This window comes from Vibrio sp. VPAP30, assembly GCF_001188205.1.
Classification (GTDB): Bacteria; Pseudomonadota; Gammaproteobacteria; order Enterobacterales; family Vibrionaceae; genus Vibrio; species Vibrio bivalvicida.
Map to the genome: position 1 here is coordinate 115344 of NZ_LBLS01000038.1, position 336468 is coordinate 451811.

Annotated in this window: 285 protein-coding genes and 1 pseudogene (1 of these 286 cut by a window edge); 142 read left to right on the top strand and 144 right to left on the bottom strand. The window is 43.2% G+C overall.

Annotated elements, in window-relative coordinates; all coding sequences use genetic code 11:
* The 8 genes from ZX61_RS18360 to ZX61_RS18395 all read left to right on the top strand — a co-directional run.
* Positions 1-1476 carry the 3' portion of a multidrug ABC transporter permease/ATP-binding protein gene (locus ZX61_RS18360; RefSeq protein WP_049846047.1) on the top strand. 180 nt of this gene lie to the left of the window's left edge, so the window shows 1476 of its 1656 coding nt (coding positions 181-1656); its start codon lies beyond the left edge, outside the window; the stop codon is at positions 1474-1476.
* Between the two features lie 57 nt (positions 1477-1533).
* Positions 1534-1737, top strand: a complete 204-nt coding sequence (locus ZX61_RS18365; RefSeq protein WP_049846048.1) for an MbtH family protein — start codon at positions 1534-1536, stop codon at positions 1735-1737.
* A 73-nt stretch (positions 1738-1810) separates the two neighbouring features.
* The gene (locus ZX61_RS18370) at positions 1811-12727 is read left to right on the top strand and encodes a non-ribosomal peptide synthetase (protein WP_049846049.1); all 10917 of its coding nucleotides are present in this window, start codon (positions 1811-1813) and stop codon (positions 12725-12727) included.
* Positions 12724-18144 (top strand): non-ribosomal peptide synthetase, encoded by a 5421-nt coding sequence (locus ZX61_RS18375; protein WP_049846050.1) that lies wholly within the window; start codon positions 12724-12726, stop codon positions 18142-18144. The genes ZX61_RS18370 and ZX61_RS18375 overlap by 4 nt, the downstream gene beginning before the upstream one ends.
* A gap of 136 nt (positions 18145-18280) precedes the next feature.
* Positions 18281-20506 (top strand): TonB-dependent siderophore receptor, encoded by a 2226-nt coding sequence (locus tag ZX61_RS18380; protein WP_049846051.1) that lies wholly within the window; start codon positions 18281-18283, stop codon positions 20504-20506.
* Positions 20496-21464: a GNAT family N-acetyltransferase gene (locus tag ZX61_RS18385; protein ID WP_049846052.1), complete on the top strand. Its 969-nt coding sequence runs from the start codon at positions 20496-20498 to the stop codon at positions 21462-21464. Before ZX61_RS18380 ends, ZX61_RS18385 begins: the two co-directional genes overlap by 11 nt.
* Before the next feature lie 75 nt (positions 21465-21539).
* Positions 21540-22832, top strand: a complete 1293-nt coding sequence (locus tag ZX61_RS18390; RefSeq protein ID WP_049846053.1) for a lysine N(6)-hydroxylase/L-ornithine N(5)-oxygenase family protein — start codon at positions 21540-21542, stop codon at positions 22830-22832.
* A 143-nt stretch (positions 22833-22975) separates the two neighbouring features.
* Complete coding sequence (locus ZX61_RS18395) at positions 22976-23389, top strand: GFA family protein (RefSeq protein ID WP_049846054.1); 414 nt, start codon at positions 22976-22978, stop codon at positions 23387-23389.
* Here ZX61_RS18395 and ZX61_RS18400 read toward each other — a convergent pair.
* Positions 23386-24102, bottom strand: a complete 717-nt coding sequence (locus ZX61_RS18400; protein ID WP_049846055.1) for a response regulator — start codon at positions 24100-24102, stop codon at positions 23386-23388. The two genes, ZX61_RS18395 and ZX61_RS18400, sit on opposite strands and share 4 nt — an antisense overlap.
* On the bottom strand, positions 24099-27359 hold the full coding sequence (locus ZX61_RS18405; protein WP_049846056.1) for a response regulator: 3261 nt from the start codon (positions 27357-27359) through the stop codon (positions 24099-24101). Before ZX61_RS18405 ends, ZX61_RS18400 begins: the two co-directional genes overlap by 4 nt.
* 546 nt (positions 27360-27905) lie before the next feature.
* Between ZX61_RS18405 and betI the strand changes: the two genes are divergently transcribed.
* Genes betI through choV form a run of 6 tightly spaced genes read left to right on the top strand, consistent with a single transcriptional unit; the run spans position 27906 to position 34756 of the window.
* Entirely contained in the window at positions 27906-28502 is a 597-nt protein-coding gene (gene betI, locus ZX61_RS18410; RefSeq protein WP_049846057.1) for a transcriptional regulator BetI, read from the top strand.
* Between the two features lie 21 nt (positions 28503-28523).
* Positions 28524-29984 (top strand): betaine-aldehyde dehydrogenase, encoded by a 1461-nt coding sequence (betB, locus tag ZX61_RS18415; protein WP_049846058.1) that lies wholly within the window; start codon positions 28524-28526, stop codon positions 29982-29984.
* A 24-nt stretch (positions 29985-30008) separates the two neighbouring features.
* Positions 30009-31718, top strand: coding sequence for a choline dehydrogenase (betA, locus tag ZX61_RS18420; protein WP_049846059.1), 1710 nt, complete (start codon positions 30009-30011; stop codon positions 31716-31718).
* Between the two features lie 19 nt (positions 31719-31737).
* Complete coding sequence (locus tag ZX61_RS18425; RefSeq protein WP_049846060.1) at positions 31738-32676, top strand: choline ABC transporter substrate-binding protein; 939 nt, start codon at positions 31738-31740, stop codon at positions 32674-32676.
* A gap of 50 nt (positions 32677-32726) precedes the next feature.
* On the top strand, positions 32727-33569 hold the full coding sequence (gene choW, locus ZX61_RS18430) for a choline ABC transporter permease subunit (RefSeq protein ID WP_049846061.1): 843 nt from the start codon (positions 32727-32729) through the stop codon (positions 33567-33569).
* 2 nt (positions 33570-33571) lie between these two features.
* Positions 33572-34756, top strand: coding sequence for a choline ABC transporter ATP-binding protein (gene choV, locus ZX61_RS18435; RefSeq protein WP_049846062.1), 1185 nt, complete (start codon positions 33572-33574; stop codon positions 34754-34756).
* A 222-nt stretch (positions 34757-34978) separates the two neighbouring features.
* On the opposite strand, the gene ZX61_RS18440 is transcribed toward choV, so the two are convergent.
* From ZX61_RS18440 to ZX61_RS18450, 3 genes are all read right to left on the bottom strand, one after another.
* A complete protein-coding gene (locus tag ZX61_RS18440) occupies positions 34979-35407 on the bottom strand; it encodes a DUF3010 family protein (protein ID WP_049846063.1) in 429 nt (142 codons plus the stop codon).
* 149 nt (positions 35408-35556) lie between these two features.
* Positions 35557-35940: a cystatin domain-containing protein gene (locus ZX61_RS18445; protein ID WP_049846064.1), complete on the bottom strand. Its 384-nt coding sequence runs from the start codon at positions 35938-35940 to the stop codon at positions 35557-35559.
* A gap of 164 nt (positions 35941-36104) precedes the next feature.
* Positions 36105-36449 carry a DUF3316 domain-containing protein gene (locus ZX61_RS18450; RefSeq protein ID WP_049846065.1) on the bottom strand — a complete coding sequence of 115 codons (345 nt, stop codon included), beginning with the start codon at positions 36447-36449 and terminating at the stop codon, positions 36105-36107.
* A 383-nt stretch (positions 36450-36832) separates the two neighbouring features.
* Here ZX61_RS18450 and ZX61_RS18455 point away from each other — a divergent pair, with 383 nt between their 5' ends.
* The 3 genes from ZX61_RS18455 to ZX61_RS18465 all read left to right on the top strand — a co-directional run bounded on the left by ZX61_RS18455 (position 36833) and on the right by ZX61_RS18465 (position 38895).
* Positions 36833-37663, top strand: a complete 831-nt coding sequence (locus tag ZX61_RS18455) for a DUF6279 family lipoprotein (protein WP_049846066.1) — start codon at positions 36833-36835, stop codon at positions 37661-37663.
* Between the two features lie 88 nt (positions 37664-37751).
* Positions 37752-38516, top strand: coding sequence for a sulfite exporter TauE/SafE family protein (locus ZX61_RS18460; RefSeq protein ID WP_049846067.1), 765 nt, complete (start codon positions 37752-37754; stop codon positions 38514-38516).
* Positions 38517-38670: 154 nt separating this feature from the next.
* Positions 38671-38895 (top strand): hypothetical protein, encoded by a 225-nt coding sequence (locus ZX61_RS18465; protein ID WP_049846068.1) that lies wholly within the window; start codon positions 38671-38673, stop codon positions 38893-38895.
* Here ZX61_RS18465 and exaC read toward each other — a convergent pair.
* Positions 38881-40401 (bottom strand): acetaldehyde dehydrogenase ExaC, encoded by a 1521-nt coding sequence (exaC, locus tag ZX61_RS18470; RefSeq protein WP_049846069.1) that lies wholly within the window; start codon positions 40399-40401, stop codon positions 38881-38883. The two genes, ZX61_RS18465 and exaC, sit on opposite strands and share 15 nt — an antisense overlap.
* A gap of 253 nt (positions 40402-40654) precedes the next feature.
* Here exaC and ZX61_RS18475 point away from each other — a divergent pair, with 253 nt between their 5' ends.
* The 17 genes from ZX61_RS18475 (at position 40655) to ZX61_RS18555 (ending at position 60669) form a co-directional block, all read left to right on the top strand.
* The gene (locus ZX61_RS18475) at positions 40655-42415 is read left to right on the top strand and encodes a sigma-54-dependent Fis family transcriptional regulator (protein ID WP_049846070.1); all 1761 of its coding nucleotides are present in this window, start codon (positions 40655-40657) and stop codon (positions 42413-42415) included.
* 524 nt (positions 42416-42939) lie between these two features.
* The gene (locus ZX61_RS18480; protein WP_049846071.1) at positions 42940-44349 is read left to right on the top strand and encodes an undecaprenyl-phosphate glucose phosphotransferase; all 1410 of its coding nucleotides are present in this window, start codon (positions 42940-42942) and stop codon (positions 44347-44349) included.
* A gap of 9 nt (positions 44350-44358) precedes the next feature.
* Positions 44359-45594: an outer membrane beta-barrel protein gene (locus ZX61_RS18485; RefSeq protein WP_049846072.1), complete on the top strand. Its 1236-nt coding sequence runs from the start codon at positions 44359-44361 to the stop codon at positions 45592-45594.
* A gap of 28 nt (positions 45595-45622) precedes the next feature.
* Positions 45623-46153, top strand: a complete 531-nt coding sequence (locus ZX61_RS18490) for a polysaccharide biosynthesis/export family protein (protein ID WP_049846073.1) — start codon at positions 45623-45625, stop codon at positions 46151-46153.
* 23 nt (positions 46154-46176) lie between these two features.
* Positions 46177-48390 carry a GumC family protein gene (locus tag ZX61_RS18495; RefSeq protein ID WP_049846074.1) on the top strand — a complete coding sequence of 738 codons (2214 nt, stop codon included), beginning with the start codon at positions 46177-46179 and terminating at the stop codon, positions 48388-48390.
* An 8-nt stretch (positions 48391-48398) separates the two neighbouring features.
* On the top strand, positions 48399-49529 hold the full coding sequence (gene wecB, locus ZX61_RS18500; RefSeq protein ID WP_049846075.1) for a non-hydrolyzing UDP-N-acetylglucosamine 2-epimerase: 1131 nt from the start codon (positions 48399-48401) through the stop codon (positions 49527-49529).
* Positions 49530-49585: 56 nt separating this feature from the next.
* Positions 49586-50833, top strand: coding sequence for a UDP-N-acetyl-D-mannosamine dehydrogenase (gene wecC / locus ZX61_RS18505; RefSeq protein WP_049846076.1), 1248 nt, complete (start codon positions 49586-49588; stop codon positions 50831-50833).
* 3 nt (positions 50834-50836) lie between these two features.
* A complete protein-coding gene (locus tag ZX61_RS18510) occupies positions 50837-51979 on the top strand; it encodes a glycosyltransferase (protein WP_049846077.1) in 1143 nt (380 codons plus the stop codon).
* Positions 51969-53165, top strand: coding sequence for a lipopolysaccharide biosynthesis protein (locus ZX61_RS18515; protein WP_049846078.1), 1197 nt, complete (start codon positions 51969-51971; stop codon positions 53163-53165). The genes ZX61_RS18510 and ZX61_RS18515 overlap by 11 nt, the downstream gene beginning before the upstream one ends.
* Positions 53149-54405 (top strand): O-antigen ligase family protein, encoded by a 1257-nt coding sequence (locus tag ZX61_RS18520; protein WP_049846079.1) that lies wholly within the window; start codon positions 53149-53151, stop codon positions 54403-54405. Before ZX61_RS18515 ends, ZX61_RS18520 begins: the two co-directional genes overlap by 17 nt.
* Positions 54406-54499: 94 nt before the next feature.
* Positions 54500-55699, top strand: a complete 1200-nt coding sequence (locus tag ZX61_RS18525; protein WP_443083329.1) for an aspartate-semialdehyde dehydrogenase — start codon at positions 54500-54502, stop codon at positions 55697-55699.
* A 1-nt stretch (position 55700) separates the two neighbouring features.
* Positions 55701-56447 carry a WecB/TagA/CpsF family glycosyltransferase gene (locus ZX61_RS18530; protein WP_049846080.1) on the top strand — a complete coding sequence of 249 codons (747 nt, stop codon included), beginning with the start codon at positions 55701-55703 and terminating at the stop codon, positions 56445-56447.
* Between the two features lie 5 nt (positions 56448-56452).
* Positions 56453-57097 (top strand): hypothetical protein, encoded by a 645-nt coding sequence (locus ZX61_RS18535; protein WP_049846081.1) that lies wholly within the window; start codon positions 56453-56455, stop codon positions 57095-57097.
* Between the two features lie 49 nt (positions 57098-57146).
* On the top strand, positions 57147-58187 hold the full coding sequence (locus ZX61_RS18540) for an acyltransferase family protein (RefSeq protein WP_049846082.1): 1041 nt from the start codon (positions 57147-57149) through the stop codon (positions 58185-58187).
* A 138-nt stretch (positions 58188-58325) separates the two neighbouring features.
* Positions 58326-58757, top strand: a complete 432-nt coding sequence (locus ZX61_RS18545; RefSeq protein WP_049846083.1) for a hypothetical protein — start codon at positions 58326-58328, stop codon at positions 58755-58757.
* 57 nt (positions 58758-58814) lie between these two features.
* A complete protein-coding gene (locus tag ZX61_RS18550) occupies positions 58815-60230 on the top strand; it encodes an O-antigen ligase family protein (protein WP_049846316.1) in 1416 nt (471 codons plus the stop codon).
* Positions 60223-60669 (top strand): low molecular weight protein-tyrosine-phosphatase, encoded by a 447-nt coding sequence (locus ZX61_RS18555; protein ID WP_049846084.1) that lies wholly within the window; start codon positions 60223-60225, stop codon positions 60667-60669. Before ZX61_RS18550 ends, ZX61_RS18555 begins: the two co-directional genes overlap by 8 nt.
* Positions 60670-60704: 35 nt before the next feature.
* Here ZX61_RS18555 and ZX61_RS18560 read toward each other — a convergent pair whose 3' ends face one another.
* The 4 genes from ZX61_RS18560 to ZX61_RS18575 all read right to left on the bottom strand — a co-directional run bounded on the left by ZX61_RS18560 (position 60705) and on the right by ZX61_RS18575 (position 67497).
* A complete protein-coding gene (locus ZX61_RS18560) occupies positions 60705-61322 on the bottom strand; it encodes an esterase/lipase family protein (protein ID WP_049846085.1) in 618 nt (205 codons plus the stop codon).
* A gap of 245 nt (positions 61323-61567) precedes the next feature.
* Positions 61568-64405, bottom strand: coding sequence for an FAD-binding and (Fe-S)-binding domain-containing protein (locus tag ZX61_RS18565; RefSeq protein WP_082173519.1), 2838 nt, complete (start codon positions 64403-64405; stop codon positions 61568-61570).
* A 98-nt stretch (positions 64406-64503) separates the two neighbouring features.
* Positions 64504-65643, bottom strand: coding sequence for an FMN-dependent L-lactate dehydrogenase LldD (gene lldD / locus ZX61_RS18570; RefSeq protein ID WP_049846087.1), 1140 nt, complete (start codon positions 65641-65643; stop codon positions 64504-64506).
* 162 nt (positions 65644-65805) lie between these two features.
* Positions 65806-67497, bottom strand: coding sequence for an L-lactate permease (locus ZX61_RS18575; RefSeq protein WP_049846088.1), 1692 nt, complete (start codon positions 67495-67497; stop codon positions 65806-65808).
* Positions 67498-67653: 156 nt separating this feature from the next.
* Between ZX61_RS18575 and ZX61_RS18580 the strand changes: the two genes are divergently transcribed.
* Positions 67654-68553, top strand: a complete 900-nt coding sequence (locus ZX61_RS18580; RefSeq protein WP_049846089.1) for a LysR family transcriptional regulator — start codon at positions 67654-67656, stop codon at positions 68551-68553.
* Here ZX61_RS18580 and ZX61_RS18585 read toward each other — a convergent pair.
* Positions 68544-69059, bottom strand: coding sequence for a hypothetical protein (locus ZX61_RS18585; RefSeq protein WP_049846090.1), 516 nt, complete (start codon positions 69057-69059; stop codon positions 68544-68546). The two genes, ZX61_RS18580 and ZX61_RS18585, sit on opposite strands and share 10 nt — an antisense overlap.
* Positions 69050-69886: a winged helix-turn-helix domain-containing protein gene (locus tag ZX61_RS18590; RefSeq protein WP_049846091.1), complete on the bottom strand. Its 837-nt coding sequence runs from the start codon at positions 69884-69886 to the stop codon at positions 69050-69052. The genes ZX61_RS18585 and ZX61_RS18590 overlap by 10 nt, the downstream gene beginning before the upstream one ends.
* A 274-nt stretch (positions 69887-70160) precedes the next feature.
* On the opposite strand from ZX61_RS18590, the gene ZX61_RS18595 reads away from it, so the two are divergent.
* Together ZX61_RS18595 and ZX61_RS18600 are read left to right on the top strand one after the other, a co-directional pair.
* Positions 70161-70757 (top strand): porin family protein, encoded by a 597-nt coding sequence (locus tag ZX61_RS18595; RefSeq protein WP_049846092.1) that lies wholly within the window; start codon positions 70161-70163, stop codon positions 70755-70757.
* A 696-nt stretch (positions 70758-71453) separates the two neighbouring features.
* Positions 71454-72050 (top strand): porin family protein, encoded by a 597-nt coding sequence (locus ZX61_RS18600; protein WP_049846093.1) that lies wholly within the window; start codon positions 71454-71456, stop codon positions 72048-72050.
* Between the two features lie 76 nt (positions 72051-72126).
* Here ZX61_RS18600 and ZX61_RS18605 read toward each other — a convergent pair whose 3' ends face one another.
* Positions 72127-73749, bottom strand: a complete 1623-nt coding sequence (locus ZX61_RS18605; RefSeq protein ID WP_049846094.1) for an ABC transporter ATP-binding protein — start codon at positions 73747-73749, stop codon at positions 72127-72129.
* Positions 73750-73761: 12 nt separating this feature from the next.
* Positions 73762-74256, bottom strand: a complete 495-nt coding sequence (locus tag ZX61_RS18610) for a hypothetical protein (RefSeq protein ID WP_049846095.1) — start codon at positions 74254-74256, stop codon at positions 73762-73764.
* A gap of 205 nt (positions 74257-74461) precedes the next feature.
* Here ZX61_RS18610 and ZX61_RS18615 point away from each other — a divergent pair, with 205 nt between their 5' ends.
* Positions 74462-76822, top strand: a complete 2361-nt coding sequence (locus ZX61_RS18615) for a Lon protease family protein (RefSeq protein ID WP_049846096.1) — start codon at positions 74462-74464, stop codon at positions 76820-76822.
* A 64-nt stretch (positions 76823-76886) separates the two neighbouring features.
* Here ZX61_RS18615 and ZX61_RS18620 read toward each other — a convergent pair whose 3' ends face one another.
* Positions 76887-77885, bottom strand: a complete 999-nt coding sequence (locus tag ZX61_RS18620) for a 2-hydroxyacid dehydrogenase (RefSeq protein WP_049846097.1) — start codon at positions 77883-77885, stop codon at positions 76887-76889.
* Between the two features lie 160 nt (positions 77886-78045).
* Here ZX61_RS18620 and ZX61_RS18625 point away from each other — a divergent pair, with 160 nt between their 5' ends.
* From ZX61_RS18625 to ZX61_RS18635, 3 genes are all read left to right on the top strand, one after another.
* A complete protein-coding gene (locus ZX61_RS18625) occupies positions 78046-78513 on the top strand; it encodes a GNAT family N-acetyltransferase (protein ID WP_049846317.1) in 468 nt (155 codons plus the stop codon).
* 209 nt (positions 78514-78722) lie between these two features.
* Positions 78723-80360 carry a methyl-accepting chemotaxis protein gene (locus ZX61_RS18630; protein WP_049846318.1) on the top strand — a complete coding sequence of 546 codons (1638 nt, stop codon included), beginning with the start codon at positions 78723-78725 and terminating at the stop codon, positions 80358-80360.
* A 92-nt stretch (positions 80361-80452) separates the two neighbouring features.
* The gene (locus ZX61_RS18635) at positions 80453-80971 is read left to right on the top strand and encodes an NUDIX hydrolase (protein WP_049846098.1); all 519 of its coding nucleotides are present in this window, start codon (positions 80453-80455) and stop codon (positions 80969-80971) included.
* 77 nt (positions 80972-81048) lie between these two features.
* Here the strand turns inward: ZX61_RS18635 and ZX61_RS18640 are convergent, their stop codons facing one another.
* Entirely contained in the window at positions 81049-82011 is a 963-nt protein-coding gene (locus ZX61_RS18640; RefSeq protein WP_049846099.1) for a hypothetical protein, read from the bottom strand.
* Between the two features lie 150 nt (positions 82012-82161).
* Here ZX61_RS18640 and ZX61_RS18645 point away from each other — a divergent pair, with 150 nt between their 5' ends.
* Positions 82162-82632: an Lrp/AsnC family transcriptional regulator gene (locus tag ZX61_RS18645; protein WP_049846100.1), complete on the top strand. Its 471-nt coding sequence runs from the start codon at positions 82162-82164 to the stop codon at positions 82630-82632.
* 49 nt (positions 82633-82681) lie between these two features.
* Here the strand turns inward: ZX61_RS18645 and tkt are convergent, their stop codons facing one another.
* On the bottom strand, positions 82682-84673 hold the full coding sequence (gene tkt, locus ZX61_RS18650; RefSeq protein ID WP_049846101.1) for a transketolase: 1992 nt from the start codon (positions 84671-84673) through the stop codon (positions 82682-82684).
* Positions 84674-84755: 82 nt separating this feature from the next.
* Entirely contained in the window at positions 84756-85706 is a 951-nt protein-coding gene (gene tal, locus ZX61_RS18655) for a transaldolase (RefSeq protein ID WP_049846319.1), read from the bottom strand.
* Between the two features lie 452 nt (positions 85707-86158).
* Here tal and ZX61_RS18660 point away from each other — a divergent pair, with 452 nt between their 5' ends.
* Positions 86159-87139 (top strand): sugar-binding transcriptional regulator, encoded by a 981-nt coding sequence (locus tag ZX61_RS18660; protein ID WP_049846320.1) that lies wholly within the window; start codon positions 86159-86161, stop codon positions 87137-87139.
* A gap of 37 nt (positions 87140-87176) precedes the next feature.
* On the opposite strand, the gene ZX61_RS18665 is transcribed toward ZX61_RS18660, so the two are convergent.
* Complete coding sequence (locus ZX61_RS18665; RefSeq protein ID WP_049846102.1) at positions 87177-88079, bottom strand: LysR family transcriptional regulator; 903 nt, start codon at positions 88077-88079, stop codon at positions 87177-87179.
* A gap of 111 nt (positions 88080-88190) precedes the next feature.
* On the opposite strand from ZX61_RS18665, the gene ZX61_RS18670 reads away from it, so the two are divergent.
* The 3 genes from ZX61_RS18670 to ZX61_RS18680 all read left to right on the top strand — a co-directional run bounded on the left by ZX61_RS18670 (position 88191) and on the right by ZX61_RS18680 (position 90347).
* A complete protein-coding gene (locus ZX61_RS18670) occupies positions 88191-88481 on the top strand; it encodes a putative quinol monooxygenase (protein ID WP_049846103.1) in 291 nt (96 codons plus the stop codon).
* Positions 88478-88885, top strand: coding sequence for a RidA family protein (locus tag ZX61_RS18675; RefSeq protein WP_049846104.1), 408 nt, complete (start codon positions 88478-88480; stop codon positions 88883-88885). The genes ZX61_RS18670 and ZX61_RS18675 overlap by 4 nt, the downstream gene beginning before the upstream one ends.
* A 553-nt stretch (positions 88886-89438) precedes the next feature.
* Positions 89439-90347, top strand: a complete 909-nt coding sequence (locus tag ZX61_RS18680) for a LysR family transcriptional regulator (protein ID WP_049846105.1) — start codon at positions 89439-89441, stop codon at positions 90345-90347.
* Here the strand turns inward: ZX61_RS18680 and ZX61_RS18685 are convergent.
* Positions 90344-90802, bottom strand: coding sequence for a prepilin peptidase (locus ZX61_RS18685; protein WP_049846106.1), 459 nt, complete (start codon positions 90800-90802; stop codon positions 90344-90346). The genes ZX61_RS18680 and ZX61_RS18685 overlap by 4 nt on opposite strands.
* Positions 90803-91006: 204 nt before the next feature.
* Here ZX61_RS18685 and ZX61_RS18690 point away from each other — a divergent pair, with 204 nt between their 5' ends.
* Genes ZX61_RS18690 through ZX61_RS18750 form a run of 13 tightly spaced genes read left to right on the top strand, consistent with a single transcriptional unit; the run spans position 91007 to position 102198 of the window.
* Positions 91007-91219, top strand: coding sequence for a Flp family type IVb pilin (locus ZX61_RS18690; protein ID WP_049846107.1), 213 nt, complete (start codon positions 91007-91009; stop codon positions 91217-91219).
* Positions 91220-91279: 60 nt separating this feature from the next.
* The gene (locus ZX61_RS18695) at positions 91280-92056 is read left to right on the top strand and encodes a pilus assembly protein CpaB (RefSeq protein WP_049846108.1); all 777 of its coding nucleotides are present in this window, start codon (positions 91280-91282) and stop codon (positions 92054-92056) included.
* Positions 92057-93382 carry a type II and III secretion system protein family protein gene (locus ZX61_RS18700; protein WP_049846109.1) on the top strand — a complete coding sequence of 442 codons (1326 nt, stop codon included), beginning with the start codon at positions 92057-92059 and terminating at the stop codon, positions 93380-93382. It begins immediately after the preceding gene.
* A complete protein-coding gene (locus ZX61_RS18705; RefSeq protein ID WP_049846110.1) occupies positions 93382-93843 on the top strand; it encodes a hypothetical protein in 462 nt (153 codons plus the stop codon). The genes ZX61_RS18700 and ZX61_RS18705 overlap by 1 nt, the downstream gene beginning before the upstream one ends.
* Before the next feature lie 2 nt (positions 93844-93845).
* The gene (locus tag ZX61_RS18710) at positions 93846-95039 is read left to right on the top strand and encodes an AAA family ATPase (protein WP_049846111.1); all 1194 of its coding nucleotides are present in this window, start codon (positions 93846-93848) and stop codon (positions 95037-95039) included.
* Complete coding sequence (locus ZX61_RS18715) at positions 95036-96301, top strand: CpaF family protein (protein WP_049846112.1); 1266 nt, start codon at positions 95036-95038, stop codon at positions 96299-96301. The genes ZX61_RS18710 and ZX61_RS18715 overlap by 4 nt, the downstream gene beginning before the upstream one ends.
* A complete protein-coding gene (locus ZX61_RS18720) occupies positions 96298-97212 on the top strand; it encodes a type II secretion system F family protein (protein ID WP_049846113.1) in 915 nt (304 codons plus the stop codon). Before ZX61_RS18715 ends, ZX61_RS18720 begins: the two co-directional genes overlap by 4 nt.
* Positions 97212-98078 carry a type II secretion system F family protein gene (locus tag ZX61_RS18725; protein ID WP_049846114.1) on the top strand — a complete coding sequence of 289 codons (867 nt, stop codon included), beginning with the start codon at positions 97212-97214 and terminating at the stop codon, positions 98076-98078. Before ZX61_RS18720 ends, ZX61_RS18725 begins: the two co-directional genes overlap by 1 nt.
* Entirely contained in the window at positions 98075-99199 is a 1125-nt protein-coding gene (locus ZX61_RS18730) for a tetratricopeptide repeat protein (protein ID WP_049846115.1), read from the top strand. The genes ZX61_RS18725 and ZX61_RS18730 overlap by 4 nt, the downstream gene beginning before the upstream one ends.
* Positions 99196-99726 carry a TadE family protein gene (locus ZX61_RS18735; RefSeq protein WP_049846116.1) on the top strand — a complete coding sequence of 177 codons (531 nt, stop codon included), beginning with the start codon at positions 99196-99198 and terminating at the stop codon, positions 99724-99726. Before ZX61_RS18730 ends, ZX61_RS18735 begins: the two co-directional genes overlap by 4 nt.
* Positions 99716-100300 (top strand): tight adherence pilus pseudopilin TadF, encoded by a 585-nt coding sequence (gene tadF / locus ZX61_RS18740; RefSeq protein ID WP_049846117.1) that lies wholly within the window; start codon positions 99716-99718, stop codon positions 100298-100300. Before ZX61_RS18735 ends, tadF begins: the two co-directional genes overlap by 11 nt.
* A gap of 1 nt (position 100301) precedes the next feature.
* Positions 100302-101630: a pilus assembly protein TadG gene (locus ZX61_RS18745; RefSeq protein WP_200904256.1), complete on the top strand. Its 1329-nt coding sequence runs from the start codon at positions 100302-100304 to the stop codon at positions 101628-101630.
* A 1-nt stretch (position 101631) separates the two neighbouring features.
* Complete coding sequence (locus ZX61_RS18750) at positions 101632-102198, top strand: OmpA family protein (protein WP_049846118.1); 567 nt, start codon at positions 101632-101634, stop codon at positions 102196-102198.
* Between the two features lie 147 nt (positions 102199-102345).
* On the opposite strand, the gene ZX61_RS18755 is transcribed toward ZX61_RS18750, so the two are convergent.
* The 5 genes from ZX61_RS18755 to moeA form a co-directional block, all read right to left on the bottom strand.
* Positions 102346-103179: a sulfurtransferase gene (locus tag ZX61_RS18755; protein ID WP_049846119.1), complete on the bottom strand. Its 834-nt coding sequence runs from the start codon at positions 103177-103179 to the stop codon at positions 102346-102348.
* Between the two features lie 96 nt (positions 103180-103275).
* A complete protein-coding gene (locus tag ZX61_RS18760; RefSeq protein ID WP_049846120.1) occupies positions 103276-105222 on the bottom strand; it encodes a methyl-accepting chemotaxis protein in 1947 nt (648 codons plus the stop codon).
* Between the two features lie 91 nt (positions 105223-105313).
* The gene (locus ZX61_RS18765; RefSeq protein WP_235431360.1) at positions 105314-105631 is read right to left on the bottom strand and encodes a hypothetical protein; all 318 of its coding nucleotides are present in this window, start codon (positions 105629-105631) and stop codon (positions 105314-105316) included.
* Positions 105632-105661: 30 nt separating this feature from the next.
* Positions 105662-106411, bottom strand: a complete 750-nt coding sequence (gene moeB, locus ZX61_RS18770) for a molybdopterin-synthase adenylyltransferase MoeB (RefSeq protein ID WP_049846121.1) — start codon at positions 106409-106411, stop codon at positions 105662-105664.
* Between the two features lie 9 nt (positions 106412-106420).
* Positions 106421-107656 (bottom strand): molybdopterin molybdotransferase MoeA, encoded by a 1236-nt coding sequence (gene moeA, locus ZX61_RS18775; RefSeq protein WP_049846122.1) that lies wholly within the window; start codon positions 107654-107656, stop codon positions 106421-106423.
* 158 nt (positions 107657-107814) lie between these two features.
* Here moeA and folE point away from each other — a divergent pair, with 158 nt between their 5' ends.
* Together folE and dbpA are read left to right on the top strand one after the other, a co-directional pair.
* Positions 107815-108468: a GTP cyclohydrolase I FolE gene (gene folE, locus ZX61_RS18780; RefSeq protein ID WP_049846123.1), complete on the top strand. Its 654-nt coding sequence runs from the start codon at positions 107815-107817 to the stop codon at positions 108466-108468.
* Between the two features lie 107 nt (positions 108469-108575).
* On the top strand, positions 108576-109952 hold the full coding sequence (gene dbpA, locus ZX61_RS18785; RefSeq protein WP_049846124.1) for an ATP-dependent RNA helicase DbpA: 1377 nt from the start codon (positions 108576-108578) through the stop codon (positions 109950-109952).
* 216 nt (positions 109953-110168) lie between these two features.
* Here the strand turns inward: dbpA and msrB are convergent, their stop codons facing one another.
* Positions 110169-111305 (bottom strand): peptide-methionine (R)-S-oxide reductase MsrB, encoded by a 1137-nt coding sequence (gene msrB, locus ZX61_RS18790; RefSeq protein WP_049846125.1) that lies wholly within the window; start codon positions 111303-111305, stop codon positions 110169-110171.
* 158 nt (positions 111306-111463) lie between these two features.
* Complete coding sequence (locus ZX61_RS18795; RefSeq protein WP_049846126.1) at positions 111464-112666, bottom strand: aromatic amino acid transport family protein; 1203 nt, start codon at positions 112664-112666, stop codon at positions 111464-111466.
* A 578-nt stretch (positions 112667-113244) separates the two neighbouring features.
* Between ZX61_RS18795 and ZX61_RS18800 the strand changes: the two genes are divergently transcribed.
* From ZX61_RS18800 to ZX61_RS18815, 4 genes are all read left to right on the top strand, one after another.
* Positions 113245-113820 carry an acyl carrier protein phosphodiesterase gene (locus ZX61_RS18800; RefSeq protein WP_049846127.1) on the top strand — a complete coding sequence of 192 codons (576 nt, stop codon included), beginning with the start codon at positions 113245-113247 and terminating at the stop codon, positions 113818-113820.
* A 35-nt stretch (positions 113821-113855) separates the two neighbouring features.
* Positions 113856-115115 (top strand): DEAD/DEAH box helicase, encoded by a 1260-nt coding sequence (locus ZX61_RS18805; RefSeq protein WP_049846128.1) that lies wholly within the window; start codon positions 113856-113858, stop codon positions 115113-115115.
* Between the two features lie 70 nt (positions 115116-115185).
* Complete coding sequence (locus ZX61_RS18810; protein ID WP_049846129.1) at positions 115186-115692, top strand: GNAT family N-acetyltransferase; 507 nt, start codon at positions 115186-115188, stop codon at positions 115690-115692.
* A 191-nt stretch (positions 115693-115883) separates the two neighbouring features.
* A complete protein-coding gene (locus tag ZX61_RS18815) occupies positions 115884-116657 on the top strand; it encodes a substrate-binding periplasmic protein (RefSeq protein WP_049846130.1) in 774 nt (257 codons plus the stop codon).
* 47 nt (positions 116658-116704) lie between these two features.
* On the opposite strand, the gene ZX61_RS18820 is transcribed toward ZX61_RS18815, so the two are convergent.
* On the bottom strand, positions 116705-117832 hold the full coding sequence (locus tag ZX61_RS18820) for an acyl-CoA desaturase (protein ID WP_049846131.1): 1128 nt from the start codon (positions 117830-117832) through the stop codon (positions 116705-116707).
* Between the two features lie 254 nt (positions 117833-118086).
* Between ZX61_RS18820 and ZX61_RS18825 the strand changes: the two genes are divergently transcribed.
* The 3 genes from ZX61_RS18825 (at position 118087) to ZX61_RS18835 (ending at position 123025) form a co-directional block, all read left to right on the top strand.
* A complete protein-coding gene (locus tag ZX61_RS18825) occupies positions 118087-118647 on the top strand; it encodes a GNAT family N-acetyltransferase (RefSeq protein WP_049846132.1) in 561 nt (186 codons plus the stop codon).
* Positions 118648-118743: 96 nt separating this feature from the next.
* Positions 118744-119862: an efflux RND transporter periplasmic adaptor subunit gene (locus tag ZX61_RS18830; protein WP_049846133.1), complete on the top strand. Its 1119-nt coding sequence runs from the start codon at positions 118744-118746 to the stop codon at positions 119860-119862.
* A gap of 10 nt (positions 119863-119872) precedes the next feature.
* Positions 119873-123025 (top strand): efflux RND transporter permease subunit, encoded by a 3153-nt coding sequence (locus tag ZX61_RS18835; RefSeq protein WP_049846134.1) that lies wholly within the window; start codon positions 119873-119875, stop codon positions 123023-123025.
* Between the two features lie 136 nt (positions 123026-123161).
* Here ZX61_RS18835 and ZX61_RS18840 read toward each other — a convergent pair whose 3' ends face one another.
* Entirely contained in the window at positions 123162-124922 is a 1761-nt protein-coding gene (locus ZX61_RS18840; protein ID WP_049846135.1) for a methyl-accepting chemotaxis protein, read from the bottom strand.
* Between the two features lie 144 nt (positions 124923-125066).
* On the opposite strand from ZX61_RS18840, the gene ZX61_RS18845 reads away from it, so the two are divergent.
* Positions 125067-125669, top strand: a complete 603-nt coding sequence (locus ZX61_RS18845) for a beta-phosphoglucomutase family hydrolase (RefSeq protein ID WP_049846136.1) — start codon at positions 125067-125069, stop codon at positions 125667-125669.
* Between the two features lie 33 nt (positions 125670-125702).
* Here the strand turns inward: ZX61_RS18845 and ZX61_RS18850 are convergent, their stop codons facing one another.
* Entirely contained in the window at positions 125703-127007 is a 1305-nt protein-coding gene (locus tag ZX61_RS18850) for an inosine/guanosine kinase (protein WP_049846137.1), read from the bottom strand.
* Between the two features lie 111 nt (positions 127008-127118).
* Positions 127119-127586 carry a CreA family protein gene (locus ZX61_RS18855; RefSeq protein WP_049846138.1) on the bottom strand — a complete coding sequence of 156 codons (468 nt, stop codon included), beginning with the start codon at positions 127584-127586 and terminating at the stop codon, positions 127119-127121.
* A 243-nt stretch (positions 127587-127829) separates the two neighbouring features.
* Here ZX61_RS18855 and ZX61_RS18860 point away from each other — a divergent pair, with 243 nt between their 5' ends.
* Positions 127830-128360, top strand: a complete 531-nt coding sequence (locus ZX61_RS18860) for a flavodoxin (protein ID WP_235431361.1) — start codon at positions 127830-127832, stop codon at positions 128358-128360.
* Positions 128361-128590: 230 nt separating this feature from the next.
* Positions 128591-129238, top strand: coding sequence for an HAD-IA family hydrolase (locus ZX61_RS18865; RefSeq protein ID WP_049846139.1), 648 nt, complete (start codon positions 128591-128593; stop codon positions 129236-129238).
* Here the strand turns inward: ZX61_RS18865 and ZX61_RS18870 are convergent.
* From ZX61_RS18870 to torT, 3 genes are all read right to left on the bottom strand, one after another.
* Positions 129235-129435, bottom strand: a complete 201-nt coding sequence (locus ZX61_RS18870; RefSeq protein ID WP_049846140.1) for a hypothetical protein — start codon at positions 129433-129435, stop codon at positions 129235-129237. The genes ZX61_RS18865 and ZX61_RS18870 overlap by 4 nt on opposite strands.
* A 239-nt stretch (positions 129436-129674) precedes the next feature.
* Positions 129675-130130 (bottom strand): methylglyoxal synthase, encoded by a 456-nt coding sequence (locus ZX61_RS18875; RefSeq protein ID WP_049846141.1) that lies wholly within the window; start codon positions 130128-130130, stop codon positions 129675-129677.
* 9 nt (positions 130131-130139) lie between these two features.
* Positions 130140-131141, bottom strand: coding sequence for a TMAO reductase system periplasmic protein TorT (gene torT, locus ZX61_RS18880; protein WP_049846142.1), 1002 nt, complete (start codon positions 131139-131141; stop codon positions 130140-130142).
* An 80-nt stretch (positions 131142-131221) separates the two neighbouring features.
* Between torT and torS the strand changes: the two genes are divergently transcribed.
* Together torS and ZX61_RS18890 are read left to right on the top strand one after the other, a co-directional pair.
* The gene (gene torS / locus ZX61_RS18885; protein WP_049846143.1) at positions 131222-134113 is read left to right on the top strand and encodes a TMAO reductase system sensor histidine kinase/response regulator TorS; all 2892 of its coding nucleotides are present in this window, start codon (positions 131222-131224) and stop codon (positions 134111-134113) included.
* Between the two features lie 7 nt (positions 134114-134120).
* Positions 134121-134648: a GNAT family N-acetyltransferase gene (locus ZX61_RS18890; RefSeq protein ID WP_049846144.1), complete on the top strand. Its 528-nt coding sequence runs from the start codon at positions 134121-134123 to the stop codon at positions 134646-134648.
* Position 134649: 1 nt separating this feature from the next.
* On the opposite strand, the gene ZX61_RS18895 is transcribed toward ZX61_RS18890, so the two are convergent.
* Together ZX61_RS18895 and ZX61_RS18900 are read right to left on the bottom strand one after the other, a co-directional pair.
* Positions 134650-135273 (bottom strand): lysoplasmalogenase, encoded by a 624-nt coding sequence (locus ZX61_RS18895; RefSeq protein ID WP_049846145.1) that lies wholly within the window; start codon positions 135271-135273, stop codon positions 134650-134652.
* Positions 135274-135333: 60 nt separating this feature from the next.
* Positions 135334-136482 carry an iron-containing alcohol dehydrogenase gene (locus ZX61_RS18900; RefSeq protein ID WP_049846146.1) on the bottom strand — a complete coding sequence of 383 codons (1149 nt, stop codon included), beginning with the start codon at positions 136480-136482 and terminating at the stop codon, positions 135334-135336.
* A gap of 144 nt (positions 136483-136626) precedes the next feature.
* Between ZX61_RS18900 and ZX61_RS18905 the strand changes: the two genes are divergently transcribed.
* Both ZX61_RS18905 and ZX61_RS18910 read left to right on the top strand, forming a co-directional pair.
* Complete coding sequence (locus ZX61_RS18905; RefSeq protein ID WP_049846147.1) at positions 136627-137511, top strand: AraC family transcriptional regulator; 885 nt, start codon at positions 136627-136629, stop codon at positions 137509-137511.
* Positions 137512-137893: 382 nt separating this feature from the next.
* Positions 137894-141031 carry a chitinase C-terminal domain-containing protein gene (locus ZX61_RS18910; protein ID WP_049846148.1) on the top strand — a complete coding sequence of 1046 codons (3138 nt, stop codon included), beginning with the start codon at positions 137894-137896 and terminating at the stop codon, positions 141029-141031.
* A gap of 66 nt (positions 141032-141097) precedes the next feature.
* On the opposite strand, the gene glgC is transcribed toward ZX61_RS18910, so the two are convergent.
* The 5 genes from glgC to fruB form a co-directional block, all read right to left on the bottom strand.
* Positions 141098-142312, bottom strand: coding sequence for a glucose-1-phosphate adenylyltransferase (glgC, locus tag ZX61_RS18915; protein WP_049846149.1), 1215 nt, complete (start codon positions 142310-142312; stop codon positions 141098-141100).
* Positions 142313-142462: 150 nt separating this feature from the next.
* The gene (locus tag ZX61_RS18920; protein ID WP_049846150.1) at positions 142463-144364 is read right to left on the bottom strand and encodes a sensor domain-containing diguanylate cyclase; all 1902 of its coding nucleotides are present in this window, start codon (positions 144362-144364) and stop codon (positions 142463-142465) included.
* A 238-nt stretch (positions 144365-144602) separates the two neighbouring features.
* Positions 144603-146339 (bottom strand): PTS fructose transporter subunit IIBC, encoded by a 1737-nt coding sequence (gene fruA / locus ZX61_RS18925; RefSeq protein ID WP_049846151.1) that lies wholly within the window; start codon positions 146337-146339, stop codon positions 144603-144605.
* Between the two features lie 19 nt (positions 146340-146358).
* Positions 146359-147333 (bottom strand): 1-phosphofructokinase, encoded by a 975-nt coding sequence (pfkB, locus tag ZX61_RS18930; RefSeq protein ID WP_049846152.1) that lies wholly within the window; start codon positions 147331-147333, stop codon positions 146359-146361.
* An 11-nt stretch (positions 147334-147344) separates the two neighbouring features.
* Positions 147345-148478 (bottom strand): fused PTS fructose transporter subunit IIA/HPr protein, encoded by a 1134-nt coding sequence (fruB, locus tag ZX61_RS18935; protein WP_049846153.1) that lies wholly within the window; start codon positions 148476-148478, stop codon positions 147345-147347.
* Between the two features lie 316 nt (positions 148479-148794).
* Between fruB and cra the strand changes: the two genes are divergently transcribed.
* Positions 148795-149772: a catabolite repressor/activator gene (gene cra, locus ZX61_RS18940; protein ID WP_049846154.1), complete on the top strand. Its 978-nt coding sequence runs from the start codon at positions 148795-148797 to the stop codon at positions 149770-149772.
* Between the two features lie 55 nt (positions 149773-149827).
* On the opposite strand, the gene ZX61_RS18945 is transcribed toward cra, so the two are convergent.
* Complete coding sequence (locus ZX61_RS18945) at positions 149828-150334, bottom strand: hypothetical protein (protein WP_193395072.1); 507 nt, start codon at positions 150332-150334, stop codon at positions 149828-149830.
* Between the two features lie 109 nt (positions 150335-150443).
* The gene (locus ZX61_RS18950) at positions 150444-150818 is read right to left on the bottom strand and encodes a YgiW/YdeI family stress tolerance OB fold protein (RefSeq protein WP_049846156.1); all 375 of its coding nucleotides are present in this window, start codon (positions 150816-150818) and stop codon (positions 150444-150446) included.
* Positions 150819-150991: 173 nt separating this feature from the next.
* Here ZX61_RS18950 and ZX61_RS18955 point away from each other — a divergent pair, with 173 nt between their 5' ends.
* From ZX61_RS18955 to modC, 4 genes are read left to right on the top strand one after another with little or no spacing between them, the layout of a single operon-like run.
* Positions 150992-152449 (top strand): cobyric acid synthase, encoded by a 1458-nt coding sequence (locus ZX61_RS18955; protein ID WP_049846157.1) that lies wholly within the window; start codon positions 150992-150994, stop codon positions 152447-152449.
* Between the two features lie 5 nt (positions 152450-152454).
* Positions 152455-153216 carry a molybdate ABC transporter substrate-binding protein gene (modA, locus tag ZX61_RS18960; RefSeq protein ID WP_049846324.1) on the top strand — a complete coding sequence of 254 codons (762 nt, stop codon included), beginning with the start codon at positions 152455-152457 and terminating at the stop codon, positions 153214-153216.
* A 2-nt stretch (positions 153217-153218) separates the two neighbouring features.
* Positions 153219-153911: a molybdate ABC transporter permease subunit gene (gene modB / locus ZX61_RS18965; protein ID WP_049846325.1), complete on the top strand. Its 693-nt coding sequence runs from the start codon at positions 153219-153221 to the stop codon at positions 153909-153911.
* Complete coding sequence (gene modC / locus ZX61_RS18970) at positions 153908-155014, top strand: molybdenum ABC transporter ATP-binding protein ModC (RefSeq protein ID WP_049846158.1); 1107 nt, start codon at positions 153908-153910, stop codon at positions 155012-155014. The genes modB and modC overlap by 4 nt, the downstream gene beginning before the upstream one ends.
* 30 nt (positions 155015-155044) lie before the next feature.
* On the opposite strand, the gene ZX61_RS18975 is transcribed toward modC, so the two are convergent.
* Positions 155045-155494 (bottom strand): DUF3069 domain-containing protein, encoded by a 450-nt coding sequence (locus ZX61_RS18975; protein ID WP_049846159.1) that lies wholly within the window; start codon positions 155492-155494, stop codon positions 155045-155047.
* Between the two features lie 206 nt (positions 155495-155700).
* On the opposite strand from ZX61_RS18975, the gene ZX61_RS18980 reads away from it, so the two are divergent.
* Positions 155701-156663: a GGDEF domain-containing response regulator gene (locus ZX61_RS18980; RefSeq protein WP_049846160.1), complete on the top strand. Its 963-nt coding sequence runs from the start codon at positions 155701-155703 to the stop codon at positions 156661-156663.
* Here the strand turns inward: ZX61_RS18980 and ZX61_RS18985 are convergent.
* Complete coding sequence (locus tag ZX61_RS18985; RefSeq protein ID WP_049846161.1) at positions 156660-157895, bottom strand: GGDEF domain-containing protein; 1236 nt, start codon at positions 157893-157895, stop codon at positions 156660-156662. The two genes, ZX61_RS18980 and ZX61_RS18985, sit on opposite strands and share 4 nt — an antisense overlap.
* A 218-nt stretch (positions 157896-158113) precedes the next feature.
* Between ZX61_RS18985 and ZX61_RS18990 the strand changes: the two genes are divergently transcribed.
* The 9 genes from ZX61_RS18990 to ZX61_RS23825 all read left to right on the top strand — a co-directional run bounded on the left by ZX61_RS18990 (position 158114) and on the right by ZX61_RS23825 (position 166635).
* Positions 158114-158479, top strand: coding sequence for a late competence development ComFB family protein (locus ZX61_RS18990; protein ID WP_049846162.1), 366 nt, complete (start codon positions 158114-158116; stop codon positions 158477-158479).
* A gap of 20 nt (positions 158480-158499) precedes the next feature.
* A complete protein-coding gene (locus ZX61_RS18995) occupies positions 158500-158778 on the top strand; it encodes an HlyU family transcriptional regulator (protein WP_049846163.1) in 279 nt (92 codons plus the stop codon).
* Positions 158779-159077: 299 nt separating this feature from the next.
* Entirely contained in the window at positions 159078-160628 is a 1551-nt protein-coding gene (gene pntA, locus ZX61_RS19000; protein ID WP_049846164.1) for a Re/Si-specific NAD(P)(+) transhydrogenase subunit alpha, read from the top strand.
* A gap of 13 nt (positions 160629-160641) precedes the next feature.
* Complete coding sequence (gene pntB / locus ZX61_RS19005) at positions 160642-162018, top strand: Re/Si-specific NAD(P)(+) transhydrogenase subunit beta (protein ID WP_049846165.1); 1377 nt, start codon at positions 160642-160644, stop codon at positions 162016-162018.
* Between the two features lie 181 nt (positions 162019-162199).
* A complete protein-coding gene (gene vxrA, locus ZX61_RS19010) occupies positions 162200-163624 on the top strand; it encodes a sensor histidine kinase VxrA (protein WP_049846166.1) in 1425 nt (474 codons plus the stop codon).
* A complete protein-coding gene (gene vxrB / locus ZX61_RS19015) occupies positions 163599-164258 on the top strand; it encodes a response regulator transcription factor VxrB (RefSeq protein ID WP_049846167.1) in 660 nt (219 codons plus the stop codon). Before vxrA ends, vxrB begins: the two co-directional genes overlap by 26 nt.
* Positions 164258-165136, top strand: coding sequence for a DUF2861 family protein (locus ZX61_RS19020; RefSeq protein ID WP_049846168.1), 879 nt, complete (start codon positions 164258-164260; stop codon positions 165134-165136). The genes vxrB and ZX61_RS19020 overlap by 1 nt, the downstream gene beginning before the upstream one ends.
* Before the next feature lie 60 nt (positions 165137-165196).
* A complete protein-coding gene (gene traF, locus ZX61_RS19025; protein ID WP_049846169.1) occupies positions 165197-166402 on the top strand; it encodes a conjugal transfer protein TraF in 1206 nt (401 codons plus the stop codon).
* 86 nt (positions 166403-166488) lie between these two features.
* Complete coding sequence (locus ZX61_RS23825; protein WP_082173522.1) at positions 166489-166635, top strand: YoaH family protein; 147 nt, start codon at positions 166489-166491, stop codon at positions 166633-166635.
* A gap of 651 nt (positions 166636-167286) precedes the next feature.
* Here ZX61_RS23825 and ZX61_RS19030 read toward each other — a convergent pair.
* Entirely contained in the window at positions 167287-167628 is a 342-nt protein-coding gene (locus ZX61_RS19030; RefSeq protein ID WP_235431362.1) for a DUF2850 domain-containing protein, read from the bottom strand.
* Between the two features lie 280 nt (positions 167629-167908).
* On the opposite strand from ZX61_RS19030, the gene ZX61_RS19035 reads away from it, so the two are divergent.
* The gene (locus tag ZX61_RS19035; protein ID WP_049846171.1) at positions 167909-168880 is read left to right on the top strand and encodes a hypothetical protein; all 972 of its coding nucleotides are present in this window, start codon (positions 167909-167911) and stop codon (positions 168878-168880) included.
* Positions 168881-169517: 637 nt separating this feature from the next.
* On the opposite strand, the gene yciH is transcribed toward ZX61_RS19035, so the two are convergent.
* Together yciH and ZX61_RS19045 are read right to left on the bottom strand one after the other, a co-directional pair.
* On the bottom strand, positions 169518-169829 hold the full coding sequence (gene yciH, locus ZX61_RS19040; protein WP_049846172.1) for a stress response translation initiation inhibitor YciH: 312 nt from the start codon (positions 169827-169829) through the stop codon (positions 169518-169520).
* Positions 169830-169835: 6 nt separating this feature from the next.
* Positions 169836-170213, bottom strand: coding sequence for a DUF3319 domain-containing protein (locus ZX61_RS19045; protein ID WP_049846173.1), 378 nt, complete (start codon positions 170211-170213; stop codon positions 169836-169838).
* 99 nt (positions 170214-170312) lie between these two features.
* Between ZX61_RS19045 and ZX61_RS19050 the strand changes: the two genes are divergently transcribed.
* Positions 170313-171269, top strand: a complete 957-nt coding sequence (locus ZX61_RS19050) for a tyrosine-type recombinase/integrase (RefSeq protein ID WP_049846174.1) — start codon at positions 170313-170315, stop codon at positions 171267-171269.
* Here ZX61_RS19050 and ZX61_RS19055 read toward each other — a convergent pair.
* Both ZX61_RS19055 and ZX61_RS19060 read right to left on the bottom strand, forming a co-directional pair.
* A complete protein-coding gene (locus ZX61_RS19055; RefSeq protein ID WP_049846175.1) occupies positions 171266-172258 on the bottom strand; it encodes a D-alanine--D-alanine ligase in 993 nt (330 codons plus the stop codon). The two genes, ZX61_RS19050 and ZX61_RS19055, sit on opposite strands and share 4 nt — an antisense overlap.
* 154 nt (positions 172259-172412) lie before the next feature.
* Positions 172413-172988: an SPOR domain-containing protein gene (locus ZX61_RS19060; RefSeq protein ID WP_049846176.1), complete on the bottom strand. Its 576-nt coding sequence runs from the start codon at positions 172986-172988 to the stop codon at positions 172413-172415.
* Between the two features lie 218 nt (positions 172989-173206).
* On the opposite strand from ZX61_RS19060, the gene ZX61_RS19065 reads away from it, so the two are divergent.
* From ZX61_RS19065 to arsB, 3 genes are all read left to right on the top strand, one after another.
* The gene (locus ZX61_RS19065) at positions 173207-175888 is read left to right on the top strand and encodes a bifunctional acetate--CoA ligase family protein/GNAT family N-acetyltransferase (RefSeq protein WP_049846177.1); all 2682 of its coding nucleotides are present in this window, start codon (positions 173207-173209) and stop codon (positions 175886-175888) included.
* A 160-nt stretch (positions 175889-176048) separates the two neighbouring features.
* Entirely contained in the window at positions 176049-176390 is a 342-nt protein-coding gene (locus ZX61_RS19070) for an ArsR/SmtB family transcription factor (RefSeq protein ID WP_049846178.1), read from the top strand.
* Between the two features lie 87 nt (positions 176391-176477).
* Positions 176478-177548, top strand: coding sequence for an ACR3 family arsenite efflux transporter (arsB, locus tag ZX61_RS19075; protein ID WP_049846179.1), 1071 nt, complete (start codon positions 176478-176480; stop codon positions 177546-177548).
* 37 nt (positions 177549-177585) lie between these two features.
* On the opposite strand, the gene ZX61_RS19080 is transcribed toward arsB, so the two are convergent.
* The 6 genes from ZX61_RS19080 to ZX61_RS19105 form a co-directional block, all read right to left on the bottom strand.
* The gene (locus ZX61_RS19080) at positions 177586-178419 is read right to left on the bottom strand and encodes an EAL domain-containing protein (RefSeq protein ID WP_074181685.1); all 834 of its coding nucleotides are present in this window, start codon (positions 178417-178419) and stop codon (positions 177586-177588) included.
* A gap of 261 nt (positions 178420-178680) precedes the next feature.
* A complete protein-coding gene (locus ZX61_RS19085) occupies positions 178681-179073 on the bottom strand; it encodes a GFA family protein (protein ID WP_200904262.1) in 393 nt (130 codons plus the stop codon).
* A gap of 29 nt (positions 179074-179102) precedes the next feature.
* Positions 179103-179954 (bottom strand): mechanosensitive ion channel family protein, encoded by an 852-nt coding sequence (locus ZX61_RS19090; RefSeq protein WP_049846182.1) that lies wholly within the window; start codon positions 179952-179954, stop codon positions 179103-179105.
* A 140-nt stretch (positions 179955-180094) separates the two neighbouring features.
* Positions 180095-180562, bottom strand: coding sequence for a DM13 domain-containing protein (locus ZX61_RS19095; protein WP_049846183.1), 468 nt, complete (start codon positions 180560-180562; stop codon positions 180095-180097).
* A gap of 76 nt (positions 180563-180638) precedes the next feature.
* Positions 180639-181868 (bottom strand): peptidase T, encoded by a 1230-nt coding sequence (gene pepT, locus ZX61_RS19100; protein WP_049846184.1) that lies wholly within the window; start codon positions 181866-181868, stop codon positions 180639-180641.
* Positions 181869-182063: 195 nt separating this feature from the next.
* Positions 182064-183272 (bottom strand): NupC/NupG family nucleoside CNT transporter, encoded by a 1209-nt coding sequence (locus ZX61_RS19105; protein ID WP_049846185.1) that lies wholly within the window; start codon positions 183270-183272, stop codon positions 182064-182066.
* Between the two features lie 537 nt (positions 183273-183809).
* Between ZX61_RS19105 and ZX61_RS19110 the strand changes: the two genes are divergently transcribed.
* Together ZX61_RS19110 and ZX61_RS19115 are read left to right on the top strand one after the other, a co-directional pair.
* Positions 183810-184256: a hypothetical protein gene (locus ZX61_RS19110; protein WP_049846186.1), complete on the top strand. Its 447-nt coding sequence runs from the start codon at positions 183810-183812 to the stop codon at positions 184254-184256.
* Between the two features lie 121 nt (positions 184257-184377).
* Complete coding sequence (locus tag ZX61_RS19115) at positions 184378-185298, top strand: hypothetical protein (RefSeq protein WP_049846187.1); 921 nt, start codon at positions 184378-184380, stop codon at positions 185296-185298.
* Positions 185299-185331: 33 nt separating this feature from the next.
* Here the strand turns inward: ZX61_RS19115 and ZX61_RS19120 are convergent, their stop codons facing one another.
* The 4 genes from ZX61_RS19120 to ZX61_RS19135 form a co-directional block, all read right to left on the bottom strand.
* Positions 185332-186054 (bottom strand): carbonic anhydrase, encoded by a 723-nt coding sequence (locus tag ZX61_RS19120; RefSeq protein ID WP_049846188.1) that lies wholly within the window; start codon positions 186052-186054, stop codon positions 185332-185334.
* A gap of 178 nt (positions 186055-186232) precedes the next feature.
* Positions 186233-187336, bottom strand: coding sequence for a Fic family protein (locus tag ZX61_RS19125; RefSeq protein WP_049846189.1), 1104 nt, complete (start codon positions 187334-187336; stop codon positions 186233-186235).
* Positions 187337-187635: 299 nt separating this feature from the next.
* Positions 187636-188667 carry an L-threonine 3-dehydrogenase gene (gene tdh / locus ZX61_RS19130; protein ID WP_049846190.1) on the bottom strand — a complete coding sequence of 344 codons (1032 nt, stop codon included), beginning with the start codon at positions 188665-188667 and terminating at the stop codon, positions 187636-187638.
* The gene (locus ZX61_RS19135) at positions 188667-189863 is read right to left on the bottom strand and encodes a glycine C-acetyltransferase (RefSeq protein WP_049846191.1); all 1197 of its coding nucleotides are present in this window, start codon (positions 189861-189863) and stop codon (positions 188667-188669) included. Before ZX61_RS19135 ends, tdh begins: the two co-directional genes overlap by 1 nt.
* Before the next feature lie 225 nt (positions 189864-190088).
* Between ZX61_RS19135 and ZX61_RS19140 the strand changes: the two genes are divergently transcribed.
* Positions 190089-191003, top strand: a complete 915-nt coding sequence (locus tag ZX61_RS19140) for a LysR family transcriptional regulator (protein ID WP_049846192.1) — start codon at positions 190089-190091, stop codon at positions 191001-191003.
* A gap of 29 nt (positions 191004-191032) precedes the next feature.
* Here the strand turns inward: ZX61_RS19140 and ZX61_RS19145 are convergent, their stop codons facing one another.
* From ZX61_RS19145 to ZX61_RS19160, 4 genes are all read right to left on the bottom strand, one after another.
* Entirely contained in the window at positions 191033-192499 is a 1467-nt protein-coding gene (locus ZX61_RS19145; protein WP_049846193.1) for a PepSY-associated TM helix domain-containing protein, read from the bottom strand.
* Positions 192500-192604: 105 nt separating this feature from the next.
* A complete protein-coding gene (locus ZX61_RS19150) occupies positions 192605-192970 on the bottom strand; it encodes a hypothetical protein (protein ID WP_049846194.1) in 366 nt (121 codons plus the stop codon).
* A 122-nt stretch (positions 192971-193092) separates the two neighbouring features.
* Positions 193093-193476, bottom strand: coding sequence for a cytochrome b562 (locus tag ZX61_RS19155; protein WP_049846195.1), 384 nt, complete (start codon positions 193474-193476; stop codon positions 193093-193095).
* Positions 193477-193556: 80 nt separating this feature from the next.
* Positions 193557-194300, bottom strand: a complete 744-nt coding sequence (locus ZX61_RS19160; protein WP_049846196.1) for a phosphatase — start codon at positions 194298-194300, stop codon at positions 193557-193559.
* 233 nt (positions 194301-194533) lie between these two features.
* Here ZX61_RS19160 and ZX61_RS19165 point away from each other — a divergent pair, with 233 nt between their 5' ends.
* The 5 genes from ZX61_RS19165 to ZX61_RS24390 all read left to right on the top strand — a co-directional run bounded on the left by ZX61_RS19165 (position 194534) and on the right by ZX61_RS24390 (position 201802).
* Positions 194534-197404: an HD domain-containing phosphohydrolase gene (locus ZX61_RS19165; RefSeq protein ID WP_049846197.1), complete on the top strand. Its 2871-nt coding sequence runs from the start codon at positions 194534-194536 to the stop codon at positions 197402-197404.
* Between the two features lie 364 nt (positions 197405-197768).
* Complete coding sequence (gene zwf, locus ZX61_RS19170) at positions 197769-199271, top strand: glucose-6-phosphate dehydrogenase (RefSeq protein ID WP_049846198.1); 1503 nt, start codon at positions 197769-197771, stop codon at positions 199269-199271.
* Complete coding sequence (gene pgl / locus ZX61_RS19175; protein WP_049846199.1) at positions 199268-199984, top strand: 6-phosphogluconolactonase; 717 nt, start codon at positions 199268-199270, stop codon at positions 199982-199984. Before zwf ends, pgl begins: the two co-directional genes overlap by 4 nt.
* Positions 199985-200019: 35 nt before the next feature.
* Positions 200020-201468, top strand: coding sequence for a decarboxylating NADP(+)-dependent phosphogluconate dehydrogenase (gene gnd / locus ZX61_RS19180; protein WP_049846200.1), 1449 nt, complete (start codon positions 200020-200022; stop codon positions 201466-201468).
* Between the two features lie 196 nt (positions 201469-201664).
* Positions 201665-201802, top strand: a complete 138-nt coding sequence (locus ZX61_RS24390; RefSeq protein WP_200904258.1) for a hypothetical protein — start codon at positions 201665-201667, stop codon at positions 201800-201802.
* 64 nt (positions 201803-201866) lie between these two features.
* Here the strand turns inward: ZX61_RS24390 and ZX61_RS19185 are convergent, their stop codons facing one another.
* The gene (locus tag ZX61_RS19185) at positions 201867-202763 is read right to left on the bottom strand and encodes a LysR family transcriptional regulator (RefSeq protein ID WP_049846201.1); all 897 of its coding nucleotides are present in this window, start codon (positions 202761-202763) and stop codon (positions 201867-201869) included.
* Positions 202764-203015: 252 nt separating this feature from the next.
* On the opposite strand from ZX61_RS19185, the gene ZX61_RS19190 reads away from it, so the two are divergent.
* The gene (locus ZX61_RS19190) at positions 203016-205154 is read left to right on the top strand and encodes a TonB-dependent hemoglobin/transferrin/lactoferrin family receptor (protein WP_049846202.1); all 2139 of its coding nucleotides are present in this window, start codon (positions 203016-203018) and stop codon (positions 205152-205154) included.
* Between the two features lie 446 nt (positions 205155-205600).
* On the opposite strand, the gene ZX61_RS19195 is transcribed toward ZX61_RS19190, so the two are convergent.
* The 4 genes from ZX61_RS19195 to ZX61_RS19210 all read right to left on the bottom strand — a co-directional run bounded on the left by ZX61_RS19195 (position 205601) and on the right by ZX61_RS19210 (position 208330).
* Complete coding sequence (locus ZX61_RS19195; RefSeq protein ID WP_049846203.1) at positions 205601-205852, bottom strand: hypothetical protein; 252 nt, start codon at positions 205850-205852, stop codon at positions 205601-205603.
* The gene (locus ZX61_RS19200; protein ID WP_049846204.1) at positions 205852-207570 is read right to left on the bottom strand and encodes an SgrR family transcriptional regulator; all 1719 of its coding nucleotides are present in this window, start codon (positions 207568-207570) and stop codon (positions 205852-205854) included. Before ZX61_RS19200 ends, ZX61_RS19195 begins: the two co-directional genes overlap by 1 nt.
* A 77-nt stretch (positions 207571-207647) precedes the next feature.
* A complete protein-coding gene (locus ZX61_RS19205) occupies positions 207648-207881 on the bottom strand; it encodes a DUF3389 family protein (protein ID WP_049846205.1) in 234 nt (77 codons plus the stop codon).
* Positions 207882-207883: 2 nt separating this feature from the next.
* Entirely contained in the window at positions 207884-208330 is a 447-nt protein-coding gene (locus tag ZX61_RS19210) for a hotdog fold thioesterase (RefSeq protein ID WP_049846206.1), read from the bottom strand.
* A 104-nt stretch (positions 208331-208434) separates the two neighbouring features.
* Here ZX61_RS19210 and ZX61_RS19215 point away from each other — a divergent pair, with 104 nt between their 5' ends.
* Positions 208435-209223, top strand: coding sequence for a M48 family metallopeptidase (locus ZX61_RS19215; RefSeq protein WP_049846207.1), 789 nt, complete (start codon positions 208435-208437; stop codon positions 209221-209223).
* Positions 209224-209264: 41 nt separating this feature from the next.
* On the opposite strand, the gene ZX61_RS19220 is transcribed toward ZX61_RS19215, so the two are convergent.
* Complete coding sequence (locus ZX61_RS19220) at positions 209265-210347, bottom strand: site-2 protease family protein (protein ID WP_049846208.1); 1083 nt, start codon at positions 210345-210347, stop codon at positions 209265-209267.
* Between the two features lie 253 nt (positions 210348-210600).
* On the opposite strand from ZX61_RS19220, the gene ZX61_RS19225 reads away from it, so the two are divergent.
* A complete protein-coding gene (locus ZX61_RS19225) occupies positions 210601-211158 on the top strand; it encodes a PhnA domain-containing protein (RefSeq protein WP_049846209.1) in 558 nt (185 codons plus the stop codon).
* A 70-nt stretch (positions 211159-211228) separates the two neighbouring features.
* Here ZX61_RS19225 and pulA read toward each other — a convergent pair whose 3' ends face one another.
* The 5 genes from pulA to ZX61_RS19250 form a co-directional block, all read right to left on the bottom strand.
* A complete protein-coding gene (gene pulA / locus ZX61_RS19230; RefSeq protein ID WP_049846210.1) occupies positions 211229-217273 on the bottom strand; it encodes a pullulanase-type alpha-1,6-glucosidase in 6045 nt (2014 codons plus the stop codon).
* Between the two features lie 332 nt (positions 217274-217605).
* Positions 217606-218307 (bottom strand): DUF1223 domain-containing protein, encoded by a 702-nt coding sequence (locus tag ZX61_RS19235; protein ID WP_049846211.1) that lies wholly within the window; start codon positions 218305-218307, stop codon positions 217606-217608.
* A gap of 130 nt (positions 218308-218437) precedes the next feature.
* Entirely contained in the window at positions 218438-218629 is a 192-nt protein-coding gene (locus ZX61_RS19240; protein WP_049846212.1) for a hypothetical protein, read from the bottom strand.
* Positions 218630-218915: 286 nt separating this feature from the next.
* The gene (locus ZX61_RS19245; protein WP_049846213.1) at positions 218916-219875 is read right to left on the bottom strand and encodes a TerC/Alx family metal homeostasis membrane protein; all 960 of its coding nucleotides are present in this window, start codon (positions 219873-219875) and stop codon (positions 218916-218918) included.
* Positions 219876-220393: 518 nt separating this feature from the next.
* Positions 220394-222145: a bifunctional metallophosphatase/5'-nucleotidase gene (locus ZX61_RS19250; protein ID WP_049846214.1), complete on the bottom strand. Its 1752-nt coding sequence runs from the start codon at positions 222143-222145 to the stop codon at positions 220394-220396.
* 231 nt (positions 222146-222376) lie between these two features.
* Here ZX61_RS19250 and ZX61_RS19255 point away from each other — a divergent pair, with 231 nt between their 5' ends.
* Positions 222377-224008 (top strand): ATP-dependent endonuclease, encoded by a 1632-nt coding sequence (locus tag ZX61_RS19255; RefSeq protein ID WP_049846215.1) that lies wholly within the window; start codon positions 222377-222379, stop codon positions 224006-224008.
* Positions 224009-224119: 111 nt separating this feature from the next.
* Here ZX61_RS19255 and ZX61_RS19260 read toward each other — a convergent pair whose 3' ends face one another.
* Both ZX61_RS19260 and ZX61_RS19265 read right to left on the bottom strand, forming a co-directional pair.
* Positions 224120-224605, bottom strand: coding sequence for a DUF1097 domain-containing protein (locus tag ZX61_RS19260; protein ID WP_049846216.1), 486 nt, complete (start codon positions 224603-224605; stop codon positions 224120-224122).
* Between the two features lie 165 nt (positions 224606-224770).
* Positions 224771-225676, bottom strand: coding sequence for a LysR substrate-binding domain-containing protein (locus ZX61_RS19265; RefSeq protein ID WP_049846217.1), 906 nt, complete (start codon positions 225674-225676; stop codon positions 224771-224773).
* A gap of 251 nt (positions 225677-225927) precedes the next feature.
* On the opposite strand from ZX61_RS19265, the gene focA reads away from it, so the two are divergent.
* The gene (gene focA / locus ZX61_RS19270) at positions 225928-227376 is read left to right on the top strand and encodes a formate transporter FocA (protein ID WP_049846218.1); all 1449 of its coding nucleotides are present in this window, start codon (positions 225928-225930) and stop codon (positions 227374-227376) included.
* 110 nt (positions 227377-227486) lie between these two features.
* Here focA and ZX61_RS19275 read toward each other — a convergent pair whose 3' ends face one another.
* The 3 genes from ZX61_RS19275 to ZX61_RS19285 form a co-directional block, all read right to left on the bottom strand.
* The gene (locus tag ZX61_RS19275) at positions 227487-228056 is read right to left on the bottom strand and encodes a YceI family protein (protein WP_049846219.1); all 570 of its coding nucleotides are present in this window, start codon (positions 228054-228056) and stop codon (positions 227487-227489) included.
* The gene (locus ZX61_RS19280) at positions 228053-228592 is read right to left on the bottom strand and encodes a cytochrome b (RefSeq protein ID WP_049846220.1); all 540 of its coding nucleotides are present in this window, start codon (positions 228590-228592) and stop codon (positions 228053-228055) included. Before ZX61_RS19280 ends, ZX61_RS19275 begins: the two co-directional genes overlap by 4 nt.
* 146 nt (positions 228593-228738) lie before the next feature.
* Entirely contained in the window at positions 228739-228993 is a 255-nt protein-coding gene (locus tag ZX61_RS19285; RefSeq protein ID WP_049846221.1) for a DUF2164 domain-containing protein, read from the bottom strand.
* Positions 228994-229096: 103 nt separating this feature from the next.
* Between ZX61_RS19285 and ZX61_RS19290 the strand changes: the two genes are divergently transcribed.
* The 3 genes from ZX61_RS19290 (at position 229097) to dcuC (ending at position 232638) form a co-directional block, all read left to right on the top strand.
* Positions 229097-229732: a hypothetical protein gene (locus ZX61_RS19290; protein ID WP_049846222.1), complete on the top strand. Its 636-nt coding sequence runs from the start codon at positions 229097-229099 to the stop codon at positions 229730-229732.
* A gap of 438 nt (positions 229733-230170) precedes the next feature.
* Entirely contained in the window at positions 230171-231016 is an 846-nt protein-coding gene (locus ZX61_RS19295) for an EAL domain-containing protein (RefSeq protein ID WP_049846223.1), read from the top strand.
* Between the two features lie 254 nt (positions 231017-231270).
* On the top strand, positions 231271-232638 hold the full coding sequence (gene dcuC, locus ZX61_RS19300; RefSeq protein ID WP_049846224.1) for an anaerobic C4-dicarboxylate transporter DcuC: 1368 nt from the start codon (positions 231271-231273) through the stop codon (positions 232636-232638).
* Positions 232639-232703: 65 nt separating this feature from the next.
* Here dcuC and ZX61_RS19305 read toward each other — a convergent pair whose 3' ends face one another.
* Together ZX61_RS19305 and narQ are read right to left on the bottom strand one after the other, a co-directional pair.
* Positions 232704-233336, bottom strand: a complete 633-nt coding sequence (locus ZX61_RS19305) for a response regulator (protein WP_049846225.1) — start codon at positions 233334-233336, stop codon at positions 232704-232706.
* Positions 233323-235056, bottom strand: a complete 1734-nt coding sequence (narQ, locus tag ZX61_RS19310) for a nitrate/nitrite two-component system sensor histidine kinase NarQ (protein WP_049846226.1) — start codon at positions 235054-235056, stop codon at positions 233323-233325. Before narQ ends, ZX61_RS19305 begins: the two co-directional genes overlap by 14 nt.
* 243 nt (positions 235057-235299) lie before the next feature.
* On the opposite strand from narQ, the gene napF reads away from it, so the two are divergent.
* From napF to ZX61_RS23835, 6 genes are all read left to right on the top strand, one after another.
* A complete protein-coding gene (napF, locus tag ZX61_RS19315) occupies positions 235300-235782 on the top strand; it encodes a ferredoxin-type protein NapF (protein WP_049846227.1) in 483 nt (160 codons plus the stop codon).
* A 14-nt stretch (positions 235783-235796) separates the two neighbouring features.
* Positions 235797-236111 (top strand): chaperone NapD, encoded by a 315-nt coding sequence (locus ZX61_RS19320; RefSeq protein ID WP_049846228.1) that lies wholly within the window; start codon positions 235797-235799, stop codon positions 236109-236111.
* Entirely contained in the window at positions 236108-238597 is a 2490-nt protein-coding gene (napA, locus tag ZX61_RS19325; protein WP_049846229.1) for a periplasmic nitrate reductase subunit alpha, read from the top strand. Before ZX61_RS19320 ends, napA begins: the two co-directional genes overlap by 4 nt.
* 72 nt (positions 238598-238669) lie before the next feature.
* On the top strand, positions 238670-239125 hold the full coding sequence (locus ZX61_RS19330) for a nitrate reductase cytochrome c-type subunit (RefSeq protein ID WP_049846230.1): 456 nt from the start codon (positions 238670-238672) through the stop codon (positions 239123-239125).
* Positions 239126-239151: 26 nt separating this feature from the next.
* Positions 239152-239730 carry a NapC/NirT family cytochrome c gene (locus ZX61_RS19335; RefSeq protein ID WP_049846231.1) on the top strand — a complete coding sequence of 193 codons (579 nt, stop codon included), beginning with the start codon at positions 239152-239154 and terminating at the stop codon, positions 239728-239730.
* A gap of 13 nt (positions 239731-239743) precedes the next feature.
* The gene (locus ZX61_RS23835; protein WP_064429683.1) at positions 239744-239881 is read left to right on the top strand and encodes a TIGR02808 family protein; all 138 of its coding nucleotides are present in this window, start codon (positions 239744-239746) and stop codon (positions 239879-239881) included.
* A gap of 162 nt (positions 239882-240043) precedes the next feature.
* On the opposite strand, the gene galE is transcribed toward ZX61_RS23835, so the two are convergent.
* Positions 240044-241057, bottom strand: coding sequence for a UDP-glucose 4-epimerase GalE (gene galE / locus ZX61_RS19340; RefSeq protein WP_049846232.1), 1014 nt, complete (start codon positions 241055-241057; stop codon positions 240044-240046).
* Between the two features lie 414 nt (positions 241058-241471).
* On the opposite strand from galE, the gene ZX61_RS19345 reads away from it, so the two are divergent.
* The 3 genes from ZX61_RS19345 to ZX61_RS19355 are packed head-to-tail and all read left to right on the top strand — an operon-like array spanning position 241472 to position 243860.
* Positions 241472-242224 (top strand): 5-oxoprolinase subunit PxpA, encoded by a 753-nt coding sequence (locus tag ZX61_RS19345; protein ID WP_049846233.1) that lies wholly within the window; start codon positions 241472-241474, stop codon positions 242222-242224.
* On the top strand, positions 242224-242931 hold the full coding sequence (locus tag ZX61_RS19350; RefSeq protein ID WP_049846234.1) for a 5-oxoprolinase subunit B family protein: 708 nt from the start codon (positions 242224-242226) through the stop codon (positions 242929-242931). Before ZX61_RS19345 ends, ZX61_RS19350 begins: the two co-directional genes overlap by 1 nt.
* The gene (locus tag ZX61_RS19355) at positions 242928-243860 is read left to right on the top strand and encodes a biotin-dependent carboxyltransferase family protein (RefSeq protein ID WP_049846235.1); all 933 of its coding nucleotides are present in this window, start codon (positions 242928-242930) and stop codon (positions 243858-243860) included. Before ZX61_RS19350 ends, ZX61_RS19355 begins: the two co-directional genes overlap by 4 nt.
* A 19-nt stretch (positions 243861-243879) precedes the next feature.
* On the opposite strand, the gene ZX61_RS19360 is transcribed toward ZX61_RS19355, so the two are convergent.
* From ZX61_RS19360 to ZX61_RS19370, 3 genes are all read right to left on the bottom strand, one after another.
* Positions 243880-245325 (bottom strand): FAD-dependent oxidoreductase, encoded by a 1446-nt coding sequence (locus tag ZX61_RS19360; RefSeq protein WP_049846236.1) that lies wholly within the window; start codon positions 245323-245325, stop codon positions 243880-243882.
* Positions 245326-245613: 288 nt separating this feature from the next.
* Entirely contained in the window at positions 245614-248055 is a 2442-nt protein-coding gene (locus ZX61_RS19365) for an ABC transporter permease (RefSeq protein WP_049846237.1), read from the bottom strand.
* Positions 248056-248057: 2 nt separating this feature from the next.
* Positions 248058-248729 carry an ABC transporter ATP-binding protein gene (locus tag ZX61_RS19370; RefSeq protein WP_049846238.1) on the bottom strand — a complete coding sequence of 224 codons (672 nt, stop codon included), beginning with the start codon at positions 248727-248729 and terminating at the stop codon, positions 248058-248060.
* On the opposite strand from ZX61_RS19370, the gene ZX61_RS19375 reads away from it, so the two are divergent.
* The 5 genes from ZX61_RS19375 to ZX61_RS19395 all read left to right on the top strand — a co-directional run bounded on the left by ZX61_RS19375 (position 248728) and on the right by ZX61_RS19395 (position 255062).
* On the top strand, positions 248728-249327 hold the full coding sequence (locus ZX61_RS19375) for an arylesterase (protein ID WP_049846239.1): 600 nt from the start codon (positions 248728-248730) through the stop codon (positions 249325-249327). The two genes, ZX61_RS19370 and ZX61_RS19375, sit on opposite strands and share 2 nt — an antisense overlap.
* A gap of 76 nt (positions 249328-249403) precedes the next feature.
* Complete coding sequence (gene fabV / locus ZX61_RS19380; RefSeq protein ID WP_049846240.1) at positions 249404-250594, top strand: enoyl-ACP reductase FabV; 1191 nt, start codon at positions 249404-249406, stop codon at positions 250592-250594.
* Between the two features lie 215 nt (positions 250595-250809).
* Positions 250810-252732: a sensor domain-containing phosphodiesterase gene (locus tag ZX61_RS19385; RefSeq protein ID WP_049846241.1), complete on the top strand. Its 1923-nt coding sequence runs from the start codon at positions 250810-250812 to the stop codon at positions 252730-252732.
* A gap of 78 nt (positions 252733-252810) precedes the next feature.
* The gene (locus ZX61_RS19390; RefSeq protein WP_049846242.1) at positions 252811-254466 is read left to right on the top strand and encodes an ABC-ATPase domain-containing protein; all 1656 of its coding nucleotides are present in this window, start codon (positions 252811-252813) and stop codon (positions 254464-254466) included.
* A gap of 62 nt (positions 254467-254528) precedes the next feature.
* Complete coding sequence (locus ZX61_RS19395; RefSeq protein ID WP_049846243.1) at positions 254529-255062, top strand: GNAT family N-acetyltransferase; 534 nt, start codon at positions 254529-254531, stop codon at positions 255060-255062.
* Here the strand turns inward: ZX61_RS19395 and ZX61_RS19400 are convergent.
* The 4 genes from ZX61_RS19400 to helD all read right to left on the bottom strand — a co-directional run bounded on the left by ZX61_RS19400 (position 255059) and on the right by helD (position 259244).
* On the bottom strand, positions 255059-255676 hold the full coding sequence (locus ZX61_RS19400) for a DNA-J related domain-containing protein (RefSeq protein WP_049846244.1): 618 nt from the start codon (positions 255674-255676) through the stop codon (positions 255059-255061). The two genes, ZX61_RS19395 and ZX61_RS19400, sit on opposite strands and share 4 nt — an antisense overlap.
* Before the next feature lie 127 nt (positions 255677-255803).
* A complete protein-coding gene (locus ZX61_RS19405; protein ID WP_049846245.1) occupies positions 255804-256643 on the bottom strand; it encodes an isopenicillin N synthase family dioxygenase in 840 nt (279 codons plus the stop codon).
* A gap of 210 nt (positions 256644-256853) precedes the next feature.
* A complete protein-coding gene (cutA, locus tag ZX61_RS19410; RefSeq protein ID WP_049846246.1) occupies positions 256854-257174 on the bottom strand; it encodes a divalent-cation tolerance protein CutA in 321 nt (106 codons plus the stop codon).
* Between the two features lie 9 nt (positions 257175-257183).
* Positions 257184-259244: a DNA helicase IV gene (gene helD / locus ZX61_RS19415; protein WP_049846247.1), complete on the bottom strand. Its 2061-nt coding sequence runs from the start codon at positions 259242-259244 to the stop codon at positions 257184-257186.
* 254 nt (positions 259245-259498) lie between these two features.
* On the opposite strand from helD, the gene yccS reads away from it, so the two are divergent.
* From yccS to ZX61_RS19430, 4 genes are all read left to right on the top strand, one after another.
* Positions 259499-261664, top strand: a complete 2166-nt coding sequence (yccS, locus tag ZX61_RS19420; RefSeq protein WP_049846248.1) for a YccS family putative transporter — start codon at positions 259499-259501, stop codon at positions 261662-261664.
* Between the two features lie 204 nt (positions 261665-261868).
* The gene (locus ZX61_RS24395; protein WP_167350311.1) at positions 261869-262030 is read left to right on the top strand and encodes a hypothetical protein; all 162 of its coding nucleotides are present in this window, start codon (positions 261869-261871) and stop codon (positions 262028-262030) included.
* A gap of 54 nt (positions 262031-262084) precedes the next feature.
* On the top strand, positions 262085-262366 hold the full coding sequence (locus ZX61_RS19425) for a hypothetical protein (RefSeq protein WP_049846249.1): 282 nt from the start codon (positions 262085-262087) through the stop codon (positions 262364-262366).
* Positions 262367-262457: 91 nt separating this feature from the next.
* Positions 262458-263717, top strand: coding sequence for a hydroxymethylglutaryl-CoA reductase (locus tag ZX61_RS19430; protein ID WP_049846326.1), 1260 nt, complete (start codon positions 262458-262460; stop codon positions 263715-263717).
* A 61-nt stretch (positions 263718-263778) separates the two neighbouring features.
* On the opposite strand, the gene luxQ is transcribed toward ZX61_RS19430, so the two are convergent.
* The 6 genes from luxQ to ZX61_RS19460 form a co-directional block, all read right to left on the bottom strand.
* Positions 263779-266325: a quorum-sensing autoinducer 2 sensor kinase/phosphatase LuxQ gene (luxQ, locus tag ZX61_RS19435; RefSeq protein WP_049846250.1), complete on the bottom strand. Its 2547-nt coding sequence runs from the start codon at positions 266323-266325 to the stop codon at positions 263779-263781.
* Positions 266325-267422: an autoinducer 2-binding periplasmic protein LuxP gene (locus tag ZX61_RS19440; RefSeq protein WP_049846251.1), complete on the bottom strand. Its 1098-nt coding sequence runs from the start codon at positions 267420-267422 to the stop codon at positions 266325-266327. Before ZX61_RS19440 ends, luxQ begins: the two co-directional genes overlap by 1 nt.
* 149 nt (positions 267423-267571) lie before the next feature.
* Positions 267572-268729, bottom strand: a complete 1158-nt coding sequence (gene traF, locus ZX61_RS19445) for a conjugal transfer protein TraF (RefSeq protein WP_049846327.1) — start codon at positions 268727-268729, stop codon at positions 267572-267574.
* Positions 268730-268814: 85 nt separating this feature from the next.
* Positions 268815-269117: a GIY-YIG nuclease family protein gene (locus ZX61_RS19450; RefSeq protein WP_049846252.1), complete on the bottom strand. Its 303-nt coding sequence runs from the start codon at positions 269115-269117 to the stop codon at positions 268815-268817.
* On the bottom strand, positions 269117-269770 hold the full coding sequence (locus ZX61_RS19455) for a YceH family protein (RefSeq protein WP_049846253.1): 654 nt from the start codon (positions 269768-269770) through the stop codon (positions 269117-269119). The genes ZX61_RS19450 and ZX61_RS19455 overlap by 1 nt, the downstream gene beginning before the upstream one ends.
* A 33-nt stretch (positions 269771-269803) precedes the next feature.
* Positions 269804-269998: a hypothetical protein gene (locus tag ZX61_RS19460; RefSeq protein ID WP_049846254.1), complete on the bottom strand. Its 195-nt coding sequence runs from the start codon at positions 269996-269998 to the stop codon at positions 269804-269806.
* A gap of 184 nt (positions 269999-270182) precedes the next feature.
* Between ZX61_RS19460 and ZX61_RS19465 the strand changes: the two genes are divergently transcribed.
* On the top strand, positions 270183-270500 hold the full coding sequence (locus ZX61_RS19465; protein WP_049846255.1) for a DUF496 family protein: 318 nt from the start codon (positions 270183-270185) through the stop codon (positions 270498-270500).
* A gap of 299 nt (positions 270501-270799) precedes the next feature.
* Positions 270800-271045: a YgjV family protein gene (locus tag ZX61_RS19470; protein WP_004749658.1), complete on the top strand. Its 246-nt coding sequence runs from the start codon at positions 270800-270802 to the stop codon at positions 271043-271045.
* A gap of 170 nt (positions 271046-271215) precedes the next feature.
* On the opposite strand, the gene ZX61_RS19475 is transcribed toward ZX61_RS19470, so the two are convergent.
* Positions 271216-271833 (bottom strand): OmpA family protein, encoded by a 618-nt coding sequence (locus ZX61_RS19475; RefSeq protein ID WP_049846256.1) that lies wholly within the window; start codon positions 271831-271833, stop codon positions 271216-271218.
* A 277-nt stretch (positions 271834-272110) separates the two neighbouring features.
* Between ZX61_RS19475 and ZX61_RS19480 the strand changes: the two genes are divergently transcribed.
* Together ZX61_RS19480 and ZX61_RS19485 are read left to right on the top strand one after the other, a co-directional pair.
* A complete protein-coding gene (locus ZX61_RS19480) occupies positions 272111-272731 on the top strand; it encodes a thiol:disulfide interchange protein DsbA/DsbL (RefSeq protein WP_049846257.1) in 621 nt (206 codons plus the stop codon).
* A gap of 17 nt (positions 272732-272748) precedes the next feature.
* Entirely contained in the window at positions 272749-273222 is a 474-nt protein-coding gene (locus ZX61_RS19485; protein WP_049846258.1) for an FKBP-type peptidyl-prolyl cis-trans isomerase, read from the top strand.
* A gap of 83 nt (positions 273223-273305) precedes the next feature.
* Here the strand turns inward: ZX61_RS19485 and ZX61_RS19490 are convergent, their stop codons facing one another.
* The 5 genes from ZX61_RS19490 to nrdD form a co-directional block, all read right to left on the bottom strand.
* Positions 273306-273698: an NUDIX hydrolase gene (locus ZX61_RS19490; RefSeq protein WP_049846259.1), complete on the bottom strand. Its 393-nt coding sequence runs from the start codon at positions 273696-273698 to the stop codon at positions 273306-273308.
* 215 nt (positions 273699-273913) lie between these two features.
* Positions 273914-274570 (bottom strand): ATP-dependent zinc protease family protein, encoded by a 657-nt coding sequence (locus ZX61_RS19495; RefSeq protein WP_049846260.1) that lies wholly within the window; start codon positions 274568-274570, stop codon positions 273914-273916.
* Between the two features lie 61 nt (positions 274571-274631).
* Positions 274632-275813 carry an amino acid aminotransferase gene (locus tag ZX61_RS19500; RefSeq protein ID WP_049846261.1) on the bottom strand — a complete coding sequence of 394 codons (1182 nt, stop codon included), beginning with the start codon at positions 275811-275813 and terminating at the stop codon, positions 274632-274634.
* A 174-nt stretch (positions 275814-275987) separates the two neighbouring features.
* Positions 275988-276455: an anaerobic ribonucleoside-triphosphate reductase-activating protein gene (nrdG, locus tag ZX61_RS19505; RefSeq protein WP_049846262.1), complete on the bottom strand. Its 468-nt coding sequence runs from the start codon at positions 276453-276455 to the stop codon at positions 275988-275990.
* A gap of 87 nt (positions 276456-276542) precedes the next feature.
* A complete protein-coding gene (nrdD, locus tag ZX61_RS19510; RefSeq protein ID WP_049846263.1) occupies positions 276543-278663 on the bottom strand; it encodes an anaerobic ribonucleoside-triphosphate reductase in 2121 nt (706 codons plus the stop codon).
* A 293-nt stretch (positions 278664-278956) separates the two neighbouring features.
* On the opposite strand from nrdD, the gene ZX61_RS19515 reads away from it, so the two are divergent.
* The gene (locus tag ZX61_RS19515; protein WP_049846264.1) at positions 278957-279844 is read left to right on the top strand and encodes an endonuclease/exonuclease/phosphatase family protein; all 888 of its coding nucleotides are present in this window, start codon (positions 278957-278959) and stop codon (positions 279842-279844) included.
* Between the two features lie 20 nt (positions 279845-279864).
* Here ZX61_RS19515 and ZX61_RS19520 read toward each other — a convergent pair whose 3' ends face one another.
* From ZX61_RS19520 to ZX61_RS19540, 5 genes are read right to left on the bottom strand one after another with little or no spacing between them, the layout of a single operon-like run.
* Positions 279865-280911: an efflux RND transporter periplasmic adaptor subunit gene (locus ZX61_RS19520; protein ID WP_049846265.1), complete on the bottom strand. Its 1047-nt coding sequence runs from the start codon at positions 280909-280911 to the stop codon at positions 279865-279867.
* Positions 280904-284245: an efflux RND transporter permease subunit gene (locus ZX61_RS19525; RefSeq protein WP_049846266.1), complete on the bottom strand. Its 3342-nt coding sequence runs from the start codon at positions 284243-284245 to the stop codon at positions 280904-280906. The genes ZX61_RS19520 and ZX61_RS19525 overlap by 8 nt, the downstream gene beginning before the upstream one ends.
* A 17-nt stretch (positions 284246-284262) precedes the next feature.
* Positions 284263-284721: a YeeE/YedE family protein gene (locus ZX61_RS19530; RefSeq protein ID WP_049846267.1), complete on the bottom strand. Its 459-nt coding sequence runs from the start codon at positions 284719-284721 to the stop codon at positions 284263-284265.
* A 7-nt stretch (positions 284722-284728) separates the two neighbouring features.
* Entirely contained in the window at positions 284729-285145 is a 417-nt protein-coding gene (locus tag ZX61_RS19535) for a YeeE/YedE family protein (protein WP_049846268.1), read from the bottom strand.
* Positions 285146-285164: 19 nt separating this feature from the next.
* Positions 285165-285476, bottom strand: coding sequence for an ArsR/SmtB family transcription factor (locus tag ZX61_RS19540; protein WP_049846269.1), 312 nt, complete (start codon positions 285474-285476; stop codon positions 285165-285167).
* A 164-nt stretch (positions 285477-285640) separates the two neighbouring features.
* Between ZX61_RS19540 and ZX61_RS19545 the strand changes: the two genes are divergently transcribed.
* The 3 genes from ZX61_RS19545 (at position 285641) to ZX61_RS19555 (ending at position 287911) form a co-directional block, all read left to right on the top strand.
* Positions 285641-285826 carry a YgaP family membrane protein gene (locus tag ZX61_RS19545; protein ID WP_049846270.1) on the top strand — a complete coding sequence of 62 codons (186 nt, stop codon included), beginning with the start codon at positions 285641-285643 and terminating at the stop codon, positions 285824-285826.
* Positions 285827-285837: 11 nt separating this feature from the next.
* On the top strand, positions 285838-287541 hold the full coding sequence (locus tag ZX61_RS19550) for an FAD-dependent oxidoreductase (protein ID WP_049846271.1): 1704 nt from the start codon (positions 285838-285840) through the stop codon (positions 287539-287541).
* A gap of 187 nt (positions 287542-287728) precedes the next feature.
* Positions 287729-287911, top strand: coding sequence for a hypothetical protein (locus ZX61_RS19555; RefSeq protein WP_049846272.1), 183 nt, complete (start codon positions 287729-287731; stop codon positions 287909-287911).
* Positions 287912-288032: 121 nt separating this feature from the next.
* Here ZX61_RS19555 and ZX61_RS19560 read toward each other — a convergent pair whose 3' ends face one another.
* The 8 genes and pseudogenes from ZX61_RS19560 to ZX61_RS19605 all read right to left on the bottom strand — a co-directional run bounded on the left by ZX61_RS19560 (position 288033) and on the right by ZX61_RS19605 (position 303576).
* On the bottom strand, positions 288033-288512 hold the full coding sequence (locus tag ZX61_RS19560; RefSeq protein ID WP_049846273.1) for an aminoacyl-tRNA deacylase: 480 nt from the start codon (positions 288510-288512) through the stop codon (positions 288033-288035).
* A 265-nt stretch (positions 288513-288777) separates the two neighbouring features.
* Positions 288778-289606, bottom strand: a pseudogene (locus ZX61_RS19565) (IS5 family transposase).
* Positions 289607-289740: 134 nt separating this feature from the next.
* Positions 289741-290295 carry a YcxB family protein gene (locus ZX61_RS19570; protein ID WP_235431363.1) on the bottom strand — a complete coding sequence of 185 codons (555 nt, stop codon included), beginning with the start codon at positions 290293-290295 and terminating at the stop codon, positions 289741-289743.
* Between the two features lie 301 nt (positions 290296-290596).
* Positions 290597-291061 carry a hypothetical protein gene (locus ZX61_RS19575; protein ID WP_049846274.1) on the bottom strand — a complete coding sequence of 155 codons (465 nt, stop codon included), beginning with the start codon at positions 291059-291061 and terminating at the stop codon, positions 290597-290599.
* Between the two features lie 1126 nt (positions 291062-292187).
* The gene (locus ZX61_RS19585) at positions 292188-292871 is read right to left on the bottom strand and encodes a hypothetical protein (protein ID WP_049846276.1); all 684 of its coding nucleotides are present in this window, start codon (positions 292869-292871) and stop codon (positions 292188-292190) included.
* Entirely contained in the window at positions 292868-293278 is a 411-nt protein-coding gene (locus ZX61_RS19590) for an RHS repeat-associated core domain-containing protein (RefSeq protein WP_049846277.1), read from the bottom strand. Before ZX61_RS19590 ends, ZX61_RS19585 begins: the two co-directional genes overlap by 4 nt.
* A 515-nt stretch (positions 293279-293793) precedes the next feature.
* A complete protein-coding gene (locus ZX61_RS19600) occupies positions 293794-297306 on the bottom strand; it encodes an RHS repeat domain-containing protein (RefSeq protein WP_082173523.1) in 3513 nt (1170 codons plus the stop codon).
* Between the two features lie 90 nt (positions 297307-297396).
* Positions 297397-303576 carry a LamG domain-containing protein gene (locus ZX61_RS19605; RefSeq protein ID WP_049846279.1) on the bottom strand — a complete coding sequence of 2060 codons (6180 nt, stop codon included), beginning with the start codon at positions 303574-303576 and terminating at the stop codon, positions 297397-297399.
* A gap of 563 nt (positions 303577-304139) precedes the next feature.
* Here ZX61_RS19605 and ZX61_RS19610 point away from each other — a divergent pair.
* Together ZX61_RS19610 and ZX61_RS19615 are read left to right on the top strand one after the other, a co-directional pair.
* Positions 304140-304385, top strand: a complete 246-nt coding sequence (locus ZX61_RS19610; RefSeq protein WP_049846280.1) for a hypothetical protein — start codon at positions 304140-304142, stop codon at positions 304383-304385.
* Between the two features lie 124 nt (positions 304386-304509).
* Positions 304510-307266 (top strand): immune inhibitor A domain-containing protein, encoded by a 2757-nt coding sequence (locus ZX61_RS19615; RefSeq protein WP_049846281.1) that lies wholly within the window; start codon positions 304510-304512, stop codon positions 307264-307266.
* 77 nt (positions 307267-307343) lie between these two features.
* Here the strand turns inward: ZX61_RS19615 and ZX61_RS19620 are convergent, their stop codons facing one another.
* Complete coding sequence (locus tag ZX61_RS19620; protein ID WP_074181708.1) at positions 307344-308798, bottom strand: aerolysin family beta-barrel pore-forming toxin; 1455 nt, start codon at positions 308796-308798, stop codon at positions 307344-307346.
* A gap of 421 nt (positions 308799-309219) precedes the next feature.
* On the opposite strand from ZX61_RS19620, the gene ZX61_RS19625 reads away from it, so the two are divergent.
* A complete protein-coding gene (locus ZX61_RS19625; RefSeq protein WP_049846282.1) occupies positions 309220-310461 on the top strand; it encodes an SGNH/GDSL hydrolase family protein in 1242 nt (413 codons plus the stop codon).
* A gap of 48 nt (positions 310462-310509) precedes the next feature.
* Here ZX61_RS19625 and ZX61_RS19630 read toward each other — a convergent pair whose 3' ends face one another.
* The 9 genes from ZX61_RS19630 to ZX61_RS19670 all read right to left on the bottom strand — a co-directional run bounded on the left by ZX61_RS19630 (position 310510) and on the right by ZX61_RS19670 (position 322515).
* Positions 310510-311679: an MFS transporter gene (locus ZX61_RS19630; RefSeq protein ID WP_049846283.1), complete on the bottom strand. Its 1170-nt coding sequence runs from the start codon at positions 311677-311679 to the stop codon at positions 310510-310512.
* Positions 311676-312368: an aspartate/glutamate racemase family protein gene (locus ZX61_RS19635; RefSeq protein WP_049846284.1), complete on the bottom strand. Its 693-nt coding sequence runs from the start codon at positions 312366-312368 to the stop codon at positions 311676-311678. The genes ZX61_RS19630 and ZX61_RS19635 overlap by 4 nt, the downstream gene beginning before the upstream one ends.
* Positions 312369-312484: 116 nt before the next feature.
* A complete protein-coding gene (phaC, locus tag ZX61_RS19640) occupies positions 312485-314263 on the bottom strand; it encodes a class I poly(R)-hydroxyalkanoic acid synthase (RefSeq protein ID WP_049846285.1) in 1779 nt (592 codons plus the stop codon).
* Positions 314264-314319: 56 nt separating this feature from the next.
* A complete protein-coding gene (locus tag ZX61_RS19645) occupies positions 314320-314667 on the bottom strand; it encodes a phasin family protein (RefSeq protein WP_049846286.1) in 348 nt (115 codons plus the stop codon).
* 35 nt (positions 314668-314702) lie between these two features.
* Complete coding sequence (locus ZX61_RS19650; protein ID WP_049846287.1) at positions 314703-315911, bottom strand: acetyl-CoA C-acetyltransferase; 1209 nt, start codon at positions 315909-315911, stop codon at positions 314703-314705.
* A gap of 12 nt (positions 315912-315923) precedes the next feature.
* A complete protein-coding gene (locus tag ZX61_RS19655) occupies positions 315924-316664 on the bottom strand; it encodes an SDR family oxidoreductase (RefSeq protein ID WP_049846288.1) in 741 nt (246 codons plus the stop codon).
* A gap of 658 nt (positions 316665-317322) precedes the next feature.
* Complete coding sequence (locus ZX61_RS19660; protein ID WP_049846289.1) at positions 317323-320385, bottom strand: efflux RND transporter permease subunit; 3063 nt, start codon at positions 320383-320385, stop codon at positions 317323-317325.
* Entirely contained in the window at positions 320382-321437 is a 1056-nt protein-coding gene (locus tag ZX61_RS19665) for an efflux RND transporter periplasmic adaptor subunit (RefSeq protein WP_049846290.1), read from the bottom strand. The genes ZX61_RS19660 and ZX61_RS19665 overlap by 4 nt, the downstream gene beginning before the upstream one ends.
* 1 nt (position 321438) lies before the next feature.
* Positions 321439-322515 (bottom strand): efflux RND transporter periplasmic adaptor subunit, encoded by a 1077-nt coding sequence (locus ZX61_RS19670; RefSeq protein WP_049846291.1) that lies wholly within the window; start codon positions 322513-322515, stop codon positions 321439-321441.
* Positions 322516-322696: 181 nt separating this feature from the next.
* Here ZX61_RS19670 and ZX61_RS19675 point away from each other — a divergent pair, with 181 nt between their 5' ends.
* Positions 322697-323428 carry a TetR/AcrR family transcriptional regulator gene (locus ZX61_RS19675; protein ID WP_049846292.1) on the top strand — a complete coding sequence of 244 codons (732 nt, stop codon included), beginning with the start codon at positions 322697-322699 and terminating at the stop codon, positions 323426-323428.
* Between the two features lie 321 nt (positions 323429-323749).
* Here ZX61_RS19675 and ZX61_RS19680 read toward each other — a convergent pair whose 3' ends face one another.
* The 5 genes from ZX61_RS19680 to ZX61_RS19700 all read right to left on the bottom strand — a co-directional run bounded on the left by ZX61_RS19680 (position 323750) and on the right by ZX61_RS19700 (position 325850).
* Positions 323750-323971: a VF530 family DNA-binding protein gene (locus ZX61_RS19680; protein WP_049846293.1), complete on the bottom strand. Its 222-nt coding sequence runs from the start codon at positions 323969-323971 to the stop codon at positions 323750-323752.
* A 199-nt stretch (positions 323972-324170) separates the two neighbouring features.
* Positions 324171-324491 carry a hypothetical protein gene (locus tag ZX61_RS19685; RefSeq protein ID WP_235431364.1) on the bottom strand — a complete coding sequence of 107 codons (321 nt, stop codon included), beginning with the start codon at positions 324489-324491 and terminating at the stop codon, positions 324171-324173.
* An 87-nt stretch (positions 324492-324578) separates the two neighbouring features.
* Positions 324579-324869, bottom strand: a complete 291-nt coding sequence (locus ZX61_RS19690) for a hypothetical protein (protein WP_049846294.1) — start codon at positions 324867-324869, stop codon at positions 324579-324581.
* A 147-nt stretch (positions 324870-325016) separates the two neighbouring features.
* The gene (locus ZX61_RS19695; RefSeq protein ID WP_049846295.1) at positions 325017-325397 is read right to left on the bottom strand and encodes a hypothetical protein; all 381 of its coding nucleotides are present in this window, start codon (positions 325395-325397) and stop codon (positions 325017-325019) included.
* 156 nt (positions 325398-325553) lie between these two features.
* Positions 325554-325850: a hypothetical protein gene (locus ZX61_RS19700; RefSeq protein WP_049846296.1), complete on the bottom strand. Its 297-nt coding sequence runs from the start codon at positions 325848-325850 to the stop codon at positions 325554-325556.
* Between the two features lie 241 nt (positions 325851-326091).
* On the opposite strand from ZX61_RS19700, the gene ZX61_RS19705 reads away from it, so the two are divergent.
* Positions 326092-326799, top strand: a complete 708-nt coding sequence (locus ZX61_RS19705) for an SDR family NAD(P)-dependent oxidoreductase (RefSeq protein ID WP_049846297.1) — start codon at positions 326092-326094, stop codon at positions 326797-326799.
* 174 nt (positions 326800-326973) lie between these two features.
* On the opposite strand, the gene ZX61_RS19710 is transcribed toward ZX61_RS19705, so the two are convergent.
* The 14 genes from ZX61_RS19710 to ZX61_RS24605 all read right to left on the bottom strand — a co-directional run.
* Positions 326974-327621, bottom strand: coding sequence for a glutathione S-transferase family protein (locus tag ZX61_RS19710; protein WP_049846298.1), 648 nt, complete (start codon positions 327619-327621; stop codon positions 326974-326976).
* A 172-nt stretch (positions 327622-327793) separates the two neighbouring features.
* Positions 327794-328672, bottom strand: coding sequence for a transglutaminase-like domain-containing protein (locus ZX61_RS19715; protein ID WP_049846299.1), 879 nt, complete (start codon positions 328670-328672; stop codon positions 327794-327796).
* Positions 328673-328823: 151 nt separating this feature from the next.
* The gene (locus ZX61_RS19720; RefSeq protein ID WP_049846300.1) at positions 328824-329231 is read right to left on the bottom strand and encodes an NUDIX domain-containing protein; all 408 of its coding nucleotides are present in this window, start codon (positions 329229-329231) and stop codon (positions 328824-328826) included.
* 138 nt (positions 329232-329369) lie between these two features.
* Complete coding sequence (locus ZX61_RS19725) at positions 329370-329774, bottom strand: GFA family protein (protein WP_049846301.1); 405 nt, start codon at positions 329772-329774, stop codon at positions 329370-329372.
* Between the two features lie 151 nt (positions 329775-329925).
* Positions 329926-330420 carry a GNAT family N-acetyltransferase gene (locus tag ZX61_RS19730; protein WP_049846302.1) on the bottom strand — a complete coding sequence of 165 codons (495 nt, stop codon included), beginning with the start codon at positions 330418-330420 and terminating at the stop codon, positions 329926-329928.
* Positions 330421-330459: 39 nt separating this feature from the next.
* Positions 330460-331098, bottom strand: a complete 639-nt coding sequence (locus ZX61_RS19735; RefSeq protein ID WP_049846303.1) for a DJ-1/PfpI family protein — start codon at positions 331096-331098, stop codon at positions 330460-330462.
* Positions 331099-331251: 153 nt separating this feature from the next.
* A complete protein-coding gene (locus ZX61_RS19740) occupies positions 331252-331746 on the bottom strand; it encodes a hypothetical protein (RefSeq protein ID WP_049846304.1) in 495 nt (164 codons plus the stop codon).
* A 132-nt stretch (positions 331747-331878) separates the two neighbouring features.
* Positions 331879-332520 (bottom strand): hypothetical protein, encoded by a 642-nt coding sequence (locus ZX61_RS19745; protein ID WP_049846305.1) that lies wholly within the window; start codon positions 332518-332520, stop codon positions 331879-331881.
* Positions 332521-332557: 37 nt separating this feature from the next.
* On the bottom strand, positions 332558-333562 hold the full coding sequence (locus ZX61_RS19750; RefSeq protein ID WP_049846306.1) for a S66 family peptidase: 1005 nt from the start codon (positions 333560-333562) through the stop codon (positions 332558-332560).
* A gap of 527 nt (positions 333563-334089) precedes the next feature.
* Positions 334090-334392: a type II toxin-antitoxin system RelE/ParE family toxin gene (locus ZX61_RS19760; RefSeq protein WP_049846308.1), complete on the bottom strand. Its 303-nt coding sequence runs from the start codon at positions 334390-334392 to the stop codon at positions 334090-334092.
* Complete coding sequence (locus tag ZX61_RS19765; protein ID WP_049846309.1) at positions 334380-334637, bottom strand: type II toxin-antitoxin system Phd/YefM family antitoxin; 258 nt, start codon at positions 334635-334637, stop codon at positions 334380-334382. The genes ZX61_RS19760 and ZX61_RS19765 overlap by 13 nt, the downstream gene beginning before the upstream one ends.
* A 198-nt stretch (positions 334638-334835) precedes the next feature.
* Positions 334836-335573, bottom strand: coding sequence for an SDR family NAD(P)-dependent oxidoreductase (locus tag ZX61_RS19770; protein WP_049846310.1), 738 nt, complete (start codon positions 335571-335573; stop codon positions 334836-334838).
* 171 nt (positions 335574-335744) lie between these two features.
* Positions 335745-336092, bottom strand: a complete 348-nt coding sequence (locus ZX61_RS24600; protein WP_049846311.1) for a DUF6404 family protein — start codon at positions 336090-336092, stop codon at positions 335745-335747.
* 191 nt (positions 336093-336283) lie between these two features.
* Positions 336284-336468, bottom strand: a 185-nt coding sequence (locus tag ZX61_RS24605) for a hypothetical protein (protein WP_235431365.1), incomplete at its 5' end; no start/stop codon positions are given.

Sequence of the window (336468 nt, forward strand, 5' to 3'; positions counted from 1 at the left end):
CTGCTCGTTACAGCAACGGTTGCACAGGTTTCGCTTCACAAGTTAGGCCACCAATTTGTCTATAACAAGCGATGCCAGTTGGTGAAGCAATTGATCAACACCGATATCGAACAAATTGAGGATGTTGGTAGCGCAGGTGTTCTAGCGTCATTAAATACGGACATTCGTAATATCACCATTGCCTTTGTGACTCTGCCCGAAATGATTTACGGATTGGTACTGACCGTGGTCGCTTTATCGTATTTGGCTTTCCTGTCGTTACCACTTTTTGGCGTGAGTCTCTTAATGCTTGGAGTGACGGGCGTTATCGGCTACGGACTCGTTACTCGTATCACTTTCCATGTTCGACAGGTACGCGAACTGGAAGATAATCTATACCACGACTATCAGGCTTTGATCGATGGACGCAAAGAGCTATCGCTTAACCCTAATCGAGCTCGTCGTTACTTCGAAGATGAGTTTGGTCCAAATGCAGCAGGTTATCGAGACGAAGTTACAAGAGCGGACATCTACAACGGTTTTGCTGCCAATATGGCTAACACGATTGTACTAGCACTGATTGGTCTCAACTTTTATCTGGCGCTGGGCTTAGGTTGGGCTGGTTTTGACGTTGCTTCTACCTTTGCTCTAGTCATCTTGTTTATGCGAATGCCGCTTATGGCTGCGGTCGGTGCGCTGCCAGGTCTTATTAGCGCCAATATTTCTATGCGCAAGCTTGAATCGCTCGATTTAAGTGACAATGAAAACCTTGTTGAGGCTAACGAACAACCAGAAGCATTTGAAGGCATCGATCTTCAGCAGGTGACTTACGAATACCGCACTGATGGTGATGACTGTCCGTTTAAAGTTGGCCCGATCAATTTTAAAGCTTCGAAAGGTGAGATGATCTTTATCATCGGTGGTAATGGCAGTGGCAAATCAACGTTTGCCCGTTTGCTAACCGGTCTTTATCGCCCGCATACAGGTAATGTGCTCTTGAATGGTCAACCTATGACTGAACTCAACTGGCCTCACTATCGCCAGCAATTCTCTACCGTATTCAGTGACTTCTACCTATTTCACCAGATCACCAATGGACAAGGTCAAGATGTTCCAGAGGCCGATATCAAAGAGTGGATGGACCGTCTGGAAATGAGCCACAAAGTAACTCAAGAGAACGGTCACTTGTCAGATGTCCGCTATTCACAGGGGCAGCGTAAACGTCTGGCGTTACTGATGGCCGTTGCTGAACAGCGAGGCTGCATGCTTCTCGACGAATGGGCGGCAGATCAGGACCCTCGCTTTAGAAAAGTCTTTTACCAACAGTTACTGCCTCTGCTTAAAGAGCGTGGCGTGACCGTAATCGCTATTACCCACGATGACCGTTACTTCGATGCGGCAGACCGCATTTTCAAAATGGACAGTGGGCAACTGACGGAACTGGATACTGCGGATAAATCACAAGCTCAACAAGCAGTAGAAAGTGTCGTCGCTTAACGAAACAACAATCCAGAAAATCAAAACAATAAGAACAACGATCTAGTTGAGGATATTATGAGTATTGACAGCCCAAACACAGAATTCACCGTCGTTATCAACCCACAAGAGCAGTACAGTATCTGGCCTACTTATCATCCAATTCCAAATGGATGGAAAGCCGTTGGTATTACTGGCAACAAAGAAACTTGCCTCGCCCACATTAATGAAGTGTGGACTGACATGCGTCCGAAAAGCCTGCGAGAAGCGTTAGCTGAGTAACATCACTCGCTTTTACTTAATTTTGGTACCTACTGTTTAGGTACCTGACATTTAACAGTTTTTAGGTATATGTATGTCAGTGGATGATATCACGATGACTCCCGCCAATGGTGGTTGGAGTCCACTTTCTCATTCTCAGCAACGTCTATGGTTGTTCCAGCAGCTCATGCCAGAAAGTATTGCCTACAATACGGGTGGCTTGTTACGTTTGTCTGGTGAAGGTCTCAGCAAAGAAGCCATCTTTGAGGCATTCGATGCGCTGGGAGAACAACAAGATGTTCTTAGGCTAAGACTCAAAGAACATGATGGCGTGCCTCTTCAACGAGTCTCAGATTCTGCTCCCAAATTAGAATTTGTAGACGCTCAGGAGTACTCAGATCCTGAAGCCTTCGTTTTAAAAGATGCAGAAAGACGGGTTCGAGAGCCTTACATCATGGTTGGCGAAGCTTTGAATAGGGCGTGCCTATATCAAGTGAGTGGCCAAGAGTTTGTAATGGGAGTCGCCGCTCACCACATTACTACGGATGCTTGGTCTTTACAGCTTGTTGTTCGCGCGCTGGTTGACCGCCTCGCTGGCAAGCCAAAACGCAAACTACGAGGGCAAAGCTTTGTTGAATTCGCTTCAATGCAAGGAAGTGAAGATCATGATGAGGCGATGCTGCAATGGCAAGCATTGAATCTAATCAGCGATGAACCTTGCTTATTGCCGGCTTCCAATCAGAACGACGTCAGTGCTTATACGGCTACACATATTGAAGAGTCATTGACGCTGGAAGAAACGGAGCGCATGTCTGAAGCTGCAAAATCTTTTGGTGTAACACGCTTCGAAGTGCTTTCTACGGCTCTATTGCTGACTCTGTCTAGCTACTCTAATCATGCGCACCCTTCGATCACGGTTCCTGCGCTAAACCGAAATTCGAAAAGCCGTAGAAACATTGGTTTCTATGTCAATAATGCTGTTTTAGGTTTGCAGATTGCTCCTGAAAATACGCTTGCTGAATTGGTTGAAAATGTCCGAACGAACCTGACAGAGTCAATGAAGTTCGAGCATTTACCTCTAGAGAAATTGGCAGGGCACCTTCCACTACCGACCGTCGCATTCAACTACCGCAGTCATGGTGACAAGCTGGTAGTGACTTCTGGAGAGGTTCAGGGTTCATTCACTGAGTTCCCCCTCGCTGAAACACCATTTGAATTGGTGTTGGATGCGGTAACGGGCGAGCAACTATCGCTGCGACTTGTCTATGCAAAAGAGAAGTTCACTCAAACGCAAATTGACAGCTTTTTAAGCACATACAAAAACGTTCTGAACCAGATCTGCCAATCTCCTCAGCAATCTTTAGCACAGACTAACGCGCTTTCTACCTCAGATACAGTGGCTTTGGAAACGCACTCAGCTGTGCAGCAAACATGGAATCCAGTGACCTTTATGGCGCTGGTGGCTGAGCAAGCAAAACTGCGTCCTGAGAAAGTTGCCTTAAAACATAGCGATAAAACGCTGACTTACGCTGAATTAGAGGCTCAATCGAATTTAGTCGCACACTCATTGCGCCAAAGAAAGGTTCAATCAGAAGGTTTTGTCGGTGTGATGATGGAGCGTGGCACCGATATGCTGGTCGCCATGCTGGGCACCATGAAAGCAGGCTGCGCATTCCTACCACTTGATCCAGATTACCCTGCTGAACGCATTAGCTTTATGCTTGAAGACAGTGGAGCTCAGCAGTTACTGACTCAGCAGCACTTGATGGATAAGGCTGAAGATCTTTTCATCCAATCCGATTGTGCTCCAGAGTGCGTTGCTATTGAATCATTGTTGGCAGCTGAGGCTTCAGTAATTGAGCTTGAAGATTGTTCATATCAAGAGATCAATCTAGACCAGTTGGCGTATTTGATTTACACCTCTGGCTCAACAGGTAAGCCTAAAGGCGTGGCAGTGAGTCATCGCGGACTGACAATGCATGTCCAGACGATTGGCGAGCAGTATGGCATGACGCCTGAAGACACAGAGCTGCATTTTGCCTCTATCAGTTTTGATGGTGCTGTTGAGCGTTGGACTGTGCCACTGGCGTTCGGCTCAACGCTTACCATTCGCGACCAACAGTTGTGGACACCAGAAAAAACGACTCAAGTATTGGTAGACGAGAAAGTCACCATCGCTTGTTTCCCGCCAAGTTATGCAGGACCTTGGCTAGATTGGGTTGAACAAACTCAGCCAGACTTATCTTTGCGCTCATTGACACTGGGTGGTGAGGCATTTACCCGAGAAACGTTTGAACGAATTCAACGTGTGGTGAATCCACCTCGTATCGTCAATGGTTACGGCCCGACAGAAACGGTCGTTACTCCGATGATCTGGCGTGCATATCCAGAAGATAAACTGGAAAGCTCTTACGCGCCGATTGGTCAGCCTGTGGGTGACCGTAAGTTGTATGTGCTGGACGAGAACCTTAAACAGGTACCATTTGGATCGGTTGGAGAGCTGTACATCGGTATGGAATCAGGCCTAGCTCGTGGTTACTTGAAGCGACCTGACTTGACCGCTGAACGTTTTATACCGGATCCATTTGCCGCAAACGGCGAACGTATGTACCGCACTGGTGATTTGGTTCGATTTAGACAAGATGGTGTTGTTGAATACCTTGGCCGTGCCGATCAGCAAGTAAAAATTCGTGGTTTCCGTATTGAGCTTGGAGAGATTGAATCTCGCCTACAGACGCTTGCTAATGCTGAGTTTTGTGCTGTTGTCGCACACGAGTCGCCGACAGGAAAGCGCCTGGTCGGTTACGTTCAATTGAGTGAAACAGAGCAAAAATCTGAATCTCAATGGCGTATAGAGTTAGCTTCCCAGTTGCCAGATTATATGGTGCCGTCACGTATCATTGTTAGCCAGACACTTCCTCTGACACCAGCTGGGAAGGTGGATCGTAAGCAACTTGCCGCACCGGATTGGGATGAAGAACGAAAAGCGGGAGCGCCGCTGGAAGGGGACATTCAACATCAGCTGGCTGAAATATGGCGTGAGCTCCTTAAACTAGAGTCTATTGGTTCTGACAGCCATTTCTTTGCACTTGGCGGAGATTCAATTACTGCTTTGCAAATGGTAGGGAAGCTTCGTCAACGAGGTTTGATGCTGACACCAAAGCAAGTGTTTGACCATCCAGTGCTCGCTGAAATGGCGTTATGTGTTCTCGATAGCCAAATCAAACCAGCTGAACAAGGTGAGCTGAGTGGCAAAGTATCCTTGCTGCCAATGCAGAAGCGGTTCATTGAACGTGGCTATTCTAATAAAAACAAGCTAGATAAGAATGGCCAGCTTGAACTATGTAACCAGTACGCAAAACTCAACTTGCCAGCTCCGGTTAATGCAGACGCGATTGTTCGAGCACTCAAGCAAGTGGTGCAACATCACGACGGTCTGCGTCTTTCTTTCGAAGCTCCGAATACAACAACATCTGACGCAGCAGAGTATCTAGCTGAATATGTGACTACCGCAGATTTTGCCTTCAACCTTTATGCAGAGCAGATAGACACCGATGCTGTGCAGAGTGCGATTAATCCGTCTGTTGGTAAGCAATTGTCGGTCGGCTTGAATATTGAGACAGGCGAAATGCTGGTTGCCGTTCACCACCTTGTCATTGATGCGCTTTCTTGGCCTGTGCTTATTCAAGATTTGCTGGGGAGTTACCAGCAAGAAATAGGTGCCGACTCTTATGTGTTCGTCTCTAAAACTCACAATCAGGGTGACTGGTATGAGGCATTAGAGAATCTTCATATCACTCATAAACAGTCCGAATTCTGGAATGCTCAGCGAGCAGAGTCTGCTTTCCCAACGGCGCTAACTGAAGGTAAAGATGAAGAAAGCCAAAGCAAAGGAATTTATAAGCACAGTTACCATATAACCAAAGAGCTCGCCGAACCACTGCTTGCATCGACAAAAGCCTTTGCCAGAATGAGAAAGGAACAGACTTTGATGGCATTGTCTGCGCTTGCAATAAAGGAAACAACCTCGGCAAATGAGATTGTCGTTCATCGCGAAAGCCATGGTCGATTCAGTGAGTCGTTTGGGTTGGATCTCTCACGCAGTGTTAACTGGCATACTGCGCTGTTCCCGCAAAAAGTTGTGCTAAGTGACAGCATTAGTGAACTGTTAGCGAGTGTAAAAGATGGCTCACATGCAATCACTGATGGAGGTTTGAGTTATTCAGCGGGTATAGCTCAGCAGCAATGGCAGTATCAAGACCATGTTGATGTGCTATTTAACTTCCTAGGCCGGGCCGCTCAGGCTGATGTGGAAGGGGCTGAACTGGGTGAGTTTGGCTTATGGCGACCAGAAAATGCCAAAGCGGATGCCGTAATTGTATTGAATATCAGCGAAACTGATGATGGCTTTGATGTCGAATTGGAGTTTTCACTTTCTGCTCTGCCGAAAGCTCAGTGTGATGCGTATGTTCGTCACTTAGAGGCGGCAATCAAAGCAATGACACAACATTGCACGTCTAATACAGCTGTTTTGACACAAGCTGATGCGCCAAATACTCATCTGAGTCTCGCGACGTTAAGCCATATAAGTGGTAACGCTCATCAACTTCCGAATCAAATTCTACCGCTGTCTACGCTACAGCAAGGCTTGTACTTCCACGCGCAGCTATCGCAAGAGACAAGCACCTACGTCAACCAAATTACCTTACCTATATCTGGCGCTGATGCTAGCCAGTTAGAAGAAGGGTGGAAGGCCTTGATGAAGCGTCATTCGATTCTACGTAGTACGCTGCATCAAGTAGAAGGTCAGGCGCACCTGTATGTTTGGGGTGACCTTCCTATCACGAGCAGAGTCTTTGATGGGCGAGAGGAAGAAGGCTTTGAACTAGAGTCGTATAAACGTTCGCTCATTGAACTAGGTTTCGCACTGGAACAAGATGCGAGCGCCCAGCAGCTAAAACCTTTGTGGCGAGTAGATCTTGTGACAACGGGCGACAATGAGATCGCTTGTATCTTCACCATCCACCACATTCTGATGGATGGTTGGAGCACCGGTGTTCTACTCAGCGAACTATTTGCTCACTATCAAAATATCAGCCTGCCTGTTGTCAGCCATGATTTTGCTGATTATTTAGAATGGGTTGTACAGCAAGAACCAGAAAGTGCTCAAGAGTACTGGCGTGAGTATTTGAATGGTGTTGAAGCGCCAACAATGTTGGTTGAACAATACGGTTCGCACACAGATAAACTAGGGCATGTGCGCCACAACGTGGACTTTAGTGCTGAAGTACTAAGCAGCTGGCAGTCTCAACTGAAATTATCTGGTATCACGCTAAACACTCTCATTCAGGGCGCATGGCTACTGACGCTTCAACGTTACACGGGTCAGTCTCAGCCTGTTTTCGGCAATACGGTTGCAGGTCGACCATCGTCACTAGCAAACAGTGAAGCCATGGTTGGGCTTTTCATTAATACCTTGCCTGTTACATCAATGGTGGACTGGAAGGCGAAAACCAATCAATGGCTTGCCGATATACAAGAGCAGGCGAGTGCACAGCGTGAATTCAGCCATGTCTCTTTGTCAGAGGTACAAGCGCTTTCTTCACTAGGGAACGCACCACAGGCTGGTGAGAATCTGTTTGATTCGTTGCTGGTGTTTGAAAATTACCCATTGGATGAGAGCCTGTTTAGTGAAACTAGCCTTAAAATTGGCGAGCCTGACAGCTATGAGTTTACGCATTACCCATTAACGCTGGCGGTATTGCCAGGTGAGTCATTACGCATTGTTTTTGCGTACGACTCAGCGAAACTCTCAGAGTCAGATATCGATGCGCTGTCAGCAACGACGTCTCATTATCTTGAGCAGCTTATCGATAAGCTGGCTCATAATCTGAGTGATATTGATGTATTGGACGCTGAACAACAGTCTCGCTTGTCTGGTCATGTAAAAGCGTCTGAGCCATGGACTTACAAACCTTTCACTGAACTGTTAAAAGAGCAGGTGCTTGCTCAACCAGATAGCGAAGCGCTTGTGGCGAGTCCTCTTGGGGGAACGGCCTTATCAACTAATGGCTCGGAACGGCTTGCTTTGTCATACCAACAGCTGGATGACTTCACTGATGGCGTAGCCGCTGAGCTAATTGCGCGCGGTATTCAACGAGACCAGCGGGTTGGTGTGATGTTTGCTCGTGGAGCCGACATGCTGGTGGCAATGATCGGTGTTTTGAAAGCTGGAGCGGCATTCTTACCTTTAGATCCTTCATACCCTCAAGACCGACTGAACTACATGGTTGAAGATAGCGATGCTCAATGGCTGATTTCTGACGGTAGTTCGCAACAATTGGCACGTGAGATTTGCCCGCGAGATAACATCATTGCGTATTCTGAAATCGACCTTCAGCAACCTCTTTTAAATCGTCCTGAAATTTTAGAAGAGCAGCTGGCGTATGTGATCTATACCTCGGGCTCAACGGGCAAACCTAAAGGTGTGTGTGTTTCTCATTCTGGTTTGAGCATGCATGTTCAAACTATTGGCCAACGATATGGCATGACACCACGAGACGTCGAGCTGCACTTTGCTTCAATCAGTTTTGATGGTGCTGTTGAGAGATGGACTGTCCCTCTAGCGTTCGGCTCAAAACTGGTGATTCGAGACCAGCAGCTTTGGAGTGCACAAGAAACATGTGAAGTGCTCGAGCGTGAAGCCGTGACTATCGCGTGCTTCCCGCCAAGCTATGTTGGACCACTGCTAGAGTGGATCGATGTTGAACAGCCAAAATTAGCGGTACGCTCTTGGACTCTGGGTGGTGAAGCCTTTACACGAGAGACCTATTTCAAGCTTCAGCAGGTACTGAATCCGAAGCGTATTATCAATGGGTACGGCCCGACGGAAACGGTCGTGACGCCAATGATCTGGCAGGCTTATCCTGAAACGCCGCTAGAAAGTGCTTATGCACCTATCGGTACTGCTGTCGGTGCACGTAGTCTTTATGTATTGGACAGCGGCCTTCGTCCGGTTCCATCTGGTGTAAGTGGCGAATTGTACATTGGTGAAGAAGTTGGCTTAGCTCGCGGTTATCTTGATCGTCCAGACTTAACTGCTGAGCGTTTTGTTCCCGATCCATTCGCAAACAACGGAGAGCGAATGTATCGCACTGGCGACTTAGTTCGCTGGCGCGAAGATGGCGTAATGGAGTACCTGGGTCGAGCAGATGACCAAATAAAAATTCGAGGCTTCCGTGTCGAATTAGGTGAAATCGAGTCACGATTGCAGAGTATCAGTGGCAGTAAACTGAGTGCTGTCACCGCCTTTGAAGGTTCAGCTGGAAAATACTTGGTCGGCTACGTAGAAGGTCAGGCTGACCTAATAAACTGCGATGATATTCTCGCTCAAATGGCGAAAGTACTGCCTGATTATATGGTGCCTTCACAGCTTGTAGTCATGGAGTCAATGCCGCTGACGCCAGCAAGTAAAGTCGACAAGAAAAAACTGCCGCAGCCTGATAATCATGTTCAGCACAAAGCCTATGAAGCGCCAACAGGTGAGATAGAGAAGCTTCTTGCTCAAGAATGGCAAGCCTTGTTTGGACTGGAGCAAGTCAGTCGTAATGATGATTTCTTCGCTCTGGGTGGTCAGTCATTACTCGCTACCCAGCTCGTTGGACGCTTGCAACAAAAACACCAAATTCGTCTTTTACTCCAGAGTGTTTTTGATTCTCCAAGACTAGACGTGATGGCAACTCAGTGTACATCGCTTAAGGAACCCGCAGTTACGATCAAAGCGATGCCGCGCATGGAATACATGCCAGTGAGTGCTTCGCAGAAGCGTTTATGGTTTGTTCAACAACTGATGCCTGAAAGCTCTGCGTATCACATGCCGCTTGGCCTTAAGTTAAAAGGCGAAGTGAGTAGAGAGTGGCTAGAGCATTTATTGCGCACTGTGATAGGCCGCCATGAGGCTCTGCGTACCAGCTTCGTGCAGGTAGATGGTGAGCTGATGCAGTCTATCCATTCTGATGACGATGTAAGTCAATTCGCATTAGCAGAATACTCAGCTGATGAGTTCTCCGACCTAGAGGCTCAGCGCCTGAGCTGGATCGGTGAAACCTTTGATTTGTCATCGCCTTCATTATTGAGAGCTTACTTAATCAAGCATTCAGAGCAGGAGTTTGAGTTACTTCTGGTTGTCCATCACATTGTCTCTGATGGCATTTCGATTCAAAACCTAATGCGAGAGCTGTCGGCTGTTTATTCGTCGTACAGTCATTCTGGACACTTTGAGTCAAACATTGAGAGTGACACACTGGATTACGCCGATTACGCTAGCTGGCAGCAAGAGTGGTTAAAATCAGATAGCGCCAAAGAATCACTGTCATGGTGGAAAGCGGCGTTAGCGAAAGATATTGATCCGCTTGTTCTCCATAGCGATGTTGCAAGGGATCAGCTTGAAACCATTGGTAAGCGCCATCACTTCACTCTGACCAAGCAGCAGGTCAACGCGATTGAGACTCTTGCCGCGCAAAGTGCAACGACTCCATTTAACGTTATGTTAAGCCTATGGCACTTATTGCTGCACAAATACTCTGGTCGTGATGAAATTCGAGTCGGTATCCCGGTTGCGGGCCGAACACAACCGGACACTCAGCAGATGCAAGGCTGTTTCATCAACAACTTGGTGATCCCAGCGCAGTTAGACGCAGCCATGAGCTATGAAAGTTTGCTCCATGAGACAAAACGCTTTACCGAGCAGGCGTTGACCCATCAGGATGTGCCATTTGAGGTACTGGTAGAGTCTCTGGGTGTGACGGGTAATTTGCAGCACCATCCGTTGTACCAGACGAGTTTCAACTTCCAACGTATTGAGCGCTCAATTCTCGCTGAATGGGGAGGATTACAAGCAGAAGCGTTTGATCCGGGCGTGGTCGCGGCTCAGTTAGAGTTGAGCTTAGATGTTCAGGCCTATGATGACGGCGAATGGAGTGGTTTTGTTAACTATGCAGCACCAGTATTCGATCAAACGTTTGTCGAAGCGTTACTTGGTCACTGGCTCAAGCTGCTTGAACAAGTTGCGTTGAATCCCAATGCAATGCTGTCTGAACTCAAGTTGGTTGATTCTGACGAGTTCGCACAAATTGAAGCATTCAACGCGACGCAGAAATCATGGGGTGAAATGCTTTCTCCACCAGTCGCTGTTGAAGCTCAAGCACAGCGCACCCCTGAGGCGATTGCTTTGTCCATGGGTCAGCAGTCGATGACTTACGCTGAATTCGACAGCAAAGTGAATCAGTTGGCTCAGTGGCTACGTCAACAAGGTGTGGGCGAAGAAACCAGAGTTGGCCTTGGTTTACCACGTTCGTTTGAACTAGTGATTGGCTTACATGCGATTACTCGTGCTGGTGGTGCTTATGTGCCATTGGACCCAAGTTATCCAGCAGAACGTTTGAATTACATTCTTGAGTCTGCGGATGTATCCATTTTACTGACCGATAGTGAGACCTTGCCACAATGGCCAGAAAATCCTCAATGTCAGTATGTGGCGCTAAATCAGGCTGAGATCTTACAGCAAATCAACGAGCAGAGCTCTGAGGCTCCAGTGGTAAATTGGCAGGCTGATCAGTCTCTGTATGTCATCTTTACCTCCGGTTCTACAGGACTACCAAAAGGCGTGGTAAACACCCAGTCGGCACTGCACAACCGCTTGGCTTGGATGCAAAACGAGTATCAGTTAGATGCCAGTGACTGTGTCCTTCAGAAAACACCGTTTAGCTTTGATGTCTCCGTGTGGGAGTTCTTCTGGCCACTTATGTATGGTGCAAGACTAGCGATTGCTGAGCCAGATCATCACCGACAACCTGAGCTATTGCATAACACCATTCGAGAGCAGGGCGTAACGACGATCCATTTCGTTCCCTCAATGCTTCATGCTTTTGAAAGTGAAACGGATATTGGAGAGTGCAGCAGTCTGCGCCGCATTATTTGCAGCGGTGAAGCCTTACCTGCTGAGTTGACAGAAAAAGTGTTGACGGGTGCGCCAGATTGTCAGCTACATAACCTTTATGGTCCGACTGAAGCGGCTATCGATGTGACTTACTGGCAATGTGAATTGCCTGTCGGTAAGCGCATCCCGATTGGTCATGCAATTAGCAACACTCAACTTCATGTATTGGATGATTGTTGGAACCCAGTCCCAGTCGGTGTGCCTGGTGAGCTATACCTTGCGGGTGATGGTCTCGCGCGTGAATACCTATCCAGACCGGACTTGACAGCCGATCGCTTTGTGCCAAATCCGTTTGCGTGCGAGCAAGATGGGAACATTGGTTCTCGTATGTACCGCACCGGTGACCAGGTGGTTCGCATGCCAGATGGCAGACTTGAATATCTGGGTCGATTGGATCATCAGGTAAAAATCCGTGGGCTTCGTATTGAGCTGGAAGAAATTGAGAATGTTCTTAACCAACACGATGACGTCGATGAGTCTGCTGTTATAGCTTACGAGCATCAAACAGGCACGCAGCTTGTCGCCTACGTGGTTTGTGGTGATTGGAGTTTGGAAAAAGAAGTGGCTGCTAAAGCGCACTTGAATGACCAACTTCCAGACTACATGGTTCCCGCGATCTACGTTGCACTGGATGAGATGCCTCTTTCACCAAATGGCAAGCGTGATCGCAAAGCGCTGCCTTCTCCAGAGTGGAGTCAGGTGGAATATCGCGCCCCAGAGAGTGAACTGGAAATTTGGTTTGCCAACACTTGGCAGCAAGTCCTTGGCTCAGAAAAAGTGGGCTTAGACGATAACTTCTTTGCGCTCGGAGGTCATTCTCTGTTAGCCACACGTATCGTCGCTCAAGCACAAAAAGAGCTCGATTTAGCGATCTCATTAAAAGACTTCTTTGCCGCTGGGACGCTACAGGCGTTAACGGATGCACTTCAATCTCAGTATCAGGCAAACAATGAACAAGAACAGGATGAACTCGACGCCATGGCAGCACTAATGGACGAGTTGGAATTGTTATGACCCAAGAATCAAACTTAAAAGCACAACAAAAACCAAAAATAGACAAATTTGCATTAGCAAAACGTTTTCTAAACCTTGGTGAGCAAGAGCAGGCGAAATTTATCGCTTTGCTTGACGCCAAAGGAATGAGTTTCGAAAAGTTACCGATTGTCCCAGCAGAGGAGGTGCGTGATGTGCCTCTTTCTCCGGCGCAGAAAAGACTTTGGGACATTTATCAGCTTGATGCTGGTAATAGTGCTTACCATATCAGTGGTGGTTTTGAGCTAATTGGTGAGCTCTCTACCGATAAAATGGAACTGGCGCTTGCTGGTGTCATGAGTAAACACCACGCCCTAAGAACGCGCTTTGTTGTTTCGGACCAAGGTGAGCCGAAGCAGCATGTTGACCAGCACTGTATTGCTCACGTTGAGCTTAAAGATGCTAGGCATTTAACGGAAAGTCAGCTGGGCGAATGGACTGCGGAATTTATTGCCAAGCCATTTGATTTACTTCATGAAATGCCAGTTCGAATGGCGTGCATTCGCGCATCTGAAGATAAAACTCATGTGATCATTGTGATGCATCATATTGTGTCTGACGGCTGGTCTATTGGATTGTTTATGCAGGACTTGGTCACCGCCTATCAGGGTGAGTCTCTAGAGCCATTGAGCATTCAGTACAGTGACTTTTCTGTCTGGCAGGATGCACTGCTAAAAGTGGGTAAAGGGGATAAGGATCTTCAATTCTGGCAGCAAGAGTTAGGTGAGAAGCAGCCGCAAAAACTGTTTGAGTGGACGGGCGATATTGAACCTAATCAGCGTCGAGAAGCACAGCAGGTAAGCCTAAAGTTTGGTGGTAATGTTTCTGAACGCATTGCACGCCTTGCAAGGCAAAATAACGTCACCACTTCGAGCTTCTGGCTAGCCATTTGGCAGGCTGCGCTGTTCAAGTTGACAGGACGTAACGATATCAATATTGGTATGCCAATGGCTAACCGCGCCCGACCAGAAGTATCTGACGTTATTGGCTTTTTCGTAAACACTAATGTGGTTTCGCAAGACATACAACCTGAGCATAGCTTTGGTCAAACAATGACTAGATCTCACAGCAAAGTGCTGGAGATTCAGGAACACCAGCTATTGCCGTTTGATCGTGTGGTTTCTTCATTGTTGAGGGAAAGGTTGGTTGGCGAAACGCCTTACTTTCAAGTGTTGTTTAACCATCAGGTAAATCAAACCGAGTCGGTTGAATTTGCTCCGGGTGTGGCGGCAAAGCCGCTGGTGCTTAAAGGTAACTATGCTCTGTTTGATGTTGCCTTGGATGTGTTGGAATCTTCGAGCGGTACTTTGGTTACGCTGACCTATGCCAAAGACCGTATCGACCCCGAGATAATGGTCTCGCTTACTAGCACTCTGAACCTGTTGGTCTCACAAGCAGAGGAAAACCTAAATACACCATTGGCTGCGCTTAACTCACTGGATGAGGCTCAACTCGCCAGATTATCCGAACTGTCGCAGCCAGAAGGTGGGTGGCGTTATCAACCCGTGACTGAACTGTTCGACCTTCAGGGTATTAAGCAACCGTCAGCCACTGCATTAAAACACGGCCAGCAAAGTGTCACGTTTAAACAGCTGGAAGAAAAATCGAACCAGTTGGCGAACCAGTTAGTAGAGCTGGGTGTCGTTCGCGATCAAGCTGTGGGCGTTCTTTTTGAGCGCGGCAAGGATATGATCATAGCGATGATCGCCATTATGAAGGCTGGTGGTGCGTTTCTACCGCTTGACCCTGATTATCCGACCGACCGATTGGCTTACATGATCGAGGATTCTGCTGCGAGCTTGGTCATCAGCGAGCAATCATTGCGCTCACGTTGGGAAGAGATTAATTCACACGTCCTTTCACATTCAGATCAGGCGGCTTCAGTTTCACCGCTTTATCTGGATACGTTAGATTGGCAAGGCCTATCAAAAGCCAAGCCAGAAGTAGAACTCTTGCCAGAGCAGTTGGCTTACATCATCTACACATCAGGGTCGACGGGTAAGCCTAAAGGCGTCGCGATCGCCCACGATGGCCTGAGTATGCATGTGCAAACGATTGGTGCTCAGTATGGGATGACGCAAGATGACGTTGAGCTTCACTTTGCTTCAATCAGTTTTGATGGGGCGGTAGAGCGCTGGACAGTGCCATTGGCGTTTGGTTCTCGCTTGGTGATTCGTGATCAGCAACTTTGGAGTGCGGAGCAGACCTGTGATGTGCTCAAGGAGGAAGGGATTACGATAGCCTGTTTCCCTCCAAGTTATGTCGGGCCTTTATTGGACTGGATTGAGACGACTCAGCCTCAGTTGAATGTACGTTCTTGGACTTTGGGTGGTGAAGCTTTTACCCGTGAAACCTATGACCGCCTTCAGTCGGTCGTAAATCCACCACGTATTATCAACGGCTATGGGCCAACAGAAACCGTGGTGACACCAATGATCTGGCGTGCTTACCCACGTGATAAGCTGACCAGTGCCTATGCACCTATCGGTCAACCTGTTGGGGCTCGTAGACTTTATGTGTTAGATGGTTTGCTTAACCAAGTTGCCGAAGGCGCAGTCGGGGAGTTGTACATTGGTGAAGAGGTCGGCCTCGCACGCGGGTATCTGGGTAAGCCGGATATGACCTCTGAGCGATTTATGCCGGATCCATTTACCAATAATGGCGATCGCATGTATCGCACTGGAGACCTAGTTCGTTGGCGAGAAGATGGTGTCATGGAGTATTTTGGCCGTGTTGACCAACAGATAAAAATCCGTGGATTCAGAATCGAGCTGGGTGAGATTGAATCAAGGCTTCAGCAAATATCCGGTGTCGAGACTTGCGTGGTTGCGGCACATTGTCATGGTTCTATGACCCACCTTGTGGGATATTTACATGGCGCTGATGCAAACAAGGCTGATAGCGTTTCGATATTATCTGAGCTTGATGAGCATCTGCCTGAGTATATGGTACCAGCGCATCTTGTGGTGCTAGATGAATTGCCGTTAACTCCAGCAGGTAAGGTAGATAGAAAAGCGTTGCCGGAACCAGAATTCAAATCTGAGCTGTCGCAAGGTTTGCCACCGCAAGGTGAGAAAGAAACTCTCCTTGCTGAGATTTGGCAAGAGCTACTGGGTATTAATTCTGTTAGCCGAGAAGATAGCTTCTTTGCGTTAGGTGGAGATTCTATATTGAGCCTTCAGCTAGTGAGTAAACTAAAACTTGCAGGTCTCAATGTATCTCCAAAACAAGTATTCCAAGCACCAGTACTGAGCGAGTTAGCACAAGTACTTGAAGCAGCGGTTGAGCAAGAAAAAAGAGAGTTACCAAAAGGACCATTTGGTCTGATGCCAATTCAGGCTCATTTCATGGCGCAAAACTTTGTTCAGCCAAACCACTGGAACCAGCATGTGTGTGTTGAGCTGAAGCAGGATATGGATATTCAGGCACTGGATACTGCGCTCAAAGGGTTAGTGGAGCACCATCCCGCGTTAAGATTGTCGTTTTCTCAAACTGAAGGTCAATGGCAGCAGCATTACGTAGAGCATGTTTGCCATGATCTTCTATGGAAAACTCAGCTAGACAGCTTAGAGGCATTCGAAGTGTTTGCTCACGAGTTGCAAACAAGCCTTGATATTGGAGCAGGCCGACTGATTCAAGCAGGCTACGCTCAAATCGAGGGGCAGAAATCTCGCTTGATGATTGTAATTCATCACCTGGCTGTAGATGGCGTCTCATGGCGAGTCCTGATGGATGATTTATGGCGTGCCTATCAGCAAACGCTTTCTAGTGACCAAAACTCAACCAAAACATTTGAGCTACCGCCTGTTTACACCTCTCTGGATATGGCGATGAATAGTCTCAAAAAATGGGCATCAACAGAACAAGGCAAAGCTAGAAAAGCCGTTTGGGATGAACAAGCTTTCCATGCGGAAAATACACACGCTAAAGCAATCTATGGCAACAAGCGCTCACAACAGGTTGAGCTAAGCCGAGAGGTGACGTCAGCTTTACTGAGTTCTGAAAATATCACAGTTGAACTCGTCTCTGCTTTGACAGCAATTATGGGAAGCAGCGAAGAGACTCAAAGCGTGTATCTAGAAAGTCATGGTCGTGATGAGTCTGTCTTTGAAGGTTTAGAGCTTAGCCGCATGGTGGGCTGGATGACGAGCCTATATCCAATGACTTTGAATGCCTCAGATTCTCGAGACGATATCGCTAAGCGTATGGCACTATTGAGCCAAGACTTAGGCATTGGCTATGGACTGCGCTACTTAGACGCTGAGCCTGAAGAACAAACTGCGCAGCTAACATTCAATTACCTAGGGCAGTATCAAGGCAATAGTTTTGCTCATTGGTGTCAACCAGTGTCGTCAAACTCGCGTGATCAAGCCGATGGCAACACCATGTTGACGCCTTTAGTCATCAATGCTCAAGTTGTGGATGGTGTATTAAGCGCAGATTTTGAGTATGCAGCGAATCACTATTCGCAATCAGATATTGAGACCAAAGCAAATGCATGGAAAGAAAGGCTTGAACTGATACACTCGGCACCCGAATCTCAAAAAGGCGAGGCGATTACAGCTAAAGCTGACCTTAAATTGATCGAAAAGCTGAATGCTGATGTTGAAGGGAGTGCACCTGTATTTTGCATTCACCCAGTGACAGGCCGAACAGTTGGTTATCAAAAATTAGCTCAAGTACTGGCGGGCAAACGCACAGTTTATGGTATTCAGTCTAAAAGCTTCGTCTATCCAAATCGCTTTGACACTTCGTTTAGTGAAATGGCTGATACTTATTGCGCGACTATTCGGAAAATACAGCCATCAGGGCCTTACACATTGATTGGTTGGTCGCTTGGCGGCGCGCTCTGTCAAGAAGTCGCAGCTCGCCTCGAATCCGCTGGTGAAAGTGTCGCTTTCCTCGGGTTGTTGGACTGTTATGTTCCGGGCACTGAAATTGCTGAAGAACAGTGGGAATCGCCGAAAGCAAAAGCCAAGCTTATTGAGCACCTAGAATTGCTATTAGGTAAGTTATCGGAAGGGCAAAAGCAAACCTGTCTTGTAGGGTTTGACCGATCATTACCGGATAAATGGCCAAACGTATTCTCATCTTGGCTGGCGTCACAAAGCTTCGATCACTATCTATCTCAAAGTGCGCAGCAAATGCTGTATAGCTGGGCGGTAGAACAGCACATGCGTGCGCTTTGTAACGACTATAAATTGCCGAAGATCCTCTCTAAACCAACCGCATACTGGGCCGGTCAGCCAGAAGGGCGATATAAACTACTGTGCGATGAGATATCTAAAGTTAATGCCCTCTTAACCAGTGAGGTGTTCGATACTGACCACTTAGGAATTGTTAAGGATGAAATGGTCGTTAACAAACTTAGGCACTTATTAATAAACAATACATTATAGATCCATAACAACTAATTTATAGATTCCATTTTTATATAAAACTCGTTACACTCCATTATCATTTGAATGCAAATGATAATAATTATCATAAAACATACGTAATATATCGGTTCAGCCGAATGTTAAGGAGAAACATATGAATCGGCAGTTTATGCTGAGCCCAGCTTGTTTGGCAGTAGCCTTTGCTTTATCTGCTAGTGTGGTTAATGCAGCAGAAGACGAAACAATCGTAGTAGTAGGTCATCAACACGAAAGTTCTGTTGGACCTGACTTTAGCTATCTAGGACAACAGAGTCGTACAGCGACCAAAACAGATTTGGCTATTCATGAAACACCGCGTGCTGTTTCTGTTGTCACTCGCGAACAAATGGATGACCGAGCGTCTATCAGCATTTCTGATGCACTACAGTACACACCAGGTATTCAGACTAACCATTACGGTGATGATAATAAGCAAGATTGGTTTGTTGTCCGTGGTTTTGCTCAAGCAGGAACTGGCCTTTACCAAGATGGAACACGTCTTTACTCAGCTGGTTTCTACAGCTGGCAGATTGACCCGTTTGGTCTTGAGCGTGTAGAAGTTCTGCGCGGTCCGGCATCAGTGCTATACGGACAAAACCCTCCTGGTGGCTTGATCAATACAGTCAGCAAGCGCCCACAGTTCGATGGTGGCTCAGGTCAGGTAGCTGTTGAGTATGGATCGTTTGATAGAAAGCAGATTAGCGTAGACGTCAACCGCGAGATTAATGAAGACGTTGCCTTTCGTTTGGTGGCAATGGGCCGAAAGAATGGTACTAAAGTCGACAATGTTGATGCTGAGCGTATATTAATTGCACCATCATTAGCGTGGAACATTAGCGACACGACTAACATTACTTTCCTAACTAGCTATCAGAAAGATGACTCAGACCCGTACTTACAGTTTTTGCCAGTTGAAGGCACGTTAACACCAAACAAAAATGGTCAAATACCGGATAACTTGGCTATAGGTAATCCGGACTGGGAAAAATTTGAGCGTGAACAGTTATCAGTGGGTTATGAATTTGACCATGAATTCAACAATGTAGTGAGTTTTGGTCAATCGACAAGATACAGTCGTATGGATATAGATTTACGCCAAATGTACTTCTCATCATACGCTAGAGATGTCCAAACGTTAGGTCCGCTTCTCGATCCTACAAATGATCGCCAAACTATAGTTCGCAACGCGACGACAGATAAAGGTCATTCAGATGCGTTTAACATCGATAATCGATTAGTTTTCAACTTTAACACAGGGCCAGTTAAACATACTTTATTAACGGGTATCGATTACCAACAAATCAAAATTGATAGTCAAGATTACGCGGCAGATCCAATTGTTGCAGATGGAAACAGCCCAATCCCTGTTCCTGGACTTGGAACGGTTTCTGACCCAAGATTCAACTTATATAATCCAAGCTATAGCAACAACGTAGTTCTACTTAACTCAACTACTCTTCAGCCACTAACGGATGCTGATTTAGAAACAACCGTCACTAAAAATCGTCAAGCTGGTCTCTATCTACAAGATCAAATGCGAATTAATGATTGGGTAGTGCAAGCAGGTGTGCGTTACGATGACACGTCGAATCAGCAACGTAACCAGACTACAGGGAAGGCTTATGAAGCTGATTACCAAGAATGGACTTCAAATGCGGGTGTTGCGTATGTAATGGGCAATGGTTTTACGCCTTATGCTAACTACGCTCAATCTTTTGAACCACAAGTCCGTACAGTAACCAATCAGCCAGCGAAGCCAGAGCGCGGGGCGTCGTTTGAAATTGGTTTGAAGTATCAGCCTCGAAGCTTCGATGGTTACTTTAACCTGTCTGTTTATGATGCAGCTAAGACAAATGTCGTACAAGTTGATGGCTCAGATATCAAGCAAGTGGGTGAAATCCGTAACCAGGGGATTGAACTTGAAGCAGTTGCTAATGTAACTCAATCTCTAACTCTTATCGGTAACATCACTCATCTTGATTCAGAAATCAAAGATGACAAAGACAAGTCGCTTGTTGGTAAAACGCCTCAGCAAGTGGCAGATACGCTAGCTTCAGCGTGGGCTAAATACCAGTTCTTTGATGGTGTGCTTAACGGTCTAAGTGTTGGTGGTGGTGTGCGTTATACAGGCGATACTTATGCTGGTAACGATAATACCCAGAAGGTGTCAGCTTACACATTGTATGATGCGACGGTGAGTTACCGTTTCCAAGACTACAAGTTCCAAGTCGCTGCGAAGAATATCTTTGATAAAGAGTACATCGCAACATGTACAAGTAATTACTGGTGTTACTACGGTGACCGCCGCAACGTCATTGCGAGCTTGAGCTATGACTGGTAACCGTCATGCCCTAAACACTCTGCCTATAGGGCAGAGTGTTCAGCAGCAAGGGGATAAATGCTGCATCGATCTTGGTGAAGGTAGAATAACGGTTAGTAACGAGAGCGATGGATACTGGAGAGTTAGTGAGAATACATTAACGGATTCAGAGTATGTTAAAGCTTTGGTAGTTTTGCTTGAGCAGCGCAAAGATATTCGATGTATTGAGCTTAACGAAAATTCTGCCTCTGCTTTAGAAGACATCGTTCAAGTTAGCGCAGAAGGAATTAGACTTGTTTGGCGAGAGAGCTTACTTCAACTGCCGGAGTTTTGGTTGCAGCAGCAACGTCGATTAATTCCACACAAACAGATTCTTGCGGGTAATGGCTACCATCCTTTGCGTCCAAGACCTCAAAAAGGCGAGTTGTACAGCCGCTACATTCCTGAGCTAGGGCAGACGCTGTCTCTTATTGGTCTTGATGTAGAGCAACACGCAGAGCTGTTTTCAAAATGGCAAAACAGTGAACGAGTGGCCGCGTTTTGGGAGCAGACAGGCACTTTAGAAGAGCATAAAGCTTATCTAGAGGAGCAGTTGGTCAATGATAAAAATCAGCTATTGATTGTGTGCCTTAATAACGAACCCTTTGCCTACATTGAAGCCTACTGGACAAAAGAGGATCGTATCGCGCCGTATTATGCAGCAGGCGATTACGACCGCGGTATTCATATGCTTGTTGGTGAAGAGCATCACCGTGGCAGTCATAAAGTGGCCGCTTGGCTTCCTTCAGTATGCCACTTCCTTTACCTGTCCGATCCTAGGACAGAGAAAATCGTCAGCGAACCAAGAGCAGATAACGCCAAGATGATTGGCTATCTGCAGAAATTCGGTTTCGCCAAGTTAAAAGAATTCGACTTCCCTCATAAGAGGGCAGCTCTAATGTGTCAGTTGAGAGATACCTTCTTTAGCGATTGCTTTTAGTATCGCAACCCAGTTTTAGGGTGTCTCGGGGATAGAGAGCCAAAGAGCTCAACGGAAAAACATGAGGTTACAAAAATGACAGACCAGATTAAGGAATATGATGTGCTTGGCGTGGGCTTTGGCCCTGCTAACCTGTCAATTGCGATTGCGTTAGAAGAAACGGCGCAGAACCAAGAATTAAGCTACTGCTTCCTAGAGCAGAAATCTCATTTCGAATGGCATGGTGGCATGTTGCTAGATGGCACTCGAATGCAGATTTCTTGTTTGAAAGATTTGGTTACGCTGCGCAATCCAACCAGCCCTTATTCCTTTGTAAACTACCTACATTCACATGACCGCTTAAGTTCATTCATAAACTTGGGTTCTTTGCACCCTTCACGTGTAGAATTCAATGACTACCTGACTTGGGTTGCAAACCAGTTTGATTCTGTCGTGACCTATGGACAACGCGTTATCGACATCGAACCGATTGAAGTCGATGGAGAAATTACTAAAGTTCGTGTTGTTTCAACGGATATCAACGGTAACCAAACAGTACGTGTTGCCAAAAACCTATTGATTGGTATGGGTGGTGTGCCGAAACTTCCAGAGCTGTTTAACGGTTTGAATGACGAGAAGGTGATCCATTCATCGAAATACAAGGTGTGGCGTGAACAGTTTAATGCTGGTACGGAGACACCTAAGATTGCAGTTGTGGGTGCTGGTCAAAGTGCTGCTGAGATCTTCGTTGACCTGACAAACCGTTATGAAGAAGGTGAAGTTCACCTCGTCAACCGTAACTTTGCTCTACATCCAGCGGATGACAGTGCATTCGTTAACGAGATCTTTGACCCTGAGTTCACGGATCACGTATACAAGAGCAATGATGAAGAGCGTAAAACCATCCTTTCTCGCTTCAATGGCACCAACTATTCAGTTGTCGATACAGAAGAGCTTAGCGCGATTTATGAGCGCTTATATTTGCAAAAAGTTACAGGGGAAGGTAAGCACGAACACCTGCGCTGCCATGATATTCAAGAGGTAGGGCAGAAAGAAGGTAAGATTTCGCTTAGATACAATGACCGTATTCATTCGCAGCAGAACTGGCACGATTATGATGCAGTTGTTCTCGCGACGGGTTACCGCTATGACCAATTCAACCGAATGTTGGATAAGCTTGAGCCTTTGATGTCTGATAAACAAGTTGAGCGACACTACCGTTTACCAATGCAAGATTCTTGTAAGGTAAATGTGTTCCTCCAAGGTTGTTGTGAGTCGTCTCATGGGCTAAGTGACACCCTGTTGTCCGTTCTTGCTGTCCGCTCAAAAGAAATTGTTGACTCACTCTACTCAAATATTGTGCCGGAAAAAGAGCTAACACAAGCTTAAAGCAAATCAATAAAACTTGTCGCATCGTTAAGCTTGCGACAAGTTTTGTTTTTATTAACGCTTTCTTATCTTTGTCCCCTTTTGTTATTTTAACTATTCCTCGTTATGTGTGATGAGTTGAAATCAGTGCAAAGGAGAAGCAAATGAGCTATTTAGTAGAAGGATCTTGCCAGTGTGGTCAGGTCTCATACAAATTAAACCAACCACCTAAGATGGTCGTTGCGTGTCACTGTATAGAATGCCAAAAATTGTCTACGGCACCATTTAGTGTGACAGCCGTTGTTGGCGCGGATGACATTGAATTTCGTGGTGAGTTAAAAGAGTGGCGCCGCTTAGCTGACAGCGGTAATAAAAATTACGCTAAATTCTGCCCGGAATGCGGTAACCGAGTGTATCACTTCAACCCAGATGACCAATCAACACTCAAACTCAAACTCAAAGCCAGTACGCCAACCAATCATGATGTTTTTGAACCCACGGTACACGTTTGGGTGAGTGAGAAACAAGAATGGTACCAATTACCTGAAGGTGCCAAAGTTTTTGACAAACAGCCTTAGTTCTCGTGTGCTAACTGGGTTTCATCCAAACGGGCATAGAAAGAATGGACTTCAATGATGGTGCTTAATTCGCTTAGGCGTCGGATCAATTTAGCATTAAGCTTTGTTCCTGCTTTGAGTAAACAGCCCCCCGTTTTTGCACAGATGTTCTCAAGTACAATCATGTCTTCCTTGAGCTCGGAGAGGTTTTCAATCTTAAATACGTGAGAAGAAACCTCTCGAATCCTCGGTGCGTTAGGTTCTGGATCTGTGATTGAGAGTTCAAAGTTGACCTCTGTTGAAACTGTGCCGTAGAGGTGCTTCTGATATAAACGCTTTGGCTCAGAGACAGCAGATTTTATTTGCTCTTGAGCATTTTGCACCGTGACAGGTTTAACCAAAAAGGCATCAATTTCTAATGTCATGCAAGCTGCGATGGTTGCGGTATCTGAAAGCGTTGTTACAGCGATGATACTTGTTACATCAGCAGCCGAGCTCTTGCCTTCACGCACCAATTTGATAAGTTCGAGCCCGTTGATTTTTGGCATGTTAATGTCTGTGATAATTAAGTCAACTTTGTGATGTTCTAACTTGGAGAGTGCTTCTTCACCATTTTGAGCACTTAGTAAATTTTCATAGCCTGCTCTTACTAGCATATTGATGAGGGCTCTGCGGGAGAATTTATGATCTTCGACAATGAGAATCGTATAGTCACGCGGATTAAATGGATTCATAACGAGGTTTCCGTATTTTCGATAATCGATTGTTCTATTAAATATACTCTTAGTCTTTCTGCCTCAGTCGTGCTTTCCTCAAGGCTCTCAGAGAGCGTTATCCAGTCTTTTTGCGGCGCTATGTTCTGAATTCTTTCAAAGGTATCGGCCAGAGCTTGTGCCCCGGCTGATCGCGCTGCTCCCTTGGCAGCATGGGCAATCTGTTGAAGGTTACGTTCGTTTCGTTCTGATAGAGCATGTTTTGCTGAAGTCAGGTCTTCAGAAACAGACTCCCAATAACCCTCTAAAAGAGGGAACACGATTGACGCATCCATTGTACCCAGTATTTCATTAAGAGATTGCATACATATTGGGGATTTCGCTTCTGTCATTCTTTTGGTGGCTTGATCGTTTTGCTGTAACGCAGTGGGCGATAGGGTTAACCACTTGGAGATGGATGAATTGAGTTTTTTTAGTTCAACGGGTTTGGTTAAATAGTCATCCATTCCACATGTCATGCATTGCTCTGAGGCTTCTTTCATTGCGTTGGCGGTAATGGCAATGATGGGGGTATGTCCCAAGCTCTTGTCCTCACGCTCGATTTGTCGTATTTGTTTGGTCAGCTCGTAGCCATCCATCACTGGCATATGGCAATCAGTTAAGATCAGACTGAAGTTTCCTGTTGACCATATTCGAAGCGCCTCTTGGCCTTGGGAAGCGAGTTCACATTGATACCCTAGATGTTTTAGTTGGCGCTTTAGGACATCCCTGTTGGTAGGCTGGTCATCGACGACGAGTATCAGCTCATCATGTTCTTCTTCGGGAGTAAGCTCACCCCTCATACTATCAATATGGCTGACATCTGGGCTGATAAAGCCTTTAACAACAGATATCGCAGTAGTCAGTTCACTTGGCTTGAACGGACTGCAGTTCATGACGTAAGTATTAGGATTTAAGAACTTGGTTTTGGTGCCTGCATCTGAGGTGAAAAGAATCAACTTACTCTTATCGAGTTGTTCTTGCTCAAACTTGGAAAGTTTTTTATTCATGTAGCTTTGATAGATATCTGGCCCCAATATGACTACATCGATCTGAATTTCTGTTTTTTCAGCGTGATTGAGGACGGTGATTGCTCGCTGGATGGTTGGGACAAAGTGTACTTTGCAGTCGTAGTTGGACAAATTGATATCGCAGAAGGTAATTACATCTTGCTCATTGGACACAAGAAGGACTCGCGTGCCATTGATGTATTGAGGTAGCAAGTCAGTAGGAGGCGACTCCACTTCAATAAAAGGCAACTCTAAAGTGAACCTGCTACTGACTCCAAACTGACTTTCGACGTTGATGCTGCCACCCATCAGATCCAGTAAAGAATGGGTAATTGATAATCCAAGTCCTGTACCACCGTATAGCCGAGTAGTGCTAGTATCTGCTTGAGTAAACGCGTTGAACAGGTTTTTCAACTGCTCTTCTGTCATCCCGATCCCGTTGTCTTCAACCATTAAATCAATGCAAGGAGCGATGCCATTAGAGCCTAATGAAGCGGATACCCAGACCTTACCCTTAACTTCGCTTGTACTGTCGGTAAACTTAACTGCGTTACCGAGTAAATTGAGCACAATCTGACTAATGCGAACACTATCACTCATGATCACCTTAGGTAGGTTTGGATCATAGGTAAGGTACATTTCTATACCTTTGTTACTTGCTTGGAGGTGTAAGACGTCCATAGAGCGCTCAAGCAGGTTTTGCAATTCCACTGGTGCGCTCTCAAGCGACATTTGCCCAGCTTCGATTTTAGAAAAATCAAGAATATCATTGATAATATGTAACAGTGTAAGTGCAGAGTCCTTGATAGTGGAAACCATAGAGCTTTGTTCTGAATCAAGCTCACTTTCATTGAGTAAACTGAGCATGCCTACAACGCCATTCATGGGCGTTCTGATCTCGTGGCTCATATTTGCTAAGAACATAGACTTTGCTTCGTTGGCAGCTTGGGCTATTTCACTTTCTTGTTGAAGAGAAGCCTGCGCTTTCTTTTCTTTGGTGATATCTATATTAACCCCGCCCATTCCAATTGGGATAGTGCCGTTTTCTGAGAAAACTACGTCTGCCGCGGCTTTGACCCAGCGCACGTCCCCATTGGGAAGCAATATTCTGAATTCTGAGATAAACTGGCTTAAATTTTCTCTCGCAGACAAAAGGGCTTGTTCGGCGAAATCGACATCTTCTGGGTGTACTCTTTCCTGCCACATTGCATAATTGTTGTCGCAGGTTTTAGAGTCAACGCCGTAGATGTCGTACATGCGTTCATCCCATGTAACTTCATTGCTCTCAAAATCCCAGTTCCAGATTCCAATTCCCCCTGCCTGTGTTGCAAGGTTGAGATTTCTCAACACACTTTCTAGTTCACTTTCGCTTTTTTTAAGTTCAAGTTTTACGTCATATTCAGAACTTCGGTCATGAATCGTTATAAGTATATATTTATAGTTTTTAACCGAGATATATCGAGCTGAAACGGACAGCGAGAGAATCTCAGTATCACGATGTATATAGAAAAGCTGATTGAGTGAAACTTCTTGATACATAGGAACATGGTTGAGCTGCTCTTGGATTTGGCTTGGTTTTATGTCACCCAGTAAAGAGTTGATATCTAGGCCGAGTAGATCCGAACGCTGGTGACAGAAAAGAGATAGTGCAGAGTCATTCGCATCAAGAATTTGATTATTTTCATTGAGCAAAAGCATGGCGTCGACGGCCTGTTCAAAGATCACACCTATTTGTAGTTCATGCTCGCTAATACGCTTTTTTTGATCGGCGACTAATTCTTTGAGTTGTCGGTTGCTGTTTCGTAGCGCCGCTTTCGTTTTTTGAATCTCAGAGATATCGGTATTGGTTATGACTAAGTAGTTGAGAGAGCCATCATCTCGATACATAGGCTGGATATCAACTTTGAGCCATGTAGTCGAGTTTCGTGACCGAGTAACAAAGTCTGAGCATATGCCCTTGTCAGCCTCGGTACATAATTTGTCGAGGTCGGCAGAAGAAAGAATTGGTGAGTAAAATTGACTTAGGTTTTGTCCGACAATAGTAGAACATTTACATCCAAATAATCTGCCAAAAGCTGGATTAGCATAGAAGATGGAGTGCGAACCTTGTACGCCATCACAGATAAGGATTCCTTCAGGTAGGACGTCTAAGACACTTTTTTTAATTTCATCGGCAGGAGGGCCGAGCCTATCTTTTTTAACAAGGATAGTGGAAAAAGGATTTTTCATGGTGCCAACCTTGGTTGTTATCTTTTTCAGTCCATGAACTCATATCTCTTTATGTGTTCTATTTCATAATATAGTTGGCGATAATCACTTGAGCAAACGGAAATAACTCATTGTGTTTTCTGTCATTGTAGTATTCGAACACGCATAAAAAGCAAGGAAGCTTAATTATCAAACCTCATAGAACATAACTTTGAATATAAAATATTAGTGTGCGAATTATTCGTGGATAGACGTTGTTTGTTGGTAAGGTGGTAAGTTAAATATTTGTTTGGCGAGCTTTGTTGGTTTGTTGCGTCGTTACTTGCTTGTAATGAGTTTACTCCATGAAATTATGTGGTTTTTACCTCTATTTTAAGCGTTTTGTAATGTCTATGTTTCATTGTGACGGTAGGGGCGAGTTTGGTTGATTGTTTCGAGTTCATAGTAATTTGACGCGATATTTTCTGCTGTTCTGTCAATGTTTACGAAAAATCATTTGAGTACAAAGTAAAAATGAGGCATTTTATATTTAATTGATCGTTCAATTAAAAATGAAGGGAGCAACAGATGCCAAAGGTTGGTATGCCTGATATACGCAAGCCTCAGCTTGTACAAGCGACTATGGCCGTGATTGATCGAGTGGGTTTGCAATCAGCGAGCATTTCGTTGATCAGCAAAGAAGCTGGAGTCTCATCAGGAATCATTAACCATTACTTTGGCGGTAAGCATGGGTTACTCGAAGAAACCATGCGCGAAATATTGCGTCAACTTTCTTCTACCGTGACTGATAGACTGAGTAAGCTACCACAAGGTGCTCATCAGCAACGGATTAACGCTATCATTGATGGAAACTTTGTCGGCTATCAAGCAGAAAACAAGGTAGCAAAAACTTGGCTAGCCTTCTGGTCCTACTCGGTTCATGACCCAGCGTTGAAACGCTTGCAAAGGGTTAACGAAAAACGATTACTGTCACACCTAAGAATCGAATTGAAAGCACTATTTAATCAGGATCAAGCAGAGATCATAGCTCACGGTATCGCTGCGCTTATTGATGGTATCTGGTTACGTGGGACGCTCAACCCACAAGGTATTGATGCAGAAAAAGCAAGATTGATCATCAATGATTACCTAGATAAACAGCTCACTTTCTATTCTCAAAAATAATCACAAAAGTCAGATCTTTACATGGAAATGAAATCACTATTTATAGATGGCAAAACTTGCCAAGCAACCTCTAATGAAACTTTTACGACCTTTAATCCAGCCAATGGGGAGCCGTTAGCTGAAATTCGACAAGCAAGTGAACATGACCTTGCCCTAGCGATTGAAGCTGCCAAACGTGGTTATAAAGTTTGGTCAGCGATGTCGCCAATAGAGCGTAGCCGCATAATGTTAAAGGCAGTAGCAATTTTACGTGAACGTAATGATGAGCTAGCTGCGTTAGAAGTTGCAGATACAGGTAAACCACTGCAAGAAGCTATCGCTGTTGACATTGAAACAGGCGCAGACGTTATTGAGTACTTCGCTGGCTTAGCTCCTACGATGCAGGGTGAACAACAACCGCTAAGTGAAACACAGTTCTTTTACACGCGCCGTGAACCGCTTGGGATCTGTGCAGGTATTGGTGCATGGAATTACCCAATTCAAATTGCAATGTGGAAGTCAGCTCCAGCGCTTGCTGCGGGCAATGTCATGATTTTTAAACCTTCTGAAGAGACACCTCTATCGGTACTTAAACTTGCTGAAATCTTTACTGAAGCAGGTTTGCCTAGTGGTGTATTTAACGTTGTGCAAGGCGACCATCGCGTCGGGCAAATGCTGACCGCTCACCCTGATATTGCCAAGGTGTCATTCACCGGTGAATCAGGGACAGGCAAATTGGTCATGGCTGATAGTGCCAAGACATTAAAACAGGTAACGATGGAGCTGGGCGGAAAATCTCCCATGCTCGTATTCGATGACGCCAAGCTTGATGATGCGGTATCTGCAGCCATGGTGGCGAACTTCTATACCCAAGGTGAAGTTTGCACGCATGGTACTCGAGTCTTTGTCCATGAATCCCTGCATGATGAATTTGTCGCACAACTCAAAGCGCGCACTGAAAAGCTTATCGTCGGTAACCCAATGGATATGGAGACTCAGATTGGCGCGCTAATTTCACGTGAGCATCTGAACAAAGTTCTAAGCGCCATCGAAAGTGCCAAGGCGAGTGATGCCACGCTGCTTACTGGTGGCTATCAAATCAAAGATAACGGATTGGACAAAGGAAACTTTGTGGCTCCAACGGTGTTTATTGATTGTGATGACGATATGGCGCACGTTCAGGGAGAGATATTTGGCCCCGTCATGTCCGTTCTTAAATTTAGCGATGAATCTGAAGTGATCCAGCGTGCAAACAATACCGATTATGGCCTAGCAGCAGGCGTATTTACGCAAAATATCTCTCGCGCGCATCGAGTGATTCATCAACTTCAAGCTGGAATTTGCTGGGTAAACACTTGGGGGGACTCACCTGCGGAAATGCCAGTAGGTGGATATAAACATTCTGGTATTGGGCGCGAAAATGGCCCGGAGACGCTGCGCCATTACACGCAGACAAAAAGTATCTTGATTGAGTTAGGCGGCTACGAAAGCCCTTACGAGTAACCTGTAAGAATACGGAGATTCACAATGAAACAAGACTACGACTATATCATCGTAGGAGCTGGCTCTGCAGGTTGTGTATTGGCTGACAGACTTAGTGAGAGCGGCGAACATCAGGTTTTACTGCTCGAAGCCGGTGGAACAGACAAGAGTATTTTTATTCAGATGCCGACCGCTTTGTCTTACCCGATGAACACCGAAAAGTATGCATGGCAGTTCGAGACTCAGCAGGAATCAGGTCTAGATGGCCGTCAGCTACACTGCCCACGGGGCAAAGTGCTCGGGGGTAGCTCGTCTATTAATGGTATGGTTTATGTTCGTGGCCATGCTTGTGATTTTGATGAATGGGAGCAACACGGCGCCGCTGGTTGGAATTACCAGTCGTGTCTACCTTACTTCAAGCGCGCGGAGTCTTGGAGTGGCGGTGGCGATGATTATCGTGGTGCTGAAGGTCCATTGGGCACGTGTGCTGGTAACGATATGCAGCTCAATCCTTTGTATCAAGCTTTTATTGATGCAGGAAAAGAGGCCGGTTATCCAGAAACCCCCGACTATAACGGTTATCAGCAAGAGGGTTTCGGCTCAATGCATATGACTGTTGACAAAGGGGTACGTGCATCTACTTCTAACGCCTACTTAAGGCGCGCGTTAAAGCGCTCTAACCTTACATTAGTCAAAGGTGTAGTCGCTCGGAAAATTCTCTTAGAAAATGGCAAAGCGGTCGGGGTTGAGTTTGAAAAGTCGGGCTCGGTTAGACAAATTGTTGCGCAAAAAGAAATTATCTCTAGTGCGGGCTCAATTGGCTCTCCGCAACTTCTGCAACTGTCGGGCATCGGGCCAAAGTCGGTACTGGAGCAAGCGGGTGTTGCATTAGAGCTTGAATTACCCGGAGTAGGGCAGAATCTTCAAGACCATTTAGAAGTCTATTTTCAATACCATTGCAATCAACCAATTACGCTTAACAGCAAGCTTGGCTTAGTCAGTAAAGCCAAAATTGGCACAGAGTGGATTCTGACTCGCAAAGGACTTGGTGCGACGAATCATTTTGAATCTTGTGCATTTATTCGCTCTCGCAGCGGACTGAAGTGGCCAAATATTCAGTACCACTTTTTACCTGCTGCGATGCGATACGATGGCCAAGTTGCGTTTGATGGGCATGGGTTTCAAGTTCATGTTGGACCAAACAAGCCAGAAAGTCGCGGCTCAGTTGAGATTACGTCAGCGAATCCAAGTGCGAAACCAAAGATTGAGTTTAATTACATTGCGACCGAGCAAGATCGTCAGGATTGGCGCGACTGTATTCGCTTGACTAGAGAAATCCTTCAACAGCCAGCGATGGATGCTTACCGAGGTGATGAAATACAACCGGGGTTCAGTGTTACGACAGATGAAGCGATTGATGAATGGGTAAAGCAAAATGTCGAAAGTGCTTACCACCCTTCATGCAGCTGCAAAATAGGTTCAGATAGTGATCCGCTAGCGGTACTAGATCAAGAGTGTCGCGTTCGAGGTATTGAAAGATTACGAGTCGTGGATTCATCAGTATTCCCGACTATTCCAAATGGGAACTTAAATGCGCCAACCATCATGGTTGCCGAGCGAGCTGCCGACATGATTCTAGGCAAACCGTTGCTTAAAGCGTGTGACCTACCTGTTTGGTTAGCTCCTGATTGGGAACAGCAGCAAAGAATTAATAAACCTAAAAGAGCGGTGGAATCTGCTCAACAAAGTCAGTAATCATTACAAGGAAAACATTATGTCTATGATGACAAAAACACTAACTACCATAGCAATAAGCTCGTTTGCACTGAATGCTTATGCAAACCAATGTGAAACGGTGCGTTTTGCCGATGTCGGTTGGACGGATATTACTGCAACCACAGCGGTAACTTCTGAGCTGTTAAAAGGAATGGGGTATAAAACTAAAACCGACTTACTGTCTGTCCCTGTTACGTATTCTTCGATGGCAAACGGTGATATCGATATCTTCCTCGGCAACTGGATGCCAACTATGGAGGGAGATATCGCTAAATACCGTGAAGCAGGCAGCGTTGAAACCGTTCGCGCTAATTTAGAAGGAGCAAAGTACACATTAGCGGTGCCCAAATATGTGTATGAAGCAGGTGTGAAGAGCTTTGCTGATCTTGCTAAACATGCAGATAAGTTTAAAGATAAAATCTATGGTATTGAGCCTGGAAACGATGGCAACAGGCTTATCCAATCGATGATCGATAGCGATGCCTTTGGCTTGAAAGATTTTAGCCTGGTTGAATCTAGCGAAGCTGGTATGGTTTCTCAAGTGTCTCGCGCCGTACGCCGCAACCAATGGATTGTGTACTTAGGTTGGGCGCCACACCCAATGAACAGCAATGTTGAGATGACCTACCTTGATGGCGGTGACGAATTCTTTGGCCCTAATTATGGTGGCGCGAACGTCTATACCAACGTAAGAGCAAACTACTTGTCTGAATGTCAGAATGTGGGGCTAATGCTTAAAAATCTAGAATTTAGCTTGGAGATGGAAAATGCATTAATGGAAGCCATTCTTAACCAGAATGTTAAGCCTTCCAAAGCCGCACAGCAATGGCTGAAACAAAACCCTCAACAAGTTGAAGCTTGGTTAGACGGCGTGAAAACGCTTGGTGGCGATGATGCTGCAACAGCAGTTAACAGCTACATCAACTCAAACGCATAATTAAACGGTGGGCTAGCCTCGCTACCTCACCGACAAATTAAGGTTCTATCGTGAATTTTATTACAAACAACAAAATCCCAGTGGGTGAGTGGATGGAAACGGGTGTTGATTGGTTAACTCTCAATGCAGCGGGCTTTTTTGATGCCATCTCTATCTTTCTTGAAACCGTTATTCTTTTTGTTGTCGATATTTTTAAGTGGATGCCACCAGCGTTGCCGATAGTGTTGACAGCGGCCATTGCTTGGTATTTACACCGTAGCATTCCTTTGGTGATATTTGTCATCGGGGCTTTATTGACCATTTTAAATCTTGGCTATTGGCAAGAAATGCTGGAAACCTTTGTTCTTGTATTTGCAGCGACAACGATTTCCGTATTAATTGGTGTTCCAATTGGTATTATGGCTGCGCATCGCCCGTGGTTGTATACGTTACTTCGGCCTGTTCTTGACTTAATGCAAACCGTACCCACATTTGTGTACCTGATTCCGACATTAGTGTTGTTCGGACTAGGAATTGTTCCTGGCCTAATTTCGACCATTATTTTCGCGATTGCAGCCCCAATTCGATTAACCTACCTTGGTATGACTAAAGTACCTGAAGAGCTAATTGAAGCGGGTAAGGCTTTTGGTGCCAGTCGGATGAAACTGTTGTTTAAAGTAGAGTTACCTGCCGCAATGCCGAGTATTATGGCGGGCGTTACTCAATGTATCATGTTGTCATTATCTATGGTGGTGATTGCGGCTCTAGTTGGTGCAGATGGTCTGGGTAAACCAGTGGTTCGTGCGCTGAATACCGTCAACATCTCGCAAGGTTTTGAGGCCGGCTTAGCCATTGTATTGGTTGCGATTATTCTAGACCGCTTATGCAAAACACCCAATCAAAAAGAGGCATAGTCATGGATGCAATTACGATTACTAACTTAGATGTGGTGTTTGGTGATAAACAAGAACAAGCATTGACACTCCTTGACCAAGGTAAGTCTCGTCAAGAAATTATTGACAAGACAGGGCAAGTTGTCGGGGTTGATAACGTTTCTCTCAGTATTAAAGAGGGTGAGATTTGTGTGTTAATGGGGCTATCGGGTTCCGGAAAGTCGAGCTTATTACGCGCGGTGAATGGCTTGAATGATATTAGCCGCGGAGCTTTAGAGATTAAGGATGGAGACCAGATTGTCGACGTCGCTGATTGTAGTGAAGAAACCTTGCGTCATCTGCGTACTCATCGTGTCTCTATGGTGTTTCAAAAGTTTGCATTAATGCCGTGGCTAACTGTTTTGGACAATGTTGCATTTGGCCTGGAGATGCAAGGTATGGGCAAAGCAGAGCGCCGTAAAAAAGCACGTGAACAGTTAGAGATGGTGGGTCTAGCAGAGTGGGAAAGTAAATACCCCCATGAACTGTCCGGAGGGATGCAACAACGCGTCGGGTTAGCCAGAGCGTTTGCTATGGATACCGATATCTTGTTAATGGATGAACCATTTTCTGCTCTTGACCCACTTATTCGTGCTCAGTTGCAAGATGAACTTCTTCAACTACAGAGTCGGTTGAATAAGACGATTCTGTTTGTTAGTCACGATTTAGACGAAGCGCTTAAGATTGGCAACAACATTGCGATTATGGAGTCAGGCAAGCTGATTCAGCATGGAAAACCTGAACAAATTGTCCTCGCACCGGAAACGGAGTATGTGAAAGATTTTGTTGCTCATACAAACCCACTAAATGTACTTAAAGGTCGCTCTCTAATGCTGTCTCGTGAAGAGCTAGCAAGACGTGATGATCAATGGGAGGTTTGTTCGTCAGACGAGCTTTGGGTTGAACAACTGCCTCAAGGCTTGAGTTTGGTTGATTCGAATAAAACGCTGGTTGACTGGAATGATGATTCTCTTGCGATAGATGACATTAACAGCTCTATGGTTGTTCAAGCCAGTCCTGAAATCGGGATGCGCGAAGCGATTGAGCTTAAACAACGTAGTAACCAACCTATATTACTTGTTGAAGAAGATGAACTTGTTGGTGTATTAAGTGACAACGAACTCTACGACGCACTGCTGGGTAACTTTAAAACCAAGCAAGTCGCCTAACTACTTCACCTAACGCTTCGTTAGGTGTCGTTGATTAATAAATCTTAATCTATGCTCAAGGCTGGCTAAATCTGAATTTTTGTATTCTTTGGATATAACGATGAACCAACGGGGACAAAAAGTCGGTAAGGCGCTGATGGTGCCTATTGCACTTTTGCTATCGCTTGGGGTTATAACGAATAAGGCTCGCGTGACTAATGCGAGCCATATCTAAACCTTTGACTATCCGCGCATCATAGCGCAGGCATATGCGGTGGTGAATGCTTGCTCTTGGTATTGCTTTAGGCCCGTATCTTTAAACTGGATTCCAAGTGGGTTTCTTTTCAAACTTTCCTTGATAGCGGCAGGGGCGACCACTTCAGCTTTCAAGTCTTCAATGAGTTGGATCGCAGCTTCAAGCTTGAAGCCAACCGCTCCGCCTGCAAATTTACCTTTTGTTTGGCGTTGACGAATGACAACTTTTTCAATTTTGTAGTCCTCAATCAACTTGGCAAAAGAGAATTGGAATTTTCTCACCTCTTGTGTGTCGTTTGCATTGCCAATGCTTAGCTTTGCTACGCGGCAATCAGGCAAATGAACGACACCATTTTCATGAGAAAGAAGACAAATTACCGCATCGTTACCTTTTAGCTCTACACCACAAATTTTCATGTTTTCACCTAGTTGTTTGTTAGCGACGCCATTATATCGACCATTTGTGACTTATCGAGCTTTTTATGCATGGATAATAAGGATAATAGAGAGGCGAAGAAGCCCAAAAATAGTTGAGCTTCAGAAAGCATAGGTTCGAAACAACAACTTTATGAGCAGATCTTGCCTAACTTTGGTTCTTGAGTGATTGAGTATTCATTGTTAAGAGATTGGTAAATGATCGCATTCCAAACTTCTCCATTTTCAAGTTCAAACTCAACAGCGTAGTTCATTCCAGCAACGACTTGAGTGCGTACATCAGTGATCTTCTTTAACGGAGAAGACGTTGTGATTTGCCTGAGGACAAGAGCAACGGCTTTTTCTACCTCAGGTGATACGTGACCTGGAGGATGCCAACCTCCCGGCATCGCTTCGTTGTTACACATGGGGTTGTGTGGCATAGCTGAAGTCTGCTCTTGGTTGGTTGAAGTTGCTTGATTGCAACCCGAAAGGATGACTACAGAGGCTACTGACAATAAAATAGTTTTCTTCATGCTTACTCCATGACTTAATCATTATTGAGTCAAGTTTGCCTTTTGGATTATCTTGACTCTATTAATAGATGAAATTTTACTCATAATTGAGTTTTTAAAGTCATGGGAATGCAATAAAAAAGCCGCTTTAGATAAAGCGGCAAGACAGGTGCAACTAAAAACGGTTAGCTATTGCCGCTTTCGCGGTATTTATATTGATAGTCAACATCTAGCACTGCTTGGTACTGAATGTTTCCGGGTGTACTTGCTAGCTCTTCGATCTGTACCGTCATATCATTTAGCTTGACACTTGGATAGACGACATTTGTTTGTGAAATGTGTAACTTGTTTTTCAATTGTGCTGGGTTCATTGTCTTCATCTCATCCATGAGGTCAAACGCGGCATCATAAGCTTGTTGCTTAGTTGAATATGTGTCAGTGGTGAAGCTTGTGCTTGATGAGGCAGTATCTGTTGACGCAAATACTGACGCGCTCATAACTAACGAAGCCAATAGAATCACTTTTTTCATAACCTTTTCTCCTGATGGGTGACCTTCACGTAAAATACTACGCCAGTACGCGTAAGGAGTCTGTCAGGCTGTGTAAGGAGAAGCCCAGTTTTTGTAAAGCTTTCCTTTACGTTTGTAACCCGTTCATGACTAAGTCAATATAGGGTTAGTCACCGAGTGGAAATGTTATGGCTAGGTCAACGGGTATCTATTGCCGCTTTGTTACAGTGTGTTGTAGGTAAACTTGCTTCGAACAGCATTTAAGTGTTTGCTCCGGTAGCACTTAAATACTAATTGACCTAGATTGGTATTGAAGTTGCTAGAATTGTTGTTACAGACACAAATGCTTAAAGTGTCTATGTTAAGAATAATGGTGTTTGCAGTGTGTTGCGCAGGACGAAGCAATGAGAAAACTAGGAATACTGTTAACCGTGTGTTTGGCTCTATCCGGATGTAGTACCAAGTTTGTGTATAACAATATGGATTGGCTATTACTCGAGTACTTAGACGATTATGTTGAACTCAATGACTCTCAGGAAGAGATAGTCAGCCAGAAGGTTGCTGTGCTGAGTGAATGGCATCGAACGGAAGAAATCCCGAATTACATTGAACATCTCGATGAGTTGATGGCAATAGATCCCACTACTTTTACGCTAGAGCAACTTGAGGTGCAGGAAGTGAAGTTCCAACAACATTCACAGCGCCTTGTCGCGAGAGTTGCACCAGAACTTTATGCTGTTGCCCGCGAGCTATCCAATGACCAAGTAGAAGAGTTGATGAACAACATTCGTGTTCGTCACACTAAATACAAAAGGAAATACCAAAAGCTTCCAGACCCAGAAATTAAAGCCCGCTATAAAGCTCGTATTGAAGAGAATTTGGAAACTTGGATCGGCAACCTTACCAAGCAGCAACACATACTATTGGATAAATGGGTCGACGAATTGTATGTGACTTCCCACGACTGGATTCACCACCAGACTAAAATGCGTATCGAGGTCAATGCCCTTTTATCTAACAGGCTAGATATGGCAAAGTTTCAACCTGAATTTCGACAGCTAATGTTTAACCCCAATAGTTTCTATGCTCCAGAACTAGAGCAAAAAATTGATTACAATAAGCAGGTCGCAAACCGCTACCTTATACAAGTGATCAACTCAATGACCTCTAAACAAACCAAGTACTATCGTGATGAACTGCAGGGTTGGAAAGAAGTTGCGCTAGATATTCAGTAGATTAAGCCACAAAGTTCACTACTCGGTATTTGTTTGATGTCGGGTTCAGGTTAGAGTGACAGACTCCTAACACAACTTAGCGAACACTATGGAATGGATTCTGTTGTTTGGGGCAGGTGTTCTAGGAGGGATACTGAATAGCATTGCTGGTGGTGGGAGCTTTATCACCTTTCCAACACTTATGTTCGTCGGTGTACCTCCTGTTATTGCTAATGCGACCAATACTTTCGCGGCATGCGCGGGCTATCTCAGTGGGACTTACGGCTTTCGTCAAGACATTGCTAAGTCAAATGGCTCTCTTACGCTGATCATTACTCTTAGCTTAATTGGCGGAGGGTTAGGCGCGTATTTATTGCTGAGCGTATCGGAAAGTCAGTTCCTTATTGCAATCCCTTGGTTACTATTGTTTGCAACTTCGCTTTTTTTGTTTGGACGCCAAATCAATAAGTTGGCGAGTCGCTTAGCAAAATCGACATCGTTGCATCCATTTTGGGCGTTGGGTTCAGTTTCTTTGCTGTTAGTTGTCGTCTCTGCATATGGAGGCTTCTTCAATGCGGGGCTTGGTGTAGTCGTACTCAGTTATTTGGTGTTGGCTGGGTACACGGATATCAACCAAATGAATGGTCTTAAATTATTGATTTCATCGTCTGTTTCAATCATTGCGATAGCGGTGTTTATTGCCGAAGGTTCAATCGACTGGTTACGTGGGGGAGCGGTGATGCTGGGCACATTATCAGGCGGTTATGTGGCGGCAAGAGTTTCTAGGCAAGTTGAACAGCACTATGTGAAAGGTTTTGTTGCCCTTTCAAGCGTGGCAATGACGGTCTACTTTTTTTATGACGTCTATCTATAAACACTACTCAACCAGCATGCGGGCCTTCACACAGATAGCTATTTTGAGGTCTATTTAGGTTAATTTAGCTTGCTCAATGGCATAATTCAGTGAGTCAAGTTGAGGCCAATTATTTGTCTTGTATGGCCACTTTAACCAATGATTAGGAGGCTTTATGAGTAGAAAACTCGGCAGAGTCATGTCTAGTAGCCGCATGATTACCTTCGTAGCATTTCTTGCAGCAACATTCGCTTGGATTCTAAAAATGCCAGCATTGTTTACTGTGTCGCTTCTTGCCCTTGTCGCTAGTGGTGCTCTTTATCTCAATGATAAATTCAAGCGTCGGAATGAAGAAAAGAGCGCCTCGAGGCGCTCTGAGAGCGAATTAGAAGAAACCTAGTGGGTTTACATCGTAGCTGATTAACAGGTTTTTCGTGTTTTGGTAATGGTCGAGCATCATTTTGTGTGTTTCTCGTCCAATACCCGATTTTTTGTAGCCACCGAAAGCAGCATGAGCTGGATAGGCGTGGTAGCAGTTGATCCAGACACGACCGGCTTCGATGTTTCGACCCATGCGGTAAGCCAAGTTCGCATCACGAGTCCAGACCCCTGCACCCAATCCGTATTCGGTGTCATTGGCAATCGCCAATGCTTCTGTTTCATCTTTGAATTTGGTAATAGCAATGACTGGACCAAAGATCTCTTCTTGAAACACGCGCATCTTGTTGTTGCCTTCAAGCAACGTAGGTTGAATGTAGTAACCAGACTCAATATCGTCTTTTTGCTCTGCTACTTGACCACCAAACACAACCTTTGCACCTTCTTGGCGACCAATTTCAAGGTAGCTCAAGATCTTGTCAAACTGCTCTTGAGAAGCTTGCGCACCTACTTGGGTATCGGTATCAAGTGGGTTGCCTTGCTGGATGCTCTTAGCTCGCTCTGCCACCTTGGCAACGAACTTATCATAGACAGATTCGTGCACTAATACCCGCGAAGGGCAGGTACACACTTCCCCTTGGTTAAAGAAGGCCAACAAAGTCCCTTCAATACATTTTTCAAGGTATTCGTCTTCGTGCTCGAAGATATCTGGAAAATAGATGTTTGGGGATTTACCCCCAAGCTCAACTGTCGACGGGATTAGGCTCTCTGCAGCACATTTAAGGATATGGTTGCCGATTTCAGTAGAGCCTGTAAATGCGAGTTTGGCAATGCGGTTACTCGTCGCGAGTGCTTGGCCTGCTTCACTACCAAATCCATTAACAACGTTGATCACTCCGGCTGGAATGAGGTCACCAATTTTTTCTATTAGTAGAAGAATGGATGTAGGCGTTTGTTCAGCAGGTTTTAACACCACGCAGCAGCCTGCTGCAAGAGCAGGAGCAAGTTTCCAAGCAGCCATTAACATCGGGAAGTTCCATGGGATAATTTGACCAACGACACCAATGGGTTCCGGGAAGTGATAACTCGCCGTATTGGTATCTAGCTCAGCGGCACTGCCTTCTTGGGCGCGGATACAACCGGCAAAATAACGGAAGTGATCGACAACGAGTGGTAAATCGGCCGCCAGTGTTTCACGTACCGGTTTACCATTTTCCCACGTTTCAGCAACTGCAAGTTCTTCAAGGTTTGCTTCAATGCGATCCGCTATCTTAAGCAGAATATTCGAGCGTTCGGTTACGCTCGTAGCAGCCCAACTTAATCTGACATTATGAGCGGCATCAAGCGCTAGGCTAATGTCCGCTTCACCTGAACGGGCAACTTTACAATATGCTTTGCCATTGACTGGGGAGGTGTTTTCAAAATATTCGCCCGAAACGGGTTTTACCCACTTTCCCCCAATGTAGTTGTCGTAATGGCTTTTAAAGTTAACGACAGAGTCTTGGTTGCCCGGTTGTGCGTAAATCATAAAATATCCTTATTTTTCTCATTCATTATTGGCTTGAAGTCATCACACTTAGGTGAACACTTCTTATGGCATCGTGTTAGTTAACGCAAATCACAGACCAAATGTTAATGACTTGTTGTATTTGTTTTCGAGCGCTAGAGTAGTCAAGGCTTAAGCTGGCATGTTTAAAACAATGGTGAGAGGAACGGCTTGTTAATGAATTGTTCAACTGTTCCAAAATGGTACAACTCAATTGTTCAAAGTTGGAACAGGTATGGAACTACAAACGATACAATCTGATAAATGGCTAGCTTCTTCATGGCAAAGAAGCGCAATCGCAGGCTTAAAGCAAATCAAAAAGCCGGAAGATATCAATGTTTCAAACGCGTTACTAAAAGAGAGGCGATACAAGGCGCAAGGTGTAATAGAGGCTGTTGAAGAATGCGCTCTTCCTCTATTCAGTCAAGTGTTGTCGCGCAGTGATAGCCGATTAATCTTGACTGATGACGAAGGGGTGATTCTTGCCAGTTGGGGGCAAGAGAAGTTTCGTGAGAAATTGATGTCTATTGCCTTGGAGTCAGGAACCTGCTGGCAGGAAAAACTGAAAGGAACTAACGCCATAGGCACAGCCTTGTTCGAAAAGAGAGCGGTATCTATTATTGGCGAGCAGCACTTTATTAAACAGCACCGATTTATAAGTTGTTCGGCAAGTCCACTGTTTAACCACTTTGGTGAGCTAGTGGGGATTCTGGATATAACTAGTGAGCAAAGTAAACATGATATGACTACCCAACTTTTGGTACAGAACATGGTGCAGTTGGTTGAAAACTACATGCTGACACACATCCCAGAAGGCGCATTGCAGATCAACCTTGCCAACAATGAATCAGTATTACAAAGCGGCTGGCAGGGAATTGTTATTGCTGATGATAGCGGCCACGTGATCGCTCATAATCAGGTGGCGAGTCGGCTTATCCCTCACGTGCCTCTAGTTGGGGAGCACTTTGAAAACTTGCTAAATCAGCCTCAACAACAGAGTCAGTTTTTTGTTGAAAAAAAGAGTTTGGGCAATAAATTTCGTGGTAAGAAATGGCTGAGTGTGGCAAGTGAACTCCATTACGGTGACGACAAAGTAGAGCAAGCGTGGCAGCAGGCCAATAAGGTTATGGGTTGTGACATTAGTTTATTGATACTGGGTGAAACAGGAGTGGGTAAAGGTGAGTTTGTAAAAGCGCTACATAAACATAGTGCACGCAATAAACAACCACTTGTAACAGTTAACTGCGGCGCTTTGCCCAAAGATTTAATAGAGTCTGAACTGTTTGGCCATGCATCAGGTGCGTTTACGGGGGCGAATAAACAAGGCTACTGTGGGCGTATAAGGCAAGCAGACAAAGGAATCTTGTTTTTGGATGAAATAGGGGAGATGCCGCTAGATGCGCAGTGTCGTCTGTTAACTGTGTTGCAAGACAAGATCGTTATGCCAGTAGGATCTGCCCAGTCCTATAAAGTGGATATTCAAGTAATAGCGGCGACACACCAAGAGCTCACTCAATTGGTTGCTGAGGGGAGGTTCAGGCAAGATCTCTATTACCGCCTCAATGGATTAGTGGTTAGTTTACCTTCTCTCTATCACCGTGAAGACAAACTAGCAATAATTCATGCGATACACGCTAAACACCAGCAGAACGGGCAAAGAATTACCTCTTCCTTAATACAGTCGCTACTTCGTTATCGATGGCCGGGCAATCTAAGGGAGCTAGATAACCTGTTGAAGGTAACCTGTTTGATTGCAAGTGATGTTAGCGAAATTGGGATTGAACATGTTCCATCACACTTTGCCCAGCCGTTACGAGAAGTAGCAAGCGAGAGCGAGATTGAAACATTGGATTTGAAGTCGACATTGAATTCAGCATTAATCGATACCTACCATACCCATAATGGGAATGTCAGTAAGGTATCTCGCGTTCTTGGAGTCAGCAGAAATACGGTTTATCGCAAACTGAAAGCATTGGGTCTCATTAAAATGAAATGAACGGCTTAACCGCCCAATTATATAAATATCATCGAATTATTCATCGTAAATCAAAAGCGCTATCTACAGTGCTTCATTAAATCCATAACCTAACCTTGAATATCACCTTTTGTGGGTTTTATAAAATGCCCAACTCAATCACAGGTTGATAATTTATTGAGATTGTCAAATAGAATGCAATAAATAAGTGCTGGTCTGCCAATTTGTCTTAAATGTGACAATTGACGATCTCATGTCCAATAATTGAGAATGCCTGGTGGCTTTCCTAGCTATTAAGCGGTAATGAGATCGAAGCTCCATTTATTGAAGGGTTTGATAATATTTTTGTAATATTTTCTGGCTGATATTTAACCATCTAAAGAACTTATTTTGTTTATCAAAAATGAGACTTTACTTTCTGCTTGCTAATAAATAAAAATGATTGCGCTTTTATTTGTCTATGTGGAAGCCATACGTAGAAATTAAATGTTTATTAACTCAATAACTCTAAGAGCTACGACTTAGAGGCGGTAGCGTACCTAAATATGGATATGACAACGCACAGTAAGGTTAAATTCGGTGAAAATGAATCAAGCGCTCTCTATCGAATGGTTGATGGAATTGTGATTGTTTCATTTCTTTTGGCGGTATCCACAATTTACCTAGGTGATTTCTCTAAGATTTATACTATTTCCGGACTATTGTCGGCTCTCTTGTTTGTATTTTTTGCCGAGCAATCAGGGCTGTATAGATATAATGGGGTGTTTGTTCAACGACACGAATTTAAGAACATTATTGGTGCTTGGCTGCAAACTTTACTTGTCCTTTTACTTTTCGCTTTTTTTACCAAATGGACGGAAGTGCATTCTAGAGTTGTGATAACTACATGGATGCTTGCGACGCCGCTCCTAATCATCTCAAGTAGATTAGCGGGAAACCAGCTTATTCGTTCGCATTATAAAAAGCACCAGTATAAGCAAAAGGCGATAATTGTTGGCGTGTCAAATGCTGGTATTCGCTTGGCGCATGACATTGCTAATGACAAGTCTTCTAGCCTTGATTTTGTTGGCTTTTATGATGATAGAGAACCAAGTCGTTTGGCTAAAGATGGCTTGAGTAAGCCGATATTAGGAACCATAAAAGATTCGGTCGAGAAAGCCAAGAAGCGCGAAGTTCGACACGTTTATATCGCTCTGCCTATGGGAGAAGTTAAGCGAGTAAAAGATGTGGTTAAAATGTTTTCTGATACTACTGCTCGAGTCTATTTGATACCGGATATTTATACTTATGAATTAATGCAAGCGCGTTGGAGAACCATTGGTAATAGTCCAACAATCAGCGTTCAAGATACTCCATTTTATGGACTGGCGAGTGTTGTGAAACGCATCGAAGATGTTGTGCTAGCGACTCTGATTGCGTTGTTAATTAGCCCGGTTTTATTGTTCGTAGCCATTGGTGTCAAGTTATCTGGGCCAGGGCCTATTATTTTCAAACAAATACGCTACGGATTAGATGGAGCGGCAATTAAGGTGTGGAAGTTTCGTTCTATGAATACGACCGATAACGGAAATGTTGTAAAACAAGCGACCAAAAATGATCCCAGAGTGACGAGGTTTGGCGCTTTTATTCGACGAACTTCTCTTGACGAACTGCCTCAGTTTATCAACGTAATTCAAGGAAGAATGTCTATCGTCGGACCAAGACCACATGCTGTTGCGCACAACGAAGAATATCGCCAAATTGTCGACAAATATATGTTGAGACATAAGGTTAAGCCCGGAATTACCGGATTGGCCCAAATTAGTGGCTATCGAGGTGAAACCGATACGCTTGAAAAAATGGAAAAACGCGTCGAGTACGATCTCAAATATATCCAAAACTGGAGCCTGTCATTAGATTTGAGAATCATATTTCTAACCATATTTAAAGGTTTTGTCGCAAAAACAGCATATTAAGGATTTTAGATGAAACTTAATAAATCAACAATCGCACTTTCACTGCTTACAAGTTGTGCCTGCTATGCTGCTCATGCGAATGAAGAGCGTGGCTATATTACTGAGTCGGGAATAAGAATCACACCGCTGTTTGAAAGTAGCCTCGAACACAATGATAACATCGGTCGTTTTTCTAGCAGTCAGAAGCCAGAGTCGTCAGGTGTTTTGGTATTGGAGCCAGGTATTGCTTTTGAGTCTGACCGTGGTGGCAACGAGCATCTGGTAGCATACCAGATTTCTTCAGGCACTTATTTTGATAGCAGTGACGACAATTTTTTAGATCACAAGTTTATTACCAACAACTTTATCAGGTTAAATTCTAAGCACGGCGTGTCTTTAAATTATAACTTGCTCTTGCTCCATGAGGAGAGGGGTACCGGACTGAGTGCGGGCGATTCACTTTCAACCGTAGTTACCGATCCGGTTGAGTATCTGATTAACGACATCAATAGTACTTATGTTTACGGTAGTGACGGTGCGAAAGGAAGGCTAGAGCTTTCATTGGGTTACTTGGATCGTAGTTATAAGAATTACCGTGACATCAGCAATCCAAACCTAGCTCAGTTGAGTACTAAATATAAAGATTTTGATGAAGTTAGTGGCGGTTCGGCATTTTACTATCGAGTGATGCCGGCGACTCAGGCCTTGTTTGAAATCGAGTTAGTCAAGCGCAACTATGATTTAGCTGACCCGGCGACAACCCGCTCTCAAGATAGCCTTGATCAATTCTATATGATTGGCTCCAAGTGGGATATGTCTGGAAAAACAACCGGTAAGCTTCGACTTGGTCTGCAAAACAAAGATTACGAAGATTCTCAAAAGGATCAGTTTACCGGATTTAGTTGGGACGTTGATTTGACTTGGAATCCACTGGAGCACTCGCAGGTGACGTTATTGGGTGGGCAGCGCGTTCGTGACCCTGAACAAGGACGAAACTATGTGAAAGACAAGTTTCTAACATCGGGCTGGAAGCACCATTGGAAAAGCAACTTTTACAGCGATATTGAACTCTTGCTACGAAATAGCGACTACTCAAGCTCAAACCGTGATGACGATTTTTATTCAAACAGATTAGCACTTGGTTACACCTTAAATGATATCACTGATTTAGTTCTAGGTTGGAAGTACGAGAGGGTCAACTCGACCATAAATGAAAACAGTTACAAACAGAACGTTTGGTATTTGTCTGTAAACCTAGTTCTGTAATTGCACCAAGATATTAAGGATATTTGAAATGAGGTTGAGCTTTCATACCTTGCTACTGTTAGCCACTGCATTGTTCAGTTTACAGGCAGTCGCTTTTCAAGGGACATACAAATTGGGTGCTGGGGACAAGATCCAAATCTCTGTTTATGGTGAAGATGATTTGTCTATAGATGAGCTGTACATAAATAATAGCGGTAGCTTTGACTACCCGTACCTAGGCCAACTCGAGGCGATTGGTAAAACTCCTGAACAGCTAAAACAAGAGATTTACATTGGATTGAAGGGTGATTACTTGATCTCGCCAAAAGTACGCGTCTCAGTCGTTGGTTTTAGAAGTATCTATGTCAATGGTGAAGTTAAAAAGCCCGGTGGTTACGAATACCAGCCAGGATTAACCGTTGATAAGGCCATTGCTTTGGCGGGTGGTTTTACGGATAGGGCTGCTCGGAACAAAGTATTCGTATCTAAGGCAGGCGATGATGAAACGAAGAATAAAGCCAAACTTTCCTCTTCCGTATTGCCTGGTGACATCATTGTCATCGAACAAAGTTTCTTTTAGCCCCGTTTAACATGGATTTAAAAATGAATTCCCAATCTGAGACTGTTCCACATTCTCAACTTCTAGACCTAGGCTACTACATACACTTGATTAAAACGAGGTGGTTGCCAATAGTGATTTTTGCAGTGCTTTGTAGTGCCATCACGGTACTCGTAGTGTTGTCGATCACACCAGTATACAAGGCGACCGCAACTTTGCTCATTGATTCGTCGACAAAAAAAGCGGTTTCCATTGAAGAAATCGTTGGTTTTGATACGAGTACAAAAGAGTACTATCAAACTCAGTTAGAGATACTCAAGTCTAACCAAGTCGCGCAACGAGTTATTGACAAGTTAGACTTGGCAAGTGTCGAGGAGTTTAACGCGTCATTACGACAGGTTGATCCCGGTCTTTTTTCTCAGCTTAAATCGGCGCTAAGTGAACTCACTGTTCTTAAAGCTTATCTGTCAGAGAAGGATAGGGAACAATCGGCCCAAATTGACGAAGAGCAACAGGTAAATCGAAAAGTTCTTAAAGCATTTAAAGCGAAGCTATCGATTGAACCTATTCGTAAAACCCAACTCGTTAAGATTAGCTTCGAGGCGGAAGATCCAAAGCTTGCAGCACAGATTGCCAATGAAGTAGGCCATGCGTTTATTGAGAACAATTTAGAGTCAAAGCTTCTCGCTACAGAACAAGCGACAAGTTGGATCAATTCGCGTCTGAGTGAACTAAAGAACAAGCTCGATGAATCTGAAACCAAATTGTTAGCGTTTCTAAAGCAGCAGGAGTTGATTGATGACAGTGGCATCGTAGCGTTAACCAGTTCAGAGTTGTCGAACTTAACTGATCGTATTGCAAAAGCGATAGAAAAACGTATAGAAACACAGTCTATCTATAGCGCCTTAAGAAAAAGCGAAAGTAAAGAGGTGGCAGCCTTAGCTTCTATACCATTGATTTCTAATCACCCCCAGATTCGCGATATTCGTCAAGCTGAATCAGAAGCCGTGAAACGGGTGAGTGAACTCTCTAAACGCTACGGACCTAAGCACGATAAAATGATCCAAGCGCAGGCTCAGCTGGAAACTATTTCACTTCGTGCAAATCGCGTGGTTGCCAAGTTGGTCAATGGTATTGAGAAAGAACTAGCAAGCGCGGTTAACCAAGAAATGTTGTTAAGAGAAGAGCTACTAGCCAAAAAAGATGAGTTTCAATCACTCAGTATCGTTAAGAGAGAATACGATGTTCTAAAGCGAGATGTTGATACCAACGCCAAGCTTTATGACTTGTTTCTAACGAGACAAAAAGAGGCTTCTGCAACCAGTGACTTCAGTTCTTCTAATGCTCGATTCAGCGACTATGCCCTTATACCGGAGTCACCAAGCAAACCAAATAGAAAACTGATCGTGGCACTTGCCTTTGCGCTGAGTTTGGGATTTGCACTTGTCGTGGTTATTGCCCAAGATGCTTTCAATAATACTATCGAATCATCGCGAGACTTTGAGAATAAACTCGGGTTGCTACCGACAGGTACTATTCCGAAGATCAAAGATAAGATGTATAAGAAGTCACCGCTCGACTCTAGTGTGTTTGGTAATAACAAGTTTGTTGTTTTCCAAGAATCTATTGACTCAATTCGTACTTCTTTAGTTTTGAGTCTGCACAACACGCAAAGAAAGCTCATCGCTGTTTCATCCTCTGTTCCAGGAGAAGGAAAGACCACAACTTCTGTGAATCTGGCGCTCTCTTTTTCTAAGTTAGAAAAGGTTCTTTTAATCGATTGTGACTTGAGAAAGCCTTCAATTGCTCAACGATTCAAATTAAACCCATCTACACCTGGGTTGGTTAATCACCTGCTGATGAATCACCCGCTTGAAGAGAGTATTACAAGTATTGAAGGAAGCAACTTAGATGTTATGAGTGCTGGTATGGTTGCTCCCGATCCTCAGGAGTTGTTAGGAAGCCAAGGCTTCGCAGAAATGATTCGAGATCTAGAAACTAAATATGACCGAATTATCATCGATACGCCGCCGATACTGCCAGTAAAAGACTCGTTTATTGTCGGAAAAATTACAGGGGGAATTATCTTAGTTCTTAAAGCGAATAGTACGACTAAGTCTGTTTACAAACATACGATGACGCTCTTTACCAAACACACAATTGCTATCGATGGAGTGGTGCTAAATCAAGTTCCAGCACCGAAAAAAGGGAAGCATACATATTCAGAGTACGCCACTTATGCGTATGGACAATCGTAGGGATGACAATGGATAAGAATATTAAGGTACTTTCAGTTTTTGGGACGCGTCCAGAAGCCATCAAGATGGCACCATTAGTCCATGAACTGGCTGGCGCAGAGGGGATCGATTCCAAAGTGTGTGTGACGGCGCAGCACAGAGAAATGCTTGATCAAGTCTTAGAACTTTTTGAAATCAAGCCCGATTTCGACCTAAATATTATGAAGCCAGGTCAGTCCCTCTACGAAGTAACGTCAAACATTATGTTAGGTTTAAAACCAATTTTGGAGTCTTTTAAGCCAGATATTGTGTTAGTTCATGGTGATACGGCAACAACCTTATCAACCAGCCTAGCAGCTTATTATCAGCAGATCGCGATTGGTCATGTAGAAGCAGGCCTGCGCACGCAGAACATATACTCCCCATGGCCAGAGGAAGGAAATCGCAAGTTAACGGGAGCGATATCTACGCTGCATTTCGCACCGACAAGAACTTCGTACAACAACTTGCGTAAAGAAAACATTGAACAAGGGATTCATATCACTGGTAACACCGTCGTTGATGCGCTACTTGCTGTTACTGAAAAGTTAGAGAGTGATCCGGAACTCTCTGTACTGTATGCAAATACCTTTGCGCAGATAGACAGCGATAAAAAAATGATCCTTGTAACCGGACATCGACGCGAGAGTTTTGGCAGTGGTTTTGAGAATATTTGCCAGGCATTGAAAGAGATCGCCAGTAAACATTCAAATAGTCAAATTGTCTATCCAGTGCATTTAAACCCAAATGTGAGAGAGCCAGTGAATCGACTGCTTTCAGGTGCAGATAACGTTGTTTTAATTGAGCCTCAAGACTATTTACCTTTCGTTTATCTGATGAACAAAGCACATATCATTCTGACGGATTCAGGCGGTATTCAAGAAGAAGCGCCTTCTCTAGGTAAGCCTGTACTGGTTATGAGAAACACCACAGAGCGTCCAGAAGCCGTAGAAGCAGGAACTGTTAAATTGGTCGGTACAGACAAAGATACCATTGTTCACGAGGTCGAAACGCTGCTGCTAAATGATGAGGCTTATCAGAAAATGAGTTTGGCGCATAATCCTTACGGTGACGGCAAGACAAGTAAGCGCATCGTTAACATCATCAAAGAACATTTTTAGCAGTTATTTCAATTTAGTTATTTTTCAAATTTTGGCATTTAGTTGAAGGGATTTTTATGTCTTTTAAAACAGTTTCTGTAATCGGGTTAGGTTATATCGGTTTGCCTACGGCAGCCGTCGTCGCATCACGAGGTATTAACGTTGTTGGTGTCGATGTTGACCAAAATGCTGTAGAGACTATCAATGCGGGCAATATCCATATTGTTGAGCCAGATTTAGATATTATCGTCAAAGGTGTTGTAGCTACTGGAAACTTAAGAGCAACGACTGCCCCAGAAAAAGCAGACGCCTTTATGGTAGCCGTACCAACGCCATTTCTACACAGTGATTGTGGTGATCATAAACCCGATCTGTCATATGTTGAATCGGCGGCACGCTCAATCGCTCCAGTTTTAGAAAAAGGCAACCTAGTTGTATTGGAATCGACTTCACCTGTTGGTGCGACAGAGAAGTTAGCCAACTGGCTCAAAGAAGCACGACCAGATCTTAGCTTTCCTCAAGATTGTGGTGATAGCGCAGATATCAAAATTGCCCATTGTCCAGAGCGGGTTCTACCGGGTTATGTTATTCAGGAACTAGTCTCTAATGATCGCGTCATTGGTGGTCTATCAGCAGCATGTAGTGAAAGGGCTTCTGAACTGTACCAAACGTTTGTTCGCGGAGAGTGCATCGTTACCAATGCTCGAACTGCCGAAATGGCCAAGTTGACAGAAAACTCTTTCCGAGACGTCAACATAGCGTTTGCCAATGAGCTTTCCATTATTTGTGAAAAGCTAAAAATTAATGTATGGGAATTGATCAAGCTATCTAACCGCCACCCAAGGGTTAATATTTTGAACCCTGGTCCGGGTGTCGGTGGTCACTGTATTGCCGTTGACCCTTGGTTTATTGTCGACAGTGCCCCTGATGACGCGAAACTCATTCGTCAGGCAAGGCTTGTGAATGATTCGAAGCCATTCCATGTCATAGAGCAAATTGAAAAATCTGCCGATGAGTTTAAACGCCCAGTTGTCGCTTGTTTGGGGCTAGCATTTAAAGCTGACATTGATGATCTGCGTGAAAGTCCAGCACTACAAATAGTTGAAGAGTTGACTCAACGTAACGTCGGTGAACTGTTGCTCGTAGAACCTAATATTGATGAGCTTCCAGAGAAATTGAAACAAAAAGATCTAGAGTTAACCTCATTTGAAAGCGCGATTGAACGAGCGAATATTGTTGTTGTTCTCGTTGATCACAAACAATTCAAATTGGCTGATAAAACAAGCTTTGCCAAAAAAGTGATTATCGATACACGAGGTCTATAAAGCATGGCTAAACTGAATAACTATGATGGTATTGTGTGTTTTGGCGGTGCTGACTGGTGGTATCACAACAAAGGCCACTTTGATATGAAGGTGATGCGAGAGCTGTCAAAAGAACAAAAGGTACTGTTTATCAATTCGGTAGGTATGCGTGTTCCTACATTAGGAAAAACTTCCAACATTGCTGATAAAATTAAGCGGAAATTGAAGAGCATTTCTCGAGGTTTTGTACAAGTTGAAGATAATTTTTACGTTTATTCACCAATCTATGTACCAGGAAAAATGCTTTCGTTTCTCTCTAATCTTTTCCTAAAGGCTCAAGTCGCATACATCACTAAAAAGTTGGGCATACGTCAGCCACTTATGTGGGTGGTAACGCCAACGATTTCAGATGCTATCGATCTAAAAAAAGACAATGTGGTTTACCAGCGTACGGACAAAAATGAAATGCTGGCGGATGGAGATACCCAGTTTATTAAGAAGAGTGTTGATAAACTGATCAAAGATTCGGGATTAGTCATCTATTGTTCGAAAGCGTTACAAAACGAAGAACATAAACTAGCAAAATCAACTTTACATGTCTCTCATGGGGTTGCTGATGTGTTTTTTGATCAACAGCTAAAGCAACGAGAAACCGAGCTAGCATCAACGACTAAACCAAAGATTATGTTTGTAGGGGCCATCGATTCTCACACGTTTGATATTGACCTTTTACTGTACTCAGCTAAGCAGATTCCGGATGCTGAATTTTTTCTAGTAGGAGAGGTCAGTATGGGAGAGCACTTTTCGAAACAGTCGATACCGAAAAATATTCACTTCCTTGGTAAAAAGAGCCAAGAAGAAGTGCCTGCTTACCTACATGCATGTGATGTACTGACTATGTACTGGCAGAAAAACGAGTGGATTAAGTTCTGTAGTCCAGTCAAGTTTAAAGAATATTTGACCGCTGGAAAACCAATTGTTTCAACGTTTTTCAATGGTTGGGATGAGTTTGGTACATCGAACATCGAAGTCACTAATGATTATGATGAATTTGTTGAGCACTTACGTACAGCTGTTATTAAAGGGGAATGCCAAAAGCTTAATATGGACAGAGAGCGCTGGTCTTACAAAGCAGGCTTGATCGCTGAGAAAATCAATGAAGCTTAAGGTCTTTACCGCTCTTGCGGATCAAATGTTTTACTCTGGGGGAACGTTTGTCTTCTTTGTGTTTTTGGCCAACGTGGCGAGCGAACATGTTCTGGGCGCATATTCCCTTTGTTTAGCCACGGTCATTTTCTTTCAGGGAATTCAAAGAAATTTGATTTCGATACCTTTATCGATTTCCAGTGATTTCACTGAATCGTTTGTGAGGTCTTTAAATCAGACCTCATTTTTCTCATCACTGATTATCGGCGTGATTAGTACGGTAATTGTTGTTGTTTTCTGCATTATGAATTCTCTTAGCGTTATTGAGTGGGCGACGTATTGCTTGGTATTGAGCTTGTCTTTGTGGGTCTATGAGTTTAAGAGAAGGCTATTATGGCGTAGAGGTGACTACCAGAACATTCTTAGGCTATGTATTACTAATGCGTCGTTACTATTCGTCTTGAGCTCGGCTCTATATGTTTTATCTCTCGACGTTATTTATGCCTACCCAGCTTCATTCATTATTGCTACGTTGTTGGTAAAGGCTGAAGTTAAAATAAGCTGGCGTTTCGATAGGCAGTTCGTAAGTAAACAACTCAAATTGCAGAAATATGAAATCTTGAGCGGGTTTGCTTTTGGTGGCTATAACAACTTATTAATTATCTCTTCAGGGTTTATTTTCGGTCCAGGATTGGTTGCATTGTTATCTGTTGCTCGAAACCTTCTTCAACCTGTACAAGTATTGATCAGTGCAGTGGACTCGTTTGATAAAGTGGACTCTTCAAAAAAGTACCATTCACAGGGTAAGTCAGCATTAATAAAGAGCTTGATGAAGTCGATGGCGATTGTTGGGCTGATTGCAATGCCATATATGACAGCTACGATTTTCTTCTCTGATGAAATAAACGAATTGCTGTATTCCGGGAAATACCAAGATTTGGTGCAAGTGCTCCTTCCGTTTTCTATTGCTTACGTATTCATGATATTTGGTCACTTTCTAGAGAACGCGTTATACATAACGAAAATGGCCAAACAAATGTTTATCAATCGGGTTGTGTGTGCACTGAGCGCTCAACTGTTTTTAGTTGCATCTATTAGTTACCTTGGTGTGTTCGCAATGCCGAGTTCGATGGCAATTGGCTGGCTCATTATCGTCGCACTTTCCTTACACAAAGTTATGGGAATAGATCGTGATCATCAGAATTAGCAATAAGTTCGTATTGGCAATATATATCTTGCTGATTGTTGCCACTGTTTCTACGTTTAGGAATAGAGGTGTCGAGTCCGAGGGTATGGACCTACAGTTGGTTATTAAAGCGTTTGTTTGGTTGTTCTGCGGTGCGATTAGCCTGTTCTTCGCATTAAGGATTAACTTGAGGCCAATGTCATTGCCTCAGTGGATGATTTTAATATATGCAGCTTTAATTCTGATTCAGTCACCAACTTCTCCAGCAGGAAGCTATTCGATAATGGCATCGCTTGTTTTTTGCATATTCGTGCTAACGAGCATCGTCATGTTTCGCCTGTTTGATTATCAGCAGGCAACGAATGCGTTCCTATTGGCCTCACTAGGGATCTGCATACTTTCCTTGATTTTCTATGTCGCCATTCCAAGTATTGCTCTTCAAGAGTACTGGAATGATATGGGGTATATCGAAGGGGTAAGGTTCAAAGGTATTGGGAGTAACGCCAATGCTATTGGCCAAGTTTCAGCGCTAAGTTTATTTCTACTATTGGTAGTAAAAGGACATGGCCGACCAGAACGAATAAAATATGTCTTGTTTACCGCTATTCTTGCTGTTCTTTTATTGTCGCAAAGTAGAACGTCAATGTTAGCGCTCATTTTGGCGACTAGTTACTACTTTTTGCACAGGCGCTATGCGTCTATCGTCTATTTGCTATTTATCGGTTTGACTTTAGCGACGACTATTTGGGCGACAGAAATTTACTTGAATATATTACCATCACTAACCAGAAGTGGAGGTCTTGAAGAGCTATTTACCTTTACTGGACGAACAATGATTTGGGAGGTTGTTACCGAATTGATCGCTGAAAAGCCGTGGCTTGGGTACGGGTATGCTGCATCAAAACAACTCCTTCCCCTTCATTTTGAAACAAGTTGGGGTTGGACGACAGTCAATAGCCACCAATTTATTCTGCAGCTTTTGTTGTCATCAGGTGTTATTGGTTCATTGCCTGTATTCATTATTCTAGCAATTCAAGTCTACTTTTTGGTTACTTTTAAATCAAAGTTAGCTTCTTCACTTTTTATTTTTATCCTCGTTACTGGAGCGTTGGAAAGTGGGGCGATTGGACCAATTCCCAACTATTTAACCCTCCTATGGTTAGTAACAATATCAATGTTATTTAAAGAGTATGAGCGAGAGAAAAGCACCACCGATCTTGATGTTAGGGGCTCATGTACGACTATCTTGCGGAGAAGCTGAGGTGTTTTTTATACAGGCACAAGTTTGTGATAGCCATTTTCGAATTAAATTCTCATTTCTGCATAGAAATGATTGGTAAACAAGGAAAGAAAAAGTGACGTTAGCAGAGGTCCGAAATAATGCTCTTGTGGTTAAACAACAAGTATTGTCAGAGTCAGTCTTAGATGAGTTTAGTGGTTATGACCCATTTGATGGATTGAATAGTCGTCTATTTGATGTTCTTCCTAGACTAAAGAAAGGATTGGTGGGTTTAGCTTGGATCCAGCTCTTTAAACGCTCTCCAATCAATTTTCGCCCTTTGGCGGGTGTTCCTAAAAAACGTAATCCGAAAGGGATAGGTTTGTTTATTCTGGGCATGCTTGAAGACTACAAAAGAACGAAAGAAACAAAGTATCTCGATTTAAGCGTAGAGCTTGGCGACTGGCTATTGACTCAAGAGTGCGATAAGCAGCAATGGAAACACAGTTGTTGGGGTTACCACTTCGACTGGAAAGCGAGAGCTTTCTACGTGCCCAAAGGTAAGCCAAACGTAATCACGACCGTTTATGTTTCTCAAGCTTTGTTAGAACTAGCCAGAATCCTTGATAAACAGGGGCTGAGTGGAAGTGAAAGATTCAAAGATCCTGCGCTTGATGCAGCGAATTTTATTGTGAACTCACTCTATACGGAGTCTGATCGACGTTGCTTCTTTGCCTATATCCCAGGAGAAACCGCGTTTGTGCATAATGCGAGCTTATGGGCTGCTGCTTGGGTGGCGACGGTTGCTAATGAAACTGATAACGATCATTACAAACAGCTTGCGTTAAAGGTTGCCAGACAATCTGCACGAGAACAGCGTTCAGATGGTTCTTGGGTCTATGGTGCAAGGCATCACCATCAGTTTATTGATGGCTTCCATACAGGGTACAACTTGGAAGCTCTCGACATTGTTCGACGTTGCCTAGCAACGGTGGAATTCGATGAAGTTATTGGTAAAGGGTTAGATTACTATCGCACCCATTTTTTTGAGCAAGATGGTTTAGCTAGGTATTACAACGATAATCCATATCCGCTCGATCCACATTCGGTTGCGCAGTCGATTATTACCTTTTCAAAGTTGTCTAAATCGAAGAGTGACGCTGAGTTGATCGGCAAGATCATAAAGTGGTCAGTCGAGCATTTGTATTTGCCAGGCAAAAAGCAATTTGTTTATCAAGTTAATAAAAAAGGCACTAACAAAATCAACTATATGCGTTGGACACAAGCGTGGATGTATTACTCATTTTCTTACTACTTAAATCAGGATGAACACTAATATGCAGCGAATTATGGTTATGAATAGCCCTATGGATTCTGGCACGATGACTGAAACCGTAGATTTGATAAAAAGCAGGATTAGTGACAAACAGTTTACTCAGCATGTTGTTGTTAATGTGGCCAAGATCGTCAACATGCGAAAAGACGAAGCGCTATCAGAAAGCGTCACCGAGTGCGATATCATTAATATAGACGGTATGGGTGTGGTTTGGGGCGCTCGTTTTCTTGGTCATCAAGTGCCAGAACGTGTGGCAGGGGTCGATCTTTTCCATTCACTTAATGCGATGGCCGAAGAGGAGTCATTTCCAGTGTTTTATCTTGGAGCAGAAGAGAGCATTGTTCAAGAGACAGCAGCTAGGATGCACAAGAAACATCCAGATCTCGCTATAGCAGGAACACACCATGGCTATTTTTGGGATGATGAAGAGAGTGTTGTGCAATTGATTAAGCAATCTGGAGCGAGACTGCTCTTTGTTGCAATTACATCCCCCAAGAAAGAGAACTTCATTAATAAGTGGAGAGATCAGTTAGGTGTCGACTTTGTTATGGGGGTAGGTGGTACTTTTGATGTTGTCGCTGGCAAGGTTAATCGCGCTCCTTCTTGGATGCAAAAGTACGGTCTAGAGTGGTTATACCGAGTAATCCAAGAACCTCGAAGAATGTGGAAGCGTTATTTGGTGACAAACTCGAAGTTTGCCTGGTTACTCCTAACGGAGAAATCAAAGCGATTGTTGGCCAATAAATAGCGTTTATGCACATTCTTCCTCTATTTATAGCGTTGATCTTAGTTATCTCCTCGTTATTCCAGTTGGTTCAGGTTGCATATACAAGCAGTCTGACTTATTCACTTTCACTGTACAGTGATGAAGCAAACTTCGAGTTTGATGAGCAACGTGTTGGTAACGAGAGGCTGTTGGTTGAGACGACTCTTTATCTGCCCAATGTTGGTGCTCATCAATATGAACTGGCTGCGAATATCTTAAGTTGGCATTCCTTTTTACGCTACCAAAACGCATCGCTTGAAGAGGTTAATCAGTACCTAATTGAGAGTATTCGGTCGAGACCGACTTGGTATGCTCCCTATTTGCAGATGTCTCGTTTCTCTGAAAAGCATTCTGTGCCAGCGGCGATAGAGTATCCGGAAAAATTGGCTATGCGATTTGGGCCATACATGAATGAGACGAAGTTAGTGCTGTATGACAAAAAATTCTCACAGTGGGAAATGCTTACCGAAGAGGAACAAATTGCGCTTACCGTAAATTTTTTGGCTAGCGCACAAAGCTACCGATTCCGCAGATCTTTAAAGGGTTTGCTCGAGTCGTCTAAGGGTGCTGAAAGAATGTGTAAGCTTCTGGCGTTTAACGCGATTGACCATTCGTCATGTCGCGAATCATAACTTGTCACTAGTATATCTACAGACAGGTTAGAATACAGGATTGTATATTGTGTGGATAAATTCGTTCAATAATTTCAGAGCTATCGCTATTGTGTTTATTGTGGCAGCTCATAGTTATGGAATATCAGGAGTACAAAGAACGGATTTCTTTGACTATTTTATAAGCAATATAATAGCAGGCGGAACCTCATTGTTTGTTTTTATTTCTGGATATCTTTTTTATGAAGTGTTTTATAAAAATTTCGACTATATCTCTTTTTTAAAGAAGAAGGCTAATAATGTTCTATTACCGTACTTGTTCCTAGGAATTGTACCGATATCGGTTTACTTGGTGTTTATTCAAGGTGAATTTAATGGCTATTTTGATGCAACACAACCGGGTTTGATACACGAATACCTTATTCCGTCGATAAAGTACTACGTCTCAGGTCGGTTCTTGCCAGCGTATTGGTATATTCCATTTATATTGATCACCTTTGTGTTGTCTCCTCTACATGTTCGCTATGCGAATTTATCATTGAGGTTACAAATTATTACCATTTTTAGTCTGTGTACAGTCGCCGTGTTAGTTCATCGGCCAGTAGAAAATGTCAATGTATTTCAAAGCTTATTTTACTTTTCTCCGGTCTATTTGATAGGGATTACGACTGCGATAAATAAAGAATATGTTTATAGCAGCTTGAAAGGGAAAGATGGTTTTTTGCTCGCTATTGTTGTGGGGCTTGCAGGGCTGCAAGCTAGTTTGGGATTATATGGCAACTTCCACAAACCAGCGTTTGTATATTCTGGTGTAGATATCGTGTTTATACAAAAAATCTTCATGTGTTTCTTTTTTATGATATTTTTACATAGATTCGAAAATTACTCCAATAAGCTTCTGTGTACATTGGCATCAACGAGCTTTTCGGTGTTTTTTATTCACCCATACATCATTCAAGCTTGGCCTAAACTCGGGCTTGGAAGTATCGGTCAGGGTTCTTGGTTAGTCTTTCTATTTACTGTTGTGATGATTTGTTCAATGTCGGTGGTTCTTGCAAAAACAGCAAAATTAATCTTTAAAAGACACAGTAGAATGGTTGTTGGTTATTGAAAATGAGACAATGAATTCTTAAAACTGATATTGTTATATTATTTTAGATTTAAATAGTAGTTAGTCATATCCATATTTAGTAGTCTCAGTTAGCATGTATATATTTCATAGTTTATAGCTTGAAACAAGGAAACTAAGATGAATTTCTTCTCACGACTCTTCGTTCCACTCGGGTTAGCTTTATCTTTGTCTGCGGTTGCTGCAGTAGAGGAGTCCGAGAGTACGGTACTTACAGATACTGATATTATGGGTGCTTACCAAGCAAATCCAGAAGATGTGTTACAAGTACTTCAATCGCTATTGGTAATAGATGGCATTGATACACAGCGAGTGCTTCAGACTGCTTTCGAACTGGCGCCAGAACTCGCCCAAGAAATTTCTGAAATTGCACGTGTTGCAGGAATTGCCAGCGAAGACGTTACTACCGCAGCGCTGCTTTCTGGAGTCGACCCTACTCAAATTGGTGACGCGACTGCGGCGGGTATTTCAAGTATTGCTTTATCTCCACCAGCGATACCTGCTGTCGGTAGCGATGGTGGCGGTGGTAGTGGCGTTATCTCTCCGAACTAATCAAGCAAGAGCTCAACATTGGTTGGGCTTTCTTTTGTCCTCAAAGATCAATCTCGCATGAAAAACTTAGAGAAGCTGGTTTTCTATTCGCTCCTTGTTTTAATCGTTTGGCTCCCTGTACCACTTGGTAGCAATAGGGCATGGGCTTGGTCCATCGCCCAGATCTGGATTGCTCTGCAAACGGTAGCTTTAATTGTTATCTATTGGCGAGCTTTACCTTGGAATTATATTAATAAATACAGTTGGTTGCTTATCCCTATTGGCTTGTTTCAGGTCTGGGTCGCGATCCAATCACTAGTCTTACCTAAAGAGTTAGTTGCTTTCTTGTCACAAAATGCCGCAGAAATATACTCTTTAGTGGGGGCAGACAACTACTCAATTAGCTTAGACCGAGGAATGACGACGGCGTCACTGTTGAAGGGCATTTCCTATTTTCTGCTTGTGTTTAATGCGACTCTGTTAGTCAACTCTGGAAACAGACTTAAATCAACTGCTTTGGCGATAGTAATTGCAGGAACCGGTCAGGCTTTCTACGCTGCCCTGGTTGTAAAACTAGGCATAACCGAAAGCCTTATCTGGGGATTACCTGAAAAAGAGATCGCAACGGGTTCATTTGTCTATAAAAACCACTTGGCTAATTATTTAATCATGTCGGCGGCTATGGGAGTGGGGCTGATCATTTCGCAGTTACACATCTCAGAGTCCGGTTCTTGGATAGTAAGATTTAAACGGATTCTTTCAAGTGTTATGAGTAGCAAAATGCTAATCAGGTTATCTCTTGTTATTATGGTGATCGCGTTGGTGCTGACACGTTCAAGAATGGGAAACGCGGCTTTTTTCGTTGCAATTACGGTTACAGGGTTGTTTGCACTCGCTTTTTACCGCAGCAAACCAAGGGCGTTAACTGTTCTAATAGTTAGTATTCTGTTGATTGATACGTTTGTTGTCGGCGCTTTATTTGGATTAGATAAGGTAAAGCAGCGCTTGGTAGAAACATCGGTAGAGTTAGAGTCTAGAGATCAAGTTGTAATGTGGAGTTTGGATATCATTAAAGACTATCCACTGACTGGCACAGGTTTGTCGACTTTTTACACCGTATTTCCCGGTTATAGCCATGCCAGCATAGGGTTTTATGATCACGCTCATAATGACTATGTTCAGTTTGCAGTCGAAGTGGGTGTGCCCGCTACGCTGATGTTGGGTTTAGTTGTTCTGTATGCTCTCTTCTTGTCGTTACAGACTGTATCGAAGCGTAACAGTCACACAATGAAAGGAATCGCATTTGGAAGTGCAATGGCAATCATAGGTGTGTTGATCCATATCTCGGTCGATTTTAACCTCCAGCCAATGGCGAATGCTGCAACGTTTATTATGATACTTTTCTTTTGTTTTGCTGCTTCGAATTTGCCTGCTCGAAATGAAAAAGCTTTTATTGCACAACGAATCCTGAGAGGGGAAGCTGAACATGTTTGATTCAATTCTATTAGTGTGTACGGCAAATATATGTCGCTCACCCATTGCAGAAGCGCTGTTTAGACACCACTTTCCAAATAAACGTATCTTCTCTGCAGGGACAAAAGTGGAAGCGTTGAATCTTATTGACGTGCCAGCTGATAAAGGCTCGATTCAAGCCACGAAATGGAATGGCTTAGACATCTCCGACCACCGCGCTACGCAGGTAACAAGTGAGCTATTAGAGAATAGCGATCTAATTTTGGTAATGGATGAAACCCAAAAAGAGTGCTTATCAAGATATTCTTCTGGTGTGAGAAGTAAGACCCTACTCATTGGTCAATGGATAAATATCGGTGAAGTCGCCGATCCCTATGGCAAAAGCGATGAAGCCTTTGACGTCTGTTTTCGCTGTTTAGAACAGGCGGTGCTCAGTTGGAAGAAGCGAATCCCTAGTTAGAGTTTCTGTTGCGATTCGGTTAACAGCGTGAATAGCTATTTTTTAAAACAGCTGTTCTGCACAAAATGGTGTACTTGTCCGGGCACTATAGATGAGTAGATCAAACTGGTATGGCTGCTTTTAATTTCAGTATGATCCGTCATGCCTTCGATTTTGGTTTCTTCAACCGTGACAGTACCGTCAGACACCATTTTGCTATCCATCAGTAATAACGCTCTCGCTCCAAGAGGTAGTGTCCCGGCAATACAGCCTAGTTTCTGGGGAAAAGACCAATCCCCTTCATGTTGAGCGAGACCAAAAGAGGGAGAGTTGCCCAAAATCGCGCTCATACCAAGCTCTTGAATTCGAGTGACAATCGATGCTCCTTGCATGGGAGAGCCAATAGTGACGACATGTGACACGACTTTTTCACTAGTCTGGCGTGACTGAAGGTAGTGCTTAATAATAAGCCCCCCTAAACTATGACCAACAAGGATATTGGGCATTGCGTCGGACAGCGCACTATCGATAGCTGAAAACACTTGCTGCTCGTCAATGGCTACGCTGTTGTAAGATAAGATCTTGGTGCGGTAGCCAAATTCTCTCAGCTTGTGGCTGAGTGGTTGCATCACCATGCCATGCATATAAAGCCCATGCAAGATAATGATTTTCATATGAATCTCCATAACAACGGATATAGAGAATCTAACCATTTTCGTCAGTAAAATCATCTTTTTTAACGCGATTATGTGTCGCTAAACCAGCGTATTTAAGTGACAGATTGATTCGATTAAATACTATTTAGATGTTCAATTCTTGCGCCTAACTAGTATTGTTGGTTGGTAATAGAGGAGAGTTGCGACCAATATCTAGCATGTTCATACTTGGAGGGCATACTCTCCGGTGTAAAGCAGCCAGCTTAGAGCGGACTACTAACCTCGTCGACCAAATAAAGAATGGACTGGTATGGTATACCGCTGTGATGTGATAGCCCAATCTCGCAGGTGCGACTATTACTGAATCCACGGTGGCATCCATCGGGCACCTGTTCTTTAAGGGGGAGGACAGCGGCTTCGTTTAATTCAGGTGTGGTGAAGCCTTTATCACCAGCCCAACCACAACAAGAAATGTGTTCTGGTAGCACGACGTCAGATACACAGGCTTTTGCTAGTGACAGCATCTCGCTTTCTAATCCCATACGCCTTGAACTGCATGTAACATGAAGCATGACCGTTTCTTGTTTGGTTGTAATCGAAAGGTGTGGCATCAAGTACTTGGCGACAAATCCGGTTGGTTCAAGTATCTCCATAGGTTTTGTAAAGCTCTCAATGCTGCGTTTGGCGCAAGGGCTAGTGTCCATCAAAACAGGATATTCGCCTTCGTAACTGGATTTCCAAAGAGCGGCTTCTAGCTGCCGTGCTTTCTGGCTTGCAACCTCGGTTATACCTTTACTTTCATAGGGCATACCACAGCATTGTTCATCAAGCTGTTCAGGGATGATAACTTCGAACCCTGCTTTTTTGATGAGTGACAATGTCACTTCAGTTAGGCTGCGTTGGTCATGTGCGTTGCTTTGTTGGCCCATGGTACGGGATGCGCAAGAAGGAAGATAAACAACTTTCTTATCGGAGCGCACTAATAGCTCTAACGCTTTGTCGAGCTTATGACTATTTGACTGAGGTGTTTCAGCCATCCAGATTGGGGTTTTGTTATTCGTCAGTTTACGAACCCCATTAGTTATCGACGATACTGTTCCCTCACCAATCACTTTTATCGCAATTTGGTTAGCTTTGAGAGAGGCTCGTGTAAGAGTTGTGGTGGTAGCAAAATGGTCGGCTGTCCATTGCGCGATAGGGGTAAATTTTTGGTACTTTGCGGTTCGCAGCTGTTTAACCAAATCACCAGTGTTGATCCCTACTGGACACCTATCTGCGCATAAGCCGGTCGCGGCGCAAGTATCAATACCTTGGTACTCAAAGATACGCTCTAGTTCCGAGGCTTGAGTTTTTTCTCCTGATGCCCTGCGCCTTTGTAATTCTCGATATAATACGATGCGTTGACGAGGCGAGAGGGTGAGTGTGCGTGAAGGACAGACGGGTTCGCAGAAGCCACACTCAATGCAACGATCGACTAATGAATCCGCTGCGGGCATAGGCTTGAGGTTTTCAATATGCGAATGGGGGTTATCATTAATAATGACACCCGGATTAAGCAACCCTTCGGGATCAAATAAAGCTTTGATTTTCTGCATCAAGCTATAGCCATCTTTCCCCCATTCGAGTTCGACATAAGGCGCCATATTGCGCCCTGTACCATGTTCTGCTTTTAGTGACCCCTGATATTTCACCGCCACTAAATCGGCAACGTCATCCATAAAGTTGCCATAGCGGGATATTTCTTGTTGTGAATCGAAACCTTGGGTGAAAACGAAATGCAGATTTCCTTCTAATGCATGGCCAAAAATGATCGCTTCATTGTACCCATATTGGTCAAAGAGTGCTTGAAGGTCACGTACACCATTAGCAAGGTTTTCTACTGGGAAGGCCACATCCTCAATGATAACCGTGGTACCAACTTCGCGCACAGCACCGACGGCTGGGAACATACCTTTTCGTATCCCCCAGAGCGTTGCAACGGTTTTGGGATCGAGTGTAAATGGCACGGACTCTATGATGGTGTAGTCCGATAGCGAGCCGAGTATGGCCTCGCATTGTATGTCAATTTCCGTTTGTTCACTCGCATGTGTTTCGACTAAAAGGGCCGCCGCTTCTAAATCGAGTTGTTTGATAAATTCCGGCATTCCCGCTTTGTCAGCGACTGACCTAAGTGCTCGCCCATCCATTAGTTCAACTGCGGCCACAGGGGTTTTCGACAGAGTAGTAACCGCTTTACTTGCTTCTTCAATATTGGCGAAGACTAATAGTGAAGACGCTTTAAAGTTATGCTCTATAACCGTGTTGTACGTGATTTCTGCGATGAAACCTAGCGTACCCTCAGAGCCAATGATCAGATGTTCTAATACTTCAATCGGGTCACTAAAATCGACCAGTGCATTTAAGGCATAACCTGTGGTGTTTTTTAAGCGATATTTATGGCGAATTCGTTCGCTTAATTCTGAATTTTGTTGTGTTTCTCTAACCAGTTCAGTCAGACCGTTAACGATATCTGGGCGAGTGGCGAAAAAAGCAGAAATACTGTCTTTGCATGAAGTATCAAGCAGCGTACCGTCACTTAGAACCAGTTTTACGCTGTCGATGGTGCGATAGGAATTATGCGCTGTACCACAGCACATACCACTGGCGTTGTTTGCCGCGATGCCGCCAATTTTGCACGTATTAATGGACGCAGGATCAGGGCCAATCTTGCGCTTGTAAGGGGCTAGGTACTTGTTGGCATCGGCACCAATGACTCCGGGCTGCAAGACAATCTTATTACCACCCTCAATGATCTCATGTCCGCGCCAATCATCTGTCAAAGCAATAAGGACAGAATCTGACACCGCCTGACCAGATAAGCTGGTGCCCGCTGCACGAAACGTAAAATGAATCCCCATCTCTCTACAGCATTGAATAGTATAGATAACTTCGTTGAGGCTTTTCAGACGCAAAACAATTTGCGGGACTAAGCGATAAAAACTCGCGTCGGTGCCGTAGGCTAGGCGCTTGGCGTGTTCAGTGATAATGCGTTGTTCATCTATTTCAACAGCGAGCAGAGCTTCTAGCTGGCGGTACTTATTATCACTTTCTTGATTCGACATCTTTTCTTCCTTGTGCATGCTACTGACAATGTATTTTTATGAGGCCAGTAGTAAAAAGGTGTCACATGCTGGGCTGATTTATTGTGACACCTTTGGAATTACTTAAAATTGGCTAATGAGTCTTGATTTAAATCGTGAATGCTCTTGGCGCCAGTAAGCGTCATTGCTACGCGCATCTCTTTGTCATAAAGATCGAGAAGATTTTCCACGCCGGTTTGCCCTTGTGCTGCAAGCGCATAGACAAATGAGCGACCGAGTAGAGTACAGTCTGCACCAAGGGCCAGCATGCGAACAACGTCTAATCCCGTGCGAACTCCTGAATCTACGAAAATCTTTAGGTCACCTTTTACGGCGTCTGCGATACTAGGTAGAGCCTTGGCCGTAGAGATTACACCGTCAAGCTGGCGTCCACCGTGGTTTGATACCACAATGCCATCGGCACCAAAGGTAACTGCATCTTTGGCATCCTGCTCATCAAGAATTCCCTTGATTACCATTGGGCCGTCCCAGAATTCACGGATCCACTCTAGGTCTTTCCATGAAATAGAAGGGTCAAAGTTATCTCCCAGCCATCCAATATAGTCTTCAAGTTTTGTCGGCTCACCACGATAGGTTGAAATGTTGCCAAGATCATGTGGCTTACCAAAGAGTCCTACATCAAATGCCCAACTAGGGTGGCGCATTGCTTGAAATACTCGACGGGCCGCTGCGTTGGGGCCGCTCATACCTGAATGCATATCTCGATAACGAGCCCCAGGAACAGGCATGTCTACAGTAAAAACGAGTGTGGTAACACCAGCAGTCTTTGCGCGTTCAAGCACGTTCTTCATAAAGCCGCGGTCTTTAAGTACGTATAACTGGAACCACATTGGGCGCTTTATCGCAGGAACCACTTCTTCAATAGGGCAGACAGAAACCGTCGACATGGTAAATGGAATACCTTTATTATCTGCTGCTTTGGCTGCTTGAACTTCGCCTCTTCGAGCGTACATTCCGGTAAGCCCAACGGGTGCTAGGGCAATCGGCATGGCAAACTTTTCTCCGAAGATTTCAGTTTCTAGGCTTAGATCTTCCATGTTTTTTAGTACACGTTGTTTGAGTGCGATATCGGCAAGGTCTTGCGTGTTTCTCCTTAATGTATGCTCTCCATAAGAGCCACCATCAATGTAATGAAAAAGGAACGGTGGGAGCTTAGCTTTGGCAGCGGCACGGTAGTCAGTAGAAGCAGAGATAATCATAAGGTTATTCCTATAAATAATTTATGAGGTGCCTTTCTTTCAAGGTTTAGTATGGTCGACTATGGGTACTAGCCCATATAGGTAATTGGTCGTAAAGGAGGTGTTAATACCCGGGAGTTTTTTGTCAGGTCTATGAGTGTTAACACCTTAAGAACAATACGATTAACTCATTAGTGCGTCAGTGATTTGTAAACCGTAGATAGCAACAAGACCAATCACACCAGTGACAAACAAATAGTAGATGGTTGGGATAATCGTTTTACGCAATGTGGCACCTTCTCGCCCAAGTAATCCTACCGTTGCAGACGCGGCTACTACGTTGTGAATCGCAATCATATTGCCCGCGGCAGCACCTACTGCTTGTAAAGCGACCACAATAGCACTTGATATAGTCAGTGTTTGCGCGACTTCGAACTGGAACTGGCTAAACATCATGTTCGACACTGTGTTTGAGCCAGCGATAAACGCACCTAAAGCACCAACTGTTGCGCTTAGAGCTGGGAAAGCATCACCAACGAGGCCTGCAGCGAAGTTTGCTGTCGTAACAGGCATACTTGCTAAGTCAGCGCCGTTGATTCCGGAATTAATAAAGATACGAACCATTGGAATTGTGAACACTAGGACAAAACCAGCACCAACGAGTGTTTTACTCGATTCGCCGAATGCTTTGGCAAGCGGTACAACACTGCGAGACTGAAGGAGCACAGCGACCAATGCAACAAATACTAGGATACCGCCAGGGAGGTATAATGGTTGGATAGCAGTACTAATCCCTGCTTCACCAAGTATGTTGCCGAAAGACAGGCTGACACTACGAAGCACTGCTTTGAACTCAGCACTGACGCGGCTAGCAACTAGCACAACCGCGAGTAGTACATAAGGTAGCCATGCAAGTGCCATGTTCATAGGTTTAGTTTTAGAGCCATCTAGTTCGATTTTTAGTGAGCCTAACCATTCCGCTGGCCACTTGTTTTCATCCTCAAAATCCCACGTTGATTTAGGTACTAAGAATCCATGTTTTGCAGCAGAAACGACAATGGACAGACCGACTAAGCCGCCAATTAAAGAAGGGAATTCTGCGCCAAGGAAGACACCAGTCAAGGCATATGGAATGGTGAATGAGAGGCCTGCGAAGACCGCAAATGGCAAGATATCTAATCCTTCAGTCCAACTTCTGTTTTTGCCAAAAAAGCGAGTCAGCATCATTGCCATTAGTACTGGGATTAGCGTACCAACACAGGCATGAATCAAAGCGACACTTGATGTAATTTGCTGGAGGTAGGCTTCCCATGTAGAGCCGTTAGCCAGCAGAGCAGCGTCTATGCTATGGGTATCAAGACCCTTATTAACACCGACAATGATTGGAGTGCCCACTGCGCCGAAAGAAACAGGCGTTGATTGAATCATCATCCCCATTAATACCGCAGCGAGTGCTGGGAAACCAATTGCAACAAGTAATGGAGCTGCAATCGCGGCAGGAGTGCCAAAGCCTGAGGCTCCTTCGATAAATGAACCAAAACACCATGCAATGATGATGGCCTGCACACGCCTATCTGGAGAGATATTCGTGAACCCGTTTCGTATAGTCGATATTGCGCCAGTATGTTTTAACGTGTTGAGTAAGAAAATGGCTCCGAACACAATCCATAGTACAGAGAGTGTAATTCCTAGCCCCTGAAATACAGATGCAAGCACACGAGTTGTCGACATGTCCCAAGCAAATAGGGCAATAATGACTGTTAAACCAAAAGCGACGGGCATCGCGCGTTTTGCTGGCCAGTTGAGGCCGACGAGGAGTATGGCAGCTACCACAATCGGTGAGAAAGCCACTAGGGCAAGTAATGTGTCACTCATTGGTACATCCTTTTACATTCTTCAGTTAGGGCTCTAAAGAGTCTCTTAGATTTATTATTTGTGATGTTATTGTTAACTGAAGGTGAATTTACCCCTTTCTTTTTTATTGATATAGGGAAATAATGAAAATTATTAGTTCCAAAAATGACATAATAAATGCGTGCAGATGACTTAATCCTATTTTCTCAAGTAGTAGAACTGGGTAGTTTTAGCAAAGTTGCTGAGATAAATGACCTTACAAATTCGGTAGTTAGCAAAAGAATAGCAAGGCTAGAGGAACAGCTGGGAGTTCAGCTATTATATCGAACAACGCGCAAATTAACGTTAACAGAAGCGGGTAAAGCGTTAACGCATGGTGCTAAAAACGTGAAGCAAGCCGCTCAGGAGGCTATGGACGCAGTTTCAGGCTATGGCGAGAATGTCAGCGGTCATATTAAAATGTCAGTACCTACAATATCGGGGGATCTGATATTGGCCGATGCGGTGGCAGAATTTTGTAATTCGCACCCTGGGTTATCTGTAGATATGTCGCTTGATAATCGTTTTGTCGATTTGGTTGAAGGGGGTTATGACCTAGTAATAAGAACAGGTTATCTTGAAGATTCAAGTTTAATTGCTCGACATATTCTCGATTCACAATGGGTGGTATGTGCGTCTCCTTCCTACATTGCGAGAAATGGTAAGCCGATAGAACCACAAGACCTCGAACAACATAACTGTCTTCAATATGCCTACCAAACAACGGGGGCGAGTGAGTGGGAATTTAAAGCAAAAGATGACAACTACATTGTTAAAGTGGCAGGTTCCTTTTCAACGGATAATGCTACTGCTTTAAGAAAAGCAGCGCTAGGAGGACACGGAATCGCTTATGTTCCAAGATGTTTGGTCTATCACGACATACGTAATGGCCAACTAGTGGACATATTTCCAGAGCAAGTGGGGAAAAAGCTTGGCATCTACGCGGTTTATCCATTTACTCGCCAACCACCGAATAAAGTTAAGTTACTTATAGAACATATTCGTACCCGATACCTTGCCATTTCGCATTACTTTTGATCTGTGCGAGTGAGGAGAGGTTCTGATGAATGACATACAAAGTTGCTATCTTCACTTTCACTTTTATTGAATAAATAAAGGTATTGCCCGTCAACGTAGTAATTTACATCTATGGAAAACCCTTCTAGCCTGTCGATGTGGTTTACGAAAACACTGACATCATTAGGCTTAATGGCCCACATAATCTTTTCATAGACCATCTTTAACTCACTATCTGACAGTTTGTAGTTAACCGTGTAAGCAACTTCAAAAGAACGTTGCGCACCGCTACGGAGGTAAACATCGCCACTATGATACTGAGTCATCATGTTGCCAGAGGTAAAGAACAGGGTATGTGTTTCATCTATCGCCAGGTACTCATTGAATGAAGCTCGAAGAAAGTGACTTTTGCTTTCTGAACAAATCCAACGTGTTCCAGCAAGCCTACTGTCATCATGTTGTGTTTTTAAGAAAAAAGATACCGTGAGTGAAGTGACGAGCGCTAGAACTATAGTAATTAGTTGCATTCACTTTTCCTTTGAATCGCTATCTTGTTTAAAACTTCAGCCAGAGTATCTTCCTTAGTCGAAAACTGGCGATAAGATTGGTTATCTATAGGGCTTTGTGTGAACACGAACATTTTTGCGGCGAGACGGCTTTCATCGTATAGAGAGCGATAAACTCTTAAATAGACATTGGTCGCACACTGTCTAAAGTGGCGGCTATCTAATCCTTCTACAACCTTGGTTATATCAAATACTTCACCACTAACATTGTTAAAATAAAGGGTTAGCTGGCCAATCTCGAGCTTAGTGTAATCGCTTGTATCCATAAAGTTTGGCATTGATGGCGATCGAAAAAGGTCGCATGCCGTGAGTAACATTAAGTTAGCGAAAACAACAAATAGCGCAGCTTTTGCTCCAGTCGTCACGCCGCAGGTCCCAATTCGATCAACCCAACGTGATTTATCTTTGGCAGCCATTGGTGCTTTCACCACGCCATTGTCGATGCTTGAAGGAGGAGTGCCGATATTTGCAGGTGAGTTGACACCGGGTAAGGTCAAATAGTAGCCCATTTTACTCACTGTTTTAATTTCAATGTTTTTAGCTTTAAGAGAAATCAACGCTCTTCTTAACTCTGAAATAACATTGGTGAGCGCTTGGTCGGTGACAACACGCCCGTGCCAGCATACTTCGTAGATCTTCTCTCTTTTGACTGGAGTGCCGTGATTTTCAATCAACAGGTTGAAAACATCGAATGTTAACGGACGTAACTCTATTGAGTGGCCAGTGTTATTGCGTAGCGTCCTTGAAGAAGTGTCCAATTGCAAATTGGATAGTGTGACTATGTTCATTACAACAACTTAAACATTATGCCCGCGATCTTAGCGAAGCGATTCTTACCTGAAAGCGAATTAGTGTATAAGTTGAGTGTATAAAATCAACGATTGGATTTATAAAATTAATCACACAGAAATATTTGCAATAAAAACAATTACATGAAAAATTGTGAAATAGTTCATGTTTTACATACAGGCTAATATGAGAGAAATTTTTGGTTGCCATTAAGTTTTTTGGTTGCTGGGTGGTTACTGTGACGACTTCTTGCAATCACATAATAAAGAAACTATGAAAAAACTAATTTTAGCAACAATGATCTTCTCTTCTTTCGCTTCTGCTCAGGATTTTGGTGGGTTTTATATAGGGGCGGGTGTTGGTTCTACAAACTTTGAAGATGATGGCTATACATCAGATATGCAAAAAGTCGTGTCAGAGCTTTACAATGACTCTTCCATTACCGCCAGCAACAATATTGATGGCCAAACATACAAGCTGATCGCAGGGTATATGTTTAACCGAGTTGTAGGTATAGAGGCGCAGTATACCAAGTATGCCCCAATTAAAATAACAGACTCGAAGTCTTCGTTTAATCATGAACAACGTTATTCTTCATATACCTTTTCGGCGAATGTTGGTTATACATTTGACAATGGTCTAAGACCATTTGGTACTGCTGGTTTAGGTAGCATTGATCTCGATGAGTCTGGATCTGAAGCCGGTGGAGCAATTAGACTCGGTGTTGGGCTAGAATACTATATTCCACAGGTAGAAGGGCTTTCATTTCGAGCTGCGTATGAGGTTGATAGTTTTGTTTTGGACTTCAATGGTAAGGAATATAATCAATCTATAGGAAGCTTCTACGCGTCGGCAAGTTACAAATTCTAAGCGTATTGTAAATAAAAATCCGACGCATCCTTGCGTCGGCTTTTCGTTTCGGCGGCCAAGCCGAACTAGGTTTAGAGCCGGGATATTGGTCAGTTATCGTCGATAGTAAAAGGTAATTATTACAATCCGTATTTAATTTTCGATTTTCTAGACAAAAACTGCTGGTGCGGAAGTTTTTGAGCAGGAGTTAGGAGAGCATACGGCAGATTTTCAGCAAAGAGCTGTGGAGCGAAAAGCGTGACACACACAGGTAAATAGCCTTTCGGGCATTGGTATCCCAAAGAGATGGCCAAAATGCAGGTTCTGAGCATCGTAAACTTTATTTACGGCCAAGATAAGCGATGTCAACCTAAAAAACAGTTAAATATCAATCTCACTTAGTTTGTGGAGGGATTTAGTTCCTGAGATGATGCCAAGACTTGGGACTGCACGGTTAAAAGAATACAAGGCTGTATCAAGAATGTGAAACATCACCAAAGTATAACAGTGAGCCCAGCTCAATGTGGGGCAAGTTTATCTCCAAGAGCAGCCAATTAATCCTGAGGGCTAGAGTCGACAAATGCGGCACTGGAGCTTGTTCTTAAAGCCGAAAAACCAATTTTGTCAACACAGTGTAACATTTACGACCGCTTTATTGAAAAGCAGTTGTTGGGTGATTAGAGTGACGACTTCTTGCAAACACATAATAAAGAAACTATGAAAAAACTAATTTTAGCAACAATGATCTTCTCTTCTTTCGCTTCTGCTCAGGATTTTGGTGGGTTTTATATAGGGGCGGGTGTTGGTTCTACAAACTTTGAAGATGATGGCTATACATCAGATATGCAAAAAGTCGTGTCAGAGCTTTACAATGACTCTTCCATTACCGCCAGCAACAATATTGATGGCCAAACATACAAGCTGATCGCAGGGTATATGTTTAACCGAGTTGTAGGTATAGAGGCGCAGTATACCAAGTATGCCCCAATTAAAATAACAGACTCGAAGTCTTTGTTTAATCATGAACAACGTTATTCTTCATATACCTTTTCGGCGAATGTTGGTTATACATTTGACAATGGTCTAAGACCATTTGGTACTGCTGGTTTAGGTAGCATTGATCTCGATGAGTCTGGATCTGAAGCCGGTGGAGCAATTAGACTGGGTGTTGGGCTAGAATACTATATTCCACAGGTAGAAGGGCTTTCATTTCGAGCTGCGTATGAGGTTGATAGTTTTGTTTTGGACTTCAATGGTAAGGAATATAATCAATCTATAGGAAGCTTCTACGCGTCGGCAAGTTACAAATTCTAAGCGTATTGCAAATAAAAAGCCGACGCATCCTTGCGTCGGCTTTTTGTTTCGGCGGCCAAACCGAACTAATGAAAGCTTAGGCTGCTTCGGTTGATTCTTCCAAATCAAATGATGCAGCAATAAGTTTTTTGGTGTAATCACTTTGAGGATTATGGAAGATTTCGTCTGCTGTACCTTGTTCCATTACTTCCCCTTTTTGCATCACAAGTACACGATCTGATAGTGCTTTTACGACACTTAAGTCATGACTTATGAACAAGAAACCGATGTTGTGCTTGTTTTGAAGATCTTTAAGAAGATCGATAACTGTTAGCTGCACTGACCGGTCTAACGCTGATGTTGGCTCATCAAGCAAAATGAATGAAGGCTCAAGAATCAATGCTCGCGCGATAGCAATTCGTTGGCGCTGACCACCAGAAAACTCATGTGGGTAGCGGTTGATTGAGTGTGGATCTAAGCGCACTTCATCTAGTGCTTTTCGTGCTCTAGCCATACGCTCTGAACGTGTCAACTGTGGTTGGTGAACGGTCAGTGCTTCGGTAATGATGTCTCCAACTGTCATACGTGGCGACAGAGAACCATACGGATCTTGGAATACCATTTGGATGTCTTTTTTCAACTCGAAACGTTGTTTTTCTGACAGTTGACTAACATCTTGTTGTTTAAACTCGATATGACCTGTTGAAGGGAGCAAGCCAATCAAGGCGCGACCTAGAGTAGATTTGCCTGAACCAGATTCGCCTACAATACCTAGTGTTTCCCCTTGTTTCAGTTCTAGCGAGATGCCTTTCACCGCTTCAAAATACTCATTACGGTGCGGCAGAAAATGAGATTTAGTCAGGAACTTAACCCGTATATCGTTGGCTTTAAGTAGCTGCGGTGCCATCTCTTCTATTGGATCTTTGCTACCTTTGGGAATTGAGTTAATCAGCATCTGAGTATATTCATGCTTCGGTTCGGCGAATAGCTCGTCACATTGGCCTTGCTCTACCACGTCCCCTTTACACATAACGATCACGCGATCTGCGAGGTGTTTAACGACACCGAGATCGTGTGTAATGAAGAGTATAGACATGCCCATCTTCGCTTGAATCTCTTTAATGAGATTGAGAACTTCAGCCTGAACTGTCACATCAAGTGCAGTGGTGGGCTCATCTGCAATCAAGATATCTGGTTCATTGATCAGCGCCATTGCTATCATAATGCGTTGCAACTGACCACCAGAGAACTCATGCGGATATTTGGTATAGGCTTGCTTAGGGTTTGGTAGATGGACTAAGTCAAAAAGATCAAGAACTCGCTGTTTTGCCTGAGATCGAGTCACACTACGATGGCACATGATTGCCTCTGCAACTTGAATTCCAACACGCATAAATGGATTGAGCGAGGTCATAGGCTCTTGAAAAATCATACCAATTCGATCACCGCGAATACGTTGCATCTCTTTCTCTGATTTATCTAACAACTCGTCATTTTCAAACTCAATACTAGATCGCGAATCAACAATGGCATTGTTTGGCAAAAGCTGCATTAGTGCATTGGTGGACACCGACTTGCCGCTACCCGACTCGCCAACTATTGCAAGGGTTTCACCTTGTAGCAGGTCGAAGCTTACATTTTTTACCGCGTCTACAATTCCATCGTTGGTGGTAAAACTTACGCAGAGGTTTTTAACCTTAAGAATAGGCATCTGTGACATCGTACATCCTTATTAATTTATAGTGTGTGAGCTTTCCATAGCGGAGTTATATTGCTTGAGCGTCGAAAAATAATGGTGAGCTTTTTGTACATGTTCGAATTCCAGCATCCATTGAGCGCTGCGTTGAGCACTACAAAAAGCCCCCATATGACGCAATAAATCGTCACACTGATTTTGTATAATATGTTGGGTGGCATGAACCAAATCGAATGATTCAATTGAAACAAATTGAAGCTGAGCATAGGTCTGGTTTAGCAGGTTGAACGCTTGCCGATGTTGCCCCATCTTATTGAGAATTTCAGACTGAGAAACCGCTGCGTCACGCAAGCCCGTGACTAGACAGCTAAACTGACAAGGTTTGGTCTGATTATCTATCAGCGCAACTTGCAAGTGAGAAGGTAGGTGACTTAGCACGAGTTCGTATAGGTAATGTGCTTCTGGCCAGTGACCTTGTTCTAGCAATTGCTCTGCTTTTAGATAATGTGTCCAGCATTGCTGCAAATCCATGTCCAAATACTCCGCTGTTTAATACTCGCCCTATTTAAATGCAATTTATTATCCAATGCAAATGGTTATCATTTAAATGCTGGCTATTTAGATGTAAATGATTAAAAAGTGAGCGGTTGAACGTGATTTGGCTGTAAGTCACTAAAACTTAAACAAATGTAGCCTAAACTAGCTTTAAGAAAACAATAACTACAAGGATAGAGTGATGACCATTCAAAGACTTGAAGCGAATCAGCTATATCTGTCAGCTGAGCTAGAAAAACTACAAAGCAAGTCGACAAAAGAGTTGGCGCCTATCGATGAGATTGTCGGGCAAGAGCGAGCACAAAAGGCAGTTGAGTTTGCTATGTCGATCAAAGAAAAGGGATATAACATCTATGCGATAGGCCAAAATGGCTTAGGTAAGCGAACCATGATTTTGCGTTATCTCAATCGCCATCAACACGATGAAGCAGCACTATTCGATTGGTGCTATGTCGCCAATTTCGAAGATATTCGGACGCCGAAAGTTCTCAAACTTCCTTGTGGAATCGGCAATCAATTCAAGCAAGATATTGAGAAACTAATGTCTAAGCTTGTGAATGCAATGCCGCTTGCGTTTGACAACGAACTATACTACAGCCGAGCTGACAAACTAAAAAACCAACTTGCGACCAAGCAAGAAGCTGAACTCGCTGTCATCACAAAGGAGGCGAAGTCAAAAGGCATTAGCTTGACCATTACTTCACAAGGTGATTACCAGTTTGTCGCAATGAATGGTGAAGATCTGCATACTGAAGAGACTTTTGAGGAGCTTAGTAAGAGAGAGCAAGAGTACTTTGGCGATACCATTGACGAGCTCGAAGTTGAGCTAAGAAATATGGTGCGCCAACTTACTGAATGGGAAGAGACTTACACTGAGAAGATTAAAAAGCTCAATGATGAAGTCACTTTAGATGTAATTACTCATTTTATTAAGCAACTGAAAAAAGACTACTCAGGCTACCCCGTAATCAAATCTTACTTAACGGAGCTACAGCAAGATATTGTTGATAATGCCGATATCTTCCTCGAACAAAGTGCTGAGCAAGGAGAGGTCGCTACTGCTTCTCTGGATAAAAAATTACCACGTCGTTATAAAGTTAATGTTCTCGTAAGCCGTAAGGGAGACGAGTTCCCAATTGTGGTTGAAGAAAACCCAAACTATCACACTCTGTTCGGCTATATTGAAACGGCGACCTTTAAAGGCACCGTATTTACTGATTTCTCTTTGATTCGTCCCGGTAGCTTACATAAGGCCAATGGGGGTGTATTGTTGATGGATGCGCAAAAGGTATTAGAGCAGCCTTACGTTTGGGATGGTCTAAAACGAGCTTTGCGTGCTCGCCAATTAAGTTTTACTTCTCTAGAGAAAGAAGTCACTCTCACCGGTACTGTGTCTCTTGATCCAGAAGCGATTCCTCTGGATGTGAAAATTATCTTGTTTGGTGACTACCGCACCTACCAGTTGCTTCAGCACTACGATCCAGAGTTTAGCGAACTATTCCGTGTCACTGCTGATTTTGAAGACGAAATGAAACGTGATAGTGACTCTGAATTGCAGTACGCGCGTTTTATTTCAAGTGTCGTAAACGACAATAATATGCTTCACTGTGACCGTAAAGCGATCGCAAGAATCATTGAACACAGTTCGCGATTGGTGGGAGATCAGAACAAGATATCACTTCATTCAGCGAATATCGCTAATTTGCTGCGAGAGTCCAACTATGTTGCGAGACAAGCTAACTCAAACATGATTCGTTCCAGCCATGTGGAAGAGGCGTTGTCTAACCAAGAGCTGCGTGTTAGTCGTTTGAAAGACAGTGTTATGGAAAGCTTCATTAATGGTACAACGTTAATTCATACTCACGGTGAGGCAGTCGGACAAGTTAATGCATTGTCAGTGCTCAGCACCAGTGAATACATGTTTGGCGCACCTAACCGTATAACCGCGACTACTTGCTATGGCGAAGGCGAAGTCATTGATATTGAAAGAAGTGTTGATCTTGGTGGTAGTATTCACTCGAAGGGTGTGATGATCTTAACGGCCTACCTGTCCTCAGTGTTTGGTAAGACAGCGAAAGTGCCACTGAATACAACCATTACCTTTGAACAGTCGTACGGTGGTGTTGATGGTGATAGTGCGAGTATGGCTGAGTTCTGCGCCGTTGTTTCAGCTTTTGCCAAGCAACCTAATCGTCAGGATATCGCGATAACGGGGTCGATGAACCAGTTTGGTGAGTCTCAGCCTATAGGTGGCGTCAACGAGAAGATTGAAGGTTTCTTTGACGTATGTGAAATCAAAGGGCGTACTAATGAGCAAGGTGTGATTATCCCGCGTTCGAATATGCATAACTTGATGCTAAGGCCAGATATTGTCAAGGCGGTAGAGAAAGGTGAATTCCATATCTGGGCAATTGATCATGTTACCGAGGCGATTGAACTCTTCACAGGAAAAGCCGCCGGAACACCAAGTGATGAGGGAAGCTATCCGATTGATACCGTGTTCGGGATCGCTCAAGCCAAACTCAATGCATTAAGAAAATAAAACTGACAGAGCCCCGACGAAGGGGCTCTTTCTTATCTATTCGAAACCACGTTCTAACAGAGAATTAAAGCTCCAACACTTCGTTTCCGGAGGCGATACCTTTAGCGAGGGCATCTACATTCTCAAGGGTTGTCTCGGCTATATTTCCTAGCGCTTCATTGGTTAAGAAAGCCTGGTGGCCTGTGAACAAAACGTTGTGACAAGCTGAAAGCCGGCGAAATACATCGTCGACGATGACGTCGTTAGACTTATCTTGGAAAAACAGCTCTTTTTCATGCTCATAAACATCAAGACCTAACGCTCCAATTCGACCTCGCTTGAGGGCTTCCACGGCTGCTGCTGAATCTAGTAAGCCTCCACGGCTTGTGTTGATGATCATGACACCATCTTTCATTTGCTCGAAAGCTGCTTCATCTAATAAATGGTAATTTTCGTCAGACATCGGGCAATGTAATGTGATGATATCGCTTTGTTCATATAGCGCTTGTTTAGAAACGTATTTCGCATCCAAGTCAATAGCGAGCTGATTCTCATATGGGTCATGACACAAGATCGTCATGCCCAAGCCTTTCAGGATACGCATAGTTGCGATACCAATTTTTCCTGTGCCGATTACGCCTACCGTTTTGCCGTAGAAATTAAAGCCCACAAGACCCTCTAAATTGAAGTTCGCATCTCGGGTTCGTTGATAAGCTTTGTGAAAACGGCGATTTAGGCTCATCATGAGACCGACGGTGTGTTCGGCGACAGACTCGGGGGAGTATGCTGGAACTCGAACAATTTGAATACCTAGTCGTTTTGCGGCTTCGAGATCGACACGATCAAATCCGGCACAACGCATTGCCACCATCTTAACGCCTTGCTGATATAAAGCATCGAGTACTTTCTCTGAAAGATCGTCATTAACAAAAGCGCAGATAACTTGACAGCCTTGGGCCATTTTTGCGGTTTTAGTCGTTAATTGAAACTCGTGGAAATGGAGATTGAAACCATATTGCTGGTTTACTTTAGAGAAAGAGTCTTCATCGTAAGATTTGGAACTAAATACAGCGACATCTATCATAAAAAACTCTCAAAGGTAAAAGGAGATTAACGACGCCTATTGAATACCTTATTAGAAAGAAAATAAACCATAAATTAACTAAGGCTATATGCCTATTGCACCGATAGATAAAACATTGATATATATTGTGTTTAAAAGTAAAGGAAGTATGAGAAAATCAATGATTACATTAACCCCAATGACACCAGCTTATCTTGAGCAGGTTATGACATTAAGTATCGCCGAAGATCAGCTCCCTTACGTTGGAACAATAGAAGAAGTTTTGCTCAACGCTGACGATAAAGTTCATCCTCACTTGGTATTGGCCGATGATAACGTAGTAGGTATTTTTCTTATCGATACGATGTACAGTGGTGGGTACGACTTCGCACCCGATAGAGCTCTGGGGTTTAGAGCATTCTTAGTCGACATTACGTGCCAAGGAAAGGGGTATGGAAGTGCTACAACGGCTGAGTTGGGTTCTTACCTCGCTCAGCAGTACCCGAACTTTAACACTGTTTACCTGACCGTTAACTGTAAAAATCCAGTCGCATATCGGTGTTATTTAAACAATGGATTTTCAGACAGCGGTGAGCTTTATTTGGGAGGTGCTGCCGGACCACAGCATATTATGTTGATGGAATTGTAATTGATGAGAGATATTCAGAGACTTAAATTAACACTATTATCACTACCCCTTAAGTATTACTAAATTTATATAATGGTCACACAAACTATTCATTTTACTGCTACCGTTATACTTGATAATAAAAATCCGACCAGTATATAACCATCTCTTATTTATGGTTTTTGCTGAAAGGAATCATTATTTCGACGTTTGGTTAGGGTGATATGGATATGTTATTTCAAAAACTCAAAGATGTCTCAATTGCCGTGAGAGCTTGGTCAATACTTGGCCTATTCGCAATCGGTTTGTTCGCCAATACTTTGTTGAATATTGATCAATCTCGCCAGCACATGCGTGAAAACTATGAGCGAGGGGTTGAAACTTTGGTTCAAAGTGCGGTGAGCGTTATCGACTACTATCACAAGCAAAGTGAAACGGGCGCATTAACCAAGGAAGTGGCGCAAGCTCGCGCATTAGAGACAATCTCAGCAATGCGATTTGATGGTGACAACTACATCTTCATTGGTGATCGTGACGGTTACCAGCTTGCAAGTGGTGTCCTATCTTTACTTGGTAAGAACATCATGAGCCTGCAAGACAGTAATGGCCTGTATTTCGTGAAGGATCTCTATCAAACCGCAAAAAGTGGCGGTGGTTTCGTCAACTACCACTGGAAGAACCCAGACAAAGAGACTCTCGACCCTAAGACGAGTTATGCGATAATGTTTGAGCCCTGGGGATGGATGGTCGGCTCGGGAATGAATATGGTGGCATTGGAAGCGGTAACCTACCGATCCGAAGTGACTTCCTTGAGTTATGCGGTTGGCATTTTAGTTGTGCTATCGCTGGTGGTTGGTTACTTTATTAAAACCATTACTTCTCCGTTAAAACGTACCCTCAAAGCAATGAATACACTAGCGCAAGGAGAGGGGGACTTAACTCAGCGTTTGCCAGAAGAAGGTAGTAAGGAACTGATTCACTTGGCGCGTTATTTCAATCAGTTTGTTGCATCTATTCAATCTATAATGCTCAATATCAGTGATGCAGGTACTCAAGTTTCAGCTTCCGCTACTCAGTTGTCTAATTCTGTACACCACATTGATGATAGCTTGAACCAACAGCAAAACGACGTGGATATGCTGGCTACTGCTATGACTGAAATGCTTGCTACGGTAGAAGAAGTTGCAGGTAGAACCACTGAAGCCAATGACGCAAGTCGACTCGCTGCGAAAGAGACCCAGAATAGCCACACAATCATTCAGAAAAATGTAACCGAAGCCAATGAACTTGCTAAGCAGATTAATTCCGCAGGTGAAGTGGTCCAGAAACTCGCAACCGATGCAAGAAATGTCGACACTGTTCTAGAAGTGATTCGCGGCGTAGCTGAACAAACCAATCTACTGGCACTTAATGCAGCAATTGAAGCTGCACGCGCGGGCGAGCAAGGTCGAGGCTTTGCAGTGGTTGCAGACGAGGTTAGAACGCTATCTCAGCGAACTCAGGAATCAACACTTGAGATTCAGAATATCGTAGAAAAACTACAAACAGGCGCTGAAAATGTAGTCGTGGTAATGAACCAAGGAGCAGATAAGGCTAACCAAGCCTCTGCACTCTCTTCTGAGGCTGGTCAGACGCTTGACAAGATCAATCGAGAAGTTCATACCATTGAAGAAATGGCACAACATATCGCGACTGCTGCTGAAGAGCAAACGGTGACGGTCAACGATATAAATCGCAATGTTGTGAGCCTTAGTGATATGGCAAGCTCTGTATCAAGTGAATCAGCGCAAATGGCGAGTTCTGGTAAAGAGCTAAGGCACGTTTCCGAAGATCTTATGAGCATGATCAACCGCTTTAAGCTTGCTTAGCATTTAAGGGAACTCAGTTCACGTAAACGTATTGGAATATCAGGTGCCGCTAGTGTTAGAATCGCAGCAAAATTTTTAGCACTAGCGCATCTATGAGACACCTAAAAACCACTGTCCATCCTGATTTGGAACATTTAGACGACAAACTTATCTTTAAGCGCAATGCGGCGCGCGCCATCGTCGTTGATGGTGAAGATATCCTGCTTCTATATACAGAACGTTACCATGATTACACCATACCAGGGGGTGGTCTTGATGAGGGTGAAGACATCATTGCGGGAATGGTTCGTGAGCTAGAAGAAGAGACGGGCGCTAACAACATTCATGGAATCAAGCCTTTTGGGATCTATGAAGAGTTTCGACCGTGGCACAAAGATAACGCCGATGCCGTACATATGATTTCTTACTGCTATACGTGTAAAGTTAACCGAGAACTCGGTGAGACCAACTACGAAGACTATGAAATTAAGAACGGTATGAAAGCCGTGTGGATGAATATTCACGATGCCATTGCGCATAATGAAAAGACCATCGCCGAAAGCCCGAAAAAGGGGATGAGTATCGAACGTGAAACATTTTTGCTTTACCTTGTTGCGAAAGAAATGCTTTAAGTAATCAAGTTTAAAATACAAATGCCTACCAAATTGCTTTGGTAGGCATTTATTTTGTTAGAGTCCAACGTCCACAATTAAGACTCGACTCTTCTATAAAAGTACTTTTCACAAGTCGCATCACTCACATATCTGAGCGTGTGAGACAGTATCGCGACGGTAATCAAGCCAAACAGTAACCTTCCCCAAAAGATAGAGATGAAATCGGCCCCTATCAGAAGTACTAAAATGGTGTCTTCGATCATACTGTGAACAAGATTAAGCAGCATAATCGCGATAAACACGTCTCGCGGTGGGATGTGCCCACGCTTTGCTTCGTTGATGAGAAGACCGCCGCCAAAAGATAAGCCCAGTGTAATACCCACAATAGTCATGTTTGTTGCTTCACGACTGATTCCAAGTAACCTTAAGACTGGGCGCAACATTATCGCCATCGCTTTTTCAACACCGACAAGTTTCATCAGCTTGAGGACAAAAAGCAGAGCAGAAATGACAAGGAAAATCGCAAATAGGTTTTCAACTTGAACCCATGTCCATTCTAAGTAAGTTTGCTGAGCAATTTGCTCTGGTGACCAGACGACATTTGCGGTGTTACCCAATATGCCCCAGTACTGGTAGGAATGATGTAATAGCCATGCTAAGAGTATTCCGCCACCTAACCGAAGCAATAACGTCATAGCGATGCTTACACCCGCTTTTTTGGCAATGGCAGCTTCAATCGGCAATGAATGAGCAAGCAACATCAATGTGCCAAGCACTGACACTTGGGCGACAGTGAGCTGCACATCAGTATTCATAAACACTAATAAACCCGCATAGATATTAGTCAGCAGCGTAGTTGCCCAAACGAGCCCCATCTCATCGGGAAGGCCAACCAAGCTCATCAAAGGGCTAAGCCAGTTACTCAAGATTGCGATTCCACCCATCTCTTCGATTACTTTAATGATGATAATAATCGGCACCATGATCTTGTAGAGCGTCCAGGTGACATCGAAGATTTCTTTAACGAGATCTTGAAAGAAATTTTGCAGCTTGTTCATTGTCGATTCCTTTAAAAACAACGGATGGAAAAATGTTATTCGAATGTAGAGAAATATGACGATGCATATATAATGGTTTTGTCTAATTTTGTTTCTTTATATTATTAATAGGGATGCAAAAATTCCCAATGATGGAGTTTGAAGAAATATATGGAAATTGACAAAATCGACCGGAAGATCCTTTCAGTGCTGCAAAAGAACAACCGCATAGCGAATGTTGAGCTTGCAGAGGAAGTCGGCTTGTCTCCACCCGCTTGTTTAAAGCGAGTTAAACGTTTAAGGGCGGGCAAGGTGATTGTTGGAGATGTTTCAATTATCAATCCGTCGTTGGCAGGAAACAAAATGACGCTCATAGTATCCGTTGAGATGGAGCGTGATAGGGGAGATATCTACAGTGTGTTTAGGCGCTCAATTGAGCAGGCTCCTGAAGTCACACAGTGTTATCAAATTACCGGAAGCTATGACTTTCTGATCATTGTTTCAGTACCCGATATTCAAGCCTATGAGCGCTTTATTGAAAGGGTGCTTCATCAAGACAAGAATATCAGAAAGTTTCACACTTCCGTGTCGACCAAAACCGTTAAGTTCAGCACCGAAGTCAATGTTGAAGAGATTCAATAAAAAATGCCCCGCTCAATGAGCGGGGCATTTTAGTATCGAGGTGTAGAGATTAAGCTAGAAGCTCTTTCGCTGTGTTTACTACGTTTTCAGTAGTGAAACCGAACATCTTGAATAGTTCACCTGCAGGTGCAGATTCACCAAATGTTGTCATACCGATGATCTTGCCACCGAAGCCAACGTACTTGTACCAGAAGTCAGCAATACCAGCTTCTACGGCGATACGTGCAGTTACGTCAGATGGAAGTACAGATTCACGGTAGTCAGCGTCTTGCTTGTCGAACGCGTCAGTAGCAGGCATAGATACTACGCGTACTTTCTTACCTTCAGCCGTTAGCTCAGCAGCAGCGTTAACCGCTAGCTCAACTTCAGAACCTGTTGCGATAAGGATAAGCTCGGGTTTGCCTTCACAATCTTTCAGGATGTAACCACCCTTAGCGATGTTAGCTACTTGTGCAGCGTCACGATCTTGTTGTGCAAGGTTTTGACGAGAGAAGATTAGCGATGTAGGGCCATCTTTACGCTCGATTGCCAGTTTCCAAGCTACTGCAGACTCAACTTGGTCACATGGACGCCATGTGCTCATGTTTGGAGTCAAACGTAGAGAAGCGATCTGCTCAACAGGTTGGTGAGTTGGGCCATCTTCGCCTAGGCCGATAGAGTCGTGCGTGTAAACTTGGATGTTCTGAACTTTCATCAGAGCCGCCATACGCATTGCGTTACGAGCGTATTCCATGAACATTAGGAACGTAGCGCCGTAAGGAACAAAACCGCCGTGTAGCGCGATACCGTTCATGATCGCCGTCATACCGAATTCACGTACACCGTAGTGGATGTAGTTACCCGACGCATCTTCAGCAGATACTGACTTAGAGCCAGACCACATAGTTAGGTTAGAAGGTGCAAGGTCAGCCGAGCCACCTAGGAATTCAGGTAGCATAGCACCGAACGCTTCTAGTGCGTTTTGAGATGCTTTACGTGATGCAATGTTTGCTGGGTTAGCTTGAAGATCAGCAATGATTGCGTTTGCTTTCTCTTCCCACTGCGCTGGTAGTTCACCGTTTACGCGGCGTTTGAATTCTGCTGCAAGCTCTGGATATGCTGCTTCATAAGCTGCAAGTTTCTCGTTCCACGCTGCTTCCTTAGCTGCGCCTGCTTCTTTCGCATCCCACTGCGCGTAGACATCTTGCGGAATTTCAAACGGACCGTGCTCCCAACCTAGTTCTTTACGTGTTGCTGCAATTTCTTCAGCGCCTAAAGGTGCACCGTGACAGTCGTGAGAGCCAGACTTGTTAGGTGAACCAAAACCGATGATAGTCTTAGTACAGATTAGAGTAGGGCGTGGATCTGCTTTCGCTGCAACGATAGCGGCGTTGATTGCTTCAGCATCGTGGCCATCAACTGCTGGGATTACGTGCCAGCCGTACGCTTCAAAACGCTTAGGAGTATCGTCAGAGAACCAACCTTCAACGTGACCATCGATAGAGATGCCGTTGTCATCCCAGAACGCGATAAGTTTACCAAGACCTAGCGTACCTGCTAGAGAACATGCTTCGTGAGAGATACCTTCCATCAGACAGCCATCACCCATGAATGCATAAGTGAAGTGGTCTACTATGTCGTGGCCTTCTTTGTTGAATTGTGCTGCTAGAGTCTTCTCAGCTAGCGCCATGCCTACAGCGTTAGTGATACCTTGACCTAGAGGACCAGTTGTTGTTTCGATACCTGGTGCGTAACCGTACTCAGGGTGACCTGGAGTCTTAGAGTGAAGTTGACGGAAGTTCTTGAGATCTTCAATTGAAAGCTCGTAACCTGCTAGGTGCAGTAGAGAGTAAATCAGCATAGAGCCGTGGCCGTTTGAAAGAACGAAACGGTCTCGGTCAGCCCACTCTGGGTTTGAAGGGTTGTGGTTTAGGTGAGAGCGCCAAAGAACTTCAGCGATGTCAGCCATACCCATAGGTGCGCCTGGGTGACCAGAGTTTGCTTGTTGTACACCATCCATGCTTAGAGCGCGGATTGCGTTTGCTAGATTTTTACGATCCATAATAAATACCGATAAATAGATTGTTTCTTAGAAAGGATGTTAAGAGGGGAACGCAAACGTTCCCCTCTAGAAATTCTGTTGATTAAAGCTTAGCTTCAATCATTGCTTCAAGTTTGCCTTGGTCAACTGCAAAGTTGCGGATACCTTCAGCTAGCTTCTCAACTGCCATTGGGTCTTGGTTGTGATCCCATAGGAACTCAGCGTGAGTCATTGCAGCAGGGCGCTCTTTAGCACCTTTAGAGTCAACTAGCTTCTCTACGACTTCACCTTCAGCTGCTTCTAGTTCAGCAAGAAGTGCAGGAGCGATAGTTAGACGGTCACAACCTGCTAGCTCTAGGATCTCACCGATGTTACGGAAGCTTGCACCCATTACTACAGTGTTGTAGCCGTATTCTTTGTAGTAGTCGTAGATGCTAGTTACAGATAGTACGCCTGGATCTTCTTGAGCTTCGAAGTCACGGCCTTCTTTCGCTTTGTACCAGTCCATGATACGACCAACGAATGGCGAGATTAGGAATACGCCAGCTTCAGCACAAGCACGAGCCTGAGCGAAAGAGAATAGGAGAGTAAGGTTACAGTTGATGCCTTCTTTCTCTAGGATTTCAGCCGCGCGGATACCTTCCCAAGTAGAAGCCAGTTTGATAAGGATGCGATCGTTAGTGATACCAGCATCGTTGTACATTTTAACTAGCTGACGTGCTTTCGCTACGCTGCCTTCCATATCGTAAGATAGACGAGCATCTACCTCTGTAGAGATACGGCCAGGGATAGTTTTTAGGATTTCTTTACCGATGTTTACCGCTAGCATGTCACAAGTGTCTTGTACTTGCTGTGCTTTGTCAGAGCTTTGCGCTTTAGCGTATTCAATTGAAGCATCGATTAGAGGTGCATACTCTTCGATTTGAGCTGCTTTCAGGATTAGAGATGGGTTAGTTGTTGCATCTTCTGGCTGGTACTTTTTGATTGCGTCGATTTCACCAGTGTCTGCTACTACTGTCGTTAGTTTACGAAGTTGCTCTAATTTGTTGCTCATTTCGATCATCCTATTTCATTGGGCTTCCACATCGCTAAGCGACATGGGGGGGCAATTGCAAGCGAGTTAAGTAATAGTCGAACTTTCAAACGAAGGACAACTTCGCTTACTCAACTTAAATAATTTTCAACGTATGAACATTTGTTGTGAACATTTGCTCGAACGCTGAGTAAATGATGGGTTCATAATTATCTCATACAGCTAGAAAGTCAATTGTTGAATGAGCTTTTAAGTGATGTTCATCAAGTATTTTTTTAGTTACCTACACTAGGTAGGGAAACTAAACGTTTGCCAAGGTAGCGCAAGGGTTGTAGATAAACTTACTAGACGAAAATATGGGCTGAGAAAATGTAATTAGTGTGAGCAAATGTTGGAAAAAAGAAGCGTCGTGACATATGCTACGACCGTGAGCACATGTTAGGTGCAATTCTTTAGCTGTGGAAGATAAGCCAATGAGCAAATCTCAAAATGACATTTCTGATGATAATGCTGATCTACTGACCGAAATTTCCGTCGCCTATTATCAGGATGGAGCGACTCAGGAAGAAATTTCCAAGAAGTTTTCTGTCTCGCGTGCCAAGGTTGGCCGTATGTTAAAACAGGCTCGCGATGAAGGTATTGTTGAAATTACGGTTAAGTATCACCCGGTGTTTAGTGCCAAAATAGAACAGCGCCTTATTGAACGTTTTGGTGTTAAGCGCGCATTAATCGCCCTTGATCAACCGGTTGAAGAGCAACAAAGGCAACAAGTTGCAGGGCTAGTGTCAAAATATATGGCCAGTTCTATTCAAAATGGGTCAGTGGTTACCGTTGGGCAGGGGCGTAATGTTTCTGCCGTTGCTCACCACGTTGGTGTTATTCCTCAGCGTGATGTTAAGTTTGTTTGTGGCATCGGTGGCATTCACCCGAGAGGAGGGATGTTTAACGCCGACCACATATGTCGTCAGTTCGCTAAAAGTTATGGTGGAACGTCGGAAACCCTATATGCCCCCGCATATGCAGAAAACCGAGAGCAGAAGCTCGCTTTCATGCAAAACGCGACCGTTAAGCAAACCTTGGATCTTGCACGTAAAGCTGATGTAGCTCTGGTTGGTATTGGTGATATGAGTGAGAACAGCTACATGGTCGATCTTGGCTGGTTTACGGCTGATGAAGTTGTTCAGTCTCGAATGCAGCAGGGGGTTGTGGGCGATTTTGCAGGTTATGACTTCTTTGACATTCACGGTCAATCTGCCAAAACGGTCATGAGTGACCGCGTTATTGGACTGAGTATTGATGAGTTTAGGCCGATCTCTGAGGTGATTGCTATTGCAGCCGAAAACAGTAAGCCGCTAGCGCTGCTGGGTGCTCTCAGAACAGGTGTGATAGATGTTATTGCTACCAGCGTGAGCAATGCATTAACGGTATTAAACCTTGATGAACAAATGAAGTAATCTGATGAAGTACAAATTCATATTGTTCGTGTTCGCATCATAACTTGTCTTTTGAGATTAGTTTCAAAAAGTCAATAAAAGCACGAATTCTTGATGGCATCTGTAGTCCGTAGTTATGAACAACCCAAACAGGTGCTATCAGCTTGACTTGTTCGCCAGTGACCTGAACCAATTTCTGTTGCCGTAATTCTTCACCGATAGCTAACTTTGGCAGACAAGCAATTCCAAGTCCTGATAACGCCATTAGTTTAATAGTAGGGACACTATCTCCGATACGATTTGCTCGAAAACGATAGCTTATTGAATTCGTGTTACTTGTATCAAACTTTCTCTCGACATTTGTCCCTTCCCACTGATTCGCAATGTAGTCGCAGTTAGCCAAATCAGACTTAGACAGAGGAAGAGATAGATCTTTCTGTGCGATATAATCTGGTGAGCAGCACAACACTTGCTCAAGTTCGCCAAGCTTGAATGCCCTAGCACTCGAATCAGGCAACTCTCCAACTGTAACAGATAAATCAATATACTTTTCAATAAGATTTAACCGCATGTCATTAGCTATCAACTGTGGTTCGATCTGCGGGTTAAGTCTGACAAAATCGCATATAGCAGGGCCGATCAACTGGTTCATCAATGTATGAGGTGAGGTTATCGTTATTGTACCTGCAAGGTCGGCATTGGCACTACGTGCTTCTTCTTCTGCCAGAGACATCAGTTTGTTTAATTCTAAACACCTTTGGTAGAAACGTTGGCCAGCTTCGGTAAGGGATTGGCGGCGTGTAGTGCGGGTAATGAGCTTAACATTGAGGTGGTGTTCAAGTGCTTGAAGGTGATGACTAACGACAGATTTCGACACGTCGAGTTGATCCGAGGCTTTGGTTATCGATCCTGACTCTACGATTTGAACGAAAACTTGCATGCGGTGAAGGTCTGATTTCATTTTATTGTTCGATTAAATAAGACTGTTAGTTATATAGTAAGGTATTTATCTAATCAGTAAAACAATTAAGATTGCATTTGAACTCAAACAATAAGCCTAAAGGAGAGAACCATGAGTATTTTAGTGCAATTTCAACTAAATCACGCGCCTGAGAATAACCAGTTAGTTAAAGATTTCTTTACCGAGATCTTACCAGACACTCGATCTTTTGAAGGGAATATATCTGCACACTTGTTTCAAAATAGCCAGGTTGATAAAACCTTGGTGTTGTTTGAAGAGTGGCAAAGCGAAATGCATTTTAAAAAGTACATTAGTTGGAGAAAAGAGATAGGAGATTTTGACCGACTTGGCGCTCTGTTGTCACAAGAACCAAATATTTCTATCTTATCTAAGGAAGTCTGAGGAATAAGGTATGGAGCCCGTCAAATGTTCCTCTACCTGCGGCGAATTACCATCAGTGTGCTGTGATTCCAGCCAGTTCTACGAAACTACACATAGCGGGGCAGCTAGGCATTGATATCAATGGAGATGTTCCTGAAAGTGTCGAAGAGCAAATAGTATTAGCTTGGTCCAACCTACAAGGTGTTTTGCATGCCAATAAAATGGACATAGAAGATTTAGTTAGTGTGCGGATTTACCTAACTGATCGAAATGACTTGCCCTTATATCGCCTTGCCAAGGAACGCTTACCTTTCGATGTTGGTGGGTTGCCGACTACATTACTGTTTGTTGAAGGTTTGTTTGACTTACGTTGGAAAGTAGAAATAGAAGCTGAGGCTGCAAAATCTTTTGACAACAAAAAGTGACTGATAAAGGCGGCACTGTCGCCTTTTATTTGTGTTACAAGGTCACTACTAGCGAAGATCCATAATCCCTCCAATCCTATCCAAAAATCTCAGAGCAGTATTGCTAGTGAAGCCGAAATAATTCGTAATGGTGCATAGATCACATTAATGGTTTTTTATAAAGCTCACTCGATTCCATATTTCTCGTTCATTTTTACAGCTCCTTAACAACCAGTAGCCACAATGAACATGGTTTCTCAATTTGTCGCTGTTACCCATTGTTAGAAAATTCGTCTGCTATTTTTGTCGTTTATAGTATAAAACTCATGTAAAGCCTAGTTTAGAGTTAATATTCTAAGTTCAATCAATTCAATCCCTATTTCGTTATATTCTCATTTTTTTTACACATACGTTATGTGAAATTTTGTTGATAAGTGTTGCGTTGTATAAGTCATGTTTATGGCACTATAAATATTGCTGTTTGTATCTATATGACACAATTGTTATTTTGCAGCTAAATTATTTAGATCACTAAAAAAAACATAAAAACCGCAACATCGAGGTAGTTTCGACCATGAAAACCGTCAATAGAAGTATCGACGTCAAATACCTAAGAACTTTTTCGCAGGTTGCTAAGCATAAGAGTTTTACAGCAGCGGCCGAGTCGCTGTTTATGACCCAACCTGCGGTTTCACAACATATTAAGAAGATTGAAAGTACGATAGGGGCAAGTATTTTTGATAGAAAAGATGGTTTTGTACTCACAAAGCATGGTCAGGTTCTACTTGAATATGTTGACCAAACCATGTCTATGTATGAGAAGTTGTTCCACGATTTGGAAAGTGTTGAGTTGCGCGATCAGTTCAACATTGCAATTGCAGAGTCATTTTGCCCAGATATGGTCGACAAGATCATCAATGAATTTAGAACACTGAACAATATCGACCTGTCCATCACCAGTTTCGCGAGCTGCGGGCATCTGGATATCGATAACTATGATCTGATTTTTTCAGTCAGTAGACTTCCGTGCATTAATGGACGTTCCTACCAACTCAATACAGTCAATTACGCTATTGCTCATTCACATGTGATGGATCCCCGTGAGTGCTATCCGCAACGTATAGTGTATTGTCATACGCTAAATCGATCGGACGTCCAAGACATACTTAAGCAGCATGGAATCGATGCTTCTTTAGTGACGAGCTGGGTTTCAACCAACTCACTGCGTTTGATTAAGAATGAACTCGAAACAAATGGAACGGTATTAATTTTCCCGGAATGGTCAGTTAGAAACCTAGACTGCCGAAAAGTGATCATCAATCAGAAAGCCAACATGTATGTTTGGTGTAGTGATGATGTTACTCACGAGCTCGAAGAACTAGGATTAAAATCTAAAATGCAAGAGCTGTTTGAAATTCGGGAAGATGCGTACATGAAGCAACAAGACGCCAGTTTTAACGCTTGTCACTTACCCTGTGTTTAGAAACTGAGAAAAGAGAGAGTCGTACAAGCAAATCCACTGATTGAAATAGGTATTCCATAGGGGATACCTTTTTCAAATAAACTTTTATTCGTCGCAAGTCCTATTAGGTACATGACAACTAATTGAACACCGCCCAAACCTCCTACCATAACTAAGCAAGCAATAGTGAGTTCAGGCTTGATGCCCAACAAAAACGCACACAGAAGCTTTATGTCTCCGGCACCGAAACAGCCAAACAACCATACCATCACTAAAACTAAGAAAATAATAGCAGTTGTTAAAGTTGATTGTAGAATATAACCGTAGTAACAAGCCGCGATTGAATTTATAACAACTATTAACTTACAAAGGTTGTTGGATATTGTTCTGTATTTGTGGTCGCTATTACAAGCCCTAACAGAGCATAGAATGTTTAAAATGATAAATGTGATTGAAATAACGATATCTATAATCATATTAGAATAGTAACTTCATAACTTGATATTCTCAATGTAAACAGCATAAAGATACCTTATACTTCCATAAGTAGTAATGTTCCTTATTCGTAATAATAAAAAATTATGTCTATATAAAAACTAATAATTTGTTGTGAGCGGTTTGTGGTGATTTAATTCCTTTTGAAACATACAGGGCCTAGGCCAATATTTTAGAGGAACATTATGTACTACAAAACTTTAGCTAAGCTTGCAGAGCTTAAAATGAAATTCGAAGATGACATCCGTGGTGTAACCGCTGTTGAGTATGCAATTATCGCCGTTGTTATGTCAGCGCTTGTATTAGCTGCTTTCCAAACCGATGCACTTAAAAATGCTATTACCGGTGCTTTAACAGCAGTAACTAATAACTTAACTACAGCTACAGGTAGTAAGTAATTTATTAAACTGAAATTTTAAGGGGCGTTAGCCCCTGTTTCGTTACTACTTAGAATTAATATGAATAGAACAGTTATTCTTGTACTCGTTGCTCTCGCTATTTTCTCTACCTTTATATTTATTAACAATAACTATCTTTCTTCAAATGAAGTTCAACAATCTGAAGTTATTCAAACTGAGCCTAAAGTTACTGTCTTAGTCATAGATGGTAAGGCCGAAAAAGGTCAAATAATAACAACGTACTCGCACAGGACAGAGTTGGTTAAATTGACACAACTAGAGGGTGTAGATTATACACCACAAAATGAAATTATAATTAAGCAAGGAGCTCTTTTTAGGCGAGATTTAAATTCCGGTGAACTGATCTCTCAAGAAGATATTTCAAATCCAGGTGATAGAGACTATATGTTTTTATCCATTAATGAAGGAGAGTTGCCTTACTATTACCATGTGACTGGCCTTGGAGTCGTACAAACACTAGCACTATTTCCTGGTGACAAAGTGAGTTTTGTTTCTACAACTTCTTCCGAAAACAATTTGTTGGAAGACGGGTATGGTGATGTTGGTGGTTTAGTTAGTCGCGTGATTATTAGTGGCGCAAGGGTTTTACAGGTCATTAAAGGTGATGAAGACGAAGACGCTCAGGATGCGGAAGATAAGCAATACAGCATCGTAATAGCCCTTAAAATGCGTGATGTACTAAAGCTAGAAATGGCGCAAAAAGTGGGTGACGTCAATATTGTTCCAGCTGAGATCGAAAACCGTTATTTATCCATTCGTAGCAGTGATTTGCTAGAAACACAATTTGGTGTAAGAGAGTTGAGGGGTAAAGACTAAATGATAGCAAATAAAACTAAGTCAGCAGCTCTGATATGTCTTATTCTCGCGTTACCTTCTTATGCTTCGCAACTGATGAGTTTAGATCAAGGGGCTGCCAAAACAATCAGCCTAAAACGTCAGATTGCTACTGTTTTTGTCGCAAACCAACAAATCGCTGACTATAAAATTATTGATGAAAATAAGGTCGTAGTATATGGCGTTGGTCAAGGTAGCACGTCGGTTATTGTATACGATCGCGGCGGAAACGAAATCTACAACGCTGAGCTAGTGGTAAACCAAAGCCTGAGGCTGTTGAAACAGACTATTATTGCGCGCTTCCCTGATGAAAGTGTTGTTGTTTCGAATGTCGGTGACCAAGTGGTACTAGACGGCATAGTCAGTAGCGAAGAGGTCAAACAAAAAGTGTATCGCTTGGTGGGTGAGATGCTAAAAAAAGAGCGCCGTAGGCACACTTATGAGCTTAGGGATGCGGACGGAGAAGAGTATGATGAATTAGACTATACCTCTCGATTTACTTACGATCAGGTGATCAATAATCTTAAAGTTTTAACCACTGAACAAATCAATGTAAAGCTGACTGTCGCAGAAGTCTCCAGCTCATTTTTGACTGAGTTAGGCGTTACTTATAGCGATAGTGGTGAACCAGGAAAATTCGTTAACAAACTGCTTGATTTCACTGCTCAAGATATTGTTTCTGTTATTTCAGCCAGTGGTGATGACAAGATTGGGCAAGTTCTGGCCGAACCAAATTTATCGGTGATCTCTGGCGAGCAGGCTAGCTTTCTTGCTGGTGGCGAAATCCCCATTGCTGTTCGTGATGAAGATGGTATCAGCATTAGTTACAAAGAGTATGGCGTTAAGCTAGCCATGGTCGCGAAAGTGACTGATTCTGAAAACATCCGTCTCACACTTATGCCAGAAGTTAGCTCGATTGATGAATCGAACAAAACATCAACAGGCTTAATCTCTGTCCCAACACTCAGGACTCGTCGCGCGCAAACTACCGTTCATCTTAAAGACGGCCAAAGTTTTGTACTCGCAGGTCTGTTAACTTCAGAAGAGCGTGAAGCGCTAACTAAAATTCCATTCCTTGGTGATATCCCAATTTTAGGCGCTTTATTTAGCCATACGACCACAAACCGTTCGAAAACAGAATTGATCATCGTAGCAACGGTCAATCTTGTTGACCCAGTAGATTCAGAAGAGGTCAAGCTACCAAGCTTTAGGCGTACTAGTGATATAGAGCGATTATTCAGAATCGATTTATCAGAATTAAATGAGCCAGAACTTGAAGGAACAATAGAACAGGGAGGTTTTAACTGATGCGTTGGATAGTTATTTCAATGTTGGCACTTTTAAGCGCGGCATGCAGTCAAGTAGATACAGCCAACTCGAGTGTTATTGAGCAATTGGAAGAGCGATTGGAGTTTAATACCACTCAAGGCGACGACTCAATGGCGCGAGCAGTAGCTTTTATAAAGGACATAAAAAGACGTGAGCCTAAAGCTAGATTTGTCGTTGAGTACAAAACGGGGTCGAGTGACTTTGTCGCGACTCTACATGATAAGTTTAAAACAGAAGGTGTGGCAAAGGATAGATACAAGGTTGTACTAGCTAACCCTAATCAAGAAAAAAATATTTTGCTCAAAGCCCAGTACGTGCGAATCAGAAGCAGTGATTGTGGAGTGATGACTTTCAGCAAAAGAGAGGCTTACCGATTTGGCTGCAGTGTTGAACACAACCGAAATATTAGCTTAGTTAATCCAATCACACGAGTTCAATAAACATGGATCTAGATATCTTATTTAAAAACTCGTCTTCGAAAATGAAGGAGAGTATATCGGCAAGGGATCTTGTTGTTTCAGATGACGCTGAGTTTATCGAGTCCGTCAACGACTTGTATGCGATTGAAGGCTACGCAAAGCCTATAGAAGTAGCGGACATTGATAACGACAGTGCTTGGAATCATTCTGATATCCAGCTAAATCACGTCATATTGGACTTGCGCGGTGCTAGTAATGTAGTCGACCAAACCTCAGAGATTGCCACGCGCTTAGATGTCAGTATTTCATTGCTGGTAGTGTGCGACGTTGATTCGATTAAGTTACGAAACCAGGTTCACTCGTTAGGTGCGAACTATGTGTTGTGGGATGTAGATCTTGACGCATTACTTGCGGCAATTAAGACTAGTGAGGACCAAGAATCAAGTGTTAAGCGTACCCGAGTCGCTAAGAGAATCCTGGTCCTAGGAACAAAAGGTGGGGTGGGAGTCTCCAGCGTTAGCTCCCTTCTATGCCACTCTCTGGCAGGACAGGCTAATCTAAAAACTTTGCTTGTCGATCATGATTCAGGCGCAATGAACAGCGATATCTATCTTGGGATAAAAGGGCTTAAAGCTAAGCAAAACAGCATAGACTTAAATCAAATTGATATTGATGATGCAATCGCTAAGACCTATCTTCACAATGTAATAGATAAGTTGGATTACCTCGTTCTGGAAAAGAATATAGCTTGCCTGTCGGACCATGCGACAACGCTATTTAATTTGTCCAATCAGCTTATTGATCAATACAACTTTATTATCGACTCAGTACCACTGTCTTGCTACGAAGAAATCCATGACCAAGAGTTAAGTGAAAAATATCACCGTATTTTTGTCGTATGTGATCCTTCTGTATCGTCGCTACGATCTTACAACTTATTGAAGAAAAAGCTCGGTAAAACGGAACATGAATTGGTGTTTAACCTTAATCGCCCGGCAAAAGATTTCATGGTGACACTGCCTAGCGCCAAAGAGCGAATCCGGGTTAAAACAAGCATTGATTTCTCGTATGAACCGGCGTTGGAAAAGATGCTTATTCAGCAAGGTATCGGGCATTTCATGCAATCCAAATCGTCGGCTCCGATAGCCAATATGGTTTCTACCCTAACGGGCAAGAAGATCAAAACCAAACCACGTTTTTCACTGTTTAGAAAATGAATCAAATAAAAGAAATCTACATCCAACTTAGAGATGAAATCTTTGATGCACTGGATGCCGCGACACTAGTAGAGATCAGTACGCAAGAGCTTGAAGAGCAGTTAAAAGACTCAGTCAATATTCTAATTGATAAGAAGAAGCTACAAGTGAGTTCACTCAAACGTGTTGAGCTTGTAAAAGCGCTTCTTGATGAACTTAAAGGTTTAGGTCCGCTGCAAAAGCTCGTCGATAACGATGATATTTCAGACATTATGATCAATGGGCCTTCAGACATCTTCATTGAGATTGGTGGAAAGGTTGAAAAGTCTCCAATTCAATTTGTCAATGAGAAGCAGCTTAATACGATTGCAAAACGAATTGCCTCTAACGTAGGTCGTCGTATCGACGAATCGAAACCCTTGTGTGATGCACGCTTGATGGATGGGAGCCGCGTTAACATAGTGATTCCCCCGTTGGCCATTGACGGTACGTCTATTTCAATTCGTAAGTTCAAAGAACAAAAGATAAAGCTGGAGAACTTGGTTGAGTTTGGCGCAATGTCGGTTGAAATGGCTAAGCTATTGTCTATCGCCAGCCACTGCAAATGTAATATTTTGATATCCGGTGGTACCGGTTCGGGCAAAACAACGTTGCTAAATGCGTTGTCTGGTTTTATCGGAGAAACGGAACGTATCGTTACGATTGAAGATGCAGCCGAGCTTCAACTGCAAAAGCCTCATATTGTTCGATTGGAAACGCGTCAAGCGAGTGTAGAAGGAACCGGTGAAGTACCGGCTCGTGACCTTGTAATTAATGCGCTGCGTATGCGTCCTGACAGAATCATTGTTGGCGAGTGTCGTGGAGGTGAAGCATTTGAAATGCTTCAGGCGATGAATACTGGTCATGATGGCTCAATGTCAACCCTACATGCTAATACGCCAAGAGATGCCATTGCTCGTACCGAGAGCATGGTGATGATGGCGACAGCGAGTCTCCCTATTTCAGCTATTCGACGGACCATTGTAAGCGCGGTCGATCTGATCGTGCAGGTAAAGCGTCTACACGATGGTAGCCGTAAAGTGATGTACATATCAGAGATAATCGGCATGGAAGGTGACAGCGTGGTGATGGAAGACATTTTTCGTTACGAAGCTAGTTCTGAGTTTAAAGAGGGCAAGATCAACGGGGAATTTCGCACACCAGGGTTGTCTACGCGTTCGGTTATCTATGAGCGTGCCAAGTTTTTTGGTCTTGAGGATACGGTGAGGGAGATTTTTACATGACCCTTTTATTGATATTAGCTTGGGCGGGTTTGTTCGTTTATTGGTTGAGTGTGCGTACGCGCCAGAATCGGCAGCTCAACAAGCTTATCCAGATGGAGGCCGAATTTGAAGGGGTAAAAGGTGCCCGGGCGGTTATCGATGCACAGCAGTTTGAAAGAGATTTTAAAGCACGTTTACGTCAACAATATAAAGCAGCAGTAAAAGTATTTCAGCCGAATATGGCTCTCAAAATTTTGCTGTTCGTATCAGTTTCTGCGGGAGCAGTCTACGCAATCAACGAGTTCTTTTTTCGTCAAGATTTCATGACATGCTTGGTCATCATTGAACCGATCCTGTTTGTAGTGTTTTTCACCAAGCTTAAGCAAAGGCAAGCTGAAAAATTTAAAAACAACTTTCCAGACGCACTGAATATTCTAAGCGGGGCGATTTCTGCCGGTCAGAGCATTGTGCATGCATTTGAGTATGTAGGGAAACAACTAGACAACGAAGTAGGTAATGAATTTAAGTATATGGCCGAAAGACTGCTAATTGGTGAAGATCCAGACGACGTACTTGAAAGAAGTGCCGCGACTTTCCCGTATTTAGAGTACTTTTTCTTTGCGTCGACAATTCGAATTAACTTGAACCGCGGCGGACAGCTTAAAGACGTGATTAATCGCATTAACCGACTCATGTTTGACTCAAGAGCGGTAGAAAAAAAGAAAAATGCGTTGACGTCAGAGGCACGCGCTTCAGCGAAGATCATCGCTTGCTTACCCGTCATTTTTTTGATTATTTTGAAATTCACCAGCCCAGAGAATTACAACTTCGTCATGTTTGAACCTGGCGGGCAACCAATCTTCTATTACGTGTTGATAAGCGAGTTTATTGGTTTTGTGTGCATCTGGTTTATCTTGCGAGGAGTCGAGTAATGGATCTTCAAACCCTAACGCTGTGGGCTTTCGCATTTTTGTTTTCAATGTTGATTGCGGGTGGTGTACTGAAGGCATGGGACAATACACGAGCCAATATTGCGACGAGAAAAATCATCGGTTCTACTCGAGAGGAACGCAAGCGTATCGACCTGATAAAAGTCGCGCTGTCTCAGGTTAGCTTTAACAAAGACGAAACACGGAAAAAGCTCGTAGCTGCGGGATTCTATAGTGACTATCTGGCTGATGTTTACTATCTAATAAAAATCATCCCGTTTACGGTCTGTTTAGCTCTTATCGGTTTTGATTACTTTCAAGGTCAAACGGAGATTGCCTTTTCTCTACTCTACTTATTAGGTGCTCTAGGACTATTTATTATCGGGCCTGATGCGTTTGTTACGAGCAGAGGCAACGCTAATATAAAGCACATCAGCTCTAGATTGCCATTTCTGCTCGATCTTATGAATGTTTGTGTTCATACCGGGATGACTATCGAATCAAGCTTAGATTATTTGTCCAAAGAGTTAGCGACCGTCGACCGCAATTTAGCCTATGTGGTGCGTGTCACTGTGGAGCGTTCCCGGCTGGTCGGTTTAGAAAAGGCGTTAGAAGAATTTTACGATCTAGTACCAACTAGTGAATCTCAAAGTTTTGTCATGACACTAGTCCAGAGCCTTCAATTCGGTTCCTCTATTGGGCCTGTGTTGGCGACATTGGCAACGGATATTCGCGAACTCAATATGATGGACCTTGAAGAAAGGATAGGAAAAATGGGGGCAAAAATGTCTATACCTCTTATTGCTTTTATCATGATTCCTATCGTCGTACTGATTGCCGCCCCAGGCATTTTGAGGATGTTGACGTGAAAAAACTAACATTTTACTTACTGCTAATCACCTTTGTACTAGCGGGATGTACGGCTGTGAACACAGAACTACAAACCAAAGAAAAGCTACTGATTGGTTCGGGCAATGATCAGCAACTGATTGAGTTTTACAAAGCAAATTTAAAGCTCGAACCGTTCTACAAAGCAAAACTGGTTGATCTTTACTTGACGCAAAAAGACATAAAGTCTGCCGAACTCTATAGAAATACCTATTCAGAGAGTGACTTGGAACAGCCAGAGTTCATATTGACCAATGCTCGACTCGATTATCAAAAGAAAAACTATGCACAAGCATTGGAAAACCTCGATTTGTACTTAGATGAAGGGGGAGAAGAGGGCCAATTCCACCTGCTTAAAGGAAAAATACTTGCTCAGCAGAAACATTTCTCAGAGGCCATTGAGCAATTTGAGGAAAGTAGAAAGCAAGGTGCTTCTGACAGAGAAGCAGGCAACAACATCGCTGTGGTTAAGATGATGCAGTCAGATTACCTCGGAGCAACCGACACTTTGTACGATTTGTACTTAGCTAGCCCTAGCGACAAGAAAGTGCGTTCAAATCTGATTATTTCTTCGGTAAACGCTGATCGTCCGGACATCGCGTTAGAAGTACTCAGACATACCAATAGTGATGAACAGGCGCGAAAGCAACTTGCAGCATTAATGCGCTCTATCAAAAAGAACAAAAGGAGCGGCAGTTCAGTGAGACAGTCGACAGCAAAAACATCATTTAACTCAAGGGGAGTAGGTGCGAGTTTCGTTGCACCAACGACCAAGGTTAGCCGCCTTGCTACCGACAATGAGTTTCAACAGGCGAAGAACAGCCTTGATGGTTCAGAACTTGATCCAAACAAATTGAAACCAGGAGTATTGCCAATTTATCGCGTACAAGTGTTAGCGACTTATACTGCAATTCCTTCTGATTTTCTAAATTATCTTAAGACGAATTATGGAACGGTTTACTCATACACTCACGGCTTATGGAAGCGTTATTGTATCGGGGAGTTCAATGATCTGGACGAAGCCAAAACATTTCTTACTAGCTTAGATATTAAAGGCGCATTCGTCGTTGATTACACAAAGAAAAGGTACGTTAGGCTATGAAGCGCTCTAAGCAAAAAGGATCTCTAACGATAGAGGCTGCGATGGGTATTCCCTTGTTTCTAGCGATTATCTTTGGCTGGGTCGAGGTTTGTATCCTGACATTTAATATGAGCATGACTGACCATGCTTTGACCACCGCAGTCATGCGTACCAAAAAAGCAGGCGATTCAAGTAATAGCAATACAGTGAACTACGCTCAAATGATCAAAGATGAAATGAACAAGGCTGGGGGCGCTCTATGGAGCAATGGGGTAAAGCCCGGCAGCGTTCAAATTCGGGTTGACTACTTTAAAGACTACGATGGTTTCTTAAAGTGTACTGACGCATATCAGTCATCAGAAGAGTGTCCTGATAAAAAAGATCAACCGGAAGATATGGCACTGGCAGTATACAACCTCGAATATACCTATGATCCTGTAGTGTCTATCTGGTTTCCAGACATGGCAATCAGGCGAGAAGTGATCACTATTCAAGAATACGAACGATGTTCGTTTAAGATTGGACAGGGGGCTGGTTGTGCGAGTTAAACAAACGGGTTCCTTTGCTGTGGAGCTTGCGTTAGTCCTAGTGTTCGCTTCAGGTTTATTTTTGGTCGTAGTGAATTACATGCTGGCTATCAATAAAAAGGGTCAGTTAGACAGAGCGGCGTATTCGCTTACGACGATCCTCGCGGAAAGGAAACAGCTGTTTAGTGCAGATCTCGATATCTGTGCGGGTAATTGTCGCAAGACAGAACACGCAACGTATTCCATCGCTTCAGCGTCTATGAAACGTATGATTCCAAACTTTGAAAAATCTAAATTCGGCATGCGTATCGATGAAATTCGATTGGAAGAAACTCTATTGCCAAGCGGAACGATCAATTATAAACGCGTTCAAACAACGCTTACTAAAGGGGCAATTCATGGCTGCGATTTTCCGGATATGAGTGACATAACCAAAGAGAAAGCCATTGAAATGCTGCCCGTGACTTCAAGAGGTCGTAGACTGCCGCTGTACCAAGTCTCGTTGTGTTACGAAATTCCGGTGAATTTAATCGGTGTTACAAGTGGCGAGGTTCTTCGCTTGTTAAGTACATCATATTCATTTGCGAGGGTCTAGGATGAGTACGATCAATAAACATCGTGGTGTGGCAGGAATACTATTTATCGGTTTGCTTCCAATTATGGTTATTTTTATGGCCTTCTCAATGCAAATGGCACAACAAATGCTGGCCCATGCGCGCGTTTTAGAGGCAGCAGAAGTGGCGAGCTTAGCCTTAATTGCAAGCCCTAAAGAAACGGAAGATGACAATGTCAAATATGCACGTCAATTAGTGGATAGATATGTCGTTGACAATATTAATGACGTTGATGTTGAAGTGTATACACGTAATTGTGAATACAAAGATGGTTGCGTGCAAGCAAGTGGAGAGCTTGCCCCCTTCAGTGACTTTGTAGTGAGTGCAAAAGCCGAACATAAATCTTGGATAGCTTATGAAGAAGCAGAGTTGAAGCCAGAATTTGAAGTCGCTGGGCAGTCAGTGACTCGCAAATATCTTCCTCAACCTGTCGATGTGTATTTTATTGGTGACTTTAGTGGCTCAATGACACACAACTGGAAAGGGGGCAAATCAAAGCTGGATGTTGTTAAACAAACGATCGAACGAGTGGTTGAAGATATCGAAAACTTCAATACGGAAGAGAAAAGCCGTGTCGCTTTGCTGGGGTATAACCCTCATCACGCTAAGCAAACAAATGAAGTGATTGTGATGAATGCGCAAGGAACGGAAGAGATCAAACGCGGTCGTTGGCCCAAAAAAATTATATACGACTACGCCAGAAGTACCCCTAGTGAAACTGTTAAAAAAATGTTCGACGAGCCGAAGGTTTACAATCAAACAATGGAATACCATCACGGTATGAGCAGGGACGAAGTTGACCGGGTTTACTACAACAATCAGACGTTAATTGCAGACTATTACAAGTTTTATGACATACCGCTGACTGAAGACTATTCAGCATTCAAGGCTCGTCTATCAAGTAGAGATCTGGGAGCAGAGGGCGGAACTTCGTCTTGGAATGGAATTATAGCCGCCGCTCAAGAAGCCAATAGAGCGACAAATATTAACCCCGAACAAGTATTTATTGTCTTGTCTGATGGTGCTGACAACGACGAGAGTTACCTGCAACGCTTGGTTAATCGAGGACTGTGTAAAAAGTTACGATCGACTATTTCATCTAAGAGAAACAGATTCCAAAGCAAAACTGGAGAAGCAGGAAAAACCAAAGTCACGATGGGGGTTATCGGTGTTGATTACAAAGTAAAAGCATCGGATGGATTTGGCGATTGTTTTGGACGTAAAAATATTTATCACGCTAAAGATGGTGATGACGTTTACAAATACATTCTCAACCTTATTAATGAAGAAACAGGAAGACTTAAGGATTAATATGAAATACCCAGTAATTATTACTTCAATCTTACTATCGCCGCTGGGTTATGCGAACTGCTTAGGTAGCGTTGATGAATTCATCACATCGACTACCTTAGTCTCTTCTCATACGGTCAAAACCCAGGTTATCGGTCATTTAACGCAACGTGAAGAGAAGATAGAAAACACGATATTGGGCAGCGATCGTGATGTCGTGCATGTAGAGGCCGGAGATGAAGTGTGTTTTTACGATAAACAGACACAGTCTTTGGTACTTAACTATGGTGTCGATATTTACAAACTGTCACTTAACCATAAGCAAGTGTTAAAGCAGTATTTAGGGCTAGTAAGTGCTAAAGCAAAGATCTATATAGAAGGGCATGCTGACAGTTTAGGCAGCAAGGGGTATAACAAGGCGCTTTCGGCTCGTCGAGCTCAGCAGGTAGCCAAGTTTCTTCAAAGCGATTTAAAGCAAGGAAACAGAGTTGTAGAACATGCTTACGGTGAAAGCTCTCCGATCTGTAACCTTGCCGAAAATACGGCGACAGGCTGTAACCGCCGTGTAGTGATAACCGTAAAGTCGTGATGCGTTGCTTAATATTTGCTTGCTTGTGTATTTTGTGGGCCTCGGCGATGAGTGGCGTTCTTTGATCAACAAAGAGCCAGCAGTGGGTGCTGGCTCTTTTGAAATAATGTATGAACTTGTATGTGCACAGTTTCAACAAGAATTAGGTTATCTGCTTATAATTGGGAGAGAAGGGTCTGCACCCCATTCCGTCCAAGAACCGTCATACACTGCAAGGTTTTGATATCCCGATAGGTAAGCAGCTAGCAGAACGATACACGCAGTTACCCCAGAACCGCAGCTAAACAGAGTGTGATTAGCTTGCAGAGATAGAGAACCTTGTAGAATCTCTTGCAGCATTTGAACAGGTTTTATTTTATGTCCGTCCATTAGCTCAGAAAATGGTTGGCATACAGAGTTAGGAATATGCCCACTTCTTAAGCCTGGTCGTGGTTCTGCTACCTCAGAGTTAAACCGTGCGCGAGAACGGGCATCAACCGTCAAGCTTTCACTGTTGTCAATCTGCGCAAGAACGTAGTCGGCATTAACGAAATAGTTTGGGTTGAGTTGACCGGAAAAGTCACCACTAGACTCTGGCTGGCGATATGACCGAGTTGTCTCACCACCCTTAGCCTTCCACTCTGTTAGTCCTCCATCTAGGATATAGACTTGTTCGTGCCCCATTGCCCGAAACATCCACCACGCTCTTGGAGAGGCAAATGTACCACTATTGTCATAGACAACGATGAGAGAATCGTTGCTAATTCCCAGCTTTTTTGCCAGTGAATTAAACTGTTCTTCACTGGGCATCATATGGGGAAGGGGTGAGTTTAGGTCGCAGAAATCTTTGTCATAATCGAACCGGAGGCTATTTGGAATGAGGTTCGTTTTGTCTTTTTCAACTTCACCGGGGATTTGAAAATCGATGCTTGCATCTAAGATGATCAGTTTCTTATTGCCCATCAACGCATGTAAATCAGTAGGGGTGATCAGAGGCGACATTGGCTATCCTTATGTATTCCAAAGACTTAAGATAAAGCTACACGGTTGCCTGAGAACAAGCAACCGTGTCGTAATTTATCGTTAGGAAATGTGTCGCTAATCGATTTTGAACCGCTTTATTTGCATGTCCAAGTATTGGGCTACTTCAGCCAGTTCCTGTGCGGATTCGGCAACATGCTTGACGGTTTCACTGTTCTCACGAGTGATATTGTATGTTTGGGTGATATTCTCGCTGACTGTAGTTGTTACCATGCACTGTTCTTCAACCGCTGTGGCTATTTGGGTGTTTGTATCACCTAACTCGTCGATGATGCCATGAATGGCGGATATGTTTTCAGATACAGACTTAGCCTGTAGTGCTGCTTTTGTCACGGTGTCATGACTGGAATCAATTGATTGCCTCGCAGAATCTGCTCCGCTTTGAAGAGAGTGGATCATTGCGTCGATCTGCCCAGTCGCTTCTTGAGTTCTCTTCGCAAGTGAGCGTACTTCGTCTGCGACTACGGCGAACCCGCGACCTTGATCACCTGCGCGAGCTGCTTCAATTGCTGCATTCAAGGCGAGTAGGTTAGTCTGTTCAGCAACTCCTTGAATCACTTCAAGAATACTTCCAATATTCATCGATTCATCATAAAGTTCGCCAACTTGAGCTGAGCCTACTTTCATTGCTCTCTCTGCATTGTCTATTGCTTCCAGTGTATTCTCAACTTCGTTGAGGCTATTGTTAACATTGCCTGTTGCAGATTGGGTAAATGAAGCAGCATCGGAAGCGCTTTGAGAGATCTCTGTAGTACTGGTCGACAGTTGCTGCACTGAGGACGAAATCTGTTCCATTTCGTGGCTTAGTTGATCCGAAGATTGATTGGTAGTGTGAGTAATCGCAGACAGCTCCTCAGACATTTGTCCGACTTTGATACAAGAATCGTTAACCTTACCGACGATATCACGTAGTGAAAGAATCGTAGTGCGCATATTGCTGAGTAGATCAGCAATTTCGTCCTTACCCTTAATTTCAACGTCGTTAGAAAGGTCCCCTTCAGCGAGCTGAGAAGAGATAACCTTGACCTTGTCAATACCAATTCGAATTGAACGAGTAATCGCCAAAGCCGTCGAAATGCCCACAATTAGGGCAAGAATAGCGAGGGTGACAATGATTTCAATCGTGTCCTCTTTTGCTTCAAGCAGCTCTTCTGATAGTACGTGTTGTTCTTCTACAGATTCAAGCTTGATGAGCTCTAGCTCCTTAGAAATATCTAGGCCTAGCTTTAACATTTCTTTTTCGGCTTTATGTTGAGTCTTTCTAAGTTGGGTAACGTCTTCAAAGCCTTGTGCATAAGCGTTACGTTGCTCTAGGAACTCGTTTAAAAGAGCGGTATCTCGGCTGTCAGTGATATAGTTTCTGAACTTAGTTTCAAGTGCTGGCAGTTCTATGTTGAAGTAGTTTCTTACTTCGGCTGCAACTTCGTCCTCTTCATTGTGTAGATAGTTGAGCACCGCGATATTGGCGAGCAAAAACTTTTCCATGATGAGTGAAGAATAATATTCGATGTCAGTGTTGGATGCTTTGTGTGCCGCCTCGATCATTTGCTCAAGGTCGTAGATTGCTTTCTTTTCTAGCTCGACCATCTCGACGTAAACCTTGTGCTCCACGGCTTCGGTTGATTGTTTAACGATTTCGAACGAAGCCGCGAACAGATTAACTTCTTTTAAAACAGTATCTAAATGTTTAGTACGCTGTGGGTCAGTCGTCATTTTCAAGTCATCAGCGACCATTTTTCTTAATTTATTAAGTCGAGTTTCATAAATTGAGAGTTGTTGCTGAGAAAGGGTATTGGTGTACTGCAAAGCGCTCAAGCGAACTTTAAGGAAATTAGCTTGGATTTCACCTGCCAAGGTCGTTTCTGAAGAGAGTTCACCATAGTGTTCAAAGTTATGTGCCGCTGTCACCATGCCCCGGTAACTGTATAGAATGGCAACGAGGAAAAACAAAAGACAGACTGCAAATCCAAGGCGTATTTTATTGGCTATAGTAAGATTCAACATAAGCGTCCCTGCCTCATAGTGTGCTAAATGGCCTATTGATACTTATGTAAGCTTATACACTATTTAGCATTTATCTAATTAGTGTGACACTTTACTTATAATGGGGTAGGCAAGAAAAAAAGCGATAGTTACCACTTGTATGCAGGGAGCTTCGCTCTTCATGTAACGTAATGATGGAGCCTTCAGGACAGTCAGAGGCGATTGGTGCTGTGACGAGTGTGGTTTGTCCAGTGTCTAATTGAACGTTCAAATAGCGACGGCGGCCATCGAGGGATTGAGTTACCGTCTGAGAAACAACCACACCTTTAATCGAAGAGGTGTGACTTGTTGGTAGAGTAAGAACAAGTAGAACGAGAATGAATGAGAGAATGAGCAAAGCTGTAAGGAACACTTTTGGATTATTCATCATCAAATTTGGGGTCCTTACTGCCTTGCTAACCTAACCGCAAACAGAGCAATTTTGCATTTTAATTAAGTTCATTTCATGCCAAGACATACTCATTGCATCAAGCATTAGAATCTTGCCTTGTTTAGGTGCTCCATAATTTGCGATCACTTTAATTGCTTCCATGGCTTGCACCGCGCCGATAATGCCAACGACAGGAGACATCACCCCCGCCTCGACGCAGCTTAGGGTCGCGTTACCAAACAATGCGCTTAGACACTGATAGCAAGGCTGGCTCTCATCTTGGTAGGTAAAGACACTGATTTGGCCTTCCATTCGGATAGCGGCTCCGGAAACTAAAGGTACTTTTAGATCATAGCAGAGCTTATTAAGTTGATTTCTGGTTTCGACATTATCTGAGGCGTCGAGAACCAAGCTGTGCTTCTTGATTAGTTCTGAAAGCTCTCTATCACTAAGTCGTCTATCGATCGTCTCAACCTCGAGGTGTGGGTTAAGCTGTTTGAGCGAATTAGACGCAGAGAGAACCTTTTTCGTCCCGACATCAGCATCGTGATGTAATACTTGTCGCTGAAGGTTAGAAAGTTCAACTACATCGTCGTCAATCAGAGTTAGCTTGCCGATACCTGCCGTCGCGAGATATTGGCTAGAGGCACAACCCAAACCACCAGCACCTAAAATCAGTACAGAGGCTTGCTTTAGCGCTTCCTGACCATCAAAGTCGAACTGTTTAAGAATGATCTGGCGATTATAACGCAGCATTTCTTGGTCAGATAAGATCTCCAAACTTTACCTCTAGTACAGAGTTGGGTTGAATAACTGAATGTTGACGGTTTCACCCGCTTCAACTCGGCCACGGTCACGCTCAAGAACAACAAAGCAGTTTGCTAAGCTCATTGAACGGAACGCGCCTGAGCTTTGGTTACCAGTTGTCTCAACAATAAATTTACCATCCTCAATTGAATAGATGCCACGTTGGTAATCGGTACGCCCCGGTGCTTTCTTAAACGCACTACGCGTAATCGCTGGGATCGATTCTGGCGCTTTCCATTCATTATGACCTGCAAGCTTGGCCAGCAAAGGCTGAACAAGGACATACATAGTTAATACGGCTGAAACAGGGTTGCCTGGTAATCCGCAGAACCATGCTGTTGAAAGTTTACCAAATGCGAAAGGTTTACCTGGTTTGATGGCTAGTTTCCAAAAACCAATTTGCCCAAGTTCTTCGAGAATATCTTTGGTGTAGTCTGCTTCACCAACACTTACACCACCAGAAGTGACAACGACATCAGCCAGAGACTGTGCTTTTTCGAACGTTGCTTTTAGTGTTTCTTGACAATCTGGGATGATTCCAAGGTCAATGGCTTCACAACCAAAGTTTTCGATCAATGGCTTAATACCATAACGGTTACTGTCATAGATTTGACCTTCAGCTAAGGTTTCGCCGAGTGGCTTAAGTTCGTCTCCAGTTGAGAAAAAAGCGACTCGAGGTTTACGAACAACCGTGACATGGCTAATGCCCAAAGTGGCAATCATGGGAATATCACGAGATGTCAGTCGGGCACCTTTATGTAAAACCACGTCGCCTTGATTGATATCATCACCCGTTGGTCGAATGTTGTTCTGTGGTTTCACATCGCTCTGATTGAACTGAATACCTTGCTCAACTACTTGAGTATTTTCTTGCATGATGACCGCATCGCATCCTTGGGGGATTTTTGCGCCAGTCATAATGCGAATGCAGGTACCTTTTGGCCAGTCCCCTTCAAAAGGTTGGCCTGCAAAAGACTTACCTGTAAGAGGCATGACATGGTTTTCAGCTAGGTCTGCTAATCGAATCGCGTAACCGTCCATCGCTGAATTATCAAAAGGAGGAACAAAAATAGGAGAGAGGATGTCTTCAGCTAGGACAAAACCGATCGCTTCAGCCAGAGGAAGTTGTAAAGTCGTTTGGATAGGTTTGATTGGCGACAGCATTTTATCCATCGCGTCTTCGATTGGCATCAAGCCAGGTGCGTCACAGCATCCCATATAAAAAATCCTATACTTTTATTATTGTCAGATAATCAGGCCACTCTACCACACAAAGCCTTGTGCAATAATGACCTTCGATAAAATATGGGTGTAATTATTCAAAAATCCGAGTATCCTTGTCAGCCATCCTAAAGGGGTAAATAAGAGGAAGTGGTATGTCAGGTCTTAGCGAATCCGCAAAGTTAGTAAAAGATGCGCTAGAACAGAGAGGCTTAGAGACGCCGATGGCGCCTAATCAGTTCAGTCGAGAAGAGAAAAAAGAAAAAATCCAACACCATATGCGTGAAATTTTATCTCTGCTGGAACTTGACCTTACCGATGATAGCCTTGAAGAAACACCACAACGTATCGCGAAGATGTATGTTGACGAAATATTTTCTGGCTTAGACTACGCAAACTTCCCGAAAATTACGGTGATCGAGAATAAGATGAACGTGAGCGAAATGGTGCGCGTGAAGGACATCACTGTAACGAGTACGTGTGAGCACCATCTTGTCACCATTGATGGCCGCGCCGCGGTCGCTTATATTCCGCGCGGCAAGATCATCGGCCTTTCAAAAATCAACCGTATTGTTCGCTTCTTCGCTCAACGCCCCCAAGTCCAAGAGCGCATGACCCAACAGATCCTCGTTGCTTTGCAAACGTTACTTGAGTCAGATGATGTAGCGGTAACCATCGATGCAACGCATTACTGTGTAAAGTCTCGCGGTGTGATGGATGCGACGAGCGAAACCACTACCACAGCGTTAGGTGGCATCTTTAAGTCTATCCCTGCAACGCGACATGAGTTCCTGCACGGAATTCGATAGGGCAGCGACTGCGTTATCAACTTATTCAAAACCGCTTCTATAATGAGGCGGTTTTACTTTTTAAATCGAGAGAGATGCTCTTTCGATAAACCATTAAGGTTAATATTGTGACGAATTCATTTAAGACACTTGGTCTTCGCCCAGAACTATTAGAAACACTCGACAGCTTGGGCTACACAGAGATGACCCCTATCCAGCAGCAAGCACTGCCAATGGTATTGGCTGGTAAAGATGTGATTGGTCAAGGTAAAACGGGCTCTGGTAAGACGGCGGCATTCTCTTTAGGGTTACTAAGCAACTTAAACGTTAAGCGTTTCCGAGTACAGACTTTGGTTCTGTGCCCAACGCGTGAGTTAGCAGATCAAGTCGCGAAGGAAATTCGTACGCTCGCGCGCGGTATCCACAACATTAAAGTACTCACGCTGTGTGGCGGTATGCCTATGGGGCCGCAAATTGGCTCGCTTGAACATGGCGCTCATATATTAGTCGGAACTCCAGGTCGAATCCTTGATCATATGTCTAAAGGACGTATCAATCTTGATGAACTGAATACTCTGGTTCTGGATGAAGCTGATCGTATGCTTGACATGGGATTTGAAGAGGCGATTGATACGATCATCGACGCCGCGCCTATCAAGCGACAAACTCTGTTGTTTAGTGCCACCTTCCCAGATAACATTGAGTCGCTTGCCGCAAAAGTGATGGTTAAGCCAGAAATGGTGAAAGTGGAGTCGACACACCAAAAAACTACCATCGAGCAGCGTTTCTACAAGTTGGATAACACAGAAGCAAAAGATGATGCACTCGAAGCACTGTTGTTGACTCACAAACCTGAATCTTCAGTCGTTTTTTGTAATACCAAGAAGGAAGTGCAAAATGTTGCGGATGAACTCAGCCACCGTGGCTTCAGTGTGGTTGAACTGCATGGCGACATGGAGCAACGTGAGCGTGAACAAGCATTAACCATGTTTGCCAACAAGAGTATTTCGATTCTTGTGGCAACTGACGTAGCAGCACGTGGTCTTGATGTCGACAACCTTGATGCTGTGTTTAACTTCGAACTGTCACGCGATCCGGAAGTACATGTTCACCGTATTGGCCGAACCGGACGTGCTGGTTCAAAAGGAGTAGCGTTTAGTTTCTATAGCGAGAGAGAAGAGTACCGTGTCGCGCGAATTGATGAGTATATGGATATTGCGATTTCGCCTTCACAACTGCCTGAAAAACGAGTTGAGCGTCCTTTCTATCCAAAGATGCAAACCATTCAAATCTTAGGTGGCAAAAAACAGAAAGTACGAGCGGGCGATATTTTAGGTGCACTCACCAAGCAAGCAGGTCTTGATGGTAAGAAGATCGGTAAGATCAATATTCTTGCGATGGTGTCTTATGTCGCAGTAGCGCATGACATTGTTAAACCCGCACTTAAACAACTGCAAACGGGCAAAATGAAAGGTCGTAATTTCAAAGCACGAGTCATGAAGTAACTCTGTAGCAATCTCAAGTCCCCAGTTGTACACATCTTCTGGGGTCTATGTTTGGCATCAAAAAAATCAATCAGAGAACTTATAAACCACACCTAAGTTTGTCATACAACCTATATCTCGCTGAACAAGCGGACTGTTTGAGTCGTACTCTCCTGTTCTTCACTCAAAAAAGAGCCAACCTCTGTGGATTGGCTCTAAGGTCGACGGTTGGATGGATTAACTGTCGAATAGGTATAGATATTCCGCGTAACCCTCAGCTTCCATTTCTGATAGAGGAATAAATTTCATCGCGGCGGAATTCATGCAGTAGCGCAAGCCCGTGGGAGCAGGACCATCTTTGAATACGTGACCTAAGTGCGAATCTGCAAAACGACTTCTTACTTCAGTCCTTGGGTAGAGTAGGTGGAAGTCAGTCTTTGTTACTACATAACCTTTGTTTATTGGTTTAGTAAAACTTGGCCAACCTGTACCAGATTTATATTTATCCGTTGACGAAAACAGTGGTTCGCCAGAAACAATATCAACATAAATACCTGGCTCTTTGTTGTCCCAGTACTTGTTTTTGAATGCGCGTTCAGTGCCTTCTTCTTGTGTCACGTAATATTGCAAATCAGTCAATTTAGCTTTGATTTGCTTATCTGAAGGCTTGCTGTAAGCCTTGATATTGGCAACGGTGTTTTTCTCATCGATCAATTGACGCAGCGTAACTGGATTTTCATCACGGTCATCACCAAAGATCTCATCAAGATATTGGTCTCGCCCGGAGGCATAGCGATAGTAGTTGTAGCGCACTTTATTACGTTTGTAATAGTCTTGATGATAGTTCTCAGCAGGCCAAAACTTTTCAAATCTAATCAGCTCCGTTTTCAATGGTTTCTTGAAAACTCCTAGATCATCGATCTCTGCCATAAACTGCTCGGCAATCATCTTCTGCTTATCATTGTGGTAGAAGATTGCAGGGCGGTACTGCGGGCCTCTGTCAACAAACGAACCTTTATTGTCTGTTGGGTCTATATGACGAAAGAACTGATCTAGGACTTGCTCATAGCTGACGACTTTCGGATCATATTTGACTTCTATTACTTCGATATGTCCCGATTTTCCAGAAGACACTTGTTTGTAGGTTGGACTTTCTAATTCGCCACCCGAATACCCGGAAATAACGTCAATTACGCCGTTGAATTTTTCTAGGTCTGACTCGGTACACCAAAAGCAGCCTCCTGCTAGCGTGGCAACTTCGTATCCTTTTGACGTTGTGTTTTTCGGCATGTCACTGTCTGCTGTACCTACAAAAGAGGCGAGGGCAGCAACGGCTGCGATCGCGGATAGGACAAACTTAAACTTTACTTTCATATCAACCTCATCGATTGTTTTCGTTATCGATTAATAAGAACGGCCAAAGCAAGAAAAAATTACCAATCTGATATAAGTTTTATTGGTTTGCTTTCGTTGAAGATCAAAAAAGACGCTGGGAACGCGTCTTTTAAAAGATTGGAATTAAACGGCAGCTGCTATCCCAAAGATGGGAGAACACCCGCAGTAATAAGAATTTGTGCGCCAACTATTAATACACCAACCGTACTGCCAACGGCTAAACCAAGGTTTCCACCAAATACTTGGTAATGCTCGTCATCGGCTTGTACACGGGCCTTCTTAACCATCAATATGGGTAAGAAAATCGCAAGAACAACCAGTGCAATGGCTGCATAACCAAGAGCCATGATAAAGCCCTGTGGATAGAAAAGAGCGAAGCCCATCGGTGGAACAAAAGTAATTAAGCCAACCAAGGTTCGTGAATGTCCTTTGCCTTGCTTCTTAAGCGTGTCACCCAAAAATTCAAACAAACCTAAACTTACTCCCAAAAACGAGGTGAGCAGTGCTAGATCGGCGAACAGTCCGATCGTTTGACCTAAGCTAGAAGCATGGACAGTTGTCGAGAGCGTCGAAATTAACGCGCTAAGCCCTTGGTTCTCTAGCAACGTAGATTGGTTCACAACGCCTAGCGTCACAATTTGCCAAAACACATAAACGACTAAAGGAATCGCAGAGCCAATCAAAATCGCTTTGCGCAGCGACGGGGTATGGCCATCTAAGTACTTAACAATTGCAGGGATGCTACCGTGGAAACCAAATGACGTAAAAATGACCGGAATAGCGGCAATCACCAACCCTTGTTCAACCGGCATACTCAAAAGGTAAGATTCGGTGACATTCGGTGCCAAAAACGTCAGCACCATCGCCATCGCAACGATCTTGATTAAAAATAATACGCGGTTCACTTTATCGACTGTCGCGGTACCAATCACAACTACACTAGCCACAATTAGTGTAAAGACTACCGTTGATGTAGTGTTCGAAACCTCAATGTCTGTGAAGCTTGCAATACGCTCGGCAAACTGTGCCCCACCGCCAGCTATGTACGCTGCACACAGTGCATAGAACAAAAACATCATGGCAAAGCTAGCGATCCATTTCCCTTTTGTCCCTAAAAACTGTTTCGCGAGTGAATGTAATGTCGCATCTTGATCTGCGTGTTGGTGGACTTCAATCATCAATAAAGCGGTGTACGCCATAAGGGCCCAAAGTGCAACCATGACCATAAGTGATGTTGAGAAACCGATTCCGGCCGATGCGAGGGGAAGTGCGAGCATGCCAGCACCAATGGTGGTACCCGCAATGATCAAAGTACTACCCAATACCTTTGATTTTGTCATTGTATACTATTCTTTACATTAGGTTGGTTTTAGTGGCTATTTTGACTAATTAATAAACAGAATATAGCCTAAATAGCTGCAATGTTGGTGATTGTGTAAAATTTACCGAACATAATCAAGGGGAAAGTACATATATATCACTATTGGTGTAAAGGTTACTATACAAATTGGTGGAAAGTGGGTGACGTAAACGTTTACTTGGGATGAATTTCAAATCGTCACCACAATTTACTTTGCCCTTTCAAAAAACTGTCATATAAGTGCTTTAAAAAGGAACAATAAACCCGCATATTCGAGTGAGAGCCCGAATAGGGTTCTAAGAAGTGTTTTTATTAAGGAGGTCAGAATGAGTGACCAAACAGCAAACGAAGAATGCCTTGAGCTATTAGATGCGATGGAAATTGGCTTTGAGCTTTCAGATTATGAGCAGTCAATTGAAGAACTCGCAGAAGAAATCTTCAAATAACAATTCTTCAACAATGATATCGCTACTAAGGTAGCAAACGGAAAGAGCCAGTGCATTCGCGCTGGCTTTGTGCTTTTATTGAAAAAGAAGACGTTATTGCAAGGCTAATTGATTGAACTATCTCGCCCACTTACACATTGCAGATCATTGCGATTCGAATTTACTCGGCAACTTGCTAGGTGATTTTGTAAAAGGTAATCCTGAATCTCAGTTTCCAAACAACGTCTCCCAAGGCGTGCGCCTGCACCGATATGTCGATTCATTCACAGACCATCATGAGCAAGTTCTCGAAGTAAAAGGCTTGTTTCCAAATGGAGTAAGGCGCTTTTCAGGTATCGCTTTGGATATGTTTTGGGATCACTGCTTAGCTAAACAGTGGAGTCAGTTCCACTCGAACTCACTGAATGAGTTTTGCCAACAAGCAGAGCATCGTGTATCTCTCGACAGCCACAACGAACTACCTGAGCGCTTCTTACGTGTTTCCTCCGCGATGTGGCAAGGACGTTGGTTGGAGTCTTACCAGCACCTAGACAATATTGAATATGCGTTGCAACGGATGTCTGGTCGGTCTCCCAGAATGGAGCGGTTAAGTGATTGTTTTCCACATATTGAGCGAAATTATGACCACTTGGTTGAGACATTCTCAACCTTCTACCCTGATGTGCTAACTGCGAGCAAAAGTTTTTGATAGAATCGTCGGCCTTGCAATTAAAGGTTACGCGCATGTCGACACAATTTGAAGCACTAGGGCTTTGCTCAACACTTACCCAAACCACTGACAAACTCGGTTTTAGCCAACCAACCGAAGTACAAGCACAGGCAATTCCACATGTTCTTGATGGTGCAGATGTCCTTGCTGGTGCCCAGACCGGTACGGGTAAAACTGCTGCTTTCGGTCTGCCTATATTGCAGAAGCTGATTGCGTCTGATGTGAAACGCGATCCTCAAAGTAATGATGTGCTGGCTCTGGTACTTGTGCCTACCCGAGAGTTAGCACAACAGGTGTACGATAACTTAGTTCAATATGCGCAAGAGACGACAATAAAAATCGTCACCGCTTATGGTGGTACCAGCATGAATGTACAGACTCGTAACCTGAATGAGGGTTGCGACATACTGATTGCTACACCTGGGCGCTTGCTCGATCATATGTTCTGCAAAAACATCAACTTGTTCAAAACGCAATACTTAGTATTGGATGAAGCGGACCGTATGTTGGATATGGGATTTATGCCGGATATCAAACGTATCCTTAAGCGCTGTAATGAAGAACGTCAAACGCTGTTTTTTTCTGCAACCTTTGATAAACGAATCAAAGCCATCGCCTATAAAATGCTTAATGAGCCGGTTGAAATACAAGTAACGCCGTCTAACAGTACTGCTGAAACGGTGAAGCAGATGGTGTATCCGGTTGATAGAAAGCGCAAAGCGGAACTATTGGCATACCTGATTGGCTCAAGAAACTGGCAGCAAGTGCTGGTGTTTACCAAAACCAAGCAAGGTAGCGATGCCCTAGCAAAAGAGCTGAAGCTTGATGGGATCAAGGCGGCGTCAATTAATGGTGATAAAAGCCAAGGAGCACGACAGAAAGCGCTGGATGATTTTAAGTCAGGCCAAATTCGAGCGCTTATTGCCACCGATGTAGCCGCTCGTGGCCTAGATATTCAACAGCTTGAGCAGGTGGTTAACTTTGATATGCCGTATAAGGCAGAAGACTATGTCCATCGAATCGGACGAACAGGTCGTGCAGGCAAGGAAGGTTTTGCGGTATCGTTAATGAGTCGCGATGAAGAGTACCTACTCGAAGCGATAGAACGCTTACTCGACAGTAAACTGCCTCAAGAATGGCTGCCAGGCTTTGAGCCGAGTCTGATTGAACAAGTTGAGCCCGAAAAGTCGCCACAAAGAAGAGGGCGTAACGCTGATAAGCGTAGAATGAAAGCGAAACTTAAGATTCATGCCAATCGCGGTAAGAAGAGATAGTTAAAGAGACAAGGCTGGCGTTGTTAGCAACTAAGCCTACTACTTTGGAATCTGATTAAGGAACGTAGTCGTGAAGTTAACCCTCATTACATTGAAAGATGCAGACGAGTTGTTAGAGTTTGAGTTGGCTAATCAAACTTGGTTCGAGGCGTTTATACCGCCACGTGAAGAGGGCTTCTATTCTCAGGAAGGAGTTCAGCAGCATATCCGTGAGTTCCTACTCGACTATCAATGTAATGAGATGGTTCCTTTGCTGATCAAAAATGGCCAAAATCAAATTATCGGTAGGATAAATTTGACTAACATTGACTCGGTGAGGAGCACCGCTCATTTAGGTTATCGTGTAGGGAAAGCGTCGATAAATCGAGGTGTCGCTAAGTGGGCGGTTTCGGAAGTGACGAAAATCGTTAAAGATAAGGGCATCAACAAACTGTTTGCTTATGCTGCGACGGAAAACCCTGCTTCACAGAATGTACTCACAAGTAATGGTTTCCAACCAGTCAAAGTTGTTCACGACTATGCCGAGTTGCATGGTGAATCAATCGACTGTATCGAATTTAAACTCTTGGTTAGATAAACCATCTTGTTTCAGAATATTTTAATTAGGATCTAATTCTTAATAATACCTCTTTAATATCAGTAAACTAAAGTACCAACTTTATCAAGATTGAATCAGCGTTCTACTTTGATAACCTTGACTTAACCCTTACATAGACTATTACTTAGCGATAACGCAAAGGTTTATCCATAGATTCAATGGGGGCTACAATGAGACTACTTCTGACGCTGGTATGTGCACTTTTGTTATCTACTACCGCCGTAGCAAAAACAGATATTACTATTTACGGTGATGACACCTACCCACCTTATTCCTATGTTGAAAGCGGCAGACTGACAGGGATCTATACTGTTGTTTTAGAGAATATCTTTGCCAAGATGCCTGACTATAACATCACCTTGAAAGGCACTCCTTGGAAGCGAGGGTTATCTCAAATTGAAGGCAGTAAAATATTTGCGCTTTACCCTCCTTATAAAAGACCAGAGCAAAGACCCTATATGGAATATGACGTACCTATCTTAGATGAAAAGTTGGTCGTTGTATGTCAAAAGTCAGTTTTGAGCAGTGCCAAACCGAATTGGCCAAATGACTACCTAGGCTTAACTATTGGTAATAATGCAGGCTTTTCGGCGGGCGGTGACGAGTTTTGGTCTGCAGTGAAGGCGGGAAAAATCAAAGTCACCGAAACGAAAGGGACACCTAAAAACCTACTAAAACTCATCGCGGGTCGTATTGATTGTTACATGAACGACGCATTGTCAATTCAGTGGGAGTTGAAGAAGCTTCAAAACGAAGGCAAGTACGATGGTCAAAGTGTGGTCGAAGGGGCGACGATTAGCTCAGAGCAGGGGTTCTTAGGTATCGTAACCAATGGCGCTAGTTTTCCATATAAAGAGAGCTTCAAGGCGGAATATCACAAAATATTGTCTGAAATGAAGCAAAGTGGAGAAATTGATAAAATCGTCAACGACTTTATTAAATAACTTTGTAAACAAAATAAAAACGGAAGCGAGTGCTTCCGTTTTTATGGTTAAGCGTATTGAGCAACCATACTTTCCCAGCTTTTTTTCTGTGTCGCTAGCTCTTGCTTCATTTGTTGATAGCGCAGCTTAAGAAGAGATTTTTCGTACTTCTTGGCTAGATCATTTTTCTTCGATTCTAATACTTGTTTCTTTACATCGTAGTAGTCCGCCATTTTACCCATCAACGCTTCAAACTCTTTGTTCAGCGCTTCATTAATCAAGGGGGCGTTGGGGAGCTTACTGACGTTGCGAGAGGCGGTATTAAGAGCTTGCTTAGCTTTCGCCTTTTCAATCTTAAGCTTAGGAGTAACTCGGAGCTTTTGGGTCAAACCTAGCCACGAACACGATTTAATTAGCCATTTAGTCGGATCGTATTGCCACCAATAGATGCCATTGCGATAATCATTTTCAAAGATATGGTGGTAATTATGGTAGCCCTCACCGAACGTGAATACAGCCAAGACCGCGTTATCACGAGCGGTGTTTTTATCGGTGTAAGGTTGACTTCCCCATATGTGCGCCAAAGAGTTGATAAAGAAAGTCGAATGATGGCTTAGCACCAGTCTCAATACGCCAACGGCTAGGAGCATACCCACAATATCGCCATGTAGTAGGCCAATCGCGATAGGAATACCAAAGTTAGTCACAATTGCGAGTGGTACATAGTATTTGTGCTGCCACATAACAATCTTGTCTTTTTGTAAGTCACGGCAGTTGTTGTAATCTTCATACGTATTCGTCTTGTACTCACGTAACATCCAACCAATATGAGAAAACCAAAAACCCCGCTTGGCCGAATATGGGTCTTTATCGTTGTTGTCGACATGCTTATGGTGGATACGATGATCAGAACTCCAGTGTAGAGCGCTGTTTTGTAGGGCAAAAGCACCACCTAATGCAAAAAGAAAACGCAGAGACCAGTGAGCCTCATAGGTTTTGTGTGACCAGAGGCGATGATAACCTGCGGTAATTGAAAGATTACAAAAAGAAAAAGCGGCTAAAAACCAGAACAGGTGTTCAACACCGTACCCCGCCGTAATGCCATACCAAGGAACGATAGCAATAGAGACGATGAACGAAGATAAAAAGATAAATATGTTTAACCAAATCAGAGGTGGTTTGCTAGAGCCCGACATGGTGATTTCCTTTCAGCTAACAGTTGTTCGCTAGAATATCAGCGTACAAGTGTAAGTCAAACTCAATCGCGGAGTTTGATGTTCAACTCACGTCTCTATAGAGTCAAAATTGTAACTGAGTTTGTAATATCTCTTTAGAGTAGATAACTATTCACTCGATCACGCAGCTTGTTCCAGAATGATTGGCTTTTAGTTAAATGTTTTATAGTATGAAGAGGTAAGCTACCCTTACAGGAAGTAATAAGGAACTATAAATGGAACTAAAAGTAGCTGAATATAGCGACTATGAGCGTATTGCGACTCTGCATGCGCAAAGCTGGAAGCAATTCTACCAAGGGATATTGGGCAAAGAGTTTCTTGAAAGTGAAGTGCTTGAAGAGCGAAAGTCTATCTGGCAAACCCGTCTGATTAACCCCCCTTTTAATCAACACGTCCTGCTTATTGAAGAGGGAGGGCTGTTATGCGGGTTTATCTGTGCGTTCGGCAATCATGACTTTGAGAAGGGAACGATCATCGATGCGCTGCATGTCGACCTTGCATATAGAGGAAAAGGTTTAGGTGTAAAGTTAATTGCTGAAATGGCTAAGTGGATTGAACAATACTTTCCCGATAACGGTGTATATCTTGAAGTTATGAAAGACAACAAACAAGCGGTCGAGTTCTATGAACACCTAGGTGGTGAATGTCATCTTGAACGCTTATGGAACGCACCGTGTGGTAACCAAGTCCCAGAGCTTGTTTATAGGTGGAAATCAGGCAAAGACTTGGCAGTCCACGTCAAATCTCACACTAGGTTAGACGTTGTAACGGATTGATACAATTAAAGTTGTATTCTGATATTTCTCGGACATTACACTTATAGCCTTTAGGTAGTTTTAGATAAAACCTTTTAACTACCTAACGGCCTATTAATGAAAAAAACCTTGCTCTTCACAGCGCTTAGTAGTGCGCTTTTTCTCGTAGGATGCGGTGAAACTGCTCAAGGAAAGAAACAAATGCCAGCGCAACTGGTTGTCGCGCAGCAAGCCCAGTTTATTCCTCATCAACAAAGTAAATCTTATATTGGTCGCGTCGAGGCCGTCGAAGATACCAGCATTACCGCGCAGGTCACGGGCTATTTGAAAGCTCGCCACTTTGAAGAGGGACAAATGGTTGAGAAGGGCCAACTTCTCTATACGATTGAACCCTCATCTTTTAACGCTCAAGTAGCCAGCGCAAATGCCGCGTTGGCTCAAGCTCGTGCCTCTCTTAAAAAAGCACAACTCGATTTTAAACGAGGTGAGAATCTACTTCCTAAAGGTAGTATTTCTCAATCTGAATTTGATAACTTGAATGCCGCCCTACTAGGAGCACAGGCTCAAGTTGAAGCGAGCATTGCGCAATTACACTTGGCTGAAGTTAACCTTTCATATACACAGATCAAAGCTCCATTCTCTGGTCGAATTGCACAAAGTAAAGTGAGTACCGGTGACCTAGTGTCACCTCAATCGGGTATTTTGACTACGCTGGTTAGCCTAGACCCCATCCATACAAGTTTTAGCATAAGTGAAAGAGAGCGCATTGAACTTGGCATTGATCGAGTTAAAGGTGACGGCGACGCAGATTTGGTGGAAGTACAAGTTGTGCTAGAAAACGGCCAGCCATTTGAATACTTAGGTAAATTAGACTTCTTAGGTAATCGTATCGACCTAAATACGGGGACTATCGCGATGCGTGCTGTCGTAGAAAACCCGGACTACCGATTACTTCCAGGCCAGCATATTCGTGTTGAACTGCGTGAAAAACAAGCGCAAGACGTGATTGTGATCCCTCGTCGTGCTGTGCAAACCGATCTTGAAGGAAACTTCGTGATGGTGGTGGCTGAAGGTAATATTGCAGAAAGGCGTAACGTAGAACTAGGCCGCCAGTTAGATAATGGCATCATTGTTAAAAATGGTTTAAAGGCAGATGAACAGGTCATCACTCAAGGCTTGCAACGTATCCGTAACGGTGTACCTGTCCGTTTTGAACAATCAAAAGATGCTGAATAAAGAGGTGTAAATGTTAAGTCGTTTCTTTATCCAGCGTCCCAAGTTTGCGCTGGTTATATCAATCATACTGACTTTGGCAGGGGCTGTCTCATTGGCGATCTTGCCTGTTGCTGAGTATCCAAAAATTAGTCCTCCGTCGGTGAGTGTATCTGCTTACTATACAGGTGCAAGTGCTGAAGTTGTGGAACAGGCGATAGCTGACCCTATAGAGACCTCAGTCAATGGCGTTGAAGATATGATTTATATGTCTTCAAAGAGTGCCAATGATGGTTCGTATAATCTGAACGTCACATTCGATGTTGGTACCGATCCCGATATGGCTCAGGTTAACGTACAAAACCGTGTTGCACAGATTGAGTCGAAGCTTCCACAGGAAGTAAGAATGGTTGGTGTGACGGTGAAAAAGCGTTCACCAGACCTACTTATGGTGCTCAACTTCTACTCACCAAACGGTAAGTATGATGACCAGTTCCTCATCAACTACGTTAACCTAAATATTAAAGACCAACTGGCGCGTGTTAGCGGGATCAGTGAAGTGAATGTCTTAGGTGGCGGTGAGTATGCGATGCGCGTTTGGTTAGATCCTGAAAAAATGGCTAACCTAAACTTAACCACTACCGATGTTTATGCTGCTTTGGCAGAGCAGAACGTTCAGGTTGCAGCGGGTCGTGTCGGTGCTGCGCCATACAGCAATCCTCAAGAAGTTCAGTTTAACTTGGTGACTAAAGGCCGCCTAGAGACGGCTGACGAGTTTGAAAATGTAGTACTGCGCGCGAGTCAAGATGGTTCAACGGTGTATTTGAAAGACGTTGCACGCGTCGAACTGGGCAAAAAGTTCTACGATGGTAACGGTAAGTACCGTGGTCAAGATGCCTCTATCGTGACGTTGTCACTTCAGTCTGATGCCAACGCGCTGGAGAGTGGTAAAGCGGTAATGGCTATGCTTGAGAAGCTGAGCCATAACTTCCCTGATGGTGTTGCCTACGAAACAAGTTACGACACAACGGTGTTTGTTGCCGAATCAATCAAAGGTGTAGTCAAAACGCTGATTGAAGCCATTTTGCTTGTTATCGCGGTAACTTATCTGTTCTTGGGTAGTGCACGTGCCACATTGATTCCTGTCGTTGCTATTCCAGTTTCTTTGATCGGTACATTTGCTGTAATGCAGATGACGGGCTTTACGATCAACACGGTGACCTTATTTGGTTTGATTCTCGCGATTGGTATCGTGGTGGATGACGCAATATTGGTTATTGAGAACGTTGATACCACGATGGCGAAAGACCCAACAATCTCGCCACGCAAAGCGACACTGATCGCGATGAAAGAGGTAACCGGACCAATCATCACGTCAACTTTGGTGCTACTGGCAGTATTCATTCCAGTGGCGATGCTTCCGGGTATTACGGGGATCATGTATCGCCAATTCGCGTTGACTATCTGTATCGCGGTTGTGATCTCATCGATCAATGCACTCACGCTATCACCAGCGTTGTGTTCTTTGGTACTGAAACAGGGTGGTGGAAACACAGCTCGTTGGTATCAAGCATTCAACCGAGGCTTAGAAAGCGTGACTGAGAAATATGGCCAAGTGGCAAGCTTCCTTGTGAAAAAAGGCGTGCTTCTCTTTGCCTTCTTCTTTGTGGCCTTGGCCGCCGTTACATATTTCTCGAAAACAACGTCGACGGCGTTTGTACCTCAGGAAGATAAAGGCATCTTGTTAGTTAACGTACAGTTACCAGACGCGGCATCTCTGTCTCGTACAGAAGAAGCGACTGAGCAGCTGCTTGAAATGGTGGAGCAAGAGCCTGGTGTAGATGGTGTCACTTTGGTCAATGGTTATGCCTTCATGACGGGTGCGTCTGCTTCCAATGGTGCGTCACTGTTTATCAAACTGCACGACTGGGATATGCGTAACGCACTAGACGGTGACCATTCCGCACAAGGTATCTCGCGTCGTATTAACGGTCGTGCTGCAGTTGAATTACCGCAAGCCGTCGTCTTTGCGATGGGTCCACCAGCCGTACCGGGGATGGGGGCTGCATCGGGCTTTGAGTTTGTACTGGAAGATACGCTAGGCCGGAGCCGCAGTGACCTTGCAATGGTAATGGATGATGTAATTCAGAAAGCGAACCAGCAGCCTGAGATATCTCGTACCTTTAGTACTTTTCGTGCCAATGTTCCTCATTACTACGTGGACATTGATCGTGAAAAAGCGCAGCAGTTGGGAATTCCTCTGTCTGAGGTCTTCCAGACACTGCAAGGTAACCTAGGTTCTCTGTACGTAAATGACTTCACCATGTTTGGTAAGAACTTCCGCGTAACCATGCAAGCGGACAGTGAGCACCGAAGCAATATGGATGATCTCCAGCGCTTCCATGTTCGTTCTTCATCGGGGGAGATGATTCCACTAAGTACATTGGTGACGCATGAGCAGATCTTTGAGCCAGATGTCGCGTGGCGTTACAATATGTACCGTAGTGCTGTGATTCAAGGTCAGCCAGCTCCGGGTTACTCAAGCGGTGACGCGATTGCAGCCATGGAACGTGTCGCAGCCGAAGTCCTTCCGCAAGGGTATCAGTATGAATGGACGGGTATGGCTTACCAAGAGGTGTTGGCGGGTAACCAAGCGATCTTCGCATTCGCATTAGCACTGATCTTTATTTACCTGTTTATGGTTGCTCAGTATGAAAGTTGGACTATTCCGGTTGCGATTATACTGGTGGTGCCAGTGGCAACCTTGGGCTCTTTCTTAGCGCTTAACCTCACAGGTACGCCACTTAACTTGTACGCGCAGATAGGTCTCGTTCTGCTCATAGCTCTCGCTGCGAAGAACGCAATCTTGATTGTCGAATTCGCTAAGGTTGAGCGTGAAAATAACGGTGTACCTATCGATGATGCAGCAGTCAAGGGCGGTACTTTACGTTTCCGCGCGGTAAACATGACGTCGTGGTCATTTATTTTGGGTATCTTCCCACTAATCTTTGCAGCAGGTGCGGGGCACGTGAGCCAAAACTCGCTCGGTATTTCGTTGATTGGCGGTCTACTGTGTGTGTTATTGGCGGGTACATTCTTAATTCCGGGTTTCTACGCATTCGTTCAGCGCAGACGTGAAAAGGCCCATGGTGGTAATACCAAATTGATTCCTTTAGATGACGATTAACGTTTGGTAAATTGAAAATCCCCTTAGCTAATTGGCGAGGGGATTTTTAATCTCTAGAACGATTCCCATCAGTAGAGATAATAAAAAAGCCCTAACCTACGGGCTAGGGCTTCCTCAATGACTCAATCGCTTAAGATTAGGACGTTTTGAATTCAGCAACGGCACTATCCATTTCAGTTGCCTGTGCAGAAACACGGTCAACTTCAGTCAAGCATTGTTGCGCTGAGCCCATATTACCTTCTGAAATGGAATTGAGTTCAGTGATCGACTCGCTGACTTGATTCATTACGATCCCTTGCTCTTCGATCGCTGACGCAATACGTTCGGAGTTCGCTTGAATATTTGTCATATCATCAATAATTTGGGTTAGGCTGCTATCGAGTGTGCGTGATGCATCGAGCGTCTGTGAGCCCTGCTCATTACATTGATCAATATTGGTGACCACTTCAGACATCTGTGACTGTATGGCGGTAACGACTTTGGTAATCTCTTCTGTTGATTGGTGAGTACGGCTTGCCAATGCCCTAACTTCATCTGCAACTACCGCAAATCCACGTCCTTGTTCACCGGCGCGCGCAGCTTCGATTGCGGCGTTAAGCGCCAGTAGATTGGTTTGTTCCGCTATCTCTTGAATGATGTTGACGGCATCACCAATCTTATCCACGTGATTGTTTAAATCACTGATAGATTCCTGACTGCTGCCTAAGATAGAAGAAAGTGAATCGATGTTTTGCACCGTTGTTTCAACAACCTTACGACCATTCTGCGCATTGACCGAGGCTTGCTGAACACCTTCTACTGCGACAGCGGTACTTTCGGAAATTTCACTGATGGTTGATACCATCTCTTGCACTGAGGTAGCCATTGTACTGGTATGATCGGCTTGAATATGGAACTGCTCCATAACATTTTGTAGCTCGTTGTGCATGGCTGAAGTACTTTGTGAAAGCTCTGAAGATTTAGTCTGGGTGCTAGATATGAGCTGCTCGAATTTATCTAGCAGTCGATTGAAATAGCTTCCGATAACAGAAAGCTCATCATTTTTGACCAAGTTGGCGCGTAACGATACGTTGTTGGTACGAGCAATTTCTTGGATTGCCGCAAGTAACACGGCAACTTGATTGTTAATGGTGCGCGAAATCTGGAAGATAAACCCGAATATGATTAACACAACCAAAGTCGTGACACCGGTTTTTAGGGTTGAGAGTCGTTCTTTTGTCGCTATAGTTTCATCCGTTAATGAAGAAGAGAAAGACTTAAATTGTTCTTCCACAGTGTGTGATAGGTTGCGAGTTTCCCCAAGCAGCCCTTCATTATACTTAAGACCGATGCGTTGGCTTTGGTCTATATAGGCCTGAGCTGCCGACTTAAGTGAAGAAGCGTCATTTGGGATAAGATTTGTGTTGAGCTTGCCTTCAAGAACCTGTTTGTCAAACTCAAACAATTGAACTAGCTCATCGCTAGACAAAGAGTTTCTAATCGAGGCGAGTTCAGAATTGTAGCGACCAACAAGTTTTTCCTCAGGTTTTAGGCCACGCTGTTCAAAAGCTGAAACCAAGCTGTTGAAGCCTGTCTGATACTTGAGAATATCTCGTTTAAGTTGGCTACTTGAAGGTAAAGAATGTTGGGTTAACAGTGTCGAAAGTTCCGATTCAAGTGCTAAAAAGGTATCCATGTTCTTGTTAAACTTGCCAAGATATTTCGTATCTTTACGAAGCAGAAAGTCTTTCTCGTTGCGCCTTAGGTTAAGAAGTCGAATCTCCAGTTTGGCTACTAATAAACTCGCGTGATTTAGGTCAGCGGTAGATTGGGCGAAGTGAGTTGAGGTTAATAGTACTGAAACAACCCCTAAAATGGCGACAGCACCCAATGAATACAGCTTATTCTTGATATTCATGAGATTACCTTATTTGTTAAGCAGTTTGATTTATAGGTAGTTAATGTGATGTTAGTTGCTATTCGTAAATATATCAATTAACGATGTGTTCCTCATTTTATATGTTACCAGTATTGATCTGGCAAACACCATTAAGAGAAGTAAATGTTTGAAAGCATGAATAAATATCAAGCACTCATATTTGACATGGATGGTACCATAATTGATACCATGCCTGCACATTTAAAAGCTTGGAAACAGACAGCCAATTATTATGGGTTCCCTTTTTGCAAACAATGGCTACACGGCTTAGGTGGAATGCCTAGTTATAAAATTGCAGCTGAAGTCAATAAGAAATACAACTTGGCTTTAGAACCTATGGAGGTATCGCGTTACAAAATGGCTGCATTCGCATCGTTAGATGAACATGGAGAAACAATTGAATGTACCGTAAAAGTACTTAACCATTTTCATGGCAAAAAAAAACTCGCGGTCGGAACGGGGAGTCAACGAAAGAATGCCGAGCAATTGCTGAATAAGGCTCAATTGTTCGACAAGTTAGACGTTGTGGTAACAGCATCAGATGTAATCAATCACAAACCCAATCCCGATACGTTTTTACAAGCGGCGCGTTTACTAGATGTTTCTGCTTCAGAGTGTCTGGTGTTTGAGGATACTGAGTTAGGTTTGCAGGCAGCGCACGCTGCGAAGATGGATTGTATGATGGTTGAAGGTGGGGCACTCGTTTTCTACCCGTATAAGCGATAAAAAGAGCCGCAAATTTTGCGGCTCTTTTATAAATTATCGATCCCAGTACGTTTCTTCTAAGCTATCTTCGCGTTCAGGTAGTGCACGTGCGAGGCGAGGTGAGTGCTGAGTTAATACCTCGTAACTCACACGGTTTGCATACTTGCAAATCTGCGACAGCGAAGAATAGGTCAAGTAAGGTTGATCGTGCTTAGACGAGTTAGGCACATTCACTTGGTGGTGGCTATTTGCAGCCATATCGTGCAGTAGTGCTGATAGCGCAGCATCTCCTGCACCGTTGGTATTTTTTATCTCGAGTGGACCACCCAAGTAAGGGCCAATATGAGAGTATACTTTCACAGGAGTCTTACAGTCTGATTTGCGCATTGCGCGGCTAAACTCGTACTTGTTGAACTCTGCAATATTACCAGGTAAAAGAGGCAGTTCTGTCACACGTTTTACAGAGTCTTCTGTGTAGCCAGCCATGTATAGTCCGACAGAGCCCGCCGTACATAGAACGACATCTACCCATTCCAATGCTTTATCGGCTGCAAGCAGAGGATCTTTTTCACCGGTTAGGGCTTCACCTTCTTCCTCGTTCATAGCCACGATTGCGATGTTTTCTTTAATGTAGTCTTGCCACCATTTGGCATTGCCTTCAATGACCCACTTAGTACCAAGTGTCAGTACTACAGGGACATTCTTAGACTTTGCAATCTCAATCGCGCGTGCTACTGCTTGTGGCATAGGATCTTCTGGCTTGCCACGCATCAGATATGAAGAAACGACAAGCGCAGACGCTTTGTCGAATACATCTTCGGGGATGCTGTCTGGGCGAAGCTTGTTCATATGACCTTCGTTAATTGCGAAGGTACGTTCACCATTTTCTGAAATCAGCGTATAGCAACGACCAATAGAGCCTTCAACCATTTGTAGGTGGTTGAGGTTCATACGTGAAGAAGTACGACATAAATAGCGATATGCAAAAGAACCCACCTCGATGTTTCGAGACATGACACCAAGAAGGACGGATTTGCTGTCGGCGAGTACAGAATAGTTATGTAAAGTGTTACCAATAGTATCGCCAGGGTATTGGTGCGTTATCAGTTCGCGTTCGACTAGTTCTTCGTAGAGAGCGTCCGCCTTACTTTCTTCCAAAACTAATGAGTGTCCTTTACTCAAGTCATATTTCGCAAGAAATTCGTCATCGACTCTAGCTTCAATATCAACGATAGTTTGACCAACACCGACAACGATAGGGCGGTAGAGTTTTGGCGATTGTTTCATCTGATTGACGAGTGGATCACGGGTGTGAGTTGGAAAATAGTGCTTGGATTTGCGCTGTCCGGGAAACTTCATGTTTAAAGTGGCGTTGGAAATTTTCCCGCATAATATCACATTAAGTTAAGATTGCTTTCATATTTATTACATAAAAAAGTGCCAGTCAGTGCTGACTGGCACTTTAGTAACCTATTTGTCTTGCGTTATGCTGTTGTACGCTTTCGTGCCCCACAAAGGTACGGTTGAAAGGCTGTGTTTGAAGCTGCCCTCAGTTTCTTTTGTAGTGTAGGACAAGTAGAGTAGCGTTTGGTTTTCAGCGTCATAGATGCGACGAACTTTCATTGACTTGAAAAAGATACTTTTCGACTTTTTAAACACCACTTCTCCAGATTTACTTTTATCAATCTGAGCAATCATTTCTGGTGTTATATCGCCTGTTTGACGGCAGGAAATCGAGCTATCACTCGGATCAGCAAGGCTAAAATCAGCTTCGATTGAGGCAATATGACAAGTAACTCCTGTCACTACGTCATCCTTCAAGTTTTGGATTTTAATGTCTTTCATTGTGAACCATCCTAAGCCAACGTCACCGACTTCGTTATCGGAACAACCAACTAAAAGTCCTGTTAAAAGCATTGCAGTGAGCAGTTTTTTCATTCTAAGTCCTTGCTATAATTTAGTTTTATGATTTTTTGGCTAGGTTATCTGCTTCATTTATCAAGCAAGAAGACCAACTGGAGCAACTCGATTGTTCACGAGTTTTGCCTTAATGCTTAAAGAGATAAGGATTTAATTGAGTACAGATATCATATCAGGTTTTTGTATACTTTAGTGCACTGCATTTTAAAAGACTTGAGGCTTCAAGGTGTTATCTAGTAAGCTTCAGGCTAACTTCCACACGTGAGTACAGGTCTAACCGACGTTATGGCGATACCTAAGATAGCTGAAATCAAGAATGAGTGGCTTTATCAACAAGTCGATGTTGAGTACCCAACTAAAGAAAGTATCGCTGGTTTGGCTCTGTATAAGGCGAAAGTTTCAACTTGTGAATATGAACAGCTAAGCGAACTGCCGCAAGATAAAGGGGTGTTTGGCTGTGATGACATTTTTCTTGTTGATTTTCACCGCTTAACCGTTATGTTCGCTTTGCTCCAGGCTCGCAAGTGGCAACGGCAAGCAGAGAAAGATCTGATCTTAGAGTATCTTTCTCAGATCATCTATTCAGAACCATGCCGTCTATATCTAGGTTTCAAAGTTGGCGAGGCTGTTGCCGCAGCAATCGTGACGCAAAATGAACAAACTCTATTAATTTCCGATATTGTTGTAAACGATACCTCTGGTCACTTTAGTGAGCAGGACTTCATTTCGGGTTTATGCACCAAATTGGGAATAGCAGAAAGTAATCAGACTTGCTTAACAATAGAGCGTTAAGCTTTAGTTATTTTCTTGCCAAGGTCACTAGTTAACGAAACTGTGCATCACAAATCCTATTAGCTAAAATGTCATTAAAAGTGAGCGCTAGTTTGAAATGTTTTAAATGGTGATGCACTTTAAACTTCTGATTATAAATCCTTAATAAACCAGTGAAGTGTTAAGCTGGTCATTCCAAAAATAATCAACTGTCTTATTATTTCTCGTAGAAAATTAAGAGGGCAATTGATATGACAAAACCTCATGCTCAATGTGTGATCTTCGATTGTGATGGGACATTGGTCGACAGTGAAAGGCTTTGTTGCTTAGCACTATGTGACACTTTTAATCATTTTGGCGCAACTTTGTCTATGGATGAAGCCGTCAGTCACTTTGAAGGTGGAAAGCTTGCAGATATCCTTGCGGCCACAAAGCAAAGATTGAATGTCAACGTTTCTATTGACCGCCTCGAACCGATATATCGTCAGCGTCTTGATCAGTTATTTGAAGAGCAATTAAAGCCAATGGACGGTGTTCATGAAGTATTAGAGTACTTAAATGAGCAAGGGATTGAATACTGCGTCGCGTCAAACGGTCCAAGAGATAAAATCGAACGTTGCTTAGAGCTAACCGGTTTGTTGCCTTTCTTCAAAGGTAAAATCTTTTCAGCATTTGACACCAATAGCTGGAAGCCGGAACCTGATCTTATTTTCTACAGCGCGATGAACATGGGCTTTAAGCTTGAAGAGTGCATTTATGTCGACGATACGCCGAAAGGCTTAGAAGCAGGTGTCAGAGCCGGCGTGCAAACTGTTCATTTAGCGGGGTTAAATGACAAGCATCACACGCTAGAACTTAAGAAAATTAGCCACTTAAGAGAGCTAGAAGAAATGCTTTAATGAGAGTCGTTGTGGTGAGTAGAAGAGAGCGTTCCCACACGTTGAGATAGCGCACTTATGGGAATTAATTGTGTCACATTCTCAAAGAATGAACCACACTCGGCGCAAAGCATGTTGTTGCTGTCTGACAGTAAGTACTCTTCACTGCCACATAGTGGGCAACACAGTACGTCGTTGAGCATCTCTTCTTTATTCATAGGGGAATCTCCCGGCAGCGATAATAGAAACAATATATTATTAAATTTGTTATATGGTTCGACAGAGTAACTGGGTACAAGTTTCCTGACAATTCCATTTTAGTCGAATGGATCGCTGTATCGATTAAGATATGGAACTATCCATGAATAATGGGAAGCATTTCATATATTGGTAAGATATTTTTTGAATCACATCTGACAAAAGCTCGTGATTATGCGAGCTTTTGTCATATCTGTGCTTAAGTTCTTTTAGCTAGATAGGCTTCGTAATCGGGAATTTCGATGTCAACTTCTTGTTCGATTAACTCAGATTCAAAAATAAATTTAGCGGTTGCGCGGTTAGTCGCGACGGGAATATTCCACACACTGGCAATTCGAAGTAGGGCTTTAACGTCTGGATCATGGGGGACAGCGTTAAGTGGGTCCCAGAAGAAGATCATAACATCAATCTTTCCTTCGGATATTAGCGCGCCAAGTTGTTGGTCGCCTCCCATTGGGCCACTGATCATACTCTTGATAGCGAGGCCAGTGTCTTTGCTCAGCATTGAGCCTGTTGTCCCTGTCGCGTAAAGAAAGTGACGTTGTAGCTTTTCTTTGTTCTCTTTTACCCAGCGCAGTAGCTCTGGTTTACAATTGTCATGGGCGACAAGCGCTACGTGTTTGTGCGCAGGCAAAGTACGAGTCGTTTTTTCCATCTAGACTTCCTAATTGTTCTCGTTATAGACATAAAATGTTGGTCGATACTCTGAAGGTGATAAAGACTGTGCAATCACATCAGGGTTCAGGTTATTGGGTGTCAGTGGCTCAATCACAGGTGCTTCGATTTTGTTGTAGTGTTCGCCTCGCAGGTACCGCACGGCTTGCTCAATTGATAGTCTGCCTTGAAGTACCATTTTATCAGTTGGGGCAAATTCCACTCTATTTCTTAGTAGTCCGCGGTATACACCGTGACTTAGATAGGTAGATACCAAACCAATTTTATTTGTTTTATGGGCACTACGTAGCTCACTGATTGCGGCCTCAACCGCAACTGCACTTCCCACTATATAATCAATATTTTTGTTATCAATGGCTTTTTGTACAAGGTTGCGCTGTAGCTCTTTGTCATTGTCGGCCCAATAGGTTTCTACAACGTTAATGTCACTCTCTTTTATTGCTGAATAAAAACCCTGAATCACAGGTTTAGTGCCGCCGCTAGACTTAGGGCCAGGTAATAGAGCAACGTTTGATTTTCCAGAGCCAAGAGGGTGTTTTGATTTTAGGTATTGACCTGCATAGTAGCCCATCCAATACCAATCAACACCGACTTCGCCTTTTAGGGCCGCTTTATTATTGTCATCGACCAGTAGTTTATTGACAGTGGCAAACACAGGTACAGAAGATGCGACGGAGTTTAGCGACGAATAAAACAGGTTAGGTGCGACTGTGCCCAAGATAATGGCGTCTGCTCCCCATCTTACGCACAAAGACATGTGCTCTCGTTGCTTTTCTAGATTGAGATACCCCCCCGCCTCAAGAACGCGAAGATCAACACTTTCTTTTTCAGCCTCATCGACCATTCCGAAGTTGACAGAAAGCCAATATGAATCCTTTAAATGGGGATAGATTGCGCAGATACGCTCAGGTTCTGTTGCATAAGCTTTGGCGTTCAACAGCGAGAGAGTAAGCAGTATAGAAGTAGTTTTGATTGCGGAGATCAAAGACATGCAGCTTTTCGTTGGTAATGGGCGAATAAACACTGCAAAATATAGCGCATAATAGAAGAGTTAAGAAGTGAAGATTCTCAATGTTACTTGCTAAAGCGAGTATTGGTCGTAAGTTGCTGCTGGCATTCTTGGCGATGGCACTGCTGGTATTAATCTCTGCCCTGATCGGTATGTTCGGGTTTTCTTCAGTTGCAAAAACCGAGCGCAACGTCGTTAACTCAGCAATTCCCTCCATGATTGAAGCTCGTCAAGTATCAGAGCTTAGTTCACGTATTATCTCTTCGGTTCAGACACTCTCTAATGCAAAAACAGAAGTTGAACGTCAAACGTCCGGCAAAGCACTATTTAGTCAATTAGAATCCCTGCTAACACACATCAAGCTGTTGGGTTCAGATTCGTTTGATTTATCACTGTTGAATAGACTGGAATCTAATGTGCAAGGTGTTATCGACACTTTGGAGAAGCTTGGAATTGTGGTCGAAAGGCGGCTCTTATTGAGTGATGATTTAGCCGTTCGCACAGAAGAGTTACGTAAGCTGGCACGTGAGCTAGAACAATTGACGCGCACGCAAGTATCGAATACGTCAACGATTGCTGTAGCTAACGTGACTCACATTTACGCTCTGTTGAATAAAAACGGAAAAGAGCAGGCGTACAGAGCGCTTGATACTTTGGTTGAGGTTGATCTCGATTTGGCGGAGCGACTGCATGAGCTTCACCTACTCGCATTTAAGCTGCTCAATCACATTGAAGAGACGCGCACTATCTCTGATATTGACCGTATCAAAACCATTCGTGAAGAGTTTAAAAACAACCTAACGATCATGAAACGCCGTGTACAAGCGGTTGAAGACCCTACACGTTCAACCCAAATGACGGCGTTACTTGAAAAGCTAGAACAGCGTGAAGTGGTATTCGATGTGCTGACTCAACGCTATGAAAATGAACGCTTTGCGCAGCAATTGATGCAAGACACTTTAACTCAGTTCTCGACATTAAACAGGACAGTAAACAAGCTGGTTGATGACTCAAATGCTGCCACAACTCGGGCGGTAGCTGAGCTAAAAACAACGCTCAACTATGCACAACTGACGCTAACAATCATTACTATTTTGGGGATGCTGATTGTGGTGTTGATAGTGTGGAAGGTTGTGTACATCTCTGTGGTTAAGCGTCTTGCCGTGTATTCTTCAGCTTTACTCTCGATTGCCAAAGGTCAACTGGAAGTCGATCTAAAAGTTAAGGGGAATGACGAACTGGCGCATATGGGGCAAGCAATCATTACTGCTCGAAATACTGCCAAAGCGTTGAAGGTTGTTGCAGAAAGCGAAGCTGCTGCAAAACGCGAGCTTGAGGAGCACAAAGGACACCTTGAAGAGTTAGTCACCGAACGAACCCATCAGTTACAAAATGCCAATACGCGCTTGAACGAAGAAGTCGAAAACCATGCACGTGCTCGCAAGGAAGCGGAGCAAGCAAGCAGAGCAAAATCGGCATTTTTGGCAACCATGAGTCATGAAATCCGAACGCCGATGAACGGTGTGTTGGGCACTGCGCGTCTTTTAAAAGATGCTGGGCTCAATACCACTCAAGCGCATTATGTCGATGTCATTAATCGAAGTGGCTCAACATTGTTAGCGATATTGAATGATGTATTGGACTACTCAAAGATAGAGGCCGGACACCTCGAAATTCGCCCCGTAGACTTTAACCTGCCAGCAATGGTCGACGACATAAAGCAATTGCTACTTGGGAGGGCGAATGAGAAGTCATTGCAATTAGAGTACTTTATTGAAAGTGATGTCGACAAGTATTGGTGTGGTGATGTGACTCGTATTAGCCAAGTTCTAAACAACTTAGTGGGTAATGCCATTAAGTTTACTGAGCAGGGCAACGTGGATATTTACGTATCTCTCGACCCAGATACGCAAGGTAACGTTATGTTCGAGGTATCAGATACTGGGGTAGGAATAAGCGCGGATGAGCAGCTCACTCTATTTGATGCATTTACCCAAGCTGCTGGTGGCATGGGTGCTAAAGGTGGGACAGGGCTAGGTCTAGCGATAAGCAAGCGGATTGTTGAAGCGATGGATGGACAATTGTTTGTTGACTCAAGTATGGGAGAAGGGAGTTGTTTTTGGTTTTCCATACCGCTGGCTTTAGGCCAAGAGTTTGAGGAGCAAGAAGTTGCGACGGATTGCAGTATTAAAGCCAAGGTGTTACTTGTAGAAGACAATCCAGTGAACTGCTTAGTAGCTGAAGGGTTCCTTAGAAGTATGAATCACCAAGTGACTACAGCAGTGACTGGCGAAAAAGCACTAACGTTATTTAAACAGGAACCTTTTGATCTCGTGTTAATGGACATCAATTTACCTGATTGTAATGGGGTGGAACTGCTGAAAGAATTCAAAGCTCATGAAGTTAACAGTGGCGTGCTCAGTCACACGCCTATGATCGCGGTCTCGGCTCATGTTTACAACGAAGAAGTTGAAAGCTATTTGGCGGCTGGATTTGATGGTTACCTATCTAAGCCGTTAGATAAAGATCAATTATGCCAAGTAATTCAAAATAGTTTAGAAGGGAAGCCGTTGCTACTTGCCCAAGGTAGTCGTGATGATGTAGAAATAGGCAGAATACAACGGTCAATTATTAATCCAGATGTTATTTGGGCTGATATGGAAGTATTGGGCAAAGATAAAATGAAAGACATTTGCCTGCTGTTTAACCAAGGAGCTGATGACATACTGAATTTGCTCAAAGTAGCTGCCGAGTCTGGGAATCAATATGATACAGTTCAATTAGCTCATAAGCTAAAAGGCTCTGCTGGTAGCCTAGGGTTAGATTCCTTATACGATTTTTGCTTAGAAATTGAAAAATCGTCAATGCCGATAGCGAGTTATCAAGGAAGTAAAGACGAATTATCTTCGCTTGTTGCGCAGTCAAAAGATGCGCTCAAAGACCTATTAGATTAGAGAGTTTATGAACCAAATAGAATCAAAACAACTATCCATGGCTCAAATTACTGAAACGGATTGGCCGCTTTTTGAACGATTGAATCAAGACGAAGATGTGATCCGCTACGCGTTCGACAAGCCATCTAATAAACAAATTCGAGAGCGTTTTGAGTCTCGGTTACCTGTTTGGAACTGGCCCGATAAACACTGGCTGTGTCTCGTCATTCGCGAAAAAAATACAGGTAACGCTATTGGTGTGACGGGGCTTTGCCTCTCTGAGCAGAGTGCAGAGGAAGTTGAGGTTGGTTATCTACTATTACCTGAGTTTCATGGTAAAGGCTATGGTACGGAATCTTTGGTCGCGCTGATTGATTACACGACCAGTCAATTTCCAATCAAAACGGTCAATGCTATCGTTACTGACGGAAATATCGCGTCATGTAAAGTCCTTGAAAAAGCAGGCTTTACCCTTTCGGAACGCGAAAAAGATGCCTACAAGTTGGGTGGTAGTTATTACGATGACTTAATCTATCGTTTCCAAGTCGAGCCATAGTCTATGACATGACAGCCGATAAGGTTAGTAATATCTGTGCGGTGTAGTAGGTGATCATAATAACATGGCGAGAAAACGCCGATTGACTACGAAAGCGATCTACGGCAAGCACCACGTCGGAGAGAATAAAAATAAGTGCTCCCAACACCGCATAACCGGCTCCCGACCCAACAGCGGCGTTCCAGTGTTCAATGGTGCCCCAAGCCATTGCAAGAATCCCTAAGCTATACACTGCAATCGGTAATTTCCAATTGCCTAGATTTGGCAATAGTAATAAATAGATCAATGTGCCAATAGAGAGAAGCGTGAGAAAAATCCAAGCATTTACCTGCATGTCGACAGCACTAAAAAACGCGATACTATAGGCGAGGTGTGCTAACAAAAACGCTCCAAGTCCTTGTATGAACTTGTCTTTAGGGTGCATCAAATAAATATCACCAAGACTGGATAAAACCAGCCCAATACCTATCCATAACGTGTAGTTTGTCTGCCCATGGTGATTCAAAAAAACAAGAAGAGACATCAAAAGAATTGGAGTAGGCTTAGAGAGATAAAAAATCCAACGATTGCTTTGGTTAATACTCCATACGTGTATGACACACGTAAAGACAATCAATAGCCACATAAATCCTTCTTATAAAAAAAGCAGCGAATGCTGCTTTTTAGATTAATAACTTAGCTAAACTTACGCAATAGCAAGCTCAAGGATCTTACGGCTCTGTTGCAAGTCAATCGCTTGGTTTTCACCGAGTGCGACCATACCATGCTGACTTAGTTGGCTAATCACCGCATCTACCGCTTCTTCTTTACTGTTACCGTACTCACCAAATTGGGTGGCGACACCGAGTGATTGATAGAAGGATTCAATGGCTTGGATTGTTTGTTCAGCGAGTTCGTCAGAGGCTTCTAAGCCAAATACGTTTTTGCCCATTTGTTCTAGCTTCTGCTTTTTAACGGCAAATTGATTACGCAGTAAAGAGGGTTGAACGATTGCCAGAGAGCGGGCATGGTCAACTCCCCAAAGGGCAGTAAACTCGTGGCCAATCATATGGGTCGCCCAATCTTGTGGGACACCAGAGCCAATCAGGCCATTTAGAGCTTGGTTTGCTGTCCACATAAGGTTTGCACGCCAAGCATCACTGTCGCGGTTAGCAAACTCGAGCCCAAGCATTTTTAGGTTTTTAAGTAACGCTTCAGCATAGCCATCTTGGACCATGCCATCATGTTCTTTGGTTAGATACTGCTCGCAGACATGAACCCAAGCATCGACAATGCCATTGATAAGCTGTTTCTCTGGAAGAGTTTTCATTACGTCTGGGTCCATTACCGCAAACTTGGGCTGAACATGTGGAGTCATGAATGGAAGTTTGTCGTGTGTTTCCGATTTAGTGATTACAGCTCCCATGTTTGACTCAGAGCCTGTTGCTGGAAGAGTAAGAATCGCTCCTAGTGGAACAGCTTCGGTGACTTGATGTTTACCTACCATTATGTCCCAACCATCGCCTTCGTACTTAGCAGCGGCAGCCACATACTTCGAGCCATCAATCACGGAACCACCGCCAACAGCAAGAATGAAATCGATGCCTTGCTGCTTAACTAAAGAGACTGCTTTATCAAGAGTTTCTTTGGTTGGGTTAGGTTCAACACCAGAAAATTCAAACCATGAATGACCCTCAAGTGCTTGTGTTACCTGATCATAAACGCCGTTACGCTTGATTGAGCCACCACCATAAATGACGAGGACTTTTTGCTCAGAAGGTATGATGGTTTGAATACTTTGGATTTGACCTTGACCAAAATTAATTTGAGTATGGTTTACGTAAGAAAATTGCATCTTATTGTGCCTCTTGCTTCCAATTGGGGTGGGTTTTGTTTGTCGTTGTTTTGCATATTAGTATTGACAAGGTGCAACTTAAAGGTCAATTTCTCTATTTGTTATGCCTATTTCTATAAAGTTTGAAACTAAGGGGAAAGTGACATGTCACTTGCTGAACTAATGAAGCTATACGTAGACCAAAATGGTCTTGGTCATTTGGAAGGTATAATTGAAACCGAAATCAACGGTCTTTATTTTTACAGAAGCAGCCAAGGCAATGCGCGCAAACCTTTTGTCTACCAATCTGGCGTAATTGTACTTGGGCAAGGAAAGAAGAATATCTACCTCGGCAATCAACCTGTGGAATACGGGCCAGATGACTATTTGGTGGTAGGTGTTCCTATGCCCCTAGAATGTGAAGCCATTGCTGTCGATGGGGAGCCACTGCTTGGTTTGAGTATTGATATTGACCAACATGTGCTCCACCGTTTAGTGAATAAACTGGAATCGATGAACTGTTATAAACCGTGCGCTGATAGTCGCTTACAGTCTGGACTCAAGTCAGTTGCGATGGACAGCGACATGCTAGATGTCTGTATGCGACTAATGAAGGCTCTATGTAATCCGGTTGAACTGGTGGTGCTAGGCGAGAGCTTAATGGAAGAACTTGCTTTTAGAGCATTGATGAGCCAAGAAGGCCACGTTTTGTTTGATTTGGCTCGGTATGACGGACATTACGCTCGGGTAGCTAAGGCTCTTGATTATCTGCATAAAAACTATAACCAACCTGTTACTGTTCAAGATCTTGCCCAATACGCCAACATGAGCGTGTCAGCTTTTCATCAAGCATTTCGCAGCGTGACGTTAGCCTCACCGATCCAGTACATCAAGAAAGTACGTTTGGATAAAGCCCGTGAGTTAATTCAATTGGAGGGAATTAAGGTTGGGGAGGCTGCTCGTTTAGTTGGGTATAACAGTGCGTCGCAGTTTTCTAGAGAGTTCAAACGACACTTTAATGAAACACCGAAAGCCAAGTTTGTTAGTTAATAGTAAAAAGAGGAAACTCGGTATTACAAATTTACAGTGTTTTTTGAGTGTGGTTTGAGTAATATAATGAGAACAAAGAGAATTGTTCTCGTTTCCCTATAGGAGATCTAGTCAATCTTCTGTAATAAGCCCTTTTATCAGTGAGATGAAAGGGCTTATTTTTTGTATAACGAACACATTAAAAACAAGTTATCGATGCAAAATAAGTATGTATATTTTGCATGGTAGTTACTTTGTATTGCGAGTCATTTTGTAGTCTGACGAAATAATAGGTGTTATTTCTCCATACTAACCTACGGTTATTTTACAAAATATTTTAAGTATTCGGCATTGATAAAGTCGAAGTTTAATTTTGTAAACAATAACTTAAGGATAAAGTGACATGTACATACAAAGGTCTGGTTCGGCTAAACTTTTTACCCTCAGTACGCTGAGCGTCGCCTGTTTAATGGCGTTTAACGGCTATGCTGCGGTCGACTGTGGCAATCTTGAAAACTGGGACTCCTCGGTGGTCTATACGGGGGGCGACCAGGTCCAACATTTAGGCTCGGGGTATCAAGCGAATTATTGGACTCAAGGAAATGATCCTATACAAACCTCAGGAGAGTGGGGGCATTGGAAAAATTTAGGCAGTTGTGATTCGGCAGGCGGTAATGAAGTACCAACCGTGTCAATTACTTCACCTTTGGTAACAGATTCAATAACAAAAGGTGACGATGTCACCATTGCTGCTAATGCAAACGATATTGATGGCAGTGTGGCAAAAGTTGAATTTCTCGTGGATGGAACGCTTGTCGCGCAAGTGACGGCTGCTCCATACACAACATCCTGGAATGCGACGCTGGGAAACCACCAAATTAGTGCTATCGCGTATGATGATGTGGGTGCGCAAAGTTTGGTTAGTCACGTAGAGATCTCTGTTACGGGTTCAAATCCCGATAATGTAGCACCAACGGTAGATGTTTCATTGTCGGCGACCAGTGTTGATATAGGATCTGTTGTTACCTTGACCGCCAACGCTGATGATTCTGACGGGACTGTGAATAAAGTCGACTTTTATGTTGCAGGCCTGTTGGTTGGTACTGCTGCGTCGGCACCATACACGCTGGACTACACGACTACTCAAGCTGGCAGCCTTTCTATCTATGCTAAGGCGACAGATAATCTTGGGGCAAGCACCAACTCCACTATCGCGAGTTTAACGGTGACTGGCGCATCACCTGAAGCCAACTGCCGCCCTGACGGCCTCTATCAAACTGAAGGCGTTAGCGTACCTTATTGTACCGTGTATGACGAACAAGGGCGTGAGCAAATGGGGTCTGATCATCCGCGTCGTGTTATTGGTTATTTCACCAGTTGGCGAGCAGGTGATGATCCTCAAGCTTCTTACTTAGTTAAAGATATTCCTTGGCAGCAATTGACTCACATTAACTATGCATTTGTGGGTATAGGTTCAGATGGCAAAGTTAACTTAGGTGATGTTAACGATCCTAATAACGTAGCGACTGGCAAAGAGTGGCCTAGTGTCGATATAGACCCAACGCTTGGTTTTAAAGGGCACTTTGGCGCACTGGCGACTTACAAACAACGTTACGGTGTTAAAACTTTAATTTCGATTGGTGGATGGGCTGAAACCGGCGGACATTTTGACGCGGATGGAAACCGTGTTGCTGACGGTGGGTTCTACACCATGACAACAAATGCCGATGGCTCAATTAATCATGCAGGGATTGAGAAGTTTGTCGCTTCTGCTGTTGATATGATGCGTACTTACAAGTTTGATGGTCTTGATATTGACTATGAGTACCCAACTTCAATGGCGGGAGCCGGAAACCCATATGATAAAGCCTTTATGGAGCCGCGCCGCCCCTATTTATGGGCTTCTTATCAAGAATTAATGAAGGTACTCCGTGAAAAACTGGATGCTGCTTCTGCTCAAGATGGTGTTCACTATATGCTGACCATCGCGGCTCCTTCTTCTGGTTACTTACTTCGCGGTATGGAGACCTTTGATGTTACCAAGTACTTAGATTACGTCAACATCATGTCTTACGATTTACATGGTGCTTGGAATGACCACGTAGGTCACAATGCCGCACTATTTGATACAGGTGAAGATTCGGAACTGGCACAGTGGAACGTATATGGAACCGCAGCTTATGGCGGAATTGGATACCTAAACACTGACTGGGCCTACCATTACTTCCGAGGTTCAATGCCCGCTGGTCGAATTAATATCGGTGTCCCATATTATACCCGAGGATGGCAAGGAGTAACGGGTGGTACCAATGGTCTATGGGGGCGTGCGGCATTACAGGATCAAACTCAATGTCCGGCAGGAACAGGTGAGGGTGAGAAGAACAATTGCGGTAATGGCGCTTTGGGTATCGACAATATGTGGCATGATAAAGATCCACAAGGCAATGAAATGGGAGCGGGTTCAGGTCCTATGTGGCATGCAAAAAACCTAGAGAAAGGGATCTGGGGGACTTACAGTTCGGCATATGGCTTAGACCCGGCAAATGATCCTACAGATCAATTCGTGGGAAGCTACACTAGGCACTATGACAGCGTCGCTGTTGCCCCTTGGTTATGGAATGCAGAAAAGAAAGTGTTCCTATCTACGGAAGACGAGCCATCTGTCTCGGTGAAAGCGGATTATGTTATCGATAAGGAAATAGGCGGTATCATGTTCTGGGAACTTGCAGGGGACTATAACTGCTATGTTCTTGACAACAATCAGCGCACTTCAATTGACGTGACTGAGCAGGCTTGTGCAAATGGAAATGGTGAATACCATATGGGTAACACCATGACCAAAGCGATATATGATAAGTTCAAGTCAGCCACCCCTTATGGCAATAAGGTTGCTACCGGGGCAGTACCGACAGAAGCAGTAGATATTTTAGTCAAGATTAGTGGGTTTAAGGTTGGCGACCAAAATTATCCGATCAATCCGAAAGTGACCTTTACCAATAACACGGGGCAGGCGATCCCTGGTGGTACCGAATTCCAGTTTGATATCCCAGTATCGGCGCCAGACAATGCTAAAGATCAATCCGGTGGTGGATTAAAAGTCATTGCTTCTGGTCATACGCGAGCGAACAACATTGGTGGACTAGATGGCCCAATGCATAGAGTCTCGTTTAGCTTACCAAGTTGGAAAGATCTTCCTAGTGGTGGGACGTATGATCTTGATATGGTTTACTATCTACCTATTTCAGGGCCAGCAAATTACACTGTAAATATTGCTGGGGTAGAGTATGCATTTAAGTTTGAGCAACCGGAGTTGCCTTTAGCTGATTTGTCCAATGGTGGTAACAATGGGGGCAATAACGGTGGCGACAATGGCGGAGATAGTGGAAACGCTACAGCTTGGGAACCCGGTGTTACTCAAGCGCAAAATGGCAATACCTATTCACATAACGGTAAGTGCTTTGTCGCAAAGAATAACCCGGGTAGTTGGGAAACGCCTACTCAGTCAAATTGGTTCTGGGATGAAGTGACGTGCACACAATAAAATAGATAGAAACCAAGCATAAAGGCCTTGGTAGTAAACCAAGGCCTTCTGTCCGTCTAGATTGAATTAAAACTTGTAACTCTCTGGGACAACAACTATGCCATTGTCAGAAATATGGAAACGTTGGGCATCTTCCATTGCGTTGAGACCGATAGAAGTGTTGGGAGGTATCGATACATGTTTGTCTATAATACAATTCACTAGTTTGCATCCTTCGCCAACTTCAACATCATCAAACAAAATACTGTCGACGATTGTTGCACAGTCATTGATACGAACATTAGATGAGATAATTGAGTGCTGAACTGACCCCCCAGAGTTTATAACTCCACTCGCAATGATGGAGTTGATAAAAATTCCCTCGTTACCTGTGGCCGAAGATACTGTTCTGGCGGGTGGTAATTGTGATTCGTAAGTTCGTACCCCCCAGTTAGGCTGGTAAAGATTCATCTGAGGTACTGGTTCGAGTAAATCCATATTGGCTTGATAAAATGAATCGATTGTACCGACATCTCTCCAGTAGCAATCTCTCGCTACACGCCCTCGATCAGAACAAAAGTTGTAGGCGTAAACACCTTGTTCATCGATCAAGCGAGGAATTATATCGTTGCCAAAGTCATGGGACGAGAGGTCATTGTCAGCATCATTAAGTAATGCGCGCTGTAACGTTTCCATCTCAAATATATAGATTCCCATAGAGACTAGACTTCGATCAGGGTTATTAGGTAAGGACTCTGGTTCGTTAGGTTTCTCTGAGAAGGTTTCAATCAAGCCATCTTCATTGACTGATAGGACCCCAAAGGCCGAAGCGTCGTTTCTATCCACCTCCATCGAGGCAATAGTCAACTTGGCCCCATTTTGAATATGATCTTTCAACATCTCGGCATAGTCCATCCTGTAGATGTGATCGCCAGATAATACGATGACGTGTTTCGCTTCGCTACGATCTAATAACCAAAGATTGTGATATATGGCATCGGCTGTTCCTTCGTACCATTTTCCCTTACCGCGCATCTGGGGCGGTACAACAGAGATAAATTCACCAAGTTCAGGATTAAACAATGACCATCCATCTCGTAAATGCTTTTGCAGTGAATGAGATTTGTACTGTGTCAGTACTAAGATTTTACGCAGGCCCGAATGAAGACAGTTGGTCAATGTAAAATCAATTATGCGGTATTTCCCCCCAAAAGGAACGGCTGGTTTGGCTCGGTCATCCGTGAGCGGGCTTAAACGAGAGCCCATACCACCAGCTAAGATAACGGTGAGCGTATCTTGCATTTTCTATCTCCATATAGCGCACAAGGGACATATGAAGGTTAGTTCAAGATTTAAGCCAAGAAAGATACAACGTGCCGATAAGGGGCCTTGCAGTTACCTACAAAGAAAATGTGTGATCTTGGTGCGCTTAAACGACTTGTTGCACCAAATTTAGGCAATGGAGTGGGTTTCGCTTACTGAAAGAACAGAGACTTGATTTCGCCCCATTGTTTTTGATTCATATAGTGCAATGTCTGCACGTTTATAGGTTTCTTCGGCTTTATCTGATATCTCAGTGACGCCGGCGCTAATGGTAATGTTAAGTTCACTTTCAATGTTGATGGCAGCTCGAACTCGGTTTAGCACCATTTCGGCTTCTTTTAAGTCGGTATGAGGCATGATAATAGCGAACTCCTCACCACCAATTCGAGATACAACGTCGGTTTCACGTAGTTGATGAACAAGGCTTTTTGCTACCTCTACAATAACCTGGTCACCGCGGTCGTGGCCATATTTGTCGTTGACACGTTTGAAATGGTCAATATCAATCAAAGCTAACGTTGCAGGCTCATTTTTTCTGTAACGTTTTGACCGTAGTGTTTGATTTTGAATCTCAGTGTCGAACTTGCGCCGATTCCAAAGTGAGGTCATCGGATCTTTTTCACTGAGTTCTCTAAGTCTATTTTCCAGCTCTTTTCTGTGCGAAATATCGACAAATGAAGCGACATAGAATTGAATAACACCAAATCGATCTTTTACAGTCTGAATGCGAAGAATTTCAGTAATGATTGAGCCGTCACGACGTCTATTGACCACTTCACCTTCCCATAACCCTTTGTCTTCAAGAATTTTCCACATATTCATATAGAACTCTTGTTGATGCTTACCAGAAGCAAAAAGAGAAGGGGGCTGGCCTTTGACATCTTCGAGTGTGTATCCGCTGATACGAGTAAATTCACTATTGACCTGAATGATACGGTTATTGCGATCGGTAATGACGACAGCTGACATGCCATTCATGGCCGCTCGCGCTATTTTGCTGTCTAAGCTATTTTTCTCGTGTCTATAGTTCCATGTGACGAAAGTAAATGTCAGCAAAAACAGTATGATGAATATGAATGCGGCTTGAGTATAGAGATCATGCCTTGCATCATCGGTAAAGGCATGAGCGTCGTCTAACGATGTTTTAATGAAAAATACTAGTTCTTCAACGTGCTCAACATCATTAAGCTCAGTACTTGTATAAGAAATCCAGTAATCCCGTTCTTTAACTGTACCGAATTTGTTCAACTGCAATTCACGCCAAAGCAAAGGGTATTGATGTGCGATATTCCATTCGCGGTGTTCGTTAACAAGGTCTCCTAGGATCTTGTCGCCGGTTGTAGACATCAAGTAATAGCCTTCACCTGTCACAACATTAGGAAGGTTGGTGTGGTTTCTTTTATAGGCAAGTCCACGATAAATACGCGTTAAATCGAGGTTGGCAATAAAGTATCCTTTACGTTCACCGTCCAATGTGATCGGGTAGATAACGCGGTAAGCTGGTATATGGGGGTTTACTATATTGCCATTTTCGATCTCAAGATCAATGCCATAGTTACCGGTGTCGTGATTGCCCAACTTGCGCGCAAAAGCGAAGTAGTCCCGGTCACCTTTGAACTGCAGCCTCTCTTTTTCGACTATCTCGAGAAACCGTTCGCCACTATTAATACGAACGATTTCCATGCCACTGGCATCTAAGAACCTAAGCTGAGAGTAGTACCCTTGTGTGCGTGCAATCAGCAACCAAAACCCTTCGAGAGCATCAAGATTCTCACGTGTTGGGTTCAAGATAGCTTGGTTAAGCATACCATTGTTCGATAAATAGCGAAGTGAAGACCCTATTTTTTGAAGTGAAGTTTGTAACTCAACTTTGGAGTATTCAAGTTTGTTGCGATTGAGTCGCTCTACATATTGCTGAGTTTGTTGGTTGACTAACGAGAACTGAGTATAGAAATAAAGAAAGGGTACGAACGACAGTGCACAAAAAACGGCAAGAAATTGGAAGATAATTTTGGAACCACGTTTGCGCATTTAATTATTCTAATAATTAAGTTAGTCAATAAGGGTTAAATCATACTACGATCTTACTACTTTTACTGTGAGCATGGTTGAATATTGGTTAGTTTGGAACGTCGTGTTTTAAAGAATTGTGCATTTTTACATAGAGCCGGGTACCCGACTCTGACTCTAAAGGGGTAGTAGAAGCAAAAAAAAGCACCTTTACAGAAGAAGGTGCTTCGCCATCTATCGGGGGAGTTGGCAATAAAAATTAGGCCGCCGCTGCTTGTTGTTTCTTTTCTGCTTTGCTTTTTAGGAATGCGTAAGTGAAGCCTGTTACTGCGGTACCTGCTGCGATTGCTACTAAGTACATTAATACTGGAGAGATTGCGTTAGGGATTAGCAGTACGAACAGGCCACCGTGTGGTGCCATTAGTTTTGCACCGAACAGCATCGATAGCGCACCGGTTAGTGCACCGCCAGCCATACAAGAAGGGATGACGCGCATTGGATCTTTCGCTGCGAATGGGATTGCACCCTCAGAGATAAAACACAGACCAAGAACGAATGATGCTTTACCTGCTTCACGTTCGCTTTGTTCAAACTTGTTCTTAGCAAGGAATGTTGCCAGACCCATACCTAGAGCAGGAACCATACCTGCCGCCATGATTGCAGCCATTGGCGCGTACGTATGAGAAGCCAATAGACCAACACCGAATGCGTAAGCCGCTTTGTTAACTGGACCACCCAAATCAAAACACATCATTGCACCAAGAATAATACCTAGTAGCACTGCGCTGTCGGACCCCATGTTATTTAGGAAGTCAGTCAGACCGTTCATAATGCCTGAAACTGGGCCACCTACGATATATATCATTACTAGACCAGTGAACAGCGTTGCCACAAATGGAATGATCAGAATCGGCTTGAGTGCTTCCATCGATTGTGGCAGTTGCACTTTATCTGCTAAGAACTTGGCTGCGTAACCTGCAATGAAACCTGCTGCGATACCACCCAGAAAACCTGCGCCAGTTGAACTAGCAAGCATACCGCCCACAAGACCCGGAGCCAGACCGGGACGGTCAGCAATAGAGAAGGCGATGTAACCAGCAAGCACTGGAATCATTAGAGCGAATGCCGAGCCTCCACCGATGCTCATCAGTGCCGCTGCTAGCGTGCCTTCTTCTTTAAACGCTTCGATACCAAATACGAAGGATAAGGCGATGATCAAACCACCGGCAACTACCACAGGAAGCATGTGCGATACACCCGTCATTAGGTGTTTGTACGCACCTTTCTTCTCTTCTATTGCTGATGATGCACTAGAAGATCCAGAGTGTTGGTATTCGCTTGCTTGTTCAAACGCTTTGTCCATTTCTTCTGCTGTTTTCTTAAGAGCTGGACCGGTTTTTGTGCGGTACATTTTCTTACCGTTGAAACGGTCAAGGGGCACTTCTATGTCAGCTGCGATGATCACTAGATCTGCGTCTGCGATTTCTTGGTCAGTCAGTTGGTTTTTCGCACCTACTGAGCCTCGCGTTTCCACTTTGATTTGGTGACCACGGCGTTTGCCTTCTTCTTCTAGTGCTTCTGCTGCCATGAAAGTGTGTGCAACGCCAGTAGGACATGCAGTGATAGCGACAATCTTCTTTGTTGCAGATACGCTTTCTGCTTGTGCTGCATATGTTGTTGCTTGCTCTAGTGTTGCCGCGCTTTTAACAGCAGTTTGTAAGAAAGCGGCTGCGTCTTTTGCAACGGTACTGATATCTGCTTGGTAGACTTTTTTACCTACGAAACGAGAAGTATCGACTGGAGTGTTAGCCGCAATTACGATCGTTTCTGCTTGTGCAATGTCAGCGTCTGTCAATAGCGTTGGTTCAACGATGTTTGATTGGCATTCAATCTTAGCATTCCAACCCAGTTTTGTGGCCGCTTGTTCGAGTAGGCCTGCCGCAATGATGCAGTTAGCAACACCACTTGGACAAGCTGTAATAATGGCAATATTCATACTGATAACCTTCTGTTCCTTAGTTATTGTCTAAGCTCGTGTTAGGGTAAAGCTCGCTCACTTGCGTTCGGAGCTTGATGTTCTCCAGTTCTTCCTGACTGGTTAGGCCAACGCCAACTTGGCTCACTGCTAGGGCAGAAAGCGCAGTAGCGAAGCGCAGTAAATCGTTATTAGGCATCACTTGCATGTGACCCCAGCACAAGCCCGCGACAAGCGTATCGCCTGCGCCAACTGTGCTAACTACATTCATTTTTGGTGGTTGTGCGCGCAACCATTCACCTTGGCTTAGCCACATCACACCGTCAGCGCCCATTGAAACCACAATATTTTCAATGCCTTTATCGCTTATTGTTTGTGCTGCTGCTTGGCATTGCTCTGGTGTGGTGAGGTGTTCGCCAACGAAGTCGCTTAGCTCTTCATCGTTTGGTTTGATCAACCAAGGATGCGCATCGATACCTGCACGCAACGCTGCTTTGCTGCTATCGAACAGTACTTTTTTGCCTTGCTGGTGTAGCTCTTCAATCCACGCCGCACATTGTTCTGCGGTTACGCCGCCAGGTAGGCTACCGGCAAGTACGAAGTAGTCGTGCGTCTCTGCAAGGCGGAATAGGGTTTGTTCAAAGCGCTCGATTTCTTTTCCTGTTACTTGAACGCCAGGGAAGTTGATATCGCTCACTTGGCCACTAGCTTCAACCAGTTTTACGTTGATACGCGTTGCGCCTTCGACTTCAACAAACTCGCTTTTCACTTTGATGTCGTCGAATAGTTGGTGGAATAGCTCAGGGTTGTCTTTACCAAGAAAGCCTGTCACGGTCACGTCTGCGCCAAGGTCACTCAGTACTTTCGCCACGTTTACGCCTTTGCCTGCAGCATGCAGGTTGCTCTTTTCTACAAGGCTAACTGAACCTACTTTTAGCGAGTCCAGTGAGCCAGTTAGATCAAGGGCTGGGTTAAGCGTGATGGTAACGACTTTGTTTGTCTTCAATACTGTCATTCTTTCGCTCCTTAACCTTCGCCAAGGCCAGAAGCTATCGCCTTACCAATAGAGTCAATTGCTTGCGGTGCATCTGGGCCGTCAGCAAAAAACTGAAGTTGGTGGCCATGTTTAACACCAAGCGCGATGACCTTCATCAGGCTTTTTGCATTCACCGCTTTGCCATCACCATCTAGGTTGGCAACGCGAATGTTTGATTCAAATTTTTTGGCCTCAGCGACTAACATAGCGCCAGGACGAGCGTGTAGGCCGTGAGCATTCTTAATCTTGAAGACCGCTGTATTTCCATCTTCAGCCGCTTCCGTTGTCACTTCTTCACCTTTGAATAGCGCAAGAATCTGTTCAGCAGATGCATCAAGTAGTTTGTTGTGTTCATTGTTAAACACAAGCTTTGAAATCGTGGTTAAGATAGATTGATGTGCGCTGTTGCAAGCAGCAAACGCAACAAGGGCGCGCACTTTGTTGCCTGAAAATGCACAGTCGTTTGCTGTGGAGACAAAAGAGACGCCAGTACGAGTCACTTGTTTATCACTACCAACCAACCACAGACCCTGGCCAAGGTGTGTAGGGGTTTTAGTTACAATATCTGCAACAAATTCAGATCCAGCGCAGCCTGTATTTTTGAGTAGGCCACCTGCTACAGCACTCATCTGCACCATATCACTGGCTGGGAATTGCAGTTGTACTAGTGATGCATCAAAATCTGCTTCGAGTTGAACATCGCCATTAAGTAGGGCAATGAGTTCTTGTGCGTTTGTGGCGTTGCGTAGACGCTGCTCAACACCATCTGCGCCAAGAACTTTCGTTAGTTGCTTAAGAATGCCTAAATGTTCGTCCGATTTAGCGGCAATACCGATAGCGACGAATACAGTGTTACCATCACCCCAGTCAACCCCCTGTGGGAAGTGATGCACAGCGACACCAGTGGTTTTTACCATAGTGCGGGTGTCAGTAGTGCCGTGCGGGATCGCGATACCATTACCAAGAAAAGTAGAGTTTTGTTGCTCACGATTGAGCATGCCTTCAGCGTAGCCTTGATCTACAAGTCCTGCATTGCTGAGGCTCTTTGCGATATTTTTAATCGCTTCAAATTTGTCACTTGCTGCTTGTGCCAGTGTAATGTCGCTTTTCGCTAACTTAAGCATGGTGCTTCTCCAGCTTTAAGGTTTTAAAATCGTTCAATTAGCCAACAGGGCTTCAATATTCTTTTTGCTTAATTGAACTGAATCGATTCAGCAAAAAGAGAAAAATATGTGGATTCAGCACTTTTCCTTAATAACTAATTGATTTAAAAAGGTGTCGATGAGTTACACAAGACATATTTGAGTGATTTGCCTCACTTTATCGACTTTGCTGAATCCTTTCAGCTTTAATACTGAATCGTTTCAGCATATAATTCAACTCATCGTGGGATCATTTATAACGTATTATGATCCGGCGCACAGAACAAAGGTTGATGATATGACACTAGATGAAATAGCAAAACTTGCGGGTGTTTCAAAAACAACGGCTAGCTATGTAATCAATGGTAAAGCTCAAAAATATAGAATAAGTGAAAAAACCCAACGCAAAGTGATGGCGGTGGTGAATGAATACAATTATCGACCAGACTTAGCAGCAAGCACCTTACGGGCAGGGCAAAGCCGCTCTTTTGGTTTAATTATTCCAGATCTAGAAAACACCAGTTATGCGAGGTTGGCCAAATTGTTAGAGCAAAACTCGCGTTCAGCAGGGTATCAGATCCTGATTGCGTGTTCTGATGATGAACCTGAAACAGAAAAAAGTGTTGTACAAGCTTTAGTGAGCCGTAAAGTCGACGCCCTGTTTGTTGCCAGTGTTATTCCTTCTGCTAGCGAGTTCTACTTAGAGCTAAAATCAAAAGGTATACCCGTTATCGCACTTGACCGCCCGTTAGATGATGAGCATTTTTCCTGCGTGATAAGTGAAGATTTTGGCGGTGCGTTTGATTTAACTCAGTCTGTGTTGTGTGACGGTGTCACTAGTGTTGGTTTGATTGGAGCGCTTCCTGAATTGAACATTTCACGTGAACGCGAATTAGGATTTATGTCAGCAGCGAGAAAGAACAATGTCGGTGCTAGAGTTGGTTATGGTGAGCACTTTAACCGCAGAGATGGCAAGCAAGTACTAGAAACTTGGTATCACAACAACACTGTACCCGATGCTATTGTCACTACGTCATATACTTTACTAGAAGGTGTATTAGATGTACTACTAGAGAAACCTGACTTGGCGAGTCAGATTAAGTTAGCGACATTTGGTGATAATCGACTTTTGGACTTCTTGCCGATGAGAATCAATTCGTTGCCACAGCAGTTCGAATTGATCGCAGATAGTGCAATGGAACTAGCGTTAAATGCGGCAGCTAAGCGATATAAAGCTGGGGTCGAGTTGGTCCCAAGAAAGATAGTCGTAAGATAAAGCTAAGCCCTGTTATTAACAGGGCTTAGTTTTTATCTATAGACTAAAGGAGCACTTAGTATTGGAACCTAACCGACATAGTCACCTGCGGACCATAAAGCCCATTGTTACGAGTCTCAGCTGAAAGTGATAGTTGCTGCGTTGAATGGAATCTAACCCCCGCATGGAATACAGAAGCATCATCGTTTCGGCCGATTCGCCCCGTTGCTTCAACTTGATCTGTTAGCCATAGGCGTACGCCAACGTTGATTTCAGCCTGTGTGTCGCTTTCACCACCAGCTTCTTCGGTATACTTCACCTGATGGACAAGCAACTGGCCATAAACGTCAGCAAATTGGCTGATTGGGCCATTAAAACCAATCCCACCAGCGAGATCATAATCTTTGTCAAACTGAGTATCAGCACGGAGAATAAAGTGAGAGTTTTCCGTGAAGAACGTACTAAACTCAGCACCAGTCATTTCTGGACCAATAGCAGTTCGGACTTCGAAAAAGTTATAGTTAAAATTATTTGCCTGAGCGCCTGTGCTGATGCCTGCGAACGCTAAGGCACTGGCCAACATGATTTTCTTCAAAAGTAGTCTCCGACTAGCAACAATAAATTGACTAATTGATTTGGCTTGCAATAAACAAGCCAAATCATAACGTAATCAGAGGACTAATTCAGGGCATTTATAGGATTTGAAGACGATCTACTTCAATTTCTGGCGTATTTCCACCTTCATACTCTCCGAAAAGACGAACTTTAGTTGTATGGTCAATCGGCTGCGTCATATGAATGTCGTCATCCAGCTCAACTTGAATCTCACCTTTGCCGTCAGAAAAAATAAAGGTATCGCCTTTTACTTGTCTAAGAAGGTTTCCTTCTACAACAACATTCTTCTCTGTGAACATACTGGTATCACTCAGGAGTGAATCTACCGTGGTAAGTTCGACTGGTCCGTTAAACTGGATTCCTGTCCCTGTTTCATGACGGCCGTCTTTCGCAAAGGCTAGAGTTGGCGCAAGGATAAGAGTGGCTACGGTCGCTAGAACTACTTTTTTCATGTCAATTTCCTATTGTTTAATGGGTCGTGTTCGTTTGATAGTGCTATTAAAACAAACTTATTTTGAATCCATGCTGAGCATAAGATTCATATTCCATTCATATTGTTGAGAAAACTGGGTGATTGCCGTTATTATTAGTGCTATCACATAGATTTAGTAAGTTCAGATATCTCATGCAGTCAACGATTAAGGCGTTAATGGTTCAAGGCACGACTTCCGATGCTGGAAAAAGTGTTCTTGTGGCAGGTTTATGCCGTGTTTTAGCCCGAAAGAAAGTCAAAGTCGCCCCGTTTAAACCACAGAATATGGCGCTAAATAGTGCTGTGACCCCCGATGGTGGTGAGATTGGACGTGCGCAAGCAGTACAAGCTTTAGCGTGCAATATTGAATCTAGTGTTCACATGAATCCGGTATTACTTAAACCAAACACTGACATGGGCGCACAAGTGATTTTACAAGGCAAGGCGACGACAACGGTCGATGCCATTGGATATCGGAGCTACAAAAAAGTGGCCTTGCCGGTCGTTATGGAGTCTTTTTCGATCTTGCAGTCAAAATATGAATCGGTATTGATTGAAGGTGCTGGGAGCCCAGCGGAAATCAATTTAAGAGAAAATGACATCGCCAACATGGGATTTGCAGAAGAGGCCGATGTACCAGTGATCATTGTCGCCGATATCGATCGTGGAGGGGTGTTTGCGCACCTTTATGGAACGCTGGCGCTACTCTCAGAGAGTGAACAAAAACGAATTAAAGGGTTTGTCATTAACCGATTCAGGGGAGATATCTCCTTATTGCAATCGGGTCTAGACTGGTTGGAAGAAAAAACAGGAAAGCCTGTGATTGGTGTTTTACCATACCTCCATGGTTTTGACTTAGAAGCTGAAGACGCCATTAACGCGCAGCAAATCACTAGTGAAAATGCTAAGTTAAATATTGTCGTTCCTGTCTTTCCGCGTATCAGCAACCATACCGATTTTGATGCATTAAGACTGAACCCAGATATTAACCTAAAGTATGCTGGCAAAGGAGAGCGCCTTACAGAAGCCGATTTGATCATTCTTCCTGGTTCGAAGTCTGTAAGGAGTGATCTCGACTACCTTCGTCAACAAGGATGGGATAAAGACATCAATAGGCATCTAAGACTAGGAGGGAAAGTCATGGGGATCTGTGGTGGATACCAAATGCTGGGTACGAAGATTGATGACCCTATGGGTATTGAAAGTACAGCTGGCTCAACCCAAGGTTTAGGGCATCTTGCTGTTGAAACAGAACTGAAAGAAAGTAAAACTCTGAGTAATATAAGCGGTGTGATGACTCTCAATGGCAAAGAAGTATCAGTGGCTGGATATGAGATTCACGCCGGAATTAGCCAAGTCACAGGATGTTCTTTAGTTAAACTGGAAAGTAGTAAAAGTGATGGAGCGGTTAGTGATTGTAATCAAGTGCTAGGGACTTATCTACATGGTATCTTCGACTGTCCAGACGCAGTTTCGGCCATCTGTCAGTGGGTAGGTGTCGATGAAATTGCGCAAATCGATCATAAACAGAATCAGCAGAAAGCAATTGACAGGATTGCTGATGCTATAGAGCAGCATCTTGATCTTAAGAAGCTTTGGCCTGAATTATGATAACCATGAACGATGTTAGAATCTGCCTTTTCGCAATATTTGCTTGCGCGAGTTTTACTGTTAATGCAGAGACGTTGCGTATTTACGCCGCTTCATCTATGACTAATGTTGTTAACGAAATCGTTGACCAGTTTGAAACAACACATTCGCTCAGGGTAACGACAGTTTATGGTGGAAGTGCCTCGCTAGCTCGCCAACTTGCCCAGGGGGCGCCAGCGGATGTCTATATTTCAGCCAATCTCAAGTGGATGGATTACCTTGTAGACCAACAAATAGCAACTAGTGACGCCGTCACTAATATTGCGGCGAATGAGTTGGTGGTTATTGCACCTAAAGGTAATAATGTAGGGTTAGATATCAATATGGCTGGCTCTTGGTTGTCTGCGTTGAATGGCTCAAGACTCGCCTTAGGGCAAACCAATGCGGTCCCTGCCGGTATTTATGCCAAAGAGGCGTTACTAAATATTGGTATATGGGATGACATAAAGTCGTTTTTGGCTCCGACGAGTAATGTTCGAATCGCTCTTACTTTAGTTGAAAGGAAAGAAACGCCTCTTGGGATTGTTTACAAGACTGATGCGCTACTGAGTGATAAAACAGAGATTGTTGCAACCTTCCCACATAACTCTCATTCGAGCATTTTGTATCCGATGGTGACGCTTAATAACAAGGCACATACACGAAGGTTTGCACAATTTGTGAACTCACAGCAAGCGCAAACTATTATAAAGCGCTTTGGTTTTTTAGAGGCAAAAGAGCAGAGGTGAATTTGCTAACCGACTACGAATATCAAGCACTGTTGTTGAGTTTGAAAGTTGCGTTTTTCGCAATTGTTTGGCTAATTCCTCTCGGTATAGCACTTGCTTGGTTATTGGCAAGAAAGCAGTTTATTGGTAAAAGTTTGATCGACGCGATCATCCATCTGCCGTTAGTTTTACCACCAGTAGTGATTGGCTATCTATTGCTCATTTCTATGGGCAGGCAAGGAGTATTTGGAAACTGGCTGTTCGAACATTGGGGGCTGGTTTTTTCTTTTAGTTGGAAAGGAGCTGTGCTCGCATGTGTCGTCGTTGCGTTACCCTTGATGGTGCGTTCAATAAGACTTAGCTTAGAAAGCGTCGATGGTCGGCTAGAACAGGCTGCAGCGACGCTTGGCGCCTCACCAATTAAGATCTTTTTTACTATCACCTTACCTTTGACGATCCCTGGGATCATTACTGGAACCATGCTTTCATTTGCTAGAAGTTTGGGTGAGTTTGGGGCAACCATTAGCTTCGTCTCCAACATTCCCGGTGAAACTCAAACAATTCCATTAGCAATGTATACCTTTATTGAAACCCCTGGCTCGGAACAAGAAGCGATGCGGCTGTGCTTGATTTCCATTGCCATTGCTCTTGCATCCATGCTGATATCTGAGTGGCTTGCCAGAGTCAGCGCACGTCGATTAGGAGCAGAGGCATGAACGAAATTACGACGTGCTATCAACAGACGTTAGGTAATACGCATTTCGACATTGATCTAAAACTCCCAAGTAGGGGAATTACCGCTGTGTTCGGTCGTTCGGGGGCTGGAAAAACGTCTCTGATTAATGTTATCTCGGGGCTGACACAGCCGGAAAGCGGAGTGATTAGCGTAGGTAGTAAAACTCTTTTTGACTCCGCTCGTAAGATCAATGTCCCAGTCCACAAGCGTAACGTTGGCTACGTGTTTCAAGATTCTCGATTGTTTCCTCATTTCAAAGTCGAGCGCAACCTAAACTATGGCGTGTCAGTTTCCGATTCAAAGCACTTTGAGCAAATCGTACAACTCTTATCACTTGAGAATTTGCTTTATCGTTACCCCCACCAATTATCTGGTGGCGAGAAACAACGTGTCGCGATAGGGCGAGCTTTGTTGTCAAAACCAGATATCTTGCTTATGGATGAGCCGCTTGCCTCTTTAGACTTACCGAGAAAGCGAGAAGTGATGCCTTTTTTAGAGCAGCTATCTCAAACAGTTGAAATTCCGATTATCTACGTATCACATAGTTTGAATGAAGTCCTTCGACTTGCGAGTCATTTAGTGGTTATAGATGAAGGAAAAGTCGCTGTATCTGGTCCAATTGAAGAGGTGTGGTCTTCAAGAGCAATGAAACCTTGGCAATCCTTTTCTGAGCAAAGTTCCCTTTTTGAAGGTTGTGTTGTTGAGCATAATAATGACTACGCATTATCTAAAATCGAACTAGCACCAGGGGTTAGATTATGGGTACAGAAAATTGAAGGAGAGATCGGCTCTCCTGTAAGGCTTCAAGTACGAGCCAATGATGTGTCTTTAATGCTTGCGAAACCTAGACATACCTCTATTCGCAATGTGTTGCCCGGTACTGTTTCCAAGATAGAAACTCACAGTAATAGCCAAGATAGAATCAGTGTGTCAGTTCAAGTCGAGCTATCGAAAGAATGCAAACTAATGGCAACGGTTACGGCTTGGGCAAGAGATGAATTAGATCTTAAAGCGGGTAACAAGGTGTATGTACAAATTAAAGGGGTGAGTGTGACTCAAAGAGATATTGTCTTATCCCATTAAAAAAAAGCCGCATATTGCGGCGTTTTTGTTTTAGCGTATTTGTGATTTAGTAAATACGTCAGTAAAGTCACGCTTCAAAATTGGGTCGCGGCGCGCTTTTTTGATTTGCTTAACCATATCTTTAACGCAGTTGTGCAGTACCTGATCAAGTAATTGCGCGCGGTACTCTTCCTGCTGCTGCTCTGACATGTCTTTTGGAAGATCCAAAGTAGGGAACTCTTCCATTACGTTCAGACCAGCAAAAGCTTGGCTGACAGAAACTAAAGCATGGAATTGCTCAAAGTTGTCTAAAACATTCTGGGCACTGCTCGGCAGCTCATTCCAAGACTCGCGAACAGCATCTTCAGAAACTTCATGGATTGACGTTACCATCAAATGCATTGCTTCCGGAACATCATCAAATTCAATTACTTGGCGAAGTTCAGCGGAAACCTCTGCTAGATCTACTTTTTTCTGCTCTGTTTGAATAACGTCAGACATGGCTATTTTCTCTTAAAATGTGTGTGTATCGGCGCTATCGTAAAAAATTGGGGCCAAATGTCAACCTTGGATGGATGATTAGAACAAGGTGAAGTATGCTTTTGTTAAACATGTGATTTCTTGATTGTTTTTGCTCATTGGCCCATTTATTACTTAATGGTCAAAAGACATGAGTTGAGACGTTGTTAACTAAGGGTAGTGGAATAGTGGAAGTAACAGGCTCATCGATGAAGATCCTACTGGTAGATGACGTTCAAATGGAGCGGATCCAACTTGCTATCAGGTTGAAACAGCTAGGACATAGTGTAGAGATGGCGAGCTCAGGTGAAGAAGCTTTAGCGCTATACCCTCAGCTTGAACCAGACTTAGTGTTGCTCGATATTTCCATGCCACAAATGAACGGATTTATTGTTTCGTCAAAAATCAGAGAGCTTTACCCTGACTGGGTACCAATTATTTTCTTAAGTAGCCATGATGAACCAACCATGATCGCAAGTGCAATTGAAGCTGGTGGGGATGACTATCTGATCAAACCCGTCGACAAAATAGTGCTTAACTCCAAATTGATTGCGATGCAACGAATCGCCTTCATGCGTCGAGAGCTGAAACAAAAGACGGTAGCACTGGCAAAAGCCAATGAAGAATTAGCCAAGTTAGCGCAAGAAGATGGGTTAACTAAAGTTAAAAATCGTCGTTACATTGACGAAAAACTGGCTGAGATGATCTCTTTACATGGGCGCCATGAGTTGCCATTAAGTATTATCATGCTAGATGTAGATAGGTTCAAACTTTACAACGACAACTACGGCCACATCGAAGGTGACAAGTGTTTAGTTGAAATTGCTGCAATCCTAAATCGTTTATTCTCACGAAGTGGTGAGACAGTTGGGCGCTATGGTGGTGAAGAGTTTGTCATCATACTCGGTTATACAGACTTTGAAACCGCGATGAACAACGCACAGCGAATAAAATCAACCTTAGAAGACGCTAGTTTACCGCATGAGTATAGTGACGTGTCATCTATGGTGACAGTGTCACAGGGCGTGTTGCAATTTGTTCCTAGTGGACGCGAATCTATAGAACAGGTTTATGAACGTGTTGACGAACGCTTATATCAAGCCAAAGAGAATGGGCGCAATCAATTTGTTGCTGTTGACTTAACTACTTAGCTAAAACAAACACGGTTTCGGCCTGACTTTTTCGCCTTGTATAGCGCATTGTCAGCCGCCTTCATTACCTCTGATACCTTATTTGATTCGCTACTGTCAGCGACGCCGATACTGATAGTGACGTTTACATAATCTTTTTGTTTTGCCACCCCACGTTTTCTTGACCCGACTTTGTCATCTTTTGGACGAGAGTCTTGATTGCGCAGGGTCATGTCGTAACCCTCAATAGAGGCTCTCAGGAGTTCGAGGTGATCATGTGTATCCTCTAATAGCTTTCCTTTAAAGAGTACGGTGAACTCTTCACCGCCATAGCGATAAACTTTAGCGCGGCCACCAACTTGCTGAAGTTTGCTTGCTACCAGTTTAAGGACATCGTCTCCAGTATCATGACCATAAGTATCATTGAAAGATTTAAAATGGTCGATATCTAACATCGCTATGGTGTAGCTTCGGCCTAAATGTTTTAGATCAGATTCCAATGCGAGTCGACCAGGGATTTCAGTAAGTGTATCCATGAACGCAAGCTCGTAACTTGCTGAAAGGAGATAAACGAGTAACAGAATACCTGCCAACGAAAACATGGTGCTAGAAATGTAGGTGACATGGAAAAAAACAAACGTAGTGGCAGACAACAAGGTTGCTGAATAAATGACCACATCAATGATGCTATTTCGATTCAACACGCAGATAGACAGTATGAGCACCATTGCTAAAAGAAAAACTACAAGTATAAATGGTAGCTTTGATATTTCGGGCAATACGAATAGAAATGTCTCATCGATATTGTCAAATCCACCTTCATAAAAATACGTTAGGATTAAATGTGACCACAACACAAGCATTGCTATCTTGAAAAGATAGAACCCAAAGGAACGGGTAAATAATGCGGAATCTTTGTAGCTATAGACAAAAATGAGTGCAATCGGCAGTAACGCGGCAAGAAGCGATAGCTCAAGAATTGTCGTACCCAAAGAGAGGGGGGATTGCAAACGTTCTTGTATCAACCAATATGAGACTAATAGTGCTGACGCAACCATTGCAATTCTACTTTGTTTGAAAACATCCCCTAGCACTATAGTTATAACAAACAAAACAAATGGAAGTTTAGATACGATACCCAAGTTTGAATAGGTTAGGCTGATAACGTTATTCATTCCAAATGCAATAAACGTCAGCAACATCAAAGGCAACGAGAGACGGAACCAATTTGTAGAGACGAGAGAAAATGACATTCAACCTAGCCTGACAGGATCTAATTATTGATTAGCAACTTGCTAAGAATACTTTTATTTGATGAATTTCCAAGCTTTTTACTAAACTTATAGATGAAAATTCGTGTTACGTATAGATAGTGGTCATATATTGGTGTTGAAATGCGCAATTACGTAGAAACGAGCAACTTTTTAAAACATACTAGAAAGAACAATCGCCTCAAAAGGAGTTGATAGATATGCAGATAAGTGTGGACGTACATAATTATATGGAAACCTTAGTTGGTCAAGAGTTGACAAAAGCAAAGTATGTTAACAACTTCGACCATGAACAACTAGCTGACCTTGCATGCCTTGCCTTATCCCAACTGCGACCAGTATACATTCGCTACGATATTGACTTTCTTTCAGCACTCCCAGAAGAGCGCCTAGTTACATTGAAAGAGTATGCAGCCACGGCTTTAGAAGCCGCATGTACAATGATCGTTGACGATCGCAGGAAAAACAGGAAAGATGAAGTTCTTGTCGTGTTTAGCAAACAGCAGATGTTTGACGATAACATCGAGTTAGAGTGGTTTGAAAAACCAATTCTTAAGAAAAACTAATCGTTACCAAGGAGTACTTTGTGGGACTTTTTTCTCGCTTGTTTGGTGGTCAAAAACAACAAACTAAAGTTGACGTTGAGCCACTAGAATATAAAGGTTTTCTTATCTATCAGGAAGCATTGGCAGAAGGTGGTCAATATCGAATTGCGGGTCGAATTACCAAGCAATTTGGGGACGAAATCAAAACACATCGTTTTATTCGCTCAGATGTGTTGCCAAGTGCAAACGATGCCAACGAATTTATGCTTAAGAAGGCGCAAATGTTTATCGATCAAATGGGTGACAACATTTTTCAGTAGATTCTCCCCCAAATTGACAAGCATCATAATTTTAAGAGCCATTAGTCGTTATTCTGATGGCTCTTTTTGTATGTGGATGTCACATAGTTAATTGTTTTAATGAGATTTTTCGCTTACTGGTTTGACCTCCTGTCACTTTCATATAGTGTGGTTAGGTAGCAAATTGATAAGCAAAATGGTTCATTACCATCGGTTATATGTAATGATATTTTGTGTTTTTGTTACAAAATGCTTGAAGTATCTAAAATCGTTGGATAAAAACAGAACAATCATTGTTGCGAATAGTCAAGGAATAGCTAATGCAAATTGGTGTGCCAAAAGAAATACTCGCTGGAGAAACGCGAGTGGCTGCATCGCCAAAGTCGGTTGAGCAGTTATTAAAGTTAGGTTTCGAAGTTAATATCGAAACTGGAGCAGGTGAACTGGCGAGTTTTGACGACTCTGCTTTTGAATCTGCGGGAGCAAAAATTGTATCTTCAGAAGAGGTTTGGGCGTCAGACCTAATTCTTAAGGTGAATGCTCCTCTTTTCAGTGAAGAAAATGATGAAATAGCGCTGTTGAAAGACGGTGCGAGTTTGATCAGTTTTATCTGGCCAGCGCAAAACCCTGAATTAATGGAAAAGCTTTCTAGCAAAAACATTAATGTAATGGCGATGGACGCAGTGCCTCGTATCTCTCGTGCGCAAGCACTAGACGCGCTCTCTTCAATGGCGAATATCGCTGGTTACCGAGCAGTTGTAGAAGCTGCCCATGAGTTTGGGCGCTTTTTCACGGGGCAAATCACGGCCGCAGGTAAAGTGCCACCAGCGAAAGTACTAGTCGCAGGGGCCGGTGTTGCGGGTCTGGCGGCAATTGGTGCTGCTGGTAGCTTGGGCGCTATTGTCCGTGCTTTTGACGTTCGTCCAGAGGTGAAAGAGCAAGTACAATCGATGGGGGCAGAATTTCTAGAAGTTGATTTCAAAGAAGAGTCTGGCTCTGGCGATGGCTACGCGAAAGAGATGTCTGACGAGTTCAACAAAAAAGCGGCTGAGCTTTATGCTGAACAGGCAAAAGACGTTGACATCATTGTTACTACCGCTCTGATTCCGGGCCGACCAGCCCCGAAACTTATCACCAAGGAAATGGTTGATAGCATGAAGGCGGGTAGTGTGATTGTCGATTTAGCGGCTGCTAACGGCGGTAACTGTGAATACACGGTTGCAGATAAAGTCATCACTACAGAGAACGGTGTGAAAATTGTCGGCTATACCGATATGGTCGGTCGCCTTCCTACGCAATCATCTCAACTTTACTCAACAAATATTGTTAACCTACTCAAGCTGTTAGCCAAAGAAAAAGATGGCAATATCAACATAGATTTTGAAGATGTAGTGCTTCGCGGTGTAACCGTTGTTAAAGAAGGTGAGGTAACTTGGCCTGCACCTCCGATTCAGGTATCTGCGCAGCCAGAGCAAAAACCAGCCCAAACAACGATAAAGCAAGAACCAAAAGAAGAAGAGCCAACGTCTCCTACCAAGAAGATCGTCGGCTTGGTTGCTGGTTTAGGTGCGTTTGCATGGGTTGCCTCTGTAGCTCCTGCGGCATTCTTGTCGCATTTTACGGTTTTTGTTTTAGCGTGTGTTGTGGGGTACTACGTAGTTTGGAATGTTACTCATGCATTGCATACACCACTTATGTCGGTAACGAACGCGATTTCAGGCATTATTGTTGTGGGTGCGCTACTGCAGATTGGACAGGGTAATGGCGTTGTTTCATTTTTATCGTTTATAGCGGTATTAATAGCAAGCATCAACATCTTTGGCGGATTCACCGTCACCAAGCGTATGCTTGAAATGTTCCGTAAAGACTAAGGAGTAACAGGGAATGTCTGCAGGATTAGTACAAGCGGCTTATATTGTTGCTGCATTATTCTTTATATTGAGCTTAGCGGGTTTGTCTAAGCAGGAGTCTGCAAGATCGGGTAACTACTACGGTATTGCAGGTATGACGATCGCATTGATCGCAACGATCTTTGGCCCAGAATCTGAAGGGTTTGTTTGGATCCTTATTGCGATGGTGATCGGTGGTGGTATAGGTATCCACTATGCTAAGAAAGTTGAAATGACAGAAATGCCAGAGTTAGTGGCAATTCTTCACAGCTTTGTTGGTATGGCTGCGGTATTGGTTGGCTACAATAGCTATTTAGATGCACCAGAAGCTGCGACCCATGCAGAACACGTCATCCACTTAGTGGAAGTGTTCTTGGGTGTCTTCATTGGTGCTGTTACCTTTACTGGTTCAGTGGTCGCGTTTGGTAAACTTCGCGGCATTATCTCATCTTCACCTCTAAGCCTTCCGCATAAACACAAAATGAACCTTGCAGCGATTGTTGTTTCAACTTTGCTTATGCTTCATTTCGTCAATGCCGATGGCAGTATGTTTGCTCTAATCGTAATGACGTTAATCGCATTTGCGTTTGGGTACCATCTGGTTGCTTCTATTGGTGGCGCAGATATGCCAGTGGTAGTATCAATGCTTAACTCGTACTCAGGATGGGCGGCAGCGGCAGCGGGCTTTATGTTAGCAAACGATCTGTTAATCGTAACAGGTGCTTTGGTGGGTTCGTCTGGTGCCATACTTTCATACATTATGTGTAAGGCGATGAACCGCTCGTTTATCAGTGTTATTGCTGGTGGCTTCGGTCAGGAAATCGTTATTTCATCTGATACTGAACAAGGTGAGCACAGAGAAACAAATGCTGAAGATGTGGCTGAGCTGCTTAAGAACTCAAAGTCAGTTATCATTACACCAGGGTACGGGATGGCGGTTGCGCAAGCACAGTATCCAGTGCATGAAATTACCGAAACACTACGTTCACATGGTGTAGAAGTACGTTTTGGTATTCACCCTGTAGCTGGGCGCTTGCCTGGTCATATGAACGTTTTACTTGCCGAAGCAAAAGTGCCTTATGACATCGTGCTTGAAATGGACGAAATCAATGACGACCTTTCTGAAACGGATACAGTATTGGTTATTGGTGCGAATGATACAGTAAACCCAGCCGCTCTTGATGATCCAAATAGCCCAATTGCGGGTATGCCAGTACTTGAAGTGTGGAATGCGAAAAACGTTATTGTATTTAAACGCTCAATGAATACAGGTTACGCAGGGGTACAAAACCCACTGTTTTTCAAAGAAAATACTCAGATGCTCTTTGGTGATGCTAAAGAGAGTGTGGAATCTATCTTCAAAGCTTTGTAGATTAGGATTACATTATACGGAAGCCAGCGTTATGCTGGCTTCTTTTGTTTTATGAGTATTATTTCTGACATTGATATTACATTTCAGTTTTATATTTTTGCCATAATGTTTTACTCTAAATCATAACTTACTGATTTAATGAATTTTTGCATTGATTAAGACAACAGTTAAAGTGATCGCAATGGGTATTGCGTTCTTATCAGGTGGTGTATCTGCAGAGTCTTTACCAGAGCGTATCGACCGTTTTGTTGATCTGTTCGATCAAGCACAAGCTACGGTTTCTTATGATATCCGAAGCTTACAGTCAGATTACCCAACTAGGCTACTTACTCCGGAATCAATGTTGCCACAAACGTCGGCATATCCTTTAAAAGATATTCAGAGGTTGTATCAACTTGCGCAAAATTGTACGGGGAAGTTGCCACTAAGCCCTTTAATTACAGAGCCACTGGTGTTTACTCGTGCGATGTGTAAAGGGAACAGGCTCAGCGAAAAATGGTTTGCACGAAGTGCATTAATTCACCCAGGCGGGGGAACCTATGCGAGTAGATATGTTCAAATATACCCAGAGTATATAGAGCAGTTACAGCAATATATGCATATAAAAGAGCGCCCAACTGCTTCAGATACTACTTTGCTAGGCAGACTACAAAGAATGGATGAAGATGCAATGGTAGCCTTGATTGCTGGCTCTAGTATGTTTCTTGAGCGCAATGAACTGTGGTTAAGAAAAAGTGACAACTACTTAATCTATCCAGAGAGTGTTTGGAAACAAGCCGTTGAAGAAGCGGGATTGTCATTTAGTTTAAGAAAAGAGACAAATAGCTGTTTTGTACAGCGTGGCAACCTATGTTGGGACGTTGAAGACCATTCAGATATATTACGCATTAGTATGGTGGCATTGGTTATTGCAAACATACTGTTAGTGCTAGGATGGTCTGCATACCGTTGGAATACGAAGAGACAAGAAATGAAAAGCAGGATGTTGATCCTGCAAATCTTGACTCATGAACTTAGGACGCCGATTGCAAGCTTGTCTTTAACTGTTGAAGGATTCAGACGTGAATTCGAACACCTACCTGAATCCGTGTATGATGAATTTCGCCGTTTATGCGAAGATTCCAGACGCTTAAGGCAATTAGCTGAAGCTAGTAAAGACTACCTTCAATCAGATAACAAGCCTTTAGCGACAGATTGGGTGCCTTCAGTCCAAGAGTGGCTGGAGTTTAAGGTGGAAGAAGAGTTTAACGGAAAAGTAAAACTCTTGGTAAATCAAGATGTGGCGGCCAAGTTAAATGTGTACTGGCTTGGCACATGTATAGATAATTTGATCCGCAATGCCATCAAATATGGGGTTGCACCTGTTGTACTAGAAGTCACAACAGATACACAGAAAATCACGGTTAAAGTGCAAGATCAGGGCGAACTGTCCGCTAAAGATTGGCGCCAGTTACGTAAACCTTTTGTGAGCAAAAGTGGACTTGGTCTTGGTTTAACCATAGTGGAATCTATGGTTGGTCGAATGGGCGGTAAAATGTCATTAATTGGGCCACCAACAGCGTTTATATTGGAGATACCTTGTGAAACAGACACTGCTTCTTGTTGAAGACGATAAAAACTTAGCTGACGGTCTATTGGTTAGCTTAGAGCAAGCGGGGTATGAGTGCTTCCATTCAGAAACGATCGCAGACGTAGCACAGTACTGGGATAAAGCGGATTTGGTTATTCTTGATCGCCAACTCCCTGATGGTGATTCTGTTGATCATCTAGTCGAGTGGAAGAAGATCAAAGATGTGCCAGTGATCTTGCTGACTGCGCTAGTTACGGTAAAAGACAAAGTAATGGGGTTAGATGCTGGAGCAAACGACTATCTCACCAAACCATTTGCTGAAGCAGAATTGTTCGCACGGGTCCGTGCACAATTACGTGCACCAGAAGGTGAAGCGCAAGATGACAACAAGGTAGAGACTGAGCATCTTTTGATTGATAAAGCGACACGTGAAGTCACATATAAAGATGAGCTGATTACCTTAACCCGAACTGAGTTTGATCTATTGTTATTCTTGGCGAGTAACTTAGGCAGAGTTTTTACCCGTGATGAGCTACTTGATCACGTATGGGGTTACAACCACTTTCCAACAACGCGTACCGTCGATACGCACGTACTTCAGCTTCGCCAAAAACTACCAGGTCTCGAGATAGAAACATTACGTGGCGTTGGCTACAAAATGAAGGCTTAATGGATAGAATCAAACTATTAGTTGGCGCACTGATTATGAGTGCGCCAACAACTGCCGAACAAGTACCATGGTTTGAAAGCAACTCACCTTTGACGCAAGCGCATCGGCATCTTTTAGACGGTGATTTACCGACGATGTTTTCATCGTTGGTGGAAGTATGGCAACTCGAAAAGAATCGTGAAATTACCCCCCATTTGAATGATCTGTTTCTTCAGTCGTTAGATGTTGATTGCGGAAAAAGTCTAGATAACCGTTCACTCCCAGAATGGATCAGCAATGTGACTGTTCGTCGAACAGAGATCCAAAGCCCGGGGCGGGATGCGTATCGTGCGATTGTTGAAATCGAATCAAACCGAGATATTAAAGATATTTCATTGACTCGTTGGGTCTCTAAAACCCTTTCAATCGACAACTCTTTAGTCCATACGATTCCTAGCAGCGATATCGCTAGTCAGAAGTACGTTAAGCGGTACAACCTAAATAGTAGAGTTCGAAGTGGACTATACAGAATCGATGTGACGGCCGCCGATCAATCATCTTGGAGTTCCTGGCTAGTACTTGGTGACCCAAAGGCGAAAATGAGTGTACGCTGGGACGCGAAAGCTCAATGGAAGTTGGACCGAAACGCACTGTTAAATTCACACTGTCCGCTACCGAAACTGGATGTTGCGCTTTATGACTATATAGATGGGAGCTACAACCAAGTTTGGAGCGAAAGCTATGACTCTGATTACCCAACATCTCTGAACAATACCAATGTCGAAAAAGGAAGGTATGTTTTGGCCGTTTCGATCACTCACCAAAGGTGGCAAGGACCAATAATTGTGGAACAGTCACAAATAATTAGTAAGACACATGATGTTTCTGTGGAGGAATAACTAAAGTTAATAGACAATAGAACGATATAAACATATGGAACTAAAAAGTTTATACCGATTATGGAAAATAAAATAAAACTTCTTACATTGTCTATTGCACTTGCAGCCAGTTCGGCATCGGCTGCGAATTACGCTATCGAAGCTCGCGGAGACGCAATGGGCGGAGTCGGTGTAGTTTCTGCAAATTTCTTAACCGCACCATTTTATAACCCAGCATTAACGGCGATTTATCGTCGTAATGATGACGTGGGGATGATCACCCCCAGCTTTGGTTTGTCATACAGCGATGAGCATATGATGGTCGATGATCTGGAGAAGGCGTCAGATATCATTAATCAAGCTGTTGATGGCGACTATTCCAACGTGTCTGAATTGGAATCGACTTTAAATGCACTCGAAGGTGATGTTGCTAATCTCGAACTTGGCGGCGTTGTGGCATTTGCAATACCTAATCGTTACATAGCTGCAAATGTATTTGGTAAGGCTTATGCAGAATCTTTCGCTCAGACTGATATATACTCAGGGGCCAACAGTGCTACCCCAAACCTAAATCCAGCAATTAACGCAGAACTAAGTGGGGTGAACGCTGTAGGTCTTGGAGTTACTGAAGTTGGACTCTCGCTTGCCAAATATCAAACGTTTCTAGGGCAGCATATTGCATTTGGTGTAACGCCCAAGCTACAGCGCATTTATACATACGTATATCGCGCCAACATTAACAACTATGATATCAAAGACATCAGAGAAAATGGTCAAGGCGAGACAATGTTCAACCTAGATGCTGGCTTCTTATGGTTTTATGGTCCGTTACGCGTTGGCTTTTCAGCGATGAACTTAGTCTCTCGTGATATTAAATCTCAAGAACTGTCAGCTTCAACCGTGACATCGAAAATTGACGCTAGTCAGTCAAGAACATTCGGCGCGGTTACTTATGATTATCAGATGCGCCCTCAATACACCGTAGGTGTTGGGCTTGTCGCAGACTACGCGACTCTAAGTGTGGATTACGATCTAGACGAAGAAGAGAAGTTCACTAACTTTAACGATAACACTCAAATGCTAAGAGTTGGTGGAGAGATTGACATTATGCGCCAACTTAAACTTCGAGCGGGTTGGAATCGAAACCTAGCATATGACAACCTCGATGACACCGTGACCGCAGGTATTGGGCTTTCTCCACTAAACCTGTTCCAACTTGATATTGGTGCGAGTTACACCAATGAAAACTCGATGGGCGCGTATATCAACTTCTTAACCAGCTATTAAGCACCTAGAATCGCAACCAGTGAAATACTGGCACTTATGATGAAATCATAATATAGTCGGCTCCTAAATTTTTAGGAGCCTTTTTTATGTTTGATGATTTACCGCCACTTTCTCACGAAGAGCAACAAAAAGCTGTCGAGAAGATTCAAGAGTTAATGGCAGAGGGAATAAGCACCGCTCAGGCAATAAAAATGGTCGCTGAAGAAATTCGGGCTCAGGCTGCGAAACCGTAATTTATACACAGGCTGACTAACAGATAAGGAAAGGAGCAGGAGACTGCTCCTTTTTTGTACCTGGCATTTATGAAGCACTATAACTAACTGCATGTGTGGTAAATAGTCATGCGCGCCAATCTAAGCAAGAACAAAGAACAGCAAGCCGTAATTCATTTCAAGTCTGTAATGTTTATGAAAGTCTTGTCGGGGTGCTTTTATGTAATTGCAAATAGCGCCAAATCAATGACTTGGCGTAGTGTTATGTTCTGGCTCTGGTGGTTGTGATTTGGGTTGTGTAATAAAATTACAGGTTTGTAAGTTTTGTCTGCAAGTGCTTACTATCAGCCAGTTATATATTCTGAGGTGTGATCGTGTAACCTTGAAATCAAGAAACATCTAAGGTCACTGGCTGATATCTGCGCCGAATATTTGGATCTTGATTTAGATGTCTAAAAACTTAGAAATACCATTGTCTGCGTATATTCGGGGAGTCTAAGCCGATATGAGATACCAGCGCTGAATCGAGCGGTTCGGGATAAAAGGCTGCATAATGGTTACGTCAATACGCATTACAGTGTCACCAATAGGGGTTACGCTGTAATGTATTAGAGGGGAGGAGATAGAAGGGAATATCTATTGACCAATCGATATTCTTAGTTTAGTTGAGCTTTATGACCCCTTGGCAAAGCGCTTAGGAGGAATCGATGGTTCTAAACGTTTTAACAAAGGCTTGTTGTCTGAACCGGCAACTTGGTACACATAGTTGCCTTGGCCCGTTTTTATCGTGACCGTTGTGCCATCGAATAGAAACCTGGTCGAAATCAGGCGTTCATTGCGATAAACACCTCGTTCGTTAAGAAATAGGACGTCGGTATTGTAATCGGGAGCATCTACCTCGATCCATTTTCCATAGACATTCCTTGGATGGACATAATCTTGATAGCTTAAATAGATTAATGATGAAAAACATAGTGCTAGAAGAACCCACACAGTAGTAAACAAAGCAGTCATTAAGTGGTTTTTTTGCATTGTCAGGTAAAATTTAAGTTGCCGTTAAATGCTTAAGGCGACGGCCGTTGTGCGTAGATTAAGGTGAAATCACTCTTTGTAGAGTATTTAGCCTAGCCAAATGCAATGGAAAGTGTGATTAAGACCGAGCTAGCAGCTATGTGTTGAGATGTTAAAAATGTCACTTTTCTTCCAAAACAGGAAAGTAGTACAGCATTTGTTCAGGTGATATATCGCTATTATGTTATTCTTCCGTGACTTGATTATTTAAGAGCAACGCAATATGCCAAACGCTATTAAAGAAAAACTGTTCCCTGAAGGGAAGATATTTTATCAAGCCCACTCAATGCACGCGCACCCATCTGCAGGGTTAATGGTCCAGCAGCCAGTTCCGCTGAGCTTTATAAAAATGTCGAGATACGATGCATCTGTGTCAGATATTGTAATGACAGGGCCACTGGCTAAAATCATAGAATCTTTGCACGCTATATCGCTTCGAAGTGAGTCTATCTATACCACCGATAAACACAAAACGATAAAAGTTTGGTTTAATCGTATTGATAGGAAAATAGAAAAAACACCGATGTACCCGATGGCAGAGGCTATGATACACAACACCTCTTTTCTTATCATTAAAGGGACGGGAGTGGGGCTAGGGAGTACAGTTGTAGACCTATTACAGGGTGTAGGAGTAAATGATGTTTCATTCAGGCTCGGTCTTGATAGTATTTTTAGTGGCGAGCTTAAAGATAGCCCGCTCAAAGATATTATGTTAGAAATGTCTGTCTTTGAGCTTTTGAGCCAACCAATAGACTTACTGTTCAAAAAAGTTTGGACAAAACACCTAAAATCAAAACACTCATCGCCTTTAAAGTCAGATCCACAAGGGAAAGCCGCATTCTTAAAGCTTAAAAGTTTAGTTGAAAAACATATCAAGCCACTTGTTAAGCCGCACCATCTTGACGTAGGAGTAGATATGAATATAAGTAGCATTCCCTACAGCATGCCTAAAGGATGGAAGAACACCAACTTGGCCCCTTTATTTAGTCGAGTAAAGGCGAGGGCATCTCTACTTACAGCAGATGACTATATCATTCGTGTTGGAAGTAGCTTTAATAAACACCATGCTGGCTTTGTCGTAGATCTAGACACTCACAATATTGAAATAGATGAACTAGTCTACTTTCTGTCTTACTATGAAGAGAACAAAAAGCTAGTCAATTGCTTTCTAATGTCTGGCTTGGATGATTTGTAACTCGTTTAAAGTACGGGAACCAGCTTTTGATGCATATCTTATTCGATGGACATATACGCTTTTCCCTTCCTATCGGGTCTATCTCAACACTATGTCTTTCCAATTGTTGGGTCAATCAATATTTTGGTAGAATCTCAACTTAAGAATATTTCGAGGCAGAGACACAGACACAGAAGAAAACCTGTTGAAACTACAGGCGGAAAGAATTGATTGCTACCTTCATATTACACTCTCAATTGAGTGGAATGCTAGAAGACTCTATAGGTTAGGAAAAATAGACAACTTGAGCTGGTTAGTTCCTGTATTGAAAGTGAGCTCACAGTTCGCATACGTTGGCTATACTGCGGTCGATGATCATTTTCCGTTAAACAAAGGCTCATAGAAGAATTTAATATGCGGCTAATTGAACACCAAGAGACAGGCCAGTTAGACGAATTAACTAGGAAATACTCCAATTGGTGCGTATTATGTACGTTATGTTAAATTAGATACCTTATTTAGAAAGGACAGCCCGGTGTCCTTTCCATTTTTGCGGTTTAAGCGTTAGTTGATACTTTCGCATTAACCATAACTGGATTTACCATAAAATACCTAATAATCAGTTCGATAATCAAAGATTAACTCACTACTTATTGGTTTAGCCACCTGCAAGCTTTACTGTGTGGCCTTTCTTTTCAAGGTGTGCTTTGATCTTGTCACGAACATCGCCTTGAATTTCAATTGTGCCATCTTCTACTGAACCACCGCAGCCACAAACTTTTTTAAGTTCTGCTGCTAATAGTTTTAGCGGTGCATCGTCTAAATCAAGACCGGTTACGATAGAAACGCCTTTACCTTTGCGTCCTTTCGTTTGGCGTTGGATACGAACGATACCGTCGCCTTTTTCACGTTGAGGTTTGTCTTCTTCGGGTTTGATGCGACCTACGTCAGTGCTATATACAAGAGTCATACAGTTCTACTTCTTTTGTTGCTGTTCAGCTTTTTGCTTAGCGACTAAGTATGCCTCTATGTGCTTCTGAATAGCAAGCTTTCCGCCTTTGATTAGCCTACCGTTAAAGAAGCAGTACCAACTGTTTGCGTCACCTGTGTCATTTTTGATGGTGTAGCCGTGGAAATTCTCTTGGGCGGGTTGCCCTTCAGCTTTCTTTGTATTCGCCAGAGAATTGAATTCTTTAGGATCGATAATTGTTGCGGTATCACAAAACCAATCAATGCTCTTCTTTACGGCTGCCATACTTCCTGACAACACGTGTTGCTTGATTTGTACTTGCCATATTTCTGTCGAATTCCCAGCAGATTTGAGGGTAAAACCTCTATAAGTCGCAGCAGCCATAATCACTATTATCTTTGTATTCAGATAGTTTAATAATAATTGTAAATCTCTCATTATCAAGTATATTTATCATACATTTAGTGGTTATGGTGCGTTAAAATGCGGAAAAATGTTCGCGTCGTCACATGTGAAGATGAGAGAATACAATTCGTTAATAAGTTATTAAACAATATAACTATCGAAGAGTTACATGAATTAATGAATGGTGAATACGCCCGCAACTCTCTTTTAGCTATGCGCAAAGATTGGAATCTGTTTAACGATTTTTGTGCAAATAGAGGTGTACAATCTCTGCCCGCAGCTTCTACCGCTGTACGTTTGTTCTTAGAAAAAGAGTCTAAGCAAAGGAAATATTCAACCACTAAACGTTACGGTGTGACCATTTATTTGATTCATAAGACTCTAGGAATGCCTGACCCTACTTCCAATGTTTCTGTTAGGAACTTGCTAGCTTCTCTTCGGATTGACAAGAAAGCAGATGCAAAATCAACCACCCCTTTTAGTAGACAGCATCTTACGGAGCTGACAAACCTACTCGGTTCTTCAAAACACCTCCGCGATATTAGAAACCTTGCGATATATCACCTGATGTTCGAATGTATGCTTAAACGCTCTGAATTGAGAGATTTAAGTATTGATAGTGTTTGTCTTGATAATTCTGTCTTTAAAGTTTGGATAGAAAATGAAGAGTACCCCCTTTCAGAGGACGCCTCCGAAATTTTGACTCGCTGGATAAATGTACGTGGTAGCCATAATGGTGCAATGTTCAATTCTATAGATAAGCACGGAAACTTAAGTAATGAAACGCTAGACGACTCATCAATATATCGGATTTTGCGTTCGGCCAGCGACAAACTAAAACTTGATGTTAAGTTTTCTGGGCAGTCGCTACGAGTTGGAGCCGCAAATGAGCTTGCTTCACAAGGCATGAAGGTAAAAGATATTCAGCGTTTCGGGCGATGGAAGAGTGCTGCTATGCCTTATCAATACGTTGGCAATCAATCGCAAGCAGCACTAGAGCGTATGGTTTACAAAAGCTTTAAACCTTGGGACTAGAGAGAACTCTTCACACAATCTGCCAAGAAACCCGCAAATGAATGTCCGTTATGCTCTAGCATTTTCGGGAACATTGAAATCGGAGTCATTCCCGGGAATGTATTGACTTCGTTAAGGTAAATCTTTCCATCCGGAGTTAAGAAGAAGTCAATGCGAGACAGGTGACGTAAACGCATTTGAGTGAATACTTTTTCGGAGCTCTGACGAATCAATTCAAGTTGCTCTTGGTTAAGGTTTGATGCCTCCACCTTAGTGACCGAATGGCTTGAAGTACTGTACTTTTCTTCGTAGCTATAGAAAGCATCTTCCGGTGCGATGATTTCACCTGGCTTTGATATGTGAAGTTCACCTTCGTACTCATACGCTGCGACTTCAAGCTCTCGCGGTTTCACTGCTTGCTCGACTAATACTTGATCTGAATAGCCGAATGCATCATCAAGCGCTTTTTGAAGTTGGGAGATTTCCGTTACCTTGTAACATCCCACAGATGAACCCTGCCTGGCTGCTTTGACGAACACAGAGCCCCACTCTTTAAACGCGGCTTCGCTCCGTTTGTATGCATCTTGATTGTTTTCTGAAAGGAAGATGTAAGGCGTGTTAGGAATACCTAGCGCATCATACCAAAGCTTGGATGTTATCTTATTGAAGCTATTGGTGCTCGCTTCTGGGCCGCAACCCAAATAAGGAATTCCTGAAAGCTCTAGCATTGATTGAATGTCACCAGTCTCACCTGGAAAACCGTGGATGCAAGGGACAACAAAGTCTAATTTTGTTGATCCAGAATCAGTGTTAATAGTGCCAGCGTTAGTATCTAAATAAGCAAGTTCACCTTCATTAGTAAACCAACCATCCGTTTTCATTTCGATACGAACAACGTTAAAACCTTTCGTTGATTCTAATTGAGACTGTAGGAAATCGGCGGAAACCAGTGAGACTTCGTGTTCAGAAGAACCACCGCCGCAAAGAAGAAGAATAGTCGTATTTGTCATTAAATATCTTTCCGTGAGACAACAGGAGAATCTCAGACCATGATAATAAAAACCAGTATGACTTACACGGTTTTACCAGACAAAAATCCGTTTTGTCATCTGAGCGAAGAAAATATAGACGATAAAAAAGGGGTGAATGCCCCTTTAACCTGTATTAGTTGAGTTTGTTCAGAGTTGGATATTGTGAGTTCTTAATATCATCGATGCTCTTCACAAATGGTTTTAGCGATTGGAACTCAGTAGGCAATTCAGAAATTGCCGCTTTTGCATCTGTACGTGTTGCATAATCGCCATAAAGAACCGTATACCACTTAGTACCATTGACAATTTTGTAGTTTTCCCAAATTGGCTGGTTGTCTTTTCGTGGTAGTTTGCGCGCAAAGTGATCGACTTTAGTTTGTGAGCCGACTGCGACAACCTGAATCGTGAAACCGTACCGTGGGTTCATAGCTTGCTGTTTGGCGGTTGGTGGAATAATCGCAACCGCTGGCTTTGCCTTAGCTTGCATCTTCACCGTTTTACTCTGTTGAGGCGATGCAGTATTTACAACTTTAGCAACGTTATCTTCAGAGATGCCTTCAGTCATTCCTTGCTGCGTCACAACAGGTTGTTCAACCTTTGCTGTTTTGTAATCCTCACGATAGCTTTCTGAGCTTACGTCCGTCACATAATCGCTCGAAACACATGCAGAAAGCACCACTGATAAGCCAACAATCGCTATTTTTTTCATGAATTATTCAAATGCCTTAACTAGTAATTACTGTAAATCATGCCGTTAGATAGACTTAGAATCAACCCAACATTTTAATTATATATCAATACTCTGTGACACATGGCACAAACTTCACCTGTACCTCAGTGATCTGATTAAAACAACATCAAAAATACCAAGTATTAACGTTCTTTGTTGGTTACGATTATACGTGTCGCCCCTTCAGGAGCCTAGCCATGAGCCACCTTACCCACCTATTGAAACCCCAATCTGTTGCAGTTATTGGAGCATCAATCAAACCGATGCGTGCTGGCAATATCGTTATGAAAAACTTACTCCATGGCGGTTTTGAAGGCGCGATCATGCCGGTCACACCAAAATACTCGTCTGTTTGTGGGGTTCTAGCCTACTCGTCAATAGAACAGCTACCCATAGTCCCCGATGTCGCCATTTTATGTACTCACGCAAAGTACAACCAAAAGCTGTTTCAACAACTGGCAGATAAAGGAGTGAAAGCAGTCATCGTCCTATCAGCGGATATGCATTTTGCAAATAAGGAAGGTGAAAGTATTCAAATGGCTTGCTTGTCCATCGCTCGTAATAACAGCATGAGAATTTTAGGCCCCAACAGTTTAGGGCTTGTATTACCGTGGGTGAATTTTAATGCGTCATTCTCACCTGTGACAGCAATCAAGGGTAAGATCGCTTTCATCTCACAATCTGCTGCCATGTGTACCACTATCTTGGATTGGGCAAACGACAAAAACATAGGCTTTTCTGCGTTTGTATCTCTAGGTAATGCTCTTGATATTGATTTTGCCGATCTTCTTGATCACTTGTGTACAGATTCTCACACCGAAGCAATCTTGCTCTACGTGGATACGATTAAAGATGCTAGGCGATTTATGTCTGCCGCGCGCGCTGCGTCTCGGAATCGCCGAATATTGGTGTTAAAAGGCGGTAAGACCTTAGCGGGCAGAATCGCAGCGCGAGCGCATACGGGGGGAGATGACACACTAGATATTATTTACGACTCAGCAATTCGCCGTACGGGCATGCTCCGGGTAAACAATTCGCACGAGCTATTCGCTGCGGTAGAGACACTTACCCACTCGGTTCCACTGCGCGGGGAAAAGCTTGCTATTATCACAAATGGTGGTGGCCCAGCGATCATGGCCGTTGATACGCTGTTGCAACGCGGTGGTAAGCTCGCTGACCTTTCTGAAGAAACCATTGAGAAGCTGAGTAACATCCTCCCTGCGAGTTGGAGCCACAACAATCCAATTGATATGGTTGGAGATGCCGATGATAAACGTTACATAGAAACGTTAAATACGGTCATGGACGCTGATTGCGCTGATGCAATTCTCATCATGCATAGCCCTTCAGCAGTAGCGCACTCAGAGCAAACGGCTAAAGCGATAGTTGAAGCGATAAAATCACATCCTAGACATAGGCGTTTTAACTTTCTAACTAACTGGTCAGGAGAACTAACGGCAAAACCAGCGCGGGATATTTTTACACAAGCAGGAATACCGACCTATCGAACTCCTGAGAGCGCAGTCGTCGCCTTTATGCACCTGGTAGAGTACAGGCGAAACCAGAAACAGTTAATGGAAACACCTACCACGGCTGAACCAGTACACATTGCAGAACTCAACGAAGCCAAAAAGTGGATAGATACTAAGTTACTGGGTAAAGATACAGTATCATTGGATACCCATCAAATTGGTACATTTTTGCGTCATTTTGACTTTCGTGTTTTGCCAACTTGGATTGCGTCTGACTCTAGTGAGGCGGTCCATGTTGCTGAACAAATTGGTTATCCGGTCGCTGTTAAATTGCGCTCGCCAGATATTGCGCATAAGTCAGATGTTCAAGGGGTGATGCTTAATTTACGTAATAGTAGTGAAGTTGCTAGTGCGTCTGAAGCGATTTTGGATCGCACGAATCTCTCTTACCCGTCCGCTAATATTCATGGCCTGTTGGTGCAAGGTATGGCGAAGCTGGCCGGAGGTGAGGAAATTCGGATCAAAGTAAAAACTGATGAAACCTTTGGCCCTGTGATTCTTATTGGTCAAGGTGGCTCTGAATGGGATGAATCTATCGATGCTGCTTCAGCTCTGCCCCCACTCAATATGGCGCTTGCTAGGTATCTAATCGTTCGTGCAATCAAAAGTGGAAAGATTCGTCCGCAGAAACTACCCGAACCAATGGACATTCACGGCTTGTCAGAGCTTTTGGTTCGTATCTCGCAAATGGTGGTTGATTGTCCGCAAGTTCATGAGCTGGATATACACCCAGTACTCGCAAATGGTTCTGAATTCACCATTTTAGATGCAGACCTAATTCTGAAGAAATATGAAGGGGACGCTCAACAACGTTTGGCTATCCGCCCCTATCCTGTTGAGTACGAACAAATCATCACCCTGAAGGATGGAGAAGAAGTACTGCTTAGGCCAATCCTACCGGAAGATGAACCTCATCATGCTGATTTTATTCATAATGTATCAAAAGAAGATCTATATAAGCGATTTTTTTCAGATGTGGGTGAATTCAATCATGAGGCATTAGCTAATCTGACACAAATCGATTACGACCGCGAAATGGCGTTTGTTGCTGTAAGTCAAACCCGTGTAGGTAGCCCTATTATTGGTGTGTCGCGCGCACTTATTAACCCAGATAATACCGATGCCGAGTTCGCAATTTTGATTCGTTCTGACTTAAAGGGCAATGGTCTGGGCAAAGTGTTGATGAACAAAATCATTGAATACTGTCAGCATAAAGGAACTAAACAGATGTCTGGTATGACAATGCCGACGAACCGTGGGATGCTGATGCTGGCTCAGAGCCTCGGCTTCACTTTAGATGTTCAGTTCGAAGAAGGTACAGCCGATATGATTCTCACTTTGAATTGAGTGGATTACTGGCTCTAAACATGTGCTGCTCGATCATAGAGCGGCATTTTATTTAACTCGTTCATCAAATTGGTTATTCGGTTTTATTTAGGTTGCGCGAATGAAAAAGTGCTTGTAATATGAATCGTAATTCGACGATTAACTATTGAGTATCCATAGAATGAATAAACAGTGCAGTAGTACAAACGCACAAGCTTTTGATTCCTCAGAGCGTGAACTTGAGCTAGAGATAAGGTTCGCTGCCCAAGCAAAAGCTTTGTCTCACCCTGCCCGCGTTCGAATCGTCAAGATTCTTTTGAACTTGGAAAAACTTGACGGCTGCCTGAACAGTGACTTGGTTTCTGAACTAGGGCTCGCACAGTCAACCGTATCAGAGCATTTGAGAGTTTTGAAACAAGCGGGATTTATCACCGCTGAATCAATACCACCTAAAGTGTGTTATCGCGTTAACAAGACAGAAATTGAAGAGTTTTCAAGTCAATTTAATTCTATATTTAGTTAAACTAATTACGGGAAGATCATTCATTGTCTTCCCAATTTTTAATTTTTATCAATCGCTATTCGACGATTGACGAATGGAGGTATTGCAATGAATCAACAATTAGCAACTGAAGGTAGAACTACTTCAGCAGCCACAAATATGAGCTTTTTGGATCGTTATCTTACCGTGTGGATCTTTGTTGCTATGGCCGTTGGTATCGCAATTGGCGTGACTTTTCCTCAAGTTGCTCAGTGGAATGAATCTATGTCAGTTGGTAGTACCAATATTCCACTCGCAATCGGATTGATCTTAATGATGTACCCCCCATTAGCCAAAGTTAACTATGGTTTACTAGGCAACGTCAGTAGAGACAAAAAAGCAATCAAGCTGTCTTTGATAATGAACTGGATTGTTGGTCCTGTCTTAATGTTTGTTTTGGCATTGGTATTTTTGGCAGACAAACCTGGATATATGGTTGGTATCATTCTTATCGGGCTTGCTAGATGTATTGCTATGGTACTTGTTTGGAATGATATCGGTGGTGGCAACAAAGAATATGGCGCAGCTTTGGTAGCTTTAAATAGCGCATTTCAGATTGTTACGTATAGCTTTATGGCATGGCTGTTTATTACTGTACTTCCACCTATATTTGGTTACCAAGGGTTTAATGTCGACATCTCTATGCTGGATATTGCTGAGAGCGTCTTGATTTACTTGGGTATTCCTTTCTTAGCAGGTTTTCTTAGCCGTAAGTGGTTAACTGCGCTAAAAGGCGAACAGTGGTACAACGAGCGGTTTCTTCCGCGTATTTCGCCAATAACTTTAGTGGCTTTACTCGCAACCATCATTTTAATGTTTAGCCTAAAAGGCGAAATGATATTTGAATTGCCAATGGATGTTGTTCGAGTCGCTATCCCTTTATGTATCTACTTTGTCCTAATGTTTTTTGTTAGCTTCTTTGTTGGTAAAAAAATGGGCATCGATTACGACAAGAACGCGTCAATTGCATTTACTGCAACAGGAAATAATTTTGAACTTGCTATAGCCGTTAGCATTGCGGTGTTTGGATTAAACTCTGACCAAGCTTTCGCTGGTGTTATTGGTCCTTTGATTGAAGTGCCAGTCTTGATAGCACTCGTAAATGTTGCGCTAAGAATGAAGAAGAAGTATTACGCTTAAACTAAAGAAACAAGGCTGGCATTAGCGTCAGCCTTGCTCAAGTTGAAAGTAACGCGAATGCTTCGTCAAATGGCATAGGCTTGTAGAAGTAGTAGCCTTGAACTGATTCAATACCTAAGCTTGAGACAAATTCCAACTCTTCGCTCGTTTCTATCCCCTCTACGACAATCTCAGCGCTTGACAGTTTGACTAAATCGGTGGTCAAACGCAGTATTTCACGACCATTTTTGTTTGTTATGTTTGATACTAGTGAGCGGTCAATCTTGACCTTATCGTATTGATAGCTGATAAGGTTTCCGATCGTCGAGTATCCAGTCCCGAAATCATCAAGGGCAATACTAATTCCAGCACTTTTTAACTGATTGAAGACCTCTCGAATTTGACTCTCATCTTGTATCAAGACATCCTCTGTTACTTCAAGTTCTATCTGGTGATAACCCAGACCACTGCGCTCAATCATATCCAAAACGGAACTCGCAAAGCCTTCAATTAAGAAAGTTTGGGGAGATACATTGATCGAGAGTTTAAATCCACATCTCACTCGTTGCGTCGATATCTGCGCTAAAGCGTGATTTATAACCCACATATCAAGCACTGGTATCAAGCCGAGCTTTGCAAAACTGGTTAGAAACGTTGGTGGCGTAATCTTTCCGCTATTTGCTCTATGCCTAAGCAATACCTCCATGGATACAATGCTCCGAGATGCAACATTTACAAGCGGTTGAGAAAACAAAATGAATTTGCCTGTTCGTTGCAATGTTTGAATATGGTGATGTGCGAGTGTTTCGTCATCACTTACTCGAGACAGAGTGTTAATAGCTCGGCTAAGTTTGAATGTCGACGTAAGATTGCAATGCGTGTGTTTGTTCATTAAGGAATTAAGCCAAATGGTTTAAGTTACAGTAGTGCTCAATAAAGCGATGTGTTGCCAATGACACAGGTATTCCTTAATGAAGTGGCTTTATTCGTTTGCTGTGTTCAAACTGATAGTCATAGACCACTAAGCTCATACGGGCAACTGAACGCACCATACTCGGATTATAGGGTAAGTTCTAATTAAACATTTGAATGTCACGATAATAATTGCTTATCGATAAGCTTGGTGACTAATGGGTTAAGCCACCATGATTTTCTAGCGGTCAGCTGGGTGATTAACACCATCATTGGTGACAACGTCACCTAAATCAAAAGGGTTTACTCCCTCTAAACAGCCGACATTGAACCCGTACTCATCCGGTGACGATCGTCTTTGGTGATGTGTGTATATTCCACAATTAGAACAGAAAAAGTGCTTTGCGGTATGAGTGTTAAACTGATAGAGCTTAAGCTGATCTTCACCCTCAAGTATACGAATGCCATCAAGTTTAACTGAGGCTACAATTGCCCCTTTCCTTCTACATATTGAACAGTCGCAACGCCGGGGCTTCTCAATTCCATTCGGTAAATTTAGCTCGAATTTAACGGTGCCACAGTGGCAACTTCCTTTGTGTATGTGTTGTATGATGGTGTTCCCTACCTTTTTAATCATAATTCCCTCTTTGTGGATTACTGTGCTTACTCGGTTTCTTTAGTAATAGGAAAACGCTCGCTGTATAGCTGCATAAAGTCGGCGCGAATCTCTTGCTCTAAGTGTGTTGCTTTATCGGTTGGACAAAACAGCATAAAGTGGACGACCTGTTCCCCAGTGCTTCCGCTAGTAATATGAATGTGAGGCTCAGCTCCGGGCAAATCTACCCCGGCATGCTTTTCAATAACCGCGTTATAGCGTGTTGCGACGTCATAAAAGTAGCCAGTATGACTTTCAATTCTTTCAAGCATTTCAGGTATGATTGGGTAGAGATTAACGAACTCAGGGACAACAACAGAGAAATCATGATATACGTAGCGCTTCATGAAGTTGAGATTTTTTACTGGGTAGGTAAAGAACATGCTATTAGGTAATGTGGCTGTCTTCCCCGTGTAGTGGTATTGCCCGTGGTGCAAATCGATTTCTTGGATGACGGTTGCCATCATGTTGTGTTCGATAACTTCGCCACATATCTTCCCTACTTCTATCCAATCACCAATACGAAAAGAGCGAGAACTCGCACGCTGAATAGATCCGGTGAAACAGAGGATAATCTCTTTAGACGCCACGACAATCGCAACGGCGATGGCTGTAACAGAGAGCGCAAACTCATTTATTTCTGATTGCCACAGAACAAAGAGCACAAGCACAGTCATGATAAATGTGCCATTTTTGGTCCGAGACATCCAATTTCGCTGCTCTTCAGAAACGAAGTCGACGTCACCACGAATCATAGAAAGGATGATTCGACGAATTAAAGAAATCAAAACAATGATCAGTGCTGTAAAAACGAGTTTGTGAGTTAGAAGAAAATCGACTACGGCTTGTACTTTCTCCACGCCCTGCTCCTATTTGCTAAAAAGGGGCAAACGCCCCTTAACTTGTTGATTCAAAAACTAGTCGTCTAACTTCCCACACGCGGCAGAATATTTCTACTGTATTGGTCGCAAGATGAGTTGAATATCGTGTTTCCTCTCAGCTATCTATATCTAGCCGATGTAATAAATTCGCCAAAGGTTTCACACCAGACAATAACGGTATTGTAATCATTAATCGGAAAACCCTGCGGTAAGGTTACGGTAAATCTATCAAAGCTCTTGACTTCACCTACACGAACCATTAGTTCTTTTTGTGCGTTAAAGTCGGCTTCTGTTTCAATGAATGATGGAGAAAAGTAGAGTTTGTAATCAGGACCAGGTGCGAGCTTTCCAATAAACGCTACTTTTTCGGCACTAATGGAGACAGATCCTTCTCCCCAATGGAGAAAGTCACTGTCTTTACGATCCTTTTGAAATGAAGCGTTATAAATAGCGTTATTGGTAACGGTTTGTACCTCATTCATGCTTGGTGATGTCGGTTGAATAAGGATGGGCAACGCATAAATTCCAAGAGCGAAGCCCAATCCTATACACGAAGAGTGCGTGACGAGTAAGAGGAGTTTTTTCATCCAGATATCCACTATAAAAATCAATTCTAATAAATGTATATGATTTTCTTTGAAATATCAGGTGTAGGTAGTACGTTTATTTGTATTTGAGCGCCGTTTTCTCTGCAAGAGTCACGATGACCTTCACTGCCTGCTCCATTCCTTCGATTGAAATAAACTCATGAATTCCGTGGAAGTTGTAGCCACCGGTAAAGATGTTTGGGCAAGGTAACCCCATAAAAGAGAGTCTTGCGCCATCTGTACCACCACGAATAGGTTTGATTTTCGGCTCAACATCACAAGCAATCATTGCCTGTTTTGCTAGTTCGATTACATGAGGATAAGGTTCAACTTGTTCTTTCATATTGAAATAACTATCTGACATTTTGAGTTCAACACGGCCGTGTTTGAGTTTTTCATTTAACTCTGCGACTTTATCGATCATAAACTGTTTGCGTTTTTCTTGTCCTTCACGATCAAAGTCTCGAATGATATAGCCGAGTTCGCTTCTTGCCACCGACATTTCCGCTGACTTCAAGTGATAAAACCCTTCATAGCCTTCTGTCGCCTCAGGTGTCTCTTCGGCAGGCATCATTACTTGGAACTGAGCTGCAATGTTCATAGAATTGACCATTTTGTTTTTCGCAGTTCCAGGATGTACGTTCACACCATGGAAAACGACGTCTGCGCTGGTGGCATTAAAGTTTTCAAACTCCAACTCACCGACTGGGCCACCATCAATGGTATAGGCCCACTCCGCACCAAATTTTTCAACATTGAATAGATCAGCACCTCTACCTATCTCTTCGTCTGGAGTAAAGCCAATACAGATGTCTCCGTGTGGAATATTGGGGTGATCGATTAACTCTGCAACAGCAGAAAGAATCTCTGCAATTCCCGCTTTGTTATCTGCACCAAGAAGCGTGGTTCCATCAGTGGTGATAAGGTTATGACCGTGTAACATATGAAGGTCAGGATATTGTATCGGAGAAAGGACTTCATCCCCTTTACCAAGTGCAATATCACCACCTTTGTAGTCATCAATTATTTGTGGTTTTACATTTTCACCGGATGCGTCAGGTGCAGTATCCATATGAGCAATAAAGCCAATAGCTGGCACCGGATAATCGACATTGCTTGGCAGCCTAGCCATAAGGTAACCATTGTGGTCTAAAGAAACATCCGACAAACCAAGTTCAATCAACTCTTGCTTAAGAAAATGTGCAAAAGTAATCTGCCCTTCACTACTTGGGCTTGCAGGGTTTACAGGATTTGATTGAGTATCAAAGACTACATAGCGCAAAAAACGTTGAACTAATTCATTCATAACGAAATCTCTTATTATTTTGATTGTGAAAGTGCGAACTCAAATCATCCTACGCTTTCTATTTTCGGAGATTTTGCTGTAAATCAGGTTTTAAGCGATCACTGCAATGCATCGCATAAAATTAAGTTTTTTAGATTTTGGATATAAAAAAACCGAATAGTTTCCTATTCGGTTTAATCAAAGAAAGTGTACTTTTTACAGTAGGATAAAGATACCCGCTAAACAAGCACTCATTAGATTAGCAAGTGTTCCAGCAAGCACTGCTTTAATGCCTAAGTTAGCTACCTCAGAACGGCGCTCTGGGGCAATAACACCGATTGAGCCAAGTTGAATTGCGATTGAACCAATGTTGGCAAATCCACACAGAGCAAAAGTAACTATAACTTGAGAGTGTTCTGATAGCATGGCTTTATGCTCAACAAAGTCAATGAATGCAACAAATTCGTTCATTACAATTTTCTGACCAATGTAAGAGCCTGCCATAAGCATTTCGTTCGAAGGTACACCAATTAACCAAGCTAATGGAGAGAACAGGTAGCCAAATAGAGCTTGCAGTGTCACACCCCCAAAACCAGCCACTTCACCTAGGCTTTCTAGTCCAGTATTTAACATTGCGATCACGCTGACAAAGGCAATCAACATAGTACCCACTGCAACAGCGACTTTCATGCCGTTCATTGCACCGCTTGCGAGGGCATCAATAACATTGCTTTCTTGCGCTTTGTCCATTGCAATGTCTGATTGATCGATTGGCGTTTCACGCTCTGGAACAATGATTTTTGCCATCATTAAACTACCAGGTGCCGCCATAAAGCTTGCCGCAATCAGATATTTAAGTTCAACACCTAAACCTGCGTAACCACCTAACACACTACCAGCGACCGACGCCATACCGCCCGCCATAACAGCGAACAGTTCCGAACGAGTCATTTTAGAAAGGAAAGGACGAACAAGAAGTGGGGACTCGCCTTGAGAAAGGAAAATATTACCAGTGGCGACAAGTGATTCAGCTTTGCTTGTACCTAAGAATTTTTGGATACCACCACCAATAAACTCGATGACTTTTTGCATGATCCCAAGATAGTAAAGTGCAGAGATAAGAGCACTGAAGAAAATGATGATAGGAAGAACGCGAACCGCAAAGATAAAACCAGTGTTCGCTAGATCACCAAATAAGAAGCCAATACCTTCGTCGGCAAAACCTAGTAAGCTAGAAACACCACTACTTAGGCTAGTTAACGCGGATTGTCCCCAAGGTAAGTAAAGCACTAAAGCGGCAAAGCCCACTTGAAGCAACAGCGCACGCGACACTGTTTTCCAGTTAATTGAACTACGACTTTCCGAAAGTAGAACCGCACACAAAAGTAGTGCGATTACACCGATTAAGCCAAACAAAACATTCATTAAAGATTACCTCTACAAGCATTGAATAGGTAGCTGGTCCGGTCCGTGGGGTCATTCACCATTCCCTGTGACGGCTTGTATTGGTAGAGCTGCAACTCTCAACCGGGCGCAAAGTATAGCGCCATATATGAGATATTCATCACATATTTTTACGCAAACGTTCAACTGCTCAATCAATAGACAGAATGTTGGATGAATAATGAGTTTCACACCAAATAGTTTCAGTTGGCCACTTTATTGAATAGGCATCTTGTTGCTATGAATCATTGAACCAAGATCACATATTTAGTTAATATATATTACAAATACAATAATTAGGTTTGCACTTAAGGGGAAAAGACCTAGTTTTAAATGAGAATTCTTAACGTACTTTTTGGTAGCGACATAGATTCTCTAACAACGTCAATGGCTAAAATTGCAAACACAACGAAGTTTGGCCCCGCTGTAGCGCGGGGCTTTTTTGTTTCCGAAGCCAAGTAGAAAATTCTAAAGAAATGGTTAGAATACTCGCCATTCATAAATTGTCAGAGTTACCGGATGCAACGCGATTACACTTATCACTGCTTATCTCAAATGCTACGAGAAGAGTTAGAAGAACTAAGCTTGAGAATGGTTCACCGTTTAGTACCAGAAGAGTCAATGACAGAGCTTTTTACTTTTGATTTAGATGAGACAGAAGACGAAGATAAGCTTCAAGAAGCACAGTTTGATGCGATGTTGCGTATGAATGCCATTGCGCTTAGTGAACTCCCTGCTTTATTTGAAGAGTCAGAAAGTAAACAACAAAATATCATACGTATGCAGCGCCTATTATTGTGGCATTTCTACTCTGTTTCTTTCCATCTTGAACGTGCGATACCTCTTGAGACACATTGCAACCACGTAGAAATTATAGTCAAGCAGGCACCAAAGAATGCTCTTGAATGGGTCACTACACTGACCGATCTGCTACGCCAATACTCGCAGATAGCACAAGGTTCCTAAACAAATCGTCAACCGTTTACCGTTGGCGTTGTAAAATTATCACTTGAATACGTTAAAACATTGACCATTTAAATGTGTTTTAGACATACTCAAACTTTAAACCTCAGAATGTATTAATGAATTGCGCTACCTAATTCTAATCTCTACCTTCTTATCTACTGCAACGTACGCGGACGGCAAAGTAGATTACTCCGATTGCCATAGTCAGCCAGATAGTGCTCAAATCCTCGATTCCGCTTTTAACTATGTAAATACCAAGCTTTGCGAGCCTGCGATTTGGTTTGATAGTTTTTTCGTTGATGAGCGTGTAGACCAAGACGCTCGTGCTGGCAGTACTGTTCGTTGGAGAAATGATTTCTCTTATGTGGAGGGTGAAGGCTACAAGTTTAAGACTCGATTCAAAGCGCGCTTTCATTTACCTAAGGTAACCAAACGACTTAAGGTGGTTTTCGAGTCGGATGAAGAAGATGATTTATTCGACTTGTTTCCGCAAACTAGCGAAGATGCCGAAAATACTCTTGGTCTTAGATACGATTGGCTAAGTAAAGAACGCTATAGTTTCAACGTTAAGGTCAATGCAAGACCCGGTATCGAAGGACGTTTTCGCTATACATACTCTATCAATGATGAATGGTTGCTGCGCGTTACTCAGAAGTTGTATCAGAAGAAAAGCGTAACGGGTGAATCTACCGATATTGACTTAGATTATTCAATCAACCGCGACTTTTTGCTTCGCTGGAGCAATTACGCTCAGTGGGAAAGCGATATCAAAGGCTGGGAAGTGGGTACAGGGCTTACACTCTATCAGCATGTTTCTGACCATCAGGCACTTAGTTATCAATTAAGTACCACGGGAACTAACCGACCTTTTCATTACGTTACGAACACTCACGCCTCCGTGACTTATCGACAGAATGTATGGCGAACTTGGCTGTTTTACGAGTTGATCCCTGAGTACAACTGGAACCGTGAAGAAGATACACAAAGAGAAGGTGAAGCAAAAATGACGTTTAGATTAGAAATCCTGTTCAATAATATTTAGCGCCAGAATAATTGCTGGCGCTATAAGCTTTTGCTATTCGTTTTCTAGTACTACACGTGCGTTTTGTGCTTGAATAGGTCGATTGTTTTTCCCCATCGCTTGTTTAAATAGTTGAGTTTGCTCCTGACTAAGTGTCTGTGCTTGTTTCAAAACGAACCAGCGCACGCCTTCTGAGCATGGCGGCGTTGTTAGCGAGCCGTTAAAGCGATAGTAATACTCGGTATCCGGGATCATATCCGCTACATCAATAAAATGACTCAACGAAACAGTTTGACCTGACTTTGGTAACGTCTCTAATAGAGTGGTAATTTCACTATTGCTAGTCGGAGACGTGTTATACATAACAGCCAGTACTGCTAGGTTGCCATTGCTATCCGCGTTTACGAAATGAGCTTCGAGCGGGAAACTTTGACTCTTGATTAGGTTTTCTGATGGTGTATGAAAGTGAAACTGAACGAGGTTAAACTCCTTACCATCAACAGTGAAAGTATTATCTCCTTCAACCACTCCTTGTAGCGTATGTCCGTTGTTGGTCAGCGCAGTGACCTTTCCAGAATAATCAAGATTTAACTCTGCGATGCTTGCCTTAACTTCATCTTTAACGTCTATTGGGCTTTGATTCTTTCCTGATTGGCACTCTGCACCAAATTCTCCCCAGTACTGTGGTCCGGTATCTCCCTCATAGCTCCATTGTGCAGAATGAGCAGTACCGACTAACGCTGTTGCTAAGCCAATTGATAATAGTGTTTTGTTCATTTTTATTCCTATAGTTCAATAGGGTCTACAGACCCTAACGTTCACAACCATAATACGTTGGTGAGAAATGCAATGAACAGATAGAAAACTATGATTACCTACAATAGTTGGAAGCAGGTGCAAAGGAATTGAAATCTATATGATTATCAACAGATTGTTGTGAGAGTTGACGCTGTTTTTAGCTTTGCTTGGCCAAAACATATCGAGTGCTTCGTCCGGCACCTGATTTTACTAAACATCCCTGCTCTACCAATGCAGTCAAGTGTCGAGTCGCTGTTGGTTTACTGACTTTCGCCACTTTGTGATATTGAGAGGTATTAATACCATCAACAAAATCACCATCAAGCATTCGATTTAGAACTTTTGCTTGCTCTGACGTCAATTGAGTCTGATCTACATCTCGCCAGAAATTGGTTTTCAACACCGTTTGTTGAATCTCTTTTAAGACTTCATCAAACGTTTCATTTAGGACGTCAAGAAACCATACTACCCAGTCGGTAATATCGACATCACCCTTCTGTGTTTTTTCTAATATTTCATAGTAGCTTTTGCGATTTGCAAGTATACCTACTGACATCGCATAAAAACGAACTGATTGCTGATCCGCTTGAGCTAAAGCCAAATCCGTTAGCAAACGAGTGATTCGCCCGTTGCCATCATCGAGTGGATGCAGAGTAACAAACCACAGGTGTGTGATGGCAGCTCGAAGCAATGGATCCAATTTCATGTCTTGCTTTGAATGATTAAACCATGCGACGAACTGGTCAAGATCGTTATCAAGCCTCTCTCTCCCCGGCGCTTCAAAGTGAACAATTGGCCTATCGATTCGCCCGGACACTACCTGCATAGGCGCTGTCCCTCTAAGCTGACCGCCAACAACTGGATTGAACAGCGTGTAGCCTTCAGGGAAAAGCCTATCGTGCCAATGTAGGATTCTTTCTAAGGTAAGAGGTGCATCAAGATTATCGACGGCATCAAGCATAATCTCGGCAAGCCCATCTGTTTGTTCCGTCGTTGGGAAAGGACGCTCTTCTGTCAAACCGAGTTTATTCGCCAGCGAAGAACGAACTGAAAATGCATTCAGTTTTTCACCCTCTATAGCACTAGAATGGACTATGTTCGCTAACAAGGTATCGAGCATACTTTGGTTCTGATCTTGAGGCCGGCTAGTCATCCTGCCCAGTAAGACACCTTGGTTTAATCGTGTCTTCCTAAGCAACGGATCTACGACCGCTTCATCCCAGAAAAAGTGAGGCCAATTCGTTTGCTCCCATATCCACATAACAATACCTTGATTTGAAAAATTACCTTATTCTGCTCATATTATGATGTGATTAAGGCATTTAATCAAATCATGTTGTGATGTGATTAAGGGGATTATTCGAATCACCCGTTAACTAGAAACAGTTAAATCTACAATACATTTTGGCTGGATATAAAAAAGACGCCTCGATTTAACTCGAGGCGTCATTCAATTCTGGGGCTTTCTAAGTGCAAATCAGGGCTATTTTTACTATTCACCTATCCAGATAACCAGTAAGTAGTTAGATAGTAACAAGCCTCAATTAACCTAGTATTGCCCTACTCCCAATCTAGGATAACCTTTCCTGACTTACCGCTACGCATAGCGTCAAAGCCTTGTTGAAAATCATCAATCTTGTAGTGATGTGTGATTATTGGCGTTAGATCTAGGCCTGACTGGATCAATGAAGCCATCTTGTACCACGTCTCAAACATTTCACGACCATAGATGCCTTTGATCACCAAACCTTTAAAGATTACTTGGTTCCAATCGATGCCCATATCTGATGGTGGAATACCTAGTAGTGCAATACGGCCACCGTGATTCATTGTTTTAAGCATCGAGTTAAACGCAGAAGGTACGCCAGACATTTCAAGGCCGACATCAAAGCCTTCTGTCATGCCAAGCTCTTCCATAACGTTTTCAAGCTTTTGCTCAGCAACGTTTACAGCGCGAGTCACCCCCATTTTACGAGCTAGATCTAAGCGGTATTCGTTGACATCGGTAATTACAACGTGACGAGCACCAACGTGTTTAGCGACTGCCGCGGCCATGATACCGATAGGACCTGCGCCTGTTATTAGTACGTCTTCACCAACAAGATCAAAAGACAGTGCCGTATGAACAGCGTTACCAAACGGGTCGAAGATAGAGGCTAAATCGTCAGAGATACCTTCTGGGATCTTAAACGCGTTAAATGCAGGAATAACAAGATATTCAGCGAAAGCACCCTCTCGGTTAACACCGACACCGACGGTGTTACGACATAAGTGTGTACGACCACCGCGACAGTTACGACAGTGACCACAGGTAATATGACCTTCACCCGATACGCGGTCGCCAATTTCAAAACCACGGACTTCTTGGCCAATACCTACCACTTCACCCACGTATTCATGGCCGACAACCATAGGCACAGGAATCGTATTTTGCGACCACTCATCCCAGTTATAGATGTGTACGTCAGTACCACAAATCGCAGTTTTCTTAATACGGATAAGAAGATCATTGTGACCAAGCTCTGGCTTGTCCACTTCTGTCATCCAGATGCCTTCTTCAGGCTTAAGTTTTGATAGTGCTTTGATTTTCATTACTTAATGATCTCCATGTCACGACCTACTTCGATAAATGCATCGATAGCGCGATCAAGCTGCTCACGTGAGTGTGCTGCTGACATTTGTGTACGGATACGAGCTTGACCTTTTGGTACGACTGGGAACGAGAACCCAATAACGTAAATACCTTTTTCAAGAGCACGCTCTGCAAACTCGGCCGCTACTTTAGCGTCGCCAAGCATGATAGGAATGATTGCGTGGTCTGCACCACCCATAGTGAAGCCTGCTGCTTCCATACGCGTACGGAAATGTGCTGCGTTTTCCCATAGTTGGTCACGAAGGTCACCGCTTTGTTCTAGAAGATCTAGCACACGGATAGATGCATTAACAATTGCAGGTGCAACAGAGTTCGAGAACAAATACGGACGCGAGCGCTGGCGTAGCCATTCGATGACCTCCGCTTTACCAGATGTGTAACCACCTGACGCCCCACCCATAGCTTTACCTAGCGTACCCGTAATAATGTCGATGCGATCCACAACGTCATGGTATTCGTGTGTACCAGCACCTGTCTTACCCATGAAACCAACAGCGTGAGAATCATCAACCATAGTCAATGCGCCGTACTTTTCAGCTAGGTCACAGATAGCGGGTAGGTTCGCTACCACACCATCCATAGAGAACACACCATCAGTGACGATAAGGATATGACGAGCACCGGCTTCTTTCGCAGCGATAAGTTGTTGCTCTAGCTCTTCCATATTGTTGTTTGAGTAGCGGAAACGCATCGCCTTACACAAACGAACACCATCAATGATTGAAGCGTGATTTAACGCGTCAGAGATGATTGCATCTTCTTTGCCTAGAATGGTTTCAAATAGGCCAGCGTTCGCATCGAAACAAGAGGTGTAAAGAATCGTATCTTCTTTACCTAGGAACTTTGACAGTTTTTGTTCTAGTTCTTTATGGATGTCTTGAGTACCACAGATAAAGCGAACAGAAGCCATACCGAAACCATGTACGTCCATACCCTGCTTACCCGCTTCAATTAGCTCTGGGTGGTTCGCTAAACCAAGGTAATTGTTTGCACAGAAGTTAAGTACTTCTTCACCAGTAGAGATCTTAACAGCCGCTTGCTGCTGAGACGTAATCACACGCTCTGACTTGTAAAGACCTTCAGCCTTTACTTCTTCAATTTGGTTTTGAATCTGTTCGTAGAATGCAGAAGACATTTCAAATTCCTTCCTAGTTATTATGCGCATTGCTTATTGTAGAGTTCTAGCCGATTGCTAGAGCCAAAATCTGATGTAGTAAGTGTAATTCAAGCACGTGTTTTTCATTATCCCGTTAGTTGGAAAAACATTATTGAATCTAAGGCACAAATAATGCCTTTTAATGATGACCGTCACATTTATAGGGTATAAAATGGCTATAAATAGTTATTTGAAGCCATTGAAATGAAGAATACGAAGTTGATTGCGCTACTTCCCGATCTAGCGAGTTTTATTCTGATCGTTGATGAAGGCAGTTTTACTGCTGCGGCTAAAATTCTCGATGTGACCCCTTCTGCACTTAGCAAATTGGTAACGCGACTAGAGGCATCCCTTTCGGTAAAACTGTTTGAGCGTACTACGCGTAAGCTGATTATCACCCACTCCGGTCAACAGGTATATGACCAGGCTTTAGTGATGGTTGATGCAGCAAAGCGAGCAGTAGAACTCTCAACGACAGACCATCAAGATATGTCTGGAGCGCTAACAGTTGCAGCGCCAGAAGCATTTTTAAACTCCGTATTACAGCCCCATGTGGTGCCTTTTTTGCAAAAGTACCCTGAAATACAGCTAAAATTGCGCGTCGCAGATGGTGAAATCGATCTAATCCGAGATGGGATTGATGTCGCGTTTAAACTGACGGATAAGCCTGACGAGAACTTGGTTCTTAAAGAGGTCAGTCAAACCAACTTAGTCCTTTGTGCTAGCCCGGACTATATTGCCAAACGAGGGATGCCTAAACACCCAACAGAGCTGACTGCACACGATTGCCTCTACCTCGCAGAAACAGACAGCGATCATATATGGGATTTCTTTAAAGAAGACGAGTATCACTCTGTGGGAGTCTCAGGTCGTTACGCGGTCAACCATTCACAGATGCGATTGACGGGCGTTAAAAATGCGCTAGGTATTGGCATTTTTCATGACTTTGTTGTCTCACAGGCGATTGAAAACAACGAAGTGATTCCTGTACTCGCTGATTGGACGATAAAAAGTAACTATCATGGCGCAATCGCCATGCAATACCCGCAAAACAAATACATGCCAGCCCGATTGCGTGGATTTATTGATTACATGACGCAGCAGTTGAGCGCAAGATAAGAACAAGCCCCGATTTTGGGGCTTGTTGTTTATGACAAATAGGCTTTCAATTTTGGACTTCTTTTAACGAGTAACGTATCTAGGATTAACACGCTAATGATGGTCACGCCAGCCAAAGGGAAAAGAACGCTCACCAATATTATGGTTGCGGCGCCAACCTTCCAAATACCGTCTTGTTCGAAACGGGCTGGCACACCCAACTTATTCTGATTAGACGGGCGACGTACCCACCACATCAAAGCCCCGGTAACTGAAATAACGATAAACGCTAAACAGAAGAAAACATTCAGCAACTTATTTACGATGCTTAAATCACCTTGGTGAAGTGAAACCCCAGCGGCCATCAGTTTAGCGACAACATTGTAGTCATCCCAAGTAACATCAACGAGCACTTCTCCAGTGTACTGGTCAAAGTGAGTGGTCCTATCTTTTCTTGGGTCAGTAACATCTCCCGCCATTGAGTTAGCAGATACAGTATAAACGCCAGTCTCAGATTGGGGTAAGTAGACTTTAAATTGGCTGAAGCCGAGTGATGTCGTTTTACTTATGATGTCATCGATTCCTACGCTCTGCGATGTATCGAAAGGTTGAGCAGAAAGATGCTCGTGATGACCCCCATGATGCCCTTGCGATTCAGGCACTGCAGCCAGTTCTAAGTTCCAAGGCATTTCTTCCTCGCTACCGTGGTTTAAGTCTGCGTGAATTAAAGAAGATTCCGGTTTATCACCCCATGTGTAATAGGTAGGAAATGTATTCCAACCTTGAACCATTTTCGCGCCCCATACCCCTGCCCATGCAAGACCGGAAAGTAAAAATAGCAGTAAAACGATTGAAAGTGTTCCCCCTAAGTTGGCGTGGAGATCTCGCATTAGAACACGCGACCCGCTGCGCATACGTACTTTGAGAAAACCAGCCTTAGTTGCGTTATCTTTTGGTAACCAAAGATAAATGCCGCTGACCAACAGCAGAATGCCTAAACTCGCAGACACTTCAATCAAGTAATCTCCCGATTTACCAATCAGCAATGTTCCATGGATATCGTTAGCAAGTTGATACCAACTGTCACTGCGATCGATTTCGCCTAGGACTTCACCGGAGTATGGATTGACCGTCACTAAAACAGACTTACCATCTTCATGTCTGACATTAAATCTATTTGCTTTTGTACTTGATTCAGCTGCAACAAATTGGGTGACTTGCGAGTCAGGATACTTTTCCTTGACTGAACGCAGTTGAATGGAAGGTGGTAGAGTTTGCGCCTGCGGAGCAACTGTGATGATTTCACTGTATCTTGCTTGTTCAATTTCGTCATCAAATAGCATCACAAGCCCAGTAAGGCTTAACATGAGCATAAATGGGATAACGAAAAGACCTGCATAGAAGTGCCAACGCCATGTGAGAAAATAACATGCTTTTGCTTTAACCTTGTTTGAGTCGTCACTTTGAGATGAACGTAGTGAGCCCTTAGGTTGAGTCTGAGATTGACTACCCAACATTACAATTTCCTTTTTGAGCGCACAGCAAAAATCCCGAAACATAGTCGAGTCATTAGTGCTGAGCTTTACTTTACTAAGTGGCTTATCTAGCCTTTGTTATTTGATTTATATGAAGTGGTATAAAGGAAATACTGGTGGCGCTCTGGGGATAGCGAGCTGAAATCGTTCACTTAGAGCCAAATAAGCGTACGACTCAAATGTCGCTATCGATGTTCTTCTAGAGTGAGTGGGTGTTGGAAGTGTATCCTGATGAAAAGTTGAGAAGTGACTAAATGGACAAGGCTTACTGTGCTGAGTTTCAACCTTTCCCTCTTCGACTTGAACTAACTCAAAGCCATTGATAGTACAAAGTGTCGCCCACACGCCAGCACTGGCACCATGAGCATTGATTACAGGCATCAAAGTCACAAGTACCCAACTTAGGGCACTTGCGATGAGCATAGTTCGCTTGAAGCTTGATGTCCGTATCATAGTCACTCTCAATTAATTGAGGGTAAATATATAACCTTTTTATAACAACCTCAGTAAATTACATTAAAAAACCTAACAAAGATCATGGTATTAAGTTTATACAAGCGATTATTGCGGATGTATTAACCGAACAATTTGCTCCAAATGCTTGGGTTGCGTTTATCGTGGTATTCAACGCGTAGATTATCGACATTTTTCAGCTCGGCCTTGGCTCCTTTGATGTCACCAGACTCTAACTTTTCTTCAACAGAGTCGAGTGCAACGGAAAGCTTACTGAATCCTTCAAAATAGATATCAAACTTTTCTGGTGGGTAATCACCACGTTTTGATCGTTCTACAAGTTCAGATAGGTTGCTTACAGCAGACTTCATGTCACTCACTTCTGTCGCTTCAGCAGCATTTTTAAACTCAACTTTCATTTGCTTCATGGTAGCTTTCAGATCAAAATCACTTGCGAATGTTTGAGCAGACATGACTAGGGCTAGAACAGGGATTAACTTTCTCATTGTCTATATTCTTTTTTTGGAAGAGGAATGGAGAGTGTACTGAAATTGTTCAGTACACTAGAAGTGAAATATGTTTCAACTTATAAATATTGGTATTCAGTTATTGGGGTATGCTCTCTTAGTGCTAAGAAGGATAAAAACTGCTTCACACTATGAGTAATCACTTTGTCCGGCCTGACGCCAACTTTGACTAATAGCTCAGAAACCTTGGTTAAGTTTCCAACCTCTTGGCAAAAGTGTGCGTCACTGCCAGTGGTAAAGAAAACACCGATCTCTTTACCCAATCTTGCAATTTCTTCACAACGCTCAACACTCCCTACTCGACTATTCCCTTTTAATGTTGTGTTGTTGAGTTCTATAGCAACGTTGTGTTCTTTAGCGCATACCAATACTTGCTCATAATCGAAATCAAAGTTTGGGTTACCAAGGTGCCCAAGTGCATCAACATTACCACCTTTAATCACATTGATTAGCGCAAGTGTGTGAGAGTCGGTATCACTTGGTCGAAACACAGGTTCGTGGAAACTAGCAATAACCCAATCCAAGCTTTTGTACGAGGTCGGATGGACATCAATATCTCCAGCTGTATTAAGAATATTAGCTTCAACACCTCGGACTACTGCAACACCTTCAATGAACCTAGGAAGTACACGCTGGTTTGAAAAAAACCAGTAATGAGGTGCACCAGGCATTGACTCCGCATGGTCTGTGGTGCAAAACATTTCTAGGCCACTGGCTTTTGCCAAACGAGCGTTTTCGATCAAAGTACTGTACGCATGACCGCTTGCGTAGGTATGGGTATGAGTGTCAACAACTAAATTCATAATTCAACGTGGATTGAGTGCGATGGCCTTATGTTATCAGCCAATCAAGTTTGTTGCTCGAAATTCCACTATACATAAGTAGTACTCTCCTATCTGAGACTTAAAGCAGCAACAGATCAGGATGTGTTTCAATTGTCACTGTAGTAACAGCCATACCACTATTATTAATAAGTTTTTTTGCAGGATTCTGAGATTGTTCAATACTTAGTAAGGGCTATTTCATTGGTTGAGATATGAGAAAACGTCGATACTCCTTAAGCATCCATATCACTACACTATTTCTTGTGCTGACTACATTAGTAGGTTCAGTACTGATCGGAATTAGTTATCGCCATGCTCAGGAGTTGTTAACCGGTAGCGCAAAAGAGTTAAGCCGCGAAAACAGTCGAAAGCTAGAGTCAACGTTTCAAGTAAAAGCGGGTCCTATACTTACCACTCTCGACTTTATGTCGATGAGTCGCGCGATCGACGATCATAAGTCTCCAATAAAGCACATTCGATTTTTGACATCGCTGCAAACTATTTTCCAACGTAATCCGGGAGTAGTTGCTCTTTACTACGCCAATGAAGCGGGTGATTTTACTTTGCTAAGAGCACTAAGAACTAATGCAGACCGTGAGCGTTTTGATGCACCGAGTAAGGCAGCATTGATGATAAATACAACTCGAGTTTCTGGCCATAATGAGTTCTATTTTCTCGACGGAGCCTACCGAAGTTTGGGCCACAGAAAAACAATGGATAACGAATTTGATCCAAGAACTAGGCCTTGGTATATCAATGCAGACAAAGATGGAGAAATCAGGCTGACTGAGCCATATTTTTTTTACTTTCTTAAAACCAACGGCGTGACATTGTCACGCAAATCACCCGATGGGACAAAGGTCGTCGGAGCAGATTTTACCTTAACATCACTTTCAGAACAGATTGGCCAAATGGGGTATTCAGAGAATACGAAACTTGTTCTATTTGATAGCCAATTTCGAGTGTTGGCCCACCACAACGTCGCCCATAACGCTCAAGAAGACTTGAACTTAGATTCTTTAAGGAGCTCTGTTTTTCAAGGCGTGCTCAATAGGATCTCTAGTCAAATAATTTACGAAACCGTTGAAGCGAATAATCAAAAATGGTCGGTAACGCTAACACCAGTCGCTTTAAACAAACAAACGCGCTTACTACTCGCAGAAGCAACCCCGCAAAATGACTTGCTTGCTTCCTTGTTATCGATGCGCGATAAGCAAATTCACGTCGCCTTGGCAATGCTATTTATGAGTTTTATCATTGTTTGGTTGGTTTCGCAGAAACTCGCCAACCCCCTTCATGCACTAATGCGTCAAACAGACAACATTGCTCGCTTTGATTTTAAAAAAACACGTTACTCAAAAAGTGTCATCAAAGAAGTAGCCAATTTGACAGAATCTATAGAGTTGATGGAACACACTCTCTACGATCTGTTACGACTTTTAAGAGATACTGCAAGCAACTCCGATTTTTCTGTATTAGCAAAGACCATCGCTCACCAGAGTTTTTTGGTAACTAGAGCAGAAACCATCGTGCTTTACATCAAAGACGAAAAAGAAAGTTGTTATTCTGCTGCCGCCAACCACGCTATTATTCCATTTAAAATCAATATCAATGACTTGATCGCGTCTACTGCATGGGTCGCAACCGAATTAATGAATGGAGAGATCGTCCACCTCAACCGCGACGACACCGCTATTGCAAACTTCAAAGATTCTCTCTATAACTCAGATATTTACTTCTTCCCACTTCACAATCGCGAAAACCAGTTAGTGGGAATCTTGTTACTTGGCTACGAGCGCGTTATTACTCAAGAGCAAGCTGATAAGCATGCTTTTCTTAAAGAGTTACTAAGTTTTGCAGAAATAGCCAAAGAGAACATAGATCGCATTGAACAACAAAAAGAGATGCTCAATGCTTTTGTCGAGCTTATTGCCTCTGCTATAGACACCAAGTCGCCCTATACAGGTAGCCATTGTCAACGTGTTCCTGAACTGACCAAAATGATAATCAAAGCCGCTGCCGAGGATGAGGTACATTTCCCACTGTTTAGCATGTCTAAAGAACAATGGGAAGAACTCCATCTAGCTGCGTGGTTACATGATTGCGGAAAGGTCACAACCCCAGAGTATGTGATTGATAAAGCAACGAAACTTGAGACGATTTATGATCGTATCCACGAAGTAAGAATGCGATTTGAACTGCTAAAATCACAAGCAGAGATAGACTACTGGAAAGGATTGAACCAAGGTCAAGACGAAAAAAGCCTCCAACAAACTCTCAATGCAAGGCACGAGCAACTTGATGAAGATTTTACATTTGTGGGTAAGTGCAACATTGGCGGCGAATCAATGAGCAAAGAGGACTTAGAGCGGCTTAATCGAATTAGCCAGTATAAATGGACTCGTACGTTAGATGATCAAGTTGGCGTTTCATGGATTGAGAAAGAGCGTTCTTCAACCAGTGAAAAACTGCCTGTAGAAGAAAACTTACTTTTAGATAAAACTGTCCATCAAATTCAGTGGGATGCTTCAGGTAGACCACAAGACTTCTGGCAAGAAGAGTTCGTATTGACTCCTGGCAATTTAAAATACAATCGTGGAGAACTATACAACCTGTCTATTGAGCGTGGGACATTGACTGATGAAGAGAGGTTCATCATTAACGATCACATTATTCAAACCATCATGATGCTTAAACGGTTGCCCTACCCAGAACACCTGAAAAATGTCCCAGAAATTGCCGGGGGGCATCATGAACGTATCGATGGTCGAGGCTACCCGAAAGGATTGTTTGAAGAACAGCTTTCTCTTCCTGCACGGGTCATGGCTATCGCGGATGTGTTTGAGGCCCTTACATCGAGTGATAGGCCCTATAAAAAGGCAAAATCGTTATCAGATTCAATTGATATCATGACGGACATGGCAACGACAGGTCATATTGATCCCAAACTCTATTTGATATTTTTGGAACAAGAAATTGACCAAAAATACGCCAAACAATTTTTAGATGCATCGCAAATTAGTCCGATTGATCGAGACGCACATATAAGACGAGTAAGGTCCTTCCTTAAATCTCTATTCTGATCCTACCAGTTATATCGAAATTAGTTTATTTACTCTATTTTTAAATATACGGAAGACTCAACGCCATCACAACGATTTCAATGAGTTAACGCAATAATGAGTCATTATTTAATCGATTGCTCTCTCAAAGGTTGATGTATGTCAAATACTCATAGACAATACGCTGCCGTCTGCAACAATCGCACTGAATTTTTAGTAAAAACAGTTGCAATCTAAATAACAAATGGCATGAATTTTTGGCTTTGCCTATCAATACAATAGGCAAGACCTATTTTATAATTTGAGGTGTCGTTGATACCGTTGGCAAACTATAGTGCTAACAGCTTAGGCACTTGCTAACTACCTCGTTTCTAAGGGAAAGATGATGGTAATACCAGAAAACAGCAGCATCGTTATTTTTGGTGCTTCGGGTGACTTGACCTACCGCAAGTTGATTCCTGCTTTGTATCACCTTTACTCAAATAAACAGTTACCAAAAAACTTCGCTATCTTAGGCGTAAGCCGAACTGAATACAGTGATGACTCCTATCGCGAAAAGTTGAAACGTTCACTACAGGAAATGGAGAAGACTGAACCAGCAACTCTCGATGCTTTCATTAATCATTTGCATTATCAGGCAATTAATACATCTGACACCGCTGACTACAGCAAGCTTTCGACGCGTCTTGATCAACTTTCTGAGCAATACGGGTTTGATCAACGAAACACTCTATTCTATCTCGCGACTCCTCCTAGTTTGTACAGCGTTATTCCAGCAAGCCTTGCCGCTCATGGACTAAACAGCGAAGAAGATGGTTGGAAACGCCTGATTATTGAAAAGCCATTTGGTTATGACCTTGAATCTGCTCAAAAGCTAGATAAAGAGATTCATGAGCATTTCCAAGAGCATCAAATCTATCGCATTGACCACTATTTGGGTAAAGAGACGGTACAAAACCTTCTTGTATTCCGCTTCTCTAATGCGATGTTCGAACCTCTTTGGAACCGCAACTTTATTGATTATGTAGAAATCACTGGTGCTGAATTCTTGGGTGTTGAAGAACGTGGCGGATATTACGACGGCTCAGGTGCGGTTCGTGACATGTTCCAAAACCACCTACTACAAGTGTTAGCTATGGTTGGTATGGAACCGCCAGCGCAGATCAATGCAGACTCAATGCGCGACGAAGTGGTTAAAGTACTGCAATGTTTGAAACCACTTGGAGAAGACGACCTACGCAATAACCTCGTGCTTGGTCAATATACCGAGTCTGACGTGCGTGGTGAGTTTCTACCAAGTTACCGTGACGAGCCGGGAGTCGCTGAAGATTCGCGTACTGAAACTTATGTTGGATTGAAAGCTTACATCAACAACTGGCGTTGGAATGGCGTGCCTTTCTACGTACGCACAGGTAAACGCCTACCGACACGTGTCACTGAAGTGGTCATCCACTTTAAGCAAACACCTCACCCAGTATTTGGCCAGAATGCTCCGGAAAACAAACTAATTATCCGCATTCAACCAGACGAAGGGATTCAGATGAGCTTTGGCCTAAAAGAACCTGGCGCAGGATTTGTGGCAAAAGAAGTAAAAATGAACTTCCACTACGCGTCTCTACAAGAAACGCAAATGCTGACAGCGTATGAACGCCTACTTCTTGATGCACTAAATGGCGATGCAACTTTGTTTGCACGTAGCGATGCCGTTGAAGCGTGTTGGAAATACGTTCAGCCAATTTTAGACTTCAAACAAGATCCACAAGCCCTATTTGGATACGCTTGTGGTACGTGGGGACCAAAAGAATCTGACGATTTATTACAACGTGACGCACGAGCGTGGCGATTCCCATGTAAAAACCTAACAGATACGGATTATTGCGAACTATGATTAATCACAAGATTTTTCAAACAGCTGACCAAGTTGTAGAAAGCCTAGCTAATGATATGAAAGCGTTCAGTGATCTTGACCGCCCTGTTCACATCTCACTGTCTGGTGGCAGTACACCAAAGATGCTGTTTAAACTTTTAGCGCAGGCACCTTATGCTGAAGGCATTCAGTGGAACAACCTACACTTTTGGTGGGGAGACGAGCGTTGTGTTGCCCCTGATGATGCAGAAAGCAACTACGGTGAAGCTAACGCACTACTGTTCAGCCAAGTAAACCTGCCAGCAGAGAACATTCACCGTATTCGTGGTGAAGATGAGCCAAAGGTTGAAGCTCAGCGTTTTGCTGAAGAAATGGCATCTGTAATCCCTGCTGAAAATGGAACACCAGTATTCGATTGGATACTTCTTGGTGTTGGCGCAGACGGCCATACTGCTTCACTGTTCCCTGGTCAGACAAACTATCAAGATGAGAACTTATCTGTGTTGGCTTCTCATCCTGAATCAGGTCAAATTCGTGTATCTAAAACCGCTAAGGTATTAGAAGCCGCGAAACGTATCAGCTACCTTGTACTTGGTGCAGGTAAAGTCGATATCGTAAACGAAATTCATACCACTCCAGCAAATGAGCTGCCTTACCCAGCAGCTAAGATCCAGTCTAAGACTGGTGTAACGGAATGGTACTTAGATTCAGACGCAGCAGCAAAAATCGCTTAGTGCGAGCGTCCAAATAGGAAAACTGGAGAGAAATAATGAAAGGTGATATCGGTGTAATTGGCCTAGCGGTAATGGGTCAAAACCTTATCCTAAACATGAACGACAACGGCTTCAAAGTTGTTGCTCACAACCGTACTGCTGCGAAAGTAGACGAATTCCTTGAAGGCCCTGCGAAAGGCACTAACATCGTTGGCGCATACTCTCTAGAAGAGCTAGTTGAGAAGCTAGAAGCGCCACGTAAAGTAATGCTCATGGTACGTGCTGGCGCAGTTGTTGATACGTTTATTGACAACCTAATCCCACTTCTAGATGAAGGTGACATCATCATTGATGGTGGTAACACTAACTACCCTGACACAAACCGCCGCGTTGCACACTGCCGTGAGAAAGGTATCCACTTCATCGGTACTGGTGTATCTGGTGGTGAAGAAGGTGCACGTTTTGGTCCTTCGATCATGCCAGGTGGCGCAGCTGAAGCTTGGGAAGCGGTTAAGCCTATCTTCCAAGGTATCTCTGCAAAAACTGACGCTGGTGAGCCTTGTTGTGATTGGGTTGGTAACGACGGTGCTGGTCACTTCGTTAAGATGGTACACAACGGCATCGAATACGGTGACATGCAGCTTATCACTGAAGCTTACCAGTTCATGAAAGACGGTCTTGGTTTGTCTGCTGACGAAATGCAAGCCGTATTCGCTGATTGGAACAAGACTGAGCTAGACAGCTACCTTGTTGAAATCACAGCTGACATCCTTGGCTACAAAGATGAAGACGGTGAACCTCTAGTTGAGAAGATCCTAGATACAGCAGGCCAAAAAGGTACTGGTAAATGGACTGGTATTAACGCACTAGACCTAGGTATTCCACTAACGCTTATCTCTGAGTCGGTATTCTCTCGTTGCCTATCTGCACTAAAAGACCAACGTGTTGAAGCTGAATCTCTATTCGGTAAGACAATCACACCAATTGAAGGTGACAAGCAAGAGTGGGTTGATGCGCTTCGTCAAGCGCTACTAGCATCTAAGATCATCTCTTACGCTCAAGGTTTCATGCTAATGCGTGAAGCTTCAAACGAGAACGGCTGGGACCTAAACTACGGTAACGTAGCACTAATGTGGCGTGGTGGTTGTATCATCCGCTCGGCATTCCTAGGTAACATTCGTGATGCGTACGAAGCAAACCCAGACATCTCGTTCCTTGGTTCTGACGAGTACTTCAAAAACATCCTGCAAGGCAGCCTAGCGTCATGGCGTAAAGTAGCAGCGAAATCTCTAGAGTCTGGTATCCCAATGCCATGTACTATTTCTGCACTATCTTTCCTAGACGGTTACACAACAGCTCGTCTACCAGCTAACCTGCTTCAAGCTCAACGTGATTACTTCGGTGCTCACACTTACGAGCGTACTGACCGTCCACGTGGTGAATTCTTCCACACTAACTGGACAGGTACAGGCGGCGACACGGCTTCTACTACCTACGACGTGTAAGAATTAGCTGAAAGGATGAGAAAGGTATTTATTAATACCTGAATCTACTTCTATAATTTAGCTGTTATGGAGGATGTTAACTTAGTTAGCATCCTCTATTTTTTGAAACCTACAACATGGAGTCTCCATCAAACGATGGTGATTAGGTGAATTGTCTAACCGGGATGGTTACAACTCTAAACTAGAGGTTCTTTCGATGACTATTAATAAGTACTTTGTTTTCGTTCCACAGCGAGAGGAGCGTGGGATCAATAAGGAACATAAAGTGGAAAACGAACTGGAAACTCAACGTCAGGCTTTAGTAAAGCAAGCACAGCAACAAGGTGGCTTGTAAACGGCTAGGTTTCAAAAATAAAAGGGAGCGATAAGCTCCCTTTTGTTTTATTGAACTAAACATTTTAAATCTTAGACGACGCTTTAAAATATTTGATTAAGTATTGAATACACCAAGATTTAGCTTCACCAATTTTATTACGCTTCCAAGCTAAGATGATCTCAATGGGTTGAGATTGAGTATCCGCAATTTGCTTTAAGTCGCCACTTGCAATCAACTGGGTTGCGAGCTCTTTTGGTAAAGTACCTATACCCAACCCCGTACGCAAAGCTTCTACTTTTGCAGAAAAGTTAGTAACGGTTAGTCTTGGCTGCCGCTGAGTGATATTGACACTTATTGCAGGTTGCTCACGGGCTGTATCTGCTATCGCAATAACACGATATTTTTCTCTCGCCTGCTCGTCAAAAACTCCACTCCGTTTATGTACATAGTGATCGGTCGCTGCAACCCAGATCATCTCCATCTCTCCAATGACCTCTGCTTTAACATCTTGAGGTAGCGTTTCCATTCTTGGACAAACTAATAAATCTGCTCGTCCTGAGCTTAACGCTTCCCAACAGCCTGCGAGTATTTCTTCTTGGAGCTTGACTCTTGTTGAACTAACATTACTTAAGTCATTAACAAGGTTGAAGAAATTGGCGACAGGGATAATACCGTCAAAGGCGAGAGTAATATCCAGTTCCCACCCATTAGCGAGAACACTCGCATCATTTACAAGTTTGTCTGTCGCGACCAGTATGTCTCGTCCACGTTCAAGAATCAGCTTCCCTGCCTCAGTAAAGCTCGCTTTATGGCCGGAACGATCAAAGATCATAATATCGAGATCTTGTTCTAGCTTTTGTATTTGATAGCTAAGGGATGAGGGGGCCCTATCGAGTTCATTAGCTGCGGCAGCGAAGCTGCCACGTCTATCAATTGCATCGAGTATATGAAGAGCTTCAAGTGTTATTGGACTTTGCAATATTATCTTCCCTATTAATAACCACCACCAATAGCGTGACACGAATCACATTTACCGATGGAGGTTTGAACCTTTACAAATGTAAATAGATTGTTTAACTACCTGTTATTTATCACTTTTATTCGAAATACCATACTGATAGAGCAATAAGTCTTCCATTTTCGATAATGCAAACAATAGTAATTATCATTTAGATCCAATAGAATTCTGCCCGTTCAAAGAAAACCTATATGGATCAAAGGTAATTATAAAATGTATAAGAAAACTTTCCTGTCAGCTTCAATTGTTTTGGCCCTTGCGTCAACTGCTCATGCCGAAGAATATGCCCTCTTCGACGAAGTTGTTGTTTCAGCAACTCGTACTGAACAGAACAAAGCGGATGTCAGCTCTTCTATTGAAACAGTTTCATCCGAAGAAATCGACAACACACTTTCGACAGATGTAAAACAAGCGCTTAAGTATACTCCTGGTGTTAATGCTCAAGGTTCTGGGCGTTTTGGTATTTCTGGATTCAACATCCGCGGTATGGAACAGAGCCGCGTTAAAGTTATGGTTGACGACGTTCAACAGCCTGTACCCTACAATCCAGGAGCGTCAGAACAACGCAAATACCCAAACAGCATCGAAATTGATACGCTTCAAGCTATCGAAGTAAACAAAGGCCCCTCTTCGACACTTTATGGTTCTGATGCACTGGGTGGTGTAGTTCTATTTAGAACGAAGAATCCAGAAGATGTTTTAGTAACCGAGGGTGATGAACACAGATTCGGGATTAAGAGTGGTTACTCCTCTGCTAATGAAGAGTTTAAAAACACACTAACATGGGCTATGCGTCAAGGTAAGCTAGAAACCTTACTTATAGCTACTTACGCTAACGGCAGTGAAACTAAAACACACGGGTCAGGCTCAGAAGTTGAAGGTCCTGATCGTGGTGCTGCAAACCCGGCTGATAGCGAACTAGGTAATTTGCTTGCTAAAGCATTCTACCAAGCCAATGATTTACATAGACTTGGTGTTACCGTCGAGTACTACAACAAGCAATATGATGAGAATGAGCTGAATCATAACGGTCACTCCATGGGACCAATGTTTGTATACACCGATAACCGTAACGAAGACGCTAACGAAAGAATGAGAATAGGATTTGAGCATGAGTGGCTATTGTCCTCACCTATTACTGATAAGATCGATTGGTCCATCAACTATCAGGATTCAAGCTCACTTTCTAAAAATTACGATACTACTCCGATTTATGGCCGTCGTATGCGTGAACGTGATTCAAGCGACAAATCAATCCAATTTAATGCTCAAGCATCTAAACTTGCTGAATTGGGTGCAGCGCCTCATGAGTTTACCTACGGCGTAAACTACATGTCTACTAAGTTCAGCCTAGACAACACAGACTATAAATTCGACAAAGGAACCGTTGCTCCTGGTAGTACAGGTATTCCAGACGCGGATCTACTGCAATGGGGTGTCTTCTTACAAGATCAAGCGTACTTCTTAGATGAAGCACTAGTCATGACTGCTGGTATTCGCTACGACTCATTTAGCGCTAAACCGAAAACTGATGAAGGTTACAAAACTCAGTACGACGAAAACAGTGACAGTGCATTCACAGGTAAACTTGGTGCTGTGTACCACTTAAATGATAACCTGTCGCTGTTTGGCCAGATTAGCCAAGGCTTCAAAGCGCCAACCGTTTATGACTTGTACTACTTCTACAGTCAAGGGGCAATTATCGAAGCCAACCCGAACCTTAAATCAGAAAAGAGCATCTCCTATGAAGCAGGTCTGCGTGGACAAAATGAAAGCGCTAAATTTGAGCTAACGGCCTTCTTCTCTGACTACAAAGACTTTATCGTTCAAGAAAAAACGGGCGAACAAGGTGGTAAAGATGTTATCTCTAAGAAAAACCTTGATGAAGTTGAAATCTACGGTGCAGAGTTTAGCTCTACTATCTTACTAGACAAAGCGTTTAACGCACCTCAAGGTGTCTATACTCGCCTAGCTGTTGCTTATGCTGATGGTGAAGATAAGAAAACGGGTAAAGCAATTGACTCTGTTGCTCCTCTTACTGCTGACTTCGGTTTAGGTTTAAACCGAGACAACTACGGTGCACTAGCTAACGTTAAAATGGTTGCTCGCAAGTCAGATTGGAATAGCGACACAAATGTGGATGCTGCTGGTTACGCACTGGTTGATCTTACAGCTTACTACCGTCCAATGAGCGACTTAACAATCCGCGCAGGTCTATTCAATGCCTTAGACAAAAAGTACTGGTTGTTTGAAGATCTATCTGGTCGAGACGCGACTGGGGAGACATTCAGCATGGACTCTAAGAGTCAACCAGGTCGAAACTGGGGCGTTAGCGTAGATTACCAATTCTAAATTGGAACCTTAAAACAAAGCCAGCTTGATAGCTGGCTTTTTTAGTTAATTACCTACTTAAATTATATATATCAGCAAGTTAAAGGTAATAAAAAAGCCCCTAAACTAGGAGCTTTCTCGAGTATATTCATAAAAAAGTATAGAAAAAATGGTATGAATAGACCGATTATTTAGCTGCTGCCATCTCTTTCTTAACCATTACAGCTGCTGCAACGATGAAAGTGATGATTAGACCTAGCTCCATTACAAACCCCTAAAGTAAAGTTGGAAAAACCGAAAGGAAACTGCGGGTATTCTAACACTATTAAAAAACAATGATACCCCTTAACGAGATTTTTACGTTTTATATCGATTGAGATCAAATATTGCGTCGTGATGCCTATTTTCTACAATCTTACTAACTAAATAGTTTATAAAATGGTTTAGAGAATTGTTCTAGACCTGAGCTATTTCATGGTGATTTTACCACCGATTATTTTGTAAGCAGGCGTGCCTCTAATCAAAGTCTCTCGGGCAAATTCTCCACAACATTGAGGACAAATACAGGGCTGTTCCGTGTAGTCAGAAACGATTCTTTCCTTAAAACATTTCACAAGAGACCCTTTGCCCCCTTTTCGGTACTTAAACAACTGGGTTTTACATTTTGCGCAGTAAATCTCGACTGTTTTAGTCGGTTGTTTTTTACTGGGTCTAGACACTACGCTTCCTCATGGAACGAATTTGGACCACCAACTGTTTCAGGTTTGACCCAGACTTTGCTGAAGTCGAACCAGCCAAGCGCATTACATTTTGCATTTTGTAACGAACCACAATGATCTTTACTCACACCTAGCCAACAGTGAAACATTGGAATTAGCTGCATTTTTTCTACTAAAGATTTTCCAAGCTCTTGTGCGGGGAAACTAGCATTTTGTGTTGCTTGCCACTCTTGTACGACTTTAGTCCAATACTCAAAGTCCTCTCCGCGGCTAAGTGCTTCAATATCACTATTATTGAGTAACCACCCTGCTAGCGAATCATCTCTGTTGGTGGTGATTCCCATCGGTTTAACCCAGATGTCTACTTCTGACGTATCTTCAACGGTTAAATCATAATTTATAAAATTAACACTCAATCCGTCCTCTTTAAGCAAACCTTCAATACATTTGACCACCGTTGGGAACATAGGGTGCTGCCCGTGGTAAGCAATAGTGACTGACCTGTAGGAAGGTGGTGACGTATAACCGTGCCTTGTATGGTGATACCAACCCGGTTTTAAACCATGCGCTGGAAGCACGCCTAGCTCGACAATTTTCTCTTGAGGTAGATGTTGGAATAAATTTAATGTGCCCAACTTCTGCGTGAAGTAGTTCGCCCAATCATTTGAAGCCGCTAATCCATTTTTCCGGTTGAGTAGCAAATAGGTGCAACCCGGATCTAAATCAACGCTATCGGCATAGTTTGCCACTTCGGGCTTAAGAGGCTTAGATAAGCTCGGGAAAATCATCGACGAATGAAGATCGTCAATCACCCACACTTCAATACGGTCTAGCAAAGGTCTAAAACCAAAGTATCCATCAAACGCTTGTAGAACGAGACGTTTGCTGTCGTTTTGAATGACTCGGTAAGGCCCCGTTCCGACAGGGAATAGATCGTAGTCTTCCGCTCTATTCTCTTGAAGTAACGTAATTTTCGCGCAAGATTCTGAAAGTAGAAGCGCCAGCTGATAGTCATCACGTGAAAGTCTTACATCTACGATTAAGTGACTCGGAGAGCTAACGTCTGTGATATGTGAAAACAACTTCTTCTGTTTCAATGCGAATAAGTTATCAACGACCGTTTGAGAAGTCAGCAAATCTCCGTTGTGAAACCTGACACTCGGACGAATATAAAAACGCCAATGTCGAGGGGTGAGCATTTCCCATGAATGGGCCAGATCAGGTTGAAGTTCTTCACTGTCATCGATATAAGTTAAACCACTAAATATCTGCTGAACAATATGCAGTTCAGAGCGACGAATCGGCAATGTAGGGTTTAACGTAGAAAGTGCGCGGTAATATGGCAGCCTAACGACTTGCTGGCCTTCCTGATGAACGATGCCAAGGTAGCTTTCAACCACTTGCGCAAGTTTTGCCGTATCTTGATCTAAAACTTTTAGCGCTTGGCCAATTTTCCCTTCTTCAAGGTATCGACGCGCCAGATTTTCGCTGACATCAGCTCGGCTACGTTTAAAGATTAACTGAGATAACTTTCCTCGACCGGGAGCTGGGTGCCATTCCAACCACCCTTCTTCTTCCATTTTGTTGAGGACAATTCGAGCGTTTCGACGAGTACAAAACAGTATCTCAGTGATATCTTCAAGCTGGACACCGCAATCTTGTCCCTTGTAATGCTCAAACAAGGTTTCGAACTGAACTCTAAGTCTTGGGCTGCTCATAAAGAGGAAATCTCATTCTAGTTAACCTAGCTCTAATTTTCCTCATTTAAGATTCTCGAATCAAGACAAAAACGCGATTATTGGACTTCGCTGCCGATCTGCTCAGCAATCTGTTGGATTTGTTGCTCGTTATCCAGTTTTATTGACCATTTGGTTTCACTGCCGTTGGCGGCAATAACGTTCGCCCCTCTACCTATCAAAATAACAGCATCGGTTTGCGCTTGCATAGTGACCATGTGCTCCCCAGAAAGCTTTACCACGACTTCGTGGTTAGTCACTATGATTTTTCCGCTTTTAAAAGGAATCATCATCGTTAGAGTCCTTTGTCTGACGACACGGATTTTTTATGTTTAACGGCGATGGTCAACCGACTCGTACACACCAAGCGTTCGCGCTCATCAGTAATGTTGATTTGCCACACTTGAGTGGATACCCCTAGATGAATTGGCTTGGCTGTACCAATAACGGTGCCACTTCTCATTGAACGTACATGGTTGGCATTAATATCGAGGCCCACGCAGTAACTTCCTTTTGCAACACAAAAATTAGCAGCGACTGAACCGAGGGTTTCGGCCAAGACAACAGACGCACCACCGTGCAACATACCAAGAGGTTGGTGAGTAAACGAACAAACAGGCATAGTGGCCGCTATGAAATCATCACCTACCTCGGTATAAATAATGTTTAGGTGATCTATCAAAGTATTTTCTGACGTCTTATTAAGGGCTTCAAGACTGATCGATTTTTTCCAGATTGTCATTATGCATTCCACTACTGAATGTGATTACCAAGAATTGTACGCTAATGCTATGATGTGTATAGCTAAATAGTAAGTTTAATATTGCGATTGAAACGGAGAATTCAATGCAGACGTGGTTTAAATTGGTCACTCTCACTGCCGCAATGGCAATGACAGCGTGTACTTCTTCCCCGACAGGTCGTAACCAGTTGCTTCTTTTTTCAGATTCAGATATGAGTAGTTTAGGTGCCCAATCGTTCGAGCAAATGAAGAAGGAGCTCAAGATCAGCTCTGACGCCAAAACAAATGCTTATGTTCAGTGCGTAACAGATACGATTACTAAACATGTCCCGAAACAACCAGGATTTGATCGCTGGGAAGTCGTCGTGTTTGATAGTGATCAAGTCAATGCGTTCGCGTTACCAGGCGGCAAAATTGGTGTCTATACCGGCTTACTTAAAGTAGCGGTCACTCAAGACCAGCTAGCCACCGTTATTGGTCATGAGATCGCACATGTGCTTGCCGATCACAGCAATGAGCGACTATCTCAGTCTCAAATTGCTAATGCTGGACTTCAACTGACCAATATAGCACTCGGTTCTTCCGAATACGCACAGTATCGAGGAGCAACCATGGCAGCGCTTGGATTAGGCGTACAATATGGTGTTTTAATGCCCTACGGTAGGACTCAAGAATCTGAAGCGGATATTGTTGGGTTAGAATTGATGGCGAAGTCTGGCTTTGATCCTAACCAGAGTGTCGATCTATGGAAAAACATGGCTAAGGCATCTGGCGGCGCTCAACCGCCTGAACTTCTCTCTACGCACCCTTCTCACGGAACTCGCATTCAGGATCTCTCCGCTAAGATACAGACATTACCCGAGAACAATGTAAAGCGTCCGAACTGTACTTAGAAATTAAAAAAGGGAGCAAAAATGCTCCCTTTGTCTTTATTCTATGTGCCTAATATAAGCAGTGGTAAGCTTAACAATTGGTCGCCTGTTGAAGCAAAGAACCAAATAATTCCAATCAATGAAGCAACAAGCCCAATGTACCAAACTGCAGCGACAGCTTGACCGTATCTATCCAGCGGAAGTAAGTGACTATGATGTCTTCCCCTCCACTCAATCACGATTTCCAGCATGCCCATGATAAGCAGAAAACCAAACAACGTAAGTCCTAGTGAGTAGCTTAACACTACGCCACCAGCGGCTGCTGCGGTACACAAGACAATTCCTGCCACACTGTTCATGGAGAAACTGATGCTCTTCAATACATGACCGCCGTCAAGTGGCAATATCGGTAGCAAGTTGAATAGATTTAGAAATGCATTAAATACCGCTAACCCTGCGAAGAACATCTCGCCAGTGATAAAGTAGGCAATTAGCAAGATGACAGACAGAATTAAACCAAACATCGGCCCCATGATTGAAATGACTACGTCTTGCCAACGGGTATTTATCTTTTCGTCGCTCAATGCCAACCCGCCAAGAAACGGCACCAAGTAGATGCCTTTTGTCTTCATGCCGAAGTACTTCATCGCGCGTACATGGCCATATTCATGAAAGACCAAACACGCGATCAAAGCCAGCGCAAATTGAAAAGAAAACAACCATGAATACGCAGCTAAACTTGCCGACGCAAGCACTACTTTAATCAGCTTTGCGCTCTTAAGTGCTTTCATCCCAAGCGATAAAAGACCAATAAGGCTAAACTTTCTTTCTGGCTCAGGCTTAGTAAACGGTGTTTGCTTTTCTATATCTTTAGTATTGCGACTTCCTTGCTCAATGACTTGGCTATCAACTGTTGCAACATACTCTAAGACAAATGGTTGCCATATCAGATTAGTTTCTAATTTACATGCCAGCTCTTGCTCACCATTAAGTAAAGTAAATTCATGGTAGGATTTCTCACCACGGTCGGCATTAGCATCAAGCTGAGAAACGAGTTGATTGTTCCAAAACAGTTGCTGCCAACCCGCCATAGAGCCTTCGAGTCTAAGTGGTTTGCTTAAAAACTCAATTGATAATAATTCCAATGTCTAACCTACTAAATTGATATAACAACGAGTCTGATTATGCCAATCTAGACTAAATAGGTAAAGGAATTGCTGACAATGTGACATTGTCACTAACCATAAGGCATTGATTGTTCGAATCATGTTGTTCAAGTTTCTCATGAAAAGTAAGAATTCGTCGATTTATCGATTTGGATTAGGATTACGCTTTATTTTTGACAGATAAAGTGGATAATAGCCGGCGTTATTAACACCTATAAAATGTGAGTCCATTATGTCTTCTGAAGCTACTATGCTAGAACGCTGCCAATCTAAATGTGAATTATGTGCTGCCGATGCACCATTGACGGCATACGCAGTTCCCCCGCACAGCCATGTGACAGTAGATTACGGAATCATGGTTTGCGACAAGTGTCTTGGCGAGATTGAAGATCCACAAGATATTAACCACTGGCGTTGTCTAAATGACAGCATGTGGAGCCAAGTGCCAGCCGTTCAAGTTACAGCATGGCGCCAACTTACTCGCCTAAATACTGAGAACTGGGCGCAGGACGCGCTAGACATGATGTACATGGAAGAAGAGCAAATGAACTGGGCAATGACGGGGATGTCTGCTGACGACAAACCATTCGATTGCAACGGCGTTGAACTTAAAAAAGGTGACGACGTAACGGTAATTAAAGACCTACCAGTTAAAGGCACTAACCAGGTAATCAAACAAGGCACGGTTATCCGTGGCATCAGCATTGGCGACGATCCTAAGCTTGTTTCTGGTAAAGCAAACGGCGGTCAATCTATGTACGTTATCGCGGAATACTGCCGTAAGAAGTAATTCTTTTTTATGACTAAGTAATCAAGAAAGGCGCTCAACTGTGAGCGCCTTTTTACTATTGATTGAGTGTCTATTTCACAAGAAGTAAACGACCCGTTAGTGCTGGCACTGGAACGTTGCCGTTTGAAGCCTGAACGTTAATATTCTCACCAGTGATTAAATCAACAAACGTAGTTGCTGCTTTAATACGAGACAAGTCCACATTCAGAGTTCGTTGGTTTTCGCTTGTATTCAGCGCATAGATGACTTGCTGATCACCATTAACTTTAAGATCGGCGTAAAGCGTATCGTCAAGCCAAAGGTTTCTGCGTTCACCATTGTATAAGGCTGGATGTTCGCTACGAACCTTCATCAGCTTAGCAACGTAAGCTTTAAGATCGCTTTGCTCTGCACTTAACTTCTCTCCTGTCACACCTTCAACTTTAGCGCTTGAGCGTGCCACATGATCATCACATTGACCCACGCTAGCACAATCAGACGTGACCTTAGCAGCAAAGTGCTCTACCTCATCACCAATTTCTTCACCGTAGTAGAAAGTAATTGGGCCTGAGTACGCAGCCAAGAAACTGTATGCAGCTTTATGGCGTGGGAAATAGTCACCTAATCCACCACGTTGAATCAAATCACCGAATCGTACTAGATCGTGGTTACCAATCATCAAGTTGGGCATTGCATGGTATGGCGATTTAACACGTGAGTTCCAAGCTGCGTCGAGCGCGCGTGCATTGCTCTTAGCACCAGACTCTTCCACTGCAAGCGCTTGAACTAACCCGTAACGTAAAGGGAAGTTGAATGCCGATGATAGACCGGGTTCAGCGTCACTACCATAAACGGTACGCGTTATTTCGTCTGCACTGCTCCATGCTTCACCAACCATGTATCCCAGTGTTCCCCACTTTTTACCCGCGATAACGTTCTCCATTGAAGCTCGTTCAACCGCTGTGCGGATATTTATCCAGCTCTTAAGTGGTACTTGGTAAGCTTGGTCTAATCTCCAACCGTCTATCCCATACTCTTTGATCCAGTAGGTCGCGACTTCAGTAAAGAAGGCTTCACTATCGGCATTTGGGTAGTTGACATATTGACCTGGGTATCCAGGCTCTTTTCTTAAGCTTGGCACTTTACCCGTCGGTGATGGCTTAGCACCGTTAATATGCGTATGACCAAACACACCGTCAAGGAAGACATAAAGCCCTTTCGAATGTGCAGAATCTATCAGCTCTTTTAACTTTTCGTTTGAACCGAACTTCGGATCAACGTTAAAGAAGTCACAGGCAAAGTAACCCGTTGCGTCAAGTCTGTTATCACCACCTTGCCCTGCACATGAATCAAACACTGGTGTTAGCCAAATAGCGTTCATGTTTAGATCCGCGATATAGTCTAGGCTGTTGATGATTCCTTGGAGATCGCCTTTATGGTGGGAATTACCATAGCCTACACCGTAGTCATGATTTGAGTCACCATCAACAAAAGATTCAACCATCACTTGATAAGTTCGTAGATCACAAGCGTTATTGTTGTCACTGTAACAGCCGTAATCTAGCTCAGTATCTTTTACCGCAACTTTTAACGAAGACTTGTCTTTGGCGTTTAATGTAAAGTCATACACGCCCTGCTTGGTGACAGTTACTTTGATATTGCCATTTCCAGCATCTTCAAGGGTGACTGAGCCATCAGCAAGTGTGAATGAGCCAAAGCCTAGATTCACCGTACTCCAATCTTCAGAAGCAAGTTTGAACTCATACACACCAGGTGTTAAGTAGCCGTTGAAGCTGTATACACCCTCGCCTTTGTATTGCATTTCACTACCTGTACTCCAACCGTTCATTGAACCACGAACGTAAAGCTTAGTAGTGCCGTAAGGCGCGACATCGACTGGCTTGTTATCAACAACGAGTCCTTCACCTTGACCTCCACTCTGCGGCAAGACAAATACAGCTGCGGTCAGTGGAGGAACCGTAAAGTTCTCGTTGGCGAACGTCGCTTGTTTAACGATAGGATCATCTGAATTTCTCAACGCATCATGTAGGACAAAATCTTTTGCCCCCGCTACTTTGAGGGTTTGCTCAGAAGTATTGGCATTGATTACGACCATTAACGCATCATTGTTGCTATCTAGATCGGCGCCTACAGAAATACCATCATTGACTGACATAGCAATTAACCCCGGTAAGGCATTGCTTCCCGTATTGTGGAATCGCACGCGATCGACTACCTCTTTTTCAGAAACAAGCTTGAGAAGAGGCGTTGAAGAACGAACTTGCAATAGTGCTTTAAACGCACTGTCTGACCACTCGATATCTTTTGCTGAGGCGACCGTGTTTGGGTTACTAATCACCGATTTAATCGCATTCCAGTTAGCTTGATCTTTATCTGCTCTTGGTAAGCCGACATTCCAATTATTGGTTTGCTTACTGAAATCAACCTTGTTGTACCAGTCACCGCTATCGTAGCTATCCCGCTCCATCGACTTCGAACGCAGCAATTCTGATCCCATATGAAGGAAAGGAACGCCTTGTCCTAACATGACCGTAGAAATACCAATGATCTGCATTCTGGCACGCTGCTCAGATGTCATATCGGCAGACGCCTTGTACTGATTGAAGTCCCACAAGGTTTGGTTGTCATGCTTAGATACGTAGTTGATCGATTCTTGTGGATCTAAGGTGTACGCAGCGCCTTGACCACCATATTGATAGTCTTTGCCATACACAACACTGCCACTGTGCGTCTCAAGTGGGTAGTTTTGTAGGTTGCCCGTCATACCGTAGCGAATCAGATCCATCTTCGATTTGAGTGCATCATCGAATCGGTCGCCAGCATTGGTAAATCCAGGCGTCTTCAGCAGCGCATCACCGCTATCGAAAGGCCCCCCTCCACGTACGCCGTCGCGAAGTCTATCGTTATAGGTGCCAATCCCTGTACCTGCCATTGGCCATTGGGTCGCATTCTCACCACGCTGACCATTCGCGACCTCACCAAAGTTCCAGCCTTCGCCGTAGAACCAAGTATCAGGATCAACCTGCTTCGCCTTGTCGTAGATATGCAGCATGTTTGACTTCATTAAGTGACCCATTAGGTCAAAGCGGAAACCATCGATCTTGTAGTCTTGCGCCCACATCATGACACTGTCTGCTACAAGCTTTTCGAACATGCGATTTTCTGAGGCGGTGTTGTCACAACACGTCGAGTTTTCAACAGCACCCGTAATTGGGTTCAATCGGTGGTAATAACCTGGAACGGTTTTGTCAAGCACTGACTTATCGTACAAACCTGATGAGTAAGTATGGTTGTAAACGACATCTTGAACCACGCGGAAGCCCATCTCGTGAAGTTTTTTAACCATTTCACGATATTCGCGGATACGATCAGTGCCATCTTTTGACACCGCATAGCTACCCTCAGGAGCGCTATAGTGGAATGGGTCGTAGCCCCAGTTAAAACCATCTAGTGGTCTGATATCGGCAAGTAGCGCCTGAGCTTCGCCTGTACTTGGATCGGTTTGCTCTAGAAGAGATAAGATCGTTGTACTATGACTGGTGCCATCACCACATAATTTTGCTTTAGGGTTGACAGAACAAAGCTTACCGACTGTATCGGTGAGATTGACCGTTTTGGCCTCTTGTTCAGGAACCGAAGCTAGGTCATAACTTGGCAATAAGTGAATGGTTGTTAAGCCCGACTCTTTAAGCGATTTAAGTTGCTTAACACTGTCACGCTCGTCCTCTAAGAAGGCGGTGTACTTACCATTTCTCTCTGATGTACCATGCTTGTCACTGACACTAAAATCTCGAATGTGAAGTTCGTAAATTATGTTGTCTTCTGGGTTTTGTAACTCAGGGATGGTGTGGGAATCCCAACCATTGGGTTTAGTTTGAGCTGAGCTTAAATCGACCAATTGTGAATGTAAGCTATCGGTGCTGAGAGATAATGAATAAGGGTCAGTGCTCATCATCCATTCAATACGATCTGTTTTTGGATGGTAGGCTTTTACGCGATAGCGATAGAAGATATTCTCTAATGTCGCGCTTCCTTGATAAGACCAAACACCTGTGCTTGGGTCAAGAATCATCTTCAATGGTGACTCTTTAACAAGCGCTTTGTCGCTATCATATAGATAAAGTTCGACGTCTTGAGCCGTTGGTGCCCAAACCGCAAAGTTTGCCGTGTCACCTTGGATCCAACTGCCTAGTTTTGCTTCATCGGCGTCATTTGGACCATTTGTGTAAAGCGTATCGATAACACCTGGGATCTGTATGCGAGTCGCTACAAGAGGTTGGCCTTGTTCATCTAATGCGACAGCAATTAATTGCTGTTTGAGTAACCCTTTCGCTTCATCGGCGGTCACTGCTAGATTAAATTGTACGCGACCTTTTAAATGAGGGAATTTTGCATTGTCTACGACACCGGCCAAGTCCAAACTGTGTTTCGTAAACTGCTGTGGTTTACTAATATTTCCTGCGCCAGAGGCGCTTGACCAAAGTTGATAGCTTTTTGCCTGTGAATGATCAAACCACGCAAAGGTATTGAGATCTAACCAATGCGCCGCAGCCCCTGAAAGTTCGACAATAGTTTGTTCATTTGGCGAGTATTTAATGTTTGAATTGCCATGAGTCGTGTAGAGCGTATTACCCTTAGTGAACTCAAGTTTTAGGTCATCACCACCTAACGCTTTGTCATTGCCTTTATGAACGATGAAGTTCATACATGCACCGTGTGCATCTTTTAAAGGAATAACATATTTAGCCCCATATTCTGGGTGAACTTCTTTCCACCTATACGGGTTACCCCAATCAACTCCATTTAAAGCCCCATCGCTCACTGAATCACAACTTCCGTTGTTCCATAAGTGCAATCCCCAGTCAGCGTAGTTGCCATCATCACGCTTGTAGTAAATCACGGCTTCTTGGTAAATTGGTGCTGGCTCAGTTGATGTGTTATCTGGGTTCTTAGGGTTTGGATCGATCGAGTCTGGGATACCATCCCCATCATCATCGCTCGAAGCAAAGTCACCTAACCCATCACCGTTAGTATCAGTGCTTTCAAATCTATCTTTAGGGAACGCATCCGCACTATTTGGCGCACCGTCGCCGTCAATGTCTTTGTCTTCAACATCTGCAATGCCATCACCATCATAATCACTTGGTTTGCTCTGAGTAGAATATGGATTGCTACCCAAGCGGTCTTCATCGATATTGCTCCATCCATCACCATCAATATCTGGGTCTAAACTGTCGGGAATTTTATCGCCGTCGAGATCGTCTGGTTGGCTACTCGCGTTGTATGGGTCGGTACCTAAACTCCTTTCGACTTCATCGGCAAAGCCATCATTATCGTCGTCTAAATCGCGATGATCACCAATGCTATCTTGGTCGCTATCCGCAGACTCCTGAATGTCGTTCGGGAACAAATCCACTACATCAGCAACACCATCGCCATCAGTATCAACGGAAACCGCAGGAACGCCGCTAGCGTCAATCATTAGGGTTACGCCGTCTAGTAAGCGATTACCTTGTTTTTTTTCTTTGCCTAAGGCTTTTGCACCGAGCTCTACTGTGTCGATAAGTTTGTCTAAAGTGTGGTCTTCAATGTTGCTAGGTAATACTTGAGCCATCGCCTTAGCGGTGCTTGCAACAAGTGCTTGTTGGCGCTCAATATAATCAGAGTCTAAGTTCAACTTAGGTTGCTTTAGCTGACGTCGAAGCTTGCGTAGTGCTCTTTTTTCACTCTTTCCGTCCATCATCTGAAGCGATACATAGGTAGAGAGAGGCGTAATGTAACTGTGGTCGGCAGGAGCGAGCATTAAATAGTCTCGCGTCGCTTTCACATCTGGGATATCGCTATCGATAGAAACACCACGTTTGACGTGAGCAATAAGGTGAGCATTTCGATCTTGCTTAGACAAACCACTGATATCGATTACCGCATATCCGGTTTTGTCCGTTGTTGCTGACGGCTCATGGTCATCCTTCTCATAGTTACCATTGACGTCGAGCCAAACCTCGGCGTTTTCAATGTAACCATCCATAACTTGTACCTCTAGTTGGTCATTACAACCTGCTAGAAGCCCAAGCGATGCCATAGCAATGCTTAGTTTTGTTAGCTTGATGTTCATTCTTATATCCATTTTCAATTCACGTTCTAAGGTTAAACTTGTTAAAATAAAGTCATTAACCCTCAGTTTGACGTTATATTTGGATATCGAATTAACACCTCATCCTATCAATACTTCCCGCTAGGCGTAGATCAAAAGGAGTAGATTTATTTTTGGATTTAAAGTCACACGGACAAGGCTGAGTTAGATCGGATCATTACACTTTGATGACACATTGGGTGAGTGAAACGACACTTTGTAGCAGTAGATTAAGGAGAAATTGTAGGTTAGCAACAATGTGCCTCAATTGTGAGAAATATGATCTTATACAGTATTAGGTCAACAAGCTCTAGTTACTCAATTGTCCCCGCAACCGTTTGTATCCGTTCAAAGCTTCCCACTGGTGTAACCCATGCCGCAACCGCATCCACTTCACTCATTTCCCCTTCATAAGTGAAGTGCCAACGTCCTTCATCAGACCGTGATTGTGAGCGCGCAAGAGCAATAAAATCATGTTCTAGCGTTTTTCCTCGGTTTTCCCCCGCTCGAATTACTGTTGTTTGATCGTTTGAGATAAAGACAATGGTCGCATCAAGCATGGCGGCACTATCGTCATATTTAAGTTCAAACGAGTTCCCTTTCCTAACCAGAGTTAAACGTTTTGCTGCAGGCTGGATGTTGTCAGGCAACTCTCTATTCACCCAATTAAAAAAACCGCGCCACTCTTCGCCATCAACGACAAATCCAGGTGTATAGACACTGTCAACCAAATCATAAGCATGGTAAAGGCGCTGAAGTTGAGAGAACTCAGGTTTAGAAAACTTGTCTTTCCAACCTAAATAGTCCCAATAATCAACATGGTAGACAATGGGAATAACTTCATCCCATAAGCCGACTCTACGTTCAAGTTTGGAAATGTATTTATCTGCAGGTGGACAACTAGAACAGCCCTCAGAAGTAAAAAGCTCGACGACTTGAGCAGGTTTGCCATCATTAACCCAGATTTGTCCGGCACTTACTGTTGATATAACGGAGAGAGCAATCAAAGCGGTCATCTAAAAGTCCTTATCAGTAATACTTTTGATTATTTGAAGATATTGACCGCGCGTCGTTCGATTAAATTTCCAAAAAGCAAAAAAAAACGCTAGCAAGCTGCTAGCGTTTTTATGAAATCTAAAATCGAATTTAACGATAAAGACCGATATCTTTTTGCATATGACCAGACAAATCACTCGCATAATGAGCGCGAGGTTCACTGTTGTCAGTAAAAAGAATATCTAATAGGTGTGCAATCAATCCTTTGAAAGAAACCGAGTAGGTTTTTTTATCCATAGAGATAGGAGCTTCGATATTACCGATGTGCATTGCTTGTGCCATGATTGCCTCTCTATAAACTGTATAATTCGTTTCGATGAGGCAATATTAAGCAATATTTCACTGCTCAAAAAATGACTATTTTTAATTTTTAAGATAAGTTTTCCTAATGAAACAACCTGTTAACAATGCACAATTCATCATATGCACCCATTGTGCTTATTATTCCACTCACCCTTAATTACAATGAATAGATATCTTTTACGTACTCCAAAAACCGCCCTTACGTCACAAATATTTTACAATAATTGTTACTTAGGTGGCGGCTTAATCGTTTTAATTTATTAGTTTATCTATCAACAAGTGCAGATGTTCTCGCTGAATCATTTTTCTGCTTTATAACAGAAGCTATAATAGCGGTCGTCATCGTTGCTAGTAGAACTAGTAGAGAAACGACGGTTGGGATTTCCCACTCAGAACCGACAAGCACCATCTTGGTTCCTATGAATACCATAATGAAAGACAAAGCTGGTTTAAGATAGATAAACTTATCCATCATCCCCTGTAAAACAAAGTACAGCGAGCGCAAACCAAGCAATGCAAACACGTTAGCTGCTAGCACTAAGAAAGGCTCTCTTGTTACTGCAAATATTGCTGGGATTGAATCGAGTGCAAACATGACGTCCATAAATGCAATGACTGCAATCACAATGAACATCGGCGTTGCAATACGTTTACCCTGCTCTACTATTGTCAATGCGTTACCATGATAGCGTTGACTTATAGGAACAAAGCGGCGAATCAAACGTTCAGGGAGTGGGTTGATCTCTTCGTTCCCTTTATCTCGCGCAAGCTGGACACCTGTCCAGATAAGGAACAATGCAAATACGTAGAGTACCCAATGGTATTGAGCAAGCAACTGTGCGCCAACTGCGATCATAACCGCACGTAAGGCAAGCGCACCGAGAACCCCCCATAATAGAGCGCGAGGCCTTAGATTCTCTGGCACCGCATATTGATGAAAGATAATCGCAAACACAAACAAGTTATCAACGCTCAGGGACTTTTCTAGTAAATAACCAGTAATAAACGACACTGTTGCTTTCTCAGAAGTATATTCACTGCCCGGAGCATAAAAATCCCAGAACAGGTAAATGGTTGCTGCAAACAAAAAAGCTAAAGCGAACCAAAGCACACTCCAAACCGCTGCATTCTTTATCGTGATTTGCCCACCACGGGTTTGCCATACATCGAGTGCGACAAGGACTAGTGTCAGTATTCCAAAGCTAAAGTAAGTAATTGGGGTCATAAATCCTCCAGAGGCGGAGGGATCGGATAAGTATTGAAGTGTGACGATCCCTACCGCAAACAAAAACTCTACCCCAATGCCTATAAGCATTGGTGTAGCATCTGATTACGTTGGTCTCGTCGAAATACGGCTTGATACTGGTTATCAGCAATATTTATACTTACCGGATAGAGCTACGTCTAACGAGATGACGATAAGTAAACTAGAGGCGACTACTCCCCAAACAAGGCAAATTCTATTCTTGAAATGAAAATGAGTCCACAATTAAAACTAAAAAGGAGCAAATTATTTGCTCCTTTTTACTGCGTTCCCGTGGTGGTTATTTGGCAATCACACTGTTTATATATGAGTGCTTTAATCATATTTATGATGTCACACACCACCAACGGGAATAAAGTAGACAAGTGCTGACCATACACCGACCCAGCTTACAATGACAGCAATGTCTATCCAGTCTTTACTCCACATAATACCCTCCTTTGAGTACTATCTATTCGTAGCACGAACCCTAGGAGTAATTAGCAACCTTTATGCCATCGTTGTGGAACAACATCGCTAACGTTACGATTGAGTGTTTGAGGCTTATCTGTGAGTAAATTAATAAAACAATCGGCCATTGATTTTGTTGTTATGAGCCCTTCACTCTCCATTTTCAAAATAGCTTCGTATCCTTCTTTCCCCTTCATGGTATAGGCCGACGAAGTACCTAGATACACATGTTCAGGTTTGACTCTTATCCACTCCCCCGTTGTGGCTCTCAATTCTAATCGACTAACTCGTTGGCCTTTTGCGGCTGAAGGTTCGTAATCAAACCGTAGGTTGTGTGTGTATGGGTAAGAACCGTCCCCAGTACCATCCACGCCATTGTTGAGCGCGTTATCTAGTGCACCTTCTAGGACGAGTGGCAAATACTCGCCTTTGATCTTGTAGACACCAATCGGCACCGCAAATGGCAACAGTTTTCCGGCAACATCCGCAACAGACACATCACCCGGATTTATCGAACTTCTCACGCCACCTGCATTATGGATAGCGAAGTCAACGTTAAATCCACATTGTTTCATCGTATAAGTGAATGACTCAGCAACTAAAGGGGCAAGTTCACTCGCACCAAGTTCATCCGGAACACGTATATGACGCAGCTTTCTTTTTGCTCGGGCGATAATCTTTCTTTGTAATTCGCGCACTTGGCAAGTGTACTTGTCATTTAACACCCCTTGAACCGTCGTGTCTTTCTTACACACCACGACATTGGGGTGGTTATCAACAAATTCACGGGCCTTTTGGTAAGGGGTATCAGTGTGAGTTTCGCTCATACTTGCGTCGATAAATAATCTTCGCCCCAATAGCAGTTCATTGCGCCCTTCAAATGAAACTAAGGTCCCGTCGGCTTCGAACTCTAAATCACAATGCCCCATAGTTAGCGCATGAAAACCTGCTTGGACAATATGCGTATCATTGATTTTAATACCATAAATGTCTTCTTTTCCCAGTCCGATGCCACTAAAGTCACCCTGTAATATGTGACTATGCCCCCCAACAATCACACTGATCCCATTCACATGCTTAGGAAGTTCTAGGTCGGCTTCATAACCCATATGACTTAGGAGGATGATTTTGTTGATGCCCGCGTTATGAATTTGTTTAACGGTGTTTTTGGCGGTTTCTATTGAATTGACAAAAGGTGTATCCCAATCAGGGTTAGAAATATCTGCCATCTTATCGAGAGCTAGGGAGAAGATCGCAATCGAGTCATCACCAACTTTTTTGATAATCCAGCTCGCCGAATGCGTCTCTTTATTAAAGCTATGGACAATTGGGTTATCAGACAAGCGACATCGCTTATTACTGAGCTCATCACTTAAATCCCAGTTCCCTGCAAGCAGCGGAAAATCAATTCGATTGGCAAATTCAGCAACAGGTTCATTGCCCATATCCAATTCGTGATTACCCAGCGCCATCGCATCAATTTTTAGATTGTTGAGCATGGTCGCATTTGCTTCGCCCTTAAATAGCGAAAAATAAAGCGTCCCCTGAAAACAATCGCCCGCATGAAGAAACAAAAATTCCCTACCACTTTCTTTTGCTTGCCCACGTAGCTGATTTACTCGTGTCATAATACGAGCAAAACCACCAGCACTGACATATGGGCAAAGAGCTTCACCCTCAACGCCGATGGTGAGTTGTAACGAAGTAGGTTCAAAATAGGAATGGGTGTCGTTGATGTGCGCTAGCCTTAGCTTAGTTGTTTTATTGTTTTTATCTGTCATGTTTTCTCTCTCTTTTCACGCTATCCTAACGCAATCTGTATGACAGAAAAATTATAATTCACAGTTATTGTATGTATGACATTCCCTATACACTAATTTTCGTGACATCCATCCTAATCGCTCAAGATGTCACCAACTGCAAGTTTTACCGATTCTTTGTGAGCTAAACGTCTGCCAATACAGAAGTTTTCGATTATGCTTAAAAGAACAGAAGCATAGTGGAGCGACTCTATGAAGCTAGAGCGAATTGAAATTTCTGGTTTTCGCGGTATTAAAAGGCTTTCCATTGCATTTGATGAATTAACGACGCTTATTGGTGAAAATACTTGGGGCAAGTCCTCACTACTCGATGCACTTTCAGTTGCCCTACCGCCTGAAGGCATACCATATAGTTTTGAACTTACAGACTTTCACGTCGATTACTCCATCGCTCACCCTCAGTCTCAACACTTACAAATCGTATTAAGCCTAGTATCAACAGATAAAAATGAAATTAACTCTGGCCGCTACCGCAAGATAAAGCCCATTTGGGTTCAAGATTCGCAGGGAACAAACCGAATTATTTATCGACTCAGCGCTTCGCGTGATCAATATGATATTGAGACGGAATATACATTTCTCGACTTAGACGGTAACCCCATTCACCTACATCACTCTGAAAAATTGGCCCAAGAATTAATGACCCTACACCCAGTAATTCGATTGCGCGATTCGCGCAGGTTCGAAAGACCAGTTTCAGATGCCAAAGATGTCAATGCACGGGTAGAAAAACGTATCGACAACACTTGCAGAAGATTACTGGCGATCCCCGGGCACGTCAATAAAGGCGAGATGCGCAGTAGCCTAAACTCAATGAACGCCTTGGTTGAGCATTACTTTTCATTTAAATCAAACTCGCGTAAGAATCTGCGCAAGCAACGTGACGGGATTTTCTTCAATGCCTCTCCAGGCTCAAAAAGTATTTCTCAAGTTGTAGAAGAAACCAAAGACAAACAAACGCGACTACTTTTTATGGGCCTACTTAATGCGTATCTCCAGGCTAAAGGCCCTACAACCCTAAGAAGATGTGCTCGGCCATTGTTGATCATTGAAGATCCAGAGGGACGACTCCATCCGACACACCTTGCTCGAGCATGGGGATTACTACAACTGCTACCAATGCAAAAAATCCTCACTACCAATAGTGGTGATTTGCTGGGTCAGGTTCCACTCGCAAGTATTCGTCGCCTAGTCCGCTTATCAGACCGAACGATTACCAAATATATTCCCGATCAAGGGTTAGGACGTGATGAACTAAGACGTATTGGTTTCCACATCCGTTTTCATCGCTCTGGGGCATTATTCGCTAGATGCTGGCTTCTTGTTGAAGGCGAGACCGAAGTATGGCTTTTTAATGAACTAGCTAATCAATGTGGATATAACCTTGCCGCCGAAGGCGTACAGATTATTGAATTTGCTCAATCAGGCTTAAAGTCGTTAATAAAAGTGGCTAAGGCTTTTGGCATTGATTGGCATGTGGTGACAGACGGCGATGCTGCTGGTAAGAAGTACGCGGCCGCAGTTAAAGCGCAACTCGATAACGATCAACAACGCCACAGGCTCACAGAGTTGCCTGATAGAGACATCGAGCACTATTTATACAACAATGGATTTGAGCCTTTTTTTAAAAATATGCTCCGAATTCCCTTAGAGCACCCTATTCCAGCCAAAAAAGTCGTCACGAGAGTTCTTAAGAAGTTTGCTAAGCCCGATCTTGCTCTTGCGATTGTTTCACATTGTGAGAACCAAGGTATTGAAGGAATACCTATTTTACTTCGATGGACATTAAAACGCGTTGTGACAATGGCTAACGGCAATACATAAAAAAGCGGCATCTAATCATTAGATGCCGCGTATCAAAAAGACTGCTGATACAAATCAATCGGGGGTTATCCTCAACAACCTCGGTATTGTTGCTAGGATGAGCATCAAAGGCTAAGAGCGAGTCTGTAAACTTGCATTAGCCTGAGATTGAGTTGACTTTTGATGGATCCACAAGCCACTGGCTTTCATTAGATAACCGAAGATTCCGCCAAGGATAAGTGAAGGGATCACTAGTTTCCAATTTCCATCTGCCGCAAATGTCGCGCAGGAACCAATAAAAGTCCCTGGAATGTACCCAAGCCAAGTTTGTTTTGCTTGTATGCACATCAAGAAAGCGACAATAGCGGTTATTACATAACCTAAGATTTCAAGCGAGGCAAACTGCGATGCGTGGATAATTACCATTGCCCAAAAAACACCACTCATATTGGTTATCAAACTAACTGATAATCCCTTTAGACCATCATTCGGTGATGCGAAATAGCTAGTGCATCCCAAAAAGCCTGCCCATGAAAGCAAACCTAAGGTGATGGCTATCCATCCCCAAACACCAGATAAAATGCCTGTCGTAAGAGAAATTGCGAATAGAGTGGTCATTGCGTCTCGCCCAGAGTGTGTCATCACACATCAAAAGTACAAGATTGCATAATAGGTAAAATATCGACACTCAAGTAATACCTTGATCACATTATTAAAGTAACAAACCTTTGTTGGATCATGATTATTGTGATGCAATCGATATTTCAACAGTTTTAGTAAATACTAAAGAACCGATGGTTTACCTTTCATCATTCTAGCCCCCTCTCTTTTAATACACTCTACTAGCGGGTTTTCGACCATATCAGCGCGCCAAACAAATGAGAGCGTTCGTTCCATCGTAAGCTCAGGCACATTGAGTGCCACTAGCTGGCCGCTTTCTATTGAGCGTTCAACATCTAGATAAGGTAAACAGGTAAGATACTGTCCATTTTCGACCATGCTGCGCAAAACAGGAACATGCTCATATTCACGCCAGACATCTAAGTCTTCAATAAGATGGTGAATAGAACTATCAAATATCATTCTTGTGCCGCTACCATGCTCTCTCAGTACCCAACGCGCTTGTTCAAGCTGTGCAAGGCTTACGGTTTCGTGACGAGCAAACGGATGATGGGCTGCTGCAACAACCGTCAAATGATCTCGACACCATACCTCTTGGTTTAATCGATTGTCGTCGCAACGACCTTCGATAATCCCGATATCGTATTTGTAGTCAAGAACACCCTGTAAAACGCTGTCAGTACTTTTCACTTTGAGTGAAATGCGCATTTCTGGAAATGAGTTATCAATAATACTGATAAGGTCTGGCACTAAGTGTTCCGCTGGGGTTTGGCTTGCGCCTAGCTTTAAATGCCCACTCAATAAGTGTTGCTCGTAAAACCCCATTTCGATCTGCTGAGCATCCTGCAACAAGCGTTTTGCTTTTGGTCGTAACCACATTCCCCAATGAGTAAGCGCCATTTGCTTGCCTTGCCGTTCAAAAAGAGGACGGCCAAGCATCTTTTCAAGTTGAGCGAGCGACATACTGGTTGCCGATTGCGTTAACGCAAGCTTATCGGCAGCCAAACTTACACTTCCCGTATCAGCAACAGCATCAAAAACTGCGAGCTGTTTTAATGAATATCGCATAGCGCTCCTATCCTTGTTTCCAATATTGAGTTGTTGTCTGTAACACTCTGATCTCTCGCTAATTGCAGTCCCAATAAGCAAGTCGTTTCATTTTACCCATCAAAATTTCCTTATCAATATTTTTGATGAGGATTTTAAAAATTATCAATTTTACCTGATGTTGTGACTTACCTATTCTGGTTTGGCAGCGAACATCAAGTCGCTGAAATCTTAAGGAGGTTTAACTATGAAATTTGCACTTGGGAGCGCTTATGGCATCAGCTCAAACGAATAATCAATATTTTTCTCCCATCGAGATGATGGCTGAGGCAGAAAAATTCGCTCTCAGTAAAGCAAAGAAAAGCAGTGGCATGACTTTGAGCCTAGCAATAATGGCTGGCGCGTTTATTGGCTTGGCATTTCTCTTTTATATCACTGTGACAACGGGTAGTGCCGAAGCTGGATGGGGATTAAGCCGCTTAGCCGGCGGATTGGCCTTTAGCATGGGCTTAATTTTGATTGTGATTTGTGGCGGTGAACTATTCACCAGTTCCGTCCTATCAAGCATTTCATGGGCGAACAAACAAATTAGCTTTAGCAAGATGCTTTCTATTTGGGGCAAAGTTTACCTCGGTAACTTTATTGGAGCCATGTTGCTACTAGTCATCGTGTCGGCTGCAGGTCTGTACCAAATGGACCACGGTCAATGGGGGCTGAATGCATTAAACATCGCCCAACATAAACTGCACCATACTCCTGTTCAAGCTTTTGCTCTGGGCGTTCTGTGTAACTTACTTGTTTGTTTGGCTATATGGCTCACTTTCAGCAGTGCCAATGCGATGACAAAAGCAGCGATGACCATCATGCCAGTTGCAATGTTTGTCTCCAGCGGTTTTGAACACTGCGTCGCAAACATGTTTATGGTGCCGTTGGGTATCGTTATTCACAACTTCGCACCAGAAAGTTTCTGGCAGCAAATCGGAGTCGCATCCACTCAATATGCTGACCTCAACATTCAACAATTTGTCTTCGCCAACCTTATTCCTGTCACGTTAGGAAACATCGTCGGCGGTTCTGTACTCGTCGGACTGGCTAACTGGGGGATTTATCGCAGACCACAACTTAAAGCGGCAAATGTACACGCAATCACTACAACAACTCAGATTAATTCGGCTAAGGAAATCACTATGAACAGCAACATTACTGCATCAGCAATCATGAACCAGCAACCTCTAGTACTGCGCGCAGAAATGCCAACATCAGTGGCGATCGATACTCTACTAGACAACCATCAAGTCAGTGCACCTGTTTGTGACGTTGAAGGCCGATTAGTTGGGTTCTTCTCTGCTCATGACGTAATGGTGGATCTTTGGTGCCAAGATTACATACCAGCCAAAGAACAGAAAGTGGTCGACATTATGTCACGAGACGTTGTTGCTATCGATGCTAATGACAAGCTCGTCGACATTGCTGAGTTCCTCTGTATCGATAAAGAGCAACTTTATCCAACAACTAGCATGGGTATTGCTACTCAGTTCACCACGCTTTCTTTAGAAGAACGTGCGAAAGCAATGAAAGTAAGCAAGCCTCACGTATTGCCGGTTTTAGACAATGGATCGTTAGTTGGTGTGATCACTCGAGAAAACGTGCTAATTGCCCTGCGTCCTATTTACGGTGAGCGTATCACGGTTGTGGAAGAGCGTGAGCTTGAGTCGGCGTAACAATAAAACATAACAACGCTAGGCTAGGATTTTGGTTAGGAAATAAGTCGCTTGACCAAAAAGCCCCCAACGCAAGTTGGGGGCTACTTTATCGTTTAGCAGTTAATGGCTTACTTCTTAATACCTTCTACGTGAAGTTCCATATCAACGTAGCTAGATGCACCCATTACTGGAATATTGAAGTCAGCAAGCTCCAAGCGAGTTGAACCTAAGAAACCAGCGCGCTCCCCACCCCAAGGGTCTTGACCTGCACCAATGAAGATCGCATCAATAGTAATTGGTTTGGTAACACCGTGTAGGTTTAGTTCACCATTAACTTCAAGCTTTCCGTTACCTTTGTCGACAACACTTGTACTTGTGAAGGTCGCAGTAGAATACTTCGACGCATCGATAAAATCTGAGCTGCGGATGTGCTTATCACGCTCCGCATGATTTGAATCTAGACTCGTAGTGTCTACATTTACCATCACTTTTGATGCTGTAACATTAGCTGGGTCATAAGAAAACTCGCCATCAAATGTGTTAAAACGACCTTGAATAAAGCTGTAGCCTAGGTGACTGACTTTAAAGTTCACCGAAGCATGAGCACCTTTTGTATCGATCATGTAATCCGCCGCGCTTGCACCAAATGGTAATGCCATTACCATTGCTAATCCGGTAGCAAATAACGTTTTTTTCATTTTGAAGCTCCTATCATTTTGCGTAGCGTGTTGTCTTTATTAATAAAGTGGTGTTTCAAAGCCGCAATAGCATGCACTGCAGCAATAATAATGAGTGCCCAAGCGGCGTAAAAGTGAACTTGTCCAGCAATATCGGCTTGGTTTTCAAACAAGGCTCCTAACCCAGGAACAGTAAACCAAGTGAATACATCAATGCCTCGCCCATCTTCCGTAGAGATTAAGTACCCTGAGGCAAAGAGTGCCAAAAGTATCGCGTACATCCCCAAGTGAGCCAGCTTGGCACCGATGATCTCATAGGCGGCCCCTTCAACTTTAGGTGACGCCGTCACTATTTTCCAAAAGAGTCTAAATAAGGTTAATCCTGCCAGTAACAAACCGATTGATTTATGCCAATGTGGCGCGGTGCGATACCACTCACTATAGTACGACAAATCAACCATCCATAGTCCTACAGCAAACAACCCTATAATGGCCAGCGCTGAAAGCCAATGAAGAGCTCGTGCAACTGGGTTATAGTTTTTAACTTCCGATTTCATCTGATTGCCCTAAAGGTTAATGACTCTTGTTTTAATTTAGAGTACATATCTCATCTTTCTTGCAACAGATTATTTACCATTCTTTACAATAGAGAAATATCCTTCGCTTGATTGAGTCGTTCGAAATTCTTGAACGAATGATTTCGTCACTTTTCAAAATAACTCTCTTGCTCTATTTCATAAATTTCGTCTCCAATATCAATGATCTTCCTCTCAATAATAGATTGAGCATCGGCAAGACCCTTGTTATAAAAAGCCGCTCCAAATCGACTCACAATAAAGTCAAACAGAAAATCGGCATCGAATTGGCCAATCTCTATCTCAAGCTCATCTTCCATGTAGCGTTGTAGCTCTCGCGACATCGTCTGCTTTTGTTGTGATGTAAATTCAATCTTAGACATAAACCCTTCAAGTCCCTTATTATTTTGCCGATTAAGTGTAACGAAAGTTAACTAGCGCGTGTTAGGCTAGTGTCGCATATTGCTCATTATGGAGAGATGGATCTTGTTATTGGATGTGCTGGTTCAAAGTGTTAATGAATTTCAGGCCGATTGTATGGCGTTGTGTGAAAAACACTATCCGACCATTCACAATAAAGGAATGAGCGAGCATCATCTAGGTTTGGCTTTTTCAAGACGTCTTTCACGTACCCTGACTGAGTTCGGTCATGATTACGACTACAAGGCCCTAGATAGTAACCCTAGTACTGATTTTCCTCATCACTACCGTATTAGCTCTGAAATTGGCACTGTCTGGGTACTAACCTCTCACCTCGTCAGTGCTGGACCTTCATGCCGCAAAAAGCTGTTTCGTACTATCGCTCAATGGCAAGAAGAATACGGCTACGCGGTGCAACCAAACGACTTACTGCTTCTGCTCACCGATCACTGGATAACTAGAAACAAACAGAGCCGAGAATTACTTCATTGGTGGACGGGTCAGTTGCCCGACGAAATTGACGAATACCGAATTCAAGGGATCACCCTTTATGAGAGTGAATCATTACTTGCTCAGTCATTAGAGCAGCACTTTAGTATTAGCCCCTACTTTGTAAAGTTCACGCACCCATTGAAAAGAGCGACAGATAAACAATTGGTGAGAAAGTACATACAATTGTACTCTGTCATTCAGCTTAGCTAAATACCGGACAGTCCTATCATCCATTAGGTATATCAAATGAAGATACGCCCAACACAACTCAGGCTGACCTAGACATTTGTATCACTCATTAGTAGGGCTTTTTCTTTTCTTGTGATGTCAAAGTATGGCCGCAATGAAAACGCCTCTAACCCGTGCTGATGAGAACTTCGCCTAAAAACCATCCCAACTATGTTGAATTAATTTTTCTCAGCTCTAAATAATACAGTTTGATGATAAGGTGACTTTAATGACAGATAGCATAGTCCATCTGACTGTTTTATTTTGACGCAACTCCCTTTAAAACGGGGACTGATTCAAAACTAGTCCATCTAGTTATAGACAACCGTTGACAGATTCGAGTCTGTGTCAATAATATGTCAAAACGTTGCACCATTTCATGCGGAATAATTTAGGTAAGCACAGAGGTCAGTAGTAAATATGATTCTTTCCACTAGGCAGCAGTTTGTGGATTGTCTTTCGATGAACGAGGATTCTCAATACATTGGCACATATAAACACCTGACTCTCAATAGTGTATTCCAGCCTATTTTTGATACTACAAATACCATCATTGGCGTTGAAGCCTTGGTTAGAATTCACGACTCATTGGCAGGCCCAATTCGCCCTGATCAGTTTTTCCACAACGAAAACATCAATTTTGACGACAAAATCAGCGTTGAGCGCTTGAGCCGAGTCATTCATATTCGAAACTTTGCCCGTTCACAATATAGACATCTTAAGCTCTTTCTCAACGTTCTTCCGTCAGCAGGAGAATATTTAGCTTTAGGAAACATAGATGAGAGTCTACTCGCTCAACGGTTAAAAGCCCTAAACTTAGACAACTCACAATTGGTGATGGAGATCGTTGAACTCAATGCTTCAAACGAGGAAACACTAAAAACCGCGACGAGAAAACTATCCGCGAGTGATTTTAATATAGCCGTCGATGATTTCGGAGTTAACGCCTCAAACCGTCAAAGGGCTGAGCGTCTAAAACCCGACATCATTAAACTAGATCGTTCGCTATTGCTTGCTTATATGGCTGGTGACCAGTTCCGTTTAATGTCTGGTATCAAGTTGGCCAAAAGATTGGGCTCAAAAGTGGTTGTCGAAGGGGTAGAAACCAGCCAGCAGCTTGAAGCAATGCGTAACTTAGACATCGATTTATTTCAAGGCTATTTCTTAGGTATGCCAGAGCCATTGCCTGCCGTTTACATTGATGAGTCGAATAACTTGAGCTCAATTGGTGATCCAAGCATCGTTTATCACCAGCTATATCAATAAGCTGTCAACAAGCCGCGTACGCCCTCAACAATAGATCTAGTTATTAGTTCCAATACTATCCGCAGCAATATTATTAACATCCTATATACCTTCGAAATACATGATATTCCTTGCATTTTAATACTTATTACGATTTTTTGTTCTAGATCATCAGAACAGAAACTAGCACTCGTGCTACAGCATAGAATTCTGTACATTCCCTGACATAGTTTGAAACAGTTTCTATCTATTTTTCATATTCGGAGGAGAATTCTATGCTGGAACTCTTAATTGGATTAGTCGTGACCATCGCGGTTGGCTATTTCATCGTCAAAGGCTATAAACCAGCCGGCGTTCTTTTAACTGCAGGTGTACTACTACTCATAATTACAGGTCTAATTGGCCATACAGTTTTACCTTCAAAAGTCGCTTCAACAGGTAATATGTTTACCGATGCACTAGAGTATGTGAAATACATGCTTCAATACCGTGGTGGTGGCTTAGGGATGCAAATCATGCTGCTATGTGGTTTCGCTTCTTACATGACACACATTGGCGCAAACAATGTGGTTGTTAAACAGTTTTCTAAGCCGCTTTCATTCATTAAGTCTCCCTACGTATTATTAGTTGCTGCCTACATCGTTGCGTGTTTGATGTCTTTAGCAGTAAGTTCTGCAACAGGTCTCGGTGTGCTGTTAATGGCAACGTTGTTCCCTATGATGACCGCGATGGGCATTTCACGCCCTGCTGCTGTTGCTGTGTGTGCATCCCCTGCTGCCATTATTCTCTCACCGACTTCAGGTGATGTTGTTATCGCTGCCGAAAAGTCGGGTTTAGCACTTGACGTTTTTGCCGTACAAACTGTTCTTCCAGTTTCAATCTGTGCGATTATTGTGATGGCAGTTGCTGCATTCTTCTGGAACAAATATCTAGACAAGAAAGACAATTCTCCAATGGAGCGCGTTGATGTTTCAGAAATCGAAGTGAATGCTCCAGCCTTCTACGCTGTTTTACCGTTTCTACCTATAATCGGTGTCTTCCTATTTAATGGCCGTACAATTCCGGGTCTATCACTCGATATCTACACGATTGTAGTATTGTCGATCTTTATCGGCGCATTGGTGAACTTTGTTGTTAAGCGTTTCGATGGAGAGAAAACACTCGAAGATCTTGAGTCTTGCTACCAAGGTATGGCAGACGCATTTAAAGGCGTGGTAATGTTGTTAGTTGCTGCTGGTGTATTTGCACAAGGACTTATGTCTATTGGCGCAATCGACAACCTGCTTCACCTTGCCGAAACTGCAGGAGCTGGCGGTATTGCGTTGATGTTTATCCTCACTGCTCTAACAGTCGCAGCAGCTATTGCAACGGGGTCAGGAAATGCTCCATTCTATGCCTTTGTTGAGTTAGCGCCTTCGCTTGCTGCTAAAATGGGACTTAACCCGGCTTTCTTAATCATTCCAATGCTACAAGCCTCTAACTTGGGCCGTACTATCTCACCAGTATCAGGTGTTGTCGTCGCAACATCAGGTATGGCTAAGATCAGTCCATTTGAGGTTGTTAAGCGTACCTCTGTGCCAGTCCTGTGTGGTTTAGCGACAGTGATCGTTGGTACACTGATCCTTGTTCCAATGTCAGCCTAATTCAACAAGTTAGTAAAATTAAAGGGCGCTCAATTGAGCGCCCTTTAATTTTTACGGTATTCGATTTACTTTATCTCACCATAACGCTCTAAATATAGGACAGTCGCTGCCGTGCGAGATGGGACCTGAAGCTTTTTTAACAGGCTTTTCATATGGACTTTTACGGTAGACTCAGAAATAAATAAGGTGTCGGCAATTTGCTTATTTCTTAGCCCTTTAGCTACTTCTTTTAATATCTGCATCTCACGATCTGTAAGCTCATCAAAAACCGTTGTGCTGTTCTGGCGCTCAGACAAGTATTTTGCAACTTCCTTACTGTATGACTTGTTACCCTGTAATGAACTCTTTAGTAGTTCGATGAGTTCATCCGGCTCAGTGTCTTTTAATAAATAGCCATCAGCCCCAGCTTGTACAATCGCTTCAATGTCTGCTGGACTGTCAGAGACAGTCAAAATTACAATCGTCGCGTCACACTCATCAGCCCGAAGTGCTTTCAAAGTATCTAGCCCAGACATTCCTTTCATATTCAAATCAAGAAGGATCAAATCGGGTTTATGTTCATGATTCTGGGCAACAGCTTCAGCCCCATTGCTTGCTTCTGCGACAACGTTGAATTCATCTTCAAAACTCAATAACTGGTTAATACCACGACGCATCAATGGATGGTCATCGACCAATAAAACTCTAAATTCTGTCAATGTTTGAATCCTTTAATTTTGGATACTCTAAATATACTTCACAACCTAAGTTTGGGGTTGTCGAAATTTTCAATTGTCCTTTTAGCCTAGATGCTCTTTCTTGCATTATGCTTAGACCATAGTGGTTCGCTTTTTCCACAGTAGAATCAAAGCCTATACCATCATCTCGGACAGCAACTTTGATATGAGTATCACTTTCGTTGCACTCTATAGATATCGTCTCGGCTTTTGCATGTTTGATCGCATTAGTCGTAGCTTCACGGATCAATTGCAGCAAATGCACTTGCTGATTAGTATCGAGCTCGATTGAAGAAAGCTCATTTGTTAGTTTAATTTCAGCATCTGTCTGATCAGATAGCTGTTCTGTCATTGTATGTAGAGCCGAGCCAAAACTGCCTTCTTTTATAGACAGTCTAAATGTCGTCAGCAGCTCTCTAAGCTGTGTATAGGCAGCCGACAAACCAGTATCAAGCTCAGTTAATACAGGTGTCGTTTTAGCAAGCTCAGGCGAGTCTGGGATTTTTTTCACCCCTCTCTTTAAAATAGAAACCTGAATTTTCAAATAAGAGAGTGCTTGGGCTAATGAGTCGTGTAGTTCACGGGCGATAGTCGCTCTCTCTTCCATGACTAGAAGCTGCTCTGCTTGCCTCTGCGCCTGATTGTAATATACCGCACGCGATAAAATTTGTACAAAATTGTCGATCAATGCTTGATCTGGGCACGGTAGAGAGACTTTCCAGTACAAGGTACCTAATTTAACGCCATCAAGTGACAAGGTTTGGCTTTGGCACTGCTTGGTACACTTTTTACAACCTTCGCCTTCTGTCAATAATATTGCTCTTTCCCCAGGTTCATTAATTTCAAGACGTACGGAAGATATGCCCTCTAGGCTCGCGATATGCTTTAGAATGGCGGAAAAGTTATCTTGAGTGATACGAGAGACCGTAAGCTCTTGAGATGACTGGTAAAGCACTCGCAACGAATCATTGGCATGCTGAAGCTTCTGGGTTTTTTCATTTACCGCCTGCTCTAGCCCGCGATAAAGGTTGCCGAGATCACGGGCCATGTTATTGAACGCCTTAGACAGAATACCCATTTCATTTTCGCTATCTATATTTAGTTCGACATTAAATGAACGTGATTGGATCTGTTCGCTGGCGATAACGAGTGAATTTAACGGCTTAACGATATGCTTACGAGTGTAGTGAACAATAAAAATACTGATCAAAAGAACACCGCCGAGTCCCAAGCCACCTACCCAGGCCAAAGATATGAGTTTTTTCTCAGAATAGTCTTGCAGCTTAAATACAAAAGAATCGATTTGATTTACAAATCCCGCGACCAAAACAAGATAGCGTTCTCTTTGTTCACTTCGTAATAGATGCTTTAGTTCATGCCAACGTACAATTAATCGGTAATAGTCATGTGTAATGTCTTCAGGAACAGCCCAGTTTTGTAACGCTTTCATTGAATCAGAATAGATTGAGCGCTCAAACTGAGTGATGTGATACGAATAGTCTACAGACTGGGATTGAATATCATGGGCAAGTCGATAGCTTTGCATGCGCATTGAGCCTGCAACATTTACCGCCTCAGCGTCGTTCAAACTCGATGCCAGAGTGAAAATTGCGAACCCTGTCGTCGTTACCGAAAGAAGCAAAATTAACACCATTGCTTTGGCGACAGTTGTGGTTACAGAGCTTTTCACATTTTTTAACACGGGTAGGTTACAACCTTTAATAGAAAATCGGTGATTAGATACTAAGCTTATTACTAATTAAGATGACAATATGTGATCACTTACGCGTAAGTTTATTGATCTAAAACAACTTTAAATGCCAATTACCCCCTTGGGGGTATTTATACGAATATGTCAAAAACTACAATTTATGTAAGGGCAAATTACAAGTTATGAACAGTTATTTAGCCATAAAAACAATATCTAACAAAACTGGGTAGCGAAGTGGTAGACCTTTCTAAAAGACGCCTTTTTTCAAAACGTCTCGCTGACGATAACACTATTCGCCTGCCATGGCTTATTAACAGTAACACTTTCACTGACATGTGCACGCGATGTGGCAAATGCAGTGAAGTATGCGAAACGAATATAATTATTAAAGGCGATGGTGGTTTTCCTCAAGTCGACTTTGCTCAAGGTGAATGCACATTTTGCTATCAATGTGCCGACGTGTGCCCTGAGCCATTGTTTAAAGATGAAATCGCTCCCCCTTGGAATGCAAAGGCTTCAATAGAAGGAAGCTGCCTGGCAAAGCAAAATGTTGAATGCCGTAGCTGTGGTGATATGTGTGACACCATGGCAATAAAATTCAGATTAGAAATCGGCAAAGTCGCACAACCAAAATTAGAACTTGATGAATGTACAGGGTGTGGCGCATGCGTTGCAGTTTGCCCTACTTCATCCATCAATGTGAGCAATTTAGTTTAATACGGAAGAAGTTTATGTCACTGAATGAAGTGCACATTTCGAGTTTGGTCGTACATTGTTCGCCTGAACACCTCAACGAAGTGAAAGCTGAGATAGAAAAGAATGATAACGCAGAAATCTACGGTGATAGTCCGGAAGGAAAAATCGTAGTGGTGTTGGAAACTCAAAATCAGGGCTTTATCACCGATACGATCGAAACCATCAATAACCTCCCGAATGTGTTAAGCACAGCTTTGGTTTATCACCAAATCGAAACTGGGCTTGAAGATGATGAATCACAAAATAACAACACTGGAACTCAATATTCCCAAACCGAGGGTGAAGTATGAAGATGACAAGACGAGCGTTTGTTAAAGCAAACGCAGCAGCATCAGCAGCAGCGGTTGCAGGCATCACCTTGCCTGCGTCTGCTACTAATCTGATCGCGAGCTCAGACCAAACAAAAATCACGTGGGACAAAGCACCTTGTCGCTTCTGTGGTACTGGCTGTTCAGTTCTTGTAGGTACGCAAAACGGCAAAGTCGTAGCGACGCAAGGTGACCCAGAGGCACCAGTAAATAAGGGCCTAAACTGTATCAAAGGCTACTTCTTATCAAAAATCATGTATGGTCAAGACCGTTTGACTCAACCACTTCTTCGAATGAAGGACGGTAAGTACGACAAGGAAGGTGACTTCACTCCAGTGTCTTGGGATGTCGCATTTGACACTATGGCAGACAAGTGGAAAGAAGCGCTTAAGAAACAAGGACCTTCTGGTGTTGGGATGTTTGGTTCAGGCCAATGGACTGTCATGGAAGGTTATGCTGCTGCAAAAATGATGAAAGCAGGTTTCCGCTCAAACAACATCGACCCTAATGCTCGTCACTGTATGGCATCAGCGGTTGGTGCATTTATGCGTACCTTCGGTATTGATGAGCCAATGGGTTGTTACGATGACTTCGAAAATGCGGACTCTTTCGTACTTTGGGGTTCAAACATGGCTGAAATGCACCCAGTACTTTGGACTCGTGTTACAGACCGTCGTTTAAGTCACCCTCACGTTAAGGTAAATGTACTCTCTACCTACTACCACCGCTCTTTTGAGTTGGCAGACGAAGGCTATATTTTCGAGCCTCAGACAGATTTGGCAATCGCTAACTTCATTGCAAACTACATCATCGAAAACGATGCAGTTAACTGGGACTTCGTTAACAAGCACACCAATTTCAAGCAAACTGCAACTGACATCGGCTATGGCCTTCGCGACGATGACCCACTACAAAAAGCAGCGGCTAACCCTAACTCAGGAAAAATGTCTTCGATCTCTTTTGAGGAATACAAGAAATCAGTTGCGCCGTACACTCTAGAGAAGGCATCTGAAATGTCAGGTGTATCGAAAGAAAAACTAATAGAGCTTGCTAAGCAATACGCTGATCCAAAGACTAAAGTTATGTCTCTTTGGACTATGGGTATGAACCAACATACTCGCGGTGTATGGATGAACAGCTTGATTTACAACATCCATCTATTGACAGGTAAGATTTCGACTCCTGGTAACAGCCCATTCTCACTAACAGGTCAGCCTTCAGCATGTGGTACAGCTCGTGAAGTGGGTACGTTTGCACACCGCCTACCAGCAGATATGGTCGTTGCAAACCCTAAACACCGTAAAGTTGCAGAGAAGATTTGGAACATTCCTGATGGTGTTATTCCACCAAAACCAGGTTACCACGCGGTTCTTCAAGACCGTATGCTCAAAGACGGTAAACTAAACGCTTACTGGGTAATGTGTAACAACAACATGCAAGCAGGTCCAAATATCAATGGCGAACGTTTGCCGGGTTACCGTAACCCAGAAAACTTTATCGTTTGTTCTGACCCATACCCAACAGCGACTGCACAAGCTGCGGACCTTGTCCTTCCTACAGCAATGTGGATCGAGAAAGAAGGTGCTTACGGTAACGCAGAACGTCGTACTCAAGCTTGGTATCAACAAGTGGGCACTGTTGGAGAAGCGAAATCCGACTTATGGCAGGTAATGGAGTTCTCAAAACGCTTCAAGATGGAAGAAGTTTGGACTGAAGAGCAGCTTGCACAAGCACCTCAGTACCGAGGCAAAACCATGTACGACATGCTATTCGCAAACGGTGTGATTAATAAATACCCTATCGAAGAATCTCGAGAGCTAAACGATGACGCGCACCACTTCGGTTACTACGTGCAGAAAGGCCTATTCGAAGAGTATGCGACTTTCGGCCGCGGTAAAGCACACGACTTGGCACCATATGATGTTTACCACCAGGTTCGAGGTCTTCGCTGGCCTGTCGTAGATGGAAAAGAAACCCTATGGCGCTATAAAGAAGGCTCAGATCCATATGCTAAAACGGGTTCTGATTGGGACTTCTACGGTAAACCAGATGGTAAAGCGTGGATCATTTCAGCACCATATGAAGCGCCACCTGAGGTTCCAGATTCTGAATATGATATGTGGCTATGTACTGGTCGTGTTCTTGAGCACTGGCATACCGGCACGATGACTCGTCGTGTACCTGAGCTATACAAAGCGGTACCTGATGCAGTGGTCTACATTCACCCTGCTGACGCAAAAGCTCGCGGCGTACGACGCGGTGAAGAGGTTCTTATTGAGAACCAACGTGGTGAAGTTCGCGTTCGCGTTGAGACACGTGGCCGTAACCGTCCACCTGAAGGCTTGGTATTCGTACCATTCTTTGACGCACGTATTCTGATTAACAAGTTGATTCTTGATGCGACTGACCCGCTTTCTAAACAGACAGACTTCAAGAAGTGTCCAGTTAAGATCACTAAGATCGCTTAATTATGAATGCTCTGGCCGCCCTATTTAGGGTGGTCAGAATCAAGAATTTAGCCATTAGGCGGAGAATTAATAATGAAGAAATTTCTAATTGCACTTTTATCTGTCGGTGCTCTAGTAAGTGGAACTGCTGTAGCTGAACTGGAAAATCCAGGCGGTATTGGTGGTCTTGAATCACTACGTGGAGCAAGTGAACTTGAAGCGACACGCTCAGCTGATGACTTTAAAAAGTACCCACGTGAGCAGGTTTTAGACAGTAGCTTTGTTTACCAGCCACCTCTAATACCACATAACATTCGTAGCTATGAAGTATCTTTGAACGCGAACAAGTGTCTATCGTGTCACAGTTGGAAAAACGCCAAAGAGATGGGCGCGACGAAGATCAGTGTAACCCACTATGTTAACCGTGAAGACGCTGTTCTTGCTGATATGTCTCCTCGTCGTTACTTCTGTCTTCAGTGTCACGTACCTCAAGCAAACGCAAAACCTTTAATCGAGAACGATTTCAAGAGTGTGGATGCGCTTAAGTAATCACGTGAGTAAATAAGAGGTTATCTATGAAATTATTGAAAGCGTTTTGGAAGCGGTTAGCAAGCCCGAGTAAAGCTGCAGTCGGTGTGGTTTTATTCATGGGTTTCGCTGGCGGTCTTCTATTCTGGGGCGCATTTAACACGGGTATGGAAGCAACCAACTCTGAAGAGTTCTGTTCAGGTTGTCACGCTCCTATCGTTGCGGAAATTCAAGAAACGGTGCACTACTCTAATCGTTCTGGCGTACGAGCTATCTGTTCAGACTGTCACGTACCGCACGAGTGGACAGATAAGATCGTACGTAAAGTTCAAGCATCTAAAGAGCTGTTTGCACACTTTGTTACTAAGACTATTGATACGCCGGAGAAATTCCAAGAGCGTCGTGCTCACCTTGCAGAACGCGAGTGGGCGCGCTTGAAGAAGAATGACTCTCTCGAATGTCGTAACTGTCACCAGTTTGAGTACATGGATTTCTCTGAGCAAGGCTCAAGAAGTGCCAAGCAGCACTCTACTGCGCTGGCGTCTGGTGAGAAAACCTGTGTAGACTGTCACAAAGGTATCGCGCATAAACTACCAGATATGCACGGCGTTAAAGGCTGGCAATAAGGAGCACTGAATAATGAGTACTTTTGAATCGGTTATTTGGCATGTTCTTGGTTACAGCGCTATGCCTGTCATTATCTTGTCTGGTTTTGCAGTAGTAGCAGGCGTGTCTGTATGGCTATTGTCATTAGGTAAAGATAAAGAAGTGGAGTAAGCCGCTAGCCAAAAGGGCGACTCACCTTGCCCTTTCATTTCGGTCCAATTTTGCCTATTTTGTATCGAACATAAAAAAGCCACCTTAGTTTTCGCAAAGGTGGCTTTGTCGTTTTTAGAACTTATACCAACCAGAATAAATATCTCGTCATTCTTACTGGTATTACTCTGGATAGCCGTTGGGGTTATTGGATTGCCAACGCCAAGTATCTTCAGTCATTTGCTCTAAACTGCGTACCGCCTGCCAATTAAGGTCTTGTTTCGCTTTTGCCGGATCTGCCCAACATTCAGCAATATCGCCCGGTCTGCGTTCAACCACTTTATAAGTAACTGCCTTTCCCGATGCTTTTTCAAACGCTTTGACCATATCAAGAACGCTAGACCCATTCCCTGTCCCTAAGTTATAGATATGCAGGCCTGACTTTTGCCCTACTTTGCTTAATGCAGCAATATGACCATCAGATAGATCCATAACATGAATGTAATCACGCACTCCTGTACCGTCAGGTGTCGGATAATCATTACCAAATACAGATAAGCATTCCCTGCGTCCTACCGCTACTTGAGAGACAAAAGGCATCAAGTTATTCGGAATACCCTGAGGGTCTTCACCAAGTTCACCGCTAGGATGTGATCCAACAGGATTAAAGTAACGGAGCAAAGTAATACTCCAGTCTGGGTTAGCCTTTTGAAAGTCGGTCAAGCACTCTTCAACCATGAGCTTACTGCGACCATAAGGATTAGTTGCACTTGTAGGAAAATCTTCACGAATAGGTACCGAGGCAGGATCGCCATAAACCGTTGCAGACGAAGAAAAAACTAACGAGTGAACTTTAGCTTGTCGCATTGCATCAATCAGAACCAACGTACCATTTACATTGTTATCATAATACTCAAGTGGCTTTTCTACAGATTCCCCTACGGCTTTTAAGCCTGCGAAATGGATGACGGCTTCAATGTTGTTTTGTTCTAATGCGTCGACAATCTCTGATTTGTCACGAATGTCGCCGCGAATAAAGAGAGGTCTAAAACCCGTCACTTTCTCAATTCGATCTAACACTGAATGCTTACTATTGTATAGATTATCGAAAATGACAGGGGTCATTCCTGCCTCAATCATTTGGATGCAAGTATGGCTACCTATGTAACCCATTCCACCAGTTACTAAAACTTTCATGTCGCTAACCTTTTAAAAACATACTCTTATGTTAAATCAATTGGTTGGCTAAGCAAAGCTCTTATGCTCTATCGAGTGCTCGCTCTTCACTTCTGATGACAAATCGCCCTTTACCGTTTGTTTTCGCTGTATGCATCGCGGTATCCGCTGATATTATCAGGGTTTCAGAATAGCTTTCTTAGCTCTTGCTGTACGAAGTATCAATGCTCTCACATACAAATAGCCGATTTTATGGCCCAGTATGTGACGCTTCGCACTCCTCTCTTCCATTGACCATAGCCGCTTGAACTTGTGATAGCTCGATGGATTGAACTGTTTTTGTTAAGTATTCATCAAATAATGAGTTAGATCACTGTTTAGTACGGCAATTTGAAACATCTTACTAAATGATTTGATTAGGGAAATTTGACGCCAATGGAAAAACGTTCGATCAGTCTTAATTGTGATATGGGTGAGAGTTTCGGAGCGTGGAAAATGGGTAACGACGACAGCGTGATGCCTTATATCCATATGGCTAATATCGCTTGTGGTTTTCACGCCTCAGACCCACAAGTAATGAATGAAACAATTAAACTTGCGATAAAATACGACGTCGAAATCGGCGCTCATCCAAGCTACCCCGATCTGCAAGGATTTGGACGGCGAAGCATCAAACTCACTGCTGATGAAATCACCAATATGCTCATTTATCAAGTTGGGGCGATTAAAGGACTCTGTGACAGCCACAACAAAGATCTAAGTTACGTTAAGCCACATGGCGCACTCTACAATGACATGCTTAAGGATTTAGTTGTTTTTGAGTCTGTCGTTGATGCTGTCGCAAGTTTTGGGTTGCCCTTAATGACTCTTGCAATAGCCGATACCCAGCCATACTTAGACATTGCTGATAGATATGACGTCCCACTGCTATTCGAGGCATTTGCGGATCGAAGTTACCAAGCAAATGGTTTCTTAGCGCCACGTGGACAACAAAATGCTGTACTCAACAAACAAGAAGATATTCTCAACCAAGTATTACAAATTGCTCGCTACGGCAAGGTTCGTACTATTGACGGATTCTCTGTTGAATTAGAGGCTGATACCATTTGTGTACATGGTGATAACGAACAAGCAGTGAATGTAATCAAGCAAATTAAGGCCATGCTTGATAAGGAGAATCTCACTTGATGCGTATAGACACCTCTATCGATCCTGTTGCGGAGTGTTCAATCTTAATCCGCTTCCATAGTGAACCCAATGATCACCTTTCTTGGGTTATTGGCGAAATCAGCCACTACCTGAGCAATCAGCTAGGCGCTTGGGTTATGAATGTCACCCCTTCTTTTGACTCCATACTCGTTGACTATCTTCCGCATAGAATTTCCATTTTCGAATTTGTTCCATACCTTGAAAAGCTCGTCACTCAAGCTTTACTCAGTATGCCGGAGGTGCACGAAGCGGACATTTTAGATCTACCCGTTTACTATGATCTGTCAGTTGGCCCAGACCTACAAGACTATTTAGACTCCGGTCTATCAAGCAACCAGATCATCTCTACGCACACCAAGCCTGAATACACAGTTGGAGCCATTGGATTCACTGCAGGTTTTGCCTTTCTAACAGAAGTGGATGTGCCTTTACGGCGACCAAGAAAACGGACACCCAGAGTTCGCGTACCGAAAGGAAGCGTTGCCATCGCTAATAATCAAACTGCTGTCTATCCGAGTGAGACACCTGGAGGCTGGAATATTATTGGTAATTGTCCAGTAGACCTTTATGACCCAACCAATTCAAAAATACTGCCGTTCAATATAGGCACTAAAATCAGATTCAACGCTATCGAGCGAGAAGAGTATTTATCATTAGGTGGTATCATAAGCGAGGGTTGGCAATGACAATTGAGAACTATATCGAAGTCATCAAACCTGGACAACAGACATTAATTCAAGACTTTGGTCGGTTTGGGCTTGCTCACTACGGCATTGCCCAAGGTGGACCTGTCGATGATTATGCCTACAGCTGGGCTAACCATCTATTGGGCAACACAATTAACATGCCTACGCTGGAAATAACCTTAGGTCAGGCAGAATTTTTTGTTCACCACTCCTGCGAACTCGCCATTGCGGGCGGTGACTTAAATGCAAAACTCGACGGCGAGATTATTGGCAACTGGTCAACATTTCGTGCATTAAAAGGGCAAACTCTTTCGTTTGGTTTGCCTAAGAACGGATTGCGCGCCTATCTCGCCATTAAAGGCGGATTTGCCGTCTCAACTCAACTTGGTAGCGCTGCTACAGTGGAGAGGGACCAACTCGGTGGATTGAATAACGGCTTGTCCGTTCAGGCAGGCGATACCTTGCCCTTCAATCAGCATTCAATCGGGTCTAAGCAAGTGCAAATGACATTTAGGTATAAGCCAAATTACAATTTGCCTCTTGAACTGCGAGTCATTGAAGGCTATCAAGTTAACGATTTTTCTAGAGATGCGGTAGCTTCACTTTACTCTCAACAATTTGAGATAAGCCAATTAGTCAACCGAATGGGATATCGACTATCCGGTGCCATTGTCCCCCCACCCCAAAAAGAGTATTTAAGTGAAGGCATAGCGCTTGGCTCGATACAGGTCACACCAAGTGGTGAGCCGATCATATTGCTCAATGATCGACAAACTATAGGTGGCTACCCTAAAATCGGTTGTGTTGCTCGGATTGATTTACCTCGCTTAGCTCAAGCAAAACCGGGACAAAAAGTCAGGTTCGTACGGGGCGACTTGCTCGGACTACAAGACGTGTGGGGACAATGGGCACGATATTTCGGCTATTAGGGCGACAGACCCGCCCCTGCTATGCTGGTGTTCCGTAGTATTCGGCCAACTGTTGTGGATAGTTTCGCTCCTTCGCAAGCTCTCGTGCTTTGGCCTCTACAGATTCTGCCGATAAGCTCATAATGACAGGGTGCATTAGTTCAATACTCGCACCCTGGTAGTCAAATAGCCCCCACTCTTGAACCAGTTTCATTGCAGCTTCTAGAGCCGATGACCCTTTTACCACCTCGACTCTGGCATAGTGTGCACCTTCAAAAGTCACATCTGCTGCACGTAGCGTGTCATCACGACCCGGGATTTGCTGCGCACCAAAAAGTGGTGTGCCATGTTCAGTTGCTTGCTTGTAGTTAGGAATAAATCGAGCCATATGGTCGATTGCTTTGCGGCTTCTTTCCGTAATCACCTCATCATCCCAACCTTTTTGAATTTTTCGCTTCAAGCGCATGGGTAAATGAGGCTGTGACGTAGACTCCGTCGATGAGACTAACCCATCTTCAAACAGTGTAATATCTTTAGTCATCCCATGAAGTTGGAATACACCGCCTGGATAAGGTGTTAGCTGAGCCATACCATTTGGTGTGCCTCTTGGGCCATGAAAAATAACCTCGGGCCAAAGTTCATTGCACTCATCCCACTTAGTCACATAGGCCGCTTTAAACTCAACAAGTCGTTCACGTGGCTTGTTGGCTAGGTCATCGATTGAACCAGTTTCATAACCGCAAGCATTGACCAAATAGTCGAACTCGAGAAACTGAAGCTGATCTTCTTGATCAATATACTCAATCTTCCAACTGTTAGACTGTTCCTCTACCCCAATAACTTGTGTATTGGTCATCATGGTGCAATTAGGGATCGCTTCTAATGCTAACGTGGCAGATGCACCAATCCGGAAGACGCTCCAGCCATGCTCTTCAACAGCAACCACAGGAAATTTCAGAACATCAAGATCAGCATGCTTAGCAAAAGGAATCATCCAGTCGTCGATCGAAATAGGTAGGGAGGGTTGTTGTTGTTCAATCAGTTGTTCGAGATCTTCACGACTGTAAAATTTGTAATAGTCACTAGGCTCTCCCAACACCTTGTTGGCGGGATCTGCTTTCACAAGCTCAGTATAATACGACTGAATAGTGATCAGGCGCTCATACAACTCCTCGGGGCTTCCTCCATCTGAGTACGGGACAGCAATCACCGTAGGCCGACGGTTAATGGTCTGTGGATAAAGGCGCGCAGTGTCAATGGATTGTTTGAGCAACTCAAGGCACTGATCTGTAGAAATCTCTCTGTATAAATTTCCACCAGCGTGCAAATGGCAGATTGGAGGCCCACTAACAAGCCCAGATCCTTTTTCAAATAGATGGACATTTAAGCCCAGCTCAGCCAAGTGTACAGCTGTGGTTGCACCAGCAATACCACCACCAATTATCGCGATTTTAGACGAGCTTTGAGTTTGCGTTTTCAATTGCATTTATGCGGCTAATTCGTTCATTCTCAGTGCATTTTACTGGTAATACGAAATGAATAAAATCACAAATTTTTTATGGAGAAATTATGACGTTTTTTCGAAAAAAAAATGAAAAAAACTGCTTGACTCAAAAATGGAGAACTTAGAAATAATTACCTTTGTGAATAACAAATCTGTGCAGGCCTACGCAGACCCGGGCCTGCGAGAAAATTAAAGTTATCTACAGGCCAAGTTATCCCAAACTTTATCCACTGTTTTTGTGGATAACTGGACATCTTGACCCGTTAAAAACTAACCAATCGCTTTGTTGATGGGAGTTAGCAGGCGTTTAATCAAACTGTTCACAACTAGAGCAAGTGTGAAAAAAGTCCCGATAGGTATCAGTATCCAAAGCATCCAATGTATCTGTGGTCGCAATTCGAAACCAAACACCATAATGGCGCTGACGACCAGTTCAGAGCCGATTATAGCGATAATACCCGCAACGAAAGCCATCAAACCATACTCAGCCCATATGGTTTGTTCTACACGCTTTTTACTGGCGCCAAGTGTTCTATAAAGCTGAATTTCTTCCTGTCGTTGACCTAAGCTCAATCGTAGTAATGTAAAAATAAGCAGTAGTCCCGATAAGACGCCGATACCCGCTAAAAGAGTAATTGACCATACGATCTGCGCCAACAGTTCTTGAATCTTAGCCCCCATGACCCGAATATCCATCAAACTCACCGTTGGATGTTGGCGAGAAAGCTGGTTGAGTAAAGCATCATGTTCGTCTTCGACTCTAAAGCTAACTAGATAAGTCGCAGGAATGCTTTTCAGCACATCTGGTGTAAAGATAAAGTAGAAGTTTGGCTTCATGTCTCGCCATTCAACCATTCGAATCGAGTTTACTTTGGCTTTGACTGCAATACTATTGATGACAAATTCAAGTTGGTCTCCAATGCTTATGCCTAGATCATTCGCTACATCGGATTCAACTGACACACCGCCGACCTCGCTCCACCGGCCCATTACGACATCGTTGTGCTCAGGAATAGCGGAACTAAAAGTAAAGTTGATTTCCCGCCTAAGTGCATCGCTTCCCTCTTCCCCCTTAGAACGCAACTTGGCATCTTGCCCATTTATGCCAACCAAACGGCCACGTATAATTGGGTAATCTTCCGAACGTTGAATTTGATTGTCATCAAGCACTTTTAAGTAATTGTCTTTTTCATATGGTGCAATGTTCAAAGCAAACGCATTGGGCGCGTCTTTTGGTAGCGTCCTCTGCCAATCGGTTAGTAAGTCGGTTCTCACCAACCACATAGTCGAAAGTAGCATTAAAGACAAAGCTAACGCTCCAAATTGAATGCCAGTTGCAACTGAGGAGCGGTTAATCCTACTCAAAGCCAGCTTCAACGCAGCGCTCAGTGGCACTTTTACTAGCGTGCGAGTGATCAATACGCTCACTAACGCCAATATCGCAAATAAAGCGACGATACCCGCTAATACAATCCATACCAACTGATTGTCATAATAAGCCAGCAACATAGGAATAATCGGGACCAGTACCAATGCGTAACGTACTTTTGACGAGCCATATTCAGCTTGAGGTTGCATCACATTAACAGCACTGACGTTAGTTAATCCAATTAGTGGTATACCTAATGCGGGAACAGCAATCACAATGCTGGTGAGTACCGAAATCACAAGCGGCTTGATGCCGTAACTCGGTAAAGGGTTGGGAAGTAATTCTACCAGTGGAATCCTCAGCAGATACTCAAGGACTACACCTAATGACACACCGACCAAGACAGCGGACACAAGCAACATCGTCACTTGAGTCAGTAGCCAGCGTATCAGCCACTTTTTACTTGCTCCCAAACTTTTGAGCATAGCAATGGTTTTTCGACGCGTAGTGACATAGTGCTGACAAGTCAATACTAAGGTTGTCGCGGCCATGATGACCACGATAGCAACGGTCAGCGACAAATACTGCTCGGTACGTTGAAATACCTCGTTGGTTCGGCTTGCACTATTTTGATCTCGCCAACGATCACTAGCTGTTATCGCTATACTCTCCTTTAGGCGTTCAATATTGGCGGCACTTCCATTAATAAATTTGCTGTAGCGTACGCGGCTACCCAACTGAACCGCCCCGGTTTTTTCAATATCATTACTATGGATAAAAGCTGATGGCATTTGTTGAAATGGATTAAAACTTAAACCTGGTTCTTCGACAATACGTCCCGTTACGATGAAGTCTGCATCACCCAACGTGACAGCGTCACCGATCGAGACATCTAATTGTGAAAATAGTCGCTCATCTAGCCACAGTTCTCCGGGATTCACTCGCGTGAACAATTGCTTGTCATCAGATAAAATCATCTCGCCCTGTAGTGGGTACAGGCTATCGACCCCTTTTACGGTAATGAGCTTCATTGCGTTATCGCTAAAAGCCATCGTTCCAAAGCGAGTTTGTGTTGAAATCACAAGCTGGTTACTTGCTGCTATAGTGTCAAAATCGCTGTCAATTGGGTTAGAGGAGACATATACAGTATCCGCAGTTAACGCTTGTTTACCCTGCTTTACAACCACTTGTTCCATCCGCTCAGCTAAAGCTGTGAGCGCAAATATACACGCAATAATCAGTATCAGAGCAATCGTAACAGGCCACAACTGGCCTTGCCTAATCTCACTGACACTCCACTTAATTAGGTGCTTGTTCAAAGATGTAGCCGTGGAATTTGACATGATCAATCCTCTAACCTGCCCGCTTTCATCTTAATGATACGATCACACCGCTGCGCCAACTTAGTATCATGCGTAACAAGAACAAGTGTCGTTCCATGCTCCTGGTTTAGAGAAAAAAGTAGCTCTATAACGGTGGCAGCTGTCTGTTGGTCAAGATTTCCTGTCGGCTCATCGGCAAAAAGAATCGTGGGTTGAATCATGAATGCTCTTGCTAAAGCCACACGCTGTTGTTCTCCACCTGATAACTGAGTGGGAGAGTGATGAATACGATTTCCTAATCCAACTGACTCTAACAGATTTATCGCCCTTTCTTTGTCTTCAGGGTCGCCCTTTAATAAACATGGCAGAGTCACATTGTCGAGCGCTGATAAACTTGGTATTAACAGAAAACTTTGAAACACAAAGCCAACTGATTCACTTCTTATTGCTGCGCGTTGTTCATCATTCAAACTTTGAAGTGGCCTACCAAGAAGCTCAACCTTACCTGTTGTCGGCACATCAAGCCCTGCGAGGAGTGTCATTAAAGTCGATTTACCCGCGCCCGAGGTGCCAACAATAGCAACGCTTTCTCCCTTTTTGATGTCAAGATTTACATCATCAAGGATTGTTAATTGCTCTTGTTTGGTAGAGACTATCTTGGACAATGATTGTGCTTCAATTACGGATGTTTGCATGTTTCGAATACTTTCCCTTGTTCTTCTATTTTTGTCAGTAAATCCAGCTTATAGCAAAACTCTATTGATCTTAGGCGACAGCTTGAGTGCTGGATATCAAATGCCAATTGAGCGTGCTTGGCCCTCCCTTCTGGCCGATGAGCTGGCCCAAAGCGGACAGCAGGTCTCGGTTATTAATGCCAGTATCTCTGGTGATACAACAGGCAACGGAATCGCTCGCTTACCCGGTTTACTCGACAAACATGAACCTGACTATGTTTTAATTGAATTAGGCGCTAATGATGGTTTACGCGGATTTCCTGTTGGTATTGTGCAAAACAACCTAACCGAGATGATCGGTATGATTCGTAATGCCGATGCGACTCCATTATTAATGCAAATTCATATTCTTCCTAACTATGGCAAACGCTACACCGAAGCGTTTGCCGCTGTCTACCCTGACGTATCGCAAAAACTCAATGTACCGCTGCTGCCTTTCTTACTTGAAGGTGTCATCATCAATTCCGAATGGATGATGACCGATGGCCTTCACCCCAAGCCAGAAGCGCAACCGTGGATATCTAACTTTGTTGCAAAGTCGTTAATAAATCACTTCTAATTGCTTTAGCTCAATAAACTTTACATAGCTTTACGTTAGCTTGGGTTGTTGCCAAGCGTTGGCTTAAGGAGTATGTATGATTATTGAACCTATCATTGATGGGGTCGTAGCACGTAGTGCGCATCCAAATGGCTGCAAGCAAGCGGTAGCCAGTCAAATAGAAACGGTAAGATCTGTACCTGCGATAAAGGGTGGCCCCAAGCGAGTTTTGATCATTGGCGGATCTTCTGGATTAGGTTTAGCTTCGCGTATAGCGCTCACCTTTGGCGGTGCAAAAGCAGATACAATTAGCGTTTCCTATGAAAAATCGCCGTCATCAATAAGTTCAGGTTCAGCGGGCTTTTACAATAACTACTATTTCAAGAAATTCGCTGAGCAAGAAGGGCGTGTTGCGGTAAACATAGAAGGTGATGGTTTTTCTCAACAAATTAAAGATCAAGTTGTTGAAGCAATTGAAACCTACTTTGAAGGAGAAGTAGATCTAGTCATCTATAGCTTAGCTAGCGGAGTCCGACCAAATCCCACCACCAACGAGCTATGGCGCTCTGCAATCAAACCAATTGGAAACCCCGTAACAGGTAGCACATTGTTACTTGACACCGACCAATGGCATGAAACAACATTACCGCCTGCGACAGACAAAGAAGCTGAGTCAACACTGAAAGTCATGGGCGGAGAAGACTGGGAACACTGGATTGATACATTGATTAATTCTGAATCAATCGCACAAGGTTGCAAGACGATCGCATTTTCTTATGTCGGACCTGAATGTACTCACTCCATTTACCTTGATGGCACATTAGGTAGAGCCAAAATCGACCTTCACCAAACCAGTCATTCCTTGAACCTAAAACTCGCCAACTATGGTGGTAATGCCTACGCAACGGTTTGTAAGGCATTAGTGACTAAAGCGAGCGTCTTTATTCCAGCACTGAGCCCCTATATCATCGCTCTTTACAAAGTAATGAAAGACAAGGGAACCCATGAGGGATGCATTGAGCAAATGCAACGCCTTTTCAGCACCAAGCTTTATGCCACTACCCCGCCCCCTGTAGACAGTGAAAGATTAATTCGTATGGATGATTGGGAACTGGATAAAAACACCCAGCAACGCGTGTCGGAAATCCTAGATAAGATTGATCAGTCTAACTTTAAGCAGCTCGGAGACTATTCAGGATTCAAGCGAGAATTTCTTAATCTCAATGGGTTTGGGTTCGATAACATTAATTACAATGAAGATGTAGATATTAATACATACATCACTTAAAGTCTTTGGTTTAAAGTAATTCTCACTTTTGAGACACTCATTAAGACAAAGTCTTAAACATGCGTTTGGGGCTTTTTTTTGGCGATACCTTGGGGCATGCTATCTGACAAGTTCGCACCAAACTCTTAATCTTTGGTTCAATGACTATTTCTACGACTATTATTAAAGAGAGCAAGGAATGCTCGGATCGGTACACTAGCCCACAGGGATCAAATATGTCTAAATTGAACACGGGAACAATTATTATTCCTGAAGACATGAGTGACAATTGGCAAAAAATCGTCAACCTACTCGCAGAGATAGTTAACGTCCCTGCGGCATTGATTATGCGAGTTCACAAGGCACACATTGAAGTGTTCTCAGCCAATAATAACCGTAATCATCCTTATCATGTCGGAGATAGCGAAAGCTTAAATCAAGGACTCTACTGTGAAACGGTTGTCAATGAAAACCGCCAACTTGTTGTGCCTAACGCAAGTGCCGACAAGAAATGGTGTACTAACCCCGACATGAAGTTTGGCTTGCTCGCATACTGCGGCTTACCTTTACGTTGGCCTAACGGTAACATGTTCGGTACAATCTGCGTGCTCGATGATAGAGAAAACCCTTTTGCTGACACCTATCAACAATTGCTCGTATCATTTCGCGATTCTGTTGAAGCGCAGCTTAAAACACTTTACCAAAATCACTATCTTCAACAGCTTAACCTCGAGTTAGAATCACGAGTAAACACACGTACTCAAGATTTGGTTGATCTTAACTACTCGTTAAATATAGAAATTGATAAAAGACGCGCCGCAGAACGAAAAGTACGCTACCAACAGTCGCATGACCTAGGAACCGGATTTTTAAACCGCAATGCGCTAGAAATTGAAGCACAGCAACTACTCGACACCCTACCTTTAGCAGCACATCTGGAAACACATTATAAAATCGGATTACTGCATATTGGCTTTACTAATGGGCGCAGAATACAAGCTAAATATGGTTACGGTGCATGGGAAGGCATCCTCAAAGAGTTCCGCACTCGCTTAATCCAACACACACAACTTGATGTCGTCACCGCCAGGCCTTCGTCTACTGATCTAGCGTTTCTATTTAGAACACACCACTACGACGATGACATCAACACCTTATGCAAAGAGTTAGTCGAAGTCAGTCAAACTGAGTTTACTGTTGAAGGCGAACACCTTCACCTTCATAGCTATATTGGGGTAACTAGCTCTGACGATACCCAATGCTCTAAATCTTTACTCAAATACGCGGCAGAAGCGATGCAGTCTTGTAAAGACTCGGGACATAAATTTAGCTTCTATTGCCAAGATATTTCGGATACGCAAAAAAACATCAGTCAGCTTGAAAGCTATTTACTCCAAGCAGTACGTAATGATGACTTATTGCTCTATTTCCAACCAAAAGTTTCGCCTTTAACTCATCGTTGGATTGGTGCTGAAGCGTTACTTCGCTGGCGCCACCCCATTCTTGGCGATATCTCAAACGAAACACTCATCCACCTCGCGGAGCAAAATGGTCTCATCTTCGAAGTGGGCAGTTTTGTTCTCCGCTCCGCGATACAAAAAGCCGCAGAATGGGCAATTCATGTTGATGATTTTAAAGTCAGTGTCAATGTATCTGCCGTACAGCTTCAGAGCCCGCAATTTGTCAACCAAGTTCAAGACTTACTCATAGCTTATCAGCTACCGGCTCACTATCTCGAACTAGAAGTGACAGAAAGTGGTCTGATAGCCAACGAAGTCGTCGCTCGTAACACTCTGATATCTTTAAGCGAGTTGGGCATCACCCTGTCACTCGACGATTTTGGTACAGGCTACGCGTCATTTAATTACTTAAAGAAATTTCCATTCGATGCAATTAAAGTTGATAAAAGCTTTGTTCATCAACTGTCACATAGCAACGAAGACAAGGAAATCGTGCGATCTATCATTTCAATTGCAAAGAAACTCAACCTAAAAGTCACTGTTGAAGGTATTGAAAACTCGGAGCACGAATCGTTCATCCTTTCTGAAGGGTGCGATATTGGTCAAGGTTACTTATACGGTAGACCTATGCCCTTTGATGAATTCGAAACTCACCTTCTAAACCAAAATAACCTATCGCCGAAGTTCTCATATTCGTAAACACTCCACTATTGCTTTACTCCTAGACGAGCGATTTCTATAATCCTCGTCTTTCTCGTTTCCACAATAGAGTTCAATATGGATCAACTATCCGCCGCACTAAAAAAAATAGAAAAACAAAACTACCACGCCTATCAACAGATTAAAGGCCAGTATGATTTTGGCGATTATGCTTTCCATATTGATTACGTACAAGGTGACCCATACGCCTCCGCATCTCGCGTGCGGGCAATACGCCCTTGGTCACTAACAGGGCTTGTCTGGATACGTGATAAGTCACCATCTTATCAAATTGCTGCTCGCGACTTTATCGCGCGTAGTTTTGCGCAGTTTGCTAAGCAAGACAGTAGCATCAGCATCGCGTTAACTGGCCAAACAGTGCTGGATAACACCGCCGTATTATTTACTGAGCAAGGAATAGAGTTAAGGTTTAGAGTCAATCTACCTGCTGAAGGTCGATCTGTACTGGGCAAAAAAGCAGATAATATCTTAACTTTTCATTTGCCTAAGTTTATTCGCAAAGCGACACTTGAGCGTGAAATAGATAAACAAACGCTGATTCAACATTGTGAAGCAATAGAAGACCAAACTGCTCTTCGTGCTCAATTAGAGGAAAATGGCTTACTAGCGTTTGTGGGTAATGGCGCAATATTGCCCCGCATATCAGGCAATTGTGACCTGCCTATGAAAAATGCAGTCGAGTTTATCGCCCCTAAATCGTTGGAAGTAACTTTAAACGCCCCTAATCGTGGTGAGATTAAAGGCCTGGGTATTCCAAAGGGTATCTCGCTAATTGTTGGTGGTGGGTTCCACGGTAAATCAACTTTGCTCAATGCGATTGAACGCTCTGTTTACAATCATATTCCAGGTGATGGCCGCGAGCTGGTTGTGACCAATGCACTGGCTATGAAAATTAAAGCGGAAGACGGTCGCTGCGTTCACTCACTCAACCTTTCAAATTACATTAATCATTTACCTATGGGCAGAAAAACAACCGACTTTTCTACCCAAGATGCCTCGGGCTCAACCTCACAAGCGGCGTGGTTACAGGAATCGATCGAGTCTGGTGCCAAAGCAATCTTGATTGACGAAGATACCTCGGCCACCAACTTCATGATCCGTGACGAGCGAATGCAGGCGCTAGTGAGTAAAGGGGCAGAACCGATTACTCCTCTCGTCGATCGTATTGGCCAACTTAGCGAACAATTAGAGATTTCTACCGTTATTGTCATGGGAGGATCGGGGGATTACCTTGATGTCGCTGATACCGTAATTCAAATGCATGACTATCAACCCGTAGACGTAACTGAAAAAGCTAAACAAGTGGCCGAACTTCACCCTACCCTGCGAAAAAATGAAAGTGAAGCAAGTCTTGAGTCTTTTCGTCCTCGTGCCTTCAACTGCGGTGCGTTACAGAAAATGCTCGCTGAAGGCAAGTTCAGAATTGCCGCTAAAGGCTGCGACTCGTTAAGGTTTGGTAAAGAATACACTGATTTAACTGCCCTCGAACAATTAGAATCAAACAACGAACTTAACGCGATTGGTTGGGTTTGGTTTCAGTTTGCTCAACAGCCTGGCTGGTCAAATATCCCAGCAAGAGACATCGCTCAGTATCTGAATGACGATTGGGATAAGTGTATGCCAAATCAAGGTGACTTAGCCAAACCTCGCGTTTTGGATGTTATGGCGGCACTCAATCGTATGCGTAAGTCTCAATTCAGCGCATCTAAATAGTATTTAAAACGCATTCATTGTATAAAGCGCCCGTTGTTTGGGCGCTTTATTATGTGGATAAAATGAGTCTTACTTTACCTACTTCAAACTTGATTCTTCGAGACTTTACCCTTTGTGACATTCGACTTTATGTTGAACAGTGCCAAGACCCCAAATATCAACGCTTTTATAACGTGGAAGACTGTTCAATAGCAAAGAGCACCTACCTAGCGAACCTGTTTATTGAGCAAGCTAATTACTATCCAAGAACCCAATATCACCTAGCCATCGAATGCAAGTATAGCGGAGAGTATTTGGGCCTCGCTGCATTACGCTTAGAGGCCAATCATCAGGCTTCAATTGGCTGCGGTTTAACTCGGTATAGCCAAGGAAAAGGCGTGAGTGAAGAAGCCATGCAAAGCTTGATTCACTTCGGCTTTACTGAACTTGGTGTAAAACGAGTCTACGCGGAAACCATTTCCAAAAATAAAGCGGCTATTCGACTCTGCCAACGTGTCGGAATGAAGATAGACACAGAACGTGTTAATGATCGTTTCTTTAAAAACAAATGGTGGAACACAACGGTTTTAACCCTAGCCATAAATGAGTTTGGTTAATGGCGTAGCACATTCCAGGCTTCACACAGTATTCTAAATCTATCACTGTCTCCATTGTCCCTATCTGGGTGCCACTTCAATGCTAACTTGCGCCATGTCTTACGAATCTCAGACCGTGTTGCATCATGTGGTAACTTAAACAAGCTCAAGGCTTTGGCACGATCCATCTCTTTACCGTTAGTACTACCGACAAATTCACGATATCGACTCCAGAACTCATTAAGAAGACGTTTGACTTCTCCTTCATCAGCCTCGTAGTTTTTCCAATGGATGTAGTAATCCCTTAATGGATCGTGATGATCCACCTCATGGCCGGGAACTTGATGAGATGGCATAAGGATAATATCCATTGCCTGTACCTGGAGCCAGTTATCGGGATAAAGCGTTTCCTGAAGTTGGTATAAAGCATTCATTATCAGAAAGTTGCGTTTGAACAGGTCCTTTTCTGGGGACTCATCAAGCAAAGGGATAAAACCAAGATCACCTAGATGAGACGCCAAAGTGTGCACCTTCCATCCGCTTGACTTTTTCCTTAGTACTTCAAGAATTGGCCAAAGCAATGGGTTTTCCATGTATTGCTGAAACTGTGCTGTGAGCTCTTGTCGTTCTTGCATAAACTACTTAATCTCCTTCCTATTCACTAAATGACATAAAGAACCTTTTGTCGAGTTTCTGCTACGATAAATGTCGCCTGAGCCATAAAAAAAGAGCCGCTCTCGCGACTCTGTTCCTATTCGTTTTTTAGATAACGCCCAGTTCGCGCAAACGTTCCATAAGGTAACTATCTGCGGTATGACGCTCTGACAACACCACTTCTGGCTTAGGGTGTAAGAACAGTGGTAGTGAGATTCGTGACTGCTCCTGACGCGCCCCTGTTGGATTAATTACGCGGTGCGTTGTAGACGGAAAATAGCCGCCCGACGCCTCTTGTAGCATATCTCCAATATTGATGATCAAGTTGCCAAAATCGCAAGGAACATCTAGCCATTCACCCTCTTTGCCTAACACTTGCAATCCAGGCTCATTCGCCGCTGGTAGCACCGTCAGCAAGTTGATATCTTCGTGTGCAGCAGCGCGAATAGCTCCTGGTTCTTCATCACCGGTCATTGGTGGGTAGTGAAGAATACGTAGTAGTGTCTTGTTGCTTCCATTGATCATGTCTGAAAGTGCAACAGAGAACTTTTCTTGAACTTCCGCAGGAGCGTGAGCTTCGACCCAACCTAAAAGCTCTTCAGCAAATGCATTCGCTCGGTTGTAGTAATCCATGATTTGCTCTTTCAGCTCTTCTGGCATTTGGCCCCAAGGGTAAACGTGGAAGTACTCTTTAATGTCTTTAACTGTGTGGCCCTTTGCCACTTCAGAAACACTCGGTGGGAAGTAGCCGTCTTGGGTTTCAACGTTAAAATGAAATTCATTTTTACGCTCAGACATAAAGAAGTTGTACCAATTCTCGTAAATAGACTCAACGAGCTCTTTTGGAATTGGGTGATTCTTTAGAACACCGAAGCCTGTTTCACGTAAAGACGTAACAAACAGTTCGGCAGCATTTTCCGCTTGATAATCGACAGTTTCCAGTTTCATGACTTTTACTTTCTAATCGTTATGTATATGAGCAAACGATTGTAATTGTGACAATTTGGTAAAGCAAACGATAAGCCACGGGTGACAGTCATTTGGACATAGAGTGTGCAAAAAGGCTAAATTCCAACAGTATTTGTGACTACGTGCAGATTTTAGCCGCAAATAGAGCAGTTGAAAGCCGTTATATTATCAGTCGTGAGAGAAAGCCTTTCAGCAGCGGGTATTCTCTTCAATCCATGCCAAGTAAGGGTTAAATCCTTCGACAAATGGGATTTGAACAATCTGCGGTACTTCGTATTCATGGATGGACGCGATAGCTTGTTCAAGTTGCGCATAACAAGCCTTTGTGGTCTTCATAATTAACAATGTCTCATTGTCGCAACATACTTTCCCCTGCCACAGGTAATGGCTTTCAATCGGCATCGTTTGTATACATGCAGTAAGTCGCTTACCCAACACAGTGTTAATGATCTGCTTGCAGTTTTCACGGCAATTGGTCGTGGTGAGTACAATACAAAATGGACCATTCATTACGATTCCTTACTTCTGTACGATGACTGGGTAATCATCATTGACAAGCTCTTTGACAAAACTTGAACCACTTCCAGTATAAGCGATCCAGACTTTTTTCTTCGCTCGGGTGATGGCCACATAGAAAAGCCTTCGTTCTTCGGCATAAGGAAATTGATCATTTGATTGAGTCAAGGCTCCCTCGACATGCAAAGCTTTCACTCTTGCTGGAAACTGACCTTCATCGACATTGAGAATAATCACAAAGTCTGCCTCTTTTCCTTTACTCGCGTGACAAGTCATAAACTCTATCGAGAGTAAAGCAAAGCGTTTTTGCCAATCTGAAAGCAGTTCAGGTTTGTGGTAATGGTTCCGCCCTAATAACAAAACGCTTTGCAACGATTTAGCACTTCGATTCAACTGATCAAGCACCTTCTCAACATTAGCAAGTGGCATTAGCGTGACTGCTTTTGCTTTTTGTTGTTTATGGCTATTTAACGCTTTCTCCAGTTGTGCGGGGTTTTGCTGCACAAACTGATTCGCCACCTCACCGATCCTATTGTTAAATCGATACGTCGTATCCAAGTAGTGAACTGTGGAATTTGGGAATCGTTCGGCAAAACCTGTTGTCAGGTCGACATCAGCCCCCGCAAACTGATAGATAGACTGCCAATCATCACCGACAGCAAACAGAACACAAGCCTCATCTTGATTGCACAGAGCTTCAATTAACGCGAGTCGCTGCGGGGAAATATCTTGATATTCATCAACCATGATATAGCGCCATGGTGACTTAAACTTACCTTTCACAACATATTGCGTCGCACGTGTAATCATCAAATTGAAATCGATATGGCCTTGTTCTTTCAATTGTTGTTGCCACGCTTGGTAACATGGCCATACCAATGCGAGCTCACTGTTAAGCCGTGTGTATTCATGATTTTCGACTAAGCGTTGTTGGATCTCTTTTTTCGTGGCGCCCATGGAGGCTAATTGCATCATTTGCTTTTCAAGCCAAGCAATAAGCTTGGGGTTTTCTACATGGCTCCCTAGTTCATCATCGCCTGCCAGGTAGGCAATTGGCCACTTAGATAAATGTTTTTGCCAACGCTTAAAGTTGGTAGGAGTCATCCAATGCTTTTTCAGCCAGTCAATACACCAGTTCTGGCGCTGATTGTCGTTCAACGCAAGCGGCGAAATAGTGACATCACTTTGTTCTACTTGATTTAAGATCTGTAAACCAAGCTTATGAAAGGTACTAACCTTAGCGGTTTTTTCACCCGCTCCAATCTTATTGCTTAAACGTTGGCTCATCTCTTCAGCGGCATCTCGACCGAACGCTAACATAAGAATGTCTTCAGGGCGCGCCAAATGGCTTTGTAACAAATAGGCCACTCTCGCCGTTAAAACACTTGTTTTTCCGGAGCCAGCCCCCGCCAGTACCAAGTTATTGTCATCGTTAAGCAATACTGCACGCTTTTGAGAATAATTCAGTGGAGACGACTCGATTTGTGAAAACAGTACTTGCCAATTCTCTAGCTCGTTTTCTATCCAGCTCTCGTTTCTTGCATTTAACTCAGTGTCAGAATTATCAATCCAAGGCTCGACAGATGCCATACGCTCAGGCATACGCAGCTTTGCATCATTAAGCGTCATATTCATTGTCTGGAAGTTATGTGAAATTTGCTCGCGCCACTTTGCGACTTTTGAATGTGTCAAAAATGACGGCTGAAGATGAAAGCGTCGAACACTCTCCTCCCACTGAGGTAAATACTCGTTCAATTGTTGGCATTGGTGTCTGTGCCATTGCTGATAGGCAGCCACAGCATATCTGGCAAACTCACGGCACTTATTTAACGGGAGACCTTGAACCAACCAAGCTCTTTGCTTTCCTTGATGTTCATGGGCGAAAAACAGCAGCCCGCCCCAAATAAGGCCACTTTTAATCTGTACGCGACCGCTCCAAACATTAAATGGTATATGTTCTTCACTCATTTCAGAACCAAGAATGAGAGAGTCTGAAGCAATCTTTATATGATAGTATTCGTGCTGAATAAAAAACTGTGCAGTCTTGTTTGCGGTTAGCTGCATTCTTTTAAGCCTTTAATCTGTCTTATCAACATCATAACGCAATTAAATTTGCTTTTGACAAGTTTCCGGCAAAATTTGCAAGTAAGAGTTCTAAATTAAAACACAATTTAGTCAATATCTGACTGACGTTAATCCGTCAATCGGTAACCTGTATAAAACTCAAGCAAACTCTATAGTATCTTTATTTGGATCAGGTCGTTACCATAGAAGCTGTGCTAATTTAGCGTCAATTACCAAAACATAGTTATCTGATAGTGAATTTATTAAGTCAGCTTCGCCATTACTGGGCAAACAAAACGTTCAACTATAGTTTACTGATACTCGTCACTCTTCTTGGCGTTGTCATACCTACATGGTACCTGCAACTTAATTCCCTCATTGTCCCTCTAATTTTGGGAGTGATAGCCGCTGCTCTAGCTGAAAGTGATGACAGTTTTACCGGACGTTTAAAGTCTCAATCGCTAACCTTGGTCTGTTTTGCCATCGCAGCCTTATCAATTGAGATGTTGTTCAGTACACCTTGGCTGTTTGCCTTAGGGCTTTTTATCTCAACTTTCGGGTTTATTATGCTTGGCGCAGTTGGACCTCGCTACGCCAGCATTGCGTTTGGTTCATTGTTGATCGCGATTTACACCATGTTGGGTGCCCACGAGAGCACCAATATCTGGTTTCAACCATTGATGTTGTTAACAGGTGCAAGCTGGTATTATTTTTTATCTATGGTTTGGCACGCGCTATGGCCAATGCAACCCGTACAGCAAAATCTGGCGAACGTGTTTCTTCAGTTAGCGAACTACCTCGACTCAAAGAGTCAGCTTTTCTACCCAGTTTCTAACCTAAAACCGCAACCATATCGCATAGAAGAAGCCAGACTGAACGCCGCCACTGTCCATGCCTTGAACTCCTGTAAAGCAACCTTTTTGGCACGTTCTAAGCGTGGTCATGTCGATGGAGCAAGCGATAGATTCTTAAACACCTACTTTCTTGCCCAAGATATTCATGAGCGGATCAGCTCTAGCCACTATCGTTATCAAGAATTAGCGCAGCACTTTGAGCGTTTTGATGTGCTGTTTCGATTTAAACACCTGCTGCAAAATCAAGCTAAGTCTTGTCGAGATATTGCCAAAGCAATCCGACTAGGCAAAGAGTATCAACACCGCGATGACTCTATTATCGCGCTTGACGAGTTACAAAACTCGCTGACCTATTTAAATGAACAAGACAATCCGCAATGGCGCTCATTGCTCGCGCAACTGAGCTATTTGTTCAATAACCTAGCTACGGTCGAAAAGCAGCTCAGTAACGTCAATAATCCAGATGCTAATAAGCTAGAAGAAGAAGTATTGGATGACACAGAAGCCCATAACCTAAAAGTCATGTGGCAGCGCATTAAATCTAATTTTTCTAAAGATTCGATGTTGTTTAGACACGCTGTTCGGATGTCCATCGCTCTAACCCTTGGTTATGGAATTATTCAAGCTTTAGACATAGAACGGGGATATTGGATACTGTTGACCACACTATTTGTCTGTCAGCCAAACTATAGTGCAACTCGGCAAAAACTCGTCGCTCGCGTACTCGGAACCTTTGCGGGTATCTTTATTGGTGTTCCATTACTCACCTTGTTTCCATCTCAAGAAAGCCAGCTACTGCTGGTAGTCATTTCGGGTGTCGCTTTCTTCGCATTGAGACTAGCAAATTATGGCTACGCAACTGGTTTTATTACTGTTTTGGTGCTGTTCTGTTTTAGTCAATTGGGTCAAGGCTATGATGTAATATTGCCTCGAATCACTGACACCCTGATTGGCTGTATCCTTGCCGTTGCTGCCGTGACCTTTATTCTTCCCGACTGGCAATCGAAAAAACTCCACAGAGTTATGGCTGACGCAATTGGCGCGAATCAACATTATTTGGGGCAAATCATTGGGCAATACCGAGTCGGCAAAAAAGACAGTCTTAGCTATCGAGTGGCACGACGTAATGCTCATAATGAGGATGCAAACCTAACCTCAGCAATCAGCAATATGCTCGCAGAGCCAGGCCGTTACATTTCGGCCATTGACGAAAGCTACCGATTTTTAACTCTGAACCACGCGTTGCTAAGTTACATATCGGCTCTTGGCGCTCATAGAACAAGAATTGCAGACGAACACACACATAAGCTTATTCTCGATGCTCATCGTGTCATACATCAACATCTGAGTGTCCTTCACACTCAACTCAACGAACAGTGTGACAATTGCGATACCAGCGGCATAGACGATCCCGTACTCGAACAACGACTCGCAGAGTGGCGGGAAGAAGACGATAGTTCTGTAAGAATGGTGCTACAGCAACTTCATTTGGTCTATCGAATGCTGCCTGAATTACATTCGTTAGCCAGTAAATTTGCAGCGCGAGTAGTACATAAACCTAACTAATAGACCTGCGAGCCATCATATTTACTAGTTATTCATACTAACTCGCTTACTTATTTTTAACATCCTCTGACATTATTCGGACAAAAAGCCGACAGCGTCAAAATAAAATTACTTGTACATTATTAGTACGAGAGTAAGACGATGAAAGGAGACATCTCTTACCTGTATAAGTCCGATAGCTCATCGATTAACAGGTGCAAAAATATGACTCCACAACAATTTGAAGCAATGAAAGCTCAAATTAAATCACTTACGCCACAACAATTGCGTATGCTGAGAGGCGAAATCAACAGTAAACTTGACGGCGACGACAGAATAATCGTCAACGATGAGGAGTTGCAAATGATCTCAAGTTTATTTTCTTAGCACAACTTGCCCAAAATGCAAACACACCTTAAGCTTTAATTAAGGGAGGTGCTTATGCCTGTTTCTTCTGTGCAATCTGGCTATCAAATCATTGATATGTCATCCAAGATGGCCGAAGATGCTGCGCATGAAATCCAGCGTAACCAACAACTGCAATCGATACCAAAAGACAATACCTATGATTTCAATCAAGTTGAATTTAAGGTTACCCCACCACCGTCAGATATCGAATCTTTAACTAAGCTAAATAGTGCTCAGCAATATAGTAAGATCGGCACCAATGTGATTCAAAGAGACCAAGAGATGATTGGGACCTTACTCGACATCCACGTTTAACTGGCTCGAAATTGTAGCAATCCATTAAGCAACCATTGTGTTCCCTACTCTATGCGCTAAAATGCTCGCAAATTTACTGTTTTTAATCGTAATGCCGAAATTAAACCTTGCTCGAAAAGATAAATCTCTCTTCACACTACCAGACTCAAACGGCGAAAAATTAGAACAAAAACTCAGTCCCCGCTTTGGCAAACCCGAGCTACGGCTTACACCCAGCCCCTATATATCTGAAAAAAACTTGTCTAAACGCTGGTCAAAGTTAAATACGCTAACCGATCAATCAGCCTTGCTTGATGAACACACGCTAGCCAATGCTAACTTGTATAATAAAAACATCGAACATTTTATCGGGACAGTGAAACTTCCCGTAGGGGTTGCTGGTCCACTCCGAGTTAATGGACTCCATGCCAATGATGATTTCCTCGTACCACTCGCCACCACTGAGGCTGCCTTAGTCGCATCATATAACCGCGGAGCTCAGTTAATCACCATCGCGGGTGGTGCAAGCACTATGTTGATCAATGAAGGGGTTACGCGTACACCAGTGTTTATGTTTGACTCACTGGTAGAAGCTGGTCAATTCGTTGCCTGGGTGGTCACCCAGTATGATCATTTTAAGCACATTGCTGAATCAACAACCTCGCATGGAAAGCTACACGACATCAACGTCAATATTGAAGGTAACCATGTCTATTTGGTATTTGAGTACCATACTGGTGATGCCTCGGGGCAGAACATGGTCACTATCGCTACCAACGAAGTCTACTGCTTTATTTTGGCACACTCACCCGTTGAACCAAGCGAGGCATTTTTGGATGGCAACCTATCGGGAGACAAAAAACCCAATTCGCATACTTTGCGTCATGTGCGTGGTAAAAAAGTGACCGCTGAAGTGCATTTGAGCAAAGAGCTAATTGAAAAGTATTTACACACTACTCCAGAAAAGATGATGCGTTTTGGACAAGTCACCACAACGGGCTCCGCGCTCAGTGGCGGAATCGGTGTAAATGCCCATTATGCTAACGCACTTGCCGCTCTCTATATCGCTTGCGGGCAAGATGCAGCCTGTGTATCTGAGTCTGCAATCGGAATCACGCGCATGGAAGTCAATCAACAGGGTGGTTTATACGCATCTGTCACCTTACCGAACTTAATGATCGGTACTGTTGGAGGCGGAACAGGGTTGCCGACGCAAAAAGCATGTTTAGATATTATGAAACTACATGGAAATGGCAATGCTAAAGCACTTGCTGAAGTAGCTGCAGCGCTCTGTTTAGCGGGAGAGCTTTCAATTGTGGGGGCCTTTTGTGCCAATCACTTCTCGCGTGCTCATCAAAAGTTGGCGCGGTAACTAGCCCTCCAATATTTTGCGGTTTCAAGGGCATCATATTCAGATAATGATGCTCTTTGTTTCACTCTACCAAAGAATAGTGATGTTCTTTGAAATAGACAAAGGCTTTGTTTAACGCCGCCTCTTTGATCGGTTTCACGATCACGTAATTAGCGCCAGCTCTTAGAAACTCGTTTCTAGTTTCTTGCATCCCATCCGCAGTACAAGCATAAATTGGCACAGCCAGTTCGAGGTCATTACGAATGATCTCTGTTGCCTCTATTCCACCAAGATTCGGCAATTGGTTGTCCATTAGCACCAGAGAGATAGAACTGTCGCTTTTCAACATCTCAATGGCATTGATACCATCTTCGACCCAAGAAACTTTCATTCCATATTTTTCACAAAATGCCTTGGCTATAAAAGCATTGGTATGATTGTCTTCAACCAATAACACATGAAGGGGTTCGCTGAACAATGTTGCTGGTTCAGCCTCTAGATCCCCAACACTGAATACTTTTTCTTTGCCAATTTGCAGTGGCATTTTAACAGAAAAACGTGTTCCCCTGTCGACTTCGCTGTCAACGGTTATCTTACCTTCCATGATCGATACAAGACTATGGACAATGGCTAATCCTAACCCGCTTCCACCGTACTCCCTCGTGGTTGTCGCCTCCGCTTGTACAAAGGGTTCGAAGATATCTCTTAATCGCTTGTGCTCTATTCCTATCCCGGAATCTTGCACGTCTATCGACAATAGATATCCATTATTTTTAAGCTCACAATTTAAATCAACTCGAACTTGTCCCTGATGAGTAAATTTCACTGCATTGCTTACTAAATTAAAGATTATCTGGTTCAAGCGTACCTGATCACTAAACACCCACATTTTGTCATCGATATTGCTTGCAACAATGAAGTTAACCTCCTTGCTGTCGCAAAGAGGTTTAAATATCTTGTCGACCGTCGTCGTGAGCTCCAAAAGGCGGAAAACTCTATTCTCGATATGAAACTTACCTTGTTCTATCTTAGAAAAATCGAGTATATCGTTAAGCACAGCTAGTAGGTGTTCTCCGCTATTACACAAAATGTCCATATGTTCGACATCTTGTTCGTCTTCCATTTTACCTTTTAGCAACTGTGAGACACCAAGAATGCCATTCAGTGGCGTTCTAAGCTCATGACTCATTCGAGCAAGGAAATCAGCTCGTGCTCTTGCTGATTCCTCTGCTTGTTCACGCGCCGCTTCACTTTGTCTCTCAGCTTCAATAAAGCTGGTGATATCTTGCCCCTGAGCCATGATATGAGTAATGTTGTTATCATTGGATATCGGAGATAAATTCCAGCGGAATGTCTTGCTCGCGATCGTTGTATTGATGCCAGTTAACGTCGCCCCTTGTGCACACATTCTAATATGCGGCCTTAGGCTGTCGATCAGCTGCTCTTGGGCACGACCTTGGCGAAATGATCGCTCCGCTGCAGGGTTAAACCTGTTTAATTCACCATTGGAGTCCCATAAAGTAATGGGAGACAGTGAGAAATTAAACAAATCCGCAAATTGTTTTTCTTGCTCATGTAATCGCTTGAAAGAACGCTCGAATGAGCTCGCAATTTGATCAAATTCTTCAATGCTAGACCCGTCAAACTTAGTCACCTTCTGTTCTTGGATTGTTGCATCTGTGTAACGCATCAAGCTTTGGAGTTCATTTGAGACCCTCTGCCCTAGCCAAACCCGGGTGTAAATCGCGATCCCGACAACGAACATTGCCGTAACCAAGATCCACACATAATGGCTTTGTACAAAAGCCATTATGTGTTCGTTACTTTGCACGGTATAAACAGACAGAAAAGTCGGTACATTGTTTATCGTTACATCAGTTCTCGAAACCATATAACGACTCGCATTAAGCGACTTGGAAGATTGTTCTAACCACTCAATATGCTTAAAGCTTTGATTTTTCGTACTCGCAGCGATAACTTCCGAGCCAACAGCCAGCAATATTTCGTCCGCATTGCCCCCTTTCGCTATCGCATTAACAAGCGAGAAGTTATTATTTAAAACAATGCCAATATAGAGGTGCCCTACCACTTCACCAGAATTGATATCGACGATAGCAGTACGGCGCATTGCAAGATACCTCACCCCTAAAGATGAAGGCGTTTGTGAAATATGCCAATCCGGCCCCGTGCTCATCTCTGCACTCAAATGGTTTATTTGGCTTTTCGAAATACCATAGAATTGAAAATTGCCATCGTCCCAGATCAGATTATCGTTACTGCGTATATATCGAAAATCAGGTGCAACATCCGGAGATAGTTGGTCAATACTGTTGAAAAAACGGTCTAGTGACTGAACATTTTTTGCGAGAGCACCCTCGACCAATATCCGATTTCTGCTGTAACTATCTTGCGTAATCTCCAACGATTTCACTCGTAAGTTGAAGATCTCTTGAACAAGGCTCTTAGTTTGCTTTTTCGTTCTCGCGACCTCTTGAGCTACCACATCTCGGTTAACTTGGTAGTTCTGAAGCACAACAACAACAATCAATACGCCAATACACAAAAAAAGTGAATTGGTTAGAATCGTTGCGAGTTGGCGTTTTCTGCCATGTTCATTATTAAAACGCATTATTGATCAGAGTACCTAAATGCACGCTGCTTTAGTTTTTCGATACGCGCCGGACTATCCTTTTTAGTCACTAGCTCAAAATCTCCTGAATAAACGTGTGGTACACGACGATCTTCCAGATCCCATTTAATTGCTTCTGCCATTGCGATACCGGTATCGTCGTTCATACGCATCACAGTAACATCTAAGGTACCTTCATTGATTGCTTTCAGCTCTGCGGTTCCCCCACCCCAACCATTAAGCATTACATCTTGTCGGCCTAACTCAGCTAGAGCATCAGAGGCCCCTAACGCTACATCGGTTGAACAAGCATAGATAAACTTAAGGTTTGGGTCTTTATTTAGGGCAATTTTGGCAGTGTCATAGCCAGATTCGCGCGTTGCCTTAGTATAGAAAGATGAAGAGAGCTTATACGTGTCGTGATGGCTCATCTCCTCAATAAAAGTGTCTCCTCTTGCGTCACTGACGTAGCCTTCTGAAAAGTAAAGTACCGAGTAGCGGCTTTCTTTCGGTACGGAGCTTTTGTAGTACTGTTCGAGCACCTTTGTCCCTTTGATATGGTCAAAGCCAACATACATAAAGGGTTGCTGCTCGTCCCAAGCACGAACTGGTGTCGTGATATTCTGTAGAATTAACTTGGTATCAGTAGAGCTCAATACATGTTCAATGAACTTTCTGTGCCTTGTGGTATCTAGGGTAAAAATCAGATAATCAGACTTGTTTTGAACTGCCTCTAATAGCGATAAGCTTTGTTGCCTTACATCAACACTAGGACGAGTAAACACTTGGTTTATCTCGTAGTCAACTCCGAGCTTTTCCAAACGCATTTCAAATGCCTTGATGTTGCGAATCCAGTAGTCAGATACCTGCTGACCTGGGTATACGACCGAAATGGTCACTGGATCAGCCTGATGCACTGCCAATGGCGTCGGATATTTTCTCACCGTTTGACTTAGAGCTTCGGTTAATTGCTTTTGCTCTGGATGAGCATCAAGATATTCATCATATTGCCAATATCCGTTGAGGACTTGGGTGGTGTGTGCTGAAGCCGTAAACGTACACAGCGCAACTAAAGGCAATATCGCTTTTTTAGACATCTAGTTCTCTCTTAATTCTAGCCAAACAGAACATATATTTATTATATTAGAATTTTTCTATAACCAACGTAAATGAGTAAGCCAAGACTGCTTCAATATTATGCAACTTATTAATATTTCTCGGCTTTTCTCATTATGCCTAATCCACCTTAGAACGTAAAAGACAAATTCCCTGATACTCCAAATTGGTTATCTCCTGCATAACTACCTGCTAAATCGATGCTTACTAAATCGCCAGGGCTAATCCCAATACCGAGTGTAAACGAATCATCTAGGGTATCTTCAATATCAAATTGGTAACCCCCACGTAACTGCGCCCAGCCAAACGCATTGCCTTCAACACCTAACCGCAAAAACTGTGTATCATCTGCGACATTCGTAAATCTTTTTTGCTTGGTTAGATCCCAGTCAATCGTCGCGGTTAGATACTCCATCGTGTAAGCTCCCGATGCAGTAACTTGAGTATTGAGCTTATATGTACTCACACCCGCAATATCGAGGGTGTCAATTTCTTTGGAGAACAGGTCTTTTATCGCCACACCAAGGCGGTAATTATCGACAAACCAAATTGCACCTAAGTCAAGGTTAAAAGTGTTACGCTTGGTCTCACTTTCGTCGTAGTCACTTACATCAAAATCCTCGACAGAGAGACTTTGCTTATAGGTTTTTAACTGTTGGTACTTAGGACTAACACCAATCGAAATATCTTGCCCTTTAAACGTTAACCGCTTAGCAAACGCGATACCAAACTCCGTGTAACCAAATGCAATCATGTCTACAGTTGAAGACTCGTAGCGAGTTTTAACCGCTGTTGGTGTATCGCCGCCGTTTACTGCTATTTTTTGAGAAGCGACCACTTCTGCATAGCCTCGTGAAAAGACATTTGCGGAAACGATATCTATTGGGAATGCTACAGCAATGGCTAGCCCACCAGTGACAGAAAGCGGTTTGTTATCGGATAACTGGGTTAAGTAGCTATTCAACTGAGCAGCTTGAACGGGATCGGTACTGCCACCACTTTCAAATGCTTTAATCGTATCTTGAAGGCTATCAATAGTGTCAAGTGACTCATCGGTATCTCTTAATGTTGCCCCAATAGCTGGAACAAGTAAGCCAAAGTCGTCTTCGTCTCTATGCACTGCCGTTAGCGCCGGGTTGTAAAATGGGGCAAGGACATAGTCTGCACTCGTTACTCCAGTGTTGCCCATACCGTTGCCTCTTCCGTCCGGTACAACGGTCGCAGCCTGAACGGATGAAAGGACAACTAAGGGACCGACCACTACTGATAGTTTTGATAATTGATTCATATCCATATCAACCTTTTTGATTACTCATAATCAAGATTAATACAATTTCAAGATATTGTTGGATAAGCAATCAATTGGTTGCTTATTATTCAATTGTAAGACGCTGTTGACTTGTGATGAGTTGCTCTTTTTTCTGCTTAGATAGGCGTTTGATTTGATATTCGAGCTTAGAGGCACTACTACGATTGTCGCCGGCTCCTTGATACCACTCTAATATAAGCGGTCCTTTTCCTTTTAGTGCTTTAGCACCCGTTCCTTGTTGATGTTGCTTAAAGCGTCGCTCTACATTAGTGGTAATGCCGCAATAAAGAGCATTGTTGCGCATTCGAATCAGGTAAACGTACCAATTCGAACGCGCATCTTTATCATTCGATACTTGTTCCAGCATTAATTGGTTAGCTGCTCAACTAGCGCACGCAATTCAGAGAGTTCCACCTTAAGGCTCGCTACCTCCTGTTCTAACTGTTCAAATCGACCACTGCTACTGCTTGCTTGAGTGAATGTTGAGCTCATTAATACCTCCACATCCACTTCGCCACTGAATAGGTGCATGTAGCGCGATTCGCGTTTTCCAGCTTCACGCGGCAATTTAACGACAAGCGCACCATCTTCTCTGGATGCCATTCTATCAAGTACAGATTCTAACTCTTTTACATCAACAAATTCTGCAAGCCTGTTAGTGCGTGTACGGAGTTCTCCTGGAGTTTGTGCACCACGAAGCAACATACAGCACACTATCCCTTTTTCTTGTTTTGTTAGTTTGAGGTCACCAAACTCTGTGTTGCAAAAACGATGTTGATATTTGTTGGCACGGCTGTTGAATCCGCTTTCATCACTAACCAGCCTGCGTGCAGTTAAAGCATCTACCGCGTCTTGGACTTCTGCATCGCTCAAAGACATAACAGGTTCACGGTTGCTTTTTTGGTTACATGCGGTTGTTAAACTATTGAGTGTAAGTGGATAGTAGTCGGGTGTAGTGACTTCTTTCTCGATAAGACAACCAATTACACGCGCTTCAATAGGCGTAAGCTCGATATTCATGTTACTTCCTTATTCTTGTTCACAAACACTGCATCAGTGCTCGGAGAGGATGGGAACTTTCTTGATATTTCCGTTCTCATCTATCATCACTATTTTGCTACGGTTTAGCTCTACTTCAGTCATCTCTTGCTGAGCACGCTCTTTTCTATAAGCATCAAGCAACTTCTTTGATCGGTGAATCTGTTCATCAGACTCAACCACAGGGATAATGATTTGTGACGTCCTCATTTTGTATTACACGTTGGCTTTCAATGTTTAAATCATATCTCGAAGTTTCATTCGTCACAATCAGATGCCAACAGATTGGTGATAAAAGCGTCAACGTACTGTAATGATTGATCTTAGGGCTGTTCTCACACTGATTGTTGTGATTTAATCTTTGTTAGTTATTCAAAAATTAGGAAAGGGACCTATGAGTGGTGTAATTGAAATCGTGTCTCAAGCACGTCGTAAGAATAAGCTAAAACGTGAGCTTATTGATAATGAAAAGAAAGTACGCGATAACCGTAAACGTGTCGACCTACTAGAAAACCTGATTGATTACATTAAGCCAGATATGAGCAACGAAGAGATCGTTGGCATCATCAAAAACATGAAAGCGGATTACGAAGACCGCGTTGACGACCATATCATCAAGAGCGCGGAAATTTCAAAAGAACGCCGTGACATCAGCCGCCGTATCCGCGAGTTGACTGAAGAAGATAAAGTTATTCAAGGTAAGAAAAAGTAAGTTTTTCACCAATCGAATGCCAAGCCTACACTTACGTGTGGGCTTTATTTTTTAGCTTAATATAGTAATAGCCAACCAACATGAATGGTTATAATATTTCTGCAAACAACGTAAAACGTTTGCGTAATCGCTAACCTTCTCCGTTCGTATTTTTCGGGCTTTTATCACATATTTAGCCTTGTTATATTTCACACCAGTTAATCATTCAGACCATTCGAGGCACGGAGCTTCCTCACTTATCTCAAGACGAGAAGAATTGGTACCGACTAAGTTCGGCAAAAATTATAGAGGGTCAAATTATGGATATGGTTGAAATTTTAGGTTACGCAGCATCAATTATGGTTGCGATTTCACTAACAATGAAAGACATCGTTAGACTACGAGTTTTAAACTTCATTGGTTGTGCATTATTTACTGCTTACGGGCTTATGATTGATGCATGGCCTGTCGTTGTAACTAACGGCTTCATCGCATGCGTTAACGTATACTTCCTTGCAAAAATGCAAAGCGAAAAAAAAAGCGAACAAGTTAAAAGCGCCGCTTAACTAAGCCTAACTATTTAAAAAAGCCCCAGATTAGACAGCTAATCTGGGGCTTTTCGTTATGTATAATTTGCTTGAGTCACTTTCCAACGACAAAACGCCATGACTGAAAAGCCAAGGCGTTGCGGACAAATCATATTATTGTATCTACAGGATTGTAAAACCTAACGTCCTTAATTATTGGCAACAATAAACAGGACTTCTACTCGTCGGTTACACGCTTTGCCTGTTTTGGTTTTATTGCTACAGGCGGGTACATATTCGCCATAGCCACGGGTGAATATGGAATCCATCGCAACATTGTTACGCACCAACTGCTGTTTGACTGCTGTCGCACGCTTTACTGAAAGTTTGTCATTCAATGAAGGAGCACCAGTGCTATCCGCATGTCCGTCGATAACGATATCGATACCAGGCTGCGTCGCGAGGTAGCTTCCCATCATGTTCAACCAATATTTAGAGTCTGGTGATACGTGTGATGAGCCAGTATTAAACTTTATGGTGTCTTTGAGTTTAACCATAACGTGATTCCCTGGTAGTATTTCATAATCGACACCGTTGCTAACCAAAAAGCTCTGCAGATCACTGTAGCTTTGTGTTCTCTGCTGCCCCATAGGTCCTTTCACACCAGACGAAACAATTACCGGCGCTACACCCCATTCAGGGTAGCGAACTTCAAAGTCAGATGTCGGTGCAGTATCGAGAAGATCACCACCTAATAGAGTCATGTCCTTTGGTAGGCTGCCACACCCTGCAAGTGCGAGAATTAAAGGAAAGATTAAGTACTTCATTGATTCACCGTAAGTTCCATGCCGATACATTATCTATATCGGCAATCTCGCTGTTACTTTAGCCAACAGGCAAACTTTTTTTCTTACATGTTAAATGTAGTGGCTATCGCACATTCCTTATTCAAATTTCATCTTTCGAAATACAATTATCATTCAATCCTCTATGGGCGTAGTTTCGCTTCGGCTTCGGAACAAGTAGAATCTATACACTGATAATTCACGAGTAAACGAATTAAGCCACGGGGCTTTGTTTACCTGCGACAAATAGAGAAACCAAATGAAAAAGATTGCGTCATTTCTGATAATTGTAGTTGCGGCCTTGATCGTAGGCTGTTCCGATAACTCTCAACCCGTAGAGGGAAAACAATACCAACAATTGCCGACCAACCTCTCAACGTTTAAGCTTCCTCAGGTGACAGAGGTTTTCTCGCTAAATTGTGGTCATTGCCGTCAAATGGAAAACGAAATTCCCGAGATAGAGAAGCTAACAGGCCAAAGCATCGGCAAAGTTCATGTGACCTTCAATGAAAGCGCTCAAATTGGAGCGATGATTTATTATGCCGCTGAGATGCAGTTAGGTAACAAGCCCGATCATACCATGATGAGCGAAATGTTTACTGCAATTCAAATGGGAGACGGTGCAACTCCGGCAGAAAAAAAGGCTGCACTGGATTTGGTTTTCCACAGCCGCGACTTGATCAGCCCATATGACTTTAACGAAGAGCAGCAACAACAGCTTTTTGCTGCCATGCAAATTGCCGACGATATTACGACCAAAGGTCAAATTAACGCTGTTCCTACTTTTATTGTAAATGGCAAATACCAAATCATGACTAGCGGACATCAGGATGTAGCGGGCATTGCCAGCACAATTAATTTCTTACTTACTCAACCTTAATTCAACGGATAGTATTTATGTCTAAATTTGTTTTCCCGATTATTATTTTTATATTAGCGGGCTTTTTCATCTACCGTACGTACACAAACCATAAGGCAAGCGAATCTAACTTCGCGGCAGGTCAAGCTTTCTTACTCGAAAATGAAAAGAAAGAATCGGTTGTAATGACGGAAAGTGGTCTGCAATATGAAGTTCTGCATAAGGGAGAGGGTACTGAGCATCCAACAACCACAAGCACAGTAAAAGTTCACTATCACGGTACGCTAATTGACGGTACTGTTTTCGATAGTTCTGTTGAACGTGGTGAGCCAATCAGCTTTAAGCTTAATCAAGTGATAAAAGGCTGGCAAGAAGGCCTTACCTACATGTCTGTAGGTGACAAGTTCCGTCTGTATATCCCTAGCCCACTTGCATACGGCAAGAACGGTACTGGCCCTATCCCACCAGCGGCGACTCTGATTTTTGACGTTGAGCTACTAGAAATCCAGTAGTTGGATTACGCCACACGCACAAAAAAGCCAATCAACGTTTCGCTGATTGGCTTTTTATTTGTTCATATAACCTCAGCCAACAGCTAAGCAAGCTGCTCTTGCATTAAGTGGCGTTTAATAAACTCAACGTCAGCTTGATAGAAATCATCCAATGGAATTTCTTCTGGCGACATCCAATGAAACGTCTGCTTCCTATCCGCCTCTAACGCAAGTGGCTCTTGCTGCTCACTTGCATTGAAAATTGCGTAATAGATGCGCCCACCAAAATCGTTTATCGCACTGAACGTAGCGGAGTGTTTAACACTTTTCATTTTGGTTTCTTCAAATAGCTCGCGCGCTGCGGCATCGGTACCTGACTCGTTGTCATTGACAGCCCCGCCTGGAAACTCAAAAACCATACCTTTCTTCGCTCTATAGCGCTCTTGAACCAGTACTTTGCCATTTTTACGTACGACAGCCATCGACAGGTGTTTCATATATGACTCCTTTCTCGTTATGTTTTCGTAACATCGCCACTTGTTCGTTTAATAGGGGGAGTGGTAGCAGATGTTCGAATGACCGACCATTTTCGCGAAAATATTAACTCAATCGCATAAAATTCCCACACGTAAACGACAAAAACATGATCCAGCAATTAAAAAAGCCAGCACATTATTCGAGTGCTGGCTTTGTAATTAGTCAATTAGTCGGGCTATTTATGTTTATCTTGAATGTATTTCTGGCTAACATCGACGACTGCGACATCTTTGAAAAAGCTGCGCCCGAGTAGCAACGGGAAAGTAAGATGCGTTCTATCAGCTAGGGTGAAGTCTGTTTTTTCTTTTAGATCACCAAGTTGAACCCAAGCTTCGACAACAGCCCGTTTATGGGTATCGTCAGTGCTAGATTGTCGAATTTTAACCCAACGTTTCACCGGAAGCGCGATTTCTTTGCTCTTGATTCCATCGTGCTCAACCTTAAACTTAACCCAGTCTTTACCGTCGCGCTCAAACGGGACGATATCGATGGCACTGACAGAAGAAGTTGTCGCCCCCGTATCAACACGCGCTCTAAAGCTTTCCTCAAGCCCAGGAACGTATACCCATTCTTCTGCACCTAGCAGCAATTTACCATCAGGGGTTTTCTTAGGCTGATCTTTAACGACGGGCGGCTTTGGTTTTTCTTCAGGTTTAGCTGACTTTTCAACCTCTTTTTTAGGTTCCTCTACCTTTGGTTTTTCAGCCTCTTCTTTCGGCTGTTCGACTTGTGGCTTCTGCTCTGGTTCGACGGGCTGTTGTCCTGTGGTTGAACACGCCATCAAACCACCACTTAAAAAAAATGGAATCAGTGTTTTCCACGTTTTATTCATTTGTTCACCTAACTCAACAAAACAGAAGTGATTAAAATGGGGCCTAACGACCCCATTACACTTAAGAAACTTTAACTATCGCCTCTGCAACGTAAGGTATGTCCTTTTCAGTCAGACCAGCGATATTGATTCGACCATCACCTACCCCATAAATGCCATATTCTTCACGGAGTTGCGTCATCTGGTCTTGGCTAAAGCCTAGCACAGTAAACATACCTTTGTGACTGTCTATAAAGTCGAATTGTGAAGTATTTTGGCTATTTCTCAATTCATCACATAAAGTCTGGCGGAGGTTAACTAAACGCTGCTGCATTTCACTTAGCTCTTGTTTCCAAACTTGAGTCAGCCGCTCATTCTGCAAAATGGTCTTGACCAATGCCGCACCATGGTCAGGTGGCATAGTGTAAGTCGCGCGTGCGAGCGTCAATAGCTTACCTTTTGCGTTGTTCACATCACTCTGTGACTTGCCTACCACAATGGCAGCACCAGTACGCTCACGATATAAGCCAAAGTTTTTAGAACAAGACGTGGTAATCAGCATTTCTTCGACGTTATCGGCCATAAAACGTAGACCTTTTGCGTCTTCCTCTAAGCCATCACCAAAGCCCTGATACGCGATATCGACAAAAGGAATGAAGCCATTTTTCTGAGACAGTTCAGTGATTGCTTGCCAAGCAGAAAAATCGATATCTGCACCAGTTGGATTGTGGCAACAACCGTGTAGTAAAACGACATCATCTGGGCCTGCTTGTGACAAATCAAACATCATCTGATCGACATCAACTTGCTTGGTTTCAGGGCTAAAGTAGCGGTAGTGTTTAACTTTTAATCCAGCAGCTTCCATAACCGGGCGGTGGTTTACGTAACTTGGATTAGAGATCCATACCGTGGTATTTGGCTGGGCAACTTTCATCAGGTCACCAAGCATACGCAGCGCGCCACTCGCGCCCGGTGTCTGTATAGCAGCAACACGATCCATTGCTGACGTGCCAGTGAGGAGTAAGCTAACCATTGACTGGTTAAACTCTTCACAGCCTGCAAGGCCAACATAAGATTTAGTTTTTTGCTCAGCGACAACGATATCTTGCGCTTGAGAAATTGCTTTCATGACTGGCGTTTCACCAGCGCTGTTTTTGTATACCCCAATGCCAAGATCAACTTTGTCAGCACGTGGGTCATTGCGGTATGCAACAGATAAAGAAAGAATAGGATCCAATGTAGGAGTCGGTAAATGAGAGAACATGAAAGTCACAACCCTTTGAAATTCAAGTAACGAACTTCAACTTACCATCTAATCGATAGATCTAGAAATAAAATTTCATCCTGTCAGAGCAAAACAGGATAAAAAACCAATCGGGTTAACAATTATTTAACTTTTGTATTTCCAATAGAGATATCTACTGGTTAATTTTCAACACTACAGCTTAAAACTATGAATGATTTGGTTAGAACTCCCCCTCCATTCTAAGTTTAAGTCTCGTTTGTCTTGCTCGTATTTGCCATCAATCAGGCTATCTATGTACTGAGTAATTTCCCTTTGCTCGTCACTTAGCTCTGCAAGCGTATAGCCCGTCCAAACCCAAATATCTTTATCAGGGCATTCTTGTCGAACGCGTTTAACCAATTTTAAGATATGTGGCACATTTGCAGGATGAAGCGGATCGCCGCCCGACAGTGATAAACCTCTGCGCTTTATTCTTGTGTCATTCAGATCAGCGATAATTTGGTCTTCCGCCTCTTGGGTGAACAACACACCAGAATCTAATCGTTGCGTCGATTGGTTGTAACACCCTCGGCACTGGTGAACGCAACCCGACACAAACAGTGTACATCTAGTACCCGGCCCGTTGACAACATCGATTGGATAATACTGGTGGTAGTTCATGATATCGCTCTTAAAATAAAATGAGCCCTAACGTCTATGGTCTGTTGACCTAGGGCTCAGTTAGTAGTCGTTTCTTGCGAAGAAAGATTACAGGTGCTTCACGCGTCGTTTAACTTCTTCTTGCTTGCCGAAGTTAAACGGTCTTGCATCAGGACTACCTAGATACCCACAAACACGTCGAGTGACTGAAACTTTGGTCGAATCATGATTGCCACAACTTGGGCAGGTGAACCCTTTACTCGTACAATCAAACTCGCCGTTGTAACCGCACTCATAGCACTCGTCGATCGGTGTATTGGTGCCGTAATAAGGAACGCGGCTATAGCTGTAATCCCAAACGTTTTCTAGTGCTTCAATGTTACGCTGCATATTTGGAAACTCGCCGTAACAAATAAAGCCACCACTTGAGATGTACGGATACGGCATTTCAAAATCGATCTTATCATATGGATTAACCTTCTTCTCAACATCAAGATGGAAGCTATTTGTGTAGTAACCCTTGTCTGTTACCCCTTTGATAACACCAAACTCTTTAGTGTCAATTCGGCAGAATCGGCTGCACAAGTTTTCACTTGGCGTTCCATATAGGCTATAGCCATAACCAGATTCTTCAGCCCACTGATTCACCTTTTCTTTCAAATATTTAACGATATCAACTGCTTTCTGGCGTAATGCAGAATCATCGTATACATGCGCTTCGTCACCGAACAGCGCATTAATGGTTTCATGGATGCCGATGTAACCTAGTGAAATTGAAGCGCGTCCGTTTTTGAAGATATTGGCAATTGGCTCGTCACCCTTCAAACGAACACCACAAGCCCCTTCCATGTATAGAATTGGAGCAACACGGGCTTTTACATTTTCTAGACGCGAGATACGCGTCTCAAGCGCGCGACGAGCAAGATTTAAACGCTCATCAAGAAGTTTATAAAACTGCTTCTCATCACGATTAGCCGCGATAGCAATTCTCGGCAGATTCAAGCTCACCACACCTAGGTTGTTACGACCTTCATGGATAAGCTCGCCGTTTTCTTCATAAGTACCTAAGAAGCTACGACAACCCATCGGCGTTTTAAATGAACCAGTAATTTCAACCACTTTGTCGTAGTTAAGAATATCTGGGTACATACGTTTAGAGGCACATTCAAGCGCAAGTTGCTTAATATCGTAGTTTGGGTCTTCCGACTTGTGATTCAAACCATCTTTGATGCCAAATACTAGTTTAGGGAACACCGCTGTCTTACGATTTTTACCTAGCCCCGCGATACGGTTCTTCAGAATCGATTGTTGAATGAGTCGCGAAGCCCAGCTTGTACCTAGACCAAAACCAAAGGTTACAAACGGTGTTTGGCCATTCGCTGTGTGTAGTGTGTTGACTTCATACTCTAAAGATTGAAACGCGTCATAACATTCCTTTTCAGTTCGCGATGTAGCGAACGCTTCTGGATTTGGAATATCCCACTCTTTTGCGATCTCTAGGTGTTTGTGATAACTCGCCATCACATAGGGTTCAAGTACTTCGTCAATCCGATTGATCGTCGTGCCACCGTATATATGACTCGCCACTTGCGCGATGATCTGCGCGGTAACCGCTGTCGCAGTAGAGATTGATTTAGGCGTATCAATCTCAGCGTTACCCATCTTAAAGCCGTGAGTTAGCATGCCTTTTAAATCAATCAGCATACAGTTAAACATTGGGAAGAACGGCGCGTAATCTAAATCGTGGTAGTGAATATCGCCCACTTCATGAGCTTGAACGATATCACGCGGTAAAATGTGTGTCTTCGCGTAGTGCTTCGCTACAATGCCAGCCAGTAAATCACGCTGAGTAGGGATAACCTTGCCATCTTTATTCGCGTTTTCGTTGATTAAATCAACATTGCTTTCTTCAATTAAGCCTTCGATCTCACGGGTCAACGCACTTTGTTTTTCGCGCGCAATATCACGATCATGTCGATATTCGATGTAAGCACGGGCAAGCGACTTATAAGGCCCTTGCATTAGCTCATTTTCTACTAAGGTTTGGATGTCATTGATGTGTACTTCATCGTGATCTTTTAGCTGAAGCTCGACCGCAAGTGCTACATTCAGTGCATAAATTGCGATTTCTTTATCAACGTGCTCTGCTGCCGATTCCACTGCAGCTTGAATACGATCCCTGCTAAACGGAGCTCTAGAGCCATCACGCTTGATTACGATTGGTTTCACCTTTTCTCCTTACCCCAGCATACTCACAGAGTTATCCACAAACACACTATATAGGGCGATTTATTATTCGACTAACACTATATATTGTGGCGTATTTAACGAAATGACACAGGAGAAAGTATTGATTTCGATCAATAAAATTAGACCCTCGCTCAAGATCAAATCGATCTTAGTGGCACTGATCTCAGTTGGAAAGAAAATGATGAAAATTAGAAAAATGCAACAAATCCTACTTGCATTTTTGGGATGTCTTGTAGCATAAAGGCTGCAATATATTTCATTGAGTTAAGCCTATGCTACCCCCTAAAAGTTGGTCACTTTTTGTTTCGCTGTTATGTTTGCTGTCTTTCTATTCTAGCGCCAACGACTCCGTTTATGCGACTTGGAATATCGAATGGTTGAGCAACACGCCTTCAGAGAAATTTTCGTCTTCACAGCGAAACGAAGATGACTACTTCGCCTTAAGCCGTCATTTTGCTTCTATTGCCCCTGAAGTTCTCGCCTTTCAAGAGGTCAACGACCCTATCGCGCTAAAGCGCGTGATTGGCTCAGACTATCAGCTGTTTTTTTCACAAAGAAGCCTGCCTACCAATAAAAAGCATCAGTTTGATGAGATTAACCAATACACAGGGTTTGCTGTAAGGAAAGGAGTGAGCCTTTCTGACCCGGATGATTTACGTCTCGATCGCAGTAGAAACAGCAAACTAAGATTTGCGACTTATATTGTGCTGAACCCTAACAACGGTAATCCAATCCATGCTTTGTCTGTACACTTAAAAGCTCGTTGCTCTGGTGCTTATCGTAATAGTCGCGATTGTAAAACGCTAAAAGAACAAGGGAAAACCCTAAACCATTGGATTAAAGAGCGAGAGTCGAGCGGTGAATCTTACGTTATATTGGGCGATTTTAACCATAACCTCAGTTACCAAGGTGACTGGCTGTGGAAAGAAATGACCAAAGGCACCTCAGCGCGCCTAGCATCACAACAAACCAAGGCAGACTGCAAAGTTAAGTCGCGTAATAACCCCAAAAAAACTCACCAATTCAGGTCATTGATTGATCATATCGTTGTTAGCGAAGCACTCGCGACAACAAAGCCTGAGCAAATCGTTTTTCCAGTGCCAGATGTCCTCGAATATACACTGAGCGATCACTGTCCACTGAGCATGCAAATACATTAGGGGCTGTTTATCTTTTGTGGTTAAATATCGCTCGGATTGAGTACCACAATATCACCCGCCTTAAGTCCTTTGCGTACACGGAAATCTTCACCTAGTTGAACTAACCGTGTATGCACCTCTCCCCCTTGCACTACTTTGACATAGTCCAGTTGCCCTACTTGATAGATGGCCTCTAACGGAACACGCACCACTTGCTGGGTGCCTAGCTCGACGGACACTCGCGCAAAGTTACCCGGGTATACTCTTTTCTCGGTTTCAAAAGCCAATTTAATGAGATAGCTACGAGAGCCAGCATCTGCTGACGGTGTAATTTCACTCACAGTAGAATCTATGATGATGCCATTAGTAGGTAAATCTAATGCCAGTGTTTTACCCAGCTCGATATGAGGTAAGGCAGATTCTGCAATATTTGCCTCAACGACAAGGGATTGGGGGTTATACATAGATAACAAGGCGGAACCCGGCGTCGCAGTATCCCCTTGATACGCCATCTTCTGAGTAATGATGCCATCAAAAGGAGCAGTAATAACACTATAACCAAAAGTGGTTTCTGCCTCTGTAACGGCCGCTTTAGCTTGCATTAGCGCTGCTTGTGAGGTTTGCAGATGATTCTCTGCTTGGTCATATTGAGATTGAGGCACAAGCTTTCTGTTTAGGAGTTCCTTAACGCGTTGATACTCTTTTCTCGCATTGTTTAACGTTGATTGGGCAGAGATAAGCGCTTGCTCAGTCTGTTCTACCTTAGCATCGAGATCACCGCTCTCTAACCGTATCAGAATATCGCCCTGCTTTACTCGATCACCGACATTTACGATCACTTCGGCGACGGTGGCGGTTAACCTTGAGGCAACCGTTGCTTTTTGTTCAGCAACCACACGCCCTGAAAACTCTCTTTTTATCGTTTCTTCACTTGCGACAAGCTTAGCTGTATCAAAGCTTGGAGCGCTCATCATACGGACTTGGCGCTCTACAGGCAGTTTTGGCGTAAACACTCCCGCCATATACAAAAACAGAACAGCTAAACCGCTAAATAGTAATCCACCAAGCAGCCATGTTTTCTTATTCATTGTCGTCTCTCCTGCTTTCTCGGTGTTTTAATTCTTTGTTGTATATCGGCATTCCATGCCCTTCAACTCGCTCATACGCGAGGTTATAAACGACTGGAATGACAATCAAGGTAAAGATGGTTGAGGCTGCGATCCCGAATATGATCGCCCACGCTAAGCCATTAAAGATTGGGTCTAGGGTGATAATGACATTCCCCAAAAGCGTTGTTCCGGCAGTGAGTAGTATCGGCCTCATTCTTACTGCACCAGACTGAATCAATGCCTTGTGTAGTGGCTCCCCATTGGCAAGAGATTGCTGTATAAACTCAATCAAAACCAGTGAGTTGCGCACCACAATGCCCGCGAGAGCAATCATACCAATCATGGCGGTCGCAGTGAACAGCGCAGGGTTTGGATAACCGTTAATCTCTTGACTCATACTGTTGAGCAGCCAAAAACCGGGCATGATGCCGATAACGGTTAAGGGAATTGCTAACATGATGATCCCGGCAACCGCAGGTAAGCTTGTTTGAACCAGCATAACGATAAACACACCAAATAGTGCCGCGCCATAGGCAATACCTAAGTCTCGAAACACATCGATGGTAATTTTCCATTCGCCTTCACCGCTCCAGACGACATTAATGTCTTCGTTAACCTGCCAAGGTTTACCAGAACCGTTGTTTAAGTAAGTACGTTCATTCCATTCAACCCAGTTTTTTTCAATCGGTCTATTTTGGTCAGCTATGACATCGGCAATGATTTCTCCGGGTACTCGGCCCGCTGTTTCTGCGTACACATAAACAACAGGTTTTAGGTTCTTATGATAAATCGGCGTATGTACAATGCGTTTTTCAAACCGCCCTATTTCACCTAACTGTACTAATGGTTGCGGCGCGTCAACCAGCGAGCCATTTTCGAGGGTCTTCACTACCCCTGCCTGCCCCCTTACATAAAGGCGCAATAGGCTATCAAGCTCATCCCTTTGGTCACGAGGTAAGCGAATTTCTACTGCTAGTGGGTTAACCTCTCTATTGGAACCCAACTGACCGATGACATAGCCGTTATTTGCCGCTGCTATGGTCTCGTTAACTTCTTGTATCGACACCCCAGACAAGGCGGCTTTTTCTTGGTCGACGATAAATTGCCAAGCTTCTAATTGTTGATCAACGCTGGTATCAACTTCCGTGACAAAATGCTCTATAGATAGCCGCTCGGCAACACGTTGTGCTTGACCCATTAACTCTTGGTAAGAGGTATGCTCCTCACCATAGACTTCTGCGGTAATTGTTGCGATAACCGGAGGCCCGGGGGGAACTTCGACAAGTTGAATTGATGCATCAAAACGAGTGGCAATGTGTTCTAAATCACTGCGAAGTCGCGTCACTATCTCATGTGACTGCATTGCACGTTGATCTTTTTCTGCCAAAACAATACGTAACTCGCCCTGATGCGGTTGGTTACGCATAAAGTAATGCCTCACCATACCGTTGAAGTCCATTGGTGAAGCAATACCCGCAAAGCCAGATACCGACTCTACTTCAGGTACAGTCACTAGATAGTCAGAGAAAACACGTAGCGTATTAGAGGTATCAACAAAGCTTGAAGATTCAGGCATGTTTAACACCAACTGAAATTCGTTTTTGTTGTCGTAGGGTAAAAGCTTCAGTGGTACAAGTCGCATTGCCGGTAACAGTGCCGCAGCAATAAACAAGCCCGCGACAATAGTCAGAAAAAGCCACGCTTTTTTACGGCTTTTAAGCAGCGGTGTCAGCAAACGTGCATAACCCTGATAGAGCGTTGATGACTCGAAGTCATACTGACCTGACGAAGCAGCACCTTTAAGGATCTTTTTAGCAAGCCAAGGCGTGACAAAAAACGCCACAAGAGTACTCACTACAACGCTCACTGGCACATTAAAAGCCAATGGTGCCATATAAGGTCCCATCATCCCGGTAATGAAGAACATCGGCGTAAATACAATAACGATGGCGACCGTCGACATAATCAGCGCACTACGTATTTCTCCCATCGCGAGCACAATTGCTTTTGAGCGAGGTAGATTTTTGCGTTTCAGATATCGTTCGATATTGTCGATGCTGGCTATTGGGTCATCCACAATCAAACCCAAAGCTAGAATTAGCGCAAACAAGGTAACTCGATTGATGGTGAAGCCAAACAGTAAGTCGAGCCCTAATGCCGCGCCGTAACTCAATGGAATCGCAATACCAACGACAAGAGCACTGCGCCAATTTAAAAACAAGCCCACAAACACAACAACCGTCAGTACTGAAATGGCTAAACTCGAGACGAGATTGGAAACTTTGCCATCCGCGGTTTTACCGTAGTCTCGGATAATGTCGACTTTGACCGAGGGCGGAAATTGATTTTGTTGCAATGTATAGAGCGCCTCGACCGTTTGACTTGCTACGTCAACCGCATTCGAACCTTTTTGCTTAGCCACTGAAATGAATACGGCCGGATGTTCAACTTGCTGTTTTGCATCGATGTACCAAGTGTCATTGGAAGGCTCCGCTGCGCGCTCAATTACCTTCGCGACATCGCGAAAAAACACCGGTTTGTTATTGACGACGGCTACAACCAGATCACCGACCTCCTGAGCATTGGTAAGTAGTCGGCCTGACTCTATTAGATACCGATTGCCGTCAATCTGAATTGAACCCGCTTGCTGTTTATTGTGGCTAACGTCAAAAGCAAAGTTTAAATCCCTTAAGGTGATTCCGAAGCTTTCCATCGCGACTGAATCTAATTCGACACTAATGAGCTTAGATTCCCCACCGACCACTTGAACGCCATTTGTTGACGGTATTGATTTAATGCCCAGTGTCGCCTGGTCTGCGATGCGCTTGAGATCGTGCCTATTTACCTGATTAGGGTCAGTTGAATACAGTGCAGCGACTACGATAGGCACATCATCTATTTCGACTGGCTTTACCAGCCAGCGAGTGACGGAAGGAGGAATATGATCCTGATTGGAATAAAGTTTGTTGTACAGCTTAACAAGCGCATCTTCACGCGGTTCGCCGACAAAGAAACGCACAATAACCTGAGCGGCTCCATCTGATGAAGAGGAGTAAACATACTCCACGCCATCTATTTGACTTAGCAATTTTTCAAGTGGTTCGGTAACTTGCCTTTCTACTTGTTGTGAACTGAGCCCTGGAGCTTCAATCAACACATCCGCCATTGGCACAACAATTTGAGGATCTTCTTCTTTAGGCGTCAGCCACAAAGACACCGCACCGACGGCCAACAGAAAAACAATGATAATGGGCGGAAAGAAGCTGTTCATAATTGAATGAACGACACCATCCTTGGTCGAACTTCTATTCATTCTGTTCTCCTAACGCTCTAATTCGCTTTGACCGGCGAGGTAAACTTTTTAGTTGATAAGCTTAACGCACTAATAAATAACGAACCTGCTAGCATCGAACTGAAAAATAACAAAATATCACTATTACCAAGTGCCAAACTTGCCACCGCAGGCCCTGGGCATATACCGGCTAGCCCCCAACCTAATCCAAACACGGCTGCGCCAATTACCAGTTTGGCATCAACTTTATTTTGGGTAGGGGTTGACATAAACGAGCCATCCATCGCCGTTGATTTTTTCTTGATGTACATCCAGTGAAATGGCATAAACACCATCAAGGCTCCACCCATTACAAATGACAAACTCGGGTCCCATTCACCCATTACATCAAGAAAACCAATCACTTTTTGCGGCTCGATCATTCCTGATATTGTCATTCCTACACCAAACAATAGTCCGCTGACTAACGGAGCTAAGCGTAAAATAGTAGATCTCATCTGTAACTTACCTAAATATGTGAAGTCGAACGTAAACCGTGACTGCGGCTATGCACATGAAAATAGAAGTTGCGACTATTGAACGTTTCGATAATCGGCCTATGCCACATATCCCGTGTCCACTTGTACAACCGTTGGCAAGGCGAGTTCCTGCTCCAACAAGTAGACCTGCTAATACAATCCCCATCATTGGTGTATTGCTTGTATCCGGCGCATCAATCCCAGTGAACAAAACAGTAATCACTCCACCAGCAATCAAGCCAATAGCGAAGAGCAATCTCCACCAATAATCGCCCTCTTTGGGGCTAACTAAGCCATTGATTACGCCACTAATCCCAGCGATTTTGCCGTTTATCAACAGCAGCATTGCAGCAGAAGTACCGAGTAACATTCCCCCAACTAGAGAATCCCAAGGAATAATCATTACTTCAATCACCTTAAAACTACTCGCCACAAAATACGGAATGCAACGTTTGAATTAGGGTCTCAACTCGTGGATCAGACAATGAGTAGAAAACCTGCTGAGATTCTTTACGCGCTTTGATTAAATTGTGTTTTCTCAACACAGTTAGATGCTGTGAAAAAGCAGACTGACTAAGCGAAGAACTCGACTGCAGCTCCCCGACACCCACCTCTCCCTGAGTCAGTTGACACAACACCATCAATCTTTCCGGATGAGCCATCACTTTGAGTAATTCGGAGGCTTCTACTGCATTGCTCTGCATCTCTTTTAAATCAGAAAATTCAACGTTCATACAATCACACCAAGTACCTAAACTACATTAGATGATACTTATAAACATATTTTAGTCAATGCTAATTTAGTTTTTTAATATTTAGATAAATTAACATTAGACATTGCTAATTTATAACTCTATAGTAAATCCCAACAATGCATGAATGAAACGGATACTTTGTTATGACACTAGAAAATGCTATTCGAGTTCTCGCCGGTGGAATGGTCATTCTATCAGTCGGCCTGACAATGACAGTCAGTTCAAACTTTGTTTGGTTGACACTTTTCGTCGGAGCAAATTTGATTCAGAGTGCGTTCACAGGAATCTGCCCTGCGGTTGTTGTACTAAAGAAGCTTGGGTTTAAGTAACAGAGGTTGATATGACTAAGATTTTAATTGTTGGTGGTGTAGCTGGTGGGGCTTCCGCTGCTGCTCGTGCACGCCGTTTAAGTGAAGATGCCGAAATTATCATGTTTGAACGAGGTCCATTCGTTTCGTTCGCAAATTGTGGCCTTCCTTACCATATTGGGGGAGACATCCAAGAGCGAAGCAAGTTACTTCTGCAAACTCCTGAAAGCTTCTTAGCGCGCTTTAATGTCGACGTGCGTGTAATGAATGAAGTGATCTCTATTGAGCGCACCAGTAAAACGGTTACAGTACGAAATCTAATCGATAACAGCGAGTATACAGAAAGCTACGACTTTTTATTGCTTAGCCCGGGCGCTGGCCCTGTCGTTCCGCCAATTCCGGGGATCGATAACCCACTCACTCATTCGCTGCGTAACATTCCCGATATGGATCGCATCATTCATACTATCCAAATGAACAAGCCAGAACATGCTACCGTGGTTGGTGGAGGCTTTATTGGCCTTGAAATGATGGAAGCTTTTCATCAGCTAGGGATCAAAACCACCTTGATTGAAATGGCCGACCAAGTGATGATGCCTGTCGATCGCGAAATGGCAGGCTTTGCCCATGCTGAAATTAGGCAAAAAGGCATCGACTTGAAACTAGGGGTTGCCCTTGAAGCGGTTGAGTACGTTGCTAACGAGCATATCGCCTCACTGGAGTCTGGAGAAGATTCGGCACATCAGCACATCGAAGGCGAGCTAAACCTAACACTGAACAATGGTGAAACCTTAACCACAGATATTTTGATCATGGCAATTGGTGTACGCCCAGAAACCAAGCTAGCTCAAGAAGCAGGACTTCAAATTGGTGAGCTAGGTGGTATCTACACCAATGAGATGATGCAAACTAGCGATACAAGTATTTACGCGGTTGGTGACGCCGTCGAAGAAAAAGACTTTGTCACTGGCTCACAAACGCTCGTACCGCTTGCAGGCCCAGCTAACCGCCAAGGTCGTATGGCCGCAGACAATATGCTAGGACGCCAAGAAACCTATCAAGGTACACAAGGCACTGCTATCTGTAAGATCTTTGATCTCGCAGTGGCATCTACGGGTAAAAACGAAAAGCAACTTAAGCGTGAAGGCATTGACTACGAAAAAGTCTACGTTCACACAGCAAGCCATGCGAGCTACTACCCTGGCGCTGAAATTGTCTCATTCAAGATGTTGTTCGACCCTAAAACGGGCAAGATCTTTGGTGCGCAAGCGGTAGGTAAAGATGGCGTTGATAAACGTATTGATGTAATGGCGGTTGCACAGCGTGCAGGTATGACAGTAGATCAGCTTCAACACCTTGAACTCACCTATGCGCCACCTTACGGCAGTGCTAAAGATGTCATTAACCAAGCTGCATTTGTCGCCACAAACATCATCCAAGGTGACTCTACCCCGATACATTTTGATCAAATAGATTCGCTTAGCGAAAACCAAGTGTTACTTGATGTTCGCAATCCCGGTGAACTAGAGAATGTTGGATTTATCGAAGGAGCAATCAACATTCCTGTCGATCAACTACGTCAACGTATGGCTGAGTTACCAAAAGACAAAGAAATAGTCATTTATTGCCAAGTTGGGTTACGTGGTAACGTTGCTTACCGTCAATTGGTGAATAATGGGTACAAAGCGCGAAATCTCATTGGCGGTTACCGCACTTACAAATTTGCTCAAGCCTAGCCATCACTTGCAGACATCTAATTAAATCGAATTTGGGGAGCTTCGCTCCCCTTTTGTTTTTGCTGCAGGCGAGATCACTACTACCTTGGTCTAGTCATGGATTTAAATTGATCTAGATCATTTTACCCTGATTTTAGTAAGGTTATGTTGTTATTGTGTTAACGGAGAATTAACAAGGAAGTATCAAATGGAATTAAAAAAAGACCCTCGCTGCTATACTGACGTTTGCATTAACGGCAAATGGTTTCATCACGACCACTGCACGACAAATGCTTACATGCTCAAAGGTGGCGCTTCATGTTCGGTTGAATTAGAAAGAATGCCTGAAACTGAAAACGAATTAATCGAACTTATTTCTGCACAATTCTAACTCAATAAATTACGTGTTGTTTCGCATACAATTATCTCTCAAAAAGTTTTAGTCAGCTAAAAAGAAGCCACCCTTGAAAAGTGGCTTCGTCACAGCTTAACCAAGACAAAAAGAATAACTTCTAATGAAAGATCTCACTGCTAAAACGCATCATTCTACTTCCACCCATTAATCTTTGGAAAGACTCTTGATCAAGCTTAATTAAGGTTTCGTGGTCTCCTGCCTCAAGGTAGACGTAGTTTTGCCTCGTTAACACTTCATCGAACGTCATCGACATATGATATGCGCTCCCAACCGGAGGCACCGCACCGTTTTCGCAGTCTTCAAACATCTCGTAAAGTTGCTTCTCTTTAACAAGATGAAAACTCGCGTTCAGCTCCTCATTAAGCCTTGAAAGGCTAATCTTATTTTTGGCAGGCAACACCGCCATCATATGATGACCATCATGATCCTCTAACACAATGCCCTTAGCTAAAGAAACTAGAGGAATTCCGGCCGCTACACCACTTTGCAGTGAGCTTTGACTGTGTCTATGCCGAACAGTTCCAAACGGGATGTTATGTTCACTTAAATAGTGATCCAATCGGTTTGCAATACTCATCTTTGCCTCCGTAGAGCAATACCCCATTTGAGTATAGACCTCCGAGCATTTGCTCTCCATGTTTCAATTATCCTAGGCTACTTTCATAGTCAGGATCTCTATCGCCACTCTGTTATTTCAGATATAAAAAAGCTTCATTTAATTCTGATACTCGTCGCCAAGCTCAATACCGGAACACGCAATGAAGCCCTCGACGATTACCATCCAGAAAGGCTTTGTTGCTTAATTAGGTGAGAATACATAATAGCCCAATACTGTTCAGTTCTTATACAATATACTGAGTTTCAGGCATGCCAAGCCCTGTAAGCTTGTTCAGCGCTTTGATCATAGCGTAAGTCTCGCCAACCTGAGCATTGTAATTTCTTAGGCTTAATTTCCCACCTAACAACTGTTTCACCCGATACATTGCTGTCTCTGATAGTGAACGCTTATGATAACCATACTGCTTTTTCCACTTCTTGTTGGAGCCGTGGAGCTTCTGACAACCTACTGCTAGATTACGACGATGTCCTTGCTCCCAGAAGGCTGCACCTTCTCGTGGCGGGATGAGCGGAGCCGCTCGCTTGACTCGTATAGCATCATGACAATTCCTTGTGTCATAAGCTCCATCACCTGATATCTCGATGATTTTACGACGTGTCTGCTTTAGTAAGTTGGGGAGCACTTCGGCATCGGTTACGTTAGATAAACTCAACTCTGCTGCGACTATTTCATGGGTGCTGGTATCTACTGCGATATGCAGTTTACGCCAGACTCGGCGCTTCCCATCAGTGCCATGTTTCTTAACCTTCCATTCACCTTCGCCATAAACCTTGAGACCAGTGGCATCAATGGCCAGATGTTGTATTGACCCGCTGGTTTTGGGTTTAAATGAAACCTCAACTTCCTTCGCTCGGCGGCTTATACAGGTGTAGTGCGGGCAAACAAGCGGGATGTTAGCCAGCTTAAATACGGAATCGAGAAAACCTTGCAGACCTCTCAACGGCATTGAAAATATTCGTTTCACCATCAATCCAAAAAGTCAAAGAGCCACGGTTTATTAAGGCTTTGTTGTACTGTTTCCAGTTAGTTGTTTTGTAACGAGGTTTAGGCATGAGGCTACGATGATTAATGGATGTAGCCGATCAGATCGTAGCTTCTTGATTTAGTTCCATCGATTTAAGCAACAAAGCCTCCTATATTGGTATAATACCTTGTTAACTTGTAATTAATTTCCACAAAGCATCAATTAATTCAACAATTTATTTGGGTTGTAATTTGATATCTTGCAATTTAATGTTGACATTATTGCCTCTTTGTCACTCTGAGATTCGAATGCATCAGAAGGAATAATCAAAGCAGCAAGCTTATCCACAAAAATATAAACATCTCCACAGTTATCCTCTACTGACTCAACAGCCTCCCATTTGTAAAAACAACTCCCGAATGGATTAATTTCATGAATACCTTCCTCTGTTATCTCTATGGTCTTATCGCCAATAATAATACCACCTTCATTTGGAACTGATAATTTTCTTATATTTATTAAGTTATAAATGAAACCCAATAATAATATAAAAATAAGTATTATTGTCATTAAAAATGTTTGCAAATGAAAGCTAGCAAAGTTAATCCTTCCAATATTTATAGCGACTGACATAAAAAAAGAAGCGATAAAAAAGCCAATTATCATGCTCTTTATAAAGCTACTTTTTGTACATTCTCGTGATTTACTCAGTCGTTTTAAAGCAAAATCTTGATAATCCAAGTAGTTATTTTTGGTAATTTTAACTGATTTGATCATTATAATTCCCACAAGTATACATCGACTTCCTTAGTTGTAGAACAATGCAATAGCCGTATTAGATAAACACACCGACCACACAAAAACCAATTGAGCCAGCTCCCTAAGTTAAATATATGTAATCTATGCAGATACACAGAATTATTTACAGAGTACTTACCTCACTCTTTCGTAATTCTGTTTACATCCACTCCTTTATAAATGAGCCTATACTTTATAAGCACAGCCTTCTAGTAGATCTATAAGGTACTCTAAATCTTCATAGTTTCTTAAAGAAAAGCATTCATCCTCTATTTTTACTTCAAATTGAGCAATCATCAATGTTGGTTTTGATTAAAGGCATTGGATAATTAAATACTCCTTTATCGTCGACGACCATGATCGCTTCAAAAGTATTCACATCAGAAAAGTAGTGAATTTTGCAATTATACTCAATTAAGTATATCTTTTTTCCTCGAATCTCTTCTTCTAGCCTAATCCACGATCGTTTCTCTTCCGGTATCTGACTCATATTCTTTCCAAATGCAATCGTAGCACCCAGAGACTTCTTATCTAAATACATAAATCCATATGACCGTTCATTCTTCGAAAGCAATAGCCAATCTCTCGAAATCATATAGCAAGTGTCATCATCTAATATTACATTCTGACTAACTAACCTCTTTAGTTTTAGGAAAAAAACCTTTCCTCTCCCGTCGGCCAAACTAAAAGTCACTAAATGACTAATTAAAATGAAGAGAATTAAAGATACTAGTTTCTTATTCATAAAAGCTCTCCGACAACATACCCTGTAGCTAAATCAACCTGCCTACCTGGCAGCGATCCCGTCACGCTTGTACCTGGTACTGACTTTGCGGCATTGTAAGTAGCTGAAGCTTCTTTCTTATAATGACGCTGTATATCGATGACATAAACACTGTCAAATACCGAAGGTATGAGCTACCCCAAATGCTCCAAACATAACTAATAAAGAACCTATTAGTATCCGACGAACTAATTTCTGAACATCTCTACCCTTTTTCGTTAGCTTATTTTGGTGGAAAAATATGATAAAGAAATCCTCTAAGTACCGCGAGTTATTCTTATTCTCATTTTTGAAGTAACAAATTATAAAAATTCCAACGGTAATCGTAAGACCAAATACCCCCATAGAGGTAATCATGAAGAAACCTAAAACATCATATAATAATAGCAAACCCTGGCCTTAGTATTAAGAAGTACAGCCTACTCGACATCTCAGTCGAAAAATGAAAACTATTAAGTGTAAACATAAAACTAAAAATATCAGTAGATTTTCAATTAAGAATAGTACCAATTCGCCAATATAAAAGAAGCAAATACGAGCAATACAGAGTACTTATTATACCTATCATTAAAGGAAGAAAAAAAACCAAATTTGCATACTAAAGATATTAGTAAGCTGCCTATTTCATCAACGATATAATCATTGTTATACCCCATAAATACTGTTAAGTGAAAGACAAAATTAACCAGACAAAAAATTTAAATAACAACCACATATTGTTCATAAATAATAATCAAAAGAGACAATAGTGAAATAAAAAATGACCAGTTAATGGATAGTCGCAACCTTTCCCTAATCATAAGCCCTTGTTCATTCAAAAAATCTTTTTTGCTAAACAGCATTGTGAAGTCTCTAGGGCCAACTCTACCATTGTCATTTCTATATTTTTTAAAATAAGAGGGGAATGGAACAATACAACTACACATATAAAAGACGCCAATGGAAAAACAAAACGAGAAATTTCTAAAACACTCAATTTGTTGTTACTCCTACCTTAAAAAACAAATCCACCGTATACATTAACGCTCGCTCCTGAAGAAACATTCGAATCGAAGAAGGAATGGTAAAAAAGACAAGGACTTATTCTTTATTTTAACTCCCAAGCACTAACAGGATCACACTGCTCTAACGGAATAAAAAAACACCTCATTTCAAGAAACCCCTTTAATGATTCTGATTCGCTATCTGATATTTTTTCATAATAAATATTTAAATATTCTTCCTTATAATCTAATCCATTATGATAATTGTTTTTATAACTTTCCATATACGCATATAAAGAAGGCTTGTTTCCATGATCAATTATTTCCTCTAGACATGTTAAATCATAATTACCACTATTTGAAAACTTTCCACTAATAATAGCATCACAATATAAAATTTTGTACTGTAGTTGATCCTTATCCTTTACTTTATTTAGTAACTTCTCAGATTTATCATATAACCAATTTCGGCTAGGATAGTGCATATATGAGCGCGCAAGTAATAACTTACTTTGATCATCATCTATGGTATCTACTGCCATTTCTAGATAATAATCAATTTTCTTATAGTTAATCTCACCTATACTCCCCAACATCCCATAAAAATAGCAATCCGTTAGTTTTTTATACCCTTTATGATCACCGTTATCGGCATTTTCTTTTAAAACCTCACACTCTTTTACTATGTCAATCATTTCCAATTCCCTTTCTTTCGATATTATATCGAATGACAACAATGACGAAATAGACACTAAAAAAACAATTATGTAATTAACAATTACTTTCATTTAATAACTCCATTCACAATATATTCCACGTGACAGATATCTAAAATATTAAAAAACTGTTTCCTGCGCCTCGGATTTGGATTTTTTTTAGCAAAACTATTTGAACTAGTTTTTTTATTCGTAGCGTCACATGAAGCTTTGCTTCGCGGATTACTACTTTCTGGTTCTATTGGAAGACTTTCTGTCCACAAGTTTCTCATATTCTCAACACAATCATGTATACACTGGCTATTCGTTTGGCCTGAGTAAACTGCGTGGTCCCATGGATTGGGATTTACCGGTCTGCCCTTTATTTTTCTATCTGGATCTACATACCCTAACGGGTCGCCATCCACATACGCATAGAGATTAATCCCCCCTTGCTCTTGGAGTGGATCGCGGTTAAGCCAGCGGCCCAAGTTTGGCATATATAAGTGGTAACTGAGATGTGACCTTATTTACTAGTTTTTCAATCCATTGTAGCTCGAAAAGGACACCACCTATTTATTCGGAAACAAAGCCTTTACCCTATAGTAAAAGGAAAGACCTGACCTCGTCTTCAGCACTTGTTTGGAGACAAAGACTTTTGTCTTATTGCAAAAACAGGACATCACCCTATTCAATGTCTTTCAATACAAGCCATGAATAAATAGGCCAAGCAATGCATGAAATAACTAAATACTGTAGTGGAATAGATATAAAGTTAACAAATGGTATGCCGAGCAATACCAAATTATCATTTGTAAATTCAATATACAAAAAGTCATAAATAAAATTGTATGTTGCTTCTACAAATGACAACGATATTGCAACTTGAATAAATTGTTTAAATTTCATTTACATAATCCATAATTAAATAACTGTACAGAAAGACTCTGTCTGATTTCACTCTTGGTTTGAAGTTCCTACTTAAATTCATATACTCTAATTTCATTTTAGTCCTTCAATATAATGTATTTAATGAGCATTCAATATCACAAGATACTTCTGCATATAGTTCTTCGATAAGCTCCTGAACTGCTGATCTCTTTTCTTTATCAAATACATTCCACTTTTGCGTTGGCTGTTTACATGAAAGAGATTTATTGTGTGGTGCTTGCTCCATTACTGCAGACCTTGGTGACATCGCTGCCTTTGCCTTTTCATAACAATCATAATAACATTGACTATTTCTTTGAGGTGGATATATCAAGTGGTCGGTAGGACTCGGGTTGTATGGTTTGGACTTATAACGCCCATCTGGATCTACATACCCTAACGGGTCACCATCCACATACGCATAGAGGTTTATCCCGCCTTGCTCCTGTAATGGGTCACGGTTTAGCCAGCGGCCTAAGTTGGGCATGTAAAAGCGATAACCAAAGTAAACCAACCCACTGGCAAAATCGCTGCGTTTGGTCGACATACCAAACGGCTGTAGAGTGAAATCATCACCACTTACTTGCCCGTAAGGCGAATAACCTCGCTGACTGAGTCTTTCTCCGGCCTGGTCGAACACACCATAGACATGACCAAGATGGTTAGTCATGTAGTAAGTATTTTGCTGGCTCTGCTGACGCATCAACAAGCCGGCGACACCGCCTTTTCTATCTGGTCGCCATATATTGTTTGCTAAAACGTTATTTTCGCTGTCACGCTCTTGAAGCTCTATAAGGCCTAAGCTAACAAAACGTTTCTCTGCGGTTTTAATATTGTTTTCAAAGCGCTGATACACTCTTAGAAAATGATCGTGACCATACTCAAATCGCTCCTCAACCTGAGTGCCACTTTTCTCAAAACGAATCGCGGTCAGTCTGTTTTCAGCGTCATAGTCTGCGACAAATGGAATCTCACCTGGTAACAAGCCTTGAATCAAATTCCCATCAGCATCGTAAACAAAAGCGTTGCTGTCACCATTCCACGAGGAGATCTGGTTAAGTGAATTGTACGTGGCTTGTGTTTGTGGGCTCTCTAGAGGGAGTAACTCGTTAGACTCTAATTGGGTGAGCTTACCTGCAATGTCAAAACCGAAAACAAAGTTGCCGACAGTCTTCTCACCTTTCCGATACTCCAATTTAGAGATATCACCAATATCGTCAAAACTTAATACCTGTTCCATACCGTTAGGGTATGTCAAACGACTGGCTACATTTTGCGGTGTATCGTCGTAAGTGATTTCAAACACTTGCTCTAACGCCGAAACACTGGTCAAACGCCCAAATGCATCGTACTGATACTGACCAAAGTTAAGGCCGTTTAACGTGACTGATGAAAAACGGTTGAGCTTATCAAACTCTAGCTCTATGGAATCGCTCTCCCATGGGCCATCGATACGCTTAAGTCGACCATCGGGATAATAGTGATAACCCGTTGTACCTTGAGCATCAGACACTGAGTTCAATCGGCCTAATGTATCGTATTGGTAGGAAACCTCTGGCGTTGCATCACTGTAACTGACGCGAGTCAGTTGTTTTTTATCGTTGTAGTGAAACGACTTAGTGATGCCACGAGCGTTAGTTGTACTGCGAACATAACCTTGCTGATAGTCGTGTGTGATTTCACTACCATCGGCATAACGCTTGGTTGTCAACTGGCCAACTGAGTTGTATTCAAATTCTGTTTTGTTTTGATTGGCGTCGATTAACGCTTCAATACGCCCAGAAGCATTGCGCTCTATTCGTGTCACACCTTGCATAGGATCAACGATAGCGACCAATTGCTTTGCTGAATTATATTGATATTGGTAAGCTCGACCTCCCGGAAGGGTTTCGCTCTCTACAAGGCGAGGACAACTCCCATAAACAATCTCAGTATCACGATTTCCCTCTCTGCTGATATGAGTGAGTTGGTTAATTCGGTCATAACGATATTGCGTGGCTTTACCATGTATATCAGTAACTTGTGTTACGCGCCCTAGCTCATCATATTGATATGAAGCCAGCGCCTTACCCTGACTAACAATCGATTCGAGTCGCCCAGATGAATAACCAAAGTCGACAACGTTACCATCAGCAGCCGTTACTTGTAATAACTGCCCTTGGTCGTTGTATTTATAGCGAGTGTTAGCTCCGTTTAAATTAGTGGCACCAATCAGTAAGTTATTTTGGCTGTATTCAAAACTCTTTTCGCCTGTCGGCGTAACCGCTTTAATTAAGTTTTGACGATCATCGTAAACATAGATCGTGCTGTTATCAAGCGTATCAGTAAACTCCACGACTTTACCAAAAGAGTTGTTGCGATAGTTGACGGAATTACCATCTGAATAAACCGTTTTGGATAGATTACGATTTTGGTCGTATTCGAAACGAGTCCATGTACCATCTGGGCTAGTAACCTGTTGAACACGAGAATAACCTTTGGAGTATCGCTGATAATCGTATACGGTTTTGGGAACGTCAGGCTGACTATTGTTGTCATTGACATCTACGTAATCAACGTAGTGCTGTGGCGAAACGTACCACGCTTTACCTGTTTGCGAGTTGTAAAAATACTCTTCTTTGTAGCCTAAGGGATTCACGACCGTCATTCGACTGCTCATCCCCATCGGGTCGCCAAACGCGGGATACTCATCAATTCGACTAGAGTCTGGATCCCCGAGTTCAACGAAAAACTTTGTTGTTCCTTTGGCATCCGTTAACGATGAGATTATCCCCATATCATCGTAAGTGACCTGCGCCGAGTACCCTTGCATGTCCTCAAGCGAGATTAGCTCACCTTTCTGGTTGTAATCGAAATGAGCCTTATTGCCTGTTGGGCCTGTCACTGAGACAACTTGCTTGGCCTGGTTATACCTAAGAGTAAGAGTTTGCTCTAGTGCGTTAGTCACACTCATTAGCTGGTTGTCTTGGTAGGCAAACTTAAGCCCGTTACCGCTTTGATCGACCACAGAACTTAATCGGTAGTCGCCATTTTTAACCTGAGTAAACGTTTTGTAGCTACCATCAACATACGTTGCTTTGATCACGTCTTCTTCAACACTCAGACGAGGCAATAGTGTCGCTTCTCCTGAGAGCAGCGACTGCGAGTTCAAGATATAGTTGGTTCCTACTTGTTGGTATTCATCGACACGTCCAGTACCTGACACCAATACCAACGAGCTAGAATCTTTTGGTTTAGAAACGTAATCAGCGTAATTGTGTGTCCAGCGTGAACCTACTGAGCTTTGTTTGTCTTCTTTTCCTAGTGCGTTGTAGGTAAGGGTAAACTCAATACTTGGCCCGTAAGCTGAATCTATCCATATTGGCGTATCTTGAACGACTAGGTTAAGGTTGTTGAAATCAAAATGCCAAATCGGCGCGCCTCTTGAGGTATAACAATCCTCTTCGTTGTTACTAGTCCCACCACGGTGAGAGTGACTTTTCTGATAAGCACTGTCAGATACCCCTAACGGTCCTGTAGGTGGTTCCATTGCTGGCGCGCATGATTGAAGTAGCGCAAGAACGACAATGGCAAGCGCGACAAAAATAGCCAAAAGCATCAATATTTCCTTAATTGGATGGGTTACTTGTTGTTTCTAAAAAGGAACAGTTCCAGTTGGTTTCTTATGTTTAGACGGTGTGTGCCCCTACTACTCACTTTCATTGCTCTCTTGAGAGCAGGGAGAAGTTGCTTCTTTTAACTCTTCCGCATCAGAGCGTCCATCCCCATCAGTATCTGAATTATGAAGATCTGTGCAGATATGATTTTCAACAAAATCCGGTATGGAATCCCCGTCAGAGTCTTGAACTTGGAGGCTTTCGATATGAATATCTCCTAAAAGCAATAGATCATACTCATCCTTAGCTATATTCTTGACCCAATTACCTTTTATAGAAGTAAAATCGTACATTGCATGCAAATCTTCAGCGCCCTTGTCAGGTGTTAAGGCCATATGAGTCTTTATCTCATTATCGGAGAGCGCTTTATCCCAAATCTGCACGTTGTCTATAAAACCGTTAAAGTAATCAGAACCCTGCCCTTGTTTATTCAATGCACCTAACCACAATGCATGGTTAAAGGGCGCGGCAATGCTTGACCATGCACGAGGACTTTTAGTTATAAGTACCCCGTTAATAAATAACTTTATCTGCTCATCACTTATTACCAACGCGAGATGGTTCCACTCATCGACAGAATATTCTGGTTCGTTAAAAGAATACCCACTTTTTCTATCTTCACCCCAAGCAAACTTTCTCTGCGCATACTCAACACCTGCATAATAGTGTTGTTCGCTGTTTTCACTTACACCTGACAACTGAGATTCCAAACTGTCTGATTTAAACCAATACATAAAGGTTGAGTTGCTGCTTTTAGGGAAGAACGGAGTAATCGCATAACCTTTGCTAAGCGATAAAGTTCCAGACTCCACTGATGTCTCAGGCAAATGTTTGGTTTGTGTTTTTCGGTATTCGTCCCAATTGGAGATACCGTTGCCATTGCTGTCGAAGTTGGCATCCGCAATTAAGCCGTCACTGCCATGATCACGTTCAAAATCGTCAGTTAGACCATCATGATCACTGTCAGGATCGCAAGGATTGGTAATAAGAATAAATGGTTTACCCACTGAAAGTTCATCACCATCACTGATCCCGTCGCCATCACTATCAGCGGTTAAACCATCAGTACAAAATGCCAACTCTAATCGGTCAACCAATCCATCACCATCACTGTCTTCGTCGCTAGGTTCCGCTACTAAGTGGGCACCATGAGTTAATTTGAGATCGTATTCACCTGTAGCCAGATTCATGATCCAATCGCCTTTGGAGTGAGTAAAGTCGTACCATGCTGCTAGGCCTTCGTCACTAGGCGCCGGAGCGGTAAACATATATTGATAGATTTCCGAAGGACTGATTGCGCGATTCCAAATACCAACATTGTCGACCAAGCCCTCCATATACTCCTTTGCTATACCATTGTCGTTTACAGCACCAATATAAGTCGCCCAAACATTAGACAACTCTGCTCTCTGTGGATATTTCTCATCAACCTTTAGGCCATTGACATAGAGCTGGGTCTTACCAGTATTTGAAAGAATTAGGGTTAGATGAACCCAACCATTCTCAGATAGATTTCGAGGCTCAAACCTCTGACTATGCTTGTCGCCGAATGTCACATCACCATAGGCAAAGCCTAACTTGTGCGTATCCATATTTCCTAGGCGCATGGTTCCCTTTTCCTGATACTGTCCCCAGAACATTAACGTCATATCGTGGGAATCAAAAAAGTGATTACTAATGGCGTAGCCTCTATTGTCACTAAGTTGTAAGGCGCGTTTTGCACCCATCTGCGACGCTTGAGGCAGCTCTTTGACTTGTGAGTTTGCATAGACTTGCCAATTGTTTCGCTCGTCTGCCGAATTAGCCATACGCCCAGAGTCCGCGATTAAGGGGTTAGTCTGGTGCTCAAGTTCAAAACTATCAGGGATATTGTCGAGGTCTGTATCTGCCAAGCAAGGGTCAGTAACCGTTGAGTAGTTTGAGTCTACGCCATACTCTTGCCCATCCAGCAAACCATCGCCATCGGTGTCAGATCGTGTAGCATCTAAGCAGCTGGCTATTTCTAACTTGTCGTCCAGACCATCCTTATCTAAATCGACAACTGGACGCTCTGCTGAAATTTTCGCACCGTGAACAAGTTTCAGATCATAAAGGTTTGTCACCTCATTCTTAACCCAACCATGTTTAGTGTGGTCAAAGCGATACAACCATTCCAAGGTACTGTCTGACTCAGGATTCGGCGGCGTGATCATATAACGGCGGACTTCTTCACGAGTGAGTTCACGCTTCCACTTTATGACGTTATTCAATTTGCCATTCATATGTCGCCCAGCCAGCCCTTCAATATTGGCCGCGCCTAAGAAAAATGGGTACCCAATTCCTTCTAGAGTGCTATTACTGACGTTGGCACGCTGACCATTTATATACAGCGTTGTGTGCTTATCACCTATACTCAACGCAAAATGATTCCACTGTTCATTAACTAAGTCATGGTCATAAGCGATCTTGTTATAGCTATCGGTTCTATATAGCGCACCATACATACTATGGCCCAACGCTAATGACGATCTATTGCTCACATCTATCACCCCAGAGACCGATTGGTCGTAAACAAAAAGTTCTTCATTGGGTTTGTACCAAAACATAATTGTGGCTGGGTCAGAAGTCGGGTAGTAACCTGTAATGGCGTACCCTTCTGAACCTTCGATGTCTAACACTCCCGGTTCGTTTTGCTCACTGGCCGATTGAAACTCATCACTTTGGTTAAGTTCTTCTATATATCGCTGCCAATGTGTCTGCTGACCCTGTGCATCAACAATATGACCATCGGCTAATGCTGGATTCATACTATTGATAATTTCAAACGCATCGTCGATGCCATCATTATCGGTATCTGCGGTGCATGGGTCTGTCGTCACTTTTTGACCGTTGATAATGACACCAACATTGATTTCTTGCCCGTCATTCAGGCCATCGCCATCACTGTCGCTTTTCTCAGGGTCTGTACAATAGGTGGTTTCAAACTCGTCACTCAACCCGTCTCTATCGCTATCGTTAGATTGCTCCGATTCAACAATATGCGCTCCCTTAACTAACTGAAGATCATAGGTATCAGTTGCTGCGTTTTTTACCCAACTACCTAGGTACTGCGAAAAGTCATACCAAGCAACTAAGCTTTTGTCGCTTTTCTCGGGACGCTTGCGCATATAGTTGATAATGTCCTGCTGAGAAAGTGGCTTGCTCCAAAGTTGAATATCGTCAATCTGACCACTTTGGTGAAACACATCTTTGCCAAGATAATTGACCGCACCAAACCACATAGCGTAGGTCGAAGCTGTGTCGCTACTTAAATAGTCTTTAATGCTAATCACTTGTTCTAGCTGGCCATTAACATAGAGTTTTTTGGTGTTGTCAGAGGTAACCAACGCAATATGCGTCCAGACATCACTTTTTACTGTAGCGCTAGTTTCTAATACCTGACCCCAAGAGCGAGCAAAGGGTTTGTTGAATTTGTCGATACCTAAATAATGCCCTTTATAGGTGTCTTTCTTTACGCCACTGTACTGCGCCAAATCTGACTTATCAGTTTTAAACCAATACATTAAGGTCGCTTGCTGTTGATACTTGTCAAACGCGATACCCGAAACCGCATAACCTAGGTTACCCGACACATTAAGCTCACCGCTAACGCTTTCAACCTTTTCACCTTGGGCCAGTAGTTTTTCTTTACTACGAGTCGCATAGAACTGCCAGTTAGTAATCTTTCTCTGTGGCGACACTTGATTAACATCGTGGAGAGTGGGGTCAAACCCATTTTCTTGTTCAAACTTATCGTCAATACCATCATTGTCGGTATCTATCGAACAGGGATTGGTCGATTTTAAACCGTTAGCTGGCACGAGCTCTTGTCTATCTGGTAGGCCATCGTTATCTGTATCCGGATGATTTGGATCAAGGCATAGGCCTGATTCAAATGCATCTGAAAGGCCATCGCCATCGCTGTCTTGCTTTGGTTCGGCAAGCTTTAAACGACTGGCATCGGTTAACTTGAGGTCAAACTTGTCATTGGCTTTGTTGTCAACCCAAGCACCACGAGACTTAGAAAAGTCATAATAAGCCACTATTCCTTGCTCATTACCTTTCGGAGGCTCGGTCATATAACGGCGTACTTGGTGTTGGGCGAGTGAGTGTTTCCAAAACTGAACATCATCGATTAGACCATTCATAAAGTGCTTGGGCGCACTCGACGCATTCTGAGCACCAACCCATAAAGCAAGGATCTCTTTTCGAGAGTACCAAGACGGCACTCTGCCGCTGTAGGCCAAGTCGCCATTTAAGTACACTTGAGCATGGTAAGTATCGGAGTTCCAGCTCAAAGCAAAATGCTGCCAACGATTTGTCACAATTGACTTACTGTTGTAAACAGAAATAGCGCTGGAGGATGAATTATATGTACCTTTAATAGCCCTATCTCTACCTATTCCCAATGCGAGCTTATGCCAACCTGAACCCGAAAAACCAGAATATTGATCCGACAACGTTTTCGGCTTAAACCAATACATTAACGTGAAATCTTCACGGTTATTCGTAAGCCCGGTAATGGCATAAGCCTGACTGTCCGTTAAGTCAAAATGCCTGTCTTGAACAATGACATCAAGATTGCTGTCGACACTTTCAGAATGCGATACATAACCTCGCCAATACGTTTCTCCTGTATCAGAGTCAAGTTTCAGAACATCATTTACAGCTGGGTTCATTCCCAGCTGATATTCGTAGTCATCTGGAATACCATCATTGTCACTATCCACTTGACAGGCATCGGATATAACGTCGAGTCTGGAACCAATACCAAATTCTTCACCGTCGGAAACACCATCGCCGTCACTGTCGGGATTATCACTATTAGTACACAGAGCCTGTTCAAATGTATCGGCGAGTCCATCGCTGTCTGTATCGAGATAGTCTTCTTCTGCTGACAGCTCCGCACCTGCCGCAAGTTTCAAGTCAAACTTGTTCGTTACTTTATTTTGAACCCATTCGCCGCGGCTATGATTAAAATCGTAATAAGCGACCAAATCGCTACTGGTGACACTGTCGAGACTGAACATGCTCTTTGCAACCTCTTCAGCAGACAGCGCTGCCCGCCAGACGCTCAGATTATCAATCACTCCTTCCACACTTTCGGCCTGCCAGGCTCGTTTTTGGTGGCGCGCGCCAAACCAGAGTGCATACTGACTGACGTCTTTAAATGTTAGTCCTCTCCACGTACGCCTTAGCTGACCGTTAACATAAATCTTGGCCGTAGAACCCGAGTAAGTCATGGCAAAATGGGTCCAACGTTCGTCCTCAATCTTAACTTTACTCAACGTCGTAGATATATTTCCAACACCGAAGGTGACACTATTTTCTTTATCGACACCGATATAAAAACGTCGACCATTATCGTCATCACTACCCATGGTTTGTTTAGTGTCGCTATGAGCGTGTTTAATCCAGTACGTCAAGCTTAATGCTTCCCCATCGGGCGCAATCCCCGAAATGGCATAGCCATCACTATTACGTACATCCAATACTCTTGGTGTTGAAACTATCTCAACTTGTTGCTGTTGATGCTTTTCAGCAATCCAATCGACATAGTGAGACCAACTATCACTGCGGTAGCTGTCTACCACCATGGGATCGCTGCCCACTTTGACTTCGTAGGCATCTTCGATTCCGTCGAAGTCGCTATCTTGAAGACAAGGAAAAGAGGTCGTTATGGTTGATTCACCAAAGCGTATTTCTAGGTTGTCAGCAAGACCATCGCCATCGCTGTCGGAATGTTGAGAAGAGGTGCAGAGGCTCTCTTCAATATGATCGGGGAGCAAATCACGATCACTATCTAATGCAGAGAAAGTACTATTATTACTGGCACTGCTTATGCCATGACCATTATTCGCAATGACTTTCCAGTATCTGGGCTGGCTATCTACAATATGATTCAACTCAACCACTATCTGAGATTCTTTGATACCCGTCTTAAACTGCTTGAGATTCGATAGATCTTTTCCAAACCACAAGTCATAGGAGACTGCGCCATTGACAGCTTCCCATGAGAACAAGATCGGTTGACTGAAATTGAATACTGCACCATTGGCTGGTTCATTCAGAACGGGGCTACTTAAATGCGCCCCATTAGAGCCATACAAAACGCTTAAGCGATTTCCCAGGGCGTCTAGGTTATGATAGTTATGCTTCTCATCTCCCTTTTCTGCAACCAACTGTCCACGCATGTTGTAACGATAATCAACTTGGTATGCATTGACGCTTGTACAGAGCATAGCGATAAATAGAAAGCAAAGTTTAAGGAGTATGTTTAGTTCAGACAAAGTACTTGATTAATAAAAGAAACGACTATCATCGATAATATTAAATCTATCTCTAAAGGTGAAATAAACTTATTTTATATCTTTATAAGCATCACTTATGACCTATAGGCATTAACTTCAAGGTTTACAGTACGAATTCAACTTCAAATTTTTTGTTATTTTATTTTAAAACACTACAAAAAATAAATAGTTAAAAAAGAAAATGCTAATTTAAGTTACACTAATCATTGTCCTTTGAATATATAGCTCCGCACTATTCTGTAAAAACCTAATCTACACAAATACAAGTTATATATGCATAAAATATAAATATTAACGCAACAGAACTATCAATAGCCGAATTTCACAATGTTAACCATAAAGGTTGATAATGAGATATAGATCCACTCAATGAGAACTCGCCAGTTACATTTGCGTTAAATTAATTATATTTTGTTACAAAACCTAGGCACCAATAAAAATACAATATGAAATCAATCAGTGGCTTATTAGCTCTCATATGCACATCTTCAATGGCTGGCGGCATAGATGACGAACGACTTCTAGAATCGCTCATCAAACAGGGTATTATTTGCGAAGACCAAAGCGAACTTGAAAAACAAGAATCGTTGCAAATTTATCTTTCTCGAAAATTCTCAAAATCTTCTAGTAAAAACCATTCTGAAGAGCCGTCCGACGCGGCAGAAACTGACTGTATTTCAGCGAAAGAATAACGATAAAACGCGTTAGCCATAATGACCCACCGATTATTCGCTTGGGTGCTGATTGGATCTAACAACGTCGTTGTACCTGCTATTTAGCGGGTTGTTGGCAATAAAAAATAAATAAGGAAATATAATGAAAACGATGAGGAAATCACTGCTAGCGTCAGCAGTGTTCACTCTATTCAGCGCAAGTGGTAATGCCCAGACTCCGATCGACTTGGGCGTCATTAATGAAGACAAAGTCATTGAAATGCTTGTTGCCCAAGGGAAACTTAATCCCAATGCCTCAGTTGAAGATCGTCAAAATGCGCTAGATAAGTTCATCGACGGCAAACTAAACCGTGGTTTTAAAGGTGATGCACAGTTCGGCAAAAAAGCCTTGGAGCAACGCGCTAAAATTCTAAAATCGATAGAGTTTGATAAAGGGCTTCGCAAGGCTCATATTTTTTCATTCGACCCGAATGACAAGCGTACAGACAAAGTTCTTGCTGTATTAGTCGATTTTCCAGACTTGCCTTGGGACGACAACAGGTTGACTAAAGAGCATACTGAAATGCTCTATGATCGCTATGAGCCTGGCCATTATCAAGAACTGCTGTTCTCAGATGTTGGCTACACTGGCCCCAACGGTGAAAACTTTATCTCTATGCGCCAGTACTATGAAAATGAATCTGGCAACAGCTATAGTGTTGCAGGTCAAGCTGCTGGTTGGTATCGCGCCAAAAATAATGCTTCGTTCTACGGTGGTAACTCCCCTACAACAGATAACGATTTAAATGCTCAAGAGCTAGTCCGTGAAGCACTAAATCAGTTAGCGAATGATCCTTCGATCAATCTAGCAGACTATGACATTGAAGACCGTTACGACTATGACGGTGATGGAAACTTCCGCGAACCTGATGGGGTAATCGACCACCTAATGGTTTTCCATGCATCAGTTGGTGAAGAGGCTGGTGGTGGCGTACTTGGTGCAGATGCAATTTGGTCGCACCGTTACAACTTGGGTAAGTACCACGTATTGTCAGGCACATCTAGTACCGTACCGGGGCGATTCAATGGCCAGTACGCAGCGTTTGATTACACAATACAGCCAATAGATGCGGCTGCTGGCGTCTGCGCTCACGAATATGGCCATGACCTTGGCCTACCAGATGAATACGATACCCAATATACAGGTAAGGGCGAACCCGTCTCTTACTGGTCTATCATGTCTTCAGGAAGCTGGGCGGGGCAGATCGGTGGTACTCAGCCAACTGCGTTTAGTTCGTGGGCAAAACAGTTCCTTCAAGCGTCTATTGGAGGCCGTTGGGTAGATAACTCAGTCGTCACTTTAAACGACATAGATGCCAAACCTATTGAAATAAAACTGCATCAAACCGTCGATAATGATAAACACAATATGGTGCGCGTAGACCTTCCGGTTAAACGTACCGCTGGACTTACCCCATTTAATGGAAAGTTCAATTTCCACAGTGGAAAAGGCGATGATCTAAAGAACAGCATGGAACGCAAGGTTACCCTTCCTGCTGCATCTCAAATTAAGCTTACCTTTAAAGCATGGTATCAAATCGAGAAAGATTACGATTTTGCTCGTGTTCTAGTCAATGGACAGCCAATTTCAGGCAACATCACCACTAATGATGACCCGTACAATACTGGACTAGTTCCGGCGATCGCTGGCGACTCGAAAGGCTGGGTTGACGCTGAATTTGACTTGTCACAATGGGCCGGACAACAGATTACCCTTGGTTTCGATTACGTCACTGATGGTGGATTAGCAATGGAAGGTCTTCATATAGACGACATTGCTCTAGACATAGATGGTTCAGTGACCAATATAGATAACGGCGAAGCGCAATCAACATTTGCTTTAAATGGCTATCGCTTAAATGACGGCTTCAATGAAGCACCGCACTACTATTTACTCCAATGGCGTAGCCACACTGATGTAGACGAAGGTTTAAGCAACATCAAACGCTTCGGGCAATTAATGTCATTCGAACCTGGATTAATCGTATGGTACGTTGATGAATCGATGACGGATAACTGGGTAGGTAAGCACCCAGGAGAAGGTTGGCTAGGAGTCGTGGATGCCGACCAAAACGCAATGGTGTGGGCGAAATCTGGAACAGCTGCTCAAACTCGCTACCAAATACGCGACGCTGCTTTCTCATTGCAAGACCAAGCCAGTATGCGCCTGGAAAACGCCGATGGTGACGTCTTAGAAGATGTTAGTCTACTGGCAAACAACTCATTTTCTGATGATCAAGATTACTCCAACCCAATCGCTCCAGATTCTGGTCGTTTACTTACAGAATTTGGTATCGCAATTGAGGTGATTGAGCAAGCCCCATCAAACGAGTACGGTGTGATCAAGCTTTCTAAAGTACAGCAGCCAAATGTTGCCCCTACTGCAAGCTTTGAACTAACTGTAAACGGATTATCGGTGGTTTCTCAAAATAACAGTAGCGACTCAGATGGCGAAATCATATCTTACTTGTGGGATTTCGGAAATGGTGAAACCAGCACTGACGCCGTACCAACTTGGACGTACTCTGAATCTGGCTCATTCACCGTCTCACTTACTGTAACTGATGATATGGGCGCTATTCACACCAGCACGAAAAGCATTGATGTAGTTGCACCTAATGCCTTACCTGTTGCGAGCGCCAAATATATCCATCTAGGTCGCTGGGTCACTATGTGGTCAACAAGTCACGATCCAGATGGGCGTATCGTTGATACTGAGTGGGTATTACCAAATGGCAAAATCAAACGCGGACGTGTGTTTACTAAAATTTTCCCAAGTTACGGAAAACATGAAGTAAAACTGACTGTTATGGATGATGATGGTGTTAAAACTAGCAAAACCATTGTCGTTGATCTTTAATCTACTCTTTGTTTCTCTTTATTCCCATACTTCCATAATGTGAAGTTTGCGCGGCCACAACGGCCGCGCTTTTTTGTTTATAGTTTGGGTACCGGCACAACTTCAACAGTGAAGTTTTTAATCCCGTACGCTTCTAACTCTTGGTCGCTAAGAGAATAGTCAGTAGGTTCAGAAAGCACAGCGCGTTTCGTACGACTACCCAGTGGAATAGTTTCACCGAATCTAACGTCTGAACCAAATGATGCATCAGCAAAAAACTCACCTGTAATTTGCGTTTGTATTGGTCTTAACACTTGACCCAATAAACTTTTCACGTTGTCAGCACCATATTCGCGTAACAACCAAGGCCAATCCCATTCGTTCGATGTCGCCGGGATATTGCGATGTTCATATTGATACTTCAGGTTTTTGTCATTACCACCGTTTCGTCCAATGACCCAATTTGCTGTATAGGTAGGTCGGTTATCTGGGTGGTGACTTAATGCGTTCCCCGACCATCTCATGAAGCCAGTCATAGCAACTTCATAACTTAGCTCTGCATTGAATGAATATGGGTAGCTGATCGAAGAGCGAAATACTTCCATAAACACTTCTTGTTTAGTATTCGGCGCTACATTCACAACAATCGTATTAGAGATACCTTTCGTCTCTGAATCTCCATTTGTTGTTGCCCAGCTTTGATTTGCACCAATTTCTATTGAAAGCTCTGTTTCACCCACTAAAGGCCACTTAAACTTGTTTTTTGTCGACACTTTTTGGCTCAAACCATACGTGTCAGTTTTAGACCAATTAGTTGATTTTTCATATTTAAAAGTAACACGATATTGTTGTTCTAGATCGGACTCATTGGTCACAACCTCAGAACGTCGACCGATAAGCTCTTTATCTGACTGGGTAATCTGCCCGGCATTAAACGTTTCTGGGTCAATGTGGTATTGGAAACCAGTGACATCCATTTTCAAACGTTCATTGCAACGGTAGCCTTCACATGAGCCTGAGTCATCTGCATCAATATCATAGTGCCCTAGGCCATCTGTCGATGTGATCATATCATCGCCAACATACTTACTACCTGTTCCCCCAGCCCAGCCAAAACCAAGGTAGTGAGCAAGCAATGCAAGGGGCTTGTAGAACTCTTGCTTGTTGATGAGATGCCACTCTGTGTAAGCCTCATCATTTTCAGGTAAAACTAATGCCGCGTAGGCTGGAATACTGTGATCTGGTGGAGTGTTGTAGGTACACCATGTCGTACCCGCTAATTGGTCTTGTTTAATGGTTCCGTTGTAGCCCGAGCCCATCAAAACATAACCATCTGAAATATTGGTAATTTGCCACGGCCCCATTTGACCAATGAGTTCTGATTTAATCGGCATAACCTCTTCAGAGGTAATAGGTCGAAATCCTATTTCACAACTTTGGCCTTGAAGTTTAATATCCAAAATATCCACTGCTGCATAAAGGTTGCTCGACATTAATCCTGCTACAACCGAGGTAGCCAGTAACGTTGTTTTTAAAACCTTATTTTTATTCACGTTATATTCCTATCAATTAATGGGATACGATGCGAAATATACAATTACTCCGCACATTTTTTGTACTCCCAATAACCAATAAAAATAAAGCTTTAAATACTATTAACGGACAAAATGTCACATTGACATATTATTTTTCTTCATGAACATTGTTGATCGATTTTCAATCTGTTAAATTCAAAATAGCCAATAAATACATTAGTTTTTGTTAAATTAATCACACCTTAAATTGCGCCTCCTAATTTAGAAGATTAAATAATGATCAATTCTAATTTAGCTTTTTCTCAACAAAGGAATTATTTGATCTTAGTTCACCTTTAAATACATTCATGAAACCTATTCTTTGACTCAACACAATCTCATATGAGATACAGATCGGAGGAGCTATTACTCTACCAATCAACAATTATGAGAACGTTTTATGAAGAATGCACTTTTACTGGCTAGTTCGTTGATCGCGATACCGGCATTTTCTGCTGAACAACCTATCACACCCGAAGCGGTAACTGCAGCGTACGCCGCAACCGTTCAAAATGACGAAACCTACACCTATGTGAGATGCTGGTATCGTCCTGCTCAAACTCACGACGATCCTGCAACCTCATGGGAATGGGCGCTTGATAGTGATGGCGAATACCTAAAAATACACGGTTACTGGTGGTCTTCGGTCTCGTTTAAAAACATGTTTTACACCAACACACCACAATCAGTTATAAAACAGCGTTGCCAGGAAACACTTAACGTGAACCACAGTACCGCTGATATGCTTTACTACGCATCCGACAATCGTTTTTCTTACAATCACTCGATTTGGACGAATGACAATACATCATCAAGTAAAATCAAACGCTTAGTTGCTTTCGGCGACAGCCTATCGGATACCGGAAATCTATTTAATGGCTCGCAGTGGGTATTTCCAAATGCCAATTCTTGGTTCTTAGGCCACTTCTCAAATGGTTTTGTGTGGACAGAGTATTTGGCTGAGGCTAAAGACATTCCTTTATACAATTGGTCAGTTGGTGGTGCAGCTGGCACAAACCAGTACGTTGCGCTAACAGGCATTTATGATCAGGTAACCTCTTACCTAACGTACATGAAGATGGCCAAAAACTATGACCCTAAGAACTCATTGTTTACGCTTGAATTCGGCTTAAATGACTTTATGAATTACAACCGAGAAGTCTCTGATGTAAAAGCCGATTTGAGCAGTGCACTTATTCGACTCACAGACGCAGGTGCTGAGCACCTAATTTTATTGACGCTACCTGATGCGACAAAAGCACCACAGTTTAAATATTCAACCCAGCAAGAAATCGAAACTGTACGAGCTAAGATTGTTGAGTTTAATGCCTTTATCAAAGAACAAGCGGCCCTGTACGAGAGCAAAGGGATCAATATTGTTCTCTACGACGCAAACACACTATTTGATTCAATGACGAGTAAGCCTCAAGAACACGGCTTCGCAAATTCGACAGATGCATGTTTGGACATCAATCGCAGCTCAGCACTCGATTATCTGTACAGCCACAGTTTTACTAATGATTGTGCCTATCATGGCTCCGATAAGTACGTATTTTGGGGCGTCACGCACCCAACAACCGCAGCGCATAAATACATAGCAGACAAGATTATTCAAGAAGAGTTAAGTAAGTTCCCGTTCTAAAAGCACTTGGGCAGAGGATCATCCTCTGCCTTTTTATTGTTGCACTTTCTACGCAACTGCCCTATTGGCCTTATAGGTATTCACACCAAAGAGAGTGATAATCGCTAGTACAAAAGGCAAAACGTAAATATTCATAGCTTGCCATCCCACCGTAGACTCCAGCCAACCTGACATTAGCGCCGTAACGGTGACACAGCTAAAAACAAAAAACTCGTTGAATGCTTGAGCCTTCGATTTATTGGCTGGTTTGTATGACTGACTAAACAACCCCGTGGCAGCAATAAACATAAAATTCCAACCTACGCCAAGCAATATCAACGCAACACTAAAGTGCCAAATAGATTGACCGTGAATGTTAATGGCAATACACAAAACAAACAGTAATCCACCAGCAAGAATCATCGCCCTTGCTCCAAATCGTTCAATCAGGCTACCTGTAAAAAATGCTGGCACAAACATTCCAAGAACATGCCATTCAATAACACCTGCTGCTTTGTTAAAGTCAAACCCACAACCTATCATCGCAAGTGGTGTTGCCGTCATTAAGATGTTCATGACAGCATAAGCGACCATAGCGGCAAACACTGAAATCATAAAGTTAGGCGCTTTAATTATCTCACTGAGTGGCTGTGCAGGAAGTGCTTCAGTGCGAGTTAGCGATTTAGGAAAACTGATCGTCTGCAATAAACATAACGCGACAATATTAAGCACAATCAAAGACATAAATGCGCCTACATACAAGCCATCACTCGACCATTGCTGTGAATAGATCGCTAGATTAGGCCCGAGTATAGCGGCTAAAACACCACCAGCCATAGAGATGGATATAGCCCGATGCCTAGCGTTTTCATCACACACTTCTATCGCTGCAAAACGATATAGAGTGCCAAAACCAATGCCGATACCAAGTAAGAACGTGCCAAAGCAGAATAGATAGAATGTTTGCTGAGACAATGCGTAGGTTGCAATCGAAGCACCAATGATGCCCACTATGTTGCCTATGCTAAATCCCTTTCTTCGCCCAAGGTTTCCCATAATTAAAGAGGCTGGAATTGTCGCACTCATCAAACCTAAAAATTGTAGAGCAACCGGAAGAGTAATGAGGCTAGCATTCGGCGCCAGCGTTTTACCAACTAAGCCAATGACAGAAATCAATAGAATGTTTCCCGTCATTAAAAGAGCCTGACATAACGATAGCAGCCATACGTTTCGATTCATCTTAACGCCTCTTTAACCGCTGCCTGCGCATGGATCGCAACAGTATCAAACAACGGGATTCGGGTGTCTTTCTGCTCGACTAGTAACCCTATTTCTGTACAACCTAAAATCACGCCTTGTGCACCAGATGCAGTAAGGTCTTCAATAATCGTCAAATAATCATCTTTTGAGGATCTCTTTATTTCACCTAGGCAAAGCTCATTGTAGATAATATCGTGGGCAAGTTTTCGCTGCACACCATTGGGAGTGATCACTTCTATACCAAATTTGTCTGTGAGCCTTTGTTTATAGAAATCTTGCTCCATCGTAAAAGCTGTGCCAAGCAATCCTACTCGAGTAATGCCCTTTCGCTGTAGTTGTTCTCCAGTGCAATCTGCAATGTGGAGCAGAGGTATATCGACAGAATCCACCACTTGGCCGGCAACTTTATGCATCGTGTTTGTAGCAATAAGAATGAAGTCAGCACCCGCCCTTTCTATAGATCGCGCAGCCTGACATAGAAGGTCCGCACTAGCTTGCCAGTCGCCACTACGCTGTAAAGCTTCAACTTCAGCAAAATCGACGCTATTTAGGATTATTTTTGCAGAGTGTAATCCGCCTTTTTGCTGTTTAATACCTTCATTTAGCTGCTGGTAATAAACCGCAGTTGACTCCCAACTCATACCACCGATCATGCCAATTGTTTTCATTCCCTTTCCCCTAAATTGACCCCAGTTGATCCAATTAAACAGATATCGAAAACCATTACAAACAAAAAAGCCCCTAGCATGGCTGACGCTAAGGGCTTTTTCTTATTTAGCACAACTTAGTTGGTGTCTGTAATCGGTAGAACCTGTTTAACATAGTTGCCAGGTGACGGCCCCAATACAGGGAACTGTTCGCTACCAACTTTAAATGGCTCCACCTGCTCTTCAGGATTAAAACCTAATAACCACTGGTGCCAATGAGTCCACCAAGAGCCTTCAGTATGATCAGCATTGGCTAACCACTCATCCGCACTATCATCCAAAGAATCGTTAGTCCAGAAACCATATTTGCCTTTTTCAGGATGGTTTATGATACCTGCGATATGCCCGGACTCACCCAGTACAAATGTTTTATTACCACCCACATTGAGCGCACCACGATACGTCCCCTGCCACAGAGCAATATGGTCTTCCTTCGTTGAAATAAAGTAGCTTGGTACTTTAATTTTATTCAGGTCGATCCATACTCCTCCAATTTTGACACCCTTATCTTCTACCAACTTATTGTTTAAGTAGAGCTCTCGAAGCATAAAGTTGTGAGTATTAGCGGCTACATTGGTGCTATCACTATTCCAGTACAGCAAATCAAAGTCGACAGGACTGTTACCCTTCAAGTAATTATCTACGTAGTAGTTCCAGTACAAGCTGTTTTCACGTAGCAAGCTGAAAGTTACACTAAGTGAACGTCCATCCATATAGCCTTTGGCATTGTTTTGCGCTTCTATCGCATCAATAATGGTGTCATTGATGTAAGCACCGACTTCTCCCGGTTGAGAAAAATCCAACAGCGTAGTGAAGAAAGACGCACTTTTAATGCGCTTTTTCATTCGTTTGGCGGCGTAGTAGGCAATAGTGGAAGCGAGGACTGTCCCACCAATACAATAACCCGCTGCATTGATTTGATCTTGACCAGTAATGTCTTCAATGGCCGATACTGCTTTAGCAACGCCTTCTGTCACATAGTCCCCAAACTCAACGTTGCGCTGTTCTTTGCTTGGGTTACGCCATGAGATCATAAAGACCGCATGCCCCTGCTCTAACAGCCAGCGAACCATTGAGTTTTTCTCACGCAAATCAAGAATATAGTACTTATTGATAAACGGCGGTACGATCAGCAGTGGGGTTGCATTGACCTTTTCGGTCATAGGGCGGTACTGAATCAGTTCAAACAGTTCATTTTGATAAACAACATCGCCTTGCGTATTGGCGATATCCTCTCCGATTCGGAATGCATTGTTGTTTGTCATTCGAATCTTCAAGATATCAGCGCTCGACTCAACATCTTCTTTTAACTGCTCCAAACCTGCAAGTAGGTTTTCACCATTTTGCTCTAACGTTAGCTTAAGCAGTTCTGGGTTGGTCGCAATGTAATTGCTTGGAGACATTGCATTGATGGCTTGACGCGAGAAAAAGCTGATTCGCTCTTTACTCTTCTCATCTAGACCTTCGATACTTTCTATCGTTTCAAGGTAAGTTTTGCTGAATAGAAGATAAGATTGCTTGATAAAGTTATAAAAGATGTCTTTTTGCCACTCTTCGTGTGCAAAACGTTTGTCACCTTTTTCTGCTTGCACAATCTCTTCTGTATTGGCCGTAAGTGCGACATTTTGCCAAATTTGTAACTGCTGTTGCCACCAGTCAGCTTGAATTTTAAGCAATACAGCAGGTTGATTTGCTGCACTTTCGAAAAGCTTTGTTGTATCTTCGAAATTGACCTCTTGCATCGCTTTATTTAGGGGAGAGTTTGCGGCTGCCCTGCTGAGTTCTAGATCTTCCCACCATTTTTGATTGGTTTCTTGGAGCTTAACAAGGTAGTCCGAAAAGAAGTGTTGTAACATATTGCTACTCCTAAGATCGGAAAAAATGCCGCCTTTCGGCGGCAGAGAAGTCAGTGTTATGCAGGAGTCACTGTCTTAAGGTTTTCCGATGTTATTTGCTCAACATCATCTTTGAACTCTTTAGCAATTGACTGTAATTTATTGCTGTCGTCCATCATCTGCTGCGAGAGCTTCGTTAGTACATTTAGCTGTTGGCTATTGAATGCCGTTAGCGAAGTCACGTCTTTCACTTCACTAGCCGCTTTCATTTGAGTTAAACCCATTTCGCTGTATGTACGGATTGCATTTAGTTGAAGCTCAGTGAGCACTTCTACATTTTTAGTCACTAGCTTGTTGAATTTTACGTACGGTTCTAGACCTTTTTCAGTTTGGTCAGTAAACGTTTTGAAGAAATCTGTGTACATGAGTATCACTCCTAAGTTAAATCCATTTAAATGGGTTAGTTAATTGATTTTATTACTACTGCAGTGCCCATACCGCCACCGACACAAAGTGAGGCGACACCGTATTGACCTTGCCCACGATTAAGCTCGTGGATTAGTGAAACCAGGATGCGGTTGCCAGATGCACCAAGGGGATGACCTAATGCAATTGCACCGCCATTAGGGTTGGCTTTATCAAGAATTGATGACACCGATACTTGATGCTTTTCTGCTAATTTATGCACCACACCAAGTGCTTGTGCCGCAAAGGCTTCATTCAGCTCATACACATCGATGTCGTCTGTTTTCAGCTCTGCTTTGGCTAGTGCTTTCGTCACAGCTTCAACAGGGCCAAGTCCCATAATTTCTGGCGCTAGACCCGACTGAGCGCAGCTTACAACTTCAGCAATGGGTGTTAAACCGTGCGCTTTTACAGCCGATTCACTCGCAACAACAATCGCACTTGCGCCATCGTTGATACCAGACGCATTACCCGCGGTCACCGTTCCTTCACGGTCGAAAGCTGGGCGCAGTTTTGCTAATCCACTCAATGTCGCGTCTGGTTTTGGGTACTCATCAGTATCGAAGACGATGGTTTCACGTCGCTTTTTAACGTCAACTGAGACAATTTCATTCTGGAACTTACCTGCTTCGATAGCAGACACAGCCTTAAGCTGACTCGCAAGCGCATATTCATCTTGCTGTTCGCGCGAAAGTCCGACCTCTTTTGCGACATTTTCCGCCGTTACGCCCATGTGATACTGGTTGAACGTATCGGTTAAACCGTCATTGATCAACAGGTCTGTCAGGTTCATGCTGCCCATCTTATGGCCATCTCGAATTCCTGAAGGTACAGTGAAAGGAATTTGAGACATCACCTCAACCCCAGCAGCGACAACAACATCTGCATCTCCAGAACGAATATGGCTGACGGCATCCATCACAGTTTTCATACCGCTGCCACACACCATGTTCAAAGAGTAGGCTGGAACTTCTTTGGGAATTCCCGCATAGATGGCAGCTTGACGTCCAACACCCATACCTTGACCGGCACTAACCACGTGACCCACGATAACTTCATCAATCACGTCGACGTTAATGTTGCTGTCAGATACCGCAGCCTTAATCGCAATTGACGCTAAGTTGCCAGCCGAGATGTCTTTTAATGAACCACCAAAAGCGCCGATAGGTGTACGCTTAGCACCAACAATAAATACTTTTTCCATTTCACTCACTCCTTACTGCATGTATAAGCCGCCATTTACAGAGAGTGTTTCCCCCGTAATGTAGGCAGCGGCATCGCTCACTAAGAAAGAAACTGACTTAGCAACTTCTTCTGGCGTTGCCAAACGACGCATAGGGATTTGAGCTTTAATAGATTCAAGGACTTCAGGTTTCATTTCCTCAACCATAGGCGTGCCCGTATAACCTGGAGCTACCACATTTACTGTTACTCCAGAACGCGCACCTTCTGCAGCTAAAGCCTTTGAGAAACCAATCATGCCAGCCTTGGCAGCAGAATAGTTAGTTTGTCCGAACTGTCCTTTGATACCATTAACAGACGAAATATTGACTACTCTACCGTTACCCTTTTCGCACATTGCGGCGAACAGAGGCTGAGTAACGTTGAACACACTATTTAAGTTTGTCTCGATAACCTCTTTCCATGCAGAAGCAGTCATCTTTTTGAACGTACCATCACGTGTAATGCCAGCATTGTTGACAATTACATCAACGGTCCCTTCTTCTTCAAGTAAGCCTGCTAAGCGCTCAGCACACTGCTCAGTATCCGTAACGTCAAGTTCGAATAAACGCACTTGTTCGTTAGTGAATCCCTTCTCATTGAACCATTCTTGAGCACATTGCTTTTTGCCAGTGAAATGTGTGGCAATCACACGATAGCCATCGTTCACTAATTGAGTAGTAATAGCAGAACCAATTCCGCCTTTTGATCCAGTGATCAAAGCGAGTTTTTTCATTAAGAGACTCCATTCTTAACAGCAATAAATAACCAAGTATTGTGTTTTTTGGGTGCTTGCTATTAAGCACCAACCAACGTCATTAATAAACTTTTGTAAGACTTTTCTTCCGTCTTTTAATTATCAAAAGTAATCGGTATTTATTACAGTTCAAATACTTTCTGAAATTAAATGCATAAAGTTGAACAAGGTCTCATATAGAATGAAATGTTATATGGTTGTTAATCAGAGCTAAGGTGTTGTTTTTAATAACAAAACCGTTACAAACACGCAAGTCACTAACGACTATCCCATTGTTTAATAACGTTTTTCATTGAATTTCACTCGTTTCATTGCTCTCCGTCACCTATTAGGTGAAAGCTATTTTCGTGACTTATTAGTCTATTATTTATGACTATATTGTTACTAATTGACATTGACTTCAGTCTTATTCGAGACTTTATTGTAGTTGCAGTAATATCAATTAATTTCCATAAATCACTGAATGGAATGATATTTTGTATAGAAGAACTTATTGGACTTTAGTCTAAATAGGACAAGAATTTCGTTCTTCGGCAACTATTAACAAATAAGATAATAGAAAGGCAACAATAAGAACAAAAAAGCCCGGATTCGAAATCCGGGCTGTCTACAAACGAATCGTTATTCAATCCTTGAACTATCCGGCAGTGGATGGTTTGATTCGGTAGAAAATGGTGAATAAAACAGGGACAACAATTAGAGTCAGAACGGTAGCGAAACCCAATCCGGCCATAATTGTAATCGCCATTGAGCCAAAAAATGCATCAAATACCAACGGTATCATGCCCAAAATTGTGGTGACAGCGGCCATGCTAACGGGACGTACGCGAGAAATAGCACTGTCAAAAACGGCTTGATACGGATCTTTTCCTGAATTCAATTCAATATTTATTTGATCAAGCAGCACAATACCGTTCTTAAGAATCATACCGCTTAAACTCAGCAACCCTAAGAATGCCGTGAAACTAAATGGCATATCTGTCGCAAGTAGTCCTATCGAGACACCAATAATAGATAACGGTACAGTCAACCAAATCACCAACGGTTTTCTAAATGAGTTGAACAAAAGCATGGTAATGATAAACATTAGTAGATAACCCATTGGCATTGAGCCAAACAGAGCTTGCTGTGCATCTTTAGAAGATTCATATTCACCGCCCCAACTGATTGAATACCCGTCTGGTAAAGGTAGCGCTTCAACTTGCGGACGAACGCGGCTGAATAAACTTGCCGGTGTTTCATGGCCAAGTACATCATGATCAGCCAGTACCGTTAGTGTACGTTTTCTGTCTCTACGCTGAATCAACGGCTCCTGCCAATCCAAAGCTACACCATCAATAACCTGCTCCACAGGGATATAGTTTTGTAGTGTTGGGCTCCAAATCTTAACGTTGGCTAAGGATTCAAAGTCCACGCGCTCTTGTTCGGGTAATCGTGCAATGATTGGCAACATATGCGTGCCATCCCGAAGCAAGCCAATAGGTGTGCCTCCAAATGCCATTTGTAACGTATTCGAAACCTCTTCTTGGGAAATGCCCAAACGACGCGCTTTTGACTCGTTGAATTGCGGGACGAGTTCTTTTGTTCGCTCGCGCCAATCGTGACGAATATTTCGTGCACCTGCGTCTTGAAGTAATACATCTTCAACTCGCACTGCGATATCACGTAGTACCTGTGGATCAGGACCTGTAATTCGAGCTTCAATTTTCGACGCTGGGGAAGGTCCGAATTCCATCAATTTAAATTGAAACGTTGGCTGATTGAACTTCACTGAGAGGTTTTTATCGAGCTTTTCTAACAACTCAAACATCGTTTCACGGTCGTGAGTTCTAACCTGCAATTGGGTATAAGCTTCGTAACTCTTTTCAGGCTGATAAGTTAAAGCAAAACGCTGTAAACCCTGCCCTGTTGTCGTTGAAACAAACTCAACGTTTTCTTGTTGGCGAATGTATTTCTCAACCTTCTTTGTTTCTTCTATGGTTTGTCGAATATCCGTACCTTGAGGCATCCACATATCGACATAGAACATCGGCGTATTCGATGGTGGGAAGAACTGTTGCTTCACCATGCCAAAGCCTGCTACAGCGACCACAAGCAACCCCACCATGCTTATCACAGTTAACCAGCGAAAGCGAAGAGCAAACTTTAAGCAAGCACCAAAGGCTGTAAACAGTACGCCTTTATAAGGGTCTACATCTTCTGCAGCGTTACTATTGTCTTCTTCGTTGAGTAATAGATCAGCTAAGAATGGAGTCAATGTTAGCGCCGTGACCCAGCTTAAGAACAAGGAATAACAAAGCACCCAGAATAATGAGCCCATAAACTCCCCGGTGGCATCCTCGGACAGGCCAATAGGTGCAAATGCTGTAATCGCAATGACTGTTGCGCCAAGCAGTGGCCATTGTGTCTGTTTTGCGATATCTATCGCAGCTTGAACTTTGGTCTTGCCACGTTTAAGACCAACCAATATGCCTTCGACAACCACAATTGCATTATCAACTAACATCCCCAACGCAATGATCAGCGCGCCCAATGAAATACGATGCAGCTCAACATCATTTTGCTTCATTAGGATAAATGTACCCATCACAGTAAGTAGAAGAACAGCACCAATGATAACTCCGCTGCGAAGCCCCATAGTGAAAAGTAAAACAATGATTACAATAGCGACAGCTTGAGCCAGACTTACTAAGAAGTCATTAACTGATTTCGATACTTCTGCAGGTTGATTATAGAAGTAATTGACCTCGACACCAGCAGGTCGAATATTCTCTAATGCAGCTAACTCAGCGTCTAGTGCTTTGCCCACTTCGACAACGTTGACACCCGCACCAAAAGAGATGGCAAGATTAATTGCAGGCTTACCGTTAAATGTAACGACATTTGAGGGCTTATCTTGAATGCCACGGCTAATAGTAGCAACATCTTTCAAACGAATCAGATTACCCGTGTCACGACCGTGAATGATGAGTTCTTCTAACTCTTGTTCAGAACTCATAGTACCGTTTGGCCGGATCGTCAATGTTTGGCCATTCACCATAACTTCACCGGCAGACTGAACACTGTTTTGCTGGTTGAGTAAACCTACGACTGTATTCATGTCGAGGTTAAGTGCGGCAAGACGCTCTAAAGATATTTCGACAAATAACTGCTCTTGTTGGTCGCCTGCAATTGCAACTTTGCCCACGCCATCAACCAACTCAAGTTCACGGCTTAGGTAGTCCGCATATCGTTTAAGTTCAATAAAATCGTAGCCTTCACCCGTGAGCATGATCATGATGCCATAGACGTCACCAAAATCATCAATGATCTGAACCGAATTGACACCACTCGGAAGATTGGGTCGTAGATCATTAATCTTTCTACGCATTTCATCCCATATTTGAGGAAGTTCATCTGGGCCGTATTCCATCTCCATACTAACCGTTATCTGAGACATTCCATTCGAAGATGTCGATGTCACCTTATCGATATAGGGAAGTTTCCGAATTTCCTTTTCAAGCGGGTAAGTAAGTTCCTCTTCAACTTCTTGCGATGTTGCACCTGGATAAGTAGATATGATCATCGCGTCTTTTATCGTAAACGCGGGATCTTCTAATCGCCCTAGATCCACAAAAGAAGTGTAACCACCAATCGCTAGGATGATTAAGAACAACCAACTAATTACTTTGTTTTTTATCGAGTACTCAGCAATGCTCACAGCTCAGCTCCCTTAATTTTCATACCGTCACGTAACTTTCTTAAATTCGAATTAATCAGCACATCACCTTTTTCAACTCCAGTTCCAACTAGCGCGCCATTTCCTGTAATTTGATCAACTATCACCGGATAACGATGTGCTTCGCCTTGTTCAAGCTTCCACACATAAAAGTCTTGGGGTTGTCGACCAGGATCAATCGCCGTCATCGGTAGTTGATAAGCTTTAAAGGTATCTAATCCTGCTTTCACTAAGTCGACGGAAACCTTGGCACTTGTCCCGGGCAAAATACGTTGCTCAACCTGAGGCATTTTCAACCACAGTTCGTATGTTTGGCTTTGTGGATGAAGTTCGCTGGTATGCTCATAGTAAGAGATTGGATAGCTACCACTGTGCCCAGAAAATGTCGCCATTGGCTGATAATCTTGCGCATTGGTCTGAGGGTTTAGCAGTGCGAGTACAGAATCAGACACCTCGATTTTCACATAAACTTGGCTAGCTTGATAAATAGAAATCACTTGCTCTCCCGGATTGATGTTCTCGAATTTCTTCTTGTCTACTGATGAAACGACACCATCAAATGGCGCACGAAGACGCATGTACTTCATTGTTGCTTTTGCTGAACCGAGATTCGCTTGTGCAAGTTGAAAGTTGGCCGTCAACTCATCCAGCTCAGCGCTAGAGATCATTTTGCTTTTGCGTAGTTCTTGCCCACGCTTAACCTGTTTTAGAGCAAGTTCGTATTTCGCTTGCGCATCATTGAGCTGTTGCTTTGCTTTCGAATTATCGAGCAAGGCGATAGCTTGTCCTTTAGTGACATTGTCACCTTCTTTAACCAAAATCGACGCGATCTCACCATCTAAGCGAAAAGCGAGGGGAGTTAACTCTGCAGGCATAACTTGGCCATTAAAATTGCGGAACTGGCTCTGTGACGCCGCTTCAACATTGAATGTATCAACCATCAACGGGTTAGCGTCGCGGTGAGCTGTTTCTGGTGTACAAGCCGAAAGCAGTAAGACCGATAAAATCGTCAGAACATAAGTTTTAGAATGCATGTTAAATACCCCCCTCTCTTTTCCACGCCTTGACCTGTTGCCCGGGAGATAAGTTCTCAACACCAGCTTGGACGATAAGATCTCCGCTCGTAACCCCATCAACAATGTTTCCATTGCTGTCTAGCTCTACATGGATCAAAGAGATGGTCTCAGTCTTGGTATCAAATCGGTATAGTTGCCCTTCTCCATTTTGTAGTGAAACCCAAGCGGTAGAAGCCAAATTCAGCCCTTCTCCTCGCTGCTCATTCAGCAGTTGCACCTGTCCGGTCATACCTGGTAATAAGTTAAGCTGCTGCGGCCTTTTAACAATTAGACTAGCTGTGTAGCTATTGGTATCTGCATCAGGCTGAGTCGAGATTTCTTTAAACTTTGCTGGCATCGAAATTTGTTTGTGGCTGTCCATGACTACTTGAAAGCTTGAGTCTGCGATATGATCTAGACCATGCCTTTCGACGTAGCTAACTGGAACAGTCAATACAACATCAAGAACATTGTTGTCGATTAAATTAAGTACCGGCTGGTTTGCACCAACAACTTGATATTCTTTACCAAAGGTAAGCGACACTACTCCATCAAAAGGCGCAATAATCTGGGTGTAGTTTAGATCCGTTCTTGCCTGTTCTAATGCTGCTTTGGCCGCTTTATACTGAGTTTCATTTTGATCATAGGTATCAACGCTAATTAACTGTTTAATATGCAATTGAGCAGCACGCTCAAAAGCCGTTTTGGCCAAATTATATTCAGCAAGACGCGCATCAAATGCCAGTTGGTAATCGGTCGGGTCAAGCTCGGCTAACACATCACCTTTTTTTACCACACTTCCCATGCGTACATTGATGCTCTCTATTTCCCCCGCCACTTGGAAAGACAACGCAGCACGATCTGTTGCATCAATTGTCGCAATGAATGAGTCAAATTTTTTAGTCGATAAATCAGGCACTTCTATCAGTTTGACCGGTTTAACTACAGGATGAGTCATTTCTGAATTCGCTTTGTTACAACCCGCCGTACCTATAGCGATAGCTCCAACAGCAAGGAGTTTTATCGCCGGCTTTATTCTCTCTGTTAATGCGTTCATGGCTAAGCATCTATATTTATTACACACTCGTGCAGTATATTTAAATCCCAACCAAGATCAATGTTTATTTTCCAGGTGTGTAATATAATTTTTAAACGATCTATACTGTTTAGATGTTCTTTGATGAAATCGAACGAAATTTCTGGTAGAAAGAAGGCGTTTCACAAGATTGATGAGAGTTATGACTGAAAGAAAGCAAGGCCGAAGAAGTGCTCAAGACGCAGAAAAAACCAAATGCGAAATCATGCGCGTTGCAACAGAGCTGTTCTGCGATTTAGGCTATGAGCGCGTGTCTCTGAGAAACATCAGCGATAAAGCAGGTGTATCTCATAGCTTGATCCGCCACCATTTCGGTAGCAAAGAGCAAATTTGGTATGCAATTAGTGATGGTTTGCACCTGTATATGGAAAAGTACATTCGTACGATAATCGAGCATATGCCAGTCGACGTCGGCACCAACATAAAGTTGTATTATTTTTCTGTGCGTTTGCTCGCTCATATGCTCGAATTTAAACAGCCAATCCAGTTAATTGCCGATGCTGTGAGACAAGAAGATGCTCTTTTCGACTACTTCATTGATAATTCGGGTGAAATCGAACGACTTGTTTTAAGTCTGGCCCAGCAGTACAACGAGCAACACCCTAACGCCCAAATTAAAATATGGGAAATTAAGTGGCAAATGATTATGTTTGCCCACGGCGCAGCTAGCCTAACCCCTTTCATGAAAGAAACCTGGGCTGATGAAACCGATTGTTTGGAAGAATGCTTATTGAAGCACTGGGAAATGTACAACACCATGATGGCATGTCGTTTTCAAGTACCAGAGTCGTTCATTTTACGCCCTAGTAAAGTCTCAGAATTAGTATACGACATAGAATGTGATATCAAAGCCCTCTCTGAAGAGGCACCTTAAGCTGTCTCTATCAAGCGAGGTTAATTGGCGATAAAGACTGCACCTTGCTTGGTAGAAAACCCATAAGATACAAAAACATTGCATATGAACTATTTAGATAAAAACTGATCATAGTCATAGCTACCTTTCACTGTTTATCGTATGTTCTGTTCAAAAATATCGCTTTTCCTCAATTCATCAGCAATGCACAGCAACTTATCGAAGCTTCTATCCTACTTAGCTAACTGCAGCAACGCTCTGCCTCAGCAATATTGAGATCACAGGATGACTCAGTGTTATTTGTGCACGATGGCGGTGGTTCTACTTGGCTTGATGCCACCTTTATTTACAAAAAGTCTCTATATACAAGGCTTCGACTTGCTCTCGCGCCCATTGCGTACGACGCAGAAACTTCAATGATGACTTGATAGATGGGTTATTATAGAAACAGTTTATTTGAATTTGAGCATCCAAACCCTCCCACCCATAGTGCTCTTGCAAGCGTACAAGGATTTTTTCCAAGGTTAATCCATGTAGAGGGTTGTTTGGTTGTTCTTGGCTCATAATTCATCTTCCTAGAGGCTGCAATCCCCTAGTTTAACAGAATATCACAAGGTCCCCACCTAGTATTTGCACCAAGAATTGATGACAAACAAAGCATAATAGTTAAAGCTTCAACACCTAGCATGGTAGGCAGCTTTATGGCTTTCTTGAGCCATGTCCTTTGCAACCTGAAACTCGGTAGTGGTCGAATGCTAGAAAGTTATTCACCAGCTAAGTTAATTGCAACGCTTATTGCATACGATTTGTCGCCATAAATGGTTTTAACCAATGATTTTACGTCGCCTTCTAATTTTCTTACGGTCATGTCATTTAATGAGTTGGCAGGGTAAATAACTGTAATACTGGTTAGTTCACCATTATGGATATTCCAACTTGTTTCCGCTTTCGCACCAAGCTTCTTGACGCTTAACTCATTAAACTGCTCTTCTTTATTGTCCATATCTTGAAATGCTTCTAAAGGCGAACATGCTGCAATACTCACAAATAAAAGCGAACTCAAAATTAACTTCAGTTTTGCCATTAAAACTCCTAAGGAAATAATGCCTAACGCCACATTAAGCAGTGAGCAGCGCGACCACCTAGCTTAAGCCATTTGATATGTTTGAAACTATACGAGTTCTTCTAAAACTTCATAAGGCTCAACACTTACTTTCAGATAGGTATCTTCGTCTAAAGCTATCGTATGAAACTCTGCCTCTCCAGCACTATTAACTAAATTAACTTCAAGCCAGATTTTGTCATAATCATCTATATACCAAACGCGCCATAAGAGATTTGACTGAACAAGTACTTCGTAAACTTTGTATGTGCCATACAAATCAGAGCTAGCATTCTTCGACGCTTCAATTAAATCAGCAGGAACACTGACCACTTGGACTAAGTAATCGATTTCAATCATAAAAACTCCGAAGTAATTGTTTGCCACAAAAATCTAGTGTACCCACGTAAAAGTAGACATAACATAGTTACACTTAAAGTATTGTGCCGTAATCACTTAAGCCAAAGCAAATCAAAAGTGCCGAGCGTTGGAAACCCGTCTTAAATGCTAGTTAGCGACTGGTGGTGATAGCTTTGAATTTGCTATTCTTACGATCTGACGAACGGGTTGTAACTGAATTTCCGCAATAATTGCAGTTACAAAACCCGTTATTACAATAGGGATGCCAATCGAAAAGCTAAACCACATTGCACCACTTATTTCGGGCTGTCCCCACTGACTGAAAATCGAAGACAGAAGTGAAGAAAGCATCAACGTTAAAGCTATAAGCTGAATCCAAGTATGAGTAGACACTACAAAAGTATTTGAATAGGCACTTTTACGAATAACAACCTTTCCAGTAACTGCCCCCATCCTTACGCGAATACTTGAATTACTACCAGATACTTCATACCCCTGAGCAATTAACTCATCAATTATTTTCTCCACTCGAAACTCCTTTTTTCTGAGTCGCACAACGCCGTGTTAAGTAGTAAGCAGCGCAACCTCCAAACCTAAACCATTGTGCCGTAAACACGACGCAAACTTTGAAGCAAATTCACCGAACGTTGGTAGTCCGTCTTAAGTAGTTTGTTATGTGCGTGCCTAAAAGTACGTTGACAGAATATCCACTTCCATATCTAGAAAGCCCGGATAGTAAAACTTACACCCATCAGAGATAAGATCATTTACAAGAAGATTAAAGCGTTTTAAAGTCATACAGTATGACTGCATTGCATCTACTCCATAAATATACTCATCAATACCCAATGCCAACACACTAAATTTACAGCGATAATCACCCGTTACCGAATTTGGATCTGGCTCAGGCAAACCTAATTCAAAAATCAAATGTAGCTCTTTATCGTTGGGTTTCTTCACTACATATTCGCTGCTTATCATAAATAGTCCTCAAAGCAAATAACACTGCGTTAAGTAGTGAGCACCACCACCACGGAACTTAACCCATTGTGCCGTAAACACTAAAAACAATTCAAATCCAAAATGCCAAGCTCTGTTAATCACTCTAAAATGACGCCAGAGTCTTTTGTTATGCCTTCGGAGCAAGAACCAGTTCGAATTTAGGAAACTATTTAGTACATTACCCTAACAACACGCTTATTACATCGTTTAGGGAGACACTATGTCTAAAGTTGCCATAATCACTGGCGCTAGCCGCGGGATTGGTAAAACTATTTCTCATTACTTTGCTCAGGAAGGGTACTCTTTAGTATTACTTGCCTTAAATACGGAAAACCTTGAGCAGGCTAAAGCAGAGTTAAAGTCCCAGTATTCCTCATGTCCAGTGAAGACAGTATCCGTCGATTTCAATAACCCTTCTGAAGTTGAAACCACCATCACTTCAATCATTAAAGAGTATGGAAACATTGATGCTATGGTTAACAGTGCGGGTGTATTAGCCGCTGGTAATACAAACCTTCCCTTAGCTAAGCTTTCTGAGCTGGTAAATGTAAACCTATTATCTACAATCACAGCTTGTAATCTGATTGCTGAGAAAATGAAACAACAAGGCTACGGAGAAATATACATCCTTGGCTCTACTGCTGGTTTGGCGCCAGTTCATAAAATTGCCGCATATTCAGCAACAAAAGCTGCAATTGTTAGCTATAGCCAATCGCTTTATCACGAGCTTCTTCCTTTTGGGGTAAAGGCATGCTGTTTATGCCCTAGTGTCGTAGATACTGATATGACTAATGACGGACGCATTGATAATAAGTTAAAAATTGAAACACAAGATCTAGCAAAAGCACTCAGCTTTATTCGAAGCCTATCTCCTGGGGCTGCCGTTAGCACACTCTCCATACGTTGTAGTGTCATAGACTTAGAGTAACTCGGAATTTTCAGAGAAGACTAGTGTACCCCACGAAAAGTGGGGGATTAGGACACCTAACGCCCTACTAAGCGGCTGACAACATGCCATAACAACGCAAACAAACCACCTTAAACACAGACCAACTTTTGGAATACACTCGCCGAGCGTTGGCTGTCCGTCTTAAGCAGTTTGTTATGAGTATGTCTCAAATGGGGTGAGGTCTATACCCTCGATGTCGCAAACCGCTTTAATAGTTGGGTTCAAACAAAGACGCTTTAAATACGCTGCTAGGTGTTTGAAATCGAGTGGTGACTTTTCAATTGGCAACGACCATTCTGCAAGCATAAACAAGAAGTAGTCACATGCTGTTAAGGTATCACCCAGCAAGTATTCTTGCAGCTCTAACTGGTCGTTGATAATTGACAATGCATCAGCAATTCTTTCGTCCTGCGCCGCTATAACATTTGGAATGGTAGCTTCATCGTTAGTGTGGCGATGAGGGTAATAGCGAACCATGAGTTCAGCTTGCAGCGTATTATTGAGAAACGCGAGCCATTGATAAAACAAAGGACGAGTCGGCTCACCTAACGATGGCATTAAATCTGATTCAGGGTGCAATTCGCAGATGTGCACGCAGATAGCTGGGCTTTCGAAAACTGGCTGGTCATTAACAACTAAGGTCGGTATGCGCCCTGCTGGGTTGAGCCTAAGATAATCCGCTGATTTTTGAGAGTTCGATTTTTTATCGACTAACAACAGCTCATAGTCTGCTTTTAAATGATGAAGCAAAAAATGAGGAGCGAGGCTCGCATTGTTTGGATAGTAATAAAGCTTGAACAAAATTGACTCCTTGTCTCTATAATTGCGGACACATGACGCCCAATTAAGGGGGTGAACAACGCCTCCCCCAACTTAAAGCATTGTGCCATAAACACTAAACTTGAATCCAAGGAACCAAAAAAGCCACGCGTTGCGATTCACTCTTAAACAATTTGTTGTATGTATTCTGCGCTTACAGTGAGGCGTATAGCTCAGTTAATGTCGGAAACTTTGAGCAATCCCAATCAATCGGAAGCTTTATTTCCTTGCAAGATTCAACCAACATTAGAGCTTTGGTGCTATCTGAATAACAGCTAGCATCTGCTAGTTCATCAAGCAGGGCTAGTTCATGCTCCCCCGAAATAGGGCTTATGAAATGGGGTAAAATGCCCCAACCTGTATCCCACGTATGCATTTCAAATTTCGATAATGCATACAAGTCACGGATAAGGCTCCCCTTGATAAATGCTAAGCCTTTGAAATCCCGAAAACCAAAATTATCACCGGACTCCAACTTTTCACGGCATAACTTCCACGCCTTCCCTGCGACTATAAAGTTTGTCGTTGGCACGTCACAAGGATCAAAGTCAAACTGCAAGATTTGATGATGAATATCGTCAAGTTGAGCATCAACAGCTACCCACCCCTTGTCACTATCCCAATACTCACAAACCCAGTGATCTTCAAAGTGATTTTGAGCCAAATAAGTGGCAAATCCACTTCTTATTCGAGCTGGCACGCCTTTTGATCTCAAAATTGAGCAAACCATTAGTGAAAAGCCTCTACAGATACTGACCACCCTATGATTTGGTTTCTTGAAAACATGGGAAGGTTCGCCCGATTTCAATACTGCTAAAGATACCAAGTCTTTAGCATAACGAGTCTGCATTTCCGTAAGCTTGGCCGACGAGTCAACCTCTACATCATAGTGTTCAAGCCAATACGAATGAATAAGATTCCCTTGAACAAATTTACATATACCCGGGATATCATCAGGTACTTCGCTGATATCTAACAGAATATCTGCGAGCTCTGTAAACTCGTTGTGTTCTATATAGTCGTTAACATCCATTTATTTTTAAAACCTTTATCGGATAAATTCGCCTTTACATATCACGCTGCGCTAAGTGGCTAGCAGCGCACATTACGACATTTCAAATAACCACCTTTAACACTCTTGCTGACTAGAATTAAAGGTGCCAAGCGTTGGTTGTCAATCTTGATCAGATTGTTAGAATCTGAAGATGAGGAGCAACCCTCACTAGTTCTTTTAAGGCTAATTCGTCAGCTGCTATTTCAACCGCCGCTGACTCTATAGTGCGCCACTCAATGCCTTCTGCTTCATAGGGCTGAATTTCGCCATCCCATCGGCTTACAATAAAGTAGTGAACTAGTTGTAGCTCTTCAGTTGGGTGATATAGTGAGCACAAATATTGATATGTAATTGGCGTAACATTCAATTCTTCTTTGACCTCACGAAACAAAGCTTGAACTGAAGTTTCTCCAGTTTCTATATGCCCACCGGGGATAGTGATTAAACCAGGATCGGTTTCTTTGTGCTCACTCCGTTTCTCCAAGAGAACTTTTGAACCATTTAGCATGATGAAAGAGACACATTCTTGAGCGTTCAATATAAATATTCCTTTTAATTTCTAATGATCTATTAAGGCGTGAGCAACCCTCGCACCATAGCTAATCCTTTTCGCTATAAACAACAAACTGGCCCAAAATATAAGTACCAAGCGTTACAAATCCGATTAAATTTCTTGTCATGCATTTTCTGGAGGCGCGCCCTTGAACTGGGGTACACCGTCAGCGATGAGTTCCCATGACGCTTTAGAATCTACATAAATATGGCGACTTAGCTGAATGTTGGGATCTCCATTTAAGCAACCTAAGGTAACACCATGAACCATGCCTTTATATACGCCGACCAACGTTGATCCACATTTCGAGCAAAACTGAAGCCCAAAGCCATGCTCACCGACATAAGAAGTTAGAAGCTCCTCACCACTAACCCACTCAAATTCACCTTGTTTAACAAGTGCGTAAGCAGAAGCTTGAGAACTAAATGCTTTGCGGCATCTGGAACAATGACAAGAACGCGCGTCATAAAGACTACCTTCGACTTTATACTTGATTTCACCACAAAAGCATTCACCTGTAATAGTCATAACCTTTTCCTATGCATAAAACCCTGTTAAGGCGTGCTCAACACCACCGGCAAACCTAAACCATTGTGTCGACAACATAAAAGTCGATTTAAAAACCCAAAGTGCTAAGTGTTTAGGACCCACCTTAAACCCCTCATTACACAGCGGAACTCTAGTTTAGCGCTTTTTCTAACCAAACCGAGCTAATGTACTTTCCATTTTTCTTTGCATACTCGTTAAAGACGCCTATTTCTCTAAAACCAAAACGTTTATGCAAGGCAACTGAGGCGTCATTGGGCAAGGCAATACCAGACAGTACCCTATGAACTCCATAGTCAGAAATTGATGAGAATAGCTTGGAATATAGACTTGAGCCCACTCCCTTCCCTTTTGCTGTCGAAGTTAGGTATACGGTAACTTCAGCAGTGTCCTCAAATGCTGAATTCTCCCTATAAGGTTGGGAACATGCAAAGCCTAACAATTCTCCATTTTCTGTAGCAACGAAAAGTTGATGCTTACTATCGCACGAAAATTGAGCGAACCAATTTTCACGATTTTCTTGGGTAAATGCACACTCTTCAAAACGGGCGTTAGTATTCTCAATATAATAATTGAATATGTCTGTGATCGCTGCAATATCACTTAATTCCCCGACTCTAATTTCCACGTAAATTCCTTTTATCTTCGAGCCCTAGAACGCCAAGCGTTACGAATCAACCTTAGACGCTTTGCTATGCGAACTTTCTAGCTCTGCTGACTGAATAGTAGTGGCAATAAGGTTTTCAAAAAGTTCTAACTGCCCAGCTGGAATGAGTTGATTTTGTATAGTTTTACGTTTACTGGAATCGAATAACCGCTCTGCCACCCAACCAATTAAATACATCAGTGAAAGACAACCTCCGGCAGTGGCGACATTACCTTCTACCACTAAAGGTAGATCTTGAACGTCTCCACCCATATTTTTAAGAACACTCTTAGCGTCTGGATTGGTCGTTAACGGCTTACCTTTTAGTAAGCCGAGTTCATGAAGGATGAATGATCCCGCACAAATCGAACCAATTAGCTGCTTAGTTGGGTCAAGATTTAGCGCCGACATAAAACCCGTATCTTTCATGGCGGCTGGGATACCACGTTTACCACTCGTGATAAGAACTACATCTTGATTCGTTACCTCTGAAACATGTCCGTCAGTTTTAACCTTCATACCAAGATGGGAGTAATGTTCAGGTTTAGTCCCCAGTATGCTAACCGTCCAACTATCGGACGTTCGCCCAAGTAAATCATACATAAGAAAGAAGTCTACATCAGTGAAATCATCAAACAAAACAACGCCGACTTTATACATAATATTTTATCTCTTTCGTTCAACTCATAGGGTCGCACAACGCTAAACTAAGGTGTGAACAACTCTAACACCTTAGCTAGATCATTGTGCCATAGCCAATAAACTTGCTAGCGGTGAGAGCACCAAGCGTTGGGGATCTGCTTGAATTAATTGCTATATGCATTTAAGACTATGTTCGCTTAGGTCTTTCTCTGCGAGGTTCTGGATTTTTGAACAATCACCAAAGAACTGAAAATTGGCTTCACAGTAGTGGACTAATACTTTATTCAGTACACTCTTCTCTGAATATTGACCATCTAGTTTGGTATAAAGATTGAGGGTTGTTTGCAGAGTGTCTGCAATAAGTTCCTCATTTTGCATAGTCAACGTTCCTAACTGCAAAGCATTCAATACTAAAACGGTTGCGAGTGCATCTGACTCGACACCATCGAGTTCACACATTGTATAACGAGCTAACAAGTTCGACTTGTCGACTAGAGGTGCAGAATCTTTCCTATTAGCTAACCTGAATGCATGTGAACCTTTTTCGAAACCCTTTTGAAACTCTGATTCCTTAATAACTTCTACTTGTTTGGTTACAACATAATAACCTGTATATACACCGATACTTAGCGCCACTAGAAAGATTACTATATATCTGACCATCATTGTGCCTCCTGCACATAACGCTTTGTTTAGCGGCTAGTAACGCAACCGCTGCACTCAAACAAATCACCGTAAAAACCGTATCACACTAGAACCAATACTGCCGAGTGTTGACAGTCCACCCAGAGCGATTTGTTATGCAACACCATTAAAGCTCTTTAACTTTTGCCAACTCGCAATAAAGTATAAAGCAACCAGTAAGAGCCCTTGTAAGCCAGTACCTAATGATGATAAGTAATAGTCAGGTAAAGATTCTATTATTGTTTGATATTGGCCAGCTTCCAACTCTCCAGCTTTGGCAAGAGCCTTAATTTCAACTACATTCAAAGTCATCTGAGCACTACGTAGAACTGTAAAATACAAAAAATACCCACACGCAGCTATTGGCAGTAGAATAAGTATTCGTCCTGTCAGTCTATTGGGGACAGCAAAATGAAACATCCCAATACAGCACAATACCCATATCTGAATCACTGTAGCTGTATACTCATGTCCCATGATGTTGTATTTCTCACCTATATGTAGCCAGTAAATAACCATCGTGATAGTGCTTAGGATTAGAAATATGGCAACTCTGCGAAACTTTAAGTTCAACGATAGAAATAAAGAGGAAAGAAATAAACTTACTACAAAATAGATGAAGAACTCTTTCTCAGGTAGCCACGCTGTTTCTCCTGCTAACATCGCGAAATATCCCGACACATACAAAGAGGTTGGCGCAAAGACAACAACGAGTATCAATCGAATAACTAACCAGAAAATAAATTTAACATCCAATTGTAACTTCCTCCATGTCGCATGGTATATCACCCTATTAAGTAGCTGTCACCCACTGACTCTCTATACTAAACGTATGATTATCAAAGTCTATCTCACCCAAAACACCTAAAGGGATAACTAACATTGGATGAGTATGACAACTGTCAAAGCCATACAATATCGGTACAGCTTTGCCATTGAGAACTTCTAAAAGGACGTCTATTGGACTGCGCCTCGTCCCTTTATCATCAAACAATTCATGCTTACCCAAAACAATAGCACTTACTTTATCAAAGACACCGCAAGCAAACAGATGAGCAAAAGACCGCTCTACTGTTTCAATTCCTTTTAGAGAGTCTTCAATAAGTAAAATGTCACCACCTTGTATCTCTGGCATATACGGACTACCCCAAATACCAGCCATGGTATTTAGGTTACCACCAATAATACGACCTTGGGTTCTACCTTTGCCTAAAAATTGCCATTCATTCTGGTATGTAGGTTTCGCAGAGTCTTGAGTTTCCCAATCATGCTTAATGTCCGTCCATTCTCTAGGCATTGTATAAGAATAAAGAGCAGACTCTGAAGATAGAATTTCGAAGAAAGAGTTAAATGTTTCATCAACCAATGGAGGGAACTCACCAAACGAGGCGACTAATGCCGGACCATAAAAAGTCACTAAACCCGTTTGAGCATAGATACCCATTAGTAACGCTGTCACGTCGGAATAACCGACTATTATTTTCGGGTCGTTTCTTAGAGCTTCATAGTCTATATAAGGCAGTAAAGCATTGCTGTTGCTACCCCCAATTGTAGACATAATACAGCGAACATCCGGGTCTCGAATAAGTTGATTTAGCTCTTCTGCTCGCTCTTCAATTGAACCTGAACGGTAAGCATCCAATTTTCCTGTCAAAGAGCCAGCAACAAGATCAAAGCCTTTAGCTTCAAGGTAAGATTTAGCACGATTAAAGCGATTTGGGGCAAGTACTGTTGCTGGTGATGACGGTGAGAAAAAACCAATTTTATCACCTACACTCAAAGCTTTCGGGTATAACACTTAATTCAATCCTCCATAATTTGACTATGGCAAAATAACGCCGCGTTAGGTAGTGATCAACACTGACACCTACCTAAAACATTGTGCCGTAAACACCAAAGCTTATTCAAACCAAAAATGCCAAGCGTAGCGAATTTGTCTTAAACGCTTTGTATGAAAATTTCAATGAATACGGACCTTCCCAATATCATTGACTCGGCTGTAGCTATATTTGGGATAATAAACCCAGAATATGTTGTCATTCTTCGAGTCCTCGGCTATCAATAACTCGATCTCACCATTATGAACAACGAACCGCACTATACTTTTAGTTAATGGTTTCGTCCTATTAATTGTCACATACTTTTTATTTTTTATGGCATCCAAGAGCTTTGATTCATCAAAATCCACATCAGATTCGATAACAAAACTGTAATCACTTATTTCTTCAGCTAGTACTGTTCTGATTTGGCGCTTCAGAAAAACATCTGATACAACGACTATTAATATCATCCCTACAAACACTATTATGCGCTCATTCCCAAAGGCTATTGCTTACCCAACAAGAACTTACGCAAATCTCTCTCTGCACGCATAACAAACAGAATAAACACTTTGTCACCGTCTTGTTTATAGAAAACACGACATGGATTAACGACAACTTCACGATAACTTAAATGTTCTAGCTCGGGTGGAATACGACCTGACTCTGGGAAAGTTTGTAGGCGTTCGACTTTGGCGAAGATCGTTTGTACTAACTGCTTTGCAGCGACGATATTTTCAAGTGCGATGTATTCAGCGATATCATTGAGGTCAGATAACGCTGGTTCAGTCCAGATTATTTCAGCCATTTTGACATTTTGTCCTTGGCTTCATCATGACTTACCACTTCACCGTCAGCTAGTGCGCGTTCACCTCGCGCGATACCCTCAAGAATAGCCAAACGGTTTTGCATAAACTCGTAATCATCGACATCAACTAGATACGCGGATGGCTTACCATGTTCGGTAATTAACACTGGTTCTTTAGTGTCGTGGAGATCGGCGAGGATCTTAGTTGCTTGACGCTTAAGTGACGTAACTAGCTCTACTTTCATGAGATCTGCTCCAAGGGAATACTAAAGTGATACTATTCTATCACTTTGAGTATAGCAAGCTCCATGACGGCTAACGCCAAATTAAGGTGTGAACAAAGCTGACACCTCACCTAAAGCATTGTGCTATAAACACTAAACTTGCTTAAAGTGAGGGAGCCAAGCGTTGAGAATCCCTCTTAAACAGTTTGTATGCAGCGTTTATGCTAAAGATAGCCCGCCGTCCACCACTAGAGTATGTCCTACTATATAAGTGGCTTTTTCTGAGAGCAAAAATTCTATTGCGTCTACTATTTCATTGGCGCTGCCAAAACGCTTCATAGGAACTGCTTCTGATACTTCTGAACGGATATTTTCATTTTCAAGTTGGCGCTCTTCCCAGCGAGGAGTCCATGTTACACCTGGTGCTACTGCATTAATTCGAATACCAGAACCTATACTCTCAAGCGCAACTGACCGCGTTAACCCTTCAAGAGCATGCTTAGATGCGCTGTACATTGATGCATTAGGCGTTGGTCTGAGACCATTAACCGAGCTTATATTTACTATGCTTGAGCCTGAACCCATTAACTTCAGCTCTGCTCTCAAGCATAAAGCCTGACATAAGAAATCGACATTAAGGGTTTCTTTAAGCAATTCGATGTCAACTTGGGGTAGATAACCACGTGATACCAGCGCTGGAGAAGCATTATTCACTGCAATATCTAGTTTCTGGTATTCGGATTCAATATACGAAAATAGACCTGCTAACTGCTCTTCATCAGCAATATCTGTAACCCTATGATCCACAGAGTTTAATTCTGGGTAGATATCTAATACTTTTGTCCACCCTGCTTCAGAGCGTGAGCATGTTACAACTTGATACCCCAATTTCACTAGTCGAAGGACGATTTCTAGCCCAATACCTTTCGAACCACCTGTTACTAAAGCTACTTTCAATTTAGGACTCCTTTCCTAGATATGTATGCTGACGGCTAACGCCATGTTAAGTGGCCAGCAACGCAAACCACTATACTAAACTTAGCCACTGTAAACACTGTAACAGACTAGAACTAAAATCGCCGAGCGTTGATAGTCCGTCTTAAGCAGCTTGTTATGTTCACGGTATCCCTAAAGCTTATCCCAATGACTCAATTCACACCGTTTGAAAGTCCAAAGGTAATACAAACACATTGCCACTGAGTAAAATGAGCTTGCCACCAACGATTCAAAAAGTAGATTAAATTCCGAAGCTTCGACTGGTGAAGGGCCAAACAAAAACATTAGAGGATAGAATAATATGAAGAACTCAGCGAAACGAACACAGAAATTACGCCAGGGCGGGACATAGCAAGGAGGCCTCAACTGGCAACCAGCTTTCCTAGCCCACTGATGCAATGGAGGGTTGTAATTCCATTTCCAGATCCCCGCTGCTTCCAGTTCATTAAATGCAAGTTGCAACTTCTTTTCATAGCTCATATTCGTCCTCCAAATTACGGAGAAGAATACACAACTAGGCACTTATTCACCTCGAGACACTTCAAAATTTCAGTAAGTGCACATAACGCCCAATTAAGGGGTGAACAACGCCTCCATCCAAACCTAAAGCATTGTGCCATAAACACTAAAACTGAAGTAGAAGCGAAAGTGCCAAGCGTTGAGAATCCCTCTTAAATGCTTTGTATGGATAATTCCTTATCCAATTTACCTAATTTAATGAGTTTCGGGTAATGTGAGACCCAGGCTTTAGCTGCAACTAAAGCTTTCCATGTAGTAGTTCGATTGAACGCTGGCTCCTCTATCGAGAGACCGATAACAAACATGAACACTGCATAGGACTCCAAGCACAAACCTC

Excerpts from the sequence above, each read along its gene's own strand:
- ZX61_RS19665 (WP_049846290.1), bottom strand. The coding sequence starts at position 321,437 with ATGCATTCTAAAACTTATGTTCTGACGATTTTATCGGTCTTACTGCTT.
- ZX61_RS18830 (WP_049846133.1), top strand. The coding sequence starts at position 118,744 with ATGAAAAAAACCTTGCTCTTCACAGCGCTTAGTAGTGCGCTTTTTCTC.
- ZX61_RS19385 (WP_049846241.1), top strand. The coding sequence starts at position 250,810 with ATGTCTAAATTGAACACGGGAACAATTATTATTCCTGAAGACATGAGT.
- betA (WP_049846059.1), top strand. The coding sequence starts at position 30,009 with ATGAAACAAGACTACGACTATATCATCGTAGGAGCTGGCTCTGCAGGT.
- ZX61_RS18480 (WP_049846071.1), top strand. The coding sequence starts at position 42,940 with ATGGATATGACAACGCACAGTAAGGTTAAATTCGGTGAAAATGAATCA.
- ZX61_RS18820 (WP_049846131.1), bottom strand. The coding sequence starts at position 117,832 with ATGTCGGGCTCTAGCAAACCACCTCTGATTTGGTTAAACATATTTATC.
- phaC (WP_049846285.1), bottom strand. The coding sequence starts at position 314,263 with ATGTTACAACACTTCTTTTCGGACTACCTTGTTAAGCTCCAAGAAACC.
- helD (WP_049846247.1), bottom strand. The coding sequence starts at position 259,244 with ATGCAGCTAACCGCAAACAAGACTGCACAGTTTTTTATTCAGCACGAA.
- ZX61_RS24395 (WP_167350311.1), top strand. The coding sequence starts at position 261,869 with ATGACTCCACAACAATTTGAAGCAATGAAAGCTCAAATTAAATCACTT.
- ZX61_RS19715 (WP_049846299.1), bottom strand. The coding sequence starts at position 328,672 with ATGGATGTTAACGACTATATAGAACACAACGAGTTTACAGAGCTCGCA.
- ZX61_RS18395 (WP_049846054.1), top strand. The coding sequence starts at position 22,976 with ATGAGCTATTTAGTAGAAGGATCTTGCCAGTGTGGTCAGGTCTCATAC.
- glgC (WP_049846149.1), bottom strand. The coding sequence starts at position 142,312 with ATGCAAGATACGCTCACCGTTATCTTAGCTGGTGGTATGGGCTCTCGT.
- focA (WP_049846218.1), top strand. The coding sequence starts at position 225,928 with ATGGCATCAGCTCAAACGAATAATCAATATTTTTCTCCCATCGAGATG.
- ZX61_RS19320 (WP_049846228.1), top strand. The coding sequence starts at position 235,797 with ATGTCACTGAATGAAGTGCACATTTCGAGTTTGGTCGTACATTGTTCG.
- ZX61_RS19190 (WP_049846202.1), top strand. The coding sequence starts at position 203,016 with ATGTATAAGAAAACTTTCCTGTCAGCTTCAATTGTTTTGGCCCTTGCG.
- ZX61_RS19245 (WP_049846213.1), bottom strand. The coding sequence starts at position 219,875 with ATGACCCCAATTACTTACTTTAGCTTTGGAATACTGACACTAGTCCTT.
- tkt (WP_049846101.1), bottom strand. The coding sequence starts at position 84,673 with ATGGATCGTAAAAATCTAGCAAACGCAATCCGCGCTCTAAGCATGGAT.
- ZX61_RS18910 (WP_049846148.1), top strand. The coding sequence starts at position 137,894 with ATGTACATACAAAGGTCTGGTTCGGCTAAACTTTTTACCCTCAGTACG.
- ZX61_RS19590 (WP_049846277.1), bottom strand. The coding sequence starts at position 293,278 with ATGCCAAACTTGGGCCGCTGGCTTAACCGCGATCCACTCCAAGAGCAA.
- ZX61_RS19255 (WP_049846215.1), top strand. The coding sequence starts at position 222,377 with ATGAAGCTAGAGCGAATTGAAATTTCTGGTTTTCGCGGTATTAAAAGG.
- ZX61_RS19140 (WP_049846192.1), top strand. The coding sequence starts at position 190,089 with ATGAAGAATACGAAGTTGATTGCGCTACTTCCCGATCTAGCGAGTTTT.
- ZX61_RS18685 (WP_049846106.1), bottom strand. The coding sequence starts at position 90,802 with ATGATTATAGATATCGTTATTTCAATCACATTTATCATTTTAAACATT.
- ZX61_RS18590 (WP_049846091.1), bottom strand. The coding sequence starts at position 69,886 with ATGAACATAGTCACACTATCCAATTTGCAATTGGACACTTCTTCAAGG.
- ZX61_RS18870 (WP_049846140.1), bottom strand. The coding sequence starts at position 129,435 with ATGAATAAAGAAGAGATGCTCAACGACGTACTGTGTTGCCCACTATGT.
- ZX61_RS19370 (WP_049846238.1), bottom strand. The coding sequence starts at position 248,729 with ATGCAAACATCCGTAATTGAAGCACAATCATTGTCCAAGATAGTCTCT.
- ZX61_RS19020 (WP_049846168.1), top strand. The coding sequence starts at position 164,258 with ATGGATAGAATCAAACTATTAGTTGGCGCACTGATTATGAGTGCGCCA.
- ZX61_RS19680 (WP_049846293.1), bottom strand. The coding sequence starts at position 323,971 with ATGAGCCAAGAACAACCAAACAACCCTCTACATGGATTAACCTTGGAA.
- ZX61_RS19150 (WP_049846194.1), bottom strand. The coding sequence starts at position 192,970 with ATGATACGGACATCAAGCTTCAAGCGAACTATGCTCATCGCAAGTGCC.
- ZX61_RS19260 (WP_049846216.1), bottom strand. The coding sequence starts at position 224,605 with ATGACCACTCTATTCGCAATTTCTCTTACGACAGGCATTTTATCTGGT.
- ZX61_RS19535 (WP_049846268.1), bottom strand. The coding sequence starts at position 285,145 with ATGATTATTCCTTGGGATTCTCTAGTTGGGGGAATGTTACTCGGTACT.
- pntA (WP_049846164.1), top strand. The coding sequence starts at position 159,078 with ATGCAAATTGGTGTGCCAAAAGAAATACTCGCTGGAGAAACGCGAGTG.
- ZX61_RS19705 (WP_049846297.1), top strand. The coding sequence starts at position 326,092 with ATGTCTAAAGTTGCCATAATCACTGGCGCTAGCCGCGGGATTGGTAAA.
- ZX61_RS18595 (WP_049846092.1), top strand. The coding sequence starts at position 70,161 with ATGAAAAAACTAATTTTAGCAACAATGATCTTCTCTTCTTTCGCTTCT.
- folE (WP_049846123.1), top strand. The coding sequence starts at position 107,815 with ATGTCAGGTCTTAGCGAATCCGCAAAGTTAGTAAAAGATGCGCTAGAA.
- ZX61_RS19500 (WP_049846261.1), bottom strand. The coding sequence starts at position 275,813 with ATGTTCTCTCATTTACCGACTCCTACATTGGATCCTATTCTTTCTTTA.
- ZX61_RS19630 (WP_049846283.1), bottom strand. The coding sequence starts at position 311,679 with ATGAATCGAAACGTATGGCTGCTATCGTTATGTCAGGCTCTTTTAATG.
- ZX61_RS18845 (WP_049846136.1), top strand. The coding sequence starts at position 125,067 with ATGTTTGAAAGCATGAATAAATATCAAGCACTCATATTTGACATGGAT.
- luxQ (WP_049846250.1), bottom strand. The coding sequence starts at position 266,325 with ATGCGTTTTAATAATGAACATGGCAGAAAACGCCAACTCGCAACGATT.
- ZX61_RS19585 (WP_049846276.1), bottom strand. The coding sequence starts at position 292,871 with ATGAAAGTAATTGTTAATTACATAATTGTTTTTTTAGTGTCTATTTCG.
- yciH (WP_049846172.1), bottom strand. The coding sequence starts at position 169,829 with ATGACTCTTGTATATAGCACTGACGTAGGTCGCATCAAACCCGAAGAA.
- ZX61_RS19450 (WP_049846252.1), bottom strand. The coding sequence starts at position 269,117 with ATGCTGGAACAAGTATCGAATGATAAAGATGCGCGTTCGAATTGGTAC.
- torS (WP_049846143.1), top strand. The coding sequence starts at position 131,222 with ATGTTACTTGCTAAAGCGAGTATTGGTCGTAAGTTGCTGCTGGCATTC.
- ZX61_RS18840 (WP_049846135.1), bottom strand. The coding sequence starts at position 124,922 with ATGAATATCAAGAATAAGCTGTATTCATTGGGTGCTGTCGCCATTTTA.
- ZX61_RS19600 (WP_082173523.1), bottom strand. The coding sequence starts at position 297,306 with ATGCTTTTGGCTATTTTTGTCGCGCTTGCCATTGTCGTTCTTGCGCTA.
- ZX61_RS19215 (WP_049846207.1), top strand. The coding sequence starts at position 208,435 with ATGCAGACGTGGTTTAAATTGGTCACTCTCACTGCCGCAATGGCAATG.
- vxrA (WP_049846166.1), top strand. The coding sequence starts at position 162,200 with ATGGGTATTGCGTTCTTATCAGGTGGTGTATCTGCAGAGTCTTTACCA.
- fabV (WP_049846240.1), top strand. The coding sequence starts at position 249,404 with ATGATTATTGAACCTATCATTGATGGGGTCGTAGCACGTAGTGCGCAT.
- ZX61_RS19200 (WP_049846204.1), bottom strand. The coding sequence starts at position 207,570 with ATGAGCAGCCCAAGACTTAGAGTTCAGTTCGAAACCTTGTTTGAGCAT.
- ZX61_RS18755 (WP_049846119.1), bottom strand. The coding sequence starts at position 103,179 with ATGTCGCCTCTGATCACCCCTACTGATTTACATGCGTTGATGGGCAAT.
- ZX61_RS19030 (WP_235431362.1), bottom strand. The coding sequence starts at position 167,628 with ATGACTGCTTTGTTTACTACTGTGTGGGTTCTTCTAGCACTATGTTTT.
- ZX61_RS18460 (WP_049846067.1), top strand. The coding sequence starts at position 37,752 with ATGGAATGGATTCTGTTGTTTGGGGCAGGTGTTCTAGGAGGGATACTG.
- tal (WP_049846319.1), bottom strand. The coding sequence starts at position 85,706 with ATGAGCAACAAATTAGAGCAACTTCGTAAACTAACGACAGTAGTAGCA.
- ZX61_RS19335 (WP_049846231.1), top strand. The coding sequence starts at position 239,152 with ATGAAATTATTGAAAGCGTTTTGGAAGCGGTTAGCAAGCCCGAGTAAA.
- ZX61_RS19355 (WP_049846235.1), top strand. The coding sequence starts at position 242,928 with ATGACAATTGAGAACTATATCGAAGTCATCAAACCTGGACAACAGACA.
- betI (WP_049846057.1), top strand. The coding sequence starts at position 27,906 with ATGCCAAAGGTTGGTATGCCTGATATACGCAAGCCTCAGCTTGTACAA.
- ZX61_RS19555 (WP_049846272.1), top strand. The coding sequence starts at position 287,729 with ATGGAATTAAAAAAAGACCCTCGCTGCTATACTGACGTTTGCATTAAC.
- ZX61_RS19635 (WP_049846284.1), bottom strand. The coding sequence starts at position 312,368 with ATGAAAACAATTGGCATGATCGGTGGTATGAGTTGGGAGTCAACTGCG.
- ZX61_RS18660 (WP_049846320.1), top strand. The coding sequence starts at position 86,159 with ATGAGCAAATCTCAAAATGACATTTCTGATGATAATGCTGATCTACTG.
- ZX61_RS19120 (WP_049846188.1), bottom strand. The coding sequence starts at position 186,054 with ATGAACAAAACACTATTATCAATTGGCTTAGCAACAGCGTTAGTCGGT.
- ZX61_RS18720 (WP_049846113.1), top strand. The coding sequence starts at position 96,298 with ATGACCCTTTTATTGATATTAGCTTGGGCGGGTTTGTTCGTTTATTGG.
- ZX61_RS19365 (WP_049846237.1), bottom strand. The coding sequence starts at position 248,055 with ATGTCAAATTCCACGGCTACATCTTTGAACAAGCACCTAATTAAGTGG.
- ZX61_RS18400 (WP_049846055.1), bottom strand. The coding sequence starts at position 24,102 with ATGAATCCATTTAATCCGCGTGACTATACGATTCTCATTGTCGAAGAT.
- ZX61_RS18510 (WP_049846077.1), top strand. The coding sequence starts at position 50,837 with ATGGCTAAACTGAATAACTATGATGGTATTGTGTGTTTTGGCGGTGCT.
- ZX61_RS18390 (WP_049846053.1), top strand. The coding sequence starts at position 21,540 with ATGACAGACCAGATTAAGGAATATGATGTGCTTGGCGTGGGCTTTGGC.
- ZX61_RS19490 (WP_049846259.1), bottom strand. The coding sequence starts at position 273,698 with ATGAAACACCTGTCGATGGCTGTCGTACGTAAAAATGGCAAAGTACTG.
- ZX61_RS19035 (WP_049846171.1), top strand. The coding sequence starts at position 167,909 with ATGCCAAACGCTATTAAAGAAAAACTGTTCCCTGAAGGGAAGATATTT.
- ZX61_RS24600 (WP_049846311.1), bottom strand. The coding sequence starts at position 336,092 with ATGAGCTATGAAAAGAAGTTGCAACTTGCATTTAATGAACTGGAAGCA.
- ZX61_RS18550 (WP_049846316.1), top strand. The coding sequence starts at position 58,815 with ATGAAAAACTTAGAGAAGCTGGTTTTCTATTCGCTCCTTGTTTTAATC.
- ZX61_RS19625 (WP_049846282.1), top strand. The coding sequence starts at position 309,220 with ATGAAGAATGCACTTTTACTGGCTAGTTCGTTGATCGCGATACCGGCA.
- ZX61_RS18645 (WP_049846100.1), top strand. The coding sequence starts at position 82,162 with ATGGAAATTGACAAAATCGACCGGAAGATCCTTTCAGTGCTGCAAAAG.
- ZX61_RS18585 (WP_049846090.1), bottom strand. The coding sequence starts at position 69,059 with ATGCAACTAATTACTATAGTTCTAGCGCTCGTCACTTCACTCACGGTA.
- ZX61_RS19110 (WP_049846186.1), top strand. The coding sequence starts at position 183,810 with ATGCAACGCGATTACACTTATCACTGCTTATCTCAAATGCTACGAGAA.
- ZX61_RS18425 (WP_049846060.1), top strand. The coding sequence starts at position 31,738 with ATGTCTATGATGACAAAAACACTAACTACCATAGCAATAAGCTCGTTT.
- ZX61_RS18895 (WP_049846145.1), bottom strand. The coding sequence starts at position 135,273 with ATGTGGCTATTGATTGTCTTTACGTGTGTCATACACGTATGGAGTATT.
- ZX61_RS18795 (WP_049846126.1), bottom strand. The coding sequence starts at position 112,666 with ATGACAAAATCAAAGGTATTGGGTAGTACTTTGATCATTGCGGGTACC.
- ZX61_RS18985 (WP_049846161.1), bottom strand. The coding sequence starts at position 157,895 with ATGTCATTTTCTCTCGTCTCTACAAATTGGTTCCGTCTCTCGTTGCCT.
- ZX61_RS19765 (WP_049846309.1), bottom strand. The coding sequence starts at position 334,637 with ATGAAAGTAGAGCTAGTTACGTCACTTAAGCGTCAAGCAACTAAGATC.
- traF (WP_049846327.1), bottom strand. The coding sequence starts at position 268,729 with ATGAATCAATTATCAAAACTATCAGTAGTGGTCGGTCCCTTAGTTGTC.
- ZX61_RS18825 (WP_049846132.1), top strand. The coding sequence starts at position 118,087 with ATGGAACTAAAAGTAGCTGAATATAGCGACTATGAGCGTATTGCGACT.
- ZX61_RS18600 (WP_049846093.1), top strand. The coding sequence starts at position 71,454 with ATGAAAAAACTAATTTTAGCAACAATGATCTTCTCTTCTTTCGCTTCT.
- ZX61_RS18385 (WP_049846052.1), top strand. The coding sequence starts at position 20,496 with ATGACTGGTAACCGTCATGCCCTAAACACTCTGCCTATAGGGCAGAGT.
- pntB (WP_049846165.1), top strand. The coding sequence starts at position 160,642 with ATGTCTGCAGGATTAGTACAAGCGGCTTATATTGTTGCTGCATTATTC.
- ZX61_RS19125 (WP_049846189.1), bottom strand. The coding sequence starts at position 187,336 with ATGTGGATATGGGAGCAAACGAATTGGCCTCACTTTTTCTGGGATGAA.
- traF (WP_049846169.1), top strand. The coding sequence starts at position 165,197 with ATGGAAAATAAAATAAAACTTCTTACATTGTCTATTGCACTTGCAGCC.
- ZX61_RS18630 (WP_049846318.1), top strand. The coding sequence starts at position 78,723 with ATGTTATTTCAAAAACTCAAAGATGTCTCAATTGCCGTGAGAGCTTGG.
- ZX61_RS18735 (WP_049846116.1), top strand. The coding sequence starts at position 99,196 with ATGAAGCGCTCTAAGCAAAAAGGATCTCTAACGATAGAGGCTGCGATG.
- ZX61_RS19675 (WP_049846292.1), top strand. The coding sequence starts at position 322,697 with ATGACTGAAAGAAAGCAAGGCCGAAGAAGTGCTCAAGACGCAGAAAAA.
- ZX61_RS18580 (WP_049846089.1), top strand. The coding sequence starts at position 67,654 with ATGCGTGCAGATGACTTAATCCTATTTTCTCAAGTAGTAGAACTGGGT.
- cra (WP_049846154.1), top strand. The coding sequence starts at position 148,795 with ATGACACTAGATGAAATAGCAAAACTTGCGGGTGTTTCAAAAACAACG.
- ZX61_RS19525 (WP_049846266.1), bottom strand. The coding sequence starts at position 284,245 with ATGAATAGAAGTTCGACCAAGGATGGTGTCGTTCATTCAATTATGAAC.
- ZX61_RS18440 (WP_049846063.1), bottom strand. The coding sequence starts at position 35,407 with ATGAAAATTTGTGGTGTAGAGCTAAAAGGTAACGATGCGGTAATTTGT.
- ZX61_RS18905 (WP_049846147.1), top strand. The coding sequence starts at position 136,627 with ATGTCACTTGCTGAACTAATGAAGCTATACGTAGACCAAAATGGTCTT.
- ZX61_RS19725 (WP_049846301.1), bottom strand. The coding sequence starts at position 329,774 with ATGACTATTACAGGTGAATGCTTTTGTGGTGAAATCAAGTATAAAGTC.
- fruA (WP_049846151.1), bottom strand. The coding sequence starts at position 146,339 with ATGAATATTGCCATTATTACAGCTTGTCCAAGTGGTGTTGCTAACTGC.
- ZX61_RS19095 (WP_049846183.1), bottom strand. The coding sequence starts at position 180,562 with ATGAAAAAACTCCTCTTACTCGTCACGCACTCTTCGTGTATAGGATTG.
- ZX61_RS18815 (WP_049846130.1), top strand. The coding sequence starts at position 115,884 with ATGAGACTACTTCTGACGCTGGTATGTGCACTTTTGTTATCTACTACC.
- ZX61_RS18805 (WP_049846128.1), top strand. The coding sequence starts at position 113,856 with ATGTCGACACAATTTGAAGCACTAGGGCTTTGCTCAACACTTACCCAA.
- ZX61_RS19465 (WP_049846255.1), top strand. The coding sequence starts at position 270,183 with ATGAGTGGTGTAATTGAAATCGTGTCTCAAGCACGTCGTAAGAATAAG.
- ZX61_RS18975 (WP_049846159.1), bottom strand. The coding sequence starts at position 155,494 with ATGTCTGACGTTATTCAAACAGAGCAGAAAAAAGTAGATCTAGCAGAG.
- pfkB (WP_049846152.1), bottom strand. The coding sequence starts at position 147,333 with ATGACAGTATTGAAGACAAACAAAGTCGTTACCATCACGCTTAACCCA.
- pulA (WP_049846210.1), bottom strand. The coding sequence starts at position 217,273 with ATGAACATCAAGCTAACAAAACTAAGCATTGCTATGGCATCGCTTGGG.
- arsB (WP_049846179.1), top strand. The coding sequence starts at position 176,478 with ATGAATCAACAATTAGCAACTGAAGGTAGAACTACTTCAGCAGCCACA.
- ZX61_RS19055 (WP_049846175.1), bottom strand. The coding sequence starts at position 172,258 with ATGACAAATACGACTATTCTTCTTCTTTGCGGCGGTGGTTCTTCTGAA.
- wecB (WP_049846075.1), top strand. The coding sequence starts at position 48,399 with ATGGATAAGAATATTAAGGTACTTTCAGTTTTTGGGACGCGTCCAGAA.
- fruB (WP_049846153.1), bottom strand. The coding sequence starts at position 148,478 with ATGCTTAAGTTAGCGAAAAGCGACATTACACTGGCACAAGCAGCAAGT.
- ZX61_RS18705 (WP_049846110.1), top strand. The coding sequence starts at position 93,382 with ATGCGTTGGATAGTTATTTCAATGTTGGCACTTTTAAGCGCGGCATGC.
- ZX61_RS18700 (WP_049846109.1), top strand. The coding sequence starts at position 92,057 with ATGATAGCAAATAAAACTAAGTCAGCAGCTCTGATATGTCTTATTCTC.
- ZX61_RS19045 (WP_049846173.1), bottom strand. The coding sequence starts at position 170,213 with ATGGCTGCTGCGACTTATAGAGGTTTTACCCTCAAATCTGCTGGGAAT.
- ZX61_RS19360 (WP_049846236.1), bottom strand. The coding sequence starts at position 245,325 with ATGCAATTGAAAACGCAAACTCAAAGCTCGTCTAAAATCGCGATAATT.
- ZX61_RS19280 (WP_049846220.1), bottom strand. The coding sequence starts at position 228,592 with ATGAAATCGGAAGTTAAAAACTATAACCCAGTTGCACGAGCTCTTCAT.
- ZX61_RS19375 (WP_049846239.1), top strand. The coding sequence starts at position 248,728 with ATGTTTCGAATACTTTCCCTTGTTCTTCTATTTTTGTCAGTAAATCCA.
- ZX61_RS19460 (WP_049846254.1), bottom strand. The coding sequence starts at position 269,998 with ATGAGGACGTCACAAATCATTATCCCTGTGGTTGAGTCTGATGAACAG.
- ZX61_RS18760 (WP_049846120.1), bottom strand. The coding sequence starts at position 105,222 with ATGTTGAATCTTACTATAGCCAATAAAATACGCCTTGGATTTGCAGTC.
- ZX61_RS19430 (WP_049846326.1), top strand. The coding sequence starts at position 262,458 with ATGCCGAAATTAAACCTTGCTCGAAAAGATAAATCTCTCTTCACACTA.
- ZX61_RS18530 (WP_049846080.1), top strand. The coding sequence starts at position 55,701 with ATGCAGCGAATTATGGTTATGAATAGCCCTATGGATTCTGGCACGATG.
- ZX61_RS18515 (WP_049846078.1), top strand. The coding sequence starts at position 51,969 with ATGAAGCTTAAGGTCTTTACCGCTCTTGCGGATCAAATGTTTTACTCT.
- ZX61_RS19235 (WP_049846211.1), bottom strand. The coding sequence starts at position 218,307 with ATGACCGCTTTGATTGCTCTCTCCGTTATATCAACAGTAAGTGCCGGA.
- ZX61_RS19210 (WP_049846206.1), bottom strand. The coding sequence starts at position 208,330 with ATGACAATCTGGAAAAAATCGATCAGTCTTGAAGCCCTTAATAAGACG.
- moeA (WP_049846122.1), bottom strand. The coding sequence starts at position 107,656 with ATGGGATGCTGTGACGCACCTGGCTTGATGCCAATCGAAGACGCGATG.
- ZX61_RS18625 (WP_049846317.1), top strand. The coding sequence starts at position 78,046 with ATGATTACATTAACCCCAATGACACCAGCTTATCTTGAGCAGGTTATG.
- ZX61_RS19475 (WP_049846256.1), bottom strand. The coding sequence starts at position 271,833 with ATGAAGTACTTAATCTTTCCTTTAATTCTCGCACTTGCAGGGTGTGGC.
- ZX61_RS19240 (WP_049846212.1), bottom strand. The coding sequence starts at position 218,629 with ATGGCACAAGCAATGCACATCGGTAATATCGAAGCTCCTATCTCTATG.
- napA (WP_049846229.1), top strand. The coding sequence starts at position 236,108 with ATGAAGATGACAAGACGAGCGTTTGTTAAAGCAAACGCAGCAGCATCA.
- modC (WP_049846158.1), top strand. The coding sequence starts at position 153,908 with ATGAACGAAATTACGACGTGCTATCAACAGACGTTAGGTAATACGCAT.
- ZX61_RS18890 (WP_049846144.1), top strand. The coding sequence starts at position 134,121 with ATGAACCAAATAGAATCAAAACAACTATCCATGGCTCAAATTACTGAA.
- tdh (WP_049846190.1), bottom strand. The coding sequence starts at position 188,667 with ATGAAAATCAAAGCACTATCAAAACTTAAGCCTGAAGAAGGCATCTGG.
- ZX61_RS19520 (WP_049846265.1), bottom strand. The coding sequence starts at position 280,911 with ATGAATAAGAAAACATGGCTGCTTGGTGGATTACTATTTAGCGGTTTA.
- ZX61_RS19285 (WP_049846221.1), bottom strand. The coding sequence starts at position 228,993 with ATGTCTAAGATTGAATTTACATCACAACAAAAGCAGACGATGTCGCGA.
- ZX61_RS19530 (WP_049846267.1), bottom strand. The coding sequence starts at position 284,721 with ATGAGATCTACTATTTTACGCTTAGCTCCGTTAGTCAGCGGACTATTG.
- ZX61_RS18635 (WP_049846098.1), top strand. The coding sequence starts at position 80,453 with ATGAGACACCTAAAAACCACTGTCCATCCTGATTTGGAACATTTAGAC.
- ZX61_RS18535 (WP_049846081.1), top strand. The coding sequence starts at position 56,453 with ATGCACATTCTTCCTCTATTTATAGCGTTGATCTTAGTTATCTCCTCG.
- ZX61_RS18945 (WP_193395072.1), bottom strand. The coding sequence starts at position 150,334 with ATGTTGGCCAGTGCCTTAGCGTTCGCAGGCATCAGCACAGGCGCTCAG.
- ZX61_RS19345 (WP_049846233.1), top strand. The coding sequence starts at position 241,472 with ATGGAAAAACGTTCGATCAGTCTTAATTGTGATATGGGTGAGAGTTTC.
- ZX61_RS19060 (WP_049846176.1), bottom strand. The coding sequence starts at position 172,988 with ATGAAAAAAATAGCGATTGTTGGCTTATCAGTGGTGCTTTCTGCATGT.
- exaC (WP_049846069.1), bottom strand. The coding sequence starts at position 40,401 with ATGATTTACGCACAACCGGGCAACCAAGACTCTGTCGTTAACTTTAAA.
- ZX61_RS18565 (WP_082173519.1), bottom strand. The coding sequence starts at position 64,405 with ATGTCGAATCAAGAAAGTGATAATAAGTACCGCCAGCTAGAAGCTCTG.
- ZX61_RS19610 (WP_049846280.1), top strand. The coding sequence starts at position 304,140 with ATGAAATCAATCAGTGGCTTATTAGCTCTCATATGCACATCTTCAATG.
- ZX61_RS19155 (WP_049846195.1), bottom strand. The coding sequence starts at position 193,476 with ATGAGAAAGTTAATCCCTGTTCTAGCCCTAGTCATGTCTGCTCAAACA.
- nrdG (WP_049846262.1), bottom strand. The coding sequence starts at position 276,455 with ATGAACTACCACCAGTATTATCCAATCGATGTTGTCAACGGGCCGGGT.
- ZX61_RS19350 (WP_049846234.1), top strand. The coding sequence starts at position 242,224 with ATGCGTATAGACACCTCTATCGATCCTGTTGCGGAGTGTTCAATCTTA.
- ZX61_RS19615 (WP_049846281.1), top strand. The coding sequence starts at position 304,510 with ATGAAAACGATGAGGAAATCACTGCTAGCGTCAGCAGTGTTCACTCTA.
- galE (WP_049846232.1), bottom strand. The coding sequence starts at position 241,057 with ATGAAAGTTTTAGTAACTGGTGGAATGGGTTACATAGGTAGCCATACT.
- ZX61_RS19480 (WP_049846257.1), top strand. The coding sequence starts at position 272,111 with ATGAAAAAGATTGCGTCATTTCTGATAATTGTAGTTGCGGCCTTGATC.
- ZX61_RS18710 (WP_049846111.1), top strand. The coding sequence starts at position 93,846 with ATGGATCTAGATATCTTATTTAAAAACTCGTCTTCGAAAATGAAGGAG.
- betB (WP_049846058.1), top strand. The coding sequence starts at position 28,524 with ATGGAAATGAAATCACTATTTATAGATGGCAAAACTTGCCAAGCAACC.
- ZX61_RS18615 (WP_049846096.1), top strand. The coding sequence starts at position 74,462 with ATGACCATTCAAAGACTTGAAGCGAATCAGCTATATCTGTCAGCTGAG.
- ZX61_RS18450 (WP_049846065.1), bottom strand. The coding sequence starts at position 36,449 with ATGAAAAAAGTGATTCTATTGGCTTCGTTAGTTATGAGCGCGTCAGTA.
- ZX61_RS18405 (WP_049846056.1), bottom strand. The coding sequence starts at position 27,359 with ATGAAAAATCCTTTTTCCACTATCCTTGTTAAAAAAGATAGGCTCGGC.
- ZX61_RS19065 (WP_049846177.1), top strand. The coding sequence starts at position 173,207 with ATGAGCCACCTTACCCACCTATTGAAACCCCAATCTGTTGCAGTTATT.
- ZX61_RS19265 (WP_049846217.1), bottom strand. The coding sequence starts at position 225,676 with ATGCGATATTCATTAAAACAGCTCGCAGTTTTTGATGCTGTTGCTGAT.
- ZX61_RS18670 (WP_049846103.1), top strand. The coding sequence starts at position 88,191 with ATGAGTATTTTAGTGCAATTTCAACTAAATCACGCGCCTGAGAATAAC.
- ZX61_RS19105 (WP_049846185.1), bottom strand. The coding sequence starts at position 183,272 with ATGAATGTTTTGTTTGGCTTAATCGGTGTAATCGCACTACTTTTGTGT.
- ZX61_RS19570 (WP_235431363.1), bottom strand. The coding sequence starts at position 290,295 with ATGATCAAATCAGTTAAAATTACCAAAAATAACTACTTGGATTATCAA.
- ZX61_RS19495 (WP_049846260.1), bottom strand. The coding sequence starts at position 274,570 with ATGAATAAAACGTGGAAAACACTGATTCCATTTTTTTTAAGTGGTGGT.
- ZX61_RS19205 (WP_049846205.1), bottom strand. The coding sequence starts at position 207,881 with ATGATGATTCCTTTTAAAAGCGGAAAAATCATAGTGACTAACCACGAA.
- ZX61_RS19650 (WP_049846287.1), bottom strand. The coding sequence starts at position 315,911 with ATGGAAAAAGTATTTATTGTTGGTGCTAAGCGTACACCTATCGGCGCT.
- ZX61_RS18955 (WP_049846157.1), top strand. The coding sequence starts at position 150,992 with ATGCAGTCAACGATTAAGGCGTTAATGGTTCAAGGCACGACTTCCGAT.
- ZX61_RS19250 (WP_049846214.1), bottom strand. The coding sequence starts at position 222,145 with ATGACAGATAAAAACAATAAAACAACTAAGCTAAGGCTAGCGCACATC.
- ZX61_RS18495 (WP_049846074.1), top strand. The coding sequence starts at position 46,177 with ATGAATTCCCAATCTGAGACTGTTCCACATTCTCAACTTCTAGACCTA.
- ZX61_RS19645 (WP_049846286.1), bottom strand. The coding sequence starts at position 314,667 with ATGTACACAGATTTCTTCAAAACGTTTACTGACCAAACTGAAAAAGGT.
- ZX61_RS23835 (WP_064429683.1), top strand. The coding sequence starts at position 239,744 with ATGAGTACTTTTGAATCGGTTATTTGGCATGTTCTTGGTTACAGCGCT.
- zwf (WP_049846198.1), top strand. The coding sequence starts at position 197,769 with ATGGTAATACCAGAAAACAGCAGCATCGTTATTTTTGGTGCTTCGGGT.
- ZX61_RS19760 (WP_049846308.1), bottom strand. The coding sequence starts at position 334,392 with ATGGCTGAAATAATCTGGACTGAACCAGCGTTATCTGACCTCAATGAT.
- ZX61_RS19655 (WP_049846288.1), bottom strand. The coding sequence starts at position 316,664 with ATGAAAAAACTCGCTTTGATCACTGGATCAAAAGGCGGAATTGGTTCT.
- ZX61_RS18865 (WP_049846139.1), top strand. The coding sequence starts at position 128,591 with ATGACAAAACCTCATGCTCAATGTGTGATCTTCGATTGTGATGGGACA.
- ZX61_RS18490 (WP_049846073.1), top strand. The coding sequence starts at position 45,623 with ATGAGGTTGAGCTTTCATACCTTGCTACTGTTAGCCACTGCATTGTTC.
- ZX61_RS19485 (WP_049846258.1), top strand. The coding sequence starts at position 272,749 with ATGTCTAAATTTGTTTTCCCGATTATTATTTTTATATTAGCGGGCTTT.
- ZX61_RS18900 (WP_049846146.1), bottom strand. The coding sequence starts at position 136,482 with ATGCAATTTTCTTACGTAAACCATACTCAAATTAATTTTGGTCAAGGT.
- ZX61_RS19145 (WP_049846193.1), bottom strand. The coding sequence starts at position 192,499 with ATGTTGGGTAGTCAATCTCAGACTCAACCTAAGGGCTCACTACGTTCA.
- ZX61_RS18370 (WP_049846049.1), top strand. The coding sequence starts at position 1,811 with ATGTCAGTGGATGATATCACGATGACTCCCGCCAATGGTGGTTGGAGT.
- ZX61_RS19425 (WP_049846249.1), top strand. The coding sequence starts at position 262,085 with ATGCCTGTTTCTTCTGTGCAATCTGGCTATCAAATCATTGATATGTCA.
- cutA (WP_049846246.1), bottom strand. The coding sequence starts at position 257,174 with ATGAATGGTCCATTTTGTATTGTACTCACCACGACCAATTGCCGTGAA.
- ZX61_RS19575 (WP_049846274.1), bottom strand. The coding sequence starts at position 291,061 with ATGAATAAGAAACTAGTATCTTTAATTCTCTTCATTTTAATTAGTCAT.
- ZX61_RS19685 (WP_235431364.1), bottom strand. The coding sequence starts at position 324,491 with ATGGCAAAACTGAAGTTAATTTTGAGTTCGCTTTTATTTGTGAGTATT.
- ZX61_RS19690 (WP_049846294.1), bottom strand. The coding sequence starts at position 324,869 with ATGATTGAAATCGATTACTTAGTCCAAGTGGTCAGTGTTCCTGCTGAT.
- ZX61_RS18365 (WP_049846048.1), top strand. The coding sequence starts at position 1,534 with ATGAGTATTGACAGCCCAAACACAGAATTCACCGTCGTTATCAACCCA.
- choV (WP_049846062.1), top strand. The coding sequence starts at position 33,572 with ATGGATGCAATTACGATTACTAACTTAGATGTGGTGTTTGGTGATAAA.
- ZX61_RS18475 (WP_049846070.1), top strand. The coding sequence starts at position 40,655 with ATGGAACTACAAACGATACAATCTGATAAATGGCTAGCTTCTTCATGG.
- ZX61_RS19395 (WP_049846243.1), top strand. The coding sequence starts at position 254,529 with ATGAGTCTTACTTTACCTACTTCAAACTTGATTCTTCGAGACTTTACC.
- ZX61_RS19470 (WP_004749658.1), top strand. The coding sequence starts at position 270,800 with ATGGATATGGTTGAAATTTTAGGTTACGCAGCATCAATTATGGTTGCG.
- ZX61_RS18745 (WP_200904256.1), top strand. The coding sequence starts at position 100,302 with ATGAGTACGATCAATAAACATCGTGGTGTGGCAGGAATACTATTTATC.
- ZX61_RS18950 (WP_049846156.1), bottom strand. The coding sequence starts at position 150,818 with ATGAAAAAAGTAGTTCTAGCGACCGTAGCCACTCTTATCCTTGCGCCA.
- ZX61_RS19735 (WP_049846303.1), bottom strand. The coding sequence starts at position 331,098 with ATGTATAAAGTCGGCGTTGTTTTGTTTGATGATTTCACTGATGTAGAC.
- pgl (WP_049846199.1), top strand. The coding sequence starts at position 199,268 with ATGATTAATCACAAGATTTTTCAAACAGCTGACCAAGTTGTAGAAAGC.
- ZX61_RS18990 (WP_049846162.1), top strand. The coding sequence starts at position 158,114 with ATGCAGATAAGTGTGGACGTACATAATTATATGGAAACCTTAGTTGGT.
- ZX61_RS19400 (WP_049846244.1), bottom strand. The coding sequence starts at position 255,676 with ATGCAAGAACGACAAGAGCTCACAGCACAGTTTCAGCAATACATGGAA.
- ZX61_RS19550 (WP_049846271.1), top strand. The coding sequence starts at position 285,838 with ATGACTAAGATTTTAATTGTTGGTGGTGTAGCTGGTGGGGCTTCCGCT.
- ZX61_RS18680 (WP_049846105.1), top strand. The coding sequence starts at position 89,439 with ATGAAAACCGTCAATAGAAGTATCGACGTCAAATACCTAAGAACTTTT.
- ZX61_RS18445 (WP_049846064.1), bottom strand. The coding sequence starts at position 35,940 with ATGAAGAAAACTATTTTATTGTCAGTAGCCTCTGTAGTCATCCTTTCG.
- ZX61_RS18545 (WP_049846083.1), top strand. The coding sequence starts at position 58,326 with ATGAATTTCTTCTCACGACTCTTCGTTCCACTCGGGTTAGCTTTATCT.
- pepT (WP_049846184.1), bottom strand. The coding sequence starts at position 181,868 with ATGAATGAATTAGTTCAACGTTTTTTGCGCTATGTAGTCTTTGATACT.
- ZX61_RS19330 (WP_049846230.1), top strand. The coding sequence starts at position 238,670 with ATGAAGAAATTTCTAATTGCACTTTTATCTGTCGGTGCTCTAGTAAGT.
- ZX61_RS19275 (WP_049846219.1), bottom strand. The coding sequence starts at position 228,056 with ATGAAAAAAACGTTATTTGCTACCGGATTAGCAATGGTAATGGCATTA.
- ZX61_RS18765 (WP_235431360.1), bottom strand. The coding sequence starts at position 105,631 with ATGATGAATAATCCAAAAGTGTTCCTTACAGCTTTGCTCATTCTCTCA.
- ZX61_RS19440 (WP_049846251.1), bottom strand. The coding sequence starts at position 267,422 with ATGTCTAAAAAAGCGATATTGCCTTTAGTTGCGCTGTGTACGTTTACG.
- gnd (WP_049846200.1), top strand. The coding sequence starts at position 200,020 with ATGAAAGGTGATATCGGTGTAATTGGCCTAGCGGTAATGGGTCAAAAC.
- ZX61_RS18575 (WP_049846088.1), bottom strand. The coding sequence starts at position 67,497 with ATGAGTGACACATTACTTGCCCTAGTGGCTTTCTCACCGATTGTGGTA.
- ZX61_RS19560 (WP_049846273.1), bottom strand. The coding sequence starts at position 288,512 with ATGAGTATTGCAAACCGATTGGATCACTATTTAAGTGAACATAACATC.
- wecC (WP_049846076.1), top strand. The coding sequence starts at position 49,586 with ATGTCTTTTAAAACAGTTTCTGTAATCGGGTTAGGTTATATCGGTTTG.
- ZX61_RS19740 (WP_049846304.1), bottom strand. The coding sequence starts at position 331,746 with ATGATGGTCAGATATATAGTAATCTTTCTAGTGGCGCTAAGTATCGGT.
- ZX61_RS18850 (WP_049846137.1), bottom strand. The coding sequence starts at position 127,007 with ATGAAGTTTCCCGGACAGCGCAAATCCAAGCACTATTTTCCAACTCAC.
- ZX61_RS19670 (WP_049846291.1), bottom strand. The coding sequence starts at position 322,515 with ATGAACGCATTAACAGAGAGAATAAAGCCGGCGATAAAACTCCTTGCT.
- ZX61_RS18665 (WP_049846102.1), bottom strand. The coding sequence starts at position 88,079 with ATGAAATCAGACCTTCACCGCATGCAAGTTTTCGTTCAAATCGTAGAG.
- ZX61_RS19700 (WP_049846296.1), bottom strand. The coding sequence starts at position 325,850 with ATGATAAGCAGCGAATATGTAGTGAAGAAACCCAACGATAAAGAGCTA.
- ZX61_RS18555 (WP_049846084.1), top strand. The coding sequence starts at position 60,223 with ATGTTTGATTCAATTCTATTAGTGTGTACGGCAAATATATGTCGCTCA.
- ZX61_RS18380 (WP_049846051.1), top strand. The coding sequence starts at position 18,281 with ATGAATCGGCAGTTTATGCTGAGCCCAGCTTGTTTGGCAGTAGCCTTT.
- ZX61_RS18695 (WP_049846108.1), top strand. The coding sequence starts at position 91,280 with ATGAATAGAACAGTTATTCTTGTACTCGTTGCTCTCGCTATTTTCTCT.
- ZX61_RS18610 (WP_049846095.1), bottom strand. The coding sequence starts at position 74,256 with ATGGATTTGCAGCAATGCTGGACACATTATCTAAAAGCAGAGCAATTG.
- ZX61_RS18485 (WP_049846072.1), top strand. The coding sequence starts at position 44,359 with ATGAAACTTAATAAATCAACAATCGCACTTTCACTGCTTACAAGTTGT.
- ZX61_RS19165 (WP_049846197.1), top strand. The coding sequence starts at position 194,534 with ATGAGAAAACGTCGATACTCCTTAAGCATCCATATCACTACACTATTT.
- ZX61_RS18465 (WP_049846068.1), top strand. The coding sequence starts at position 38,671 with ATGAGTAGAAAACTCGGCAGAGTCATGTCTAGTAGCCGCATGATTACC.
- ZX61_RS18640 (WP_049846099.1), bottom strand. The coding sequence starts at position 82,011 with ATGAACAAGCTGCAAAATTTCTTTCAAGATCTCGTTAAAGAAATCTTC.
- dcuC (WP_049846224.1), top strand. The coding sequence starts at position 231,271 with ATGCTGGAACTCTTAATTGGATTAGTCGTGACCATCGCGGTTGGCTAT.
- ZX61_RS18620 (WP_049846097.1), bottom strand. The coding sequence starts at position 77,885 with ATGATAGATGTCGCTGTATTTAGTTCCAAATCTTACGATGAAGACTCT.
- modA (WP_049846324.1), top strand. The coding sequence starts at position 152,455 with ATGAACGATGTTAGAATCTGCCTTTTCGCAATATTTGCTTGCGCGAGT.
- ZX61_RS18715 (WP_049846112.1), top strand. The coding sequence starts at position 95,036 with ATGAATCAAATAAAAGAAATCTACATCCAACTTAGAGATGAAATCTTT.
- ZX61_RS18560 (WP_049846085.1), bottom strand. The coding sequence starts at position 61,322 with ATGAAAATCATTATCTTGCATGGGCTTTATATGCATGGCATGGTGATG.
- ZX61_RS18855 (WP_049846138.1), bottom strand. The coding sequence starts at position 127,586 with ATGAAAAAACTGCTCACTGCAATGCTTTTAACAGGACTTTTAGTTGGT.
- ZX61_RS18725 (WP_049846114.1), top strand. The coding sequence starts at position 97,212 with ATGGATCTTCAAACCCTAACGCTGTGGGCTTTCGCATTTTTGTTTTCA.
- ZX61_RS19050 (WP_049846174.1), top strand. The coding sequence starts at position 170,313 with ATGCGGAAAAATGTTCGCGTCGTCACATGTGAAGATGAGAGAATACAA.
- ZX61_RS19295 (WP_049846223.1), top strand. The coding sequence starts at position 230,171 with ATGATTCTTTCCACTAGGCAGCAGTTTGTGGATTGTCTTTCGATGAAC.
- ZX61_RS19225 (WP_049846209.1), top strand. The coding sequence starts at position 210,601 with ATGTCTTCTGAAGCTACTATGCTAGAACGCTGCCAATCTAAATGTGAA.
- ZX61_RS23825 (WP_082173522.1), top strand. The coding sequence starts at position 166,489 with ATGTTTGATGATTTACCGCCACTTTCTCACGAAGAGCAACAAAAAGCT.
- ZX61_RS24390 (WP_200904258.1), top strand. The coding sequence starts at position 201,665 with ATGACTATTAATAAGTACTTTGTTTTCGTTCCACAGCGAGAGGAGCGT.
- ZX61_RS18375 (WP_049846050.1), top strand. The coding sequence starts at position 12,724 with ATGACCCAAGAATCAAACTTAAAAGCACAACAAAAACCAAAAATAGAC.
- ZX61_RS19070 (WP_049846178.1), top strand. The coding sequence starts at position 176,049 with ATGAATAAACAGTGCAGTAGTACAAACGCACAAGCTTTTGATTCCTCA.
- torT (WP_049846142.1), bottom strand. The coding sequence starts at position 131,141 with ATGTCTTTGATCTCCGCAATCAAAACTACTTCTATACTGCTTACTCTC.
- ZX61_RS19390 (WP_049846242.1), top strand. The coding sequence starts at position 252,811 with ATGGATCAACTATCCGCCGCACTAAAAAAAATAGAAAAACAAAACTAC.
- ZX61_RS18920 (WP_049846150.1), bottom strand. The coding sequence starts at position 144,364 with ATGCGCAAACGTGGTTCCAAAATTATCTTCCAATTTCTTGCCGTTTTT.
- ZX61_RS18875 (WP_049846141.1), bottom strand. The coding sequence starts at position 130,130 with ATGGAAAAAACGACTCGTACTTTGCCTGCGCACAAACACGTAGCGCTT.
- ZX61_RS19545 (WP_049846270.1), top strand. The coding sequence starts at position 285,641 with ATGACACTAGAAAATGCTATTCGAGTTCTCGCCGGTGGAATGGTCATT.
- ZX61_RS18605 (WP_049846094.1), bottom strand. The coding sequence starts at position 73,749 with ATGTCACAGATGCCTATTCTTAAGGTTAAAAACCTCTGCGTAAGTTTT.
- ZX61_RS18690 (WP_049846107.1), top strand. The coding sequence starts at position 91,007 with ATGTACTACAAAACTTTAGCTAAGCTTGCAGAGCTTAAAATGAAATTC.
- ZX61_RS19455 (WP_049846253.1), bottom strand. The coding sequence starts at position 269,770 with ATGAATATCGAGCTTACGCCTATTGAAGCGCGTGTAATTGGTTGTCTT.
- ZX61_RS19405 (WP_049846245.1), bottom strand. The coding sequence starts at position 256,643 with ATGAAACTGGAAACTGTCGATTATCAAGCGGAAAATGCTGCCGAACTG.
- ZX61_RS19135 (WP_049846191.1), bottom strand. The coding sequence starts at position 189,863 with ATGTCTTCTGCATTCTACGAACAGATTCAAAACCAAATTGAAGAAGTA.
- ZX61_RS19540 (WP_049846269.1), bottom strand. The coding sequence starts at position 285,476 with ATGAACGTTGAATTTTCTGATTTAAAAGAGATGCAGAGCAATGCAGTA.
- ZX61_RS19080 (WP_074181685.1), bottom strand. The coding sequence starts at position 178,419 with ATGAACAAACACACGCATTGCAATCTTACGTCGACATTCAAACTTAGC.
- msrB (WP_049846125.1), bottom strand. The coding sequence starts at position 111,305 with ATGAAAGTAAAGTTTAAGTTTGTCCTATCCGCGATCGCAGCCGTTGCT.
- ZX61_RS18455 (WP_049846066.1), top strand. The coding sequence starts at position 36,833 with ATGAGAAAACTAGGAATACTGTTAACCGTGTGTTTGGCTCTATCCGGA.
- ZX61_RS19160 (WP_049846196.1), bottom strand. The coding sequence starts at position 194,300 with ATGAATTTAGTTGTTGACACTCATACCCATACCTACGCAAGCGGTCAT.
- lldD (WP_049846087.1), bottom strand. The coding sequence starts at position 65,643 with ATGATTATCTCTGCTTCTACTGACTACCGTGCCGCTGCCAAAGCTAAG.
- ZX61_RS18835 (WP_049846134.1), top strand. The coding sequence starts at position 119,873 with ATGTTAAGTCGTTTCTTTATCCAGCGTCCCAAGTTTGCGCTGGTTATA.
- ZX61_RS19605 (WP_049846279.1), bottom strand. The coding sequence starts at position 303,576 with ATGCGTGGACAGTTGGTTGCAGAAAAGGGAGATGAGAAGCATAACTAT.
- ZX61_RS18750 (WP_049846118.1), top strand. The coding sequence starts at position 101,632 with ATGAAATACCCAGTAATTATTACTTCAATCTTACTATCGCCGCTGGGT.
- ZX61_RS19515 (WP_049846264.1), top strand. The coding sequence starts at position 278,957 with ATGCTACCCCCTAAAAGTTGGTCACTTTTTGTTTCGCTGTTATGTTTG.